The sequence below is a fragment of the Methylobacterium sp. E-012 genome (assembly GCF_057836545.1).
Genome location: NZ_JBYQEY010000001.1, coordinates 3,883,261 through 4,342,403, shown reverse-complemented (window position 1 = coordinate 4,342,403; position 459,143 = coordinate 3,883,261). Strand labels below are relative to the sequence as shown.

399 protein-coding genes, 3 tRNA genes and 10 pseudogenes (2 of these 412 only partly in view) are annotated in these 459,143 nt (G+C 68.9%); 197 read left to right on the top strand and 215 right to left on the bottom strand.

Annotation, left to right across the window (positions count from 1 at the left end; genetic code table 11):
* A protein-coding gene (locus AC3IF1_RS20855; RefSeq protein ID WP_243970779.1) for an ABC transporter permease crosses the window boundary here: on the bottom strand, positions 1–493 show its 5' portion. 293 nt of this gene lie to the left of the window's left edge; 493 of the gene's 786 nt are visible here — the first part of the coding sequence; it begins with the start codon at positions 491–493; its stop codon lies beyond the left edge, outside the window.
* A 1,334-nt stretch (positions 494–1,827) separates the two neighbouring features.
* Between AC3IF1_RS20855 and AC3IF1_RS20850 the strand changes: the two genes are divergently transcribed.
* Positions 1,828–2,019 carry a hypothetical protein gene (locus AC3IF1_RS20850; RefSeq protein ID WP_489219151.1) on the top strand — a complete coding sequence of 64 codons (192 nt, stop codon included), beginning with the start codon at positions 1,828–1,830 and terminating at the stop codon, positions 2,017–2,019.
* 1,154 nt (positions 2,020–3,173) lie between these two features.
* Here AC3IF1_RS20850 and AC3IF1_RS20845 read toward each other — a convergent pair.
* Positions 3,174–3,992 (bottom strand): class I SAM-dependent methyltransferase, encoded by an 819-nt coding sequence (locus AC3IF1_RS20845; RefSeq protein ID WP_489219149.1) that lies wholly within the window; start codon positions 3,990–3,992, stop codon positions 3,174–3,176.
* Between the two features lie 399 nt (positions 3,993–4,391).
* Here AC3IF1_RS20845 and AC3IF1_RS20840 point away from each other — a divergent pair, with 399 nt between their 5' ends.
* Positions 4,392–5,420 (top strand): phytanoyl-CoA dioxygenase family protein, encoded by a 1,029-nt coding sequence (locus AC3IF1_RS20840; RefSeq protein WP_243970785.1) that lies wholly within the window; start codon positions 4,392–4,394, stop codon positions 5,418–5,420.
* A gap of 7 nt (positions 5,421–5,427) precedes the next feature.
* On the opposite strand, the gene pseI is transcribed toward AC3IF1_RS20840, so the two are convergent.
* The 6 genes from pseI to pseB all read right to left on the bottom strand — a co-directional run bounded on the left by pseI (position 5,428) and on the right by pseB (position 11,123).
* Positions 5,428–6,498: a pseudaminic acid synthase gene (gene pseI / locus AC3IF1_RS20835; RefSeq protein WP_489219148.1), complete on the bottom strand. Its 1,071-nt coding sequence runs from the start codon at positions 6,496–6,498 to the stop codon at positions 5,428–5,430.
* Positions 6,495–7,055, bottom strand: a complete 561-nt coding sequence (locus tag AC3IF1_RS20830; protein ID WP_243970788.1) for a UDP-glucuronic acid dehydrogenase — start codon at positions 7,053–7,055, stop codon at positions 6,495–6,497. The genes pseI and AC3IF1_RS20830 overlap by 4 nt, the downstream gene beginning before the upstream one ends.
* Before the next feature lie 149 nt (positions 7,056–7,204).
* A complete protein-coding gene (gene pseG / locus AC3IF1_RS20825) occupies positions 7,205–8,221 on the bottom strand; it encodes a UDP-2,4-diacetamido-2,4,6-trideoxy-beta-L-altropyranose hydrolase (RefSeq protein ID WP_489219147.1) in 1,017 nt (338 codons plus the stop codon).
* A 12-nt stretch (positions 8,222–8,233) separates the two neighbouring features.
* The gene (gene pseF, locus AC3IF1_RS20820) at positions 8,234–8,935 is read right to left on the bottom strand and encodes a pseudaminic acid cytidylyltransferase (protein ID WP_489219145.1); all 702 of its coding nucleotides are present in this window, start codon (positions 8,933–8,935) and stop codon (positions 8,234–8,236) included.
* On the bottom strand, positions 8,932–10,110 hold the full coding sequence (gene pseC / locus AC3IF1_RS20815) for a UDP-4-amino-4,6-dideoxy-N-acetyl-beta-L-altrosamine transaminase (protein ID WP_489219143.1): 1,179 nt from the start codon (positions 10,108–10,110) through the stop codon (positions 8,932–8,934). The genes pseF and pseC overlap by 4 nt, the downstream gene beginning before the upstream one ends.
* Positions 10,107–11,123 carry a UDP-N-acetylglucosamine 4,6-dehydratase (inverting) gene (gene pseB / locus AC3IF1_RS20810; protein WP_489219142.1) on the bottom strand — a complete coding sequence of 339 codons (1,017 nt, stop codon included), beginning with the start codon at positions 11,121–11,123 and terminating at the stop codon, positions 10,107–10,109. The genes pseC and pseB overlap by 4 nt, the downstream gene beginning before the upstream one ends.
* A gap of 482 nt (positions 11,124–11,605) precedes the next feature.
* On the opposite strand from pseB, the gene AC3IF1_RS20805 reads away from it, so the two are divergent.
* The 3 genes from AC3IF1_RS20805 to AC3IF1_RS20795 are packed head-to-tail and all read left to right on the top strand — an operon-like array spanning position 11,606 to position 15,623.
* On the top strand, positions 11,606–12,937 hold the full coding sequence (locus tag AC3IF1_RS20805; protein ID WP_489219141.1) for a DUF4910 domain-containing protein: 1,332 nt from the start codon (positions 11,606–11,608) through the stop codon (positions 12,935–12,937).
* Entirely contained in the window at positions 12,934–13,725 is a 792-nt protein-coding gene (locus AC3IF1_RS20800) for a formyl transferase (protein ID WP_243970799.1), read from the top strand. The genes AC3IF1_RS20805 and AC3IF1_RS20800 overlap by 4 nt, the downstream gene beginning before the upstream one ends.
* A 14-nt stretch (positions 13,726–13,739) precedes the next feature.
* The gene (locus AC3IF1_RS20795; protein ID WP_489219140.1) at positions 13,740–15,623 is read left to right on the top strand and encodes a hypothetical protein; all 1,884 of its coding nucleotides are present in this window, start codon (positions 13,740–13,742) and stop codon (positions 15,621–15,623) included.
* Positions 15,624–15,846: 223 nt separating this feature from the next.
* Here the strand turns inward: AC3IF1_RS20795 and AC3IF1_RS20790 are convergent, their stop codons facing one another.
* The 3 genes from AC3IF1_RS20790 to AC3IF1_RS20780 form a co-directional block, all read right to left on the bottom strand.
* Positions 15,847–16,206 (bottom strand): hypothetical protein, encoded by a 360-nt coding sequence (locus AC3IF1_RS20790; protein ID WP_489219139.1) that lies wholly within the window; start codon positions 16,204–16,206, stop codon positions 15,847–15,849.
* 154 nt (positions 16,207–16,360) lie between these two features.
* On the bottom strand, positions 16,361–16,525 hold the full coding sequence (locus AC3IF1_RS20785) for a hypothetical protein (protein ID WP_489219138.1): 165 nt from the start codon (positions 16,523–16,525) through the stop codon (positions 16,361–16,363).
* A 1,338-nt stretch (positions 16,526–17,863) separates the two neighbouring features.
* On the bottom strand, positions 17,864–18,550 hold the full coding sequence (locus AC3IF1_RS20780) for a hypothetical protein (protein ID WP_489219137.1): 687 nt from the start codon (positions 18,548–18,550) through the stop codon (positions 17,864–17,866).
* Positions 18,551–19,000: 450 nt separating this feature from the next.
* On the opposite strand from AC3IF1_RS20780, the gene AC3IF1_RS20775 reads away from it, so the two are divergent.
* Positions 19,001–19,342, top strand: coding sequence for an NAD-dependent epimerase/dehydratase family protein (locus AC3IF1_RS20775; protein ID WP_489219136.1), 342 nt, complete (start codon positions 19,001–19,003; stop codon positions 19,340–19,342).
* A gap of 35 nt (positions 19,343–19,377) precedes the next feature.
* Here the strand turns inward: AC3IF1_RS20775 and AC3IF1_RS20770 are convergent.
* From AC3IF1_RS20770 to AC3IF1_RS20760, 3 genes and pseudogenes are all read right to left on the bottom strand, one after another.
* A pseudogene (locus AC3IF1_RS20770) lies at positions 19,378–19,717 on the bottom strand (IS256 family transposase); the annotation flags it as partial.
* A gap of 463 nt (positions 19,718–20,180) precedes the next feature.
* Entirely contained in the window at positions 20,181–20,537 is a 357-nt protein-coding gene (locus AC3IF1_RS20765; RefSeq protein ID WP_489220430.1) for a hypothetical protein, read from the bottom strand.
* 123 nt (positions 20,538–20,660) lie between these two features.
* Positions 20,661–20,807, bottom strand: a complete 147-nt coding sequence (locus AC3IF1_RS20760) for a hypothetical protein (protein ID WP_489219135.1) — start codon at positions 20,805–20,807, stop codon at positions 20,661–20,663.
* Between the two features lie 419 nt (positions 20,808–21,226).
* Here AC3IF1_RS20760 and AC3IF1_RS20755 point away from each other — a divergent pair, with 419 nt between their 5' ends.
* Both AC3IF1_RS20755 and AC3IF1_RS20750 read left to right on the top strand, forming a co-directional pair.
* Positions 21,227–22,066, top strand: a complete 840-nt coding sequence (locus AC3IF1_RS20755) for a bifunctional allantoicase/(S)-ureidoglycine aminohydrolase (protein WP_489219134.1) — start codon at positions 21,227–21,229, stop codon at positions 22,064–22,066.
* On the top strand, positions 22,063–22,587 hold the full coding sequence (locus tag AC3IF1_RS20750) for an ureidoglycolate lyase (protein WP_489219133.1): 525 nt from the start codon (positions 22,063–22,065) through the stop codon (positions 22,585–22,587). The genes AC3IF1_RS20755 and AC3IF1_RS20750 overlap by 4 nt, the downstream gene beginning before the upstream one ends.
* A 37-nt stretch (positions 22,588–22,624) precedes the next feature.
* On the opposite strand, the gene AC3IF1_RS20745 is transcribed toward AC3IF1_RS20750, so the two are convergent.
* The 3 genes from AC3IF1_RS20745 to AC3IF1_RS20735 form a co-directional block, all read right to left on the bottom strand.
* A complete protein-coding gene (locus AC3IF1_RS20745; protein WP_243970814.1) occupies positions 22,625–22,837 on the bottom strand; it encodes a hypothetical protein in 213 nt (70 codons plus the stop codon).
* A 218-nt stretch (positions 22,838–23,055) separates the two neighbouring features.
* A complete protein-coding gene (locus AC3IF1_RS20740) occupies positions 23,056–23,277 on the bottom strand; it encodes a hypothetical protein (protein ID WP_489219131.1) in 222 nt (73 codons plus the stop codon).
* Positions 23,278–23,422: 145 nt separating this feature from the next.
* Entirely contained in the window at positions 23,423–23,803 is a 381-nt protein-coding gene (locus tag AC3IF1_RS20735) for a cell envelope integrity TolA family protein (protein ID WP_489219130.1), read from the bottom strand.
* A gap of 530 nt (positions 23,804–24,333) precedes the next feature.
* Between AC3IF1_RS20735 and AC3IF1_RS20730 the strand changes: the two genes are divergently transcribed.
* The gene (locus AC3IF1_RS20730) at positions 24,334–24,579 is read left to right on the top strand and encodes a hypothetical protein (RefSeq protein WP_243970820.1); all 246 of its coding nucleotides are present in this window, start codon (positions 24,334–24,336) and stop codon (positions 24,577–24,579) included.
* A 36-nt stretch (positions 24,580–24,615) separates the two neighbouring features.
* Here AC3IF1_RS20730 and AC3IF1_RS20725 read toward each other — a convergent pair whose 3' ends face one another.
* On the bottom strand, positions 24,616–24,897 hold the full coding sequence (locus AC3IF1_RS20725) for a hypothetical protein (RefSeq protein WP_243970821.1): 282 nt from the start codon (positions 24,895–24,897) through the stop codon (positions 24,616–24,618).
* 373 nt (positions 24,898–25,270) lie between these two features.
* Here AC3IF1_RS20725 and AC3IF1_RS20720 point away from each other — a divergent pair, with 373 nt between their 5' ends.
* The 5 genes from AC3IF1_RS20720 to AC3IF1_RS20700 all read left to right on the top strand — a co-directional run bounded on the left by AC3IF1_RS20720 (position 25,271) and on the right by AC3IF1_RS20700 (position 29,248).
* Positions 25,271–26,695: a hypothetical protein gene (locus AC3IF1_RS20720; protein ID WP_489219129.1), complete on the top strand. Its 1,425-nt coding sequence runs from the start codon at positions 25,271–25,273 to the stop codon at positions 26,693–26,695.
* A 130-nt stretch (positions 26,696–26,825) separates the two neighbouring features.
* The gene (locus tag AC3IF1_RS20715) at positions 26,826–27,278 is read left to right on the top strand and encodes a cupredoxin domain-containing protein (protein ID WP_489219127.1); all 453 of its coding nucleotides are present in this window, start codon (positions 26,826–26,828) and stop codon (positions 27,276–27,278) included.
* A gap of 59 nt (positions 27,279–27,337) precedes the next feature.
* Positions 27,338–27,739 (top strand): thiol-disulfide oxidoreductase DCC family protein, encoded by a 402-nt coding sequence (locus AC3IF1_RS20710; protein ID WP_489219126.1) that lies wholly within the window; start codon positions 27,338–27,340, stop codon positions 27,737–27,739.
* 13 nt (positions 27,740–27,752) lie between these two features.
* A complete protein-coding gene (locus tag AC3IF1_RS20705; RefSeq protein ID WP_489219125.1) occupies positions 27,753–28,004 on the top strand; it encodes a hypothetical protein in 252 nt (83 codons plus the stop codon).
* Positions 28,005–28,831: 827 nt separating this feature from the next.
* Entirely contained in the window at positions 28,832–29,248 is a 417-nt protein-coding gene (locus AC3IF1_RS20700; protein ID WP_243970831.1) for a cupin domain-containing protein, read from the top strand.
* Positions 29,249–29,333: 85 nt separating this feature from the next.
* Here the strand turns inward: AC3IF1_RS20700 and AC3IF1_RS20695 are convergent, their stop codons facing one another.
* The 13 genes from AC3IF1_RS20695 to AC3IF1_RS20635 form a co-directional block, all read right to left on the bottom strand.
* Positions 29,334–29,834, bottom strand: a complete 501-nt coding sequence (locus AC3IF1_RS20695; RefSeq protein ID WP_489219124.1) for a hypothetical protein — start codon at positions 29,832–29,834, stop codon at positions 29,334–29,336.
* Between the two features lie 294 nt (positions 29,835–30,128).
* The gene (locus AC3IF1_RS20690; RefSeq protein WP_243970835.1) at positions 30,129–30,416 is read right to left on the bottom strand and encodes a hypothetical protein; all 288 of its coding nucleotides are present in this window, start codon (positions 30,414–30,416) and stop codon (positions 30,129–30,131) included.
* 940 nt (positions 30,417–31,356) lie between these two features.
* Positions 31,357–32,082 carry an FkbM family methyltransferase gene (locus AC3IF1_RS20685; RefSeq protein ID WP_489219123.1) on the bottom strand — a complete coding sequence of 242 codons (726 nt, stop codon included), beginning with the start codon at positions 32,080–32,082 and terminating at the stop codon, positions 31,357–31,359.
* Positions 32,083–32,192: 110 nt separating this feature from the next.
* Complete coding sequence (locus AC3IF1_RS20680) at positions 32,193–32,360, bottom strand: hypothetical protein (protein WP_489219121.1); 168 nt, start codon at positions 32,358–32,360, stop codon at positions 32,193–32,195.
* Positions 32,361–33,309: 949 nt separating this feature from the next.
* Positions 33,310–33,384: transfer RNA gene (locus AC3IF1_RS20675), tRNA-Thr, on the bottom strand.
* A gap of 101 nt (positions 33,385–33,485) precedes the next feature.
* A complete protein-coding gene (locus tag AC3IF1_RS20670) occupies positions 33,486–33,920 on the bottom strand; it encodes an NUDIX hydrolase (RefSeq protein WP_243965130.1) in 435 nt (144 codons plus the stop codon).
* A 229-nt stretch (positions 33,921–34,149) separates the two neighbouring features.
* Positions 34,150–35,679, bottom strand: a complete 1,530-nt coding sequence (locus AC3IF1_RS20665; protein WP_489219120.1) for a heme biosynthesis protein HemY — start codon at positions 35,677–35,679, stop codon at positions 34,150–34,152.
* Positions 35,680–35,804: 125 nt separating this feature from the next.
* The gene (locus tag AC3IF1_RS20660; RefSeq protein ID WP_489219119.1) at positions 35,805–37,994 is read right to left on the bottom strand and encodes a translation initiation factor 2; all 2,190 of its coding nucleotides are present in this window, start codon (positions 37,992–37,994) and stop codon (positions 35,805–35,807) included.
* A gap of 105 nt (positions 37,995–38,099) precedes the next feature.
* On the bottom strand, positions 38,100–38,807 hold the full coding sequence (locus AC3IF1_RS20655; protein ID WP_489219118.1) for a uroporphyrinogen-III synthase: 708 nt from the start codon (positions 38,805–38,807) through the stop codon (positions 38,100–38,102).
* Between the two features lie 3 nt (positions 38,808–38,810).
* Positions 38,811–39,686, bottom strand: coding sequence for an aldose 1-epimerase family protein (locus AC3IF1_RS20650; RefSeq protein ID WP_489219117.1), 876 nt, complete (start codon positions 39,684–39,686; stop codon positions 38,811–38,813).
* Positions 39,687–39,770: 84 nt separating this feature from the next.
* Complete coding sequence (locus AC3IF1_RS20645; protein WP_243965117.1) at positions 39,771–41,522, bottom strand: ABC transporter ATP-binding protein; 1,752 nt, start codon at positions 41,520–41,522, stop codon at positions 39,771–39,773.
* 79 nt (positions 41,523–41,601) lie between these two features.
* Positions 41,602–41,919 (bottom strand): hypothetical protein, encoded by a 318-nt coding sequence (locus AC3IF1_RS20640; protein ID WP_489220429.1) that lies wholly within the window; start codon positions 41,917–41,919, stop codon positions 41,602–41,604.
* A gap of 93 nt (positions 41,920–42,012) precedes the next feature.
* Positions 42,013–42,702, bottom strand: a complete 690-nt coding sequence (locus tag AC3IF1_RS20635) for a DNA-binding protein (RefSeq protein WP_489219116.1) — start codon at positions 42,700–42,702, stop codon at positions 42,013–42,015.
* Between the two features lie 498 nt (positions 42,703–43,200).
* Here AC3IF1_RS20635 and AC3IF1_RS20630 point away from each other — a divergent pair, with 498 nt between their 5' ends.
* Together AC3IF1_RS20630 and AC3IF1_RS20625 are read left to right on the top strand one after the other, a co-directional pair.
* Complete coding sequence (locus AC3IF1_RS20630) at positions 43,201–43,866, top strand: response regulator transcription factor (protein ID WP_243965113.1); 666 nt, start codon at positions 43,201–43,203, stop codon at positions 43,864–43,866.
* Complete coding sequence (locus tag AC3IF1_RS20625; RefSeq protein ID WP_489219115.1) at positions 43,866–45,191, top strand: sensor histidine kinase; 1,326 nt, start codon at positions 43,866–43,868, stop codon at positions 45,189–45,191. The genes AC3IF1_RS20630 and AC3IF1_RS20625 overlap by 1 nt, the downstream gene beginning before the upstream one ends.
* Positions 45,192–45,201: 10 nt before the next feature.
* On the opposite strand, the gene AC3IF1_RS20620 is transcribed toward AC3IF1_RS20625, so the two are convergent.
* Positions 45,202–46,593, bottom strand: coding sequence for an aminotransferase-like domain-containing protein (locus AC3IF1_RS20620; RefSeq protein WP_243965110.1), 1,392 nt, complete (start codon positions 46,591–46,593; stop codon positions 45,202–45,204).
* 115 nt (positions 46,594–46,708) lie between these two features.
* Between AC3IF1_RS20620 and AC3IF1_RS20615 the strand changes: the two genes are divergently transcribed.
* Positions 46,709–47,014: a YjiS-like domain-containing protein gene (locus AC3IF1_RS20615; RefSeq protein WP_489219114.1), complete on the top strand. Its 306-nt coding sequence runs from the start codon at positions 46,709–46,711 to the stop codon at positions 47,012–47,014.
* Between the two features lie 57 nt (positions 47,015–47,071).
* Entirely contained in the window at positions 47,072–47,458 is a 387-nt protein-coding gene (locus AC3IF1_RS20610) for a RidA family protein (protein WP_243965107.1), read from the top strand.
* Positions 47,459–47,654: 196 nt separating this feature from the next.
* Here the strand turns inward: AC3IF1_RS20610 and AC3IF1_RS20605 are convergent.
* A tRNA-Asp gene (locus tag AC3IF1_RS20605) sits at positions 47,655–47,731 on the bottom strand.
* Positions 47,732–48,057: 326 nt separating this feature from the next.
* On the opposite strand from AC3IF1_RS20605, the gene AC3IF1_RS20600 reads away from it, so the two are divergent.
* The 20 genes from AC3IF1_RS20600 to AC3IF1_RS20505 all read left to right on the top strand — a co-directional run bounded on the left by AC3IF1_RS20600 (position 48,058) and on the right by AC3IF1_RS20505 (position 68,134).
* A complete protein-coding gene (locus AC3IF1_RS20600; RefSeq protein WP_007560754.1) occupies positions 48,058–48,423 on the top strand; it encodes an NADH-quinone oxidoreductase subunit A in 366 nt (121 codons plus the stop codon).
* Positions 48,424–48,463: 40 nt separating this feature from the next.
* Positions 48,464–49,063, top strand: a complete 600-nt coding sequence (locus AC3IF1_RS20595; protein WP_489219113.1) for a NuoB/complex I 20 kDa subunit family protein — start codon at positions 48,464–48,466, stop codon at positions 49,061–49,063.
* Between the two features lie 9 nt (positions 49,064–49,072).
* The gene (locus tag AC3IF1_RS20590; protein ID WP_489219112.1) at positions 49,073–49,720 is read left to right on the top strand and encodes an NADH-quinone oxidoreductase subunit C; all 648 of its coding nucleotides are present in this window, start codon (positions 49,073–49,075) and stop codon (positions 49,718–49,720) included.
* A 40-nt stretch (positions 49,721–49,760) separates the two neighbouring features.
* Positions 49,761–50,150, top strand: a complete 390-nt coding sequence (locus AC3IF1_RS20585) for a four helix bundle protein (RefSeq protein ID WP_489219110.1) — start codon at positions 49,761–49,763, stop codon at positions 50,148–50,150.
* Positions 50,151–50,214: 64 nt separating this feature from the next.
* On the top strand, positions 50,215–51,405 hold the full coding sequence (locus AC3IF1_RS20580) for an NADH-quinone oxidoreductase subunit D (protein ID WP_243965101.1): 1,191 nt from the start codon (positions 50,215–50,217) through the stop codon (positions 51,403–51,405).
* 9 nt (positions 51,406–51,414) lie between these two features.
* The gene (gene nuoE, locus AC3IF1_RS20575) at positions 51,415–52,776 is read left to right on the top strand and encodes an NADH-quinone oxidoreductase subunit NuoE (RefSeq protein ID WP_489219109.1); all 1,362 of its coding nucleotides are present in this window, start codon (positions 51,415–51,417) and stop codon (positions 52,774–52,776) included.
* A gap of 5 nt (positions 52,777–52,781) precedes the next feature.
* Positions 52,782–53,036, top strand: a complete 255-nt coding sequence (locus AC3IF1_RS20570; RefSeq protein WP_489219108.1) for a hypothetical protein — start codon at positions 52,782–52,784, stop codon at positions 53,034–53,036.
* Positions 53,037–53,049: 13 nt separating this feature from the next.
* Positions 53,050–54,351, top strand: a complete 1,302-nt coding sequence (gene nuoF / locus AC3IF1_RS20565) for an NADH-quinone oxidoreductase subunit NuoF (RefSeq protein ID WP_489219107.1) — start codon at positions 53,050–53,052, stop codon at positions 54,349–54,351.
* Between the two features lie 128 nt (positions 54,352–54,479).
* Positions 54,480–56,561 (top strand): NADH-quinone oxidoreductase subunit NuoG, encoded by a 2,082-nt coding sequence (nuoG, locus tag AC3IF1_RS20560; protein WP_489219106.1) that lies wholly within the window; start codon positions 54,480–54,482, stop codon positions 56,559–56,561.
* 12 nt (positions 56,562–56,573) lie between these two features.
* Positions 56,574–57,596, top strand: coding sequence for an NADH-quinone oxidoreductase subunit NuoH (nuoH, locus tag AC3IF1_RS20555; protein ID WP_244019119.1), 1,023 nt, complete (start codon positions 56,574–56,576; stop codon positions 57,594–57,596).
* 29 nt (positions 57,597–57,625) lie between these two features.
* Positions 57,626–58,114, top strand: a complete 489-nt coding sequence (gene nuoI, locus AC3IF1_RS20550; protein ID WP_489219105.1) for an NADH-quinone oxidoreductase subunit NuoI — start codon at positions 57,626–57,628, stop codon at positions 58,112–58,114.
* Between the two features lie 221 nt (positions 58,115–58,335).
* Entirely contained in the window at positions 58,336–58,956 is a 621-nt protein-coding gene (locus AC3IF1_RS20545; protein ID WP_243965090.1) for an NADH-quinone oxidoreductase subunit J, read from the top strand.
* A 22-nt stretch (positions 58,957–58,978) separates the two neighbouring features.
* Positions 58,979–59,284, top strand: a complete 306-nt coding sequence (gene nuoK, locus AC3IF1_RS20540) for an NADH-quinone oxidoreductase subunit NuoK (protein WP_010686008.1) — start codon at positions 58,979–58,981, stop codon at positions 59,282–59,284.
* A gap of 82 nt (positions 59,285–59,366) precedes the next feature.
* A complete protein-coding gene (gene nuoL, locus AC3IF1_RS20535; protein ID WP_489219104.1) occupies positions 59,367–61,466 on the top strand; it encodes an NADH-quinone oxidoreductase subunit L in 2,100 nt (699 codons plus the stop codon).
* 262 nt (positions 61,467–61,728) lie between these two features.
* Positions 61,729–63,249, top strand: coding sequence for an NADH-quinone oxidoreductase subunit M (locus AC3IF1_RS20530; RefSeq protein ID WP_243967718.1), 1,521 nt, complete (start codon positions 61,729–61,731; stop codon positions 63,247–63,249).
* A gap of 10 nt (positions 63,250–63,259) precedes the next feature.
* A complete protein-coding gene (gene nuoN / locus AC3IF1_RS20525; RefSeq protein ID WP_243967719.1) occupies positions 63,260–64,705 on the top strand; it encodes an NADH-quinone oxidoreductase subunit NuoN in 1,446 nt (481 codons plus the stop codon).
* A gap of 7 nt (positions 64,706–64,712) precedes the next feature.
* Positions 64,713–65,516, top strand: a complete 804-nt coding sequence (locus AC3IF1_RS20520; RefSeq protein WP_243967720.1) for a biotin--[acetyl-CoA-carboxylase] ligase — start codon at positions 64,713–64,715, stop codon at positions 65,514–65,516.
* A gap of 16 nt (positions 65,517–65,532) precedes the next feature.
* The gene (locus AC3IF1_RS20515; RefSeq protein ID WP_489219102.1) at positions 65,533–67,206 is read left to right on the top strand and encodes a ribonuclease J; all 1,674 of its coding nucleotides are present in this window, start codon (positions 65,533–65,535) and stop codon (positions 67,204–67,206) included.
* A 191-nt stretch (positions 67,207–67,397) separates the two neighbouring features.
* A complete protein-coding gene (gene mce, locus AC3IF1_RS20510; RefSeq protein ID WP_489219101.1) occupies positions 67,398–67,802 on the top strand; it encodes a methylmalonyl-CoA epimerase in 405 nt (134 codons plus the stop codon).
* A gap of 5 nt (positions 67,803–67,807) precedes the next feature.
* Entirely contained in the window at positions 67,808–68,134 is a 327-nt protein-coding gene (locus AC3IF1_RS20505) for a DUF1467 family protein (RefSeq protein WP_243967723.1), read from the top strand.
* A gap of 5 nt (positions 68,135–68,139) precedes the next feature.
* Here AC3IF1_RS20505 and AC3IF1_RS20500 read toward each other — a convergent pair whose 3' ends face one another.
* On the bottom strand, positions 68,140–68,337 hold the full coding sequence (locus AC3IF1_RS20500; protein WP_489219100.1) for a hypothetical protein: 198 nt from the start codon (positions 68,335–68,337) through the stop codon (positions 68,140–68,142).
* A 567-nt stretch (positions 68,338–68,904) separates the two neighbouring features.
* On the opposite strand from AC3IF1_RS20500, the gene proS reads away from it, so the two are divergent.
* The 4 genes from proS to AC3IF1_RS20480 all read left to right on the top strand — a co-directional run bounded on the left by proS (position 68,905) and on the right by AC3IF1_RS20480 (position 72,732).
* Positions 68,905–70,230 (top strand): proline--tRNA ligase, encoded by a 1,326-nt coding sequence (gene proS, locus AC3IF1_RS20495; RefSeq protein ID WP_489219099.1) that lies wholly within the window; start codon positions 68,905–68,907, stop codon positions 70,228–70,230.
* A gap of 8 nt (positions 70,231–70,238) precedes the next feature.
* Entirely contained in the window at positions 70,239–71,540 is a 1,302-nt protein-coding gene (locus tag AC3IF1_RS20490) for a lipoprotein-releasing ABC transporter permease subunit (RefSeq protein ID WP_243967728.1), read from the top strand.
* A gap of 14 nt (positions 71,541–71,554) precedes the next feature.
* Positions 71,555–72,268, top strand: coding sequence for an ABC transporter ATP-binding protein (locus AC3IF1_RS20485; protein ID WP_243967729.1), 714 nt, complete (start codon positions 71,555–71,557; stop codon positions 72,266–72,268).
* 197 nt (positions 72,269–72,465) lie between these two features.
* Positions 72,466–72,732 (top strand): hypothetical protein, encoded by a 267-nt coding sequence (locus AC3IF1_RS20480; RefSeq protein ID WP_243967730.1) that lies wholly within the window; start codon positions 72,466–72,468, stop codon positions 72,730–72,732.
* Between the two features lie 157 nt (positions 72,733–72,889).
* On the opposite strand, the gene AC3IF1_RS20475 is transcribed toward AC3IF1_RS20480, so the two are convergent.
* A complete protein-coding gene (locus tag AC3IF1_RS20475) occupies positions 72,890–74,179 on the bottom strand; it encodes a glycosyltransferase (protein ID WP_243967731.1) in 1,290 nt (429 codons plus the stop codon).
* A gap of 551 nt (positions 74,180–74,730) precedes the next feature.
* On the opposite strand from AC3IF1_RS20475, the gene dnaE reads away from it, so the two are divergent.
* A complete protein-coding gene (dnaE, locus tag AC3IF1_RS20470) occupies positions 74,731–78,249 on the top strand; it encodes a DNA polymerase III subunit alpha (RefSeq protein WP_489219098.1) in 3,519 nt (1,172 codons plus the stop codon).
* Positions 78,250–78,382: 133 nt separating this feature from the next.
* Here the strand turns inward: dnaE and AC3IF1_RS20465 are convergent, their stop codons facing one another.
* Together AC3IF1_RS20465 and AC3IF1_RS20460 are read right to left on the bottom strand one after the other, a co-directional pair.
* Entirely contained in the window at positions 78,383–78,595 is a 213-nt protein-coding gene (locus AC3IF1_RS20465) for a hypothetical protein (protein WP_243967733.1), read from the bottom strand.
* A gap of 28 nt (positions 78,596–78,623) precedes the next feature.
* A complete protein-coding gene (locus tag AC3IF1_RS20460) occupies positions 78,624–78,752 on the bottom strand; it encodes a hypothetical protein (protein WP_489219097.1) in 129 nt (42 codons plus the stop codon).
* A gap of 334 nt (positions 78,753–79,086) precedes the next feature.
* Between AC3IF1_RS20460 and AC3IF1_RS20455 the strand changes: the two genes are divergently transcribed.
* Positions 79,087–79,962, top strand: a complete 876-nt coding sequence (locus tag AC3IF1_RS20455; RefSeq protein WP_489219096.1) for an SDR family oxidoreductase — start codon at positions 79,087–79,089, stop codon at positions 79,960–79,962.
* 189 nt (positions 79,963–80,151) lie between these two features.
* On the opposite strand, the gene AC3IF1_RS20450 is transcribed toward AC3IF1_RS20455, so the two are convergent.
* The 4 genes from AC3IF1_RS20450 to AC3IF1_RS20435 all read right to left on the bottom strand — a co-directional run bounded on the left by AC3IF1_RS20450 (position 80,152) and on the right by AC3IF1_RS20435 (position 85,910).
* Complete coding sequence (locus AC3IF1_RS20450) at positions 80,152–82,293, bottom strand: hypothetical protein (RefSeq protein ID WP_489219095.1); 2,142 nt, start codon at positions 82,291–82,293, stop codon at positions 80,152–80,154.
* 144 nt (positions 82,294–82,437) lie between these two features.
* A complete protein-coding gene (locus AC3IF1_RS20445; RefSeq protein WP_489219094.1) occupies positions 82,438–83,562 on the bottom strand; it encodes a DegT/DnrJ/EryC1/StrS family aminotransferase in 1,125 nt (374 codons plus the stop codon).
* A gap of 60 nt (positions 83,563–83,622) precedes the next feature.
* Positions 83,623–84,786, bottom strand: coding sequence for an ATP-grasp domain-containing protein (locus tag AC3IF1_RS20440; RefSeq protein WP_489219092.1), 1,164 nt, complete (start codon positions 84,784–84,786; stop codon positions 83,623–83,625).
* Positions 84,787–84,854: 68 nt separating this feature from the next.
* Complete coding sequence (locus AC3IF1_RS20435; protein ID WP_489219091.1) at positions 84,855–85,910, bottom strand: Gfo/Idh/MocA family protein; 1,056 nt, start codon at positions 85,908–85,910, stop codon at positions 84,855–84,857.
* Between the two features lie 957 nt (positions 85,911–86,867).
* On the opposite strand from AC3IF1_RS20435, the gene dusA reads away from it, so the two are divergent.
* Positions 86,868–87,884, top strand: a complete 1,017-nt coding sequence (gene dusA / locus AC3IF1_RS20430; RefSeq protein WP_489220428.1) for a tRNA dihydrouridine(20/20a) synthase DusA — start codon at positions 86,868–86,870, stop codon at positions 87,882–87,884.
* Positions 87,885–87,896: 12 nt separating this feature from the next.
* On the opposite strand, the gene AC3IF1_RS20425 is transcribed toward dusA, so the two are convergent.
* From AC3IF1_RS20425 to cobS, 3 genes are all read right to left on the bottom strand, one after another.
* Positions 87,897–88,589 (bottom strand): retropepsin-like aspartic protease family protein, encoded by a 693-nt coding sequence (locus tag AC3IF1_RS20425; protein WP_489219089.1) that lies wholly within the window; start codon positions 88,587–88,589, stop codon positions 87,897–87,899.
* Positions 88,586–88,798 carry a DUF1289 domain-containing protein gene (locus AC3IF1_RS20420; RefSeq protein ID WP_489220427.1) on the bottom strand — a complete coding sequence of 71 codons (213 nt, stop codon included), beginning with the start codon at positions 88,796–88,798 and terminating at the stop codon, positions 88,586–88,588. Before AC3IF1_RS20420 ends, AC3IF1_RS20425 begins: the two co-directional genes overlap by 4 nt.
* Positions 88,799–88,862: 64 nt before the next feature.
* Positions 88,863–89,687 (bottom strand): adenosylcobinamide-GDP ribazoletransferase, encoded by an 825-nt coding sequence (gene cobS, locus AC3IF1_RS20415; RefSeq protein ID WP_489219088.1) that lies wholly within the window; start codon positions 89,685–89,687, stop codon positions 88,863–88,865.
* Positions 89,688–89,786: 99 nt separating this feature from the next.
* Here cobS and cobT point away from each other — a divergent pair, with 99 nt between their 5' ends.
* Complete coding sequence (gene cobT / locus AC3IF1_RS20410; protein ID WP_489219086.1) at positions 89,787–90,818, top strand: nicotinate-nucleotide--dimethylbenzimidazole phosphoribosyltransferase; 1,032 nt, start codon at positions 89,787–89,789, stop codon at positions 90,816–90,818.
* A 178-nt stretch (positions 90,819–90,996) separates the two neighbouring features.
* Here cobT and AC3IF1_RS20405 read toward each other — a convergent pair whose 3' ends face one another.
* Positions 90,997–92,589, bottom strand: coding sequence for an ABC transporter substrate-binding protein (locus tag AC3IF1_RS20405; RefSeq protein ID WP_489219085.1), 1,593 nt, complete (start codon positions 92,587–92,589; stop codon positions 90,997–90,999).
* A gap of 116 nt (positions 92,590–92,705) precedes the next feature.
* Here AC3IF1_RS20405 and AC3IF1_RS20400 point away from each other — a divergent pair, with 116 nt between their 5' ends.
* The 4 genes from AC3IF1_RS20400 (at position 92,706) to queC (ending at position 95,638) form a co-directional block, all read left to right on the top strand.
* Entirely contained in the window at positions 92,706–93,362 is a 657-nt protein-coding gene (locus AC3IF1_RS20400; RefSeq protein WP_489219084.1) for a GntR family transcriptional regulator, read from the top strand.
* A 123-nt stretch (positions 93,363–93,485) separates the two neighbouring features.
* The gene (locus AC3IF1_RS20395; protein ID WP_489219083.1) at positions 93,486–94,439 is read left to right on the top strand and encodes a dihydrodipicolinate synthase family protein; all 954 of its coding nucleotides are present in this window, start codon (positions 93,486–93,488) and stop codon (positions 94,437–94,439) included.
* 133 nt (positions 94,440–94,572) lie between these two features.
* A complete protein-coding gene (queD, locus tag AC3IF1_RS20390) occupies positions 94,573–94,929 on the top strand; it encodes a 6-carboxytetrahydropterin synthase QueD (protein WP_243967747.1) in 357 nt (118 codons plus the stop codon).
* Positions 94,919–95,638, top strand: a complete 720-nt coding sequence (gene queC / locus AC3IF1_RS20385; RefSeq protein ID WP_243967748.1) for a 7-cyano-7-deazaguanine synthase QueC — start codon at positions 94,919–94,921, stop codon at positions 95,636–95,638. The genes queD and queC overlap by 11 nt, the downstream gene beginning before the upstream one ends.
* Here the strand turns inward: queC and AC3IF1_RS20380 are convergent.
* Positions 95,625–96,191, bottom strand: a complete 567-nt coding sequence (locus AC3IF1_RS20380; RefSeq protein ID WP_489219082.1) for a TetR/AcrR family transcriptional regulator — start codon at positions 96,189–96,191, stop codon at positions 95,625–95,627. The genes queC and AC3IF1_RS20380 overlap by 14 nt on opposite strands.
* Before the next feature lie 126 nt (positions 96,192–96,317).
* Here AC3IF1_RS20380 and AC3IF1_RS20375 point away from each other — a divergent pair, with 126 nt between their 5' ends.
* The 4 genes from AC3IF1_RS20375 to panB all read left to right on the top strand — a co-directional run bounded on the left by AC3IF1_RS20375 (position 96,318) and on the right by panB (position 99,693).
* Complete coding sequence (locus AC3IF1_RS20375) at positions 96,318–97,292, top strand: quinoprotein relay system zinc metallohydrolase 2 (RefSeq protein ID WP_489219081.1); 975 nt, start codon at positions 96,318–96,320, stop codon at positions 97,290–97,292.
* A gap of 41 nt (positions 97,293–97,333) precedes the next feature.
* Positions 97,334–98,167 carry a quinoprotein dehydrogenase-associated SoxYZ-like carrier gene (locus AC3IF1_RS20370; RefSeq protein WP_243967750.1) on the top strand — a complete coding sequence of 278 codons (834 nt, stop codon included), beginning with the start codon at positions 97,334–97,336 and terminating at the stop codon, positions 98,165–98,167.
* Between the two features lie 3 nt (positions 98,168–98,170).
* Positions 98,171–98,767: a rhodanese-like domain-containing protein gene (locus AC3IF1_RS20365; protein ID WP_489219080.1), complete on the top strand. Its 597-nt coding sequence runs from the start codon at positions 98,171–98,173 to the stop codon at positions 98,765–98,767.
* A gap of 107 nt (positions 98,768–98,874) precedes the next feature.
* Positions 98,875–99,693, top strand: a complete 819-nt coding sequence (gene panB / locus AC3IF1_RS20360; protein WP_243967752.1) for a 3-methyl-2-oxobutanoate hydroxymethyltransferase — start codon at positions 98,875–98,877, stop codon at positions 99,691–99,693.
* A gap of 8 nt (positions 99,694–99,701) precedes the next feature.
* Here the strand turns inward: panB and AC3IF1_RS20355 are convergent, their stop codons facing one another.
* Positions 99,702–100,262: a sugar O-acetyltransferase gene (locus tag AC3IF1_RS20355; RefSeq protein WP_489219078.1), complete on the bottom strand. Its 561-nt coding sequence runs from the start codon at positions 100,260–100,262 to the stop codon at positions 99,702–99,704.
* A 143-nt stretch (positions 100,263–100,405) separates the two neighbouring features.
* Here AC3IF1_RS20355 and AC3IF1_RS20350 point away from each other — a divergent pair, with 143 nt between their 5' ends.
* The gene (locus AC3IF1_RS20350) at positions 100,406–100,681 is read left to right on the top strand and encodes a BrnT family toxin (protein WP_489219077.1); all 276 of its coding nucleotides are present in this window, start codon (positions 100,406–100,408) and stop codon (positions 100,679–100,681) included.
* A complete protein-coding gene (locus AC3IF1_RS20345) occupies positions 100,650–100,928 on the top strand; it encodes a helix-turn-helix domain-containing protein (RefSeq protein ID WP_243967756.1) in 279 nt (92 codons plus the stop codon). The genes AC3IF1_RS20350 and AC3IF1_RS20345 overlap by 32 nt, the downstream gene beginning before the upstream one ends.
* Before the next feature lie 45 nt (positions 100,929–100,973).
* Here the strand turns inward: AC3IF1_RS20345 and AC3IF1_RS20340 are convergent, their stop codons facing one another.
* Positions 100,974–101,969 carry an NUDIX hydrolase gene (locus AC3IF1_RS20340; RefSeq protein WP_243967757.1) on the bottom strand — a complete coding sequence of 332 codons (996 nt, stop codon included), beginning with the start codon at positions 101,967–101,969 and terminating at the stop codon, positions 100,974–100,976.
* A 251-nt stretch (positions 101,970–102,220) separates the two neighbouring features.
* Between AC3IF1_RS20340 and AC3IF1_RS20335 the strand changes: the two genes are divergently transcribed.
* The 7 genes from AC3IF1_RS20335 to AC3IF1_RS20305 all read left to right on the top strand — a co-directional run bounded on the left by AC3IF1_RS20335 (position 102,221) and on the right by AC3IF1_RS20305 (position 105,794).
* Positions 102,221–102,925, top strand: a complete 705-nt coding sequence (locus AC3IF1_RS20335) for a thiamine phosphate synthase (RefSeq protein ID WP_489219076.1) — start codon at positions 102,221–102,223, stop codon at positions 102,923–102,925.
* A complete protein-coding gene (gene thiD, locus AC3IF1_RS20330; RefSeq protein ID WP_489219075.1) occupies positions 102,922–103,752 on the top strand; it encodes a bifunctional hydroxymethylpyrimidine kinase/phosphomethylpyrimidine kinase in 831 nt (276 codons plus the stop codon). The genes AC3IF1_RS20335 and thiD overlap by 4 nt, the downstream gene beginning before the upstream one ends.
* A gap of 124 nt (positions 103,753–103,876) precedes the next feature.
* Positions 103,877–104,503, top strand: coding sequence for a helix-turn-helix domain-containing protein (locus AC3IF1_RS20325; protein WP_489219073.1), 627 nt, complete (start codon positions 103,877–103,879; stop codon positions 104,501–104,503).
* 86 nt (positions 104,504–104,589) lie between these two features.
* Positions 104,590–104,766 (top strand): hypothetical protein, encoded by a 177-nt coding sequence (locus AC3IF1_RS20320; RefSeq protein ID WP_243967761.1) that lies wholly within the window; start codon positions 104,590–104,592, stop codon positions 104,764–104,766.
* Between the two features lie 78 nt (positions 104,767–104,844).
* Complete coding sequence (locus AC3IF1_RS20315) at positions 104,845–104,997, top strand: hypothetical protein (RefSeq protein WP_243967763.1); 153 nt, start codon at positions 104,845–104,847, stop codon at positions 104,995–104,997.
* Positions 104,994–105,296: a hypothetical protein gene (locus AC3IF1_RS20310; RefSeq protein WP_489219072.1), complete on the top strand. Its 303-nt coding sequence runs from the start codon at positions 104,994–104,996 to the stop codon at positions 105,294–105,296. The genes AC3IF1_RS20315 and AC3IF1_RS20310 overlap by 4 nt, the downstream gene beginning before the upstream one ends.
* A gap of 6 nt (positions 105,297–105,302) precedes the next feature.
* The gene (locus AC3IF1_RS20305) at positions 105,303–105,794 is read left to right on the top strand and encodes a GNAT family N-acetyltransferase (protein ID WP_489219071.1); all 492 of its coding nucleotides are present in this window, start codon (positions 105,303–105,305) and stop codon (positions 105,792–105,794) included.
* Between the two features lie 282 nt (positions 105,795–106,076).
* On the opposite strand, the gene AC3IF1_RS20300 is transcribed toward AC3IF1_RS20305, so the two are convergent.
* The 5 genes from AC3IF1_RS20300 to AC3IF1_RS20280 all read right to left on the bottom strand — a co-directional run bounded on the left by AC3IF1_RS20300 (position 106,077) and on the right by AC3IF1_RS20280 (position 111,146).
* Positions 106,077–106,658 carry an ABC-type transport auxiliary lipoprotein family protein gene (locus AC3IF1_RS20300; RefSeq protein ID WP_489219070.1) on the bottom strand — a complete coding sequence of 194 codons (582 nt, stop codon included), beginning with the start codon at positions 106,656–106,658 and terminating at the stop codon, positions 106,077–106,079.
* A 121-nt stretch (positions 106,659–106,779) separates the two neighbouring features.
* The gene (locus tag AC3IF1_RS20295; RefSeq protein WP_243967768.1) at positions 106,780–107,862 is read right to left on the bottom strand and encodes an MlaD family protein; all 1,083 of its coding nucleotides are present in this window, start codon (positions 107,860–107,862) and stop codon (positions 106,780–106,782) included.
* A 98-nt stretch (positions 107,863–107,960) separates the two neighbouring features.
* Positions 107,961–108,746 (bottom strand): ABC transporter ATP-binding protein, encoded by a 786-nt coding sequence (locus tag AC3IF1_RS20290; RefSeq protein WP_489219069.1) that lies wholly within the window; start codon positions 108,744–108,746, stop codon positions 107,961–107,963.
* A gap of 22 nt (positions 108,747–108,768) precedes the next feature.
* Entirely contained in the window at positions 108,769–109,905 is a 1,137-nt protein-coding gene (locus AC3IF1_RS20285) for an ABC transporter permease (RefSeq protein ID WP_409564796.1), read from the bottom strand.
* Between the two features lie 65 nt (positions 109,906–109,970).
* On the bottom strand, positions 109,971–111,146 hold the full coding sequence (locus AC3IF1_RS20280) for an MFS transporter (protein ID WP_243967771.1): 1,176 nt from the start codon (positions 111,144–111,146) through the stop codon (positions 109,971–109,973).
* A gap of 117 nt (positions 111,147–111,263) precedes the next feature.
* Between AC3IF1_RS20280 and AC3IF1_RS20275 the strand changes: the two genes are divergently transcribed.
* Both AC3IF1_RS20275 and AC3IF1_RS20270 read left to right on the top strand, forming a co-directional pair.
* Positions 111,264–112,238: a hypothetical protein gene (locus tag AC3IF1_RS20275; RefSeq protein WP_489219068.1), complete on the top strand. Its 975-nt coding sequence runs from the start codon at positions 111,264–111,266 to the stop codon at positions 112,236–112,238.
* 143 nt (positions 112,239–112,381) lie between these two features.
* On the top strand, positions 112,382–112,822 hold the full coding sequence (locus AC3IF1_RS20270) for a DUF1489 family protein (RefSeq protein WP_243967773.1): 441 nt from the start codon (positions 112,382–112,384) through the stop codon (positions 112,820–112,822).
* A 561-nt stretch (positions 112,823–113,383) separates the two neighbouring features.
* Here AC3IF1_RS20270 and AC3IF1_RS20265 read toward each other — a convergent pair.
* On the bottom strand, positions 113,384–120,703 hold the full coding sequence (locus AC3IF1_RS20265; RefSeq protein ID WP_489219067.1) for an apolipoprotein A-IV repeat region-like domain-containing protein: 7,320 nt from the start codon (positions 120,701–120,703) through the stop codon (positions 113,384–113,386).
* A 299-nt stretch (positions 120,704–121,002) separates the two neighbouring features.
* Between AC3IF1_RS20265 and AC3IF1_RS20260 the strand changes: the two genes are divergently transcribed.
* A complete protein-coding gene (locus AC3IF1_RS20260; RefSeq protein ID WP_489220426.1) occupies positions 121,003–121,323 on the top strand; it encodes an Hpt domain-containing protein in 321 nt (106 codons plus the stop codon).
* 135 nt (positions 121,324–121,458) lie between these two features.
* Complete coding sequence (locus AC3IF1_RS20255) at positions 121,459–121,779, top strand: 2Fe-2S iron-sulfur cluster-binding protein (RefSeq protein ID WP_243967776.1); 321 nt, start codon at positions 121,459–121,461, stop codon at positions 121,777–121,779.
* Between the two features lie 182 nt (positions 121,780–121,961).
* Here the strand turns inward: AC3IF1_RS20255 and AC3IF1_RS20250 are convergent, their stop codons facing one another.
* A complete protein-coding gene (locus tag AC3IF1_RS20250) occupies positions 121,962–123,137 on the bottom strand; it encodes a vWA domain-containing protein (protein WP_489219065.1) in 1,176 nt (391 codons plus the stop codon).
* Positions 123,138–123,472: 335 nt separating this feature from the next.
* Between AC3IF1_RS20250 and AC3IF1_RS20245 the strand changes: the two genes are divergently transcribed.
* On the top strand, positions 123,473–123,880 hold the full coding sequence (locus tag AC3IF1_RS20245) for a hypothetical protein (protein ID WP_489219064.1): 408 nt from the start codon (positions 123,473–123,475) through the stop codon (positions 123,878–123,880).
* A 57-nt stretch (positions 123,881–123,937) separates the two neighbouring features.
* Here AC3IF1_RS20245 and AC3IF1_RS20240 read toward each other — a convergent pair whose 3' ends face one another.
* Positions 123,938–125,785, bottom strand: a complete 1,848-nt coding sequence (locus AC3IF1_RS20240; protein ID WP_489219063.1) for a cation:proton antiporter domain-containing protein — start codon at positions 125,783–125,785, stop codon at positions 123,938–123,940.
* A gap of 298 nt (positions 125,786–126,083) precedes the next feature.
* Here AC3IF1_RS20240 and AC3IF1_RS20235 point away from each other — a divergent pair, with 298 nt between their 5' ends.
* From AC3IF1_RS20235 to AC3IF1_RS20220, 4 genes are all read left to right on the top strand, one after another.
* Positions 126,084–127,343, top strand: a complete 1,260-nt coding sequence (locus AC3IF1_RS20235; RefSeq protein WP_489219062.1) for an ATPase — start codon at positions 126,084–126,086, stop codon at positions 127,341–127,343.
* Positions 127,340–127,984, top strand: a complete 645-nt coding sequence (locus AC3IF1_RS20230; protein WP_243972319.1) for a hypothetical protein — start codon at positions 127,340–127,342, stop codon at positions 127,982–127,984. The genes AC3IF1_RS20235 and AC3IF1_RS20230 overlap by 4 nt, the downstream gene beginning before the upstream one ends.
* Positions 127,985–128,056: 72 nt before the next feature.
* Complete coding sequence (locus AC3IF1_RS20225; protein ID WP_243972321.1) at positions 128,057–128,908, top strand: AAA family ATPase; 852 nt, start codon at positions 128,057–128,059, stop codon at positions 128,906–128,908.
* A gap of 98 nt (positions 128,909–129,006) precedes the next feature.
* Complete coding sequence (locus tag AC3IF1_RS20220; RefSeq protein ID WP_489219061.1) at positions 129,007–129,531, top strand: SixA phosphatase family protein; 525 nt, start codon at positions 129,007–129,009, stop codon at positions 129,529–129,531.
* A 129-nt stretch (positions 129,532–129,660) separates the two neighbouring features.
* Here AC3IF1_RS20220 and AC3IF1_RS20215 read toward each other — a convergent pair whose 3' ends face one another.
* Positions 129,661–130,653 (bottom strand): alpha/beta fold hydrolase, encoded by a 993-nt coding sequence (locus AC3IF1_RS20215; RefSeq protein ID WP_489220425.1) that lies wholly within the window; start codon positions 130,651–130,653, stop codon positions 129,661–129,663.
* Positions 130,654–130,885: 232 nt separating this feature from the next.
* Between AC3IF1_RS20215 and AC3IF1_RS20210 the strand changes: the two genes are divergently transcribed.
* Positions 130,886–131,368: an Hsp20 family protein gene (locus AC3IF1_RS20210; RefSeq protein ID WP_243972325.1), complete on the top strand. Its 483-nt coding sequence runs from the start codon at positions 130,886–130,888 to the stop codon at positions 131,366–131,368.
* Positions 131,369–131,528: 160 nt separating this feature from the next.
* Entirely contained in the window at positions 131,529–132,530 is a 1,002-nt protein-coding gene (gene olsB, locus AC3IF1_RS20205; RefSeq protein WP_243972327.1) for a l-ornithine N(alpha)-acyltransferase, read from the top strand.
* 193 nt (positions 132,531–132,723) lie between these two features.
* Here the strand turns inward: olsB and AC3IF1_RS20200 are convergent, their stop codons facing one another.
* On the bottom strand, positions 132,724–133,161 hold the full coding sequence (locus AC3IF1_RS20200) for an RNA polymerase subunit sigma-70 (RefSeq protein WP_243972329.1): 438 nt from the start codon (positions 133,159–133,161) through the stop codon (positions 132,724–132,726).
* Between the two features lie 217 nt (positions 133,162–133,378).
* On the opposite strand from AC3IF1_RS20200, the gene kdoO reads away from it, so the two are divergent.
* From kdoO to AC3IF1_RS20185, 3 genes are all read left to right on the top strand, one after another.
* The gene (gene kdoO / locus AC3IF1_RS20195) at positions 133,379–134,239 is read left to right on the top strand and encodes a Kdo hydroxylase KdoO (protein WP_243972355.1); all 861 of its coding nucleotides are present in this window, start codon (positions 133,379–133,381) and stop codon (positions 134,237–134,239) included.
* A 17-nt stretch (positions 134,240–134,256) separates the two neighbouring features.
* Entirely contained in the window at positions 134,257–134,556 is a 300-nt protein-coding gene (locus AC3IF1_RS20190) for an antibiotic biosynthesis monooxygenase family protein (RefSeq protein WP_243972331.1), read from the top strand.
* Between the two features lie 132 nt (positions 134,557–134,688).
* Complete coding sequence (locus AC3IF1_RS20185) at positions 134,689–139,974, top strand: alpha-2-macroglobulin family protein (protein ID WP_489219060.1); 5,286 nt, start codon at positions 134,689–134,691, stop codon at positions 139,972–139,974.
* Positions 139,975–140,106: 132 nt separating this feature from the next.
* Here the strand turns inward: AC3IF1_RS20185 and rlmN are convergent, their stop codons facing one another.
* From rlmN to recQ, 7 genes are all read right to left on the bottom strand, one after another.
* A complete protein-coding gene (gene rlmN / locus AC3IF1_RS20180; RefSeq protein ID WP_489219059.1) occupies positions 140,107–141,381 on the bottom strand; it encodes a dual-specificity RNA methyltransferase RlmN in 1,275 nt (424 codons plus the stop codon).
* A 166-nt stretch (positions 141,382–141,547) separates the two neighbouring features.
* Entirely contained in the window at positions 141,548–141,886 is a 339-nt protein-coding gene (gene grxD / locus AC3IF1_RS20175) for a Grx4 family monothiol glutaredoxin (protein WP_243972336.1), read from the bottom strand.
* Positions 141,887–141,928: 42 nt separating this feature from the next.
* A complete protein-coding gene (locus AC3IF1_RS20170; protein WP_243972338.1) occupies positions 141,929–142,426 on the bottom strand; it encodes a DUF29 domain-containing protein in 498 nt (165 codons plus the stop codon).
* A gap of 23 nt (positions 142,427–142,449) precedes the next feature.
* Positions 142,450–142,686: a BolA family protein gene (locus tag AC3IF1_RS20165; RefSeq protein WP_243972339.1), complete on the bottom strand. Its 237-nt coding sequence runs from the start codon at positions 142,684–142,686 to the stop codon at positions 142,450–142,452.
* Between the two features lie 24 nt (positions 142,687–142,710).
* Positions 142,711–144,936, bottom strand: a complete 2,226-nt coding sequence (purL, locus tag AC3IF1_RS20160; RefSeq protein ID WP_489219058.1) for a phosphoribosylformylglycinamidine synthase subunit PurL — start codon at positions 144,934–144,936, stop codon at positions 142,711–142,713.
* A 198-nt stretch (positions 144,937–145,134) separates the two neighbouring features.
* The gene (locus tag AC3IF1_RS20155; protein WP_489220424.1) at positions 145,135–146,292 is read right to left on the bottom strand and encodes a hydrolase; all 1,158 of its coding nucleotides are present in this window, start codon (positions 146,290–146,292) and stop codon (positions 145,135–145,137) included.
* Positions 146,293–146,478: 186 nt separating this feature from the next.
* Positions 146,479–148,320, bottom strand: coding sequence for a DNA helicase RecQ (recQ, locus tag AC3IF1_RS20150; RefSeq protein ID WP_243972343.1), 1,842 nt, complete (start codon positions 148,318–148,320; stop codon positions 146,479–146,481).
* Between the two features lie 83 nt (positions 148,321–148,403).
* On the opposite strand from recQ, the gene AC3IF1_RS20145 reads away from it, so the two are divergent.
* Both AC3IF1_RS20145 and AC3IF1_RS20140 read left to right on the top strand, forming a co-directional pair.
* Positions 148,404–148,640: a type II toxin-antitoxin system VapB family antitoxin gene (locus AC3IF1_RS20145; RefSeq protein ID WP_243939712.1), complete on the top strand. Its 237-nt coding sequence runs from the start codon at positions 148,404–148,406 to the stop codon at positions 148,638–148,640.
* Positions 148,640–149,041 (top strand): type II toxin-antitoxin system VapC family toxin, encoded by a 402-nt coding sequence (locus AC3IF1_RS20140; protein ID WP_243972345.1) that lies wholly within the window; start codon positions 148,640–148,642, stop codon positions 149,039–149,041. The genes AC3IF1_RS20145 and AC3IF1_RS20140 overlap by 1 nt, the downstream gene beginning before the upstream one ends.
* A gap of 4 nt (positions 149,042–149,045) precedes the next feature.
* On the opposite strand, the gene denD is transcribed toward AC3IF1_RS20140, so the two are convergent.
* The 5 genes from denD to AC3IF1_RS20115 all read right to left on the bottom strand — a co-directional run bounded on the left by denD (position 149,046) and on the right by AC3IF1_RS20115 (position 154,657).
* On the bottom strand, positions 149,046–150,023 hold the full coding sequence (denD, locus tag AC3IF1_RS20135) for a D-erythronate dehydrogenase (RefSeq protein WP_489219057.1): 978 nt from the start codon (positions 150,021–150,023) through the stop codon (positions 149,046–149,048).
* Between the two features lie 28 nt (positions 150,024–150,051).
* Positions 150,052–151,326, bottom strand: coding sequence for a 3-oxo-tetronate kinase (otnK, locus tag AC3IF1_RS20130; protein WP_243972349.1), 1,275 nt, complete (start codon positions 151,324–151,326; stop codon positions 150,052–150,054).
* Positions 151,323–152,105, bottom strand: a complete 783-nt coding sequence (gene otnI, locus AC3IF1_RS20125) for a 2-oxo-tetronate isomerase (RefSeq protein WP_489219056.1) — start codon at positions 152,103–152,105, stop codon at positions 151,323–151,325. The genes otnK and otnI overlap by 4 nt, the downstream gene beginning before the upstream one ends.
* A 29-nt stretch (positions 152,106–152,134) precedes the next feature.
* Positions 152,135–153,103 (bottom strand): L-threonate dehydrogenase, encoded by a 969-nt coding sequence (gene ltnD / locus AC3IF1_RS20120; RefSeq protein ID WP_279598100.1) that lies wholly within the window; start codon positions 153,101–153,103, stop codon positions 152,135–152,137.
* A 231-nt stretch (positions 153,104–153,334) separates the two neighbouring features.
* Positions 153,335–154,657 carry an MFS transporter gene (locus tag AC3IF1_RS20115; RefSeq protein WP_489219055.1) on the bottom strand — a complete coding sequence of 441 codons (1,323 nt, stop codon included), beginning with the start codon at positions 154,655–154,657 and terminating at the stop codon, positions 153,335–153,337.
* Positions 154,658–155,009: 352 nt separating this feature from the next.
* On the opposite strand from AC3IF1_RS20115, the gene AC3IF1_RS20110 reads away from it, so the two are divergent.
* Together AC3IF1_RS20110 and otnC are read left to right on the top strand one after the other, a co-directional pair.
* Positions 155,010–156,017 (top strand): LacI family DNA-binding transcriptional regulator, encoded by a 1,008-nt coding sequence (locus AC3IF1_RS20110; protein ID WP_489219054.1) that lies wholly within the window; start codon positions 155,010–155,012, stop codon positions 156,015–156,017.
* On the top strand, positions 156,014–156,685 hold the full coding sequence (gene otnC / locus AC3IF1_RS20105; protein ID WP_489219053.1) for a 3-oxo-tetronate 4-phosphate decarboxylase: 672 nt from the start codon (positions 156,014–156,016) through the stop codon (positions 156,683–156,685). The genes AC3IF1_RS20110 and otnC overlap by 4 nt, the downstream gene beginning before the upstream one ends.
* 199 nt (positions 156,686–156,884) lie before the next feature.
* Here otnC and glyS read toward each other — a convergent pair whose 3' ends face one another.
* The 3 genes from glyS to AC3IF1_RS20090 all read right to left on the bottom strand — a co-directional run bounded on the left by glyS (position 156,885) and on the right by AC3IF1_RS20090 (position 160,635).
* On the bottom strand, positions 156,885–158,975 hold the full coding sequence (gene glyS, locus AC3IF1_RS20100) for a glycine--tRNA ligase subunit beta (protein WP_489220423.1): 2,091 nt from the start codon (positions 158,973–158,975) through the stop codon (positions 156,885–156,887).
* Between the two features lie 100 nt (positions 158,976–159,075).
* Positions 159,076–159,519: a DUF3828 domain-containing protein gene (locus tag AC3IF1_RS20095; RefSeq protein ID WP_243973653.1), complete on the bottom strand. Its 444-nt coding sequence runs from the start codon at positions 159,517–159,519 to the stop codon at positions 159,076–159,078.
* Positions 159,520–159,726: 207 nt separating this feature from the next.
* Entirely contained in the window at positions 159,727–160,635 is a 909-nt protein-coding gene (locus AC3IF1_RS20090) for a glycine--tRNA ligase subunit alpha (protein WP_243973654.1), read from the bottom strand.
* Between the two features lie 146 nt (positions 160,636–160,781).
* Between AC3IF1_RS20090 and AC3IF1_RS20085 the strand changes: the two genes are divergently transcribed.
* Positions 160,782–161,240, top strand: a complete 459-nt coding sequence (locus AC3IF1_RS20085; protein WP_489219052.1) for a GNAT family N-acetyltransferase — start codon at positions 160,782–160,784, stop codon at positions 161,238–161,240.
* 149 nt (positions 161,241–161,389) lie between these two features.
* Positions 161,390–161,662: a hypothetical protein gene (locus tag AC3IF1_RS20080; protein WP_243973656.1), complete on the top strand. Its 273-nt coding sequence runs from the start codon at positions 161,390–161,392 to the stop codon at positions 161,660–161,662.
* A 17-nt stretch (positions 161,663–161,679) separates the two neighbouring features.
* On the opposite strand, the gene AC3IF1_RS20075 is transcribed toward AC3IF1_RS20080, so the two are convergent.
* The 5 genes from AC3IF1_RS20075 to AC3IF1_RS20055 all read right to left on the bottom strand — a co-directional run bounded on the left by AC3IF1_RS20075 (position 161,680) and on the right by AC3IF1_RS20055 (position 167,212).
* A complete protein-coding gene (locus AC3IF1_RS20075; protein ID WP_489219051.1) occupies positions 161,680–163,254 on the bottom strand; it encodes a Na+/H+ antiporter in 1,575 nt (524 codons plus the stop codon).
* Positions 163,255–163,399: 145 nt separating this feature from the next.
* On the bottom strand, positions 163,400–163,912 hold the full coding sequence (locus AC3IF1_RS20070) for an MmcB family DNA repair protein (RefSeq protein ID WP_243973658.1): 513 nt from the start codon (positions 163,910–163,912) through the stop codon (positions 163,400–163,402).
* Positions 163,913–163,998: 86 nt separating this feature from the next.
* Positions 163,999–164,778, bottom strand: coding sequence for a cobalamin-binding protein (locus AC3IF1_RS20065; RefSeq protein WP_489219050.1), 780 nt, complete (start codon positions 164,776–164,778; stop codon positions 163,999–164,001).
* A 33-nt stretch (positions 164,779–164,811) separates the two neighbouring features.
* On the bottom strand, positions 164,812–165,333 hold the full coding sequence (locus tag AC3IF1_RS20060) for a DedA family protein (RefSeq protein ID WP_489219048.1): 522 nt from the start codon (positions 165,331–165,333) through the stop codon (positions 164,812–164,814).
* A gap of 499 nt (positions 165,334–165,832) precedes the next feature.
* Positions 165,833–167,212 carry an HD-GYP domain-containing protein gene (locus AC3IF1_RS20055; RefSeq protein WP_489219047.1) on the bottom strand — a complete coding sequence of 460 codons (1,380 nt, stop codon included), beginning with the start codon at positions 167,210–167,212 and terminating at the stop codon, positions 165,833–165,835.
* Positions 167,213–167,588: 376 nt separating this feature from the next.
* Between AC3IF1_RS20055 and pdxY the strand changes: the two genes are divergently transcribed.
* Complete coding sequence (pdxY, locus tag AC3IF1_RS20050) at positions 167,589–168,437, top strand: pyridoxal kinase PdxY (protein WP_489219046.1); 849 nt, start codon at positions 167,589–167,591, stop codon at positions 168,435–168,437.
* A 25-nt stretch (positions 168,438–168,462) separates the two neighbouring features.
* On the opposite strand, the gene AC3IF1_RS20045 is transcribed toward pdxY, so the two are convergent.
* A complete protein-coding gene (locus tag AC3IF1_RS20045; RefSeq protein WP_489219045.1) occupies positions 168,463–168,942 on the bottom strand; it encodes an OsmC family protein in 480 nt (159 codons plus the stop codon).
* 153 nt (positions 168,943–169,095) lie between these two features.
* Here AC3IF1_RS20045 and AC3IF1_RS20040 point away from each other — a divergent pair, with 153 nt between their 5' ends.
* The 4 genes from AC3IF1_RS20040 (at position 169,096) to AC3IF1_RS20025 (ending at position 173,357) form a co-directional block, all read left to right on the top strand.
* Positions 169,096–169,980, top strand: coding sequence for a PhzF family phenazine biosynthesis protein (locus AC3IF1_RS20040; protein ID WP_489219044.1), 885 nt, complete (start codon positions 169,096–169,098; stop codon positions 169,978–169,980).
* Entirely contained in the window at positions 169,973–170,683 is a 711-nt protein-coding gene (locus AC3IF1_RS20035) for an NUDIX hydrolase (RefSeq protein ID WP_489219043.1), read from the top strand. The genes AC3IF1_RS20040 and AC3IF1_RS20035 overlap by 8 nt, the downstream gene beginning before the upstream one ends.
* Before the next feature lie 183 nt (positions 170,684–170,866).
* Complete coding sequence (gene glgX / locus AC3IF1_RS20030) at positions 170,867–173,134, top strand: glycogen debranching protein GlgX (RefSeq protein ID WP_489219042.1); 2,268 nt, start codon at positions 170,867–170,869, stop codon at positions 173,132–173,134.
* 133 nt (positions 173,135–173,267) lie between these two features.
* Positions 173,268–173,357, top strand: a tRNA-Ser gene (locus AC3IF1_RS20025).
* Positions 173,358–173,555: 198 nt separating this feature from the next.
* On the opposite strand, the gene AC3IF1_RS20020 is transcribed toward AC3IF1_RS20025, so the two are convergent.
* Entirely contained in the window at positions 173,556–174,404 is an 849-nt protein-coding gene (locus AC3IF1_RS20020; protein WP_489219041.1) for a metal-dependent phosphohydrolase, read from the bottom strand.
* A gap of 156 nt (positions 174,405–174,560) precedes the next feature.
* Between AC3IF1_RS20020 and recD2 the strand changes: the two genes are divergently transcribed.
* The 3 genes from recD2 (at position 174,561) to AC3IF1_RS20005 (ending at position 177,452) form a co-directional block, all read left to right on the top strand.
* Entirely contained in the window at positions 174,561–176,765 is a 2,205-nt protein-coding gene (gene recD2 / locus AC3IF1_RS20015; protein WP_489219040.1) for an SF1B family DNA helicase RecD2, read from the top strand.
* Positions 176,766–177,018: 253 nt separating this feature from the next.
* Positions 177,019–177,276 (top strand): amino acid transporter, encoded by a 258-nt coding sequence (locus AC3IF1_RS20010; RefSeq protein ID WP_244042879.1) that lies wholly within the window; start codon positions 177,019–177,021, stop codon positions 177,274–177,276.
* Positions 177,273–177,452, top strand: coding sequence for a hypothetical protein (locus AC3IF1_RS20005; RefSeq protein WP_489219039.1), 180 nt, complete (start codon positions 177,273–177,275; stop codon positions 177,450–177,452). The genes AC3IF1_RS20010 and AC3IF1_RS20005 overlap by 4 nt, the downstream gene beginning before the upstream one ends.
* Before the next feature lie 36 nt (positions 177,453–177,488).
* Here the strand turns inward: AC3IF1_RS20005 and AC3IF1_RS20000 are convergent.
* The 5 genes from AC3IF1_RS20000 to AC3IF1_RS19980 all read right to left on the bottom strand — a co-directional run bounded on the left by AC3IF1_RS20000 (position 177,489) and on the right by AC3IF1_RS19980 (position 181,203).
* A protein-coding gene (locus AC3IF1_RS20000; RefSeq protein WP_489220288.1) for an IS3 family transposase occupies positions 177,489–178,657 on the bottom strand; the annotation gives its coding sequence in 2 pieces (ribosomal slippage) (positions 177,489–178,393 and positions 178,393–178,657; 1,170 coding nt in all).
* Positions 178,658–179,204: 547 nt separating this feature from the next.
* A complete protein-coding gene (locus AC3IF1_RS19995) occupies positions 179,205–179,420 on the bottom strand; it encodes a hypothetical protein (protein WP_489219038.1) in 216 nt (71 codons plus the stop codon).
* Positions 179,421–179,722: 302 nt separating this feature from the next.
* Entirely contained in the window at positions 179,723–179,971 is a 249-nt protein-coding gene (locus tag AC3IF1_RS19990) for a hypothetical protein (RefSeq protein ID WP_489219037.1), read from the bottom strand.
* A 395-nt stretch (positions 179,972–180,366) separates the two neighbouring features.
* Positions 180,367–180,645, bottom strand: a complete 279-nt coding sequence (locus AC3IF1_RS19985) for a PilZ domain-containing protein (RefSeq protein ID WP_489219036.1) — start codon at positions 180,643–180,645, stop codon at positions 180,367–180,369.
* A gap of 270 nt (positions 180,646–180,915) precedes the next feature.
* Entirely contained in the window at positions 180,916–181,203 is a 288-nt protein-coding gene (locus AC3IF1_RS19980) for a hypothetical protein (RefSeq protein WP_489219035.1), read from the bottom strand.
* A gap of 73 nt (positions 181,204–181,276) precedes the next feature.
* Here AC3IF1_RS19980 and AC3IF1_RS19975 point away from each other — a divergent pair, with 73 nt between their 5' ends.
* Both AC3IF1_RS19975 and AC3IF1_RS19970 read left to right on the top strand, forming a co-directional pair.
* On the top strand, positions 181,277–181,858 hold the full coding sequence (locus AC3IF1_RS19975; protein ID WP_489220422.1) for a Ros/MucR family transcriptional regulator: 582 nt from the start codon (positions 181,277–181,279) through the stop codon (positions 181,856–181,858).
* A gap of 84 nt (positions 181,859–181,942) precedes the next feature.
* Positions 181,943–182,179, top strand: a complete 237-nt coding sequence (locus AC3IF1_RS19970; RefSeq protein ID WP_489219034.1) for a hypothetical protein — start codon at positions 181,943–181,945, stop codon at positions 182,177–182,179.
* A 566-nt stretch (positions 182,180–182,745) separates the two neighbouring features.
* On the opposite strand, the pseudogene AC3IF1_RS19965 reads toward AC3IF1_RS19970, so the two are convergent.
* The 4 genes and pseudogenes from AC3IF1_RS19965 to AC3IF1_RS19950 form a co-directional block, all read right to left on the bottom strand.
* A pseudogene (locus AC3IF1_RS19965) lies at positions 182,746–183,701 on the bottom strand (IS630 family transposase).
* A gap of 123 nt (positions 183,702–183,824) precedes the next feature.
* On the bottom strand, positions 183,825–184,670 hold the full coding sequence (locus AC3IF1_RS19960; RefSeq protein ID WP_489219033.1) for a BLUF domain-containing protein: 846 nt from the start codon (positions 184,668–184,670) through the stop codon (positions 183,825–183,827).
* Between the two features lie 32 nt (positions 184,671–184,702).
* Complete coding sequence (locus tag AC3IF1_RS19955) at positions 184,703–185,794, bottom strand: HD-GYP domain-containing protein (protein ID WP_489219032.1); 1,092 nt, start codon at positions 185,792–185,794, stop codon at positions 184,703–184,705.
* Positions 185,795–185,871: 77 nt separating this feature from the next.
* Positions 185,872–187,356 (bottom strand): methyl-accepting chemotaxis protein, encoded by a 1,485-nt coding sequence (locus AC3IF1_RS19950; RefSeq protein ID WP_489219031.1) that lies wholly within the window; start codon positions 187,354–187,356, stop codon positions 185,872–185,874.
* 467 nt (positions 187,357–187,823) lie between these two features.
* On the opposite strand from AC3IF1_RS19950, the gene AC3IF1_RS19945 reads away from it, so the two are divergent.
* Positions 187,824–188,087 (top strand): hypothetical protein, encoded by a 264-nt coding sequence (locus tag AC3IF1_RS19945; RefSeq protein WP_489219030.1) that lies wholly within the window; start codon positions 187,824–187,826, stop codon positions 188,085–188,087.
* Positions 188,088–188,201: 114 nt separating this feature from the next.
* Here the strand turns inward: AC3IF1_RS19945 and AC3IF1_RS19940 are convergent.
* A pseudogene (locus AC3IF1_RS19940) lies at positions 188,202–188,573 on the bottom strand (helix-turn-helix domain-containing protein); the annotation flags it as partial.
* 134 nt (positions 188,574–188,707) lie between these two features.
* On the opposite strand from AC3IF1_RS19940, the gene AC3IF1_RS19935 reads away from it, so the two are divergent.
* From AC3IF1_RS19935 to AC3IF1_RS19920, 4 genes are all read left to right on the top strand, one after another.
* Positions 188,708–189,268 (top strand): chemotaxis protein CheB, encoded by a 561-nt coding sequence (locus AC3IF1_RS19935; RefSeq protein ID WP_489219029.1) that lies wholly within the window; start codon positions 188,708–188,710, stop codon positions 189,266–189,268.
* A gap of 186 nt (positions 189,269–189,454) precedes the next feature.
* Positions 189,455–189,679, top strand: a complete 225-nt coding sequence (locus tag AC3IF1_RS19930) for a hypothetical protein (protein ID WP_489219028.1) — start codon at positions 189,455–189,457, stop codon at positions 189,677–189,679.
* Positions 189,680–189,696: 17 nt separating this feature from the next.
* Positions 189,697–190,440 carry a Crp/Fnr family transcriptional regulator gene (locus tag AC3IF1_RS19925; protein WP_489219027.1) on the top strand — a complete coding sequence of 248 codons (744 nt, stop codon included), beginning with the start codon at positions 189,697–189,699 and terminating at the stop codon, positions 190,438–190,440.
* Entirely contained in the window at positions 190,437–190,691 is a 255-nt protein-coding gene (locus AC3IF1_RS19920) for a hypothetical protein (protein ID WP_489219026.1), read from the top strand. Before AC3IF1_RS19925 ends, AC3IF1_RS19920 begins: the two co-directional genes overlap by 4 nt.
* Positions 190,692–190,715: 24 nt before the next feature.
* Here the strand turns inward: AC3IF1_RS19920 and AC3IF1_RS19915 are convergent, their stop codons facing one another.
* Positions 190,716–191,444 carry a Crp/Fnr family transcriptional regulator gene (locus tag AC3IF1_RS19915; protein WP_489219025.1) on the bottom strand — a complete coding sequence of 243 codons (729 nt, stop codon included), beginning with the start codon at positions 191,442–191,444 and terminating at the stop codon, positions 190,716–190,718.
* A 186-nt stretch (positions 191,445–191,630) separates the two neighbouring features.
* On the opposite strand from AC3IF1_RS19915, the gene AC3IF1_RS19910 reads away from it, so the two are divergent.
* Positions 191,631–192,395 (top strand): Crp/Fnr family transcriptional regulator, encoded by a 765-nt coding sequence (locus tag AC3IF1_RS19910; RefSeq protein WP_489219024.1) that lies wholly within the window; start codon positions 191,631–191,633, stop codon positions 192,393–192,395.
* 3 nt (positions 192,396–192,398) lie between these two features.
* A complete protein-coding gene (locus tag AC3IF1_RS19905) occupies positions 192,399–192,665 on the top strand; it encodes a hypothetical protein (protein WP_489219023.1) in 267 nt (88 codons plus the stop codon).
* A 374-nt stretch (positions 192,666–193,039) separates the two neighbouring features.
* Here AC3IF1_RS19905 and AC3IF1_RS19900 read toward each other — a convergent pair.
* From AC3IF1_RS19900 to AC3IF1_RS19860, 9 genes and pseudogenes are all read right to left on the bottom strand, one after another.
* Positions 193,040–194,001 (bottom strand): IS630 family transposase gene (locus AC3IF1_RS19900; RefSeq protein ID WP_243969804.1). Its coding sequence is split into 2 segments (ribosomal slippage): positions 193,040–193,650 and positions 193,650–194,001, totalling 963 coding nucleotides; the frame shifts between segments, so codons are not numbered across the junction.
* Between the two features lie 77 nt (positions 194,002–194,078).
* Positions 194,079–195,149, bottom strand: a complete 1,071-nt coding sequence (locus AC3IF1_RS19895; RefSeq protein WP_489219021.1) for an IS630 family transposase — start codon at positions 195,147–195,149, stop codon at positions 194,079–194,081.
* A gap of 545 nt (positions 195,150–195,694) precedes the next feature.
* Positions 195,695–195,976: a hypothetical protein gene (locus AC3IF1_RS19890; protein WP_489219020.1), complete on the bottom strand. Its 282-nt coding sequence runs from the start codon at positions 195,974–195,976 to the stop codon at positions 195,695–195,697.
* A 231-nt stretch (positions 195,977–196,207) separates the two neighbouring features.
* Entirely contained in the window at positions 196,208–196,576 is a 369-nt protein-coding gene (locus tag AC3IF1_RS19885; protein ID WP_489219018.1) for a hypothetical protein, read from the bottom strand.
* Between the two features lie 509 nt (positions 196,577–197,085).
* Positions 197,086–197,271: pseudogene (locus AC3IF1_RS19880) on the bottom strand (IS630 family transposase); the annotation flags it as partial.
* Positions 197,272–197,332: 61 nt separating this feature from the next.
* Positions 197,333–198,190: an isocitrate lyase/PEP mutase family protein gene (locus tag AC3IF1_RS19875; protein WP_489219017.1), complete on the bottom strand. Its 858-nt coding sequence runs from the start codon at positions 198,188–198,190 to the stop codon at positions 197,333–197,335.
* Between the two features lie 26 nt (positions 198,191–198,216).
* On the bottom strand, positions 198,217–199,527 hold the full coding sequence (locus tag AC3IF1_RS19870) for an MFS transporter (RefSeq protein WP_489219016.1): 1,311 nt from the start codon (positions 199,525–199,527) through the stop codon (positions 198,217–198,219).
* A 287-nt stretch (positions 199,528–199,814) separates the two neighbouring features.
* Positions 199,815–201,245, bottom strand: coding sequence for a sodium:solute symporter family protein (locus AC3IF1_RS19865; protein WP_489219014.1), 1,431 nt, complete (start codon positions 201,243–201,245; stop codon positions 199,815–199,817).
* A gap of 110 nt (positions 201,246–201,355) precedes the next feature.
* Positions 201,356–202,504, bottom strand: a complete 1,149-nt coding sequence (locus AC3IF1_RS19860) for an alpha/beta fold hydrolase (RefSeq protein ID WP_489219012.1) — start codon at positions 202,502–202,504, stop codon at positions 201,356–201,358.
* A gap of 110 nt (positions 202,505–202,614) precedes the next feature.
* On the opposite strand from AC3IF1_RS19860, the gene AC3IF1_RS19855 reads away from it, so the two are divergent.
* Entirely contained in the window at positions 202,615–203,448 is an 834-nt protein-coding gene (locus tag AC3IF1_RS19855) for an IclR family transcriptional regulator (RefSeq protein WP_489219011.1), read from the top strand.
* Between the two features lie 26 nt (positions 203,449–203,474).
* Here the strand turns inward: AC3IF1_RS19855 and AC3IF1_RS19850 are convergent, their stop codons facing one another.
* From AC3IF1_RS19850 to AC3IF1_RS19825, 6 genes are all read right to left on the bottom strand, one after another.
* The gene (locus AC3IF1_RS19850) at positions 203,475–204,854 is read right to left on the bottom strand and encodes an FAD-dependent oxidoreductase (RefSeq protein WP_489219010.1); all 1,380 of its coding nucleotides are present in this window, start codon (positions 204,852–204,854) and stop codon (positions 203,475–203,477) included.
* Between the two features lie 665 nt (positions 204,855–205,519).
* The gene (locus AC3IF1_RS19845) at positions 205,520–206,353 is read right to left on the bottom strand and encodes a glutamine amidotransferase-related protein (protein ID WP_489219009.1); all 834 of its coding nucleotides are present in this window, start codon (positions 206,351–206,353) and stop codon (positions 205,520–205,522) included.
* 378 nt (positions 206,354–206,731) lie between these two features.
* The gene (locus AC3IF1_RS19840) at positions 206,732–207,124 is read right to left on the bottom strand and encodes a DUF3768 domain-containing protein (protein ID WP_489219008.1); all 393 of its coding nucleotides are present in this window, start codon (positions 207,122–207,124) and stop codon (positions 206,732–206,734) included.
* A gap of 687 nt (positions 207,125–207,811) precedes the next feature.
* On the bottom strand, positions 207,812–210,013 hold the full coding sequence (locus tag AC3IF1_RS19835; protein ID WP_489214872.1) for a GmrSD restriction endonuclease domain-containing protein: 2,202 nt from the start codon (positions 210,011–210,013) through the stop codon (positions 207,812–207,814).
* A 183-nt stretch (positions 210,014–210,196) separates the two neighbouring features.
* Positions 210,197–211,365, bottom strand: a protein-coding gene (locus tag AC3IF1_RS19830; RefSeq protein WP_489220288.1) for an IS3 family transposase whose coding sequence is annotated in 2 segments (ribosomal slippage) — positions 210,197–211,101 and positions 211,101–211,365 — 1,170 coding nt in all. Because the reading frame shifts where the segments join, the coding sequence is not laid out codon by codon here.
* A gap of 33 nt (positions 211,366–211,398) precedes the next feature.
* On the bottom strand, positions 211,399–213,231 hold the full coding sequence (locus AC3IF1_RS19825) for a hypothetical protein (RefSeq protein WP_489219007.1): 1,833 nt from the start codon (positions 213,229–213,231) through the stop codon (positions 211,399–211,401).
* A gap of 499 nt (positions 213,232–213,730) precedes the next feature.
* Here AC3IF1_RS19825 and tnpC point away from each other — a divergent pair.
* A pseudogene (gene tnpC / locus AC3IF1_RS19820) lies at positions 213,731–214,879 on the top strand (IS66 family transposase); the annotation flags it as partial.
* A gap of 257 nt (positions 214,880–215,136) precedes the next feature.
* On the opposite strand, the gene AC3IF1_RS19815 reads toward tnpC, so the two are convergent.
* From AC3IF1_RS19815 to AC3IF1_RS19800, 4 genes are all read right to left on the bottom strand, one after another.
* The gene (locus tag AC3IF1_RS19815) at positions 215,137–215,370 is read right to left on the bottom strand and encodes a hypothetical protein (protein ID WP_489219006.1); all 234 of its coding nucleotides are present in this window, start codon (positions 215,368–215,370) and stop codon (positions 215,137–215,139) included.
* A 61-nt stretch (positions 215,371–215,431) separates the two neighbouring features.
* Positions 215,432–216,778, bottom strand: a complete 1,347-nt coding sequence (locus AC3IF1_RS19810) for an MFS transporter (protein WP_489219005.1) — start codon at positions 216,776–216,778, stop codon at positions 215,432–215,434.
* Positions 216,779–216,844: 66 nt separating this feature from the next.
* Positions 216,845–217,624, bottom strand: a complete 780-nt coding sequence (locus AC3IF1_RS19805) for an aldolase (protein WP_489219004.1) — start codon at positions 217,622–217,624, stop codon at positions 216,845–216,847.
* A 95-nt stretch (positions 217,625–217,719) separates the two neighbouring features.
* Positions 217,720–218,313: a helix-turn-helix domain-containing protein gene (locus tag AC3IF1_RS19800; RefSeq protein WP_489219003.1), complete on the bottom strand. Its 594-nt coding sequence runs from the start codon at positions 218,311–218,313 to the stop codon at positions 217,720–217,722.
* 293 nt (positions 218,314–218,606) lie between these two features.
* Between AC3IF1_RS19800 and AC3IF1_RS19795 the strand changes: the two genes are divergently transcribed.
* A complete protein-coding gene (locus AC3IF1_RS19795; protein ID WP_489219002.1) occupies positions 218,607–218,771 on the top strand; it encodes a hypothetical protein in 165 nt (54 codons plus the stop codon).
* Positions 218,772–219,383: 612 nt separating this feature from the next.
* On the opposite strand, the gene AC3IF1_RS19790 is transcribed toward AC3IF1_RS19795, so the two are convergent.
* The 15 genes and pseudogenes from AC3IF1_RS19790 to AC3IF1_RS19720 form a co-directional block, all read right to left on the bottom strand.
* Positions 219,384–220,868: a phage/plasmid primase, P4 family gene (locus AC3IF1_RS19790; RefSeq protein WP_489220421.1), complete on the bottom strand. Its 1,485-nt coding sequence runs from the start codon at positions 220,866–220,868 to the stop codon at positions 219,384–219,386.
* Between the two features lie 81 nt (positions 220,869–220,949).
* Positions 220,950–221,453: pseudogene (locus AC3IF1_RS19785) on the bottom strand (bifunctional DNA primase/polymerase); the annotation flags it as partial.
* 274 nt (positions 221,454–221,727) lie between these two features.
* Positions 221,728–222,609, bottom strand: a complete 882-nt coding sequence (locus AC3IF1_RS19780; RefSeq protein ID WP_489219001.1) for a hypothetical protein — start codon at positions 222,607–222,609, stop codon at positions 221,728–221,730.
* Positions 222,606–222,815 carry a helix-turn-helix transcriptional regulator gene (locus AC3IF1_RS19775; protein WP_243972718.1) on the bottom strand — a complete coding sequence of 70 codons (210 nt, stop codon included), beginning with the start codon at positions 222,813–222,815 and terminating at the stop codon, positions 222,606–222,608. The genes AC3IF1_RS19780 and AC3IF1_RS19775 overlap by 4 nt, the downstream gene beginning before the upstream one ends.
* A gap of 819 nt (positions 222,816–223,634) precedes the next feature.
* A complete protein-coding gene (locus AC3IF1_RS19770) occupies positions 223,635–224,828 on the bottom strand; it encodes a tyrosine-type recombinase/integrase (protein ID WP_243972720.1) in 1,194 nt (397 codons plus the stop codon).
* A gap of 411 nt (positions 224,829–225,239) precedes the next feature.
* Positions 225,240–225,584, bottom strand: coding sequence for a RidA family protein (locus tag AC3IF1_RS19765; protein ID WP_489219000.1), 345 nt, complete (start codon positions 225,582–225,584; stop codon positions 225,240–225,242).
* A gap of 29 nt (positions 225,585–225,613) precedes the next feature.
* Complete coding sequence (locus AC3IF1_RS19760; RefSeq protein WP_489218999.1) at positions 225,614–226,774, bottom strand: NAD(P)/FAD-dependent oxidoreductase; 1,161 nt, start codon at positions 226,772–226,774, stop codon at positions 225,614–225,616.
* The gene (locus tag AC3IF1_RS19755; protein ID WP_489218998.1) at positions 226,771–227,394 is read right to left on the bottom strand and encodes a hypothetical protein; all 624 of its coding nucleotides are present in this window, start codon (positions 227,392–227,394) and stop codon (positions 226,771–226,773) included. The genes AC3IF1_RS19760 and AC3IF1_RS19755 overlap by 4 nt, the downstream gene beginning before the upstream one ends.
* Positions 227,391–228,788 (bottom strand): FAD/NAD(P)-dependent oxidoreductase, encoded by a 1,398-nt coding sequence (locus AC3IF1_RS19750; protein WP_489218997.1) that lies wholly within the window; start codon positions 228,786–228,788, stop codon positions 227,391–227,393. Before AC3IF1_RS19750 ends, AC3IF1_RS19755 begins: the two co-directional genes overlap by 4 nt.
* On the bottom strand, positions 228,785–229,105 hold the full coding sequence (locus AC3IF1_RS19745) for a (2Fe-2S)-binding protein (protein WP_489218996.1): 321 nt from the start codon (positions 229,103–229,105) through the stop codon (positions 228,785–228,787). The genes AC3IF1_RS19750 and AC3IF1_RS19745 overlap by 4 nt, the downstream gene beginning before the upstream one ends.
* Positions 229,086–230,213: an NAD(P)/FAD-dependent oxidoreductase gene (locus tag AC3IF1_RS19740; RefSeq protein WP_489218995.1), complete on the bottom strand. Its 1,128-nt coding sequence runs from the start codon at positions 230,211–230,213 to the stop codon at positions 229,086–229,088. The genes AC3IF1_RS19745 and AC3IF1_RS19740 overlap by 20 nt, the downstream gene beginning before the upstream one ends.
* Positions 230,210–231,010, bottom strand: coding sequence for an ABC transporter permease (locus AC3IF1_RS19735; protein WP_243972728.1), 801 nt, complete (start codon positions 231,008–231,010; stop codon positions 230,210–230,212). The genes AC3IF1_RS19740 and AC3IF1_RS19735 overlap by 4 nt, the downstream gene beginning before the upstream one ends.
* On the bottom strand, positions 231,007–231,891 hold the full coding sequence (locus AC3IF1_RS19730; protein WP_489218994.1) for an ABC transporter permease: 885 nt from the start codon (positions 231,889–231,891) through the stop codon (positions 231,007–231,009). The genes AC3IF1_RS19735 and AC3IF1_RS19730 overlap by 4 nt, the downstream gene beginning before the upstream one ends.
* Complete coding sequence (locus AC3IF1_RS19725) at positions 231,888–232,949, bottom strand: ABC transporter ATP-binding protein (RefSeq protein ID WP_489218993.1); 1,062 nt, start codon at positions 232,947–232,949, stop codon at positions 231,888–231,890. Before AC3IF1_RS19725 ends, AC3IF1_RS19730 begins: the two co-directional genes overlap by 4 nt.
* A complete protein-coding gene (locus tag AC3IF1_RS19720) occupies positions 232,949–233,989 on the bottom strand; it encodes an ABC transporter substrate-binding protein (protein WP_489218992.1) in 1,041 nt (346 codons plus the stop codon). The genes AC3IF1_RS19725 and AC3IF1_RS19720 overlap by 1 nt, the downstream gene beginning before the upstream one ends.
* 186 nt (positions 233,990–234,175) lie before the next feature.
* Between AC3IF1_RS19720 and AC3IF1_RS19715 the strand changes: the two genes are divergently transcribed.
* Together AC3IF1_RS19715 and AC3IF1_RS19710 are read left to right on the top strand one after the other, a co-directional pair.
* A complete protein-coding gene (locus AC3IF1_RS19715) occupies positions 234,176–235,060 on the top strand; it encodes a LysR family transcriptional regulator (protein WP_489218991.1) in 885 nt (294 codons plus the stop codon).
* A 464-nt stretch (positions 235,061–235,524) separates the two neighbouring features.
* A complete protein-coding gene (locus AC3IF1_RS19710; protein ID WP_489218990.1) occupies positions 235,525–236,163 on the top strand; it encodes a class I SAM-dependent methyltransferase in 639 nt (212 codons plus the stop codon).
* Between the two features lie 79 nt (positions 236,164–236,242).
* On the opposite strand, the gene AC3IF1_RS19705 is transcribed toward AC3IF1_RS19710, so the two are convergent.
* Complete coding sequence (locus AC3IF1_RS19705; protein ID WP_489218989.1) at positions 236,243–237,682, bottom strand: 8'-apo-carotenoid 13,14-cleaving dioxygenase; 1,440 nt, start codon at positions 237,680–237,682, stop codon at positions 236,243–236,245.
* A 368-nt stretch (positions 237,683–238,050) separates the two neighbouring features.
* Between AC3IF1_RS19705 and AC3IF1_RS19700 the strand changes: the two genes are divergently transcribed.
* From AC3IF1_RS19700 to AC3IF1_RS19670, 7 genes are all read left to right on the top strand, one after another.
* Complete coding sequence (locus tag AC3IF1_RS19700; protein ID WP_489218988.1) at positions 238,051–239,046, top strand: SDR family oxidoreductase; 996 nt, start codon at positions 238,051–238,053, stop codon at positions 239,044–239,046.
* A 502-nt stretch (positions 239,047–239,548) separates the two neighbouring features.
* Positions 239,549–241,168 (top strand): ABC transporter substrate-binding protein, encoded by a 1,620-nt coding sequence (locus AC3IF1_RS19695; RefSeq protein WP_489218987.1) that lies wholly within the window; start codon positions 239,549–239,551, stop codon positions 241,166–241,168.
* Between the two features lie 4 nt (positions 241,169–241,172).
* Complete coding sequence (locus AC3IF1_RS19690; RefSeq protein WP_243972750.1) at positions 241,173–242,144, top strand: ABC transporter permease; 972 nt, start codon at positions 241,173–241,175, stop codon at positions 242,142–242,144.
* A gap of 2 nt (positions 242,145–242,146) precedes the next feature.
* Entirely contained in the window at positions 242,147–242,974 is an 828-nt protein-coding gene (locus AC3IF1_RS19685) for an ABC transporter permease (protein WP_243972752.1), read from the top strand.
* The gene (locus tag AC3IF1_RS19680) at positions 242,971–244,587 is read left to right on the top strand and encodes an ABC transporter ATP-binding protein (protein WP_489218986.1); all 1,617 of its coding nucleotides are present in this window, start codon (positions 242,971–242,973) and stop codon (positions 244,585–244,587) included. The genes AC3IF1_RS19685 and AC3IF1_RS19680 overlap by 4 nt, the downstream gene beginning before the upstream one ends.
* Complete coding sequence (locus AC3IF1_RS19675) at positions 244,584–245,765, top strand: amidase (RefSeq protein WP_489218985.1); 1,182 nt, start codon at positions 244,584–244,586, stop codon at positions 245,763–245,765. The genes AC3IF1_RS19680 and AC3IF1_RS19675 overlap by 4 nt, the downstream gene beginning before the upstream one ends.
* Before the next feature lie 489 nt (positions 245,766–246,254).
* Complete coding sequence (locus AC3IF1_RS19670; RefSeq protein WP_243972761.1) at positions 246,255–246,488, top strand: hypothetical protein; 234 nt, start codon at positions 246,255–246,257, stop codon at positions 246,486–246,488.
* 34 nt (positions 246,489–246,522) lie between these two features.
* Here AC3IF1_RS19670 and AC3IF1_RS19665 read toward each other — a convergent pair whose 3' ends face one another.
* Positions 246,523–246,810, bottom strand: a complete 288-nt coding sequence (locus tag AC3IF1_RS19665; RefSeq protein WP_489218983.1) for a hypothetical protein — start codon at positions 246,808–246,810, stop codon at positions 246,523–246,525.
* 724 nt (positions 246,811–247,534) lie between these two features.
* Here AC3IF1_RS19665 and AC3IF1_RS19660 point away from each other — a divergent pair.
* The 10 genes from AC3IF1_RS19660 (at position 247,535) to AC3IF1_RS19615 (ending at position 261,768) form a co-directional block, all read left to right on the top strand.
* Positions 247,535–247,672 carry a hypothetical protein gene (locus tag AC3IF1_RS19660; RefSeq protein WP_489218982.1) on the top strand — a complete coding sequence of 46 codons (138 nt, stop codon included), beginning with the start codon at positions 247,535–247,537 and terminating at the stop codon, positions 247,670–247,672.
* Positions 247,673–247,861: 189 nt separating this feature from the next.
* Positions 247,862–249,148 (top strand): nucleotide sugar dehydrogenase, encoded by a 1,287-nt coding sequence (locus AC3IF1_RS19655; RefSeq protein WP_489218980.1) that lies wholly within the window; start codon positions 247,862–247,864, stop codon positions 249,146–249,148.
* 49 nt (positions 249,149–249,197) lie between these two features.
* A complete protein-coding gene (locus tag AC3IF1_RS19650) occupies positions 249,198–249,776 on the top strand; it encodes a CoA-binding protein (protein ID WP_489218979.1) in 579 nt (192 codons plus the stop codon).
* Between the two features lie 210 nt (positions 249,777–249,986).
* Positions 249,987–250,448: a 50S ribosomal protein L13 gene (rplM, locus tag AC3IF1_RS19645; protein WP_243972770.1), complete on the top strand. Its 462-nt coding sequence runs from the start codon at positions 249,987–249,989 to the stop codon at positions 250,446–250,448.
* Between the two features lie 2 nt (positions 250,449–250,450).
* On the top strand, positions 250,451–250,936 hold the full coding sequence (gene rpsI / locus AC3IF1_RS19640) for a 30S ribosomal protein S9 (RefSeq protein ID WP_243972771.1): 486 nt from the start codon (positions 250,451–250,453) through the stop codon (positions 250,934–250,936).
* 168 nt (positions 250,937–251,104) lie between these two features.
* Entirely contained in the window at positions 251,105–252,055 is a 951-nt protein-coding gene (gene argC / locus AC3IF1_RS19635; protein ID WP_243972772.1) for an N-acetyl-gamma-glutamyl-phosphate reductase, read from the top strand.
* A 304-nt stretch (positions 252,056–252,359) separates the two neighbouring features.
* Positions 252,360–253,376, top strand: coding sequence for an SGNH/GDSL hydrolase family protein (locus tag AC3IF1_RS19630; RefSeq protein WP_489218976.1), 1,017 nt, complete (start codon positions 252,360–252,362; stop codon positions 253,374–253,376).
* Positions 253,377–253,879: 503 nt separating this feature from the next.
* On the top strand, positions 253,880–254,245 hold the full coding sequence (locus tag AC3IF1_RS19625; protein ID WP_243971560.1) for a hypothetical protein: 366 nt from the start codon (positions 253,880–253,882) through the stop codon (positions 254,243–254,245).
* Between the two features lie 108 nt (positions 254,246–254,353).
* The gene (locus AC3IF1_RS19620; RefSeq protein ID WP_489218975.1) at positions 254,354–257,638 is read left to right on the top strand and encodes a glycosyltransferase; all 3,285 of its coding nucleotides are present in this window, start codon (positions 254,354–254,356) and stop codon (positions 257,636–257,638) included.
* 197 nt (positions 257,639–257,835) lie between these two features.
* On the top strand, positions 257,836–261,768 hold the full coding sequence (locus AC3IF1_RS19615; protein WP_489218973.1) for a glycosyltransferase: 3,933 nt from the start codon (positions 257,836–257,838) through the stop codon (positions 261,766–261,768).
* Positions 261,769–262,064: 296 nt separating this feature from the next.
* Here AC3IF1_RS19615 and AC3IF1_RS19610 read toward each other — a convergent pair whose 3' ends face one another.
* A complete protein-coding gene (locus AC3IF1_RS19610) occupies positions 262,065–263,516 on the bottom strand; it encodes a discoidin domain-containing protein (RefSeq protein ID WP_489218972.1) in 1,452 nt (483 codons plus the stop codon).
* Positions 263,517–263,797: 281 nt separating this feature from the next.
* Between AC3IF1_RS19610 and AC3IF1_RS19605 the strand changes: the two genes are divergently transcribed.
* Complete coding sequence (locus AC3IF1_RS19605; protein WP_489218971.1) at positions 263,798–265,162, top strand: discoidin domain-containing protein; 1,365 nt, start codon at positions 263,798–263,800, stop codon at positions 265,160–265,162.
* 79 nt (positions 265,163–265,241) lie between these two features.
* Here AC3IF1_RS19605 and AC3IF1_RS19600 read toward each other — a convergent pair whose 3' ends face one another.
* Complete coding sequence (locus AC3IF1_RS19600) at positions 265,242–266,027, bottom strand: hypothetical protein (protein WP_489218969.1); 786 nt, start codon at positions 266,025–266,027, stop codon at positions 265,242–265,244.
* A 291-nt stretch (positions 266,028–266,318) separates the two neighbouring features.
* Here AC3IF1_RS19600 and rfbF point away from each other — a divergent pair, with 291 nt between their 5' ends.
* From rfbF to AC3IF1_RS19575, 5 genes are read left to right on the top strand one after another with little or no spacing between them, the layout of a single operon-like run.
* A complete protein-coding gene (gene rfbF / locus AC3IF1_RS19595) occupies positions 266,319–267,086 on the top strand; it encodes a glucose-1-phosphate cytidylyltransferase (protein WP_243971548.1) in 768 nt (255 codons plus the stop codon).
* Positions 267,086–268,183 carry a CDP-glucose 4,6-dehydratase gene (gene rfbG, locus AC3IF1_RS19590; RefSeq protein ID WP_489218967.1) on the top strand — a complete coding sequence of 366 codons (1,098 nt, stop codon included), beginning with the start codon at positions 267,086–267,088 and terminating at the stop codon, positions 268,181–268,183. Before rfbF ends, rfbG begins: the two co-directional genes overlap by 1 nt.
* Positions 268,180–269,442: a methyltransferase domain-containing protein gene (locus tag AC3IF1_RS19585; RefSeq protein ID WP_489218966.1), complete on the top strand. Its 1,263-nt coding sequence runs from the start codon at positions 268,180–268,182 to the stop codon at positions 269,440–269,442. Before rfbG ends, AC3IF1_RS19585 begins: the two co-directional genes overlap by 4 nt.
* Positions 269,443–269,446: 4 nt before the next feature.
* Positions 269,447–269,992 carry a dTDP-4-dehydrorhamnose 3,5-epimerase family protein gene (locus AC3IF1_RS19580; RefSeq protein WP_489218965.1) on the top strand — a complete coding sequence of 182 codons (546 nt, stop codon included), beginning with the start codon at positions 269,447–269,449 and terminating at the stop codon, positions 269,990–269,992.
* Positions 269,989–270,891 (top strand): NAD-dependent epimerase/dehydratase family protein, encoded by a 903-nt coding sequence (locus tag AC3IF1_RS19575; protein ID WP_489218964.1) that lies wholly within the window; start codon positions 269,989–269,991, stop codon positions 270,889–270,891. Before AC3IF1_RS19580 ends, AC3IF1_RS19575 begins: the two co-directional genes overlap by 4 nt.
* 23 nt (positions 270,892–270,914) lie before the next feature.
* Here AC3IF1_RS19575 and AC3IF1_RS19570 read toward each other — a convergent pair whose 3' ends face one another.
* Positions 270,915–272,207, bottom strand: coding sequence for an ArgE/DapE family deacylase (locus AC3IF1_RS19570; protein WP_489218962.1), 1,293 nt, complete (start codon positions 272,205–272,207; stop codon positions 270,915–270,917).
* Positions 272,208–272,424: 217 nt separating this feature from the next.
* On the opposite strand from AC3IF1_RS19570, the gene AC3IF1_RS19565 reads away from it, so the two are divergent.
* The 3 genes from AC3IF1_RS19565 to AC3IF1_RS19555 all read left to right on the top strand — a co-directional run bounded on the left by AC3IF1_RS19565 (position 272,425) and on the right by AC3IF1_RS19555 (position 274,295).
* The gene (locus AC3IF1_RS19565; protein ID WP_489218961.1) at positions 272,425–273,057 is read left to right on the top strand and encodes a L,D-transpeptidase; all 633 of its coding nucleotides are present in this window, start codon (positions 272,425–272,427) and stop codon (positions 273,055–273,057) included.
* Positions 273,058–273,264: 207 nt separating this feature from the next.
* Complete coding sequence (locus AC3IF1_RS19560) at positions 273,265–273,750, top strand: SRPBCC family protein (RefSeq protein ID WP_243971535.1); 486 nt, start codon at positions 273,265–273,267, stop codon at positions 273,748–273,750.
* A 200-nt stretch (positions 273,751–273,950) separates the two neighbouring features.
* Positions 273,951–274,295 carry a hypothetical protein gene (locus AC3IF1_RS19555; RefSeq protein WP_489218958.1) on the top strand — a complete coding sequence of 115 codons (345 nt, stop codon included), beginning with the start codon at positions 273,951–273,953 and terminating at the stop codon, positions 274,293–274,295.
* 228 nt (positions 274,296–274,523) lie between these two features.
* Here AC3IF1_RS19555 and fdhE read toward each other — a convergent pair whose 3' ends face one another.
* The 5 genes from fdhE to AC3IF1_RS19530 form a co-directional block, all read right to left on the bottom strand.
* A complete protein-coding gene (gene fdhE / locus AC3IF1_RS19550; protein WP_489218957.1) occupies positions 274,524–275,519 on the bottom strand; it encodes a formate dehydrogenase accessory protein FdhE in 996 nt (331 codons plus the stop codon).
* Positions 275,520–275,522: 3 nt separating this feature from the next.
* Positions 275,523–276,245: a formate dehydrogenase subunit gamma gene (locus tag AC3IF1_RS19545; protein ID WP_489218956.1), complete on the bottom strand. Its 723-nt coding sequence runs from the start codon at positions 276,243–276,245 to the stop codon at positions 275,523–275,525.
* Between the two features lie 320 nt (positions 276,246–276,565).
* On the bottom strand, positions 276,566–277,501 hold the full coding sequence (gene fdxH, locus AC3IF1_RS19540; RefSeq protein ID WP_243969524.1) for a formate dehydrogenase subunit beta: 936 nt from the start codon (positions 277,499–277,501) through the stop codon (positions 276,566–276,568).
* A gap of 13 nt (positions 277,502–277,514) precedes the next feature.
* Positions 277,515–280,595, bottom strand: a complete 3,081-nt coding sequence (fdnG, locus tag AC3IF1_RS19535; RefSeq protein ID WP_243969526.1) for a formate dehydrogenase-N subunit alpha — start codon at positions 280,593–280,595, stop codon at positions 277,515–277,517.
* Positions 280,596–280,751: 156 nt separating this feature from the next.
* On the bottom strand, positions 280,752–281,093 hold the full coding sequence (locus AC3IF1_RS19530; protein WP_489218955.1) for a hypothetical protein: 342 nt from the start codon (positions 281,091–281,093) through the stop codon (positions 280,752–280,754).
* 172 nt (positions 281,094–281,265) lie between these two features.
* On the opposite strand from AC3IF1_RS19530, the gene AC3IF1_RS19525 reads away from it, so the two are divergent.
* The 7 genes from AC3IF1_RS19525 (at position 281,266) to AC3IF1_RS19495 (ending at position 287,000) form a co-directional block, all read left to right on the top strand.
* Positions 281,266–281,451, top strand: a complete 186-nt coding sequence (locus AC3IF1_RS19525) for a hypothetical protein (RefSeq protein ID WP_243969530.1) — start codon at positions 281,266–281,268, stop codon at positions 281,449–281,451.
* Between the two features lie 354 nt (positions 281,452–281,805).
* The gene (locus tag AC3IF1_RS19520; RefSeq protein WP_243969532.1) at positions 281,806–282,843 is read left to right on the top strand and encodes a sulfate ABC transporter substrate-binding protein; all 1,038 of its coding nucleotides are present in this window, start codon (positions 281,806–281,808) and stop codon (positions 282,841–282,843) included.
* 11 nt (positions 282,844–282,854) lie between these two features.
* On the top strand, positions 282,855–283,709 hold the full coding sequence (gene cysT, locus AC3IF1_RS19515) for a sulfate ABC transporter permease subunit CysT (protein WP_489218953.1): 855 nt from the start codon (positions 282,855–282,857) through the stop codon (positions 283,707–283,709).
* A complete protein-coding gene (cysW, locus tag AC3IF1_RS19510) occupies positions 283,702–284,583 on the top strand; it encodes a sulfate ABC transporter permease subunit CysW (RefSeq protein WP_489218952.1) in 882 nt (293 codons plus the stop codon). Before cysT ends, cysW begins: the two co-directional genes overlap by 8 nt.
* A 70-nt stretch (positions 284,584–284,653) precedes the next feature.
* Positions 284,654–285,637 (top strand): sulfate/molybdate ABC transporter ATP-binding protein, encoded by a 984-nt coding sequence (locus tag AC3IF1_RS19505; RefSeq protein WP_489218950.1) that lies wholly within the window; start codon positions 284,654–284,656, stop codon positions 285,635–285,637.
* 39 nt (positions 285,638–285,676) lie between these two features.
* Positions 285,677–286,723 (top strand): cysteine synthase A, encoded by a 1,047-nt coding sequence (locus AC3IF1_RS19500; protein WP_489218949.1) that lies wholly within the window; start codon positions 285,677–285,679, stop codon positions 286,721–286,723.
* A 121-nt stretch (positions 286,724–286,844) separates the two neighbouring features.
* On the top strand, positions 286,845–287,000 hold the full coding sequence (locus tag AC3IF1_RS19495; protein ID WP_007563230.1) for a hypothetical protein: 156 nt from the start codon (positions 286,845–286,847) through the stop codon (positions 286,998–287,000).
* Between the two features lie 317 nt (positions 287,001–287,317).
* Here the strand turns inward: AC3IF1_RS19495 and AC3IF1_RS19490 are convergent.
* A pseudogene (locus AC3IF1_RS19490) lies at positions 287,318–288,726 on the bottom strand (S1 family serine peptidase).
* A gap of 204 nt (positions 288,727–288,930) precedes the next feature.
* Here AC3IF1_RS19490 and AC3IF1_RS19485 point away from each other — a divergent pair.
* Entirely contained in the window at positions 288,931–289,107 is a 177-nt protein-coding gene (locus tag AC3IF1_RS19485) for a hypothetical protein (RefSeq protein ID WP_243969544.1), read from the top strand.
* Between the two features lie 30 nt (positions 289,108–289,137).
* On the opposite strand, the gene AC3IF1_RS19480 is transcribed toward AC3IF1_RS19485, so the two are convergent.
* Together AC3IF1_RS19480 and ccrA are read right to left on the bottom strand one after the other, a co-directional pair.
* Positions 289,138–289,437, bottom strand: a complete 300-nt coding sequence (locus tag AC3IF1_RS19480) for an alkylphosphonate utilization protein (RefSeq protein ID WP_489218948.1) — start codon at positions 289,435–289,437, stop codon at positions 289,138–289,140.
* Positions 289,438–289,643: 206 nt separating this feature from the next.
* A complete protein-coding gene (gene ccrA / locus AC3IF1_RS19475; RefSeq protein ID WP_243969548.1) occupies positions 289,644–290,930 on the bottom strand; it encodes a crotonyl-CoA carboxylase/reductase in 1,287 nt (428 codons plus the stop codon).
* A 556-nt stretch (positions 290,931–291,486) separates the two neighbouring features.
* Here ccrA and AC3IF1_RS19470 point away from each other — a divergent pair.
* From AC3IF1_RS19470 to AC3IF1_RS19460, 3 genes are all read left to right on the top strand, one after another.
* Positions 291,487–293,520, top strand: coding sequence for a protein meaA (locus tag AC3IF1_RS19470; RefSeq protein ID WP_243969550.1), 2,034 nt, complete (start codon positions 291,487–291,489; stop codon positions 293,518–293,520).
* A gap of 290 nt (positions 293,521–293,810) precedes the next feature.
* A complete protein-coding gene (locus AC3IF1_RS19465) occupies positions 293,811–294,848 on the top strand; it encodes an MraY family glycosyltransferase (protein ID WP_489218946.1) in 1,038 nt (345 codons plus the stop codon).
* Entirely contained in the window at positions 294,845–295,765 is a 921-nt protein-coding gene (locus AC3IF1_RS19460; RefSeq protein WP_489218944.1) for an NAD-dependent epimerase/dehydratase family protein, read from the top strand. Before AC3IF1_RS19465 ends, AC3IF1_RS19460 begins: the two co-directional genes overlap by 4 nt.
* A 419-nt stretch (positions 295,766–296,184) precedes the next feature.
* Here AC3IF1_RS19460 and AC3IF1_RS19455 read toward each other — a convergent pair whose 3' ends face one another.
* The 8 genes from AC3IF1_RS19455 to AC3IF1_RS19420 all read right to left on the bottom strand — a co-directional run bounded on the left by AC3IF1_RS19455 (position 296,185) and on the right by AC3IF1_RS19420 (position 302,997).
* Positions 296,185–298,194, bottom strand: coding sequence for an SDR family NAD(P)-dependent oxidoreductase (locus tag AC3IF1_RS19455; RefSeq protein ID WP_489218942.1), 2,010 nt, complete (start codon positions 298,192–298,194; stop codon positions 296,185–296,187).
* A gap of 113 nt (positions 298,195–298,307) precedes the next feature.
* The gene (locus AC3IF1_RS19450; protein ID WP_243969562.1) at positions 298,308–298,490 is read right to left on the bottom strand and encodes a hypothetical protein; all 183 of its coding nucleotides are present in this window, start codon (positions 298,488–298,490) and stop codon (positions 298,308–298,310) included.
* A gap of 100 nt (positions 298,491–298,590) precedes the next feature.
* On the bottom strand, positions 298,591–299,442 hold the full coding sequence (locus AC3IF1_RS19445) for a DUF1206 domain-containing protein (protein ID WP_489218940.1): 852 nt from the start codon (positions 299,440–299,442) through the stop codon (positions 298,591–298,593).
* Positions 299,443–299,578: 136 nt separating this feature from the next.
* Positions 299,579–299,920 (bottom strand): hypothetical protein, encoded by a 342-nt coding sequence (locus tag AC3IF1_RS19440; RefSeq protein WP_243969566.1) that lies wholly within the window; start codon positions 299,918–299,920, stop codon positions 299,579–299,581.
* Between the two features lie 58 nt (positions 299,921–299,978).
* Positions 299,979–300,542: a Uma2 family endonuclease gene (locus AC3IF1_RS19435; RefSeq protein ID WP_489218939.1), complete on the bottom strand. Its 564-nt coding sequence runs from the start codon at positions 300,540–300,542 to the stop codon at positions 299,979–299,981.
* Positions 300,543–300,603: 61 nt separating this feature from the next.
* Positions 300,604–301,164 (bottom strand): Uma2 family endonuclease, encoded by a 561-nt coding sequence (locus tag AC3IF1_RS19430; RefSeq protein WP_489218938.1) that lies wholly within the window; start codon positions 301,162–301,164, stop codon positions 300,604–300,606.
* A gap of 57 nt (positions 301,165–301,221) precedes the next feature.
* Positions 301,222–302,454, bottom strand: coding sequence for a M23 family metallopeptidase (locus tag AC3IF1_RS19425; protein WP_489218937.1), 1,233 nt, complete (start codon positions 302,452–302,454; stop codon positions 301,222–301,224).
* Positions 302,455–302,529: 75 nt separating this feature from the next.
* The gene (locus AC3IF1_RS19420; RefSeq protein WP_489218936.1) at positions 302,530–302,997 is read right to left on the bottom strand and encodes a peroxiredoxin; all 468 of its coding nucleotides are present in this window, start codon (positions 302,995–302,997) and stop codon (positions 302,530–302,532) included.
* A gap of 183 nt (positions 302,998–303,180) precedes the next feature.
* Between AC3IF1_RS19420 and AC3IF1_RS19415 the strand changes: the two genes are divergently transcribed.
* On the top strand, positions 303,181–306,627 hold the full coding sequence (locus AC3IF1_RS19415; RefSeq protein WP_489218934.1) for a hypothetical protein: 3,447 nt from the start codon (positions 303,181–303,183) through the stop codon (positions 306,625–306,627).
* A 158-nt stretch (positions 306,628–306,785) separates the two neighbouring features.
* On the opposite strand, the gene AC3IF1_RS19410 is transcribed toward AC3IF1_RS19415, so the two are convergent.
* Together AC3IF1_RS19410 and AC3IF1_RS19405 are read right to left on the bottom strand one after the other, a co-directional pair.
* Positions 306,786–307,559, bottom strand: coding sequence for a ferredoxin--NADP reductase (locus tag AC3IF1_RS19410; protein ID WP_489218933.1), 774 nt, complete (start codon positions 307,557–307,559; stop codon positions 306,786–306,788).
* A 274-nt stretch (positions 307,560–307,833) separates the two neighbouring features.
* The gene (locus tag AC3IF1_RS19405; RefSeq protein WP_489218932.1) at positions 307,834–308,784 is read right to left on the bottom strand and encodes a ring-cleaving dioxygenase; all 951 of its coding nucleotides are present in this window, start codon (positions 308,782–308,784) and stop codon (positions 307,834–307,836) included.
* 68 nt (positions 308,785–308,852) lie between these two features.
* Between AC3IF1_RS19405 and AC3IF1_RS19400 the strand changes: the two genes are divergently transcribed.
* Entirely contained in the window at positions 308,853–309,167 is a 315-nt protein-coding gene (locus AC3IF1_RS19400) for a HigA family addiction module antitoxin (RefSeq protein ID WP_489218931.1), read from the top strand.
* A 373-nt stretch (positions 309,168–309,540) separates the two neighbouring features.
* Here AC3IF1_RS19400 and AC3IF1_RS19395 read toward each other — a convergent pair whose 3' ends face one another.
* The 6 genes from AC3IF1_RS19395 to ileS form a co-directional block, all read right to left on the bottom strand.
* Complete coding sequence (locus AC3IF1_RS19395; protein ID WP_489218929.1) at positions 309,541–309,768, bottom strand: hypothetical protein; 228 nt, start codon at positions 309,766–309,768, stop codon at positions 309,541–309,543.
* Positions 309,769–309,918: 150 nt separating this feature from the next.
* Complete coding sequence (locus AC3IF1_RS19390) at positions 309,919–311,214, bottom strand: M16 family metallopeptidase (RefSeq protein ID WP_489218927.1); 1,296 nt, start codon at positions 311,212–311,214, stop codon at positions 309,919–309,921.
* 107 nt (positions 311,215–311,321) lie between these two features.
* Positions 311,322–312,731, bottom strand: a complete 1,410-nt coding sequence (locus tag AC3IF1_RS19385; RefSeq protein ID WP_489218926.1) for a M16 family metallopeptidase — start codon at positions 312,729–312,731, stop codon at positions 311,322–311,324.
* 154 nt (positions 312,732–312,885) lie between these two features.
* Entirely contained in the window at positions 312,886–313,548 is a 663-nt protein-coding gene (locus tag AC3IF1_RS19380) for a hypothetical protein (RefSeq protein ID WP_243970313.1), read from the bottom strand.
* 161 nt (positions 313,549–313,709) lie between these two features.
* A complete protein-coding gene (gene lspA, locus AC3IF1_RS19375; RefSeq protein ID WP_489220420.1) occupies positions 313,710–314,225 on the bottom strand; it encodes a signal peptidase II in 516 nt (171 codons plus the stop codon).
* A 208-nt stretch (positions 314,226–314,433) separates the two neighbouring features.
* A complete protein-coding gene (gene ileS / locus AC3IF1_RS19370) occupies positions 314,434–317,463 on the bottom strand; it encodes an isoleucine--tRNA ligase (protein ID WP_489218925.1) in 3,030 nt (1,009 codons plus the stop codon).
* A gap of 334 nt (positions 317,464–317,797) precedes the next feature.
* On the opposite strand from ileS, the gene AC3IF1_RS19365 reads away from it, so the two are divergent.
* A complete protein-coding gene (locus AC3IF1_RS19365; RefSeq protein ID WP_489218924.1) occupies positions 317,798–318,079 on the top strand; it encodes a hypothetical protein in 282 nt (93 codons plus the stop codon).
* Positions 318,080–318,099: 20 nt separating this feature from the next.
* Here AC3IF1_RS19365 and AC3IF1_RS19360 read toward each other — a convergent pair whose 3' ends face one another.
* The 3 genes from AC3IF1_RS19360 to AC3IF1_RS19350 form a co-directional block, all read right to left on the bottom strand.
* Entirely contained in the window at positions 318,100–319,053 is a 954-nt protein-coding gene (locus AC3IF1_RS19360; RefSeq protein WP_243969308.1) for a DMT family transporter, read from the bottom strand.
* Positions 319,054–319,163: 110 nt separating this feature from the next.
* The gene (locus AC3IF1_RS19355) at positions 319,164–319,517 is read right to left on the bottom strand and encodes a hypothetical protein (RefSeq protein ID WP_489218922.1); all 354 of its coding nucleotides are present in this window, start codon (positions 319,515–319,517) and stop codon (positions 319,164–319,166) included.
* Positions 319,518–319,929: 412 nt separating this feature from the next.
* Positions 319,930–320,772 carry a DUF1932 domain-containing protein gene (locus AC3IF1_RS19350; protein ID WP_489218921.1) on the bottom strand — a complete coding sequence of 281 codons (843 nt, stop codon included), beginning with the start codon at positions 320,770–320,772 and terminating at the stop codon, positions 319,930–319,932.
* A gap of 96 nt (positions 320,773–320,868) precedes the next feature.
* Between AC3IF1_RS19350 and AC3IF1_RS19345 the strand changes: the two genes are divergently transcribed.
* Positions 320,869–321,090, top strand: a complete 222-nt coding sequence (locus AC3IF1_RS19345; protein ID WP_489218920.1) for an antitoxin MazE family protein — start codon at positions 320,869–320,871, stop codon at positions 321,088–321,090.
* Positions 321,087–321,413 (top strand): type II toxin-antitoxin system PemK/MazF family toxin, encoded by a 327-nt coding sequence (locus tag AC3IF1_RS19340; protein ID WP_489218919.1) that lies wholly within the window; start codon positions 321,087–321,089, stop codon positions 321,411–321,413. Before AC3IF1_RS19345 ends, AC3IF1_RS19340 begins: the two co-directional genes overlap by 4 nt.
* Positions 321,414–321,484: 71 nt before the next feature.
* Here the strand turns inward: AC3IF1_RS19340 and AC3IF1_RS19335 are convergent, their stop codons facing one another.
* Positions 321,485–322,687 carry a pyridoxal phosphate-dependent aminotransferase gene (locus AC3IF1_RS19335; protein ID WP_489218917.1) on the bottom strand — a complete coding sequence of 401 codons (1,203 nt, stop codon included), beginning with the start codon at positions 322,685–322,687 and terminating at the stop codon, positions 321,485–321,487.
* Between the two features lie 168 nt (positions 322,688–322,855).
* Here AC3IF1_RS19335 and AC3IF1_RS19330 point away from each other — a divergent pair, with 168 nt between their 5' ends.
* The 4 genes from AC3IF1_RS19330 to AC3IF1_RS19315 all read left to right on the top strand — a co-directional run bounded on the left by AC3IF1_RS19330 (position 322,856) and on the right by AC3IF1_RS19315 (position 326,502).
* A complete protein-coding gene (locus AC3IF1_RS19330) occupies positions 322,856–323,134 on the top strand; it encodes a ribbon-helix-helix domain-containing protein (RefSeq protein WP_489218916.1) in 279 nt (92 codons plus the stop codon).
* A gap of 7 nt (positions 323,135–323,141) precedes the next feature.
* A complete protein-coding gene (locus AC3IF1_RS19325; protein WP_489218914.1) occupies positions 323,142–323,468 on the top strand; it encodes a type II toxin-antitoxin system RelE/ParE family toxin in 327 nt (108 codons plus the stop codon).
* A 46-nt stretch (positions 323,469–323,514) separates the two neighbouring features.
* Positions 323,515–324,534, top strand: a complete 1,020-nt coding sequence (locus AC3IF1_RS19320) for an LLM class flavin-dependent oxidoreductase (protein WP_489218913.1) — start codon at positions 323,515–323,517, stop codon at positions 324,532–324,534.
* Positions 324,535–324,708: 174 nt separating this feature from the next.
* Positions 324,709–326,502 carry an alpha/beta hydrolase gene (locus tag AC3IF1_RS19315; RefSeq protein WP_489218912.1) on the top strand — a complete coding sequence of 598 codons (1,794 nt, stop codon included), beginning with the start codon at positions 324,709–324,711 and terminating at the stop codon, positions 326,500–326,502.
* A gap of 66 nt (positions 326,503–326,568) precedes the next feature.
* Here AC3IF1_RS19315 and cysN read toward each other — a convergent pair whose 3' ends face one another.
* Genes cysN through AC3IF1_RS19300 form a run of 3 tightly spaced genes read right to left on the bottom strand, consistent with a single transcriptional unit; the run spans position 326,569 to position 329,737 of the window.
* Positions 326,569–327,972: a sulfate adenylyltransferase subunit CysN gene (gene cysN, locus AC3IF1_RS19310; protein WP_489218911.1), complete on the bottom strand. Its 1,404-nt coding sequence runs from the start codon at positions 327,970–327,972 to the stop codon at positions 326,569–326,571.
* On the bottom strand, positions 327,972–328,916 hold the full coding sequence (cysD, locus tag AC3IF1_RS19305) for a sulfate adenylyltransferase subunit CysD (protein WP_489218910.1): 945 nt from the start codon (positions 328,914–328,916) through the stop codon (positions 327,972–327,974). Before cysD ends, cysN begins: the two co-directional genes overlap by 1 nt.
* Positions 328,913–329,737: a phosphoadenylyl-sulfate reductase gene (locus AC3IF1_RS19300; RefSeq protein ID WP_489218909.1), complete on the bottom strand. Its 825-nt coding sequence runs from the start codon at positions 329,735–329,737 to the stop codon at positions 328,913–328,915. The genes cysD and AC3IF1_RS19300 overlap by 4 nt, the downstream gene beginning before the upstream one ends.
* A gap of 268 nt (positions 329,738–330,005) precedes the next feature.
* Here AC3IF1_RS19300 and AC3IF1_RS19295 point away from each other — a divergent pair, with 268 nt between their 5' ends.
* The 4 genes from AC3IF1_RS19295 (at position 330,006) to AC3IF1_RS19280 (ending at position 337,009) form a co-directional block, all read left to right on the top strand.
* Entirely contained in the window at positions 330,006–330,521 is a 516-nt protein-coding gene (locus tag AC3IF1_RS19295; RefSeq protein WP_161393443.1) for an Lrp/AsnC family transcriptional regulator, read from the top strand.
* Between the two features lie 111 nt (positions 330,522–330,632).
* Positions 330,633–332,402 carry a diflavin oxidoreductase gene (locus AC3IF1_RS19290; protein WP_489218908.1) on the top strand — a complete coding sequence of 590 codons (1,770 nt, stop codon included), beginning with the start codon at positions 330,633–330,635 and terminating at the stop codon, positions 332,400–332,402.
* A 214-nt stretch (positions 332,403–332,616) separates the two neighbouring features.
* Positions 332,617–334,413 (top strand): NADPH-dependent assimilatory sulfite reductase hemoprotein subunit, encoded by a 1,797-nt coding sequence (locus AC3IF1_RS19285; protein ID WP_489218907.1) that lies wholly within the window; start codon positions 332,617–332,619, stop codon positions 334,411–334,413.
* A 412-nt stretch (positions 334,414–334,825) separates the two neighbouring features.
* The gene (locus AC3IF1_RS19280; RefSeq protein WP_489218906.1) at positions 334,826–337,009 is read left to right on the top strand and encodes a TonB-dependent siderophore receptor; all 2,184 of its coding nucleotides are present in this window, start codon (positions 334,826–334,828) and stop codon (positions 337,007–337,009) included.
* A gap of 76 nt (positions 337,010–337,085) precedes the next feature.
* On the opposite strand, the gene AC3IF1_RS19275 is transcribed toward AC3IF1_RS19280, so the two are convergent.
* The 6 genes from AC3IF1_RS19275 to AC3IF1_RS19250 form a co-directional block, all read right to left on the bottom strand.
* A complete protein-coding gene (locus tag AC3IF1_RS19275) occupies positions 337,086–338,315 on the bottom strand; it encodes a PepSY-associated TM helix domain-containing protein (RefSeq protein WP_489218905.1) in 1,230 nt (409 codons plus the stop codon).
* An 80-nt stretch (positions 338,316–338,395) separates the two neighbouring features.
* On the bottom strand, positions 338,396–339,964 hold the full coding sequence (gene garD / locus AC3IF1_RS19270; RefSeq protein ID WP_489218904.1) for a galactarate dehydratase: 1,569 nt from the start codon (positions 339,962–339,964) through the stop codon (positions 338,396–338,398).
* A gap of 10 nt (positions 339,965–339,974) precedes the next feature.
* Positions 339,975–340,745: an HpcH/HpaI aldolase family protein gene (locus tag AC3IF1_RS19265; RefSeq protein ID WP_243969276.1), complete on the bottom strand. Its 771-nt coding sequence runs from the start codon at positions 340,743–340,745 to the stop codon at positions 339,975–339,977.
* A 130-nt stretch (positions 340,746–340,875) separates the two neighbouring features.
* Positions 340,876–341,766 carry a LysR family transcriptional regulator gene (locus AC3IF1_RS19260; protein ID WP_489218903.1) on the bottom strand — a complete coding sequence of 297 codons (891 nt, stop codon included), beginning with the start codon at positions 341,764–341,766 and terminating at the stop codon, positions 340,876–340,878.
* 130 nt (positions 341,767–341,896) lie between these two features.
* Positions 341,897–342,226: a hypothetical protein gene (locus tag AC3IF1_RS19255; RefSeq protein ID WP_489218902.1), complete on the bottom strand. Its 330-nt coding sequence runs from the start codon at positions 342,224–342,226 to the stop codon at positions 341,897–341,899.
* Positions 342,227–342,407: 181 nt separating this feature from the next.
* Positions 342,408–342,656: a hypothetical protein gene (locus tag AC3IF1_RS19250; protein WP_243969271.1), complete on the bottom strand. Its 249-nt coding sequence runs from the start codon at positions 342,654–342,656 to the stop codon at positions 342,408–342,410.
* A 327-nt stretch (positions 342,657–342,983) separates the two neighbouring features.
* Here AC3IF1_RS19250 and AC3IF1_RS19245 point away from each other — a divergent pair, with 327 nt between their 5' ends.
* A complete protein-coding gene (locus AC3IF1_RS19245) occupies positions 342,984–346,460 on the top strand; it encodes a PAS domain S-box protein (RefSeq protein ID WP_489218901.1) in 3,477 nt (1,158 codons plus the stop codon).
* Positions 346,461–346,484: 24 nt separating this feature from the next.
* Here AC3IF1_RS19245 and AC3IF1_RS19240 read toward each other — a convergent pair whose 3' ends face one another.
* On the bottom strand, positions 346,485–347,027 hold the full coding sequence (locus AC3IF1_RS19240; protein ID WP_489218900.1) for a hypothetical protein: 543 nt from the start codon (positions 347,025–347,027) through the stop codon (positions 346,485–346,487).
* 462 nt (positions 347,028–347,489) lie between these two features.
* Here AC3IF1_RS19240 and AC3IF1_RS19235 point away from each other — a divergent pair, with 462 nt between their 5' ends.
* Positions 347,490–348,092 carry a PAS domain-containing protein gene (locus tag AC3IF1_RS19235; protein ID WP_243969265.1) on the top strand — a complete coding sequence of 201 codons (603 nt, stop codon included), beginning with the start codon at positions 347,490–347,492 and terminating at the stop codon, positions 348,090–348,092.
* A 69-nt stretch (positions 348,093–348,161) separates the two neighbouring features.
* Here the strand turns inward: AC3IF1_RS19235 and AC3IF1_RS19230 are convergent, their stop codons facing one another.
* Positions 348,162–349,865 carry a hypothetical protein gene (locus AC3IF1_RS19230; RefSeq protein WP_489218899.1) on the bottom strand — a complete coding sequence of 568 codons (1,704 nt, stop codon included), beginning with the start codon at positions 349,863–349,865 and terminating at the stop codon, positions 348,162–348,164.
* A gap of 364 nt (positions 349,866–350,229) precedes the next feature.
* On the opposite strand from AC3IF1_RS19230, the gene AC3IF1_RS19225 reads away from it, so the two are divergent.
* The gene (locus tag AC3IF1_RS19225; RefSeq protein WP_489218898.1) at positions 350,230–350,739 is read left to right on the top strand and encodes a ferritin-like domain-containing protein; all 510 of its coding nucleotides are present in this window, start codon (positions 350,230–350,232) and stop codon (positions 350,737–350,739) included.
* 232 nt (positions 350,740–350,971) lie between these two features.
* Positions 350,972–351,169 (top strand): hypothetical protein, encoded by a 198-nt coding sequence (locus tag AC3IF1_RS19220; RefSeq protein ID WP_012318739.1) that lies wholly within the window; start codon positions 350,972–350,974, stop codon positions 351,167–351,169.
* A gap of 79 nt (positions 351,170–351,248) precedes the next feature.
* Here AC3IF1_RS19220 and AC3IF1_RS19215 read toward each other — a convergent pair whose 3' ends face one another.
* Positions 351,249–352,019, bottom strand: coding sequence for an SDR family NAD(P)-dependent oxidoreductase (locus AC3IF1_RS19215; protein ID WP_243969260.1), 771 nt, complete (start codon positions 352,017–352,019; stop codon positions 351,249–351,251).
* Between the two features lie 163 nt (positions 352,020–352,182).
* Between AC3IF1_RS19215 and AC3IF1_RS19210 the strand changes: the two genes are divergently transcribed.
* Positions 352,183–352,812 (top strand): TetR/AcrR family transcriptional regulator, encoded by a 630-nt coding sequence (locus tag AC3IF1_RS19210; RefSeq protein ID WP_243969258.1) that lies wholly within the window; start codon positions 352,183–352,185, stop codon positions 352,810–352,812.
* Positions 352,813–353,042: 230 nt separating this feature from the next.
* Here the strand turns inward: AC3IF1_RS19210 and AC3IF1_RS19205 are convergent, their stop codons facing one another.
* Together AC3IF1_RS19205 and pyrF are read right to left on the bottom strand one after the other, a co-directional pair.
* Positions 353,043–353,387, bottom strand: coding sequence for a DUF1330 domain-containing protein (locus tag AC3IF1_RS19205; RefSeq protein ID WP_489218897.1), 345 nt, complete (start codon positions 353,385–353,387; stop codon positions 353,043–353,045).
* A 64-nt stretch (positions 353,388–353,451) separates the two neighbouring features.
* Complete coding sequence (gene pyrF, locus AC3IF1_RS19200) at positions 353,452–354,144, bottom strand: orotidine-5'-phosphate decarboxylase (protein WP_489218896.1); 693 nt, start codon at positions 354,142–354,144, stop codon at positions 353,452–353,454.
* A gap of 277 nt (positions 354,145–354,421) precedes the next feature.
* Here pyrF and treZ point away from each other — a divergent pair, with 277 nt between their 5' ends.
* From treZ to glgB, 5 genes are all read left to right on the top strand, one after another.
* The gene (treZ, locus tag AC3IF1_RS19195) at positions 354,422–356,227 is read left to right on the top strand and encodes a malto-oligosyltrehalose trehalohydrolase (protein WP_489218895.1); all 1,806 of its coding nucleotides are present in this window, start codon (positions 354,422–354,424) and stop codon (positions 356,225–356,227) included.
* Complete coding sequence (locus AC3IF1_RS19190; protein ID WP_489218894.1) at positions 356,224–361,125, top strand: malto-oligosyltrehalose synthase; 4,902 nt, start codon at positions 356,224–356,226, stop codon at positions 361,123–361,125. Before treZ ends, AC3IF1_RS19190 begins: the two co-directional genes overlap by 4 nt.
* Positions 361,126–361,468: 343 nt before the next feature.
* Positions 361,469–364,849 carry a maltotransferase domain-containing protein gene (locus AC3IF1_RS19185; protein ID WP_489218893.1) on the top strand — a complete coding sequence of 1,127 codons (3,381 nt, stop codon included), beginning with the start codon at positions 361,469–361,471 and terminating at the stop codon, positions 364,847–364,849.
* 149 nt (positions 364,850–364,998) lie between these two features.
* Positions 364,999–368,277, top strand: coding sequence for a maltose alpha-D-glucosyltransferase (gene treS / locus AC3IF1_RS19180; RefSeq protein WP_489218891.1), 3,279 nt, complete (start codon positions 364,999–365,001; stop codon positions 368,275–368,277).
* Positions 368,274–370,553 (top strand): 1,4-alpha-glucan branching protein GlgB, encoded by a 2,280-nt coding sequence (gene glgB, locus AC3IF1_RS19175; protein ID WP_489218890.1) that lies wholly within the window; start codon positions 368,274–368,276, stop codon positions 370,551–370,553. Before treS ends, glgB begins: the two co-directional genes overlap by 4 nt.
* A gap of 298 nt (positions 370,554–370,851) precedes the next feature.
* Here glgB and glgA read toward each other — a convergent pair whose 3' ends face one another.
* Together glgA and AC3IF1_RS19165 are read right to left on the bottom strand one after the other, a co-directional pair.
* Positions 370,852–372,390, bottom strand: coding sequence for a glycogen synthase GlgA (gene glgA / locus AC3IF1_RS19170; RefSeq protein WP_489218889.1), 1,539 nt, complete (start codon positions 372,388–372,390; stop codon positions 370,852–370,854).
* A 213-nt stretch (positions 372,391–372,603) separates the two neighbouring features.
* Positions 372,604–374,199 (bottom strand): alpha-amylase family glycosyl hydrolase, encoded by a 1,596-nt coding sequence (locus AC3IF1_RS19165; RefSeq protein ID WP_243972486.1) that lies wholly within the window; start codon positions 374,197–374,199, stop codon positions 372,604–372,606.
* Positions 374,200–374,852: 653 nt separating this feature from the next.
* Between AC3IF1_RS19165 and AC3IF1_RS19160 the strand changes: the two genes are divergently transcribed.
* Both AC3IF1_RS19160 and AC3IF1_RS19155 read left to right on the top strand, forming a co-directional pair.
* Positions 374,853–377,393 carry a glycogen/starch/alpha-glucan phosphorylase gene (locus AC3IF1_RS19160; protein WP_489218888.1) on the top strand — a complete coding sequence of 847 codons (2,541 nt, stop codon included), beginning with the start codon at positions 374,853–374,855 and terminating at the stop codon, positions 377,391–377,393.
* A 524-nt stretch (positions 377,394–377,917) separates the two neighbouring features.
* The gene (locus AC3IF1_RS19155) at positions 377,918–378,139 is read left to right on the top strand and encodes a hypothetical protein (protein WP_243972484.1); all 222 of its coding nucleotides are present in this window, start codon (positions 377,918–377,920) and stop codon (positions 378,137–378,139) included.
* Positions 378,140–378,256: 117 nt separating this feature from the next.
* On the opposite strand, the gene AC3IF1_RS19150 is transcribed toward AC3IF1_RS19155, so the two are convergent.
* Entirely contained in the window at positions 378,257–378,511 is a 255-nt protein-coding gene (locus tag AC3IF1_RS19150) for a hypothetical protein (protein WP_243972482.1), read from the bottom strand.
* Positions 378,512–378,796: 285 nt separating this feature from the next.
* Entirely contained in the window at positions 378,797–379,051 is a 255-nt protein-coding gene (locus tag AC3IF1_RS19145) for a hypothetical protein (RefSeq protein WP_243972481.1), read from the bottom strand.
* 230 nt (positions 379,052–379,281) lie between these two features.
* On the opposite strand from AC3IF1_RS19145, the gene AC3IF1_RS19140 reads away from it, so the two are divergent.
* Entirely contained in the window at positions 379,282–380,319 is a 1,038-nt protein-coding gene (locus AC3IF1_RS19140; protein WP_489218887.1) for a fumarylacetoacetate hydrolase family protein, read from the top strand.
* A gap of 118 nt (positions 380,320–380,437) precedes the next feature.
* Here the strand turns inward: AC3IF1_RS19140 and AC3IF1_RS19135 are convergent, their stop codons facing one another.
* Positions 380,438–381,322, bottom strand: a complete 885-nt coding sequence (locus AC3IF1_RS19135) for a LysR family transcriptional regulator (protein WP_489218886.1) — start codon at positions 381,320–381,322, stop codon at positions 380,438–380,440.
* Positions 381,323–381,780: 458 nt separating this feature from the next.
* Here AC3IF1_RS19135 and AC3IF1_RS19130 point away from each other — a divergent pair.
* Positions 381,781–382,881, top strand: a pseudogene (locus AC3IF1_RS19130) (HD domain-containing phosphohydrolase); the annotation flags it as partial.
* A 494-nt stretch (positions 382,882–383,375) separates the two neighbouring features.
* Positions 383,376–384,485, top strand: a complete 1,110-nt coding sequence (locus AC3IF1_RS19125; protein WP_489218885.1) for a histone deacetylase family protein — start codon at positions 383,376–383,378, stop codon at positions 384,483–384,485.
* Here the strand turns inward: AC3IF1_RS19125 and AC3IF1_RS19120 are convergent.
* Positions 384,448–385,155: a DUF1013 domain-containing protein gene (locus AC3IF1_RS19120; RefSeq protein WP_243972471.1), complete on the bottom strand. Its 708-nt coding sequence runs from the start codon at positions 385,153–385,155 to the stop codon at positions 384,448–384,450. The two genes, AC3IF1_RS19125 and AC3IF1_RS19120, sit on opposite strands and share 38 nt — an antisense overlap.
* Positions 385,156–385,621: 466 nt before the next feature.
* Complete coding sequence (locus AC3IF1_RS19115; protein ID WP_489218884.1) at positions 385,622–386,296, bottom strand: TetR/AcrR family transcriptional regulator; 675 nt, start codon at positions 386,294–386,296, stop codon at positions 385,622–385,624.
* 77 nt (positions 386,297–386,373) lie between these two features.
* On the opposite strand from AC3IF1_RS19115, the gene AC3IF1_RS19110 reads away from it, so the two are divergent.
* Together AC3IF1_RS19110 and AC3IF1_RS19105 are read left to right on the top strand one after the other, a co-directional pair.
* Positions 386,374–387,585 (top strand): HlyD family secretion protein, encoded by a 1,212-nt coding sequence (locus AC3IF1_RS19110; RefSeq protein WP_489218883.1) that lies wholly within the window; start codon positions 386,374–386,376, stop codon positions 387,583–387,585.
* Positions 387,582–389,156: a DHA2 family efflux MFS transporter permease subunit gene (locus tag AC3IF1_RS19105; protein WP_489218882.1), complete on the top strand. Its 1,575-nt coding sequence runs from the start codon at positions 387,582–387,584 to the stop codon at positions 389,154–389,156. The genes AC3IF1_RS19110 and AC3IF1_RS19105 overlap by 4 nt, the downstream gene beginning before the upstream one ends.
* 22 nt (positions 389,157–389,178) lie before the next feature.
* On the opposite strand, the gene AC3IF1_RS19100 is transcribed toward AC3IF1_RS19105, so the two are convergent.
* From AC3IF1_RS19100 to AC3IF1_RS19085, 4 genes are all read right to left on the bottom strand, one after another.
* Positions 389,179–390,222 carry an ABC transporter substrate-binding protein gene (locus AC3IF1_RS19100; protein ID WP_243970966.1) on the bottom strand — a complete coding sequence of 348 codons (1,044 nt, stop codon included), beginning with the start codon at positions 390,220–390,222 and terminating at the stop codon, positions 389,179–389,181.
* Between the two features lie 177 nt (positions 390,223–390,399).
* Entirely contained in the window at positions 390,400–391,197 is a 798-nt protein-coding gene (locus AC3IF1_RS19095) for a hypothetical protein (protein ID WP_409564853.1), read from the bottom strand.
* Positions 391,198–391,372: 175 nt separating this feature from the next.
* On the bottom strand, positions 391,373–392,317 hold the full coding sequence (locus tag AC3IF1_RS19090) for a ribose-phosphate pyrophosphokinase (protein WP_243970965.1): 945 nt from the start codon (positions 392,315–392,317) through the stop codon (positions 391,373–391,375).
* Positions 392,318–392,473: 156 nt separating this feature from the next.
* A complete protein-coding gene (locus AC3IF1_RS19085) occupies positions 392,474–392,710 on the bottom strand; it encodes a DUF4170 domain-containing protein (RefSeq protein WP_243970963.1) in 237 nt (78 codons plus the stop codon).
* A 145-nt stretch (positions 392,711–392,855) separates the two neighbouring features.
* Here AC3IF1_RS19085 and AC3IF1_RS19080 point away from each other — a divergent pair, with 145 nt between their 5' ends.
* Entirely contained in the window at positions 392,856–393,233 is a 378-nt protein-coding gene (locus AC3IF1_RS19080; protein ID WP_489218881.1) for a hypothetical protein, read from the top strand.
* Between the two features lie 5 nt (positions 393,234–393,238).
* On the opposite strand, the gene AC3IF1_RS19075 is transcribed toward AC3IF1_RS19080, so the two are convergent.
* Entirely contained in the window at positions 393,239–393,484 is a 246-nt protein-coding gene (locus AC3IF1_RS19075; protein WP_489218880.1) for a hypothetical protein, read from the bottom strand.
* Between the two features lie 421 nt (positions 393,485–393,905).
* Between AC3IF1_RS19075 and AC3IF1_RS19070 the strand changes: the two genes are divergently transcribed.
* The 10 genes from AC3IF1_RS19070 (at position 393,906) to AC3IF1_RS19025 (ending at position 403,875) form a co-directional block, all read left to right on the top strand.
* Positions 393,906–394,985, top strand: a complete 1,080-nt coding sequence (locus tag AC3IF1_RS19070; protein WP_489218879.1) for a molybdopterin-dependent oxidoreductase — start codon at positions 393,906–393,908, stop codon at positions 394,983–394,985.
* A gap of 105 nt (positions 394,986–395,090) precedes the next feature.
* Positions 395,091–396,284, top strand: a complete 1,194-nt coding sequence (locus AC3IF1_RS19065) for an FAD-dependent monooxygenase (RefSeq protein ID WP_489218878.1) — start codon at positions 395,091–395,093, stop codon at positions 396,282–396,284.
* Between the two features lie 231 nt (positions 396,285–396,515).
* Positions 396,516–397,394 carry an STAS domain-containing protein gene (locus AC3IF1_RS19060; RefSeq protein ID WP_489218877.1) on the top strand — a complete coding sequence of 293 codons (879 nt, stop codon included), beginning with the start codon at positions 396,516–396,518 and terminating at the stop codon, positions 397,392–397,394.
* A 15-nt stretch (positions 397,395–397,409) separates the two neighbouring features.
* On the top strand, positions 397,410–397,808 hold the full coding sequence (locus AC3IF1_RS19055) for an STAS domain-containing protein (RefSeq protein ID WP_243970952.1): 399 nt from the start codon (positions 397,410–397,412) through the stop codon (positions 397,806–397,808).
* On the top strand, positions 397,789–398,193 hold the full coding sequence (locus AC3IF1_RS19050; RefSeq protein WP_243970951.1) for an anti-sigma regulatory factor: 405 nt from the start codon (positions 397,789–397,791) through the stop codon (positions 398,191–398,193). Before AC3IF1_RS19055 ends, AC3IF1_RS19050 begins: the two co-directional genes overlap by 20 nt.
* 2 nt (positions 398,194–398,195) lie before the next feature.
* Positions 398,196–399,191, top strand: a complete 996-nt coding sequence (locus tag AC3IF1_RS19045) for a SpoIIE family protein phosphatase (protein WP_489218876.1) — start codon at positions 398,196–398,198, stop codon at positions 399,189–399,191.
* Positions 399,188–401,092, top strand: a complete 1,905-nt coding sequence (locus tag AC3IF1_RS19040) for an ATP-binding protein (RefSeq protein ID WP_489218875.1) — start codon at positions 399,188–399,190, stop codon at positions 401,090–401,092. Before AC3IF1_RS19045 ends, AC3IF1_RS19040 begins: the two co-directional genes overlap by 4 nt.
* Positions 401,093–401,666: 574 nt before the next feature.
* Positions 401,667–402,335, top strand: coding sequence for a tyrosine-type recombinase/integrase (locus AC3IF1_RS19035; RefSeq protein ID WP_489218874.1), 669 nt, complete (start codon positions 401,667–401,669; stop codon positions 402,333–402,335).
* A gap of 386 nt (positions 402,336–402,721) precedes the next feature.
* Positions 402,722–403,270: a hypothetical protein gene (locus AC3IF1_RS19030; RefSeq protein ID WP_489218873.1), complete on the top strand. Its 549-nt coding sequence runs from the start codon at positions 402,722–402,724 to the stop codon at positions 403,268–403,270.
* Between the two features lie 176 nt (positions 403,271–403,446).
* Complete coding sequence (locus AC3IF1_RS19025) at positions 403,447–403,875, top strand: cyclic nucleotide-binding domain-containing protein (protein ID WP_489218872.1); 429 nt, start codon at positions 403,447–403,449, stop codon at positions 403,873–403,875.
* Between the two features lie 272 nt (positions 403,876–404,147).
* On the opposite strand, the gene AC3IF1_RS19020 is transcribed toward AC3IF1_RS19025, so the two are convergent.
* From AC3IF1_RS19020 to AC3IF1_RS18990, 7 genes are read right to left on the bottom strand one after another with little or no spacing between them, the layout of a single operon-like run.
* Complete coding sequence (locus tag AC3IF1_RS19020) at positions 404,148–406,316, bottom strand: GAP1-N1 domain-containing protein (protein WP_489218871.1); 2,169 nt, start codon at positions 406,314–406,316, stop codon at positions 404,148–404,150.
* Positions 406,309–407,175, bottom strand: coding sequence for a TRAFAC clade GTPase domain-containing protein (locus AC3IF1_RS19015; RefSeq protein ID WP_489218870.1), 867 nt, complete (start codon positions 407,173–407,175; stop codon positions 406,309–406,311). The genes AC3IF1_RS19020 and AC3IF1_RS19015 overlap by 8 nt, the downstream gene beginning before the upstream one ends.
* A gap of 6 nt (positions 407,176–407,181) precedes the next feature.
* Complete coding sequence (locus AC3IF1_RS19010; RefSeq protein WP_489218869.1) at positions 407,182–408,216, bottom strand: TRAFAC clade GTPase domain-containing protein; 1,035 nt, start codon at positions 408,214–408,216, stop codon at positions 407,182–407,184.
* A gap of 27 nt (positions 408,217–408,243) precedes the next feature.
* Positions 408,244–409,335, bottom strand: coding sequence for a GTPase-associated system all-helical protein GASH (locus tag AC3IF1_RS19005; protein WP_489218868.1), 1,092 nt, complete (start codon positions 409,333–409,335; stop codon positions 408,244–408,246).
* Between the two features lie 43 nt (positions 409,336–409,378).
* Positions 409,379–412,723 carry a hypothetical protein gene (locus tag AC3IF1_RS19000; RefSeq protein ID WP_489218867.1) on the bottom strand — a complete coding sequence of 1,115 codons (3,345 nt, stop codon included), beginning with the start codon at positions 412,721–412,723 and terminating at the stop codon, positions 409,379–409,381.
* Positions 412,713–414,527: a trypsin-like serine peptidase gene (locus tag AC3IF1_RS18995; protein ID WP_489218866.1), complete on the bottom strand. Its 1,815-nt coding sequence runs from the start codon at positions 414,525–414,527 to the stop codon at positions 412,713–412,715. The genes AC3IF1_RS19000 and AC3IF1_RS18995 overlap by 11 nt, the downstream gene beginning before the upstream one ends.
* A 15-nt stretch (positions 414,528–414,542) precedes the next feature.
* Positions 414,543–415,400 carry a trypsin-like serine peptidase gene (locus AC3IF1_RS18990; RefSeq protein ID WP_489218865.1) on the bottom strand — a complete coding sequence of 286 codons (858 nt, stop codon included), beginning with the start codon at positions 415,398–415,400 and terminating at the stop codon, positions 414,543–414,545.
* A 408-nt stretch (positions 415,401–415,808) separates the two neighbouring features.
* On the opposite strand from AC3IF1_RS18990, the gene AC3IF1_RS18985 reads away from it, so the two are divergent.
* The gene (locus tag AC3IF1_RS18985) at positions 415,809–418,334 is read left to right on the top strand and encodes a phospholipase D-like domain-containing protein (protein ID WP_489218864.1); all 2,526 of its coding nucleotides are present in this window, start codon (positions 415,809–415,811) and stop codon (positions 418,332–418,334) included.
* Positions 418,335–419,021: 687 nt separating this feature from the next.
* Complete coding sequence (locus tag AC3IF1_RS18980; protein ID WP_489218863.1) at positions 419,022–419,327, top strand: hypothetical protein; 306 nt, start codon at positions 419,022–419,024, stop codon at positions 419,325–419,327.
* Between the two features lie 389 nt (positions 419,328–419,716).
* Here AC3IF1_RS18980 and AC3IF1_RS18975 read toward each other — a convergent pair whose 3' ends face one another.
* The 5 genes from AC3IF1_RS18975 to AC3IF1_RS18955 form a co-directional block, all read right to left on the bottom strand.
* A complete protein-coding gene (locus AC3IF1_RS18975) occupies positions 419,717–420,799 on the bottom strand; it encodes a catalase family protein (RefSeq protein WP_489218862.1) in 1,083 nt (360 codons plus the stop codon).
* A 327-nt stretch (positions 420,800–421,126) separates the two neighbouring features.
* The gene (locus tag AC3IF1_RS18970) at positions 421,127–421,915 is read right to left on the bottom strand and encodes an alpha/beta fold hydrolase (RefSeq protein WP_489218861.1); all 789 of its coding nucleotides are present in this window, start codon (positions 421,913–421,915) and stop codon (positions 421,127–421,129) included.
* Positions 421,916–422,183: 268 nt separating this feature from the next.
* Positions 422,184–423,116: a molybdopterin-dependent oxidoreductase gene (locus AC3IF1_RS18965; protein WP_489218860.1), complete on the bottom strand. Its 933-nt coding sequence runs from the start codon at positions 423,114–423,116 to the stop codon at positions 422,184–422,186.
* A complete protein-coding gene (locus tag AC3IF1_RS18960) occupies positions 423,113–423,931 on the bottom strand; it encodes a cytochrome b/b6 domain-containing protein (protein WP_489220419.1) in 819 nt (272 codons plus the stop codon). The genes AC3IF1_RS18965 and AC3IF1_RS18960 overlap by 4 nt, the downstream gene beginning before the upstream one ends.
* A gap of 134 nt (positions 423,932–424,065) precedes the next feature.
* The gene (locus AC3IF1_RS18955; protein WP_489218859.1) at positions 424,066–424,299 is read right to left on the bottom strand and encodes a hypothetical protein; all 234 of its coding nucleotides are present in this window, start codon (positions 424,297–424,299) and stop codon (positions 424,066–424,068) included.
* A 278-nt stretch (positions 424,300–424,577) separates the two neighbouring features.
* On the opposite strand from AC3IF1_RS18955, the pseudogene AC3IF1_RS18950 reads away from it, so the two are divergent.
* From AC3IF1_RS18950 to AC3IF1_RS18915, 8 genes and pseudogenes are all read left to right on the top strand, one after another.
* Positions 424,578–424,829, top strand: a pseudogene (locus tag AC3IF1_RS18950) (response regulator); the annotation flags it as partial.
* Positions 424,830–425,289: 460 nt separating this feature from the next.
* On the top strand, positions 425,290–427,257 hold the full coding sequence (locus AC3IF1_RS18945; RefSeq protein WP_489218858.1) for an AAA family ATPase: 1,968 nt from the start codon (positions 425,290–425,292) through the stop codon (positions 427,255–427,257).
* The gene (locus tag AC3IF1_RS18940) at positions 427,250–427,486 is read left to right on the top strand and encodes a hypothetical protein (RefSeq protein ID WP_489218857.1); all 237 of its coding nucleotides are present in this window, start codon (positions 427,250–427,252) and stop codon (positions 427,484–427,486) included. The genes AC3IF1_RS18945 and AC3IF1_RS18940 overlap by 8 nt, the downstream gene beginning before the upstream one ends.
* A 344-nt stretch (positions 427,487–427,830) precedes the next feature.
* Positions 427,831–428,481, top strand: a pseudogene (locus AC3IF1_RS18935) (transposase); the annotation flags it as partial.
* Between the two features lie 140 nt (positions 428,482–428,621).
* Positions 428,622–429,041 (top strand): hypothetical protein, encoded by a 420-nt coding sequence (locus AC3IF1_RS18930; protein WP_489218856.1) that lies wholly within the window; start codon positions 428,622–428,624, stop codon positions 429,039–429,041.
* A gap of 40 nt (positions 429,042–429,081) precedes the next feature.
* The gene (locus tag AC3IF1_RS18925; protein WP_489218855.1) at positions 429,082–429,903 is read left to right on the top strand and encodes a hypothetical protein; all 822 of its coding nucleotides are present in this window, start codon (positions 429,082–429,084) and stop codon (positions 429,901–429,903) included.
* Between the two features lie 241 nt (positions 429,904–430,144).
* A complete protein-coding gene (locus tag AC3IF1_RS18920) occupies positions 430,145–430,279 on the top strand; it encodes a helix-turn-helix transcriptional regulator (protein WP_489218853.1) in 135 nt (44 codons plus the stop codon).
* Between the two features lie 117 nt (positions 430,280–430,396).
* Positions 430,397–431,173 (top strand): hypothetical protein, encoded by a 777-nt coding sequence (locus tag AC3IF1_RS18915; protein ID WP_489218852.1) that lies wholly within the window; start codon positions 430,397–430,399, stop codon positions 431,171–431,173.
* Between the two features lie 71 nt (positions 431,174–431,244).
* On the opposite strand, the gene AC3IF1_RS18910 is transcribed toward AC3IF1_RS18915, so the two are convergent.
* Positions 431,245–431,871 carry a hypothetical protein gene (locus tag AC3IF1_RS18910; protein WP_489218851.1) on the bottom strand — a complete coding sequence of 209 codons (627 nt, stop codon included), beginning with the start codon at positions 431,869–431,871 and terminating at the stop codon, positions 431,245–431,247.
* A 350-nt stretch (positions 431,872–432,221) separates the two neighbouring features.
* Entirely contained in the window at positions 432,222–432,773 is a 552-nt protein-coding gene (locus tag AC3IF1_RS18905; RefSeq protein WP_489218850.1) for a hypothetical protein, read from the bottom strand.
* A 483-nt stretch (positions 432,774–433,256) separates the two neighbouring features.
* Between AC3IF1_RS18905 and AC3IF1_RS18900 the strand changes: the two genes are divergently transcribed.
* The gene (locus AC3IF1_RS18900; RefSeq protein WP_489220418.1) at positions 433,257–435,620 is read left to right on the top strand and encodes a type IA DNA topoisomerase; all 2,364 of its coding nucleotides are present in this window, start codon (positions 433,257–433,259) and stop codon (positions 435,618–435,620) included.
* 596 nt (positions 435,621–436,216) lie between these two features.
* Here the strand turns inward: AC3IF1_RS18900 and AC3IF1_RS18895 are convergent.
* Positions 436,217–436,687, bottom strand: a complete 471-nt coding sequence (locus tag AC3IF1_RS18895) for a hypothetical protein (protein WP_489218849.1) — start codon at positions 436,685–436,687, stop codon at positions 436,217–436,219.
* A 545-nt stretch (positions 436,688–437,232) separates the two neighbouring features.
* Here AC3IF1_RS18895 and AC3IF1_RS18890 point away from each other — a divergent pair.
* Positions 437,233–437,370, top strand: coding sequence for a hypothetical protein (locus AC3IF1_RS18890; protein ID WP_489218848.1), 138 nt, complete (start codon positions 437,233–437,235; stop codon positions 437,368–437,370).
* Positions 437,371–437,386: 16 nt separating this feature from the next.
* On the opposite strand, the gene AC3IF1_RS18885 is transcribed toward AC3IF1_RS18890, so the two are convergent.
* The 5 genes from AC3IF1_RS18885 to AC3IF1_RS18865 form a co-directional block, all read right to left on the bottom strand.
* The gene (locus AC3IF1_RS18885) at positions 437,387–438,937 is read right to left on the bottom strand and encodes an MmgE/PrpD family protein (protein WP_489218846.1); all 1,551 of its coding nucleotides are present in this window, start codon (positions 438,935–438,937) and stop codon (positions 437,387–437,389) included.
* A gap of 92 nt (positions 438,938–439,029) precedes the next feature.
* Positions 439,030–440,193: a peptidyl-alpha-hydroxyglycine alpha-amidating lyase family protein gene (locus AC3IF1_RS18880; protein WP_489218845.1), complete on the bottom strand. Its 1,164-nt coding sequence runs from the start codon at positions 440,191–440,193 to the stop codon at positions 439,030–439,032.
* Positions 440,194–440,493: 300 nt separating this feature from the next.
* Positions 440,494–441,570, bottom strand: a complete 1,077-nt coding sequence (locus AC3IF1_RS18875; protein ID WP_489218844.1) for a tartrate dehydrogenase — start codon at positions 441,568–441,570, stop codon at positions 440,494–440,496.
* Between the two features lie 151 nt (positions 441,571–441,721).
* Positions 441,722–442,558, bottom strand: a complete 837-nt coding sequence (locus AC3IF1_RS18870; protein WP_489218843.1) for a haloacid dehalogenase type II — start codon at positions 442,556–442,558, stop codon at positions 441,722–441,724.
* Positions 442,559–442,715: 157 nt separating this feature from the next.
* Entirely contained in the window at positions 442,716–444,014 is a 1,299-nt protein-coding gene (locus tag AC3IF1_RS18865; RefSeq protein ID WP_489218842.1) for an MFS transporter, read from the bottom strand.
* Between the two features lie 154 nt (positions 444,015–444,168).
* Here AC3IF1_RS18865 and AC3IF1_RS18860 point away from each other — a divergent pair, with 154 nt between their 5' ends.
* Positions 444,169–444,882 (top strand): GntR family transcriptional regulator, encoded by a 714-nt coding sequence (locus AC3IF1_RS18860; protein WP_489218841.1) that lies wholly within the window; start codon positions 444,169–444,171, stop codon positions 444,880–444,882.
* Between the two features lie 736 nt (positions 444,883–445,618).
* A complete protein-coding gene (locus tag AC3IF1_RS18855) occupies positions 445,619–446,542 on the top strand; it encodes an alpha/beta fold hydrolase (protein WP_489218840.1) in 924 nt (307 codons plus the stop codon).
* 79 nt (positions 446,543–446,621) lie between these two features.
* Here the strand turns inward: AC3IF1_RS18855 and AC3IF1_RS18850 are convergent, their stop codons facing one another.
* The 11 genes from AC3IF1_RS18850 to AC3IF1_RS18800 form a co-directional block, all read right to left on the bottom strand.
* Entirely contained in the window at positions 446,622–447,233 is a 612-nt protein-coding gene (locus AC3IF1_RS18850; RefSeq protein ID WP_489218839.1) for a hypothetical protein, read from the bottom strand.
* A gap of 40 nt (positions 447,234–447,273) precedes the next feature.
* Complete coding sequence (locus AC3IF1_RS18845; protein ID WP_489218838.1) at positions 447,274–448,653, bottom strand: MFS transporter; 1,380 nt, start codon at positions 448,651–448,653, stop codon at positions 447,274–447,276.
* 507 nt (positions 448,654–449,160) lie between these two features.
* Complete coding sequence (locus tag AC3IF1_RS18840; RefSeq protein WP_489218837.1) at positions 449,161–450,843, bottom strand: thiamine pyrophosphate-binding protein; 1,683 nt, start codon at positions 450,841–450,843, stop codon at positions 449,161–449,163.
* Between the two features lie 72 nt (positions 450,844–450,915).
* Positions 450,916–451,353: a MaoC family dehydratase gene (locus AC3IF1_RS18835; protein ID WP_489218836.1), complete on the bottom strand. Its 438-nt coding sequence runs from the start codon at positions 451,351–451,353 to the stop codon at positions 450,916–450,918.
* Positions 451,354–451,420: 67 nt separating this feature from the next.
* Positions 451,421–452,626: a CaiB/BaiF CoA transferase family protein gene (locus AC3IF1_RS18830; RefSeq protein WP_489218835.1), complete on the bottom strand. Its 1,206-nt coding sequence runs from the start codon at positions 452,624–452,626 to the stop codon at positions 451,421–451,423.
* Positions 452,627–452,692: 66 nt separating this feature from the next.
* Positions 452,693–453,469 carry an enoyl-CoA hydratase/isomerase family protein gene (locus tag AC3IF1_RS18825; RefSeq protein WP_489218834.1) on the bottom strand — a complete coding sequence of 259 codons (777 nt, stop codon included), beginning with the start codon at positions 453,467–453,469 and terminating at the stop codon, positions 452,693–452,695.
* 154 nt (positions 453,470–453,623) lie between these two features.
* Positions 453,624–454,775 carry an ABC transporter ATP-binding protein gene (locus AC3IF1_RS18820; protein ID WP_489218833.1) on the bottom strand — a complete coding sequence of 384 codons (1,152 nt, stop codon included), beginning with the start codon at positions 454,773–454,775 and terminating at the stop codon, positions 453,624–453,626.
* 21 nt (positions 454,776–454,796) lie between these two features.
* The gene (locus AC3IF1_RS18815) at positions 454,797–456,482 is read right to left on the bottom strand and encodes an ABC transporter permease (protein WP_489218831.1); all 1,686 of its coding nucleotides are present in this window, start codon (positions 456,480–456,482) and stop codon (positions 454,797–454,799) included.
* A 30-nt stretch (positions 456,483–456,512) separates the two neighbouring features.
* Positions 456,513–457,589 (bottom strand): ABC transporter substrate-binding protein, encoded by a 1,077-nt coding sequence (locus AC3IF1_RS18810; protein WP_489218830.1) that lies wholly within the window; start codon positions 457,587–457,589, stop codon positions 456,513–456,515.
* A 73-nt stretch (positions 457,590–457,662) separates the two neighbouring features.
* A complete protein-coding gene (locus AC3IF1_RS18805) occupies positions 457,663–458,808 on the bottom strand; it encodes an acyl-CoA dehydrogenase family protein (RefSeq protein ID WP_489218829.1) in 1,146 nt (381 codons plus the stop codon).
* 120 nt (positions 458,809–458,928) lie between these two features.
* Positions 458,929–459,143: the final stretch of an FAD-binding protein gene (locus AC3IF1_RS18800; RefSeq protein WP_489218828.1), read on the bottom strand. 1,429 nt of this gene lie beyond the right edge of the window; only the last 215 of its 1,644 coding nucleotides appear in the window; its start codon lies off the right edge, out of view — the gene reads right to left on this strand; its stop codon occupies positions 458,929–458,931.

Here is a 459,143-nt window from a genome sequence, read left to right as displayed (position 1 = left end):
TTCCGATGCCGATGCCGAGCAGGATGGCCGCGCTATACCCGCCCACGGCTGTGAATGGATCGATGGGAAGCGGATTATCGCCGATCGCCACCAGGATGAGGGATACGACGACCAGCCCGAGGAAGCCGGTCACGATTTCCACCAGCACCCGAGCAAAGACAATGTCGAACAACTTGACTTGTGGATAGTAGGTCAGCGGCCTGTTCATAATGACCGCCTTCATCACCTCTCTAGATATGTACTGGAATATCAAGACCGGCACGGCGCCGCTGGCGAAAAACACCGCGAAGCTGCCGTCGACCGGGACGGGGAGATGCTGAAAGCTGTAGATCAGAATCAGCATGAACACGTGGACGCATGGCCACAGCACGACCACGCCGTATCCCCACAGTGATCCACCGAAGCGCGTCCGCATATCGCGCAGCATCAGCGCGTACAGCACATGCAAATACGACTCTACTGCGCTGCGCGGCAGGCGCTCGGTGCTGGACATCGATCAGGACCCACCTTCCACACAATGGCCATCGCGCCGAACTTCGGCCAAAATACGACCTCTCCCGAACGGTAAAGTCGGCTGCAGCGGGCCTTCCCGCCCTTTGTGGGCCGGATCAGTCTCCTCAAAACCGGCGCGCGAGCTTGGCGGATCGTACGGCGGAATGGCGCCTTCCGACCCTTGGCCGAGGCGAGCCGCCCTCGGACACGACCCTTGAAGATCAAGCAGCACCGCGCCTGGCAATCTCCGATCGAGTCCCCCCATGAATGCGCATACAGGGTACGCCACGGGTATTTGACGATCGTACGGACCGAAATCCCCGGCAAACAATCACATTTGAACAGCAATCGTGTGGGCCGCCGTTTGGCAGCCGCGAGCCTCGCCCCTTGCTTGGGGGAACAATACAGATGACATATGTCGCTGATCGAGCCTCATCGCAGGGCAGCGATCATCCACTGTAGGGACGTTGTACCTTGGCCGCCACGGACTGCACTTCGTCCCAGTCGCGGATCAGAGTGACTGCTTCCACGCGCATCCGTGCGGCGATTTACCCGAAATCATTCCAAAATTCTTACTTCAGATTACGATCGCATTTATCGAACTTTGCGATCAATATTCCCAGTATTAGCTCAGTCGCAGCGAGTTTCGGAGCCACTTTATAATCTGGAAGAAGACCGATTGTCGGTCCCTCATCCATGCCAAGCTCCACTCGCATGCGAAAAATAGCACCGAGAAAACCGCCAAGTTACGAAACATCGCAGATAATCGGTAGCAGATCAAAGCCGGCAACTTCGGCCAGGGCCGCCCCCAAGAGCGGCAAGCCCGGAGATCCGCGGGGCGAACGCGCGCCGCTCGGGCATCGCGCGCCAGGCAAACATGGCCCCTCCGTTCCGATCGCGCCGTAACGGCCTGTAAGCAGGTGGCTAAGTCGTTATGCCGTCTGTCGATCTGTACCGGCGACTCGTGGCCCAGCCCGATCGCGCATGGCCGGCCGACCTTCGAAGCCGATTATTTCCAGCACGCTCGGATGGCGACCCGGGTGTCGCCGTCGCCCGAGCAGGCCGGACTGTCGTCTGCGGTGCGCTTCGCTGTCCCCGCCGCCCTCGGCTGCGTGAGGCGAGGACAGGTCTCGCAGCCCGACCGCCGCGCCGACCGAGCTTGAATCCGCCGGGGCCGACCGGCGCGCCATTATCACAGACAGCCTCGAAGACGGCCGCCCCGGCGACCCGCAAACCGAGCACCAGATCCGCGTCTTCAATCTGGAAGATCCGGCGGTCTTCCAAGGACTGACGATCGATTATTTCGAGGGCCCTTCTCGAAAGATCGGCGTCAAGGTGACGTACGAGCAGTTCTGCGCGCCTCCTACGGCGGTGCTGCTCAACGATCTGATCTTCCACGACTACTTCATGATCCGCGATCCGCGCGGCATGGCCGCCTACAAGCGCCTCAGCAACGTCCTGAAAGCCATCAAAAAGGCATTCCTGATCATCGTCGATGATTACGTCAATTATTTCAGGACCCGATAGCAGTTCTTTTTGGGCTCAATCCGAAATTCATGCGTGATCCCAGCGCGGAACTGCTCGCCTGCCGTTTCCAACGCTACACCTGGGATCAGCATCTTCATCCCATTCGCGTCATCTCGCTTCAGGAAGCTGCCGCGAAATCGAGGGATCCTTGGAGCAGCTGTCGTCGTATCTCGGCGCCCCGGTCTTCCGCGTCGCGTTCCAAAACATGAAGGGACGAAAATCCGCCGCATGAGAGTACGTTTTCGGCGCCTACGATCCGGGATGCGATCTCTACGTAGACGAGGAGGTCGGCTTCGATGAGGCCGGGGTTTAGCGCTCGCTCGGTGGATACATAGGGGCGGACGTGAAGACACTGACCCGCGCGAACGACGCCAAATACTTATGCTACACAATCAAAATATTTCGTTTTTGTGTCGATATTATAAGCAACCGAAAAATGAATACCTTGATCGATTATAACGACCGTTTCTTGACCTATGGCGCAAATTCAAGCCTGTTATACCTCCGCAATGAAATCGAGAAAACAGGAATCTCCTACGTGGAAATCAAGACCTGGGAGACGGAGGGTGCGCCATTTGTCGAATAATTTGATTGTGTTGTCGAAACCGGCAGCTGGACACCCACGTAAATTCAGGGCGAAATATCGATCTACCACTTATATTTTTCTGGATATACTGAAATTCTGAATACGCTATAGGATGATGAATGCTAGTGCTACAAACACTTTGAAACATATTTAATGTTACAGACCACGATGGACAGTCTGTTGAGGGACGCTACGCCTGAGGCGGTTTTGAACATGTGCGATAATTTCAAACACGCGACCCTCAATTAACTGATCGCAACTGGCAACCAACCGTCCGAATTTTCGCCGCGCTTCTCCAGTCCACAGGCCGGCAGAGGGTTCGGACGTCGGTACAGATGCACGCGTTCAAGCCCGGCATCGCGCGCGGACTGGCTCTGCGCGGGCCGAGTCGCTCAAACGGCCAGAGGCATGCTCAGCAGACCTGAATGGTGCTGGCCGCCGATCAGACTGAACAACACCGCCATGCGGCCTAATGGTCCACTGGTAAGCAGACGGCCACTACGTCGCGTCGACCGTTCGCCATAACACTGAACCCGACACAAACGTCGCCTCGTCGAGGGCGTCAGTATCAACCAGCCTTTTTGATACTGAAAATCAAGCCCGTCGTATAATTTGATCCCTCGCCGGCGTCCAGATCGATCGGCTTCAACCTGTCCGGGAGCTCATGGCTGAAAAATATCCGATCGACATGCGGAGTGAAGAGCTCTAAGTAATCGTCGGTCTTACTGAGCTGCTTTCCAAGCGCCCCGACCGCCGCGATGCCCGTCTCAGGTATCGTATCCTGAGAAATGCAGATCAAACCGCCAGACTTGGTGACGCGGACCATTTCGTCGCACGCCTTCTTCGGATCCGTGGAATACACCAAGACACAGCTTGCGATCACGATATCGAATGTATTGTCTTGGTAGGGCATCGCATGCATATCGCCGAGATCGATCATGGGGCTGTAGGAAATCAGATCTAGGCCGCGAATATTCGGCATCCGGAAGCCGTATGCCATCAACGAGAAGAGTTCGCCCTCCGTGCGTGGCCCAATGTCCAGAACCATGGCCGTACTGATGTAATCCTGATCGTATCCCCGGCTCGCAGCCGGCATGATGGATAAGGGCCGATAGGTCTCGATAACGGACAGCGGTCTGATGATGCGAAGCCCGCGTATCCCTCTGATATCATGCAAACCTTCGAGGTTGTGTTCGATCGTCGATAGCCCGGATTTCATGATGGTCATCCGCCGATTGTCGCCATCCCAGACCCGCAACGCGTTTTGCCGCTCGATGAAGTACCGCTTTCTCCAGGCGACGACCAGTTCGCGAAAATAGTCAACCCGCAAAAGAGTATACCAGCGTGTCCACTCCATTTTGGCCCACATCTTGGCCGAGATGCTCATGATTAGATGGTCAATCAAACGCATATCAGCTTCCGGTATCCGTGAAGCTCGGAGACCGAGCGGAGTCTTGCAAACCTTATATAGAGCGCCGGACGATTTTGGATCCCGTGCATCGGCCTGGAAATCGAATTTCGGCTTTCGGTACATGACCGCGGCCGGATCGCGCTGGTCGGCGCCGTGCGGTGGGGCCGGACATATGTCCGTTCGCGACGGTCCGAGCGCCGTCGTTCCGCGAATCTACCCCGTTCAGAGGGCCTGTGCCACGGACGGCGAGGCCGCGCCGAACCGGGTGATCAGAAGCGGGTCTGTCGCGATGGCCCACCGTTTTGCCCCAAAGTCCGGCTTTGTATAACGCCGCCTTTATCGAAGCCCGCCGGGGCAATCATGTCAGGACACGTCATGAGCGAACGTACGAGTTGGTCCCAAAGCGCCAACGAACTCTATCCGCACATCCGTGCCGTCGCTGCTGGCATGCTCGCTCACATGCGCGGCGAACCCAATCCGCCCGAAGCCTACCAGTCCATGATCATTCTGCACGGCCAGACGCAGGGACGGTCGACGCGTCTGATCTCGACGCTTCTGTCGGCGCACCGCCCTTACGTGCAGGGCTCGATGAAGTCCGGGATCTTCGGCGATGTCCCGTCCGATCTCGCCCCGTCCATCGCCAAGGAGGTTCGCGAGACCGGCTTCGCCATGCTGCCGATGAAGCTTCCGCAACCGATGATCGACCGGCTCACGGATTTCGCCCGGACGAACGAGGCGAACTTCAAGGGCGGCGATGTGGAGGGACGCGGGCTGTTCGACGCCGCCACCCCCCGGGCACGGATCTACTCCTTCCCCGCCCGCGACTGCCTGCGCTCGCCCGACATCCAGGACGTCCTCGGAGACGAATTTCTTCTCTCGCTGGCCGGGCGCTACCTGGGCGTGACGCCGATCGTGGATCTGCTGACGATGTGGTGGAGCGCCGTCTTCGAGGAGGGGAACGCCTCCGAGGCGGCGCAGCTCTTCCACTTCGACATGGATAAGCCGCGCTGGCTCAAACTGTTCATCTATCTCACCGACGTTGACGAATCCGCCGGTCCGCATGTCTATGTCGAACGCAGCCACCGCTTGCGCAACGACAAGGTCGGCAGCCTCCTCCGTCGCGGCTACACCCGCATCCCGGACGCCGATATCGTCGATGCCTACGGCGCGGACTCGCTGCGCTCGATCGGCGGGCCGGCCGGAACGATCTTCGTCGCGGACACGATCGGCTTCCATAAGGGTCTCCCACCGACGGGCCGGGAACGGCTCGTCCTGCAGCTGTCCTACGCGACGACCCTGTTCGGCGGCGCCTCGACACCCGTCCCGATGCCCAGCCCCGTCACGCCGACGCTGGCTGCCGCCATGAAGCGCCGGCCGAAGACCTACGCGCTATTCAGGGGCTGAGGCGGCCTCACGCGTCCGGGCTGCCGCCCGACACGTCCTCCCAGGAGAGGGCATGCCCGCGCGCGAGCGCCCGGGTTGCGCGCCGGCCGAGAATGGCCAGCAGGTATTTCGGCGACAGGCCGTAGCCCGGGCGGATCGAGCGTAGCGTCTCGGCCGTGAAGGGCGCGCCCGGCGCCATGTCGCGCACCACGTAGAGCGAGCGCCGGAAGACCTGGCTCGCCCGCTCGGCCTCCGAGCGAGCGTAGCCGAGCCCGCCGAGCGAGAGCCAGGCGTCGCGGCACTCGCTGACGAGGCGGGTGAACTCGTCGGGTTCGAGGCTGAAGGTGGCATCCGGCCCGCCCGCGCTGCGGTCGAGGGTGAAGTGCTTCTCGATTACGCAGGCGCCGAGCGCCACCGCGGCCACCGCGCAAGCGGTGCCCGGCGTGTGATCCGAGAGCCCCGCGATCACCCCGTAGGACGCCGCGAGGTCGGGGATCGTGCGCAGGTTCGCCTGCTCGTAGCGGGCCGGATAGCAGGACACGCAGTGGAGTAGCACGAGATCCTCGGCGCCGCCCGCCCGGGCGGCCTCCACCGCCTCGCCAATCTCAGCACGGTCGGCCATGCCGGTGGAGATGATCATCGGCTTGCCCTCGGCGGCCACGCGGGCGATCAGGGGCAGGTCGACCGCCTCGAAGGAGGCGATCTTGTAGGCCGGCATGCCGAGCCCCGACAGCAGGGCGACGGCGGTCTCGTCAAAGGGGGTCGAGAACAGGGTGACGCCGCGCTGGCGGGCGCGCTCCACCAGCGCGGCGTGCCATTCGTAGGGCGTGAACGCGGTCTGGTAGAGTTCGTAGAGCGTCTGTCCGTCCCACAGGCCACCGCGGATGCGGAAATCGGGGCCGTCGTGGTCGATGGTCAGGGTGTCTGGCGTATAGGTCTGGATCTTGATCGCGTCCGCGCCGGTTGCGGCGGCAGCGTCGAGCAGCGCGAGGGCACGCTCCAGGCTGCCGTTGTGGTTGGCCGACAGTTCGCAGATGACGTAAGGGGGATGGTCGAGCCCGATTGGACGGCCGTCGATCGTGATCGCGGGGGATGTCATCGTCCTGTCTCCGTCTCGGCCGGGCGCTTGCGCAGGATGATCTCGTAGACGAACCCGTCCTTCTCGAAGAAGGCCGGGAAGCGCTCCGGATCGGCGACCTGGAGGATCGGGAACTGCGACCGCAGGGGCTGGTCGATGTCGATCCGGCTGTCCTCCGGGGTGCGCCTGCGGCGGTAGCTCGCCCCCGTCTCCGGTTGCGGCACCGGAACGACGGTGCCGCACCGGGCGACCGCGAAATCGAGCAGCTCCAGCTCCACGGCGAACAGCGCCGCGTTGATCTCGTCGTGCAGTTCGTGGCCGCCCAGGGTGAAGCTCCGCTTGGCCCACACCGCTCCGGTATCGACGGGCTCCACGGCCTCGAGGAGCGAGACGACGATCGTGCGGCGCCCTTCCACGATGCTCCAGATATGCGGGGACCAGCCGCGCCCTTCGGGCAGGTCGCTGGCATGCAGGACCAGGGCGTGCTCGTAGGCGGCCAGACGATCGGCCTTCACCACCTCGTGCGTCGAAACCAGGAACAGCAGGGTCCCGCCGCTTAGGTCAGCCGCGCGGGTCACGAACTCGCACGCATGCCGCGCGCGCGTTCGCTCCACCCAGGCCGCAACGTGCGGGAACACCGGATGGGCAGGATCGGAGCAAAGGACCGAGATCCGCATCGCTTTGCCTTCAGTCATGGCGTGGAACACCGCGCCGGCGCCCAAGGATCTCAAGACCATCCCATCGCGTCCGTCACATGGTCGGCGCCGCTGCCGTCGCAAATGTCGGCGGCACGGTCACTCATGCGCATCACTGTATCCGGCGACAGGCGCCGGAGAGTTTCAGCTATCCGATCGCCCCCAGCTTCCGCGTGCCAGCCGAGGTCGAGCGCGGCGCCCGCATCCGCAACGCCCTGCGCGAGCGCGACTTGGTTCGGCGCGAGGCTGACGATGAGGGCGGGACAGCCCAGCACGCAGCGTTCCCACACGCTGGTGCCTCCGGCGCCGATGGCGAGATCGGCCGCCGCAATCAGCGTCTCCATATCGGCCCGTTGGACGTGGAGCGTGGCGCCGGGCAGGGTCCAGCAGAGCGCCTCCACCGTCTCCCGGTTCCTGGTGTTCCGGCCGATCACCACGTCGACCATGAGGTCGGACCGGTCCAGAGCCTGCAGGCCGCGCAGCGCCGTCGGCGTGTAGTCAACCGGGTCGGTGCCGCCCATCGACACGAGGATCCGTCCGATGCGGCCCGTCCGGCGCCCGAGGGAGGCGGCCCGCAGAGTGCCGAACCCGGGACGGATCAGAGCGTAGCCCGGCCCGAGGAGCGCGCGGCCCGCGAAACCGCGATAGCCCTCGTGGAGCGGATTCGCCAGGTTCTGATCGAGGATCAGGTCGGTGGCGTGCGCGCGTCCGAGATCGTCGATCGCCAGGAGCGCGCGCGCGCCGGTGCGCATCCGCGCCTCCCAGGCGGCGCCCAGGTCGTAATGATCGACTACGACCCAATCGACGCGCCCGCCGGCCGTCAGGGCCAGGCACCGGTCCGCGTCTTCGACCTCGCTCGCCGCGCCGGGCAGGCGGATCGCGGGGAAGCTGCGCGCCTCGATCTCGGCGATCAGGTCGCCCTCCGCCGGCCGGGTCAGGAACAGTGCCTCGTGCCCCCTGGCGACCAGGCGATCGGCTAGGCACAAGCACCGCATCAGGTGGCCGGCGCCGATCGACCATGACGAATCCGTCCGAAAGACGATGCGCATTCTTCAGCCGCGTCAGCCGGAGGTGCGGCCGCCGGCCAGCACAGCATGCCGGATCTCCGCCTCCGCCCAATCCTCCGGCGTGTCGATGTCGACGACCCGGTGGCGCGGCAGCAGCACGAGGCGAGAGCGAGGGCCGAACAGGGGCGTCCCGTCTGTGAAGGCCGAAGCCCGGCCCCAGTAGAACTGCCCCGCGTCGTGATAGGCGGGCTCAAGGTCCTGCGAGCGCGTCATCAGCGCCTCCGGCTGGAACATCCCGACCGCGCCCGCGGCGTCGATTTGAAGCGCCCGCTGGATCGGGAAGGCGTAGTCGGTCGCCGAGAACGCAAAGGCGACCGCCGGGTCAGCCATCATCGCGAAACCCCGCCGCAGATCGTCGGGCCGGATCAGCGGCGCGGTGGCGTAGAGGCAGCAAGCGAGCTCGACGGCCTCTCCCGCCTCGGTGAGCCACGCCAGCGCGTGGGCGACAACCGCGTTCGTGCCCGAATGGTCGTCCGCCAGAGCGGCCGGACGCAGGAACGGCGTCTCGGCGCCGTATTCGCGGGCGACCGCGGCGATTTCGGGGCTGTCCGTCGAGACGATCACACGGTCGAACAGCCCGGTCTCGCGGGCCGCAGCGATCGGGTAGGCGATGATCGGCCGGCCGGCGAAGGACCGGATGTTCTTGCCCGGGATGCGCTTGCTGCCGCTGCGCGCCGGGACCACCGCGACCCTCACGCGGCCACGCTCCGGCGCTGCTCCGGCGAGAGCGGCAGGGACTCGATCACCCGGTCCTGCTCCTCCTCGGTCAGCGTCGCGTGCAGCGGCAGAGTGATGGCCCGGGCGTAGTACGCCTCTGCGTTGGGGAACTGCCCCGGCCGGAAGCCCTGCGCCCGGAACAGCGGCTGCAGGTGAACCGGCGCGTAATGCACCTGAACGCCGATGCCCGCGGCGCGCAGGTGCTCGAACGCCGCGCGCCGGCCGATCCCGGCGCGCTCCGCGTCCCAGCCGATCACGTAGAGATGCCACGCGGAGTCGATCCCGGGATCGACAGGCGGAAGGGTGAGACCCGTGCCGGCGAGCCGGCGGGTGTAGCGCGCCGCGAGTGCCGCTCGGCGGGCGACGTAGCCCTCCAGGCGCTGGAGCTGGCTCGAACCCAGAGCCGCCTGGAGATCGGTCATCCGGTAGTTCCAGCCGAGCTCCAGGGCCTGATAGGTCCAGGGACCGTCCGGCGGGCCGTCCATCTCAGCCGGGTCGCGGGTAGTGCCGTGCGAACGCAGGCGGCGCATCCGGGCGGCCAGCTTGGCATCCCCGGTCAGCGCGGCGCCGCCCTCGGTGGTGGTGATGACCTTGACCGGATGGAAGCTGAACACGGTCACGTCCGCGTAGCGCCCGCTTCCCACGGGATCGCCCCGGTAGCGGCCGCCGATCGCGTGGGCCGCGTCCTCGACCACCGCGAACCCGTATCGCCGGGCCAGCGCGTGGATAGGCTCCATGTCGCAGGAGCGGCCGGCAAAGTGCACCGGCACCACCACCTTCGGCAGGCGCCCCGCCGGCTCGGCGGCAGCCAGCGCATCGGCCAGGGCGGTCGCGCTCATGTTGCCGGTCGCGGGCTCGATATCGACGAAGTCGACCGCGGCGCCGCAATAGAGCCCGGCATAGGCCGAGGCCAGGAAGGTGTTGGGCGAGGTCCAGAGCCGGTCGCCCGGTCCGAGGCCGAGGGCCGCGCAGGCGACGTGCAGCGCGGAGGTCGCGCTGTTCACGGCTACCGCGTGGCCGGCCCCGGCCTGGCGGCAGAGATCGGCCTCGAACCGCTCGATGGCCGGCCCCTGGGTGAGCCAGTCCGAACGCAGCACGGCGGTCACTGCCGCCACGTCGTCGTCGGTGACGTGCTGGCGTCCGTAAGGGATCATGCCGCGATCCGCGGTCCCGAGGTCAGGGCGGCCCGATTGGCCTCGATCCAAGCCTGCAACTCCTCGACGCTCATCCATTCGTCGTTGGTGTCGGAGGCGTAACTGAACCCATCGGGCACCTTCAGGCCGTTCTTGATCCGGCTCGCATGGCCCCAGGGGGCGATCGCCGGCAGGATCTTGTAGTAGCCGTCGTACGCGTAGGTGTGGGCCGCGTCCTCGGCGCTGATCATCTGCTCGTGCATCTTCTCCCCGGGGCGGATCCCGACGACGTCGATCTCTGCCTCGGGGCAGACCGCGCGGGCGATGTCGGCGAGCCGCATCGAGGGGATCTTGCGTACGTAGATCTCGCCGCCCTCGGTATCGAGAAGCGCGTGGCACGCCAGGGCCACACCCTGCTCCAGCGTGACCATGAAACGCGTCATCCCGGGATCGGTGATCGGCAGCCGGCCGGCGGCGCCCAGCGACAGGAAGTGCGGGATCACCGATCCGCGCGAGCCCATCACGTTGCCGTAGCGCACCACCGCGAAGCGCGTATCGTGCCCGCCCGCGTAGGAATTGCCGGCGATGAACAGCTTGTCGGAGACGAGCTTCGTCGCGCCGTAGAGATTGACCGGGCTGCTCGCCTTGTCGGTCGAGAGCGCCACCACGCGCTTCACGCCCTTGTCGAGGGCGGCGTCGATGACGTTCATCGCCCCGTCGATGTTGGTCTTGACCGCCTCGAACGGGTTGTACTCGGCCGTGGGCACGATCTTCAGGGCGGCGGCGTGGATGACGTAGTGGATCCCGTCCATCGCGCGGGCGAGGCGGGCGCGGTCCCGCACGTCGCCCACGAAGAAGCGCACCCGGCCCTCGCCGTCGAAGCGCCGAGCCATCTCCCACTGCTTCATCTCGTCGCGCGAGAAGATGACGATCCGGCGCGGTCCGTGCTGGCGCAGCATCTGCGCGACGAAGGCATTGCCGAACGAGCCGGTGCCCCCGGTGACGAGAATATTAGCGTCCTTCAGCACAGTCATCGATCAGCCGTTCGCCTCAACCGAGCTCCAAGGATCACACCGTGGGATCGCGCCGCGGGTCGGCCGATACAGCGAGATGCCGCGGACGCGTTCCGCATCCGACCGGGAACCAGGTCGCGCACCTCAGAAGCCGCGCTGCGCCGCCGGAGGTCTGCGGCTGTCCCGGAACCGCGAGCTACGGTCGGTGGCGCGCCGATGTCAAGGATGACGTCGCGGATCGACCACGGCCATGCGGCTGGACGACCTGTCCAGCTTGCGCTACTGCGCTTCCCGATGCAGGGCACAGGCCGGTTGGCTGAGGCTGATCGCTTCGGAGCAGGTCCCCGGGTGACGGGACGCTGTTCGATCAGTCCCGACCGGGGCGATCTCGTCGGCCTGGCGCCGGCTGACGGATCCTGCCGCCGGGCGCGCCGCAGCCTCAGAGCGGCCATCCGCCGCGCGATGTCCGCACTGGCTCCTCAATCGGCGCAATGGGACTCACGATGGCGCAGGACGACCTTCACACGCTGCTCGATGATACCTTCGATCGCCTGTTTCCCATCCTGCGCAGCATCTCCGGCCCCGGCCTCGAAGCGAGCTACCGTGTGCTGGGCGAGCATATGCCGCTCGATTACTTCGGGGTGCCGACCGGCCAAACCGTCTTCGACTGGACGACGCCGCCCGAATGGCATTGTCGGCGGGCGACGCTGACCGACCCCGACGGCACGGTGGTTTGCGATACCGACGTCAGCAACCTCCACATCCTCAACTATTCGGAAGGCTTCCACGGCACTGTTCCGCTCGACCGGCTGCAGAGCCATCTGCACAGCCTGCCGCATCTGCCCGACACGGTCCCCTACGTCACCAGCTACTACAACCGGACCTGGGGTTTCTGCCTCGCGCACAACGTCCGGCAGAACCTGAAGCAGGGCGATTACCGCGTCGCGATCGATGCGGAGTTCAAGGACGGGCAGATCCCCCTCGCCCAGGCCGTGCTGACGGGAAGCACCGACCGGGAGGTGCTGATCAGTTCCTACCTGTGCCATCCCTCGCTCGCCAACAACGAGCTGAGCGGCCCCCTCGTCCTGCTGGCCCTCTACCGGGCACTCTCCAAGTGGGAGCACCGCACCTTCACCTACCGCTTCCTCCTGAATCCCGAGACCATCGGCAGCCTGTGCTATCTCTGGCTTGACGGGGAGCGGCTGCGCACGACAATCGAAGCCGGTCTGGTCCTCACCTGCCTTGGAGGGCCGTCGAGGCGGCTCAGCTTCAAGGCGACCCGCCGGGGCGACACCCGCATCGACCGGCTCGCCCGCTCCTGGGCGGACCGGGAGCCCGAGACCCTGGAAATACGACCGTTCACGCCGACCAGCGGCTCGGACGAGCGGCAATTCTGCTCGCCGGGCTTTAATCTTCCGGTCGGCCAGTTCGCCCGAACGATCTACGGGGAATATGCGGGATACCACAACGCCCTCGACACCAAGGCGTTCATGCGGATCGAGACCCTGGTGGAAAGCGCGGGCCTCATCGAGCGCTTCCTGAAGGAGCTGGACGCCGCCGGCCCCTACATCAATCAGGCCCCGTTCGGCGAGCCCCAGCTCGGGCGGCGCGACCTGTACCCGACTTTGAACTCGGCCGCGACCTGGCAGCATTCGAGCGACGCGATCTTCGACGGCCGCACCATCTTGGAGCGGGTGCTTACGATCCTGAACTACAGCGACGGGACGTACGATCTCATTGACATCGCCGGAAAGTGCAGGTGCAGCGTCACCGAATTGCTGCCCGCCGTGAACAAGCTGAAGGCCGGCGGGCTGCTGAAGGATGCCCGGACATGAACGTCGTCTTCCTCACCGGCGATCACCCGCGCCACGCCCAGCTCGCCCAGTCAGTCGCCGCGAGCGGCCATCTAGCGGGGCTTGTGATCGAGACCCGCGAAGCTTTCGTCCCGTCGGCCCCGGAGCGGCTCGCGCCGGAGACCCGCGCGCTCTTCGACCTGCATTTCGCCCGCAGGCACGCGTCCGAGAGCCGGCATTTTGGCGCCTCCCTCCCGGACGTCCCCCGGCTCGACGTCTCGATCGACACCCTGAACGCGCCCGCGACCGCGGACTTCATCAACAGCCTGCGCCCGGACCTCATCCTGTCCTACGGCGTGCACAAGCTGACGCCTGAGACCCTCGGCCGGATCGCCTGCGCGCGGAAGTGGAACATCCACGGCGGATTGTCGCCCTGGTATCGGGGCGTTACGACCCATTTCTGGCCGAGCTACATGCTCGAACCGCAGATGACCGGCATGACCGTCCACCAGCTCACGCAGGACATCGACGGCGGCGACGTGATCCATCAGACCCAGGCGACCCTGGTCCGCGGAGACGGGCTGCACGACCTCGCTTGCCGGGCCGTCCAGTCGCTGTGCGACGACCTGCCCGAGCTTCTCGACCTGGCCGGGCGCGGAGCCGACAGCCCGGCGCGCCGTCAAGGTACGACCGGACGTATCTGGCGCTCCGTCGACTGGCAGCCGGCGCATCTCCACCTGATCTACGAGACCCACGGCGACCGCATCGTGGACGCCTACCTCGACGGGCGGTTCGCGGTCAGGGATCCGGTCCTCGTCCGCCAGTTTTGAGGAATTCGCTCCCCATGTGGCTCCGGGATCTCAAGCTCCGGGATCTCCTGCAGGGCCATGCGGCCCCGCGCAGGATTGTCGCCTTCGCGCCCAACGCCTTCTTCCCGTCGATGATCGCCGCGCCGCTCATCGTCGGCAAGGTGCTCGCCGAAGCCGGGCACGCGGTCACCCTGGTGACCTGCTCGGCCGAACGGCAGAGCTGCACCATCATGGACGGGCTCGCCCCGACCGAGCCGCGGCCGACCCGGGCGTTCTGCCCCGACTGCCGGGCGCGGGCTGAGGAATACCCGACCCGCTACGGGATCCCAGTGACCACCGACGGCGCGCTCCTCACGGCGGGCGACGAGGCTGAGGTCGCTCGCCTGCAGGAGACCGTCGTCGACGATCCGCGCCGCTTCGCGATCGACGGCATCCAGATCGGTCTGCTGGCTGCCGGAAACCTCTCGGCGATCTGGAAGCGCGACATCTTCGCGAGCGCCGATCCGGACGTGCTCGACCGCGTGCGGGTCATGGTCAAGGACGGGCTGCGCTCCTACGTGGCGGCCAAGCGGGTGGCCGCACTCTACCGGCCGCAGATCTTCGTCTACTACGCCGAGTACTACACCGAGATCATCTACGGCTCGGTCCTGGGCCGACGCGGTGCCCGGGTCGTGCCCGTGGTCCACAGTGGCCTCAACGGCAACGACTTCCGGCGGATCCAGATCATCGACGCGATGCCTCAGGTGCTGGACATGCAGCGCCGGCTCCCAACCTGGCCGCAATGGCGTGACCTGCCCCTCGATGCCCGCGAAGTGAGCGACGTGACCGACGATTCGATCACGCGCATCCTCGGGCGCTCGTCAATCGTGTTCTCGCCCGGAGCCCGCGAGATCAGTGCGTTGACCGAACGGGTCGACCCGGCGCGGCGGACGCTCGTGGCGTTCACGAGCAGCGACGACGAACTCAACAACACCAAGCAGCAGCGGCGCCTGTTCACCACGGATTTCGACGAGCGGCCCGAGGCCTTCGCGGACCAGATCGACTGGCTGCGGACGATCGCGCGTTACGTCGCCGAGCGCGAGGATCATCAACTCGTGGTCCGGTTCCATCCCCGGCTCGCCGCCAATCACCGCTCCAGCGTGCGCTCGGAATACGGTGCGCAGGTCGATGCCGTGATGGAAACGGGCTGCCCGCGCATTCACGTCGTCCTGCCGGAGAGCGACGTCTCTTCCTACGCGCTGGCGCAGCTCGCCGATCTCGTGCTGACGAGCTGGACGTCGATGGGAGTCGAGTGCGTCCGTCTCGGCCTGCCGTCCCTCCAGGCCTTCCGGGGCGTCGACATCTTCCCGAAGGAGGACGTGCTGAACTACACCCGGGACCGTGCCGCCTACATGGCCTGCCTGGCGGATCCGCCGAAGGTCTCCCCGCAGCAGTTCCTGTGGGCGATGCGCTACACGCAGATGTTTCTGTGCGGCTTGGCCGTCGATGTCGGCGACCTCGTTCCTGCCTTCGACGATCCAACCCTTCCGGACTATCGAACCCCGGCCAGCACCCCGGAAATCGTCGACACCATCATCAAGGGACGGCCGCTATCGGCGCAAAGGCTGCGCCGGAGACGGCGGATGGCGGGCCGCCCGTTCCTGGACCGCGAGCGGACAGCCGCCCGCGGCGCGATCGGACGCCTCATCCACGTCCTCGCATTCTGGGCGGATGCCAGCCCGTCGAGCCTCGTGATCGAGGACCGTGTCGAAGGCGAGACCGGATCGGCGGATCAAGCCGCGCTGCGGGTTCGGCACGCTGGGAACGGTCAGTTCGACGTCCGTTTTGGCGAGAGCCAGACGATGCTCAGGTCGCGGGCGATCGAGAACCTGATCGATCTCCATGATACCCTGGGTCAGGAATCTGCTGCCACATCGTGACGGGCCGTTGTCCGGGGCCTGAGGGCCGCGGTCGACACCCCATACGCCTTCCTCGATGAGCCTCTCACTATCAAGTCCCGCTACGCCGGCGCGGCCAGCGGAAGGGCTCCCAGGCATTGGGAGTGGGACGAGGCTCTCTGGGGAGAAGGATAATCGCAACCGACTATGACGCGCGCCCGGCCGGCCGGACCATCCGCCATTCCCGCACCTACTTCGATGCGCGCTACCTCTCGCGCGCGCTGGCGCTGTACCGCTCGCTCGTCATTGCCCGTCCTTCCGGCTCCACGCCTTCTGCCTGAACGACACCTGCTACGACGCTCTCGCCAGGGCGGCCCTGCCGCATCTCGTCCCGATCCAGCTCCCGGATCTGGAACGGATCGATCCGGCGCTCGCCGCGGTCCGGGCGCGACGCGGCCGCGGCGAGTAGTATTTCACGCTCACGCTGACCCTGCCGCTGTTCATCCTGGCGAGCGAGCTTGAGATCGAGCTGATTACTTATTTCGACGTGGATCTTCTGTTTTTCAGCAGCCCAGAGCTCCTGTATTCGGAACTCTGCGAGCGGTAGATCCTGATCAGCGGCCACCGCTTCTCCGAACGCAACGCCCACCCCGCGCAGTACGAGCGCTTCCACGTCGGATGGCTGACGTGGCGAAACGACCGCCAGGGACGCGCCTGCCTCAACTCGTATCGCGAGCGGTGCCTCGAATGGTGTTACTGCTTACATGGAGGACGGGCGCTTAGGCGATCAGCGCTACCTCGATGCGTAGCCGGAGATCTTCAGCGGTCTTGTCGAGGCCAGTCATCGCGGCGGCAATCTCGCGCCTTGGAAAATCGACGCGTATCCACTCACGCTGCGGAACGGCCACGTGTTCGTCGGCGACGATCCGCTCATTTTCGACCATTTCCACACCCTGAATAGCACGACCGAGCTCAGTCTGTCGGCCACGGGATCGACGAGTATGTGCCCGATCTAGTCGGCCTCAACCGGGCATTGATCTTCGAGTCGATCTATCTGCCGTATCTCCTCGCACTCGTCGAAGTGGAGGCGGAGGTCGCGACCTTCGGCCTCGAGGCGTCCGAGAACGTCGGAACCTTGGTTCAGGTGCCCCCGTGGCGCGATAGCTTCGCCTGGGTGCATCAGGTCTCCGAGACGTCGGCGTGGAACCGGCCGCCCGCAATCGACGCGCATGCGGTCTGGTATGCCGGGCCGACGCCAGGGCCGAGGCCGAACGCGACGCGGGCGCGGCGATCCCGGCGGCCGACTCCTCGAACCCGACCCTGTGCGCGCGTTGATCATCGACCATGTCTTTCGCGATGCCGCGTCCGATGGCCCCCTCGACATCCTCGATTGGGGGGCCGTGCCGGGCTGCCGGCCCTGTCGCTGGCGCGCAAGCGCCGGGGAGCGCGGACGCTGCGCTACCGCCCGCTCGGTAGAGTTCGGCGTTCGCGCTGGTCTCCAGCCCGTTCCCGGGCTCGGCAGTCAACCGGTAGCAGCCCGCCGCGATCCGGCAGCCGAAGGGGCGCACGAGCAGCACCTGGGGGTCGTCGCCCGTCACCGACCGGGCGTCCGATGCGGGGCCATCGCGCCGCAGGTGGTGGAGGGGCCTGGCTTTCAGGCGCGTGTGCGGACGTCCGGGCGACGGGGCGCAGCCGCGATCCGGAACGGCGTCATCAGGAGCCACGCGGCGCCCACAATCCCGTCCCGTAGAAATCGGCCAGGCCTCCGCCAGACGGTTGGTCAACCGGTCCTGCGACGCGGCGGCGAAGCGCGCGCCCACCTTGCCTCTCAGGTCGGCGACCTCGCTGAAGGCGCCATCCTTGACCCAGACCATGTCGCCCTGGAACGTGAACGGGACCGCGCGAGTGCGGGTGCCCTGCAGGGATTGCCCGGTCTTTCCGCTCTGAAGGCGCCGATGCTCTTATCGTTGATGCAGTTAATGAACGCGATGAAGATGTAGACCTTGGCCTCGGATTGATAGTCGGTCCGTACGATCGCGTTCATCGCATCGACCGTGCGCCAGAGCGCCGCGAAATCGATCTGAACCCAGTCCAGGATCTCGGCATCCGTGGGCGGCTCGACCGGCTTCGGCGCCGCGGCGATGACGGCCCGGAAGGATGCCAGCGGGTCGTCGGACGTCGTCCCGGTTGCGCAGTCTCTGTTCGGACGCAGAGTGAAGCCCGGCCCATGGGCGTCTCAGTGGACACGGCACACTCGCTCGGCACCAGATTAGACCAGGCGGTCAAACCTCGGCGGCTGCGCCTGGGGCCAGATACCACGTCGCGGCGTGGTTCATCACAGTCAAACCATGCTTGGCGGCGAAGTCCTGCACGGCCTTCTGCACCGGGTAGACGTCCGGCTGCCCCTCCGGCGACCACCACCAGTCGTCGCCGCTGATGACAGCCGAGGGCCACAACGCGCGGCAGACATCGAGATCGACCAGTTCCTTGTCGCTGTCAAAGTAGACGAGGTCCGGGACCACGCCGAGCGCCGCGACCGTGTGCAGCATCTCCGGTGAGCGGCCGCGGATGGGCACGAACCGATCTCGAAAGTCCCAAAGATTGCTGATCGTCGCGAAATAAGCTGCTTCGGGCCGCAACAGCTGATTCAGAAACGAGTCGTCGGACAGGCCACCGGCGTCCAGATTGTCGATGCCGTAGGCGTGGCGGTTGCCCCACCAGTATCGAACCTGGTCCGCGTCGAACGCCCAGGGGTCGATGCCGATCAGGGTTAGATCGGTCTTGTGGCGCAGCCATTGGAGCGCTGAGCCGCCGTAGAGCACGCCGACCTCTATCATCACCCGCACGTCGCGCGACGTGATCAGATCGAGGATCAGGTCCCGGCCGCCGCCGTCCAGCTTCCATGAGAAGGGGGCGAAGTCCGGCCGCTCGGCGGGCAGGGGGAATGCGTCTCGGATCCGGCGGTCCAAAATCCGTGCTCCGCTTCTGTGCGACCGCGGCGCGGCCTGGATTTCGGCGTGGGCGGCTCGCCCGGCCCCCGCGAGCATGGGGTGACCCATGTGTAAGGTCGTGCCGTACCGGTCAAGGATGGCGCCTGCGAAGCGGCCCTTCTAGGCTGCGGGAGGCCCGGCGTGTCAAGAGGGCGCGGTGCCCGCGATCCAGCGCGGACGGGCCCGATCCTGCCCGTCCTCCGGCGCGCAGAGCCGGCCCGATCCCGGGGTGGCCGCGCTTATCCTGCCCGTCCGCGGGAGGGTAAGAGCGCCCCTCGCGGATGGCGCATCGAGATCTCGATATCCGTTCGAAATCGGGGCGAAACCAATATTAGGTGCCCATGCGTCCGTCCCGGCTGCATGGCCCTCGGAACCTCCACTATGACGAGTTTGCCTCCGCCGCAGCCCCTGGATTGGACCGGACGGCGCGTGCTGATCACCGGCGGGGTCGGGTTCATCGGATCGAACCTCGCCCGCCGGCTCGTCGATGCGGGCGCGCAGGTCACTTGTTTCGACGCGTTCGTGCCCAACGACGGGGCGGAGCTGTTCAACCTGGACGGTTACCTCGATCGTCTGCGCGTCGTGCGCGGCGACGTGCGCGATACCCCCGCCATCACCGCTGCGCTCGAAGGACAGGAGGTCCTGTTCAACCTCGCGGCGCAGACCTCCCACGTGGAATCGATGCGCGATCCGCACCCCGGTGACCTGACCGGCTGGCTTTGGACCGGGCCGATTGAGGGGATCGGCTTGGACCAGAGGCCTCGGGGATGAAGCGAGGACGAAGGCTTCGGAGCACGGTGGGAATTGAGGTGGCGAAGCGGCAGCGGGGCTTCCAGGCTGTGGGGGCGCCGCGCCCATTTCGGCTGGAGTGTCGCGGTGAACCGGACCCAATCCGCGGACCCACGCGACCGGCACAGGACCTATGCCGGTCTAGATCGCTCGTTCCGGCCCGTGGCCGTACCGCACGAGCCGGACGCGGCCGTCCGACAGCCGCAGATCCTGCCTCTCGCCCTCGGGAAGGCGTCCGCCTCCATTGCGACAGCCTAAGCGGGCGGGCGGCTGCCGCCGGCGCGCAGCACGTCCGTCAGGGGGATCGTCGATGTCCTCGGGCTGACGAAGCCGAACACCTTTGGGAGGTGTCTCGATGGTGTATCGCACGCGCCGAGAGGTTCTCCGGCAGTCTCGACACGCTCTCTCATCTGCGCATCCGCGGTGAGCCCGAGACAGTCGCGCTTCACCCACTCCGAACCAGGCAGATTGAAGGACCGACGCGGTGGCCCTCGACCGGGACATTCACAAGACGCCCCTCGATCGGATCATCGCCAGCGAAGGCGGCGTCGAGGCAGCGCCGGCACAGCTCAGCGTAGACCATGCAGCGCGAGTGCTGTCCGCCGACATGGATGCCGGTTCGGCGCAAGACAGCAGGTTCGCACACGGAGTCAGAGCCGTTCCCTGTAGCAGCGCGACCGGAAACGGCTCCGAGGAGTGGAGGAGACTGATCGGTCCCGGCCCCCGCGATTCGTCGCAAACGGGCGGAGCGCGGCGCCGTGTCGGTGCTTCGCTCGTTACGTCTCACGCCGAACCGGTATCCCCCGCGTGGGGCGACGCGTCAGCGCGGGACGAAGATCCCCGGAATGATCCGCCCGGACTGGCCGAACAGCGCCTCCGCACGGATGCAACTGCCCGGTACGTCCCTCTGGTACGCGACGAGATAGCTCCGCGCCTGGAGCATCAGGGCACCGCGGTCGATCTCTGCCGGATCGACACCCATCGCCCGGATCGCCCCCTTGAAGCGCTCGTCGTCCGTGCGAAGCGTGTCGCAGGAGACGTTCACGAAGCCGGCAAGACCCGCCAGCTTGGCCGCGCTCAGCGTCTGCGGCGGCAGCGCGGCCGGCTCCTCGGCCCGCAGGATCGATCCGGTCATGGACAGGGCGATGGTCACGACGACGAGACCGAGAGACCGCATCACGCTCTTCTCCATTCGAAACACCCCGTCCTCGCCATTCGCACTGGTTTTCCGCGGGAGCACCACGCCGGGCCGAAGGACGCCGGATCGCGCCCGGACGTCCTCACCGGCCGCGGCCGGCGGCTACTCCTGGTCCGAAGGCGCAGAGCCTTGCAGCACGCCGCAGGTGCGGACCCTTTCGCTCAAGGTCAATTCCCGGGTGTCCCCGATGGCGGACAAAGACCTCATCGCCTTGCCCATGCGGTTCGTAACATCGGTCTTGTCGGACATCGGGGCTCTCGGCCAGAGCGCGGCGCGATCGTCCATTTTCCGTCGGGCCGAAGCAGGACCCGATGACAGGACACACTAAGATCATAAGAAGACCGCAACGCGCATCATCGACCTCCCATTTCTGCAGTGGAAATACTTAGCCGGACGGTAGTTGTTCAGTCCATATCGACTTGCGCCAAATGGAATGCCGGGTGTCAAACCGGGCACTGGGCGGCGATCGACGCGATCGCGGCCGAGATCGGGGGCTCGGGCGGGCCGCTCCGGAACGGGAGCCGGCAGTGCGAGGAGGGGACAGCGATCCGCGGGGCGATCCTTGACGCGCCGGGCGTACGGCGCCAATCGGCCTGACAGCGCCCGGCCGCCAGCGAAGCCCGGCGCGGGACCGTCCCGATCCACGGACGGAGCATCGGAGAGCGTCCATGACCCCACCGCTGTACCATCCCGCCTGCGGAGGCCTTCCGGCGCAGACGAGCCTGATGACCGGGCGGGCGGTGTTCACGGAGGCCTACGCGGTGATCCCCAGGGGCGTGATGAGCGACATCGTCACGAGCTTCCTGCCCGGCTGGGAGGGAACCCGTGCCTGGATCCTGGCACGCCCCCTATCGGGATTCTCCGAGACCTTCGCCCAGTACCTGATGGAGGTCGCTCCCGGCGGCGGCAGCGCGGCGCCCGAGCCCGACGGCCAGGCCGAGGGCGTGGTGTTCGTGGTGGCGGGCCGTCCGAGCCTGGAACTCCACGGCCATGCCCATGCCCTGCGCCCCGGAAGCTTCGCCTACCTGCCGCCGGGCGCGCCCTGGCGCCTGCGCAACGGCGACGCCGAGCCGGCGCGGTTCCACTGGATCCGCAAGCGTTACGAGCCCGCGCCGGGCCTCGACGTGCCGGAGGCCTTCGTCACGCACGAGGCCGAGGTCGCGCCGGTCGGCATGGTCGGCACCGACGGTGCCTGGGCCACGACCCGCTTCGTCGCCCCCGACGATCTGCGCCACGACATGCACGTCACCATCGTCACCCTGCAGCCCGGCGGGACGATCCCGTTCGAGGAGACGCACGTGATGGAGCACGGCCTGTTCGTCCTGGAAGGGAAGGCCGCCTACCGGCTCAACCGCGACTGGGTCGAGGTCGAGGCGGGCGACTTCATGTGGTTGCGCGCCTTCTGCCCACAGGCCTGCTACGCGGGCGGTCCGGGCCGGTTCCGCTACCTCCTGTACAAGGACGTCAACCGGCATCCGGCCCTCGCGCCGCGCGGGCTCGCCCGATGAGCGCGCCGGCGACGCCCCCCGCGGCCCGATCGGTCCTCGCCCGGCCTCTCACGGCGGAAGCCTTCGCGCCGTTCGGCACGGTGATCGACGGGGCGGGTGCCGCACCGCGCCCGATGAACGCCGGGCTGGCCCGCCGCTTCCACGATCTGGCGCAGGTCGAGGTGGTGGGCGAGGGGGCGCGCACGGTGATCGGCCTGGTGGAGGCGGAGCCCTACGCGCTGCCCCTGCGCCTGAGCCTGGTCGAGCGCCATCCGCTCGGCGCGCAGGCCTTTGTCCCGCTGAGCGCCGCGCCGTTCCTGGTCGTGGTCTGCCCGGACGAGGGCGGGAGACCCGGTCCGCCGCAGGCCTTCGTCACCACCCGGCCGCACCAGGGCATCTGCTACGCGCGCGGCACGTGGCACGGCGTGCTGACGCCGTTCGGGGCGCCGCAGGATTTCGTGGTCATCGACCGCGGCGGCCCGGGCGGAAACCTGGAAGAATACGTGTTCACAGACCCCTGGACGGTCCATCTCCGGGAGTAGGCTCCGGACGCGGGTGCCGGGCCCCGGGGAGACCCGGCTACAGATCGACGGTCTCGGGCTGCCGCTCGGTCAGGGTGAAGACGACTTCACCGGTCCGCTCGCAGGTTACGCTCACGGAGGTTACGCCGCTCAGTGCCTGCTGGTGCGGAAGCTGTGCTCTGGCGTGGGCGATGGCGGCCTCCAGATCGCAGGGCCAGAGCTTCGTCGCGCTGATCCGCTTTCCTTTTCGAAACGTGATCTTGTAGGCCATGACTCCCTCCATTTCGGGCCATGATACACCCGCCGCCGGGAGGGAGCCGTCCCCGTGGGGCATGCCAACGATGCGCGGCGAGCGGGGAGGGGCCGGACGACGGCACTGCGCCGTTCCTCACCTGTGGGTGCGCGCCGGCAGCCGCCGGGTGTCCGGCCATCGCACCGTTTTCGTGTCGCGGACAGGATGCCCGCGACACGGTCGGGACGCCGCCGGCATCACCGCGTCGGCGCGGCGGCGGCTACGATCCGCGGAGCCGCCGGGGAGGCCGGGACGAGGCGCGGCGTCGTGGCGAGTTCGGATGCCGGACGCACGGTGGCGATAGCCCGGGCCTGCTCGCGGTAGAGCGGCGGCGTCAGAGTGACGGTGTCGTCCGCCAGCGCGGCACCGGTCATCGGGATGGCGGCGAGGGCGGCCAGAATGAAGGTACGAACGGTCATGATACGCGATCCTCTCGATGTCCGGGCTCGGGCCCGGCTTCGAGGGGATATCTACGCTGCGGAGCAACATGATCCAAACAGATTGGATCGATAGCCGATATTGATGACATCGCTTTTGGCGGCGGCCACGCCCTCGGCCTACCGGTCAGCGGCCGAGGTCCACCGGGATGCTGAGATCGGCCATCCCGGAACCACTTAGCAACCCGGCGGGCGGCGCTGTCAGCAGGCCGACGGCCTGAACGGCGCGGAGCGCCCGCCGATCGAGCGCCGGCGAGCCCGAGCTGCGCTCGATCTCGGCCTGCTGCACCGCACCATCGGCCGCGATCTCCATATGGACCACCACGGTGCCGGCCCTCCGGCCGGGACCCGTCCGGCGCTCGGCGCGGTCCGCGGCGTCGATCCGCGTGACCAGATCGGAGAGCCAACTGCGCGCCGCCGGCCCCGGCATCTCCCGGGCCTGGGCGGCCCAGGGCCCCAGGAGCAGGCCGAGAACCGTGATCCGGTGGACGAGCACTTGCAACGGCATGCGGGAACGGGGGCTGCGTGAGGGTCGAGGGATCCTACGCGCCCGGGACGGCCCCTGCGACACCGAATGATCGCGCTCAGGACAGGATTGCGGGCATCCCGCCCGCGAGACCTGGCGGCGGCGGCATCCACGTGCCGATCCGGCACCGCAAGTCGGCGATGGCCGGAGGATGCCCGGGAGGATGGGAACCTGTGCGGCGATCGTATCGCCGTCGGACGCGTGCAGACGCATGACGGCCGATCACCGGTGGGGGACAGGACCGGCGGTTCGGCCATCAGCGCGCGATCCCGAACCCATGTCTGCAACATAGATCAGCCAAGTCCGAGATCTTCGAATTGATCGATGACACCCTGGCTGATAGCCTCGACAAATCTGCGCGTCGGTCGGACGGTTTCGATACGCATGTCCGGATCGAAGATCTGTCCCCCACCCCGGCGCATCTTCCGGCCAGGACGGAAGATCATCGCGGCGGCGGGCCGAGAAGCGCGACCGTGCCGCCCTGATCGCACGCTGAACCCGGGATCACGCGCATGTCACGATTGTCGGACCTCGAAGACGACCCGGCATTCCAGGAAGCCGTTCGCGCGGTGCGCGGCGCAGCCAGCACGTTGAGCGGGCGGGCCGTGACGGCGGACGAGGCGCGCTTCCTGGTCGGCATCGCGCTGACGACCTTCGCCCATGCCGGCGGCCTGAGCGAGCCGAGCCGCAGCCGGCTGGCCCGGTTCTCGGAGACGATCGGGCCGGATGCGGTGGTCGAGACGCTGACGAAACACTGAGGCCGGCGGCCGGCGCCCTCTGCGGCCCGAGGGCGATCACAGCAATCCGGTCCTCCGGGCGAGCATCACCCCGAGGGCGAGGCAGGCGGCCACACTGACGATCAGCATGGCGACGTTCGTCCAGAACCGGACCGGCCGGCTCGATCCGTCGATCCCGCTGGCGCGCAGGCGCACCCAGGGCACGTAGAGGTAGAGCGCGATCAGCGTCAGGATTAGGAATGCCAAGGTCGGCAGCCGGCCGCTCACGAGGGCGGCGCCGGCCAGGAGGGCCCAACCGAGAACGAGGCTCACCATCGTGAACAGGGCTGTCGAATTCACGTCCGCACGGTCCCTTCAGCGGATGATCGCGGCGCGGTGCCGGAGCGCCACCACGGACCCCGTCCATTGCCCCGCCCGAACACGGAATCGGCGCCGGGCCGGCGCGCGGCTCTCGTATTTCCTGTGGCCGCACAGGCACTTGGATGCAACGGTACGCGCCAGTGTGGGAGCGTTCGGCACGCGCGTCAACCCGGCGCCGCGGCCGATTCGGGCGCCGCCGCGAATCGGCGCAGCCCTCATCGCGACCGCCGATCCCCGGGAGACCCGGACATGCTGGGCACGGGGTCGCGGCACGATATAACCGGGTTTTCGAGGCCGTTCCGAGCGCCGCGGCGCAGGCGTCGGGCGATCGGAACGCAGGACAGGGACAGTCGTGACACGGAGATCGCCGCACGCATCGCTCGTCGCAGCCGCAGTTGCAGCGCTGGTCCTGTCGACGGCGGGGCAGGCCGGCTGGCAGGGGCCGGAGGCGCAGGCCCTGTTCGTCAACGAGGCCAACCCGAGCGGGTACAACTACGCCCCGAGCGTCATCACCGAAGGCGGGACAACCAACATCTGGTGGTGCGGACAGGGCAAGACCGACGTCATCTTCCACCGCGCCTACAGCGCGCAGGCCGGGTTCTCTCCGGCGCAGGTCGTCTTCCAGCCCACGCCCGGGTCCTGGAACCGCCAGTATGTCTGCGATCCGAGCGTGATCAAGGGCACGTTCCACAATCCCGTCGACGGGCGGTCCTACGCGTACGCCATGTACTATTCGGGATCGGACAATTTGCCGGGCCACAACAACCAGACGGGCCTGGCCTTCTCCAACGATAAGGTGACCTGGGTCGATTACCCCACGCCGGTCATCGCCCCGATCAACCCGGCGGTCGCGCAGGGGAATTACGGCACCGGGCAACCGGCCACGATCAACATCGACGGCCGCTCAAGCCTGTACGTGTTCACCACCGATCTGACCGGCCCGCAGGGGGTGCCGGGGTTCGGCGATCTCTACGTGCGCCATACGGCAGACGGGGTGCATTTCGACCCGCCGGTGCGGGTGCCCAACGGCACGACCGACGGCGCGACCATCAATCCGAATTCGGATTTCGCCTACGACCCGTCCTCGGGCGACGTCTACGTGATCACGGGCCTGCCGGGGCGCGACTGCCAGCGGGTCGCCTGCAAGGATCCGGCGCGCAACCCGGATCGCGAGACCTTCCAGATGGGTCTCTACAGGATGCCGATGAAAGCCCTGATGGGCGGCAGCCCGGCGAAATGGAGCCCGATCGGCTACCTGAACGCGGATGTGACGGGCTTCTATCTCAATCACAGCCCGGGCTTCCAGCGCGACACCTTCGGCAGCATCGGCCCGTTCCTACCGAACATCACCGTCTACTTCTCGGGGGGCGACCCCTATCCGGGCACCTGGCGGATCGCCGCGGCGACCGAGACCCGGGCCTCCGACCGTGCCCCCCTGAAGCGGGCGCTCGGACCGGGCGGCCACTGGGTCACGACGGGCTACATCGCTCCGGATTACCGGATCGAGCACGCGCTCGGTGCGCTGTTCCTCCTCCCGAGACCGGGCACCGCCATGCTGATGAGCTGCATGGCCGGCGCGGATCATTTCCTCAGTCGCGATGCGCGCTGCGAGGGCCGGACCCCGCTGGGACAGACCGGCTACCTCTACGACGCGCCTCGGCCGGGCAGCCATCCGATCTTCCGCTGCCTGGCCGGCGGCCGGGATCACTTCGTATCGACCGACGCGCGGTGCGAGGGTCAGGCGACCGAGGGCCTGCTCGGCTACGCCCTCGACTGAGATCCGGGGACCGCATCCGGGCCTGGCGCGGCCTCGGTGCGGCGTTGCGCCCGGGAACACGGCGGGGCGCGTCGCCTTTCCTGATCCTGCGGTCGGCTGCGGCCGGACCCCCGTCCAGGAGACGCCTCGGATGCTGAATTTCTCGCGGGGCTCGGCGGCCCTCGTCGCGCTGCTCGTCGCGGGGCCGGCCTTCGCGCAGGGCAAGCCCCTCCCGCCTCCGGCAAACGACGCGATGCCGCCGGTGGAGCTGACCATCAGCATGAAGGACGGGAAGCCGGTCTGCGAGCCGGCCGAACTGCAGCTCCCGGCGGATACGAACATCGCGCTTCACGTGGTGAGCAGTGCCGACGCGCCGGTGACGCTCACCGCGCCCGGTCAGTTCGAGAACGGCCTGGTCCTGCATGCGGACGGCGATCTGGTCCACGTGGCGAGCGAGAAGGGCTACACCGTCAAGCAGAACGGCCAAGGCACCCTGCGTCTGCGGACGATGAAGGCGGGCCAGGAAGAATATGCCTGCACCAGCACGCGGAATGCCGACGCCCCATTCAAGGGCAAACTGATCCTGATCCCGGCCGCCAATTGAGGACGGGCCCCGCAGGCGGGCAGGGGGCCGATGATCGATCTGGGAGCTTCGGTGCAGGCATGAGCGACGGCGCATCGGGGCAGACGCTCCAGGTCTTCTACGACGGCGATTGCCCGCTCTGCCGCGCAGAGATCGACCATTATCGCGGGTGCGCGGGCGCGGATCGGCTGGCCTTCGTCGATGTCGGCCGGACCGTGGCCGCGCCGACGCTCGGACCGGACCTCGATCGCGACACGGCCCTGCGGCGCTTCCACGTGCGCACCGCGGATGGGGGGCTGGTCTCCGGCGCGGAGGCGTTCGCCCGCCTCTGGACGACCCTGCCGGGCTGGCGCTGGCTCGGCCGGCTGCTCGACCGGCGCGTCTTCGGCCGCCGACCCGCGCTGATGATCGCCGAGATGGCCTACCGCCTCTTCCTGCCCCTGCGACCGCGCCTAGCGCGGCTGATCGCGCGGCGGTCCTGACGGGCGGCGGCGGGTGGCGCGCTGCGTCCATTATGTCGGCTTCCGCGACGACCGCTATTGGAACGCCTTCCGGATCTTCGGGGGACCGCGGGTCATCCATCGCCGGTGGGATTTCTACGCCACCCGTGACGTCGGCCCCGAAGACATCGTGGTCTTCGCCGAGGGTGACGACACGCAACCCATCGCCGCGCGAAACGCCACCGACCTCGACGAGCGCTGGCTCGCACGTGCCGCCCCGGGGACCGGAACCGAGACGCTGGGCTGAGCCCCGCTTCGGATCGTCCCCGCAAGGAGAGGCCGGGCCATCCCTTCGCACCGCGCTGCAGGGGCTGCACGGCGCAGCGGATTTCAGCCTCGGAGAGCGAAGACGCCTCGAAACCGGAGCCCGGTGCCGTGTCCCGTCGCGGCGGGCGCATCCCCGGCCGCGGAGCCGGTCCCGTCCCCGGCCGGGCGCCGCCACGGGGCTTGGCTGTTGACGACACGCGCATGCGGCTCGCCACGGTTCTGGTTTAGCTCTACAAGTCGTTTCAGTGGTTACACCATTCGATCCTCTTTCGGGACGATTTAATGGCTTGTTAACCAGCGTTGGTGCTGTTTGGCTCGATCGAATGGAGCCTGTGCCGTGATCTCAACAAGTCTCCTCGTCGTGATCAGTGCCGCGCTGAGCGCAGCCGCAGCGGGCGCCGTCCGCGATCCGAACGCGCGCAGCCGATAACGCCCTCCGGTCGGCGGGTCCGTGATCCGTCGGCCACGCGCGGTCTCGCGTCTGTCGGGTCGGGGACGGTCCTCGAACGGACCCTTCGGCGTGACGGCCCGCGACCTCTGATCCGTCGACCGCCGCCGAGAACCCTTCGGTCTGCGGCCTCCGTCAAACAGGCGATGCGGTCCAGCGCCCGGCGGGGTAATTCGGCACTTCCCAAACCCCAATGGCGCACTCAAGCCCGTCCGGTCCGCCGGAACGGGCTTTTTTCATGCCGCGGCCCCGCAGGGAGCGGGGTCTTTGCAAGGTGCTCTGAACTGGCGCATCCTCCCGATCGCGGATGAAAACTATTCGCTTCAAAAGAACAAGACCACGATCGGGAGGACGCGCCGATGCTGTCGAGACGAGGCTTCGTGAATTGTGCGCTCTGCGCGGTGGCGACCGGCTTCGCGGCCGTCGCCGTCGAGTCGCAGGCACAGCCGGCGGGACAGACCTCCGGCGTCACGCGCAAGATCCTCAGCACCGAGGAGCTCCCGGACGGACGCTACGTCGTCGTCCAGGTCGCCGCCGAGATCGCGCCGGGGGCGACCGTCGCCCGCCACACGCATCCGGGCATCGAATCCTCGGTGATCCTGGAAGGGGAGGCGGAACTGCTCGTCGACGGCCAGCCGAACCGCACCTTGCGGGCCGGGGACAGCTTCCAGATCCCGGCCGTCGCCCCGCACAGCCTGCGCAACGGGTCGGGGGCCACACGGGTGGCTGGGACCTACACGGTGGAGAAGGGCAAGCCCCTCGCCTCGCCAGCCTGAGCCGTTTTGGCGGACGTCTCAAGCGGCTTCGCATCGACGCCCGAGCCCGGACGCGTTCCCCCGTGCAGCGGGTGACCGGGCCCGTTCAGTTGCCGGGGCCGAAGCTCGGCCTCTGCGGCGGGAGCGGGGGACGCGCGATGGGGGACCGAGGCGGGACCGGTCCGGGATCGCCCGTGGCCGGCCCCTCGGGTCCGGGCCTCGCGGCGGCGGACAGCGTCGGGGCCGGCGGCGGGGGCTTGCCGGAGACCTGCTGCGGGATTCCGGCGCCGCCGGGCGCGGGCAGCGTGCATTGCTCGCCGCAATTGCTGACCACCGCCGGGTAGGCCTTGCCGGCGATCGTTGCGGAGACGATGCAGCGTGCCGGATGGTAGACCAGCTCGTACTGGAACTTGCCGCCGTCGTCCGACTCGGTGCGGAACTGGCCGTCCAGAACCACGGGCATGTGCGGCTGATCGGTGGTGCCGACCACGTAGAGCCGGCCCGTGGCGATCGCCGCGATCGTGATGTCGGAGGCCGCCCGCGCCGCTCCGCAGCTGAGCAGGGCCGCCGTGCCTGCCGCGGCGGCGATCGAGATCAAATGAGCCAACCGGCCTCCCTCCTGACGGACGCGCTCAACCCGGAGGCGCCGCCGATATGCCGCCTGCGAATGGCGGACGGCGTCGCTGCACCGGCCCGGACCGGCACCGGCGCGGGCCACGATGCCGCCTGCCTCGCCCACCGCAACGAAGAACCGGCCGGCTTTGCTCCATCGCGGCGCGACCGTTCCGGCCGGCGCACGGCGCTCCCACGTCGCAGGGGTCGGCCGTGACGGTGGAACCGCCACGAAGGGAGCCCCGCCGCGGCCGGGCGCGATCGCGGGCCGCCCCCCCTCCACGGATGGTCACGACCGCTTCAAGGCGCTCAGAGACCGTGTCAGATGCACGACGACATCGTCCCCCTTCGGTCCCGGAAGCGCCTCGGCCGACGGCGCCTCAGCAGCCTGCAAGCGCTGGGCGACCTCCATCACGACGTGCTCGACGGATGGTGGCCATGGCACCTCATTGTCCAGAAGCATGCGAGCCGCGCGGACGAGCATGCGGAACTGCTCGGGCGGGATCGACGTCCCGGCCGCGTGCTGGTCGAGGATGCGATCGGCGATCGCGGCAGCCAGCCCGGCGACTTCAGCCATCTTGTCTGGCTTATCGCCGGACTCTGTCATGCGCCTCAGCCCTTCGCCTTGGGTGCCCGGTGCGGATCGAGCCCTGCTCCGGAGCCGCCGATGCCTCGGCGCCATCCCGGACCGGTGCGCGCCGGGGGCGGCCGTCTCTGCCCGGCGGCCGATCGGACCCGAGCCTGTCCCCAGGCCATCCGTCCTGGCAAGTGGCCACGCCGATTGGTTATTACGGGGCGAGCCCTCCGCATATTGTTCCGTTAGCAATAAGAACAGGCCGCGCGGAAGAGTTCAAGCGTCCGGCCGGCGCCCCGCCTGCTCCCCCCTCATCGCGGCTGGGGCGTGGCCGCGATGCCCGCCCGCCCCTCAGACAGAGGAGGGGGGAGATGCGTGCGGGGCGGGCGTGGCGTTCGGGATGGGTGCCCGACACCTGCCGGAAGCCAGAACGATGCACCTACCGCCGCCCCGCGGCCCGGGGATCGCATGCGCCGGTGTTGTGAGACGCCGGCCTGCGCAAACAGGCGCTCATGGCGGGGGCGGACGCGTCCGTATCCCGGCCATCCCACCCCATCCTCCGCCACCGGCCGGCGTCGCTCGGGGGCCGCAGGTTTTGCCGGCGCTGCCCTTGGGATCCCGAGGCGACCGCCGCCAGCCCCGGCTTCCCGGGACGATCGGCCACCAGACGACGAAGCCGCGTGTTCCTGCGCGCCAGATCCGTCATCCTCCCGGCCTGATCGCCCCGCAGACCGCCACATTCCTTGGCGCCAGCGGTCGGAGCTCCGCTCGGAGACATCCGCCTCCGTGCAGGCGACGGCGATGCTCTTGCCATGCGCAGTCCGTATCTCGATCCGGTGCTGCATCCGCACAGCCCGCGTCGCGCTCGGGCTCCGTCAGCGCTGTATCCCAGCTTTTCCCGTCCGGGCCAATCTCTCAATCAGCCCGGTCCGAATTCAGCCGCTCAGATAGCAGACCTTTGTATACCCAATACATCGTCTTTATAATCAAAGATTTTATAATCTTGATTGATCAGCATATTTTTTGCCTCCGCGGCATCGTCAGTCGATAAATGTTTTTTCTCGTACAAAACACCTGTCGGTAAGAAGGTTGAAAAATCCATCGTTTTCAAGACAGCAAGATCGGCCCCTTCTGTGTCAACATGAAGGAAGTCAATTTTATCCACCTTATGCTCGACTAAGATTTCGCTCAGCGTTGAGCATCTCACCTGATCTTCGATGATATACGGCTCAAGCTTCCCATCCAGATGCTTAACGATATGATTCCTGTCGAAGGACCCCAGCTGGTTCCACCATTCAGGGAGATTGGGTATCTCTTTTTTGGCATCGCTGGAAACGTAATAAAATTTTCTACTCGGACCGTCCGAAACCGCTCTATTGCAAAATATAAATCTGTCCTCATTGCCGTAATTCGATTTTAATTGCTCAAACGCATACTTGACTGGTTCTATTAATATACCTGTGTACTTCGAGTTATATCTGGCCAATTTATTGAGTGGATCCCCATGCAATCCATCGTTTGAACCAACTTGAACAAAGAAAACCTTATCCTTCTTCGAGAAAATCCCCTCGATCCGTCGTGTGATGAAGGGCTTGTCGTTTTGCACCGTATGCAATAATCGCAATAAACCTGGTGTTTTCTTCAAAATATTTTTTGCCAGGGTTTTCATCACCGGCTCCTAATAATTGAAAGGCCAAAGCGTGACCTTAGCCTATTCGTGGCGCTGTATAGGTCAAGGCCGTTTCTGGGTCGATTGTCGAAGGAGGGAACCCTTTTGAATCAGCCCGGCGCCTGCGTAAATTCTTCGTGGGCACGGTGGCCGATCGTTAGCAAAGCAATAATTCGATAGTCTAACCGCAATAGCTTTCGAATCGGCACGGCCCGCTCAACGACGTTGTTATGAAGTCCTGCGCCGTCTTTGGATGAAGGCATCTTTTTATCGATCACATCATAGATTCTCGATGCTGAATCCGATTCTTAGACCCCATCGTTCGGCTCTATCACGCGGATAAATATCAACATGACCTAGTTCGAAAAAATTTTAAGGCACTTGAGTACATTTTTTATCACAAATTAGTTCTTTAAGATAAGAGAAGATTTTTTTAGCTGCCCTGAGCGGGGTTTTTATTCGAAACAACTGTGGTTGGCTCCGCGGGTCGTGATACAGATCCAGGGACAATTCACGCTGCTCTCAGGTCGTCCGAAGATAAACCGCCGAGTTCGGGGCGATGGCCCATCCGCGGCATCGAGCAGGGACCGGACGTCGCGCACCGGCGCACGATCGACAGGTGGTTCGGGTAGGTAGAACACCGCAGGTGGGACACGACGCTCGTCTGCAATGGGCGAAGCTGGCCAGTCAGCCCGTCGTCGCTGTTGCCGTGCTCCCAGGCGTCTGAATCTGACTCGCAGCAGCTTCACCGATCGTGTTCGGTGCCCGCGTGTCCGTCCAGTTTGAGGCTCGACGTTCGAACAGATCCCCCACGGTCGGGGCGGGGGCGGTGATCGTGGGCGGCAAGGGACCGTCGATGGGAGCGGGTTCAGGTTCAATGGGGAAGATGACGGCCACCCCCACTCTCATCCGTGTGGTGGATGGGTCACGCCCGCGTTCGGCGTTCCAGATCCGTTTCAGGACACCATCCGCGCGGCATGTCTGACCCGTGCTCCCCGTGGCTCCTGAGTCCTCAAGAGGCCTCGGCGATGGGACGAGCGACGGTTCGCCCTTCGACCATTCAACAGGGTCGATCGGGGTGCATTGACGTCGGTCCCAGACCCCCGGCTTCGGGTTCTCCGATGGTACGGCAATACGAAGCGACAACCTGTGAGACCGCCCTGTAAGAGCGCGGTCATCGCCGGCAGGTCGCTTAAACCCAACCTATGGAAATCGTTTGAAGATTACTGGTGCTGCGAGACAGGATTGAACTGTCGACCTCTTCATTACCAATGAAGTGCTCTACCACTGAGCTACCGCAGCAGGTGACCGGAGCGCCCCGCGGGGGGCGTGTCCGTCCGGCCGAATGGGGCCATAACGGATCGCCGCCGCGTTGGCAACGCCGCACGTTCCATCCGGACGTTTTACGTGCGGCAGGCGGCGCGAATGAGGGCGGCGAGACCCGGCTCGGACACCGCCTCGGCCGCGTCCCTGGGCGAGAACCAGCGCAACTCGCGCTGGTTCTCCTCGGGGAAGTGCTTGAGCTGCTTGCGCACCTCGAGCGGAAAGACCTTCACCTGACACAGGACGGGTTCGAGGTTCTTCAGGCGCTTCTGGTAGAGATAATGGCCGATCGGCCGCTTGCCGACCGCCCCGCGCAGCCCGGCCTCCTCGTAGGCCTCCCGGGCCGCGGCCTCGAACGGTTTGCGGCCCTTCATCGGCCAGCCCTTGGGGATCACCCAGCGCCGGCTTTCCCGGGACGTCACCAGCAGGATCTTGGGCTTGCCGTCCCGCCCCTGCCGGAACGGCAGGGCGCCGACCTGCCGCCGCGGCTCGCCGTCATCGTCGAGGACCGTCACGGCCGCACCGCGCGACACGAAACGACTCGGGGATCCGGCCGGGCCGGCGGCGTGTCCGAAGCGGGCGGGGGGAGGCGGATGATCGGGTCCTCGAGTCGGCGGCGGCGCGGTGCACAGCCGGGATCACAGTCTCGCGACGGACAGCGCTAGAGGGATGTCTACGGCCCTTATACAACACCTGTACCACCGGCCGTATCCCGGAGCGCCCGCGCAACCGCGACGAAGCCGGTCATCCGGTCCGGAGCACCGCGCGATCGGCGGAACCGGAGGCCGGCAATGCGACCGCCGCCATCCCGGCCGAGACCGGATCCGTCCCGGCGGTCCTCGGCGCGCCCGTCGTCGGCGCAGCGACGGCGGGGTTCGGTCCCGGCGCGCTCTTTTCGATCGGGACCGGACCGGGTCCGCTCGGTCCGGCCGGGACCAGGACGGGCGCGGCCGGTTCCGATTCCGGCTCGACCGCAGCCGGGGCGGCCAGCGTGTTCGGCGGTTCCCGCCACGCGAAGGCGTCGAGCCGGCCGCTGACCGGCGATACCGGAGCCCAGGTCTCGGAGGCGATCCCGTCGGCGATCCAGACGCGGTCGCGGGGGGCCCGAGCGGCCCGGGCGAGCCACTCGCGGGCCTGGCCCGAGGCGGCGCCGTGCTCGGCCTCCTCGATCGCCGCCATCATCAGGCAGGCGCGGACGGTCGGGCGCTCGGCGAGCAAGGGCTTCACGGCCTCCCGGGCGCGCTTGTAGTCCCGCGCGTCGAGGGCGGCCTGACCCAGGGCGAGACGGGCCTCCGGATCCCAGACGGACAGCTTCGCCAGGACCTCGGCGCGGGCGAGGCGGTCCCGGACGGAGTCGCCCGGGCGCAGGCCGAGGTAAACCTTGGCCAGGTCGGGATGGGGGTTGGCCTTCCAGGCCGCCTCGACGATGCGCGCGGCCTTCCGGAGGTCGCCGCGACGGGCCAGCAGCCGCCCGGCGATGCAGGCCGCCGGAACCAGATCGGGCGCCAGCTTGACGGCGTGCAGGGCGCGCTCGGCGGCGAGTTCGGGCTCGCCGGCCTCGCGCTCGCCCGCGATCGCCGTCAGGAGGACGGCCCGCTGGCGCCGGGCGCCGGCCTTGTCGATCAGCCCGAGCGAGGAGCGCCGCTCGATGGTCTCCAGGGCGGAGACCCAGTCCCCGTCGGCGCTCTGCGCCTCGAGCAGGGCCTCGTTGGCCCAGGTGACGCTCGGGGCGAGGCGGGCGGCCTCCGCCGCGTAGGCGCGGGCGGCGGTCTCGTCCTCCCGGCGGCGGGCCTCCACGAACAGGCCGCGCAGGCCCAGCACCCGGGTCTCCGGATCGTCGACCATGCGCTGGAAGGCACTCTCGGCGGCATCCCGGTCGCCGGAGATCTGCGCCGCCTGCGCCTTGAGCAGGAGGGTCAGCGGCTCGGTGCCCAGGAGCCGCTCGGCATCGCCCGCGAACCGGCGGGCCGCCAGGGGGTCGCCCGAGCCCACCGCCACCATGCCCCGGGACAGGGCCGAGAGGCCCTTGGCCCGGCGCCGCTCGGCGGAGCCGCGGACCAGGTATTCGGGCAGGCCGATGACGCCGCGCACGATCGCCCAGAGCAGCCCCAGGACGACGGCCGCGACGATCACGCCGACGAGGGCGAGCGCGAGGCTGGTGCCGATCTGGTACCCGTCCCACACGATAGTGACGGTGCCGGGCCTGTCGGCGATCCAGACCGCCCCGAAGGCGGCGAGTGCGAGCAGGGCCAGGAAGGCGAGGGCGCGCCACATGGGATCAGTGTCTCCTGTCGACGGCCGCGCGGCGACGGTCGCTGTGTGCGGGAGGGGCGGAGCGCCTGCACGCCCGCCCGGAGAGGTAGCGGCCGCGCAGGGCGCGGATCGCGGCAATCACCGACCTAGCGGCCGGGGGACGCGGCGGGGGCGGATTCGGAGGCGGACGCGGTGCCGGTCGGGAGGGCCTTGAAGGCAGTTCCGAGCAGCGTCCGCGCGGCCTCCTCGGCCTCGGCCCGCGCCTTGAGCTTGGCGCCGAAATCGCCGGCCTCGTCCCGCGCCTCGGGCGGCAACGCCGCGAAGGCCGTGGCGGCGGCGGGCAGGTCGCCTTGATCCAAGGCCGCCTGGACCTTGCCCTCGGGCTGATCGGCGGCCTCCGGGGCCGGGGCATCGGCCTTGCGCACCTGCACGAGGCCGTCGGCCATGCTCAGGAGCTTGGCGCGGAAGTCGCCGGTCCCGGCGGCGGTCTTGACCCGCTGCGCCCGCCGCTTCGCGGCGATCCGCTCGGCGATGGGCCGGAACGCGTCGGCGAGTTGAGCCGCCGTGGGGGCGCCCGCCTCCGCGAACGGCGCGAGCGCCTTGGCCTGCGCCTCGGTGGCCGGATCGAGCTTGCGCAGGGTCGCGAGAGGCTCCGCATACGAAGACCCGGCTTCCAGGGCCGCGGCCACGCGGTCGGCGACGACCACCCGCAGGGCCGCCTGGACGGTGGCCGCCTCCGCGCGCTGCGCCACGCTCTTGTCCAGGGCAGCGATCTTGTCGGCCTGCTCCTGAAGGCGCCGGTCGACCGCCTTCGTGGCCTCCGCGGCCTGGGTCTGCCCCGCCTCGGCGGCGGTGCGGCTCGCCTGGGTGGCCGCCTGGACCGCCTCCGTGGCGGCCTTCACCCGCGCGTCGAGCGTCTGCTGGAGCGTGTCGAGGCGCTGGCCGAGGGCCGCATCGGCATCGGCGTTCGCCTTGGTCCTCTGCTCCACCTCACCCTGAAGCGCGGCGATCTTTTTGGACGCCTCCTCGGCCGCGCCCGGCTTGGCGCCGTCCGCTTCCAGCGCCTTCAGCCGCGCATCGAGATCCGTGAACTGCTTTCCGTTGTCCTGGACCGCGTTGAGCTTGGACTCCGCCGGCTGGTCCCGACCGGGCTCCTCCTGGAGGGCGGCCACGCGCTGATCGAGGCTGTCGAGCCGCGCCGCCAGATCGGCGGGCACGGCCGGCGCCTGTGCGGCGACGGATCCGTCCGCCGCGGCCGCCGCCGGTGCGCTGGCGGCCTTGTCCAGGGCCTGCTTGGCGGACGATTCGGCGGTGGCGACCCGCTTGTCGAGGGCAGCCAGGGCGTCCCGGGGCGCGAGCCCGTCGAGGCGGGTGCCGAGGGCGGCGATCTGACCCGAGAGCTTCTGATCGAGGGCGTTCAGGCGCGGGTCCGGGCCGAGACCGGCCGTCTCGGCCGCGAACAGCAGGCCGGCCCCGATCACGCCGCCGAGCAAACCCGCGGTGGCGAGGGAGCCGAAGCCGGCGCGCGACCGGGCAGCCGGCGCCGCGGCGGCGGACGCGGCGCCGCCGGGAGCCACCCCCGGGATCGGCCCCTTCGGCGGCTCCTTCGCGGACTCCCGTGACGTCTCCTTCGACGCCTCCTTGCCGGGGGTCGGCGGATCGGGGATGCGCTTGGCCTTCATGTCGATGATCGGCCCGGACGTCACCGCGCCGGCCGCGACCGTGCCCGCGGCACCCGAGGCGGATGCGCCCGGACGCGGGCCGGAACCCGGCTGCGGGCCCGCCCCCGGCTGGCCGGGCTTCGGCGGCTCGCTCCGCGCGGGATCGGGTCTACCGGGCTCGACGCGCCCGCCGGCCGTGGCCGAGGCCGTCGACGCCCCCGCCTTCGGTGGCTCGGCCTTGTCGGTCTCGGGCTTCGATGACGTATCCCTGGAATCCGCGGCCTTGGCGGCCTCCGACGTCAAAACGTCGGGCTTGGCGGCGTTCGGCTGCGCGGCCGGGCCGACCGACGGCTTCGGGCCGTCCGCCGCGGAGCCGGTCTTGCCCGTTTCGGGCTTCGTGTCGATCGCGCCGGGCTTGGCGGCCACGACCGGCTCGGTCGCCGGCTTCGGCGGCACAACGGTTGTCTGCGGCGGCACAACGGCCGTCTGCGGCGGCTTGGCGGCCCCGGACGATCCCGGCAGGCCCGGCTTCGGGCCTCCGGTCACGCCGGCCGGCGCGGCGGACGCGCGGGTCTCGGCCCCGGACGGATTGGGCTGCCCGGGTCTGGCGGGCGCGGGATCGGGCCTGCGGCCACCAGATCCGGGCTTGTCGGCGTCGCTGGGTGGTGGCGTCACGGGCAAGTCCTCCAACTCTTCGGCGTCGCCGCGCCCCCCTAGCACCGCCACGGCCCCGGGCGCGAGGGCGAGATACGGCGGCCGGGCCTCCCTGTCACCGCACGCCTAGCCGGGCGCGGGCGTGAGAGCATCCAGCAGGTCCACGTCCCGCGGACGCACCGCGACGAAATGGACCGGAACACCTGCCGCTTCCAGGGGTGCGGCGACATCCGCCGACAGGCAGTAATGCCTCAACCGGCGGAAAGCTCCGCCCAGGCCCGCGCCTTCCGCCAGCGCGAGGGCGACCGCGGCGCTGCGCCGGGAATAATGGAGGGCGGCGTCGAGGGCGCCGCCGCCCAAGGCACTGCCGACGGAATCCGGCAGGCTGCGCAAAGCCTCCGCCGTATAGGCCACATAGGTCGCGACCCGGAAGCCCGCCGCCGCCAGCGTCGCCCCCGGCTCGGGCTTGCGCTCGGCCCCGGCCGCGTGGAGCAGGCGCGCCCCCGGCGCGAGCGTGCCGGCCACCAGGGCGGCGAGGCCGTCGGCATCCCCCGGCCCCTCCCGCACGGGGCCGAGACCGGCGCGCCCCGCCAGCGCGGCCGTCCGGGGGCCCACCGCGAAGACCGGCAGGCCCCGCGGGACCGCGGCGTCCCGCAGCATCGGTACCGCGTTGGCGCTGGTCAGCAGCAGGGCGTCGAACGTCCCGTCCGGCGGCAGCGCCCCGGTCGGCCGCACCACCAGGACCGGGGCCACCAGCGGAACGTGGCCCCGCGCCGTCAGCGCCGCGCCGGTCCGGGCCGCCCCGGGCTCGGGCCGCGCCACCCAGACGCGCATGCCCTAGCTTTCCAGGGTCAGTCGGACGCCGTGGCGCGCCGTGGCGCCCGGGGCGAGCAGGCGCTGCGAATCGCGCTCGGCGAGGGTGCCGGAAAAATCCGCCCAGTCGGCGTAGCCGGTCCAGCATTCGAGGGAGAGGAACGGCGCCGTGGGCTTGGTCCAGACGGCGAGATGGGGAAAATCCGCCATCTCCATGCGGATCGCCCGTCCGGGTCCGGCGAAGCGCATCCAGCGGCTCTTCGCATTCCGGAGCACGAAGGCCTCGGTGAAGAGCGCCGGATCGAGGGGCAGCGCCGCGCCCGCGAGGGGGATCGGCTGTTCGTCGCGCAGCAGCAGCCCGCCGGGACCGACCTGCGGGGCGAAGGGCCGCTCCGGGTGCTCGAACGCCACCGCGTAGCCGCCGTCCCGGGCCCGCTCGCCGCCCGCGAAGGGCCAGGGGAAGGCCGGATGGAAGCCCAGCGCGTAGGGCAGGGGGACATCGCCGGGATTGGTGACGGTCACGTCCAGATCGAGACCCGCCGGGCGCACCCGGGCGGCCACATCCAACCGGAAGGCGAAGGGGTAGTGCACCCGGGTCTCGGGTCCGTCGGTCAGGCGCAGGGTCACCGCCTCCGCGCTCCGGTCCAGCACCGTGAAGGGCAGGTCCCGGGCGAAGCCGTGCTGGCCCATCGGGTAGCTCTCGGACCCGACCGTCACCTGACCGCCGGCCGAGGCGCCGACCACCGGGAAGAGCCAGGGCGCGTGGCGGTTCCAGTGCGCCGGGTCGCCGCTCCAGAGATACTCGGTCCCGCCGACCCGCCAGGAGACGGGCTCGGCGCCGTGGGTGGCGAGCGCGGCGGTGGTGCCGTCCGCTGCGGTCAGCGCGATGCGCGTCGTCACGGTGGTCTCCCGGTCATCTGTCGCAGCAGGCGAGGTAACGGAAGCGGGCGGCCGCGCAAGGGGTGTCGACCGGGACGGTCCTCCTCACGCCGCCGTGCCGAGCCCCGGCAGCACTGTCCCGGGCGCCCCCGAGGCCACGAGCCGCCCCGCCTCCAGCACGTGGACCGCGTCGGCGCCCTCGAGGGTCGAGAGGCGGTGGGCGATCAGGATCAGCGTCCGCCGCCCCGAGAGCGCCCGCAGCGCCCGCATCACCGCCCCTTGCGTCTCCTCATCGAGGGCGGAGGTCGCCTCGTCGAACACGATCACGTCGGGGTCGTGGTAGAGCGCCCGGGCGATGCCGATGCGCTGGCGCTGGCCGCCCGAGAGCCGGGCCCCGCGCTCGCCGACCCGCTCCCCGTAGCCATGCGGCAGGGCCGAGACGAAGTCGTGGGCGCCCGCCAGCCGCGCCGCCCGCTCGACGGCGGCGGGATCCGGCGTGTCGAGGCCCAGCGCGATGTTCTCGGCGACCGTGCCGTCCACCAGGAACACGTCCTGCGGCACGTAGCCGATGCGGTTCTGCCACGCGGGCAGGGTGCCGGGATCGAGGGGGCGCCCGTCGATGGTGATCCGCCCGGCGCCCGGGCTCAGCACCCCGAGGAGCAGGCCGGCCAGCGTCGACTTGCCCGAGCCGGTCCGCCCGGCGAGGCCGATCGTGGTGTTGACCGGGATCGTCAGGTCGATGCCGGCGAGCGCCGGCCGGCCGGTGCCGTAATCGAAGCCGATCCCTTCGAGCCGGATCTCCCGGGAGAACGGCAGCCGCTCCGCGGTGCGGGGCGGGGGCGCCCGCTCGTCGGCGAGTTCGTCGACGATCACCCGCACCGCCGGCAGGGTGAAGCGCAGCAGCGCCACCGAGGTGAAGATGTTCTGGAAGGCCGGCAGCATCCGGTAGCCCGCGAAGGCGAACAGGCCGAGCAGCGGCAGGATCCCGGCCACCTCCAGGCCCTGAGCCAGGGCGAACAGCACCACCACGATCACCCCGCCGAAGGCCAGCGCCTCGATGACGAAGCGCGGCATCTGGCCGGTGAGCAGGCTCGCCGCGGTGGCGAGGGCGTAGGCGCGGGCCGGGGCGTCGAACCGGGCCGCGAAGGCCTCCGCCCGGCCGTAGAGCTTGAGCTCGGTAAGCGCCCCGAAGGTCTCCTGCACGATCCGAAAGCGCGCCTCGTTGTCGGCCACCGACCGGCTACCCAGCCGGGCGAGCCGGGCGCGCATCACGAGATAGATCCCGACATAGAGCCCCCCGAAGCCGCCGCCGAGGATCAGCGCGAGCTGCGGCGCGTAGGCCAGCAGGAAGGCGATCACCGCGAGCGCAGAGCTCGCCCGGGAGGCCAGCACGGTGGCAGGCGTCAGGGCGCCGACCACCAGCCGGTCGGTCTCGGACAGCACGTTCTTGGCGAGTTCGGCGCTGTTGGCCTGCGCGAAGAACAGCCGCTCCCGGTCGAGGTAGCGGAACAGCAGGCGCCGGCTGAAGCCGTAGCCCGCCAGATGCGTGAACCGGAGTTGCGCGTAGGTCAGCCCGGCATTGGCCAGCGCGGTCACCAGGATCGCCGCCAGCGCCGCGCCGCCGGTCACCAGCAGGAAGCCGCGCTCATCGGTCAGGCCGAGGACGGACCGGGCCTGGGCGAGGTAGGGGATGCGGGCCGCCGCCGCGGGGTCGCCGACCAGCGTCAGGAATGGGATCACCGAGGCGACGCCCACCACCTCCAGCAGGGCCGCCCCGGCGAGGCCGAGGGCGATCAGCGCGAGGCGCCGCCGGTCGGGCGCCCGCAGGGCGCGGACGAGGTCGATCAGCGCGCGCATGGCGTCGGCGGGGTCGGCGGGGCGTCTCGCATGGCCGGGCCGGGCTTAAGCGCGCCGCCCCGGCCTGTCCACGCCGGGCTCAGTCGAGCTTCTTCAGGGATCCGAGGTCGACGTCGCCGTTCTGGCTGGTGAAGGTCAGCGACTTCGTGCCCCCGTCGGCCTGGGCGACGCCGCCGATCCGATGGTCGCCGCTGTCGTAGGTCGAGACCTGCCCGTCGCGCTCGATCACCAGGCGGTGCTTGTCCGGAAAGAAGGCGTATTTCATCCCGTTCTGGGAGCCGCTGGTCGACGGATCGCCGAGATCCTTGGGCCAGAACGGCTCCATGCCCTTCATCGGCTTCATGGGTTCCATGGGCTTCATCGGTTCCATGGGCTTCATCGGTTCCATCGGCTTCATCGGTTCCACGGAGCGCCTCCTGTCCGGGTGAGAGACAGGAGGACGCGGCAGGGGGAAAACGGTTGCATCGATCCCCTGCAACCGGCCCAGGGCTCAGGGCCGCGCACCCGGGACCGGCCGCTCGCGGACCTGTCCGTCGAAGCCGACATGGAGCTGGTGCTCGCCCCCGTCCCGGTCCTTGGCGGCGACCTCCAGGTGGCGCGGGCCGCGGCCGGTGACGCGCACGTCGCTGTAGCCGGCCGCCTGCACCGTGGCCGTCAGGGCGGCGACATCGGGTTTCGGCCCGAGGCCGATCCGATCCTTGGCCCAGTCGAGGCTGCCCGTCGGCGGTCCGCCGGCCGGACCGAGCAGGACCTTGCGCCCGTCGCCGTGGGTGAGGACGCTGGCGTGCAGGAAGCCCTGCTCGAACCGGCCCTGAACGGTCACGGCCTCGCCCTTGGCGACGAGGCCGCCGCCCTCGCCGGCACGGCCGGTCTCGACCAGCGCCCGGCCGGTCCCGTCCTGGACCACGAACTTGTTGCCGAAGATCTCGGCGACCGCGCCCTTGACGGCAATGGCTCCGGAGGGGGCCAGCGCCTGGATCGCCACCGGTTCCACGGGTGTCGGCTGGAAGGTCGTCCCCTGCGCCAGGGACAGGCCCAGGGCGCCGAGCACCAGGGGCGCCGCGACGGCGCCCACCACCCAGGTCCGCCGGGGGACCGCGCTCCGGCCGCGGGGTTCGGTACCGGCGGCGGGCCCGCGGATCTCCCGGGCGGTGCCGTCGATGGTTGTCTCGTCGCTCATCTCTCGTCCTCTCGATGGGTCCGGATCCGTTCGATCCGTGGCCCCTTCGTAAGGGGGCGGCTCCAATCCGGTCTGAACCGGGTGGTTCAGGTCCGGTTAAACCCGTCGCCGTAGAGCGGCGTCGCGGGGAACCCGTGCGGTCTCAAGGGCTTGAGGACGCGGGCTGATGTCGGGCGATCGAACTGACACAGTCCATGAGGACCTCGCCCTAAATTCCCGTGGTCATTGGGTTTTGGGGCCGGGTGGATGAAAGGGATCGTGCGGCGTCCCGCTCAGTGCTTCGACGCCGCCGTCTGTGCGCGCGCACCGAAGCAACCCGGCAGCGCCACGATGCCGGCCGTGGCGCTGCCCTGGGTCACGTCGCTGCGCGCGTGCTGACGGAGAGGCGATCTCAGGCGCGTATTTCACCGGGACGCCACACGGAATATCCGGTCCGGCACGGCCTGTCGGACCGGGCACGGCCCGATCTGCGGAGACCGGGGCCGGAGGAGGGAACGGGTGAAGATCCTGCTGGTGGAGGACGACGCGGCGCTCGCCGCCGAGGTGGCCAAGGTGCTGCGCGGGGAGAACTTCGTGCTCGACCACGCCGCCACCGGCGAGGACGCCCAGCATCTCGGCGAGACCGAGGGCTACGACGCGGTCGTGCTCGATCTCGGCCTGCCCAAGGGTGACGGCGTCTCGGTGCTGCGGGCGTGGCGGGCGGCCGGGCGGACCCTGCCGGTGCTGGTGCTCACCGCCCGGGACGGCTGGAGCGACAAGGTCGCGGCCTTCAAGGCCGGGGCGGACGATTACCTCGTCAAGCCGGTCCGGGTGGAGGAGCTGGTGATCCGCCTGCGCGCCCTGGTGCGCCGGTCGCAGGGCGGCGGCGCCAGCCGGATCGCCTGCGGGCCGCTGAGCTTCGATCCCGGCCTCGGCGCCTTCGAGCACGAGGGCCTGCCGCTCAAGCTCACCGGGCTCGAATGGCGGGTTTTGTCCTGCCTGATGCTCAACCGCGAGACGGTGGTGCCGCGCCCGCACCTGATCGAGCGGGTCTACGAGGGCGACGCGGACGTCGATTCGAACTCCGTGGAGGTGATCATCACCCGCCTGCGCCGGAAGATCGCCCCGGCGCGGATCGAGAGCGTGCGCGGCCACGGCTACCGCCTGCACGCGGATCCCGCCTGATGGGCGAGGGGACGCCGCGCCGCTCGCTCCGCGCCCGCCTGCTCGCCGCCGCCCTCATCCTGGTCCTGGCGGCCCTGGTGGTGGCGGGCCTCGCCATCGGGGTGATCCTGCACCGATTCGTGCGCGGGCAGCTGGACGGGCGGCTCGACGCGCAGATCGTCGCCCTTCGAGCCGGACTCGAGGCCGGGATCCTGCCCCAGACCCTCGACGCGCCGCCCTACGACCGGCCCGGCCCCGGCTGGGCCTGGGAGGTGCACCGCGGACCCGAGACGATCCGCTCCGGCTCGCTGCGGGGCGGGGACATCCGCCTGTCCGATCCGGGGCCCGAGGACGATCCGGGCCGGCCGCACCCGGCCTCGGGCACGGGGCCGCAGGGCGAGCCGCTTGTCGCCCGGGTGCTCGCCCTGCCCGGGCCCCCGCCCGCGACGATCGTGGTGGCGGCCCCGGAGGGGGAGTTGCGCGGCCCGCTGCGCGAGGCGCTGACGAGCCTCGCCTTGGCGCTGGGGATCCTCGGCCTGTGCCTGCTCGCCGGCCTGGCCGTCCAGGTGCGCCTCGGCCTCGCGCCGCTGAGGCGGCTGCGCGCCGACCTCGCGGCGGTGCGGGCCGGCCGGCGCGAGCGGGTGCCGGCGGAGCAGCCCGCCGAGATCGCGCCGGTGGTGGCGGAACTCAACGCGCTCCTCGACCAGAACGCGCAGAACCTCGACCGCGCCCGCGGCCACGTCGCCAACCTCGCCCACGCCCTCAAGACGCCCCTCGCCACCCTGTCGATGGCGCTGGCCGACCCCGCCCGTGACCCGGACGGCGGCCTGCGCCGGCAGGTGGAGGATATGGACCGCCGGGTCCGCCATCACCTGCGCCGGGCCCGGGCGGCGGCGCTCGCCGGCTCGGCCCGGGGCCGCACGCCCCTGGCCCCGCGGCTCTCGGACCTGCGCGACGCCCTGGCGCGCCTCTACGCCGAGAAGGGCGTGGCCCTCGATCTCGCCGTACCGGACGACCTCTCGGTGGCCTGCGAGGGCCAGGACCTCGACGAGATGCTCGGCAACCTCGTGGACAATGCCTGCCGCTGGTGCCGGGGGCGGGTGCAGGTCTCCGCCTTGGCCCGGGACGGGGTGGTTCGCATCCGCGTCGAGGACGACGGGCCGGGTCTCGACGGCGCGGCCGCCGAGGCCGTGATGGCGCGCGGCCGGCGCCTGGACGAGGGCGTGCCGGGCCACGGCTTCGGCCTGCCGATCACCCTGGAACTCGCCGAACTCTACGGCGGCGGCCTGACCCTCGGGCACGGAGATCTCGGCGGCCTGCGCGCGGACCTCGTCCTGCCGGCCTGACCTCCCGGCCTCAGCCGAGCGCCTCCCGCAGGATCGGGCGGATGCGCGGATCCGCACAATGGGCGACGTTGAAGCGCATGTAGCCGTTCCAGGCCTCCGACAGGCTGAACGAGGTCCCCGGGGCCAGCACCATGCCCCGGGCCAGCGCCCGGCGGGCGACCGCGGCCCCGTCGCGGCCGTCCGGCAGACGCATCCACAGGAAGAACCCGCCCCGGGGCTGCGCCCAGGGCTCCAGGCCGCAGGCGCGCAGTTCCGCCGAGGCCTGCACCATGGCGCCGGCGAGCCGCCGCTTGGTCTCGGCGAGGTGCCGGCGATAGCAGCCCTCAGTGATCAGGCTGTGCACCAGGGCCGCCGTGACGTGGCCGTTGCCGAGGCTGAGCGCCAGCTTGAGATCGACCAACGGCTCGACCCAGTCGGCCCGGAGCGCGATCCAGCCGCAGCGCGCGGCCGCCGACAGGGTCTTGGAGAAGCTGCCGATCTGGATCACCCGCTCCAGCCCGTCGAAGCCGGCGAGCCGCGGGGCCGGATCGGGCTCCAGATCGCCGAAGATCTCGTCCTCCACGATCAGGGTGTCGTGGGCCTCGCACAGCTTCAGCAGCCGGTGCGCCACCTTCGGCGCGAGGCTCATCCCCGTCGGGTTCTGGAGCGCCGCGTTGGTCAGGTAGAAGCGCGGCCGGTGCCGCTCCAGCAGGGCGGCGAGAACCGGCAGATCCGGCCCCTCCGGGGTCATCGGCACGCCGACCACCGCGACCCGCTGGGCGCGCAGCAGCGCCAGGAAGTTGAAGTAGCAGGGATCGTCTACCAGTACGGTGTCGCCGGGCTGGAGCAGGAACCGGCAGACCAGGTCCAGCGCCTGCGTGGCCGATTCGACCAGCACGATCTGGTCGGGTTCGGCGCCGACGCCCTTCTCGCCGACCTTGCGGGCGATCTGGTGGCGCAGGGGCTCGTAGCCCAGGGGCCGGTCGTAATCGGTCATCTCGGCGCGGTCGGCCTTGGCCACCCGGCGCAGGCCCCGCCGGATCGCCTCGTGGGGCATCCAAGAATCGGGCAGCCAGCCCGCCCCGGGCTTGAGCTGGTCCGAACCCGCCTGCTGCGCCTGCCGGGTGATCCAGAGCGGATCCACGATCCGATCGAGTTGCGGCCCCATCGCCTGGAGCGAGAGCGGCCGCGTCTTGCCGGCGACGTAGAAACCCGAGCCCGGCCGGGCCACGACCGCGCCCTCGGCGGCGAGCCGCTCGTAGGCCTCCACGACGGTGGATTTCGAGACGCCCATCGCATCCGCGAAGGCCCGCACCGACGGGATCCGGACGCCGGGGACGAGCCGCCGCGCGGCGATCCGATCGCGGATCTCCCCGGCCACGGCCTCGACGCGGGTTCCCGGGGCTCTGACGGCCAGCGACATCCGTACTGCTCATTCTGCCGGACAATTCTTTCGAACCGTACCGAAGTGTTCCTGTCGCCGCCAGCCCTGCTGCTCCACGGTCGCCCGGCCCCGGAGAGACAGAGGAGGGGGAGCCATGGACCATTGCCTGACCGAGACCGCCGAAGCCGAAGCCGAAGCCCGGACCCCGTGGATCGCCCGGGCGGTCGCATTCCTCGCCGCGTTCGGCGCCGACCTGCGGGCCGGCCTGTCGCGGGGGGCGATGAACCGGCGCGTGCTGCAGCGTCTCTCGACGGTGACCGAGCGCGAGTTGAAGGATATCGGGCTGACGCCGCAGGACGTGGCGGATGCCGGCGTGCCGGGCACCGGCGATGCGATCCTCCTGCTTGTGGGCCGGCGTGACGCGCGGCGGCGCACCTGGGCGGTGATCCGGCGTTGGTGACGTGACGGCCGGCGCGCGTCGGGCCCAGCCCGACGCGCCATCAAGGAGATCCCACAGATGAGCAGAAGTCCCGTGATCGCTCCGGGCGCGACGGCGGTCGGCCCCTACGCGCACGGTGTCCGCGTCGGCGACACGGTCTACCTGTCGGGCCAGACGCCGATCGACGGCGCGACCGGCCGGCTGGTCGAGGGTGGAATCGCGGCGCAGGTTCACCAATGCCTCCGAAACCTCGGCGCGGTTTTGACGGCGGCCGGGCTCGGCTTCGGGGATGTGGTGAAGTGCACCGTGTTCCTGACCGACATGGCCGACTTCGCCGCCATGAATCGGGTCTACGCGGACTATTTCGCCGAACCCTACCCGGCGCGCACGACGATCGGCGTGGCGGCACTGCCGCTCGCGGCACGGGTCGAAATCGAGATGGTCGCGTCTGTCCCGCGGCCCTGAGCGCGCATGCGTGCCGCGATCCGCGGCGCGCTCGGGCAGTCACTGACCGGATGCAGTCGGCGTGCCCCGGGATCGAGGCGCCGAAGGCGGCCCGGCCAAAGATCGGAAAAACTCCCCCATGCCAAGGCTGCCCTCGGACAGGAACGGGTCCCTGGCTCGATCGCGGAGAAGGTCTGGAGGAATATCTGGAAGGACGTGGCGCGGGCGACGGGGCTCGAACCCGCGACCTCCGGCGTGACAGGCCGGCACTCTAACCAACTGAGCTACGCCCGCACGGCGTGGTCGCCTCAAGGGGGCGTTTCGCCCGGCGACGGGGCGGGGTTTATGGGCCGCTTCGGGCGCTGTCAAGCGCATCCGGGTCGGATTCGTCGCGGGGCCGCCCCGGGGGCCTGCGCGCTTCCGTCGTGTTGCGGCCGCGCCCGGCGCCCCCATCTCCCGACGTGACGGACGGCGTGGTTTGTGCGACGCGACAAGCCATTGTCACGGCTCGGCGGGTCGACTAAGCCTCCGGCCGCGCGCATCCTGGCATAAGAACAATTCCACGGGCGAATCCGGGTCGGCGTCGCACCGCGGTTTTCTACGTCTCGCGAGGCCCTGGCATGACCGGATTGTTGGCGGATTACCTGCCGCTCATCGTGTTCATCGGCGTGGCACTGTTCATCGCCACGGCGCTACTGGTCGTGCCGTTCCTCGTCGCCTTCAAGAGCCCCGATCCCGAGAAGCTCTCGGCCTACGAATGCGGCTTCAACGCCTTCGACGATGCCCGCATGAAGTTCGACGTGCGCTTCTACCTCGTGGCGATCCTGTTCATCATCTTCGATCTTGAGGTCGCGTTCCTGTTCCCCTGGGCCATCACCTTCGGTGATCTGGGCTGGTTCGGCTTCTGGTCGATGATCGTCTTCCTGGGCGTGCTGACCGTCGGTTTCGTCTACGAGTGGCGCAAGGGCGCCCTTGAGTGGGATTGAGTCCCGTCAGCCCCCGCCCGCACCGGATTCCGAGTCGCCGATGGCCCTGATCACCGACACGACCCAAAGCCTGTCCCGCGCGCCCGCAGTCGCGCCCCAGCCGAAGGGGATCATCGATCCGAACACCGGCCGGCCGATCGGCGCGGACGATCCGACCTTCCTGTCGATCAGCGACGAGCTGGCTGACCGCGGCTTCCTGCTCACCACCACGGATGAGCTGATCAACTGGGCCCGCACCGGCTCGCTGATGTGGATGACCTTCGGCCTCGCCTGCTGCGCGGTCGAGATGATGCAGATGTCGATGCCGCGCTACGATTGCGAGCGCTTCGGCTTCGCGCCCCGGGGCTCGCCCCGCCAGTCCGACGTGATGATCGTCGCCGGGACGCTCACCAACAAGATGGCCCCGGCGCTGCGCAAGGTCTACGACCAGATGCCGGAGCCGCGCTACGTCATCTCGATGGGCTCCTGCGCCAACGGCGGCGGCTACTACCACTACTCCTACTCAGTGGTGCGCGGCTGCGACCGGGTGGTGCCGGTGGACATCTACGTACCCGGCTGCCCGCCCACCGCCGAGGCACTGCTCTACGGCGTGCTGCTTCTCCAGAAGAAGATCCGCCGCACCGGCACGATCGAGCGCTGAGGGGCGGCCATGACGAACGGTATCTCGATCCTGTCGCACACCCAGCCCGCAAGCGGTGAGGCGGCCCTCATGGCGATGGCCGAGCGCGTCGTCGGCGCCCTCGGCCCGGCGGTGGTGTCGCATGCCATCGCGTTCGGCGAGCTGACGCTGGTGGTCCAGGCCTCCGACATCGTCTACGCGCTGACCTATCTGCGGGACGATCCGGCCTGCGCGTTCCGCAGCTTCATCGACATCTGCGGCGCGGATTACCCGCAGCGCGAGAAGCGCTTCGACGTGGTCTACCATCTGCTGTCGCTGCGCCACAACGCGCGCATCCGGCTGAAGGTGCAGACCGACGAGGTGACCCCCGTCCCCTCGGTGATCGAGGTGTTCCCGGCCGCCAACTGGTACGAGCGCGAGACCTACGACCTCTACGGCATCCTGTTCTCGGGCCATCCGGACCTGCGCCGCCTACTGACCGACTACGGCTTCGAGGGGCATCCCCTGCGCAAGGATTTTCCGCTGACGGGCTTCGTCGAGGTCCGCTACGACCAGGACCAGGCGCGGGTCGTCTACGAGCCCGTCCAGCTCACCCAAGAATTCCGCAACTTCGACTTCCTGTCTCCGTGGGAGGGCACCGACTACGTGCTCCCCGGCGACGAGAAGAAGACGGCTTGAAAGTGAGTAGCGAGTAGCGAGTAGCGAATAGAAGGCGATCGTGGATCGGTCTGCGATCATCTCCTATCGAGATTTGAAAGTTTGGCAGGACGCCATGGCACTGGCTGAGGCATGTTATCGGGAGACGCGGTGTTTTCCGCGTGAGGAGATGTTCGGTCTGACCGGGCAGATCCGACGCGCCGCAACGTCCGTCGCCGCCAACATCGCCGAAGGTCACGGGCGAGAGACCGGGGGTGCGTTCGTTGGGTTCCTGCGCATCGCGCAGGGCTCCCTCAAGGAGCTTGAGACCCACATCATTCTGTCGGAGCGCGTCGGTTTCCTGGCGGCAACCCCGGCGGACTCGCTTCTCGGGCGATGCGAGGAGATCGGAAAAATGCTGCGTGGATTGATCCGCGCAGTCCAGAAAAACACTCGGGTCGATAGGGGTTGATGATGACGCCACTTCCCTACTCGCTACTCGCTACTCCCTATTCGCTCTCCGGCGGAGCCGCCCGATGACAGAGCACAACATCCGCAACTTCGCGATCAATTTCGGCCCGCAGCACCCGGCGGCGCACGGGGTGCTGCGCCTCGTGCTGGAACTCGACGGCGAGGTGGTCGAGCGGGTCGATCCGCATATCGGGCTGCTGCACCGCGGCACCGAGAAGCTGATCGAGCACAAGACCTACCTGCAGGCGACGCCCTATTTCGACCGGCTCGACTACGTGTCGCCGATGAACCAGGAGCACGCCTTCTGCCTGGCGATCGAGAAGCTGGCCGGGATCGAGGTGCCGCGGCGCGCGCAGCTGATCCGGGTGCTGTTCTGCGAGATCGGCCGGCTGCTGTCGCACCTGCTCAACGTCACCACGCAGGCGATGGATGTCGGCGCCCTCACGCCCCCGCTCTGGGGCTTCGAGGAACGCGAGAAGCTGATGATCTTCTACGAGCGGGCGAGCGGCGCCCGGCTCCACGCCAATTATTTCCGGCCCGGCGGCGTCCACCAGGACCTGCCGCCGAAGCTGGTCGACGACATCGAGGCGTTCTGCGACCCGTTCCTGCAGGTCGTCCAGGATCTCGACGACCTCGTGATGGCCAACCGCATCTTCAAGCAGCGCAACGTCGACATCGGCATCGTGTCGGTGGACGAGTGCATGGAGTGGGGCTTCTCCGGCGTGATGCTGCGCGGTTCGGGCATCCCGTGGGACCTGCGCAAGGCGCAGCCCTACGAGTGCTACGAGGAGATGGACTTCGACATCCCGGTGGGCCGGAACGGCGATACCTACGATCGTCAGGTGATCCGCATGGAGGAGATGCGGGAATCGGCCAAGATCATGAAGCAGTGCTGCGCCAAGCTGCGCGAGCCGGCCGGGCAGGGCCCGATCGCGGCGCTCGACGGCAAGTTCGCGCCGCCGCCGCGCCGGGAGATGAAGCGCTCGATGGAGGCGCTCATCCACCACTTCAAGCTGTACACCGAGGGCTTCCATGTCCCCGAGGGCGAGGTCTACGCCGCCGTGGAGGCGCCCAAGGGCGAGTTCGGCGTGTATCTCGTGTCGGACGGGACCAACAAGCCGTACCGCTGCAAGATCCGCGCGCCGGGCTTCGCGCATCTGCAGGCGATGGACTGGATGTGCCGCGGGCACCTTCTCGCCGACGTCTCGTGCGTGCTCGGCACGCTCGACATCGTGTTCGGCGAAGTGGATCGGTAAGTTAGAGCGATGGCCAACCGCAGACTCGCCCCCGCCTCCGAGCAGCCCCAAAAGTTCGCGTTCTCGCCCGAGAACGCCGAGTGGGCGAAGACCCAGATCGCCAAGTACCCGGAGGGCCGGCAGGCCTCCGCGGTGATCTCGCTCCTGTGGAAGGCGCAGGAGCAGAACGGCGGCTGGCTGCCGCGGGCGGCCATCGAGGCGGTGGCGGCCGAACTCGGCATGCCCAATATCCGCGTGCTGGAGGTGGCGACCTTCTACACGATGTTCGCCCTGGAGCCGGTCGGGCGGTACTGGATCCAGGTCTGCGGCACGGTGCCGTGCGATTCCTGCGGCGCGCGGGGCCTCAAGGAGATGCTCCAGGCGCGGCTCGGACCGCCGGGCCACGTTTCGGCCGACGGCCATTTCTCCTGGCTTGAGGTCGAGTGCCTCGGCGCCTGCTGCAACGCCCCGATGGTGCAGATCAACCAGGATTATTACGAGGACCTGACCCCCGAATCGCTCGGGACGCTGATGGACGATCTGGCGGCCGGTCGGCCGGTCAAGGTCGGCTCACAGACCGGGCGCGTCTCCTCCGAGCCCCTGGGCGGCGCGGATACGCTCACGGACCCGACCCTGTTCGACGGATCGCGGATCGGCGCCTGGCGCAAGCGCTTCGAGGAGGCCGGCAAGGCCGAGGAGCCGGCCGGGGGGACCGGCGAGGCGGCCGCAGCTACGCAGCAGGCCGCCGAGAACCCGAAGCCAGCCCGGCCCGATGCCGGCCGTCCGGTCGAGCGCACGGTGTCCGACGCGCCGGCCCAGCGCGCGGCCGCGGGGGAGACGCCGGTCAAGCCCGAGGACCGCGCCGACGCCGCCGAGCGCGGCCGCTCCACCGCCAAGCACGGCGCCGCCCGCCCGGGCGACGCGGACGTGCTTGACTCGCCGGCCAAGCGCGTCGCCGAAGGCGAGCCGGCCGCGGGCGAGCAGGGCCATGAGGCCATGCCGGACCGTGACGTGGTCCCACAACAGCCCGAGGCGTCCGGCGCCAGCGAGGGCGAGGTCGCCGCGGAGGCCGAGGAGGCTCGCGTCGCCGGGGCGCTTGCGGCGCTGCCGAAGGATGCGAGCCCCGAACAGAAGGCCGACGCGGTCGGCCAGCGCCCGCCGGGCCTGGATGCGGCCCGCGCCGGACAACCCGACGACCTCACCCGGATCAGGGGGATCGGCCCGGGCAACAGCCAGCGCCTGAACGGGCTCGGCATCTACCATGTCGACCAGATCGCCGCCTGGTCCCGCGACGAAATCACCTGGGTCGGCACCTACCTCGCGTTCCCGGGTCGCATCGACCGCGAGGATTGGGTGGGGCAGGCCAAGGCACTGTCGGGCACCAGAGCGTGACCGCCATGGCCGAGGTGTCGAACGACCTAATCTACGAAGTACTGAAGGCAATGCAGATGCGCCTGGGCACTGTGGATGAGGGGCTACGGGACGTGCGTGGTGAGCTGAAAGGCATGCGCATCAGTCTGCAGGCGCAGCAGGTCCAGATGAACGCCGTTCAGGCCGATGTAGGCAACCTTTACGAGGCCTTCGGCGCCCTCGACTCACGGCTCGCCCGCATCGAACGCCGCCTCGACATCACCGACGCTCCGGTCAGCTGAAGGATTTCAGGACATGCTGTCGGATCAGGATCGCATCTTCACCAACCTCTACGGCCTGCAGTCGCCGGGCCTGGAAGCCGCCAAGCAGCGCGGCGCCTGGGACGGGACCAAGTTCCTCCTGGAGCAGGGCCGCGACTGGATCATCGAGGAGATGAAGGCGTCGGGCCTGCGCGGCCGCGGCGGCGCCGGCTTCCCCACCGGCCTCAAGTGGTCGTTCATGCCCAACAAGTCCGACGGGCGCCCGCACTACCTCGTGGTCAACGCCGACGAGTCAGAGCCGGGGACCTGCAAGGACCGGGAGATCATGCGGCACGATCCGCATCTCCTGATCGAGGGCTGCATGCTGGCCTGCTTCGCCATGGCGGCGCATGCCTGCTACATCTACATCCGCGGCGAGTACGTCGCCGAGAAGCACGCCCTCCAGAAGGCGGTGGACGAAGCCTATGCGGCTCGCCTCGTCGGCCAGTCGAACGTGCACGATTACCCGTTCGACATCTACGTCCACCACGGCGCCGGCGCCTATATCTGCGGCGAAGAGACGGCGCTGATCGAGAGCCTCGAGGGCAAGAAGGGGATGCCGCGGCTCAAGCCGCCGTTCCCGGCCAATATGGGTCTCTACGGCTGCCCCACGACGGTCAACAACGTCGAGTCGATCGCGGTGGCCGGCACGATCCTGCGCCGGGGCGGCGCGTGGTTCGCCGGGCTCGGCGGCAAGAACAACACCGGCACCAAGCTCTTCTGCGTCTCGGGGCACGTGAACACGCCGTGCAACGTCGAGGCGGAGCTGGGCATCACCTTCCGCGAGCTGATCGACCGCCATTGCGGCGGCATGCGCGGCGGCTGGGACAACCTGCTCTGCTCGATCCCGGGCGGCTCGTCGGTGCCGCTGGTGCCGGCCGACCAGATCATCGACGCGAAGATGGATTTCGACACCCTGCGCGGCCTGGGCTCCGGCCTCGGCACGGCGGCGGTGATCGTGCTCGACAAGTCCACCGACATCGTCGCGGCGATCACCCGAATCTCGTACTTCTACAAGCACGAATCGTGCGGCCAGTGCACGCCCTGCCGGGAGGGCACCGGCTGGATGTGGCGGGTGATGCAGCGCATGACCGAGGGCCGCGCGCAGAAGCGCGAGATCGACATGCTGTTCGAGGTCACCAAGCAGATCGAGGGTCACACGATCTGCGCGCTGGGCGACGCGGCGGCCTGGCCGATCCAGGGGCTGATCAAGCACTTCCGCCCCGAGATCGAGAAGCGGATCGATCGCTACACGGCCAACCCGCATTCCGACCCGATCCCGATGGCCGCGGAGTGAGGCCGTGACGAGCCAGCCTGACAACCTGATGCTCGTGGACCTGCGGCGGATCGACAGGGTCGAGCTTCGCATCGAGCGGACCGAGCGGCGCCTCGATCTCGCCGACGCCCCGCACTGAGATGGCACCGATGACAAAAATCCGCGTCGACGGCACCGAGGTCGAGGTTCCGGCCGAATACACCCTGCTCCAGGCCTGCGAGGCCGCCGGGGCCGAGATCCCGCGCTTCTGCTTCCACGAGCGGCTGTCGATCGCCGGCAATTGCCGGATGTGCCTCGTCGAGCTGAAGGGCGCGCCCAAGCCCGTGGCGAGCTGCGCCTACGCGGTGAAGGATTGCCGCCCCGGCCCGAACGGCGAGCCGCCGGAGGTGCTGACCCGCTCCGGCCTAACCAAGAAGGCCCGGGAAGGGGTGATGGAGTTCCTCCTCATCAATCACCCGCTCGACTGCCCAATCTGCGACCAGGGCGGCCATTGCGACCTGCAGGATCAGGCCATGGCCTACGGGGTCGATTCGACCCGCTACCAGGAGAACAAGCGCGCGGTCGAGGAGAAGCATATCGGCCCGCTGGTGCGGACCGCGATGAACCGCTGCATTCACTGCACCCGCTGCGTGCGCTTCCTCGCCGAGGTGGCGGGCGTGCCCGACCTCGGCGCCATCGGCCGCGGCGAGGATATGGAGATCACGAGCTACCTCGAGCAGTCGATGGCCTCGGAGCTCCAGGGCAACGTCGCCGACCTCTGCCCCGTGGGCGCCCTGGTGCATCGGCCGCAGAGCTACAACGTGCGGTCCTGGGAGCTGAACAAGACCGAATCGGTCGACGTGATGGACGCGGTTGGCTCGTCGATCCGCATCGACACCCGCGGCCGCGAGGTGATGCAGATCGAGCCGCGGGTCAGCGAGGAGATCAACGAGGAGTGGATCTCCGACAAGACCCGCTATCACATCGATGGGCTGCGGATGCAGCGCCTGGACCGGCCCTACCTGCGCGAGAACGGCCGCCTGCGCCCGGCCTCCTGGGGTGAGGCGTTCCAGGCCATCGCCGCCAAGGTGAAGGGGACGGATCCGAAGCGCATCGGTGCCGTGGTCGGTGACCTCGCCGGGGTCGAGGAGATGTTTGCGCTGCGCGAACTGATGCGCGCGCTGGGCACGCCCAACCTCGATTGCCGCCAGACAGAGACCGGGCTCGACCCGGCGCTCGGCCGCGCCTCCTATATCTTCAACCCGACCATCGCGGGGATCGAGGGCGCGGACGCAATCCTGATCGTCGGTGCCAACCCGCGCACAGAGGCCTCGCTGCTCAACGTGCGCATCCGCAAGCGCTGGCGCATGGCACCGCTGGCGGTGGGGGTCATCGGCGAGCCGGTCGATCTGACCTATCCGAGCCACTACATCGGCGCCGGCCCGGACTCCCTCGCGGCGCTCGCCCGCGGCGAGCACAGCTTCCTGGAGGTGCTCAAGGAGGCCAAGGCGCCGCTCGTCATCGTCGGCGCCAACGCCGAGCCCGGCATCCTGGCCGCGGCCGCATCGCTGGCCAAGGCGGTCGGCGCGGTCTCGGAGGGGTGGAACGGCTTCGGCGTGCTGCACACGGCAGCCGCCCGGGTCGGGGCCTTGGACCTCGGCTTCGTGCCGGGGGAGGGCGGCCTGGCCGTCTCGGGGATGCTGGAGCCGGGCGCCCTCGACGTGCTGTTCAACCTCGGGGCCGACGAGCGCACCGTGCCGCCGGGCGCCTTCATGATCTATCAGGGCACCCATGGCGACCGGGGCGCCTCCCGGGCCGACGTGATCCTGCCGGGCGCCGCCTACAGCGAGAAGTCGGCGACCTGGGTGAACACGGAGGGCCGGGTCCAGCTGGGCAACCGCGCCGCCTTCCCGCCGGGCGATGCCCGCGAGGATTGGGCGATCCTGCGCGCCCTCTCGGACGTGCTGGGCCAGCGCCTGCCCTTCGATTCGCTGACCGCGCTCCGCCGGGCGCTCTACGCCGCCCACCCGCATCTCGCGGCGGTCGGCGCAGTCGAGCCCGGCAATGTCGCGGAGGCCCTGGGCCGGCTCGCCGGCCTCGGCGGCACCGCGACCGGTCCGGCCTTCGCTTCGCCGGTCACCGACTTCTACCTCACCAACCCGATCGCCCGCGCCTCGCGGATCCTCGCAGAGTGCTCGCGGCTGGCCCGGGAGCGCGCCGCCGAGGCGCGACCCCTGGCGGCGGCCGAGTAGGAGCCAAGACCGATGACGTCGCTCGAAATCCTCGGGACCGTGCTCCTGATCGTGCTGAAGAGCTTCGTGCTCCTCGCCGCGCTCCTCGTCTTCATCGCCTACGCGCTGCTCGCCGACCGGAAGATCTGGGCGGCGGTGCAGCTCCGGCGCGGCCCCAACGTGGTCGGCCCCTTCGGCCTGTTCCAGTCCTTCGCCGACCTGCTCAAGTTCGTGCTGAAGGAGCCGGTCATCCCGGCGGGCGCCAACAAGGCGATCTACCTGCTGGCGCCGCTGGTCTTCGCGATGCTGGCCCTGTCGAGCTGGGCGGTGATCCCGCTGGCCGACGGCTGGGCGATCGCCGACATCAACGTCGGCATCACCTACATCTTCGCGATCTCCAGCCTCGGCGTCTACGGCGTCATCATGGGCGGCTGGGCCTCGAACTCGAAATACGCCTTCCTGGGCGCGCTGCGCTCGGCGGCCCAGATGATCTCCTACGAGGTCTCGCTCGGCTTCGTGATCATCTGCGTGCTGCTCTGCGCAGGCTCCCTGAACCTCTCGCGCATCGTGATGGCGCAGGACACCAGCCTCGGCCTGTTCGGCTGGTACTGGCTGTGGCTGTTCCCGATGTTCGTGGTGTTCTTCATCTCGGCGCTCGCCGAGACCAACCGCCCGCCCTTCGATCTGCCCGAGGCCGAGTCGGAGTTGGTGGCCGGCTACATGGTCGAATACTCGTCGACGCCCTATCTGCTGTTCATGCTCGGCGAGTACGTCGCCATCATGAGCATGTGCGCGCTCGGCACCGTGCTGTTCCTGGGCGGCTGGCTGTCGCCGATCCCGTTCGCGCCGTTCACCTGGGTGCCGGGCGTGATCTGGTTCATCCTGAAGGCCAGCTTCCTGTTCTTCCTGTTCGCGATGGTGAAATCCATCGTGCCGCGCTACCGCTACGATCAGCTCATGCGCCTCGGCTGGAAGGTCTTCCTGCCGATTTCGCTGGTCTCGGTCGTCGTCGTCGCCTTCGTGCTCAAGCTGACCGGCCTCGCGCCGGGCGCCTGAGCCCACCCGCCGAATCGGAGATCCGGGCCATGAAGCTCGATCAGGTCGCAAAGAGCCTGCTGCTGAAGGAATTCGTGTCGGGGATGATCCTCGGCATGCGCTACTTCTTCAAGCCGAAGGCCACGATCAACTACCCCTTCGAGATGGGGCACCGCGGTCCGCGCTTCCGGGGCGAGCATGTCCTGCGCCGCTATCCGAACGGCGAGGAGCGGTGCATCGCCTGCAAGCTCTGCGAGGCGATCTGCCCGGCCCAGGCCATCACCATCGAGGCCGGTCCGCGCCGCAACGACGGCACCCGCCGGACGACTCGGTACGACATCGACATGGTGAAGTGCATCTACTGCGGCATGTGCCAGGAGGCCTGCCCGGTGGACGCCATCGTGGAGGGGCCGAACTTCGAATTCTCGGTGGAGACCCGGGAGGAGCTTCTCTACGACAAGCAGAAGCTCCTGCTGAACGGCGACCGCTGGGAGCGCGAGATCGCCCGCAACATCGCGATGGACGCACCGTATCGCTAACGCATCATCTCGAAAGGCAGGCCCCGGCTTTCGGAAAAGATGATGTCGAATCAGGGATCTAGGGCCTCGCAGCGGTTCCGCTTTCCGGAGCGATGCTCTAGAGCCATGCCGGGGGCGCTGTTGTGCCCCCGCCGACCGGGTTCTATAGACGGGCCGCCCGCTGCGGCCCGTTTCCACGCACGGCAGAAGGGGCCGCTCCGGCGGCCGATCCCGACCAGCGCATGACCGCAGCAGCCGCCTTCTTCTACCTGTTCGCGAGCGTCACGGTCGCGTCGGGCTTCATGGTGATCGCCTCGCGCAATCCCGTCGCCTCGGTGCTGTTCCTGATTCTCGCCTTCGTGAACGCCGCCGGGCTGTTCGTCCTGATGGGCGCCGAGTTCCTCGCGATGATCCTGGTGGTCGTCTACGTGGGCGCGGTGGCGGTTCTGTTCCTGTTCGTGGTGATGATGCTCGACGTCGACTTCGCCGAGCTGCGCCAGGGCTTCCAGCAATACCTGCCGGTGGGCGCCCTGATCGGCGCGATCTTCCTGGTCGAGCTGCTGCTGGTGGTGGGCTCCTGGACCATCGATCCGGGCCTCGTCCAGGCGCCGCTCGGCAACGTCGCTTCGGCCGAGAACCTGACCAACGCTCAGGCGCTCGGCCGGGTGCTGTACACGGACTACGCCTATTTCTTCCAGCTCGCCGGTCTGATCCTGCTGGTTGCTATGATTGGCGCGATTGTGCTGACCCTGCGCGACCGGCCGGGCGTCAAGCGTCAGGACATCGCTGTCCAGAACGCCCGCACCCAGGCGATGGCGGTTGAGACCCGCAAGGTGCCCTCGCGCCAGGGCGTCGAGGTCTGATGAAAGCCGGGAGCTTCGAACGATGATCGGCCTGAGCCACTATCTCACCGTCGCGGCGATCCTGTTCACGCTCGGCGTGCTCGGCATCTTCATCAACCGCAAGAACATCATCGTCATCCTGATGTCGGTCGAGCTGATCCTGCTCTCGGTCAACATCAACCTCGTCGCCTTCTCGACGCAGCTGAACGACATCACCGGACAGGTCTTCGCCCTGTTCGTCCTGACGGTCGCGGCCGCCGAATCGGCGATCGGCCTCGCCATCCTGGTGGTGTTCTTCCGCAACCGCGGCTCCATCGCGGTCGAGGACGTGAGCATGATGAAGGGCTAGGGCCTCCCTCCCCGCGCGCCCCGATTCACATCCGGACGCCGCCGCCCAGCGGCCGGCCCGGAGGACGGACTGCAAGAGAGCGATGTATCACGCGATCGTCTTCTTCCCGCTGATCGGCTTCCTGATCGCCGGCCTGTTCGGCCGGTACATCGGGGCCCGGGCCTGCGAGTACATCACCACGGCGTTCCTGGCCTTCACGGCCCTGCTCGCCTGGGGCGTGTTCCTGGAGGGCGGCCATGCCGAGCGGGTGCAGGTCGCCGCTTGGTTCTCGGCCGGCGACCTTCAGGTCGACTGGGCCTTCAAGGTCGACACCCTGACCCGGGTCATGCTGGTGGTGGTGACCACCGTCTCGACCCTCGTGCACCTCTACTCCGTGGGCTACATGGAGGAGGATCCGCACCGGCCGCGGTTCTTCGCCTACCTGTCGCTGTTCACCTTCGCCATGCTGATGCTGGTGACGGCCGACAACCTCGTGCAGATGTTCTTCGGCTGGGAGGGCGTGGGCCTCGCCTCCTACCTGCTGATCGGCTTCTGGTACGAGAAGCCCTCGGCCAACGCCGCCGCCATGAAGGCGTTCATCGTCAACCGGGTCGGCGATTTCGGCTTCTCGCTCGGCATCTTCCTGGTCTTCGTGCTGACCGGCTCCGTGGCGTTCGACGCGATCTTCGGCAAGGTCGACGCGATCAAGACCCTGAGCTTCCACTTCATCGGCTACGACTGGAACGCCCTGACGCTGGCCTGCCTGCTGCTGTTCATGGGCGCCATGGGCAAGTCGGCGCAGTTCCTGCTGCACACGTGGTTGCCGGACGCCATGGAGGGCCCGACCCCGGTCTCGGCGCTGATCCACGCCGCCACCATGGTGACCGCGGGCGTATTCATGGTGGCGCGCCTGTCGCCGCTGTTCGAGGAGGCGCCGAACGCGCTCGTCGTCGTCACGGTGATCGGCGGCATCACGTCCTTCTTCGCGGCCACGATCGGCCTCGTGCAGAACGACATCAAGCGGGTGATCGCCTACTCGACCTGCTCGCAGCTCGGCTACATGTTCGTGGCGCTCGGCGTCGGCGCCTATTCGGCGGGCGTGTTCCACCTGTTCACCCACGCCTTCTTCAAGGCTTTGCTGTTCCTGGGCGCCGGCTCGGTTATCCACGCGATGCACCACGAGCAGGATATGCGGAACATGGGCGGCCTGCGCCGCTACATCCCCTACACCAGCGCCATGATGGCGATCGGGTCGCTGGCGCTGATCGGCTTCCCCTACACGGCCGGCTACTACTCGAAGGACGCGATCATCGAGGCGGCCTATGCCTCGACCCGGCCCGGGCACACGCTCGCCTTCCTGTGCGTGGTGGCGGCGGCGTTCTTCACCTCGTTCTACTCCTGGCGGCTGTTCTTCATGACCTTCGAGGGTCCGGCCCGCTGGGGTGCGCACGCCGCCCACGATCACCCCGACGCCCCCGCGGTGGCCCACTCGACCATAGCGCACGAGGCCGACGGCCCCCCCGGCCACACCGAGGGCGCGGCACACGACGACAAGGGCCACGATATCGAGCCGGCCCACAAGAGCGACGTGGTCGCCGACGACCATCACGGGCACGGCGATCATACGCCCCATGAGAGCCCGCTGGTGATGACGATCCCGCTGGCGATCCTCGCCTTCGGTGCGCTGTTCGCCGGGATCATCTTCCACGACCGGTTCATCGGCTCCGGCATGGACGCGTTCTGGGGCCACGCCCTGGCGCACGGCCCGAACAACCACATCATGCACGAGATCCACGAGGTCCCGGCGCTGGTCTCCTACTCACCGCTGATCATGCTGATCCTCGGCTTCGTCCTGGCGTTCTGGATGTATATCCGCCGGCCGGAACTGCCGGGCGCGCTCGCCGCGCAGCAGCCGTCGCTGTACCGGTTCCTGCTCAACAAATGGTACTTCGACGAGATCTACGATCGGATCTTCGTCCGCCCGGCCAAGGATTTCGGCCTGTTCCTGTGGAAGCAGGGCGACGGCCGGATCATCGACGGGCTGGGCCCCAACGGCATCGCGGCCCGTGTCGTGGACGTGACCCGCGGGGTGGTCCGCCTCCAGACCGGATACCTCTACCACTACGCCTTCGTCATGCTCATCGGCGTCGCCGGGCTGATCAGCTGGTATCTGATGGCCGGCCTTCCGAAGGGCGGGCACTGATGAGCGTTGCCATGATGAGCGCAGGTCGGCGCGCCGCCTTCCCCCTCGCCCCTTTGCGGGGGAGGGTACCCTGCGAAGCAGGGGGGGAGAGGGGAGCGACGGTGCAGGACCGGGCTTCGGCCTTCACGTTCGCTCTGGCTCCTTTGGAAGCCGGGCTCCCCTCTCCCGACCCTCGCTCACGCGAGGGCCACCCTCCCCCACAGAGGGGGGAGGGAGGTGCGGCGTCGGCCGGATCGAATCTCGGATACAGGATCGTTCACTGATGCTCGGCCTCGGCATCCTCTCCGGCCTGCTGATCGTGCCGCTCTGCGGCGCGGCCTTCATCCTGACGCTGAACGGCGACGAGGCTTCCGTCGCGCGCAACAGCCGCTGGGCCGCGCTCGCCACCACGATCGTCACCTTCGTGCTCTCGCTGGTGGCCTGGGGCCGCTACGACGCCGCCTCGGCGAGCTTCCAGCTGGTCGAGAGCCATCCGTGGCTCGCCGAGACGATCCGGTTCAAGCTCGGCGTCGACGGCTTCTCGATCCCGCTCGTCCTGCTGACCACCTTCCTGATGCCGTTCTGCATCGGCGCCTCGTGGCACTCGATCCACTTCCGGGTGAAGGAGTATTTCGTCGCCTTCCTCGTCCTCGAGACGACGATGATCGGCGTGTTCGAGTCGCTCGACCTGCTGCTGTTCTACCTGTTCTTCGAGGCCGGCCTGATCCCGATGTTCCTGATCATCGGCATCTGGGGCGGGCAGCGCCGGGTCTATGCCAGCTTCAAGTTCTTCCTCTACACCCTGCTCGGCTCGGTGCTGATGCTGCTCGCCGTGATGGCGATGTACTGGCAGGCCGGGACCACCGACATCCCGACCCTGCTGCAGTACCGCTTCCCGGTGCAGGTGCAGACCTGGCTGTGGCTCGCCTTCTTCGCCTCCTTCGCGGTGAAGATGCCGATGTGGCCGGTCCATACCTGGCTGCCCGACGCCCACGTGGAGGCGCCGACCGCCGGCTCGGTGATCCTGGCCGGCATCCTCCTGAAGATGGGCGGCTACGGCTTCATCCGGATCTCGCTGCCGATGCTGCCGGTGGCGAGCCACGACTTCGCGCCCCTGGTCTTCGCCCTCTCGGTGATCGCGATCATCTTCACGTCGCTCACCGCGATGATGCAGACCGACATCAAGAAGCTGATCGCCTACTCGTCGGTGGCCCATATGGGCTTCGTGACGCTGGGCCTGTTCACCCTGAACGAGCAGGGCATCCAGGGCGCGCTGTTCCTGATGATCTCGCACGGCATCGTCTCGGGGGCGCTCTTCCTCTGCGTCGGCGTCGTCTACGACCGGATGCACACCCGCGAGATCTCGGCCTATGGCGGCCTCGTCAAGCGGATGCCGCTCTACGCGGTGGCCATGATGGTGTTCACCATGGCCAATGTCGGCCTGCCCGGCACCTCCGGCTTCGTCGGCGAGTTCCTGTCGATGCTCGGCGCCTTCAAGGCGAACCCGAACGTCGCCTTCTTCTCGACCTTCGGCATCATCCTGTCGGCGGCCTACGCCCTGTGGCTCTACGCCCGGGTGATCTACGGCAAGCTGGAGAAGCCGAACCTCCAGGGCATCCTGGATCTGGATCTGCGCGAGAAGATCATCCTGGCGCCGCTGGTCGCGCTGACGATCTATTACGGCGTGCATCCGGCCCCGGTGCTCGACGTGTTCGCGCCCTCGACCGACGCGCTGATGGCCAGCATGAAGGCCGCCCTCTCGAACACCCAGACGGCCGCGGCCGCGCTGCCGATCCCGCGCTGAGGCGGACACCATGCCCACCGTCCACTCCGTCCTGCCCTCGCTGGCGCCGCTCCTGCCCGAGCTGATCCTCGGCATCGGCGTCCTGGTCCTGATCCTCTACGGCGCCTGGCGCGGCGAGCGCTCGGCCGAGACCGTGAGCGTCGGCGCCCTGGTGCTCCTGCTCGTCGCCCTCTCGGTGGTGATCTCCCAGCCGGTGCATGGCCGGGTCACGACCCTGTCGGGCGCCTTCGTGTCGGATTCCTTCTCCAAGGTGATGAAGTCGCTGGTGCTGCTCGGCTCGGCCTCGACGATCCTGCTGGCGCACGACTTCTTCAAGCGCGAGCGCATCGACCGGTTCGAATTCCCGGTGCTGATCGTGCTGTGCACCATCGGCATGATGGTGATGGTCTCGGCCAACGATCTGATCGCGCTCTACCTGGGCCTGGAGCTGCAATCGCTCGCCGCCTACGTGATCGCGGCCTTCCATCGGGACGACGCCAAGTCCACCGAGGCCGGCCTCAAATACTTCGTGCTCGGTGCGCTCTCCTCCGGGATGCTGCTCTACGGCGCCTCCCTGGTCTACGGCTTCACCGGCACCGTTTCCTTCCCCGGCATCGTCTCGGCGCTGAACGAGAATGCCGGTCTCGGCATCGTGCTGGGGATCGTGTTCCTGGCCGCCGGCGTCTGCTTCAAGATGTCGGCGGTTCCGTTCCACATGTGGACCCCCGACGTCTACGAGGGCTCGCCGACCCCAGTGACCGCCTTCTTCGCCACCGCGCCCAAGATGGCGGCGGTGTCGATGACGGTCCGGGTGTTCATCGGCGCCATGCCGGATGTGACGGCGATCTGGCAGCAGATCTTCATCTTCGTCTCGGTGGTGTCGATGGCGCTCGGCTCCTTCGCGGCCATCGGCCAGAGCTCGATCAAACGCCTGATGGCCTACTCGTCGATCGCCAATATCGGCTACGCCCTGATCGGACTGGCCTGCGGCTCGGAGGAGGGGATCAGCGGGCTCGTCACCTACATGATCATCTACCTCGCGATGACGCTCGGCACCTTCGCGATCATCCTGTCGCTCCGGCGCCGGGACGTGATGTTCGAGTCGATTGAGGATCTGTCCGGCCTGTCGCGCACCCATCCGTGGCTGGCCTTCTGCCTCGCCGCGATGATGTTCTCGCTCGCCGGCATCCCGCCCCTGGCCGGGTTCTTCGCGAAGTTCTACGTGTTCGCCGCCGCCATCAAGGCGGGGCTCGTCACCTTGGCGGTGATCGGCGTGGTCACCAGCGTGGTCGGCGCCTACTACTACCTGCGCATCGTGCGGATCATGTATTTCGACGAGCCGAAGGAGCCCTACGAGGCGATGGCCCCGGGCCTGCGCGTGGTCCTGGCGCTGTCGAGCGTCGTGGTGGTGCTGTTCTTCCTGCTCCCGGGACCGCTGGTGGGTGCCGCCGGCCGCGCCGCCCGGTCGCTGTTCTAGGATCGCCTTGCGCTATCGACTCGGGCCCGAGGCCCGCGCCCAGGGCCACCGCCTGCACGTCCACGATACCCTCGGCTCCACCAACACGGAGGCGATGGCTCAGGCGCGGGCCGGTGAGACCGGACCGCTCTGGGTGGTGACCCATCGCCAGGAGGCGGGCCGCGGCCGGCGGGGCAATGCCTGGGCGTCCCTGCCGGGCAACCTCGCGGCGAGCGTGCTCTGGCCGGTGGCCGGTGTGGCGCCGGACCACCTCGCCGAGCTCGGATTCGTGGCCGGCCTCGCCTTGATCGAGGCGCTGGAGGCGGCCTGCGGCACCCTGCCGGATACCGGATCGGAGCCCGGCACCCGATCTTTCCAACTCAAATGGCCGAACGACGTGCTACGCGGTCGGGCCAAGCTCGCCGGCCTGCTGCTGGAAGCCGAGACCTTGCCGGGGGGCCGGCGCGCCGCAGTGATCGGCTTCGGCGTCAACGTCGCGGCAGCGCCCGAGGGACTTGGCGCGACGAGCTTGGCCGCGATGGGTTACGCGGGCGGCGCCGAAGCGCTACTGGAACATCTCTCGGACCGGATGGCCGCGCAGGCGCGCGCCTGGGACCGGGGACGGAATTTCGCTGCCCTGCGCGCCGACTGGCTTGCGCGGGCCGCCGGTCTCGGATCGGAGATCGCGGTGCACAGCGGCGGGCGCATCCTGCGGGGCGTGTTCGAGACGATCGACGAGGGGGGGCGGCTCGTGATCCTCGCCCCCGATGGGAACCGGCATACCGTGACGGCGGGCGAGGTGCATTTCGGATCGGCCGCGACGGCGGCCTGAGTTTGGACGACGACAGATGGTGATGGGACAGGAGGAGCTGGTCTTCCTGCCGCTCGGCGGCGTGGGCGAGATCGGGATGAATGCGGCCCTCTACGGGTTCGGTCCGGAGAAGGGCCGGAAGTGGATCATGGTCGATTGCGGCATGGGCTTTGCCGGCGAGGAGAACATGCCGGGCATCGACCTGATGTTCCCCGACCTCTCCTTCATCGAGGAGCGGCGCAAGGACCTGCTCGGGATCTTCATCACCCACGCGCACGAGGACCATATCGGCGCGATCTCGGAACTGTGGTCGCGGCTCAAGGTGCCGGTCTACGCGACGCGCTTCGCCAAGAACCTGCTGGAGACCCGCCGCCTCTCCGAACCCGGTGCGCCGAAGGTTGACCTGCGGGAGGTCAAGCCCGGCCAGCGCATCACCATCGGGCCATTCGAGCTCGAATACGTCCCGGTGTCGCACTCGATCCCGGAATCGAATGCCATTGCGATCCGCACCGCCGCGGGCCTCGTGGTCCATACCGGCGACTGGAAGATCGACCCGACCCCGGTGGCCGGCGAGGTCACCTCGCCCGAGGCGTTCACGGCCCTCGGCGACGAGGGAATCCTGGCGCTGGTCTGCGATTCCACCAACGTCGTGCGCGAGGGCTTCTCACCGAGCGAGCGCGAGGTGGCCCAGACCCTCAAGACGCTGGTCGCGGACGCCCCCCACCGGGTGGCGGTGACCACCTTCGCGTCGAACGTCGCCCGCATCCGCGCGGTCGCCGAGGCCGCGGTGGCCTGCGGCCGCGAGATCGTCGCGGTCGGCCGGGCCATGGACCGGGTGATCGACGTCGCCCGCGAGTGCGGCTACCTCGACGGGCTGCCCGAGTTCCGCCGGGCGGATTCCTGGAAGAGCCTGCCCCGCGAACGGGTCGTGGCCCTGCTCACCGGCTCGCAGGGCGAGCCGCGGGCGGCGCTCGCCCGCGTGTCCCGGCGCGACCATCCGGATATCGGCCTGACCGCCGGCGACCGGGTGATTTTTTCCTCACGGGCGATTCCGGGTAACGAGCGCGATGTCGGGTCGATCATCAACGACCTGATCGAGCAGGGCGTCGAGGTGATCACCGACCGCACCGAGCTCGTCCACGTCTCCGGCCACCCGCGCCGGGACGAGATGGTCGAGATGTACAAGTGGACCCGCCCCGGCACCGCGATCCCGGTCCACGGCGAGGCGCTCCACCTCGACGAGCATGCCCGCTTCGCCCGGGCGCAGGGCGTCCAGAACGTGGTCAAGGCCCGCAACGGCAGCCTGATCCGGCTGAGCCCCGGCACGCCCGCGGTGATCGACCACGTGAAGGCCGGCCGCCTGTTCAAGGACGGCGACGTCCTGATCGACGAGAAGGACCGGGCGATCCCGGAGCGGCGCAAGCTCATGCAGGCCGGGCTCGTCTCGGTGGCCATCGCCATCGACGAGGACGGCGTGGTGCTCGGCGAGCCGGCGGTGGACATCATCGGCCTGCCCAACCGCGGCCGGTCCGGCGACCCGCTGATCGAGACCGTGGTCGACGCGGTCACCCGGACCCTGTCGGGGATGTCCCGGGGCAAGCTCAAGGACTCCGAGGGCGTCGAGAAGGGCGTCGACCGGGCGGTGCGCACCGCCGTCAACGAGGTCTGGGGCAAGAAGCCGGCCTGCCACGTGCAGGTCGTGGAGGTTTGAGACTGGCTGCCGATTTCAGGGCGCTCTAGTGTCCAGGACGTACCGGCTCATCCGACGCCGGCCGGATGCAACGCGCGTCCCCCCTCCCGCCCGGGAGAGGGGGCACGTGGCGTCCGCCAGCGGCGGCTGAGCCTCCAGCCGAACAAAATCGCTCTCGAAAAGAGGGCTTCTCTCGTGGGGAGGAACCAAACATGATCGGCCGTCTCAACCACGTCGCCATCGCGGTGCAGGATCTCGAGGCCGCCTGCGCGGTCTACCGCGACACGCTGGGCGCCACGGTCACGCCGCCGCTGCAGCAGCCCGAGCACGGTGTCGCCGTGGTGTTCGTCGAACTGCCGAACAGCAAGGTCGAACTGATGGCGCCCCTCGGGGAGGACTCGCCGATCGCGGCCTTCGTGGCCCGCAACCCGGGCGGCGGCGTTCACCACGTCTGCTACGAGGTCGACGACATCCTGGCGGCCCGCGATACGCTCAAGGCGCAGGGCGCCCGGGTGCTCGGCACCGGCGAGCCGCGGATCGGCGCCCATGGCAAGCCGGTCCTGTTCCTGCACCCGAAGGACTTTCTGGGCACCCTGGTCGAGCTGGAGCAGGTCTGAAGCCCATGATGACCACGCTGGCCCGCTCGACGCCGGTGACGCTCGTCGTCATCACGGTGCTGGTCGCGGCCTTCGTGGCGGCGGGGGTGGGCCTGTTCAAGCTGACCGTGGGCGGCGCCATCGCCCTCTACTTCGTGGTGTGGTGGACGCTGCTCTTCGCGATCCTGCCCCTGCGCAACCAGCCCGAACGCCGGGCGACCCACATCGTGCCGGGCCAGGATCCGGGCGCACCCGCGGCGCCGCGACTGCGCGAGAAGGCGATCTGGACGACGCTGGTCGCGGGGGCCGCCTTCCTCATCGCGCTGGCGGTGTTCCCGCTGACGGGGCTGTGACAGGCTCAGAGTAGCGTTCCGGAGGACGAGGTCACCGTCAGCGACTTGCCCGCCCGCGCCACGAGATGCGCGAAGGCCAGGGCCGCCGCGGAGGCCTGCGCGGCCGACGGGAAGGTCTGATCCGACTCGGCGATCGTCTCACGGGCCTCGTTGCGGAGGATCCAGTCCCAGCCCGTCGCGGCCTGGCGAATCTCGAAGTGCATGGCGGGCTCACCCAGGCTGCTGAGCCCATCCTGTGCGGCGCAACAGCCTGCCGGGTTAACGGCCTGCCCCACGCGAGCCGGAGCCGCGTCTTCTCCGCGCTTTCACCAGTCTTCACAGGGTCCCGGGACGCCGCGGCCGGCCCCGGAGAAGCGCCGCCGCGTCGCTGCGCCTGAAATAAAAAAAGCAAGGCCCGAGGCCTTGCTTTCAAGCTTCACTGGCTCGACCATTAAAGTCCTCCGCATTTCCTGCGGGGCGGTCGTTTTTCCTCCCGAGACTCGGACCTTGCGCCGCCTCTTCCGGGCATCGCAAACATCGCCGGACGCTTATAGGAACAACAATTCGTGTTGTCACCGGGTCCAAGCGAAAAATCTGCGCTTTCTTGCCGGCAAACGGGCAGATCGCCTCTGTTTCGGCCAGCGGACGGCTGAAAGGCGAGGGCGCCTCCGGTTCGCCGCGATTACGCCGCGCCGTGGTCGTGCAGTGCTTGTAATTTGCGTCTCCGGCGTGTTGTGTGCCGGCGCGCCGCGGCTCCTCCCGGCCGGATCCACCATCCAAGACCGGACGATATGCGTCTCTCCCGCTACTTCATGCCGACCTTGCGCGAGACGCCCAAGGAAGCCGAGATCGTCTCGCACCGGCTGATGCTGCGCGCCGGCTTGGTCCGCCAGGAGGCCGCCGGAATCTACGCGTGGCTGCCGCTCGGCCTGCGGGTGCTGGAGCGCGTCTGCGCGGTGATCCGCCGGGAGCAGGACCGCTCCGGCGCCATCGAGATCCTGATGCCGACGGTGCAGTCCGCCGAACTCTGGAAGGAATCCGGCCGCTACGACGCCTACGGCAAGGAGATGCTGCGCCTGAAGGACCGGCACGACCGCGAGATGCTCTACGGCCCCACCGCCGAGGAGATGGTCACCGAGATTTTTCGGGCGAGCGTCCGGTCGTACAAGGATCTCCCGAAGAACCTCTATCAGATCTCGTGGAAGTTCCGCGACGAGGTGCGGCCGCGCTTCGGCACGATGCGCTCGCGCGAGTTCCTGATGAAGGACGCCTACTCGTTCGACTTCGACCAGGCCGGCGCGCGCCACGCCTATAACCGCATGTTCGTGGCTTACCTGCGCACCTTCGCGGGCCTCGGCCTCAAGGCGATCCCGATGCGTGCCGAGACCGGCCCGATCGGCGGCGACCTGTCCCATGAGTTCATCATCCTGGCCAAGACCGGCGAGAGCGAGGTCTTCTGCGACAAGGCCTATCTCGACTTCGCCATCCCGCCGGAAACGGTCGATTTCGACGACATTCCCGGCCTCCAGGGCATCGTGGATGCCTGGACCTCGCACTACGCCGCCACCGAGGACATGCACGAGCCGGCGGCCTTCGCGGAGGTCCCCGAGGAGAGCCGCCTCGCCGCACGCGGCATCGAGGTCGGGCACATCTTCTATTTCGGCACGAAATATTCCGAGCCGATGGGCGCCAAGGTCGCCGGGCCGGACGGGATCGAGCGGCCGGTCCATATGGGCTCCTACGGCATCGGCCCGAGCCGGCTGGTGGCGGCGATCATCGAATCCAGCCACGACGAGGCCGGGATCATCTGGCCGGATTCCGTGGCACCCTTCGACGTGGCTCTGATCAACCTCAAGGTCGGCGATGCCGCCACCGACGCCGCCTGCGCGCAGATCCAGTCGGATCTCGAGACCGCCGGCCTGACGGTGCTCTACGACGACCGCGATGAGCGCCCGGGCGCGAAATTCGCCACCGCCGACCTGATCGGCCTGCCCTGGCAGGTGATCGTCGGGCCGAAGGGGCTGGCCGAGGGCAAGGTCGAGCTGAAGCGGCGCGCCGGCGGCGAGCGCGAGAGCCTCGCGATCGTCGACCTGCTGACGCGAATCCGGCGCGTCTGAGGGCTCCGATGGCGGCATCCGCGGCGATCGACCGGGTGAGGGGCTTCGCGGCCTCGTTCCGCCAGCAGGGGACCGCGCCGTTCGCGCCGTTCGAGTGGATCCTCGCCGGCCGCTACCTGCGGGCGCGGCGCCGGGGCGGGGGCGTCTCGGTGGTGGCGTTCTTCTCGGTGCTGGGCATCGCCCTCGGCGTCGCCACGCTGATCATCGTCCTGTCGGTGATGAACGGTTTCCGGGCAGAGCTCCTGTCGAAGATCGTCGGCATCAACGGTCACCTGTTCGCCACGCCGATCGACCGGCCGTTCAACGACTGGACCGACCTGTCGGAGCGCCTGTCCAAGGTGGCTGGGGTGCGCGCCGCCGTGCCGCTTGTGGAGGGTCAGGCCTTCGCCTCGTCGCAATACGGCGGCTCGGGCGTGATCATCCGCGGCGTGCGCGCCGCCGACCTCGACGCCCTGGCGGCGGTCTCGTCCTCGATCCGCGGCGGCACCCTGGAGGGTTTTGACGACGGCACCGGCGTGCTGATCGGCCGGCGCCTCGCCGACACGCTGGGCCTGCAGGCCGGCGACACGATCACGCTGGTGACGCCCAAGGGCTCCTCGACCCCGTTCGGCACCGCGCCGCGGACCAAGAGCTACACCGTCAAGGCGGTGTTCGAGGTCGGCATGACCGAGTTCGACCAGACCTTCGTGTTCATGCCCCTCGCCGAGGCGCAGGCGTTCTTCAACAAGGACGGCGACGTCAGCATGATCGAGATCTACGTCGACGAGCCGGACCATGTCGGCGAGATGCGCGAGCCGCTGGAGATGGCGGCCGAGCGCCCGATCCTGCTCACCGACTGGCGCCAGCGCAACCGGACCTTCTTCGGGGCGCTGGAGGTCGAGCGCAACGTGATGTTTCTGATCCTCAGCCTGATCGTGGTGGTGGCGACGCTCAACATCGTCTCCGGCCTGATCCTGCTGGTGCGCGACAAGTCGAGCGACATCGCGATCCTGCGCACCATGGGGGCGACGCCCGGCACGATCATGCGGGTGTTCCTGATCAACGGTGCGCTAATCGGCGTCGTCGGGACGCTCGGCGGGCTGGCGCTGGGCGTCCTGATCACGCTGAACATCAAGCCGATCCAGCACGTGCTGTTTCCGGGCGCCTGGGACCCGACCGTCCGGTTCCTGGCGGAGATCCCGGCCCAGATGAACCCGAAGGAGATCACCGCCGTGGTGATCACCGCGCTGCTGCTGTCGCTCGCGGCGACGCTCTATCCCTCCTGGCGCGCCGCCCGGCTCGATCCGGTGCAGGCCCTCCGCTACGGCTGACGGGCCACCCGCGCATGACCGACTCGAGCCAGATCGCCGGCGACCAGCCGGTGCCGGCCCTGTTCTTTTCCCGCGTCGAGCGGCGCTACGCCCAAGCCGAGGGGGCGCTGGAAATCCTGCGCGGCGCCGACCTCGCGATCTGGCCGGGGGAGCTGGTGGCGCTGGTGGCGCCCTCGGGCGCCGGCAAGTCGACGCTGCTCCACCTCGCCGGGCTCCTGGAGCGGCCGGACGGGGGGGAGGTCTATATCGGCGGCCAGCCCACCGCCGCGATGGCGGATTCCGAGCGCACCCGCCTGCGGCGCGAGGAGATGGGCTTCGTCTACCAGTTCCACCACCTCCTGCCGGAGTTCTCGGCGCTGGAGAACGTGGTGATGCCCCAGCTCATCCGCGGCCTGAAGGCCCCGGAGGCGAAGAGCCGGGCCACCGAGCTCCTGAGCTTCCTCGGCCTCAAGGAGCGGCTGCCGCACCGCCCGGCGGAGCTGTCGGGGGGCGAGCAGCAGCGCGTCGCCATCGCCCGGGCGGTGGCCAACGGGCCGCGGCTGCTGCTGGCCGACGAGCCAACCGGCAACCTCGACCCGGGCACGGCCGGCCACGTCTTCTCGGTGCTGATGGCGCTGGTGCGGGCCTCGGGTCTCGCGGCCCTGGTGGCGACCCACAATCTGGACCTCGCCGCCCGCATGGACCGCCGGGTGACGATCCGCGACGGGCTGATCACGCCGCTCGACTGAGGATGGGCACACGCACCGGGGGGCCCGGAGGGCGCCGGACCTGCGCCCGACACGCCAGAGCGCCCGCGCGTTTTAATCCGTCGTGCCACGTGCGGCCCGTCACGCCGCGAAGTTTATCTTCCAACTATATTGCAGTTGTTGAGGACGAGCAGTGCCGATCTGAGACGATCGCCCTGCATAAAATTTGGAGAGACACCATGAAGACTAGCATTGCTGTTGCCGTCACTGCGCTCATGCTCGCCGCCGCGCCGCTCCCGTCCGCCCTGGCCTCCGACGGGGCCCGCTGGACCGGTTTCACCACCGCCGCACCCGAGACCACCGGCGCGCTCGGGCTCGGCCTCGGCGTCCACGATACGCCGCTCTACGAGGGCTGCCCGATGAGTTCGGCCGCCGAGGGCAACGCCAACCAGCAGACCCGGCCGGTCAAGCAGTACGGCCAGACCGCGGGCGGTCACCGCTGCTGATCCGGCGCGGCGACGGGTGACGCTCAAGCCCTTCTCCTATGTCATGATCGGCGCTTTCGCAGGCGGCGTCGTCATGACCCTGATCGGCTCGGCGCTCGTGCTGCTGGGCCCGTGATCCCGCGGCATCGCTCCGGAACCGGAGCGGTGCCGCGCCCGCTCAAGGCGCGGGTGGCGATCCGCGGCCGCGCCCCGCATGCGTCGCCGCGGCGCGCGCGGCCGCCAGGGCCTCCACCTGGTCGCAGGCCTCGGTGATCGCGTCGCGGCCCTCCGCCATCCGTGCCCGGGCCGCCGCGGTGGCGCGCGCCACCGCGGGATCGGCGAGCAGCCGGCGCAGGATCCGGGACGCCCGAGCGGGGCGGAAGGCGCGACGGCTCACGGTCGCGCCGAGGTCCCGGTCCTTGAGCCGCCGCCCCTCGTCGAAATGGTCGAACGCCACCGGGACCACGAGTTGCGGGATCCCCGCCGCCAGCGCCTGCGCCACCGTCCCGACGCCACCGTGATGAACCAGGGCGGCGCTGCGCGGCAGCAGGGTGCTCAAGGGCGCGTAGGGCAGGTGGATGATCCCGTCCGGCAGTGGCTTGGGGATCTGCCCGCCCTGGGGGGCGAGCAGGACGCCGCGCCGACCCATGCGGCGGCACGTCTGCACCGCGGTGTCGAAGAAGCCGGCCCCCTGGCGCATCGCCGAGCCGTAGGTGAAGACGATCGGCGCGTCGCCCGCCGCCAGGAAGGCGTCGAGCTCCGGCGGCATGGTGGGCACGTCGCCGAACCGGTCCACCAGCGGGAAGCCGAGCTGCACCGCCTGGGTGGGCCAATCCGCCTGCGGAGCCGCGTACCAGTCCGGGAACATCAGAAGCATGCGCGTCGGGCTGTTCCACCAGTGCCGCAGCCGGTGGACCGGATCGAGTCCGAGGCGCGCGCGCAGGGCGTTCAGCGGCGGCAGCGTGAACGGACCGACCGCGAACCGGTCGACCCCGAGGTTGACGTAGGCCCGGAGCGCCGCCGGCAGCAGCCGCGGCAGGGCGAGCCCGGGGAGACGGGGGGGATCGGACCGGCTCTCGATCAGGAACGGCATCACGTGCAGCGTCGCGGTCGGGAGGTCGTAGAGATCCTGGGCGAGTCGTGCGCCCCAACCGAGGGGCGAGGCGACCACCAGCAGGTTCACTCCGCGCGCCCGGGTCGCCCCCAGCCACAGACAGGTCGCCTCCGCCATGCGCAGGGCATAGTCGAACATGGGCCGGAAGCCCTGTTGCGGATGCCACAGATCCGGCTGGCGGATCACCGCCTCGTAATCGGCCACCGTCCCGAGGGGCTGGAACGCGAGGCCGGCCCGGCGCGCCATCGCCTCGAACGGGGCCGGGGCGGCCAGCGAGACGCCGTGACCGCGCGCGAGCAGCTCATGCCCCAGCGCGATGAACGGCAGCACGTCGCCATGCGTGCCCACGGCCACCAAGGCGACGTCGAAGCTCTCGGCCGTCGGATGCGCGGGAATGGCTTGCTCCTTACAACCCCCCCAATGCGGTGACGGGCTCGTTTCGAGGGCGGGGCATGCCAGCCCGCCCGATGCGCATCAAGACACTTTTTACCGTAACCCCAAGACGTGACCGCCTGACGCGCGCCGGCCCTTTCCTTGGAACAAAACATGAACATACTGGGCCGGGCACACGGGAGGCACGGCGATGCAGAAGCGGGTGGTCTTGACCGGGATGGTCGAGCTGATGATCGAGCTCATGGCGTTCGGGATGCTGTTCGCGGCGGTGGGGGCGTGGGCGATAGCCTTGGCACCGGTGCGTTAGCGGGTTTTCGCCGATGGCCGTCCGGTTCCCGCCGCCGGGGGCTTATGCACAGGCGATCACCCTTCGGCGCCCGATTATCCACAGAGGCGGCCGGAACTGGTGCTCAAGGGGCACGACCGGTGGATATCGTCGGCCGATGGCCCGGCCTACGTCGACTTGGTGACGGCGAGGGGGGATGCTGGGCGATCCCTGTACAAGGTCGGCCATGCCACGTCAGCTCAAGGAGGTCGGCTTCGTCCACCTCCATGTCCATTCGTCCTATTCCCTGCTCGAAGGCGCCCTGAAGGTCGGTACCTTGATCAAGGCCGCGGTCGCCGACCGGCAGCCGGCCCTGGCGCTCACCGACACCAACAACCTGTTCGGGGCGCTCGAATTCTCCGAGAAGGCGGCCGGGGAGGGCGTGCAGCCGATCGCAGGCGTGCAGCTTTCGGTGGCGTTCGAGGCCGCGGATCCCCACCAGCGAAACGCCCCGACGAGCCACAGCATCGTGCTGCTGGCCCAGGACGAGGCCGGCTACGCCAACCTGTTGCGGCTCGCGAGCCGCGCCTATTTCGACACCGCGCTCGGCGAGTCCCCCCGCCTCGATGCCGCGGCGCTCGTCGGATCCTCGGACGGGCTGATCGCGCTCACCGGCGGCCTGTCGGGCCCCCTCGACGCGGCCTTCCGGGCGGGCCGGCCCGAACTGGCGCTCGCCCGCCTGAAGCGCCTCAAGGAGGCCTTCGGCGAGGACCGGCTCTATGTCGAGCTCCAGCGCCACGGTCAGCCCGAGGAGGGGCGGGTCGAGACCGCGCTCCTCGACCTCGCCGGCCGTCACGGCCTCGGGATCGTGGCGACGAATGAGCCCTACTTCGCCAAGCCCGACGATTACGACGCCCATGACGCCCTGCTGGCCATCGCGGAGGGGCGGATCGTCTCGGACGAGCGCCGCCGGCGGGTGACGCCGAGCCACGCCTTCAAGACGCGGGCCGAGATGGCCGAACTGTTCCGCGACCTGCCGGAGGCCCTCCAGGCCACGGTGGAGATCGCCATGCGCTGCGCCGTGCGGGCGCGGACCCGTAAGCCGATCCTGCCGAATTTCGGAGCCGTGGCGGCGGGCGAGAAGCCCCCGATGGCCGACGCGCTGGCCGAGGCTTCGGAGGCGGGTGCCCAGGCGGTCTCGGCCGACGAACCGACCGAACTGCGCCGTCAGGCCGAGGCCGGACTGGAACTGCGCCTGAAGCAGCACGGCACCGCGCCCGGCTTCTCCGAAGACGATTACCGCAAGCGCCTCGCCTTCGAGCTCGACGTCATCGTGTCGATGAAGTTCCCGGGCTACTTCCTGATCGTCTCCGACTTCATCAAGTGGGCCAAGGACCACGATATCCCGGTGGGGCCGGGCCGCGGCTCCGGTGCCGGCTCGCTGGTGGCGTGGTCGCTGCTGATCACCGACCTCGACCCGCTGCGCTTCGGCCTGCTGTTCGAGCGCTTCCTCAACCCCGAGCGCGTCTCGATGCCGGATTTCGACATCGACTTCTGCGTCGAGGGCCGCGAGCGGGTGATCCGCTACGTGCAGCAGCGCTACGGCGAGGGGCAGGTCGGTCAGATCATCACCTTCGGCACGCTGCTCGCCCGCGGCGTGCTGCGCGATGTCGGCCGCGTCCTGGAGATGCCCTACGGGCAGGTCGACAAGCTGACCAAGCTGGTGCCGCAGAACCCAGCGAACCCGGTGACCCTGGCCCAGGCGATCGAGGGCGAGCCCAAGCTCCAGCAGGCCATGGAGGAGGAGCCGATCGTCGGCCGGCTCATCGACATCTCTAAGAAGCTCGAGGGTCTGCACCGCCACGCCTCGACCCACGCGGCCGGGGTGGTGATCGGCGACCGCCCCCTGGAGGAGCTGGTCCCGCTCTACCGAGATCCGAAGACCGGCATGCGGGTCACCCAGTTCAACATGAAGTGGGTCGAGCAGGCGGGGCTGGTGAAGTTCGACTTCCTGGGGCTCAAAACCCTCACCATGCTCCGGTGCTGCACCGATCTCCTGAAGAAGCGCGGCATCGACATCGACCTCGCGGGCCTGCCGCTCGACGACCCGAAGACGTACGAGCCGATGGGCCGGGGCGAGACCGTCGGCGTGTTCCAGGTGGAATCGGCCGGCATGCGCAAGGCGCTCTGCGAGATGCAGGCGGACCGGCTGGAGGACATCATCGCGCTCGTGGCGCTCTACCGGCCGGGCCCGATGGCCAACATCCCGGTCTATTGCGAGCGCAAGCTCGGCCGTGACGCCGGCAATGAGGCGTCCTGGTACCCGGACCCGAAGCTGGAGCCGATGCTGAAGGAGACGTTCGGCATCATCGTCTACCAGGAACAGGTGATGGAGATCGCCAAGGTCCTGGCCGGCTACTCGCTCGGCGAGGCCGACATGCTCCGGCGCGCCATGGGCAAGAAGATCCGCGCCGAGATGGACGCGCAGCGCGACCGGTTCCTGAAGGGCTGCATCGAGCGCGGCCTGACCAAGGCCAAGGCCAACGAGATCTTCGACCTGCTCGCCAAGTTCGCCGATTACGGCTTCAACAAGAGCCACGCGGCCGCCTACGCGCTGCTGACCTACCAGACCGCCTACCTGAAGGCGAACCATCCGGTCGAGTTCCTGGCGGCCGCCATGACCCTCGACATCGACAACACCGACAAGCTCGCGGAATTCCGCCAGGACGCGCAGCGCCTCAAGATTACCGTCGAGCCGCCCTCGATCAACACCTCCGGCGAGGTGTTCGAGGTCCGCGACGGAAAAATCTTCTACGCGCTCGCCGCCATCAAGGGCGTCGGCCGCGAGGCGGTGCGGGCGCTGGTGGAGGCCCGCGGCGACCGGCCGTTCAAGGACCTCGACTGCCTCGCCCGCCGAATCAATCCGCGGATGATCAACAAGCGCACCCTGGAGAGCCTCGTCCAGGCCGGGGCGCTGGATTGCATCGAGCCCGACCGGGCCCGGGCCTTCGCGGCGGTGGAGCCGATGATGAAGCTCGCCGCCAGCGCGGCGGAGGCCGAATCCGCCGGCGTCACCGACATGTTCGGCGGCGTCGTGGCGGACGACGTGTCGTTGCGCATCCCGCCCCACGAGATCTGGCCGATGGCCGACACGCTCAAGCGCGAATACGCGGCGATCGGCTTCTTCGTCTCGGGCCACCCGCTGGACGAGTACGGCGACCTGCTCGACAAGCTGCGGGTGCAGAGCTGGGCCGATTTCTGCCGGGCGGTGCGGGCCGGGACATCGAGCGTCGGCCGGGTCGCGGCCTCGGTGCTCGACCGGGCCGAGCGGCGCACCAAGACCGGCAACAAGATGGGCATCGTCACCCTCTCGGACCGGACGGCGCATTTCGAGGCGATCATCTTCTCCGAGGGCCTCGGCCAGTACCGCGACATCCTCGAACCGGGCCGCCCCCTGGTGCTGCAGCTCCAGGCGAACCTGGAGGGCGAGGATGTCCGCGCCCGCATCCTCACCGCCGAGCCCCTCGACCAAGCGGTGGCCCGTCACCAGAAGGGCATCCGCATCCACCTGAGCGACCCCCGCGGGGTCGGGCCGGTGCAGCAGCGGCTGTCGATGCGCGGTGAGAGCGAGGTGTCGCTGATCCTCAAGCTCGACGGCGGGGAGCGCGAGGTCGAGATCCGGCTGCCGGGCAAGTTCCAGGCGACCCCGACGCTCGCGGGACAGCTCAGGACCGTGCCGGGGGTGGTGCAGGTGGAGGTGAGTTAGCAGGCCGCTCGAACGTCGCTGGCGGCTTGGTCGTGGAGCGGATTCACGTCGCCTGAATGAGGGGCGGCGTTGGGAGGGCCCCATTTCCGGGGGGCGATCCCAGACCCCAGGACCGCATGCGATCCGGGGCGATTCAGAGGCGCTTCGGCACGGGGCGCCGACAATAGCCGCGGGCCTCCGCGGTCGAGAGACCGTCCTGCGCGGCGATACATTGGTCGAGGGTCAGCCCGATGCTGGCGGCGTAGGGCTCGTTCGGCGACAGGGCCTCGCGGGCGAGGTTGGCCAGGTAGATCAGGAACGCGGCCGCCGCGAGCACGACGGCCGCAAGCACGGCTCGGTTCAGCATCGCGTCCACGCCCCGGCGCCGCAGCCCGTCACGGGAAGCCCGCGAGCAGGAGCGCGAGCACGAGGACCGTGAGTCCGACGGCGATCAGTGCGGCGGCGGTGCGGTCGATCCCCGATCGGCGCCGGCCGGGTTGTCCGATCCGGATCACGCGCCGCACATCCCGGCGGCATCCCGCACCGGGCTCACTGGAGCAGGCCCCAGAGGCCCGTGGCGAGGCCGAAGGTGAGCGAGAGCATCGCTGCGCCGAGCAGGACACGATCGATCACGCGGGCGGCGCGATCCTCCGGCTGGAATTCAGTCATCGTGGCGTCTCCTCCGCGCCGAGACTGACGGGCGCCTGTTGCTGCGCTGTGTCGATGCGCCGTCTGGGCCGGGTTCCGTGTCGTCGCGCCGGACAGGCACATCCCGCAGCGGCGGGCGCGGAGGTGCCGCAGGGCCGGAACACCCCGGAGGCTTCCTGGTTGGACCGGCATTCCAAACGGAGACGACACGTGACCACCGACCCGCTGCACAAGTACCCCCGCCCGCCCTTCGAGGCGCAGCCGCAGAGCTTCCCCGGCAAGACCGGCCGCATGGCCCCGGAACCCGATCACGGCGAGGCGAGCTATGCGGGTTCGGGCAAGCTCACCGGCAAGGCGGCACTGATCACCGGCGGCGACAGCGGCATCGGCCGCGCGGTCGCCATCGCGTTCGCCCGGGAGGGCGCGGACGTCGCCATCTCCTACCTGCCGGAGGAGCAGGCGGATGCGGAGGCGGTGGGCCAGTGGATCGAGAAGGCGGGCCGGCGCGCGCTGCTCCTGCCGGGCGACCTCAAGGATCCCGCCTACGGGCGCCAGATCGTCGCCCGCACCGTGGAGAGTTTCGGGCGCCTCGACGTGCTGGTCAACAACGGTGCGTTCCAGCAGCCGAACCAGGGTCTCGACGCCATCGACGACAGCATCTTCGAGGATCACTTCCGCACGAACGTGTTCGGACCGTTCTACGTGACCAAGGCGGCGCTCGCCCATCTGAAACCCGGCGGCTCGGTGATCTTCACCTCGTCGGTCAACTCGAAGCACCCGATGCCGTCGCTCATGGCCTACAGCGCCACGAAGGGCGCCCTGAGCAACATGGTGCTCAGCCTGGCACAACTGCTCGCCGAGAAGGGCGTGCGCGTGAACGGCGTGCTGCCCGGGCCGATCTGGACCCCGTTCATCCCGTCCGGCATGAGCCAGGATGCGGTGACCTCGTTCGGCAGCCAAGTGCCGTTCGGTCGCCCCGGCCAGCCGGCCGAGCTCGCCTCGGCCTACGTGATGCTGGCCTCGGACGAGAGCAGCTACACGTCGGGCGCGCTCGTCACGGTGGCGGGGGCGATGCCGGTGCTCTGACAGCGCCCCTCGATCGGGCGTGCGGGAGACCCGGCCGCGGCGAGCCATCCGCGACCGGGTCGGGTCGCCGCCGCGGCCGGAACGGCACGCCGGTCTCAACGTGCGCGCCCGAACAACCCGACGCCACGGTGCGGCATGGGCGCGTGGGTACCCGGCACCTGCGACAGCGGCCGCCTCGAGCCGCCGCGATCAGACCATCCGCCGAGGAAAGATCTCGAACTTCCGTTCGGCCAGCATGCTCACCCGTCGCTCATAATCTTCCAAGCTGTAGAGCTTGTCGTATTCGGCGACCAGGGCATGGTTGAGACGATCGTAGGCGGCACAATCCCGCCCTAAGCGCGTCATCAACGGGACGATACCATCGATCAGAGCTTCTGCGCTCTCAAAGAAATTGGGGAACCGCAGAAAATCTTCCGATGGGAAAAACTCCTTACGAAAGATCGTTATCCCTATGCCGCCCTGGAAGATCGGCTGTGCAACGTAGCCATCGAAGCCCTCGCCAAACGAGATCGAGAAGCGACAGCGGGTCGCCAACTCCATGTAATGATCGAAGGGCATGCCGCGCACCTCGATCAGCTGGCAATGCGGGAACGCCTCCCGCACACGCTTCAGACAGCTCGTCTTGTAAATGGCGTCATCGAGCGAGTAGATTATAAGCTCGCTCTTATGCTTTGCCGGAATCTTTCGGTAACCGCGGAGATCCGTATAAGCCGGCAGCAGCAATGTCGGCAGATTTCGGCGATCGGCTTCCGCCTGGTTGAAGTAGGCGTGATGCGCGACCGATTGACTGAGCTCGTCGGCAAAGCGACGCAACGCCACGAAGGTGCTGGCATCCGGCATGAGTTCGATGTTTTGATTAAGCAAATTGATGTATAATTTTCTGCGCGATGAAAGATAGCGTATGACGTCCCCCGAGCATCGATCAATAAATCCCGGCGCAGTATACTCCGGAATATGAATATATAATTCCTCAACGCCCTGACAGTATGTAAGCTGATCGAATCGAAACACATTCTCATCGTTGCGGAAATTTGTCTGTCGCGCATAGGTCGCCCCCTCGAGGTTCGGAGCGGTCATCACGACGACTTCATAGCCGTGCTCCCGCTTCAAGCTCCGAAGAGTCTTCGCGATCGAAAACATCGAGAAGATGCCTCCACTCATGGCATCGTGTTGCGGCACAACCATGACGATGAGCCGCCTTGTTATCTCAAGATGTAGAGGGAACGTCATATCTTGATAGCGGGCGAAGATCTGATCCGTTGAGAAGCGGTCGATTCCAGACACCACCTCAAGGTAAGGTCGCCGTGACTTGGCAACACGTTGCTGCCCATGTTTTACATAATGCAAGAACGGCGCAAGGCCCGATTCGGTTACATCGACATAAGCTCTCGCGTAGAAAATCGTCGAGAATTCAGCATTCGGATCCCACCCGTCTTTCCACCCGACGAGCATGTAGTGCTCGAACGGATCGAGGCCCACAGTTCGGATCTCTGGATGACATCTCAAGTAAAAATCGGGATCGAAGGCCTCGACCAACTCAGGCAGCCGTTCGGCTTCAGAGAGCCGGTGCGAACTGACATAGTTCTCCTTCTTGCCTTGCAGCATGTAATGCACGAACGGATTGGTGCCGACTTTGAGCCGACTGCGATAAACCTTGAGATAAAACCACGTAGAGAAATTTGGATTCGGATCAAATCCGAGCAACCACCCGATCGTGAGGTAATGTCGAATGGGCTCAATCGAGGTCTCGGACGGATACAGATAGCTGCGACGGTAAAAATCCGCGTCGAAGCCGGCTTCTAACGCGACGAGTTCCTCATCTGTCACGACCAGGCGGGCCGGATATACGCGGTCAATTCCATACCGGATGAGATGAAGCATCGGGTTAAGTGCGGCTGGTTCACCGACCATGTACTGCGCCCGGTACCAGCGCGTCGCGAAGCTCGCGCTGGGGTCGCGTCCCTCAGCATGACCGTGGAGCAGATAATGCTCTTCCGGACCGAAGTCGGCCTGGCTGACATCCGAGTTTTGTCCCAAGTAGAAATCGCGATCGAAGTAATGCTCGATCTCTTTGACCTGACTCTTAAGGTCGTCAATCGTCGTTTCGCCTCGAAGCGCCGTAAGATAATGAACGAACGGATGCATCCCGTCGGGAATTGCATCTTTGTGCGCCATCATATGGGCCGCAGTCGAGAACCTGGAATTTGGATCTCGCAACTCGGAAGCGCCGTTTTGAAGGAAATGCGCGAACGGATCCAACCCGGATTTCTTGACATCCGGATTTTTTATTAAGTAGAAATAGGGATCGAAATTCTTCTTCACGAGCTCCATGACGTCAGAATCGAGCGATCTCAAGTCATAATTCGACGCTGAACCGCGCATAAATCACCTCGCATGAACGATGATGTACGACAGGCGCTCCGTGGAACCTGCGCCTTTACACCCTGCGGCCTCCCCAATGGCCGCCGTGTCGGCCTATCGGGCATGCCTGTCGATGATGGATCGCACCAAGTGAGCGATACTGCGCGCCGTTCCATCTGCCAGATCACCGTAGAAAGGCAAGCAGAGAACGTCCTGGGCTGCCTTCCTGGCCTCCGGTAGACTGTCGAGGGGAGCGAGGTGGCGATAGGGTTTGAAATCGGCGATGAGAGGGTAGAAATACCTGCGACTGAAGACATTAAATCTTTTAAGTTCGTGATATATTACGTCTCTGAATTGCTCTATCCTGATCGGAAAATACTGATAAGATCCGCCGACGCAGGCGGGATAATCCGGGATGTGGACCTGCCGCACGGGCGATAGCTCTTCGGTGTAAATCGCCCTGACATCCCGGCGCCGGGACAATTCCTGCTGGTAGGTTCGGAGATTCAACAGCCCGAAGAGAGCATGGACTTCGCTCATTTTGCCGTTCAAGCCGACGCTATCCACGGTATCTTCGTCTATGATGCCGAAATTCCGGTAGTTTTTAAGACGGTCGTAGCGCTCCAGCGAACGGGTGCTCACCGCTCCACCCTCGATCGTGTTGAAGAGTTTTGTGGCGTGGAAAGAAAACACGCTCGCGTCACCGAAATCGGCGATGGATCGACCGCCGACTGTCGCGGCGAAGGCATGCGCCGCGTCGTAGACGAGCCGAAGGTCATGCTCCGCGGCGATGGCGGCAAGTTCATCGAGCCGGCACGGGAATCCGTAAACGTGCACGGCTAGGATGCAGCGGGTGCGATCCGTGATCTTCTTGCGGACTTCGATAGGATCGAGGGTCAGGTGTTCCGGTTCGATATCGGCGAAGACCGGCTGCAACCCGACGGCCTTGATGGAATGGGTGGTGGCTGCAAACGAGAACGGAGTCGTAATGACTTCAGAGCCGGGCGGCAGGTCAAGCGCCTGCAACGCAGCCATCAGCGCGATCGTGCCGTTATTGTACAAGACTAAATTATGGCCGCCCAGCACGGCGCGCAGTTCGAGTTCCAATTCCTGATGCATGGGGCCCATATTCGTAACGTTGCCGCTCTGGTAGACGCGCTCCATCCCCGAGGACAATTGCGACAGAGGCGGCAACATCGGCTTGGTTATGAAGATGGGATGCGAGAATGCCGGCATCATTTGAAATTGACCGTCGAAATCGTGAGCAAACCGAATACTTAATTATACGCAAGCATATCCCTAATCATACCCCTCCTTCGGAAGTAGATACTCCGTCGTCGGACAATATTCGTAGATCTCGCGGCTCAAAAAGGACTCGTAGAGATCGTTTGCGGCCTCGGCAGAAGTCGTTTCGAGGAAGAGGACGCCGGATCTGGCCTTCTGATCGGGAAGAAGGGTCTCGCCCATTCGCTGGATCGGATAAAAGGCGCGGAGCGGCAGCGGATGCTTCAATTCCAAGCCGGAATTGATGCCGCTTCGAGTCGACGTGACCGTATGCCGGACGACGAAACGGTCGAGATCCGAGGGGCCCGTCACTGTCTCGCCGATGAAGTAGGACGCATAGCGGGCTGCGTAGGGGAAACCTGTCGCGTATTCGATCAGGAGCGCGTAGAGATCGCCGGGGCAGCGGCGGGTCGCCTCGATGAGGTACGGCTGCCCGTCCCGCAGGACGAACTGGATGTGGAGAAGCCCGTCCTTCAGGTCGAGGTACTCGCTGATCCGGTGGACATAGGCGGCGAAAGCCGATGCCAGCGCCGCGGGCATGTCCCGGACGACGAAGCTCGTGTCGACGGCAAAACGGTTGGCGGAGGAACCTTCCTGGACGAAAAAAGCCTGCGTGGCCTCAAACTGCTCCACGAAAACTGTGTAGCTGTAGAGCGGACCGGCGATAAACTCCTCGACGAGGATCGAGGCGGTCGGGCTCGTCCCGGTCGCCGCACGACGGGCGGCGGCGAAATCTCCAAGATTGTTGCCGTCGAAGATCGTGATACCGCGCCCGCTGAAAGAATCGGCCGGCTTGCAGATGAAAAGACCGCCGCGGGGAAATGCGGTCTCAGGCACCACGGGGGGCGCTGGTAGGCCAAGTCCGCGGCAGAGCTCGCGAAACTTCCTCTTGTCGCTCAGGACGTCGATCACGGACGGCGGATCGATATGGGGGGAGACAGCGGCGGCGGCCGCGGCCGCGAGCGAGACATCCGTACATCCCGGAACGACGAGTCCGCAATCGTGCTCGCGGAGCCAGATCTTCACGGCCTCCAGTTGGCTATAGTCCTGCTGCACCCAACGGGCCCCGGCCTTCCTCGCCAGGATGTCATCTGCGCGCGAGCCCATGACCCAGAGGTCCATGCCCCTTTGAGCAAGGTAATCGTATATGGGCAGCGCGGAGAACGCCGGATCCAGCAAGAGTACCGGTCTCATAATCCAAGTTTCCGTTCTGCAGCGCTCGGGAGCACTGATAGATCTGGGTACATTTAGTGCGGCACAACGACGGTCCGGCCGTCCTTCGCGGCCCGTAGGATCGCGTCCAGTACCACCATGTTGTTGTAGCCATCCCGTGCAGACACGAGCGGCGTGGCCCGACCGCGGATCACGTCGATGAAACGGGCGATCTGGCGCTCCAGCGGGTCGGCCCGGTCGGTCTCGAGTTCGCGGCTCTCGAAGGGTCGCCACCAGGATGGCGCTTCGGCACCCGAATAAAGTCTTGCCTTCATACTTGGGAAATCGAGCGATCCATTTGTACCGGCCAGATGGTAGGCGTATTCATCCCCATAGTATGGATATGCTGCATTCTCGCCGCTGGTCATCTCCCAACTCTTGCTGCTGGCTGCGACATCCGAGAGGATGAAAGTGCCGAGGCATCCGTTGTGGAAGCGGAGCCCCACCGCGAGGGTGTCCTCAACGGGGAACCCCCGCACGGCATTGCTTGCGAGCGCGACAACACGCTCCACCTCGCCGCATAGCGACCGCATGATGCCGATCTCGTGGATCAGGTTGATGAGGGCCGGCCCCCCGCCCGGCCTGCTTCGCCAAGGTCCGTCCGCGAAATATTCGGTGGGCTTGTAGAACTGGGCCGAGCCCTGGACGGTCACCAGCCGGCCGAATTCCGGCGCCTGGACGAACGCGCGGGCCCGCTGCAGCAACGGGCTGTGCGCCCGGTGATGTCCGGTCATCACCGGGACGCCGCTTTTCTCGGACGCCTCCACGATCGCCTGTGCGGTGCCGAGGTCATCGGATAGCGGCTTCTCCACCAGCGTCGGCAGACCGGCTGCGATGCAGGCAAGCGCCTGCGGGCCGTGGTTCCCGTTGGGTGAACTGATGATCGCACCATCGAAGCGGGAGCCCGCCAGCGCGTCTTCGATGGTGGTGTGGAAACTGGCCCTGATGCCCTCGGCGGCGTCGCGGTGGCCGTTCCTGTCCGGAGCGACGATCGCGGCCAGGACGCAATCGTCCCGCTCGCGGATTCGCGCCGCATGGACGAGGCCGATCAAGCCAGGGCCGGATAGGAGCAATCTGAGCGGTTGATGCATGCGATCGACCCCGCCGCCGTTACGCTGAAGGGGTGTGCTTAGCTTCAAAAATCGTCGCTCTGTCAAGTTAAGCCGAGAAAACCATGGGTTGTTATAACGAACAATCAAGTAAAGTTTGATTTTTTTTGAAGCAAATATTCCATTTGTATTATTTCATTATACAAATAAATTTTTATGATAGGCAATTTTGCATCTTATTTTTCCATATCTTAAATATTTCAGACAATATCTGTTTCACATTAGAGATATTTTGATTTTCAATTTGCTTTTTTTAATTTGTAAAACATGTCTTTGGCGTTCAGTTATTTGGATTTCGCCTTCGCTGAAAAAGTATCCTATGTTTTGTTGAGGGATCGAATTATATCACCAGCCATCGAGCGTGAGGGAATGTGCAGGTTGATCGGTGCCCTCGACGGGCGACGGCCCGTCTGCGCGTCGATCACGCCGATGCGAATGCCCCGATCGCGGCGGTGGCCGTGTCGACACCGCCGCGATCGGCGGCTTGGATGGCGGGCTCGGCGTCGGGGCTTTGCCCTGACCGACCGGCCCGCCCGGGGGAGGGGGGTGACGGGCTCCGGGGCTGAACCGGCTGTCGCTTCGGGGGCGCGCGTTCTGATGGATCCCGGCCGGTTCGACGCGCGCCGCCGTCACGGAGGCAGGCTTTCATCCGGCGGGCGGTGATTGCGGGCCGGTCAAGACGCTGGCGCGCAGGGCCGGCCGCAGGGGCCCGGGAGAAGATACAGAGTGTCTCCTCGACGCGCCGGCCGCAGGCCCGCTTCCGCGACGAGCCGCCCCCCGCTCTTTTGAGGACTATCCGGGCATGATAACCCAACGCCCGGATCTCACGCGCGCGCGTCCCATCGCGGCGCGGCACGCACAACACGGGTGGATGGCGATCCATCCGAGGCCCGATGGCGCACGGTGAGGCGCGGGACATGACGAAAGCGACAGCACGTGATTGCCGCCCCAAAAGACCCTGACCCTCTCGCCGGCCGGCGCTTCTCCGTCGCCCCGATGATGCACTGGACGGATCGCCACTGTCGGGCGTTCCACAGGACACTCTCGACGCGGGCGCGGCTCTACACTGAGATGGTGACAACGGGGGCGGTGCTGCACGGTCCGCGCGAGCGCCTGCTCGGCTTCTCGGAGGTCGAGCACCCGGTCGCCGTCCAGCTCGGCGGCTCGGACCCGGCAGAGCTGGCGCGGGCCGCGCGGATCGCTGCGGAATTCGGCTACGACGAGGTCAACCTCAATGTCGGCTGCCCCTCGGACCGGGTGCAGGACGGCCGCTTCGGCGCCTGCCTCATGCGCGAGCCGGCCCTGGTCGCCGATTGCGTGGCCGCCATGAAGGCGGCGGTCGCCGTGCCGGTGACGGTCAAGTGCCGCATCGGGGTCGACGATCAGGATCCCGAGGCGGCCCTCGACGCCCTGGCCGACGCGGTGGTGGCCGCGGGCGTCGACGGGGTGATCGTCCATGCCCGCAAGGCCTGGCTCCAGGGCCTCTCACCCAAGGAGAACCGGGACGTGCCGCCGCTCGATTACGGCCGGGCGGCACGGCTAAAGCAGCGGCTGCCGGGCCTGCCGCTCGCGGTGAATGGCGGCCTGCGCGATCTCGACGCCGCCCAAGCCCGCCTCGCCGAGGTCGACGGCGTCATGGTCGGCCGCGCCGCCTATGCCGAGCCGGCCCTGCTTCTGGGCGTGGATCCCGCGCTGTTCGGAACCCCCGCACCGGCCCCCGACGCCTTCGCGGCGGTCGAGGCGTTCGAGCCGTATGTCGCCGCGATCCTGGCCGGCGGGGAGCGCCTCCACGCGGTGACCCGGCACATGCTCGGGCTATTCAACGGCCAGCCCGGCGCCCGGGCCTACAGGCGCCACCTCTCGACCCACGGGCTGCGGCCCGAGGCCGGGCTTTCGACCCTGCGCGAGGCCGTGGCGCTGGTCTCCCGGGAGGTGCCCGCGGCGCGGGCGGCCTGAGCCGAAGGCCCGTCAGGGCGGGCTCAGGATCAGGCGGTCGCCACGGACCGCATAGCCCGACAGGCGTTGCAGGAAGCTCTGTCCGAGTAGATTGGCCGACAGCGCGCCGGGCTTGACCACCATGGCGTTCAGCCGCCGCTCCATGATCGGACCGATGCTGAGCGAGTCGAGCTGGACCGGCGCCGCGTAGGCGATGCCGTTGGCCGTGGACACGCGCGCCGTGAACGCCGCGGCGGCGGGTGCGAGGCCGAGGGCGGCGGCGTTCTCGGCGGTCAGGACGACGCTGCTCGCACCCGTATCGAACAGGAACGCTTGCGGTCGGCCGTTCACCTCGGCCTCGACCCGGAATTCGCCATCCGCCCGCCGGACGATCGTGACGGCACCGTCAGGGCCCGGGATCGCGGTTCCGGGCCGCACCGCACCGACCACCCGGGCGCCGAGGCCCCGGATCCGATCCCGCTCGCCGTAGCCGATGACCAGGGCGAGGCCGATCAGCGCCCAGGCGAGGAGCGCGCGCAGGTTCGCGCCGAGCGAGGCGGTGAACGTCCGCCAGAACCCGGCCACCACCAGGATGAGGATCATCCCGGTCCAGGCGAGGCTCGCGAGCTGGTCCTGCCCGATCAGGCCGCCGACGCTGTCGCTGCCGTCGCTGAGCACGAGGGCGGCGAGGACCAGCGCGAGGGCGGCGAGCCCGATAAGGATCATGACGGCAGCGCCACCTCCGGCGGCGTCAGGTGGGCCGCGCGCATCCGGGCGCCGAGCCCGGCCATGACGGTGCGGCGCTGCGGCTCCGACATTCTGCCCCAGGCGGCGATCTCGTCGCGGGTCCGGCCGCAGCCGCGACACAGCCCGGTGACGGGTTCGAGCACGCAGACCCCGGTGCAGGGGGAGGAGAGTTTTTGCGCGGGCGGCATCCGAAAACCCTGGCCGGCGGATCGTGGCCAGGTCATGACCGATCAGGGCGCCGCGGCCGGGGCGTCACCCCGCCGCCGCCGCGACCAGGGCCAGCAGGGCGGCGATCTCGGAGACCTGCTGGCAGGCCCCGATCACGTCCCCCGTCTGGCCGCCGATCTTTTTCCGCGCCAGCCGCGTCAGGCCCAGGGCCGCGAGGCCCGCGCACGGGATCATCAGCGCGATGCCGCCGAAGGGCAGGCCGAGGGGAACGGCGGCGAGCGCCAGACCCGCGCCAAGGCCGAGGGCGGTGGCGAGGCTCGCCCGATCCGGGCGTCCGACCGAGGCGGAGAGCCCCCCCGGGCGTGCGGGCTCCAGCAGCACCATCGGGGCCAGGGCGGCGACCCGCGACACAGCGGCGGCGAGCCCGAGCGCGGTGGCGGCCGCGTAGCCGGTGCGGTCGAGGAGCGTCGCCAGGGCGCCGATGCGCAGGGCCAACGCCAGCACCAGCGCCGCGCCGCCATAGGCGCCGATGCGGCTGTCGCGCATGATCTCCAGGCGGCGCTCCCGGGTCGTGCCGCCGCCGAAACCGTCCGCCACGTCGGCGAGGCCGTCCTCGTGGAGGGCCCCCGTGGCCACCACCAGGACCGCGACGGCAAGCGTCGCCGCCAGGAACGGCCCGAGCCCGATCCACCAACCCGCCGCCAGCACCAGGGCGGCCGGCAGGGCGACGATCACGCCGGCCAGGGGCAGCATCCGCGGCAGGCGGGTGAAATCCGGACTGCGATGCGGATCCGGCTCCCCGGGCAGTTGCGGCACGGGCAGGCGGGAGTAGAACCGCACGCACCCGGCGAGGTCGTACAGGGCGCCGCGCCCGGGCCAGTCGGCCTCGCCGCCGGTCTGCCTGTCCATCGCGGTCTCCCGCACCGCCCGCCGGTGGCGCGGGCCGGCCCGGTATACCCGCCCCGATCCGGCTCCGTCTGCCCGCGCCCACAGGAAATCATCGCCGCCATGACCGAGGCCAACCCGTTCGACGATATTCGCAACCTGCTGCGGGCGATGCCCGGACCCGATCAGGAGGCGCAGGACGCCGTCGCCGCAAGGGACGCCACCCTGACCAAACCCGCGGGCTCCCTCGGGCGGCTGGAGAGCCTCGTGTCCTGGCTGGCAGCCTGGCAGGGCAAGGCGCCGCCGAGCCTCGACCGCCCCCTGGTCTGCGTCTTCGCCGGCAGCCACGGGGTGACGCGGCGGGGCGTCTCGGCTTTCCCGGACGCGGTCAACCGGCAGATGCTCGACAATTTCGCGGCGGGCGGAGCCGCGATCAACCAGATCTGCGCGGCCTACGGGCTCGGCTTCAAGGTGTTCGACCTCGCCCTCGACCTGCCGACCGGCGACATTACCGAAGGGCCGGCCCTCGACGAGCGCGCCACCGTCGCCACCATGGCGTTCGGCATGGAGGCGGTGGCCGCGGGCACCGACTGCCTCGGCATCGGCGAGATGGGCATCGGCAACACCACGGTGGCCGCCGCCCTCTATGCCGCCCTGTTCGGCGGCGATCCCGCCCACTGGGTCGGGCACGGCACGGGCGTGGACCGGGAGGGCTTAAGCCGGAAGGTCGCGGCCGTGGAGGCGGCGCTCGCCCACCATGCCGGCCATCTCGGCGATCCGCTCCAGGTGCTCGCCCGCCTCGGCGGCCGGGAGATCGCCGCCATGGTGGGGGCGATCCTGGCGGCCCGGCTGCAGCGGATCCCGGTGGTGATCGACGGCTACGTGGCGACCGCAGCGGCGGCCGTGCTGCACGCCGCCGACCCGTCCGCCCTCGACCATTGCCTCGCCGGCCACGTCTCGGCGGAGGGCGTCCATGCGGAGGTTCTGGAGCGGCTCAGCCTCGTGCCGCTGCTGGCGCTCGGCATGCGGCTCGGCGAGGCCTCCGGTGCCGCCATGGCGATGGGCATGCTCAAGGGGGCGCTGGCCTGCCACACCGGCATGGCGACCTTCGCGCAAGCGGGGGTGTCCGGGAAGGGGGCGGCTCCCACGGGCTGACCCGTCGGGGTTTCACCCCGACACCCCACCAAAGGGACACGTCCCTTTGGAATCCCCGATCATACCGGCGGCCGTAGACACGGACTCTTCCAGCGTTCGGCCGTCGGCAAGCGCGAACGCGCGTCGCCGCCCATGCGGCGGTTCGCCCACGAGGCGTCAGCCTCATGGGCCACTGTTATCAGCCGGTCTTCTCGATGTTCCAGAAGAACTGGACGGGGGCCATGACCATGCCCTTGAGCTTGGTGCTGACGGCCATCGGCTGCTGCACGAGGCCCGCCGGGGCGTAGGGGACGACCTCGAAGGCGCGCGCCTCGATGCGCGCGGCCAGCGCCTTCTGCTGCGCCTCGTCCCCCGTGGCGATCCATTCGCTCCGCAGCGATTCCAGCGTCGGGTCGTCCGGCCAGCCGAACCAGGCGGCCGGACCGTTGGCCCGGATCAGCGGGTGCAGGGCCGGGTTCAGCACGTCCGCCCCCGACCACAGGGTGTGGAAGACCGACCAGCCGCCGGCATCGACGGGCCCGCGGTTGCCGCGGCGGGCGATGAAGCTGCCCCAGTCGGTCGAGACCAGGTCGACGTTCATCCCGAGCTGCTTGAGCAGGTCCTGGGTCACCAGCGACTGGTTGTAGGCGATCGGCTGGTCGGCCGGGGCGAGCAGCACGATCGTCTCGCCCTTGTAGCCGGCCTTGGCCAGCATCGCCTTGGCCTTGGCGAGGTCCTCCTGCATGGCGGCGCCCCCGCCGGCGCCGGTCGACATCGGCGAGCCTGGCGTGAAGAAGGTCTTGGCCTCCCGGTAGTAGTCCGGGTCGCCCACCACCGCCTGCATGTAGTCGTCCTGCTTCATGGCCATCATCACGGCCCGGCGGATCTCGGGATTGTTGAACGGCGGCTGCGTGTGGTTGAACCGCATCAGCAGGATCAGCCCGAGCGGCACGTTGCGGATCTCGATCCCCGGCTTGCCCTTGAGCACGGGGATCAGGTCGATCGCCGGCTGCTCGTACCAGTCGACCGCCCCCTGGATCATCGCGCCGACCGCCGCTGAGGCCTCGGTGATGGCGAGCCACTCGATCCGGTCGACCTTGGCGACCTTGCCGCCGGCCGCCCAGGACGGCGCCTCCTCCCGGGGCCGGTAGCCGGCATGGCGGATGTAGATCGCGTTCTGGCCCGGGATCCATTCCCGCGCCTCGAAGCGCCAGGGCCCGGAGCCCATGGCGTCGGCGATCGGCTTGGACGCGTCCTGCAGGGCGATGCGCTCCGGCATGATGAAGGGCACGTTGGACGACAGCTTGCCCAAAGCCGCCGGGAGCAGGGGGAACGGCCGCTTCAGACTGATGGTGAAGGTCCGCGCGTCCGCCTGGCCGTATTCCGCCACGAAGCCCGCGAGCGTCTGCCCGAACGCGTCCCGCTTGGACCAGCGCGCTATGGACGCGATGCAGTCCTTGGCCTCGACGGGGGTGCCGTCGTGGAAGCTGAGGCCGTCCCGGAGATGGAACGTCCAGCGCAGGCCGTCGGGCGCGGTCTGCCAGTCGCTCACCATCTGCGGCTGGATCCGGAAGTTCTCGTCCGTGGCGAATAACGTGTCGTAGACGAGGTAGCCGTGGTTGCGGATGACGTAGCTCGTGGCGACGATCGGATCGAGGGACGGCAGGGGCGTCGACGGGATGAAGCGCAGCACGCTGCCGCCGGGCTGGGCCCGGGCGACGTACGGGCGGCCGAGGCCGGCGGCGGCCGCGCAGGCGGTCCCGGCCAGAAGCTGGCGGCGGTCGAGCGTCATCGCGGGCACCCTTTCCGGATCGAGCCCCGACGCCCGATCGATTTTATACAATTTCAACACCCGACTGCTGCCGTCAAGGGTCCCGCGGCGCTTCCGGGACGGATGGGGAGCGAACCATGAAGAACCGGACCATCGCAAGTTCGATCGGGTTCGAGATCCGGCGGCGCATCCTCGATGGGCGCTATCCGGCCGGGTCGCAGCTCCGCCAGGACGGCCTCGCGTCGGAGTTCGGCGCCAGCCGGATCCCGGTCCGGGAAGCCCTGTTCCAGCTCGAGGCTGAGGGCCTCGTGCGGATCCACCCGCACCGGGGTGCGACGGTGGCCCCGCTCTCGCCGGCCGACGCGGCCGAAGCCCTCGAACTCCGGGGCGTTCTCGAACCACGCCTCCTCGCCCTGTCGACGCCCCGGCTGACCGGGGGCGACTTCGATCGGGCGGACGCCCTGCTGGAGGACTTCGCGGCGGCGCTGCGCGACGGGGCGACTGCGCGCTGGGGCACCCTCAACACGGAGTTGCACCTGCTCCTGTACAGCCGGGCCGACCGCCCCCGCACCCTCGGGATCGTCGGCGCGCTGCTGGCGGAGTACGACCGCTACACCCGCCTGCAGCTCTCCACCGATGCGGCGGAGCTGGAGCGAGCGGACCGCGAGCATCGGGAGATCGTCCGGCTGTGCCGGAACGGTCACGCCTCGGCCGCCTGTGCCCTCCTGGCCGACCATATCGACCACGTCGCCGCCTCGCTGATGGCCTTTCTGGGCACGGCGCCAAAGCCATAGATCCCGCGGTTGATTGTATAAAATCCTTGCCCGAATCGCCCGCTGCTGCCATGGGGAGACGCGCCGTCCCGCGAGGCCGCCAGGCCGGCGGGGACGATCCCCCTCCCAGCAGACGAGCCGGCGATGGCCTCCGACCGACAGATCTTCTCCGGCACGATCCCGGCCCTGATGACGCCCTGCCGGCCGGACCGCACGCCCGATCTCGACGCCCTCGCCCGGAAGGGGCGGGACCTCGTCGATGCCGGGATGTCGGCGGTGGTCTATTGCGGCTCGATGGGCGATTGGCCGCTGCTGACCGACGCGGAGCGGATGGCGGGCGTCGAGCGGCTGCTGGCGGCCGGCGTCCCGGTGATCGTCGGGACCGGCGCGCAGAACCCGAAGCGGGCAGCGGCGCTCGCGGCCCACGCCAAGGCGGCCGGGGCGCAGGGCCTGATGATCATCCCGCGGGTCCTGTCGCGCGGCAGCTCGGCGGCGGCGCAGGAGGCCCATTTCGCCGGCATCCTGGAGGCGGCCGTCGACCTGCCGTCGGTGATCTACAACAGCCCCTATTACGGCTTTGAGACCCGGGCGGAACTGTTCTTCCGCCTGCGCGACCGGTACCCGCACCTCGTCGGGTTCAAGGAGTTCGGCGGCGCCCAGGCGCTCACCTACGCGGCCGAGCACATCACCGGCCAGGCGCCCGACATCACCCTGATGGTCGGGGTGGATACGCAGGTGGTGCACGGCTACGTCAATTGCGGCGCCCGGGGCGCCATCACGGGCATCGGCAACGTCCTGCCGCGGGAGGTGCTGCACCTCGTCGCCCTGTGCGAGAAGGCGGCCGCCGGCGACGTCCTGGCCCGGCGGCGGGCGGAGGAGCTCGACGCCGCCCTCGCGATCCTGTCGAGCTTCGACGAGGGGACCGACCTCGTCCTGTACTACAAGCACCTGATGGTGCTGGAGGGGAACGCGGAATACGCGCTCCACTTCAACGCCTCCGACGCGTTGAGCGCCGGGCAGCGCTACTACGCGGAGAATCAGTTGCGGATCTTAAAGGCGTGGTACGCGCGGTGGTCGGAGGAGAGCGGCCAGGACTGACCTTCGCCGCAGCGGCCCTCCTCGGCCGTGGGGGGCGGGGCGGGGCACGCCCCGGGACACAGCGCCTTTGCGCGGGACGGCCGGTCGGCGCTATTGCGAGTGCGAGATCGGTCCCAGCCCGCGAACCCCGCCCATGAAGATCACCCAAGCCTTCACCTTCGAGGCGGCCCACCGCCTGCCGAACGTGCCCGAGACCCATCGCTGCCACCGGATGCACGGGCATTCCTACCGGGTCGAGCTGACCGTGGCCGGGCCGGTCGATCCCCACACGGGCTGGGTGATCGACTTCTACGAGATCGAGTCGATCTTCGGCCCGCTGCTCGCCCGGCTCGACCACCATTGCCTCAACGAGATCGAGGGCCTGGAGAATCCCACCGCCGAGATCATCGCGGCCTGGATCTGGCATCGCCTGCGACCGGACCTGCCGGGCCTCGCCCGGGTGCGGGTCGCGGAGACCCCGATGTCCTGGGCGGAATACGATGGCGACTGAGACCGTGAGACCGGGTGACCACTCAGCGCTTGTGCTGTTCTCCGGCGGCCAGGATTCGGCGACCTGCCTCGCCTGGGCGCTGGACCGGTTCGACCACGTCGAGACGCTGGGCTTCGACTACGGCCAGCGCCACCGGGTCGAGCTCGACCGCCGGGCCACGCTCCGGGACGGGATGGGTCGCATCGATACGGCCTGGGCCTCACGCCTCGGCGACGACCACACGATCGCCCTCGACGCCCTGGGCAAAATCTCCGAGACGGCGCTGACCCGGGATGCGGCGATCGGTTACGAAGCGTCGGGCCTGCCCAACACCTTCGTGCCCGGGCGCAACATCGTGTTCCTGACCTTCGCGGCGGCGCTCGCCTACCGGCGGGGCCTGCGCCACGTGGTCGGCGGCATGTGCGAGACCGACTATTCCGGCTATCCCGATTGTCGCGACGACACGATCAAGGCGCTGCAGGTGGCGCTGAACCTCGGCATGGACCGCCGCTTCGTGCTGCACACACCGCTGATGTGGCTCGACAAGGCGCAGACCTGGAGCCTTGCCGAGACCCTGGGGGGGGCGGCGCTGGTCGACCTGATCGTCGAGGAGAGCCACACCTGCTATCTCGGCGCGCGCGGACAGCGGCATCCCTGGGGCTACGGCTGCGGCACCTGCCCGGCCTGCCAGCTGCGGGCGGCGGGCTACGCGCGCTTCATGGCGTCCTGAGCCCATCGACCAGCACCGCCAGCGTCCCCCGGAAGGCGTCGGGACTCGCGAACAGGCGCTCCATCAGCAGCGCCCCCTCCAGGGTGGCGATGACGTAGCGGGCGAGCGCCGCCGGATCCGCGCCCGCGCGCACGCTTCCCGCCGCCTGGCCCTCCCGCAGGACCGCCTCCAGCCAGGCGAGGTGATCCGCGAAGAAGGCCGCGATGTCCCGGCGGAGGCGCTCGGGCAGGGCCTCGCCCTCGATGGCGAGCGCCGCGCACAGGCAGCCGAGCCCCTGCTCGACCCCGCCGAGATAGAGTTTGCCGTAGGCCTCCACCCGGCCCGGCCCGTCCGGACCGTCGGCGCGGATCACCGCCAGGGCGGCGGCGTAGCGGGCCGCGTAGGCCGCCACCAGGGCGGCCCCGAGATCGACCTTGGTGGGGAAGTGGTGGTGGATGCTCGCCTTGCGGATGCCCACCGCCTCCGCGAGGTCGGCATAGCTGAACCCGGCATAGCCGCGCCCCCGGACCAGGGTCTCGGCCTGCATCAGCAGCTCGGCGCGGGTGTCTCGCATCGCCTAAACCGTCTCGTCCGGCTCGCGCGAACGTGTCACCGTCCGGCGTCCGTTCCCCTGTCTGCCACTTGACCGCCCAAAGATCTACCTACTTAATGGTAGACAACAAGATCGGGAGGATTCGGCATGACGGCGTCCGCCGTCCAACCGTGGGAATCCGTCGTCGCCGGCCGTCGCACCGTGTCGCGGCGCGGCGCGCTGTTCGGCGGCTTGTGCCTCTGCTGCCTGCCGACCCTCGGTCGCGCCGCCGAATCCGTCACGATGGCGGAGGTCGGGCCGGGCATCTTCATGCGCAAGGGCCTGATCGCCGACGCCACCGCCGAGAATGCCGACGCCATCGCCAATATCGGCTTCGTCATCGGCCGGGACGGCGTGCTGGTCACCGAATCCGGCGGCAGCCTCGCCGACGGCCAATGGTTGCGCGCCGAGATCGCCAAACGCACCCCCAAGCCGATCACCCACGTGGTGCTGACCCATGTCCACCCGGACCATGTCTTCGGGGCGGGGGCGTTCGTGCAGGACAAGCCGGTCTTCATCGGCCACGCCAAGCTCACCGAGGCGCTCTCGGCCCGGGGGGAATTCTACCGCAAGCGCCTGAGCGATCTCCTCGGCGAAGACCGGACCGGGCCGGTGGTCTACCCGACGATGACCGTGGCCGACACGGCCGAGATCGACCTCGGCGACCGCCGTCTGACCTTCACGGCGCACGGCCCGGCCCACACCACCTCGGACCTGTCGATGATCGACTCGGGCAGCGGCCTGCTGTTTCCCGCCGACCTGCTGTTCGTGAACCGCATCCCCTCCCTCGACGGCAGCCTGAAGGGCTGGCTGAAGGAGGCCGAGCGCCTAAAGGCCATGGGTCCCGCCCGGGCGGTGCCGGGCCACGGGCCGGTGACGGTGGATCTCGCCCCGGCGCTCGCCGACCTCACCGGCTACCTGACGGCGCTGCGCGACGGCACCCGCGCGGCGATCGCCAAGGACGTGTCGATCGAGAAGGCGGTCGACAGCGTCGCGAAGGGTCAGCGGGACAAGTGGGCGCTGTTCGACACCTACAACGGCCGCAACGTCACCGTAGCCTACCAAGAACTCGAGTGGGACTAAGTTTCCGGACCGCCCTATCGTAACCAGACGGGAGACACGCCATGACCTCCAGGATCAACAGGACCGTTCTCGCCCTCGGGCTCGCCCTCGCGGCGACCGCCGTGACCGGGCCGCTCGCCGGCGCCGCGCGGGCCGCGGGCGCCTCCGACACGGATCAGGAGCGGGCCGCCCGCTGGCACGAGATCGCCACGTCGATCTTCGGCGACCGCGCGATCACGCCGACCGACAGCCTTGTGAAGATCGATGCACCCGTGCGCGCCCTCGACGCCGCCCTGGTGCCGATCACCCTGACCATGCCCAAGGACGGGCAGATCAAGGCGGTGTCGCTGATCATCGACGACAACCCGGCGCCCTACGCGGCCCGGTTCGCGTTCGGCCCGGCCGCCGACCCGGCGGAGCTGAAGCTGCGCGTGCGGGTCAACAACTACACCGACATGCACGCCGTGGTGGAGACGCAGGACGGCAAGCTCTACGAGGCCAAGCAGTTCGTGAAGGCGTCCGGCGGCTGCTCGGCCCCGATGGGCATGAGCGACGAGGAGGCCATGAAGGGTATGGGCGACATGCGCATGAAGTTCGCCGACGCCCAGCCCGGCCAGCCCGTGGAGGCGACGCTGATGGTCCGCCACCCGAACTTCTCCGGCATGCAGATGAACCAGGTCACCCGGGACTTCACGCCGGCCCGCTACATCGACAAGATCGTCGTCTCGGCCGGCGACCAGACGGTCTTCACCCTGACGGGCGACATCTCGATCTCCTCGAACCCGGTGATCAACTTCGCGTTCAAGCCGGACGGCAAGCCGATCCAGGTGGCGGCCTCCGACAACCAGGGCGGGCACTGGCAGCACAGCTTCACCCCGCCGAGCCCGACGAACTGAGCGATGCGGACCGCAGGCCCGATCGTCCGGATCGCAGCGGCCCTGGCGGCGCTCGGCGGCCTCGCCGCCGCGCCGGCCGATTCCCCCGTCAACGTCCCGGAGCCGGAGGGGCTCTATGCCGGTCCACCGAAGGGCTATACGCCGCCGACCCTGACGGGCGCGGCGGTGGTCGACGCCGGCGCCGTCGCCGCCCTGCTGGCGGGGCCGGACAAGCCGGTGCTGATCGACGTGGCGGCGCCGGACCGCAAGCCGTCGAACTTCCCCGCCGGCCGCCTCTGGCTGCCGGTGCACCCCTCGATCCCGGGCGCGGTCTGGCTGCCCGAGGCCGGGGCCGAACCCCTGGCGCCCGAGCGCGAGGCGCTGTTCTACGCGCGCGTCGCCGCGCTGACCGGCAACGACAGGGCCAAGCCCGTCGTGGTCTTCTGCCATGTGGAGTGCTGGGGCAGCTGGAACGCCGCCAAGCGGCTGGTGCGCAAGGGCTATACCGGCATCCGCTGGTTCCCCGAAGGCGTCGAGGGCTGGCAGGACAAGCATGAGACCGCGGCCTTGCGCGTCGATCCGGCCTGGCAGGCGGGGACCGAGCCGCAGGCGGGGCGCTGACCCGGGGGGCAGGGCGGTGTAAGAAGCGCGACGAGGCCTGACACGCGCGTCTCCTTCCCCCCTCTGCGGGGGAGGGAGACGCGCGGATACCGAAAGGGATCTGAACCATGTCGCAGGTCGTGCAGTCCCGCCGGCTCCGGGCGATCGATATCGGCAAGCGCAAGGCCGAGGGGCGCAAGATCATCGCGCTCACCGCCTATCACGCCCACACGGCCGGCATCGTCGACCCCTATTGCGATTTCATCCTGGTGGGCGATTCCCTCGGCATGGTCATGCACGGGATGGAATCGACCATTCCCGTGACCCTGGAGATGATGATCCTCCAGGCCCAGGCGGTGATCCGCGGCACCGAGAAGGCGCTCGTCGTGGTCGACATGCCGTTCGGCTCCTACGAGGCGAGCCGGGAGCAGGCCTTCCTCAACGCCGCCCGGGTGCTGAAGGAGACCGGCGCCGGGGCGATCAAGATGGAGGGCGGCGCCCATTTCGCCGAGACCGTGGCGTTCCTAGTCCAGCGCGGCGTGCCGGTGATGGGCCATATCGGGCTCACCCCCCAGGCGGTGAACACGATGGGCGGCTTCAAGGTCCAGGGCCGCGCCCCCGACGACGAGCGTCGCCTCCTGGAGGACGCAAGGGCGATCTCCGAAGCCGGGGCCTTCGCGATCGTGCTGGAGGGCATCGTCGAGCCGGTGGCGCGCGCCATCGCGACATCGCCCCGCGTCACGGCGGCCACGATCGGCATCGGCGCCTCGGCGGTCTGCGACGGGCAGATCCTGGTGCTGGAGGACATGCTCGGCCTGTCCGAGCGCACGCCGAAATTCGTGCGCCAGTTCGGCAGCCTGCGCGGCCATATCGAGGAGGCCGTGAAGGCCTATGCCGAGGAGGTCCGGGCCGGGCGCTTCCCGGCCGAGGACCACACCTACGGGTAGGAGCGCCGTCAACCCCGCGGCAGCGGCCGGGCCGGGTTGCCGACGACGGTCGCGCCCGCTGGCACGTCGCGGGTGACGACGGCGCCCGCGCCGATGATGGCGTCGTCGCCCACCGTGACGCCGGGCAGGATCAGCGCGCCGCCGCCGATCCAGACATTCGCCCCGACCACGATGGGCCGACCGGATTCGACACCCGCCCGGCGCAGCGCCGGATCGCGCGGATGGTCGGCGGTCAGGAACTGCACCCCGGGGCCGACCTGGGTGAGGTCGCCGATCGACACGGGGGCAACGTCGAGGATCACGCAGTTGAAGTTGAGGAACACCCCGTCGCCGATCGCGATGTGCTGGCCGTAATCGCAGAAGAACGGCGGCCGGATTACCGCGTCCGCGCCGACATGGGCGAGGAGTTCGCGCAGGAGGACGCGCCGCTCGTCGGGGGAGGCGTCCAGGGTGGCGTTGTAGCGGACCATCCAGGCGCGGGCGCGCCGCGCGTCGGCGGCGAGCTCCGGGTCGCCGGGCCGGTAGGGCTCGCCGGACAGCATTTTTTGCTTTTCGGTTTTGGTCGTCATGCGGTTTCTCCTGCGGTGCCGGGCGGGGGCCAATCCTGTGCCTGCTTGATGGCCTCGGCCTGCCGAAGGCCACGGCGACACATTGCAGGGGCGTTGAGAGCGACCGTTGATGACCATACGGAATTTCCGTATCGTCTCGCTCGATGACGGCCGACCGGTTCGCTCCCATTAAGGATGCGAGCAATCGCAGGAAGCACAAGCTGTCCCTGGCGTTTGGCGACCGGATCTTCGAGGACGGTGATCATCTGCTCATCCCCTCCATTCGGGAGATCGACGGAGAGGGACGGTTCAAGGTGGTCGGGCTGGTGGAGGGGACGCTGTTCACCGGCGTTTTCGTCTGGCGGGCGGACCGGGCCCGTTTCATCTCGGTGAGAAGGAGCAACACGGGTGAAGAGCGAGCCTATCGCGCTGCCGGCTGATCCGGCGGACGCCGAGGATTTCGATACGACGGCCGAGGCGCTGGACCGCGGTCAGCGTGCCCGCCTGATCCGCAGGACGCGCACCGGGCTCGGCCTGTCGCAATCCGAGTTCGCCAGCCGCTTCCGGGTTCCGATCGGCACACTGCGCGATTGGGAGCAGGCGCGGACCGCCGCCCCGGATTTCGCCATCGCCTACGTGCGGGTGATCGGGCAGCATCCGGAGATGGTGGCGAAAGCCGTCGCCTAGGCGATCATCGACCGGGTGCTCTCAGCCCGCAGCAGCCGAGCCCCATTACCCCACCCGCCGCAACGGCAGCCGCAGCCCCGGCGCGGGCCGCTCCAGAAGCACCTCCCGGCGGAACCGCACCAGCCGCGCCGGTCGGCCGGCGGCGCCGCTGGTGACGCTCTCGGTCTCCTCCACCAGCCCCTGCTGCGCCACGAGCCGGCGAAAATTCTGCTTGTGCAGCTGCGTCCCCGACAGGGCCTCGACGGTCTTCTGGAGCTGGAGCAGGGTGAATTCCGGCGGCATCAGCTCGAACACCACCGGGCGGTACTTGATCTTGCCCCGCAGCCGGCCGATCGCCGTGGCGAGCACCCGGCGGTGGTCGAAGGCCATGGGCACGCCGGCCGGGTCGTTCGGGAGCGCCGGGCCGGCATTGCCGCCGGCCTCCGGGATCAGCCCGGCCTCGAACAGCAATTCGTAGCGCTCCAGCACGCGCTCCTCGTTCCAGGTGCCGCCGTTCATGCCGAAGGTCAGGCCCAGGCGGTCGAGGCGGCGGGTCCGGGTGGCGCGGTCCTCGGGCTCCCCCGCCCAGGCGGAGAGCCGTTCCGCGATGGCGTCGAGCTGGGGCGGACGACCGTTGCGGAAATCCTCGTAGGGCAGGTAGCGGTACCAGTTCTGCCAGGCCGCCTCGGCGAGGCCGGCCGGGCGCTCCTCGCGGACCAGGGCGAGGTAGGCCACCGAGAGGGAGTGCACCTCCGCCATGTCCGAGGCCCCGGAACGGTCGCGGTCGCCGAAGGTGTAGAGCTGCTCCACGTAGCCGAGGCGCTGGTGCGTCTGCCGCTCCACCCAGGCGCGCAGGCCCCGCTCCAGGGTGGCGTGCTCGGGAACCAGCGGACCGGCCGGCAGGCCGTCGCCGCGGCCGGGCGCCTGGTCGGGCACCCGGATCGTGAGGGCGCGCGGCTCCCCCCCGGTCGCGGCGACGATCACCGCGACGAGGCCTACGGAGGAGCGCTCCGGCGGGGCCTGCGCCCCGCGCGCACCCGTCTGCGCCGCGGCACCCTTCATCGTCCCTCGACCGCCTCTCCCCGCCGATCCGCCCTAAGATCTTGATCCACCGCGCGCGCGTCCGCCGACCGGCATCCGCTCCGGCGGCGCGCGCTCTATAGGGGGGCAGGATCGCCGCGCGTCAACGCCGCCGTTGACCGCGCGGCACCGGCGCACGGGACACGCTTGCCAAGCCGGCGGGGGCTGCCCAAACAGGGCCGCCCGGGACGGGCCGGCGCGGGGCCGGCCGGGGCGGGGGCCGAGCGACAGCGATGCCAGAGAGCGCGAACGCCGCACCGACCGGGGGCCGCGCGGTCGACCTGCGGCTCTACGGTCTCCTCGATGTCGGAATCTGCGGCGGCGACGGCGACAGGCTGGGGCGGCTCGGGGCCGAGGCGGTGGCGGGGGGCTGCACCCTGCTCCAGTACCGCGAGAAGGACATCCCGGACGCCCGCGCCGCCCTGGCGCGGATCCGGGCGATTCGGGAGGCGGTGGGCGGACGGGTGCCGGTGCTGGTCAACGACCGGGTCGACTTCGCCCTCGCCGCGGGGGCGGAGGGCGTGCATCTCGGCCAGGGCGACCTCCATCCGGCCGAGGCCCGCCGTCTCCTGGGGCCGGACGCGATCATCGGCCTCACCGTGAAGACGGCGGCCCAGGCCGACGAGCTGTACCGGCTGCCCGTGGATTACGCCTGCATCGGCGGCGTGTTCGCCACCACGAGCAAGGACAATCCCGACCCGCCAGTGGGCCTCGACGGCTTTTCCAGCATCGCCTTCCGGGCGCGCCTCGCCCGGGGCGCGGGCCTGCCCCTCGGCGCCATCGCGGGGATCGGCCTGGAGAACGCCGCCGCCGTGATCGCCGCCGGGGCGGACGGCGTCGCGGTGATCACCGCCCTGTTCGGGGCGGAGCCGGTGCGCCCGCGCGCCCGGGACCTGCGCGCCCGGATCGACGCCGCCCTGGCGGAGCGGACGCGATGAGCGGCCCGATGAGCCGCGGCCCGGTGCCGATCGCCGTGACCATCGCGGGCTCGGATTCCGGCGGCGGCGCCGGCATCCAGGCCGACCTCAAGACCTTCTCGGCGCTCGGCGTCTACGGCGCCAGCGTGATCACGGCGCTGACCGCGCAGAACACCCTCGGCGTCCAGGGCATCCACGACGTGCCGGCGGCGTTCGTGGCCCGGCAGATCGACAGCGTGTTCTCCGACCTCGCGGTGCGCGCCGTGAAGATCGGCATGCTGTCCCGGCCCGCGGTGATCGAAGCGGTGGCCGAGGGTCTCGCGCGCCACGCCGGGGCGATTCCCGTCGTCCTCGACCCCGTGATGGTCGCCACCAGCGGCGACCGGCTGATCGCCGACGACGCCGTGGCGGCGCTCCGGGACCGGCTGATGGCACGGGCCGACCTGATCACCCCCAACCTGCCGGAGGCCGCGGTGCTGCTCGGCGAGTCGGTCGCCGAGGATGACGCCGCGGCGGTGGCGCAGGCCCGGCGGCTCGTGGCGCTCGGCGCCCGGGCGGTGCTGATCAAGGGCGGCCACGGGACGGGGCGGGAGAGTATCGACCACCTCGTGACGGCGGACGGGACCCTGCGGACCCTGGCGGCGCCGCGGATCGCCACCGCCAACACCCACGGCACCGGCTGCACCCTCTCGGCCGCGGTGGCGGCGGGCCTCGCCCGGGGGCTGACCCTGCCGGAGGCGGTGGCCGGCGCCAAGGATTACCTCACGGCCGCGCTCGCCGCCGCGGACCGCCTGGGCGTCGGGGCGGGCCACGGGCCGGTCCACCACTTCCACGCCCTCTGGCCGTAGACCGGGCGGGCAGCGGCGCTTTCCAGTGCGCCGAGCCCCCTCCGCCTTGCGCCCGGGCGGCGATTGCGTTTGAAGAAGCGCACGATCGTTCGGATAACGGAACGGCGCAGGCGGACCGGAGATCATGCAGGATCAGGCGGAACGGCCCGACCGGGGACGCGGGCGCGACCTGCTGACCGGGGCGCAGGTGCTCTCCGGCCAGCTCGGCAAGACGATCCAGCGCCTGCGCAAGGCCTACAACCTGTCGCTCTCGGAACTCGCCGAGCAATCGGGCGTGGCCAAGTCGATCATCAGCCAGATCGAGCGCAACGAGACCAACCCGACTCTGGCGACGATCTGGCGGCTCTCCCAGGCCCTCGACGTCTCGATCGAGCGGGTCCTGGCGGCGGGCGACGAGGAGCCGTTCATCGAGAAGACCTCCCGGGCGGACACGCCGATCCTGGTTTCCGAGGACGGGAAGGTACGGCTCGCGATCATCGGCTGGCTGAAGACGATCGAGTGGCTGCAATGGTACGAGGTCACGGCCGATCCCGGCGGGGTCCTCGATTCGGACCCGCACCAGCGCGGCTCGGTGGAATCGCTGTCGGTCGCCGAGGGGGCGTTCGAGGTGGAGATCGGCGGGGTCGTGCAGCGGGCCCGGGCCGGCGAGACCCTGCGCTACCGCTGCGACCGGCCCCACCTCGTGCGCTGCACCGACGGACCGGCCCGGGCCACCATGGTGGTGATCCTGAAGGCCGCCGTGATGGAGTGAGGAACCAAGCGGTCGTCTTGCGCGGACGCGCTGCCTGAAACAATCTCTAACGCCGAACGGGATCTATCAGAATCAGAGGCGGCTCGGTGGAGCGCATCAGGCGGTTGCTCTTCGACCATCCGCTCATGAAAGCACTCGGCCTCGGCCTGCTTGGTCTGGTTGGCACCGTGCTGTCGGGCGCCTACATCTTTGAGATCACGACGACACGCGACGGAGTACAGACTCTCGACTGGAGTGCAACGCCACACAGCCGCTCGTTCTAGCTGCTCCTGATCGTCCTCCTGGGCATGGGGTTATACGGGTGGGGCGCCGCCCGCTCTGAAAATCGGGTGCGTCGCGCGTTGAGCGAGACAGATGTCCTGGGCATTGCGTTGCAGGAACTGGTGGGGCCGATGATCGAAGCGGCAAAACGCGATATCCGAGACGGGAAGCTGCGCACGCTCGACGATATCAAGCGCATGTTCGGATCCGAGCCGGGGGATCGCCAGACATGAACGCAGTCTTCACCCAGCACGCCGTCGATCACATGCGCGCGCAGGGCCTCAAAACCGTCGATGTGGATCGGCTTCTTCAACGAGTCGAGCGTGTCGCGCAGGATCGCGAAACACTGACGCATTCGGACGATGTCGTTCGCCTGGGGATGCTCAGCGGCGAGGAGGCTTTCCTCGTTCGCGCCGGTGACATGAGAGCCGTCCTGGCGGTCACCCGCGACCGTCCGGAGCGGGTCGTCGTGGTCGGTGTGTATCGAGCCGACGAGACTCTGCCCGCGTTCGAACTTGAGCTGCGTAATTAGATCGGCATGGCTGGTAAGCAGGCGGTCTTCGTACGTCCCGCCACGCCGGCAGATTTGCACGTCCTGGTCGCGCTGAACGCTATCGTGCAGGCGCTGCACGTGCGGCTGGAGCCGGACGTCTTCAAAGCCGAGGTCGATGCGGCCGAGTTGCGGGCCTTCTTCGCGAGCCTCCTCGACAAGCCCGAGAACGACCTTCTGATCGCCGAGCAGTCCGCCGAGCCGGTTAGCTATCCCTGGTACGAGTTGCAGGAACGTCCGCCCACGGTGCTCACGCAGGCGCGCCGGCGCATCTACATCCAGCGCATCGCGGTCCGGGAACCCGCCCGCCGTGCCGGCGTGGCGACCGCGCTCCTGCGCGCGGTGGAAGCCGCGACCACGGCTCTGCAGGTGGATCGCCTTGTCCTCGACGCGTGGACGCGGAACGAAGAGGCCCTCCGCTTCTTCCAGGGGCGCGGCTTCCGGCCGTTCAACGTCGTGCTGGCCAAGGCGCTGCGGTAGAGCGCGCCTTCGCCGAGACAGGTCCGGCGTCGGCGAGGGCGCTCAGCCGCAGATCGTAGGGCGTGTCCGAAAGGGCCCCGCCCGTCCAATCCTCCACCTCATCCTGTGGCGCCGGAGCGCAGCGGAGGCCTCGAAGGAGCCCTCCCGCCGGCCGCGCGATCCCTGGAGGCCTCCTTCGAGGCCCGCTGGCGCGGGCACCTCAGGATGAGGGCGTGGACGGGACGTCATCCTTCCAGAGGCGCACCGTCTGACGATGCCAGAGCGTTTGCGGACGATGCGGCCTCACCGCCCCGTATTCACCCACCGCACCACGTCGGCCAGCACGGTGATCAGCGCCTGATCGAGGGCGTGGGCGCTGGTACCGGCATCGATCTTGGCCACGGGGACCCGGGCCGTGAAGATCCGGGCGGCGGTCACTTTGCCGGTGCCGTCGGCCACGAGCTTTAGCGACAGGTCGACCACCGCCTCCCCGGTCCCGGCCTGGACGTCGAAGGCGCGGATCTCGCTGATCAGCTGGTAATCGGCCACGACCTTGTCGCCGGGCCGGCTCACCGAGCGCAGCCGACCGGAATTCTCCAGGCTCTGAATGATCCGCGTCTGGATCAGGCGCGGCAGGCGGTCGGCCCATTGGCCGCCGCCCAGGAAGGAGAGGGCGCCGCCGGGTTCGCGCACGATGATCCGGTCGGCCTCGAAGGGCTGGATGCCCACCGGCTCCGAGACCGCGATCGAGCGGACGGCCGCGACCGGCCGCCCGGCTGCGGGCAGGGCCGCCAGGTCGAAGGTGAGGGGCGCGGCGCCGCCGCCGCAGCCGCCCAGCAGGGCAGCGAGCAGCGCAGCGGCGGCGATGTGGGACGAGCGGACCATACACGCAACCTGAAAAGCCCCACCGGCGAACGGCGGAGCTGTATAAGCTATGCGGTTAAAACTACGCCGCCGCGGCATCCGTGCCGTGCGACGGGACACATCGGCCCGGCGACCGGTGATTTCACCGGCCGCCGTTGTATTCCGGCAACGACGGCTTGCCGCCGAAGATCACCTGGCTCGGGTCGCGCTCCAGGCTGCGGACCGTGCGGTTGAGGGTGCTCAGGGTCCGCTGGCCGTCCCCGGACAGGGCCTCCACCTCCCGGCGGCCGGTGCCGCTGAGCCGGCCGAAATTGGTCGCGATGCTGGCGGTGCGCTTGTCGAGGTTCTCCGACATCACCCGGAAGGCCTTGCCGGCGTCGCGCACCGAGACCGCGGCGGCGCGGATCTCCGAGAAGGTGCTGGAGCCCTCCTGGCCCGAGGCCGAGCCGAGGAAGCCCTGGGCGCCGTTGAGCACCGCGTCGATCTTGTCGGCCGAGGCGTTGAGCTTGGCGGCGAGCGACCGGGCGTCGTGCAGGCTCCCCTCGATGTCGGGGCTGGCCTTGGACAGGGCCTCCGAGAAGCGGTCGGCGTTGTCGATCACGTGGCCGAGCTTGGCGCCGTCCACCGCCTTGACCAGGGCCGAGATGTTCGGCCCGGCATCGGCCAGCGTCTTGGAGAAGGTCTCGACGTTGGTAAGCGAGCGGTTGATCGCGCCCTCGTTGGCCGAGACCAGCCGGTCGAGGCGGGCCAGCATGTCGTCGGCCCGCTGCGCCACCTGGCGGGCGAGCGCCATCATGTCCTGCATGTCGGAGGAATCGGCGAAGATCGTCGGCGGCTCGCCGTTGGCCATCGGGGTCAGCGCCGGCGCATCGGCGTTGCCGCCCGAGAGGGAGATCACCGAGACGCCGGTGAGCATCGCGGAATCGAGGCGGGCGCGGGTATCGGCCCGCAGCGGCGTCGCGGGCTCGACCTTGATCTGGGCCAGAACCCGGCGCGGATCCTGCGGGGCGAGGCGGATATCGGTGACCTCGCCGACCTTGATGCCGTTGAAGTTCACGCTCGACCCGCGCGACAGTCCCCCGACCGAGCCGGAGAAGACGATCCGCACCGTCTGGCTGACCTGCCGCGACGAGCCGCCGGACAGCCACAGCACGGTGCCGAAGCCCGCCAGGATGACGGCGATGGTGAAGGCCCCGATGAGGGCGTAGTTCGCGCGGGTTTCCATGCGCTCAGCCTGTTCTTCTGCCTGGCGGACGGGACCCGTCCGGGCGTCGGGCCTCAACTCCCGGACAGGAGCGGGGCGGGATCGGGATGGGGAAGCGGTCAGGCATGGACCGCCGCACCGCCCGTGGCGATGGCCCGGGCGCGCTTGCCGTGGAAATAGGCGCGCAGCCAGGGATGGTCGCTCGCCAGCATCTCGTCGATGGTGCCGGCCGCGATGATCTGGCCGTCGCCGAGCGCCGCGATGCGGTCGCAGGCGGTGTAGAGGCTGTCGAGGTCGTGGGTGACCATGAAGACGGTGAGCCCCAGCGTCTCCTTCAGGGTCGAGACGAGGTCGTCGAACTCGCCCGCGCCGATCGGATCGAGGCCCGAGGTCGGCTCGTCCAGGAACAGGATCTCGGGGTCGAGCGCCAGGGAGCGGGCCAGAGCCGCGCGCTTGATCATGCCGCCCGACAGTTCCGAGGGCAGCTTGTCGGCGGCGTCGGGCTTCAGGCCGACCATCTCGATCTTGAGGCGGGCGAACTCGTCGAGCAGGCGCTCGGACAGGTTCAGGTGCTCGCGCATCGGCACCTGGATGTTCTGCTTGACGGTGAGCGACGAGAACAGGGCACCCTGCTGGAACAGAACGCCCCAGCGCTGCTCCATCCGCCGCCGCTCGGCGTAGGTCAGGTCGTCCACGTCCCGGCCGAACACCTCGATCGTGCCGGCCCGCTTCGGGTTGAGGCCCAGGATCGTCCGGGTCAGCACCGACTTGCCCTGGCCGGAGGGGCCGACGAAGCCCAGGATCTCCCCGGCCCGGATGTCGAGGTTCAGGCCTTTGAGGATGTCGCGGTCGCGGAAGCCGACCACGAGGTCGCGCACGCGGATGATCGGGGCGGGGGCGGTCATCGAGGCATCCATCGGGGCGGCCTCAGAAATCGATCGCGGCGAAGAACACCGCGAACAGGCCATCGAGGACGATGACCATGAAGATGGCCTTCACGACCGAGGCGGTGACGTGGCGTCCCAGCGACTCGGCCGAGCCCTCCACGGCGAAGCCCTCGATGGTCGCGATGATGCCGATGGTCAGCGCCATGAACGGCGCCTTGATCAGGCCGACCATCACGTGGTGGATGCCCACCGCCGCCTGGAGCCGGGCCAGGAACTGGTCGAGGGTCAGCCCGCCGTAGAGCATCGCGGTGAGGCCGCCGCCGGCGAGCGCCGCGATGTCGCCGATCAGCGTCAGCATCGGCAGGCCGATCATCAGGGCCAGCACCCGGGGCACGATCAGGATCTCGACCGGGTCGAGGCCCATGACGCGCAGCGCATCGACCTCCTCGCGCATGCGCATGGAGCCGATCTCGGCGGTGATCGCCGAGCCCGAGCGGCCGGCCACCATGATCGAGGTCAGGAGCACGCCGAGTTCGCGCAGGATCAGCAGGCCGATCAGGTTGACCACGAAGGTCTGGGCGCCGAAGCGCTGGAGCTGGAAGATGCCCTGCTGGGCGACGATGCCGCCCACCAGGAACGAGATCAGCACGATGATCGGCGTGCCGTTGAGGGCCACCTGCTCGATCTGGTTGACCAGGGCCGTGCCCCGGAAGGTGCCGGGCCGCAGGGCGACGCGGCCGCAGGCGGCGATCAGCTCGCCCAGGAAGGCGAGGGCGGTGACGAATTCCTGCCCCCCGCGCACGGTCCGGCGCCCGGTGGCATCGAGCCATCCCACGATCCGGCCGTGGCGCCGCGGCGGCGGCGCCTCGGGCTCGCGCAGGCGGACCTCGCCCAGCAGGGTGCGGTGCTCGGACCGCACGCCGAGATAGGTGAGGCCGCCCCCGGCCCGCTCGATCTCGGCGCGGGTGCGCTCCAGGACCCAGGCGCCCAGGGTGTCGAGGCGCTCGATCCCCGCCAGGTCGAGGGCCACAGGCCCGGCCCGGCCGGCCGCCGCGATGCGCGCGGCCGCGGCCTCGACGGCGGGCGCCTGGTCGGCGGTCCAGCGGCCGTCGAGCGCCAGCCGGCCGTCCGACGTCCGGTCCCGCACCGATGCGCCCGCCAAGGCGGCGGGAACAATGCCCTCGCTCAGCAAGACTTCACTCCTCGATCGAGGCACCACCCTGCCGGGCGGTTATGTCGACATTACGGTTGACGATCCGTGTCCGCCCTCACCCCTGCCGCAGGGCGGGCGGCGAGGGCGAGCCCGAGGCCGGCGGCGGCCAGCGGCGCCATCAGCAGGAAGGCGAGGGGGCCGCCGGCCCGGTAGGCGAGGCCGCTCACCAGGGTGGCGACCACGGAGATACCGGCATTGACCGCGCTGAGCGTGCCCTGCGCGCGCCCGCGGGCGCCCTCCGGGGCGTAGGCCGAGACCGCCGCCATGGCGCCGAGCTGCGTCGCCCCGAAGGTCAGGCCGTGGAGGGCCTGCAGCGGCACCAGGGCGGCCAGGCGGTCGCCGAGCAGGAACATCCCGATCGCCCGCAGGATGGCGGCCCCCCCGCCGAGGGCCAGGAGCCGCACCGGGCTGCGCCACGCCGCCGGCAGGGCGGGCAGGGCGGCGAACAGCGCGATCTCGGCCAGCACCCCGGTCGCCCAGAGCGATCCGACCCAGGCCGCCGGGATGCCGCGATCAATCCAGTAGATGCTGCCGAACCCGTAGATCGCGCCGTGGCTCGCCTGGATCGCCGCGGCGGCGCCGATGCAGAGCCACAGGATCGGCGGCAGGCGCGGCCGTCCGGCGCCGGCGGCGGGCTGCGGCAGGGCCGCCACCGCGCGGCTGCGCCACGCCACCAGGGCCGCCCCGAGGGCGAGGCCGGTGAGCAGCAGCGGCACCGCCAGCCGGCCGCCCAGCGCCGAGAGCAGGAGCCCGCCGGCGAGGTTCGCCAGCAGGAAGGCGACGGAGCCCGCCATCCGGATCCGGGAATAGGCGAGGCGGGCGTCCCGGCGCACGGCCGCGAGCGTCAGGTAGTCGATGCAGGGCACGAGCGGTGCGCCGGCGACCGCGTTGAGCACGATCAGCGCGGCGAGCCAGGGCCAGGCGATCGCCGCGGCGGTCGGCATCAGCGCGTAGGTCAGGCTGAGCGCGAGGCTGCCGAGCAGGATCATCCGGCGGGGCCCGAGCCCGCGGTCGAGCAGGCTCATCAGCGGCGCGGTCGCGGCGATCCGGGTGGCGATCGGCAGCGCCAGCAGCACGCCGATCACCCCGGCATCGAGCCCGAGGGCGTCGAGCCAGACCGGCATGAACGGCATGGCGATGCCGATCTCGGTGAAGACCACGGCGTAGAGCAGCGACAGGCGCGCCGGGCCGGACGGGCGGGGCAAGACGGGCTCGGGGGCTTTCGGGGAGGCCCGGCGGCGGGCCGCCCCGTAAGTGCCCGTTAAACGGATCCTGTCAAATTGCCGCGGTGTCGCGCTCGCCGCGGGCGTTCAGGGAAGCTCATGTCCGGTCCCGCCACCCCGAGCCCGAACGCGCCGGCCGAGTACGACGCCATCGCGGCGACGATCGCCGCCTCCGAGCGCGGGCGCTGGTTCCTGGCCGAGCATGCCCGCCGGAACCGGGGGGCCGAGACCGAGACGCTGCTCGGGGCGATCGCCCGTCTGGAGCGGAACGTCGTCGCCGACCGCGGCCACGAGGCATTCGGACAGATGCGCGGCAACCTCGTCGAGATGGCCGAAGCGATCAGCCGGACCAAGAGCGAGATCGCGGCGATCAGCGCCGCGGACCGCCAGCAGACCCGTCTGACGCAGGCGTCGCTGGCCCTCGACGGGATCGTGCGCGAGACCGAGCGGGCGACGTCGGACATCCTCGGCTCGGCCGAGGCGATCCAGGAATCCGCCTGGACGCTGCGCGAGCGGGGCGCCGATGCGGCGGCCTGCGACGCCCTCGATCTGCACGCGACCGCGATCTACACGGCCTGCTCGTTCCAGGACCTCACGGCGCAGCGCACCGCCCGGATCGTCTACACCCTGCGCTACCTCGAAGACCGCCTGTCGGCGATGATCGCGATCTGGGGCGACAGGGCCGCGCGGGTGCCGTCCCCGCCCGGCGCCGGGACAGGCGCGCGGGCCGGCGCCGGGGAGGCCGAGGCGGGCGATCTCTGCCAGAGCGACATCGATCGCTACATCAGCATGGAGGTCCCGGCGGTGACGGCGGCCGCCCTCGTGGCCCGGCCGGGGAGCCCAGCGCTGCACGAGGATCTCGTGTTCCTGCCGGTCTCGGACGGCGCCCAGATCGGGGCCGACGCGGACAGCGAGCCGGCCCGGGAAATGCCCGAACTCGACTGGGCCGGGATCGTCGCGGCCGCCCCCGCGCCGGGCGGGATGCAGACGGAGGCAGGGCAGGGGGAGGCGGCGCTGAGCCTGGCCGAGATCGACGCCCTGTCGCCGGAGCAGCGGCTCGCCCTGTTCGCCTGACCGGCGCGCCGCATCGTGAACGGACCGGCGGCGCCCCGGATGGGGCATCCGCCGGCGCGCAGGTGGTCCGGAAGACCCGGTCCCCCTTTGCCCGATCATGCTCTATCAGGGGCCCCCGCCGAGACAACCGAGACCGCGCGCCCGTGGCCCTGCACCTGATCAAGCTCTGCGTCGGCCCCGCCTCGATCGCCGATCTCGAAGCGCGGCAGGCCCGGGTCCTGGCCGAGGCGCTCCGGGAGGGGCGGGCGGCCGCGCCGTCCCACGTCACCCGGACCCTGCCCAAGCGGCACCGCGAGATCAGCGGCCAGGGCTCGATCTACTGGGTGATCCGCGGGACCCTCTCCTGCCGGCAGGCGATCACCGCGATCGAGCCGGTGACGGGCGAGGACGGCATCCCGCGCTGCCGCCTGGTCTTCGATCCAAGCCTCGTCCCGGTGGCCCCCCGGCCCTGCCGCCCATTCCAGGGCTGGCGCTACCTCACGGCCCACGATGCGCCGGCCGACCTCGGCGCGGCGGCGGCGGGCGACCTCGCCGAGATGCCCGAAGCCCTGCGGCGGGAGCTGGTCGGCCTCGGCCTGCTGTGACGGCGCCGCCCGTCCCGGGGCAGGCCGGCGGGACGCGTCACAGAACCCGGCCCTTTCAAGATGTGTCCGGAGGTGCCGGGACACCGACCAGGCGCGGGATCCCCCTCACCATCGCTACGATGTCCACACATTGGCTCGGGAAGTCGCGACAGGCCCCCTCTCCTGTGCGGACCAGCGAATTCACGCTTCGCGTTCGGTATCATCGCCCGGTCGACGGGTGTGCCGGTCCGGCGTTGCCACACACCCTCCCTCCCCCGCAGAGGGGGGAGGGAAACGCGGTGAACATCGTAGCCCGCACGGCAGAAGGGACCCGCGCCCCGTCCTGTGCCCAAGTAGCCCGGCTCGATCCGTGAAGCCGCAAACCCGAAAGGCGGAGGGGAAACACGCGGCTTTTTCACGATGTTACAGCCATGGATCGTGATCCATGCACCCAGCCCAAACACCTTGAAAGGGCTGCTTCCAGAGCCGGTCCCGGTCGCGCTGCGAAGGGGACCGGCTCTGGCTCCTTGTTCGAACGGGCTCTCCTAAGCCGAACCGGCATCCACTGCGGCGGACAGCACGCTACGCCCCGTCGAAGCGCCCGCTGGCATGGGCCAGCATCGTGTAGACCTTGCCGGTCTCGGAGGTGAGATAGGCGTCGGTCCGCTTGGCGTCGCTGTCGTTCTTGACCACGTCGCCGAGCAGGCGCTCGAACTCGCTGACGTAGCGGTCGACGCTCCGGCGGAACTCCGCATCCGCCCGGTAGCGGCGCTGGATCTCCGTGAAGGTCGTCCGGCCCTGGGGCGTGTAGATCCGCGGATCGAACAGGTTCGGCTCGCCGCGCCGGTAGCGCTCCCACAGGTCGACGGCGGTCCGGTGCTCGATCATCTTGGCGATGTCGGTCGAGATCGTGTCGAGGGCGATCCGCCCGGTCTCGGCGGCGGCCACCGGGGTCCGCCGTCCCGACGGCGCGGCGGCGGCCAGCGCCTCGGCGCCCGGTTCGGCCTCCTGATCGTCGTCCAGCGAGGCGCGGGTCAGCAGGTCGGACAGCCAGCCCCGCTTGTCCCCGGCCTGCGCAGGGCCGGCGGGGCGGGCCGGGGCGGCCGTGCGCGGTGCCTCGATCCGGGCCGCCTGACCGGCCGCCGCGGGCCGCGACCGCGCCGGGGGCGCCGGCAGCGTCAGGGGCGGCATGGCGGGGGGTGCCGACGCGAAGGACGGGGCCGGTGCAGGAGCCTGGATCGCGGCCTGGGTCGCGGCCTGGGCGGCCGCAGGCACCGCGGCGGCCCGGCCGCCGCCCTCGGCGACCCGCCGCTGGGCCTGCGGCTGGGCGACGTCCACGGAGCGGCCGGAGCGGGAGACCAGGGTCGAGAGCTCGTTGAGCGCCTTGATCTGGTCCGCCACCACCCGGCGCATCTCGCCCGTGGCGTCCTGCGTCTCGCGGGGCAGGTCGAGCACGCCCTTGGCGAGTTCGGCGCGGGTCGCGTCGAGTTCGCCGCGGATCGAGCCCGCCATCTCGCGCAGCGCCGAGAAGGAGTCGCCGAAGCTGGCCTGGGCCTCCTGGAAGCCGCTGCGCATCTCCCGGGACGCCTCCTCGATGGCCTGCCGCACGCCGTGGGCGGCCTTCTCGCCCTCGGCGCTGGCGCTGTCCTTCAGGTCGGCGAAGGCGCTCGTCACCGAGGCGCCGGCGCCCTGCGCCGTCCGGGTCAGGGTCTCGCCCACGCTGCGGGCGCGCTCCTCGGCGGCGCGCAGCGTGCGCTCGATCGTCTGCGCCAGGGCGTTGCCGTTCTGCTCCAGGGCGGCGGCGCGGGCCTCGAAGGTGGCCAGCGCCTCCGTGAGCGCCGTCTCGCGGCCCGACAGGGCCGAACCCAGCCGTTCCTCGATGGCGGCGAGCGAGGCCGCCGCCCGGTCGAGGGTGGCCACATGGGTGACGGTCTGCTCCCCGAGCGAGCGGCCCCGGTCGTCGAGGGTCTCGGCCAGGCGGGACGCCTCGCTCAGGGCCCCGTCGGCGGCGCCGCGCAGGGCCTCGACCTGCGCGGAGACACCCGCGCTGGCTCTTCCGGTCTCGGCGGCGATGCGCTGCAGCGCCCCCTGAACCTGCTCGATCCGGTCCGCGAGGCTCCGCTCGACCGCGCCGAGATTCGTGTCGGCCCCGGCGACCAGCTCGCCGAGCGCCGCGTTGGCGGTCTCGATCCGCTGGAGCAGGGTGCCGAGTTCCCGGCCCATCCGGTCGTTGGTCTCGAACAGCTCCGACAGGGTGCGGCCCGCCCCGTCCTCGACGGCGGCGCGCAGCAGCTCGGCCGAGGCCCGCGACTGCACGGCCAGCTCCTCGGTCCGCTCCCGCAGGCTCTCGGCCAGGGGCAGGCCGGTCTCGGCGAGGGCCCGCTCAATGGCGTCGGCCCGATCGGCCAGGGCATGGGACAGGTCGAGCATCGGCCCGTCGATGGCGGCCCGCAGGCGCTCGACATGCCCCTCCAGGGTGTCGCCGACCGCGCGTCCGCTGTCGTCGAGGCCGGCGAGGAGGGCACCGCCCCGCTCCTCGATGGCGCGCACCAGGACCTCGGCGCTCTCGGCGAGGCGGCGGGACAGGGCCTCGCCGCGGGCGTCCACGAGGGTGCCCAGGGCGTTGATCCGCCGCTCGAATCCGGCCCCGAGGGCCTCCGTGCGGTCGTCGATCAGGCCCGCCAGGGTCGCCTCGCGGCGGCTCAGCGTCTCGGCCAGCGCCGCGTTGTGGGCGTCGACCTGCTCGGCATGGGCCCGCGCCCGCTCGTCGAGGGCTGCCACGAGAGTCGCGGTGCGCTCGTCGATCAGGCCCGCGAAGGCCTCGTGGCGGTCGTCGAAGGCGTTGGCCAGCGTGTCGGCGCGCTGCGCCACCAGGGTCGCGAACAGCCGCATGCGGCTGTCGATCCGCTGGGTGAAGGCGTCGGCGCGGGCATCGACACCGCGGGCCAGGGCCTCGCTGTGCGCCTCCACGGCCTGCGCCAGGGCCGCCGCGCGGCCCTCCACGACCCCGTCGAGGTCGCGCAACCGGGTGTCGAACACCTCGACCAGTGCGCCGGTGCGGCCCTGGGCGGCGTCGATCAGGGTCCGGCTGCGCTCGTCGAGCAGCCCCTCGATCGCCGCGCGCGCCTCCTCGAAGGTCGTCCGCAGGGCCTCGATCCGCGTATCCACCCGCTCGGACACGTCGCGGCCGGTCCCCTCGACGATCGCGCCGAGGCGGCCCTGCACCCGCTCGAACAAGAGCTGCAATTCGCCGGTCCGCTCCTTGAGGAGCTCGGCGAGCTGGCCCTCGCGGGTCTCCAGCAGGCCGGCGATGGCGGGATTGACCTTCTCGATGGTCGCCTGGAGCGCCTGCGTCCGGTGCTCGATCGTGCCGGCGATCTGGCGGCCGCGGGTCTCCACGAGGCGGTCGATCTCGCCCTGCGCCCGCTCGAACAGGCCCTGGAGGTCCGAGAGCCGGTTATCCAGCAGGTCCGCCAGCTGGCCGGGCGCCGTGTCGAGGATCGTGCGCAGACCCTCGGTCCGGGTCGCGATGGCGTCGGCGACCTCCTGGCCACGCCCGTCCACGAGGTCGCGCAGGCCGGTCTGGGCCTCCTCGAACAGGGTCTGGAGGCGCTGCGTGCGGGAATCGAGGGTGGCGGCGAGCTGGCGCTCGCGGGTCTCCACCAGCGCCGAGACGGCGGCGGGGGCCTCCTCCAGCACGCTGCGCAGGGACTGGATGCGCGCGTCGACCGAGGCGGTGAAGCGGCCACCGCCGTCCTCTACCACGGCGTCGAGGGCCGACTGGGCCTCCTGGAACAGGGTTTTGAGGGACTGGGCCCGCTCGCCGAGGGTGTCGGCGAGGCGGTTGCCGCGCCCCTCGACCAGGGTCTCGAGGTGGCCCAGCCGCTCGTCGAACAGGCTGCCGAGCTGCCGGGTCCGGTCGTCCAGGGCCCCGGTCGCGGTGCCGAACGCACCGTCCAGGGCGGCGACCAGGGCCTGACCGCGGCCGTCCAGCGCCGCGTTGATCGGGCCCATGCGGCCGTCGAGGGTGGCGGCCAGGGTGCCGGCGTGATCGTCCAGCATCACGCGGATCTGGTTGGTGCGGTCGTCGAGCAGGGTGTGGACCGTGCGCACGCCGTCGTCGAGCAGGCCGCTGATGTCGGCGGTACGGCTCGACAGGGTGTGGCCCAGGCGGCCCTCGCCGGCATCGAGCATGCGCTCGGCATCCGCGATGGTCTGCTGGAGCTTGGCCAGGACGCTCTCGCCGCGCTGGTCGATCAGTTCGGCCAGCGACGTGCCGCCGCGGTCGAGCAGGCGGGCCAGTTCGGTGATCCGGCCGCCGATCGCCCCGAACACCGCCCGGCCCTTCTCGTCGAGCTCGCCCGACACGGCGGCGATGCGCTCGTCGATGAGGCGGCCGAGCAGATCGGCGCGCTCCGCGAAGGCGGCGCGCACGGCCTCGGTGCGGGCGGCCAGCGTCGCGTCGGCGCTCTCGGTGCGCTCGTCCACCAGCCGCACGAGGGCCTCGGCGCGGCCCGACAGCGACGCCTCAAGGCCCGTGGTGGCCGCCTCGATCGTGGCGGTGAGAGCGCGGACGCGCTCGGCCATGGCGCCGTCGAGGCCGCCGGTCCGGTCGGCGACCATCGCCACGAGGTCGCGGGTCCGGCCGGCCAGTTCCTCGTCCACCGCGCGGGTGCGCGCCTCGATGAGCCGGATCGCCTCGAAGGCCTGGACGCCGAAGCTCTCGTCCACGAGGCGGGCGCGCTCGTCGAGCGTGTCGGCGATCGCCTGCAGGCGGCCGATCACGCCGGCATCGAAGTGGCCGGCGCTCTCCTCGATCCGGCGGGCGATCTCGCCCGTGTGCCGGGCGATGTCCTGCCCGAGCCCGGAGGTGCGCCCATCGAGCATCTCCACGAGGCCGCGGTGGCCCTCGGCCACGATGCGCGCCATCTCGTCGGTGCGCGACCGCAGGGCCTCGTCCATCGCGGTGGCGCGGCTGCCGAGCTGGCCGTCGATGTGTCTGACGAGGTCCGCGACGGCCGCGCCGATCTCGGCGGCCCGCTGGGCGGAGCGCTCCTCCAGCCCCCCGAGATGGGTCTCGATCAGGCTGCCGGCCTCGCGGGCCCGGGCCGAGATCGTCTCGGCCACGGCCTGGCCCTTGCCGGTGATGAGCCGGTCCATCTCCTCCAGCCGGGCGCCGACGGTCTCTCCGAGGGCGGCGGTGTCGCGGCCGATCCGGTCGGCCAGGATGTCGCCGCGGGCGATGGTCTCCTGCAGGGTGGCGAGGCGGCTTCCCAGCGTCTCGTCGATCGCCCGGACCCGGCCGTCGGCGGTCTCGGCGAAGCGCGCGCCGGTCTGGCTGAGGGTGTCGGCGATGCGGGCGCCCTGACTCGCCACGGCGAGCACGATGTCGCGGCCGGTGCCGCTGATCCGGGCCTGGGTCTCGTCGGCGTGGCTGGCCAGCAGGCCCGCGACGCTCCGGCCGTGCTCCCCGAAGGTGGATTCCATCGCGCCTATCTGGGCGGCGAGGTCGTCCGAGATCGCCCGGGCGGCCTCGGCGAGGCTGCCGGTGGCGTCGCCGGTGCGGGCGGAGAGCTCGCGGTTGAGATCGTCGAGGGCGGCGCGGACGGCCGAGACCGCCTCTGTGCCGCGGGTCCCGAGATCCGTCCCGGCGCGATCGGCGGCTTCGAGGAACCGGGCCATGAGGGACGCGGTCTCGGCCTCGACGGTGCCGGCGACCTCCGCGGAGGCGGTGCGCAGGGTCTCCAGGGTCGCGGCCAGCCGGGTGGCGGCGTCGCGGGCCTGTGCCTCGGCGGCGGTGCCCGTCCGCTCGGCGGCGGCGGCGAGCGCCTCGGCCGCCTCCTCGGTCCGCGCCGCCAGGGCGGCGGCCGAATCCGCGATCCGATGCTCGAAGGCCCGGACGGCCTCGAGGGTCCGGGTCTCGACCGCGCCGGTGGCGGCCTCGGTCGTCCCGTGCAGGGCGGTGGTGGCCTCCTCGGCGCCGCGCCGGAGCGCCGCGACCGCCTCGGCCGCGCGTCCGTCGATCTCGCCGGACAGGCCCTCGACCGTGCCGCGCAGGGACTTGACCGCGGAGGCCGCCCCCGTCTCGAAGCCCTGGCCCAGCGCCGAGAAGGCGGCCTCCAGGTTGGCCGCGACCGCGTCGGTCCGCCGCGCGATGCCGCTTCCGGCGCGCTCGGCCGCCGCGGCGACGCGGTTCTCCAGATCCGCCGCCCGCACCGTCACGGTCTCGTCGAGCCGCGCCGCGATGCCGTCCATCCGGTCGGCGACGCCGCCGCCCCGCTCGGCGAGGGCCTCGGCGATCCGCTCGGCGGCGCCGAGCAGGTCGTCGCGAACCGCGCCGGCCCGGGCCGTCAGGGTCTCGCCGACGCCGCTGGCGGCGAGCGCCAGGGCAGCCTGGGCGTCGCGCCCGCGCCCCTCGATCGTCTCGGCGACCGCCAGGCCCGCGCTCTCGATCTCGCCCCGCAGCGCCGTGCCGCGGCCGGCGATGTCCTGCGTGAGGGCCGTCCCGGTCTCGGCGAAGCGCGCCGTGATCTCGGCACCCATCGCGCCGAAGCGGTCGGTCAGCTCGGATCCGCGCGACAGGAACACGGTCTCCAGCCCGGTCGCCGAACGCTCGAAGCTCTCGCGCACCGCGCCAGCCTGGCGCTCCAGCGCCGCGCCGACCCGCGCACCGGTCTCATCGAGACTCCGGGCCAGGGTGCCGGCATTCTCGGACAGACGGCCCGCCAGGGCGGTGCCGGCGGCCTCGAAGGCGCCGGTCGCCTCGCCGGCGTGGCCCTGGAACGTGCGGGTCAGGCTCTCGCCGACCTCCTGGAGGCTGCCGCGCACCGCGTGGCTGGTGGCCGTGAGATTGTCGATGAGGTCGCTGCCGCGGGCGTTCATCAGGCCGACGACCCGGTCGCCGGCCTCGCCCAGGGAGGCGGTGATGGCGGCGCCGCGGGTCTCCAGGGCCCCGGTGACGCGCTCACCCGCGCCGTTCACCGCGGAGACGATCCGGTCGGAGGCGCCCTCCAGCTCCTGGCTCAGGCTCTGGTGCGAGCCGGTGATGGCTGTCCGCACCCGGTCGGCATTGGTGACGATGGCCTCGCGCTGGGCCACCAGCTCCTCGACGAGGGAGCGGATCCGGATCTCGTTGTCGGAATAGGCCCGTTCCAGCGTGGCGATCTCGCCGCGCACCAGGGTCTCCAGCTCGCCGGCCCGGGCGAGCGCCCGCTCGACGCCGTCGCCCACCGCCGCCACCTCCCGGCGCACGGTCTGCGACATGGTCAGGACCGCGTCGGTGGAGAAGCTCTCGGGCTCGGCCAGCCGCACCGCGACCTCGCCGACCGCGCGGGCGACGAGGCGCATCTCCTGGGCGCGCACCGCCAGCATGGCGGCGATGACGAACAGCACCACCGGGCCGAACAGGGCCGCGGCGGCGACGCTCGCCTGGAGGGCCGAGAGCCCCGCGACGACGCCGCGCAGGTCGCCCTCGGACTTCGTCCAGGCGATCAGCACGAGGGCGCCGATCCAGGCGAGGCCGGCGGCCAGCGCGAACAGGTAGGGCTTCGGCGAGGAGCGGACCCGGAGGGTCTGCTGCAGGATGCCGATGTTGCGCCGGTCGTCGTTGGCCACGAGCGAGCGGTCGGGGGGCAGGAGGCCGCCCTCGCGGCGCGGGCGCTCCAGGCCGGGCGGGGGCAGGTCGGAGGCGAGCGGCGGGTCGAGGTCGAGGCGCGGCGGCATGGTCCGCCCGACCGGGTCGAGGCTCCCGTCGAGCAGCGGATCGGCGTCACCGACATCGGGCAGGCGCGGCTCGGCGCGACCCTCGGGGCCGGTCGGCGTCAGGGCGTCGAGGTTCAGCGCCTGCTCGATCGCAGAGAGCGCGGCCTCGGCCGGATCCTTCAGCTTCTTCTCGGTCGCCATTCAACGCCTCGTCACACGGGATCACCGGCACCTGGGGAGGCGGATGCCGGAGACGCAACGCCCCGTTTACCATTACAAGATTAGACCTGGGCAGCGATTGCCGATACCCGAGCCTCCGGCCGGCCCCAGAAAACGTTAACCGAATGGTTACCGACCCTGCCGCTCACCGCCTCCGCATCCTGCCGCACGGGAGGGGTCCGGCGCGATCCCCAGCCGGCGAATCGGGGGGTGAATTGTGTGGATCAGACCCGCAATCCCCGAAGAACACCGAGTCCGGGAGCCCCGGCATGCCGCCGATCATGCCGCCGATCGACCGCGCGGCGCTCGACGCCCAGACCGGCGGCGATGCCGACCTCGCCCGCGAGGTTCTGATGCTGTTTGCCGGCCAGTGCCGGTCGATCCTGCCGCGGCTCACCGACCCGGCCCTCCCGCGGGGTGAGCGCGCCGACCTCGCCCATACCCTGAATGGCTCGGCCGCGGGGGTCGGCGCCACGCGGATTCACGCGCTGGCGGATGCCGCGGAGACGCGCCTGCGGGACGGCGGCGGGCCGGTGCCCCTCGACGACCTCGCGGACGCGGTCGCGGCGGCGCTCGCCGCGGTCGCCGTCTGGCACCCCTGACGGGCCCGGCCGCGATGCGGCGATCGAACCGGGATCGGCGTCAATTGCCGCGCTTGCATTCCGAAGTTTCAGCCGCCAAGCAGTCACGCCGCCCGTTGGACTGAATGCGCCCGACGCGAGCCCGGAGCCCCCAGCATGCCCAAGATCACCTACGTCGACCACGCCGGGACGGAGAGGACCGTCGAAGGCAGTGTCGGCGCGACCGTGATGGAGACGGCTCTGCGCAACAACGTGCCGGGCATCGACGCGGAATGCGGCGGCGCCTGCGCCTGCGCGACCTGCCACGTCTACGTCGGCGACGCGTGGATCGAGGTGGTCGGCAAGGCCCAGGACATGGAGCAGGACATGCTCGATTTCGCCAGCGACGTGCGCGACAATTCCCGCCTGTCCTGCCAGATCAAGATCACCCCGGCACTGGACGGGCTCGTGGTGACGACGCCGTCCCAGCAGGGCTGATCCGGCTTCGGTTCCGGTCGGTTCCGCCGGCCTGTCTCTAACCCGCCATCGCGCGCGCAGCGAAGCGACCCAGGGCAGCGTGACGTCGGCCGGCATGGTACCGCTGGGCGGGTTCGCTGTGCTCGCAAAGGCGGCGGGAGCGGGCGCTCAGCGCCGCGACGACGGCACCAGGAAACGGCGCCTCACCGCACCAGCGCCCGCGCGGCCGCATCGAGCCCCTCCAGGGTGAGCGGGAACATCCGGCCGCCGACGAGCCGCTGCATCATCCCGACCGACTGGGTGTAGCCCCAATGCGTCTCGGGCACCGGGTTCAGCCACGCCGTCTTCGGGAAGTGATCGAGGAGGCGCTGCATCCACACGGCGCCGGCCTCCGCGTTCCAGTGCTCCACCGAGCCGCCCGGCGCGGCGATCTCGTAGGGGCTCATGGAGGCGTCGCCCACGAACACCACCCGGTAGTCGCTGCCGTAGGTGCGGATCACGTCCAAGAGCGGCGTCTTCGCCTCGTGCCGGCGCCGGTTCTCGGTCCAGACCGCCTCGTAGGGGCAGTTGTGGAAATAGTAGTGCGCGAGGTGCTTGAACTCCGAGCGCGCCGCCGAGAACAGGGTCTCCGCCTGCTCGATGTGCCAGTCCATGGACCCGCCGACATCGAGGAACAGCAGCACCTTCACGGCATTGCGCCGCTCCGGCCGCAGCTTCACGTCGATATAACCCTGGCGGGCGCTCGCGCGGATCGTGCCGTCGAGGTCGAGCTCCTCGGCGGCGCCGGTCCGGGCGAAGCGGCGCAGGCGCCGCAGGGCGAGGCGCATCGTGCGCGCGCCGATCTCCCGGTCGTCGTCGAGATCCTTGAACGCACGCTTGTCCCAGACTTTCACCGCGCGGAAGTTGCGGTTGCCGTCCTGGCCGATGCGGATCCCCTCGGGATTGTAGCCGTAGGCGCCGAACGGCGAGGTCCCGCCGGTGCCGATCCATTTCGAGCCGCCCTGATGGCGCCCCTTCTGCTCGGCCAGCCGCTGCTTCAGGGTCTCGAACAGCTTGTCCCAGCCGAGCGCCTTCAGCTCCGCCTTCTCGGCCTCGGTCAGGTACTTGTCGGCGATCCGGCGCAGCCATTCCTCGGGGATGGCGGTGGGCTCCACCGCCTCGCCCAGGGTCTCCAGACCCTTGAACACCGTGCCGAACACCCGGTCGAACCGGTCGAGATGCGACTCGTCCTTCACCAGGGCCGTGCGCGACAGGAAGTAGAACGCCTCGACCTCGTGCCCGGCGAGTCCCCGGTCGAGGGCATCGAGCAGGGTCAGGTACTCCCTCAGGGAGACGGGGACCTTGGCGTCCCGGAGGGCCGTGAAGAACTGCAGCAGCATCCGCCAAGAACGCGCCAGCCGGCGGCGCGGGTCAAGTCCAGGCGAATCGGAGTCACTTAGACCAAGCTTGGCAGGACTTCCCGGACCGGATTCCGAATCTTCAGCGATGGTCGACAAGATTCAGCGCCGCGTCACCGGTCGATTCCGACGCCGCGCGGAGTCTCTCCGGACACTCGGGCCGCAGAAGCTGGGTATAAGTCATCGAATCTGTTGATATGTGCCGCCGGACGCCTCGTGCGGTCACTCATTCGGTCATGGGAATCGCTCAACTCGAAGGATCGAGTGTGTGCGGACGCGGCCACGCGGACCGGACAGGGCAAGCGAGGAGACCTGCGATGGCGGTCATCCTGCGGAATCTGACGGATTTCAAGCGGTTTCTCGGGAAGCCGGGCGCGACGATTCAGTTGGTGCGCAACACCTTCATGGACCGTCAGCCGGAGGCGACCCGGGAGGGCTACCGCGGCAAGGGCATGTACGCGCCGCGCGCCGTGCAGGCCCTGTCGCGCAAGGCCGCGGTGTTCACCCTGCGGGGCTATCCCGGAACGGTCTGGCTCTACTGGGACAAGGGCGCGCGGGGCTGGCGCTTCTCCGGGGACACCGTGACGGTGCCGCTGGTCACCGGCCTCGGGCCGGCGGACGAGCTGGTCTACCGCTGCAGCTTCGCCGACGGGTTCGAGCCGGCGCAGCGCAACCGCGTCGTGCGGCGCCCGAAGCTCGCCGAGGCTCATCCCGCCCCGGCCTGAGGCCAGCCGCGCCGGACGAGGCCCGCGCGGCGATCCCGGGTCGGACGGGCCCCGGGCTCACGCCTCCTGGCCGGCCGCCTCCTCCCGGCGCCCGGGCTCCCGCTTCACCGCGGGCTTGCCCAGGGCCTTCCCGACGGTGCGCCGCGCCCGGAAGATCGGCTTCGCCTCGTTCTCGCGCTTCTTGAGGAGGGCCCGGTACTCGTCCCGCCGCTCGTGGATCGACGCGATGACGAGACCCATCGGCACGCCGACATCGACCAGCACCGCCTCGGACAATTGCAGGGACGCCTCGATCGTCTCCGGCACCGCGTCGTCGACGCCGAGTTCGTACAGCGCCGTGGCGTGGCGGGCGTCGCGGGCCCGGGCCACGATGGTCAGGTCCGGCCGCTCGGCGCGGGCCGCCGTCACCGCCGCCTCGACGGCCCGGGGATTGTCGAGGGTCACCACGAGGGCCCGGGCCGAGGCGATGTCGCAGCGGCGCAGGATCTCGGTGTTTCCGGAATCGCCGAAGAAGACCGGCGCGCCGGCACGACGCTGCTCGGCCACCCGGGCGGGGTCGGAATCGAGGGCGAGATACGGGATCTTGTGCCGCTCCAGCATCTCGCCGACCTGCCGGCCGACGCGGCCGAAGCCCGCGACGATCACCCGGTTCTCCACCCGGTCGGGCAGCGGTTCGGTCCCGGCGGCCGCCCGGGCGTTGGCCGTCGCCCGCAGCTTGAGCCGCCGGCCGATCGCTGCGAGCCCCGGGATCATGATCATCGTGACGGTGGTCACCACCAGGGCGGCGGATCCGACCTCCTCGGGCACGAGGCCGGTCGCCATCGCGCCGCCGATCAGGACGTAGGCGAACTCCCCGCCCGGCCCGAGCAGCAGCGCCGTCTCGATCGCCACCGGCCGGGGGATCTTCATCACCGGGGCGGCCATCACCACCACGGCGGCCTTGATCAGGACCAGCGCCAGCGACAGGCCCAGGATCGCGCCGGGCGTCGCCATGAGCTGGGCCGGATCGAGGTTCATGCCCACCGAGACGAAGAACACCCCGAGCAGCAGGCCCTTGAACGGGTCGATGGTCGCCTCGATCGCCCGGCGATACTCGGTCTCGGCCAGCAGAAGCCCGGCCACGAAGGCGCCCAGCGTCATCGACAGGCCGCTCGCCGCCGCGGTCAGCGCCGTGCCGACGATGACGAGCAGGCAGGCCGCCATGAACAGCTCGGTGGAGCGCGTGCGCGCCACGAGCTGGAACAGCGGGCGCAGGGCGAGGCGCCCGGCGATCACGATCAGCACCAGCGCGATGGCCGCCTGGCCCAGGGCCATGGCGAGCGCCCAGCCCTTGTCGCCCCCGTCGTCGCGGCCGAGCACCGCGATGGCGAAGAGGGCCGGCGCCACCGCCAGGTCCTGGAACAACAGGACCGCGAAGCTCGCCCGGCCGGTGGGGGCGTTGAGCCGCTTCTGTTCCGCCAGGACCGGCAGCACCACGGCGGTCGACGACAGGGCGAGCCCGATCCCCACGATCACCGCGCCGGCCAGCGGCACGCTCAACCCGTAGAGGATGATCGCGAGGACGAGGGCGGAGCAGCCCACCTGCAGGGAGCCCAGGCCGAAGACGAGGCGGCGCAGGATCCTGAGGCGCTCCCAGGACAGCTCGATCCCGATCATGAACATCAGGAAGATCACGCCGAACTCGGCGAGATGGGCGATCTCCGTGCGGTTGCCGATGGTGAAGAGGTGCACGTAGGGATGATCGTCGGCGAAGCGCCCGAGGCCGTAGGGTCCCAGCAGGGCGCCGGCGCCGATGAAGCCGAGCACCGGCGAGATCCGCAGACGGTGGAACAACGGCACCACGATGCCCGCGGTGACGAGGAACAGGATCGCTTCCTTGTAGGAGCCGGCGTGGAGCTCTGGCATCGGCGGCGGATCGAACCTCGCTGTTCGGGACGGAGCAGGCGCCGATCACGGCTGCGCGATCATGGGTCGCCTCCGCCCGGCGGGCAACCGGTTTCGGCGCTGGCGCGGCCGGCCGCGTGCGATCTGACACAAGCCGGATACACGATCCGGGTGAGACATTTCGGCCACCGGACCGGTGCCCACAGGCGCCCGGACGGTCGAGGCGTGCAACGCGGCCCAAAATCGGCACAATGCACGCATACACGCGGGAGTTAACCGAGGGTTAAGCGTGGGCGGGCCGTGCCCGGGACTGGACCCGATGGATGCGACGAGGCCGATGATTTCCATCAAATCGATTTTCTCCGGCCCGGCCGCCCCTCCAAGCCGCGACCGCAAGCGCGAGCAGCGGGAATGGAGGCTCGAATCCGACCGCTGGCGCCACCAGCGGCACGTCGACCGGGGCTACCGCGTCAAGTGGGGCTACGTGGCGATCGCCTACCTCGTCGAGTTCATGGTGATCGGCGCCTCGCTCTGGGGCGCGTGGCTGTTCGCCAGCGTGTACAGCGACGGCGACTGGCACGCGTTCTACTTCATGTTGCTGGCGCCCCTGGTCTACGCCGCCGTGGAGCTGTGCCGGGTTCCCCTCGGCATCCTGGCCCGCACCCAGCGCTCGTATTTCGTGCGCGCCCTCGCCGTGCTCGGCATCGTCTTCGCCGCCGGCGTGACCACCAAGTCGGTGTCGCAGCTCGGCGAGATGATGTTCCACCCGCGCCTGATGGAGGCCGCCAAGGCCAAGACCGCCCTGAAGGATGCCCAGGCCGACCGCGCCACGATCGGCGACCGCATCAAGGCGGCCGACGAGCGCGTGGCGCAGTACACGGCCGAACTCGACCAGATCGAGAAGCGCGCCTCCGACAACGCCCAGCAGCTCGCCGGCCTGCCGGCCCAGCGCTGCGAGCGGGTCTTCGGCACCAACAGCAAGGGCCGGAAGTACCAGAACCTGAAATGCCTGGCCGACCCGCGGGTGGCCGCCCTCTCGGCGGGGGTCACCAAGGCCTCAACGGACCGCGCTGCGCTGATCAAGAACCTCGAGGAGGCCCGCAAGGCCCGGGCGGCCCTCGATCCCGGGGCCGCCGACCGGCACGTGGCCGATGCCGAGCAGGCCTATCGCAACGCGGTCAACCGCTCGCAGCTCCACTCCTTCACCGCCATGGTCTACGGGGTCGACCCGATCGACGTGAGCGAGCGCCAGGTCCACGCCTTCCTGCGGATCTTCGTGTTCGTGCCGGCCCTCTGCGCCGCCTTCGCGTCGACGATCCTGGCGCTGTGCGCGGTCTCGACCCGCCGGACCTTCATGGACGAGGACGACCTCGGCGCCGCCGTGAACCCGGAGGCCGCCCCCTACATGCTGGACGCCATCGCCGACGCCCTGCGCTCGAATCCTGAGCCGATCCTGCCCCGGGCGGCCAACGCCTCGGGCGCGGTGATCCCGATGAACCGGCCGGTGCCGGGCCAGCAGGCCCTGCCCGGACAGACCCATCCGGGCCAGACCCTCCCGGCCGCGGGAGCCGGCGCATGAACTACGTCGCCAACGGCACGCCGGAGAACGTCGCCCTCGCCCAGCAGGTGAATTCCCGGCTGCGGGCGGATTCGAGCTACGTCGCCGCCCGCGCCTTCCTGTTCCGGGCGCTCGGCTTCGGCGCCTTCGCGTGCCTCGCGGGCATCGGCGTCGGGGCGGCGGCCTATGGCTGGGCGACGCTCAACCAGTTCGACACCGCGGCGGAGAAGATCGCCGCCGCCATGCAGACCGCGCTCTCGGACGTGACCCTCAAGACCAAGGGCGAGGTCACGCTGACCGACAACACCCTCAAGCTCGAGGGCCTGCCCAAGATGGGCGGGGGCACGCCGACGCCCACCCGGGCGCAGCTCGGCAGCGACGCCGCCCCGGCCTCGAAGGCGGCGGTGAACACCACCTTCACGGTGTTCAAGCAGGTGCCCTACCTCGACGGGCAGATCGTGACCGGCTGGAACTTCAAGGATAATGCCGACCAGCCCTACCAGCAATATTGCTACTTCTCCCGCCGCTCCAACGAGTCCAAGGGTCAGGTCGAGATCAAGATCGACCTCGCCATGGACGGCAAGACCTTGCCGCAGCCGCAGAAATCCGACGTGAACCTGGAGATCCTGGCCCGGAACTGCGTCTGGCACGAGAAGGGGTAGGCCCGGCTCGCTTGCGGGGCGGCGTCGCCACGCGCTACCGGTTGCGTCCAGGCCAGTTTCTCCGAGAGCGCGATGCGATTTTCCGGAACCGAGTCCTACGTCGCGACCCCCGACCTCACCGCCGCGGTCAACGCCGCCGTGGTCCTGGAACGGCCGCTCCTGGTGAAGGGCGAGCCGGGCACCGGCAAGACCGTGCTGGCCGAGGAGATCGCCAAGGGGTTGAACGCCCCGCTGATCGTCTGGAACATCAAGTCGACCACCAAGGCCCAGCAGGGCCTCTACGAGTACGACGCGGTCTCGCGGCTGCGCGACTCGCAGCTCGGCGACAAGCGGGTCTCGGAGATCGGCCACTACATCCGCCGCGGCAAGCTGTGGGAGGCGTTCACCGCGCCCGAGCGGCCGGTCCTGCTCATCGACGAGATCGACAAGGCCGACATCGAGTTCCCCAACGACCTCCTGACCGAACTCGACCGGATGGAGTTCCACGTCTACGAGACCGGCGAGACCGTGAAGGCCGTGCGCCGGCCGATCGTGATCATCACGTCGAACAACGAGAAGGAGCTGCCGGACGCGTTCCTGCGCCGCTGCTTCTTCCACTACATCACGTTTCCGGACGCCGAGACGCTGCAGCGCATCGTCGACGTCCATTATCCGGGCCTCAAGCACCGCCTCGTCGAGGAGGCCCTGCGGACCTTCCTGGCGATGCGCGAGGTGCCGGGCCTCAAGAAGAAGCCCTCGACCTCGGAGCTGCTCGACTGGCTGAAGCTCCTCGTCTCCGAGGACATCGCCCCCGAGACCCTGCGCGAGCAGGACGGCCGCAAGCTGATCCCGCCGCTGCACGGGGCGCTCCTGAAGAACGAGCAGGATGTCAGCCTGTTCGAGAAGCTCGCCTTCATGATGCGGCGGGAGCAGCGGGGCGGCTGACATCCGAACCGCCGCGGTTCCCGCGCGCCGCGCTTTCGGCTAACCCGGCCCGGCGAGACCGCGGCGCCGGTCCGGATTTCTGGCCAGGGGCTCACGTCATGCGCAGGCTGATCCTGTTGCGGCACGCCAAGTCGGACCGACCGGCGGGCGTCGCCGACCGCGAACGTCCGCTCAACCCCCGGGGCCGGCGGGCGGCGCCGGCGGTGGGCGCCCGTCTCGCGCAGGACGGGCTGCGTCCGGACCTCGCCCTGGTCTCGACGGCCCAGCGCACCCGGGAGACCTGGGCGGCGATGGCGGCCGCGCTCGGCGACCCCGAGACCCGCTGGCAGCCGGAGATCTACGAGGCACCGGCGTCCCGGATCCTGCGGGTGATCCGCGAGGCGCCCGACAGCGCCGCCACGGTGATCGTCGTCGGACACAATCCGGGCCTGGGCGACCTCGCGTCGGACTTGGCTGGGGACGGGCCCCGCGCCGCCCGCAACCGCCTGGGCCTCGAATTTCCCACCGCCGCGTACGTGGTGATCGATTTCGACACCGACCGCTGGGCCGAGATCGCCCCCGGCCAGGGGCGTTTGGACCGGTTCGTCCGCCCCCGCGACATCGACCCGGATCTGGGCGGCTGAAGTCTTTGGGATCCCAAAGGGCGAGCCCTTTGGTGGGGTATCGGGGTGAAACCCCGATGTCGGGCTTCGCCCGAGCCCAGCAGGGCGCTGCCCTGCACCAGCGAAAGGGCTCGCCCTTTCGAAACCCCGTCAGGCCACCGGCACCGCGGCGTGCGTGGCGACCTCCGCGTGGGAGGGCAGGGGGGAGCCCGGCACGAACGCCTCGAAGGCCGCCCAGAAATCCTGCCGGATCGCGTCGCGCTCGGACAGGATCTCGTGGCGCGAATCCGGCAGGACCAGGATGTGCCCGGCCTTGAGCCGCGCGGCGAAGCGCTCGGTATCGGGGGTGCCGCAGACCGGGTCGGCCCCCGACGCCACGATCAGGGTCGGCACGGCGATACGCGGGGCCGCCCGCGGGTCGCGCAGGCGCGCCATCGCCCGGAACGCCTCGGAGAGCCACGCGATCGTCGGGTCGCCCACGGCGCCGGCACCGACCTGCCGGGCCGCGGCGGCGTTGCGGGCGTAGCGGACGGGATCCCGCGAGAGACGGTTGCCGGCATAGGGGTTGGTGGCGATGGAGACCGGCTTGCCGAACGGGATGTAGCGGCCCCCGAGCCCGAGGCGGTGCAGGCCCCGCGAGAGCAGGGCCGCCCCCGCCGGCCAGCGGATCATCCGGATCGACAGCATCGGCGCCAGCGCCACGAGGCGGCGGAACGGCAGCGCGCCGTCGAGCGCCGCCAGGAGCGCCACGCAGCCGCCCATGGAGTGCGCGAGGCCGATATGCGGCTCCGGCATCAGCGGCACCAGCACGGTCTCGGCCACGGCCCTCAGGTCGAGCCGGTAATCGTCGAAGCGGGCGACGTGACCCTTGTGCGGATCGTCCACCCGCCGGTCCGACTCGCCCTGGCCGCGCCAGTCGAAGGCCACGACCGCGAAGCCGCGGGCGCGCAGGTCGTGGATCGTCTCGTAATACTTCTCGATGAACTCGGCCCGGCCCTGCAGCAGGCAGACCGTGCCCCGGCAGGTCCGGGCCGCCGCAGGCCAGTAGGCCGCCCGCAGGGTGCAATCGTCGCGCGTGCCCACCGCGATCAGCGTGCCGCCCGGCGGCACCGGGTTGTCGGGCGTGCCGCGCAGGGTCAGCAGCGGCGGCTCTCCCCCGGTCTCACCGTCGAAGCGTCTCACGGGCCCACCTCAGCACGTCGGTCCACCGCCGGATCGTAGCGAAAAAATCCCGCCGGCCGCCATGGCGCGGCCACTTGAAGCCCGATTTTTCCCTCCCGATATCTCACCCGTGCCGGCCTCCGGGCGGCACGAGAGACGGGTCCGGCCCCTTCGGGCGGACCGATCCAACATGTTGCTCACACGAGGATATGTCATGCGTCAGTTCGACCTCGCCCCCCTCTATCGCTCCACCGTCGGCTTCGACCGGCTGTTCTCCGCCCTCGACCAGTTCGCCAGCGCCGAGGCTGCGCCCACCTACCCGCCCTACAACATCGAGCGCACCGGCGAGACCGCCTACCGCATCACCGTCGCGGTCGCCGGCTTCACCGAGTCCGACCTGTCGATCGAGGTGCGGGAGAACGCGCTCACGCTGAAGGGCGAGCGCACGGCCGAGTCCAAGGCCGAGTTCCTGCATCAGGGCATCGCGGCCCGGTCCTTCGAGCGCCGCTTCCAGCTCGCCGACCACGTCCAGGTGACGGGTGCGGCCCTGGAGAACGGCCTCCTCCACATCGACCTCGTCCGCGAGGTTCCGGAGGCGAAGAAGCCGCGCCGCATCCAGATCGCCACGGCGGGCCGCGCCGGCGCCCCGGTGATCGAGGGTGACGTCCGCAAGGATGCGGTCCAGCAGGCGGCCTGATCCCGCCCGCACGCGAGCTTCGGACCCTCTTGCAAAGCTCTGAAGCGCCCCGGCCGCCCGGCCGGGGCTTTTCATGTGTCGGCTGTCATAATCGCGTGTGCGCTTCGTGCTCTGTTTCCGGCGAAGCGGCGCATGACGCGCGCCCGGAGTGAACCGGACCATGGTCGCCAATCTCGCCCGCGGAGCCTACAGCGCGCTCGGAGCCGGCTGGCACAGGGGCGTGCAATGGGGCGTCGGCGCGCCGATCGCGAAGCTGCGCCGCCGGCAGATGCATCGCCGGGACCTCGCGGGCGGCCCGGCCGGCATCGCCGAAATCCTGTCGGCCGAGCAGGCGATCCGCCTGCCCGAACCGTTCGAGGGCCGCAGCCTGGGCCGGATCGGCAACCTCGAAGTGCGGCTGGCGACCAGGAAGTCCGAGATCCGCCGGGCGCAGCGCCTGCGCTTCAAGGTGTTCTACGAGGAGATGTCGGCGGTCCCCACCGGGCTCGCGGCCCTGTCGCGCCGGGACGCCGATGCCTACGACGCGCTCTGCGACCACCTCCTCGTCCTGGACCACGGGGCCAAGCGGCGGAAGAAGCCGTTCGTCGAGCACCGGCCCAAGGTGGTCGGGACCTATCGCCTGCTGCGCAGTGACGTGGCGGAGCGCCATGCCGGATTCTACTCCGAGGGCGAGTACGACCTCGCGCCGCTGCTGGCGGCCCAGGGCCACCGGCGACTCCTGGAACTGGGCCGCTCCTGCGTGCTCAAGCCCTACCGGAGCAAGCGCACCGTCGAACTCCTGTGGCAGGGGATCTACGCCTACGTCCTGCACCACCGGATCGACGCGCTGATCGGCTGCGCCAGCCTGGAGGGCACCGATCCGGACCGGCTGGCCCTGCCGCTCGCCTTCCTCCACCACCATGCCCGCGCCCCCGAGGGCTGGCGGGTGCGGCCGCTGCCGGAGCGCGCGGTGGCGATGGATCGTCTGCCGCGCGAGGCGGTGGACCCCAAGGCCGCCCTGCAGGCACTGCCGCCCCTGATCAAGGGCTACCTGCGCCTCGGCGCCACCTTCGGCGACGGCGCGGTGATCGACCGCCAGTTCGGCACCACCGACGTGTTCGTGACGCTGCCGGTGGAGGCGATCGGCGCCCGCTACCGCGGACATTTCGCGCCTGCGGGGTAAGCGGACCGGAGTGCCCCGGTGCCGTCATCCCATCCAACCACCTCATCCTGAGGTGCCGGAGCAGAGCGGAGGCCTCGAAGGAGCCCTCGAGATGGCGCCGCGATCCCTGGAGCCCTCCTTCGAGGCCCGCTTCGCGGTCACCTCAGGATGAGGGGGTCTGTTAGGAGGGGCGACCAAACCCTCTCGCCGTCTCCTACAGATCCCCCAGCGCCAGCTGGCCCTGATTGCGCGCCTTCGGGGCCGCCGTCTTGCGCTCCTTGGGACGCGCCGCGGCGGCGGGCTTCTTCGGCTTCGGGTCGCCGCGCATCCGGGCGACCGCCCTGTCGCGGGCCACCGCCTCCGGGGCGCTCGGATCGTCGGTCAGCCACTTGCCGCGCTTGATCACCTCGTTGACCCGGCCCTGATTGACCCCGACCTTGAAGGCGATCTCCTGCTGGGTCATGCCGGTCGTCGCATGCAGGTCCAGGATTGATCGGGCCAGCTCCGGAGTCATCTTCTGGCCGGTCAAACGCCGGGCCGGCTTGACCGTGCGGGTCGCGCGGTCGCGTTCGCGCAGGCGCTCCAGAAGCGCCAGCGCCATGTTCATGCCGTGCTCGCGCAGGGCTTCCTCGAATTCCTTCAGGGTCGCCATCGGCGCCATCCTCCGCCGGGCTCAGGGGCCGGTACTGGTGCGAGAACGTGCCGGGAACGCGACCGTTGCGCAAGCACCCGGGGCGGGCGCCCGCCCCCGTGTCGGTGGACGGACGGTGTCATCCACCGGAAATGGCGCCGGACCGCCGCCCCTGGTGTCCCCGCGGCGGCTCGGCTACAGGGGGCCGACCCGTTCCGGCAGCGCCAGCCCGCACACGATGATCAGCCCGATCCGCACCGTCGTCCCCGGCGAGACGCAGGGCTCCCTGGCCCGGGAGCTGGAGGCCGGGGCGGTGCTGCTGTTCCCGGACCTGCCCTTCCCGTTCAGCGATTTCGAGCGCCGGTTCACCGCGCGGCCCTTCGCGGACGGCAAGGCCAAGAACGTCAGCATCCGCGGTGAGGCCGCAGAGCTGCGCGGGGCGGCCGGCACCCCGGAGGAGCAGGAGGCCCTGCGCCAGCTCCTGATCCGGTACCGCGCCTTCGCCCGGGACCTGATCGGCACCTACCTGCCCGGTTACGCCGACCGGGTCAGCCTCGCCGGCACCTCCTACCGCCCCTTCGACGTGGATCAGCGCAAGCTCAGCTGGCGGCGCGACGACACCCGGCTCCACGTCGACGCCTTCCCGTCGAACCCGATCGGCGAGAAGCGGATCCTGCGGGTGTTCCGCAACATCAACCCGTCGGGGGAGCCGCGCCGCTGGCGCGTCGGCGAGGATTTCGGGTCGATGGCGCAAAAATTCCTGCCGCGGCTGCCGGGCTACGCGCCGCTCCCGGCCCGCCTGCTCGCGGCGCTCCGCATCACCAAGGCCAAGCGCTCGGAATACGACCACCTGATGCTGCACCTGCACGACGCCCTCAAGCAGGACGAGACCTACCAGGCCGAGGCCCCCCAGGCCGACGTGGAATTCCAGCCCGGCGCGACCTGGGTGACCTTCTCGGACCTCGTGATGCACGGGGCCATGGGCGGCCGCTACATGCTGGAACAGACTGCCTACCTGCCGGTCACCGCCCAGGCCGACCCGTCCTTGAGCCCGCAGCGCATCCTGGCGGCCAAGCTCGGCCGCCCCCTTCGGACCTGAGAGAGGAACGTCACACCATGATCCTCGAAATCGCGCAGATCGAGATCAAGCCGGGTATGGAAGCCGCGTTCGAGGCGGGCATCACCGAGGCCTCCGCCATCTTCAGGCAGGCCAAGGGCTGCCGGGCCTTCGAGGTGCGGCGCTCGATCGAGCATCCGCAGCGCTACCGGTTGATGATCCACTGGGACACGCTGGAGGCCCACACCAAGGACTTCACCGGCTCGCAACCCTGGCAGGATTACCGCGCCCTGGTCTCCCATTGCTTCGCCGGGCCGGTGGCGGTCGAGCATACCGAGCAGGTCCTGAAGGCGTTCTGAGCGGCCCCGATCGGGTCCCTGGGGCCCGAAGCGTTGCGGCGCCCTCCGCCGGTGCTAGGCTCCCGGGCGACGGCCCCGGGAGCGAATCATCGGGGAGGCGACACTTCGGGGACAGGCTCGGGGGACAGGCTGATGGCGCGACTCGGACGGCTCGCGGGTGTCCTGCTTCTGCTCGGATGCGCCGCCGCACCGGCCCTCGCCCAGACCGCGCCGGCGGCCCGCACCGCCCCGCGGCCGGCGGCCGCCGCGCCGTTCTCCAAAACCTTCGTCCGGACCGACCTCGCCAGCGAGGCGATCCGCCTCGAGACGGCACTCAAGGGGGAGGCCGGCGGTCCGCTCCGGCCGGCCGCCCAGTCCCGCGCCGCCGGCCAGGCGCTGCTCGCCGCCGACAAGCCGGACGAGGCCCTCGCGCCGCTCGCCGCCGCGGTGACGGCCGACCCGGCCGATCCGCGCAACTGGCAGGCCTACGCGCGCGCGGCCGCCGCGGCCGCCCCCACGCTGGACGAGAACGACGATCAGGGCCGGGCACGCCTGCGCGATCGGGCGACGGCCGCCGCCTACCAAGCCTACGAGCGCGCCGCTTCGGCCGGCGACGCCGCGGCGTCCCTGGCGCTGCTGGGCGCCACGCAGGCCGAGCAGGAACTCTGGCGCCCGGCCCTCGATGCCTACGCGGCGAGCCTGGCGCTGGCCGACGACGGTGCCGTCCGCGCGACCTACGAGACGCTGCGGGCCGCGCACGGCTTCCGCATCCTCGCCTACACGGTCGATGCCGACGGGGCGGCCCCGCGCGCCTGTTTCACCTTCTCGGAAGCCGTGAGGCCCAAGACGGATTTCGCCCCCTTCGTGGCCGTGTCGGGCAGCAGCGCGGCCGCGGTGACCGGGGAGGGCTCCCAGATCTGCGTCGACGGGCTCAGGCATGGCGGTCGCTACGCCATCGTCCTGCGCCAGGGCCTGCCCTCGGCGATCGGCGAGAGCCTGCTCAAGGCCGCCGACTACGAGATCTACGTGCGCGACCGCGCCCCGCAGGTGCGCTTCACCGGCCGCAACTACGTCCTGCCGCGCACGGGCCAGGCGGGGGTGCCCCTGGTCACGGTGAACGCCGCCAAGCTCGACGTCGAGGTGCTGCGCATCGGCGACCGCGGCCTGCTGCCGACCCTGCGCTCCGAGGATTTCCTCGGTCAGCTCAGCGGCGCCACCGCCCGGACGATCGCGTCCGAGAAGGGCGTGCGCGTCTGGACGGGCACCCTCGATACCGCCACGGCCGAGCTGAACCAGGAGGCGGTCACCGCCTTCCCGGTCCTGCAGGCCGTGGGCAAGCTGGAGCCTGGGATCTACGTGATGCTGGCCCGGCCCACCGGCACGGCCGCGTCGGACGACGCGGGCTACGACGCCCAGGCGACCCAGTGGTTCGTGGTCTCGGATCTGGGGCTGACCGCGACCAAGGGCCGGGACGGGGTCCACGTGGTCCTGCGCTCGCTCGCCTCCGCGCAGGTCATGCCGGGCGCCGAGATCCGGCTGATCGCCCGCAACAACGAGGTGCTGGGCACGCGCACGACGGACGCGCAGGGGCACGCCGCCTTCGATCCGGGGCTGGCGCGCGGGGAGGGCGGGACGGCGCCGAGCCTCGTGGTCGCCCAACGGGGCGACGATTACGGCTTCCTCGACCTCAACCTCGGCGCCTTCGACCTCACCGACCGCGGCGTGAAGGGCCGGCCCGAGGCCGGCGGCCTCGACGCCTACCTGTTCCCGGAGCGCGGGGTCTACCGGACGGGCGAGACCGTCCAGCTCACCGCCCTCCTGCGCGACCCCCGCGGCGCGGCGGTCCCGGACCTGCCGCTGACCCTGGTGGTGAAGCGGCCGGACGGCGTCGAGTACCGGCGCGTCTCGGTGCCCGACCAGGGGCTCGGCGGCCGGGCGCTGCCGCTGCCGCTCCTGTCGGGCTCCATGCACGGCACCTGGCGGGTCACCGGCTACACCGACCCGAAGGCGCCCGCGATCGGCGAGACCAGCTTCCTCGTGGAGGATTACGTCCCCGAGCGGCTGGAGGTGAGCCTGAAGCCCCGGCAGCCGGCCCTGCACCGGGGCGAGGCGGCGCAGGTCGACGTCGCCGCGCGCTACCTCTACGGCGCCCCGGGGGCGGATCTCGACGTGTCGGGCAGCGTCGTGGTCCAGGCCGCCGCGGCGAGCGGCATCGCGGGGCTTGAGGGCTATGCCATCGGCCTCGACGACGAGGCCGTCGAGCCGGTCACGCAGGAGCTTCAGAACCGCGCGACCACCGACGCGCGGGGCGCCGCCGCCGTGACGGTGCCGGTGCCGGTGATTGCCGCACCGCGCGCCCTGGAGGCGAAGCTCACCCTGGCGGTGGGGGAGCCCGGCGGCCGGGCCCTGTCGCGCAGCCTGACCCTGCCGATCCTTCCGGATCATCCGGTGCTGGCCCTGCGCAAGGGCTTCGCGGATCTCAAGGACGGCGGGATCGCGGGGTTCGACGTGGTGCTCGCGACGCCCGAGGGGGCGCTCCTTGCCCGGCCGGGGGTGAGCTGGACCCTGTCGCGGATCGACCAGTCCTATCAATGGTACCGGGCGGACGGGCGCTGGTCGTTCGAGGCGGTCAAGACGGCCCGGCGGGTGGCCGACGGCACCGTCGACCTGAAGGCCGGCGCGCCGGGCCGGATCGAGGCCCCGGTGAGCCTCGGCCGCTACCGCCTGGAGGTCTCGGCCCCGGGCGCCCCCGAGGCGGGCGCGAGCCTCGGTTTCGAGGTGGGCTGGGGCGGCTCGGAGACGGCGGACGCGCCCGACCTCCTCGACCTGACCCTCAACAAACCCGCCTACGCGGCCGGCGACACGCTGCGGGCCAGGCTGAGCCCGAAGTTCAGGGGGCAGGCCAGCCTGATGGTGGTCAGCGACCGGGTGCACGAGACCCTGGAGGTCGGCGTGCCGGAGGGCGGCACCACGGTCAGCCTGCCGGTGAAGGCCGAATGGGGTGCGGGCGCCTATCTGGTGGCCACCGCCTACCGGCCCCTCGACCAGGCGGCCAAGCGCCTGCCCGGCCGGGCGCTGGGGCTGGCGTGGTTCTCGGTGGACCGGGCGCGGCGCAGCCTCGGCGTCGCCGTGACGGCACCCGAGCGGGCACGCCCGCGCCAGGATCTGACCCTGCCGGTCCAGCTCACCGGGCTGAAGGCCGGCGAGCCGGCGCGGATCACCGTGGCCCTGGTCGATGTCGGCATCCTCAACCTGACCCGCTACGCGGCGCCGGATCCGACCCAGTACTTCCTCGGCCAGAGGGCGCTGGGGCCGGAATTCCGCGACCTCTACGGCTACCTGATCGACGGCATGCAGGGCTCGGCCGGGGCGATCCGCTCCGGCGGCGACGCGGGCGGCGCCGAACTCGCCGATTCGCCCCCGACCCAGGCGCCGCTGGCCCTGTATTCCGGCGTCGTGACCGTGGGGCCGGACGGGGCGGCCACCGTCACCTTCCCGCTCCCGGCCTTCAACGGCACCGGCCGCGTGATGGTCACCGCCTGGAGCGGCGACCGGGTCGGGCAGGCCCAGGCCGACGTGATCATCCGCGATCCGGTCGTGCTCGCGGCGACGCTGCCGCGCTTCCTCGACACCGGCGACCGCACGCGCCTGTTCGTGGCCCTCGACAACGTCGAGGGGCAGGCGGGCGACTACACGGTCGATCTCAGCCCGGCGGGCCCGGTCGTGGTCGGCGCCGGCGCCCTGCGGCAGACGCTGCGGCTGGAGGCCGGGGCCAAGGGCCAGTTCGCGATCCCGCTCACCGCCGCCGGCCCGGGCACCGTCCGGCTCGACCTCGCCCTGTCGGGCCCCGGGCTGACCGCGCCGCTGAGCCAGAGCTTCGCCCTCGGGATCTCCCCGGGGACCGGCGCCCTGCTGCGCCGCTCGGTGCGCAGCCTCGCCCCCGGGGCGGGTCTGACGCTGACGCCGGACCTCCTCGCCGACCTGCAGCCCGGGACCGGCAGCGTCTCCCTCTCGGCTACGCCCCTGACGGGGGTCGACGTCGCGGCCCTGCTCCGGGCGCTCGACCGCTATCCCTACGGCTGTTCCGAGCAGGTGGTGAGCCGGGCGATGCCGCTGCTCTACGTCAACAAGCTCGCCGCCCTGGAGAAGCTCGCCCTCGACGCGGGCGCGGACGAGCGGGTGCTCGAGTCGGTCGAGCGGCTCCTCGCCCGCCAGGATTCGAGCGGCGATTTCGGCCTGTGGTCGGCGCAGGGGTCGGGCGACCTGTGGCTCGACGCCTACGTGACCGATTTCCTCACCCGCGCCCGGGAGCGCAACGTCCCGGTGCCGCAGAAGGCGTTCGCGCAGGCCCTCGACTACCTGCGCAACGCCGTGGCCAACGCCACCGAGGTGCGCAACGGCGGCGCCGACCTCGCCTACGCGGCCTATGTGCTCGCCCGGAACGGCCGGCCGGTGATGGGCGACCTGCGCTACCTCGCCGACACCAAGCTCGCCGCCTTCTCGTCGGCGCTGGGACGGGCGCAGCTCGCCGCCGCCCTGGCGCTGCTCGGCGACCGGGGCCGGGCCGCCCGGGCGATGGATTCGGCCCTCGCCGTGCTGCGCGGCGAACGGGACAGGGGCCTGTACCGCACCGATTACGGCTCCCGCCTGCGCGATGGGGCCGGGCTGATCACCCTGGCGGCCGAGAGCGGGCTCACCCAGGCGGCCCTGGGCCCGGTGGTGGCGGTGCTCGGCGAGGAGCAGCAGGCCGAGCGGGTGACGAGCACGCAGGAGAATGCCTGGCTGGTGCTCGCCGCCGAGAGCCTGTCCAACGAGGGCGGTGCCCTGTCGTTCACCCTGGACGGCGCACCCCAGACCGGGACGCTCGCCCGGGTCTACCGGGAGGCGGGCCTGGGCGATCGGGGCGTGCAGCTGGTCAATACCGGCCGCGGCCCCGTGCAGGTCGCCGTGACCGTCAACGGCAGCCCCCTGGCGCCGGAGCCGGCGGCGGCGCAGGGCTACACGATCGAGCGGAGCTTCCACCGCCTCGACGGCAGCCCCGTCGATCCGGCGGGCGGCCTGCGCCAGAACGACCGGCTCGTGGTGGTGCTCAAGGTCACCGAGGCCAAGGCGGAGGCCGCGCGCCTCCTGCTGGTCGATCCCCTGCCGGCCGGCCTGGAGATCGACAATCCGAAGCTGCTCGACGCCGACGCGCTCCAGGGGCTGGCCTTCGCCAAGTCCGACGTGCAGCCGGTCCACACCGAGTTCCGCGACGACCGGTTCGTCGCGGCCTACGACCGCGATCCGGGCCAATCGGCCTTCTTCACCGTGGCCTACACGGTCCGGGCGGTCTCACCCGGGACCTACGTGCATCCGGGGGCCACCGTGGAGGACATGTACCGCCCGGCACGGTTCGGCCGGACTGCCTCGGGGAGCGTGACGGTCGGGGCGGTGAAGTAGGGCGCGCAAGCCCCCGCTCCGGGGCCGCCGCGCCCGTCCGGGTTTCCAGAGGGCGTGCCGTTTGGCCGGGGGGGGTCTCGGGCGGAGCCCTGCACCCACGAAAGGTCTCGACCTTGCGAAACCGTGACCGGTTCAGTCGTCGGCGCCGGCGTAGAAGCTCTCCACGCCGAGACCCTCCTCCTGCATCAGCCGGGCGCGGGCGCGCAGCTTCTCGGTCTCGCTCTTGAGCTGGCCGCAGGCCGCCAGGATGTCCCGGCCCCGGGGCGTGCGCACCGGCGAGGCGTAGCCGGCGTTGAACACGATCTCGGAGAAGCGCTCGATCCGGTCCCAGTCGGAGCATTCGTAGCGGCTGCCCGGCCAGGGGTTGAACGGGATCAGGTTGATCTTGGCCGGGATGCCCTTGAGCAGGCGGACCAGCTCCCGGGCATCCGCGTCGGAATCGTTGACGCCCTTCAGCATCACGTACTCGAAGGTGATCCGGCGGGCGTTGCTCAGCCCCGGATAGGTCCGGCAGGCCTGGAGCAGTTCGGCGATCGGATACTTCCGGTTGAGCGGCACCAGCTCGTCGCGCAGGTCGTCGCGCACCGCGTGGAGCGAGATCGCCAGCATGGCGTTGGCCGCCTCGCCGAGGCGGGGGATCTGCGGCACCACCCCGGAGGTCGAGACCGTGATCCGACGCCGGGACAGGCCGAGCCCCTCCTGATCCGACATCACCGCCACCGCGTCGACCACGGCGTCGAGGTTGTACAGGGGCTCGCCCATGCCCATGAACACGACGTTGGTCACGAGCCGGCCGACCTCGCCGGCCCCGCCCGCGTCGCGGCTCGGCATCTGGCCGGGCCAGTCGCCGAGCTCGTCCCGGGCGGTGACGAGCTGCTGCACGATCTCGGCGGCCGAGAGGTTGCGCACGAGGCGCTGCGTGCCGGTGTGGCAGAACGAGCAGGTGAGGGTGCAGCCGACCTGGCTCGACACGCAGAGCGTGCCCCGGTCCGGGCCCGGGATGTAGACGCACTCGATCTCGGCGCCGCGGTTGTGCTCCTGCGGGTTGGTCGGCGCCATGCGCAGCAGCCACTTGCGGGTGCCGTCGCGGGAGACCTGACGGCTCGCTACCTCCGGGCGCTCCAGGGTGAAGTGCTCGGCGAGCTGCGCCTTCAGGGCCTTGCCGACATTGGTCATGGCGGCGAAGTCGCTCGCCCCGCGGAAATTGACCCAGTGCCAGATCTGGCCGGCGCGCATCCGGCTCTCGCGCTCGGGCACGCCCATGCCGACGAGCTGCGCCTTCAGGGCATCGCGGGTGAGGCCGACCAGGGATGGCCGCCGGCCGGGCAGCGCCTCCGGCTGGAGGTCGGGGGCCTTCTCGATCGCGGCCTCGGCCGCGCGGGCGCTGTCGAGCGACGGCGTCGCCATGGCGTTCAAACAATCCGTGCGATGGGAAAGACTTCGGTATACGCGATCGCACCGGCGAACGCGAATGCGCCCGGCCCGCGGGTGACCCGACCGGGCGCGATGGCAGCCGGGCACGCAAAAGGGCGCCCGCAGGCGCCCCGATCCGTCTCGCGAAGTCCCGATAAACTCAGGCGGCTGCGGTCTTCACCGGAACACCCTTCTCGGCCAGGAAGGTCTGCAGCTCGCCGGACTGGAACATCTCCCGGGTGATGTCGCAGCCGCCGACGAACTCGCCCTTCACGTAGATCTGCGGGATGGTCGGCCAGTTCGAGAAGGCCTTGATGCCCTCGCGGATTTCCTGATCGGCCAGCACGTTCACGCCCTTGAACGGCACGCCGAGGTAATTGAGGATCTGCACCACCTGCCCCGAGAAGCCGCATTGCGGCATCTGCGGCGTGCCCTTCATGAACACCACCACGTCCTGGGAGGTGATCTCGTTCTGGATGGTCGTGTTGGCGTCGGTCATCACTCTATCCTCAGTTCTACGGTCTCGTATGTGCGGTCTCAATCAGCGGCGCGCAACCGAGGCGGCGATCGTTCGCAGCGCACGATCGATATCGAAATGGTCCGACAGAAGGTCCTCGGGCACGATCGGGCACGCCTCCGGCAACCCCGGAAGAAGCTGATTCCCATAGGCACCGAGACCAGCCTCCGCGGTCGTCACCGCGGATTTCCAGATCCTGGGCCAGTTCAACCTCTGCCGCATAGACGCCTCGTAGGCATTCCAGGCCGTGATCTGAAATGTCGCGATCTCTTCCCTCCAATGCAAGCTTGATGGGGCGAGGGGCGCGGAGGCGCGCTTCAGGAGGTGGGCGAGCGTCTGGATCAGCAGTCCCTCGACCGCCCGCAAATGGGATCGCCCCACGCTTTCGATCTCCTCGGCGACGTTCTCCCAATCGAGTGCATTCGACAGATCGCCTCGGGTTCCGAGGGCGCGCAGAGCCGCCGCCTGCTCCTCGGCCCAGGTCACGATATCGTCGTCGTAGAGGCTCGGCCGGTCATCCATGGGGGGCGATCCCGCGGGTCAGCTCAATCCTGCGGGACGCCCGTGGTCAGCGCAAGGGCGTGGAGCACCCCGCCCATCCGGCCCTGGAGGGCGCCGTAGACCATCTGGTGCTGGGCGACCCGGGTCTTGCCCTTGAAGGCCGACGACAGGACGGTGGCGGCGTAGTGGTCGCCGTCGCCCGCGAGGTCGCGGATCTCGACCTGCGCGTCCGGCAGGGCCTCGCGGATCATGCGCTCGATCTCGCCCGCATCCATCGGCATCGGGAAATTCCTTGGGTCGGGGGTTCAGGACGCCGGAGCCGCGGGCTGGCTCGCCATGTAGGCGGGCAGCCAGCCCTCATGCGCCGCGGTGAGGTCGGCCAGCGATATGGTCTCGCCGCCCGGCAGGGTCAAACGGTCGGAGCCGGTGACGCCCACGGAAGCCGCCTCGACACCCTGGGCCGCGGCGGCGGCGAGGAGGTCGCTGGCGGCCTCCGGCTTCACAGCCAGCAGGTAGCGGCCCTGGTCCTCGCCGAACAGGTAGGCGTGGACTGCCAGATCCACCGGCACGTCGGGCAGCGCCGCGCCGAGGCCACCCGCCATCGCCATCTCGGCGAGCGCCACCGCGAGGCCGCCATCCGAGAGATCGTGGACCGTGTCGACGGTGCCCGCCTGGATCAGCCCGCGCACGAAATCGCCGTTGCGGCGCTCGAGCGCCAGATCCACCGGCGGCGGCGCGCCCTCCTCGCGGCCTTCGATCACCGAGAGATACGCGGACTGGCCGAGCCAGCCCTCGCTCGCCCCGATCAGCACCAGCACGTCGCCCTCCCGCTTGAGGGCGATCGTCGCGTGGCGCGCCACGTCGTCGAGCACGCCGACGCCGCCGATGGTCGGGGTCGGCAGGATGCCGACGCCGTTGGTCTCGTTGTAGAGGGAGACGTTCCCGGACACGACCGGGAAGTCGAGCGCCCGGCAGGCCTCGCCGATCCCCTGGAGGCAGCCGACGAGCTGGCCCATCACCTCGGGCTTCTCCGGGTTGCCGAAATTCAGATTGTCGGTGATGGCGAGCGGGCGGGCGCCGACCGCGGTGATATTGCGCCAGGCCTCGGCCACGGCCTGCCGGCCGCCCTCGACCGGGTCGGCCTCGCAGTAGCGCGGGGTGACGTCACAGGTCAGCGCGAGGCCCTTCGGCCCGTCCTCGACCCGCACGATGGCGGCGTCGCCCCCGGGCTTCTGCACGGTGTTGCCCAGGATGAAGTGGTCGTACTGCTCGAACACCCAGCGCTTGGACGCCAGGTCGGGCGAGCCGACGAGGCGCTTCAGCGCGTCGGTCAGCGAGGCCGGGGCCGGGACCTCGGAGGCCGCGAGCACCGGCAGGTGGGTGTTCGCGAGATGCGGCCGGTCGTAGAGCGGCGCCTCGTCGCCGAGTTCCTTGATCGGCAGGTCGGCCACGGTCTCCCCGTGCCACTTGACCACGAAGCGCAGCGTGTCGGTGGTCCGGCCGATCACCGCGAAATCGAGGCCCCACTTCACGAAGATCGCCTCGGCCTGCGCCTCCATGCCGGGCTTGAGCACCATGAGCATCCGCTCCTGGCTCTCAGACAGCATCATCTCGTAGGGGGTCATGCCCTCCTCGCGAGCCGGCACCTTGTCGATGTCGAGTTCGACGCCGAGGTCGCCCTTGGCGCCCATCTCCACCGCAGAGCAGGTGAGCCCCGCCGCGCCCATGTCCTGGATGGCGATGACCGCCCCCGAGGCCATCAGCTCCAGGCAGGCCTCCAGCAGCAGCTTCTCGGCGAAGGGATCGCCGACCTGCACGGTCGGGCGCTTCGATTCGGTGGCCTCGTCGAACTCGGCCGACGCCATGGTGGCGCCGTGGATGCCGTCGCGGCCGGTCTTGGAGCCGAGATAGACGATCGGGTTCCCGATTCCGGCGGCGGCCGCGTAGAAGATCCCGTCGGTGCGGGCGAGGCCCACCGCCATGGCGTTGACCAGGATGTTGCCGTCGTAGCGCCGGTGGAAGCCGGTCAGGCCGCCGACGGTGGGCACGCCGAAGGAGTTGCCGTAGCCGCCGACCCCCGCCACGACCCCGGAGACGAGGGCGCGGGTGCGCGGATGGTCGGGGGAGCCGAAGCGCAGGGCGTTGAGGGCCGCGATCGGCCGCGCGCCCATGGTGAACACGTCGCGCAGGATGCCGCCGACGCCGGTCGCCGCGCCCTGGTAGGGCTCGATGTAGCTCGGGTGGTTGTGGCTCTCCATCTTGAAGACGCAGGCCAGCCCGTCGCCGATGTCGATGACGCCCGCGTTCTCGCCCGGCCCCTGGATCACGTGTGGGCCCGAGGTCGGCAGCCCGCGCAGATGCTTGCGGGAGGACTTGTATGAACAGTGCTCGTTCCACATCGCCGAGACGATGCCGAGTTCGGTCAGCGTCGGATCGCGCCCGATCAGGCCGCGGAAGCGCGCGTACTCGTCCGGCGTCAGTCCATGCTGGGCCACGAGCTCGGGGGTGATGGGAACGTCGTTGCGGAACATGCGGCGGTCTCGGCAGGAAGCGGCCCGTCCCGGGAGACGCGTGCCGCGGCGAGCCCGAACCGGGCGGGGATCCAGGCTGCCCCGGCTCTAGAGCGGAAGCGCCCGCGCTGGCAACATCCCGGGGCCGATCGAGGCCGGACGGGGGTGGATCGCCACGGCCGGGCGGGGTTGTCCGGGGCGCGTCTCGGCCCCCTGCGGTCAGAGCTCGGCTCCGCCGTCCGTGCCCGGATCGTGCCCCCGGCATCGGGCCGCGAGGGCATGCACTGGCTCCGGTCCCGTCACCAGATCGAGATAGTCGAACCCGCTGCCGCTCTGGCTCGCCATGAGCAGCTGGAAGTGCATCTGGAACAGGTTCCACTGGCGCCGGCGGACGTCGGCGCCGGTGATGAGATCGCTGATCATCACCCCGAGCACGGCCGGGCGCCCGGGATCGGGGGGGACGAGGCCGCAGGCTGCGAGCGGGTGGCCCTGATGGATCGACAGCCAGTCCCAGGGCGCGCGCAGGTCGAGCCAGCGGACCTGCGCCGCCCGCCCGAAGCGCAGGAGCGCATCCCGGAATCCCTGGGCGGCCGGGTCGAGGCCGAGCCACGGGATGACGCTGCCCATGCTCACGAAGGTGACCGGCGTCCCGCCGCGGCCGAAGCCGGGCGCGCGGGCGAGCACCCGGTCCAGCACCTCGATGCCGAGGAAGCTCGACGAGGAATGGCCGACCACCACCACCTCGTCGGCCTCATGCTCCGCGGCCCTGATGCGCGCCGCGAAGGCGTCGAGCCGGGGGGCGATCTCGGGCGCCGCACCGGCCGCGTAGGCGTGGGTGAAGGCGGTGTCGTCCACGAGGTGCGCGACGTAGAAGGGCTTGCCGCGGGTCGCCCGCATCAGCCCCGCCAGGATCGCGAAGGCGAGGGGCGGCACCGCCAGGAGCGGCCAGGGCTGGAGCGCGGCCGGCGCCAGGGTCGCGAGGCCCCAGGCCGCGCCGAGGCTCAGCAGGACGAGCGCGCCGTAGATGGCGTGGACGCCGTAGATCACCGTGAAGAAGCGCCAGCCGTTCCGGCGCAGGTCGGCCATGTAACCCGACCGCCACAGCCGCCAGAGCAGCACCGGGACGCCCGTCAGCCGCGCCCAGCCGGATTGCGGGAAGCGCGCGCGGACGACGTCGTCCCAGCGCAGGAGGACGTAGCGGGTGGAGACGCCGCGCGCCCGCACCGTCCAGGCGAGCGCGATCCCGTCCGCCGAACGGACCGGATCGCCCACCGCGATGGCGGCGCCGCGGCGCGCCGCGGTGAGACGGGCCTCGCGGCGGAACAGGCCCCAATAGGTCTCGGGTTCGCGCGGGTCGAAGCCCGGCAGGTAGAACACGATGCGGGAGGTCAGCGTCCGCGGATCGCGCGCGACCGACGGGGCCGCGGTTTCGCCGGGGCGCGGGGCCTCGGCGACGGGCACTTCTATCGAGATGACGGGTCCGATCGATTCGGTTGAGAGGCGGGCGCCCTGCCTACACGAACCGGCCCGGCGCGCCGAGGGCGATCGTCCTCCGAGCCGGACCTACGCCGCCGGCGGCTGGGCCAGGAACTCGGCGACCGCCGTCACGAACCGTTCGCCGTAGGCCTCGCGCTTGCGCTCGCCGACCCCGTGGACCGCGCGCAGGGCCCAGAGGTCGACGGGCTTCTGACGGGCCATCTCGATGAGCGTCCGGTCGGGGAAGACCATGAAGGCCGCGATGCCCTCGGCCCGGGCCAGCGTGGCGCGCAGCCCGCGCAGGTGCTGGAACAGGGCCTCGTCGGCCTCGGAGAGGGTGCTCTCGCCATCCTCGCGCGGCGCGGCCCGGCGGCGCTCGCGCGATTCGGCCTTCGGCTCCGGATCCGGGCGGAGCTGGACCGGCTCCCGCCCGTACAGGATCGCCTCGCCCTTCTCGGTCATCGACAGGCCGCCGTAGCCGTCGGCATTCTCGGCGATGGCCCCGGCGGCGAAGAGCTGGCGCAGGATCGCCCGCCAGGCCGCCACCGGCTTGTCGGCACCGACCCCGAAGGTCTTCAGGCTCGCATGTCCGTTGCGGCGGATCGGCTCGCTCTCCTTCCCGTGGACCACGTCGCAGATATAGGCCGCGCCGAAGCGCTGGCCGGTGCGGACGATGGCCGAGAGGATCTTCTGCGCCGGGACCGTCCCGTCCACCAGGGTGACGCCGCCACGGCACAGGTCGCAGCGGCCGCAGGCGCCGCTCGTCTCGCCGAAATAGGCGAGGAGCGACTGACGCCGGCAGGTCGCGCCCTCGCACAGGGTGATCATCGCCTCGAGCTTGCGCCGCTCGACCCGGCGGCGCTCGTCGGAGATCTCCTTCTCGTCGATCTGGCGGCGGCGGAGCGCCATGTCGTCCAGGCCGTAGAGGGTGAGCGTGTCGGCGGGCAGTCCGTCGCGGCCGGCGCGGCCGATCTCCTGATAGTAGCCCTCGACGTTGTTGGGCATGTCGGCGTGGCAGACGAAGCGCACGTCCGGCTTGTTGATGCCCATGCCGAAGGCGATCGTGGCGGTCATCACCACCCCGTCCTCCTGGAGGAACCGGTCCTGGTTCCGCATCCGCGTCCCCTGGTCGAGGCCGGCATGGTAGGGCAGGGCGTCGAACCCGTCCTTCCTGAGGGTCTCGGCGAGCTGCTCGACGCGCTTGCGCGAGGAGCAGTAGATGATCCCGCTCTCCGCCCGGCGGTGCTTCAGGAAGCGCTCGATCTGGCGGGCCGGGTTGTCCTTGGGCTGGAAGGTCAGCCGGATGTTCGGCCGGTCGAAGGAATGGACGAAGATCTTCGGCGGCCGGCCCTGCGGGAACAGCCGCTCGGCGATCTCCGTCCGGGTGGCCGCGTCGGCCGTGGCGGTGAGCGCCAGGGTCTGGATGTCGCCGAGCGCGGTCCGGGCCCGGGCGATCTCCCGGTACTCGGGCCGGAAATCGTGGCCCCATTGCGAGACGCAGTGGGCCTCGTCCACCGCAAGGCGCCGGACCCCGGCCCCGCGCAGGGCCTCGATGCACCCCTCCATCAGCAGGCGCTCGGGGGAAACGAACAGGAGGCGCAGCTCCCCCGACCGCAGGCTGCGCCAGGTCTCGCGCGACTCCGCCTCCGTCACCGTCGAGTTGAGGGTGGCGGCCTCGACGCCGACGCTGCGCATCTGCTGCACCTGATCGTGCATCAGGGCGATCAGCGGCGACACCACCACGGTCAGCCCCGAATCGATGAGCGCCGGGAGCTGATAGGTCATCGACTTGCCCGAGCCCGTAGGCATCACGGCGAAGACATCGTCGCCGTCCAGCACCGCGCCGATCACCTCGTCCTGCCCGGGCCGGAAATCCTCGTAGCCGAACGTCTTCTTCAGCGCGGCGCGGGCCTCGTCGAGGCGGGTCATCGGGATCCTTGTTCGGGGTACGCGCCGCGCTTGCGGCTCTGGTGTGTAGGCACTAGCCTCCCTGCGTCTACACGGAGGCTGTCGTGCCGCTCAACATCCGCAGCGAAGAGGTCAACCAATTGGCCGAGACGCTGGCATCGCGGGCCGGCGTGAGCAAGACCGAAGCGGTGCGAATCGCGCTCGAAAACGAGATCGCGCGGCGCAGCCGACGCGTGCCGCTCGCGGAACGCCTGAAACCCTTGCTCGACAAGATGGATGCCGTACCGCGCACGGGCCTGGAGGCCGACAAGGCGTTCTACGACAGCCTGAACGACGAGTGATGTTCGTCGACGCCTCGGCTCTCGTGGCGATCCTGACGGCCGAGCCGGAACGTGCCGTCCTGCTGGACTGCCTCGATGGCGCGATGACGCCGCTGACATCGGGCATCGCCGTCTTCGAGACGGTGGTCGCGGTGGCGCGCAAGAAGGCGATCTCCGTGGCAGACGCCGAGACGGAGGTCGCCGCGTTCATCCGTATCGCAGGTCTGCGAGTCGTGCCGATTTCGGCGGCGGAATCCGCCCTCGCCCTCACCGCCCATGCCCGTTTCGGCAAGGGCCGCCACCCCGCCCGCCTGAACCTCGGCGACTGCTTCGCCTATGCCTGCGCGCAGGTCCACGGCGTGCCCCTGCTGTTCGTCGGCGACGATTTCCCGCGGACCGATATCCGCTCCGCCCTGACGTAACGCCTCACCCGGCGTGGAATGCCGCAACGTGCTGCGCCACGATCGCGTCGAAGGAGGCGTCCGCCCGGAAGCCGAGGGCGAGGGCCGCCTCCGGCTCGAACGCCTCCGGCCAGGAGCCGACGATCCGCGCGATGGTGGCGTCGGGCTCGCGCCGGATCAGCGCCACGGCCCTGTCACCCGCCGCCCGCCGCAGGGCCTCGATCTCCTCGGCCACCGTCGCCGAGACGCCCGGCATGGTCAGGCTGATCCGCGGGCCGATCGCCGCAAGGTCGAGCCCGGCCGCGTGGATCAGGAAGCCCACGGCGGCATCGGGGCTGGCGAACCAGTGCTGCACCGTGTCGGGGACCGGCAGGATCGCCTCCTGGCCAGCCAGCGGCTCGCGGATGATCCCCGAGAAGAAGCCCGAGGCCGCCCTGTTGGGCTTGCCCGGGCGCACGCAGATGGTCGGCAGGCGCAGGCCGATCCCGTCGAGGAAGCCGCGCCGGGCGTAGTCGGCGAGCATCGATTCGCCCATGGCCTTCTGGACGCCGTAGGACGAGGCCGGGCGCAGGATGAAGTCGTCCGGGATCACCTTGGGGAAGGGCGGTCCGAACACGGCGAGCGAGGAGGTGAAGACGAGCTTCGGCCGGTAGCCGTCCGCCGCGTTGGCGTGGCGGATCGCGTCGAGGAGCAGGCGGGTGCCGTCGAGATTGACCCGGTAGCCGAGTTCGAGATTCGCTTCGGCCTCGCCCGAGACCACCGCGGCGAGGTGGAAGATCACCTCCGGGCGCCCGGCGATGGCGGAATCGGCGGCGCCGGGGGCGGTGAGATCCGCGGCCTCGGCCCGGACCGGGCCGGAGAACCCCTCCGGTGCGGCGGGCGGCACCACGTCGAGCAAGGTGAGGGCGGTGAGCGGCTGGCCACCGACCCGGCCGTCCTTCACCAGGGCGTCCACGAGGCGGCGGCCGATCATGCCGGCGGCGCCGAGAATCAGGGCGTGCATGCAATTCCTCCGGTCACAGTGTGAGGCTTCACGCCATCATGTCGAGGGCGCGTCCGAAGAAATCCGGGCCGCCGAAATTGCCGGATTTCAGGGCGAGCAGCATCGGCTCGGGCCGTCCGGCACTGCGCAGGACGGGGACACCCGCGGCGATCTCGGGGCCGAGCAGGAAGGCGCTGAGGCCGAGCCGGTCGACCACCGCGCCGGAGGTCTCACCCCCGGCCACCACGAGCCGGCGCACCCCCCGGGCGACCAGCCCCTCGGCGATGGCGGCCAGAGCCGCCTCGATGGCGTGGCCGGCGGCGTCGACCCCGTGCCGGGCCTGGAGGGCGCGCACCGCCTCGGGGGGCGCCGAGGAGGCGATCAGAACCGGGCCGGCGGCGAGGCGCTGCTCCGCGAAGGCCAGGGCCTCGGCGACCACGTCGGCGCCGGCGAGCAGCCGCGCCGGGTCGAGGCGCAGCACCGGCATCAGCGCCTCCGCGGCGGCGACCTGCTGCAGCGTCGCCTGCGAGCAACTGCCGGCGAGGCAGGCGGCGCCTCCGCCCACCGGTTCGCCGATCGCCGCCCCGGCGGCGTCCTTCGTGCCGCGCCCGTCGGCGGCGAGCGCCCGCGCGAGGCCGAGCCCGAGGCCCGAGGCGCCCACGGAGAATTTGCGTCGAACGATCGCCCGGCCGAGCACTTCGAGGTCGCTGTCGAAGATCGCGTCCGCGATGGCGGCACCCTTGCCCTCGGCGGCGAGCGCGTCGAGGCGGGCCGCCACGGCCTCCGCGCCCCGGGCGACCGTGGCGGTGTCGACGAGGCCGACCGGGCTCGCGCTCTGGCGCCCGAGCACGCGCACGAGGTTGGCGTCGCGCATCGGGTTGAGCGGATGGTCCTTCAGCGGGCTCTCGTTCAGCGGCACGGCGCCGACGAACAGGTTGCCCTGGTAGACGCTGCGCCCCGTCTCCGGGAAGGCCGGGGTGACCAGCGCGATGGCCTCGCCGGCGTCAGCCCGCAGGGCATCCATCACCGGGCCGATATTGCCCGCGTCGGTGGAATCGAAGGTCGAGCAGACCTTGAACATCACGTGGGCGGCGCCCCGGGCCCGCAGCCAGGCTTCGGCCTCCCGGGAGCGCGCCACGGCCTCGTCGGCCGGGATCGAGCGGCTCTTCAGCGCCACCACCACCGCATCGGCCTCGGGCAGGGCGCGGCCCGCCTCCGGCACGCCGATGGTCTGGATCGTGCGCAGGCCCGCCTTGGTCAGGGTGTTGGCGAGGTCCGAGGCCCCCGTGTAGTCGTCGGCGACGCATCCCAGGGCGAGGCTCATCGGGCGTTCCCCTTGTAGGCGGCGAGCCAGCCGAGGCCCGCGACGGTATCGGCGGCCGGGATGTACTCGCAGCCGACGAAGCCGGCGTAGCCGAGCCGGTCCAGCTCGTCGAACAGGAAGACATCATCCATCTCGCCGGTGCCGGGCTCGTGCCGGTCCGGCACGCTGGCGGCCTGGACATGGCCGATCATCGGCATCAGCGCGCGCAGCCGCATGGTCACGTCGCCGTGCAGGATCTGGCAATGGTAGAGGTCGAACTGGAGCTTCAGGTTCGGCAGCGCCAGGTCGCGGATCAGGTCCGCCGCCCGGCCGAAATCGTTGAGGAAGTAGCCCGGCATGTTCCGGCCGTTGATCGGCTCCAGGACGAGGTCGAGGCCGGCTGGCGCCAGGCGCTGCGCCGTCCAGGCGACCGCCCGGCGATAGGCCTCGGCGGCGCGCGGGTCGTCGTGCGGCGCGAGCCCCGCCATCAGGTGGAGCCGGCCGACGCCGGTCGCCTCGGCATAGCGCAAAGCCGTCTCGACCCCCGCCTTCAGTTCATCGAAGCGCCCGGGAAACGCCGCCAAGCCACGCTCACCCTTGGCGAAATCGCCCGGCGGCAGGTTGAACAGCGCCTGGGTCAGGCCGTTGCCCCGGAGCCGCGCGCCGATGGCCTCCGGCGGGTGCTCGTAGGGGAACAGGAACTCGACGGCGTCGAACCCGGCTCTGGCGGCGGCCTCGAACCGGTCGAGGAACGGAACCTCGTTGAACATGAGGCTCAAATTGGCGGCGAAGCGCGGCATTGTTCTGGGACTCCCTACGCTCGATCCGGCTACGCTTGACCGGGCAGCTTGGCCCCCGAGACCTGCGCGTAGAGCCGCGCCACGGAGGCATCGTCGTCCCGGCCCATGCCGGCACCGGACGCCATCAGGAACATCTGCAGCGCCGCCGCCGCCACCGGGACCGGGTATTTTTCGGCCCGGGCCATGTCCTGCACGATGCCGAGATCCTTCACGAAGATGTCGACGGCGCTCTTCGGGCTGTAATCGGCGTCGAGGATGTGGGGCACCCGGTTCTCGAACATCCAGGAATTGCCCGCCGACTTGGTGATCACCTCGTAGACGCGGGCGAGGTCGAGGCCCTGCTTGGCGGCGAAGCTCATCGCCTCGCAGGCGGCGGCGATGTGGACGCCCGCGAGCAGCTGGTTGATCATCTTGAAGGCCGCGCCCTGGCCGGCGGCGTCGCCGAGCTCGTAGAGCGTGCCCGCCATGGCATCGAGGGCGGGCCGGGCCTTCGCGAAGGCCGCCGCCGAGCCCGAGGCCAGGAAGGTGAGGCCGCCATCGGCCGCGCGGGCGGCGCCGCCGCTCATCGGGGCGTCGAGGTAGTGCCGGCCGGTGGCCTCCAGCCGGGCCGCCAGCGCCCGGGCGACGGCCGGGTCCATGGTGGCGGAGGAGACGAACACGGCGCCTTCGGGCATCGCGCCGGCGGCGCCGGCGGCGCCGAACAGCACCGCCTCGGTCTGGGCGGCGTTGACGACGACGCTCACCACCACGTCGGCGTCCCGGGCCGCCTCGGCCGGGTTGGCGGCGGCGCGTCCCCCGGCGGCGGCGAAGCGCGCCACCGCCTCCGGGTTCACGTCGCAGGCGGCGACGGAGAAGCCCGCCCGCAGGAGCGAGCCAGCCATGCCGGAGCCCATGGAGCCCAGGCCGATCACCGCGGCGCGGTGTGTTGGGTTGGTCATCGGGAGCGGCTCCTGCCTGGAGTGGTGGAAGGGGTCGTTACGTCGCTGAGTGGGGTGCATCGGGAGCCGCATTTTTCCCTCCCCCCTCTGCGGGGGAGGGTGGCCCGCGAAGCGGGTCGGGAGAGGGGAGCGACGGTGCAGAATTGAACGCCGGCCTTCATGAAGGTTGCGCCCTTTCCTGAACCCGGGTTCCCCCCTTGCGGGACTTCGTCCCGACCCGACCCCTGCTGACGCAAGGGCCACCCTCCCCCGCGGAGGGGGGAGGGAGACCGGCGCGCTTGGCTCAAGGCCTCAGCGGTTGACCATCCGGGCCGGCGTGACGAACACGCAGGCCGCGCCGACCACCAGCATCACCGCGAGGGCGTACATGCCCGCGGCGGTGCTGCCGGTGGCGTCGCGCAGGGCCCCGATCACGTAGGGGCTGGCGAAGCCCGCGAGGTTCCCCACCGAGTTGATCAGCGCGATGCCGGCCGCCGCGCCTGCGCCGCTCAGGAAGGCGGTGGGCAGGGACCAGAACAGCGGCGAGCAGGTCAGCACGCCGGCCGCCGCCACCGAGAGCGCCGCCACCGCGACCGTCGTCGAGCCGGCGCTCGCCGAGACCACGAAGCCGACGGCGCCCAGCAGGGCCGGGACGATGAGGTGCCAGCGCCGCTCGCGCATCCGGTCGGCGCTCAAGCCCAGCAGGACCATCACGATGGCGGCGGACAGGAACGGGATCGCGCTGATCAGCCCGATGTTGAAATTGCCCTGCACCCCGGACGCCTTGACGATCGTCGGCAGCCAGAAGGTCAGCCCGTACTGGCCGGTGACGAAGGCGAAGTAGATCAGGCTCATGAACCACACCCGGCCGTTGCGGAACACGGTGGCGATGGAATGCGGGCTCGATTCCTTGCCGTGGTTGTCGGCGGCGATGTCGCGTTCGAGGACCTGCTTCTCGGCCTCGCTCAGCCACTTGGCCTCGGTGGGGCGGTTGTCGAGGTAGAAGAACACCGCGAGGCCGACCAGCACCGCCGGCACCGCCTCGATCAGGAACATCCACTGCCAGCCGGACAGGCCGTGGGCGCCGTTGAACCCGTCCATGATCAGGCCCGAGAGCGGGTTGCCGAAGATGCCCGAGATCGGGATCGCCGCCATGAACACCGCGATCACCTTGGCCCGGCGATGGGCCGGGAACCACTGCGTCGTGTACAGGATCACCCCCGGATAGAACCCGGCCTCGGCGAGCCCGAGCAGGAAGCGCATCCCGTAGAAGGTCCATTCCGAGTTCACGAACACGAACGCGCCGGAGATGATCCCCCAGGTGATCATGATCCGGGCGATCCAGACCCGGGCGCCGACCCGGTGCAGGATCACGTTCGAGGGCACCTCGAACAGGAAGTAGCCGAGGAAGAAGATCCCGGCGCCCAGCCCGTAGACCGTCTCGGAGAACTTCAGCTCCTGGGACATCTGGAGCTTGGCGAAGCCGACATTCACCCGGTCGAGATACGCCACCACGTAGCAGAGCATCAGGAACGGCACGAGGCGCCAGAACACCCTGGCGTAGGTGCGGTCGACGAAGGATTTTTCGTCCCTGGGTGCGGCGGCACTCCCCAGCGGAGCGGCTTGGACCGGCATCGGCGTTCTCCCGGGTCCGGGGCAGGGGCCCTCGGACGATGGTCTTCGCCGCACGGTTGGCAGCGCTGGGCCGGTGGCATATCTCCTTTTGGCAGCGCTGCCAATCCGGTTGTGCGACATAATGCAGGCCGCTATGTCGGGTGTCGAAGCGCCGAGGACGGTCTTCCCATCAACCCCCCTCATCCTGAGGTGCCGGAGCGCAGCGCAGGCCTCGAAGGAGCCCTCCAGCCGGCCGCGCGATCCCTGGAGCCCTCCTTCGAGGCCCGCTGACGCGGGCACCTCAGGATGAGGGGGTTTGCGTGGGAGAAGCGACCGGCGTCGCAAGAAAAATCGCGCCGGGAGAAGCGGGGCCATGGACGACCTTCAGCCGCCGGGGCGGCTCGTGACGCTCACCGACGTCGCCCGGGAGGCCGGGGTGGGCGAGAGCACGGTCTCGCGGGTCCTGCGCAACCACGGCTCCTATTCCAAGCGCGCCGGCGAGCGGGTGGCCGAGGCGGTGGCCCGGCTCGGCTACGTGCCGAACCGGCTGGCCGGGAGCCTCGCCGGGCCGGGGGCGAGCACGCGGCTCGCAGGGGTCGTCATCCCCTCGCTCGCCAACGTGGTCTTTCCCGACCTGCTGCGCGGCCTGACCACGGCGCTCGATGCCGAGGGCATCCAGTGCGTGATCGGGGTGAGCGACTACGATGCGGACCGCGAGGAGGCGCTCGTGGCCGCGCTCCTGTCGTGGCGCCCGGCGGCGCTTCTGCTCACCGGGCTGGAGCACACGCCCGGGACGGTGGCCCTGGCGCGGGCCGGGGGCCTGCGGGTGGTCGAGATGATCGACACGGACGGGGCCGGGATCGACGCCGTGGTCGGCTTCTCCAACCGGGCCGTGGGGGCGGCGAGCGCCCGCCACCTCGTGGGGCGGGGCTACCGCCGCATCGCCTATCTCGGCCACGATCTCGCCGTCGACCTGCGCGCGGGCAAGCGGCTGGCCGGGTTCGAGGACGCCCTGGCGGAGTCAGGTTTGGCGCTCTGTGGCAAAGACATCCGCCCCGGGCCGTCCTCGCCGGGTTCCGGGCGGGCCGGGCTGGAGGCGCTGCTCGCGCGCCGCCCGGACCTCGACGCGGTCTACTTCTCCAACGACGACATGGCGCTCGGCGGCTACTTCGCCTGCCTGGCGGCGGGCCTGGCCGTGCCGGAGCGGATCGCCCTGTTCGGCTTCAACGGGCTCGACTTCGCGGCGGCGATGCCCCAGCCCCTGTCGACGGTGCGCACGCCGCGCCTGGAGATCGGCCGGCAGGCCGCCGCCTGCGTGATGGGCGAGCGTGCCAAACAGATCGATCTCGGATTCACGCTGATCGAGGGAGCGACCGCATGAATGAGACGGCGTTGCGCGAGGAAATCTGCCGCTACGGCCGCTCGCTGTTCGAGCGCGGCCTGACGCCGGGCTCGTCCGGCAACATCTCGCTGCGCCTGCCCGACGGCGGGTGGCTGGTGACGCCGACCAACGCCTCGCTCGGCTTCCTCGACCCGGCGCGGATCTCGCGCCTCGACGACGCCGGCCGGCTGGTCTCCGGCGACAAGCCGACCAAGGAGATCCCGCTGCACAGCGCGCTCTACGAGAGCCGGAGCGGCGCCAAGGCCATCGTCCACCTGCACTCGACCCACGCGGTGGCGGTCTCGATGCTGCCGGAGATCGACCCGCGCCAGGTGCTGCCGCCGCTGACGCCCTACTACCTGATGCGCACCGGCGGCACCGCGCTCGTGCCCTATTACCGCCCCGGCGACCCGGCGGTGGCGGACGCGATCCGGGGGCTCGCGGGGAAGTACAGTTCGGTGCTGCTCGCCAATCACGGACCCGTGGTGGCCGGCGACAGCCTGGAGGGCGCGGTCTTCGCCACGGAGGAATTGGAGGAGACCGCCAAGCTGTATTTGTTACTCCGCAACCTCAACCCGCGGCAGCTCAGCCCGGGGCAGGTGGCCGATCTCGTCAGCCATTTCGGCCTGACCCTGCCGGAGACCGACGCGCACCACGATCACGGATGAGGCGCGAGTCTCCCTCCCCCCTCTGCGGGGGAGGGTGGCCCCTGCGTCAGCAGGGGTCGGGAGAGGGGAGCGCGGCGTCAGGAAAAGGCGCGGGCCTTCAAGACGGGCGCAGCCCCATTCTGCACCGTCGCTCCCCTCTCCCGACCCCCTTCCGGGGGCCACCCTCCCCCGCAAAGGGGGGAGGGAGACGCGTCGTGCCTCACCCCTCGATCTTCGAGAACTCCGCCACCTCCCGCGTCGCGGCGCGGAGCGCGTTGAGCAGCAGCAGGCGGTTCGCGCGGAGCTTCGGATCGGGGGCGTTGACGGTCACGTCCTGGAAGAAGGCATCCACCGGCGCGCGCAGCGTCGAGAGCGCCTGCATGGCGCCGGCAAAATCCTCCCGGGCGACCGCCGCCGAGGCGGTCTCCCGCACCTTGGCCAGGGCCTCGGCGAGCGCCCGCTCGGCCGGCTCGCCCGCGGCGGCGAGGGCGGCGTCGGGTTCGGAATCGTAGGAATGATCGTCCTTTCGCTCCTCGATAGAAAGGATGTTGGCTGCGCGCTTATAGCCCGCGACCAAATTCTTCCCATCCTCTGTTTTTAAGAATTGTCCAAGCGCTTCAATGCGATAAATTGTCATCAACAGGTCAGATCGACCCGGGAGCGCGAAAATCGCATTGATCGAATCGTGACGGACACCTTGATCCCGAAGATAGACATTCAAGCGATTATCGAAAAAGTCCAGCAATCCATTTGGTCTATCAAATATCCGCTGACGCATGACATATTCGTTTTTTTCACCGGATATTTTCCCGCACCAAGAAGCATAGTGTGCAAAACATACTTCAGCCAGATCAATCCTAATCTTATTCTCTAAAATTAATCGAATGACCCCTAATGCGGCTCGCCTTAGAGCGAAAGGATCCTTACTTCCGGTTGGTTTTTCATCTATAGCCCAAAACCAGATAAGCACATCAAGCTTGTCAGCCAGCGCCACTGCAAGGGAGACTGGATCACTCGGCACCTGATCGGAGGGGCCGACTGGCTTATAGTGCTCCTCAATAGCAGCACAGACGCTCTCATGTTCCCCCTGGAGCGCCGCGTACTTGCGCCCCATCAGCCCTTGCAACTCGGGAAATTCACCAACCATTTCGGTTACAAGATCAGCTTTGGCGAGGCGGGCTGCATCCTCAGCAAGCTTCGCATCAGCACCTACAAGCGGCGCCAAATACTTCGCAAGCTGCACGATCCGTTGGATCCGCTGTCCCTGACTCCCCAGCATTTTATGGAACACAATATTGTCGAGCTTCGGCAGCCTATCTTCCAGGCGCACCGCCTTGTCGGTCTCCCAAAAAAACTTCGCGTCCGACAGGCGCGCGCGGACCACCCGCTCGTTGCCGGCGGTGATCGCCAGCCCGCCGTCCGAGGCCACGAGATTCGAGACCAGGATGAAGGCCGGGGCCAGATCCTCTGAGCCCGCTTTCCGCAGCACGAAACACTTCTGGTTCGCCCGGATGGTCGCGCGGATCGCCTCGGCGGGGATGTCGAGGAAGGCCTCGTCGAACGAGCCCATCAGCACCACCGGCCATTCCACGAGGCCGGACACCTCCTCGAGCAGGCCTTCGTCCTCCACGAGATCAAGGCCGCGGGCGAAGGCGAGGTCGCGGGCGTCGTGCAGGATCACGTCCTTGCGCCGGTCGGGATCGAGGATGACCTTCGCCCGCTCCAGGGCCTGGATGTAATCGTCGAACCGGCGCACCTCGATCGGCTCCGGCGCCAGGAACCGGTGGCCGTAGGTCACGGTCCCGGCCGGGATCCCGCCCACCGTGAACGGCACGACCTCCGGGGTCTCGGTCTCGGGGCCGAAGGTCGCGACGATCGATTGCAGGGGGCGCACCCAGCGCAAGGCGCCCGGCTCGGCCGAGGCCGCGCCCCAGCGCATGGATTTCGGCCAGGGGAAGGTCTTGATGATCTCGGGCAGGAGTTCGGCCAGCACGTCCAGGGTCGCACGGCCCGGGCGCTCGATCATCGCGAGGTAGAATTCGCCCTTCTTCGGATCGGTGATTGTCTGGGCGTCCTCCAGGCGCGCCAGGCCGGCGCCCTTCAGGAAGCCCTGGATCGCCGCCTCGGGGGCGCCGACCCGCGGGCCGCGCCGCTCCTCGCGCACGGCCTCGCCGCGGGCGGGCAGGCCGGCCACGTGCAGCGCCAGCCGCCGCGGCGTCGAGAAGGCCTTGGCGCCCTCGTAGAGGAAGCCGCGCTCGACCAGCGCGTCGGTGACGCGTTTCTTCAGATCCTCCGCCGCGCGCCGCTGCATGCGGGCGGGGATCTCTTCCGAGCGGAGTTCGAGCAGGAGGTCGGGCATGGCGCGGCCATATCGCCGCGCCGCAGGCCTGTCGAGGGCCGCGGGCGGGGGCTCAGCGCGCCTCGCCCTTCAGGATGGTCGAGAGCTGCCACTTGCGGTCGCCGATCGCGTGGGCGTCGGACACCTTCCAGCTCCCGTCCTCGCGCACGAGGTCGTAGACGATGGATTTCGAGCCGTCGCCACCCTTGCGCTCCACCGTGACCTTGGCCTGGTCCTGGCCCTCGGTGGCCTCCTTGAAGGTCAGGGCCTTCACGGTGTCGGGCTTCAGGGGTTCGCCGTTGAGGCGGTAGTCGAAATCGAGGTTGCCGGCGGCGCCGTTGGCCTGCTTGGCGTCGGCGTCGAACAGGCCCTGGAGCCGTTTCGAGTACACCGCGGAATGATTCGGATGCGGCTCGGCGTAGAGCTTCTTGACCACCGCCTCGGGGCCGGGATCGGCCGCGAGCGCCGGGGCTAGGCCGAGCCCGAGGATGCCGAGGGCGAGGAGGGACTTTTTCATCGAACGGTTCCCGCGTCTGCGGACGCGCCGGGGCGCGCCGGTTGGCGGGGGTTGCAACGCGCGAGGGCTCAAGCGGCTCCGTTGGGGCCGGCGGGCGAATCGATCAGGGCCCGCGGTCCGTTGGACGCTCGATAGCCGGAACCAAGCGGCCACTGGGTGATTCGAAAAGGTCAGCGCGTTTCATGAAGTGCAATCCGAGGGTCCGCTTCACGCCCCCCCGGCCGCCGTCCTCAGCCACGCCGCCCCGCAGGCCTTGGCCAGGTCCCGCACCCGCAGGATGTAGCTCTGGCGCTCGGTGACCGAGATCACCCCGCGGGCGTCGAGCAGGTTGAAGACGTGGCTCGCCTTGATGCACTGGTCGTAGGCCGGCTGCGCCATGCGGTGGCGCTCGCCCTCCGCGGCCGGCGCGCCCGCGTCCAGATAGGACCGGCAGGCGGCCTCCGCGTCGGTGAACTGGCGGAACAGCATCGCCGTGTCGGCCGCCTCGAAGTTGTGGCGGGAATATTCCTGCTCGGCCTGGAGGAACACGTCGCCGTAGGTGACCCGGTCGGCGCCCGCGGCGCCGTTGAAGTCGAGATCGTAGATGTTCTCGACGCCCTGCACGTACATGGCGAGCCGCTCCAGCCCGTAGGTCAGCTCGCCCGCCACCGGCGCGCATTCGAACCCCGCCACCTGCTGGAAATAGGTGAACTGGCTGACCTCCATCCCGTCGCACCAGCACTCCCAGCCGAGGCCCCAGGCGCCGAGCGTCGGACTTTCCCAGTCGTCCTCGACGAAGCGGATGTCGTGGAGCGTCTGGTCGACGCCGATGGCGGCGAGCGAGGCGAGGTAGAGCTCCTGCAGGTTCGGCGGGTTCGGCTTCAGGATCACCTGGAACTGGTAATAGTGCTGGAGCCGGTTGGGGTTCTCGCCGTAGCGCCCGTCCTTGGGCCGGCGCGAGGGCTGGACATAGGCCGCCTTCCAGGGCTTCGGGCCGAGCGCCCGCAGGGTCGTGGCCGGGTGGAACGTGCCGGCGCCGACCTCCATGTCGTAGGGCTGCAGGATCACGCAGCCCTGCGCCGCCCAGAATTCCTGAAGCGTCAGGATCAGCCCCTGGAACGATTTCTTTTGGGACATGGGTGTCGGCGGCTCGGGATCGTGCGGCCGGTCGGACCGCTGGCGCGCCGGTTTAAGTGCGGGCCGGCGGGGGTGCAAGGCGCCCCGGCTTGCGCATCCGGGGCGGAGGATGGTCCGATCCCGCCGGACGGAACCCGGAGGACATCATGGACGCTGACACGGCCGGCATCGCGATTCGCCCGATCGGACCGGGCGACCGGGGGGCGTGGGGGCCGCTCTGGCGGGGCTATCAGGCCTTCTACAAGGTCGACCTGTCGGAGGCGGTCACCGACACCACCTGGGCCCGGCTCAACGACCCGGCCGAGCCCGTGGACGGCGCCCTGGCCTGGCGCGGGACGGAGGCCCTGGGCCTCGTCCACCACATCCGCCACCGCTCGGCCTGGACGGTCGGGGACTATTGCTACCTGCAGGACCTGTTCGTGGCCGACGGCGCCCGGGGCCTCGGGATCGGCCGGCGGCTGATCGGCCACGTCTACGCGGTCGCCGAGGCGGCGGGCTGCGCCCGCGTCCACTGGCTGACGCACGCGACCAACACCGACGCGATGCAGCTCTACGACCGGATCGCGGAGAAATCCGGCTTCGTGCAGTACCGCAAGATCTTCTAAGCTCAGACGCCCCGGGTGCGGCGGGACACCGAAGCCGGGCGGTTTTCGGGCAATAAGCCGGAACCGCCGAGCTGACGGCCAAGTTATCAGCCCAACAGGGGATCTCGGCACCTTCGCGCTGCCGACTCGAATGCATCGGACGACCAGCCATGCGCAATGCTCGCACCATCGACACCTTCGGCCGCAAGAACATCGCCGTCCTCGCCGCGCTCGCCATCTCCTCCCTGGTCGCCACGCCCTTCGTAATGAGCGCCAGCCGCGCGCTGGCCACCGCGGAGGATCAGCCGATCGCCGCGACCCTGCGGGTCGAGCCGGTGGAGGTCGCCCCGGTGGCGGCGGCGCCCAAGGCGACCTGCCTGCGCAAGGTGCGGGTCGTCTACAGCGGCTACGGCCAGCCGGCCGATGGCTGCGCCGCCCACTGACGGCCCCGCGCCCCGAACTAACCATGGGCCGGCGCGGTGCCGGCCAGGCGCTTGAGGTGGAGCTCCTCCAGGTCGAGTTCCGTCTCGAGCTGCCGCAGCACCGAACTGTGGATCCGGTTCTCGCGGTGCAGGCCGATCAGGGCCGACCGGCCGGACCGCACCGCGAGCAGCGCGGCGGCGAAGTGCTCGGTCTTCTCGGCTTGGAGCGCCGCGCGCTCGTCGCGGTCCCGGGACGCGGCCCGGACCCGGCGGCGGTACTCCTCGACGAGGCGCGGGTGCTGCAGGCCCCCGGTCTCGGGACGCACCAATCCCTCCAGGGCGACGAGCCCCGCCTCGTGCACCACCACCCGGGCCATGGGCGCATCGAGTTGCCCGTCGGGCAGCTGCGCCGCGGGGTCGAGGCCGAGCCGACGGATCAGCGGCCCCAGGGTCGTCCCCTGCACGAGCACGGTGAACAGGATCACCGCGAAGGCCGCCACCAGGATCGCGTCGCGGCCGGGGAAGTCGACCGGCAGCGCCAGGGCCGCCGCCAGGGTCACCACCCCGCGCATGCCGGCCCAGCCGACGATCAGCGGCACCGCCGGCCTCGGTGCGGGTTCCTGCGCCCGCACCCGGGCCGAGAGGATCCGCCGCAGGTAGACGGCGGGAAAGACCCAGAGCAGGCGGGCGACCACGCACGCCGCCGTGACGGCGAGCGCCAGCGGCAGCCCGGCCGAGAGCGATCCGAGTTCGCCGCCGGTCCGCGCCAGCACGCCGCGGAGCGCCAGCCCGATCAGCACAAAGACCAGCGCCTCCAGCACGAAGACGACGAATTCCCACACCGCCACGGCGTGGCGGCGGGCCTGGGCGTCGAAGGTCTCGTGCTCGCGTCCGCCCATCATCAGGCCGCAGGCCACCACGGCGAGCACTCCGGAGGCGTGGACCTCCTCGGCCAGCAGGTAGGCGATGTAGGCGGCGAGGAAGCTCAGCACCGTGACGGCGTTCACCGCCATCCCGCAGGCGAGCCCGATCGCGACGCCGGCCACCGCCAGCCAGGCGAAGCTGCCGACGGCCGCCGAGGCGCTGAAGCTTCCGGTCAGAGCGGACGCCACGGCGAAGCGGTAGAGCACGAGGCCGGAGGCGTCGTTGACGAGGCTCTCGCCCTCCAGGACCGTGATCATCCGGCGGGGCAGGGCGACGCGAGCGAGCACCGCCTTGGCGGCCACGGCATCCGGCGGCGAGACGATGGCGCCCAGCGCGAAGCAGGCGGCCCAGGGCAGGGCCGGCGCCACCGCGTGGGCGACGAGCCCGACCGCCAGGGTCGTGAACAGGACCGCGCCGAGGGACAGGGACAGGATCGGGCCGAGGCTCGCGCGGAAATCGCGCCAGACGGTGAAATAGGCCGATGCGAGCAGGAGCGGCGGCAGGAACAGGACCATGATCAGGTCCGGATCGAGGTCGAAGGCCGGCAGGCCCGGCACCACCGCGAGTGCCATGCCGCCCAGCACCAGGGCGGCGGCCGGCGGGAACCCGAGCCGCCCGGCGGCCAGCGACACCAGCAGGGCCGCCCCGAGCAGCGCGAGGATCACTTCGAACAGGGCGACGGGCGTCATCGATCGGCCATAGCGCGGTCTTCCGAGAAACGTCAGGGTTTCAAGAGGTCCGAGGCCTTTTGCGGGTCCACGGCAAAGCCCTGCAAATCTCGAAGGCTCCGCCCCCGAACCCCGCCGAAGGGCTCAAGCCCTTTGGAAACCCCTCTCAGAGCGCGCCCTCGCGCACCGCACCCGGATCGGCCAGGGCGTGGAGGATGCGCGCGGCGCTGTGGGCGAAGCGCAGGGTCACCGCCTTGCGCCGGGCGCCGCTCAGCGGGTGCTCCGGGGCCTCCCGGAGGATCCCGGCGCCGTAGCCGTCGGCGACGATCAGGCCGCATGCCTCCGGGATCAGGGATTCCGGCACGTCCTCGGGGATCGCGAAGAAGAAGCGGTCGCAGAAGTCGCGGTAATCCGGCCATTTCCGGTCGGCGCGGAAATCCGCCACGCTCGACTTGATCTCCACGATGGTCAGCCGGCCCGCGCCGCAGAGCGCGATCACATCGGCCCGGCGGCCGTTGACGAGGGAGAATTCCGGCAGGGTGACGCAGCCCATCTCGGAGAACAGCCGGCGCACCCCGCGCTGGATGCGCAGGGCGGTGGGCGACTGGCGCCGGTCCGGCGGCAGCAGCGCCTCCACGGCCGGGGCGGCGGAATCGGGCAGGCTCAGGGAAGCGGACATCGATCGGGGCGTGTGTCTGTGCCGAATCGGGACATCCTGCCGATCCGGACGCCATCCGTCACCTGCGGCGCGGCAGCGCCCCGGCCTCAGCCGCCCAGGCAGGCCCGGATCGCGTCGAATCCGTCGGTCAGAGCGGCCGGACCCGGCTGCAGGATCAGCGGCGCCTTGATCTCGTGGATGCGCCCGTCGCGCACCGCCGGGATCGCCGCCCAGCCCGGGCGCGACCGGATCCGGTCGATATTGACCTTCTTGCCGCACCAGGAGGCCAGGATCACCTCGGGCGCGGCCGCGACCACCTGCTCGGGCGTGACGATCCGGTCCCGGGCGGCGGGCTGCCGGCTCAGCGCCGGGAAGACATCCCGGCCGCCGGCATAGCCGATCAGGTCGGAGACCCAGCCGATCCCGGAGATCATCGGCGCGTCCCATTCCTCGAAGTAGACGCGCACCGGCGGGCGGTGCCGCACCGCCGCTTCGGCCTCCGCCAGCCGCGCCGCGAACCCCGCCGCCAGGACCTCGGCCCGCTCCGGGACCCCCACCAGCGCGCCGAGGGTGCGCACCATGGCGAGGCATCCGGCCACGTCGCGCTGGTTGAACAGGTGGACCGCGATGCCCGCCCGGGCGAGGTCGGCCACGATCTCGGCCTGGAGATCGGAGAAGGCCAGGACGAGGTCCGGCGCCAGCGCCAGGATCTTCGGGATGTCGGCGCTGGTGAAGGCCGAGACCCGGGGCTTCTCCCGCCGGACCCGGGGCGGCCGCACCGCGTAGCCCGACACGCCGACGATCCGGTCCTCCTGCCCCAGCAGGTACAGGGTCTCGACCGTCTCCTCGGTGAGGCAGACGATCCGCTCCGGCGGGAAGCGGCGCATCAGCGGGCGCGCCGGGTCATCGGTTGAGCCGAGTCACTGGTCGAGCCACGCGAGCAGCCCGGCCCCGGGGGCGAGCAGCACGAAGGCCCAGACCAGCGCCGAGGCGACGTTGGCCGCCTGGAACGGCAGCCGCGACAGCCCGAGGATGCCGGCGAGCAGCGGCACCAGCGCCCGGGCCGGCCCGAAGAAACGCCCCAGGGCCACCGCGGCGATGCCCCAGCGCCCGATGAAGGCCTCGGCCTTCGCGGTGAGGTCGGGATAGCGCCGCAGGGGCCATTTGGTCTTCGCCCCCGGCCCGAACCAGCGCCCGGCCTCGTAGGAGACCCAATCCCCCAGGGCGGCCCCGCAGGCGGCCCCGAGCACCACCGGCCAGAACGCGAGATCGGCGCCACCGACCAGGGCGCCGATGCCGATCAGGATCACGGTGGCCGGCACGAACAGCGACAGCACCGCGATCGACTCGCAGAAGGCGAGCCCCCCGGCGATCAGCGGCGTCCAGACCTTGTGAGCCTCGACGAAGGCGAGGGTCGCGGTGCGCAGGGCTTCGATGTCCATCGGGCTCGGGGGGCGGCGGGGCGACCGGACGCATCTGAGGTGGGGACGGGCGGGGGACAAGGGTTTTTCGGGGTTTAGGCTTGCCTGGAGGCGCAAGTGAGAAGCGCCGCCATGGGCGGACCTTCGCCATCGGCTTATTCTTCCCGGTATGGAGAGGCCGCTCCATACCGGGGTCGAGACCGAGATCTATCTGCGTTCTGCGGAGCGCGTGATGGATGAGGCGGAGCGCGATGCGGTGGTCGACCACCTGTCGGCCAATCCGCAGGCCGGCGATCTGATTCCCGGGACCGGCGGTATCGGCAAGGTTCGGGTTCCCCTCGCCGGGCGGGGAAAGCGCGGCGGCGACCGCGTGCTCGCGTACCGTCTCGTGGATCGCGCCGTCTACCTGCTGCTGGCCTACGCGAAGGGCGGTCAGGCGCCCCCCTCGCCCGAGCAGGTCCGCATCCTGAAGCGGCGGATCGAGGATCTGTCCGGAGGGATCGCCGCGGCGCGCCGGGGCTCAGGCCGCCCGAGCCAGATCCCCTTCGATCGCGGCGAGCGCCCGCTCGAGCGCCGCGAAGCAGGCCGGGTCGAACGCCGTACCGAGATCCGCGCGCATGATGCCGAGCGCCTTCTGCAGCGGCATAGCCGCCCGGTAGGGACGGTCGGCGGTCAGCGCGTCCAACACGTCCGCCACCGAGACGATCCGGGTCTCGGGTGCGATCGCATCCCCTGCAAGCCCGCGCGGATAACCCTTGCCATCCAGCCGTTCATGATGGCCGCCGCCGACAAGGGCCATCTCGTGGAACGCCGCCACCCGGGTCAGGATGGTTTCGGACAGGGACGCGTGATTGCGCATGTCCCGCCACTCCGCCTCGTCCAGCTTGCCGTTCTTGTCGAGGATCGCGTTCGAGACCCCGAGTTTGCCGACATCGTGCAGGAGCGCCGCCCGCTTCAGCCAGCGGCGGCGTTCCGACGTATAACCGAGCTCGGCCGCGATCATGTCGGCGTAGACCGCGACCCGCTCCGAGTGGCCGGAGGTGAACGGGCTTTTGGCATCGATGATCTGGGCGAAGGCACGGGCGATATCGTCGAGGTAGTCCTCGTCCACGACGATCGAACTGTGCGGCGCCAGGGCCAGCACCGCCGCCTCGACCTCGTCCGAGGCCAGGGTTTCCCAGAAGCCGGGCTCGGCCGCGACGGCCTCGAAGCAGGCCACAACCTGAGGATCGAACCATGTCCCCGAGCGTGCCCGCACCTCGGCGATCGCGGCCGCGGGGCCGGCCGTCGTGTGGAAGACGTCCACGACCTGAGCCAGCAGCGCCACGCGTGCGTAGAGCGGGATTGCAGGGCCTGCGAGATGGTCCGGCCGGCCCGCGCCGTTCCAATGCTCATCCAGCGCGTGGATGGCTTCGCAGACGCTCGCGGGGAACCGCAATTGCCGGGCGATCTCGGCACCGCGCTGACAGCGGGTTTGGATGAGGTCGTCGACGATCGAGCCGCCGTTCTGCAAGATATTGAGCACCGCACGGAAGCGTTCGGCCAAACCGGCCTTCAGGCCCGTATGCGAGAAGACAAAGCCGAGCACCTTCGGAAGGCTATCGCTCACTGTCTTGAAATCACGCTTGAAACTGAGATCATCGGATAGATAGAGCTCGCAAATGCGCGCGGCGTTACTTGAGCAGCCGAGATCCTTCAATATGATCGTGTGATAGAGCTCCCAGAGCTTCGACTCAGGTAGATCAAGCTTCCGGCCGATTTGGAAGCCGATCCACGTCGCGCGGACACAATGACCCACGGGCTGACCTTCCGTCAGGTCGAGGGCGTGGCTCAGGGCGCCGAGGATTTCGGAGAGCGCAACCGTCTTGTCTTCCGCTTTACCGCCCGCCACGATCTGCATCGCTGTAGCCAACTCTAGACCTGTTCAGCAGTAGTATTATTCTCAAAGTCTAATAAAAGCGTTGCCGTTTCGTCCGAGCCGGATGACGAATGCGCAGCCGGTACGGCACGCACGAGCCGCACTCGGATCGCAGCCGGGCCAAACGACCGCGGTGCCTTCGGGGCAGGGCCGTAGGGCAGCGGCACTGAGGAGGCCCGCCTCGACGCTCCGGCCGCCCCGGGGCAGAAAGCCGCCGAACCGCGCGTCGCAGACCATCGGAGACGGTCACCAACCACCGAGGCCAAACCACCCCACGCCCATCGCACCCCCGCGCTTGCACCCGCGCCCCGGATCGCCGACAGCTTCGGCACCCCCACGGCACCGGGAATCACCCGCGTTGAACGTCCTGTCGATCCAGTCCCACGTCGCCTACGGGCATGTCGGCAACGCGTCGGCGGTGTTCGCGATGCAGCGGCTCGGGGTCGAGGTCTGGCCGGTCCACACGGTGCAGTTCTCCAACCACACCGGCTACGGGGCGTGGCGCGGCGCGGTCTTCGAGGCGGAGGCGATCCGCGAGGTGGTGCGGGGCATCGGCGAGCGCGGGGTGTTTCCCACCTGCGACGCGGTGCTGTCGGGCTATATGGGCTCGGCCGCGATCGGGGAGGCGATCCTGGAGGCGGTGGCCGCCGTCCGGGCCGCCAACCGCCAAGCGCTCTATTGCTGCGACCCGGTGATCGGCGACGTCGCGGAGGGCGTCTACGTGCGGCCGGGGATCGAGGCGTTCCTGCGCGAGCGCGCCGTGCCGGTGGCCGACATCCTCACCCCCAACCAGTTCGAGCTCGACCTGCTCACCGGCCTGCCGAGCCGCACCCTGCCGGAGGCCGCCGCCGCCATCGCGGCGCTCCAGGCCCGGGGGCCGCGGGTGGTGCTGGTCACCTCGGCTCTGTGTGCCGATACGCCAGCCGAAAGCATCGACCTGCTGGCCGGGGCGGAGGGCCGGGTGTTCCGGGTCCGCACCCCGCGGCTCGCCATCGCGGTGAACGGCGCCGGGGACTGCATCGCGGCCCTATTCCTGGTCCACTACGCCCGCACCGGCTCGGCCGCCACGGCGCTCGGCGCGGCGGCGGCCTCGGTCTACGGCCTGCTCAGGCGCACCGCCGAGGCGGGGTCCCGGGAGATCCTGACGGTGGCCGCGCAGGAGGAATATGTGAATCCGAGCGCGGTGTTCTCGGTCGAGGCGGTGTGAGGCGCGGGACCGCGCGCATCCGCCCTCACGTCCCCTCGCGCACGATCGTCGGCTCGTGGGCCACGGAAAAGTTCACCGAGCGGGCGATGAAGCACAGGGCGTGCGCGCGCCGGTGCAGCGCCAGGGCCGCGTCGGGGTCCGAACCCGCCGCGATGGTCACGCGGGGGCGCAGGATGACCGCGGTGAACTGGCCGGTGCCGCCCGCCTCTTCGGTCATGCGGCCCTCGGCGGCGTCCTCGTAGGCGGTGACGACGATCCCGGCCTGCGCGCACAGGCCGAGATACCAGAGCTTGTGGCAGGCGGCGAGCGAGGCCACCAGCAGCTCCTCGGGGTTCCAGCGGCCGGGATCGCCCCGGAAGGCCGGATCGGACGAGCCGGCGATAGGCGGCTTGCCCGGCGCCGACAGGGTGTGGGCGCGGGCATAGCCGCCAGACGTGCCGGTCCCCGTCCCGGTATTGCCCGTCCAGGTCACCGTGACGGTGTAGCGGTGCAGCGTCTCACCCATGGATCCCCCCCCGCGACAGATTCGGTCCGCCCGCCGTCCAGGCCTCCGGGCCGGGTCGATACGGCGCGCCGCACCGTGTACCAAAGGCGCGCCCCGCCCTCGAATCGCGGCCGTCCCGCCGCCGGGCCCGCGCGACACGGAAGGTCCGACACGATGGCGCGCCGCTTCGTCACCCTCGACGTGTTCACCGCGCAGAGGCTCGCCGGCAACCCGCTCGCCGTGGTGCTCGACGCGGAGGGCCTCGACGCGGCCGCCATGCAGGCCATCGCCCGGGAGTTCAACCTGTCCGAGACGGTGTTTGTGCTGCCGCCGACGCAGGCCCGGCACCGGGCGCGCCTGCGCATCTTCACCCCCGGCCGGGAGCTGCCCTTCGCCGGTCATCCGACGGTGGGCACCGCGGTGCTGCTCGCGCTCCAGGATCCCGCGCGGGGCGATGCCCGGGCCTTCGGCCTGGAGGAGGAGATCGGGGTCGTGCCCTGCGTGGTCGAGACCCTGGCGGATGGCAGCGGCGGACGGGCGCGGTTCAGGCTCCCGGTCCTGCCAGACTATCTCGGTCCGGGCCCCGAGCCCGCCCTGCTGGCGCCGCTCCTCGGCCTGGAGCCCCGGGATATCGGCGCGGGCCGGCACGCGCCGAGCCGCCACGGGGTCGGCCCCCGCTTCACCTGCGTGCCCGTCGGCTCGGTGGCGGCCCTCGACGCCGCGCGGCCGGCCCAGGCGCCGGAGCCGGGGGACGGGCTCTACCTCTACGCCCCGGACCCGGAGGGCACGGGCGCGAGCTGGCGGGTGCGGATGTTCGCGCCGGATCTCGGCGTCCCGGAGGATCCCGCCACCGGCGCGGCGGCGGCCGCCTTCGCGGGGGTGCTGATGCAGTTTGAGGCGATGGGGGACGGCACCCACGACGTGGCGATCCGCCAGGGCGAGGTTATGGGCCGACCGAGCGCGATCGCACTCCAGCTCACCCTCGCGTCGGGCGCCCTGCGCGCGGTGGAGATCGGCGGCGCCGCGGTGATCGTCTCGGACGGCACGCTGCATGTCTGAGGGTTTTCGCAGCACGCGCCTCACCGACGTGACGGCGCGGTTCGTGGATCACGCCTGGGCCTTCCCGCGGGCGCACGAAGCCGCCATCGCGGCGCATTGGCAGGCCCGGATCGCCCGCAGCCCCGGCCTGTTCGACGGCACCGTCCTCCTGTGCTGCGCCCACGCCATCGTCGACGGGGTCGCCCAGCTCGACCTGTTCGCGACGCGCTATTCCATCTTCACCTACTATCGGCATGTCCGGCACGCCGATCCGCAGGTGCGCAACGCCTTCGCGGCGATCGTCCCCTGGACGGCGGACGGCGCCGTCCTCCTCGGCGCGATGGGCGCCCACACGGCCAATGCCGGCCAGCTCTACTTCCCCTGCGGCACCCCGGACCCGGACGACGTGCGCGGGACGGCGGTCGACCTCGCCGGCAGCGCCGCCCGGGAACTCGCCGAGGAGACCGGCCTCGAACTGCCGGAGGCGGCCGAGACGGCGTGGATCCTCCTCGAAGGCGAGGACCAGCTCGCCTTCCTACGCCCCGTGCGCTTCCCGGAGCCGGCCGCGGTGATCGCGGCGCGCATCACGGACCACCTCCGGAGCGAGGCCGAGCCGGAACTCGCCGGGATCGCCGTCATGCGGAGCGCCGCGGAGATCGACCCGGCCCGCATGCCGGGCTTCGTGCGGGCCTATCTGGCGCAGGCCCTGCCGAAGCGGGCCTGAGGCCGTCCGCGCGCCGCGCCCGCTCCGATGACAACGGTCTCGCCTCGCGTAGCGGCATGGCCCCCACGGGACGACGCCGGCAGGGATTTTTGCGGCATCGCGGGAGCTTCGCAGTTGCCGGCACGTTCACTGGACGCTCCCCGCAGCGGCACGTGGCCGTGCGGGTCGCGTTCCGGAGTGTCCATGTTCGATTCCCGACGTCCTGCTTCACAGGCCCGCGCGACCCGCACGCGCATCGAGGAAGGCCAACCCTATCCGCTCGGCGCCACCTGGGACGGGCTCGGCGTCAACTTCGCCCTGTTCTCGGCCCACGCCACCAAGGTCGAGCTCTGCCTGTTCGACGATGCCGGCGAGCGCGAGATCGAGCGGATCGAGTTGCCCGAATACACCGACGAGATCTGGCACGGCTACCTGCCCGATGCCCGCCCGGGCACGATCTACGGCTACCGGGTCCACGGCCCCTACGAGCCGAAGGCCGGCCACCGGTTCAACCCCAACAAGCTGCTGATCGACCCCTACGCCAAGGGGCTCGTCGGCTCGATCACCTGGAACCCGGCCCTGTTCGGCTACCAGATGGAGACGGGCGACGACCTGACCTTCGACGAGCGCGACAGCGCGCCGTTCAACCGCCGCTCCCGGGTGATCGATCCGGCCTTCACCTGGGGCCGGCACCGCAAGCCGAACGTGCCGTGGGAGAAGACGATCTTCTACGAGACCCACGTCAAGGGCATGACCAAGCTCGACCCGCGGGTGCCGGAAAAGTTGCGCGGCACCTATGCCGGCCTCGGCACACGGGACGTGCTCGACTATATCAAGAGCCTCGGTGTCACCTCGGTGGAGCTGCTGCCGGTCCATTCCTTCGTGCAGGACGATTACCTGCAGGAGAAGGGACTGGTGAATTACTGGGGCTACAACACGATCTCGTTCTTCACCCCCGCCAGGCGCTACGCGGCGGTGCCGGACTTCGCCTTCTCCGAATTCAAGGAGATGGTCTCGCGCTTCCACGGCGCCGGCCTCGAGGTGATCCTCGACGTGGTCTACAACCACACCGCCGAGGGCAACGAGAAGGGCCCGACCCTGTCCTTCAAGGGGGTCGACAACGCCTCCTACTACCGGCTGCTGCCCAACGAGCCGCGCTATTACATCAACGATACCGGCACCGGGAACACCTTCAACCTGTCGCATCCGCGGGTGCTGCAACTCGTCACCGATTCCCTGCGCTACTGGGCGACCGAGATGCGGGTCGACGGCTTCCGGTTCGACCTCGCCACGATCCTCGGCCGCGAGCCCTACGGCTTCGACGAGGGCGGCGGCTTCCTCGACACCTGCCGGCAGGACCCGGTGCTCAACGGCGTCAAGCTGATCGCCGAGCCGTGGGATTGCGGCCCCGGCGGCTATCAGGTCGGCGGCTTCCCGCCCGGATGGGCCGAGTGGAACGACCGGTTCCGCGACGATGTCCGTGCCTACTGGAAGGGGGACGGCGGGCTGCTGCCGGATCTCGCGGCGCGCCTCGCAGGCTCGGCCGACAAGTTCAACAAGCGCGGGCGCAAGCCCTGGGCCTCGGTGAACTTCCTCACCGCCCATGACGGCTTCACCCTGCACGACACGGTGGCCTACAACGAGAAGCACAACGAGGCGAACGGCGAGGGCAATCGCGACGGCCATTCCCACAATCTCTCGTACAATTACGGCGCCGAGGGCCCGACCGACGATCCGGCGATCCGGGCGGTGCGGCTGCGCCAGATGCGCAACATGCTGGCGACCCTGTTCCTGTCCCGGGGGACGCCGATGCTGCTCGCCGGTGACGAGTTCGCCCGGACCCAGAACGGCAACAACAACGCCTATTGCCAGGACAACGAGGTCTCCTGGCTCGACTGGGCGGCGATCGGCGAAGAGGAGCGGGATCTGGCCGAGTTCGCCCAGCGCCTGATCATCCTGCGCAACGCCCTGCCGATCCTGAGCCGCGGGCGGTTCCTCACGGGCCGGTACGACGAGGAGTTCGGCGTCAAGGACGTGGCGTGGCTGCGCCCGGACGGGAGCGAGATGACCCCCGAGAACTGGACCGACGGGGGCGCCCGCGCCTTCGCGGTCCAGCTCGACGGCCGCGCCCAGGCCACCGGCCTGCACCGCCGGGGCGGCGACGCGACCCTGCTGATCATGTTCAACGCCCACCACGACCTCGTGACCTTCACGCTGCCGGAATCGGTGGGCGGGGTGGCCTGGACGCGGCTCCTCGACACGAACCTGCCCGACAGCCAGGACGTGGAGAGCTTCCGGTTCGGCACCGGCTACGCGGTGACCGGGCGCTCGCTGCTGATGTTCGTGCTCAAGCCCGAGGACAGCCCCGGCAGCGGCGACGACGCCATGGAGCGCTCGTACCAGCACGTGATGCAGGCCTTCGAGCGGGCGAACGTGGAGCATGTCCGCTTCCACCTCGACGACGAGGCCTGAGACCCAAGGCCGGGCGGTTTTCACGCCGTCCGCGCCTTGCGCGCGGCGGCGCACCCGGCTAACAGCACGGCACCGCGCGGCCCAGGCCGCGTCCGGCGCCCTGCGGGCGCGCCCGGACGCCCGGTTCGCGGCTGGAGGGGTGGCCGAGTGGTTGAAGGCGCACGCCTGGAAAGTGTGTATACGGGAAACCGTATCGCGGGTTCGAATCCCGCTCCCTCCGCCACTTCAGTGGCTCAAGTAGCTGTTGTTACATGTAAAATCGAAATAGTTGAGGTACTCAACCCACGTTTCGTCCCACATTTTATAACGGCTTGTACCGGCTCTTACCGGACACAAATGGACGATGCGGCCTCGCGCGGGAGGGTAAAACTCGCTTCTCGTTCTCAACACGGCTGTTATCATTCAGGCTCAGTTTTGCGGCTCAGCCTGGGTAGGGACCCATGCGGCGGCGGTCATGCTCGATGGCGAACACGTGACTGTACAGGTTGGCCACCCAGCTTCGTCCCTCGACTGTGAGATCGAGAAAGCGAATCGCGTCCCCAATGACTGGTTCGATCTTGCCCCAGAAGAATGCCGGGTACCGCTCCGCGAGGTCAGCCGGGCCGGCGTAGCCAAGCTGGTCAGCGAGGCCGACTTCAGCGAACTCGTAGAACAGCGCATTCAATTTACGGGGGTAGAGCGGATCGCCGAGTTGCCCGATCAAGTCCGCAGCCCGCATCAAGCCGGCTTCGGTCCCAGTCTCCCGGTGCTCGTCGTCCGCGGGCACGGGGAAGCGGGTCAACTCGATGGCGCGTATCACGCGCTGCGCATCGACGAGGTCATTCGTGCCGAAGCGCTCCTGCACCGCCAGCTTCGAGCGTTCGATGTGGTAGGGCGCCAGCGCCGCGTCCGAGGCACCCCGCGGCAGACCGATGGTCGTGCCCTGCGCGTCGATGACGAAGGCGTTCGCCCGGTCACCTGAGCAGACACCGCGCACGTAGCCGATGTCGTGGTACAGGGCGGCCAGGATCATGTGCAGCCAATCCTCCGGCGTGATGCCCTTGTCGAGGAACCGGCCGCGCAGGATGTCCTGCGCCACGAGGGTGACAAGGGCGGTGTGGTCGCCGTCGTGGTAGAGCGCATCGCTGCCGACGATGCGCTCGATGGTCAGACGTGCCGACGCCTCGATCACCTCGGCGAAACGTGGTTCACGACTACCGAAGGTGCGCTGGTAGGTGAGCGCGAGGTGCTCGCCCAGCGCGTCGGCCAGCATCTTCGTCACGTCGAACATGACTGGTCTCTCGCAAATCGAGCCGACGCCCACACGGCCTGCTGTGTCGATCAGCATCATGACATCAAGTGAGCGGCGGCCCATATTGAGCAAAGCGCCCCCCAAAATGTCGGGGCCTCAGACTCCGGGGCAGGCTTGTAGGATCCCATAGCCGCCGTGGCTGCGCGCGCATTCCCCGGCTCGGCCGGTCCAGAGATCGAGGCGCTGGCCGGTACCATCGAGCGCGTCACCTTTCACAGCCCCGAGACCGGCTTCTGCGTCCTGAAGGTCCAGGCGCGGGGCAAGCGCGACCTCGTGCCGGTGATCGGCCATGCCCCCGCCATCGCGGCCGGCGAGTGGATCACCGCCACCGGCATCTGGCACACGGACCGCCAGCACGGCGTGCAGTTCAAAGCCGATACCCTCAAGGTCACGCCGCCCACCGGGGTCGAGGGCATCGAGAAGTACCTCGCGTCGGGCCACATGCGCGGCATCGGTCCCGCCATGGCCAAGCGCATCGTCGCGGCCTTTGGGGAAGGCACCTTCGAGATCATCGAGGCTGAGCCGCAGCGGCTGCCCGAGGTCGCCGGCATCGGCCCGAAGCGCGCCGCCCGCATCATCGCCGGCTGGGCCGAGCAGAAGGCCGTGCGCGAGATCATGCTGTTCCTGCACGCTCACGGCGTCGGAACGGCGCGGGCGGTGCGGATCTTCAAGACCTACGGTCACGAGGCCATCGCGGTCATGACCGAGGATCCGTATCGGCTGGCCAAGGACATCCGCGGCATCGGCTTCAAGACCGCCGACGCCATCGCGATGAAACTCGGGCTGACCCCGGAGGCGCCGCAGCGGCTGCGCGCGGGCATTTCGTTTGCCCTTCAGACGGCGACTGACGGCGGCCACTGTGCCCTACCTGTGGCGGAGCTGATCAAGCTCGCGGGTGAACTGCTCGGCGTTGAGGCCACGCTGATCCGCTCGGCGCTGCTCAACGTGCTGGAGACCGGTGAGGTCGTGCAGGACATCCTCGGCGATAAGGCGTGCATCTTCCTGGCCGGGCTGCACGCCGCCGAGCGGATGATCGCCGAGCGGCTACTCCGGCGAGCGAAGGGCACGCCGCCCTGGCCCGAGATTGACCTCGCCCGCGCGCTGCCCTGGGTCCACGAGAAGACCGGCAAGGCACTCTCACCCTCGCAGAGTGAGGCTGTCCGCCGCGTGCTCGGCGCCAAGCTCGCGGTGATCACCGGCGGTCCGGGGGTGGGCAAAACCTCGACGCTCGACACGATATTGCGGATCCTGCGGGCAAAGGGCGTGCAGGTGCTGCTCGCCGCCCCAACCGGCCGAGCGGCCAAGCGCATGACCGAGCAGACCGGGCTGGAGGCCAAGACGATCCACCGCCTGCTGGAGATCAACCCGAAGCACGGCGGCTTCTCGCGTAACGAGGACAACCCGCTCGCATGCGACCTGCTGGTGATCGATGAGACTTCGATGGTCGATGTGCCACTGATGAACGCCCTAACCAAGGCGATCCCGGAGCACGCTGCGCTGCTCCTCGTCGGCGACGTCGACCAGCTGCCCTCCGTTGGGCCTGGGCAGGTCTTGGCGGACGTCATCGCTTCGGGAGCTATCCCGGTGGCGCGGCTTACTGAGGTGTTTCGGCAGGCGGCCGAGAGCCGGATTGTCATGAACGCGCACCGGATCAATGCCGGCAAAATGCCCGAACCGGCCGCACGGGGCGCGGACAGTGACTTCCACCTGATCGAGATCGACGAGCCCGAGCCGGCAGTGGCAACGCTGATCGAGGTGGTGACCAAGCGCATCCCGGCCCGCTTCGGCCTCGACCCGGTCCGGGACATTCAGGTGCTCACCCCGATGCAGCGCGGCGTGCTCGGCGCGCGCAACCTCAACCATGAGCTTCAGGCGGTGCTGAACCCGAACCCCTCCGTCTCGGTGGAGCGGTTCGGCTGGCGCTTCTCGCCCGGGGACCGGGTGATGGAGAGCCAAAACGACTACGACCGGGAGGTGTTCAACGGTGATCTCGGCACGGTGGCGCGCATCGATCAGGACGAGGGGGCGGTGATTGTCGATTTCGAGGGGCGGGAGGTGATCTACCCTTACGGCGAGCTGGACACGCTGGTACCGGCCTACGCCACGACCATCCACAAATCGCAAGGCTCGGAGTACCCGGCGGTGGTGATCCCGCTCGCCATGCTGCATTGGACCATGCTGGCGAGGAACCTCCTGTACACGGGTGTGACCCGCGGCACGCGCCTCGTCGTGCTGCTCGCACAGCGCAAGGCGCTCGGGGTCGCGGTCCGCGGCGGCAACATGCGGCCGCGTTGGACGAAGCTTCGTGAATGGCTCAGGGCAACGCTACAACCACAGTGATGGCTGTCACGAACGGGAACGCGAGAATGTATGGCGCAGGGCCGTGACCGTGACCGTGCCCTGCTGATGCGATGCGTCGCGGCCTGCGCCGCCGATAACTACCTAAGGCCGCGCTCTGGTATTTCGGGGATGGTAGCGCCAAAGCCGGCAGGAAGGCGAGATCAACCCTGGATTTTGTTCCTAATTTGTTCTAAATGGCCTCACGGATCGAGCCCTTGTTCAACCCCTCGGTTGCTCCGAGCTGCCCCTTATTATGGCCGATACCGAAATCCCGCCCCTCAGCCCCGACGACGCCAAGCTGATCCGCAACGAGCGGGCGAAGCTGACGGCGATGTGGGTCAACGGCGTCGCAGTCGCCTCCGTGGCTGTCGGCGGCATCTCCCCATCAGTGGCAATCTTCTCGGGCACCGCCAGCGCGCTTACTGCAAGCGCACTTCTGATTGGTTGGAGTCTCCTGGCAGGTATACTACATCTGGTGGCCAGACGCCTGCTCGGAGCCCTGCGCGCGTGAGCCTGACGCTCGCACAGACGGTTGTTCTTTTTCTCGGCCCGCTCGTCCTGGCGACGATGGTCGGCATCGTCCTTTGGCTGACGCACGAGAAGGAAACTGACCGTCTCAAACGCGCTGAAGCTGATCGTGCGATATGGCTTAAATATCAAGCTGAGCGTAAATCGGCCGGAGAGTAGTCTGGCCTGCCCCCATCCGGTGGCCCAGGTTTGAAGTTAGTGCATCGTCGGTCGCGTGACGATGGCGGGGCGAGCGGACGGTACTGAGCCGCCCGGTTCCGGTGGCCGGATGACGACCTCCGGCGCAGGCGGGCAGTAGCCGAGTGACGAGTGGGGTCGGATGCTGTTGTAGTACCTCCGCCATCGCTCGATCACGACGCTGGCTTCCTTGAGGGTGTAGAACACCTCGCCGTTGAGGAGTTCATCCCGTAGCTTCGCGTTGAAGCTCTCGCAGTACCCGTTTTCCCAAGGACTGCCCGGCTCGATGTAAGCCGTCTTCGAGCCGACCGCTGTGATCCAGTCTTGGACGGCTTTGGCGATGAACTCCGGGCCATTGTCCGAACGGATATGCTCGGGCACGCCGCGCAGGCTGAACAGATCCGAGAGGACATCGATCACGTCGTACGCCTTCAGCTTACGGGACACACGGATGGCCAGGCACTCACGGGTGAACTCATCGACCACGTTCAGCATCCGATACTTGCGCCCATTGTGCGTGCGGTGCTCGACGAAGTCGTAAGACCAGACGTGGCCGGGCCGCTCCGGCCGCAAACGGAGGCAGGAGCCATCGTTGAGCCAGAGGCGGGCTCGCTTCGGCTGTCGCGCTGGAACCTTGAGCCCCTCCAGCCGCCAGATCCGTTCGACCCGCTTCACGTTCACCGTCCAGCCATCGCGGCGGAGCATCGCCGTGATCCGACGGTAGCCGTAGCGCCCGTACTGGAGAGCCAGTGCGACGATGGCGGCGGTCAATGCCGCCTCGTCCTCGACCACCACGGCGCGCTTGCGCTGTGTCGAGCGGTGCTGACCAAGAACGCGGCAAGCGAACCGTTCCGACACGCCATGCTCGGCCACGACGTAGTCGACGCAAGCCCGGCGGCGAGCCGGGCTCAGAAGTTTCCCGAAGCTGCCTCCTTCAGGATGAGCTTCTCCAGCGTCAGGTCCGAGATCGCCCGACGCAGGCGCAGGTTCTCCGTCTCCAAGGACTTCAGCCGCTTGACCTGATCACCCTTCAGGCCGCCGTACTCGGATCGCCAACGATAGTACGTGACCTCCGTCACCTCGATGGATCGGATTGCTTCGGAGACCTTGCGGCCCTGCGAGACCAAAACATCGACCTGACGCAGCTTCGCGACGATCTCTTCAGCCGTATGCTTCTTCCGACGCATCATAACATCCTCCACATGGCGCGAAGCCATACCTCAGGGAGGACCACTTTTCAGGGGGCAGGCCACCGCCATGAACGAGCATGCTGATTTGGCAGTTGGAGTGGTGTCGGCTGGCACGATGCATTCCTGGACCTACCACAAAACACATCTTATGACCGATACGTTGACCTATGCACCTGCATTTGATGGGATTGATGCACGGTTTCATCGAGAAGTTTGGATAGTGTTCTGAAGATTGTCACCTTCATCCTGATGTGGCTTTCCTGTGATGGCAGGTATAGGGACGGGACCCTTGCCAGACATAGAGAACGGTTCCACCCACGACTTCACAGCGTGCCCGGAATGCGTTCTATGTGCTAGATGCGCTTAGAGCTGTGAGAATGGGCGAGGCTGCCACCAGCAGGGCAATGCCGCCACACAGGGACAACACGAGCCAATTTATGGCGCCGAGAGCGGGGCGCCTTGGTTCCTCCGTCTTCTCGTACATCGGCGGTACGGGCGCCAGGAAGGCCAGGGTCATGCCGGCCCAAGCGAGCATAGCCATAATCTAACGGAGCCTGTGAACGGCCGCAGGCTGCTTGGCCTGGACGCTCGGCTCTCCCCTCTGCGCCAAGGCGACGAGACCCACGAACGGACCGAGGCTTACTACGAGGAGCAGGAGGATTGCCGTTACAGCTTGAGGATGCCGTCCGGCTATCTGGATCACCGCGCAGCCGGAGGTGAAGATCGAGGCCAGCAGGATCGCGAACGCTTGCTCATTCATGGCGTGATTTGCCCCTTTTGGGGTTCGGTCCCGCGCTCACGCGACTGCATACGTGAACGGACCATCCTTCGGTCCAACCTCCGTCCGATCCCCTAGGACACGACGGCCTGAGGCGATGATTTGGACGGTCTGTCGGCTATGGCATTCTGTCCGCGCCATGGCCTCCAAATCACGCAGATATGAGATCAGCAATGCATATGGAATATCATCTGTGTTAAGTGCCTCGCCTACTTTTGACGAAACGTTATGCTCAAGATCGACCCAGAAATTGCTGGGATTTTCCGTTCGATGGGTCATGGATATCACTCGGTCTGAAGGTGCAGACCCTTGTTGGCCATCAACAGTTTAAGCAACTCATCGAATGATGGGTTTGGATCATTTTGACGGACAGCTTTACCACCAGCGAGCAAGCCGCCTTCACCGCCGGCTTCGAGACCGCCCGCCAGATGGCGCTCACCGCCGCCGTGACGACGGAAACCCGGGACGACGCCCGAGAGGTCCGCCAGCAGACCGCCATCGCAGCGCTTTACGGGCTCGCGGCCGGGCTGCATGCAGCCTCCATCGCCCCGCCGACCGAGACCGATCCCCTGCGCCGCATCATGGCGACGATCGCCGCGGACCCGGCCGAGAGCGGCACCGTCGCGTGCCCGACGTGGCAAGGGCCGGTTGGCTTGGGTGCGGGAAAGCAGCAACGGCCACCTTCACGGCCAGTGCGAGACGACCGGATGCCTCCGGTCGATGCAGTAGGCCAATCCCGTTGTTAGGTGTTATCTATCGAGCGGTTCAATTGGATAGGGATTATCCAAGACCTTCACTTTCACCTCGCAAAGCTTGAGGGCGCAGTTCGCGGTCCGAAGTTTTGCCCTGTCCGCCTGGCGCTCCAGCTCGGTCGCGCTCGAAGACAGATACGACGTTGTCGGCGATCAGGGTGGCAAACCGCCCCACTTCAGCCCGGGATCACGTCTGGCACGATCCGCGGGATCAGGAAGGTAACGCCCATAGTCGTGTTGCGACGCCACACGACCCTGACTGGCAGTGCGGTGCTGGCCCTGCCGATCGAGAGATCGAACGTGTTCGGCACTTTCATGCCCGCGGCGAACAGGATGCATGCGCCGTTGGAGCTGTGGTTGAGCACCAGGCAGGGGGATTGAACGGGGGTGCCCGCGAACGATGCGCGTCCCTCTAACGTTGACGTCACACGAAGCTTGGCGCGGCGCTCTAACATCGCGATGCACTACTGAGATGAGATCATCACGATGGCACGTGATCCTTAAACCTTTATAGCTGATGATGAGAATCGCAGGGTTAGCCGATTGAGCTTGGACCAATGGTGCAAGGCGCGCTACCGTGGCCGCCTTCTATAGAGCGCCCCCCTCAGCACTCATTGATCCCCCGTCGACTCGCTCACGTGCTACATCGCATCTGTCGCTCCGGCTCGAACGCTGAGCGGCGCAGTGCCGAACCACGTCGGCACGGGATCCGGCCCGCCCCCTCATCATGGACGCATCGTCACCGAGCCGTCGTTGGCGTCGATTGCCTCGACGCGAGGGCAAGTGAGGCCCATCATGCCGACAGTGTTGTCGAGGGCGTGGTTGCACGCGGCAGTCAGAGTGTTGCTGCACTGAGTTGGCATCACGGACAGGATCTCGCGCAACAAGCGAGCTACGACGGTCTCTCGGGATAAATCGTCAAAGTCCGCGCCATCGCACGCGTGCACGAACGCCGAGGCTACGTTCTCGGCGATGATATGCGCGGCGCTTTCAAGGCCTGGAACCTGCATCATCGCGGTATCGATAGCAGCAGAAATACAAATTCACCCTTGAATATGATTGCATTTTGACACCCGTCCACAGAATATGCGTCTTCAACAAAGGCAGGTGCATCGTGGACAAGAACGCAGAACCATCGAGGCTGCTGCCATCGATTATATAGAGCTCACGGTTGACCTCGCCTCGGCCTATGTGTCCAGAAATTCGGTACGACCGGCCGAAATGGCGGTGCTGATCGCCACTACGCGCGCTGCGCTCACGGGGCTTGGCAATGCCGGCGCACTTGCTGCTCCGGCCACTGATAAGATCACACCCGTCCAGATCCGCAAGTCGATCACGCCGGACGCGCTGATCAGCTTCATCGACGGCAAGCCGTGCAAAACGATGAAGCGCTACCTCACCGGCAACGGTCTGACGATCGAGGAATACCGTGAGCACTATGGCCTGCCTAGGGACTACCCCTCCACAGCAGCAAGCTACTCGGCGCAGCGCTCGGCGCTCGCCAAGAGCTTCGGCCTCGGCAGCCAGCGCAAAACGGCGGCCGCGAAAGCTGCTGAGCCCGCGGCGAACGTCTCCGACAAGCCGAAGCATGCCTGGTCGACCGCGAAGGGTCAAGGAGCTTGTAGAGGCTTAAGATCGATCAATCCGGCTTCTGCTTCAATCATTTGACTACGCTGAACCAGAGCCGTGGGATTAGGAACAACTTGCCCGCTGCTCCCCATCGATCCAGTAGGCACCTCTTGGAGGACCGCCATGGGTCTGGCCGCTTTCGCGTTCTTCGTCGTGCCGTGGATGGTGCTCGCGGTCTGGCTGTTCCGTCTTCCTGGCGCTCTCCGCCTCGGTACCTCTGCCACGCCCTGGCGCGCACTCACGGACTTTCCCGATCCGCCGCGCGACCAGCACCACGAGGTCAACCCCCACAACTCCGGCGTCAACGATGGGACCGGCAAGGCAGGCGGCGATAAGCACAGCCCGCTCATCAATCCCTAGGGGCATATCTGGACACCCGCTCCGTCGCGGCATCTGATTGCCGCACGCGTTCAAGAGCGTCTTGCGCTTCTTTTGCCACAGCAGAGTTAGATCATCAGAATAAGACGGCTTTTTGTTTTAAGTTTTAAAAAGTCGTCAAATTTCCGAGCTGAGATGTTGAACGTGTGCAACGTTGGTGCGTCAACGCTGAGGGCCAACGGCTTTGGCACCGCCTGCGCTGGCAATTTCTCCTCCCGAGCCGCCAGCGCAGGCCTCCAATATGGAGGCGTCGGACATGGCATACTGCGTCAAGATCGATCGAATCGGGAAGGTTGGGGTGCCGCGGAGCGCGCCCCGAGTTTACCAAGCGAAGGACGAGGCGGACGCTATTACGATAGCGACCTACGAGGTCGACGGGAGCAGGCCTGATCGCCCTCGTATCGCCACCGTCACTGACGCCTCCGGGCGCATGCTGTTCACCTATTCCGGCCGCGCCCAGCCGGCTCCTCCGGCGTGATCGGGAAAGAGCGCGAGGACCCGGCGCTCAACGACCGCGATGCTAGAGCCCTCATTAGAGCTGTTGCCGTTTAGGTTGGGTCATAAGCGTCGTATCCGGCGGCGGCGATGTAGTTGCGGCATTCCGCTGGGGTGAAGGCTGCGAAGGCCCGGGCGATGGCTGCCCAAAGGTCTGGGACGGTTCGGGCAGCGGCGGTGCGCAGCAGCGCCTTAAGCTTTGAGAAGGCCTGCTCGATCGGGTTGAAGTCGGGTGAGTAGGCCGGGAGGTAGAGGAGCCGTGCGCCGACCGCCTGGATAGCTTCGCGCACGCCGATGACTTTGTGGGATTGCAGGTTGTCGGGGATGACGGTGTCACCCGGCTTCAGCACCGGGACCAGGGTGTCGGTGACCTAGGCGCGGAAGCGCGCGCCGTTGGTGGCGCCGTCGAACAGGGTGGTGGCGACCAAACCGCTGGTGCGCAGGGCGGCGGTGACGGTGGTGGTCTTGTAATGGCCCTGGGGCACGAGGAACCGGCAGCGTTCGCCGCGTGGAGCCCGACCGTAGGTGCGGGCCATGTTCGTGGCGGTCGCCGTCTCGTCGATGAAGACGACGGCATCGGGGTCGAGGTCGAGTTGTCTCTCGAACCACACCTCCCGTGCGGCTCTCACGTCCGGACGCTCCTGCTCGGCCGCGTAGACAGCCCCTTTTTACGGGTGATCCGAAGCCGGGCGAAGAACCGCCACAGCCCGCTGACGCTCGTGCGGACACCCTGCTCGGCCAGGATATCACGCACCTCGTGCAGGAAGGCTTGCGGCTGCTCTCGATCGATCTGAAGGATCCGCTCAGCGTGCGCTTCGATGGCGAGCGCAGGTCGCGGCCCGCACGAGGGCCGGGGTGCGATCACGCCCTCCGCCTGGAAGCGTTCGTACCAGCGGATCGCACTGGACGGGCCAATCCCGAAGCGCTTGGCCGCCTGGCGGCGCGAGGCTCCTGCCTCGATCGCCGCGATCACCCGTTCTCGCAGATCCACCGATAGCGCTGACGGCATCCCGACCTCCTCGGAAAGCCTAACATCGAATCAGATCCGCAGACTGCCCGCTACCTCAACGATTCAACACAGCCGGACACGGCTCTAATCGAGCAAAACATCTTGAGCCGTGGTGTATGTCGCTTAAGCGACGGCGCGGTTTGGCACAGCGGCCATATTCTGTCCCTCTACGACCTCGGCGCCGAGAAGGGGGCAACGGATCTCCTGCGGGTCCTCGTAAAAGACCGCAACCAAGGTTCGGGCACGGTGCATCCAGAGATCGCGCTCGACCTGCAATCGATCGCATACGGCATGGATCTCGGCCACGGCGATGTGCATCTCGTCCACCGCACCCCGGAGCTCCATCGTCCGGCCACGCTCGTCCGCGAGAGCAGCCTTCAAGACAGCCAAGGCAGCGACGCTCTCTTGATCCCAGGTCGCGTTTTGCCGTTCGGCTCTCGCCACCGTTTCGGAACTGAAATGCGCTACCTCCTCGCGTGCCTGCGGCCCGTCGAACGATTGAGGAGGAGGCGTTTCGTCTGTCAAAGCGTCGGTAGGGCTGCCAAGTGGCTCCTCCTCCAGCACGAGATCGTGCAGCATCGTGAACACCGCATCTGCGTTGAAGCGCTTGAGATCGAACCCGCTCTCCGCCGCCAGCTCATTCCACAGCGCCTGACCGCGAACCGACTGCCCGACGAAGGCCATCGACCAGTTCACGAACCCACGCTCCCTGATCGGGCCGCCCTCCAACACCGTCACGTCGCCGTGGTGGGGATCGCGCTGGATACGTTCGAACGTCTCCTCGACGCCCTTTTGCGGCCCTTCCAGCACCTGCGCGAAGGCGCCGCCGTTGAACATCAGCGCGCCAGTGACCCCCGCGCGCTCGTTGTTCCGTCGCGATGCCACGAGGATTTGTTCGATTGCAGCCTCGGCCTCAGTCCCTGTCAGAAGGTTTTTGCTGGCGTAGACAAGGCGGTACAGCACGCTCATCGGCAAGTCTCCGTCCGGTCGGCAAGTCGTAATCAGCGAATGTGAGCGGCATGGGCTGCTCGATCGTGCGCCGCCGCCCGCATGGACGGGTCGAACGCTGCGGCTATCGGCTGGAACGCGCGCACGAGATCGCCATCGAGGCGACCGACCATCCCATCCAGAATGCTGAAGGCTTGCTTGCCGGCCATAGGCGCGCGGTAGGGCCGCCGCTCGATCAACGCTCCATAAACATCGCAGACCGTCACCAACCGCACGAGGTCTGGGATCTGCCCGCCCAACAGTGCATCGGGGTAGCCGGACCCGTCGAGCATCTCGTGGTGCGAGCGGACCACGGTAAGCATCGCATCCTCAAAGCCACAACCCAGGAGCATGGCGTGACCAAGAACGGGATGGGTGCGCATCACTGACAATTCCACTGCGTCGAGTTGACCCGGCTTGTTCAGGATCGCGGGCGGGACGCGGATCTTGCCGACATCGTGCAGCAACGCGGCCTTCGTCAGACGATGACGATCGGCTGCGGCAAACCCGAGGCGGCTGGCGAAGGCGGCGGCGAGGCCTGCGACCAGCAGGCAATGCTGGTGCGTGGCGTTGTCAAAGCGGCGTACCGCTTGGATCCAGGCGCGGACACCGGCCTCGCGGATGGCGCGGGTCACGAGACCGGTCCCCGTCTCGATCGCCGCCGGCGTGACCAGCACACCCGGTACGAACATGTCCGCGAGCAAGCGCTGCGCCGCCCCGGCATGGCGTTCCACCGCGGGGGCGGACGGATCCTCGCACCAGTGCAGACCTTCCAGCGCCGCCAGAAGGGTCTGCGCAGCCACGCCGAACCCGAGAGTGCCGGTAGCGCCGAGAGCTTGAGCCTGAGCTTCGGCGCGGGCGGCGTTGCCATGCACCAAAAAAAGGTATGGCACGCCATCACCACGGACCCGACCCAGGATCCGACGGAGCCGCAGGACCGCGTCGGAAGTCAGGGTACTGACGTCGCTGACGATAAGCGCGGGGGTGCCGGTTTCCAAAGCCTCCGCGTACAGATCGTGTATACGGCAGGCGCGAAAGGTACCGAGATCTTGCGCCAACCGTTCGCCGCGGCGCGGGTCGTCCGTGATCAGCAGAAGCTCACTCATGCCGCGTCCTCAAAGAACGTCGCTCGACTTCCCCACCAGCGCGACATGACCAGCTGGTCCCACCCGAACCGCTCGGATCACGCGACCACGCGCGCCGCCTCACGCACTTGGCGTGTTGCCGTATCGACCTGCTCGTTCGCTCGAGCGATCGCCTCCATGCCGCCGGCGATCGTCGCTACCCCGTGGGCGGCCGTATGCATGCTGCCCGACATCTCCCGCGTCACGGCGGACTGCTCCTCGACCGCCGCCGCGATCGCCGCTGAGACCTCGTCGAGGGATCGGATCGTGCCTTGGATCGCGCCGATCGCATTGACCGCCTCGCGTGTGGCTGCCTGCGTCGCGGTGATCTGCCCGCGGATCTGGTCGGTGGCCTTGGCGGTCTGCTCGGCCAAGGCCTTCACTTCGGAAGCCACAACAGCGAAACCCTTACCCGAGGCGCCGGCTCGCGCCGCCTCGATTGTGGCGTTGAGCGCCAACAGGTTGGTCTGCGCGGCGATCCCCTGAATCATCGTCACGACGTCGCCGATCTGCGTGGCCTGGCCGCTCAGGCCCTCGACGATGCCGCTGGTATGACGCGCCTGTTCGACCGCCTCGCCGGCCATGCGCGCGGCGTGGCTGACCTGCTGGCTAATCTCCCCGACTGAGGCCGACAGTTCCTCCGCGCCCGAGGCGACACACTGGATGTCGTTGGAAACCTGTCCCACTATGCCGGCGGCCTCGGCGGTCTGGCGCGTGACGGCCTCGACCGCGGTGCCGATCGCATCGAGGTCAGTGCCGATCGCGCGCTGCGCCTCGGCCCGCCGCTGGCGCTCCTGCACCTGCGCGGTGATGTCGGCGGCGAACTTCACCACCTTGAGCACCGTCCCATCCGCATCGGTGATCGGGTTGTAGCTCGCCTGGATCCAGACTTCGCGGCCCCCCCGGGCGATGCGCCGGAACTCGCCCGCCGCGAAGGTGCCCTGGCCTAGCCGGTCCCAGAACCCACGGTAGGCCGGGCCGGCCTGCTCGGCTGCGTCCACGAACATGCTGTGGTGCCGGCCCTGGATCTCGTCGAAGCGGTAGCCCATCGCGTCGAGGAAGTTGCTGTTGGCGTCGAGGATCATGCCGGTTGGATCGAAAGCGATCACCGCCTGGGAGCGGTGCAGGGCGGCGATCTGCCCGTTGGCATCCAGTGCACGCAGCTTCTGTGCGGTGATGTCGGCGGCGAACTTGACGACTTTCACGACGCGCCCGGCGCGGTCGAGTACGGGGTTGTAGCTCGCCTGGATCCACACGGCGCGACTGCCTTTGGCGATGCGCTTGAACTCGGCGGACTGGAACGTGCCCCGTCGCAGGTCATCCCAGAAGGTCCGGTATTCGACGCTATCGCGGTAGCGGGGCTCAACGAACATGCCGTGGTGCTGCCCCTGCACTTCGGGCAGCGTGTAGCCCATGGCGCTCAGGAAGTTGGCGTTGGCGGTGAGGATGGTGCCGTCGGGCTTGAACTCGATGATGGCTTGCGATTGGCTCAAGGCGTCGAATTTGGCGACGAGATCGGCATGCGTCCGCGTTCCACCAAGCATAGTCATCGACTCTCAGTGATCAATGGAGGCTTTTCGACAGCGAACACAGAGGCTAAGCAAAACTGATGTTTGGCGGCTAAAGAGCCATGTTATTTTGTAGCTGTGTTATAATAATGCACTATTGCTCCTAATTAATCGTTAAAAACCGTAGTTTTGACGTAAAAAGCAACAATCTATCATTTGACGGCTTCGTATTACAAGTACCAGCGCGATCAGTATTTCCAAGATACAACTCAGGCGTGTTCAAACGCGGCGAGTGTCCGTAGCGCCGCAGTTAACGAGTCGTTACTTACGCTGGTCGGCTCGTATCGTCCGGCCGCGCTAGTGGCGGGGCGCCCGATCCGGCGGACGACCTCGCGCTCGAACGCGACAAAGTTTTCGACTCGCCCACCGGCGGCTCACAGAGGCCGGCAACCGATTTCGAACCGGTACTTGGTATCATCAGAGCGGTAGTTGGTAAGGTAGCCATGAAAGCGCTCACCAACTGCGAGCGCCCGGCCGAAAGCGTCAAGCGCAGTCCGGCGGGGTTCCTTACCCTGCATGAAGCAGGGGCTTTGCCAGACAATGTTAACGAGACTGCGTCTAACCACAAACCTGAAGGCGACGTTAGCATAAATGATAGTTGGTCCAGGCGAGTCGATCGCCGCATCGGTGACAATGATACCGATGGCAGCGTCCTGCACCAGAGCGCGGATGAGTTCGAAACCCGTCATGTTGCAGCAACGCTTTGACCAGGCAGGTCGCGCAGAAACTGTACTTAACGCATAGTACGCGAACGATACACGCACCGTTAATCTCGACACATCGCCACTCCAATGTCTGGTATACTATCTGCCTGCAGACCCTCACCGCACGGCTGGACCGCCTACACTACCCGCGCGGATTCTCGCACGGTCGGATCGATCGAGGTCGCCCGCCGCTCGTCGGCAGCCCTTCTTTGGTTCCGTTGTCCTAGATTCTGACAGGACTAGAATTTTAGTAGGCGTGTTCGTGTCGTTATGAAAGCCGGTGATCTGGCGCTCCTCGACCGTCACGAGACCGAGCTTCCGGGCTTGGCGGATGGCGTTGCGCACGGTGGTCTCGGCCACGCCGGTGACTGCGGCGAGGTTCGGCACAGACAGGCGACAATCCTTCCGGCGAACGACCTCGGCGGCTACGAGGGAGAGGACGGCCTGCTCGGCCAGGGTGAATCGGGCCGCAAGACCAGGTGGAAGGCGCGCGAGGCCGGGCGAGCCGTGATGGTATGGCCGCCCGGCCAGCCTACTACAGGGTCGGTCCACTTCTTCGCCGCCTCGGAAGTTCGGCCGCAAGAGAACGAACCGTCGCCTGCCCCGGTGATTGTCTCAATGAGATGAGCCCAATCATCGTCATCGCCACCTCCGCCGGTGGCCTCGGTCCGCTCATGCGGATCGTCGAGGCTCTGCCCAGCACGTGTCGCGCCTCCGTGTTCATCGTCCAGCACATCGGGACACATCGAAGCTGCCTCCCTGACATCCTCACCCAACGTGGCAATCTTCCGGTAGCCTTCGCACGCCACGGGGAGGCGATCGAGTGTGGCCATATCTACGTTGCGCCACCCGACCACCACATGCGGTTGCGCTTCGGTGCGATCAGTCTTGATCGAGGGGTCAAGTTCCACTTCGCGCGCCCGGCCGCTGATCCCCTGTTCATCTCAGCGGCCAAAACCTACGGCGAGCGCGTCGTCGGGGTCGTACTCAGCGGCGCGAACATTGACGGCGCCGAGGGGATGCGGGCGATCACGGCGCATGGTGGCCTTGGCTTGGTCCAAGACCTGGAAGAGGCCGAACATCCCAAGATGCCCTTAGCGGCGGTGAGGCGCGATCACCCTGAGGCACCCCTTACGAGCGACCGGCTCGCTGAGCGCGTTGCTGCTCTCTGTGTTGGTCGCTGAGCTTCAAAAAGCCGGTGGCTCTGGCGTAGGTTGAGCTACCCAGCCGAGTCAGTGGCCTTTGAAGGACGCCCCACGAAGCACGGTGCCCGCAACGACATCCCCGCCACGGTGACGGCGATCAAGCGCAGGGGCGTGATGGCTTAACTCGAGATCGAACTAGTCGGCACGACCTACTGGATGTCCTCGGTGATGATGATCGACGCGGTGGAGGCGATGGGCCTCAAGGAGGGCGACACCGTCCACGTTCTTGCAAAGGCCGTGAACGTCCTGCTCATGAAGCCCTGTGGCAATCGCGAGAAATCCTATCCCAGGATCGCATATGGCGCCGACATGGGCTGTACAGATGAACGATCGTCAGCCGCTCCAGAACAGGTGCTGCCGCCTGGGAGCGCCGTGCGCTTCCGCCTGTAACGCAAGGCGATGCCTCGATGGCTTCGAAGCTCCCCCACGTCCTCTATCCGCTCATCCGCAAGCTGGAGAGCGTCAGCCGCCTCTTGGATGAGGAGCGGCATGCGATCGAGAGCCTGCCGGTCCGGGTGCGGACCCTGTCGGCCCGACAGGACATCGTGCGGGAGGGCGATCTCGCGACCCAGTGCTGTGTCATCCTGGAAGGCTGGGCCTACCGCTACAAGTTCCTGAGCGAGGGGCGCCGCCAGATCTTCTCGTTCCACATCGCGGGCGACACCCCGGATTTGCAGAGCCTGCACATCCCACTGATGGACCACAACCTCGGGACGATGACCCGGGCAACGGTCGCGTTCATCCCGCATGGGAGCATGCACGACCTCACGAACCGCTTCCCGGGTATCGCGGCCACGCTCTGGCGTGACACGCTGATCGACGCGGCGATCTTCCGGGAATGGTTGATCGCCATGGGGCGCCGCCCGGCATTCGAGCACTTGGCGCACCTCTTATGCGAATTGTACCTGAAGCAGGAGGCGGTCGGTCTGGCGGGCGACCACCGCTGCCCCCTACCGATCACTCAGACCGATCTCGCCGATGCCACGGGTATGACGCCCGTCCACATCAACCGCGTGTTGCGGGATATGCGCGGTCGCGGGCTGATCACGCTGCACCGGCACACCCTGGTGGTGAAGGCGTGGGATGAGCTGATCCGCGCCTCCGAGTTCGACGCGACCTACCTGCATTTGCGGAAGCGAGCGGGGGGATGACGCTGCATCTTCAGCCGGTGCGAGTCGCCACCAGCAGTCAAGACCGCAACGGACAACTCGTGTTCGCGGACGGCTTCCTCGTGGCAGTCCTGGTTCGGCTCTCCGACCAGCACGGTGCCGATGTGGGCCTGTGGTTCTTGGAAGCTGGCTTCGGCCCGACCGCAGTGATCGGTGCTCCCCTGTTCTTGGACCTGGACGCGGCTCAGGACTGGATCGAGCAGCATCTTAGCAGCAAACGGGTCGGCGCGTAGCTTGGGGTGGGACTGAGAAGGTTCTCAGTGGCCGCCCGGTGCCGAACCCGTAAACAGCCGTTCGTATTCGGCTTCCGGAGCGCCGTAGGAGGGGCCGGCTAGAGCGAGCAGCGCCGCGCGATTGCGGACGATCAGGGTACCGCGCTGTCGACCGATCACGCCAGAACGCTCCAAGACCGAGATCGCGCCCGTCAGGCCCGGACGATTGACCCCAAGCATCAGCGAGAGAAACCGATGCGTCGTCGGCAACTCGTCGCTCTCAGTCCGATCGTGGACCATGAGCAGCCAGCGGGCGAGACGCGGCTCCAGGGTGTAGCGGCCGTTGGCTAGGGCCGTGGACGTGGCAAGCACGCCGAGGACGTGCGCATACCGCAACAGGTGATTGTGCAGGCGCGGACTGCTCCGGAGCGCCTCGGAGAAGGCGCTCACGGGTATGACCTGCGCCAGCCCGATAGCCTGAACCCGGGCCTCGTCTGGCGTCCGCTCGGCGTCGAGCAGGATCGGCACGCCAACCATGCCCTCGCATCCGACGAGCCCGACCTCGACCTGCTGGCCATCTGCCGCGACGCTGACGAGCGAGACGATGCCTCGTTCGACGAAGGCAACCCGCGTGATCGGGGTGTCGGCTTTGATCAGCACATCGCTCAACGACAGGACCACGAGTTCGAGGTGCGGCCGCAGGAGACAGAAATCGTCCGGATTCAGGGATCTAAGCAAGCGATTGAGGCAGCTATCCTGCGTCGGTTGCGACATGGTCCCGTTCACTTGGAGCGGGAGGCCCAAGAGCTCTCGGTCGGGAGCACTTGAACGTGCCTGCGCCCGACGCCTGCTTGTCTTTGAGCCTAATCTCCTAAGAGGGCAAGATATCAATCAAATGATGGAGATTTGGTCGGATATCTGACATAGTGGCAGATACCGAGGTGCAGCGATGTGAGCCCCATGCAGCAGGCGCTGACGCGGAAGCTTGAGAGCTTTGAACCGCTGTCCGACCAAGCCCGCTCGGCCTTGAACAACCTGATACTCAAGGTCCGGCAGGTCGGAGCGCGCCAGGATCTGATCCAGGAAGGCGACAAGCCCGATAACGTCCTGCTGATCCTCGACGGCTTCGCCTGCCGGTACAAGGTCCTTCCGGACGGCCAGCGCCAGATCATGGCACTCCTCGTACCGGGCGATTTCTGCGACCTGAACGTGTTCATCCTCGACGAGATGGATCACACCATCGGCACCATCTCGACGTGCCAGGTCGTTGATATCCCGCGCGGGGCCATCGATAAGATTGCAGCGCAGCACCCGAGCATCGCGCGCGCCTTCTGGTGGTGCTCCCTGGTCGATGGAGCCGTCCTGCGCGAGTGGTTGGTCAACATGGGCGCGCGCGCTCCGGACCAGCGCATCGCGCACCTTCTGTGCGAACTTCTCATGCGCTTGGAAGCGGTCGGACGTGTTACCGACAACAGCTACGCGTTTCCGCTCACGCAGTCCGAGATCGCCGACACGATGGGCCTGTCTGACGTGCACGTGAACCGGACGCTGCGCGAGCTTCGCGCCCTCGGCCTGATCCACCTCAAGCGACGCGTGCTGACCATCCTCGACGTCGAGCGAATGAAGGCCTTCTGTAGCTTCGCACCGAACTACCTGCACCTGCGCAACACCCGTTGGGGAGAGCGCCGCGACCTGAGTTGGCCTGGCCGCGCCCAGGAGGGCTAGCCGATGTCCGAGCGGGGCAACGTCGAGACGCTGATTGTGCTGCAGCCGATCGCGGTCGACACGGGCAGCCTTGACCACGACGGCATGCTGGTGATCGCCAACGGCCTGCTCGTGGCAGTGCTGGTTCGCCTCGCCGAACCCGAGCATGCCAATGTTGGAGGCTGGTTCATGGAGGCGGGGTTCGGCCGGCTGCAAGGGCAGAGGGTCCCTGCCTTTCCGGCTCTGGAAGATGCAACGCGATGGCTGCGACGACATTTTAAGCCGGTTTGAGCCATCTCGCCGGTGATCGGATGGGAAATCCTGCACGCAAACTCCGATTGGGACGCTGCGGCAGGGGCCACAGGGCAAACCGTGAGCGAACCCGAACAAGGCAGTGCCGAGGCGGTGTACGTACCAGCCATGGTCGGCAAGATGATGCGGCACGTTCTCAGCGATGCCCTAGTCGACCTCGCGCGGACGAAGGCTACGAGCTATCTCGACATGTTCGTGCAGCGTGAGCCGATCTGTTCCGGGAGCAGCCGGACGATACAACTGAAATCACCAACACGTTACACGCCTGGTTCGCGATGGAGGGTAGCGCCGCCTTGCGGGCTGTCGTCGAACGCGCAAGCGCGACTAGCGCAGCGCGCTAGAGCTGTTCCCGCCTATGTAGCGACGGCCAAGTCATTTTCGTAACCGGCAGCTGTGAGGCAGTTGCGGCACTCGTCTGAGGTAAAGCCGGTGAAGGCTTCGCGGATGGTTGCCCAGAGGTCGGGCACGGTGCGGGCGGCAGCAGTCCTGAGCATCTGCTTCAGCTTGGCGAAGATCTGCTCGATGGGATTGAAGTCGGGACTGTAGGGCGGAAGGTAGAGGACCCGGGCACCCACCGCCTCGATCGCCTCGCGCACGCCAGCGACCTTGTGGGCCTGCAGGTTGTCGAGGATCACGGTGTCGCCGGCTTGCAGCACCGGGACGAGGTTGTCGGCGACGTAACTGCGGAAGCGCTGGCCGTTCGTGGCGCCATCCATGAGGCTGAGCGCGCACAGGCCGGTGGTGCGCAGCGCCGCGGTGACGGTCGTGGTCTTGTAATGCCCCTGCGGCACGAGCAGCCGGCAGCGCTCGCCGCGGGGGGCGCGTCCGTAGCGGCGGGCCATGTTGGTGGCGGCCGCGGTCTCGTCGAGGAAGACCAGCGTGTCGGGGTCGAGATCGGGCATGGCATCGAACCAGGCTTGGCGCTCGGCTTTCACATCCGCGCGCTCCTGCTCAGCCGCGTAGACAGCCCCTTTTTACGGCTGATGCCGTGGCGGGCGAAGAAGCGCGACAGCCCGCTCGTGCTGGTCGTCACGCCCCGCGCGGCCAGGACATCGCGCAACTCGCGCAGGAAGATCTCGGGCCGGGCCTCGTAGGTGGACAGGATCAGATCGGCCTGCGCTTCGATGCCCGAGAGGCGGTCGCCGCTGTGCGTGGGGTTGGGCGCGACGTGACCTTCCTGCGCGAACCGGGCCGACCATCGGCTTGCACTCGACACGCTCACATCAAACCGGGCCGCCGCTCGATGGAAAGACGCGCCCTCGGTCACGGCCGCTACAACGCGCTCGCGCAGATCGACTGATAAAGGTGATGGCATTGCCGCCTCCTTAACCGGTCAACGCGGCAACCCCGGCTCCGTCGCAACGCCTCCGGGAACAGCTCTAGTGCACTGACTCAGACGGATGGTTCAGGGGATCGGCCGACGGCGGCGAGGATGTCGGTGGCGGGTTTGGTCCAGACGAACGGTCTGGCGCGTCGGTTGTGCTCGGCGATGTAGCGTTTGATCGCCGCCTGTAGGTCGACGACACCCGTGAAGGAACCGCGTCGCAGCCGACGCCGGGTCAGCGCTGAGAAGAAGCCCTCGACCGCGTTGAGCCATGAGGCCGAGGTCGGGGTGAAGTGAAACGTCCAGCGCGGGTGCCGGGCGAGCCAGGCGCGCACCTTCGGATGCTTGTGAGTGGCGACGTTGTCGAGGATCGCGTGGATCGCCTTGCCGGGCGGGACGGCGGCTTCGACGGCGTTGAGGAACCGGACGAACTCACTGTTCCGGTGGCGCTGCATGCAGCGGCCGAGCACGGTGCCCGCCAGGACGTCGAGGGCGGCAAACAGCGTCGTGGTGCCGTGACGAGTATAGTCGTGGGTCTGGGCGGCGGGATGGCCTGGGGCGAGCGGCCGGTCGGGGCGGGTCCGCTCCAGCGCCTGGATCTGGCTCTTCTCGTCGATGGACAGCACCACCGCATGGGCGGGCGGGTCCATGTAGAGGCCGACGACATCCTCGACCTTGGCGGCGAAGGCGGGGTCGTGCGAGCGCTTGAACGTGCGCAGACGATGCGGCTGGAGGCGGTGAGCGTCCCAGATCCTTTGCACGGCCCGTAACGAGATCCCCACCACGCGAGCCACGGCCCGGCCGGTCCAGTGGGTGACCTCGCCCGGCGGCTCCGAGCAGGTCAGCGCCAGGACCGCGGCCACCGTCTCGGTCGAATGGGGCGGCGTGCCGGGCGGACGTGTCTTGTCGCGCAGCAGACCTTCGACACCCGCCTCGGCGTAGCGCTGCTGCCAGCGCCAGACGGCCGGGCGGCTGACGCCCGCCCGTCGAGCGACGTCCTGGACACTCAAGCGCTCGGCCGAGAGCAGGACGATGCGGGCGCGTTGGATATGTTTGAGCGGGCGGGAGCGGTCGCTGGCAATCGCAACCAGCCGTGCCGCGTCGCTCGCATCGAGAAGCACGCATACCGTCTGAGTCATGGCCTAGACTCGCATGTCTCGCCGGCAGCGTGAATCCTCCGTCCGCGTCACTGCACTAGACCGTTTTATCCCCGACTCGACCCCGCCGCTCGATTTGCTCACGGGTTGGTGGGGCTTATGCCTTTTCTCACGGCGAGGAGCCGAATACGCGACGCGGCCCGAAATGCAGGATGGGGGAGGGCGGTTAACCGAGCCTCAACGGCGTTTCCTAGCACTGGCCCGAAGTGGGAAAGGCTACGCTTTTTCAGGCGACGTAGGCCCCATAACTGCTGACGCACAGTCAGCAACGTGTTCATTTCGTTATTGAGCCGCCTCTCGGCCTTGGCAGAGTCAGCTTCGGCGCTACCGTCCCCGTAGGAAGAAGAACCAGAGCAGGATCAGGACGGGGATCGGCACCCCTAAAAGCCACAACAGGCTACCCGTCAGCATATCGTCCTCCCTGAAGTGGCAGAGTAAGCCCGCAGACCGCAGATCCGTTCCGGTGCACCTGGCCTACGCGTTGGCGGTGAACTACGGACAGGCGTGAGGGACTGGCTCACTGACTATTAAACCACGATCACCGAACCGTCGATTTGATTGACCGACACGACACGCGGTCCGCGAACATCGGGGTCCCGCTGCTCCCAGGCCGACAAGGCGACGTTGGCGGCCTCGACGATCGCCCCCGGAGAGCTGCCGATCTGTGGACGGATCGCCTCAACAAGGCGCGTCAGGATCGTCTGCTCCTCAAGCCGGTGCGCAGGCATCGTGGCTTGCTGGCAGAACGCCACGTAGACGTTCTCGGCGATCACGCGGGCGGCGCGGTCGGGTTCAGGCGTGTCGCTCATCTCAGATAGCCCTTCGCCTTCAGATGCTAGGTGGTACGACCTGACCACCCCAACGCCTACCCCTTCCGCACCCGGAACCGGATCCCGGCCCCGCCGCCGTCCTCAGGGATGAACTTCAGGCCGGGGGTTATCACACCAGCCCGGCGAGCCCGCAGGCCGCCAGCGCAGTAACCAGGACTGTGAAACCGACGAGCGAGACGGTGCCGCCGATCCCGCCATGAGCCCCTTCCGTCATCGGCCCGCGACCTTCTTCACATACTCCCAGACCGGAATGCCCCAGACCTGACCTTGCTTGGTCCGGTAGCCTGAGCCGTCTGCGAACACGATCCTGGTGGGTTCCACCTCCAAAGCCTTGCTCCCGGAGACCATCATCACCCCACAGTAGTCGAGCCGCAGCCTTCCATGCTCTGGATGAAGCGCGAACAGCTCGGCCGCCGTCCAACCGAGCGCATGGGCCTCAGCCCCGAGCCGGTCGCAGAAATCGATGGCAGCCTCACGGATCGGCACCCAGCGGGTAGGCGTCAGATACCGGCAGGGCGAGGCGTGCGGGGATAGATCCTCAAGGGCGCTGCGCCACACGGCAGCGGCGTTCGGGAGCATGGTGGGTGCGAAATCGGAAGCCGTACGGCCGAGCTACGGGAGCGAGACCAGGAACGCTATGCGACGGAAAGCGGGGGGGGGACCCTGCGGGCGACGAGCGGCGGCCCGAGCCGGCACCCTCGATCCCGCCTGACGGCGGACGGCTGCGCCGTCTGCGCGATGACAAAGGAATTCAGGCAGCAAGCCACATCAGCAGGTTGGCAGCAGCACTCCGGCTCAAGCCGAACGGGTCCTGTAGCGCGTTGGCGAGTTGCGGACGGCTGATCCCGATCTGACGTGCGACTGCCCCTTGCGTCATCTGGCGCACCCGCTGCGCACCACGCACAGCCCGCACGAGGTTGTCGGGTAGGACACCGCCGGCATAGTCGCTGAGGGGAGCGGCAATGTGTCTCCACTCCCCACCACCGAGCATGTCGGGGTGCTCAAAAACTCCTTCCTCCGGAAACGGCAGCGCGACAGCACGACCTGACGGGATCGCCCTTACCTTGGCTCCGGGCGCATGCCCGACAGCGCCAGACTGCGGGCCGGCTGACACCGGCCTGCCGAGCCACGTCCTGCACGCTCAAGCGTTCGAACGAGAGCAGGACAATGCGCGCCCGCAGGATGTGCTTAAGGGGGCGGGATCGATCTCCGGCGATCTTGGACAACGCTAACTTGGTGGCGTCGTCGAGGAGCACGCAGACAGTCTGAGCCATCGCTCAGACCCGCATGCATCACGCCCTCCGTGAATCCTATGACCGCGTCAGTGCACTAGGCTTACGCCATGCCGTAGCGCCGCGCGCGGTCGGTGAATCCAGGATAACCTATGAAGTCCTCGAACTCCGCGACCTTGTCCCTGACGCCGGGGACACCATCGGCCGTGCGTGTTCGCCGGAGGGCTTCCAACGCCGCCTGTGCGCCCGAGTAAGCGGCCAGCAGCGTGTACCCGTAGTAAATGACGATGTCGGCGCCAGCCCGCTCCTCGTCAGCGACCGAGCTCCCGGGCGTGTCAGTGATGAGTACCTTGCCCTTGATCCGGCTTCGGACCTCCCGCAGTCGGTCCGGCCCGATCCCTGACGCCATTACGACGTCGGCCCCGGCCTCAGTGAAGGCGTTCATGCGCCGGATGCCTTCCTCCATGTCACCGTGGGTCCAGATCACATCAGTGCGCGCGATAACTAAGAAGTTTGGGTCTTCACGCGCGTCGATGCAGGCCCGAACCTTGTGGACCATCTCGTCGAGCGGCGCGACGACCTGGGGGACCGGTGCGTGCTTTCCGAAGGCATGATCCTCAACGTGGACGCCGCTGATTCCTGCCTGCTCGAAAGATCGAATGGTGCGCCACACGTTGGGCGCCGCGTTCCAGCCGTTTTCAGCATCGGCTAGGACCGGAACAGAGACGGCGTCGGTCACGGCCCGGGCGTGTGCCACCATCTCTTCCATGGTCACGAGGCCGACGTCGGGCATCCCAAGCCGCGCGGCTGCCGTCGCGTAACTTCCCACGTAGACGGCTTCGAACCCGGCACGCTCGACGAGCATCGCGGAAACTGGATCGTGCGCCCCTGGCACGATGAGCGTCCCTCCATGGGCGATCCGCTCCTTGAGCCGGTGCCGGTTCTCATATGCCTTACCCATGTCAGATCTCCATGCCGCAGCCCGTCTCAGACGACGCGATGCTCCTTGAGGAAGAGGGCGGCGACGAAACCGCCCAGTGCGCACGCGGTCCCGATCACGAAGACGCCCAGATACGATCCCGTCCCATCGATGATGTATCCCGACACAACGGGCGCAGCGGCGCCGACGAGTTGCGCGGACGTGTTCATGAACCCGCCGATAGGGCCGCCGACCGACGTCGGGAACATAAGCGTCGTGAACGGCCAAGCCAGAACCCACATGTTCACGAAGAACGAGAACATGACCGCAAGTGCCAGGACCGCTTCCCAGGGAACCGAGGAAGGGCCCAGGAGATCGGCAGCCACGAAGCCGCAGCCGCAGAAAGCGGTGGCGAGTAAAGCCGCCGAGACGGCCCGCACGCGGCCGATCCGATCCGACATCCAACCCGCGAAGGGCTGGCTGATAAAGCCGGGGACCGACGCAGCGAGCGCCCAAAGGATGCCGGCCGCCTTTACATTGATGCCGTAGGAGGCGTTGAGGTACGAGGCGAACCAGGTCCAGATGAAGTACAACGCACCGAGATATCCGGCGTAGACCCCGGCCAGCAGGTAGGGATATCCGGAATGCGTCATGACGTGGAGGAAGCCGGGGCCTACGGCCTCGGCCTCCTCGCCCAGCCGGTGCAGGTCGAGGGAGCGCAGCCCGACCTTCTCGGGCCGATCCCGAATGACCATTGGGACCACGAGGACCATCGCCAATCCGGGCAGGGCTGACCAGAGGAAGCCGGTCTGGATGGCCGAGAGCCCGAACAGTGTCACCGAACCGGACACCAGGATGGGCATGAGGGCGCCCCCGGCCAGCGTGCCCGCCGCGCCACCTGAGCCGAGGATGCCGGTTTGGAGCCCGCGGTGAGTGGGGGCGAACCAACGGGCGAGTGCCGGGTTCAAGGGCACCCAAATCGCGGCGGCGCCGGCTCCGATGACAGCCCGGGCTGCAATCCCGAGCGCCAAACTCTCGATGTGCCATGCGAACGCCACGCTCGCGACGGCGATAAGGGCGGTGCCGATGGTCACCGTCCACTTGGCGCCGAGCCACCGCTCGCTAACATAGCCCCAAGGGATCTGCGTCAAGGCGTAGGCCCACAGGTAAGCCGAATCGACCCAACCCACCGTTGCGGCGCTCCAGTGGTACTCGGAGCGGAGGATCGGCATCACCGTCGGAATGTTATAGCGCATGAACACGTCCACGAAGTAGACGAGCCACGCGACGGTCAGGATCGCCCAAGAACGCTGGTAGTACCCGATGCTCGGCGATGCGACCCGCGCTATCGTCCCGGCGACGTTTTGGGTGATGGCCAACGGTTTCCTCCGGGCGCACTGGACTGACTCCGTCTCGGTGCGGAACCAAGCCGGCATGTCAGCGTGAAAGGCATCTCAGGGGCAGCGATAGGAGGCACTTCAGTTTCGTCAGCGCGCGGCCCGCGGCCAAGCCGGCTTGGGCGGCGACAGCCTTCACGGCAGATCACGCTGACCGACGCGACCGCCCCCTGGGTTCCCACTCCTTCGAAACCCGGAGAGGACAGTCGTTCGCGCTTATCGTTCGCGGGACTGTCCGCGCCCTTTTCAATTCGGAAGGCGCGTCGCTTTCACGGGACGTGTGCTGGGATAGCTGCAACCTGATCTGGCGCGGCGACACTACCTCCATCGCGACGAAGCAGCCGCTCTAGGCCGATCACCACCGCCGGCGTGATGAGCGCGATGTAGATGTCGTCGATCCCGAAAGGATCGCCCATCATGTACCAACCCGTCGTAGTCACAGCCGCGCCGATCAGGCCAAGCGTTGCACCACGGTTGCTGCCAAAGCGTGGGAAGTAGAAGGCAAAAACTGCCACAACCGTGACCGCCAGCCGCAATGCCCGAGTGAAGAACGACAGGTGAAGCACCTGTGGGGCAAAAAAGACGAGCAGCAACGGCAGGAAGCCAATCGGAATAGCGAGCAATCGGGACACCCTAAGCTCCCGCTCAGGGGTCGGCTTGCACATCGGAACATAGAAGTCCCGGACGATCAGAGCGGAGGCCGCGACCACAACTGTTCCGACGGCCACTAGGATCGATGCGATAATTGAGACCATCACGACGCCTGAAAGGAATGGCGACAGGTGGTTCAGGAACACTGGGAATGCGTAGAGGCTCTGCATTTCCGGGAACAGAAACTTCGCAGAGACCCCGATGAAGCCGAGGGCGAGGCTAACCGGCAAGCACAGCAACGCGGAGACGGCACAGGCGCCCCGTACATCCTGGGGTCCCTTGAGCGACGAGATCGCCTGGACGATGAACTGCGTCGAGAAGATCGCGCCGACGCTCGCGATGGTCCATGCGATAATTGTCGTCAGTCCGATGGATCCATCCCAGGTGAAGTAGCTTGGCGGCAGCGCGGCCATCACTGGCGTGACGCCGCCGGTCATGGTCAGCGCGGCAGCGCAGACGATGGCAACGCCGATGATCTTGAGGACAGTATGCATGAGCGAGACGTATGCCGTGCTCTTCTGGCCGCCGATCATGCAGTAGGCCGTGCTGATGCCGGCGATCAGAAGAGAGGAGCCCCCTAAAGGGAGGCCGAAGACGGATGCCAAGACAGCGGCACCGCTCACATATTGCGCGACGAGCACGAGAAGCAGCGCGTAAATCATGATCAGCGAGACTGTGAGCTGTGTCGAGCGGCCATACTTCTTTGCGATGGCGGCCGAAATTGTGTATTCCCCTGTTGCGTACAACTTTTTGGCAAATCCTAGTCCGAACAGTAGAAAGCCGAGGGCAACGCTTGCGACAGCCCATGAAGCCGCCATGCCAGACTCGAACGCGGCTTGAGCAACGCCGATGGTTGATTTCGGCGCGATAAACTCGGACATCATGAGTACGCCGATGACTACCGCTGGAACTGAACGGCCCGCAACCATGTAATCCGCCGATGTCTTGGCACGGTAGCGGTACGTCAGCCAGGTCGTGACTGCGAGATACGCGACGATCATGGTCACCGTGACCGTGAGGACCGTCCCCTGTGCTTTAAGTGCCTCCATAACCCTTTCCTCCCGGGTTTACCGCGCCCTCTTTCCGAACGGGACGCTGGCCCGTTTCGGCGTGACGCTGGCCTCGTTTTTCGTGCCGTCACTGCGTGACGGCCGGCGCGTTAGGTCGATGCCTGACCGGCCTCGCGCAGGAACGTCACGACCGCGGACCCGGTCGCTTCGGGCTGCTCTTGCTGTACCCAGTGTCCGGCGCCCGCGACGAAGTGCGGCTCGCCCATGGCGGAGAAGACGGTGGTCCGCATCCTCTTGAGACCGCCCGGTATCTGATAGGCCCCCCAATCGCGATCACCGGAGAGGAACAGCGCGGGACAGTCGATGGTCCGACCTGAAAAGAGCGCGAGGCCGTGGGCCAGGCCGCCGTCCATCCTCATGCGGTACCATTGCAAGCCGCCTTGGAAGCCGGTACGCGTGTATTCGCTGCTGTAGAACGATAACTCGGCTTCAGTCAGCCAAGTACAGACATCGATTTCTACTTGGGATGGCATCTCCGGCGCGACGGCCGCAGGCATATCCTGCGTCAGCGGCATGATGTAGTAATGCGGCATCCGCGCAAGCTCGGCCGCCGACCACGAGGCAAGCTCGAACGGCCGATTGCCAGGCCAGTCTCCACTTTTATAATGATAGTATGCTCTCAAAAACGCATGGACGCCTTGCGGACATCGCCACAGGTCGTCATTCGCCTGCGGTGTCGCGAAGTAATTTTGATAATGTTTGCGCGGCGGCTCAAGCGCAGCGAGATCAACATTGATTGGATCATGCGTGCGGGGCGGCGGGAGCGGCCAAGATGGCGGCCCAGCAAATGGCGAGCTCATGATCACAAGTGAGCGGAACAGATCTGGTCGCACGAGCGCGCAGGCTGCTGCGACTGACGCTCCGTAATCGTGACCGACAACGCCAGAAACCGAATCCGCGCCGAGCGCAGCGGCGAGCGCAACCATATCCCGAACGAGGTTCAGGATACTGTACGGCGCGAGATCTTGCGCGAAGGGGATTGGATGCGGTGATGTTTGTCCGTATCCGCGCTGGTCCGGGGCGATGACGTGATAGCCGGCTTGCGCAATCAGCCCCATGACGTGCCGCCACGAGAAGGCGAGCTCTGGGAAACCGTGCAGGAGGAACACGACTGGACGCCCGGGTTGCTCCCATCCTGCCTCAAGAACGTGGAACGTGAGACCGTTCACGTCCGGCACGATCCGTGACCGGATTCCGGACGGCAAAAGGGCGGCGAGGGCAGCCTGCGGATCGCTCATGCGCGGGCTCCCGGCGCGGGTTGGCATGATGGTGTGCGGAACCGTCCCGGCCGAGCGTGAGCCGCCACCCGGTGCCTTGCAAACCCTTCGCGTTTCACGGACATCCGACCATGCCGGTCCCCGAGGGACGTGGCCGTAAACATCAGGAAGCCCTCAGCCCTATGATGCCGCAGGACGAGCCGGAACAGGCACGCTACATCGTGACGGCGCTTCGCCGCGGGTTGTCCATTCTGACCCTCTTCCACCGTGAGAGACGGGTCATCAGCGTGCCCGACATCGCCTCCGAGCTGAGGCTCTCGCGGGCGACGGCATTCAGAATGGCCTATACCCTGGAGCGGGACGGCTACCTGCAACGTCTTCCGAACTCCAACGCCTTTCAGCTCGGGGCGAAAGTGTTGATGCTCGGCTTCGACTATCTCCAAGGCACGGAGGTCGTGTCGTGCGGGCGGGAGGCAGTCTACGCCCTGCGCGACCGAACCGGCTTCTCCGCCCACATGTGTGTGCGCGACGGGACGGAGATCGTCTATGTGCTGAACGCCGCCTCCCATCACCGCTTGCGCGGCGACATACCGGTTGGAACGCGCTACCCCTGCCACGCGGTCGCCTCGGGCCGTGCGCTGCTCTTCGGCATGACTGAAGCCGATCTTGCGACGCTCTACCGAGGCGTCACAATGCACGCTTTCTCCGACCAGACGCCGACCACGGTGGCGGAGCTTTTCACAACCATCGAAAGCGAGCGCGAGCAGGGTTACGCCGCCAACATATCTGGCTTCGTCAGTGGCATCGTCAGCTTGTCTGCGCCCGTGCGGGACCGGGACGGCAGCATCGTAGCGGCGATCAACGTGTCCGACTCCGAGACGGTGCTGAAGGAGTTGGCCTCCGTTCGCGATGAAGTGCTGCTGGCCGCCGCGCGGGTTTCCGCCCAACTCGGTTGGCGCGGCTGAGGCACTGCCGCTCGAACCAAACAACGTCATCGAAGTTCGTCCGCGTGCAGCGGCATCCCAATCTCGCGAAGCGCAGCCTGGACGCGCTCGATGGGCACCGAGCGCACCGTGGTGTTGCCCTCGAGCGCAATGGCTGCGGCAATGCCTGCTGCCTGCCCTGTCGCCATGCAGGCTGGAACGTTGCGGCTTCGCCCGTGGGCGGCATGGTCTGCCGAGATGCAACGTCCGGCGACCAGCAACTGCTCGACACTGCGCGGCACCATGCAGCCGTAAGGCAGCTCGTAGGGACGCAAGCCCTGGAAGTCGACGTCGCCACCTTTTACGTCGTGAACATCGAAGGCAGAGACGTCGGCTGCGATGCTGTCCGGGAAGGACTTGTCACCACGGACGTCACTCTCGGTCAGAGTGTACTCGCCGATGACATGCCGGGTCTCCCGCACGCCAAGGACGGGCGCGATCTGAGCGATCTTCGCCTTCTCGAATCCTGGAACCTTCGCGACCAAGAAGCGGGCATACTCGACGATCTGCCGGTAGCACTCCACAACGGCGGCGCTGAACTCGGTCGGGGAGAAGACGTTGACACCAAGAACGCGGGTCGCATTCACGTACATGAGGCCGTTTGCCGTCTTGAGTGTGATGTTCTCGCGCGGCAAGTCGATGTCCGTCGCAGACCGGTAGGCCCGGATTGTGTTATTGAAGCCTGTCAGCCACAAGCCGTAGTCCAGATCTGCGTCATTGTCGGGAATCGCCTGCGCAGGAATGTCGTCTGTCTGCCGCGCCCAACGGGCTAGGGCGACTACATCGACGTCTGACATAGTGAAGTACATGCCGACCGGCTGCATCTTCATCGCGTCGCCATCCTCACCCGATCCCATCACGAACGGGGCACCAGCACCAGCCGCGACATCGCCATCGGCCGAGCAGTCAATGACGACCTTCGCGCCAATGAAGCTACGGCCGGCCTTGTTCTCGATCACGACGCCGGTGACAGTGTCTCCATCCAGAACCGGCCGTGAGACGACCGTCTCAAACAGTATCTCGACCCCCGCATCCGCGCACATGCGGGTCAGCAGCATCTTCATGATCTCAGGATCGCAAGGCGAGGCGATCTTTACCTTTCCGGTCTTAGTCCCCGCGAAATAGTCTAGCCCGGCCGCGCCTGATGCACGGGCCAAGGTCCACAGTTCCAGAGGTATTCCGCCGACGAGTGCACCGGACGGCTTCGTGTTCAGGCCAAGCGTAAGGTTTCCGCCCAGGGATCCGAAACGCTCAATCAAGACAACCTTTTTGTTGCGGCGTGCGGCGGCGACGGCCGCTATTGGACCGGTCGTACCACCACCAACGACAACGATGTCGGCGTCCATCAGGACGGGGATCTCGCGCGCAGGCTCACGGATCGTACGCATTTGATTCCTCCCTTGATGCTTCATATTCGAAGCATCAGTTCATTTCTTAGAATGCTAGCACGTCGGGGTCACTCGTCAATGGGGACTTTTGAAACCGGGCTCGGTCTGATCCGGCAGGCTCAATCGACACTCGGCAGCAACTCGCGAACGCGCTCGGGTTGCATCAGGCTGTCGATGACGGGCCTTCCAAGCCAGCCGAATAATCCGCAGTACGCGCGAGGTACTTGCCCAGGATCGGCGACTGGTTGCCCTCGTGGAAGCCAAGCACCAGCTCAATCATCGGTTGCGCTCCGAGCAGCGGACGGCTGAAGGAGCCCCAGCACGGGCCCGACCAGGAAGCCCAGCCTGAGCAGGAGAACGATGGCTGGAACGCGTAGGCGAGCGGCAAGGCACTGCGCGGCGACACCACCGGCAACGATGCACAGGACTGCCGTTGCTAAACCCTGATCCATGCGGAACGCTTTTGAAGGGGCCAGACCTGGTGGACGGTGGCGGGAAATCCGTTTGGCCGGTCGATGCGACGTTGAAGAGTAAGTCCGCCACCACCCAGCTGAGCCAGTGAGGACCTGTTCTCAGCCTCAGGCTCGCGAGGCTCTGCGTGGCTTGACTAGTGCCTCGATGAAGTTGCGGAGTTCCGTCAAGCGCTTGCTGTCGTCGCTCACCTGCTAGTCCAACCCGAGCCTCCAGGCCAAGTCGCGCCGTCCAGGCTCGCGATGCAGCGCGTCGACGAGGTCGGCGTAGGCTCTTACTTCGCCCCGGCTCTGGGCGAGACCAGCCTCGATCAAGCCGTCCGCTTGCCGGCGGAGGGCTTCGGCAATCTCGTCGAGCGCGATCTCGGGATGGTACTGCACGCCCCAGAACGCCCCGCCATCAAAGCGGATCTCGGCGGCCTGCACTTCAGTGACTCGATTGCTGGCCATGAGCACTGCTCCTTCAGGCAGGCTCTCGACCTCGTCGGTGTGGACCGCTGGAGCGTCGTAGCAGGTCGGGCGCCCGGCCAGGAGCGGGTGGCTTCGACCGAGCTTGGTCGAAGTAATGCGCCGGGCGAACGCAGCCTCGAAGCCACGTGCGTTCGGGCGCACCGTTCCGCCGGCGGCGACGGTGGCTACCTGAAGGCCCGCACACGAGCCGAATGACGGCGTGCCGGAGGCGAAGACCGCACGCATGAACTCGACTGTGCGCCGCGTCTCGGGCGTCTCCTTGTAGAGGTGGGCGGTGACGTGAACCGGCCGCCGACAGCGAGTGTCCCGAAGTGAGGCGCCCGGTTCCTGCCAGCTCAGCAGGACCAGCAACTTCAACATGATCCATGTCGCGGTTGAGGCTGGCGTGGCGAGCAGGGTCGAAACCGCGGCCAGAACGTCTTCGCCAGCGGCCGCCTCACGGGCCAGCGCGGCGGTCAGCCCGGCTCGTGCCCGCCGCTTCAGCCCAAAGCCGCTGGCCGCCCTGCAAAGCCCGCTGAAGCCGTTCGCGCTGCCGCCCCGGTGGCACGTGCCGCTCAATGGTGGCGCAGTCGGCGGCGAAACGGGGTCGAGTGCCGTCGGCAGAGGTAAGCCGCACCCGAGGGTAGCCGATTTCCGCGATCAATCCCGGCTCAAGCCAATCGGCCTCCGCGAGGGCGGCTTCGTGCCTGGCCAGCAGGGTTCGGTAACGCGCGAACAGCGCGAGGATCAGGTCTGGGGGTGGTGTCCTGTTCAACCGGTTGGTTGGCGCGGCACTGCTCGGCTGATCCGCTGCCGTCGCCAGGAGGCCATAAGGGCCAGCAAACGCCGCCGGGTCGGTGCCGCACCCGTTGTTGTCTCGGTCGAGATGGAGTTTGGCGTGTCGCCAGCCTCGCCACGGCTGGCGTTCGGGTCCATGGGAAGGCCGGCGCTCACAGCTTAATACTCGTCGGCGCGCATGATGGTGAGCACGCAGGTCGTCACCCCGGGGTCGGCCGGATCCGGCGAATGGCCGAGTAGCGCCCGGTCGTAGGTGTCGATCTTCCAGAAGAAGCTCTCGCTCCCGACCTCGACCGCCCCAAAGTCGTGCTCGCCGTCAGGGTCGTTGTCGGCGTCGAAGCTGGCGAAGCGTTGCACGGCCAGCAGCAGGGTGATTCGGTCTGCCTCCTGCAGCTCGACCACCGCCGGGGTCACGACGACCCGCCCACCGGCAAAGCTGCGCCGGAAGGCATCGTTCAGGGCCCGCACCCGCTCGGCGGGGTCGTGCAATGCGGGGCTATCTTTCGAAGGCGCGGATCGGTGGCTGGCGGCGTTCAGAATCGTGATGGTCACGAGGCGCTCCTGAAACGAAGAAGGGGCCCATGAGGGACCCCTGCGTGATGTCGGTAAGATAGGTTTGACGGACTGCGGCCCTGGCACCTTTTGCCCGTGCTGGCGATATTCGTCGGAGGGGCGGTGGCGGCATTACAAGCCTGCGATCGACGGAGGGTGAGGCGTATCAAATATAGGAATATAAGCATTAAATCAAGGTTACGGCGGCGGCAGGGCTTGAAGCCAAGAGCTTCGGTCAGAGGTGCACGGCAGGTTTCTCGTCGCCCCTACACGAGATGCATGAGCTACACGGAGTTTTGCAGCGGTAGGTGTGGGGTGGCGGCCAGGCGCCGGGATGCAGTCGCCCAACCCCCGTCGATGCACTCAAACTCTAGCACAACGCTGCCAAACGCCCCCCAGAACACGTCAGAACGCCGTTCGTTGGTTTTACGATCGTTGTGATCAACGCCGAGCCGATCGCCCACGCTTATGGCCAAGCTCAGCCTGGTCGACGGCATTTACCCGTCCAGCTCGAATTTGAAGCGACTCGATCATCGGCCTTATTCAAATTTTTTCACAGTCAACGAACAACTCGGAACAGTCTCTGCGTCACTGCGGGATTCAGGATGAGTGGGATTAGTCTGAAACGCTAGGCTCGGTTAACAACGTGAGGGCCGCTACCTCAGCACCAGCCGCGACACGGTTATATCACGACTTAAATCGCTGCTGAACATAATCAGTTAGAGAGTTGCCGGCCAGCTCCTGCGTTGTGTTGCCGGCCCGGACATAGAAACGCGACGTGTTTCCGTCCTTCACGAAACATGGCTTATAAGCCGGATCTGCCCGCACAACGAGAACGCGTTTGTCCTGGCTGTCCTCAAAATGCACGTGCGCGTAGGTTAGAAACACATCGCCGAGCCGCCCCTTGATCAAGCTGATTAAATGTTGACCCATCTTATCTTCATTCTCGAACCCATCCGCCGCAAGTCCGAGGGCAACCCCGGCGTCCGAAACCCCGATCAGAAGCGTCCCGCCTTTAGCGTTCATGAAGCCTGCGATGGATTTGAGTGAGGCCAGATGCATCTTCTCGTCAAATTGACCGGTATGTAAATTGGTTCTCAATGTCGATTTAAACTCGATGCCGTCGCCTTCACCCGAGGCTAAAAGTTCCTGAATGTTAATAGCAAGAGTTTCCGGCTTCGGTCCGTGATTGCAAAGCTTGCTGTAAGCTTCCCGAATGAGCGCGGCCATTCGCGACCTGCGTGCCTTGAGGAATTCTTCGTATGGCAGGCTCCACCATTCATGAGGTAAAGCATGCCACTTGAGCATCTGATCACGATCGAGCCCACTCATGGCCGCGTCGAACGCAGGCGCGTAGTCCTTGGGGGCTTTGTCGGAAATGACGAGGTTATCCGGCCACTCGACTACAGCGAAGTTAGCGATCTGATTGACCTCGCGAATCTCTGTGATCCCCTGTTTCTTGAGGTATCCGCGGGGGAAAAGATGATGTTGTTCGAAAGCGGCCTTCGGACCCTTCACCGCGGGATCGATCATATCCGCGACCTTCAAGGGACTGTAGAGTGCCTTTGCGTTCAGCAATACGAGAGCCGCTTGGTAGGCGAAGCGAGAGGGGCTGCGCGAGGCGGCCGTGGCCAGCGCGTTTGGTAGGGTGATCTCCCAGTAGTCATTCGTTAGTGTGGTTTCGCAGATTTGACGGAGCATAGCGAGATAGGCTTCGCCCGATTGAAGACCGCGCAGCTGTGCGATGTCGAATTCAAAGCTGGTTTCCGGAGAACTCGTATAACGCCCAGTCATTGAGGCCATGAAGAAGAACTCGGCCACAGCCTGACGCATGATTGTTTTTGGAATGCTGTGGTCGACGATGCCGATCATGAAGAGAACGTAGCTGTATATGATCGCCGTCTGGGACGAAATCATATTTTGGTGGCGATAGCCTGCGAGTGATAGAGCGCCGAGGAAAAAGTGCCAGTTCGTGAGGTTTAGGGCTTTGGTTTGCGCCTCTGCCACCATCGCGAATTGTGCCTTGCTCTTTTCCTTGTCGACCTCCCCCGTCATGGCGTCCCGCCCACGGAGGACGCCGTAGACGTTTTCTAGCCGTGCTCTTTTCAAGCCCAGGCCGACGCTGACACGGAGCATCTGATCCGGAGCCGGCTTGATGAAGTGATTGAACGGGGACGCCCTGTCGGGGGTCGGCAAGGTAGCCGCGCGCGCGAAGGTCTCCAACTCAACACGCCCCTCTTCCCACGACACCGACATGAGGGTCATGATGAAGTCGGATTGGTTTAGCTTCTTGCCTTCACCATTGATTCGGACGAACACTTCAGCGACAATGTCCGGTCCGACCGAGGCGTTCAAAGTCAGGGTTGTAAACGAATATGATTGAAGCGCATGCAGTTCGCTGATCGATTGATGTATTTTGTTGATCTCTAGTTCTGAAACTTCACGTGATTTCTTCAAATCATTTATGAAGGCGGACGCAAAAGGATATAGGGCGGTGCCCGTCTTCCATATCTCCGAGATATCCGGGATGTAGGATTTGTCCTTGATCGTAGAGGCGTCTGCGACATCAAAACGCTCTTTCAAGGGGTCGAAGGCAATCTTGATCCGCTCCTTACGGAAATCGGCTCGCAAGACCTCTTTACCTTTCATCACCGCGTAAAGTGAGGTCAGTCTCTGTTGGCCGTCGACGATCGCCAGGGAGGCGGGCTTGCTATCGGCCGCGGCACCAATCGCCTTGACGGCGCTGTCCATGCCGGTTTCCCAAAATAACAGGTAACCGGCAGGGTAACCCTTGTAGAGGGAGTCGAAGAGGTTCCTGACGTTGACGTTCGGCCAGACGAAGGGACGTTGTAGGTCGGGGAGGCCAATTTTGCCGTGCTCGATGTCCACGACCAATGACGATAGAGGATATGACGTCGTTGTGAACAGAGGCATCGTAGCTGAGCACCCTACCGAACCACGTGCGGAACTGTGCAAGGCATAAGCCTCGTTTCGCATGCTGTCGATGCCAACCTACTATTCGAGTCGGGGGTGGTCTCTGGCCTGCCCCCATCCGGTGGCCCAGGTTTGAAGTTAGTGCATCGTCGGTCGCGTGACGATGGCGGGGCGAGCGGACGGTACTGAGCCGCCCGGTTCCGGTGGCCGGATGACGACCTCCGGCGCAGGCGGGCAGTAGCCGAGTGACGAGTGGGGTCGGATGCTGTTGTAGTACCTCCGCCATCGCTCGATCACGACGCTGGCTTCCTTGAGGGTGTAGAACACCTCGCCGTTGAGGAGTTCATCCCGTAGCTTCGCGTTGAAGCTCTCGCAGTACCCGTTTTCCCAAGGACTGCCCGGCTCGATGTAAGCCGTCTTCGAGCCGACCGCTGTGATCCAGTCTTGGACGGCTTTGGCGATGAACTCCGGGCCATTGTCCGAACGGATATGCTCGGGCACGCCGCGCAGGCTGAACAGATCCGAGAGGACATCGATCACGTCGTACGCCTTCAGCTTACGGGACACACGGATGGCCAGGCACTCACGGGTGAACTCATCGACCACGTTCAGCATCCGATACTTGCGCCCATTGTGCGTGCGGTGCTCGACGAAGTCGTAAGACCAGACGTGGCCGGGCCGCTCCGGCCGCAAACGGAGGCAGGAGCCATCGTTGAGCCAGAGGCGGGCTCGCTTCGGCTGTCGCGCTGGAACCTTGAGCCCCTCCAGCCGCCAGATCCGTTCGACCCGCTTCACGTTCACCGTCCAGCCATCGCGGCGGAGCATCGCCGTGATCCGACGGTAGCCGTAGCGCCCGTACTGGAGAGCCAGTGCGACGATGGCGGCGGTCAATGCCGCCTCGTCCTCGACCACCACGGCGCGCTTGCGCTGTGTCGAGCGGTGCTGACCAAGAACGCGGCAAGCGAACCGTTCCGACACGCCATGCTCGGCCACGACGTAGTCGACGCAAGCCCGGCGGCGAGCCGGGCTCAGAAGTTTCCCGAAGCTGCCTCCTTCAGGATGAGCTTCTCCAGCGTCAGGTCCGAGATCGCCCGACGCAGGCGCAGGTTCTCCGTCTCCAAGGACTTCAGCCGCTTGACCTGATCACCCTTCAGGCCGCCGTACTCGGATCGCCAACGATAGTACGTGACCTCCGTCACCTCGATGGATCGGATTGCTTCGGAGACCTTGCGGCCCTGCGAGACCAAAACATCGACCTGACGCAGCTTCGCGACGATCTCTTCAGCCGTATGCTTCTTCCGACGCATCATAACATCCTCCACATGGCGCGAAGCCATACCTCAGGGAGGACCACTTTTCAGGGGGCAGGCCACATCGCCCCATCTGGGCCGAGCTAGTATCTCTTGAGCGCGTTTGGTCGCGCTTGATAATTCGCCATCAGCATCCGATGTGATTACTTTTGATTCACCGCAATCAGGTTCGGCCTGAGGTGACGTGCCAACGCCGGATTTGCTCTTTTGATCTTGGTCATATGCATTCAAAAGTCTAATTGCTTCAACGAGATTACGCCGCGCCTCCTGACGATACCGCTTCTGATCGGCCTCCTCTTCTTTACCAAACATTCGATCGCTATATGACGCCGCAAGCAGTGCCGAGGCATGGCTCGTCAAGATGGCAGCCTGCCAACCCATTTCTTCGCCCTTGAACCCTCGGATATCGCCAAAGCAAGAGAAGTCTACATTCTTGATGTTTTTCGAAATCTTTATGATCGCCGGAGATATTCGGTCTAAATTTGCGGCTGATTTGACATATGCATTAGCCGCAGACGTAAAACTCGACATTAGCAGTCTTTCATAGTACGATTTTGTTCTGCACTCACTTGACCATTTCTCTAATTGGGGATTGCCAAGAAGTGACTGATAAGCTGGGAATGTATGAGAAACATAATTATAATAAAACGGATTCCTTTCTGCGTCCGGTAGATTGTTTGATAGTAGAATTGCCAGCTCAATCTGAGCTCGCATCAAATGCCATGGATGCGCTTTGGCACGATTAATTTCGATCCAAGTGGCGAGTTCCAATATAGCCCGGTCCGAAGAGCCGACTGCGCTCAAAACATAGCTAAGAAGAATGGTTTTGTATGGCAAAGCGTTGTTTGCCAGCGTAGGCGCGAAGTCGGCTGAGGCAATCGCTTGTTTCGCATGTTCGCAAATCTCATTTTTGTCTCCAGCGAGTGAGATGTACAGTTGAGCCTGATTTATCAACGATCCTATCGAATTTTTCATAAGGCCTGACACGATAGTCGCCTTGTTGATATTTTCAGGGCGATTTACCATTGCACTCATGGCCTGAATGAATGGTTTGATATCTATTAGTAGAAGCCTGTAATCAAGGTATCGATTGGAATATGCCTTTAGACACATCTCAACAGGCTTGAGTTTATTAAGAAATTCTAGGTCGCTTTCGTAGTTCTTTAGGGTCACTTGATCTTGATCGGCACTTCTCGATTCAGATGGATTTATACTATCAATTATTGAAATGTATTTTTTGTCGCGTTGCATCATTCCGTGGCAAGCATCCGGTGTCGGTTTGCCATTTTGTGACTCTTCTTCAGATATGTTCATTATTGTATCGATGGCCGACGGAAGATCATTTGCGCCAACTTGGATAGCCGATGATCCGCCCGGTCCTGCGATGAACGTTCCCGCTTGTGTTTGAGTCGACTGCCTTGCGTCAAATGTAATCTTCCCGATTGTTGATATTTCGACTGACGTTGCATTAGGAAGTAGGCGGTCGAAATAGGGTGACAGCAGTGCGAACGCAGCCAACCCATAAATTGGTATATTAAGAGCGCGGCGCAGTTTTAGTTGCCGCTCCTTCAAATCGTCAGTGTAATAAAGTTTTAGCTGATAATGGACTAAATAACCGATTACAGCGCCGATCATGAACTGTTGCGCCGTAAAGCTGGTAAGCTTTTGGTATTGTATGGCCCCGTCTTCCCAAACATCCTGCCTACTTCCCTGCCATAGAACAAGGAATGTTTTCAGAATAATTGATATGATTGCCGAACTAAGCAGCAGGACTGTAACGAATACCAAAATATATGTCTTTGGTTTCTTATGGTAACTTACATTGGATGCTGTTTGGATTATAGGCAATAGGCGGTGGATCAAGAATGCGCATATCGCTCCCGATAGCACTCCGAGCCCTATAAAAAGTATTCCAGCGCTCATATGGCTCGTCCCTAGGCGCAAAGGCATGTCGCGTATTTCGTCGGTATCAGTATTGAATGGGAGACTGGTCGGCAAGCCCGATTTAGCGTCGCGACACGCGGTGACCTGTTCGGTTGGCTTTGGACTGAGCGGATTGAAATGGTCAGCCCTAGTCAGACGAATTGGGGACGAACTCGGAATAAAACCGGATCGCGAAAGGGGACGTGCCTATGCTGAGCCAGTTTGAGCCGACGCGTGCCTTCACGAGAAAGTGTTTCACGCTGGAAGCGCAGATCGTAATCGGTCGATGGCAGAGCACTTACATCCGCGTCCGACTTCATGCGTCGTTGGACTATTGGCCGCCCGCGCCCGGCAGCTTCCCGGATCTGGCCTTCCGCCTACCACCGCCGCTACAATGCAGTAGCCTCACACCTGGCCCGGTCCAAAATACCGGTCAGGTCACGTGCGGGAAAAGTTCACCTGCCGCGCCTGCGAGGCGATCTCCCAGGCACCCGCCCCCTTCCACGTGTTGTCGCGCGGCTTTGCCGGTCCGAACCTGCTAGCCTGCGTGTTGTTCGAGAAGTACGGGCAGCACCAGCCCCTGAACCGGCAGGCGGAGCGCTATGCCCGCGAGGGTGTGCCGATCAGCCTCTCGACCCTGGCCGATCAGGTCGGTGGCTGCGCGGGCCTGCTGCGTCCGCTGGTCGAGCGGATCTGCGCCCACGTGCTGGCCGGCGACCGCGTGCATGCCGACGACACGCCGGTGCCGATCCTGGCCAAGGGCAAGGCCGCGACCGGGCGAGCCTGGGTGTACGTGCGCGACGACCGGCCGTTCGGCGGTCGTGACCCGCCGGCTGCGCTGTTCCAGTTCTCGCGGGATCGCAGGGGCGAGCACGCCGAGCGCCATCTCGACGGCTTCACCGGCGTGCTGCAGGCGGACGCGTTTGCCGGATTCAACCGGCTCCACACCCCCACGCGCTGTCCCGGACCGCTCGTCGAGGCGGCGTGCTGGGCCCACGCGCGACGCCGCTTCTTCGTACTCGCCGACGTCACCGCCAAGGCGTGCGGCCGGCTGCCGGTGCTGGCGCCGCTCGCGCTAGCGGCGGTGGAGCGCATCGACGCGATTTTCGCGATCGAGCGAGAGATCAACGGCCTCGACATCGCCGCCCGCCTTGCTGCTCGGCGGGAGCGCCTCGCACCGCTTGTGACTGGGCTGGAGACCTGGATGCGAGCCGAGCGGGCGCGGCTCTCGCGCCATGCCGACGTGGCCAAGGCTTTTGACTACATGCTCAAGCGCGGGGCCGCCTTCGAGCGCGTCGTCCATGACGGGAGTATTTGCCTCTCGAACAACGCGGCCGAAGGGGCGCTGCGCGGGATCGCCCTGGGCAGAAAAGCATGGCTGTTTGCCGGCTCCAACCGCGGCGGTGAGCGCGCGGCGGTGATGTACACGCTGATCCAGACCGCCCGCCTCAACAGCGTCGATCCGCAGGCTTGGCTGGCCGACGTGCTCGCGCGCATCAACGACCACCCCGCCCGCGACCTCGATGCCTTGCTGCCCTGGAACTGGCGACAATCCGCCGGTGATCAGCCCGTCGCCAACGCAGCCTGACGCGTCCCGCCTATCCGGATCAGCAGCCCTGCGGCCCAGGCCGGATGCTTACTCTGTTTCGCCGCAACTGTCAGCTACTGGTTATGAGTCCGGACGCTAAGTCTGACCGGGACGCCGTAAAAAATCTGCTCGGTGCGCCAGAGGTTCGGCTGCAAATTGGCATCAGAGCTTACGTTGTACCTGTCCGTCTGCGCCTTCGATCAACGGTCGACCGCATCGCTAGCCAGGTTGAAATATCAAACCCTGTAAGAAAATCGTCAATTCACCTTAGCTCTGCCCCCTCGCGCCACTGCTCTCCGCGCAACGCTTAGCAAACGGCTCCTGGCCTGCAGGTCTGTGATGCAATCCCACAGACGCAACAGTTCAAGCAGTCGAATTTCTTCGGTCGGCGGCTCGTCCTGGAAGAAAGTGTCGAGCGGCTTTCCAAGCACATCAGCGATGCGGCGCAGAGAAGCGAGGCTTTTCGGATCAACCGGCGCACTAGAGCTCATCGTGGCCTCGTGACACGCAAATAATCACGTCTTCGGGTCTGCTGTCGGTCTGCGCGATGATTTAGTTTTCCATCTGGGAGCCCGACGTCTCGCGCGTGCTGAGCACGGCCGCGAACGTCAGCATCCCGAGGATCGTCAGAAACAGCGAGATCGGCCACGTCGAGCCACCACTCCAGCCGACAGAGGCTGCGGCGATGACTGGCGTCAAACCGCCCCCGATCGCCGCACCGATTTGGAAGCCGAGAGATATGCCACTGTAGCGCACCCTCGTGCCGAACAGCTCCGGCATGAAGCTCGCGTGGAGAGCGAACACCATGCCTTGCGCCAAGCAGATGCCCATGACGATGGTGACGAGGATGATCGTGGGATCGCGCGTAGCGAGCAGCCAGAACAGAGGAAACGCGAAGGCGATTCCGAAGCCCGTCCCTATGAGGTAGATCACACGTCTCCCGAACTTGTCCGACAGCCAGCCTGACAGCGGCATCACGAAGAGCTCGACGACGGTCGCCAACGTCACCGCGTCGAGCACGAAGGATTTTGCCATGCCGAGCTGTGTGGTGAGGTAGGAAACGGCGAAAACGGTCAGGATGCCGACCCAGGCGACCTCGGTCACTTTGAGCCCGATCGCGGTCACCGTCTCGCGGCGAAAAGCGGTCAATGCTTCAAGGACCGGCATCCGTGCGGTCGCACCGCTTCGTCGGAGATCCTTGAACGCCGGCGTCTCGTCGAGGCGGGTCCGGATGAACAGTCCAACAAGAACCAGCACGATGCTCGCGAGGAAGGGAATGCGCCAACCCCAACTGAGGAAGTCGGCATCCGGCAGGCGCGTGGCCAGCGCGAATACGCCCGTGGCGACGAGGCGGCCGACAGGGTTGCCGAGCTGGACGAAACTACCATAGAGCCCGCGCCTCGAAGCAGGAGCGGTCTCCGCGACCATCAGGACCGCGCCGCCCCATTCGCCCCCTAGCCCGATCGCTTGGATGAGCCGGAGCAGCACGAGGCAGATTGGGGCGAGGATGCCGGCCTGCTCGTAGGTCGGCAGCAGTCCGACAAAGAAGGTGCCGAAACCCATCAGGAGCAGCGACAGCACCAGCATCGAGCGCCGGCCGAGACGGTCCCCGAAGTGCCCGAAGATCAGGCCACCGAGCGGTCGGGCGAGGTATCCCACGGCGTAGACGCTGAAGGCGGCCAGTGTGCTGACCAGCGGATCCGTGGCAGGAAAGAACAGCTTCCCGAATACGAGTGCCGCGGCGGTGCCGTAGACAAAAAAGTCGTACCACTCGACGATCGTGCCGAACGCACTGGCGACGACCACGCGGGCGGTCGGCCCGGGCTGCGACGAGGTCTTCAGCACCGAGGTCGCTTCGTCGGGCAGGCCGCAGGCCACGACCTGAGAACCCTCGGCCATTACATCCTCCATTGCTACGGGCGTGGTCGAGGTCGCGGCGATGTCGACCTGTCGCGGAGTGCGTCCTCAGCCGAGCACAGAGTCGTCGCCACGCAGGACACGGCGGCTGTAGTATGCGAAGGTCGCTGCGATCGCTTTGGGCTTGAGGCGGTAGTCATGCGCCTCCTGCGCCAGGGCCGGATCGATGGGCAGGATCGTGCCGGCCGACATCGCCAGCAACTGAAGCTTGGCGGCGCGCTCCATAAACATGCCGAGGATCGTGGCCTCCTCGACGCTCTCGCAGGCGGCCAGCTGCCCGTGATGTGCGAGCAGGATCGCCCGCTTGTCGCCCAGCGCATCCGAGATGATGCGGCCTTCCTCGTCGCCGATGGGCGTGCCAGGCCATTCCCGAAGCCAGGCGCAGTCCTCGTGAAACAGCGACGTGTCCATGTGCGACACGGCGAGCGGCACGCCGATCATCGACAGGGCCGAGACGTGGGGTGCGTGCGTGTGCATGATCGAGGCGACGTGCGGTCGCGCCCGGTAGATCCAGAGGTGAAAACGGTTGGAAGGGTTGGGCATGCCCTCGCCTTCGAGGACGTTGAGGTCGTCATCGACGAGCAGGAGGTTGTCGGCCGTGATCTCGTCGAAACCCAACCCGAATCGCAGCATCAGGTAGGTACCGGGGCTTTCGCCGCGGGCGGTTGCCTGACCAGCCAGCCCCGAATCATGGCCCTCAGCCGCGAGAATACGGCAAGCCAGCGCGAGTTTCTGTCGGGCGGACCACTCGGGCAGCGCGAAATGCTGGTTCATCCGCTCGGCGGTCTGCTGGTGATAGGTGTCCTTGTCGCGCACGATGACGTTCATGGCGGTTCTCTTCAGCGAATGAAGGGAGGACACCACGAAAGACACAACGTGTCATGCAGGAAAATTAGTCATCTGCTGCTTATTCCCGCGCCGGATTACTCGGGGGCGACGACGACGAGGGCCTCGGCGATCGCAGATCCAAGCGAGCGGGAGCGGTGCGGGAGGTGCGCGTCGAAGTAAGCGCAGTCGCCGGAATGCAAGATGTGGCTCTCGGAGCCGTACTCAAATTCTATGATGCCCGAAATCACGAAGATCATCTCCTGCCCGGCATGGTCGAAACGCCGGTCGTCCTGAAAGGCCAGGGGTGGCCGCATGATGTACGGCTCCATGCTCTTGAAGCGCTTTTTGCCCGCCAGCAGTTCGTAGTCGTAGCCCGATGCGCTGCCGCTGCGCATGAACGACGGGCGCTCGCCTCGCCGGACGATGGAGATAGCGTCAGCGTATTGATTTTCGCCGAGCAGTTGTCCGACGCTGAGATCGAAGCTTTGTGCGAGGCGCATGGCCGTGGAGATGGACGGCACGGAGAGACCGCGCTCCAATTTTGACAGATAGCTCTTGGTCAATCCCGTCGTGTTCGCGAGCTGGTCGAGGGTCAGGCCGCGCTGGCGGCGTAAAAAGGCGATGCGTGCGGCAAGTGTCGTCCGTGAGTCCTGCGCCGGCGGTGCATCTGACGGCTGCGAAGGGAGCATCGAGAGGCTTTCCTGGGGGTCGAAGAAGTTCGGCTGCGCTGCCGGAGGGCACGGATAAATAAGCCCCCACTCGGTTCAGACGTTAGTGCGGCAAACGAACGGCTGCCGCCCGCTTCGGTTCGCACAATCCTGGTCGCGCCTGCCGCATGATAGGCAGGTGTGGCGAATTGGATGCTCGTGATGCCCACGGATCTTTTCGCTTCTGGCATGAGCATACGCACCGCGATCGACGGCGCTATGCCGCCGGCGTTAATCCTATCGCCCCTGCGGCTACCATAAGCTTACTCCGGCCGATGAGGGGCCTGTTCATCACCTTCTCGACCTCGGCGCGGGCGTCGGTGGAGATGCCCAGCGAGCGCATCGTGCTGACCGACGGCCCGCAGCTCGTCCAGCTGATGATCCGCAACAGCATTCGGTGCCGAATCGAGGAGACCCTGGCGGTCAAGCGCCTCGACTAGGAAAGTGCTCGAAACCTAATGTCATGCCTCAGGTCAGGGTGGTGCAGCAAAATTCGATCTGCCGCCCCAAGCCCCGATTGACGCAGATGCGGGGCTACCCGTCATGCTTGTGGCGAAACCCGAGTTCTTACAGGAGCTCGACCCCGATTGTGACCGGCTCCGGCTTGCCCCTAATCTGATACCGGGGTCGACAACAGCGGCATTTCCGAGCCCCGCATCTGCGTCAATCGGGGGTCTGGGGCGGCGCTCATTCGCTGATAAGCGTGGGCTAATCATAGGCGACGGCAAGTTCCTCGTTATCAGCCATGTTGCCAATGAGCCGTTTGGCGGAGATCCTACGTCAGCGCGCTTGAGGCCGCGATCTTTGAAACCGCCTCCGTAACAGGGGTTATTTTTCTTGGTCACAATCGCAAAATAGGCGGCCAACCCCATTCTCGATGATCTCAGTCGGCAGTGATGAAAGTGATATTAATTTTTAACAGCCGAGTAAATTTTTTGTTTGATAATTTGGTGTAATAGCTAGTCATGTCATGGGTTGATGGCTGAAGCTTCACTTTCGTCACCTCCGACCAAAAACACAAACAACATGGCTTGGCCGGCGGAACGAGGGGGTCAGGAGCGCAGACGCAGCCCCTGGATCTTCGGCCCCTGATTGCCGCGCCCGACCTTGTAGCCGAAGCTCTCAAGGTTGCGCTGGAACCCGAGGCGCTGCTGAGCGATCGTGATCCCGGCCGCATGGGCCCAGTCCCGGTAGGCTGCGTACAGCGCCTGGACGTAGGCGCTCCCGGCCTCCTCGCATCGCTCGGCCAGGAAGGCCGGGACGGGATTGGCGGCCTTCAGCAGCTCCGCCTTGGCATCCAGGGAGTCCGTGGGCGGTTCGAAACGCCAGCCCCGACGTATCACCTGCCGCAGCCCGTCGAGGTAGCGGTTGAGCACGCCCGGCATCTCCTCGGCCCAGATCTGCGGGAACAGCTTCGAGTTGGCCTCTTGATCAGAGAACTTCCGAGCGAAAGGCACCACGATCAGGCGCCGTTGCATGCCGTGCGAGAGGTCGGCGAGCGTGGGCGGGGGGTTGAAGAGCATCAGGATGGCAGTCCGCACTGTGAAGGTGAACGGCGGCCCGAACTTGTTCTCGCCCGTGATCGTCTTCTCCTCGCTCAGGCGCTTCAGTTGCCCGTCGGGTAAACGGGTGCCAGCCTTCACGTCGTCGTCGATGATCGCGAGCTTGCCAAGAAGGTTGCCACCGGTGAACCGGCTCTTGTCGATGTCCCCGATCGGCATGGCCACAATCAACTCGCGTCCGACCAACCGCACAAACGTCTCGACAAGCTTAGTCTTGCCGTTGTTGCCGCCACCCCAGCCCAGCGTAATGAGGGGGATCGGCCGCCCAGGTTGCAGCATATAGCCCATGAGTTCGTGCCATAGCCGCACCATCGCGGCCGGGTCACTCGCCTTGGCGAAGATCCCCTTGATCGCGTCGTCGTAGTCGGCGCTGACCGCCAGCGGGTCATAGTCAACATCGAGACAGTGCCTCAGGAAAGAGTCGGCTCGATGAGGGCGAAGCTCGGGCCGCCCATTGTCCTTGATCCAGAGCTCGCCGTTGCGGCAATTGATGACCGGCAGAGGGGGGGCCATGAACCGCAACACGTCGCCATCCGCCGCGACCTTCGCCCCGATCAGCCTGACAACCTGGCCAATCAGCGGCGCGGTCTGCCCCTTCGGACGAAGGGGTAGTCCCTGGATCGTCGTGAGAATGCGGCCCTCGAGCACTTTCTCACTCAGGGGTGCCCAACATCGGCCATCGTACGACCAGAAGCGCCCGTCGAAAGCCCGGAGCAGGTGAGCGCCGCCGGCGAAGTGCTGGTCGAGGACTGCTTGCATGACAGCCTCAGCCTGGTCGCCGTCCATCGACCCGACCGGGTACCGCAGCACGCTGGCTACGATCCCAGCGATCTCCTGGTCGTCGAGTGGCGGCCGGCAGCATGCAGCGTTCTCGGCCTTGAGGGCGGCCAGCAGCCCTGCCTCAGACGCCCCGGCGCGGCGGATTGCGCCGGCCTGTTTGGTGAGGCGGGTGTTGCGCTCGCCCTCGGGAATCAAGCGCTCTGGTGCGCTAGTCTCGGGCTCCGGCTTAGATGATGCGCCACCCTGTAGGCGGTCTAGCCACGCCCTCGGGAGGGGTGCTACGTCTATCGAGAGCGGATCGCGCCCCTCTCGGTAGCGGTAACGGCGGCCCGAGGCGTGCAGGCTCGGCGGGACCACGATGAACGACCCGTCCGCCTGGAAGTCGATGCCGGCAGCCCCGTGTTTCGTTTTCGTAGGGGTATCCGGGCAACGGTAGACACGATGGCTCCCGCCACCTCCGGTTCGCATGCGAACCGTACGCGGAAGTCGGCCTAGCTCGGCACTGAGCTGCCGGAAGGTGGCTCCCCCGCCGTTGCGAGGATCGACATCGATCGCGACGAGCCCAGAAGCCTGACCCATGGCGATACCGATGTTGGCGTCAGGATTATCGCACCAGATCTGCCTGACCTCATTCTCGTTGATCGTTGCTACTTTGTAGCCACCCGCGAGCATTGGGTGCTTCCCAGGTCGCTTGCAGGCGGCGCCCTCCGAACAGGTGCAGACCTTGTTACGGATCGCGTGGAGTGGAAGAACGGGAAAGCCGCGCTTCGCGTAGGTCATCGCCGCGCGCGCGAGGCTATCAAATGATCCCTCAGAAGAGGACTCGGCGAAGGCGGAGGCCGAAGTTGCCTGCGCGACTTTGCTCGACAGCGGCCGACTTGTAGCTTTTCTCTTGGATGAAGCAGTGCGGTAGCCATGACGATTAGGCTGCTTTCTAGACGTACTGTACTTAGTCATGATGGTTTCTGCCTTTTTAGTCGTAGGAACTTCAATCGGATGGTGTATTAGCGCGCGAGGGAGGTCGACCCCCCTCGGGTTTGAGGTAATCACAGCATCACTCTGCTTCGCAGACGGGACGAATGATGCTCGCGCCTAGCTCCACACGATCCCCGTCGCGCTCAGTGCATTCGATCATCACAAGAAGCTTGTCGCCCCTATTCATCTCAAGAAATGCAGCACGCTCATTCACGCCGGGAGCAAATACGATAGGATCGATCAAATCGAAGGGATCGCTGTCCAGCGTATTCAGTTGGATCGGCTGCGCTATGTTCTGATCATCAGACAAACTGTGTCTTTTGTTGCTAGATTTTCTGCACACGGCGACTATCCGCATCGGTCTCGCTTTCTTTCCGGAACTTCTCCGCCGCCGAGCTGATCGAGGATATTCCGTCACGGCCATCTTGTAGATGCGATCGATGCCACCGGGTTGAACTAGCTGAGCCAACACTTCCTGTTCCGTGCGATCCTTTCGAATTAGGTATTCGACGGCCCGTCCCTTTTTAGCCGCAAGATCATCGCCACGCCTGCTTCCATTCGAAAACATAAAATTCGCAATAAAGTGACTCCGATATCCTTCGTCATCCGTCAGTTTGGGCTTGATGTGCCGGTGTTTCCACCTCGACAATTCAGAGATAATCTTCCATTCACTGTCATCTTCGACGACCCGCTTGGTGAGTTCCCAGCCGATGAAAAGCAGCGCGCGACCAAGCGCGTGATGCGACGCCTCCATATTCAGGTGGGCCGCACTGCTCGCTGTGAGACAATCGACGACATTTCCACCGCGCTGCGCCCCAACTTGAGCGTAGAATTCAAACGGTGTGCACACCTCTGCCGTTTGATCGTTTACATGCAGAAGCTGAAGTCCGATTTTTTCGGACTTTACATCGTCCGGCGAGTGAAGGACGCGGACGTTTTGGTGCAGGTGAGGGACGCTCATTGAGCGCCTCCCTGCGTGCGGCGCTGCTCAAACTCACGCAACTCTTCGACGCGGAATCGCTTGGCGCGCCTCCCAATTGGGTGAAGCGGGGGCAGCCACTTGAGGTCCAACCAGAGGTACATCGTCGAATTGGAAATCGAATATCGACGCTGCACCCACTTTGGCGTGACAAAACCTGACTGCGGCAAATCGGTATTGTAATTCATTGGATCTCCTCGGTTATCCGTGGAGCGTCCATAAATAATCAGAAGCACGGTCGCGCAAGCAAATTTGTCATAGAACAAACTTGTCAGAGAAAATCCTATTTTTTTGGCCGCCGCTCAGCGACGGCGCTAAAGGCGCTCCTCACTTGGTTAGCTGTCGTTTGACTGTCTAGACAATATGCAATTAAATGCACAAACTGATGTTCACGCTTTACGAAGTCCTGCAGATGAATGTTACTTGATTTATCGCCCTTTTTCGGTAGAATAACAAAATTCCTTGAGAACTTTCCATCGAATAACTCTTTCCACAAATCGCTTGATCGGTGGCAGGCATTCCTGAGACTAGTTCTACCAACTCTTACGTTTGGCTCCCGGGCGATTGGAAGCGATGCCCGACCCACAAGCAGGGTCATATCTCGCAGTTGCAAGAGGGCATCTTCTTCATTGACTCCTCTCCGACGCAGATGTGGGACGGCTTGATGATTGATCGTCTGTCGCGCATCTAGCTCGAACGCTCGTAGCGCACAAAGCATCGATGCAGCTGCTTTCCTGAACGCCTTGACATCGGCTCGGATCTTTGCACGATCGAGACGATGGTCATAATCCCAGTCCGCCCAATAATGCCGGACTATCTCTAGCAATGCTGGGCGTAGCGTCGTCTTTACATTTCGCCAATCCTTGCCACCCTGACCGGGTGGCGGCGAGCGCAAAAATTTGCAGATCGAACGATATGCGAGCTTAGTACATTGCCTTACTCTTTCGTCGTCAAAGATTCCTGGGCCTGGATTGCTGCCGATGTACGCGTAAACGGACCTGGGCGGTTCAAGAGGCATTCAAGTATTCCGCGTCGCAGAAAGACCCCCATAGTTCCATCAGCTCGCGTCGCTTCTCAAGCAGGTCACCGCGCCGGTAGGCGGCTTCAACGCGGTTTTCGATCGTGTGGGCCAGCGCCATCTCGGCCACCTCCCGCGGGAGGTTGGTTGCCTCGGCTGCCCAATCCCGGAACGACGACCTGAAGCCGTGGGCGGTGATCGATGCCCCCATCCGTCGCAACGCCATCAAAAATACCATGTTTGACAGCGGCCGGTCGCCCGCGCGCCCAGGGAACACCAACGCGCTGCCGCCCCCCAACTCCCGTGCTCGGGCCAAGACCTCGCGCGCCCGTTCGCTCAGCGGCACCCGGTGCTCCCGCCCGGCCTTCATCCGCGCCGCCGGGACAGTCCATAGCGCCTCTGCCTTATTGATCTCAGACCAGTTGGCGCCCAAGACCTCGCTGGTTCGAGCAGCCGTGAGGATCAGGAATTCGAAGGCTATGCGACCGACTTCGCCCTGTCCGGACATGGCCCGCAACCGGGCAACAAAGGCTGGCACCTCGGCATAAGGCTGGGCCGCATGGTGCCCCTGATGCTCGCTCTGCTTCGGCAAGCCTTTCACGACACCATCGACCGGATTATCGCCGCTGCGGTGACCGGCCGCCTTCGCCCAGTCCAGCACCGTCCCGATCCGCTGGCGCACCCGCCGGGCCGTCTCCCCCTTCGTCAGCCAGATCGGCGAGAGTGCCCGCAGCACGTCGGGGGTCTCGATCAGGTCGACGCGCTTCGCGCCGAGGTGCGGGTTGGCGTAGGTGCGTAGGGTGGTGATCCACTGCGCGGCGTGCTTCGGGTTCTTCCACGTCGCCTTGTGCTCGGCATGGACGAGTTCGGCCGCCTCAGCGAAGGTCGGGATGGTCGCCCGCGCCTTCGCCCGCTCAGCCAGGGGGTCACCGCCGTCGCGGGCGGTCTTACGATAGGTGAGAGCCTTCTCCCGGGCCTCGGCGAGGCTGACGAGGCCGGCGCCGCCCAGGCCGATGTCGCGTCGGTGCCCCTGCACGACGATGCGCAGGAGCCAGCGTTTGGCGCCCGAAGGGTCGACGACGAGGTAGAGGCCGTGGCCGTCGGCGTAGCGGCCGGGGCTCTTCAGCGCCCGCACCTGGACGGTCGTCAGTGCCTTTTCGGGATGCCGCCCCTTGCCACCCATTGCCGGGTCCGCCTAACTCGCTCACCCCACATTTTGAACCACATTGCGCATCAGCTGCAAGTAGATCTTACGGGATCGTATCGGACTAGCGCGTCTGCGTCGAAGCCCTGCTATCCTCTTGGTCGGCAATAGCGGATCGGTCGATTTTGGTCCCTCTCGGATCTGATCGGATGATCGGATTTGGCAGACGCTCCCTCCGCCAGCCTTTCGCCCCGTGGCTGATCCGCCGCGAAGCACACTGAAATCAAAGGCTTACGTCTCGGCGACGGCTGAAGACGTCTCGATCGGGCGACGGGGGACGTCTTCCCGTCGCCCGCTTGGGTTTGGCGGGCTGGCGGATCGGCGACGGGGCCGTTCCCGCCGCTGATCCGGGGCACCTGATCGTCGGTCCGATGAACCCGTCCAAACGGCTCAGCGGGCCGCGGTGATGACCGCCTCGATCAGGACCTGCGGGCCGAGTTCGGCGACGCCGATGGTGGAGCGGCTCGGCAGGATCTCGGGCGCGAACCACGCGGTCCAGGCCGCGTTCATCTCGTCCTTGAGCGCCATGTCGGTGATGTAGAGCGTGGCCGTCAGGATCTTGGTCCTGTCGCTGCCCATCTCGGCGAGCAGCGCATCGATCCGCACCAGGATCTGTTCGGTCTGGCCCTTCATCGCGGCCGATCGATCCTCGGCCACGATACCGCCGAAATAGAGAACGCCGCCGTGCTCTACCACGCGGTGCATGATCGGCGTGCGGATATGGCGCTGGATCATCGAAACGAGTCCTTCCGTTTGCGGGGGTTCTAACCGGCGGGCTGGAGCAGCGCCGACCGGGTCTCGGGGACGGCGCCCGGCTGGCCGAAGCGGGCCGGTGCGAACGCCGCGATGGGGTGGTGCGCGGCGCCGTCGAGCAGCAGGCCGGCGACGATCTCGCCGACGAGGGGCGCCAGGGCGAAGCCGTGCCCGGAGAAACCGAAGGCGTGCACCAGGCCGTCCGCCACGGCGGATCGGCCGATGACCGGCAGTTCGTCCGGCGTGACACCCTCGATGCCGGCCCAGGCATGCACGATCCGCGCGCCGCGCAGGATCGGGAACAGGTCGAGGGCCGTGCGCGCCGAGTAGGCGAGGCGCGGGACGTCGAGTTGCACCGCGCCCGTGTCGAGGTCCGCGTGCCCCTTGTGGCCGCCGCCGATCATCACGTGGCCGCTCTCGGACTGCTTGAAGGACAGGGGCCGGCCGGTCGCCCCGACCACCGGTGCCAGGAACGCCGGCCGCGCGTCGGTGAGCAGCATCTGGAAGGCGTTGAAGCCGAGGGGGATCGGCTCCCCGGCCGCGCGGGCGAGGCGGCCGCCCCAGGCGCCCGCGGCGTTGACCAGGAGGGGCGCGGCGTGCGCCGCGCCGCCGCGGGTCCGCAGGTGCCAGCGCCCGGCACGCCGCTCCACGGCCGTGACGCGCGCCTCCTCGACGATCTCGGCTCCGGCGGCCCGCGCGGCGCGGCCGAAGGCGAGCGTCGTGCGCAGGGGGGCCGCGAAGCCGTCGCGATGCGCGATGATGCCGCCGACGACGTGCTCGGCGACCGCGGGGAGCAACCGGCGCACGGTCGCGGCGTCGGCCAGTTCCTCGTGCGTCCAGCCCCCGGCCTGCAGGCGCGCGACCCGTTCGGAGAGGAGCGCGAGCTCCGCCCGGTTCTCGGCCACCCGGACCTGCCCGGCGGCATGGAAGCCGCAGCCGTCGCCGACGAGGTCCGCGATCCGGTGCCAGCGCGCGACCGCCTCCAGGGCGAGCGGCACCTCGGCGATGTGGCGGCCCAGCGTGCGCACGCCGCCCGCCGAGTAGCCCGAGGCCTGGGCCGCGACCCGTCGGGCCTCCAGCACGCGGACGCGTTGACCGGCTCGGGCGAGGAACAGGGCGGCGGACAGGCCGTGCAGGCCGCCGCCGACGACGAGGATGTCGGGATCGGTCATGCGAGCGAGCCCTCGTCCCCCTGCGGCGGGACCGGCTCCGGCAGGGTCGCGGCGAGGCCGGCCAGGGCCGCGAGACCGACGGGCCGGGCCGGCACCACCGCGCCGAGGATCGCGCCCTGCGCGAGCGCCGCCCCGGTCCGCTCGGGTCCGGCGGGCCGTTCGAGCAGCGCCGCGAGGGCGACCGGATCGAGCCGCGTCACGGCGGGGTCCGCGGCCGACGGCGGCGACGGTTGGATCGGGGGCCCGGCGCGCAGGGCGCGGGCCGCGGCGACCGCCTGCCGCTCCGCGGCCCGTGCCGTCGCCGCGCCCGCGACGCGGCCGGCCGCCCCGATGCCGGGCACGCTGGTCCGACCGTCCGCGTCGGTGCGCACCCGGCCGTCCGAGATTGCGCAGCCGAGCGCCGCCAGCAGCAGCGGCTCGTCGGCGCAGACGAGCAGGACGTCGAACGGCTCCGCCCAGACCCGCCCGTCGCCCTCGACCCAGACGCGGCCGGGCTCGGCGTGCCAGGCCGTGGCGTCGGGCCGGGCGATCAGGACGGCGCCGGGCAGTTCGGCCAGGGCGGCGCGACCGGCCGGGCCGCCGCCCACGATCACTGCGCGGGGGGTGTCCGCGGCGCTCACGCGGTCAGCTCCGGCATCGCGTCCGGCCGCCCGTTGGCCAATTCACCCACCGTCATCGGCTTGAACGGCGCCCGCGGGCGCAGGGCGCCGACCGTCTCCATGGAGGCGCCGCGGGTCTCGGCGATCAGCCCGGCGACGACGGTGCCGCACATGCGGCCCTGGCAGGGGCCCATGCCGGCGCGCAGATACGCCTTGACCTGGTTCGGGCCGGCAGCGCCGAGGCGCGCGGCCCCGCGGATCTGCCCGGCCGTGATCTCCTCGCAGCGGCACACGACCGTGTCGTCGGCGGGGGCGAGGATGCCCGCGGCGGGGCGGTAGAGACGGTCGAGGAAGGGCCGGAGCGCCAGGGCCGCGCGCTGCGCGCGCAGGGGCTCCGCGGCACGGGCGTCGCGGGCGGCGGCGTCCAGCCGGCCGAGGCGGAGGGCCGCGTCAAGGGCGGCGAGCCGTCCGCCCGCCGCGGCGGCCTCCCAGCCGCCGATGCCGCCGCCGTCGCCCGCCACGGCCAAGTTCGGATGGCTGGTGGCGCCCCAGGCATCGAGGCGCGGCCGCCAGCAGAGCTGCAGGTCGTCCCAATCGTGGTCGAGGCCCAGCGCCCGGGTGATGTGGGTCGACGGGATCACCCCCTCGTGCAGGAGGAGCGTGTCGCAGGGAAGCACCTGCTCGCGGCCCCCTTGGCGCCACCGCACCGTCGAGACCCGGCCGTCGCCCTCGGCCCGCAGGTCGCGGACGTTGCGGACCACGGTGAGGCCCCGCGCCCGGGTCTCGCGCATCAGGGCGATGCCCTTCGTCAGGAGCCTGCGGCCGGTCCAGAGGCCGCCCGCCCGCAGGGCGTCCCGGAGGGCGCCACCGGCGCCGGTCTCGAGCAATGTCAGCCGCTCGACCCCGGCGCGCAGGAGCTGCACGGCCAGCAGCCAGCAGAGCGGCCCCTGCCCGGCGATCACCACGGACCCTTCCGGCACGGCGCCCGCCGTCTTGAGCAGGATCTGGGCGGCGCCCGCGCTCATGACGCCCGGCAGCGTCCAGCCGGGGATCGGCACCGGCCGCTCCTGGGCACCGGTGGCGAGGAGGACGCGCCGCGCCTCGATCTCCGCGGTGGCGCCGGCCGAGGCCACGGACAGCAGGCCCGCATCGGGATCGAGGTGCCAGAGGGTGGTCCGCGGGCGGTAGTCGATCCCCCGGGCCGCGCGGAACCGCGCCGCCAGGGCACCGCCGGAATCGAGGAACTCGCCGGCGAGCGCCGGGTCCCCGGAGGCGGCCTCCACCGCCCGGAAGACCTGGCCGCCGGGGGCGGGCTGCTCGTCCAGCACGGCGACCGAGAGGCCGAGGGCGGCGGCCTCGATGGCGGCGGCCATGCCGGCCGGGCCGGCGCCCACGATGGCGAGATCGTGGCTCATGCGGCGTCCTCGATCCGCGCCGCGCGGGCGCCGCGCTGCGGCTCGATCCGCATGCCCGGGGCGACCGGCACGAGGCAGGACTGGCGGTTGGCTACGCCGTCGATCTCGGCGAGGCAGTCGAAGCAGGCGCCGATCATGCAGTAGGGCAGGCGCGGCGCGCCGCCGACCGGGGTGGTCCGGATCGCGGGCAGGCCGGCGAGCAGGACCGCGGCGGCCGCGGAGGCGCCCTCCGGCACGCGGACCGGCCGGCCCGCGACGAAGACCTCCACCAGCCGGTCCCCGGGGGCCGGACGGGCCTCAGGCCGCCTTCTGAACATCGAAGCGTCTCGCACTGAAGGGGGACAGGTCCGGCGTGAGCGCGCCCGCCGCGATCATCGGGGCGAGCAGGCTCGCATGCGCGCCGGCCAGGGTGACGCCGGAATGGCAGTTGGCGATGGTCGCGCCGGGGTAGCGCTCGGATTCGTCGTAGATCGGCTTGCCGTCCGGCGACATGACGCGCAGCGCCGCCCAGGCCCGGACGATGTTGAGCTCGGCGATCCACGGGAAGGTCTGGACCGCGCGTTGAGCGATGGCCCGCATGATCGCGGGGGTCTGGGTCAGGGTGTCGAAGCCCATGTCCTCCTTGCTGTCGCCCAGCAGCAGCGAACCCTCCTCGGTCTGGCGGACGACATGGGTCGGCAGGGCGAGCACCTGCCGGGTGCGCTCCGTGACCAGGATCTGCCCGCGCTCCGGCCGCAGGGGGGCGGACAGGCCGACGAGGGGCGCGAGGTCGGCATTGCCGAGGCCGGAGGCCAGGACGAGGCGCGGGGCACGGACGGTCTCCGCCCCGATATCGACCGCGAAGTTGCGCGGAGCCGCCGTGACGGCCGTGACCTTGGCGTTCGGCCGGTAGAGGCCGCCCAGATCCTGGAACGCCGCGTGGAGCGCGCGCAGGAGATGCAGGGGGCTCGCGTGGCCGTCATAGGGCGTCCACGAGGCGCCCACGACCTGCGGCCCGAGGCCCGGCACCAGGTCGCGCAGCTCGGCGGCCGGGATCATGCGGTATTCGTAGCCGGCATTGCCGGCCTCCCGGCGCAGCTGGCCCATCAGGGCGTCGCGCTGGGCCATCTCGTCGTCCGAGAAGCAGAAATGCAGCCCCCCCGGCTGGTGCAGCCCGACGCCGATGCCGGTCGTCTTGAGGAGATCGGCGGCCAGTTCCGGCCACGCCCGGGCCGATGCGTGGGTCCAGTGCTGATAGTGCGGCGCGCCGAGGCCCTTCGACTGGACCCAGACCAGCCCGAAATTGCCCCGGCTCGCCCGGTGGGCAACGTCGCCCTCGTCGAGCATCACGGTCGACAGGCCCTGGCGCTGCAACCCGTAGGCGATGGCCGCGCCGACGAGGCCGCCGCCGATCACGATCGCGTCCTGCATCTGGTGTCCGGTCATGCGCGGCGCTCCCCGGTGAGCAGGCGGTCGATCGGGTAGAAGCGATCGAGGCCTAAGAGGACCAGGGCGGTGACGACGATCAGCGCCGCCGAGACCGACGCGACCAGCGGGTCGGTCATCTGGTCGATGTAGTTGAACAGTTGCACCGGCAGCGGGTTGGCGGCGGGCGAGGCCAGGAACAGGCTCACCGTCAGCTCGTCGAAGCTGGTGACGAAGGCCAGGATCCAGCCGCCCGCGAGGCCGGGGGCGATCAGCGGCAGGGTCACGCGCCGGAACACCGTGAGCCGGTCGGCGCCGAGGCTCTCGGCGGCGCGCTCGATGCGCGGGTCGAGACCTGACAGGCCGGCGCCGACGAGGCGCAGCATGTAGGGCGTGATCACGATGACATGGGCCGCCACGAGGCCGGCGAAGCTGCCCGACAGGCCGAACCCCGAGAAGAAGCGCAGCAGCGCGACGCCGAGCACCACGTGCGGGATCATCAGCGGCGAGGCGAGGACCGCCACCAGGGTGCCCCGGCCGGGGAAGCGCCAGCGCGCGATCGCCAGGGCGGCCGGGACGGCGATCAGGGCCGAGAGGGTCGCGGCCGTCACGCCGAGGCGGGTGCTGTACCAGAAGCTCTCCAGGAAGCGCGGGTTGTCGCCGATCGCCCGCCACCAGCGCAGCGACAGGCCGTCGAACGGCAGGGCGAGGTAGCCCTGGCCGGTGAAGGACACGGCGATCACCACCAGCAGCGGCGCCAGGATGAAGGCCAGGAACAGGGCGTGGAAGGCCAGCGCCAGGGGGCCGTTGCGGCTCATGCCGGGCCTCCCTGCGCGACCGCGCCGAGGCGCCGCAGCGCCCGCTTCTCGACGAGCCGCGTCCAGAGGAGCGTGGCGAGGAGGATCGCCGCCATCAGCACGGTGGCGAGCGCGGCACCGAGCGGCCAGTTCAGGGTGTTGAGGAACTCGTTGTAGGTCATGCTGGAGACGACCTTCAGGCGCTTGCCCCCCAGCATGGCGGGGGTCGCGAAGGCCGAGGCCGAGAGGCAGAACACCATCAGCGCGCCGGCCATGACGCCCGGCATGACGTTGGGCAGCACGACCCGGGTGAAGATCGTGAACCGCCCGGCCCCGAGGCTGGTCGCCGCCCGCTCCAGCACCGGATCGAGCCGGCCGAGGCTCGCCCAGACGGACAGGACCACGAGCGGCACCATCACGTGGACGAGGCCGACCACCACGGCGCCCTCCGTGAACATCAGCCGGAAGGGCGCTCCGGGCACGTGGAGGGCGGTGAGCGCCTGGTTCACGAGGCCGTTCGTGCCGAGGAGCACCATCCAGCCGAAGTTGCGCACCACCACCGAGACCAGCAGCGGCCCGACCACGACGAGGAGCATCGGCCCGCGCCAGCGCGGGTCCATGCGGTGGATGATCCAGGCCTCCGGCACCCCGATGAGGAGGCAGATCAGCGTCGTCAGCCCGGCGATGCGGAAGGTCCGCGCCAGGGCTTCGCCGAACAGCGGATCGGTGAAGAGATCCTGATAGTTGGCGAGCCCCCAGCCGGGCAGCACGCCCTTCTCGAAGTCGAAGCCGTGCAGGCTCAGGGCCAGCACGCCGGCCAGCGGCACGAGCAGCGCCCCGGCATAGACGAGGGCGGAGGGCGCCGTCAGCAGCGCGGGGGTGAGGCGATCGGGGCGGGTCATGCCGGCTCCAGCCGCCGCAGGCTGTGAGCGTCCCAGTCGAGCGTCACCGCGGCGCCCTCGTCAAGCGGCGTCGCGCCGGTGTTCTGCGCCATGACCGCAAAGGCGCCCAGCGCCGTCTCCACCGTGTAGAGCCAGAACCCGCCGAGGAAGAGCCGCGCCTGCACGCGCCCCTCGAGGCCGGGCGGACTCCCGGGCGCCCGCTCGCAGCGGATCCGCAGGCGCTCGGGCCGGATCGTCAGGAGGATGTCGCCCTGGCGGTCGGCGAGTTCCGGCGGCAGGCAGAAGCGGTGCCCCGCGGCCTCCGCGTGGCCGGAGGCGGCCCGCGCCGGCAGCCGGTTGCTGCGGCCGAGGAAGTCGGCCACGAACGCGTCGGCCGGGATGTCGTAGGCCTGCCAGGGGGCGTCGATCTGGACGACCCGGCCGCCCTGCATGATCGCGACCCGGTCGCACAGGGCCATGGCCTCGGCCTGATCGTGGGTGACCAGCACCGTGGTGACGCCGATCCGGCGCTGCAATTCGCGCAACTCGACCTGCATCTCCTCACGCAGCTTGGCGTCGAGGTTCGAGAGCGGCTCGTCGAGGAGCAGCAGGCGCGGCTCGACCACCAGCGCCCGCGCCAGGGCGACGCGCTGCTGCTGCCCGCCCGACATGTTGCGCGGGAAGCGCTCGGCGAGGTGCCCGAGGCGGACCTGCGCCAGCGCCTCGGCGACCCGCCGGCCCCGCTCGGGCCTCGGCACCCGGCGCATCTCCAGACCGAAGGCGACGTTCTCCGCAGCCGTCATGTGCGGGAACAGCGCGTAGGACTGGAACACGAGGCCGATGCCGCGCTGGGCCGGCGGCGTGCCGGTCAGGTCGCGCCCCTCCATCAGGATGCGGCCGCGGCTCGGGGCCTCGAAGCCGGCGATCATCTGCAGCGTCGTGGTCTTGCCGCAGCCGGAGGGCCCGAGCAGGCCGAGGAACTCGCCGGGCGCGACCGAGAGGCTGACGTCGCGGACTGCGGTGACGGTGCCGTAATCCTTGCCGAGACCGTCGAGGGTGAGGAAGGCCGGCGCGGACATCAGCGCTCGACCTGCCGCTGCCACTGCCGGGTCCAGTCGGCGCGGTTGCGGTTGACCACGTCCCAGTCGAGGCCGATCAGCGAACGCACCTGGTCCTCGCCGTAGATCACGCGGTCGGCGACCTCCGGCGGCAGCTTGGTGGCGCGGTTGGTCGGGCCCGCCCCGTACTGCGTGGCGAAGGTCTCCTGGACCTTCGGCGAGACGAGATAGGCCAGGAACTTGTCGGCGAGCGCCGGCTCCGGGCTGCCGGTGATGGCGCAGCCCGCCGTCATCAGGACGACGGCGCCCTCCTTCGGCCGGGCGATGGCGAGCGGAAAACCCGCCTGCTGCATGGCCGCGACCCGGGACGAGCCCCAGACGGCCAGCCAGATCTCCCCCGACTGGAACATCTCGCTCATCTTGCCGGGGCTGCTCTCGTAGGCGAGCACGTTCGGGTTGATCTGCTGGCGCATGACCTTCAGCCCCGGGGCGATGTCGCTGTCGCCGCCGCCATGGATGCGGGCCATCATCGCCAGGGTGTGGACGCCGTAGGTGTTGTCGATGCCGGGGATCGCGATCCGCTGCCGGTAGTCCGGCCGGGCGAGGTCCATCCAGGAGGTCGGCACCGGGAAGCCGCGCTCCTTGAACAGCTTCGTGTTGTAGGCGATGCCCGTGAAGCCGAAGCCGGTGCCGACGGCGTGGTCGTCGCCCAGGACGGCGATCGGATAGACCGCGTCGCGCACCGCGTCGGGGAGCTTCCGGCACAGGCCGAGGGATACGGCCTGCACCATCGGGCCGTCGTCGAGCACCGCCACGCCGACCGTCTGGTTGCCGCGCTGCGCCTGCATCCGGGCGAGGTTGTCGGAGGAGTTGCCGGTCAGGTAGTCGATCTTGACGTCGTTCTCGCGCTCGAAAGCCGGGATCACGCTCGTGCGCATGATCTGCTCGTAGCTGCCGCCGTACCCGGCGACGGTGAGGCGCGGCTCGGCCGAGGCCGGGGATGCCGCCCCGGCGAGCGCGGCCGCCATCGCGGTGAGAAGACCCAGTATCGGCCGCAGCATTGCTTTGCCCCCGTGAGCAATCGGAAAGCTGTTCGTGAGCAAGAAGCGGGCAAGGCGCCCCTGTTCTGAGCATCTCCGCCACGTATCAGTCCCGAATGCTGATCAACGTGCGATCTCTTGACGAGGGAGGCAAATTCATAATTTTTGCCGTTTCATTCCTCACGGTAGCGAGGGGCGGGATTTTCGATGACGCCGAGCCGGCTCCGCCAGTTGGAAGCGTTCCGCGCGGTCATGCAGAGCGGCTCGGTCAGCCGCGCGGCGCAGCGGATGTATCTCTCGCAACCGGCCGTCACGAAGCTGCTGCGCGGCCTGGAGGACGAGACCGGGCTGCCGCTCTTCGACCGCTCGCGCCGCCACCTCCAGCCGACGCCGGAGGCCGTGAAGCTGGAGGGCGCCGTCGCAACGCTGTTTGCGGCCGCCGACCGCCTGGATCGCACCATCGACGACATGCGCGGAATCGGGAGCGGCGAATTGCGCGTCGCGGCCATGCCGCTCATGGGGCTGTCGCTCATCCCCCGGCTGCTGGCCCAATTCGCCACCGACGTGCAGCCCGTGCGGATCTCGCTCGTGGTGGCGAGCTCGCGCGAGGTCTACGATCTGGTGCAGGCCGGCAATGCCGATCTCGGCTTTGCCCTGCCGGTCGGCCGCAGCGCGCTCGTGGCAGCCCCACCGATCGAACTGCCCGGGCTGGTCGTCCTGCCGCCCCGTCATCGCCTGGCGCGCAACAAGGTCGTTCCGCTCTCCGAGCTCCACGATGAGCCCTACATCTCGCTCGGTCGCCAGTATCGCCTGCGCGATCAGGTCGACGAACTCTTCACCAACAACGGCGTCGCGCCCCGGCTCGTCGCGGAGACCCAGAACGCGGCGGCCGCCTGCGCCATGGTCGCCGCGGGCCTCGGCTTCACCATCGCGGAGGCCGTCACCGTGCGCGCCCTGAAGGGACAGGTCATCGCGCGCAGCCTGCGGCCGACGGTGACCTACACGGTCACGGTCCTGGGCAGCCCGGGGCACCCGCTCTCGTCCACCGCGCTGGGCTTTCTCAAGCTGGTCCGCGGCGAATTGAGCAACTGACGTCGGATCGGGCCCGGTGGGCGCGCGAGGATCGATCTGGGCCTCGCTACGGAGGGGCTGTTCCGCTCGAATCCTTGACCGCAGGCCGCCGCCGCGTCAGCGGGATCGGCTCTGACGGCACAGGCCCTCGACCCGCCTGGAGGGGCGTGGCCGGTTCCGGCGCTCGCTGACGGAACAACCGTTCGCGTGATGCCCCGGGCTCCAGGTCCAGCGCCCCGTCCTGAGGGCTCTCGTCGGCGGCCGATTAAGTCGCACGCCGTGGCGCCCCGTGAACCGGACGATCCGGATATCCTGTGGGCGTTGCCGAGGGTGACGACGGCCGACCGACCGCGCGCGGCGCCCGTCGCAGCCCGGCGGGAGGACATTGTGGATCGCCGCGCCGCGCGCCCTCGAAGACGCGGTCCCCGCGCGGATCCCAGGCCGTCGGGCGGCGCATATCCGGATCGGACAGGAAGGCGGTACCGATGACGACCCAGGATCTGTCGGACTTCCCGCGGGAGGCCTTCGCGAAGCACGATCGTGATCCCGATCCCCTGTTCTACGCCCAGCCGCGCTTCGTCACCCATATCGACGCCGCCGCGATCGCGGCCGTGACCGAGATGTACAGGACGGTCGTCCCTGCGGGCGGTGTCGTCCTCGACCTGATGTCGAGTTGGGTCAGTCACCTGCCGGACGAGGTCGCCTACGCCGGCGTCATCGGTCACGGCCTGAATGCCGCGGAACTCGCCGCCAACCCGCGCCTGACCCGGCATTTCGTGCAGGACCTCAACGCCGACCCGCACCTGCCCCTCGACACGGCCTGCGCGGATGCCGCCCTGGTCTGCGTCTCGGTGCAGTACCTGCAGCAGCCGGTCGCCGTCCTGTCCGAGATCGCCCGCGTGCTGCGCCCGGGCGCCCCGGTGGTGATCAGCTTCTCGAACCGCCGCTTCCCGACCAAGGCGGTGGCCATCTGGAACGCCCTCGACGGCGCGGGACACGCGCGCCTCGTCAGCCTGTATCTCCAGCGCGCCGGCTTCGCCGATCTCGACGTGCGCGTCCTGAAGCCGGAGGGAGGGCCCAGCGACCCCATGACGGCGGTGATCGGCCGGACCGCCGCGGCCTGAGGGGCCCGGCGGCCGGTCCGGACGGGGCGGTCGTGCGGGATCGCGTTCGCCGAAGACCCCGGTCGCCACGGATGGCCGGTCAGGCCGGGGGGCGGGTCGGGAACCAGTTGCCGTGGAAGCCCGGCGGGATCCGGTGCGCGAGGCGAACGCTGGCGATGGGCGGGGCCTCGAACGATCGGGCGTCGAGGATGACGAAATCGGTCGTGTCGTTCGCGGTGTCGATGACGAACCCGACGAGCCAGCCTTCGTCCTCTGCGGCCCCGGCGCGCGCCGGCACGAAGACGAACTCCCCCGGGACGCGGTCGGCACCGAAGGCGTGCACGCGGCGGCCGCCGGTCTCCAGGTCGTGCTTGTAGAGCTCTGTCGCCCCGGCCAGCTGCGTGTTGCCGTCGGCGGGGACACTGACGGTGTAGACGTACCGGTGGCGCTGCCCGAGACGCCGCTCGTCGATGCGGGGGAACTCCTGCGCCGCGGGGTCGAGGACCCGCCGCGCGACCCGCTTCGTGCCAGGGTCGATCGTCCAGCGTTCGAGCCGGCCCGGCCTGTCGAGCCCGCCCCCGGCCGAGGCGAACACCGTCTCGTAGGCGACCACGTCGAGGATCACCCGCCCATCCGCGTCGTCGTAGGCGTTGGCGGCGTGGAACACGAAGCACGGTTCGACGGCGCACCACACGATGTCGGCGCCTTCGCCCTGCCGGGGCAGGAGGCCCACGCGGGCCCCGTGGCCGGGGTTCCAGCGGAACGGGAAGCGGTAACCGGCGAGCAGGGCCCGCAGCGAGAAGGTCACGGGCAGATCCAGGACGATCGCGAAGCGCGCCGTGATCGCGCAGTCGTGGATGCAGGGGCCGTGCGCAACCGCCACCGGCACGTCCCGCACGACCCGCCCGGTCGGCGCGACGACGACGTGGCGGACGCTGTCCCAGACGCGGCCGTCATAGGCGATCGCGTGGGTCTCGCCGGTCAGCGGGTCGCGGTGCGGGTGTCCGGTGAAGGACCCGGCGAGCGTCCCATCGAACGGGTTGTAGCGCTGCGCCTCCAGGGTCCGCCCGAGTTCGACCGGAAAGCTGCCGGCCTCCACCACGGCGAAGATCCGGCCGCCGATCTCGACCACGTTGGTGTTGACGGTGTCGTTGCCGCCCCGGCGCGGCCCGGACGCGGCGGGACGGCCGAGCGCGGCGGCCGCGGTGCGCGAACCGATCCAGCGGTTGCGATACCACAGCGCTTTGCCACCTTCGATCGCGAGACCGTGCACCATGCCGTCGCCGAGGAACCAATCGTGGCCCCGCCTCGCCGGGCGGACGGGGTTGGCCCCCATCTTGAGGTAGAGGCCGTCGAGCCCCAGCGGGACCGCCCCGGTCACGGCGAGGTCCCGCAGCGTCAGCTCTTCCCGCATCGGTTCGTGAACGCCGACCACGAAGGGGTTCTGCGTTCCGGGCAGGCGCAGGCGGTTGCAGGCCGCCACCAGGGCGACGCCGCCCTCGAGGGCGGCGCGGACAGCCGACTGGACGGGGTTCGGCATCGGCAGCGATTCCGGGGTGAGGTGGCAGACCGGGATCTAGTCGGGCGGGGCGCGCCCGGTTCCCGTCGGGGAGGGATCCGAGGACCGATCCGGCCCGCACGCTGACGGAGGCCGAGCCGCACGCGCGCCACGCCGGGCTGTGCCGTCGAGGCGGCGGATGTCGGGTGCCCCCGACCCTCCTCCGTCGGCGTGACGGCAACTGCGAAAGGTTGGTCAAGTCGGGGCGATGCACAAGGGCGACGCGCCGCCCCGCCCGCGCGGTCCCTGACGTCTCTGCCGCGCCCGACGACCGGCGGTGACTCTGCCGCAGGAACACGACCGTCCCGCCCCGGTTCGCTGACCGAGATCGATGGACGGGGATGCGAGACATGGCGCAGATACGCGGATCGACGGTGGTGATCACCGGCGCGTCGAGCGGCATCGGACGGGCCGCCGCCTATGCCTTCGCGGCCAGAGGCGCGCGCGTCGTCCTCGCGGCCCGCCGTGCCGATGTGCTCGACGATATCGTGCGGGAGATCCGAGACGCGGGCGGCGCGGCCGTCGCCATCCCGACGGATGTGACCGATTCCGACGCGGTCTTCGCGCTGGCGGAGGGCGCGCGCCGGGCCTTCGGCGGCATCGACGTCTGGATCAACAACGCGGGGGCCGGCGTGTTCGGGCCGCTCCTCGACGCGCCGCTCGCCCTGCACCGGCAGACGATCGAGATCAACCTGATGGGCGCCATCCACGGTGCCTACGCCGTGCTGCCGCACTTCCGGCGCCAGGGGCACGGCACGCTGATCAACACCATCTCGATGGGCGGCTGGGCGCCGACGCCGTTCGCGGCCGCCTACACCGCGAGCAAGTTCGGCCTGCGCGGCTTCTCGGCGAGCCTGCGCCAGGAACTCGCCCGCCACAGGCACATCCACGTGTGCGGGGTGTTCCCGGCGATCGTCGACACGCCCGGCCTCGAACACGGGGCCAACGTCACGGGCAAGACGCTGAACCCGGGCCACCTCTACTACGCGCCGGAGGACGTGGCCGCGACCTACCTGCGCCTGGTCCGGCACCCGCGCCACGAGACGGCGGTCGGCTGGCCGGCCCGCCTCGCCCAGGCCGGCTACGCGCTCGCGCCCGCGCTGACCGAGCGCATGATGGGCGCCGGGTTTCGCTTCGCCCTGGACCGTGCCGACCCGGGGCCGCGGACCCACGGGGCGCTGGAGAAGCCGATCCCGCAGGGAACGGGCGCCGACGGCGGCTGGCGGGCGCGCAAGGGTGTCCCGTCGGCGGGGACGATGAGCGCCGGGCTGGTCTGGGCCGGCGTCGGTGCCGCCGCGCTGCTCGCCCTCGCCCTCGGCACGCGGAGGGCGGGCCAGCGGAGCTAGCCGCATCCGCTCGAACGATCCGCCGGCACCGATGGGCCGGGCCTGGGGGCATCGCCGCGCCGTCCGCACCCGGCCCGACCGAGCCGGAGGACCGTCGCCGGGACTCGATCGAGGATGCGGCCCCCTGCGGGGAAGCAGGCCGTGAGCGTTCGCGCATGAGCGAGGCCATCGTTTCGCGAATTCCACATCGAAGATCGCGCTGAGCCCCCGACGAAGACTGGGATTCCGGCTTCGCGCCCACCGCGGACCCGCCTCGGGAAGAAGGATCTTCCGAGGCGGCTCTGAGTCCACTCCGCCGACGCGCCGCCTCTAAGGATAGGCCGCCGCCAAGTCATCGGACATCGCGCACGAAATTTTGGAACATCTCGCCAGCTCTGTCGGCGCGATCGGCGGGAACTGATAAGAAGAGACTCTGACCTGCCGGTGTAATGAACCCGTCAAGTCTTCTCGTGCGTGGCACGCGTGTTGCTAAAACGGTGGGACGCCTGAGGAGTCTTCCGGCTTGCCCCCTTCGTTCAACGTGACCGATCTCTCCCGCCGCACGGTGCTGGCGCTTCCCCTCGGGCTCGCGGCCGCCGCGAGCGGCGCGCGCGCCGCCGAGCCGAGGCGTGGGGGCACGATGGTGATGATCGTGCATCCCGAGCCCTCGACCCTGGCCCATTACGCGGTGTCGGCGGGCAACATCCCGCCGATCGCCACGCAGGTCTACGAGGGGCTGTGCACCTACGACTGGGACCAGAATCCGCAGCCGAACCTCGCCAAGGCCTGGGACGTCGCCCCCGACGGCAGAACCATCACCTTCACACTTCAGGAGGGCGTGACCTTCCACAACGGCAAGCCGTTCACCAGCGCCGACGTGCAGTACTCCTTCATGGAGATCCTGAAGAAGTACAATCCGATCGCCCCGGTCATGCTCGCGGAGCTGGTCGCCGTCGACACGCCGGACCCGATGACCGCGGTCCTGCGGCTCGCCAACCCGGCCCCCTACATCATGAAGGCGCTCTCCGGGCGGGACCTGCCGATCCTGTGCCGCTCGGTGTTCGAGGGTACGGACGTCCTGCAGAATCCCAGCGCCAACAAGCCGATCGGGACCGGTCCGTTCAAGTTCGTGAGCTGGGAGCGGGGCCAGTCCGTGCGCCTGGACCGCAACGCGGCCTACTGGAAGCCGGGCCTGCCGTATCTCAACCGGATCGTCGCCCGGTTCATCCCGGACGCGGCCACCCGCTCGGCGGCGATGGAGGCGGGCGAGGCGCATTTTGCCGGGTACAGCGCGGTCAACTACGCCGACCTCGCCCGGATGAAGACCAACCCGATCCTCGACCTCACCACCAAGGGCTACGAGATGACGCCGGCCCAGAGCGTCCTGGAGCTGAACGGCCGGCACCCGCAGCTCCAGAAGAAGGCGGTGCGCCAGGCCATCGCCTACGCCATCGACCGCAAGGTCATCCTCAGGGACGTGATGTTCGGCTACGGCCTGCCGGCCACCGGACCGCTCAGCCGCAAGTTCAAGACCGCCGGCCTCTACACCGACGACGTGCGCCAGTACGACGTCCCGGACCGGCTCGACATCGCCAACCGGCTGCTCGATGAGGCCGGCGCCCCGCGCGGCCCGGACGGGACCCGCTTCGCCCTGCACCTGGAGGTGAATTCCTTCGGCGAGCAGTGGCTGCGGCAGGCCGAGTACCTGAAGCAGGCCCTGGCCATCGTGGGCATCGACGTGACGCTCCGCTCGGAGGACACCGCGACCTGGCTGCGGCGGGTCTACACGAACTACGATTACGACCTGAACGAGCCGTTCCTGAGCCAGGGCGTCGACCCGGTCTACGGGCTCAACAAGCAGTTCCTCACAAGCCAGATCCGCAAGGGCGTGACCTTCGTCAACGACACCTTCTACGCGAATCCCGAAGTCGACCGCCTGCTCGGCGAGGGCGCGCGCGAGCCGGACCCGGAGAAGCGGGGCGCGCTCTACAAGACGGTCCAGCAGATCCTGGCCGAGGACAGCCCAATGATCTGGCTCATCGACGTGCAATACGTCAGCGTCTTCAACCGGCGCCTCAAGGACCACACCACCGGCCCCCTCGGAACCCAGCAAGCCTTCGAGCGGGCCTGGATGGACACGTAGTCCCGTGCGGCTCGCGCGTTTCCTCGGCTACCGGCTGCTGCTGGCGATCCCGGTGGTGCTGGGCATCGTGGTGCTCAACTTCTTCCTGATCCACCTCGCGCCCGGCGACGCGGCCTCCGTACTGGCCGGCGAGAGCGGGGCGGCGAGCCCCGAATACATGGAGCAGCTGCGGCACAAGTTCGGCCTCGACCGGCCGCTCCTGGCGCAGTTCGGCGTCTATCTGCTGAATATGGCCCACCTCGATCTCGGCTACTCGTTCCGCAACGACAGCCCGGTGGCGAGCCTGATCGTCGACCGGCTCTGGCCCACCGGCCTGCTGATGCTGACCGCCTTCGCGGCCGCGTTGCTGATCGGGACGCTCCTCGGCCTCGTGGCCGCGACGGGCCGCAATTCCTGGCGCGACGGGATCATCTCCCTCCTCAGCCTCGTGGCCTACGCGACCCCGGGCTTCTGGCTCGGGCTGATGATGATCGTGGTGTTCGCCATCCGCCTCGGCTGGCTGCCCACCAGCGGCTACGACACGGTCGGCGCCGACAACGAGGGCTGGGACGAGGTCTGGGACGTCGGCCGCCACCTGGTCATGCCAGCCGTCGCCCTCGCGCTGTTCTACCTCGCCGTCTACGCCCGGGTGATGCGCGCCTCCGTGCTGGAGCAGATCGGCATGGATTACGTCACCACCGCCCGCGCCAAGGGCCAGACCGAGGCCCGGGTGATGACCGGGCACGTCCTGCGCAACGCGCTGCTGCCGGTGGTCACCATGGCGGGCGTGCAGGCCGGCAACCTGATCGGCGGCTCGATCGTGGTCGAGACCGTCTTCGGCTGGCCCGGGATCGGCACCCTGGCGTTCAACGCCCTCCAGTCGCGCGACCTCAACCTGCTCCTCGGCATCTTCTTCGTCTCGGCCTGCCTCGTGGTGGTGATCAACCTCGTCGTCGACCTCGTCTATGTCGGCCTCGACCCGCGGATGGAGCTCTAGCGATGCGCACGGCCCTGGCGCGGTTCGCGCGCAACCGCCTGGCGCTCGCCGGGGCGGCGGTTCTCGTCGGACTGGTCGTCCTCGTGGCGCTCACGCCGCTGCTCTATCCCGGCGACCCGTTCCGCCTCGTCGGCCCGGCCCTCCAGCCGCCGGGCCGGTCCTTCCTGTTCGGCACCGACACGCTGGGGCGGGACGTGGCCGCCGAGATCGCCTACGGCGCCCGCACCTCCCTGATCATCGGCCTCAGCGCGACCGGGGCTGCGATCCTGCTCGGGACCCTGATCGGCGGGCTCGCCGGCTATTACCGGGGCGGCGTCGAGGTCGCGCTGATGCGGCTCACGGAGTTCTTCCAGACGATCCCCGCCTTCGTGCTGGCGATCCTGATCGTGGCGATCCTCTCGCCGTCGCTCGGCAGCGAGGTCGTGGCCATCGTGGCCGTCTCCTGGCCCGGCATAGCCCGTCTCGTGCGCGGGGAGTTCGTGGCGCTCGGCGGCCGCGAATTCGTCCTCGCCTGCGACGGCCTGGGCGCGGGCGACGCCCGCATCGTCTTCCGCCACATGCTGCCGAACTGCACCTCGGCGATCATCGCGGTCGGGACGCTGCTCATCGGTACGGCGATCCTGATCGAGGCGGGGCTCGCCTTCCTGGGCCTCGGCGATCCCAACGTGATGAGCTGGGGGCTGATCATCAGCTCGGGCCGCGCGGTCCTCCGGTCGGCGTGGTGGATCTGCACCTTCCCCGGGCTCGCGATCCTGCTGACCGTCCTCGGCATCAACCTCGTCGGAGACGGGCTGAACGAGGTCCTGAACCCGAGGCTGCGAGAGCGATGAGCGACGCCGTCCTCGAGATCGAGAAGCTGACGATCACGCTGCCGCCCGGCGCGGACCGGCCGCACGCCGTCACCGATCTGGATCTGGTCCTGCGCCCCGGCGCGGTCACCTGCCTGATCGGCGAGAGCGGATCGGGCAAGTCGATGGTGGCCCGCGCGATCCTCGGGCTGCTGCCGGGGCCGCGCGTCCGGGTGGCCGGCGGCCGCATCCAGTTCGAGGGCGATGATCTCGCGGCGATCACGCCGCGGCGGATGCGCGGCGTCCGGGGCGCGCGCATCGCGATGATCTTCCAGGAGCCCATGACGGCGCTCAACCCGCTCCACACGATCGGGCGCCAGATCGACGAGGTCCTGCGCATCCACACCCCGCTCGGGCGCGGCGCCCGCCGGACGCGCATCCTCGCGCTCCTCGACAGCGTCCACTTGCCCGACCCGGCCCGGCTGCTGCGCGCCTACCCGCATCAGCTCTCGGGCGGCCAGCGCCAGCGGGCGATGATCGCCATGGCGCTGGCGCTGAACCCGCGGCTGCTCATCGCCGACGAGCCGACCACGGCGCTCGACGTCACCACGCAGGCGCAGATCCTCCACCTGATCCGCGCCCTGCAGCGCGAGCACGGCACGAGCGTCCTGTTCATCACGCACGATTTCGGCGTCGTGGCCGACATCGCCGACACGGTGGCGGTGCTGCAGAAGGGCGTCCTGGTCGAGCAGGGGCCCGCGGCCGCGGTGCTCGGGGCGCCGCAGCATCCCTACACGCGCGCCCTCATCGCCGCCGTGCCGAAGCTGGCGCCGCCGCCGCGCCGGGCCGCCAGCACCGCCCCCCTGGTGGTGGAGGCGCGGCGGGTCGAGAAGACCTACGGCGCCCGGGGCCTGTTCGGGGGCCGCGTCATCCGCGCCCTCGACGGCGTCGACGTCACCCTGCGGCGGGGCGAGACCCTGGGGCTCGTCGGCGAGAGCGGCTCGGGCAAGAGCACGCTCGCCCGGGCGATCACCCGGCTGATGCCCGTCGATGGCGGGGAGATCCTCCTCGCCGGGCACAGCGTCGCCGAACTGAGCCGCCGCCAGATGCGCCCGCACCGGCGGCGCGTGCAGATGGTGTTCCAGGACCCCTACGGCTCCCTCGACCCGCGCCAGCGCGTGATCGACATCGTCGCCGAGGGGCCGATCATCCACGGCACCGAGCCCGGGACCGCGCGGGCCGAGGCGCGCGCGATGCTGGCGCTGGTCGGCCTCGACCCCGCGGCGGCGCAGCGCTACCCGCACGAGTTCAGCGGCGGCCAGCGCCAGCGGATCGGCATCGCCCGGGCGCTCGCCATGAAGCCCGAGATCCTGGTGGCCGACGAGCCGGTCTCGGCCCTGGACGTCTCCGTGCAGGCGCAGGTCCTGGCGCTGCTCGCCGACATCAAGGCGCGGCTCCATCTCAGCATGCTGTTCGTGACCCACGATCTCCGGGTCGCGCTGCAGGTCTGCGACCGGATCGCCGTGATGCGGGCCGGCCAGGTGGTCGAGGTCGCCCCCACGGCCGAGATCTTCTTCGCGCCCAAGCACCCCTACACCCGGGCGCTGTTCGCCGCCGTGCCCGGCGCCCAGTGGCAGGAGCCGATCCCCGCATGACGCCCGAGCAGCTCCTCTCCACGGACCCGTTCCTGCCCGGGCCGCGGGCCCGCGTCGCCGGCGCCGCGACCGGACCGCTCGCCGGCCTCGCCTTCGCCGTCAAGGACCTGATCGACGTCGCGGGCTTCCCCACGGGGGGCGGCAATCCGGACTGGCCGCGCGTCTACCCGACGCCGGACCGCCACGCCGGCGTGGTGCAGGTGCTGCTCGATGCCGGCGCCTCGGTCGTCGGCAAGACGGTGACCGACGAGGTCTCCCTGGGGATCCTCGGCGAGAACGCCCATGACGGGACGCCGTTGAACCCGGCGGCGCCGGACCGGGTGCCCGGCGGCTCGTCGAGCGGCTCGGCCTCGGCGGTGGCCGCGGGCGCCTGCGACTTCGCGTTGGGGACGGATACCGGCGGCTCCGTGCGCGTGCCGGCGAGCTTCTGCGGCCTCTACGGGATCCGGCCGACCCACGGCCGGATCGACTTCGCCGGGATCTGCGTCCAGGCGCCGAGTTCGGATACCTGCGGCTGGTTCGCCCGGGACGCGCGCACCTTCGCGCGGGTCGGCGAGGTCCTGTTCGGCCAGGCGATGCCGGACCACCTGCCGCACACGCTGCTCGTGGCCGCGGACGCGCTCGGCTTCGCCGACGCGGCGGTCCAGGAGGCGCTGGCCCCGCGGATCGACCGCCTGGCCGCGCTGATCGGCAATCGCCGCGACGTGACGCTGGCGCCGCAGGGCCTGTCCGTGTGGCAGCGGGCGCAGCGCGTCCTGCAGAGCAGCGAGGCCTGGCAGACCTTCGAGCCCTGGCTCGATAGCTGCAACCCGCGCCTGGCCTTCTCGGTCGCCCGGTCCCTGATCCAGGGCGCGACCATGACCGATGCCGAGCGCAGCGCCGCCAGCCTGATGCGGATCGAGGCCCGGGCCCGCCTCGCGCGGCTGCTTCCCCCCGGCACCATCCTGTGCCTCCCGACCACCCCGTTCCCGGCGCCCCGGCGCGGGCTGCCCCTCGGCGCGCTGCACCCGCTGCGGGAGCGCATCGCGTGCCTGACGAGCCACGGCGGCCTCACCGGCGTCCCGCAGGTGAATCTGCCGGGCGCGCAGGTCGACGGCGCTCCGCTGGGGCTGTCGATCATCGGGGGGCGCGGGACCGACCTCGACCTGATCCGCACCGCGGTCGCCCTGGAGGGCTGAATGGACGTGACCCTGATCCGCCCCGCGGTATCCCGTGACCGGGCGTAACGACGGCTCCCGTCCGGGATATCGCCGACGGCCGCCCGCCTTCTTGGGGGCTGCGGCCGCCGAGACCACCGTCGGGGTGTTCGCACGGAACGCGGCGGCTCGGGCGTGCGGGAGGCGTCGATCCAATTCCCGAGGCTGCGGAACGCCCGCGCCGACCCGCCCTTCGACGCCGCCGCGGGTGTCGGCGCGCGCGACGGCGCCGGTCGCGCACTGATCGATCCCGCCGCGGGTCAGACCGGAGACGTCATCCGCTCGGCAGCGGCGACGACGGCTCTCACGCGCGCGTCCAGACCTGCCTTCAGGGCAATCCACCGCTGCCGGCCTCTTCCGGGACCGGTCGCGCGCGCGATGCTCTGCATCGGTCCGAGACGCGCCACGATGATAATGCCCGCCAATTGCAATGAATCCGGCAACACGTCAGTCGCTCAGGATTCTGTGCCAATGTCGGACGAATTCATCCCGTTCTGGAGATTGTTGGTCTCCGCGGAAGAACAGCTTCAGTGGGGCATCGAGCCGGAGACCATGGAGGATACGGCCCGAACGCTCGCGTGCCGGCATCCGGGCAGCGCATTGGCCGAGCGCCTGATGGCGCGGGCGGCCTATGTCAGGGTCATGGGCGCGCGCATGCCGAGCCACGGGACACGAACGGCGTCCGCACCCCCGCGAGGGGCCTGAGCGCCACCGGATCGCCCCACGGGCGAGACGGGGCTCAGGCGACCCTGTGGCGGTCCGCCGGGGCCTGCGGCGCCGGAGCGGCGGCGTTGGCCTGGTCGGTCAAGGTCCGAAGGGCCGCCACCATCGCGTCGGTCTGCGCGTCCAGGGTCGGCGTGGCCTGACCGTCGCGGCTGCCGCGCCACACCATCAGGAAGCTGGCCAGCACGGCCGCGGCGCTGGCCACGAACGGTGCGGTGATCAAGGCGGCGAGCGGACTGACGGGCCCCAGCAGGGCGGCCGTCGCCACGCCGCCGCCGAGTGCTGCCACGACCAGGAAGAGCATCGGAGCCTCGCCCGACAGAGGGAGCCGACCCCATCGGTCGGCCCCTGTCCCGCCAATAGGATGAATTCGTTACCGACCGATTAACGACAAGGTCTACGGTCAGCATAGATCTTAGCAATTCGGGTTCAGGCGAAGCTTCGAACCCATATCCCGACGACGTGACCGCAATCCGCAGGTCCCGAGCGGGATCGCGCCGCCATACGTCCCGGAGGCAGCCGGCCCGGGCATTGTCGACGGTCGAGCCGGGCCCCGCAACGCGGACGTTCCTGGACAGGACAGGGCTATCGGGCCATCGATGACCCGCAACACCCCTTAAGATTTCGCAAACCGCGGCGAGAGACATGCCGGATCTCGCCGCACTGCAGCGAAGGCACCGGGGGCCGGCCGTCGCATCCTCCCGGAATCTTGAGCCGGCGGCCGGGACGGGCGGTTAACCATACGCCACCTGCCGGAGCCGCACGATCGGCCCGCCGCGCCGGCCGGGTTGCAATCGATCGCTAAATGGCTAAGCTCATGCGTATGTACTACTGAGGAGGGCGGCGATGAAATCAGTCTATCCCCAGGGCGAAGACCGTATGGAAGCCCCGCTTCCGTCGGCACCGGCGATCCCTTCGCTGCACGAGGACCTCGTCCTCCAGGAGCAGATGCGGCGCCTCCACAATACGCGCGCCCGTCAGCGCGCCGCCCGGCATCATCGCGCCGGCCGATAACCGCTGTAAATGCCGTGCTCGATTCCGTGCTCCTCGTCTGCGCCGTGATCGCCATCGTGGGGACGGCGGTCCGGATCGGCATCGCCGCCTCCGTCCCGGCCATCCGCCGCCGCCGAATCGAGTGGGACGATCCCGCCGAGGCGGAGGGCTGAGGGGAAGGGCCGCCAGCGGGCTCGGCAGGCGTCAGCGCCGGTCTTTCGGGCCGGATCGACGGTCCGGCGAAGGTCGGGGCTCGCGCCATCCCCCGCGCGTTTCGGATCGACGCGGGGGCGCGGCGCCCCTATACGCGCCCGGCGGGCGGCGCGGTGATCGGCGCCTTCGCGTCCGCTGAGGGATCCGGCGTGGCGGAGAGCGTGGCAATCGTCGGCCTGGGCTATGTCGGGCTCCCGCTCGCCCTGGCCTTCGGCCGGACGCGGACCACGATCGGCTACGAGCACTCCGCCGACAAGGTGGCGGCCTACCGCGCCGGGCGCGATCCCGCGGGCGAGATCGACGCGGCGGCGTTCCGGGCCGCCGAACACCTCGCGGTCACCGACGACCCGACCCGGCTGGCGGCGGCCGACGTGATCATCGTCACGGTCCCGACCCCGGTCGACGCGGCCCAGCGCCCGGATTTCGATCTGCTGATCCGGGCCTCGGCGCTGGTCGGGCAGCACATGCGGCCCGGGGCGACCGTGGTGTTCGAATCGACGGTCTATCCCGGCGCCACCGAGGAGATCTGCATCCCCGTCCTGGAACGGTGCTCCGGCCTGCGCTGGAAGACGGGTTTCTTCGTCGGCTACTCACCCGAGCGGATCAATCCGGGCGACCGGGAGCACAGCCTCGCCCGGGTGGTGAAGATCGTCTCCGGCGACGGCCCCGAGACCCTGGCGCGGCTGACCGCCCTCTACGGATCGATCATCGAGGCGGGGATCCACGCCACCGCGTCGATCCGGGTGGCGGAGGCCGCCAAGGTCATCGAGAACACCCAGCGCGACCTGAACATCGCCCTCATGAACGAATTGTCGCTGATCTTCGACAAGCTCGGCCTCGACACGCTAGAGGTGCTCGAAGCCGCCGGGACCAAGTGGAATTTTTTGCCGTTCCGCCCGGGGCTCGTCGGCGGCCACTGCATCGGGGTCGACCCGTACTACCTCACCCACAAGGCCGCGATGATCGGCCACCACCCGCAGGTGATCCTGGCCGGGCGGCGCATCAACGACAGCATGGCCGCCCACGTCGCCCGCGGGACGGTCAAGCGCATCGTCCGGCAGGGCGGAGGCGGCCGGAGCGCGCGGGTCATCGTGCTCGGCCTGACCTTCAAGGAGAATTGTTCGGATGTGCGCAATTCCAAGGTCGCTGATCTCATCCGGGAGCTCGGGGAATTCGGCTGCGCCGTGTCGGTCCACGACCCCCGCGCCGGGAAAGCGGAGGCCCGGGCCGCCTATGGCCTCGACCTCGTCGACTGGGCCGACCTGCCGGGGGACGCGGACGCGGTGGTGGTCGCCGTCCCGCACGGCGACTACGCCCGGCTCGGGCCGGCGGCGATCGCCGCGCGGGCGAAGCCCGGGGGCCTGATCGTGGACGTGAAGGGGCTGTACGACCGGGCCGACTTCGAGCGGATCGGCTACGAGGTCTGGCGGCTGTGACCGCCGCGATGTCCGGCCCTGCGACGAACCCCGGGATGAGACACAGGCCATGATCGAGACGGGCGACGATGACCGGCACGCACGCTACCCCGACGCGCGGATCCGCGCGATCCTGAACGCCACGCGCACGATCGCCCTGGTCGGAGCCTCGGCGAACCCGGCGCGCCCGAGCTGGATCGTGCTGAAATATCTGCTCGACCGGGGCTACGCGGTCACCCCGATCAATCCCGGACTCGCCGGCCAGGATCTGCTCGGGCGCCGGGTCGCGGCCTCGCTCGCCGAGGTCCAGGCCACGCTGGGCGGCCCGCCGATCGACATGGTCGAGATCTTTCGCAATTCGGCCGCCGCGGGTCCCCTGGTCGACGAGGCGCTGGCCCTCTCGCCCCTGCCCAAGGTCATCTGGATGCAGCTCGGCGTGCGCGACGACGCGGCCGCCGCCCGGGCCGAGGCGCGCGGGCTCACGGTGATCATGAACCGCTGCCCCAAGATCGAGTACGGGCGGCTCTCCGGGGAGATCGGCTGGACCGGCGTGAATTCCCGCATCCTCAGCGCCAGGAAGCCCGTGCTGGCGGGCCGGGGCGTCCAGCGGCTGACCATCGCCGAGCGGGGCCGGCGCGGGGACCGTTGACGGTATTCTAGTACCTCATCTCATAAGTCGTTGCAGAAGGGCGATTTTTCGCGATTTCGCGATTCCGTGTTGACCCGCCATCCGGGTCCGGCTATGCACCCGGCACCGCCGCCGCGTGCACCCCACGCGGCGGCTCGTTTTTCGGCACCCCGATGCCGGAGGGCCCCGACCTGTCGGAGCCGGACGCGTCGGAACCCCTGGGATTTGGCTATGAAGACCACCTCGCTGAAGCCCGCCGAGGTCGACAAGAAGTGGATCGTGATCGACGCGGAGGGCCTCGTGGTGGGCCGGCTCGCGTCGATCGTGGCGATGCGCCTGCGCGGCAAGCACAAGCCCGCCTACACGCCCCACGTCGATTGCGGCGACCACGTCATCGTCGTCAACGCGGACAAGGTGAAGTTCACCGGCCGCAAGTACGTTCAGAAGCGCTACTACTACCACACCGGCTATCCGGGCGGGATCAAGGAGCGCACGGCCAAGTTCATCCTCGAGGGCCGGTTCCCCGAGCGCGTGGTCGAGAAGGCCGTCGAGCGCATGCTGCCCCGCGGCCCGCTCTTCCGTCAGATCCTCGGCAACCTCCGCGTCTACAAGGGCGCCGCGCACCCGCACGAGGCCCAGCAGCCGCAGGCGCTCGACGTCGGCGCCCTCAACCGCAAGAACGTGAGCGCTTGATCATGGCGACCCTGCAGTCCCTCGCCGACCTCAACCGGGCGAATACCGGCGCGGTCGACCCCGCCAACGAGGCCCCCATCCACGTCCAGAAGCTGGACGCGCAGGGCCGTGCCTACGCCACCGGCAAGCGCAAGGACGCGGTCGCCCGCGTCTGGATCAAGCCGGGCAACGGCACGGTCACGATCAACAAGCGTCCGGTCGAGGTCTATTTCGCCCGTCCGGTGCTGCGCATGATCCTGCGCCAGCCGCTGGAGATCGCCGGCCGCGTCGACCAGTACGACATCAACGTCACGGTCGCCGGCGGCGGTCTCTCGGGCCAGGCCGGCGCCGTGCGCCACGGCCTCTCGAAGGCGCTGACCTACTACGAGCCCGAACTGCGCGCCCCGCTCAAGCGCGAGGGCTTCCTCACCCGCGACGCCCGCGTGGTCGAGCGCAAGAAGTACGGCCGCAAGAAGGCCCGCCGCAGCTTCCAGTTCTCGAAGCGCTGAGATCCGGTCACAGAGGTGTCACGGAGAGGGCGGTTCCTGCGGGGGCCGCCCTTTCGCATTTTCAGGCTGCGGCGCGGCCGTTGACAGGATGGGGCACCGCGCTCACCTGATCGGTGACCGTGGGGCCCGAGTCGGGCGGCGCGTGAGGATCGAAGAGCGAGACGGACGATGGCTGGCGACGGCGCGACGAAGCCCACGGTGTTCATCGACGGCGAGGCCGGCACCACCGGCCTCGGCATCCGCGAGCGCCTGGAGCGCGACGGGCGGGTCGCCCTGCGCAGCATCGCCCCCGAGCACCGCAAGGATCCGCAGGCCAAGCGCGCGCTGCTCGCCGAGGTCGATCTCGTCGTGCTCTGTCTGCCCGACGAGGCCGCCAAGGAGACGGTGGCGCTGGCCGACAGCCTGCCCGGCGGCGGCCCGCGCGTCCTCGACGCCAGCACCGCCCATCGCGTGGCCGAAGGCTGGACCTACGGCTTCCCGGAGATGACCCGGGCGCAGGGCGCCGCGATCGCCCGGGCCCGGCGGGTTGCCAATCCGGGCTGCTACCCGACCGGCGGCATCGCGCTCCTGCGCCCCCTGGTGGAGGGCGGGCTGATCCCGGCCGATCACCCGATCAGCGTCAACGCGGTCAGCGGCTACAGCGGCGGCGGCAAGAGCATGATCGAGGCCTTCGAGCAGGGCACGGCCCCGCCGTTCCAGCTCTACGGCCTCGGCTTCGCCCACAAGCACGTGCCGGAGCTGCAACGCTACGGCGGGCTGTCCCGGCGGCCGATCTTCGTGCCGTCCGTGGGCAATTTCCGGCAGGGCATGCTGGTGAGCATCCCGCTCCACCTCGACGCGCTGCCGGGCCGGCCCGCAGCCGATGACCTGGAGGCCGCCCTGCGCGACTGGTACGCCGGCCAGCCGCTGGTGCAGGTCGTGCCGGGCGCCGGCACGGGGGCGCACCGTGAGAAGATCGAGCCGGAGGATCTCAACGACACCGACCGGCTGGAGCTGCGGGTGTTCGGCGCCTCCGACCACGGGCAGGCGGTGCTGGTGGCCCGCCTCGACAATCTCGGCAAGGGCGCCTCCGGGGCGGCGGTGCAGAATCTCGGGCTGATGCTCGGGCTCGACGGCTGAGGCCCGCGCCCGGATCGACCGGCGATCCGGGCGCATCGTCGGCGACCAGCCGATCGCGCGGCGATCGCCATCGGTCTCCCCCGCGGAAGCTTGCAGCACGCGGCGTCGATCGGCGCGGATGCCCCACGCGCCGCCCCGATCCCCCCACGCCGATCCCTTCCGGCGCATCGCCGTCCCGACGGCCGCGCGGGAGCGACCTTTACCGCCCATGGGTTGACGCTCCAAAGCGCGTGCCACGCAAGGCGCGCGGGAGGCGTGAGCGCATCGCAGCCGGCGCTCTCGACGGCAGAGCCATGGAAACCTCATGACGACCGAGCCCGACATCGACGCGGAGAAGCAGAAGCTGCTCAGGCACCTCGTGACGTTCGACGCGCGGATCCGGTATCCGGCGCCCTACGTCGCCTTCGCCGGGAAGCCGTCGTCCCAGATCTTCGAGAACGGCTGGCACTACGACGGCCTGGGATACCGCAACGACGTGACGGTCGGCCCCCGGGGCAGGGCCGAGGCGGCCCGGGTGTTCATCGTCGGCGACAGCACCCTGGTCGACGGCCTCGACACCGCCGATACCGTCCCCGGCCGCGTCCAGACCGTGCTCCGTCAGAGCCTCGGAGCGGGCGCGCACGTCTACAATTTCGGCGCCATTTCCAACTGCCTGAATCAGGCGATCATGCTGATCACGACGAAGCTCATCGATCTGGAGCCGGACGCGATCGTCATCCTCGCCGGCGGAACGGACATCTTCCAGCCCTGGACCTTCGACCCGCGCCCCGGTCAGCCGTACAATCAGTTCGCCATCGAAGCCATCCACGACGACCTGTTCTCGCAGGGCACCGACACCCGCGCGGCGAGCATCGTGGATCAACGCGCGATGTTGGAAATCCTCTTTTCGAGACTGCGCAACCTGCGGCTGGTGACGTGCTGGAAGGAGGCCGCCTGGGAATGGGAGGTGGTGCGGAATTTCGAACTCTCGGTCGACCGCATCGGCCGGCTCTCCACAGGCATCGGCATTCCCATCCACCTCGTCCTGCAGCCGATGGTGGTGCGCAAACCGGCGCTGTCGGAAGAGGAACGGTCGTTCGCCACGCTCGAATTTCTCGAGTATCTCGATCGTCAATACACGAGGCTGAAGGCCGTCGTCGGAGATTACGACCGGAAATTCGGCCGGCGGAAATTCTTCACCGTCCATGATCTCAGCGACTTGTTCTTTGATCACACGGACAGCGTCTTCACCGACATCGTGCACTACAACGCGGGCGGCCGACAGAGGATGGCGGAGGAACTCGTCGGCCTGCTGAATATCGTCCGGCCCGGCGCGGCCTGACGGCAACCCGGGACCTGGGGTCGGGGCGTCGCCCGACGCCGCCCCAGAACGGCGCCCCGAGGCCATTCCCGACCCGGAGCTTCGACGCCCGAGGGACTTAGTTTGGCATGTCGTTTTCGATCTTCGCGTCCGAGTCGCGCGATGCCGGCGGGGCCTCGAACGTCGCGGCGGTGGCGGACTGAGGCATCCGGACTTGATCACCGCCCCCCGGGCACTGCCTTGACTCGGCCGTTCCGAGGGCCCTAAAGCCCGCCGCGATCGGATTGCCACACTTTACGCGACACGCTGACGGGGCCGGTCCTTCCCGAGGGGAGGGTGATCCAAGCCACGCCCGCTTCCTGAACTGCCGAAGCGCAGCGGCGTCCTCCGGGGATCGCGCGGCCGGCCGGAGGCCTCCTTCGGGCGGGATGGGATCGCCGGGTGCCGGGCACGGCGCCGAGCCCTCGACCGCGCGCGCCGCCGAACCGGTGTCCATCGTCCATGCTTCGACGGGATCGCGCGGGATGACCACGATGACCAACGCCGCCCTGACCGTCGCGGATTATGCCTTCGCACAGGCGGAGTTCTACACCTGCCGGCGAACGCTGGCCGACTACGCCGCGCGGCTGTCGGAAGCGGCCGACCTGCTGCGCGCACGGACCGACCGGGTGAGCATCACCGGCGTTGGCCCCATCCCCCGGCCCGCCGGCGCGCCCGTCATCGACGGTTCGGCGCTGCCCGCGGCCACCGACATCCAGCGGGCCCTGGAGCGCTATCGCGGCGCCTACGACAGGCTGCGCCGGGCCTGGGACGGACTGCCGCCGACCGAGCGCCAGGACCTGCGGCCGCCGCCCTCCGAACTGCCGACGCTGCGGCCCGCGGACGGTTAGGGCCGCGTCCCGGGAGGCCGCGCGGCGCCCGGGCGATCTCGGTGCCGGCCGTTGCGGCCCGCCGGAGCCCTGGCTATCAGTTGCGCCCGCTCGAGACCTCAGGACGACATGGACGCCGCGCCGCACTCCGACCTGTCCGCTCCGGAACGTTCGGAGCCCGCCCGCGCGGTATCCCCCGAGACCGCCGCGGTCGCGCAGGCGATCTCGGAATCCGGCCTGTTCGACCCCGCCTGGTACGCGGCCCGCCATCCGGAGGCGGCGGAGGATCCGCTCGCCCACTACGTCGCGCACCGGACCGAGGCCGGGTTCGATCCGAACCCCCTGTTCGACACCGCGTGGTACCGGGCCCAGGCCCCGCAGGCCGGGGCGGGCGCGCTCCTGCACTACGTCACGCACGGCGCCGCCGCGACGCTCGATCCGCACCCGCTCTTCGATACCGCCTGGTACTTCGCCTGCAACAGCGACGTGGCCGGGGCGGGGGCGAACCCGCTGCAGCACTACCTCGCCGAGGGGGGCCGCGAGGGCCGCAACGTCCATCCGCTGTTCGACACCGGATGGTACCTGCGCCAGCGCCCGGACGTGCGGGCGGCGGGACTCAACCCGCTGCTGCACTTCCTCGCCGATGGCGGCCGGGAGGGCGTCGATCCCCACCCCCTGTTCGACAGCGCGTGGTATCTCGCCCGCCACCCGGAGGTCGCGGCCACCGGCGAGAACCCCCTCGTCCATTACCTGCGGGCCGGCGCGCGGCTCGGCTACGACCCGCATCCGCTGTTCGACACGGCGTGGTACCGCGGCCGGTTCCCGGATGCGGGGGAGAACGCGCTGCTCGATTATCTCGGCCGGGATCCCGAGGACGGCGCCGAGCCGCACCCGCTGTTCGACTCGCCCTGGTACCTCGACCAGGCGCCGGACGTCGCCGAGAGCGGGATGAACCCGGCGATCCATTATCTCACCGAGGGGGCCCGGGCCGGCCTCGGCCCGCACCCGCTGTTTGATCCCGCCCACTACCTGCGGCAGGTGCCGGAGGCGGCCGAGGCCCGGGCGAACCCGCTCCTGCATTACCTGAAGGACCGCGGCGAGACCGACCCGCATCCCCTGTTCGAGGCGGCCTGGTATCTGCAGCGCAACCCGGCGGCCCGGGGCGGCAACCCGCTGCTGCATTACCGGCTGCACGGCGCCGGGCTCGATCCGCATCCGCTGTTCGACGCCGCCTTCTACCGCGCCCGGAACACGGATCTCGTCGCGAGCGGGGGGAGCCCGCTCGCGCATTTCATCGCGGGGGGCGCCGCCGAGGGCCGCGACCCCTGCCGGCTGTTCGACACGTCCTGGTACCTCGCGCGCAATCCGGACGTGGCCGGCTCCGGGCAGAACCCCCTGGTCCACTTCCTCGGCGACGGCGGCCGGGAGGGGCGCGACCCGCACCCGCTGTTCGACAGCGGCTGGTATCGCGGCCGGGTCCCGGATCTCGGCACGGCCAACCCCCTCGTCCACTATCTGGCGCACGGGATCCGGGCCGGCATCGATCCGAACCCCCTGTTCGACGCCGCGTGGTACCGGGCGCGCCATCCCGAACTCGGCCCGGATGCGGATCCGCTGGCCGACTACATCGCGCGCGGGGTCCATATCGGCTCCGAGCCGCACCCGCTGTTCGACGGCGGCTGGTACCTGCGGACCTATCCGGACCTGATCGACGCCCACGAGACGCCACTGCACCATTACCTGCATCTCGGCGTGGCGGAGGGACGGGATCCGAGCCCGGACTTCTCGACCCGCTGGTATCTCGAACGCCACCCCGACGTGGCGCGCGCCGGCCTCAACCCCCTCGCCCATTTCGCCGTCGCCGGGCGCGCCGAGGGTCGGGCGCCGCTGCCGCTGGAGGCGCTCCATGCCCGGCGCGTCGCCGCCGAACGGCTGGCGCTCGCCGCCGAGATCCAGGACATCCACCGCCATATCGGGCTGATGGTCGTGCGGCCGACCTTCGTCGTGCTGGTCGAGGGCGGGGAGGCGGCGGAGGCGGCGCGCACGCGCGCCTCGCTGGCGCGGCAGATTTACGACCGGATCCAGGTCTGCGACACGCGGGCGGCCGCGGCCGAGGCCCTCCGGGATCGGGCGGAGGCCTACCTGCTCTGGCTGAAGGCCGGCGACGCGCTGCCGCCGCGCGCCCTCTACGACCTCGCCTGCGACATCAACCGGGCCCCCGCGGCGGACCTGATCTACGGGGACGAGGAGATCGAGGGGCCGGACGGGATCCTGCCGTTCTTCAAGCCCGGTTGGAGCCCGGACTACCTGGAGAGCGTCGATTATATCGGCCGGGCGGCCTGCTACCGCGGCGCGGCGGTGGCCGACCTCGTCCCGGACGCGCGCAGCGCCTTCGCGCTGAGCCTGCGCCTCGGGGCGGCGGGCGCCCCGGTGCGGCACCTGCGCCGGATCCTGCTGCGCGGGCCGGACCGGCGCTCCGGCGCGGACGAGACCGAGCGGGCGCTGATCGGCGAGCACCTGGCGCGGACCGGCCGCGCGGGCGCCCGCGTCGAGGCCGCGCGCGGCGCACGTCGCTACGCCGTCGCCCCGGGGCCGCGCGACGAGACCGTCTCGCTGATCGCCGCGCTGGCACTCGGGCCCGCCGGCGGGGAGCCGCGGGCGGTCGCGGCCTTCCTCGATCGGATCGCGGCGATCCGCGAGGCATCGAGCCACGCCCCCCTCGACGTGGTCGCCGTCCTCGACCGGGAGGCCGGCGCCGCCGAGGCGGGGGCGCTCCGGGCGGCCGGATGCCGGACCGTCGCGGCCGAGCCCGCGGCCGGCCCCGCGCGGGGGTTCAACGCCGGCGCCCGGTCGGCCACGGGCCCGTTCCTGCTCTTCCTCGATCCGGATCTGGAGCCGGTCGAACGCCACTGGATCGAGCGCATGCTGATCCAGTTCGACAAGCCCGCGATCGGCGTCGTCGGGGCGCGCCTGATCGGTGCGGACGGGCAATTCCGGCATGCGGGCATCGTGATGAACGGTGGCAGCCCCGAGCCGATCCGCGAGGGCCATGGCGGCGCCGACGGCTACTTCTTCAGCGCGGCGGCGGCCCGGAATTTCCTCGCCGTGAGCGGCGCCTGCCTGATGACCCGGGCCGAGGCGTTCCGCGCGGCCGGCGGCTTCGACGCGGGTCTGGACGGGGCGCTGTGGGACGTCGACTACTGCCTCGGCCGGCGCGCGGCGGGCCTCCGGGTCGTCTACGAGCCGGGGGCGGTGCTGGCCGACACGCGCCCGGGGCGGCCATCGCCGATCCGGGCCGACGAGGCCGCGCGCTTCACGCGGCGCTGGGGGGCGCGGATCGCGCACGATCCCTACTACAACGCGGCCGTCCTGCGGCTGGGGCCGCCGAACTACGATGGCCAGCCGGTGCCCTGAGGGCGCGGGCGGGCGAGTTTACGGGGCCGAGCGGTTCCATTAGTGCGCTCAGCGAGACCACATCCGCGCGGCCATCGACCGCCGCCCCAGCACCGAGTCCTCCGGCACCAAGTCCCCATGAGCCCGACCGACCCGATCCGCGCGACCGCGCCCGCGAGCCCTGCGGGCGCCCTGCGCCCGAGCCGAGAGGTGCCGTGATGGTGCTGCGCTTCACCCGGGGCGGCCGTCGCAGCCTGAGCGGCCTCGGCCGGACCGTCGGCACAGCCATCGCCCACAGCGGCGCCCTGCGCGCGCTGAGCCGCCTCGACGGGCGCTATCACCGGTGGGCGGGGGCGCCGGAGACCCGCGCGAGCCGCAATCCCCTGGTGCGCCTCCTCGCCCGCGGCGGCCTGCCGGCCGCCACCGATCCGACCGCCGAGGCCGAACAGCTCGCCGCCCTCGCGCCCCATTTCGACGCCGCCTTCTACGAGAGCTGGTACGGGATCGGCGGCCCGGCGGCGCTGCGCGACTATCTCCGCACCGGCTGGCGCCAGGGCCGGGACCCGCGCCCGGACTTCTCGACCGCCGCCTACCTCGCCGCGCACCCGTTCCTCGCGCACACGGAGGTGAATCCGTTCCTGCACTACCTGCGCGCCCTGCTGGCCCGGGGCGTGCAGGCGATCCCGCAACCCGACCCCCGCCGCGCGGCCCGCCTCGCGCGCCGGCTCGTCGACGCCGACCATTATCTCGCCGGAAACCCCGACCTCCGGGCCGCCGGCGTCGATCCCGGCAGCCACTACATGAGCTCGGGCTGGCGCGAGGGCCGCGACCCGTCGCCGAACTTCGACGTCCCGTATTACTGCCTGTCGCACGGCATCAGCTACGCAACCGAGAATCCGCTGCTGCACTACGTCCGGCACGGCGGCAAGGCGCGGCCGGCGAGCGAGGACGAGGCGGTGGCCTTCCGGATCGCGACGATCGCGCCGTATTTCGACGCCGCCTATTACCGCGGCCGCGGCGACGACCGGTCCGACGAGAAGCTCCTGCGCGCCTACGCGGCCGGCGCGTGGCGCGAGATGCGCAGCCCGCGCCAGGACTTCGACCCGGCGGGGTTCGTGCAGGCGCGGGCCGACAACCGCGTGGTGCGCGGCGACCCGTTCTTCCGCACCATCGCCGAGACGCTGCTCGCGGGGGAGACGCCGTTCTCGGGTCCCGGCCAGATCAGCTTCCCGGCGGTCGACGACGACTGGTACCGGGCGACCTACGCGGACGTGCGCGGCAGCGGTCTGCGGCCCTACGCGCATTTCGCCAGCACGGGCTGGCGCGAGGGCCGCGATCCGGGACCGCAGCACGCGACGCTCTACACGTTGCTGCGCGTCTGCGGCTTCCGCCCGGAACGGCCGCCCGTGGAGGACACGGCCTGGATCGCGCAGATCGGCCGCGAGCCGGTCGACCGCGAAGCGTATCTGCGGCTGCAGACCGCCCTGGCGGCGCTGCATTTCGATCATGCCTACTACCGCGCGCGCTACGGCGTGCCCGATACGGTCGACGCGGTCCGCGACTATTGCGAGCGCGGCTGGCGGACGGGGCGGAATCCGCGCGCGGATTTCAACGGTCAGGACTACCTCGACCAGCACGGTTCCGTGCTGGAGACCGGGGTGGCGCCCTTCGTCCACCACCTCGCCACCGCGGTGATGCTCGGCGTCGACGTCGCGGCCGGAACCTTCGACCCGCGCTACGGGGCGCCGCCCTCGGAGGCGGACGAGGCCCTGGCCGACGAGGCGCTCCTGATGGAGCCCCATTTCGACGCCGATTTCTACGCGAGGCGCTATCCCGACGTCGCCGGGGCCCGGGGCGGGCCGCTCGCCCATTTCGTCGCCCACGGCCAGCACGAGGGACGGCTGCCGAACAAGCGCTTCTCGTACGATTTCTACGGCAAGACCTACGGCCACCTGCTGGCCGCGGGGGAATCGCCGTTCCTGCACTACGTCCGCACCGGCCACGCCGCCGGGCTGATGGCCTGCCCCGAGGATCTCGGCACCTGGCCGGCCATGACCGCCCCCGAACCGCACGAATGGGACGGCCTGCCCCGGGCCCTGCCGATCGCCGGGGCCGACGTCGTCGTCATCATGCCGGTCTACAAGGGGCGCGGCGAGACCCTGCGCGCCATCCATGCCTGCCTGTCGGCCCGGCAGCGGACCCGGTTCACGCTGCTCGCCATCAACGACCGCTCGCCCGATCCGGGTCTCACCGCGGAGCTGGCGGATCTCGCCGGCCGCGGCCTGTTCCACCTCGTCGAGAACGCGCAGAATCTCGGCTTCGTGCGCTCGGTCAACCGCGGCCTGTCCCTGCGCCAGGGCAAGGCCGTCGTCCTGCTCAATTCCGACGCCCAGGTCTTCGGCGACTGGCTCGACCGCCTGGTCGCCCATGCCGAGGCCCGGCCGCTTGTCGGCAGCATCACGCCGCTGTCGAACAACGCCACGATCTGCAGCTATCCGAAGTTCAACGCCAACAACAGCATGCAGCTGGAGATCGCCCGGCCCGAGCTCGACGCCGCCGTGGCCCGGATCAACCGGGGGCATGCCGTGACGGTGCCCACCGGCGTCGGCTTCTGCATGTACATGACGGCGCCCTCCCTGGAGGCCGTCGGGGTGCTCGACGAAATCGCCTTCGGCAAGGGCTACGGCGAGGAGAACGACTGGTGCATGCGCGCGCTCAAGGCGGGTTACATCAACCTGCTCGCCGAGGACGTGTTCGTCTATCACGCCGGCCAGATCTCGTTCGGGCTCGACGAGGGCGGCGAGTACGACCAGGGGCAGGCGGCCTTGCTCGCCAAGCACCCCGACTATCCGGCCGTGGTCGGCCAGTTCGTCCAGGCCGATCCCGGCCGCCGGACGCGGGCGCGGATCGACCTGTACCGGCTGGCCCGGCACTTCCGGGAGCGGGCCGTCCTGTTCGTGACCCATAGCTGGGGCGGGGGCATCCAGCGGCACATCGAGGACATGATCGCCCGACTCCAGGGGGAGGGGACCAGCGTGGTCCTGCTGTCGGTCGACCGGGACCGCAACCTCCAGATCAACGTCTCGTACCGCAGCGGCGACCTGCTCTACCTGCCGACGGTCGAGAGCCTGTATCTCCCCCACGACGAGGCCCAGATCGCCGAGTTCCTCGGCTGGCTGGCGCCGCAATTGATCCACGTCCACTCGCTGGCCGGCCTGCGCTGGTCGGCGGCGCGGACGATGATGCGGCTGGTGGCGGAGTCCGGGCGCCCCTACGTCTGGACGCTGCACGACTTCTCGCCGGTCTGCCACCGCAACCACCTGGTCCAGCCCGACGGCAGCTATTGCGGGCTCGCCCCGGTCCCGGTCTGCCGCGGCTGCCTGGATGCGGACCAGCAGGGCTTCGAGGAGCCGGATCCGGAGGCGCGGCGGGCGGCGTTCGGCGGGTTCCTGGCCGGCGCCGCGCGGGTCTTCGCCCCCTCGCCGGACACGGCCGGGCGGCTCGCCGCGGCCTATCCGGATCTCGCGATCACCGTGCGGCCCCACTTCGAGGCGGACCGCCGAATCCGGCCGGCGATCCGCAAGCGCCAGGAGGGCCGGCGCCGGGTGGCGGTGCTCGGCGCCATCAACATGATGAAGGGCGCACGCTTCCTCCAGGCGCTCGCCGTGGATGCCCGCGACCGGGACCTGCCGATCGACTTCACCATCGTGGGCTTCTCCGACCCGGCGCTGCGTCCGGCGCTGAAGGCCGTCGGCGTGACCGAGACCGGCCGCTACAGCAGCGACGACGAGGCCCTGGACCTCACGGCGCGCGCCTTCGCCGACATCGTGCTGCAGCCGGCGATCTGGCCGGAGACCTACTCCTACGCCCTGACCCTGGGCCTGCGCACCGGCCTCCCGGTGGTGGCCTTCGACCTCGGCGCGCAGGGAGAGCGGCTGCGGTCCTATCCGCACGGGCACGTCCTGCCCTACGGGCTGATCCACGATCCGTCCGGGTTCAACGACCGCCTGCTCGCGGTCGACGTCTCGCCACGCGGCCGGATCCGCGGGCCCATCGCGGCGGCCGAGTACGGCGATCTGATGCGCGACTATTACGGCCTGGACCCGGCGCCGGCCGGGACGGAGCGCCTCGCCGCCGCGGACGCGGCCTGATCGCCGTCCCGGGCGATCCGGGCTTCAATCGCCGTCGCGGTCATGCTCTGGGCAGAGAGGGCGCGGGTCTCCGCTCGCGTGTGGGCTACGGAGTTCGCACAGCGCGGCCGGATGCAGGCCAGGCCGCCCCCCGCGCGTCTCCCTCCCCCCTCTGCGGGGGAGGGTGGCCCCCGAAGAGGGTCGGGAGGGGGGAGGGAGGGCGCGCAGGTACGGCCATTGCCCCCATCCGGCAGCGATACGCGAACATCGAAGCCGGCTTACCTTTTTCTGTGCCGGAGGCCCATAAATCCGGCGGCTCAGATCGTCCCGTCGAGGCGCAGGTTGGCAGCCGGGTAGTCGATCATCGTCCGGCGCTGCTCGGGGGAATTGGTCCAGCCGCCCGGCCGGATGTAGTCGCCGGTATCGACCACCTCGACCACGTTCCGGACCGTCGGGATCTCCCGGAACCGGTGATCGTAGCCGTTGGCGAAGGTGACCACGGTCTCGACCGAGTCGGACAGGTAGCAGATCGCCGGCCCGAGCGTCCCGAACCCGAAGACGAGGTGGCGCCCGTTCACCAGGGCGGCGGTGTCCTCGACGATGGTCCCGCTCTGCACGGTGAACGGGATCGCCCGGGCCGCGAGATGGGCCTCCAGCGCCTCGATCACCGGGTTCAGGCGGTTCTCGTAGACGAGCTTGACCCGGCCGATGCGGCCCGCCTCCAGGAAGCGGTCGATGACCAGGGTGTAGAAGGACAGCGGCGGCTGGATATAGGCCGCGTTGACCCAGGTGCTGAACACGTCGCCCGACCGGAGATGGATGATCAGTTCGTCCTCGGGCTTCGGCGCGAACACGGGCGGCAGCAGGTTGTAGAGCGGGTGGATGACCGTGCGGACCATCGCGCGCTTCTCCTGCGGCGTCAGCAGGTCCCGGGCGAAGCGGGTGTGGTGCTCCAGCTCCCAGAAATAGCCCTCCAGGAACCAGCCGCCCGGGGGCAGGGGGTCGGCGGCCGGCAGGAAGGTGAGGCCGCCGAGTTCCACCGGCTCGGTACGGGCGATCACCCCGCTGCTCTCCCGGGTGGCGAGCTTGACGTAGCGCAGGCCCAGCCTGCGGGCGACGGCGATCGCCATCGAGTGCTGCATCAGGCCGTTGCCGAGGGCGGCGTTGAGCACGAGCGACACGCCGATCAGCGGGGCGTCCCGGGTGCCGGGGGCGCCGACGAGGGCGTAGCTCATCTGCTCGACCGCGCCGGGGGTCTCGGCCAGCAGCGGCACGTCGAGGCCGATCGCGTCGCGCAGGCGGATCAGTTCGAGGGCCGGCCGCTCGACGAAGACCTCGACCTGGGTCAGGACCAGCGGCTGGCGCTCGTCGAGGGAGACCCTGACGAAGCGGGCCCAGACCAAGCCGGCCAGGGGAAGCTGCAGGGGGATCGCCTGCCCCTTCGCCCGGAAATGGGTCAGCCCGGCGTGGATCAGGGTCCAGGCGGTCCCGCCCTCGGAGACCTCGACCCGCAGCGAGCGGGCCGCCTCCCGCGCGACGTCCCGCCGGTTGTGGACGACGATCGCCGCCAGGGGCAGGCGCTGGCCCAGGTCGACCTGCCACCAGGCCGGCGGGTCCGCTTCCGTATGGGCGTTGTATTCCCGGCTGAAATCCCCGTCGACGAGCCCGTCCGGACCCAGGGGGCACCAGGCCGGCCGGGAACTCTGGCTCGCCGGCCTGCCCAGGGCGACGTTGACGTAGAGGTCCGGATCGTCGAACGGCGCGGTCATCGCCGGGCTCTGAGCAGGTCGCGGGGGCGCGGTCAACCGCCTTGCCGGCACCAGGCCATCCCGCGGCCGCCGCGCCTTGCCTGGCCGCGAGACATCCGGCTAGAGCTGCGCCCGCGCGGGGCGTGACGCGGTCCCGTCACCGCGTGGCCCTGTCGGACGCGCCCGGGCGCGCCATCGCCCCGGAACGGGCGGAAGCGGCTCGACCCGGCCGCCCGCGCGCCGCCGTAAATGCCGGTCCGCCGACCGTGACGGGGGCATCCGGGAGCCGACGAGAGCATCGCATGGCCGCAGCAGCCGATCGGACCGAAGATTGCGTGGATGTCGCGGCCACCCGGGATCAGACACGCGCCCACGACGGCATGGCGCTGACGCTCCAGGTCGATCTCGGCGCGCGCTTCCCGATCTCGGCCGTGTCGGTCAGCCCGGTCGAGGACGGCCGGAGCGGGGCGGGGGCCGCCCTCCGGCTCGCCGTCTCGTCCGACGGGCTGACGTGGTCGGAGGTGGAGCCGGCGGGACAGACCGAGGCGGACGGGGCGATCCGGCTGGCCGTCGCCGCCGGGGTGGCGGGTTGGGCCCGCCACGTCCGCGCGGTGCTCCCCGCCGGAGCCGGGGCGACGCCCGGGCGGCTGCAGGTCTGGTGCGCTGCCGCAGCGCTCGACCTGATCGCCTTCCGAAGCCAGCTCGGCGTCGCCTTCAACATCCTGCACGAGCGTCCGGAGGCGGTGCTGCACACCTCCTACAGCCTCGTGTGCGCGCCGCATCCGCGCTCCAAGGCGATCGTCGGCCTCGCGCTCCTGGAAAACGGCGCCTTCGGCAATTGCCTCGTCCAGTATGCCATCGCCATCTCGGTGGCGCGCGCCCTCGGGCTGAAGCTCGTGAAGATTCCCAAGATCGACCGGAGCCAGGTGATCTTCCTCACGGAGCGCCTGACCTGCGCCGGGATCACGTTCATCCCCGCCGACGAGCCGCTGCCGGACGACGGCTACTTCCTGTCGGGGATGTTCTTCGATTCGCCGTTCCAGCCCCTCGTGAACGCGCGCGATCCGCTGCCGGTGCGCGCGATCGTCCACACCTACATCCGCCGGGTGTTCAACGGCCTGCCGGCGGCGTTCCCGGCCAAGCCCGCGGACGAGTTGATCATCCACATCCGGTCGGGCGACATCTTCAGCACCTGGATCGACCCGAACTACCCGCAGCCGCCGCTCGCCTTCTACCGGATGGTGATCGAGCGCCTGATGGGCGAAGGCCGGATCCGGTCGGTCAAGATGGTGTTCGAGAACCGGGCGAACCCGGTGATCCCGGCGCTGGAGGCCTATGTCGCGGAGATCGGCCTGCCGCTGACGACGCAGAGCGGCACCCTCGCCGACGACGTCGCGGCGATCGCCGACGGCCGCTACCTCGTCTTCGGCTTCGGCTCGTTCGGCCCCGGCGTCTGCCACGTCTCGGAGCGCGTGGAGCAGGTGTTCTACTTCTCATGCAACTGGCCGCAGGGCTTCCAGTCGATCGAGACGGTGGGCCAGGCCATCGAGGTCCGGGATGTCGGGGGCGGGTACATGAAGATCGGCGACTGGGCGAACACCGAGGCCCAGCGCCGGCTGATGATCGACTACCCGGCCGCGAATCTGGCCTTCGACGACCGGCTCTGAGCCGGGTGTTCAGAGGGCCACTCGACACCTCGACATGGGCTGGGGCCCGGACCTTCCGAAACCATCACGTCCGAGGGTCCTAAGCCTCGATCACGGTGGCGGGGATCGCGCGGCCCCAGGATGCGAAGGTCACCTCGGTGCGGGCGCGGGCGTCCATCGCCTCGAAGCCGCGCGTGTAGTTGTCGTGCACGAGCAGGTTGGCCTGGCCGCCCTGCCGGGAGGTCTCGCTCTCCGGCCAGAGCGGCGGCGCGTAGCCGCGCCCGTCGGCGCCGACGATCAGGCAGGTCAGGCCCAGGGCCATGACCCGCCGGGTGAGGCCGTCCGGGCCGCTCTCCGCGAAGAAGGCGTCGAGCTTGGACCGGATGGCATAGGTGCCGAGCAGGGCGGCGGCGTGCTCCCGCCGCATCGCGAAGGCGTTGGTCCGCAGGTGCGGATTCGGGAAATCCGGGAACAGCCGATTGATGTAGCGCAGGCTCTCGAAGGACCCCGTCGCGCCGACCAGGCCGACGCCGCAGCTGTCCAGGTTGCGCAGCAGCTTGGCGAGCCAGTGCGGGGCGTTGAGCTCCGCGTTCGTGTTGAGGAAGCAGACGTGGTCCTCGCGCACGCGCGACAGGGCATCCGCGTAGGCGCCGAGGTCGAAGCTGAGATCGTCGGTGTCGATCGCCTGGACGGGCAGGCCGTCGAAGGCCTCCTCCGCGGCCGAGCGCTGCGTGGCGTCGGCGAATCCCTTGAAGATCACGTAGAGCGCGTGGTCGTGGCCGGCCGGATGCGCCCGGTAGGAGGCGGCGAAGCGCCGGAACCGGTCGGCGTGGTCGGCGTCGTAGCCGCGGGCGAGGTAGAGGACGGCGGCGGTCCGGGTCGACATGGTCTTCGGGCACTCCGACGGCGTGGCGGGCCCGGGCGGCCGGACCGCGGGCCTTCACGGCGAGGCTGATAGAGGCTGCCGGCCGGCGTGACGAGGGGGGTCCGCGCGGGCGGGGGCTCCCGCCGACCCGGCCGCGTCCGGAGGAGGCGTCGCCGCCCGGGGTGATGACGGGTTGTACAGCATCGGCCTTCGCGCGTAAGCCGCACGGGATCGGAGTGGAAGGCCGGCCCCCGCGCCGCCGGCGCGGCGCGACGCTCCGGCGGGACCGACGGGATTGCCGGGGAGGCAGGGATGAAGGCGGTGATCTTGGCGGGCGGCCTCGGGACGCGCCTGTCGGAGGAGACCGGGACGCGCCCGAAGCCGATGGTCGAGATCGGCGGCCAGCCGATCCTGTGGCACATCATGAAGGGCTTCGCGGCCCACGGGGTGCGCGAGTTCGTGATCTGCCTCGGCTACCGCGGCTACATGATCAAGGAATTCTTCCTCAACTACCGGCTCCACCTCTCCGACGTCACCGTCGAGACCGGGACGGGCGCGATCGAGTTCCACCGCAGCGGCGCCGAGGACTGGAGCGTGTCGCTGATCGAGACCGGGCCCGAGACCATGACCGGCGGCCGGCTGAAGCGCGTGCGCCCCTATCTCGGGACCGAGCCGTTCTTCATGACCTACGGCGACGGGGTCTCGGACGTGGACCTGACCGCGCTCGCCGCCTTCCACAGGGCCCACGGCCGGATGGCGACCCTGACCGCCGTGGCCCCGCCCGGGCGGTTCGGCGCCCTGGAGCTGGAGGGCGACGCGATCCGCAACTTCCGGGAGAAGCCCGCCGGCGACGGCGCGGTCATCAACGGCGGCTTCTTCGTCCTCGACCCGCGCGTGCTCGACTACGTGACGGGCGACAGCACCGTGTGGGAGAACGAGCCGCTGGAACGCCTGGCGCGCGAGGGGCAGCTCCAGGCCTACCGGCATACCGGGTTCTGGCAGGCGATGGACACCCTGCGCGACAAGAACCAGCTCGAGGCGCTCTGGACGCGCCGGGCCGCCCCCTGGATGGTGTGGTGATGGGCGCGCGCAATCCGGATCCGGGCTTCTGGGCCGGCCGGCGGGTGCTGGTCACCGGCCATACCGGCTTCAAGGGCGGCTGGCTGAGCCTGTGGCTCACGCATCTCGGCGCCCGGGTCACCGGCTTCGCGCTGGCGCCGGAGACCGAACCGAGCCTGTGCGCGCTCACCGATCTGCCGGCCCGGATCGACAGCCGGATCGGCGACGTGCGCGAGGCCGCGGCGCTCGCCGCCTGCGTGGCCGAGGCGCGGCCCGAGATCGTCCTGCATCTGGCCGCCCAGGCGCTGGTCCGGCCGTCCTACGCCGACCCGGTCGGCACCTACGCCAGCAACGTCATGGGCACGGTCCACCTGCTGGAGGCGGTGCGCGCCTGCCCGTCGGTCCGCGCCGTGGTGATCGTCACGAGCGACAAGGCCTACGAGAACCGCGAGTGGGTCTGGGCCTACCGCGAGGACGAGCCGATGGGCGGGCGCGATCCCTATTCCAACTCGAAGGGCTGCGCCGAGCTCGTCACCAGCGCCTACCGCGCCTCGTTCTTCGGCGCAGGCGCCCACCCCGCGCGGATCGCCAGCGCCCGGGCCGGCAACGTCATCGGCGGCGGCGACTGGTCCCTCGACCGCCTGGTCCCGGACGCGGTGCGCGCCTTCGCGCGCGGCGCGCCGGTGGAGATCCGCGCGCCGGGTGCGGTGCGGCCCTGGCAGCATGTCCTGGAGCCGCTCTCGGGCTACCTGGCGCTGGCCGAGGCCCTGTGCGGGGCGGACGGGGGACGCTACGCGGAAGGCTGGAACTTCGGCCCGGCCGACGCGGATTGCCGGCCGGTCTCCGAGGTGGTGGCCGGGCTCGCCCGGGGCTGGGGGGCGGGCGCGCAGTGGCGGCTTTCCGCCGGCCCCCACCCGCACGAGGCGACCTTCCTCAAGGTCGACGCGTCGAAGGCGCGCGCGCATCTCGGCTGGGACCGGCGGCTGGCGCTCGCCGAGGCGCTCGACTGGACCGGGGCGTGGTACCGCGCCCAAGGGGAGGGCGCGGACGCCGCCGCGCTGACGTTGGATCAGATCGCGCGCTACGCAGCGCTGGCGGAGACGGGGGACCGGGCATGAGCGCAGGAACGGAACCTCTCCCCGCCGCCGCGGCCCGGGCCTGCTGCCGATCCTGCGGTGCGCCGCTCACCCGCACCGTGGCCGATCTCGGCCTGTCGCCGCTCGCCAATGCCTACGTCCCGCCCGAGCGGGCCGGGCAGGGGGAGATGGTCTACCCGCTCCACGCCTATGTCTGCGAGACCTGCTGGCTGGTGCAGCTCGAAGCGTTCGAGAGCCCGGAGCAGATCTTCTCCGACTACGCCTATTTCTCCGGCTTCTCCGCGGGCTGGCTGCGCCACGCGGAGGCCTACGTCGCGGCGATGACCGGGCGCTTCGGCCTGGGGCCGGACAGCACGGTGGTGGAGGTCGCGAGCAACGACGGCTACCTGCTCCAGTACTTCGTCGCCCGCGGGGTGCCGGTGCTCGGCGTCGAGCCGGCCGCCAACGTCGCGGCCGCGGCCCGGGACAAGGGCGTGCCGACCGAGGTCGCGTTCTTCGGCCGCGCCACCGCCGAGCGGCTGAAGGCCGAGGGCCACGGCGCCGACCTGATGGCGGCCAACAACGTCCTCGCCCACGTCCCCGACATCCTCGACTTCGTGGCCGGATTCCAGGTTCTGCTGAAGCGCGACGGCGTCGGCACCTTCGAGTTCCCGCACCTGCTGCGCATGATCGAGCACAAGCAGTTCGACACGATCTACCACGAGCATTTTTCCTACCTCTCGCTCGGTGTCGTGTCCGGCATCCTGGAGCGCTCGGGCCTGCGGGTGTTCGACGTGGCGGAACTGCCGACCCATGGCGGCTCGCTGCGGGTGTTCTTCTGCCACGCCGACGGGCCGCACGCGCCGACGCCCGCCGTCGCGCGGGTGTTGGACGCCGAGCGGGCCGGCGGCCTGTTCTCGGCCGAGGGCTACGCGCGGTTCGCCGAGTCCGTGGTCGCGATCAAATGCGCGAGCCTGGACTTCCTGATCGCCGAGCGCCGGGCGGGCCGGCGGGTCGTGGGCTACGGGGCGGCCGCCAAGGGCAACACCTTCCTGAACTATTGCGGGATCGGCCCGGAGCTGGTCGCGGCGGTGGCCGACCGCTCGCCGCACAAGCAGGGCCGGCTCCTGCCCGGCAGCCGGATCCCGGTGATCGCCCCCGAGGCGCTGCTGGCGCTGCGCCCGGACACCGTGCTGATCCTGCCGTGGAACCTGAAGGCCGAGGTCATGGAGGAGATGGCCGGGATCCGCGCCTGGGGCGGACGCTTCGTCACCTGCATCCCGAGCCTGAGCGTGGAGTAGGCCGGTGATCGTCGAGGAGCTGCCGCTGGCGGGCGCCTATCGGATCGGGATCCGCCCGCACACGGACGAACGCGGCTTCTTCGCCCGCACGGTCTGCGAGGACACGCTGGCCGAGCGCGGCCTGGTCGGCCGGTTCCGGCAGTCGAGCGTGTCGTTCAACCGGCTGCGCGGTACGGTGCGCGGGATGCACTACGCCCTGGCCCCGCACGCCGAGACCAAGCTCGTGCGCTGCACGATGGGGGCGATCCACGACGTGATCGTCGACCTGCGCCGGGGCTCGCCGACCTATCTCCGGGCGGCGGGGATCGAGCTCTCGGCGGAGAACCGGGCGGCGCTGTACATCCCGGCGGGGTTCGCCCACGGCTTCCAGACGCTCCGCGACGACACGGAGGTGCTCTACATGATCGACCGCGCCTACGTGGCCGAGGCCGCCCGCGGCCTGCGCTGGGACGACCCGGCGCTCGCCGTGGCCTGGCCGGAGCCCGTGGCGGTGATCGCCGAGCGCGACCGCACCTATCCGGCCTGGACCGGCGCGGATTCGGTCGTATGAGCGTGGGCGCGCGCCGCGTCCTCCTCACCGGGGCGACCGGGTTCGTCGGCGCCCACGCGATCCCGGCGCTCCAGGCCCGCGGCTTCGCGGTCCACGCCCTCGGACGCCGGCCGCCGGCCGCGGAGACCACCTTTCACCCGGTGGACCTGCTGGACACGGCGGCGATGCGGCGTGTCGTCGGCGCCGTCCGGGCGAGCCACCTTCTGCACCTCGCCTGGTACGCCGAGCCGGGCCTGTACTGGCGCTCGCCCGCCAACCTCGACTGGGTCGCGGCGAGCCTCGCGCTGGTCCGCGCCTTCCGGGAGGCCGGCGGTGCGCGCGCGGTCGCGGCCGGCACCTGCGCCGAATATGCCTGGGGGCCGGAGCACCTGCGCGAGGACGCGCTCTGCGCGCCCGCGACCCTGTACGGCGCCGCCAAGGACGGCACGCGGCGCGTCCTCGATGCCTATGCGGGCGAGACCGGCCTGTCCCTCGCCTGGGGGCGGCTGTTCTTCCTGTACGGGCCCGGGGAGAAGCCCGGCCGGCTGGTCGGCGACGCGATCCGGGCGCTGGAGGCGGGGACGCGCTTCGGCACCAGCCCGGGCCACCAGCGCCGGGATTTCAGCCACGTGGCGGACGCGGCCGGGGCGTTCGCGGCCCTGGTCGACTCGGAGGTCGCGGGACCGGTCAATATCGGCTCGGGGACGGCGCCGCCGGTGCGGGCGATCCTGGAGCGGATCGGCCGCCTGACCGGCCGCCCGGACCGGATCGATTTCGGCGCCCGGCCGCTCGCTGCGGGCGAGCCGGCCTGCATCGCGGCGGACGTGACCCGCCTGCGCGCGGAGGTCGGCTTCCAGCCCCGCTTCGATCTCGATGCGGGGCTCCAGGCGACGCGGGCGGCGTACGGGGCGGGGGTGTAGCGCCTGTCAGCGCGCGGCGCGTCTCAGCCCGGCCGCCGCTCCGTCCCGCACCATTCGGCCACGAACAGCGCCATCGCGGTGGTGCAGCGCTGCACGGAGGCCAGGCTCACGCGCTCGTCGAAGCCGTGGATCGCCTCCGCTCTCGGCCCGTAGCACAGGGCCGGCACCCGGTCGTAGAGGGCGTGGACCCGCGTATCGAGGTAGCTCGCGCTCATGAAGCTCTGAAGCGGCGCGCCCATCGCCCGTTCATGGGCGCGGCCGAGCACGGCCTCGGCCTCGGAACCCGCGTCGAGCACGTAGCCCTCGGCGAAGAAGCCGTTGAACGCCACCCGGGGCGGGTTGTTGGCCAGGAACGAATCGGTGCGGGCGAATCGCGCCACCGCGGCCTCGATCTCGGCCGCGGCCCGCGCCGCCGGCACACCCGGATAGAGCGCCACCCGGCAGTCGATCCGGCACCAGGCCGGGACCGAGGAGGCCCAGTCGCCCCCCGCGATCCGGCCGATATTGAGGTTGATCGGGTGGTCCTCCCCCTCGAAGTGCCGGTGCCCGGCCGCCTCGGCGTTCCAGCGGGCCTCGACCTCGCGGAGCGCGCCGATCACCCGGTAGGTGGCGTCGATGGCGTTGGCGCCCGCACCCATCTCGCGCACGTGGACCGGCACGCCCCGGACCTCGACGGTGAACCACAGCACGCCGGTATTGGCGCGCACGAGCTTCTCGTCCTCCGGCTCGGGGATCAGCACGGCCTCGGCCCGGTAGCCGCGCAGATGGGTCATCAGGGCGCCGTTGCCGGTGGATTCCTCCTCGACCACGGACTGGACCGTCACCGAGGCCGCCGGCTGCAGGCCCAGGCGGGCGAGCGCATCGAGGGCGAACAGGTTGGCCGCGTGCCCGGCCTTCATGTCGCCGGCGCCGCGGCCGTACATCCAGTCGCCCTCGATCACCGGGTCGAAGGGGGGATGGGTCCAGAGGTCGAGGGGGCCCGTCGGCACGACGTCGACATGGGCCTGCAGGATCAGGGAGCGCCCGGTCTCGGTGCTCGGCCGGTGGTGGCAGACGACGATCGGCGCGTCCGAGTGGTGCGCCGGGTCGATCTTCGAGCCGCCCGGATGGGCCGCGATGGCGTCCCGGTCCATGGCGAAGCGCTCGGTGGCGTAGCCGCGGGATCGGAACCGGTCGAAGACGTAGTCCTGGCAGGCATGCTCGGCGCCGCGCAGGGAGGCGAACCGGACCAGCGCCTGCGTGTGGGCGACCTGATCGGCAAAGCCCTCCGCCACGGAGGCTTCGATCTCGGCGGCGAGGGCGGGGTCGAGGGCCATGGGATCTCCGGCAGGTTGCAATCGGGAGGAAGCGCCCGGCCCCGGACGCGTGTCAACCGAGGCGGGATCCCGGCTCGATTCGGGCGCGGCCCGGGCGGCGGGCGGGGGACCGCAGGCCGGCGCTCCGCAAAGCGTGACCGCCTGTGCCGGGAACCGCGGTGTTGCCAACGGCTTAGCCAATCGGCAAACCGTCGCGGTTTCGCAGTCGGAGTGGCTCATGCGTATCGGTCTGGTCTCGGTCCTGTCCGGCCTGCTCCTGTGGGCCGCAATCCCGGCGCCCGCCTCCGCGGACGTGCTCGTCAGCGTCGACAAGGGCACGCAGCGCATGGAGGTCTCGGTCGACGGTCAGCCCCGCTATTCCTGGCCCGTCTCCACGGGCGTCGAGAGCTACGACACCCCGTCCGGGTCCTACCGCCCGTTCCGGATGGAACGCGCGCATTTCTCGAAGGAGTGGGACGACGCCCCCATGCCCTTCGCGATGTTCTTCACGAACCAGGGCCATGCCATCCACGGCACCAACCACGTCCGCAACCTCGGCCGGGCGGCCTCGCATGGCTGCGTGCGCCTGTCGTTGCGCAACGCCGCGACCCTGTTCAATCTCGTGAAGGCGCAGGGCATGGGCCGGACCCGGGTGGTGATCGAGGGCGCGGACATGCCGGTGGCCGAGGGTGAGCCGCGCGCCATCCGCGTCGCCCGCCGCCGCGGATCCGACGCGCCGGAATTCCTGCAGGCGGATGGCGACCAGATGGGCCGCCGCCCGCGGCCGGCCTACTACGAGAGCCGCCCGACCTACGTGCCGGCGGCGGGGTACGGCTACCCGGTCGACGCGAACCCGACGGACGCCTGGTAGGCCGCCCGCGTCCCGCACGGCGGCGCCGGCGGGGGCCCGGCAAAACCCCTCCGCCCGGACGATCGCCGGTCGCGTGGTCCGGGCGCGAACGTCATGCGCGGTGGCGCCCGCCCATTGCCGCGGACCCCGTCCAGGCTTAGCTCCACCGCGGCCCCAGAGCCCACGCGGCTGCGGCCGCGATCCGACACGGATGGAGACACCCCCGAAATGCCTTTCGCGTTCTGCCGGTCCCTTCCCCTCGCCGCCCTGGCGCTCGCCGCGGCCACCGTGCCGGGCTACGCCCTGGACGTGACGCGCTCGGCCGACATCGCCGCGCCCCCGGCCAAGGTCTGGCAGACGATCGGGGAGTTCTGCGGCATCGGCGACTGGCACCCGGCCATCGAGAAATGCGCCCTGTCCGACAAGGACGGCATGAAGGTCCGCACCCTCAGCCTGAAGGGCGGCGGCACCATCAAGGAGGAGCAGGTCTCCCGGGACGACAAGGTGATGAGCTACACCTACACGATCCTGGAGAGCCCGCTGCCGGTCTCGGACTACAAGTCGACCCTCTCGGTCGCCCCCGCCGGCTCCGGTTCGAAGGTGACCTGGACCGGGACCTTCAACGCCAAGGGTGCGCCGGACACCGTCGCCGTCGACGCGGTCCAGGGCATCTACGATTCCGGCCTGAAGGCGCTGGCCGACAAGGCGAAGTAGCCGCCGTCACGATTTGGCGTGCGCGGCGGCACCGTGATGGCGGCCGCGCGCGCCAAGCCCCTCTGACGACACCGGAATTCCGCGCGGCGGGTATCCGCCGCCCCGCATCCTGTGATCGATGATCCTATCGCGGCGGCGATTGACCCGCTGCCAAGCTCGGCTCAAAACCCGGGCGGCGCTGCCCCTCGCGCCCCAACAGGATGATCGCCGTGCCCGCGTCCCGTCTCCCGATGCGCCTCAGCCTCGCCGTGCTCGCCGTCGCGGCGCTGGGGGCCTGCCAGTCGCGGACCACCCCGGCGGTCATGGAGCCTTCGCCCGTGATCCCCGCCCCGGTGGCCCTGCCGACCGGCAGCGGCTGCGGTCCGGAGATCGCGCGCACCAAGGCGATCGTCGACAGCGACGTCGCCACCGGCAACCTCAACAAGCCGGTGGGCGACCGGTTCAACGCCGATCTGGCGCAGGCCGCCTCGGAATGCGCCGCCGGCAAGTCCGGCGAGGCTGTGCATCTCCTGGCTGCCGCCAAGAGCCGGTACGGGTATCGCTGAGCGGAGTCTTTCGGTTCGGCGCGCCGTTGGGGCCTCTGGTTTCAATCCTCAACGTGCGTCCAACCCATCTCCCTCATCCTGAGGCGCCGGAGCGCAGCGGAGGCCTCGAAGGAGCCCTCCAGCCGGCCGCGCGATTCCTGGAGCCCTCCTTCGAGGCCGCTCCGCGGCACCTCAGGAGGAGGGGGATTGGCTTAGGATAGGGATTGCCCCAACGCGGGCGCAGTTCAGCTAGATCACGAACAGCAGGTTCAGCCCGGCCCGCCGGAACCCCTCCTCGGCGATCTTAAGATCCAGCCCGTAGGCGGCGATGTCGTCCGCCACCGGGTCGAGGGTCGGCGCCCGGTGCTGGTGCAGGTGCTTGATGTAGCTGTGGCAGGTCGTGCAGGTCTCGACCTGGACGTCCTTCGAGACCTCGTCGAGGCCGTAATAGCTGACGCCCTCGCCTGCGCCGCAGGCGGTGCAGCGGATGCGGACGTGGTTCCAGAAGGTGCCGCAGAGCGAGCAGCTCAGGTAGCGGGCCTTGTCGGCCGGGGTCCAGGCCACGATGACGCTCGCCACCGGGGCACCGCCGCAGCACGGGCAGACGCCGTCGGCCACCGGCTTCAGGACCTTGGTGTCGAGGCGGGCGGCCTGTTCGGCGAGGCGGATCTGCAGGGCCGCCGCCACGAACACGCATTCGGCGATCCGGTCCATCGGCAGCGCCCCCTCGAAGACCTGCAGGGCGAGGTCGAGGCGATCCGCCGGGGACGCCGCGCGCAGGGTCTCCCGCGCCGCCTGAGAGGCCTCCGGTGCCGTGGCGAGGTCGACGGCGTCGAGGAGGCCCAGGAGGCAGGCGTCGAAGCCCGTATCGGCCTCCAGGCTGTGCCGCGACAGGGGCGGCATGCCGTGCTCGCTCCGCAGCGCCAGATCGGCCGCGTCCGGCGGGATGGCCGGCGGCCCCTTCGCCTGGAGCGTCGCCTGGGCGCGGGCGATCGCGGCCACGAACCGGAGATAGGCCTCCAGCGGGTGGCCGGGCGCGACCGCAATCAGGCGCTCGGCCCGGTCGGCGAACAGCGTCGCCGGATCGGGCAGGCGCACGAACGGGACCGAGCCCGAGATCCCGATCTTGTCGGGGTCGGGCTGCAGCTCGGAGAAATCCCGGCGGCGGGGTTTCGGTTCGGCCGCGACAGGGGTCGACTCATCCGCGGCCGGCGCCGCGGGCTTGCGCCGGAAGAAATTGGCCACGCCTCAGGATCCGCTCTTGTCCACCGCGCCGTCGCGGGCCTTGCTGCCGGCGATCTGCCGGAACCACTTGCGGTGGTGGCGATAGGCCCAGCCGCCCGTGACCGTGCCGCGGACCATCGCCCGGCCGGTGCCGCGCACCCAGATGCCGGCGTAGATGTGCACGACGATGATCGCGATGGCGATCACGGCGGCGAGCGAGTGCGCGAGCAGCGCCCAGCGCTGGGTCTCGATCGGGGTGAAGCCGCCGAAATAGGTGTTCCAGATCACGAGGCCGGTGACGAACATCACGCCGATCAGCGCGGTCTGGCCCCAGAACACGCCCTTCTGCCCGGCATTGTACTTCCCGAGTTCGGGCAGCCGGTCCTCACGGTTGGTGACCACGTCGCCGATCTTCATGGACCACGCGACATCGTCCTTGTTGGGGATGTTCAGCTTCCAGAAGCGCACGAACAGGAAGAAGAAGCTCACGGCGAGCGCCACGCCGAACCAGGGATGGATCGCCCGGGTCGCCTGCCCGCCGCCGAACAGGCCGGTGAGCGAGAACAGGTAGGGCGTGAACATCGCCAGCCCCGAAAGGGTCAGCAGCGTGAACAGGATCGCGGTGATCCAGTGGTTCACGCGCTGCACGCCGGTGTAGCGCGGGACGTACAGCACCTCCGGCGTCTCGGCCTTGGCGTGGTGCAGGGGGCGGGGATCGCCGTCGCGGATATCGCTGTGGATCGTCATCGGCCTTCACTCGCCTGACGGGGCCGGCTCCGCGGCGCGGGGCGGCCGTTTCGTACAAGATAGGGTGTGGCGGCGGTGCCGTCTCCACCCTGTCGATTCCGGAACCGCGCGCCTTTCCCTCCCCCCTCTGCGGGGGAGGGTGGCCCCTGCGTCAGCAGGGGTCGGGCCGGGACGAAGTCCCGCAAGAGGGGAACCCGGGTTCAGAAAGGGGCGGAGCGGTGATGAAGGCCGCAGCCTTCTTCGACACCGTCGCTCCCCTCTCCCGCCCCCCCTTCGGGGGACACCCTCCCCCGCAGAGGGGGGAGGGAGACCGTCGGCTCTTAGTGCGGCCGTGCCTCGCCGCCACCGGTCTCCCGGCGCTTGGCCTCGTCGTACTCGACCGCCTCTTCCTCCTCCTCGGGCACGACCTCGTTCGGGCCGGCCGTGACGTAGTGGAAGAAGCCCGCCACCGCGGCGAAGCCCATGGCGGCGAGCCCGAACACCTTGGCGCCGCCCTTCCAGAAAGCGACCAGCGGCGAGATCTTCGGGTCGTTCGGCAGGCCGGCATAGAGGCTCGGCTGGTCGGCATGGTGCAGCACGTACATGACGTGCGTGCCGCCGACGCCGGCCGGGTCGTAGAGGCCGGCATGGGCGAAGCCGCGCGACTTCAGGTCCTCGACCCGGGTCTCCGCCTGCTCGATCATCGCCTGCTTGGTGCCGAACATGATCGAGCCGGTCGGGCAGGCCTTGGCGCAGGCCGGGGCCTGACCGACCGCGACCCGGTCCGAGCACAGGGTGCACTTGTACGCCTTGTGGTCGGTCTGGCTGATCCGCGGGATGTTGAACGGGCAGCCCTTCACGCAGTAGCCGCAGCCGATGCAGTTCTCCTCGATAAAGTCGACGATGCCGTTGGAGTACTGCACGATCGCGCCGGGCGACGGGCAGGCCTTGAGGCAGCCCGGCTCGGTGCAGTGCATGCAGCCGTCCTTGCGGATCAGCCATTCGAGGTTCTGGGTCTCCGGGTTCTCGTACTCGGTGAACCGCATCAGGGTCCACGACTTCGGGGTGAGGTCGTGGGGGTTCTGATAGCTGCCGGTGTTGACGCCGATGTCGTCGCGCAGGTCGTTCCACTCTTCGCAGGCCGATTGGCAGGCCTTGCAGCCGATGCACTTCGACACGTCGATGAGTTTTGCGACCTCCACCTGGCGGCGGATCTCCGGCGGCGTCTCCGTGGAGGCGGAGCGCTGGCGGATGTCAAGGGAGCTGTAGTCGGCCATGTGTCAGCTCCCCCTATGCGACCGCGTCCGACGGCGGCGTGGTCGGCTCGATATTCACGAGCCAAGCCTTGAACTCCGGCGTCTCGGTGTTCGCGTCGCCCACCACGGGTGTCAGCGAGTTCGGGTGCCATCCTTTCTTGGTCAGGCCCATGAAGCCCCAGTGCTGCGGGATGCCGACGACGTGGACGGGCTTGCCGTCGCAGATCAGCGGCTTGATCCGCTTGGTCACCATGGCCTTGGCCTTGAGCGAGCCGCGCTTCGACCAGACGCGGACCCATGAGCCCCTGGCGATGCCCTTCTCCTTGGCGAGTTCCTCGGAGATCTCCACGAACGCCTCCGGCTGGAGGATCGCGTTGATCCGGGCATGCTTGGTCCAGCCGTGGAAGTGCTCGGTGAGCCGGTAGCTCGTTGCCGCGTAGGGAAACTCCTTCGCGTCGCCGAGATCGGCCAGGTCGTCCTTGAAGATGCGGGCCGCAGGCGCGCCCTTGATCTTCGGGAACGGGATGTTGGCCACCGGCGATTCGAACGGCTCGTAGTGCGTCGGGAACGGCCCGTCGCGCATGAGACCCCGGGTCCACAGGCGGGCGACGCCCTCCTGGTTCAGGATGAACGGGCCGACGCCCTTATCGGGGGCGACGGTGACGCCGTAATCCGGCACGTCGAAGCCGATCCACTGCTTGCCGTTCCACTCGATGAGCTTCTTCTTCTCAGACCAGGGCTTGCCCTCGGGGTCGCAGGAGGCCCGGTTGTAGAGCACGCGCCGGTTGGCGGGCCACGCGAAGGCCCAGTTCGGCGCGATGCCGCGGTCGCCGGGATCATTGTTGTCCCGGCGGGCCATCATGTTGCCCTTCTCGGTGTAGCAGCCCGAGTAGATCCAGCACCCGCAGGCGGTGGTCCCGTCGTCCTTGAGCTGGGCGAAGCCGTCGACCTGCTTGCCCGCCGGGATGATGGTCCCGTTCAGGTCCGGGGTCGGCGCCAGGGTATAGCCGTTGAGTTCGCGGGCCAATTCCACGGGCGTCGGCGACTCCGACATCGCGTAGTCCCACTTCAGATTGACGATCGCGTCCGGGAACGCCCCGCCATCCTTCTTGTAGGCCTCCTTCATGCGGAGGAAGATCCCCGACATGATCTCGATGTCCGAGCGGCACTCGCCCGGCGCTTCCTGGGCCTGCCAGTGCCATTGCAGCCACCGGCTCGAGTTCGAGAGTGAGCCCTCCTCCTCCACGAACAGGGTGGTCGGAAGCTCGAACACCTCGGTCTGGATCTGGGTCGGATCGACGTCGTTGTACTCGCCGTGATTCTCCCAGAACCGGGCCGTCTCGGTCTTGAGCGGATCCATCACCACGATGAACTTCATCTTGGAGAAGGCTTCCGTCATCTTGGCGCGATTCGGGAACGACATCAGGGGGTTGAAGCCCTGGATGACGTAGCCGGTCATCTTGCCCTGCTTGGCGAGCTCGAACCCGCGCAGCACGTCGTAGGTCGCCACATCGAGCTTGGGCAGGTAGTCGTAGGCCCAGTCGTTCTCCTTGGTGGCGTAGTCGCCCCACATCGCCTTCTGGAACGAGACGAAGAACTTGTTGTAGTTCTGCCAGTAGCTCGTCTGCCCGGGACGCAGCGGCTTGAACTGCCGCTTGGCGGCGTAGCTCGCGTAATCGGGCTCCTTCTCCACCGGGATGTTCAGATAGCCGGGGATGAGGTTGCTCATCAGCCCGAGATCGGTCAGCCCCTGGATGTTGGAGTGGCCGCGCAGGGCCTGCATGCCGCCGCCGAGCATACCGATATTGCCGAGCAGCGTCTGGACGATGCACATCGCCCGGATGTTCTGCGAGCCCTTGGAATGGTGCGTCCAGCCGAGCGCGTAGAGCGAGGCCATCGTCCGCTCCGGAGAGGACGTGGTCGCGATCATCTCGCAGACCTTCAGGAAGGTCTCCTTCGGCGAGCCGCAGATCCGCTCCACCATCTCCGGCGTGTAGATGGCGATGTGCTTCTTGAGGAGCTGCATGACGCAGCGCGGGTGCTGCATCGTCTCGTCGACCACGGCGTAGCCGTCGGGGCCGATCTCGTAGTCCCAGGTGGTCTTGTCGTAGTCGCGCTTGTCGGCGTCGTAGCCCGCGAACAGGCCCTCGCTGAAGTCGTAGCCCTCGCGGACCACGTACCCGGCGTTGCTGTAGGCGGAGACGTAGCGGTGCTGCAGCTTGTCGTTGTCGATCAGGTACTTCGCGACGCCCGACAGGAACGCGATGTCCGACCCCTGCCGGATCGGGCAGTACAGATCGGCCACCGAGGCCGTGCGGGTGAAGCGCGGATCGACGACGATCAGCTTGGCGTTGTTATGGGCCTTCGCCTCGACGACCCACTTGAAGCCGCAGGGATGCGCCTCGGCGGCATTGCCGCCCATCACGGTGATCACGTCCGCGTGCTTGATGTCCATCCAGAGGTTGGTCATCGCACCGCGTCCGAAGGAGGGCGCCAAACTGGCGACCGACGGACCGTGTCAAACCCTGGCCTGGTTATCGAAGACCAGGGCCCCCATGCTGCGGACTGTCTTGTAGGTCAGCCAAGCCGTCTCGTTGGTGGTGGCCGAGGCGCCGAGGAAGCCCATCGTGGTCCAGCGGTTGACCGTGAGGTCGCCGTTCTTGGCCACGAAGTTCTTGTCCCGGTCCTCCTTCATGAGCTTCGCGATCCGGTCGAGGGCGAAGTCCCAGGAGACGCGCTTGAACTCCGAGGAGCCCGGGGCGCGGTGGAGCGGGTACTTGGTGCGGGTCTCGGCATGCACGAAGTCGAGCAGCGCCGAACCCTTCGGGCAAAGGGTGCCGCGGTTGACCGGATGATCCGGGTCGCCCTCGATGTGCATCACCGAGGAGCGGGCGTTCTTCGAGCGGTCGCCGAGGCTGTAGAGAATCACGCCGCAGGCGACCGAGCAGTACGGGCAGGTGTTGCGGGTCTCGCGCATCTGCGCGAGCTTGAACGGCCGCACCGCGGCGGCCATGGCCGGTTCGAGGCCGCCGAACCCGAGCGCGCCGAGCGTGCCGCCCGCGAGGCCGGCGCCGGCCCCCCTGAGCAAGCCGCGCCTTGAGACCTGGACCGTCATCTCCGCCTCACAAAAAAGCGATCTGGTATAATTCCAGGGTGTCCCAAAAAAGCGTGCGCGAGGCAAGTGCGGTTGCGTGACACAGCATCCGATCCTGTCCCGGATGAAGCGGCACGTTTCCCCGGTCCGGTATCGTCCTCCGGGGAAACGGTTTTTTTACTTGCTCGGAATCGCGGGATTGGTTCCCGAAGGCCCCGCGGTCCGGTGTTCCAGGGGCGCCTGCGGCTCGGTGGCGGAGGAGCCGCCCGTTTCGGCCTTCGGGACCGGACGGTCGGCATTCTCCTTGGTCGACTGGCCGCCGGGATCCGGCGCGTCCTTGGCGGCCGATTGTTCCCGGGGCACGGGGGCCTGGCTCCAGCCGTCCTGGGCACTCCGGGACTTGTCGCCCATCGCGTCGACGCCCTTGATCTCCCCGGGCTTCGTCTGGGCCAGGCACGGCGATCCGGCCATGACCGCCACCAGAAATACCAACGTCGTCAACGGGATCGGGCGGGACACGGGCGGCTCCGGGCAGCAGGATTGTCAAAGGTGAGCAACGTGTCCCCGGCGGCGCCAGTTCCGGCCTGCGACACCGCCCCGGCGGTCGGCGCGCCCCGCCCGGCCGGAGGAGACTTGTCCTTAACCAAGCTTTGCCATTCTGGTCCGGAGCCGATGCCAGGATGTCCCGATCATGTCGAAGCCGCATCCCGAGCGTCCATCTCCGCCCGGACCGGCCGCGCGCGCGACGCCCCTTCCCACCGGAATCCGGCGCCACCTCGGCCAGAACCTGCGTGTCTACTACGCGGAGGCCCTCGCGGCCCCGGTGACGCAGCGCCTGGAAGCGCTCATCGCCCAGCTCACCAAGCCGAAGGTCTGATCCGGACCGGAATTTTACAGGCGCGCTCGGACGAGCGGGCTCGTCACGCCCGGCAGGCGGACCTGCGGGCCAGATCGGTGTGCGCCACCACACAAGAGATCGTTCGTTCTATGGAACCAGCCGAGACGTCATGTTTCTTCCCCTCGATCCGATCTCGGGAGAAGATCCATGCCTTCTAGCCGGCTACGCCCCTGACGACGCTTGCCTTTCCAACGGTCTCCCGGATTCTCCCCACCGCAGGGCATCGGGCATTTCCGCGGCTGGACTTGACTTCGTTCGATAAAACGAACGATTTCTGGCTCTCCGGGGGGCGACCCCTGCATCGCAACCGCGAATGGCCGGGGATCGGACGGGATGACGTACGCTGCGGGTCGAAGCCGAATCGTCCGGGCGGTCGCCCTGTCCCTGCTGGCCGGGGCCGGCCTGTGGACCGGCCCGCACCCGGCCGCCGCCGAGACCGCCCTGCTCAACGTCTCCTACGACCCGACCCGTGAGCTCTACCGGGAGATCAACGCGGTCTTCGCCGAGGAGTGGAAGGCCAAGACCGGGGAGGCGATCACGGTCCGCGCCTCCCACGGCGGCTCGGGGGCGCAGGCGCGCACGGTGATCGACGGCGTCGATGCCGACGTGGTCACCCTGGGCATCCCCTCGGACATCGACGCCATCGCCCGGCTCACCCACAAGATCCCGGAGGATTGGCGGACCAAGCTCCCCAACGAGGGCGTGGCCTACACCTCGACGGTGGTGTTCCTGGTCCGCAAGGGCAACCCGAAGGGCGTCAAGGACTGGGCCGACCTCGCCAAGCCCGACGTGAAGGTGATCACCCCGAACCCGAAGACCTCGGCGGGCGGGCGCTGGAACTTCCTGGCGGCCTGGGGCTACGCCTACGGTCAGGACAAGGACGCCGCCAAGGCCGACGCCTTCGTGGGGCAGATCTACAGGAACGTGCCGGTGCTCGACACGGGCGCGCGCGGCTCGACCGTGACCTTCGCCCAGCGCGGCCTCGGCGACGTGCTCCCGACTTGGGAGAACGAGGCCTATCTGGTGCTCCAGGAGTTCGGCGCCGACAAGTTCGACATCGTCTCGCCGCCGAGCTCGATCTACGCCGAGCCGCCGGTGGCCCTCGTGGCGGTGAACGCCGAGCGCAAGGGCACCACCAAGGCCGCCCAGGCCTATCTGGACTTCCTCTACACCGACCGCGCCCAGGCGATCTTCGCCAAGCACCATTATCGGCCGATCAAGCGGGACGCGGCGGCGCCCGCCGACCTCGCCCAGCTCCCCGAGATCAAGCTGTTCAAGATCGAGGACCTGCAGGGCTCCTGGGACGAGATCCAGAAGCGGAACTTCGACGCCGGCGGCCTGTTCGACCGCTTGAGCCGCGCCGGCCGCTGAGGCTCCGGACCATGGTCGAGACGCCGCGTCACAAACGCACCTTCCGCCGGCCGAGCGTGATCCCGGGCTTCGGGATCAGCTTCGGCTACACGCTGACCTGCCTCGGGCTGATCGTGCTGCTGCCGCTCGCCGGGCTGGTCGCCAAGGCCTCGGGGCTCGGGCTCTCGGGGATCTGGGGGGTCGCCACCGATCCGCGGGTGGCGAGCGCCCTGCGGATCAGCTTCGGCGTCTCGGCGCTCGCCGCCCTCGTGGCCTCCGTGTTCGGCTTCCTGGTCGCCTGGGTGCTGATCCGCTACCGCTTCCCGGGCCGCAAGCTCGTCGACGCGGCGGTGGACCTGCCCTTCGCCCTTCCGACCGCGGTCGCCGGCATCGCGCTGGCCTCGCTCTATGCGCCGGACGGGCTCGTCGGCGCGCCCCTGGCCCGGCTCGGCATCCAGGCGGCCTACACCCCGGTGGGCATCTTCATCGCCATGGTGTTCATCGGCCTGCCCTTCGCGGTGCGGACCGTGCAGCCGCTGATCGCCGAGATCGACAAGGAGATCGAGGAGGCCTCCGCAACCCTGGGCGCCACGCGGATCGTCACCTTGACCAAGGTCGTGCTGCCGCCGCTGATCCCGGCGGTGCTCACCGGCTTCGCGCTCGCCTTCGCCCGGGGGGTCGGCGAGTACGGCTCGATCATCTTCATCGCCGGCAACCTGCCCTACGTGTCGGAGATCGCGCCGCTGCTGATCGTGATCAAGCTCTCCGAGTTCGACTATGGCGGGGCGGCGGCGATCGCCACGATCATGCTCGGGATCTCGTTCCTGACGCTGCTCGCCATCAACCTCATCCAGACCTGGTCACGGCGGCGGTTCGGCTATGTCTGAGATCTTCTCCCCGGCCTACGTGCCGTCGGCCAAGCCGGACTCGGTCGCCTCCGAGGGGGCGGCCACCCGCGCGGTCCTGATCGGGATCGCCGTGGCGTTCCTGGCGCTGTTCCTGGTGCTGCCGCTGATCGCGGTCTTCACCCAGGCCCTGTCCCACGGGCTGGCCGCCTTCCTGGACGCGTTCCGGGAGCCGGACGCCTGGAGCGCGATCCGCCTGACGCTGACGGTGGCGGCGATCGCGGTGCCGTTCAACGTGGTGTTCGGGCTCGCCGCCTCCTGGGCGATCGCCAAGTTCGAGTTCCCCGGGAAATCCCTGCTGATCACCCTGATCGACCTGCCCTTCTCGGTCTCGCCGGTGGTCTCGGGGCTGATCTACGTGCTGCTGTTCGGTTCCCAGGGCCTGTTCGGCGGATTCCTGCTCGATCACGGCATCCAGGTGCTGTTCGCCCTGCCGGGGATCGTGCTGGCTACGGTGTTCGTGACCTTCCCGTTCGTCGCCCGGGAGCTGATCCCGCTGATGCAGGAGCAGGGCACCGCCGAGGAGGAGGCGGCGCTGACGCTCGGCGCCTCGGGCCTGCACGCGTTCCGCACGGTGACGCTGCCCAACATCCGCTGGGGCCTGCTCTACAGCGTGCTCCTCTGCAATGCCCGGGCGATGGGCGAATTCGGGGCGGTCTCGGTGGTGTCGGGCCACATCCGCGGCCTGACCAACACCATCCCGCTCCACGTGGAGATCCTCTACAATGAGTACAACTTCGTCGCCGCCTTCGCCGTCGCTTCGCTCCTTGCCGCCCTTGCCCTCATCACCCTCGTCCTCAAATCCGTCCTCGAATGGCGCTTCTCAGGCGAACTCGCGGGCGGCCGGGCGCACTGACGCCCCCTCGGACCGCCCGTCGACGGCGATCCGGGTCGAGAGCGTCTCGAAGACCTTCGACACGGCGGCGGTGCTGCACGACCTGTCCCTCGACGTGCGGGCGGGGGAGCTGATCGGCCTGCTCGGCCCCTCGGGTTCCGGCAAGACGACGCTGCTGCGGATCATCGCCGGGCTCGACGCGCCGGACCGGGGCCGGATCCTGTTCGGCGGCGACGATGCCACCGGCCTGCCCGTGCAGGAGCGGGCGGTGGGCTTCGTGTTCCAGCACTACGCCCTGTTCAAGCATATGAGCGTGGCCGACAACATCGCCTACGGGCTGAACGCGCGCCGCCGCGCCGACCGGCCGGCCAGGCCTGAGATCAAGCGCCGGGTCGGCGACCTCCTCGATCTGATCCGGCTCTCCGGCTTCGGCGACCGCTATCCGTCGCAGCTCTCGGGCGGACAGCGCCAGCGGGTGGCGCTCGCCCGGGCGCTCGCGGTCGAGCCCCGGGTGCTGCTGCTGGACGAGCCCTTCGGGGCGCTGGACGCCCAGGTGCGAAAAGACCTGCGCCGCTGGCTGCGAGAGATCCACGACCGCACCGGCCAGACCACGATCTTCGTGACCCACGACCAGGACGAGGCCCTGGAGCTGTCCGACCGGGTGGCGGTGCTCGACCACGGGCGCCTCGAGCAGGTCGGCACCCCCGACGAGGTGCAGGAGCACCCGGCCTCCGCCACCGTGATGAAGTTTTTGGGGGATTCCGTCGAGGTCGAGGCCATCGCCGAGGGCGGCCGCGTCCTGGTGCGGGGCCGGGAGACGCCGGTGGTGGCGCCCGCCGGGGTGATCGGCCCGGTCAAGCTCTACGTGCGCCCCTGGCAGCTGCAGCTCGCCGAGCCCGAGACCGCGCATCTCACCGGCACCGTGCGCAGCTCCTACCGGACGCAAGGACGCCAGCGGATCGAGGTGGCCGATGCCGAGGGGCGTCTGCTCGCCGTGGAGGATTTCGACGGCGTGCGCTACCCGGCCGGGCACCCGGTGGGCCTGCGGATCAACGGGGGGCATGTGTTCGGGTGACGCTCGCCAGCCCCGGTGCACCTGCCTAGGTTCCCGCCCATGACCGAACCGAATCGCACCGCTCCGGATGTCCTCGCCGCCATCGGCGACACGCCGCTGATCCGCCTGCGCCGGGCCTCCGAGGCGACCGGCTGCGAGATTCTTGGGAAGGCCGAGTTCCTCAATCCCGGCCTGTCGGTGAAGGACCGCGCCGCGCTCGCCATCGTGCGGGACGCGGAGGCGCGGGGCCTGATCCAGCCGGGCGGCACCATCGTGGAGGGCACCGCCGGCAATACCGGCATCGGCCTCGCCCTGGTGGCGTCGGTGCGCGGCTACCGGACGCTGATCGTCATTCCGGTCACCCAGTCCGAGGAGAAGAAGCAGACCCTGCGGCTCGCGGGGGCGCGCCTCGTCGAGGTGCCGGCCGTGCCCTTCGCCAACCCGAACAACTACGTCCACGTCGCCCGACGGCTCGCGGACAAGCTCGCCGCCACGGAACCGGCGGGTGCCTTCTTCGCCGACCAGTTCGACAATGTCGCCAACCGGAAGGCCCATGTGGACGGCACCGGCCCGGAGATCTGGGCGCAGACCGGCGGCCGGGTCGACGGCTTCACCTGCGCGGCCGGGACCGGGGGCACGCTGGCCGGCACCGCCGCGGCCCTGCGCGCCCGCAATCCGCAGGTGAAGATCGCCCTCTCGGACCCGGAGGGCTCGGCCCTCTACGCCCACTACACGACCGGTACCCTGAAGGCCGAGGGGTCCTCGATCACCGAGGGGATCGGCCAGGGCCGCATCACGCGGAACCTCGACGGCTTCACCCCGGATCATGCCTTCCGCATCCCGGACCGCGAGGCGCTGGACATCGTGTTCGGCCTGATGCGGGAGGAGGGGCTGTCGCTCGGCGGCTCCTCGGGGATCAACGTCGCCGGGGCGATCCGGCTGGCCCGGGAACTCGGGCCCGGCCACACCGTGGTGACGATCCTGTGCGACGGGGCGGCGCGCTACGCCTCGAAGCTGTTCAACCCGGCGTTCCTGACGGAGCGGAACCTGCCGGTGCCGGGCTGGCTCGACGCGCCCGGGGACGCGCTGCCGGACTGGCACGCCTGAGACCCGGGCGCCCATCCGAAACTTTCCTCACAAAAGCGTGGCGTGGGGTTGAACGGAACGGAATGTCGCAGCGTTTGAACGGTCACGCTCGCATCAGCGCGACCGTCCGGAGAGTTCGACCATGTCCCTCGTCACCATCCTCCTCATCATCCTGATCATCCTGGCCTTCGGTGGCGGCGGCTTCCTCGGCGGCGGCGCCTATCGCGGTCCCGGCTTCGGCCTCGGCGGCATCCTGCTCATCGTGCTGATCGTCCTGCTGGTCACCGGCCGCCTGTAATCCGCGGGCCGGTGCCCGAAGCCTCACCCCGAAAGACGGCCTCCGGCGTTCGGGGTGAGGCGGATCGAGGGACGAAGGCATCGTCCCGATCGCGATTTCGCGGGACGGTGCGCCGGCGCCGCTCCCGAACGTGCCGGACCACGGTCGTCGACCTTGCGATGACGGAATGGACCGGCGTTCGGCATCCCACCCCGACCGCCCTTCGCCGGGGGCGCCGGAGCGCAGCGGAGGCCTCGAAGGCGGGCGCGGGCTGGATGGCCAGGGTGCCCAAGCCAAGGGTCCCCAAGCCTCGGGCCTGACCGCGCCCTTGGGAGGCGCTAGCGGCAGGCGATGCCCACCACCGCCCGCGCCACCGCCCCGGGGCCGCCGTCCTGAAGCGGCTTCGCCTCGGCGATGCCCTGGGCGGCGAGGAACGGGCCGATCGCCCGGACCGGCACCAGCGGCAGGCGCGCCGGGGGCACGATCCCGGCGACCCGGCGCGGCGCCACGGGATAGCGGGCGACCAGCCCGACGAGCCGACCGGACCGGTCGAGCACCGGCGCGCCGGCCGAGCCTGGCTGGAGGGCCGCGATCACGTCGCCCCCGGCCGCGCTTCCGGGGGCGGCCCCGATTCCGTCCGGGCCCGGGGCAAGGGCGATCAGGCCGTCCTCGGCCCCGACCGGCTCGACCCGCGCTGCGGGCCGGAGCGGGGCGGGGGCCCCCGGCGCGTCGAGGAGCGCGAGACCAGCCGGGTCGGCGGCGAGCGTCCGGGCCGGCGCGCCCCCGATGCGGGGCAGGGTGCAGCCCTCCAGGACCGCGGCGGCCGTGAGCACGCGGCCCGGCGCCACCGTGAGACCGGCCCCCGCGCTGGAGACCTCCTGTGCCGGGGCAGGGCCGGCCTCGGGCCGGGCCGGAGCCGGTCGGGCCGTCGCAGCGGATCGGTCGGCACCGCGGCGGCCTCCGGGAACGGCGCGAAGGCGTTCGCCACCGCGATCACGAGGCGGTCGACCTCCGGCGCCAGGGCCCGGTCGTAGCCGAACAGGAAGCCGCGCACGCCCGCCGGCCCGGCGGCGTAGCGGATATAGGACCGGCCGGTCCCGGTCTCGGCGGTGACCACCACGCTGTCCGGCCGCCGCAGCCTGTAGGTGACCTTGCGGCTCGGCAGCGGCGCGGTGGCCTTCTCGAACAGGCTGTCCAGGGTCTCGGTCCCCGGCGGGTAGGCCCGGGTCTCCAGGGTCACGCGGCCGTCCTGGCTCTGCCAGCGGGTCCCCGAGGGGAGGGCGGTGCGCTTCGCCAGCAGGCGCTCGGGCACGCCCATCGCCGCGCCGCTGCCGGGATCCACGGCGACCCGGAAGCGCGCCGCCGCCCTGGCCGCGGCGCCGGCCGCCAGGAGCGCCGCCCGCCCGCGCGGGTCGAGGGGGTCGGCCCCGCCGGCGCGGGTCCGGTAGGCGTCGAGCGCCTCGAAGGTCCGCCGCCCGAACGCCCCCGAGACCACGGCGTTGAAGGCGCCGGTCCAGACCAGGGCCTCCTGGACGGCCCTGCGCTCCGCCTCGGGCAGGGCCTCGAACGCCGCCTTCGCCGCCTCGAAGGCGGGATCGACCGGTATCCCGGCCGCCGGCGCAGCCCGGGGCGGGACCGGCCGGGTCTGGGTCTGGGCTTGGGTCTGGGCCTGGGCTGCGGCGAGGAGGCCGGCGAGCAGCACCGTCGCGCCCCGGACCCCGTCCAGCCACGATCCGCCCGAATCCATGTTCGCCCCCGATCCCACGGCCCGATCCTGGCAGAGGCCGATGCGGCAGGCCAGATCGCACCGTTTCGATCCCCGCCGACGCTGTGCCACCGTGCGTCCCCCGCCGCGATGCGCTACAGGGCGCCTGTCCGGCCCCGGGCGGCGGCCGGACACCCGAATCGGCCTAGGGGCCGCGCGACGCCGCCACGGTTCGAGGGGGCCGGCATGAGCGAGACGAACAACACCTTCAAGAAGGCGCCCAAGCGCAAGGCCGCCAAGGGCAAGAGCATCAGCGTCTCCCCGGAGATGCGGCAGGCCTATGCCGACCTGATCCAGGAGCGGGCGGAGAAGCAGGAGGTCTACGGGCGCCACCTCCCGCAGGACGAGCCGCGCAAGCGCTAGGCGCACCGCCGCATTCCGCCCGCAACGGGCTCAGCGCTTGCGCACGAACTCGGTGCGCAGGACGAGGCCCTTGATGGTGTCGTGGCGGCAGTCGATCTCCTCCGGATCGTCCGTGAGCCGGATCGACCGGATGACCGTGCCCTGCTTCAGGGTCTGGTTGGCGCCCTTGACCTTGAGGTCCTTGATCAGGGTCACCGAATCGCCGTCGGCGAGGATGGTACCGGCCGCGTCGCGGACCGCCACCGTCTCGGGGGCCGCGCCCGCCGCCCCCGGCGGCAGCCACTCGCCGGTGGCCTCGTCGTACACGTAAGTCTCGTCGTCGCCCGTCAAATCCTCAGCCCCCGGGTTCGGTTCGGGGCAGGGTCCGGTCAGGATCTCGCAGGCCCGTCATCCGCGCGTCCCCACGCACCGAGCCAGTCGCCGAGTCGGCGGGGGACGGACGAGCTTAGCCGATCGGGCGGCCCGGGCGCGAGCCCGCACTTGCATCGGGCGCGGGCCCGCACTGGCCAGGCGCGCCGCCCCCGGGGCCGGGCGGGCTACCGCTTGAGCGGCCCGGCCTCGATCACGTCCTCGACGGTGCGCAGACCGGCGCGGGGGGAATTGACCAGGCAGGCCATGTTGCCCGGCGGGTGCAGGTTCTTCCACATCTTGGTGTGGGCCTGGGGGATCTTGTCCCAGGGGAACACCTCGCTCATGCACGGGTCGATCCGCCGGTCGAGCACGAACTGGTTGGCCGAGGACGCCTGCTTGAGATGGGCGAAGTGCGAGCCCTGGATCCGCTTCTGCCGCATCCAGACGTAGCGGGCGTCGAAGGTGATGTTGAAGCCGGTCGTGCCGGCGCAGAACACCACCATGCCGCCGCGCTTCACCACCAGCGCCGAGACCGGGAAGGTCGCCTCGCCGGGATGCTCGAACACGATGTCGACATCCTGCTTGCCGGTGATCTCCCAGATCGCCTTGCCGAATTTCCGCGCTTCTTTCGTCCAGGCGTGGAACTCGGGCGAGTTCACCTTGGGAAGCTGCCCCCAGCAGTCGAAATCCTTGCGGTTGATGACGCCCTTGGCGCCGAGGCTCATCACGTAGTCGCGCTTCGACTCGTCCGAGATCACCGCGATGGCGTTGGCGCCGGAGGCCGCGCAGAGCTGGACGCCGAACACGCCGAGGCCGCCGGAGGCGCCCCAGATCAGCACGTTCTGGCCCGGACGGACCGTGTGCGGCGCGTGGCCGAACAGCATGCGGTAGGCGGTGGCGAGCGTCAGCGTGTAGCAGGCCGCCTCCTCCCAGGTCAGGTGCTTGGGCCGGTGCATCAGCTGGCGCGACTGCACCCGGCAGAACTGCGCGAAGGAGCCGTCGCCGGTCTCGTAGCCCCAGATCCGCTGGGTCGGCGAGAACATCGGGTCGCCGCCGTTGCACTCCTCGTCGTCGCCGTCGTCCTGGTTGCAATGGACGATGACCTCGTCGCCGACCTTCCAGCGCTTCACCTTGGCGCCGACCTTCCAGACGATGCCGGACGCGTCCGAGCCGGCGATGTGGTATTCGCCCTTGTGCACGTCGAAGGGCGAGATCGGCTCGCCGAGGCCGGCCCAGACGCCGTTGTAGTTGACGCCCGCCGCCATGACGTAGACCAGCACCTCGTCGTCGCCGATCTCCCAGACCGGCAGCACTTCGAGCTGGTGGGACTGCTCCGGGGGCCCATGGCGCTCGCGCCGGATCGCCCAGGCATACATCTTGGCCGGCACGTGACCCAGCGGCGGGATCTCGCCCATCTCGTAGAGGTCCTTGACCTCGCCGGTTGCCGGACCGACCGCAGCGCTCGCCGCCATCTCGCTCTCCTCTCGTCCCGCGTGGTTCTCAAAGGCCGCGGTTCTCCCCCGCGCTATAGCGGCGATGCCGAAGGTGTCCAAGTGGGCCGAAAGTCGAAACCGAAGGGTTTCCGCCAGGAAAAAGGCCCCGGCACAGGGACGGCGCCCGCGTATTCAAATTCGGCTTTTCGGCAGGCCAAGTATTATTCCGCGCCGGCCTTGCGGGTGTCGGGTCCGAGACCTTGCGCCGCCCAGGAACCGAAGATCGGGTGGACTTTATACCAGCGATCGATCCTCCGCCCCGGGATCGGGGGTGGACGATCGCCCAACGGGGTGATTCCAGCCTTCGCGCGCCGCCGGCTCGCGTATCGGGACCGACTGCCCGGCCCTAGACGGATCGAAGACCGAAGAGGGCCCTCAAATCAGGCTGTCCGGGCGGGCAAGTTTTTTAAAGGCCGGCCGGGACCCGCGGGAGCGACTTGCACGTCTGTCCCGGATGACGCGTCGCCAAGGCTTCGCTACGGTGGCCGCAAGACCGCGCCCCGCGCGCGGACATAAGATCATATGGAGGCGAGGGATGGGCGCGAACGTCGCGGAGACCAAGAGCGACAAGTCGAGCCGCGACAAGCCCTGGATCATCCGCACCTATGCGGGCCATTCCAACGCGGCCGAATCCAACGCGCTCTATCGGGGCAATCTCGCCAAGGGCCAGACCGGCCTGTCGGTGGCCTTCGACCTGCCGACCCAGACCGGCTACGATCCCGACCACGAATTGGCGCGCGGCGAGGTCGGCAAGGTCGGCGTCTCGATCGCGCATCTCGGCGACATGCGGACCCTGTTCCAGGACATCCCGCTCGCCCAGATGAACACCTCGATGACCATCAACGCCACGGCCCCGTGGCTGCTGGCGCTCTACCTGGCGGTGGCCGAGGAGCAGGGCGCGCCGTTCGACGCCCTCCAGGGCACGACCCAGAACGACATCATCAAGGAATACCTGTCGCGCGGCACCTACGTGTTCCCACCCGCGCCGAGCCTGCGGCTCACCAAGGACGTGATCCTCTTCACCACGAAGACCGTGCCGAAGTGGAACCCGATGAATGTCTGCTCCTACCACCTGCAGGAGGCGGGGGCGACGCCGGTCCAGGAGCTGTCCTACGCGCTCGCGATCGCCATCGCGGTGCTCGACACGGTGCGCGACGACCCCGAATTCGACGAAAAGAGTTTTTCCGACGTGTTCGGGCGGATCTCGTTCTTCGTGAACGCCGGGCTGCGGTTCGTCACCGAGATTTGCAAGATGCGGGCCTTCGCCGAACTCTGGGACGAGATCGCGCAGGAACGCTACGGTATCGACGACCCGAAGAAGCGCATCTTTCGGTATGGCGTTCAGGTCAACAGCCTCGGACTGACGGAACAGCAGCCCGAGAACAACGTCCACCGCATCCTGATCGAGATGCTGGCCGTGACCCTGTCCAAGCGCGCCCGCGCCCGGGCCGTGCAGCTGCCGGCCTGGAACGAGGCGCTCGGCCTGCCGCGCCCCTGGGACCAGCAATGGTCCATGCGCATGCAGCAGATCCTGGCCTTCGAGACCGATCTTTTGGAATATGACGATATCTTCGACGGCTCGAAGGTCATCGAGGCCAAGGTCGAGGCTCTGAAGGCCGAGACCCGGGCCGAACTGGAGCGGATCGGCGGCATCGGCGGCGCGGTCGCGGCGGTGGAGACCGGGGCGCTCAAGCGGGCGCTGGTGGAATCGAATGCCCGGCGGATCTCGGCGATCGAGGCCGGCGAGCAGATCGTGGTCGGCGTCAACAAGTGGCAGCAGGGCGAGCCCTCGCCGCTCACCGCCGGGGAGGGGGCGATTTTTTCCGTCTCCGAGACGGTGGAGATGGAGGCGCAGGGCCGGATCCGCGAGTGGCGCAGCAAGCGCGACGACCGGGCCGTCGGCCAGGCGCTGGACGCCCTGGAGCAGGCGGCGCGCTCCGGCGCCAACATCATGCCGCCCTCGATCGCGGCCGCGAAGGCCGGGGTCACCACGGGCGAGTGGGGCGAGCGCCTGCGGCAGGTCTTCGGCGAGTACCGGGCGCCCACCGGGGTGAGCATGGAGACGGTCTCCGCCGGGGCCGCCGAGGAGGCCAAGCTCCTGATCGCCGATCTCGGCGAGCGCCTGGGCGAGACGCCCAAGCTCGTGGTCGGCAAGCCCGGGCTCGACGGCCACTCGAACGGCGCCGAGCAGATCGCGCTGCGCGCCCGGGACGTCGGCTTCGACGTCACCTACGACGGCATCCGCCAGACGCCCGCCGAGATCGTCGCCAAGGCGAAGGAGACCGGCGCCCACGTGGTCGGCCTGTCGATCCTGTCGGGCAGCCACGTGCCACTGGTGCGCGAGGTCCGGGCCCAGATGCGGGAGGCGGGGCTCGACCACATCCCCGTGGTGGTCGGCGGCATCATCTCGCCCGAGGACGAGTTGGTCCTGAAGAACATGGGCGTGCGCGCGGTCTACACGCCCAAGGACTACGCCATCGACCAGATCATGGTCGGGCTGGCCAAGGTGGTGGAGAAGAGCCTGGAGCGCCGGGACGACCGGCCGCGGGCGGATGCGCAGGTCTACTGAACCGGGCCACGCGCAAGGCGAAGCGCGTCTCGATCGCGCACCGAACAAGGCGGAGCCGGGGGGCGACGCGGAAGATCGTCCGCCACGTCGCCGAGGCGGCCGCCGGCACCGGCGCGGTGACCGGCACCCTCGCGAGCCTCGCCCATTCCGCCGCCGCGCAGGGGCTCGGGGCCGCGCGCGCTGTCGCGTCAGTCCGAGCATCGGGAGCCGAGGTGGCGCGCTTCCGCACCACGCGGGCGGCCCGACCCCGCCCCTTCCCGGCTGCGCGGCGGATCGCGTAGGACGGCGCCATGCCGTCCGCCCTGCCCACGATCCTCCTCCTCGCCGTCCCGCTGGCCGCCGCCCTCTCGGCGGGGCTGATCCTGCGCCTGTTCCCGCTGCTCCGGCGCTACGCCCTGGCGCGGCCGAACGCCCGCTCCAGCCACACCATGCCGACCCCGCAGGGCGGCGGCATCGCCGTGGTGACGGCGCTCGTGACGATCTCGGGGCTGCTCATCGCCGCGCCGGAGATCGGCGGCCGGCCGGACTGGATCTGGCTCGCAGGCTGTACCCTGGCCCTGGCTTTCCTCGGTGCGGTGGACGACCTCCGGCCGCTGCCGGCCGCCCTCCGGCTCGCCGTGCAGGCGGTCGCGGTCGGGCTGCTGGTCTGGCATCTCGACGGGCGGCTCCTGCCCGGGGCCCCCCTTTGGTTCGAACGCGGCCTCGCGCTGCTGGCGGGGCTCTGGTTCGTGAACCTGTCGAACTTCATGGACGGGCTCGACTGGATGACGGTCGCCGAGACCGTCCCGGTGGCCGGGGCGCTGCTGCTGCTCGGGCTCACCGGATGCCTCCCGCCGCTGCCGACGCTCGTGGCGGCCTGCCTGCTCGGGGCGATGCTCGGCTTCGCGCCGTTCAACCGGCCGGTCGCGAAACTCTTCCTCGGGGATGTCGGCGCGCTGCCGGTCGGGCTCGTCACCGCGTGGCTGCTCTGGCATCTGGCCCTGGCGGGGGGCCTCGCGGCCGCTCTGCTGCTGCCGCTCACCGCCGTGGCCGATGCCACTTTGACGCTGGCCGCCCGGGCGGCCCGGGGCGAGCGGGTCTGGGAGGCCCATCGCGGCCACTACTACCAGCGCGCCACCGTGAACGGCCTGACGGTTCCGGGCGTGGTGGGGCGGGTGTTCGCGGTCAATCTCGCGCTGGCGGCGCTCGCCGCCGCGACCTTGTTTTGGCCGTCCTGGCCGGTCACCCTCGCGGCGCTCGCAGCCGGGCTCGCCCTGGTCGCGTCCCTGCTCCGCCGCTTCGCCCGCGCCCCGGCGCCGGCCCCCGCCGAAGGTGCCGCCCACCCGTGACCGGATCGATCGCGCTCACCGGGGCGACCGGCTTCATCGGCCGCCACCTGCTCGCCGACCTCACGGCCCGCGGCTACCGGGTCCGGGTGCTGCTGCGCCGGCCCACGGCCCTGCCGGAGGGCGCGGCGAGCGCGGTGGTCGGCGACCTGACGCGCCCGATCAACATGGCGGCAGCGCTCAGCGGCGTCGACGCCGTGGTGCATTCGGCCGGTCTCGCCCATGCGATGTCGGGCGCCCCGGAGGACGATTACCGCACCCTCAACACCGAGGCGACACGCCGGCTTGCGGAGGCGGCCGCGCGCGCCAAGGTGCGCCGGTTCGTGTTCCTGTCCTCGATCCGCGCGCAGGTCGGCGCCAGCGCGCCCGGCGTGATCGGCGAGGGCGATCCCGCGGCGCCGACCGACGCCTACGGCCGCTCCAAGCTGGAGGCCGAGCGGGCGCTCGCCGAGACCGGGCTCGACTGGGTCGCGCTCCGCCCGGTGCTGGTCTACGGCGCCGGCGTGAAGGGCAACATGGCCGCGCTCCTGGGGCTCGCCCGCAGCCCCTATCCGCTGCCGCTCGGGGGGCTGACGGCGCGGCGCTCGCTGATCGCCCTGGAGAGCCTGTCGGCGGCCGTGGACGCGGTGCTGCGGGCGCCCGAGCCGCTGCGCCAGGCGCTGATCGCCGCCGACCCGGATCCGCTGAGCCTTCCCGAGATGATCGCCGCGCTCCGCGCCGGCCTCGGCCGCAATCCGGGGCTGGTCCCGGTGCCGGCGGGGCTCCTCGGGCTGGCCTGCCGGCTGACCGGGCGGGGGGCGCAGTTCGCCCGGGTGGCGGAGGGCCTGGAGGCCCGCGCCGACGGCCTCGCGGCTCTGGGATGGCGCCCGGCCGGGCCGACGCGGGACGGGCTGGTGCGGCTGGCGCGGGACGGGGGTTGAGCGCCGGACTGTCGTGTCGCGCCTGTTCTCCCTTTCGGGAGAGCCGTATTCCTACATCGGAGCCCGGACCAAGTGCACGATGGCGGCCTGCGCCGCACCGCCGAGTGAGGGGATTCACGCATCGGGGATGGGTCTTCAGGACCGGGCGCAGATCCCCTCTCCCGTGCGGGCTACCGGATGCACACATCTTCGACGTTAGAGGGCAGCGGCCGGACACAGTCGCGTCTCCCTCCCCCCTCTGCGGGGGAGGGAGGGTGCGTGGCTGTTCTGAACTGCCATGGCCGTCGACCGGGCGATGAACCCAAACCCGATCTGTGAATCCCGTAGCCCGCACGGGAGAGGAGGGCGGCGGCGCTCTCGTCCTTCAACGCAAGACGCGCGGACGTCATAGCCCGCGGACGTGACGGGCGTGTGCCCGATCAGCCGGTCACGGCCGGCGCCGCACCGGCCGACGGGTCGGCCTCGATCGTCACCGCGGCACGCGTCGCACGCCCGGGCGGCCTTTGTCCGTGGCGCTCGCGGAAATGCGGCACCGCCGCCTCGAACACCGCCTCCGCGGCCGCCCGATCCCCCGCCGCCACGGCGTCGCGCAGCTGTGCCACCCAGCCGTCGAGCCGGCCCCGGTCGGCGAAGACCGGCCGCGCCGCCATCACCCCGTCGATGCCCGGCAGGGCGACCCGGGGTTCCTCCCGGGCGAACAGGATCTCGTTCAACCGCTCGCCCGGCCGCGCCCCTGTGAAGGCGATCTCGATCTCCGCGCCGGGCTCGAAGCCGGCGAGCCGGATCATCCGCGCGGCGAGCTCGGCAATCCGCACTGGCTGGCCCATCTTGAGCACGTAGACCGCGGCGCGCTCGGTCTCGGCCGCGGCGCGCGCCTCGGTGTCGGCGTGGGAGGCGGCGGTCAGCACCAGGTCGCAGGCCTCGCGCACGGTCATGAAGTAGCGGACCATGTCGGGGTGGGTCACGGTGACCGGGCCGCCCCGGGCGATCTGCGCCTTGAACACCGGCACCACCGAGCCGGCCGATCCCAGGACGTTCCCGAAGCGCACGGCGATCAGCCGGGTCGGCGGAGGGGACGCGGGGTCCGGCCGGGCGGATTGCTCCGCGTCCAGCGCCTGGGCGACCATCTCGGCGAAGCGCTTGGTGACGCCGAGCTGCGAGACCGGCTCGATCGCCTTGTCGGTGGAGATCATCACGAGCGCCCGGGCGCCCGCCGCCACGGCGGCCTCGGCGACGTTGATCGAGCCGAACACGTTGGTCTTGATGCCCTCCTGCCAGTCCCGCTCCAGGTAGGGCACCTGCTTGAGCGCGGCGGCGTGCAGGACGTAGTCCGGCCGGAACGCCGCGATGACCTCATGCGTGCGCGTCCGGTCGCGGATATCGGCGAGCACGCCGGTCACCGCGGCCTCGGCGGCCAGGATCGCCGGGTGGGTGAGGATGCCGTGCAGCGCCGGCTCGGAGGAATCGAGCACCAGCACCGCCGCGGCCCCGAAGGCCACGGCCCGCAGGCAGATCTCCGAGCCGATCGAGCCGCCGCCGCCGGTGACCACCACCCGGCGGCCGATCAGGAACGCCTCCAGCCGCGTCCGGTCGATGGCGACCGTGGCACGCAGCAGCAGATCCTCGATCTCCAGCGGCGCCAGTTCGGGGCCCTGCGCGCCCTCGCCGAGCCCGACCACCCGGGCGAGCGGCAGGCCGAGGCGGCGGGCGCGGGCGAGGAGGTCGTCGGGGGCAGCCTCCGGCACCAGGGCGCTCGGGGCGGCCACCAGCCGCCGCACCGGCTCGCCGCCGGCGGCCAGGTCCGCCACCACCCGTTCGAGATCCCGGAAGCCGCCGAGCACGGGCACGCCGCGCATGAACTGCCCGGTCTCGTCCGCCCGGGGCGAGAGGATCCCCCGGGGCGCCAGCTTCCTGACCGAGCCCGCCTCGATGGCGCGGATCAGGACGTCGAGATCGGCGCCGCGCCCGAGCAGCAGCGTCGGGACCGTGGCGGCCCGGGCGCTGGATTGCCGGGACCGGGTGTCCTTGAGGTACCGGAAAGCGAGGCGGGTCCCCCCGAGCAGAAAGATCTGGAGGACCCAGTACAGAAGAATCGCGATCTTGCCGAAGAAGTAGAAGCCGTACAGGTCGGAGGAGACCAGGACCCAGTCGGTCACCAGCAGGGCGAGCGCCAGCACGCTCGCGGCGCGGACGATGCCGGCGAGATCCTGCAGGGAGGCGAAGCGCCACTTGGTCCGGTACAGCCGGAAGCGGCCGTAGACGAGCCCGGCGCAGGCCAGGAACGGCGGCAGCAGGAGGGGCAGGGCGTGCAGGCGCTCGTCCAGCATCCCGCCCTGGAAGCGGAACAGGAAGGTGAGCACCACGGCGGCGGCGGTCGCCGCGAGGTCGTGGGCCACCATCACCGCGGTCTTGTAGAGGCGCTGCTGCATCGGGGGCCGGATCGGGTGCCGCGGGGTATCCGCCGCGCCACCGGTCCTGTCAACGCGCGGCATCGGCGCCGCGCCACACGGACGCGCGACCGCCCGGGCGGCCGCGGTACCGCCTACTTGACGAACGCGCCGGTGAAGCCGGTCTTGAAGTTCTTCCGGTAGACACGGCCCTTGACCGGGTCGAGCTTGTCGACGAGCACGATGCGGACGCGTTCGTTGAAGTCTTCGGTGGTCACGGTCTGTGCACGACCGGTGATCAAGGTTCGGGCCATCATCGTCTCCGCTGCGTCGCCCATGGCACAGGATTGCGCGGAGGGTCCGTTTTACTTGGGGTCCGGGCGGCCGTTTACAATCGCGGCGGATGACAAACCGCCGAATCCGGGTCGCGCACGCGGCTCAGGTCAGCGCCCGGGCCGCCGCGCCGGCGGCATCGTCCACGCGGTCGATGTCCGGGGCCTCGATGCGCCGGTAGCGGGCCTGGATCAGCCCGAAGGCCCCGAAGGCGGCGTGGCCCGCCGCCACGAGCCCGAGCAGGATCCAGCCGTAGGGCTGGGCGCGGAGCAGCGCGAAGGCCTCGGCCAGCCCCTTGGCTTCGGAGGAGCGCTGGTGCCACGCCGCTGCCACGAGGAACCCGCCGATGATCAGGAAAGCCAGGCCCCGCGCCGCGTAGCCGAAGCGGCCGATCGGGCCGGCCCAGCGCGCCCGGGCCTGCGCGTCGAGGGCGAGTCGGTCGGTGACGTCGCCGCGCCACGCCTTGCCGAGGAAGCCGAAGCCGCCGCCGACGACCGCAAGGCCACCCAGGGCCACGAGCCAGCGGCCGAAGGGCTTGCCCAGGAGCCACGCCGTCCCGTCATGCACGCCGTCGCCGCCGCGCATGCCGAGGCCGAGGCTCAGGGAGGCGGCGCTGGCGGCGAGTCCGAGATAGAGCGCGGCGCTAACCACGTGCGCGCCGCGCACCGCCAGGCCCTTGATCGCGGTGCCGCGCCGGTCGGCATCCGTGATGCCCTCGACGAGGCGCCAGAGGGCGAAGCCCGAGAGGCCCAGCGCGATCAGGCCGACGAGCGCCGCCCCGAAGGGTCCGGCCAGCACGGTACGCAGGGCGTCCTGGCTGTCGCCGGCCCGCCCGCCATGCCCGAGCGCCGCCAGCAGCGCCAGGGCACCGACCACGATATAGACCACGCCCCGGGCCCCGTAGCCGAGGCGGGCGATGCGCTCGATCGTGTTGCGGCCGCCGGGGAGGGGGCTCATGCCGGCCCCCGGGGCGCGGCGGATCGGACGTTCGGCGGGGATGGCATCGACGGGCGGCATCCGGTGGGGCGGGACCGGCCAACGCCCGGCCGCGCGCACGCGATCCATGGCCGGCACGGGGACCCGGGCCGATGCCCTATGGCGGCGTCCGCTCGGCCCGCCCGGCGAGCGCCACGTAGAACCCGAGCCCGTCCTGACCCGGCAGGGTCTGCAGGCGCTCGATCAGGCCGCGGCGCTTCGCGTCAAGGAGCAGGCGCCCGGCCGGCTGGAACAGGGTCTCGCCGCCGCCCTCGGGGGGCGGGTCGAGCCGGATCGCCACGGTCTTGCCCTTGGCGAAGCGGCTGCGCTCCAGCATGTCCTTGAGCGAGGCCTCGGCGGTGGCCCGGTTGGCGCCGCGCAGGTCGAGCACCGAGTCCGCGTCCGTCACACCGAGGGAGCCGCGCAGCTTGGCCGCGTAGAAATCGTCGAAATGGGGCAAGTCGGTGCCTTGGTGCTCTGGCGGGCCGGGGAAGCCGGCCGTTGCGATCGGGTGCGGCTCAGACGCTGAGGCCGCGATAGATGTCGCGCACCGGCACGGCGCCATCAAGCTCCGGCAGCGTCACGGTGCCGTCGAGCCCGAGCGCCGTCACGCTCCAGTCCGCCGCGTCCCGCCGCCAGAGCTCGACCCGGGCCTCGTCGGAATAGACGATCAGCAGGACCGCGAGGCCCGGCACGGTCCGGTAGAAATCGATCTTGCGGCCCCGGTCCAGGCTCATGGTCGAGGGTGACAGCACCTCGGCGACGAGGAGCGGATCCGACGCGTAGCCGTCCGGCAGGGGCGGCCCGCAGCGCACGACCACGTCGGGGATCGGCGCGAAATCGTCCATCGCGGCGCTGAGGATCGCCAGGCCCGGCAGGGCGCGGCAGCCCCGCGGCTCCGCCAGCGAATCGAGGCGTCCCGCTAGATTCATCACGATGCGCTGATGCTGCTCCCGGGGCGGGGCCATGAGCACGGGGTCCCCATCGAGCAGTTCCCAGCGCTCGTGCTCCGGGCGGGTCTCCACCCAGAGCCGGAACGCCGACACGTCCATCCGCGCGTCTCGCTTCGCGGCCAGAGCCATAGCCGACCTCCGTTCCGGACTCAGACTAGCATCGGCGCGGCGCGCCCGCACCGGCGGCACCTCAGAAAGCCACCCGGGCGTAGACCTCGGCCAGCGGCAGGGTTCCGCCCAGCTCCGGCAGGTCCACGACGGCCTCCGCGGCGGCCACCCGCATGGCCCAGCCGGCATCCCGGCGCCAGACCTCGATCCGCGCCTCGTTCTGATAGATGATGAGGAGGGACTGCAGGCTCGGCACGGTGGCGTAGAAATCGAGTTTGCGCCCCCGATCGTTGATCATGGTCCCCGGCGAGAGCACCTCGACGATCACCAGGGGATCGTCGACGAAGCCGGTCGGCGGCATCGGTCCGCAATGGACCACGACATCCGGGTAGGGCGCGTAATCGTCCATCGCCGCACTGAGGATCGCCAGCCCCGGATAGGCGCCGCAACCGCGTTGTTCGGCCAGGGCGTCGAGATGCTTGACCAGATTCGTGACGATCCGCTGGTGCCGGGCGCTCGGGGGCGCCATGAGCACGGGCTCGCCGTCGAGCAGCTCCCAGCGCTCCTCGTCCGGGCGCGGCTCCACCCAGCGCCTGTATTCGGCGACGCTCATGCGCGCGTCGCGCTTCACAGCCAAAGCCATGACGGCCTCCGATTCCGGCTCGGAGGCTAGCACGGACCGGCCCGGTCGGCGACGGATTCAGTCGGCGTCGCGCTGCGCGCTCGCGAGGGCCGTGCCGGCATTCAGGAAGCGCTGCGGGTCGACCGGCGCGCCGTCGATGCGGGTCTCGTAGTGCAGATGCGCCCCGGTGGAGCGCCCGGTGGAGCCGACGGCGCCGACCACGTCGCCCGCGGCGACGCGCTGCCCCGGGCGCACCGCGATCCGGGCCAGATGGCCGAACCGGGTGGTCAGGCCGTGACCGTGATCGATCTCCACCATGTTGCCGTAGCCGCCCGCGGCCTCCGCGGCGATCACCCGGCCGGGGGCGGTGGCGCGGGCGGGTTCGCCGTATTCCGCCTTCAGGTCGAGCCCGGTATGCAGGGCGAGGCCGCGGGTGAACGGGTCGAGCCGCGTGCCGAACGGGCTCGATACGGTCGCCGCGCCCCGGATCGGCCGGGCCAGCGGCAGCGCGGCGGCCGTCAGGCGCAGGCGCTCGCTCTCCAACAGCGCCCGGCGGGCCAGGGCGAGGCCGGCCTCGAAGCCCGCCGCGTCCAGGATGCCGGCGTCGAGGGGGACCAGCGGGCCGCCGAGGCCCGCGGCCGGCGCGTCGAACCGCCCGGCATCGAGACCGGTCCGGCCGATCAGGCCGCGCATCCGACGGACGGCGTCGCCGGCCCGCGCGGCCAGGCCGGCGAGGCGCTCCCCCTGCGCCGCCTGCACACCCGCCAGGCGCGCCTCGAGCCGGATCAGGCCGGTCTCGGTCTCGAGGGCACTGCGGCGCGGCAGGGGGCGGTCGGGCCGGCGCTGCGCGGCCCCCTCGCCGGGGCGCAGGAGCGGTTCATCGTCGGCCGGCTCCAGGCCCGCACCAGTCTCCGGACCCGCACGGGAGTCCAGGCCCGCATCGGGGCGCGGCGCCAGCGCGCCGGTGACGGTCGGATCGGGCAGAGCCTGGCGCTCCAGACCGGCCAGGGCCGCCATGCGCCGCTCCAGCTCGGCCTGCCGCTCCAGAGCCGCCGCGACCCGGTGCGCCAGGCCGGCCTCGGTGCCGTCCCGGCCGTCCCGGTCGCGGACGATCCGGTCCTGCAGATCGGCGATCCGCGCCTCGTAGGCGTCACGCATCGCCCCCTGACGGGCCACGAAGCCCGCGAGCACGTCGTCGTGGAACACGATCAGATACGAGGCGCCGAGGGCCCAGAGCAGCGCGCAGCCGGCGGCCAGCCAGGGCAGGGCCCGGAGCGGCGCGCGGGGCGGGAGGATCTTCGGAGGAAGCATCGGACGGCCCCGCGGGATCCGCCATTGAGGCCCCCGTAAGGTTAAGGATCCGTCGCGCCGCGCCCCTCCGACCCGTCAGGGGAGGGCCCGGGCGGCCGCCAGCACGGCCTCGGCGTGGCCCGGCACCTTGACCTTCGGCCAGATCCTGGCGATGCGGCCGGCGCGGTCGATCAGCACGGTGGTGCGCTCGACGCCCATGTACGTGCGCCCGTACATGCTCTTCTCGACCCAGACGCCGTAGGCCGCGAGCACGCCCTTGTCCTCGTCGGAGGCGAGGGGAAACGCGAGCCCGTACTTGCCGCAGAACTTGTCGTGGCTCTTCACCGGGTCCGGCGAGACGCCGACGACCTTCGCCTCGGCCCCCGCGAAGTCCGGCAGCAGGCCGTTGAAATCCTGCGCCTCCAGGGTGCAGCCGCTCGTGTCGTCCTTCGGGTAGAAGTAGAGCACGACCTTGTGACCGCGGAGCGCGGACAGCGCGATCCGCCCGCCGCCCGAGGCCGGCAGGTCGAAATCGGGAGCCGGATCACCCTCTGATAGCGGCATCGTGCCTTCCTTTCGGCCGAATGATGGTGTGCAACCGATCGCGTGCCCGGCAGCACGCGATTGCGCCGCGCACACCCGAGCCAAAACCGGAGTCGCCGCCGCTGTAAAGCGGGGGCGCGCTTCGATCCACCGGCCGCGGAGCCCGGGAGCCCCGCGCGCAGAGTCCCCGGAACAAGGGTCCCGATGGCGGACGAGACGACGTCGGCAGGCAGGCCCCGGGGGAGGGCGCGGCGCGTGGGGGGCTTCTGCCTCGTGAGCGCGCTCGCCCTGGTGCTGGTCCTCGGGGCCGGGATCGGCTCGATGGCCCTGCGCCTGTCGAACGGGCCGCTGCAGATCGACGGCCTGTCGCGCCGGGTTGCGGCCGCGGTGGCCGAGCGGATCGGCCCGGGCTGGAGCATCGGCATCCGCGGCAGCAGCCTCGAACTCGACCGCGAGAACGCCCTCAGCCTGCGCTTCTCCGGGCTCGACATCCGCAATCCGCAGGGCGCCCTCGTGGTGCGCGCGCCCCTGGCGCTGGTCAGCCTCGATCTGTGGGGTCTCCTGCGGCTCAACCTGCAGCCGCGCGCGATCGAGTTCCGCGAGACCCAGACCACCGCGCTGATTCACCGGGACGGCTCGATCGCCTTCGCGGCCTCCGAGGCCAACCGCCCCGTCGACATCGAGCCGGTCACCCCGCCGAGCGTGGACGGGGTGCGGGGCAGCGTCTCGCCGCTCTCGGCCGCCATCGCGTCGATTTTCGGGGTGGTGCTCGATCCGAGCGGCGTGGTCGGCGCCCTCGACCGGGCGCGCGTCACCGATGCGCGGCTGCGGCTGATCGACGAGGAGGGCCACGAGCGCGCGGTGTTCGCCCGGGTCAACGGCCTGTTCGGGCGCGATCCGGTCAACGGCACCCGGAATTTCGAGCTTCGGCTCGACGGCCCGCACGGGGAATGGCGGTTCGGCGGCTCGCTGCGCGACGGCGGCGAGGGGCAGGAGCGCTCGGGCCGCATCACCCTCGACGACCTGCCGGTCACCGATCTCCTGCTGCTCTCGGGCCAGTCGGAGGTGCCGCTGACCACCGACCTGAAGGTCTCCGCCCGCGCCGACGTGAGCCTGGCGGCCGGGCGCGTCCGGACGATGACCGCCAAGCTGCATACCGGCGACGGCACCTTCCTGATCGAGGAGAAGGACTTCAACCCGGTGACGGTCGAGAGCCTCGACGCGTCGCTGGACTGGGACGAGGCCGGCCGGGTGATGGCGCTCACCGGCCTGGACTATCGGGGCGCCGGCAACGCCGTGCACCTGAGCGGGGCGTGGGCGGGCAGCCCACCGGGCGCGGGCATGGCCTGGACGGCGACGCTGACGGGCCGCGACGCCACCCTGCGCGGAGCGACGCCGCAGGACGCGCCGGTGAAGATCAAGGCGATGGACGCGCAGCTCTCGGGCCGGGACGGCGGCATCGCCATCGACGCGCTCACCCTGTCGGCTCCGGGGGTGACCGGGGCGATCACCGGGACGATCGGCACCACGGCGGACGATGGCGGCCTCAACCTCCACATCGTCGGCCGCGACGGCGAGGTCCGGACGGGCCTGCGCCTCTGGCCGGAGCATATCGCGCCGCCGGCCCGGACCTACCTGGTGGATCAGCTCCGGCACGGCCGCGTCGAGTCCGTCGACATCCGGGTGAAGATGTCCGGGACGGTGCTGGCCGCCGCCACCCGGGGCGAGCCGGCCCCGGACGACGCGGTCCATATCGACTTCCACGTCTCGGACGCGGCGATCGACGTCACCGCGGACGCGCCGCCGGTGACCAAGGGCAACGTCGTCGGAACCATCACCGGGCGCTCGACGACGGTGCGCAACGTGACCGCCGAGGTCCACGGGCCGGACGGGCGCGGGCTGGCGATCACGGACGGCAGCTTCGTGATCCCGCAGATCACCCCCGACCGGGTGGTGGCGCAGATCGGCATGCGGCTCTCCGGGGGCGCCGACGGGATGGCGTCCGTCCTCCAGGCGAAGCTGTTCAAGAGCGTGATGAGCGTCGATCTCGACCCCGCCACGATCAAGGGCAGCGCCGACCTGCGCGTCGATTTCCCCCTCGACCTCAAGCACATCGTCGATCTGCCCGACCTGCCGGTGACGCTGACCGGCACGCTGGCCGACCTGTCGGTCGACAAGGTGATGGGCAAGGACCGGCTGGAGGCGGGCCGGTTCTCCCTGTCGTATGATCGCGGCGCCTTCAGCTTGAAGGGCGATGGCCGGGTGGCGGGCGCCCCCGTCTCGGTCGAGCTGCGCCAGCCGAAGGTCGGCCAGCCGGGCGAGGCGGTGGTCAACCTGTCGCTCGACGACGCCGTCCGGGGCCGCAAGGGCCTGCCGACGGCGCCGCAGCTCACCGGCACGATCCCGGTCCGCGCGGTCGTGCCGATCGGCCGGCCCGGGACGGGCAAGCCGCCGATCAGGGTCGAGGCCGATCTCGCCAAGGTCGGGATCGACGGGCTGCTGCCGGGGCTGACGAAGCCGGCGGGCAAGCCGGGACGGCTGACCTTCACCCTCGTGGATAGCGGCCAGGGCCTCGACCTGCGCGACTTCGCCTTTGACGCGGCCCCGGCCTCCGCCCGCGGCACCGTCGCGATCAGCCCGGAGGGCGGCCTGGAGCGGGCGGAGCTGACGAACGTCAAGCTGTCGCCCGGCGACGACCTGCGGGTCAGCCTCGACCGGACCGGCGGCGGCTACAAGGTCGTGGTCCGGGGCGCGGTGGTGGATGCCCGGCCGTTCCTGAAGTCCCTCGGCGGACCGGACGGCAAGGGCGGCAAGGAAGCGAAGGATACGAACCCGAAGGATATCGACGCCGACATCCAGGTGCCGATCGTCACGGGCTTCAACGACGAGGCGCTGACCGGCGCCAACCTGCGGCTGTCGCTGCACGGCAAGACCCTGCGGGCCGCCACCATCACCGGGCGCTTCCGCGCGGCGCCGTTCGCCGCCTCCGTCGCCCGGGGCGAGCGCGGCGTGCCGACACTCGCGGTGGATTCGGCCGATGCCGGTGCGACCCTGCGCTTCGTCGACGTCTACCGGCGGATGTATGGCGGCCGGCTCAATGCCGGGATCGGCCTGAATGACGGCCCGCAGGCGGGCGTCGTTCAGATCCGCGACTTTATCCTGCGCAACGAGCCCGCCCTGTCGAGCATCATGGCGCAGGGGCCGGAACCGGCCGATACCGACGCCGCCCGGGGGCGCCGGATCGCCCCGGGCCGGGGGGCGAGCGACGTCACCTTCGACCGGATGCGGGCCAACTTCGTGCGCAGCGGCAGCCGGGTCGATTTCAGCGACGCGGCGATCTCGAACGCCGCCATGGGCTTCACCCTGTCGGGCTGGCTCGATACCAGCCGCGAGCGCACCGACATAACCGGCACCTTCGTGCCGCTCTACGGGCTCAACAACGTCGCCTCGCAATTGCCCCTGCTCGGGCCGCTGCTCGGGGGCGGGCACAACGAGGGCCTGTTCGCGGTCAATTTCCGCGTCTCCGGCAAGCTCGCCACGCCGGACGTGAGCGTGAACCCGCTCTCGGCCATCGCCCCGGGCTTCCTCCGCAAGCTGTTCAGCGCCGGCGGCGGCCCGTTCGCGGACGGGATGCCGACGGTGGCGCAATAGGCTTCGCCCTGGAAAGTCCTCGCCGGCTTTCGGGGGAGACTGCGCCTGAAACGATTGGCGCACCCGCCGGCGCCCCCGGCCCTGGCGCCGGTCTATCGCGTGCAGCAAAAAGCCCGGCGCGGCGAACCGCACCGGGCTGAACGCGACGTCGCAAAAGACTACTTCTCGACGAAGGCCTTCTCGATCACGTAGTGGCCGCCCTCGCCATGGTTGCCTTCCTCGTAGCCGCCGCCCGAGAGCAGCTCGCGGGTGTCGCGGATCATGTCCGGCGAGCCGCAGAGCATGAAGCGGTCGGCCTCGACCGACATCGCCGGCAGGCCAATGTCGGAAAAGAGCTTGCCCGAGACCATCAGATCGGTGATCCGGCCGCGGTTGCGGAACGGCTCGCGGGTCACGGTCGGGTAGTAGATCAGCTGGTTCGAGATCATCTCGCCCAGGAACTCGTGCTTGGGCAGGGACTCGGTGATGGTCTCGCCGTAGGCGAGTTCCTGGACCTGCCGGCAGCCATGGACCAGCACGACCTTCTCGAACCGGTCGTAGGTCTCCGGGTCCTTGATGATCGACAGGAACGGGGCGAGCCCCGTGCCGGTGCCGAGCAGGTAGAGGTGCCGGCCGGGCAGGAGATTGTCGAGCACCAGGGTGCCGGTGGGCTTCTTGCCGACGATGATCGGATCGCCGACCTTGAGATGCTGGAGCTTCGAGGTCAGGGGGCCGTCCTGGACCTTGATCGAGAAGAACTCCAGTTCCTCCTCGTAATTGGCCGAGACCACCGAGTAGGCGCGCAGCAGCGGCCGCCCCTCGACCTCCAGGCCGATCATCGTGAATTCGCCGTTGCGGAACCGGAACGCCGGGTCCCGCGTGGTGCGGAACGAGAACAGGTTGTCGGTCCAGTGGTGCACCGACAGCACGCGCTCCTCGTAGAACTTGCTCATCGACGGATCAGTCCTCGAATCCTCTGATGCTCGGCACACGGTCCCGACGATCCGGGTCTTATGGTTCGGCGGATCCCCGCCGAACCATCCGGATTCGGATGATGGATATACAGGCGCTGCTTCTTTCGCAGTTGCAGCACGCCCGTCAAGGCGCGCTGGGATCACACCCGCGGAAGAAGTGAACGGCCTGGAATCGTTCGAATATTGAGCCTCCCCGGCGCCGTCCGCAGCGCCGTCCCGGACATGGCAGGGTTGTCGCCGGGCGGGGCGGCGGTCAGCCGATGGTTCCGGGCCGGAGGGGCTTCAGCCCGGCCTCGATCTCGGCCCGGCGTGGCTCCAGGAACGGCGGCAGGGCAAGGCGCTCGCCCAGGGTCTCCAGGGGCTCGTCGGCGGTGAAGCCGGGCCCGTCGGTGGCGATCTCGAACAGGATGCCGTTGGGCTCGCGGAAGTAGAGGCTGCGGAAGTAATAGCGGTCCACGGGTCCGCTGGTCGGCACCCGGGCCGCCTTGAGCCGGTCGGCCCAGGCTCCGTAATCCGCGTCCGGGATGCGGAAGGCGACGTGATGCACCGCCCCCGCCCCCTGCCGGCTCGGCGCGGACGGATCGGCCAGGAGCTGGATCTCGGCGGCCGGGCCGCCGGGTCCCATGGCGTAGACCGCGACGGGCCCGTCCGGCGTCTGGAACGCCCGGTCCCGGCGCATGCCCAGCACCGCGGTCAGCACCGCCGCAGTGCGCCCGGGATCCGGCACCGAGAGCCGGATCGGCCCGAGGCCGCGGATCTGGTAGGCGGCCGGCACCGGCGAGCCGTCCCAGGGATGCTCGGGGCCCGTCCCGCCATCGTCCACGAGGGCGAGGCGCTGGCCCTCCGGGTCCTCGAAATCGACGGTGAGGCGCCCGTCGCGCGGGACGGGCTCGGCCTCTACGATCCCGGCCTCGCGCAGGCGCGCGTGCCACCAGGCCACGGCGGCCTCCCCCGGGACGCGCAGATGCGTCCGGGTGATGCTGTTCGAGCCGCGCTGCTCCCGGGGCGCCGGCCAGTCGAAGAAGGTGATGTCGGTGCCGGGGCTCGCCAGCCCGTCCGCGTAGAACAGGTGGTAGGCCGAGACGTCGTCCTGGTTCACCGTCTTCTTGACGAGGCGCAGCCCCAGCACGCCGGTGTAGAACGCGACGTTCTCCGCCGCGCGGGCGGTCACCGCGGTGAGGTGGTGGATGCCGGTGAGCTGCATGGGGGTCCGGGGGTTCAGGCCGATCGGCCTCAGGTGGGGATCGGAGCCGGCGTTGCGAGGGCGGGGCCATGATGTACGAAACCGATGCCGTCCTGCCGCCGCTGCATCCCGGCGAGGTTCTGCGCGAGGATTTCCTGATTCCCTCGGGATTGTCCGCTGGGTTGGTCGCGCGCGCCTGCCACGTTCCGCGCACGCGGATCGAGCGGATCGCCGCCGAGCAGATCGGGGTCTCCACCGACACGGCGCTGCGCCTGGGCCGCTTTTTCGGAACGAGCGCGGAGTTCTGGCTCAACCTGCAACGCCAGTTCGAGCTCGAGACGCTGAGCCGCACACTCGGGCCGGAGATCGAGCGGATCGCTCCCCTGGCGAGCGAGGCGGCTTAAGAATAGCAACACAGGACTGCCGCGGTTCGTCAGAGCCCGGAAAAGGCTGTTGCGCCTAGCGAATCGACATCCTGGCTTCGGTCGTCATGGCCCGCCCATGCCGGATAACGGCTTGCGGGCCGCGTGGCGAAACCGCTGCACGACGACCTCATCGTCGCCCATGAAATAGTCGATGTGGTAGGGATAGGGTGTCAGGAAGATGCGCCGAACTCCGGGATCGACGTCCGCGCGCCGATATGAGGATGATCGCGCACGACTGCGATGAGGGCTGTCAGCCGAACCTCGACCTTGGCTGCGCCCTGCGGGGATTGCGCCGCGATGTGGCTTAGGGCGCGGTCGATCTGCTGCAGGGCACGCCGCTGAAGGCGAAGCTTCAAAGGCGATATTTGGACAGGACGGCCTCGACTTCGGCCTCCGTCGCGAAGTCCCCGCGCATCCTCTCGGCCTGCGCCTCGATTAGATCGGTGATTTCATCAGCCGTGAGTTCGATCACGGCCTCGTCCCGGCCCGCATAGGCCAGCACGAGCCGAGCGATCTCGTCCTGCATCTCGGGGGACAGCGCGCGGGCGGTCTGCACGGCTCGGTCAAGAAGCTCGGTCATGCGTCCACCATTGCCTCAACCGCCGCTCGAGAAAAGCGACAGCCTGTTCGACCCGAGATAATCTCCAGGGCTCCGCCCTGGACCCGCGAAAGGTCTCGACCTTTCGAAACCATCACGGGAGCGAACCGCGCGCGCCCGTCGAACAGGCTATCAGAGCCCGACCGGCCGTCCCGCGGCGACCACCAGCATCTTCCCGTCCGCGAAGGTGCGGGCGGCGGCGCGGCGGATGTCGGCCTGGGTCACCGCCGCCACCAGGGCGTTGCGGCGGGCGATGTAGTCCATGCCCAGCTCCTCGAAGGCGATCTGCACCAGTTGGTGGGCGATCTTGGTCGAGGTGTCGAAGCCGAGCGCGTAGGAGCCGGTGAGATAGTCCTTGGCCTTCTGCAGCTCGTCGTCGTCCGGCCCGTCCGTGATCAGCCGGCCGATCTCGTCGCCGATCACCGACAGCGCCTCGCCCACGCGCTCGTTCTTGGTGGCGGTGTAGCCCCAGGTCATCGAGGCCGACCGGTGGCTGACCAGCGAGGTCCCCACCGAGTAGGCCAGCCCGCGCTTCTCCCGCACCTCCTGGAACAGGCGCGAGGTGAACACCCCCCCGCCCAGAATGTGGTTCAGCACGTAGGCCGGGATGAAGTCCGGATCGCGCCAGGGCACGCCGGCCATGCCGAAGCGGATCACCGATTGCGGCACGTCGAGATCGACCACGATCCGCTGGCCGAGACCCTGCACCTCCGTGCGCGGGACCGCCTTGAGCGCCCCGGCCTCCGGCAGGGACCCGAAGGCGCGGTTCAGGCCCTCGGCGAGTTGCTCGGCGCCGATGGCGCCCACGGCCGCCACCTTCACCCGGCCGCGCCCGATGATGCGGGCATGCATCGCCAGGAGGTCGTCCCGGGTGATCGTGGCGATGCTCTCCACCGTGCCCGAGGAGGGGTGGGCATAGGCATGGCCGGCGAACGCCTCCTGGAAGAACCGGCGCGAGGCCAGGACACCCGGATCGTTCTGCTGGTAGCGCAGGCCCGCGATGACCTGGCCGCGGACGCGCTCGACGGCGTCCGGATCGAGGCGCGGCTTGGCGAGCGCCAAGGCGAGGAGCCCGATGGCCTCGTCGGCGTGCTTGACCAGCATCTTGAGGGAGCCGCCGACCGCGTCAGGCCCGGCATGGAACGACAATTCGATCGCCCGGGCGGCGAGCCGCTCCTGGAACATGTCGGAGGTCAGGTCGCCCGCCCCCTCGTCGAGGAGCCGCGCCAGCATCTGCGCACAGCCGGCCTTGCCGGCCGGGTCCTGCGCGGCACCGCCCTCGAAGGTGAAGGCGAGGGCGATCATCGGCACCACGGGGGATTCGACGTGCCACGCCTCGACGCCGGCGGCGGTGGCGACCGGCAGCGCCGTGGTGGGCGAGTTGGCGGCGGGGGCGACGGTCTCGACCAAGGTCTCGGTCAAGCTCATGGGAACCTCTTGTCTCTGTCTCGGGCGGCGGCGGAGCGGGCCAAGGCTCCCGTTCGGTGCGCGCCCCGACACCGCCCGGCGGTGGGCGGACGGGGCCGCGCGCGGGGTTACTCGGCGGCCATCGCCACCGGGGCGTCGGGATCCTGCGCCTTGGTCAGGTAGCCGGTGACCGAGCGCGCCGGCATCAGCCAGCGCTCGGCGGTGGTCTTGAGGCGATCCTGCGTCACCGCCTCGATGTCGGTCGGCCAGCGGCGGACCTCCTCGATCGTCTCGCCGATCGCCAGGGCCGAGCCGTAGATCCGGGCGAGCGACGACTGGCTGTCCGACGAGTAGACGGTCTCGGCCACGAGGCGGGTCTTGGCGCGCTCGATCGCCTCGGCGTCCAGGGCCTCCGCGGGGGCGCGGCGCAGGACCTTGTCCACGGCCTCCTCCAGCTTCTCCAGGGGCACGCCCTCGGCGGGGATCGCGTAGACGGAGAAGCGGGTGTCGTCGATCGCCGAGCCCATGTACCAGGCGCCGGCATTGACCGCGAGGCCGGTCTCCAGGACCAGCTTGCGGTAGAGATAGGAGGTCGAGCCGCCGCCCAGCACCTCGGCGAGCAGTTCGAGGTCGTGGCAGCCGCCGTCGCGGGCGGTGATGCAGGAGGGCGTCAGGTAGAGCCGCTGCAGGGTCGGCTGCTCGACCTTCGGGTCGGCGACCGCGACCCGGCGGAGCGCCTTCGGCTCCGGCTCCCGGGGGCGCAGGCGCTCGGGCCGGGCACCCTGGGGCGTGACGCGGCCGTAGGTGGTCTCCGCGAGCCGCCGGACCTCGTCCGGGGTGACGTCGCCGGCCACCACCAGGATGGCGTTCTCGGGGGTATAGAAGCGCTTGTAATAGGCCAGCGCGTGCTCGCGGTTCAGCCCCTCGATCTCGTGCATCCAGCCGATGATCGGGATGCCGTAGGGGTGGTGCACGAACAGGCCGGCCGCCATCGCCTCGGAGAGCTGGGCGGAGGGGTCGGTCTCGACCCGCATGCGCCGCTCCTCCAGCACCACGTCGCGCTCGGGGGCGACGACGGCGTCGTCGAGGACGAGGCCGCTCATGCGGTCGGCCTCGAATTCCATCATGGTGCCGAGATGGTCCCGGGCGACCCGCTGGAAATAGGCGGTGTAGTCGTAGCTGGTGAAGGCGTTCTCCTGGCCGCCGAGGCCCGACACCGCCTTCGAGAAGGCGCCGACCGGGTGCGTCTCGGTGCCCTTGAACATCAGGTGCTCGAGGAAGTGGGCGATGCCCGACTGGCCCAGCGGATCGTCGGCCGAGCCGTTGCGGTACCAGATCATGTGGGTGGCGACGGGGGCCCGGTGATCGGGCACGACCACCACGTCGAGGCCGTTGTCGAGGGTGAAGGCCGTGACCTCCGGTCCGCCCGCCTCGGAACGCCCGAACGGCGCGGCCTCGCCCCGGCCGGCGCTGGCGCCGAAGGGCGAGCCCGGACGCAGCGGGAAGAGGGGGGGCGTCGCCGTCCTGAACAGGTGCATTCCGCTTTCCTTCTGCCGGCCCCGCCGTGCGCCACCGCTCGGGATGCGCGCGGGTCGGGACCGTCCTGGCCTCCGGCGGGCAAGAACCGCACCGGGGCAAACACCACATGTTGCCACGCCGGGCCGCCGTTGCAACAGCGCCACGGCGCTCCGGTTACTGCTGCGCCCTCTGGCGGAGATAGGCCTGCGGATCCGCCTCTTCGCGCTCGCGGCTGGCGTTGTTGATCGGGTCGTTCGACGGCGGGCGCGCCAGCTTCTTCGGCGATTGCCGGTAGCCGGTCGGCGGATCCGTGAGGACGTCGCGGTTCGGCTCCACGTCGGCCGGCTCGGCGTTGGCGCTCTTGCCCTTCAACAGCTCGAAGGGGCTGAGCAGGCTGTCGTCGCGGTTGTTGTCGCCGGGCTTGCGCTCGGCCTCGGTGGTCACGTTCGCGCCGGCGCGGCGGCCGTTGCGGATCTCGTCCACCGAGAGGGTGGCGTTGTTGTCGTCGTAGCGACCCCGGGCCTGGCTGCCCGTCGGGCGGCGGCGCTCCGCGGCGGCATGCTCGCGCTCCACGATCTCGGGATCCTTCGGCCAGGCGGTGCTGGTGGAGCGGGCCCGGGGCTGGGGCAGGGCCTTGCCGTCGATCTTGGGCGGCATCACCAGCGGCGGCCGCTCGTGATAGTCGATCGGGTCCTGGCGCTTCTCCAGCAGCCCGATGCCCGACAGCGCGTCGCGCATGAACTCGCCACGCTCCTGCGCCTGGGCACCGGCCACGAGGAGCGGCGTCAGGGCGACCGCGGCGGGAAGGAGAAGACGAAGCCTGCGATGCGCGGTCATGCTGCCTCACGGGTTCCGGACGGGGGAGTCCGGCTCAGGGATCGCCGCGGCGCGGCCCGATCCGACGGGTCCCGGCCTGAGACCGGTTTCCGGCGATCGTATGGCGCCTTGGCTACGTCGCGCCAGGGCGATCGGGCAGGGCGCCCATTGTGTCGCACGGATCACAGGCGCGGGGCCGGATCGCCCGGCGCGGGCGCCGTCCGTCCCCTGCGGCCGGCCGGGGACAGGCTGTCGAGGATCAGGCCGATCACCCCGGCCACGATCGCCGCGTCGGCCACGTTGAACACGTACCAGGACCAGCCGCCGGCATGCAGGTGGACGAAGTCGAACACCGCCCCGTAGACGGCCCGGTCGACGGCGTTGCCGAGCGCGCCGCCGACGATCAGCCCGAGGGCGACCGCGAGGAGCCGCGAGCCCGCCCGCATCATCCAGATCCCGAGCCCGAGGGCGGCGGCGAGCGACAGGACCACGAGGAGCCAGCGCCCGAGCCCGCCCTCCTGCTGGAACAGCCCGTAGGAGACGCCCCGGTTCCAGACCACCACGAAGTCGGCGAAGGGCGCCAGCCGCCAGGGCTGGGTCAGGACGAGGTCGGTGCCGACATAGAGCCCGAGCTTGGAGGCTTGGTCGAGCACCAGGGTGAGGAGGAGGGCCAGCAGGCCGGCGCGGGCGGGGGTCATGGGCGACGGACCCAGCACGCGTCTCCCTCCCCCCTCTGCGGGGGAGGGTACCCTGCGAAGCAGGGGGGGAGAGGGGAGCGCCGGGGCAGAAGAACGCAGTGTCCTTCATGTCGGTCGCGCCCTCTCTTGAAGCCGCGCTCCCCTCTCCCGACCCCCTTCGGGGGCCACCCTCCCCCGCAGAGGGGGGAGGGCGATGTCGCGAGCGATCTCACGCCGCGCTCGCCTCCGGATGCGCCGCGTCCCACTCGCGCAGGGCCTGGGCGTCGCGGGGGGTCACGTCGGGAAAATCCGGATCGCTGCCCACGTCCGGGCTGACCCGCCAGGAGCGGGCGCATTTGCGCCCCTCGGCCGGGCTCGGGACCACGGCGACGCCGCGGACCTCGTCGAGGCGGAAGGCGTCGGCCGGGCCCTCGCCCGCCACCACGGTGATGTCCGAGGTGATGCAGGTATCGGCGAAGGCGCAGCCCTCCAGCGCGGCCAGAAGCTCGGGATCGGCCACGTAGACGGTCGGCGCCGCCTCCAGGCTCGCGCCGATCCGCTTGGCCGCGCGCTCGATCTCCAGGGCGCCGGTGACCACCCGCCGCACCCGCCGGATTTTCTGCCAGCGCTCCGCGAGGGCGTCGTCGCGCCATGCGGCCGGGGTGTCCGGCAGCGTCTGGAGATGCACGGAGCCATCCGCGGACGGGTAGCGGTCGAGCCACGCCTCCTCGGCGGTGAAGGCCAGCACCGGGGCGAGCCAGATCGCCGCCCGGTGGAACGCCGCGTCGATCACCTGCAGGGCCGCCCGGCGGCGGACCGAGGAGACGGGATCGCAGTACAGGGCGTCCTTGCGCACGTCGAAGTAGAAGGACGACAGGTCGCCGGTCATGAAGCCGTTGAGCAGCGCCACCACCCGCTTGGTGTCGAAGGTCGCGTAGGCCTCGCGGATCTCGCCGTCGAGCTCGGCCAGCCGGTGCAGGATCAGCCGCTCCAGCTCCGGCATTTTTTGGAACTCGACGTCATCGCCCGGCACCCGATGCGCCAGGGAACCGAGCATCCAGCGCAGGGAGTTGCGCAGCTTGCGGTAGGTCTCCGCAAACGTCTTGATGATCTCCGGTCCGATGCGCAGGTCGTCGGTATAGTCCGAGGCCGCCACCCACAGGCGCAGGATGTCGGCGCCCGAATCCTTGATCACGCTCTGGGGCGCGACGACGTTGCCCTTCGACTTCGACATCTTCAGGCCCTTGGCGTCGAGGACGAAGCCATGGGTCAGGACGATGTCGTAGGGCGCCCGGCCGCGGGTGCCGGAGGATTCGAGCAGCGAGGACTGGAACCAGCCCCGGTGCTGGTCCGACCCCTCCAGGTACATCACCCGGTCCTGGCCGCCGTCGCGGACCCGCCGCACCCCGGCCAGCCCCGGGAAGGCCTCCGGATCGTCCAGCACGAAGGCGTGGGTCGAGCCCGAATCGAACCAGACGTCGAGGACGTCGGTGACTTTTTCGTAAGACGCCGGGTCGTGGTCGGGCGCGAGGAACCGCGCGGCGGCATCGTCCCGGAACCACGCGTCGGCGCCCTCCGTGGCGAAGGCGTCGCGGATGCGGGCGTTGACGGCCGCGTCCTTCAGGATCTCACCGGTCTCCCGGTGGACGAAGACGGTGATCGGCACGCCCCAGGCGCGCTGGCGCGAGACCACCCAGTCCGGCCGGTTCGCGACCATGCCGGTGATGCGGTTCTTGCCTTGCGGCGGGACCCATTGCGTCTCGTCGATGCCCCGGAGCGCGACCTCGCGCAGGGATCGGTTGCCGAGGCTGTCCACCGGCCGGTCCATGGCGATGAACCATTGCGGCGTATTGCGAAAAATCACCGGCTTCTTGGAGCGCCAGGAATGTGGGTACTGGTGGCGCAGCACGCCGCGGGCGACGAGCGCCCCGGCCTCGGTGAGCGCGGCGATGACCGCCTTGTTGGCGTCGCCCTTCTCGCCCTTGTCGGTCAGGACGCGCTTGCCCTCGAAGCCGGGGGCGGCCTTGGTCAGGGCGCCGTCGGCATCCACCGTGTAGGGGATGGCCGGGTCGATGCCGCGCTCGGCGAGCAGACGGCCGCTCGCCATCCACAACTCGAAATCCTCGCGGCCGTGGCCCGGCGCCGTGTGGACGAAGCCGGTGCCAGACTCGTCCGTGACGTGGTCGCCGTCGAGCATCGGGACGGGGAAGTCGTAGCCGCGGCCAGCTAGCGGGTGCTTCAACCAAGCCACATCATCGAGTGAGAAGTCGCCCAGGCGCTCGAAGGCCTCGACCTTGGCCGCCTTAAACACTGTGCCGGCCAAAGTATCGGAAAGGACGTAAGTGTTCCCGACCTTAGCCCAGTTTCCCTCCGGCGCCGCCGTCACCTGATAGACCCCGTACCGAAGCTTGCGCGAGTAAGCGACTGCTCGGTTGCCTGGGATAGTCCAGGGCGTCGTGGTCCAGATGACCACCGAAGCGTCTTTCAGTAGCGGATCGGAACTTGGGGTGATTTCCGCGGGCGTGTCTCGGTCGTAAAACTTCGCCATCCGCTTGTCCGATCTCCGGACGATCGGAAACGCACAAAAGATCGTGTCGCTGACATGCTCCTCGTACTCGACCTCGGCCTCGGCGAGCGCGGTCTTCTCGACCACCGACCACATCACCGGCTTCGAGCCCCGGTAGAGCTGGCCCGACATCGAGAACCTCATCAGCTCGTCGGCGATCACCGCCTCGGCCGGGTAGGCCATGGTGGCGTAGGGGTGGTCCCAGTCGCCGGTGCCGCCGAGGCGCTTGAATTCCTCCCGCTGCACGTCGAGCCAGTGCGCCGCGAAGGTCCGGCATTCCTGACGGAACTCGATCACCGGCACGTCGTCCTTGTTGCGGCCCTTGGCGCGGTACTGCTCCTCGATCTTCCACTCGATCGGCAGGCCGTGACAGTCCCAGCCCGGGACGTAGTTGGCGTCGAAGCCGAGCGCGCCTTGCGAGCGCACCACGACGTCCTTCAGGATCTTGTTGAGCGCTGTGCCGATGTGGATGTTGCCGTTGGCGTAGGGCGGGCCGTCGTGCAGCACGAATTTCGGCCGGCCCCGGCCGCGGGCGCGCAGCTTGCCGTAGAGGTCGATCTCGTTCCAGCGCGCGATGAGGAGCGGCTCGCGGACCGGCAGGCCGGCGCGCATCGGGAATTCGGTCTGCGGCAGGAACAGGGTCTTGGAATAATCGCGGGCGGGCGCGGCGGGCGCAGTCTCGGGGGTGGTCATCGGATCTCGCATCGGCGGTCGGGCCGGCGGCGGACGGCCGGCAGGTTCGGGTCAGGCGGCAGGAGGATCCCGGACCTCCGCGCGGCCGCGCCGAAGCGGGCCCTCAGGCGGAGGCCGGGCCGGTAATTCGAATCGGGCGGCCGGGGCCGCGCGGGGCGCACGAAGCGGGCATGACGCGTTCTCTATCAGCCGCCCCGGCCCGAGGCCAGCGGCAGGGCCGATCACGCGAATGCGAGCGCGGATGAGACCTTTCGGCGCCTGGGCCGTTGACCCGGACATCCTCCGCGCCCGAGGCGGCGCGGAGCCGTCCCAGAGGAAGACCGGAGAAACCCCCATGAAGAAGCTTCTGATCACGACCCTCGCCCTGGCGCCGCTGGCCTTCGCGGGTGCCGCGCAGGCCCAGGGCACGGCCCGCGGCGCCCAGCGCGGCGCCGAGGACGGTGCGGCCGCGGCCGGCCCGGTGGGCGGGGTCGTCGGCGGTGCCATGGGCGCGGCCACCGGCACCGTCGGCGGCGTGCTCGGCACCGATCCGGATCCGGCCCGCCGCGCCCGCGAGGATCGCCGCGAAGAGCGCCGCGAGGATCGGATGGACCGCCAGGAGCGCCTTGGTCGCTGAGCTGATCCCGGCCGGTCGCCTCAGGCGGCCGGCCGCGCCTCCCGGCGGATCGTCTCCTGCGCCAGGAGATACAGGCCGGAGCCGACCACGATCATGGCGCCCGCCACGGTCCAGCGGCTCGGCAGGTCGCCGAACAGCAGGAAGCCGAAGGTCACGGACCAGAGCAGCTGCGTGTAGATGAACGGCGCCAGCACGTTGGCCGGCGCCCGGGCATGGGCCAGCACCAGCAGCCAGTGGCCCAGCGTCCCGAACAGGGCGACCCCGAGCAGCAGCGCCCACTGGGTCAGGCTGGCCGGGCTCGACCAGATCCACGGCAGGAGCGGGGCCATCAGGCCGAGGCCCGCGAGCCCGGTGTAGAACATGGTGGTGGCGGTGGAATCGTAGGCCGCGAGCTTGCGCGTGATGATCGCGTAGAAGGCGTAGACGACCACGTTGGCCACGCATAGGAGCGCGGCCGGGTGCATCCCGCCGACCCCCGGGCGCACGATCACCAGCACGCCGAGGAAACCGACGCCGATCGCCGCCATCCGCGCCCGGGAGGACCATTCGCCCAGCAGCGGCCCGGCGAGCAGAGCCACCGTCAGCGGCGCGGCGAACTGGATCGAGATCGTCTCGGCCATCTGCAGGTAGCGCAGGGCCAGGAAGTTCAGGGCCGTGGAGGCGAAGAGCAGCAGCGAGCGGATGATCTGCAGCGGCAGCCGCCGGCTCTTCACCACGGCGGGGGTGCGCACCGGGTTGATGAACAGCGAGATCATGGCGACGCTCGCCGCGTAGCGCATGAAGGTGGTGACCAGCGGGTCGACCCCGGCCCGGGCCAGCGTCTTGCCGCAGGCGTCGAGGCTCGCGAAGAAGGCGACCGCCCCGCACATCAGCGCGATGCCGACGAGCCTCCGGCGGCCGGCGAGATCCGCGTCGGGGGCGGGGCGCGCGGGGGCGATGTCATCGGTAACGGACGTCGCGACCCGCGTGCGCATCTCGGCTCAACCTCGCTGGAGGCCGATACTCCTGCCACGCGCGCGCCCGCTCGGGTATCGGCCGGCTTGCAGGGGAACCATGCAGGCGGCACGGTCGGCAGGCGGCCGGCTCAGCGCTTGGCCGCGACCTTCTCGGCCGACGCGGTCCGGGTCGCCGCCTTGGCGAGCTTCGGCTTCGACGGCGTCGCGCCGGCGATCAGGGTGGCGAGGTGCGTCTGGTCGAGACCCGAGACCGGACCGATCCCCGCCGCCGGCACCACCGGGGCGGGCGGAGCGCCCGCGGCGGCGAGCGGACGCTCGACCCGACGGGGCTCGATCGATCCCGTCACGGCCGGCTCGGACGCGGCGGCGGCCGCAACGGGGAGCGCGGCCTCCCTCTGCACGCGCAGGGTCCAATGGGCGGCGGTGGACAGCGCGGCGACCGCCAGGATCGCCTTGATGCCGCCGGTGAGCAGGGCTCGCATGATCTCAGGCCCGAAAGAACGCGGTTACGCCGGACCGGATCCCCGGCCTCCTGGCATCATCGCCCCGGAGCGTGAACGAAGCCGCAATCGCCCCGGGCGGGCCCGTCCCGGAACGGGTCAGGTCCGCGCTGCCGGGTGTCGAACGGGGGAAGCGATGTGGGCCTTGCGCCGAACCCGCGGTTCCTGTTCCCCGCGCTCCCGACACTCCTGCAGCGACTCGGCCCACTGAGCCTCACAGGAACGGCCCAGAGAACTGGTCCGGACCGCCCCGTCACTACCGACCCCGCTGCCATGCAGGCCCGAGCGGGCTCGCGAAACCTTCAGGCGCATCGGCGGCCGGGGACAGCCCGTGTAGAGGCTGACAGCCGAGCCGGCAACAGAGGCGGGATCGTTTCGGCGCCCCCCGCGGCGATCAGCGCGTCACGGCGGCCGCGGCGAAGCGCATCAGGGCCGCGATGTCGGCCTCGCCGGCCTGTGCGGCGAGGTGCCGGTAGAGGCCGGCATAGCCGGTGAAGACCTGCCGGCCGGCCGCGTCCGCACCGAGGAAGTCGGCGATCTCCGCCATCTCGGGCGCCCAGCGGTAGGCCTTCGGCGCCATGTCGGGCAGGCCCTTGGCGAAGCGGGCCAGCAGCGCCGGCTCGTTCTCGGCGAGTTCGGCTAGGAGGGCCGGGCCGGCCCCGGCGCGCTCGGCGGCCAGGATCATGATCGCGGCGAGCGCCGTCAGGCCCTTGTTGAGGCCGGCATAGCTCATCTTCAGGCTGGAGGCGGCGCCGACATCCCCGGGGCAGACGCGCAGGTCGAGGCCTAGATCGCGCAGGACCAGGGCCGGGGCGGTGTCGGCGCCCGAGACGTAGACGCGCGGCCCCTTAGTGCCGGGCTGCGGCGGCAGGCCCAGGATCGCCCCGTCGAGGAACGGCGCGCCGGTGGCGGCGACGATCCCGGCGATGCGGCCGACCGTATCCGGGCTGACGGCGTTGGCGTCGATGTAGACCGGCTTGCGTGGGGCGGCCGCCAGGGCGGGCGCGAGCCGGAGGGCCAGCGCCTCCGCGTCGGCGGGGGGCACGATCGAGAGCACGAGGTCGGCGGCGGCGAGGTCGGCATCCGCCGCGTGGACCATCCCGGCGGCCTCGGCCCGGGCCCGGCTCGCGGCCCCTCGCCCGTCGAGGGCGGTCAGGACGCGGGCGCCGTGCTGGACAAGCCGGGCCCCGACGGCGCTGCCCATGGCGCCGGGGGCGATCACCGCGATGGTGGGCATGGAATGGCTCACGATAACTCAGGAGCCGGACATGGTAGTCAGGAGCGCGGCCGAGGACTAGCATGAGGCACGGCGCGCGATCGGACCCGCCACACCATGCCCCAGATCAAGCCCCGGGAAGGCCAGTCGAAGGCCCAGCGCTATCATCGTGCCCTGCGGCGTGACGGCATGAAGCTCGTGCGCATCTGGGTTCCGGATCCGTCCGTGCCGGGCTTCAGGGAGGAAGCCGCCCGGCAGGCCGCGCTCCTGAAGGGCGCGCCCGAGGAGGCCGAAGCCCTGGACTTCATCGCAGCGGCCTTCGATTGGCCCGAACCGTGACGCGCGGCGACATCGTCACCGTCTCACCACCCGGTGCCTACGGCAAACCGCGTCCCGCCCTCGTCGTCCAGTCCGACTGGCTCGTCGAGACCGACAGTCTCCTCGTCTGCCTGCTCACGAGTACGCTTCGGAATGCGCCTCTTTTCCGTCTGACCGTCGAACCGACGGCGGCCAACGGATTGCGAAGCGTCTCGCAGATCATGACCGACAAGATCATCGCGATGCCACGCGCGAAATGCAGCGCCCCCATCGGCCGATTGGAGCGCGATACCCTCACCACCCTGAACCGGATGCTCGCCCTCGTGCTCGGAATCGCCGACTGATCAGGCGATTCCGTTTGCGGCGGCCTCCGTGGCTCGGCGGGACGGAGGCGTACGGCCCCCCGTTCGAGACGCTACCGCAGCGAGCCGCAGAACCGCTGGATCCGCCGGCAGGCTTCCTCCAGCACCGCGTTGGAGGTCGCGTAGGAGATGCGCAGGTTCGGGCCGAGCCCGAAGGCCGAGCCGTGCACCGCGGCCACGCCCTCGGCCTGGAGCAACTCGGTGACGAAATCCTCGTCGGTCTCGATGGTCTTGCCGGCCTCCGTCCTCTTGCCGATCAGCGCCGCGCAGGACGGGTAGACGTAGAAGGCGCCCTCCGGCGTCGGGCAGGTCAGGCCGTTGGTCTGGTTGAGCATCGACACGACGAGGTCGCGCCGGCCCTGGAAGGCCGCGCGGAACGTGGCGAGGTGATCCTGCGGCCCGTCGAGAGCGGCGACCGCGGCCCATTGCGCGATCGTGGTGGCGCCCGAGGTCTGCTGGCCCTGCACGAAGTCCATCGCCTTGATGAGTTTTTCGGGTCCGGCCGCGTAGCCGATCCGCCAGCCGGTCATGGCGTAGCCCTTCGAGACGCCGTTCATCGTCAGCGTGCGCTCGATCAGCTGCGGCTCGACCTGGGCCGGGGTGACGAATTCGAAGTCGCCGTAGGTCAGGTGCTCGTAGATGTCGTCGGTCAGGATGTGCACGTCGGGATAGCGCAGCAGCACGTCGGTGAGCGCCTTCATCTCGTCGCGCGTGTAGGCGGCCCCGGACGGGTTCGAGGGTGAGTTCAGGACGATCCACTTGGTCTTCGGGGTCAGCACCCGGTCGAGCTCCTCCGGCTGGAGCTTGAAGCCGTGGTCCATGTCGGTGTCGGCGAAGACCGGGGTGCCGCCGCACAGCCCGACCATCTCCGGATAGGACACCCAGTAGGGGCGGGGGATCACGACCTCGTCGCCGGGGTTCAGGGTGGCGAGGAACGCGTTGTACAGCACCTGCTTGCCGCCGGTGCCCACGATGGTCTGAGAAATCTTGTAGTCGAGCCCGTTCTCGCGCTTGAACTTGCGCACGATCGCCTCGCGCAGGGGCGCGATGCCGGAGACCGGCGGGTAGCGGGTCTCGTTGCGGTGGATCGCCTCGATCGCGGCCTGCTTGATGTGGTCCGGCGTGTCGAAATCCGGCTCGCCCACCGACAGGCTGATGACGTCGACGCCGGACGCCTTCAGGTCCCGGGCCTTCTGGGTCATCACGATGGTCGCGGACGGCTTCACCCGCGAGAGGACGTCGGCGAGGAGAGCCATGATGGGCGATGCTCCGGTTTTTCGAGATCGGATGCCGCGGCTCCGCGGCGCGGCGGGACCCTAGGCCGGGGACGCTGAGCCGGCAAGCACGGGACGCCGGGGCGGCGCGCGGACCCGCGTTCTCTGCTACCATGGTCGAGACTCGGGACGGAACGCGAGGCCCTGCCGATGGGCGAGACGATCAGCATTACCCTGGCGCCGGACACGCTCCGCGCCGTGCGCGCGAGCGTCGAGGCCGGCGAGTACGCCTCCGTGGACGCGCTCCTCGACGAGGCCGTGCACGCCCTGCAGCGCCAGCGCCGGGAGGATGCCGAACGGCTCGATGCCATCCGCGCCCGCATCCGGAAATCATTGGACGATCCGCGGCCCGATCTGAGCATCGACGAGGTTCAGGAGGATCTCGAGAGGGTGTTCGCCGAAGCAGAGCGCGACTTCCGTCGTGCGTAGACTGCCGGTGGTGTTCCGCCCGCAGGCGCGAACCGACCTCGCCGATATCTTTCGAACGATCCTGCATCGGAGCCAGGACATCGTGACGGCGCGGCGGTTCACGCAGCGGATCAAGGACCGGTGTGATCGCATCGGTGACGCGCCGCATGCGGGCCGGCCCCGCGACGATCTCCTGGAAGGTCTGCGGACGGTGTCATTCGAGCGGTCCGCGGTCATCACATACCGTGTGGAGCGCGGAGCCGTTCGCATCTTCAATGTCTTCTACGGCGGACGTGACGTCGCGGCGTTCTACGGGGATGGGACAGGGGACGAACCGCGTGGGCCGTCCTCGTAACGCAGCGCCCTCGCACCGCCCGGCCCGCACACCCATCTCTCTCGGCATGACCCCGCTCTCCGTCCTCGACCTCTCCTTCGTCAGCGCCGATTCGACCCCGGCGCAGGCGCTGCACGACACCCTGGCGCTCGCCCGGCACGTCGATGGGCTGGGCTACACCCGCTACTGGCTCGCCGAGCACCACGCGCTGCCGAACGTGGCGAGCCCGGCTCCCGAGATCATGATCGGCCAGATCGCCGCCGCGACCCGCCATCTCCGGGTCGGCTCGGGCGGGATCATGCTGCCGAACCACGCGCCGCTGATGGTGGCCGAGCGCTTCCGGGTGCTGGAGGCGCTGTTTCCCGGCCGGATCGATCTCGGCCTCGGGCGCGCGCCGGGCACCGACGGCCTCACGGCCCGGGCGCTGCGCCGCCGGGAGGCGCCGGGGGAGGGCGGCAACGACGACTTCCTCGACCGCCTGCAGGAGCTGCTGTTCTGGGACGCGGGCTTCCCGGAGGGGCACCCGTTCGCCCGGATCACGGCGAGCCCGGCGGATGTGAGGCTGCCGCCGCTCTTCCTGCTCGGCTCCTCCGACTACAGCGCCCAGCTCGCCGGCGAGATCGGCTGCGGCTTCGGCTTCGCGCAGCACTTCTCCGGGATGCCCGCCGAGGCGCCGATGCTCGCCTATCGCCGCCTGTTCCGGCCGACGCGGCTCGGCGCCCGGCCACACGCCATCCTGACCGTGGCGGCGATCTGCGCCGCCACCGATGCCGAGGCCGAGCGGCTGGCCGCGAGCGCCCGCCTGTCGACGCTCCGACGGGAGCGGGGGGAGTACCGGCCGCTGCCGAGCCTCGCGGAGGCGCTGGCCTATCCATATTCCGAGGCCGAGCGGGCCCAAATCGAGCGCGGCCGTGACAAGCTGCACGTGGGCGACCCCGAGACCCTGCGGGCGCGACTTGCGGAGCTGGTCGAGCACACGCAAGCGGACGCGCTGATGATCGTCTCGGCGATTCCCGACCAGGCGGCGCGGCGGGAATCCTACACGTTGCTGGCGCGGGCCTGGGGCCTTGCGGGGACCGTCGGATAGGGAATCCCGCACTCTATCCCGGCGGAATACGGCCAATTGCGCCCCAGATACCTTCTATCTGGCGCATGGATACGGGCCAACGCCTCACCAAAAAAGACGTCTGTTCCGTGAAATCAATTTACGAGGCCGCGACGGGAAGTTAAAACACCCGAAACCGAACGGACGGGCGCCGCCATGAGCCAGACTGCCGCGAATCCAGCGCGCGCTGCGCCGGCCGCTCGGACCCTCGTGGTTGTGGTGCACGGTCTCGGAAGTTCGGCGCACCGTCTGCGCGACGTCATCGCCGCGGCCCGGATCGCCTACGGACCGGATACACAGATCTTCGCCCCGGACCTTCCCCATGGGAGCTGGCTCTCCGGGGCACGGGCCGGCGCGATCATCGGCCTCCTGCTCGACGGCATCGACGAGCAGGTGCGCCTGCGCGAGCCCGACCGGATCGTCCTCGTCGGCCACAGCGTCGGCGCCACGCTGGCACGGCGCCTGTTCCTGGTCGCGGCCGGCTGGCCCAGCAACTTCCGGCAGGAGCGCGATCTCGGCCATCAGAGGCCGCGCGACTGGGCCTACAAGGTCGAGCGCATCGTCATGCTCGCAGCCTTCAACCGCGGCTGGAAGATCTCCGAGCGGATGAGCTGGTACTACACCATCCTGTTCAACCTCGTCGGCCTGTTCGGTCACATTCCGACGCCGGGGAAAGGCTGGACCCCGACCGCCTTCGATTTCCGGCTCGGCGCGCCGTTCATGGCGCAGATCCGGCTGCACTGGCTCGCCTATCGCAGGAACCCGCCGCCCCACCTCGTCGACAAGGACCGCCCGATCCTCATCCAGATGCTCGGCACGCAGGACGACTTGATCTCGCCGGTCGACCAGGTCGACCTCGCGGTCGACGGCAGCAAATGGGCCTTCCAGGAGACCGGCTACACCGCAGCCCCCGCCGGTCCGACCCAGCAGGACTACTTCCTGATCGAGTTGCCCGACACCGACCATGCACAGGCGATCACGCTCACGGGCGATCCGGCCGCCCTCCGGCGCGGGCATCTGGTCCAAACGGCCCTGACGGCCACGCGCCCCACCTTGGCGAAGGCCGCCCTCGATCCGGCCCTGCTCGTCGATGAGATCGACGCCGTCGATTTCGATGTCGGCAACACGGTGTTCGTGATCCACGGCATCCGCGACGACGGATTCTGGACGCACCGGATCGCCGAGAAGGTCCGGGACAATGGCGGCAAGGCCGAGAGCGGGGTCACGCAGTTCCGAAGCTGGACGCCCAGCTACGGCTACTTCGCGATGCTGCCGTTCGTGCTGCCGTGGATCCGGCGCGAGAAGGTCGAGTGGTTCGCCGATCAGTATGTGACGGCCTTCGCGCAGTACCCGAAATCCGACTTTCACTATGTCGGGCACTCGAACGGCACGTACCTCGCCGCGCGGGCGCTGACCGACTATCCGGCGATCCACTTCAGGCACGTCCTGTTTGCCGGCAGCGTCGTGCGCCGCGACTACCCGTGGGCGCAGATGCTCAATAATGGACGCATCACGGCCTTCCAGAATATTGTGGCGGCCGACGATTGGGTGGTCGCCCTGCTGCCGAAGAGTGTCGAGTGGATCCGCGCATTCGATCTCGGGGGCGCGGGCTTCGACGGCTTCCGGGATGCCGGGCTGCGGCCGGCCCTCACCGAGTACCGCTACCTCCTGGGCGGACACGGGGCCGGGATCGGGGAGGCGCACTGGCCCGAGATCGCCGCTTTCATCGTGGGCGGGAAACCCTTTCCGCCCAACCCGACGCGGACGGTGCCGGGTCTTCACGATACGGCCCCCGATCCGACCCTCGCGATCCTCGGCAGGCTGCGGATCGGCCTGCCGGCGCTCGTCCTCGCCGGCGGTCTCGCCTGCTACCTCGCTTGGTCCCACGGCGGCCTCTTCGGCCTGTTGCTCGCGATCCTCGTGCTCCGCTTCATCGTGCTGCGGGTGTGATGCGAAGGCTGTGAACGCAGGCGTTCCGGGGCGACGGAGCGGATGTCCGTCCGGCGCCCCGGATGCTCAGCGCCCGAACAACCGTCCGAGGCGACCGAGCAGGCTCGGTCCCTTCTCGCCAGCCTGTGAAGCCGCCGGCTGGGACGCCTGGATCGTGGGTGCCAGAACCAGCCCCAAGGCCGCCGTATCGGTGGTCTCGCGGTCGATCAGGATCAGGCTGCCGGTCTCGCGATTCTCCGCGTAGGCGTCCACCGCCACCGGCCGGTCGAGGCGCAGGGACACGTCGGCGATGTCGTTGGCCGACAGGCGCTCGGCCGGGCCGGGCTTGCCGGTCTCCGGGTCGATCCGCGAGACGATCCGCTCCACGGTCGCGGTGACCGTGGCGGTGCCGATCTTGGCGAACAGGCTGGCGCCCGGGCTGAGATCGGTCTCGGCCGCCCAGAACAGGCGGGCGTCCAGCGTCTCGGTGACCCGCATCGGCGCGTCCGTCGCGACGATCACCTGCCCGCGGGAGGCGTCGATCTGGTCGGCGAGCACCAGGGTGACCGACTCGTCCTCGCCGGCCTCCGCCAGGTCGCCGTCGGCGGTGTAGATCCGCGCCACCGTGGAGGTCCGGCCGGAGGGCTGGACCGTCACGGAATCGCCCGGGCGGACCCGGCCGCTGCCGATCCGGCCGCTATAGCCGCGGAACTCGGAATTGGGCCGGTTGACCCACTGAACCGCCATCCGGAACGGCGCGTTCAGCGCCTCCGCGTGGACCGGCACGGTCTCCAGGTAGCGGAGCAGCGGACCGCCCGTGTACCAGGGCGCCGCGACCCCGGCCTCCACGACGTTGTCGCCGTTCTTGGCCGAGAGCGGGATCGCCTTGACCTCGGAGAAATTCAGCCCCCGGGCGAAGTCGGAAAAACCCGCCACGATGCCGTCGAAGGTGCCCTGCGCCCAGCCGGCGAGGTCCATCTTGTTCACCGCCAGCACGACCCGGCGGATCCCGAGATTCGAGACCAGCAGCGCGTGGCGCCGGGTCTGGCGGGTGAGCCCCTGACGGGCATCCACCAGGATCACCGCCACGTCCGCCGTCGAGGCGCCGGTGGCCATGTTGCGGGTGTACTGCTCGTGGCCGGGGGTGTCGGCCACGATGAACGAGCGCGTGTCAGTGGAGAAGAACCGATAGGCGACGTCGATGGTGATGCCCTGCTCGCGCTCGGCCTGGAGGCCGTCCACCAGCAGCGCGAGGTCCATCTCCGCACCCTGCGTCCCGTGCTTGCGCGAGTCGCGCTGGAGCGCCGAGATCTGGTCGTCGAAGATCTGCTTGGTGTCGTGCAGGAGCCGGCCGATCAGCGTCGACTTGCCGTCATCCACGGAGCCGCAGGCGATGAAGCGCAGCACGGCCTTGTTCTGGTGGGCGGCCAGGAACGCCTGATAGGTGGCGGCACGGTCACCGAACGCGGTGGGAGCCTGGTGCACCGTCATCAGAAATAGCCCTCCTGCTTCTTGCGCTCCATGGCGCCCGCACCGTCCTTGTCGATCACCCGGCCCTGGCGCTCCGAGGTGCGCGCCGCCAGCGTCTCGCCGACGATCTCGGGCAGCGTCGCCGCGTCGCTCTCCACCGCGCCGGTCAGCGGGTAGCAGCCGAGCGTCCGGAACCGGACGAGGCGCTGCTGCGGAACCTCGCCGGGCTCCAGGGGCAGGCGGTCGTCGTCAACCATGATCAGCTGGCCATCGCGCTCCACCATGGGGCGCTCTTTCGCGAAGTAGAGCGGCACGATCGGAATGTTTTCCTGCTCGATGTAGAGCCAGATATCGAGCTCGGTCCAGTTCGAGAGCGGAAACACCCGCAGGGACTCGCCGCGCTTCTTCTTGAGGTTGTAGAGGTGCCAGGGCTCCGCGCGCTGGCGCTTGGGGTCCCAGCGGTGCTGCGCGGTGCGCAACGAGATGATCCGCTCCTTGGCGCGGCTCGCCTCCTCGTCCCGGCGGGCGCCCCCGAAGGCGGCGTCGAACTTGTACTTGTCGAGGGCCTGCCGCAGCGCCTGCGTCTTCATCACGTCGGTATGGACCTCGGAGCCATGGCTCACCGGCCCGACCCCGCGGGCGAGCCCGTCCGGGTTGGTATGGACCAGAAGATCGAGGTCGAGTTCCTTGGCGCGGGCGTCGCGGAAGGCGATCATCTCGCGGAACTTCCACGTGGTGTCGACGTGGAGCAGGGGGAACGGCAGCCGCCCGGGCGCGAAGGCCTTGAGAGCCAGGTGCAGCAGCACCGAGGAATCCTTGCCGATCGAGTAGAGCATCACCGGGTTCTCGGCCTCGGCGACCGTCTCCCGAAAGATGTGGATGGCCTCGGCCTCCAGCCGCTTGAGGTGGCTGAGGCGGTCGGCGGGGGCGCTCGGCTGCACGGCGGCGGCGAGGGCGGCGCTCATCGGGCGAACTCCGGCTGGCGGGTCTTCACGTCTGAATTGCTTTCGAAGATTGCGGGCTCCTGGCCCGGTTGCACCGACGCGGAGGGCTGGCCGACATGCAGGCCGCACTCCTTCTTGTCTTCCTGCTCCCACCACCAGCGGCCGGCGCGCTCCGGCTCGCCGAGCTTCACCGCGCGGGTGCAGGGGGCGCAGCCGATCGACGGGAAGCCGCGGTCGTGCAGCACGTTGTAGGGCACGAAATTGTCGCGCACGAAGCTGTCGACCTGCGCCCGCGTCCAATCGGCCAGGGGGTTCAGCTTGATCAGGTTGCGCGCGGGGTCGAATTCGGCGAGCGGCGTCTCGGCGCGGTTGGCCGATTGGCCGGCCCGCAGACCCGTGAGCCAGCCGCTGGCGCCCTCTAGGGCGCGGCCCAGGGGCTCGACCTTGCGGAAGCCGCAGCAGGCCTGCCGGGCGGCCACCGAGCGCCGGAAGCCGTTGATGCCCTCGTCCCGCACGAAATCCTCCGCGGCGGCGCGCTCGGGCGCGTAGGCGGTGATCCGGATGCCGTAGGCCGATTCGGTCTCGGCCCAGGTGTCGTAGGTCTCGGCGAACAGGCGGCCGGTATCGAGGGTGACGATCGCGATCCGACCCTTCGTCAGCCCCTTGGCCAGGCCCGCCATGGCCAGCGCGTACGTGAGCGCCTGATCCTCGACGCCGAGGCTCGTGGTGAAGACGAGGCGGCCGGGAATCGCGGCGGCGATCGCGTGAAGGCGGCCTGGAAGGTCGAGCCCAGACAGCCGCTCCGCGAGGGCTTCGGCCGTCTGTCGGTCAAGACGGGTCATCGCACCATGTCCCGGGGTTCGTGAAGGAATAAGGACGCGGTCGGTGCCGCACCCCGTTGTCGAGGGGTCGAGATGTTCGCTATACCGAACGAAGTCAAGGCGCATCGGCGCGCTTGTCGGGCCTGGAGACGCGGTCCGGCGTGCGGTTGCACACAGCGGCCGCCGCGGCCCCGCGGCACCCAGGTGAAAAAATCTTCTTCACCGCCCCCGGGCGACCCTGTACCGATCGCGGGCCTCACCCGCGTGGACGGACCCCACGGAGACAGCCTTGGACGCGATCGATCTCAAGATTCTCGCCCTGCTGCAGACGGACGCGACGCTCTCCATCGCGGCGATCGGCGAGCGCGTCGGCCTGTCCCAGACCCCGTGCTGGAAGCGCATCCAGAAGCTGGAGGCCGACGGCGTCATCGACCGGCGGGTGGCGGTGCTCGATCCGGTGAAGCTGGGCCTCGGGCTGACGGTGTTCGTCTCCATCGAGACCGCAGACCACTCCCAGGATTGGCTGCAACGCTTCGCCGCAACCGTCTCGGCCATGCCGGAGGTGCTGGAGTTCTACCGGATGGCCGGCGATGTGGATTACATGCTGCGGGTCGTCGTGGCCGACATGCAGGCCTACGACAGCTTCTACAAGCACCTGATCGCGGTGCTGCCGCTCAAGAACGTCACCTCGCGCTTCGCCATGGAGAAGGTGAAATCCACCACCGCCCTGCCGTTGCCGGCCCCGCCCAAGAACGGCCGGCACCTGCCCGGAACCGGGCCGGTCCTTGCGGTGGTCGGAGAATGATCTTCTCTTTCTTCGCAGCGCAACGAATGTGATGTTCTAATCCTCGCCCGTTCTGCAAAACGAACGTTTCTCGATTGACACCGGCCCCGTAGGCCCCGACATGGTCACCTGATGTCACGCCAGAATCTCCTCCCGCGCACCGCCCCGTTCGGGGACGGCGAGCGCGCCAGCCTCGACGCGGTGCTCGGCGCCGCGAGCCCCACGCAGCGCGCGTGGCTGGCCGGCTTCCTGGCCGGGCTCGACGCCGCGGGCGGGCAGCCGGCCGCCGTGCCGGCCGCCCCGCCCAAGGCCGCAGCGCCGCTGACGGTGATCTACGCGAGCGAGTCGGGGAATTCCGAGGCGCTCGCCGGGACCGTCGCGAAGCTCGCGCGCAAGCAGGGCTTCAAGCCGAAGGTCGTGGACTTCGCCGATCTCGACGTGGCGACCCTGCCCAAGGCCGGCAAGCTCGTCGCCATCGCGGCCACTTGGGGCGAGGGCGAGCCGCCGGCGCGCGGCGTGCGGGCCTACGGCGAGCTGATGGGGGAGGGCGCCCCGCGCCTCGACGGCGTCGAGTTCGCGGTGCTGGCGCTGGGCGACACCTCCTACGCGGAGTTCTGCGCCATCGGGAAGGCGCTGGACGCGCGCTTCGAGGCCCTGGGCGGCAAGCGCGCCGCCGAGCGGGCCGACCTCGATCTCGACTTCGAGAAACCGGCGGCCGACTGGATCAAGGCCACGCTCAAGGCGCTGGCCCCCGCGGAGGCGGCCGACAACGTGGTGGCGGTCGATTTCGCCCGCGTCGCCGCGGGTGAGGACGACGAGGCCGAGCCGAGCCGCGAGCCGCTGGTGGTCGAGGTCGTCGAGCACGTGAACCTCAATTCCTCGCGCTCCGACAAGGAGACGATCCACCTCGCGCTGGCCTTCGAGGACGGCGCCCCGGCCTACGAGCCGGGCGATTCGCTGGAGCTCTTCCCGGAGAACGATCCGCAGCTGGTGGACGAGATCCTCACCGCCGCGGGGCTCTCGGGCGACGCGGCCCTGCGCAACGCGCTCCTCGCCGAGCGGGACATCACCACCCTGTCGGCCGCCACGATCGAGCGCTTCGTGAAGGCCACCGGCCACACGGACGCGCAGCGGCTCATCGAGAGCGGCGAGGCCAAGGCCTGGATCGAGGGCCGGCACCTGATCGACCTGATCGCGACCTTCCCGGCGACGCTGACGGCCGAGCACCTCACCGCCATCACCCGGCCGCTGCCGCCGCGGGCCTACTCGATCGCCTCCTCGCGCAAGGAGGTCGGCGACGAGGTCCACCTCGCCATCGTGGCGGTGCGCTACGAGACCCACGGCCGGGCCCGCTCCGGGGTCGCCTCGGTCCACGTGGCCGACCGGATCCGCGACGGCGCCAAGCTGCGCGTGCGGCTGAAGCCGAACCGCCATTTCCGCCTGCCGCAGGATCCGGCCACCGACATCATCATGGTCGGCCCGGGCACCGGCGTCGCGCCGTTCCGCGCCTTCGTGCAGGAGCGCCGCGCCATCGAGGCGCCCGGACGGTCGTGGCTGTTCTTCGGCGACCGCCACTTCACCCACGACTTCCTCTACCAGCTCGAATGGCAGGAGGCCCTGGAGGATCGGTCGCTCACGCAGATCGACGTGGCCTTCTCCCGGGACCAGCCGGAGAAGGTCTACGTGCAGGACCGGATCACCCATCACGCGCGGGAGCTGGTCTCCTGGCTGGACGGCGGCGCCCATTTCTACGTCTGCGGCGATGCCAAGAACATGGCCAAGGATGTCCGGAACGCGGTGGTGAAGGCCTACGAGACCGCCAAGGGCCTGAGCCCGGCCGAGGCCGAGGCGCAGGTCGCGGCGCTGGAGCGCAGCCACCGCTACCAGCAGGACGTATACTGAGACACACGGAACCCTCCCCCCTCCGCGGGGGAGGGTGCCTGCGGAGCAGGCGGGAGAGGGGAGCGCGACGGTTCAGGATGAATCGCCCGTCGCGACATCTCCGGTCCCGGCGCTCCCCTCTCCCGACCCTCGCTCACGCGAGGGCCACCCTCCCCCGCAGAGGGGGGAGGGAGGTCCCGCGGCAAGCGGTTTGATCATTTGAAGACGAACGCCCATGACTGACACCAAGCGCGTCTACGAGACCCCGCCGACCGAGCGGCCGATCACCGATGCCGAGGCCGCCCGGGCGGCCCAGCTCGCGGCGAACGAGCACATCAAGATCGCCAGCGGCTATCTCCGCGGCACCCTGGCGGACGGCCTCCTGAAGCACGCCACCGGGGCGATCTCGGAGGATGACGGGCAGCTCGTGAAGTTCCACGGGATGTACCTGCAGGACGACCGCGACCTGCGCCCCGAGCGGACCAAGAAGAAGCTCGACAAGGCCTACAGCTTCATGATCCGGCTGCGCATCGCGGGCGGCGTCATCAGCCCGAAGCAGTGGCTGGTCCTCGACGACATCGCCCGGACCTATGCCGGGAACGCCCTGCGCGCCACGACGCGCCAGACCTTCCAGTATCACGGCGTCATCAAGTCGAACCTGAAGCGCACGATGGCGGCGATCGACGCCACGCTGCTCGACACGATCGCGGCCTGCGGCGACGTCAACCGCAACGTCATGGCGGCGACCAACCCCGCCCAGGTCGGCGCCCACAGGGCCGCCTACCAGCTCGCCAAGGACATCTCCGATTCGCTGCTGCCCAAGACCAGCGCGTGGCGGGAGATCTGGCTCGACGGCGAGCGCGTGGCCGGCGGCGAAGAGGAAGCCGAGGTCGAGCCGGTCTACGGCCGGACCTACCTGCCGCGGAAGTTCAAGACCGTGGTGGCGGTGCCGCCGTCGAACGAGGTCGACATCTTCGCCCACGACCTCGGCTTCATCGCGATCCTCGACGAGAAGAACCAAGTCACCGGCTGGAACGTCACGGTGGGCGGCGGCATGGGCATGACCCACGGCGAGCCCGACACCTTCCCGCGCACCGCCGACGTGATGGGCTTCGTGGAGCCTGAGGACGCCATCAGGGTCGCCGAGGCGGTGATGACCGTCCAGCGCGACTGGGGCAACCGCAAGAACCGCAAGAACGCCCGGCTCAAGTACACGATCGAGCGCTACGGGCTCGACGCGTTCCGGGCCGAGGTGGAGACGCGGATCGGCAAGCCGCTCGGAGCGCCGAAGCCGTTTACCTTCACCAACAACGGCGACCGCTTCGGCTGGACCGAGGGCGACGACGGCCGGCACCATCTCACGCTCTACGTCCCCTCCGGGCGGATCAAGGACATCGAGGGCGGCGCGCAGTTCCTCTCGGGCCTGCGCCGGATCGCCGAGGTGCATACGGGCGATTTCCGCCTCACCGCCAATCAGAACGTGATCATCGCCAATGTCCCGGCGGAGCAGCGCGCCGCGATCGAGGCGCTGGTCGATGAGTACGGGCTCACCAAGGGGGCGGGGGCGCTCCGGCGCAATTCCATCGCCTGCGTGGCCCTGCCGACCTGCGGCCTCGCGCTGGCCGAGAGCGAGCGCTACCTGCCGGACCTGATGACCGAGTTGGAGGAGAGCCTCGCGTCCCATGGCCTCGCCGAGGAGGAGATCACGATCCGCTCCACCGGCTGCCCGAACGGCTGCGCCCGGCCGTTCATCGCCGAGATCGGCCTCGTGGGCCGCGGCCCCGAGCGCTACCACCTCTATCTCGGTGCCGCCTTCGACGGCTCGCGGCTGAGCAAGCTCTACCGGGAGGACGTGCAGGCCTCCGAGATCCGCGACACCCTCGATCCGCTGTTCGCCGACTACGCGAAGGGCCGGCAGCCGGGTGAGCATTTCGGCGATTACCTGATCCGGGCCGGGCACGTGGCCCGCACCACCAACGGCCCGGACTTCCACGAGCGGACCGGCGCCCTCAAGCCGGCCCTGCAGGGCTGAGACCCGATCCCACGGATCCCGCAAGTCCGGGATCCGTGGGATCCGGCGGACGAGAGCCGCCGCCCCCGCGCGGGCGGACCGCACCGCGCCTCTCGCGAACCGGCCACCATCTTCCCGGGCGGGCGACGCGCTTCGCCGCCCGTGCACGCGCCCTGCCGCAGGGTCCACAGGACTGTCGCGCGGGAGATCCCGTATCGGGATGTGCAGCCTCCGCACGCTGCGGAGTCCGGGCAAATCGGCTCGGCGATCTTGAGTTATTCCAATGCGACAATGTGTCCGCTTGGTCACGTCCGGCAAGTAACGGTCGAATCCAAGCCGCATCCCGCGCACGCGCATTGAAAAATCATCGGCGCTTCGCTCAAGGATCCGTACACCCGATCGGTGCGGTTTCTCTTGAGAGCGATTATAAACTATGCCCGGGGGCCGCAGACGTACGGACAGCATTCGCCGCAAGTGCCGTGGAAACAGTCTCTCCATTGGACGTGTTTTCGCGACGACTCTGTTTTCTCTGGCGACGACTTCCGTACAGGCGGAAATTGACGGTCCATCGGGCGACGTTGTCCTTTCCGAGCTGAGCGTCACCGGCACCGGTCCCGCGGTCGAGCGAGCCGGCGGGCCGGTGATCGGCTACCGGGCCACCCGCTCGGCCACGGCGACCCGCACCGACACGCCCCTGCGCGACACGCCGCAATCGGTGCAGGTGGTGCCCCGGGACGTGCTGGTCGACCAGCAGGACATCCGCCTGGGCGATGCGCTCCAGAACGTCAGCAGCGTCCAGCCCGGAGGCACGATCCAGGGCCGGAGCGACACCTTCATCATCCGCGGCTTCAGAACCCAGACCTACGCCATCGACGGCGTGCTCCTGAACCAGGCCGGCAACTTCTCGACGGTCACCCGGGATCTCGCCGACGTGGAGCGGATCGAGGTGCTGAAAGGTCCGGCCTCGGTGCTGTACGGCCGGGGCGAGCCCGGCGGCCTGATCAACATCGTCACGCGTCAGCCGACGCTGGCGCCGTCCGGCGACATCAACCTGCAGGGCGGCAGCTTCGGCTTCCGCCGGGTCCAGGCCTCGGTGTCGAGCGCGATCGAGGGGGTGGAGGGCCTCGCCGGACGCCTCAGCTTCGCCGGCCAGTCCGACCCGACCTTCCGCAACTTCGGCGACCGGAACAATTCCCGGACCTTCGTGGCTCCGGCCTTCACGTGGAACCCGAGCCCGGATACCCGGGTCTCGTTCGTCGGCGAGTTCACGCGGCTGGATTCGCAGTATGACGAGGGGCTTGTCGCCCGGAACGGCGGCGTCCCGCTCGACAATATTTCACGCTACTACGGCGAGCCGTTCTCCCGCTACAACGGCACGGCGAATTTCGGCCTGCTGAAAGTCGAGCATGACCTCGACGAGAACATCACGCTCCGCGAAGTCCTCAACGCCCAATGGGGCGGCTTCAACTTCCTGGCGACACGCGCGACCGGGCTCGCCAGCCGCAACACGCTGGTGAGCCGGCGCGAGACCGCGGGCTACTCGACCTACGCCTCCGTCGACAGCCAGACCGAGATCGTGGCGAAGTTCGACCTGCTGGGCTTCCGGCACACCGTGCTGGCCGGGATCGAATACAGCAACGGCTACCGGCATTCCTACACGACGCAGAGCACCAACTACCCGTCGGTCAACTTCCTGAGCCCGGTTCCCGGATCCGCCATCGTCGGCCTTCAATTCCAGTCGGATCTGAAGCAGAAGAACGAGCTGAACGGCCTCTACGTGCAAGACCAGATCGATCTCGGCCTCGGCCTGCAACTGTTGATCGGCGTCCGTTACGATACCGGCACGCAGTATTATTTCAGCCGCATTCCGACCTCGCGCACGATCCCACCCGAACAGCAATTGTCCGGCACCTCGCCGCGCGTCGGCCTCGTCTACCGGCCGGTGGATCCGCTGACGTTCTACGCAAGCTACACGACCTCGTTCAAGCCGCAGACCGCCAACATCCTCAACGTCACCAACCCGCCCCCCGAAACCGGCGAGCTCTACGAGGTCGGCAGCCGGCTCGACCTCACCCCCGACCTGACCCTGTCGGCGGCCGCCTTCCGCATCACCCGCAACAACGTGTCGGGGACCGACCCGAACAACAGCCTCTACTCGGTGATCACCGGCCAGCAGCGCTCGGAGGGCGTGGAGGCCGACCTTGCCGGCCAGATCCTGCCGGGCTGGAAGGTGATCGGCGCCGTCAGCTTCCTCGACGCGCGGATCACCAAGGATCAGGTCTACCCGGTCGGCAACCGCCTGCCGGGAGCGCCGTCCTTCAGCGGCAGCATCTGGTCGACCTACGCGTTCCAGGAGGGTTTCCTGCGCGGCTGGAACGTCGGGGCCGGGATCACCTATGTCGGACGGCGCACCGGCGACCTCAACAACAGCTACACGGTCGGCGGCTATGCCCGGCTCGACGCCGCCGTGTTCTACGACTTCGACGAGCACGCCCGGTTCTCGATCAACCTGCGCAACCTGACCGACCGGCGCTACATCGAGCAACCCTTCAGCCCGACCGACAACCTCCCCGGCGCGCCGTTCTCGGTGCTGGCGACGATCACCGCGCGGCTGTGAGCCGGGTCGGATCGGGGACGGTCAGGGTTTCAAAAGGGCAAGCCCTTGTGCGGATCCAGGGCGGAACCCGGACCTCTCAGGGGCTCCGCCCCTGAACCCCGCCGAAGGGCTCGCCCTTCGGAAACCCGGCCTTCGCCCCCGGCAGGACGCTCCGGCGCCGCGTATCCGCGCGGCGACGCAGGACGTAGAGGGTCAGGCCGGTCGCCGCGAAGCCCGGCAGGGCCAGCGCCGCGAGGCAGAACAGCAGGGTGAACGGGGCGCCGAAGAAGCGGCCGCGATGCACCTCCAGGATGTTGTCCAGGATCCGCCGGCCCAGCGGCGCGTCGGCGGCGCGCTCGGCCGACAGGAGCGCCCCCGTGGCGGCATCGTAGCGCGCCTCGTTGCGGGCGCTCGGATCATCGACGCCCTTCGGCAGCCAGCGGATCCGGATCGCCTTCGCGTCGGGTTCCGGCAGGGTCAGGATCGCGGTGCCCGCCTCGCGCCCCGCGCCGGACCGGAACGCCGCCCAGGCGCGGTCGACGGCCGCCGGTGCGGATGCGTCGGCCGGCGCCTCGGGGGCGGCCCTGCGGCCGGCGGCACGCATCGGCTTGCCCGTCTTCCGGTCACCCACCAGCAGCCACGCGGCGGCGTCCTTGAAGGACGGGTAGGACCACGTCAGGCCGGTGAGCGCGGCGACGAGGTAGACCGGCATGAGCCACGTCCCGGCCACAGCGTGGAGCGACCACCAGCGCGGCCGGCCGGGGCGGGACAGGCTCGGCTTCAGCCAGATCCGCCAGCGGTGGACCTTGGGCCAGCGCAGGTAGAGGCCGGTGGCCAGGAAGGCCAGCAGCGCCAGCGTGCAGGCCCCCGTGATCGTGCGGCCCCAGCCCTTCGAGCCGCCCGGCAGCAGCAGCCAGCGATGAAGGTCCCGGATCGTCGCGAACGCCGCCTCCAGCCGCACGGGGCCCAGCACCGCGCCGTCATAGGGGTCGGCATAGAGGGCGGGCGGGCGCTCGCGGGTCTCCGGATCGCGGGCGAAGCGCACGGCGACGCTGGCATGCGGGTCGTCCGACAGGGTCAGCGCGCTCACCCGGCGGCCGCCCGCCCGGGCCTCGATCCGCGCCGCGAGGGCCGCCGGCGGGAGCGCCGCGCGGTCGCCGGCGACCACGGCCAGACGGTCGCGGTTGGCGAAGGCGGTGATCGCCTCCTCGTAGCTCATCAGCGCCCCGGTCAGGCCCATCAGGGCGAGCACGAGACCGGCGGTGAGGCCGAGCGCCCAATGCAGGCGGAAGAGCACGGTCCGGGGGGAGGGAATCGGCAGCGTCATGGCGGTGCCGGCTGCCTACCAGTTTCCGGCCAAGCTGACGACGCCGCGGGACGCATGGGCCGTGGCCGGGCCCCCCGGTCTCAGGTGATCGGCGCCGGGTTGAACAGGGTCAGGTCGTTGAACAGGCCCCAGCGGTCCGACCAGGGCTGCTTGCGCCCGCTCGCCACGTCGAGGATCAGGTGGAACAGCTCCCAGCCGACCGCCTCGATCGTAGCCTCCCCGGTGGCGATCCGGCCGGCATCGAGGTCGATCAGGTCGGACCAGCGCTCGGCGAGCTCGGTCCGGGTTGCCACCTTGATCACCGGGGCCTGGGCGAGACCGTAGGGCGTGCCGCGGCCGGTGGAGAACACCTGCAGGGTGATGCCCGAGGCGAGCTGGAGCGTGCCGCAGACGAAGTCGCTCGCCGGCGTCGCGGCGAAGATCAGGCCCTTCCCGCGGACGCGCTCCCCCGGGGCCAGGACTCCGGAGATCGCGCTCGTGCCGGACTTTGCGACCGAGCCGAGTGCCTTCTCGACGATGTTGTTGAGGCCGCCCTTCTTGTTGCCCGGGGAGGGGTTGGCCCGGCGGTCGGCCTCGCCCTTGGCGAGATAGGCATCGTACCAGGCCATCTCGCGGATCAGGGCCTCGGCGACCTCCGGGCTCTTCGCCCGCGGGGTCAGGAGATGGATCGCGTCGCGCACCTCCGTCACCTCGGAGAACAGCACGGTGGCGCCGCTGCGCACGAGGAGATCGGCCGCGAAGCCCAGAGCCGGGTTGGCGGTCACCCCCGAGAAGGCGTCGCTGCCGCCGCATTGCAGGCCGACCACCAAGTCGGCGGCCGGGCAGGTCTCGCGGGTGCGCCGGTTCAGCACCTCCAGGCGGGCCTCGGCCATCGCCAGGATGCTGTCGAGCATGGCGGAAAAACCCCGGTGGCGCTCGTCCTGGAGGCGGACCACCCCGTCCCCGGCCGCGCCGTTGTCAGGCAGCAGGCGCTCCGAGACGAGCTTCTCGCAGCCGAGGCCGACGACCATGACCTCGCCGCCGAAATTCGGGTTCTGCGCGAGGCTCTGGAGGGTCCGGATCGGCACCACCGCCTCGGGGGCGTTGATGGCGACGCCGCAGCCATAGGCGTGGGTCAGGCCGACCACGTCGTCGACGTTGGGGTAGCGCGGCAGCAGCTCCTGCTTGATCCGCCGGATCGCCACGTCGAGGGTCCCGGCGACGCATTGCACGCTGATCGAGATCGCCAGGATGTTCTTGGTACCCACCGACCCGTCGGGGTTGCGGTAGCCCGCGAAGGTGTAGCCCTCGAGCGGGGGCAGGGGGGCCGGCACCCGCGTGGCCAGGTCCAGGGCGTCGAGGGCGGGGGCCAGCGGCGTCGCGACCCGGGATTCCTCCACCCAGGCGCCCCGCGGGATGTTTTGGGTGGCGATGCCCACCACCTCGCCGTAGCGGCGCACGTCGCCGCCCTCGGGGATGTCGGTGAGCGCCACCTTGTGGCCCTGCGGCACGAACTCGACGAGCTCCAGCCCGTCCGGGAACACCGTGCCGGCCGGCAGGCCGAAGGCGTTGACCACGATCGCGACATTGTCCCGTTCGCTCAGGCGGATCGTGCGCGGCAGGTCGCCGGACGGGCGCTCGCGGGACGGGGCTTCGCTCTCGGCCTGCATCGCCATCCCCTCAACTTGGCGTCCGAAAACGCCCGGCCAAAGCCTCGGCGTTGCGGGCGAGCAGCCCCATATCGGACCCCACCGCGGTGAACCGGGTGCCGGCGGCGATGTAGCGCTTGGCCAGCTCCTCGCTCGGGGTCAGGATCCCGGCCTGCTTGCCGGCCTTCCCGATCCGGGCGACCGCGTCCTCGATGGTGCGGACCACCTCGGGGTGACCCTGTTGGCCGAGATAGCCGAGGCTGGTGGAGAGGTCGCCGGGGCCGATGAACACCCCGTCCACGCCCTCGACCGCGGCGATCGCGTCCAGATTGTCCAGGGCACGGCGCGATTCGACCTGCACCGCCACGAAGATCTCGGCCTCGCAGCGGGTGTGGTAATCGGGAATGCGGCCGAACCGGGCGGCGCGGGGCGCCTGCGAGAAGCCGCGGATGCCCCGGGGGGCGTAGCGCGTCGCCGCGACCACCCGCCGGGCCTGTTCGGCATCGTCGATATTGGGGATCATCAGCGACTGCGCGCCGGCATCCAGGATGCGCTTGATGGTGATCGGATCATCGCTCGGCACCCGCACCATCGGGTGGGTGGGGCCCTCCATCATCGCCTGGAGCTGGGCGTAGATGTCCCGCAGGTCGTTGGCCGAGTGCTCCATGTCGAGGAGCAGCCAGTCGAACCCGGCCCCGGCGACGATCTCCGTGGAGATCGGGCTGGCGAGGCTGCACCACAGGCCGATCTGCTGGCGCCCCTCGGCGAGCGCCGCCTTGAAGCGGTTGGTGAGGCTGTCCATCGCGAGTCCCTCCCTGGGCACCGGGCGTCTGCGCGCCGTCCGGTGCCATCAGGCGCAGCCTTCCGCCCCGAGGTCAAAGCCAAAGGCTGGATCGATCGATGCGAGCGCGGCATCGATGCACCCGTCGGGATCAGCCGGTCGGCATGTCCGACAGGATCGAGACCAGCTGCGCGATCAGGGGATCGTCCGCGTCGCGCCGCCAGGCCAGGAGCAATTCGACCGGCCGCGGCGCGGACAGCGCGAGCGGGCGGAACACCACATCCGCGAAGCGCAGGCGCTCGGCCGCCGCCGGGACCAGGGCGATCCCCACCGCGGCCCGGACCAGGGCCAGGATCGAGTGGATCTGCGTCAGCTGCTGGACGATCCGCGGCTGGATCCCGGTCTCGACGAGCAGGTCGCGGGTGAGATCGTGGAAGTAGCGCGCCTCGTTCGGCGCGTAGCCGATCAGAGCCGCGCCGCCGAGATCGCCGGGACCGAGCCGGTCGCGCGGCGCCAGGGGATGGGCCGCCGGCAGCGCGACCACCAGGGGCTCGGCCAGGACCCGGATCGCGGTCAGGTCCGGATGCGTCACCGGCGGACGCACCAGAGCGGCGTCGATGCGGCCGGCCAGCAGATCCGCGATCTGATCTTTGCTCACCATCTCGCGCAGGGCGAGGGTGACGTCCGGCAGCGTCCGCCGGACCGCGGTGACGAGGCGGGGCAGGACGTCGTAGGCCGAGGCCGCCGTGAAGCCGAGCTTCAGGACGCCCGCGCGTCCCGCCGCGACCTGCCGGGTGACATGGGTCGCGGCCTCGGCGAGGCGCAGGATCCGCTGCGCCTCGGGAAGGAAGCTGCGCCCGGCCGCGGTCAGCCGGACGGAGCGGCTGGTGCGCTCCAGGAGCCGGACGTCGAGGATCCGTTCCAGCACCTGGATCTGCCGCGACAGGGGCGGCTGCGTCATGTTCAGGCGGGCCGCCGCGCGTCCGAAATGCAGCTCCTCCGCGACTGCCGCGAAGCACCGGAGCTGGCTGAAGTCGAACATGGGGGCTCCGGTGCGCGCCGCGATGCGGGCCGGGAGCATAATCCGTGGCCACCGCCGCGTCCCCGCGGCGACGTCAGTCAGGTTAGGCCGTGTACCGGCGAATTCGGCACGGCCACGACACCCCGTCCGCTCAGCAGCTCAGCCGACGGCCTTCCCGGCGCCCGAACGTGCGGTAATGCGCGGCCCCGGATTCCATCTGGCCGTTGGCGATGGCGCGGCGGACATCCGGATTGCAGCGCAGGTACTCGCGCTCGTCGAACTCGAAGGTGGCGCGCCCGCGATACTCGTCCCGGTCGCGATAGCCGCGATCCCGGTACTCGTCCTCGCCGCGATCCCGATAGACACGGTCGCGGCCGCGATCGCCGTAATCCTCGTAATCGGGACGGGGCTGCGCCGAGACCGGGCCGACCACGCCCAGAATACCGAGGCTCACCGCGGCCGCTGTCAGAAGCGCCTTCATTGTTCCAGATCCTTCTTCCGGTGGCGTGAAACGCATCGCACCGGGAATGGTTCGATCGGCTTGGCCGTGAGATCGGGGCGGGTGGCCGGCGCCCGCCGATACGCGGCAGGCGGGCGGTTCGGAGGCCGGACGGCCATCCCGTGCAGTGCCGCCGCGGGGCAGGCCCCGCGGCGGATCGGCCTCACATCCGGTGCATCATGCGGTGGCGCATGTCGCGGCGCATCATGTGACGCTCCATCCGGTGGCGCATCATCCGGCGCTCCATGCGGCGGTGCATCATGCGGTGCTCCATCCGGTCCATCTGAACATGGGTGACCATGTCGGCGGGGGCAGCGGCGGCTCCGGGCCCGATCGGCGCGGCCGAGGCCGGCAGGGCGACGGCACTGCCGAAGACGGCGATCAGTGCGGCGGTGATAATCGTGGTGCGCAAGGGGGTGTCCTCTCTCGCCGCCGGTGAGGGCAGGCGTTTCCTCGAGACCGTTGGCGGGAGTAGATTCTCCCACGGGTCGGCCAGGAAGCCGCTTGCGGCCCGGATGGTTCCCACCGACCCGGCCGTGTTCGGGGCCGACGGGGGCCGACGGGGCGCCCACAGCCTGGACGGGCCGGGATGACGAAGGGTGCCGGAGCGGCCGGCGCGAATGCCGCAGGTGTCGCGGCAAGGATTCCGCAACCATCGGGTGAGAAAGCTGCCGTCTCAGCACCGCCGTCGGTGCTTCGGGGCGCGGTTCGCGCCGGTCGAACGGATCCGCGAGCGCCGATGCAGACAGACGCGCCTTCCCCGGTCGCGCCGCCGAGCCCCGCCGCGCCCCCGGCCACGGGCGAGCCGGCCCCCTGGGACGGAGCCGCCGGATTCGGCCAGTGGCGCCTCGATCCGCTCAGCCGCCGGGTGACCCGGTCGGCGGGGCTCGCGCGCCTGCTCGGGGCGCCGGAGGCGCGCGACCTCGCCTTCGAGGACCATTTCGCCTGCTACCATCCGGACGACCGCGCCGCCGTGACCGCGCGGGTCGAGGGGATCCTGTCCGGAAACCGGCCGGCGAGCCCCTATCAGGCACGGGCCCGCATCATGCGTCCGGACGGCTCGCACCTCGACGCGATCATCCAGGGCGTGCCCGAATTCGGACCCGACGGCACGCTCGTCGCCCTGCACGGCATGCTCCTCGACGTGAGCGACCTCGTCCGGTCCGAGCGGCGCGCCCACGAAACCGACCGGCTCCTGCACGGGACGCTGGACAGCATGGACCAGGGCCTCGTCGTGCTCGATGCCGAGCAGCGGGTCCGCGTGTTCAACCGCGCCGCCGCGGAGCTGCTCGACCTGCCGGGCGACGTGCTGCGCGCCGGCGTCGCCTTCCCGGACATCCACGCCTACCAGCGCGCCCGGGGCGACTTCGCGGCGGCGGAATCCGACCTGCGGCTCGGGCTGGTCGGCCGCGACCTGCGGGCGCTCCCGCCGCTGTTCGACTGGCGCCTGCCCACCGGGATCACCCTGGAGGTCCGCCGCTCGCCCCTCGCCGATGGCGGCGCGGTCCTGACCTTCAGCGACGTCACGCAGAACCGGATCGCCGAGGGCGCGATGGAGGAGAGCGAGCGCCGCTACCGGCTGCTCGCCGAGAACGCCACCGACATCATCATCTGGTCCGACCTGAGCACCTGCCGCCGCTACGTCTCCCCCGCCGTGCGCGCCGTCCTCGGCTACGATCCGGAGGCGCTGATCGGGACGCAGCCCCTCGCCGACGTCCATCCCGACGACGTCGCGGCCTACCGCACCGTCCTCGACGGCCTAACCAGCGGCCGCACCGAACGGGCCCTGACCTGCCAGCGCTACCGGCACCGGGACGGCCACTGGGTCTGGCTGGAGATCTCCTTCAGCCTGACCCATGACGGGGTGACGGGCCAGGCGGATGGCTACGTCGCCACCCTGCGCGACGTGAGCGGCCGCAAGGCCGCGGAGGACGCCCTGCGCCTGAGCGAGGCGCGCTACCGGGCGCTGGCGGACGCGCTGCCGCAGCTCGTCTGGATCGCCGGCACGGGGACCGGGGAGGCGACCTACGTCAACCGGCGCTTCGAGGATTATTACGGCCCGATCGGCCCGTCGCGGGCCGCGCGGATCGCCCGCAACCATCCCGAGGACGCGGAGCGGATGGAGCAGCTGTGGTGCGCGGCGCGCGAACGGCGGACCGCCTACGAGGTCGAGGGGCGGCTGCAGCGGCACGACGGCGCCTATCGCTGGCACAAGCTCGTGCTCCTGCCGATCTGGCACGGGGAGACGATGGTCGGGATGCTCGGCACCGCCCTCGACATCGACGAGATCGTGACGGCGCGCCGCGAGGTCGAGGAGGCGAGCAGCCTGCTGCATCTGGCCCAGCAGGCCGCCAAGGCGGGCACCTGGCACCTCGACCTCGACACCGGCCGGATCGACTGGTCGGCGGAGAGCGCGCGCCTGCACGGCATCGAGACCGACCGGGATTACGGGCTCGACGCGCAGACCTGGCTCAGCCTGATCGATCGCCGGGACGGGGAGTGCGCCCTGCGGACCGCCGCCGCGGCCGCGGAGACGGGGGAGACCTTCTCGATCGAGTTCCAGGTCCCGACCGCGGAGGGGGGCGTGCGCTGGATCAACGGCGTCGGGCGCGGGGCCCCCGGGCCGGACGGCCGGACGCGGCGGATGATGGGCCTCAACATCGACGTCACCGCCCGCAAGGCCGCCGAGGCGGCGCTCCTCGCCGCCAAGGCCGCGGCCGACGCCGCGCGCCTGGAGGCGGAGCGGGCGAGCGCGGCCAAGAGCGAGTTCCTGGCGGCCATGAGCCACGAGATCCGCACGCCGCTGAACGGCGTGATCGGCTACGCCGACCTGCTCCTCGACGAGACGGACCTCGGACCGGTGGCGCGCCGGCACGCCGACCACATCCGCACCGCGGGGGCGGCGCTCCTGACGGTGGTGAACGACGTCCTCGACTACTCGAAGGTCGAGGCCGGGCAGGTCGAGATCGTGCCCCGGCCCTTCGCCCTCGAAGCGCTCATCGACAACGCGGTCTCGATCGTGCGCCCGTCGGCCGAGCGCAAGGGCCTCGCCCTCACCATCACCCGGACGCCGGGCCTGCCGGCCTGGCTCGAGGGCGACGAGGATCGCCTGCGCCAGGTTCTCCTCAACCTGCTCAACAACGCCGTGAAGTTCACCCCGGCGGGACATATCGGCCTGCGGGTCCTGGCCGGCCCCGGCGGTGGGGCCGGCGCGCCGACCCTGCGCTTCGAGATCGACGATACCGGGATCGGCATCCCGGCGGACAAGTGCGACCGGCTGTTCCGGCGGTTCTCGCAGGTCGACGGCTCGATCAGCCGCGAGTACGGCGGGACCGGCCTGGGCCTCGCCATCTCCAAGTCGCTGGTCGAGCTGATGGGCGGGACGATAGGCGTCGCGAGCACGGTGGGGCGCGGCTCGACCTTCTGGTTCGAGGCCACGCTGCCCGAGACCGCCCCGGCGGCGCCCGCGGCGGCCTCCGCCTCGGCCCGTCTCAGCGCGACCGGCAAGCGCCTGCTCCTCGCCGAGGACGTGCCGCTGAACCAGGAACTCGCCCGGACGATCCTGGAACGGGCCGGGCACGCGGTGGACGTGGTGGGCGACGGCGTCGCCGCGGTTTCGGCGGTCCAGGCCCGGCCCTACGACCTCGTCCTGATGGACGTGCAGATGCCGGTGATGGACGGGATCGCGGCGACCCGGCGGATCCGCGCGCTCGGCGATGCACCGGGCCGCGTCCCGATCGTGGCGATGACGGCCAACGTCCTGCCGGAGCAGGTGGCCGAGCTGCGTGCGGCCGGGTTCGACGACCATGTCGGCAAGCCGTTCCGCGCGCAGACGCTGCTCGCCGCGATCGACCGCTGGACCGACCGGCCCGCGGAGCCGCCGTCCCCCGGCGGCACGATCGACCGCGCCGTCCTCGACGAGATGACCCAGATGATCGGCCGGGCGCGGATGAACGATCTGCTCGCGATGCTGGCCAAGGAGCTGTCCCAGCGGTTCGGCACCGCCGCGCCCGAGACGAGCCGCGACCGGCTCATGCTGGACGCCCACGCGATGGTGTCGGCGGCCAGCATGGTGGGCTTCGCGACGCTGGCCGAGACCTGCCGGGCCGTCGAGGCGGCCTGCCAGTCGGGGGCGGATGTCGCCCCGATGCTCGGCACGCTCCGGGACCGCACGGCGGTCACGATCGCCGAGATCGAGGCCCTGCGGGCGGCCTGATCCCGCCCGCGCGGCGTCGCGTGGCTATGCGGGCGATGCCGGATTGTGCTGGACGGCCCGGACCCGTCGGCGGTGGTGGTGCCGGCGCCACTTCAGCACGGCGTAGCGCAGCCTGCTGTAATAGGCGTACAGCCGCGAATTGCGGTGCTGCCGGTGGGCGAGACGGACGCGGGCGATCCGCGGCGGCACGGCCGCGTACCGGGCCACGGCCCTGTCCGGCGCGGCGGCGGGCTTCGCGTTCAGGACGGCGACCGGATCCACGTAATTGACCTTGCGCACGACCTGGGTCTCGCCGCAGCCGGTGCAGAGGGAGCCGTTGAGGCGCTGCCACATCAGCTGTTCCCGCGCCAGGACCCGCCGGTCATTGGCGTCCGACAACTCGACCGGCGCCCGCAGCAGCGTCGAGCGGCTGCCGAAATTGGGCTTGTTGAGGATGATGCCGAGATCATTGGGCACCTCCAGCATCGGCAACCTGACCTGCTTCGGCTTGCCGTAGCAGGTGGCCGGGAAGACGACCGTAGACGCCAGGAGGGACAGCACTGCGGATTCGAGTGCTAGACGGTGCATCCTAGTCTCCGAGCTGGGTGGACGCTATCACATAGCGCCAAATCGGCAGCTTCCCTACAACTAATTTGCGTTTAGAATATCCGTCTGCGGGCTGCGGGTTCATGAACCCACGGTAAGCAATAATAATATGGCCACGCCTCAGTAGCGATTGCGGAGGATGGACAGGCGCAAGCGTTGCCGTAAGGCGTTCTCGACCCGTCCGGGCCGCGATCGGGGCCACACTCTACCCACGAAGAACGGCGCGTCGGCAAAGCCTTGCCATGGACGTGCCACCCGCGACGGCTCGCACCCGCCACTGCGGGGCGCGCGGTCTCGCCGGAGGGGAAGCCGGCGGCGCAGGCGTTTTGTGAAGGGCGCTTATTGGCAGACCGGCCTTTCTCGATCATCGACTTCCAGTTGAGACGGCCACGGGCACGGGGCGACACGGCGCAGGACCGCCCCGACCAGCGAGGAACAGTTCAGATGGATCAGGCGGCGGACGATGTCGTGTCGGAGGCGGCGCTCTGTGCGGCCCTCCAGGCCTCCGGCGGCGTCGGCTTCTGGACCTGGGACATCGCCAGGGACGATGCGCGCGCCGATCCGGTCAGCGCCCTGCTGTTCAACATCAGCCCCGCCCGGTCGCGCGCCGGGGTCAGCCTCGCGGAGATCCTGGAGGCGGTCCATCCGGACGACAAGGCGCACATTGCGCAGGTGATCCTGGATTGCGTCGAGTCCGGCGGCTCCTACGCGGCCGAGTACCGCGTCTGCTCGCCGGCGGGTCGGCTGCGATGGGTGTTCACCCGCGGGCATTTCTACCTGGACGAGGCCGGCCAGCCGACCACGGGCCGGGGGGTGATCGTCGAGATCTCGGACAGCAAGTCCGCCGGCACCGCCTTCGCCCAGCGCGACGGCGCCAGCATCGACGACGCCCTCAACCGGACCGCCGACCTGTGCCTGTCGCTGCACAACGCGGTCTCGCAGCTCGACGACGCAGGCATGCAGGCGCTGACCGAAACCCTGCTGCTGGAGATCGGCCGACACTTGGCGGCGCGGCAGCGGATCGCGCACGACACCGCGCTGCACTGACCGGGCCCGCGGGTCCCGGCGCCGCGTCGCGATGCGCGGCGCCCTCGGTCGGAAGGGCCGCCCCGGCGCTCAGAACGGGTAGTAGCGCAGGGAGGTCAGGCCGGTGACGAGGTGGTTGGAGGGGGCGATCCCGAAGGCGCCCCGGAACGCGTCGCGCTCGGTGTAGGAGACCTGGGCGCCCGCCACGAGGCGGCCGTAGCCGCCCTTGTACAGGTCGTGCCAGAAGCCGCCGGTGATCTGGCGGATGTCCCGGGTCTCCGCCTGGCAGGTCCCGCTCGCCGCCCCCTCGACGTCGCAGCCCGTCACCACCAAAGTCGGCGATCCGTAGCCCGTGGCGTTCGGCGCGCCCGCCCGGGACGCGTGCTCCCACCCGGCATAGAGGTAGACGTCGGTGCCCGGCTGGACGTGGGCGACCGCGCCGGCGAGCAGCTGGAAGGCCGGGACCGGCGCGATCGAGCCGTCGGCCTTCAGGGCGAAGTCGGGCAGCTGCGCCGAGCCGTAGCGGCCGATGCCCTGGCCGACGAGGCCGCTGACCTGGAGATCGAGGCGCTTGTCGATCACCGGCAGGGTCGCGGCGCCGCCGATGCCGTAGCCCACCGCGGTGTCGGAGTGGCCTGGGAGACGGGTCGCGGCAGCGAGGGTGGTGGGGCTCAGCCGGTCGTCGAAGAAGCGCACCAGCCCCTTCAGCTCGAAATGCCCGAAGCCCGGCTCGATGGCGAGCTTGCCGATGAGGTCGGGGACGCTGCTGTTCGAGTAGGTGGTGGAATTGTTGAGCAGGCCGGCCGCGTCGCCGGTGTTGTTGACATTGACGAGGCTGGGCGCCGCGAAGGGGCTCGGCGGCAGGACGCTCTGGGGCGATTCCGCCGACAGGCCGGCCCACAGGCCCGGGGCGATGTCCTTGACGACGCGCACCTGCGGGTTGCGGGTCCAATTGAAGCCCGGCACGTACTGGGCGTCGATGGTGAGCGGGATCTGCTCCTTGAGCGGCGTGATGCCCGACAGGTCCGTGGTGACCAGGCTCCAGGCCTGGCCGGCGAGCACGTGCCAGCCGCTATCGAGGGCGTCGACAGTTGTAAAAATCTGCCGGACGCGGGGCGTGTAGCTGTTGCTCTCGCGCGAATTCGAGGTGGTGCCGGCCGCCAGGAAGTCGATCTCGTAATAGCCCGAGATCTGGAGCGTCGGCTCGACCCGGGCGGTGAACAGCCCGCTCAGCCGGCTCTGCCGGGCGGAGAAGCGGAACTCGCTCTCGCGGGACTGGGGGCTGTTGCGGAACGGGATGCCGTTGAAGTCGGTGGCGGTGTCCGAGACCGTGTTGGGGTTGCGGAAGATCCCCGCCAGCTCGACGAAGCCCCCCGGGGTGAAGCAGATCGCCGGCCCGAGCGCGTAGCTGCCGGCGTTGCAGACGAGGTCGTTGGCGAGGATCACCGGCGTGTGCTCGCTCACCCCCGGCCGGGCCCCGCCGGGACCGCCCGCCTGCGCCACGCGCTGCTGGTGCTCGGTCCGGGCGGCGAGGCGGGCCTGATCCCGCGACAGGACCCGGCGCTCCCGGGTCTCGCCGGCGAGCGCCGCCCTCTGCGCGCCGGACTGCCGGCGCAGGGCGGCGAGTTCCTGCTGCATGGACAGCATCTGGCGCTGCATCGCGTCCATGCGCGCGGCCATCTCGGCGACGGTCTGGGCCTGGGCCGGACCGGCTCCGAGACCGGCCGTGAGACCGAGGGCGAGACCGGTCGCCGCCGCAGTGGCGCGGGCGCTCGGCAGGTTCAGGCGCAGCATCGGTCCTCACCCAACGGGGTCGGGGATCCCCGGGCGGGATCCGCGGCGAACAGCCCGAGGTTGTGGGATGTGGCATACGACGCTCGCATGACGTTTCCCCGCGGGGTACCCCGGAGGCGGGGGAAAACGCCGGCCGGCGACCGGTTCCGACGCGCTGTGGCGCCGCCGCCACGGTCGCTAACCCCTTGTCGTCACACGAATTCGTTGGTTCGGCCCGGCGCGGCGCCCCCCGCTCACCGCCGCGCCGGGCCGAAGCGGGCCGGCGACCCGGATGGGAACGAGCCGCAGGGAACTTGGCCGTGCCGAGCCTGCGTTCTCTGGTTGTACGGGCCTCAAATCCCGCAGCTTAACAAAGGTATCGGCCATGGCCACCGACACGCACGAGATCTACGTCACCGCCCTCAAGAACACCCATGCCGTCGAGATGCAGGCGCTCCAGATCATGGAGCGCCAGGTCGAGCGCCTGGAGCATTATCCGGAGATGGAGCAGGCCCTGCGCCGCCACATCGCGGAGACGCACGGCCAGCGCCAGCGCCTGGAGGAGGCGCTCCAGAGCCTGTCCGAGAGCCCCTCGGCCCTCAAGGAGGGGTTTCTGGGCTTCGTGGGCAACATGATGGCCCTCGGCCACGCGCCGGCCCAGGACGAGATCCTGAAGAACACCTACGCCAACCACGCCTTCGAGAACTTCGAGATCGCGGCCTACGAGTCGCTGCTCGTGATCGGCGACGCGGCCGGCCAGCAGGGCCATCGAACGGCCTTCCAGCAATCGCTGAAGGAGGAAGAGGGCATGGCCGCGGCGGTGCGCTCGCTGATCGGGCCGACCACCGAGCGCTACATCAAGCTCACCACCGCCGGCGCGAAGGCCGACCGGTAGGGGCTTCCGGCGGGATCCGCGACCAGACCGACCGTGACGGAACCGGCCGGGCCGCGAGCGTTCGGCCAGTCATGGCCAAGCTCAGGCGAGATCAGGCCGGACCGCCCCCGAGGGCCTTCCGGTTTCCGGACACGCGACACCCGCCGATCCGGACACGAAAAACAGTCCCAGCGGGCGAACCTGTGGCGGGTGTGACCGTTATGTCTCCAAACACGGTTCCGGAGGACAGGTTATGGCCAAGCACGAGATCCTCGGCTACTTCGAGCACCGCCGCGACGGAGCCTGGGTCTGCGTCCGGCCCTTCACCCTGACGACCCGGGACGCCAGCGTCGACATCCGCCAGGGGATGCGCTTCGATTACGGCAAGCGGGTCGGCGGCGTCGACCTCGCGGAATACCTCGAGCGGCTGGGCTCGCAGTTCGGCTCGTAGGGCCCGGGCGGGGGCCGTCCCCCGCCGAGCCCGTTCAGCCTACGAGGCGCCGGACCCGGGTCCGGCGCCTCGCGTCGTTTTAGGCCCCGCCCCATTGCATCGTCAGCCCGCCATCGACCACGAGAGTGTGGCCGGTGACGTAATCGGACGCGTCGGAGGCGAGGTAGAGGATCGCCCGGGCGATCTCCTCCGGCTGGCCGGCCCGGTGCCACGGGATCCGCTCCAGAGACCGGTCGAGCACCTCCGTCTTCTCGAAGCGGTCGGCGGTCATCGGGGTCTCGATCAGGCCGGGGGCGACGTTGTTGACGTTGATCCGGTCCTCGGCGAGTTCCCGCGACAGGGACCGGCACAGGGAGCCGAGCCCCGCCTTCGACATGCCGTAGGGGGCGCTCTCCGGGGTCGGCAGGTGCTGGGCCACGGAGGAGACGAACACGATCTTGCCGTTGCCGCCCTGTGCCCTGCGCATCTTGATGAACGGGCGCGCGCAGAACAGCGGCCCCATCAGGTTCACCCGCAGGATCCGCTCCAGCAACGCGTCGTCCATCTCGGCGACCGGCACGCCGCTCATCGCCTGCCCGGCATTGGCCACCAGCACGTCGAGGGTGCCGAACTCGCTGCCGATCCGGTCGAAGGCGGCCGTGACGGCAGCCGGATCGCCGACATCGAGCTGGAGCACCAGCGCCCGGCGACCGGCGGCTTCGACCCGGGCGGCGGTCTCGCGGATGCCGGCCTCGTCGGTGTGGTAGGTGATCGCCACGTCGGCGCCTTCGCGGGCGAACAGCTCCGCGGTCGCCTGCCCGATCCCGGAATCGGCTCCGGTGATCAGGGCACGGGTATCGGTCAGGGTCATCGTGCTTCCTCGCAGGCGCGCCGCGGTCGCGGCCGGATGCCGGGGCAATGGGCGCCGCCGGACCCGGTTCCGCACGCGCGCACCGGCCGCAGGCGCCGCGCGGGGGAACCCGCGTCGCGCCCTCTCTTTGACGCTCCGCGTCCGCATGGCCTACTGAGGACCCATGTCCGTCGATGACACGATCCAACTGGTCGCGGAGGAGTGCGCACCCGACACGCGCAGCCGCATCCTCACGGCGGCGGACGCGTATTTCCGCGAGATCGGCTACCAGAAGACGACGGTGGCCGACATCGCCCGGACGCTGAAGATGAGCCCGGCCAACGTCTACCGCTTCTTCGAATCGAAGAAGGCGATCAACGAGGCGGTGCTGGAGCGCCTGATCGGCGAGGTCGAGGCGCTGATCTCGGAGATCGCCGACCGGCCGGGCCTCGACGCCACCGCGCGGCTCGTGGCGGCGATCGAGACCCTGCACCGCGACTGCACCCGCCGCTGCGAGGCGTTCCCCCGGCTGCACGAGATGATCGAGGCGGCGATGGCGGAGAGCTGGGAGGTCTGCCGCCACCACGTCGCCCGGATCACCGCCGGGTTCGAGCGCATCATCCGCGACGGCGTGGCGCGCGGCGCGTTCGAGGCCGCGGACCCGGCTCTGGCGGCGGCCTGCATCCACGCCGCGATCGCCCGCTACACGCATCCGGTGCTGGTCGGGACGTCGATGCTCCAGCCGGTGCCGCCCGTGGAGGCCATGACGGCGTTCCTGCTGCGGAGCCTGGCGCCGACGGCACCCCGACCGTAGCGCGCCGGACGCGAATCCTGTTCCGACGGCGCCCGGCCTGCTTCCGCTGCCGCGAAGGCCCGCCGAGGCTGCTGCCGTGACACGGCGTTCTCCCGTACCGGGCGATTTCGGGACGCCTCTCCGAGGCTGCTTCGCAGCACCTCGGGATGAGGAGAAGATCGGGATACACGTCCGTCAAAAGCGTCACGCGCCGGCGATCGCGCCGTCAGACCGGCGCTCCGGCGGCACGTCTATTCGGAGGCCGCCCCGGCTTCCGGCGCCGGCTCGGAGGCGCTCGGCTGCGCGCCGTCATAGCCCTCGATCACCAGGATCTCGGCCTCGACGCCGCCGCGCTGCTTGGCCTTGGCGGCCTGGTAGAGGTCGGAGTTCCAGCAAGCGAGGGCGTCTTCGTAGCTCGGAAACTCGATCACCACGTTGCGCGACCGGGCCTGGCCCATCACCGCCTCGTGGGCTCCCCCGCGCACGAGGAAGCGACCGCCGAACTTGGCGAAGGCGGCACCGTTGGCCGCCACGTAGTTTTTGTAGGCCTCCGCGTCGCGGACATCGACCCGCGCGATCCAGTAGCCCTTCGTCATGCCGGCGCCTCCTCGCTCGGGTGCGAAGTGGATCCCGGGCGTCCGAAGGCAATGGCGGAGGGGATCAGGTCAGCGCGGCGACGATCGCCTGCACCGCGGCCCGCGGATCCGCGGCACCGGTGATCGGCCGCCCGACCACCACGTGGTCGATCCCCGCGTCCCGCGCCTGCCCGGGCGTCATGACCCGCTTCTGGTCGCCGGCCGCCGCGCCCGCCGGGCGGATCCCCGGGGTGACGATCAGCCTTTCCGGCCCGACGATCCGCCGGATCGAGACCGCCTCGGCCGCGGAGCAGACCAAGCCGTCGATGCCGATCTCCGCGGCCTGGGCGGCCCGCTTCGCCACGAGCTCCGCCACCGGCAGGGCGTAGCCGGCCTCGGCGGCGTCGGCATCGTCGTAGGAGGTCAGCACCGTCACGGCCAGGATCTTCAGGCCCGCGCCCCGCCCGCGGAGCGCCGCCCGCATGGTCTGCGGATAGGCATGCACGGTGAGGAAGGTGGCGCCGGATCCCGAGGCCGCGCGCACGCCCTCCGCGACGGTGTTGCCGATGTCGTGGAGCTTCAGGTCGAGGAAGACCTTGAGGCCGCGCGCCGCCAGCCGCTCGGCTAGCGCCAGCCCGCCCGCGTAAGCGAGCTGGTAGCCGATCTTGTAGAACGTCGCGGCCTCGCCGATCCGGTCGATCAGCGCCTCGGCCTCGGGCACGCCGGGCAGATCGAGGGCGACGATCAGGCGATCGCGGGGGTCGGCGGTGTCGGTCATCGGGCGTCCTTCCGGCTCGCGGCACGGATCACGGCCCGGCCGGGGCTGTCAATCGGCCGCCGGACGCTCGATCGCCCCTATCGGCCCTGCCGCCCGCGCCGCCCGGCCGGGCCCGGCCCCGACCACCGCGCCATTTTTCGCACGGTTGCCGTCTCATCACCCCGCCATAGCTGCACCGCGGGAACCTGATCGACCCCGGGGCCTTCTCCCACCATCTGATAGATCCTGCCGCGCTTGCGCCCCGGTGCGCGCGGCCAATGACGAGGACGGTGGCCCGATGCGGCGCGCCCACAGCATGGATTTCGGGGCCGAGATGGTCGAGGGCGGCGTCCGCTTCGCCCTCTGGGCCCCCACCGCCAAGAGCGTCGATCTCGTCGTCAACGGCACCGACCATCCCCTGCCCGAATCCGGCGGCGGCTGGCGGCGCACCGCCCTGCCCGGGGTCAAGCCCGGCGCCCGCTACGGCTTCCGCATCGACGGCGACCTCGTCGTCCCCGATCCCGCCTCCCGCTTCCAGCCGGACGACGTCGGGGGCCTTAGCGAGGTGCTCGACCCGCGCGCCTTCGCGTGGTCGGACGAGGCCTGGACCGGGCGGCCCTTCGAGGAGGCGGTGATCTACGAGTGCCATGTCGGCACCGCGACCCCGGAGGGGACCTATGCCGGCCTCCAGGCGCGCCTGCCCGACCTCAAGGCGCTCGGCGTCACCGCGATCGAGCTGCTGCCGCTCGCCGACTTCAAGGGCTCGCGCAACTGGGGCTACGACGGCGTGCTGCCCTACGCGCCCGACGGCGCCTATGGCCGCCCGGACGACCTCAAGCGCCTGATCGACGCCGCCCACGGGCTCGGGCTGATGGTCTATCTCGACGCGGTCTACAACCATTTCGGCCCGGCCGGGAACTACCTCCACGCCTACGCCAAGACCTTCTTCACCGAGCGCCACCAGACCCCCTGGGGCGCGGGCATCAACTTCGACGGCAAGGAGAGCGGCGCCACGGTGCGGCAGTTCTTCATCCAGAACGCCCTGTACTGGCTGGAGGAATACCGTTTCGACGGCCTGCGCTTCGACGCCGTGCACGCGATCCTCGACGATTCGCCGCGCCATTTCCTGGCCGAGCTCGGCGAAACGGTCCGCAAGACCTTCCCGGACCGGCAGATCCACCTGATGCTGGAGAACGAGGCCAATCAGGCGCGCTGGCTGGAGCGCGACGCCGCCGGCCGGCCGAAGATGCACGACGCGCAATGGGCCGACGACCTGCACCATGGCTGGCACGTGCTGCTCACCGGCGAAGACGCCGGCTATTATAAGAGCTTTGCCGACAAACCGGTCGCCCACCTCGCCCGGTGCCTCGCGGAGGGATTCGCCTATCAGGGCGAGCCGTTCGCGACCCTGGACAACCACCCCCGCGGCGAGCCCTCCGGGCACCTCCCGCCCTCCGCCTTCGTGACCTTCCTGCAGAACCACGATCAGGTCGGCAACCGGGCGCTGGGCGAGCGGCTCAGCCACCTGGCGGATCCGAAGAAACTCGATCTCGCCCGGGCCGGGCTGCTGCTGGCCCCGCAGATCCCGATGCTCTGGATGGGCGAGGAATGGTCGGCCTCGGCGCCGTTCCTGTTCTTCGTCGACTTCGCCCCGGACGAGGCGCTGAACACGGCGGTGCGCGACGGCCGCCGCCGGGAATTCAAGAGCTTTGCCGCCTTCGCGGACGATACCGGCAAGATCCCCGATCCCACGGAGCGTGAGACCTTCGAGGCCTCGAAGCTGGACTGGTCGGAGCGCGACCGCTCGCCCCATCGCGAGGTGCTGGCCGAGACGACGCGGCTGCTGGCCCTGCGCCGCGACGTGGTCGTGCCCCTGGCGAAGTCCGGCTACCGGGGCGCCGCCGCGACCCTGCCGCGGCCGGACGTGGTCGACTGCACGTGGCGCTTCGGCGCCGGAACCCTGCGCTGCGTCGCCAATTTTGGGGACGCGGCCTATGCGGTCGATCCGGGCGGCGCCCGGGTGGTCTGGACCAACGCCCCCGACACGACCGGACGGGACCTGCCTTCCTGGACCGGCGTGTTCCTCTCGGAGTCCCGCTCGTGAGCCCCCTGGAACAGCTCGCCGATCTGGTCGGCGTCGCCGCCGGCTACACGGACGCCTTCGGCAAGCCCGTCGAGACCTCCCTGGAGGTGCGCCGCGGCCTGCTCGCGGCCCTGGGTTTCGCGGTGGACGACGAGGCCGCGATCGCCGGGAGCCTCGCCGAGGTCGAGCACCTGCGCCGCGGCCCGATCCCGCCGCTCCTGCCGGTGGAGGCCCGTCGCACCGCCCGGGTTCCGGTCCGCGTTCAGGACGGCGCGCCCCACACCCTGGTCTGGCGCCTCGTGGACGCCCGCGGGACCGCCCGCGAGGGCCGGGCCAACCTGCAGGGTCCGGAGCCGGGCTTCGAGCTGCCGCCGCTGACGCCCGGCTATCACCGCCTCACCGTCCAGGTCGGGCAGAGCCGGGCCGAGGCCTGGGTGATCGCCGCGCCGCAGCGCTGCTGGCGCCCGCGGCCCTACACGGAGGAGGGGGCTTCCGACTGGGGCCTGGCCGCGCAGCTCTACGGCCTGCGCTCGGCCACCAATATCGGCATCGGCACCTATGCGGATGCCGGCGAGGCGGCCCGCGAGGCGGCCCTGCGCGGGGCGGCCTTCCTCGGCCTGAGCCCGGTCCACGCCCTGTTCGCCTCCGACCGGACCAAGATCTCCCCCTACTCGCCGTCCTCGCGTCTGTTCCTGGAGACCCTGTTCATCGCGCCCCGCAGCCTGCCGGGACTGGCGGGATCCCGGGCCGAGGCGCTGCTCGCCGCGCGCGAAGACGCCATCACGGCGTTGCGCGAAGCGGCGCTGGTCGACCACCAGGGCGTGCACGACGTGCTCGAGCCGGTGCTCCGGGCCCTGTGGGCGGATTCGCCGGCCCGGGCCGGGACGGACGCGGGCTTCCAGCGCTTCCGCCAGGAGGGCGGCGCGGATCTCGAAGCCCACGCGGTGTTCGAGGCCCTGGCGGAGCATTTCCGGGGGCAGGGGGCCCATTGGCTAGGCGACTGGCCGGAGGAATACCGCCGTGCCGGCACGGAGGCGGTGCAGGCCTTCGCGGCGGACAACGCGGAGGCCGTCGGCTACCACGCCTGGCTGCAATACCTCGCCGACCGGCAGCTCGCGGAGGCCTCCGCGGCGGCGCTCGGGGCCGGCATGCGGGTCGGGCTCTACCGCGACCTCGCGGTCGGCGCCGACCGGGGCGGCTCCGAGATCTGGTCGCATCCCGAGCGCTTCGCCGACAAGGTGTCGATCGGCGCGCCCCCGGACCTCCTCGCCCCCAAGGGCCAGAACTGGGGCCTGCCGGCCTTCGACCCGCTGGCGATGGAGCGCGACGGCCTCGCGGCGTTCCGGGCCCTGGTCCAGGCCAACATGCGCCACGCCGGCGCGATCCGGATCGACCACGCCTTCCAGCTCGCCCGCCTGTTCCTGATCCCGCTGGGCGCGGGCGCCCAGGCCGGCGCCTACGTGGCCATGCCGTTCGAGCCGATGCTGGCGGTGCTGCGGCTGGAGAGCCACCGCAACAAGTGCTTGGTCATCGCCGAGGATCTCGGCACCGCCCCCGAGGGGTTTTCCGACGCCCTGATGCGGGCCGGCGTCCTGAGCTACCGGATCCTGGCCTTCGAGCGGGAAGGGGACGGCCGATTCAAGGCCCCATCGGCCTATCCGCGCGACGCGCTCACCGCGATCACCACCCACGATCTGCCGACCTTCGTCGGCTGGTGGCGCGGGGTCGACACCGACACCCGCCAGTCGCTCGGCCTGTACGATCAGGACCGCGCCGAGGCCGAGCGCAACGAGCGGGTGGTCGAGCGCCGCCGCCTCACCGAGGCGCTGGCCGGGGAGCAGCTGCTGCCCTCGGCCGAGCCGCCGGAGGCCGCGCCCTTCGAGGCCGCCGCCCGCTACCTCGCCCGGGCGCCGTCGATGCTGACCGCCGTCCAGTACGAGGACGTGGTCTCGGAACTCGCCCAGGCCAACGTCCCGGGTTCCACCGAGGGCTACCCGAACTGGCGGCGCAAGCTCGACCGGGACCTGACCGACATCGCCGCCCCCGGCGGCCCGCTGGCCAAGCTGGCGGCGGCGCTCTCGGCCGAGGCGCGGGGGCCGCGCTCCGGGGCCGCCCGGCTCGCGGTGCCACCGCCGCAATCGACCTATCGGCTCCAGTTCCACAAGGACTTCACCTTCGCGGATGCGGAACGCATCGTCCCCTATCTGAAGACCCTCGGGATCAGCCACGTCTACGCCTCCCCGCTCCAGAAGGCCCGGGCCGGCTCGACGCACGGCTACGACATCGTCGACCACGGGGCGCTCAACCCGGAACTCGGCGGCGAGGCGGGCTTCGTCGCCCTGTCCGACACCCTGCGGGCGCACGGGATCAAGCTCCTCCTCGACATCGTGCCGAACCACATGGGCGTCGGCGGGGCCGACAATCCCTGGTGGCTCTCGGTCCTGGAATGGGGCTCCCTGTCGCCCTTCGCCGACGCCTTCGACATCGACTGGCAGCGCCTCGGGGCCGGTCGGAACCTCGTGATCCCGTTCCTCGGCGACCGCTACGGCGAGGCCCTGGAGAAGGGCACGCTGACGCTGAAGTTCGACCCCGAGACCGGGGCCTTCAGCGTCTGGCACTACGAGCACCAGCTGCCGATCCGGCCCCTGAGCTACCCGACCATCCTCAACCGGGTGATCGCCGCCATCGGGGCGGTGGACGACGACACCACCGCGGAGCTGCTCGCCATCTCCGAGCGCCTGCGGGCCATGGCGATCGACACCGACGAGACCCGCCGCAAAGGCTTCCCCGAGGAGGCGGAAGGGTTGAAGCGCCGGCTCGCCGAGATCTACGGCGTGTCGCCGCTGATCCAGGAGGCCACCGCCAGCACGCTCGCGCTGCTCAACGGCTTCAAGGGCCGGCCGGACAGCTTCGGGCCGCTGCACCGGCTGCTGGAGGCCCAGGCCTACCGGCTCGCCCATTGGCGGGTGGCCTCGAGCGATATCAACTACCGCCGGTTCTTCGACGTGAACTCGCTCGCCGGCCTGCGGGTCGAGCTGTCCGACATCTTCCACCGCTCCCACGAGACCGTGTTCCGGCACGTCCGCGCGGGCCGGATCGACGGGTTGCGCGTCGACCACATCGACGGGCTGGCCGACCCGCTGGGCTACGCGCGGGCGCTGCAGGCCGCCGTGGGCCCCGGCTTCTACGTGGTGGTGGAAAAGATCCTGGAGCCCGGGGAGCGGCTGCGGCCCTGGCCGGTGGCCGGGACCACGGGCTACGACGTGCTCAACCAGCTCGACGGGATCCTGGTCGACAAGGGTAGGCGCGGGAAGGTCGAGCGCCTCTACACCTGGGCCACGGGCTTCGACGAGCCCTACGGGTTCCAGCTCCGCGCCGCCAAGGCCGAGATCCTGGAGATCAGCTTCGCCAGCGAGCTGGAGGTGCTGACCTCCGACCTGAAGGAGGTCGCCGACGCCGACCGGCGCACCCGCGACTTCACCGTCAACGCGCTCCGCCGGGCGCTGATCGAGATCATCGCGCGCTTCCCGACCTACCGCAGCTACCTGCCGCCGGAGCTGGAGGAGGGCGAGGTCGAGCCCGAGGACGTGCGCCTGATCGAGGGCGCGGTCGCCAAGGCCAAGCGCTGGTCGGGCCTGCCGGACCGCTCGGTCCACGATTTCGCCGCCGAGGTCCTGCTCGGGCGGATCGAGACGACGGGCCCGGGCCGTCCGGACCCGCGGGTGGCCCTGCGCTTCCGCCGCCGGTTCCAGCAGCTCACCGGCCCGGTCATGGCCAAGAGCCTGGAGGACACGCTGTTCTACCGGTACGCGTGCCTCCTCGGCCTCAACGAGGTCGGCGGCGATCCGGGGGAATACGGCATCGACGCGGAGCATTTCCACGACCTGCAGGTCGCCCGCGCCCGCGACTGGCCGAACGCCATGATCACCACGGCGACCCACGACACCAAGCGCGGCGAGGATGCCCGCACCCGGCTGCTCGCCCTCTCGGAGATCCCGGAGGAATGGGCCGGGGCCTGGGACCTGTGGCAGCGCGCGGCCGGACCGCATCTCGCCCGGATCGACGGCGAGCCCGCCCCCGACGCCAACGACCAGTGGATGTTCTTCCAGGCGATCCTCGGCGCCTGGCCCCTGGAGCTGCTGGAGCGGGACGAGCCCGCCGTGATCGCGACGTTCCGCGACCGCCTGATCGCCTATGGCGAGAAGGCGATGCGCGAGGGCAAGCGCCGGTCGAGCTGGGTCAATGTCGACGAGGTCTACGAGGGCGCGGTCAAGAAGCTGTTTTCCGCGCTGATCGCCCCGGGCTCCGACTTCCTGCGCGCGCTCCGGCCCTTCGCCCGGCGGCTCGCCCATCTCGGCATGCTGGCGAGCCTCGGCCGGACGGTCCTGAAATGCACCCTGCCGGGCCTGCCCGACACCTACCAGGGCACGGAACTCTGGGACTTCTCCTTCGTCGATCCCGACAACCGCCGCCCGGTGGATTACCCGGCCCTGGAACGGATGCTCGAACAGGGCGGCGAACCGGCGGCCCTGCTGGCGCATTGGCCGGACGGGCGGGTCAAGCAGGCGACGCTCGCACGGCTCCTCACGGAGCGGGCCGAGCGCCCGGACTTCTACGCCAGCGCCGCCTACGAGCCCGTCGCGGCCGCGGGCGCCCGGGCCGACCACGTGATCGCCTATCGGCGGACCGATCCGGGCCAGGAGGGCGGCGACCTGTTCGTGGCGGTGCCGCGGCTCGTGGCCGGGCTCGTCGGCGAGACAACCTGGTCGGGGGAGGCTTTTGCCGGCACCCGGGTCGATCTGGGGGTCGGGACCCGCTGGCGCGACCTCGCGACGGGGCGGATCGTCGAAGGGGAGGGGGCCGATCTCGGCCAGCTCCTGCGCGATCTGCCCTACGTGGTGCTGCGGCGGGAATCGTGAGGGGACCGGCGCCCCCGCTTCTCTCCCTCCCCCCTCTGCGGGGGAGGGTGGGCCGGCCGTCAGGCCGGGTCGGGAGAGGGGAACCCGGGTTCCGGAAAGGCCAGGGCAGCGGTGAGCAGCGCGGCATCGTCTGCGCCGTCGCTCCCCTCTCCCGACCCGCTTCGCGGGCCACCCTCCCCCGCAAAGGGGGGAGGGGACGCGCAGGGTGGCAGGTGCGGCAGCGCGGATTCCAAAACGTCCCTCCGCAGCCGTGTCATCCAACTCTGCTGAGAGACGTCGAACCGCGCGGCACAGCCACACGCTTCGGGCGTTACGACACAGTGAACGGGAGCCAGGGGCCAGCATGAACGCACCGACCAAAGCCGCCGCGACGTCCGGGGCCGAGGCCGTCCTGCCCGCCGCCCTGGCGCCCCGGGCCGAGGGGCCGCGGATCTACAACCTGTTCCCGCTCCTGGTCGGGCGCGTGTCGGACTGGACCGCCGAGCTGCCCCGGATCGCGTCGCTCGGCTTCGACTGGATCTACCTCAACCCGTTCCACCAGACCGGCGGCTCGCGGAGCCTCTACGCGGTCGCCGATCCCGAGCGCCTCGACGAGCGGTTCCGGGATCAGGATGGCACCCCGGACGACGCGCAGATCCAGCGTTTCTGCGCCGCCGCCAAGGCCGCCGGCCTGTCGGTGATGACCGATCTCGTGATCAACCACACCGCCGACAACGCCCGGCTCGCCACCGAGCGGCCCGACCTGTTCATGAAGGAGCCCGACGGCTCGATCATGCACCCGGCCGCGGTGGATCCGGACGATCCGTCGATCCGCACCGTCTGGGGCGACCTCGCCGAACTCGACTACCACACCCAAGCCGCCCGGGACGAGCTGACCCGGATCTGGGGCGCCTACGTCGCCCGGCTCCAGGGGCTCGGCGTGGCCGGCTTCCGGTGCGATGCCGCCTACAAGGTGCCGCCGGAGACCTGGCGCGTGCTGATCGGGGAGGCCAAGGGCCGGGATCCCGCCTGCCTGTTCGCCGCCGAGACCCTCGGCTGCACCTTCGAGGAGGCGAAGGCCACGGCCGGCGCCGGCTTCGACTACCTGTTCAACTCCTTCGCGTGGTGGGACCTGCAGAAGCCCTGGGCCCTGGAGCAGTACGAGCGCCTGCGGGTGCTGGCGCCCTCCATCGCCTTCCCCGAGAACCACGACATGAAGCGCCTCGCCGCCGGGATCGGCGGCGGCCCCGAGGCGGTGGCGGCGCATCTGCGCACCCGCTACGCCCTCGCCGCCTTCTTCTCGGCGGGCGTGCTGATGCCGATCGGCTACGAGTGGGGCTACCGCCGGGCGCTGCACGTGGTCGAGACCACCCCGCGCGACCGCGAGAGCGAGACCGGGATCGACATCTCCGGCTATGTCCGGGCGGTCAACGCCCTGCGGGCCGAGCTGCCGGCCGCCAATGTCGAGGGTGCGCAGCTGCGGATCTCCGCGCCCGACAGCGACCTGGTGGCGCTCGCCCGGTTCGACACCGGCCATCCGGCCTCGGCGCGGCACGGGCTGATCGTGCTCTACAACCCGACCGAAAGACCGGTGCCGGTGGATGCCGGCACGCTGATCGCCCGCACCGGCGGGATGCTCGGCGCCTTCGTCGACCGGACGCCCGGGGCCGAGCCGATCGCCTTCCATCCCGGCAGCGCCATCGATCTGCTCCCGGGCGAATTGCGCATCCTCGCGGCGGGCACCCAGCAGGCCGCGGAGTTCCCCGATCGGGGCTCCCCGGACGGTGAGGGCCGGGTCGTGATCGAGGCGGTCACCCCCGAGATCGACGGCGGCCGCTCGGCGGTGAAGCGGATCGTCGGAGAATCCCTGCGGGTCGAGGCCGACATCTTCTCCGACGGCCACGAGATCATCGACGCCGCGATCCTGTCCCGGGTCGCCGGCAGCGAGGGCTGGCGCGAGGACCCGATGGTCTTCGCCGACAACGACCGCTGGGCCGGGCACTTCCCCCTGGAGAAAAACGCCCGCTACGAGTTCACCCTGATCGCGTGGCGCGACCCGTTCTCCTCCTGGATCCGCGACACCCTGAAGAAGCGCGCGGCCGGGGTCGACATCCGCCTGGAGACGATCGAGGGCGTGACCGTCGTCGAGACCGCCGCCGCCCTCGCCCGGACCCGGGGCGGCCGCGACGCGGAGCGCCTCGCCGCCCTGGTGGCGGCGCTGGCCGCCGAGGAGGCGGGCTCGCCCGCCCAGCTCGACCGGATCCTCCAGCCCGACGCCGCGAGCCTCGTGCGCCGGAATGCCGAGCGGGTGAATCTCACCCGCTATCCCGTGACCCTGCCGGTGATCGCCGACCGCCTCGCGGCCCGGTTCTCGGCCTGGTACGAGATCTTTCCGCGCTCGCAATCGATGGACGTGAACCGCCACGGCACCTTCGACGACGTGATCCGGCGGCTCCCCGAGATCCGCGAACTGGGCTTCGACGTCCTCTACTTCACGCCGATCCACCCCGTGGGAAGAACCAACCGCAAGGGGAAGAACAACACCCTCAAGGCCGAGCCCGGCGATGTCGGCTCGGTCTACGCGGTGGGCGCGGAGGAGGGCGGCCACGAGGCCGTGCATCCCGAGCTCGGCACGCTCCAGGATTTCGAGCGGCTGGTGGCGGCGAGCCACGCCTACGGGATGGAGATCGCGCTGGACTTCGCGATCCAGTGCTCGCCGGACCATCCCTGGATCAAGAACCACCCGGAATGGTTCGAGTGGCGCCCCGACGGCACGCTGAAATTCGCCGAGAACCCCCCGAAGAAGTACGAGGACATCTCGAACGTCCATTTCTACGGCGGGGCCCTGCCCGGGCTGTGGATCGAATTGCGCGACATCCTGCTCGGCTGGTGCGCCCGGGGCGTGCGCATCTTCCGGGTCGACAACCCGCACACCAAGCCGATCCCGTTCTGGGAATGGGTGATCGCCGAGGTCAACGGCCGCTATCCGGACGCGATCTTCCTGGCCGAGGCCTTCACCCGGCCGAAGATGATGAAGAAGCTCGCCAAGGCCGGCTACCAGCAGAGCTACACCTACTTCACCTGGCGCAACACCAAGCAGGAGCTCACCGATTACGCCCTGGAGCTGGCCGGGGAGATGGGCGAGTACTACCGCCCGAATTTCTTCGCCAACACACCCGACATCAACCCGTACTTCCTCCAGACCAGCGGGCGCGCCGGCTTCGTGATCCGCGGTACGCTCGCCGCCACCCTGTCGTCGGTCTACGGCATCTACAACGGCTTCGAATTGTGCGAGGCGGCGCCGTATCCGGGCAAGGAGGAGTACCTGAACTCGGAAAAATACGAGCTGAAGGCCTGGGACGATCACCGGCCGGGGAACATCCGCGCGCATATCGTCAAGCTCAACACGATCCGGCGCGAGAACCCGGCCCTCTGGGATTTCCGCAACGTCGTCTTCACCGGGGCCTTCAACGATCAGATCATCGCCTACGCGAAGGCGACGCCGGAGCGCGACAATTGCGTCTTCACCATGGTCAACCTCGATCCGAAGAACCGCCAGGAATGCACCTACGAGGTGCCGCTCTGGCTGTTCGGCCTGCCCGACGACGGTGCCGTCGAGGTCGAGGACCTGCTCCAGGGCTACACGTTCGAGTTGCGCGGCAAGACCCACCGCATCGCCCTCGATCCGGCCGAGCGATCCTGCGTGATCTGGCGCCTCCGGGCGCCGCGGCGGGTTGCGGGCTGAGCCCGCCCGTGGCACTCGGCCATGGCAGTTGAATCCTGCGGCGGGCGTTCCCGTCGCCGACCCTTGCACCCGCGCGGCGGCCGACCGACCGCGTCCCGGCCGGTCCCCCCGCCGGTCCCGTCAGATCCGACCGATGAGGCAGCGACGCGATGATCGATCGCAGCGACCCGCAATGGTACCGTGACGCCATCATCTACCAGATCCACGTCAAGTCGTTCTTCGACGCGAACAACGACGGGATCGGCGACTTCGAGGGTTTGACCCAGCGCCTCGACTACGTCCGCGACCTCGGCGTCACGGCGATCTGGCTGATGCCGTTCTACCCCTCGCCGCTGCGCGACGACGGCTACGACATCGCCGATTACGAGGGCATCAACCCGTCCTACGGGACCATGGAGGACTTCAAGGCCTTCGTGGCGGCGGCCCATGACCGGGGCCTGCGGGTGATCACCGAACTCGTGATCAACCACACCAGCGACCAGCATCCCTGGTTCCAGGCCGCCCGGGAGGCGCCCCCCGGCTCGCCCGAGCGCGACTTCTACGTCTGGTCGGACACCGACGAGCCGTACAAGGACACGCGGATCATCTTCCTCGACACCGAGGCCTCGAACTGGACCTGGGACCCGGTCGCCAAGCAGTATTTCTGGCACCGGTTCTACAGCCACCAGCCGGACCTGAACTTCGACAACCCGAAGGTGCTGGAAGCGGTCATCGCGACGATGCGCTACTGGCTCGACATGGGCGTCGACGGCCTGCGCCTCGACGCGATCCCCTACCTGATCGAGCGCGACGGCACGAACTGCGAGAACCTCGCCGAAACCCACGATGTGATCAAAAAAATCCGGGCGGCGCTGGATGCGAGCTACCCCGACCGGATGCTGCTCGCCGAGGCCAACCAGTGGCCCGAGGAGACCGCCCAGTATTTCGGCGACGGTGACGAATGCCACATGGCGTTCCACTTCCCGCTGATGCCGCGGATGTACATGGCGATCGCCCGGGAGGACCGGCACCCGATCACCGACATCATGCGCCAGACCCCTGAGATCCCGGAGGGCTGCCAGTGGGCGATCTTCCTGCGGAATCACGACGAGCTCACGCTCGAGATGGTGACCGCCGAGGAGCGCGATTATCTCTGGTCGTTCTACGCCGCCGAGCGGCGGGCCCGGATCAATCTCGGCATCCGCCGCCGCCTCGCGCCGCTCCTCGAGAACGACCGGCGCAAGATCGAATTGATGAAGTCCCTCGTCCTGTCGATGCCCGGCACGCCGGTGCTCTATTACGGCGACGAGATCGGCATGGGCGACAACATCTATCTCGGCGACCGCGACGGCGTGCGCACGCCGATGCAGTGGACCCCGGACCGCAACGGCGGCTTCTCCCGGGCGAACCCGCAGAAGCTGTTCCTGCCGGCGATCCAGGACCCGATCTACGGCTTCGACGCGATCAACGTCGAGGCGCAGATCCAGGCGCAGACCAGCCTGCTGAACTGGACGCGGCGCATGATCGCGATCCGCAACAACAGCGTCGCCCTGGGGCGCGGCACGATCCAGTTCCTGTATCCGTCGAACCGCAAGGTGCTCGCCTGGATCCGCGAGCACGAGGACGAGCGGGTCCTGTGCGTGGCCAACCTGTCGCGCGCGCCCCAGGCGGTGCAGCTCGACCTGTCGGAACTGCGCACCGCGGTGCCGATCGAGCTCACCGGCGGCACCGAGTTCCCGCCGATCGGCGACCTGCCCTACCTGCTGACCCTGCCGTCCTACGGCTTCTACTGGTTCTCCCTGAGCGCCGCCCGCTCGGGGGCGATCGGCCCGCAGCAGGAGCCGCCGGAGCTGTTCACCCTGGTGCTGACCGGCGGCATCGAGAGCCTGATGTCGGGCCGCGAGCGCGTCGCCTTCGAGCGCACCGTGGTGCCGCCCTTCCTGACGAGCCGGCGCTGGTTCGGCGCCAAGGGCTCGCGGATCAGGGGCGTGAAGGTGATCGACTGCGCCGCCGTCAAGGACGTGGACGGGAGCGCGCGCTTCCTCCTGCCGCGCCTCGACGTGCAGCTCGCCAACGGCGAGACCCACCAGTACTTCGTGCCGGTGGGCGTCGACGAGGGCCGCGAGGACGAGACGCTGCTGCCCTTCGCGGTGGCGCGGGTGCGCCGGGGGCCGCGCACCGGCCTGCTCTACGGGGCGGCCGGCTCCAACGACTTCGCCGCCGGCCTGATCGACGACATGCGCCGGGCCCGCGAGATCCCCACCGAGAGCGGGCGGCTGGTCTTCGCCGCCACCTCGGCCTTCGACCCGGAGGTCACGGTCGACGTGGCCGACATCCGCCGGCTCTCGGCGGAGCAGAGCAACACCTCGATCGCCATCGGCTCGAAGATGATGCTCAAGCTCCTGCGCCGCCTGCAGCCGGGGATGCATCCCGAGATCGAGGTCGGTCGCTTCCTCACCGAGCAGGCGGGGTTCTCCAACACCCCCGCGCTCCTCGGCACCCTCGAACACGTGGCCGAGGACGGCACGCGGACGGCGCTGGCGGTCCTTCAGAAGTTCGTTATGAACCAGGGCGACGCCTGGACCCTGATGCTGGAGGGCCTGCGCCGGGACTTCGAGACCGTGGTGCTCACCCCCGAGAGCGAGGCCGCGACCCCTGAGGAGGCGTTCCAGGCCCACCGGCCCTGGGCGGAGCTGCTCGGGCGGCGCACCGCCGAGCTGCACGCGGCGCTGGCGACCGAGACCGACGACCCGGCCTTCGCGGCCGAGCCGTTCACCGAGGCCGACCTCGCGGTGCTCGCCCGGGACGCCCGCCACCAGGCCGAGCGCGCCTTCCGGGCGCTGAAAGGGCTCACCGAGCGCGGCCTCGACGCCGGCAAGACCGCTTGCGCGGCCCTCCTCCCGCGCCGGCAGGAGGTCGAGACGCTGATCGACGCGCTCACCGACGCGCCGCCTCTGGGCGCCTACAAGACCCGCATTCACGGCGACTACCACCTGGGGCAGGTCCTGGTCGCCGAGAGCGACCTGATCATCGTCGACTTCGAGGGCGAGCCCTCGCGCCCGGCCGACGAGCGCCGGGCCAAGTCGATGCCCCTGCGCGACGTGGCCGGGCTGATGCGCTCCTTCGCGTATGGTGCCGAGACCGTGACCCGCGAGATCGCCGCCCGGTTCGGCGACACCGAGGAGCGGGCCCGCGACGCCGCCACCGCCTGGCGCGGGATGATCGAGGCGGCGTTCCTGGACGGCTACGAGGCCGCGGTCGTGGGCTCCCGGGCCGCCGTGACCGACCCGGGCACGCGGGCGCGGCTGCTGCGCCTGTGCCTCCTGACCAAGGCCCTGTACGAGGTCGACTACGAGGCCAACAACCGGCCGGACTGGATCGAAATTCCCGCCCGCGGGGTTCTCACCATTCTGGACGCGGACCGACACGAGCCCGGAGCATCGGAATGACGGCGATCGACGAGACCTTCGCAACGCGGGCCGACCCGGAAGCGGCGACGGCGCGGGACGCGGAGGTCCCCGGCTCCGCCGCCACGGCGCCGAGCGTCCATCCGGACGCGATCGCCGCCCTGATGAGCGCCAGCCACGGCGACCCGTTCGCGGTGCTCGGCCCCCACCGGGCCGGGCCGGATGCCTGGGAGGTGCGCGCCGTCCTGCCCGAGGCCCGGGCCGCCACCCTGGTGATGGACGGGCGCAGCGTGCCCTTCGAGAAGCGCCACCCGGACGGGTTCTACGTCGCCCGGGTCGAGGGCGAGCACCGGCCGCTCTACGAGATCGAGGTCGAGGCCTGGGACGGATCGAAGCGCCGCCGCTACGACCCCTACGGCTTCGGCTCGTCGATCGAGCAGTACGACGTGGCGACCCTGCGCGAGGTCGGCACCAACCTCGTCTACCGGATGCTCGGGGCCCAGTCCGGGCGGCTCGACGGCATCGACGGCTTCCGCTTCGCCGTCTGGGCGCCCAATGCCCGCAAGGTCAGCGTGGTCGGCGACTTCAACGACTGGGACGGGCGGCGCCACCCGATGCGCCTGTGGCAGGACGGCGGCATCTGGGAGCTGTTCGTGCCCGGGCTCACCGCCGGCGTGCGCTACAAGTTCGAGATCCGCGGCCCCGACGGGGCCCTGATCCCGCTCAAGGCCGACCCGGTCGCCTTCGCGGCCCAGCACCCGCCGGAGACCGCCTCGGTCACCCACGGGACCGGGGAGTTCGACTGGCGCGATTCCGGCTGGATGAGCACCCGCGGCGCCAAGGACCCGCGCCACGCGGCGATCTCAGTCTACGAGGTCCATCTCGGCTCCTGGGCGCGGGTGCCCGAGGAGGGCAACCGCTACCTCACCTACAAGGAGCTGGGCGAGCGGCTGATCCCCTACGTCAAGGATCTGGGCTTCACCCATATCGAGATGCTGCCGATCACCGAGTTCCCGTTCGACGGGTCCTGGGGCTACCAGCCGGTCTCGCTGTTCGCCCCGACCAGCCGGTTCGGCACCCCGGAGGAATTCGCGGCCTTCGTGGACGCCGCCCACGAGGCCGGCATCGGCGTGCTGCTCGACTGGGTGCCGGGCCACTTCCCGCTCGACGCCCACGGGCTCGGCCAGTTCGACGGCACGCACCTCTACGAGCACGCCGATCCCCGCCAGGGCTTCCACCAGGATTGGGGCACCTACATCTACAATTTCGGGCGCACGGAGGTCGCGACCTTCCTGGCCGCCAACGCCCGGTTCTGGCTGGAGCACTACCACCTCGACGGCCTGCGCGTGGATGCGGTCGCCTCGATGCTCTACCTCGACTATTCGCGCCGCCAGGGCGAGTGGATCCCGAACCGCTACGGCGGCAACGAGAACCTCGACGCCATCGACTTCCTGCGCAAGACCAATGAGGCGACCTACAGCCACGCCCCGGGCACGATCACCGTGGCCGAGGAATCGACCTCGTGGCCCGGCGTCTCGCACCCGACCTATACCGGCGGGCTCGGCTTCGGCTTCAAGTGGAACATGGGCTGGATGCACGACACCCTGCATTTCATGCAGGAGGATCCGATCCACCGCCGCTACCATCACCACAACCTGACCTTCGGGCTGCTCTACGCCTTCTCGGAGAATTTTATCCTGCCACTCTCCCACGACGAGGTCGTGCACGGGAAGGGCTCGCTGCTGAACAAGATGCCCGGCGACCGCTGGCAGAAATTCGCGAACCTGCGCGCCTATTTCGGCTTCATGTGGGGGCATCCCGGCAAGAAGCTGCTGTTCATGGGCGGCGAGTTCGGCCAGGAGCGGGAGTGGAATCACGACACCAGCCTGGACTGGCACCTGCTCGACGACCCCCTGCACAAGGGCGTCAAGGACGTGGTCCGGGACCTCAACCGGCTCTACGTCGCGACGCCCGCCCTCCACAGCCGCGACGTGGAGCAGACCGGCTTCCAGTGGCTGGTGGCGGACGACCAGGACAACAGCGTCATCGCCTGGGCCCGCAAGGGCGCCGAGCCGGGCCAAGTCGCCATCGTGGTGTCGAACTTCACCCCGATCCCCCGGGAGGGCTACCGGATCGGCGTGCCGGAGGCGGGCTTCTACCGCGAGGCGTTCAACTCGGATGCCGGCGTGTACGGCGGCTCGAACCTCGGCAATAACGGCGGCGGTCACAGCGACGGACAGGCGAGCCACGGCCAGGCCCAATCCCTGTCGCTGACCCTGCCGCCGCTGGCGACGATGATCTTCGTGCTGGAGCGGTGACGTGAATCCCTCCCGCCCTCTGCGGGCTACCGGATCCACACGTCTCAGTCTGACGCCAACACGCTGAAAACAGAGCGCTTTTCCCCTCCCCCTTGCGGGGAGGGGTCAGGGGCGGGGGTGGCTCAGAAGGCACCGCACCGCTCCATCCTCCAACTCCTCCCCGCAAGGGGAGGAGAGAGCGTCTCGGCCAGCGATTGTGCGCATTGTAACGCTGCGGGGAGGGTGGCCCCTGCGTCAGGAGGGCCCACCCTCCCCCGCAGAGGGGGGAGGGCGAGAAGCGGATCCGTCTGTAAAAACCCTACGCGGCGCGCCAGCGGAGCGCCGGGCTGTTGCCGATGGCGCGGGCGTAGAGGCCGGCGTAGTTGTCGGCGGCCCGATCCCAGCCGAAGCGGGCCGCCATAGCCCGCCGCCGCATGGCGTTGAGGCGCTTCTTCTGGCCGAAGGCCTCCAGCGCCCGGCGGACCGCCGCCCCGAAGGATGCCGCCGAGGGTTCGGCGAAGGTGAAGCCCGTCACCCCGTCCTCGACCGTGTCGGCGAGGCCCCCGGTCCGGCGCACGATCGGCAGGGAGCCGAAGCGCTGGGCGTACATCTGGGCCAGCCCGCAGGGTTCGAAGCGCGAGGGCATCAGCAGGAAGTCGCTGCCCGCGAACATCCGCCGGGCCTGGGCCTCCTCGAAGCCGACATGGACACCGACCGCGTCGGGATGGCGCCTGGCGAGGCCGCGCAGGGCCTGCTCGAACCGGCCCTCGCCCTGGCCGATCACCACGAGCTGGCCGCCCTCGGCCACGATCGCCTCGGCGGCCTGCAGGCTCAGGTCGATGCCCTTCTGGTGGACGAGCCGCGACACGATGGCGAAGAGCGGCCCGCGGGAGACCGCCAGCCCGAACTGGTGGCGCACCGCCTCGGCATTGGCGCGCTTGCCCTTCCAGTCGTCGACCTCGAACCGGGTCGCGAGGTGGGGGTCGGTGCTCGGATCCCAGGTCTCGTCGATGCCGTTGAGGATGCCGGCGAGCCGGCCCTGTCCGGCGCGGGTGCGCAGCAGCCCGTCGAGGCCGCAGCCCAGCTCGGGGGTCTGGATCTCGCGGGCGTAGGTCTCGCTCACCGTGGTGACCTGCGAGGCGTAGAAGATCCCCGCCTTGAGGAAGGAGAGCTGGCCGTAGAACTCGGCGCCGTCCACCTGGAAGGCCGAGTCCGGAACGCCGAGGCGGCCCAGGCTGTCCCGGGGGAACAGGCCCTGATAGGCGAGGTTGTGGATCGTCAGCACGCTCGGGATCCGGCGGCCGCGCCAGGCGAGATAGGCCGGGGCGAGCGCCGCCTGCCAATCGTTGAGGTGCAGGAGATCGGCCGCCCAATCGGCGTCGATGCCGGCGGCGATCTCCGCGGCCGCGAGGCTGAGCCGGGCGAAGCGCAGGTCGTTGTCGCCGAAATCGCCGTGGGCGTCGCCGTAGGGCGTGCCGTCGCGCTCGTAGAGGTCGGGCGCCAGCAGCACGTAGATCCGCAGCCCGTCCGCCGCCTCGACGAGGCCGAGGTCGCAGGCCGGGACCCCCGCGAAGCCGTCGAGGCGCGCGACCACCGGGATCTCGGGGAACGCGGCCCGGACCTCCCGGTAGCCCGGGATCAGGACGCGGATGTCGTAATGCGGCACCATGGCCCGGGGCAGGGCGGCCGAGACTTCGCCGAGACCACCGGTCTTCACGAAATCGGCCATCTCGGGGGTTGCGTAGAGGATGCGGCGGCGCAGCGAGGCCGGCCGGGCGGCCGAAGGGACATGAACGGCGCCGTCCCCTTCGCCCGACGGCCGATCGGCGAAGGGATCACCACGGCGCGCATCGAGCATCGGCATTGATCCTGGCCGGGCGGGATGCCCCGGTCTGGCAGACGATCGGGCAGACACGGCTGTCGCGATCTCAACCACGGTCAATGCTCCTCCGTCGCGACGGTTCCGCTGCGACGCACAAAATAGGCCACCGGCTGCGTTAAACTTCGGTTACGCCGCGTGCAATGCGGCATGAGCTGCACCCAGACGGAGTCCCTCCAGCCGCCGACACTTCTATTCGCGGCGCAGGATCACCCCCTCGGCGGCGTCGAGGGCCAGGGCGGCGCGGGCCGCCTCGCCCGTGCGGCCCGGGCGGGTCGAGAGCAGCACGGTCCAGCCGCCGTCGGGCAGCGGCAGGCTCCGGGCCGCGCCGCCGAAGTTCAGGACCATCCGCAGGACCTCGCCGCCGAGGACGCGCTCGTAGGCGAACACCCCCTCGACCCCGAGGGGCACGCCCCGGTAGTCGCCGACCGCGAGCGCCGCGTGGTCGCGGCGCAGGGCCAGCAGCCGCCGGTGCAGGGTCAGCATCGAGGCCGGGTCCGAGCGCTGGGCCTCGACGTTGCGGGTCGCCCAATCCTCCGAGAGGGGCAGCCAGGGCTCGGCGGCGGACGAGCCCGCACAGAAGCCCGCCCGCGGGCTGTCGTCCCACTGCATCGGCGTGCGCTCCGGGTCGCGGCCGTGCCCAGGCTCGTTGCGTTCCCAGGGGTCCCGGGCGCCCCCCGGGGGGATCGGCACGTGGCCGAGCCCGATCTCGTCGCCGTAATAGAGGGTCGGCGTTCCGCGCAGGGTCAGGAGCAGCATCGCGGCGATGCGGGCCTGGGCCTCCCCGACCCGGGCGGCGATGCGCGGCTGGTCGTGGTTGCCGAGCACCCAGTTCGGCCAGCCGCCCGGGGGCAGGGCCGCCTCGTAGCGCGCCACGAGGTCGACCACGGCCTCGGCCCGCCACGGGGTCTGGATCAGCTGGAAGTTGAAGGGCAGGTCGGCCCCGGTCAGGTCCGGGCCGTAATAAGCCACCAGCCGCTCCACCGGCAGGTAGATCTCGCCGATCAGCACGCGCTCACCATAGCCGCGCAGCACCGCCCGCATCCCGGCGATCACGTCGAACACCTCCGGCCGGTCGGCGGAATAGACCTGGAGGAAGCGGGTGATCCCGGGCGCCCCCGGTGCGGCGTCGGGATTGACCGGGTTGTCGCGGAACGCCGGATCCTTCATCAGGTGCCAGATCACGTCGACTCGGAACCCGTCGACCCCGCGCTCCAGCCAGAAGCGGAGCACGGCGTGCATGGCCTCCCGCACCGCGGGGTTGCGCCAGTTCAGGTCCGGCTGCTCCTTGAGGAAGGCGTGGTAGTAATACTGGCCGGTGGCCGGATCCAGCGTCCAGGCCGGGCCGCCGAAATTCGACAGCCAGTTGTTGGGCGGGCCGCCGTCGGGGCCCGGATCACGCCAGATGTACCAGTCGCGCTTCGGGCTCGTGCGCGACGCGCGGCTCTCCGTGAACCACGGATGGGTGATCGCGGAATGATTGGGCACGAAGTCGAGGATCACCCGCAGCTTGCGCCGATGCGCCTCGGCGACGAGCGCGTCGAAGTCGGCGAGCGTGCCGAACAGAGGGTCGATCCCGCAGTAATCGGCGACGTCGTAGCCGAAATCCGCCATGGGCGAGGGGTAGATCGGCGAGATCCACACGGCGTCGACCCCGAGCCAGGCGAGATGGTCGAGGCGCGCCGTGATGCCCGGCAGGTCGCCGACCCCGTCGCCGTTCGTGTCCTGAAAGGAGCGGGGATAGACCTGGTAGACGGTCCCGCGCTTCCACCAGACGGTGTCGGTCATGCTGCGCCTCTCGCGTTGCCGCCCTGAGCAGACTTAGATTGGCGAGCCAGACCGTACGCGACAGGCACGCCATCCTCGCCGAATGGGGCGCGGGTCCCCTCTCCCGTGCGGGAAAGGGACAGGGTGCGGGATGAGAACATTCAGGAAAAGGCTCGGCCTTTACGCGCGTCGATGGCGCGCTCCATCCTGATTCCTCCCGCCCCTCACCCCAACCCTCTCCCGCACGGGAGAGGGGGCTCGTTGCGCTTGCCAAACAAGTCGGCGCACGACTGTCATGGACCGTGGGAAGGCCAATCCTGCGTCCGCTCAGATCCTTGGTTGGTCAAAGGTTTTCGTCGCAAAACCAGCAGCTCCTTTTGCGAAACCCGCTCAGGGTCAGCGGCAGACCCCACCGCCCGCGACCGGCAGTGCGGCCTGCCTATCGGACGCGTGTGACTGGAATGTCACGAGGGCGTGCCATATCTCCCGGGCCGTGCCCGTGCGCCGTAAAGGCGCAGCGCTGCCACGACTTCGCCGGAAGCCGGCCGCACACTCGGACGCTTCGGGGCACGGATCGCCCACCCGTTCACGGGGCGGCAATCCACAGAAGAGATAATCCGCCCACGATTGCCCCGGCGCCAAAAGCCGGGGGCCAGACTTTGGGGGACTCGCACGTGTTGAACGATGTTCTGATCCGGCCAGCGCCGCAGGATGCCTCCCGCGAGGAGCGCGCGCCCGAGGCCCCGGCGCCCGTGTCTTGGACCGCCCCGGCCCTGTCCGCAAGCGGCGACGCGGTGGTGGACCTGCGGGAGGCGATTCGCGCCAAGCTCACCTTCGCGCTGGGCCGGACGCCCGAGGCGGCCCGCCCGCGCGACTGGTTCGCGGCGACCGCTTTGGCCCTGCGCGACCGGATCGTGGCGGCCTGCATGGCCGCCGAACGCCGGGTGCCGAACAAGCGGGTCTACTACCTGTCGCTGGAATTCCTGATCGGCCGGCTGATGTCGGACGCGCTGAACAACCTCGGCCTCACCGAGACCACCCGGTCCGCGCTCCGGGAACTCGGGGTCGATCTCGACGCCGTGGAGGAGGCCGAGCCCGACGCGGCGCTCGGCAATGGCGGCCTGGGGCGGCTGGCCGCCTGCTTCATGGAGAGCATGGCCAGCCTCGGCATCCCGGCCATGGGCTACGGCATCCGCTACGACCACGGCCTGTTCCGGCAATCCTTCGAGGACGGCTGGCAGCGCGAGGCGCCGGAGACCTGGCTCGCCGAGGGCAATCCCTGGGAATTCGCCCGGCCCGAGGCGACCTACGCGATCGGCTTCGGCGGCACGGTCACGATGTCCTCGCAGGCCGAGGGCGTGATCCGGCGCCACTGGCAGCCGGCCGAGACCGTGCGGGCGGTGGCCCACGACGTGCCGGTGGTCGGCTGGCGCGGGCGCCACGTCAACGCGCTGCGCCTGTGGAAGGCCGAGGCCGGCGAGCCCGTCGACCTCGCCTTGTTCAACGGCGGCGACCATGTCGGGGCGGTGGCGGCGCGGATGCGCGCGGAGGCGATCTCCCGGGTGCTCTATCCGAGCGATTCCTCCGCCGCGGGCCAGGAGCTGCGCCTGCGCCAGGAATACTTCTTCACCGCGGCCTCCCTCCAGGACCTCGTGGCCCGCCACGTGGCCGAGCGCGGCGACGTCCGGTCCCTGCCCGATCACGCGGCGATCCAGCTCAACGACACGCACCCGGCCATCGCGGTGCCGGAGCTGATGCGCCTCCTCCTGGACGTGTACGGCCTGTCCTGGGAGGATGCCTGGCACGTCACCACCAACACGCTGCACTACACCAACCACACCCTCCTGCCCGAGGCGCTGGAGACCTGGCCGGTGGAGCTGATGGAGCGGCTGCTGCCGCGCCACATGCAGATCATCTACCTGATCAACTGGATGCATCTGGAGGAGCAGGCCAAGCACGGCCGGCAGGGCGCCGAGACCGACAAGGCCGCCTACCTCGCCTCGATCTCGCTGATCGACGAATCGCACGGCCGCCGGGTGCGGATGGGGCACCTCGCGTTCCACGGCGCCCGCCGGGTCAACGGCGTCTCGGCGCTGCACACGGACCTGATGCGCTCCACGGTCTTCGCCGACCTGCACGCCCTGGATCCGGACAAGATCGTCAACAAGACCAACGGCATCACCTTCCGCCGCTGGTTCCACAACGCCAATCCGGGCCTCACCCGGCTCGCCGTGGAGACCGTGGGGGCGGGCGTCCTCGACGATCCGGAGCTGCTGCGCGGCCTCGAGGCCCATGCCGAGGATCCGGCCTTCGTGGCGCGCTACGCCGCCGTGCGCCGGCAGCGCAAGGAGGCGCTGTCCGCCCTCGTCGCCGCGCGCACCGGGATCGACATCGATCCGGACGCGCTGTTCGACGTCCAGGTCAAGCGCATCCACGAGTACAAGCGCCAGCTCCTCAACGTGGTCGAGACGGTGGCGCTCTACCAGGCGATCAAGGCCGAGCCGCACCGGGACTGGACGCCGCGGGTGAAGATTTTCGCCGGCAAGGCGGCCCCGAGCTACGTGCAGGCCAAGCTGATCATCAAGCTCGCCTGCGACGTCGCCAAGGCGGTGAACGACGATCCCGAGGTCGCGGGCCGGCTGAAGGTGGTGTTCCTGCCGAACTATTCGGTGAGCCTGGCCGAGGCGATCATCCCGGCCGCCGACCTGTCCGAGCAGATCTCCACCGCCGGCATGGAGGCCTCCGGCACCGGCAACATGAAGTTCGCCCTCAACGGCGCGCTCACGGTGGGGACGCTCGACGGCGCCAACATCGAGATCCGCGACCATGTCGGGGCGGAGAACATCTTCATCTTCGGCCTGGAGGCCGACGGGGTGCGGGACCGGCTGGCCGTGCCGGACCATGCGGCGCGGGCGATCCAGGCCTCGCCGCGGCTGGCGGCGGCGCTAGACATGATCGCCGCGGGGCGGTTCTCCCCGGAGGAGCCGGGCCGGTTCCGCCCGCTCACCGACGACCTGCGCCGCCGCGACCAGTACCTGCTCACCGCCGATTTCGACGATTACTGGCGGGTGCAGCGGTCGATCGACGCCGCGTGGCGCGATCCCCGCGGCTGGTGGGCGAAGGCGATCCGCAATACCGCCCGCATGGCGTGGTTCTCCTCCGACCGGGCGATGCGCGAGTACGCCGCGGAGATCTGGCGGGTCCGGCTCGGCTGACCGGCCCGGGATCACGGATCCGGCACGTCCGCGAGCCGCCCGCGGCTGCCGGGGCCTCACGCTGTGGCCCATGGCGGCGAGCCCGCCCATCGTCGCGACGCGCGCCGTGGGAGCGGACGCCGCCTGGCCGCGGGGAGCCACCGTCGCGGCCGGCATCCCGTGGAACGCCAAGGGCGGCGGGCGCGGCGGGTGGCTGAAGCCGGCGGTGATCGACCCGGCCTCCCCGGCGGCGACCCGGGGTTCGGCGCAGGACACACGAAGGCAGGCTCCAGGACGCTGGATCGAATTCAATTGTCGTGACGGCTATTCAATAGATTCCGACCGCACCGAGCCGACATCGGCCACGAAAACTGTGGGCCGGCGCCTCAAAGGCCAAGGTTAAAACACAATTCGGGCCTGCCATGGCGCCCTGCCACGGGAGCGCCCATGACGATCCTCGATCCGACGACCGGCGAGCTGGTCACCATCCCCATACCGCGGCCCCGTCCCCGGCCCGATCCCCGCTGACGGGGGAGCCCGGCCCCATGGCGCATCCGATCGATCCAGGGATTGGCCGCCGGACGGCGCGCGCCGAAGGCGGCCGGATCCGGGGCCGGATCCGCACGGTGCCGCCGGGCTTGCTGCTGGTCGGCACGGTCCCGGGGACGAGCGGCACGCCGAGCGCCGCCGACCTGATCGCCCTGGCCCGGGCGGCGCGCCGGGACGAAGCAGACCGGAACGCCCGAGAGCGTCCGGAGCAGGGTTGAGGCGGTCCGGCTCCGGCGGCGCGCTGAACCGACACGGACGAGATCGCGCCGCGCGTCACGGGATCCGGGTCAGGATCCGCGGTGTCGCCGGGACTGGGGAAGGGGCCGGCGCGCCGCTCAGCAGCCGGAGCAGATCGGCTTGGCGGCGCGGCGGCCATCCTGCTCCAGGCGGTCCATCACCACCTCCCGGTTGTAGGTCGGCGCGGCGGCCTTGGCGGCCGGACGGTCCGCGGCGAGCGCCCCCGTCTCCGCAACGCTCGCGTGCACGAGCGCCCGGTCCATGAAGAGCGGCCTGGTCAGCTCCGCGGGGCGCATGACCGTCCAGGACAGCCGCGCCCGCGCCGAGGCCTCCAGGACATCCGTGGGGTTCACACCCTGTCCTCCACCCGTCGCGACACCGCGTCCCAGACCCGCACCCGGGATGCGGATGGCCGGCAAAGCCGCCTCCGGAACCGCCGTCACGGCGAGACTTGTCGCAGCGAGACTCGTCGCGGCGGGGCTCGTCACGGTCCGCGCGAGCTCGTGGGCCGGCGCGACCGGCGGAAGGGAACTGTACGCGGTGGGCACGCTCGGCAAACGCGAACAGGCACTTGCCAGGAGCACGATGAGTCCTAGAACCGCGATCCGCGACACCATATTGCCACCCGAAAGCAATACTCAGCCCTTCTGGCCAAGCTTGATCCCGGTGATATACGAGCCAGTAGGCAGTGTCCAATGACGGCCAAGGCTGATCCCCCCCGACGGGATCCGTGCCGGGCTGTGGCTTTCGCGCCGGGGCGCGGACCCGACCAGGGCGGCCGCGCTCTGCAGGGCGGCCAGCCCCGTCATCGGCCCGGTCACCCCCGCGCTGCCGGGGGTCTGGAACAGGGTCACGACCCGGAACGGCGTCACGATGGATGCAACGCCCGCCATGGCCCGGGTCCGCGCCGCCGGGCTTCCGGAGACCCGCTTCATGATACGGGCCGGGCTCGCCCGAGTCTCGCACCCTGGCCGGCGCCCGGGCGCGTCGTGGCGGCGGCCACGGCGTTCCCTCGGCAGCCCGCCGTGACGGGACGGGCCCCGATTCAACGCGGCGGTGCCGCGGGACATGCGCCAGATACGCAGCGCCGCGCATGCCGACGCGGCGTTAACGGAGGACGATGATGAGCACACGACGCGACTTCCTGCACCTCTCGGCGGCCGCGACGGCGGCCGGCGTCCTGGCGGCGCCTGCCGCCGCGCAGGCGCCCGACGCCGGCCCGGGACGACCGATCCCGCCCGCGGGCGGGAGCCAGGGGGCGCTGCGCCTCGCCACGTTCGTCCCCGAGGCGGGCGGCACGCCCCGGCTCGGCGCCGTGCGACCGGACGGCCGCATCGTCGATCTGTCCCGCGTCCCGGATCTCGGCTTCGACGCCGCGCGGATGGTCGCGCTCATCGAGGCCGGTCCGGCGGCGCTGGAGCGCGTCCGCCGGGTAGCCGCGTCAGGCGACGGCCCGTCGGTCGAGACCGTGCGGCTCCTCGCCCCGATCCCGGCGCCGACGCGCAACATCTACGCGGTCGGCTGGAACTACCTGGAGCACTTCGCCGAGGGTCAGGCGGTCCGCGGCACCCATGCCGAATACCCGGCCCATCCGGTGTTCTTCACCAAGGGCGTCAACACGGTGAACGGGCCCTACGACCCGATTCCCTACGATCCGACCGTCTCGACCGCCATCGACTGGGAGGTGGAGCTCGCCGTGGTCATCGGCACGGGCGGGCGCAACATCGCGGAATCCGACGCGATGGGCCACGTCTTCGGCTACAGCGTCATCAACGACACCACCGCCCGCGACATGCAGATCAAGCTCCACGGCGGCCAGTGGTTCAAGGGCAAGAGCCTCGACGGCCACGGGCCGATCGGCCCGTGGATCGTCCCCGCGGCGGATCTCGACCCCGCCGACCTCCGGCTCCAGACCCGGGTCAACGGGGTGATCAAGCAGGATGCCTCGACCCAGCAGATGTACTTCAAGGTCGCCCGGATCATCGCCGAGCTCTCGCGCGGCCTCACCCTGGTCCCGGGCGACATCATCGCCACCGGCACGCCGCCCGGCATCGGCAACGCCCGCAAGCCGCCGGAATTCCTCAAGCCCGGCGACGTGATGGAGACCGAGGTCGCGGGCATCGGCACCCTGCGCAACGTGATCCAGGCGGTGCCGAGCTAGGGCCGCCCCCGGATTCCAAAGGGCTCGGCCCTTTGGCGGGGCTCGGGGGCGGAGCCCCTGAAGGACCAGGGCTCTGACCCGGACCCGCAGCAGGGCTCGCCCATATGAAACCGGATTCTCAGCCGCGCAGCTGCGCCACGAAGGCGCGGATGAACGGCGGCAGCCCGTCGAGATCGCGCAGGCACAGGGTCAGGTCGCGTCGCGCCCAGGGGTCGGCCAGCGGCACCACCGCGAGGGCGAGGCCCTGCGCGGCGCGGGCGGCCGCGCTCTCGGGCAGGATGGCCAGGCCGACCCGGGCCTCCACGAGGCGGCAGACGGCGTCGAAGTCGCGCAGCTGCACCCGCAGGCGCATCGGGCGTCCCTCCCGGGCGGCCTGGGCGACCAGGAACCGGCTGATGGCGCTGCGCCGGTCGAGGCCGACGAGGTCGTGACCGAGCACCTCGGCGAAGGGGATCGCCCCGCGCCCCGCCACGGGATGGTCCCGGGCGGCGACCAGCACGAACCGGTCCTCCCGGAACGGGAAGGTCCGGAGCGAGCCGGTATCCACCGTGCCGGACAGGATGCCGAGATCGGCCACCCCCTCGGCCACCAGCCCGACGATCTCCTCGGAGGTGCGCTCGTCGACCTCGACGCCGATCCCGGGGTGATCGGCCAGGAAGGCCGAGAGCGCGTCCGGCAGGAATTCGGTCAGCGCGTTGGTATTGGCCAGCACCCGGATCTGGCCGAAGGCCCCGCCCGAGAAGGCCGACATCTCCTCGCGCAGGCGCTCCACCCCGGCCAGGACCTCCCGGGCGTGGACGAGGAGCGCGCGCCCGGCCGGGGTCGGGCTCACGCCCTGGCGCCCCCGGGTGAGGAGGGCGGCCCCGAGGGAGTCCTCCATCAGCCGGATCCGCGTGGAGGCCGCCGCCAGGGCGAGGTTCGCCCGCGCCGCCCCATGGGTGATCGAGCCGGCCTCGACCACGTGCCGGAACAGGCCGAGATCGATGAGATCGAACCGCATCATCGTCCCGGCGCCCTCCGTCCACCCGCCGCGTCGCGCCGTCCGACGACGGTAGCGTCGGCCCGGCCGCGTGTCAGCGCGCCCGGGCCGACGCGGCACCTGGGGCGCCCGAAGACGGGGCGGCCCGGCCCGGAGCAATTCTGTTGATGGCTATGCACCCAAATCAGTACAGTAGATCCAGCTATCAGCTGCTCGTAACATCGATAAGTCTGATACAAACACGTCAAAAACTACCCTTCCGGGCCAAAGATAGATATTTCTATGCAACAATCAAAGCTTATATTTCTTGAGATCGAAAGCATTATTCACTGGTCATTAACTCAGACAGTCCAATGATCTCCGACACGGTCTGGATCATCTGAGTCGATGGCAAAACGATCCCTGGCGCCTGTCACCGAAGCGAACGCGGCCCACCGGTCCGGGCGTCCGCGGGCGCCCGCCACACGCTCCGAGAGCCCGTGATGGACGCGCTTCTGGTTGACGACAGCGCGACCATGCGCCTGCGGCTGCGCCGGCTGCTGGAGGCCAAGCCCGATGTGAACGTGACCGACTACGCCGATCCGGCGACGGCCCTCGTCGAGGCCCAGATGAAGGCCTTCGACCTCGTCCTGGTGGATTGCCACTCGCCCGCCATGGACGGGATCGCCTTCATCCGGTGCATGCGGACGATCCCGCACTACGCGCAGGTGCCCATGGTGATGATCACCAACGACATCTCCGAAGCGGTGCGGCTCGCCGCCCTGGAGGCGGGGGCGTCCGATTTCCTCGACACGTCCATGCAGGGCGTCGAGATGACCGTGCGGCTGCGCAACGTGATCCGCCTCGCCAAGGCCGTGCGGCGGCTGGCCGAACAGGCGGCCTGGCTCGACGGCGAGGTCGAGGCGGCCCTGCGCCACATGCGCGAGCGCGAGGAGGAGATCATCTTCCGCCTGGCCCTGGCGGTCGAGTACCGCGACAACGACACCGGGGACCACACGTGGCGGGTCGCCCGCTACAGCCAGATCGTGGCTGAGGGGCTCGGGCTCGCCCCAGATTTCTGCCGCAGCCTCTATCTCGCGGCGCCGCTGCACGATGTCGGCAAGGTGGGCATTCCGGACGGCATCCTGCTGAAGCCCGGCCGGCTCGACCCGGACGAGTTCGCCCTGATCAAGACGCATGCGACCATCGGCAAGCGCATCCTGGGGGGGAGCGCGTCCGAGCTGATCCGGCTGGCCGCCGAGATCGCCGAGGCGCATCACGAGAAATGGGACGGCAGCGGCTATCCGAGCGGCCTCGCGGGCACGGCGATTCCCCTGGCGGCCCGGATCGTCGCGGTGGCGGACGTGTTCGACGCCCTGACGACGCAGCGGCCCTACAAGGCGGCGATGTCCTTCGAGGCGGCCCTGGCCTGCATCCGCGCCGAGAGCGGGCGCCATTTCGACCCGGCCTGCGTCGCGGCCTTCTGCGCGCGCTGGCCGGACATCGGCGTCGCCGGCGGGCAGGGACAGGCCGAGATCCGGCCGAGTGCCGGACCGGTCACCGAGCCCTGGGCGCGGGTGCCGACCCTGTTCCGCGAGATCGCCGCCGCGGCGCCCGAGCCCGCGGGCTGGCTCGTCCGCAACCCGCACACCCTCGTCGCCCGGGAGGACGGCCCGGTGAAGCCGCCGCCGGTTCCGCCGTTGCGCCGGGACCCCGACGGATCACGGACGGAGCCTCGGCATGACCGCGCGATGGATGACGGTGCCGGCGATCGCGCGGGAGCGTCACAGCTCCCTGGACGCAGCGCAACGCCTGGTGGACGCGACGGGCTGCCCAAAGGTCGTCCGCACGGACGGCGCGGTCGACCTCATCTGACCGCCGCACGGCCTGAGGACGGCCGGCCCGGACGGACGGCCTGACGCGGCGTTCGATCGCCCCCGATCCCCTCTCGCCGGACCGGATTCCGCGTCGGCGCGGGGCGGTCGGGAGCATCATCCCGAAAGGCGGCCTCCGGCTTCCGGAAGAAGAGGATGCGAAATCAAGGACCTACAGCATCGTCGTGGTTCCGATGTCCGGGACGATGCGCTAGCCTCGCGGGATGCGCGTCCTCCACAGCCCCGACTCGGCCCGGCACGATCCCGCGCTCTACATGCGGCGCGGCACGCCGATCCCGCATCCCGAGCAGGCCGCGCGCTACGCGATCCTGCGCGACGCGGCGCTGCAGGGCGGCCACGTCCTGGCGGAGCCAGGCGACCATGGCCTCGGCCCGATTCACGCGGTCCACGATCCCGACTACGTCGCGTTCCTGGCCGAGGCCTGGACGCGCCGGGCGGAGATGCCGGGCATCGCCGACGAGATCCTCACCGGCGCCTTCGCCCGGCCGCAGATGCACCGGAAGCCCGCCGGCCTACTCGGGCTCGCCGGCCTCTACATGGCCGACACCTCGACGCCGATCCGCGCCGGGACATGGCCCGCGGTCTACGGCGCGGCGCAATGCGCCGTCGCGGCCGCCGATGCCGCCCTGGCCCTGGGCCAGGCCTACGCCCTGTGCCGGCCGCCCGGCCACCACGCCTACGCGGAGTCCGCCGGCGGCTTCTGCTTCCTGAACAACAGCGCGATCGCGGCCGCCCGGATGCGCGCCGCCACCGGCGGTCCGGTGGCGATCCTCGACATCGACGTGCATCACGGCAACGGCACGCAGGGGATCTTCTACACGCGCGCCGACATCCTCACGGTCTCGGTGCATGCCGATCCGGCGAACTATTTCCCGTTCTACGCGGGCTATGCCGACGAGACCGGCGCGGGGGCGGGGGCGGGCTTCAACCGCAACCTGCCGCTGCCCGAGGGTTCGGGCGACGGGCCCTGGCTCGCCGCCGTGGAGGCGGGGCTCGCGGCCATCGCCGCGCGGGGCGCGCGTGGGCTCGTGGTGGCGCTCGGCCTCGACGCCGCCGGGGACGACCCGATCGGCGCCCTGAGCGTCACCCGGGCGGGTTTCGCCGGCGCGGCGGCGCGGATCGCCCGGGCCGGGCTGCCCACGGCCCTCGTGCAGGAGGGCGGCTATCTCTGCGCCGCCCTGCCCGAGAACCTCACGGCGTTCCTGGCGGCCTTCGACGCGGCCCGGACCTTGAACCCCGCGCCGTCTCCGTGCCGCGGCCCCGCGGACGGCCGGGCTACGCCTCGTCGTCCTCGTCCTGGTGCCGGCCCTTGAGCTTGGCGAAGACCGAATCGGCATCGAGCCGCTCCTCGCGACCGCCATGCTCCTCCGCCTCCTCGGGCTCGGACTCCCGGGCCGTGGAGATTTCCGTGGGCAGGAGCGAGGCCCCGGATTCGGCCGCCACCGCGGCCGGGCGGTCGGCCGCAGCGCGCTGGACCTCGAAGTCGAGGTTGATCTGGGTGGCGAGCCCCAGCGTCACCGGGTCCATCGGCTGGAGCGAGCCCGAATTCCAGTGGGTGCGCTCGCGGATCTGCTGGATCGTCGACTTGGTGGTGCCGACCAGGCGGATGATCTGCGCATCCTTCAACTCGGGGTGGTTGCGCAGCAGCCAGAGGATGGCGTTCGGCCGGTCCTGGCGGCGGGAGAGGGGAGTGTAGCGCGGCCCCTTGGTGGTGCGCTTCACCTCCGGCAGCTTCACCTTCGAGACGGCGGGCTTGAGCTTGTAGTGCGGCGCCTTCTGGGCCTTCTCGATCTCGTCGCGGGTGAGCTGGCCGGTGGAGACCGGATCGAGCCCCTTGATGCCGGCCGCGACCTCGCCGTCGGCGATGCCCTTCACCTCCAGCGGGTGCAGCTTGCAGAAATCGGCGATCTGCTCGAAGGCGAGCGAAGTGTTCTCGACCAGCCAGACGGCGGTCGCCTTGGGCATCAGCGGACCCTGGGACATGTCTTCTCGTGCTCCGGCCTGGCGGGACGGGGGCCGGGCATCGGGCCGCGGGCTCCGGATGGTCGATCCGGATGTCCCGTCTCACGCTGTTGAATGGGGATGAGGCACTATAGGCCGGGGCCGGGAGGGGCGCAATCGCGGGTTCGAGGGTTCGGCGGCCACGGATCGATTAACCGGCGTCCGGAGGCCGGCTACAAACGGGCCGTGAGCCTGACCGACTCACCCGCGAAGGCCGCACGCGGCCGGTTGCGGCCGGGAGTGCAGAGGATGGTCATCTCTCTGGCAGTCTCAAGAACGGGAAATGGCGAGTGGAGCATTCACCTCCGACTCGCCATCCACCCGATCTTCTTGAGTTGGCTATACCCTAACGGGTAATTGCCAGGGGCCAGCGGTAGCCGCCGCCGGTCCCACTCCCGAACATAGCGCGGCCCGGGCCACCCAACAACATTCCGGCGCCGGCCGCCGGTCAGCGCGGGCGCACCCCGTCGAGGAACAGCCGCACCGCCGCCCGCCGCCGCCGCTCCTGCGTCTCCGGGTCGGTGGCGATGCCGTAGAGGGACGCCTGGGACGACCGGCCGAGGACGAGGCTGAGGAACAGGTCGGCGGCGATCTCAGGGTCCGCCACCGCGATCCGCCCGCGCCGGGCGAGGGCGTCGAGGAGCTGCGCCACCGCGCGCACGCCGCGCAGCCAGCCCTCCTCGTGGGCGAGGCGGGCAAGCTCGGGGAACTGCAGGGCCTGGGCCACGAGGTTGCGCTTGAGCATCGCCGCCCCCGGCGACTGCCCGTGGGCCAGCAGGGTGCGGCTCAGATCGTGCAGGGTCGCCTCGACATCGTCGGTCCCGGCCTGGGCCGCCTGCGCCTCGGCGGCCGCCGCCAGGGGCGCCAGCCAGGCGGCGATCCGCTCGCGCAGCACCGCCTCGAACAGGGCCCGCTTGTCGCGGTAGCGGGCGTAGACGGTCGGCTTGCTCATCCCGGCGGCCTCGGCCACCGCGTCGATGGAGGTGGCGTCGAAGCCCCGCTCCAGGAACAGAGCCGTCGCCACGGCGATCAGGTGCGCCTCGCGCCGGGTCGCCTCCGCGCGGGTCGGCCGGCCGCCCCGCCGCGGCCCGGCCTCCGCCCCCTCGATCTCCGTGACCGTCACCCGCGATCCTCCTTGCCTGACAGCGTCGTTCGGATTATCAAAACGATACCGTACCGTTTTAATTCTGGCCAGACCTGATGGACGCACGTCGCAGCGACAGCTTCAAGAGCGCCGACCCAGTTGCGGGCGGCACGGCGCCCGTCGCGGGCGGCGCGGCGCCTGTCCCGACCCCCGCGGTGAAGCCGCGGCGCGGCCGGGCGCGGGTCGTCCTGCCCCTGGTCGGGCTGCTCGCCCTCGGCGGGGCGGGGAGCTACGGCTGGCACTGGTGGACCATCGGGCGCTTCCTCGAGACCACCGACGACGCCTATCTGCAGTCCGACAAGGTCACGGTGGCGCCACGCGTCGCCGGCATCGTCGCGGAGGTGATGGTCGGCGACAACCAGCCGGTGAAGGCCGGCGCCGTGATCGCCCGCCTCGACGACCGGTCCTACCGGGTCCAGCTCAAGCAGGCCGAGGCCGAGGTCGAGAAGGACAAGGCGCAGATCCTGGGCGTCGCCTCGGCCATCATCCAGCAGCGGGCGCAGGTCGCCTCGTCGCGGGCCGATCTCGCCAATGCCGAGGCCGCGCTGACCTTCTCGCAGCAGGAATACACCCGCTACCAGAACCTGCTGCAGACCGGCTCGGGCACGGTCCAGCGCCAGCAGCAGGCGGATGCCGACCTGCGCCAGCGCCACGCCGCCCGCGACAAGGCCGCCGCCTCCCTCGACGCGGCGGAGAAGCAGATCGACAGCCTGAAGGCGCTCGAAGCCAGCACCCGGGCGAGCCTCGCCGGAGCGCAGGCCAAGGTCGAGGGGGTGACGCTCGACCTGAGCTACACCACCGTCACCGCCCCGATCGACGGCGTCGCCGGCGACCGGGCGCTGCGGGTCGGCCAGGTCGTCTCGGCCGGCACCGGCCTCCTGACCCTCGTGCCGATGGGCCGGGACATCTACTGCGTGGCGAACTTCAAGGAGACCCAGACCGGCCACATGGTCGAGGGCCAGCGCGTGACGTTCACGGTGGATGCCTTCGGGGACCACGAATTCCAGGGCCGGATCGAGAGCTTCTCCCCGGGCACCGGCGCCCAGTTCGCCCTGCTGCCGCCGGAGAACGCCACCGGCAACTTCACCAAGGTGGTGCAGCGGGTGCCCGTGCGCATCGCCCTCGATCCCACGGACCCGCTGGTCGCCCGCCTGCGCCCCGGCCTGTCGGTGGAGGCCACGGTCCACACGGCCGATCCGGTCGAGCCGGCCCTGGGCCGGCCGAAGCCCGCCCCGGCGGCGCTGGTCAGCGAGGCCCTGCCCCGATGAGCGCCGTGCCGCCCGTGGCGGTTTCCGAGAAGGCGAGCCTCCGGGACTGGCTCGCCGTGTTCGGCGCGATCCTCGGCGCCTTCACGGCGATCCTCGACATCCAGATCACCAACGCCTCGCTCGCCGACATCCAGGGGGCGCTCGGCGCCTCCACCGAGGAGGGGAGCTGGATCTCCACCGCCTACCTGATGGCCGAGATCATCGTGATCCCGCTCACCGGCTGGCTGTCCTCGGTGATCGGCCTGCGCCGCTACCTCGCGGTGAACACGATGCTGTTCACCGCCTTCTCGCTGGCCTGCGCGCTCTCGACGTCCCTAAGCCAGATGATCCTGTTCCGGGCCGGCCAGGGCTTCACCGGGGGCGTGCTGATCCCCACCGCCATCGTGATCGTGCGCACCCGCCTGCCGAAGGGCCAGCAGGCGGTCGGCATCGCCCTGTTCGGCCTGACCGCGACCTTCGCGCCGGCGATCGGCCCGACGGTGGGCGGCTGGCTCACCGACAACCTGTCCTGGCACTACATCTTCTACCTGAACCTGATCTTCGGGCCGATCGCGGCGGCGATCCAGCTCGGCGCCTTCGAGAAGGCCCCGGCCCGCTGGGGCGAGTTGCTCAAGGGCGACTGGATCGGCATCGGCCTGATGGCGACCGGGCTGCCGGCCCTGACCTTCGTCCTGGAGGAGGGCCAGCGCAAGGACTGGTTCGGCTCCCCCGTCATCGTCGAGGCGAGCGGGCTGGCGGCGGCCGGCATCGCCGGGTTCATCGTCCGCGAATTGACGGCGGCGCGGCCCTTTATCAACCTGCGGGTGCTGGCCAGCCGCTCGGTCGGGGGCGCCTGCGTGCTGATGACCGTGCTCGGGGCGGTGTCCTACGGGTCGATCTACATCATCCCGGTCTACTGCGCGCAGATCCAGGGCTACAACGCCGAGCAGATCGGCACCGTGGTGATGTGGTCGGGCCTGCCGCAGCTGGTCCTGTTCCCGATGATGCCCCTGCTCATGCGCGCCGTGGACGCGCGGCTCCTCGTGGTCACCGGCACGCTGTTCTTCATCGCGAGCTGCTGGATCAATGTCGGCCTGACCCACGATGTCGGCGCCGACCAGCTGATCCTGCCGCAGGTGATGCGGGCCATCGGCCAGCCGCTGTTCACGATTCCGCTCTCGCAGCTCTCCACCGTGGGCCTGAGCCCGCGCGACACCGCCGACGCCTCGGCGTTGTCCAACATGATGCGCAACCTCGGCGGCTCGATCGGGATCGCCCTCCTGTCGACCATGATCGACCGGCGCGAGCATTTCCACTTCTCGGTGCTGGCGGAGGCGATCACCGTCAACGCGACCCGGACCCAGGACCGGCTCGCGGCGCTCGCCGCCGGGATGCACGCCCGGATCGCCGACCCGCTGGCCGCCAAGGGCGTCGCCCTGGGTCAGCTCGCCGCCCAGGTCCGCCGCGAGGCCTATGTCATGGCCTATGCGGACGGGTTCTGGCTGGTGGGGGTGAGCCTCGTGGCGAGCCTCGCGGTGGTGGCGATCCTCAAGAGGCCCCAGCGCGCCGCCGGGCCCGTCGAGGCGCACTGACGGGCGGATGCGGCGCCGGGGGCTACTTCCCCGGCAGCCCGTGGACGATCGGGAAGAACGTGTCCTTCCAGTCCTTGGGCTCGGCCTTGATGGTCTTCATCGCGTAGAAGTGCCGGGCCTGGAGCATGATGCCGTAGGGGGTGGTCGAGAAGTTGGTCCCGGGCTCCTTCATGATCGCCACCAGGGTCTCGGGCGGCGTCTTCTCGTTGGTGGCCGCCACGTAGTCCTTGGCCGCCTGGAGCGGGTCCCTGGCGATCTCGGCATTGGCCTCGTCGATGGCGGCCACGATCGCGGCGGCGAGCTTCGGATTGCGGGTGTACCAGCCGGTCCGGGCGTAGAAGATCGCGTTGCTCACCGGCTCGCCGACCAGCTCGTAGGAGTTCAGCACCACGTGGATCGCCGGATCCTGCAATTCGCGCTGCTGGAACGGCGGCAGGGAGAAGTGGCTGTTGACCTCGTTGCGGGGGCTGGCCAGCGCCGCCACCGCGTCGGGATGGCCGAGCTGGACGGTGAGCGGGTCGAGCTTGGTTGCGTTCTCGGGCCCGAAGGCCTTCGTGGCGGCGATCTGGAGCAGCACCGCCTGCGACGAGACCTTCACGGAGGGCAGGGCGATCTTGTCCTTGCCGGAGAAATCCTTGACCGTCTTCACGTCCGGATCGCGGGTGAGCAGCAGCATCGGCGTCGAGCCGACGCCGCACAGGCCCTTCACGTCGCCCCGGGTCCGGTCGTTCAGGAGCAGCATGTTGGTGGAGCCGCTGTCGACGATGTCGATGTTGCCCGAGAGCAAGGCGTCGTTGCCGGCGGCGCCGCTCGTCAGGTTGACCCAGTCCACCGTCACGTCCCCGAGGCCGGCCGCCCTGGCGTGCTTCTCGATGAGCTTGTGCTGCTCGGCGAGCACGGCGGGAAGGTAGACGAAGCCCGGCTGCCGGCTGATCCGGACCCTGGCATCCTCGGCCCGGGCGGGGGCGACGAGCGCCAGCCCGGCCAGCAGGAGGGCGGCCGGCCCCACCCCGAGGAGGCGGCGGCGACCCAGCCGAAACGAGCCCGTCCGCGACGCGCGCACCATATCGATCCTCCCTGCGGCCCGGCCGGTTCGTATCGGGCGCCGGGCTTCGTTGGCGGCGAGTGGACAGCCTCGCGCCGGTGCGCGCAAGGCCCCGCCGCCGCGCTCCGCTGACGGCCACGCCCGGGCGCCTCCTCTTTTTCCCGGACGGCGGTCCGCGCGGCCGGCACGGCGGCCCGATCAGCCGCGCTCCGCCGGGGACGCCGCCAGGAACCCGGCCACGGCCTTCGAGAATTCCGGCGTCCGCAGGTAGCCGTAGGATTTGTGCCGGTTCTCGGTCCCGTCCGGCCCCCGGTAGGCGTTGATCACCGGCACGTCCCGGACCCGCACGCCGGCGGCGTTCGGCGCGCAGATCGCCCCGAGATCGTCGCCCACCGTGGCGATGTCCTGGCGGTCCATCAGGTTGGTCCAGGCGGTCAGCGCGGCCGGGACGCGCAGGGCGCCGTGCTCGTCGGCGAGCTTCAGCTTCAGCTCGGCCAGCCCCAGGGGCGAGCCGAGGGTGACCAGGGTGCAGCGGGGCAGGGGGGTCCCGTCGGCCTCGGCGGCGCGCAGCACGTCGTAGGCGATCAGGCCGCCCATCGAGTGCGCGGCGATCAGGACGTCCTCCCCCGCGGCCTCGGCCAGGGCGACGCGCAGGCGCTCCCGGGCGGAGGCCCGGAACGCCGCGTCCGCATAGTAGCCCCAGAGGTCGTCGAGGCGGTATTCCAGGATCAGGTCGTCCACCGGGGTCAGCCCGGTGGCCTCCTGCAGGTGCGAGAGGCCGCGGTAGATCCGGTCGGTGAGCGTCGGCGCGGCGCTGGCCGGATCCCCCGCCGGCGAGGGGAACGGGCCGAGGCCGTGATCGGGGCGGTAGGGCTCGCGGTTGCCCGCGCCGGTCAGCGGCTGCGGGTAGCGCAGGTCCGCCCAGTAGACGAAGCGGAAGGGCAGGCCGGCCTCGGGCACCTGCAGCCCGAGATTGCGGGCGAGCCCCTCGCGCATCGCGGCGTGCCACCACGCCGCCTTCTCGTCGCGCGGCGGCTTGTTGGCGAGCCCGTGGATGCCGATGATGCGCGCCCGACCCAGTGTCCGCTCCCAGACCGAAGAGAGTGCCGAACCGGCCAGATAGGGCCCTCCCGCCCGGACGGGACTGCGGCTCAGTTTCCGGGGGCCGCGCTCAGTCGAACAGGCTGGAGACGCTGGATTCCGTCGCGGTCCGGCCGATCGCCTCGCCGAGGAGCGGCGCGATGGTCGCCACCCGGATGTTGCGGGCGAGCTTGACGGCCTGGGTCGGCTGGATCGAATCGGTGATCACCAGCTCCTTCATCCGCGAGGCGGCGATGCGCGAGACCGCCCCCCCCGAGAGCACGCCGTGGGTGATGTAGGCCGAGACGTCCCTGGCGCCGGCGTTGAGCAGCGCCTCGGCGGCGTTGACCAGGGTGCCGCCCGAATCGACGATGTCGTCGACCAGGATGCAGGAGCGGCCCTCGACCTCGCCGATGATGTTCATCACCTCGGACTCGCCCGGGCGCTCCCGGCGCTTGTCGACGATGGCGAGCGGGCAGTCGATCCGCTTGGCGATGGCGCGTGCCCGCACGACGCCGCCGACGTCGGGGGAGACCACCATGCGGTCGGCGCTCGGCAGCCGCTCCTTGATGTCGCGCACCATCACGGGGGCGGAGAACAGGTTGTCGGTGGGGATGTCGAAGAAGCCCTGGATCTGGCCGGCATGGAGGTCGAGGGTCAGGACCCGGTCGGCCCCGGCCTCGGTGATCAGGTTGGCCACCAGCTTGGCCGAGATCGGGGTGCGGCCCGAGGTGCGCCGGTCCTGCCGCGCGTAGCCGAAATAGGGGATCACCGCCGTGATGCGCCGGGCCGAGGACCGGCGCGCGGCGTCGATCATGATCAGCAATTCCATCAGGTGGTCGTTGGCCGGGAACGAGGTCGACTGGACGATGAACACGTCCTCGCCGCGCACGTTCTCCTGCAGCTCGACGAAGATCTCCATGTCGGCGAAGCGCCGCACCATGCATTTGGCGAGCGGCAGCTCGAGATAGGCCGCGATCGCCTCGGCCAGGGGCCGGCTGGCATTCCCGGCGACGATCTTGATGGAGGATTTCATGGGCGGCCGCTCACTCGCGGCCGGGCTGCCCGCCGCGCTCCGATGACCGGTCCCGTGATGGGCCGGAACGATGCGATGACGGGCGAGGCTCTTAGCAGCGGGCCGGAAGTGTCACAATGCCTTCACGCAGTCCTTACGGATGTGCGCACAGGCCGCTCAGGCGACCGGGGGTTCCAGCAGCCGGTGCAGGTGGACCACGAAGTAGCGCGTCTGGGCGCTGTCGACGGTGGCCTGCGCCTTGGCGCGCCATGCGGCCTGCGCCGAGGCGTAGTCCGGAAAGATCCCGACGATGTCGAGGTTCGCGATGTCCCGGAAGCGGATGCCGTCGAGATCCTGCAACTCGCCGCCGAAGACCAAGTGCAGCTTCTGGTCGCTGTCGATCGCCGTCGCCATGGCCACTCCTCCACGCTCATCCGCGGCGCTCGCAAATGGCGGGCGTCCGGTCAAGCCTGAAACGCCGCATCCGAGCCCTGCCGCCGCCGCAGGCCTCCCCGGCGACGGCCGCGAAATCGCCGGGGCGTCATGCTAGGAGCGGCCCATGACACGCTTCCGTCTCCGCATGGCACTCGTCGCGCTCGCCCTGTCGGCGCTGCCGGCCTCGGGCGAGCCGGCGGGCCGGGCCCCGGGCCGGGCCGCCCCCGAGCGGCGGGCCGGGCCACCGGTGATCGGCTGCCCGTCGCTGGCCAATTACCGGATGCTGATGCGTGGCGGCGCGCAGGCGGCGGCCGTGCAGCTCGCCGATCCGAAGGCGGACCATCTCGGCTGCGCCGCACTGCCCCGCGCCGACATCACCGGCATCGCCGACCGGGTCGCCCTGGGCGGCCGGAGCTACGACTGCGCCGCGCTGCGGAGCACCACGGCCTGCCACTGGATCGAGGCCGGGGCGGCCGACCGTCCCGCCCCGGCCGGGCGGTGACGGCCTCAGCGCAGGTGGCCGCTGGCGCGCAGATCCCGCTCCACGGCCTCGTGGACGGCCAGGAGCGGGTTGTCGTTCGTGGCGACCGGCGGGCGGAGGGGCCGCATCGCCGCGGGCTTCGGGTCGCGGCCCGCCAGGGGGACGGAGCCGCCGGGTCGCCGGGCCGGCCAAAGAGCCACCAAGGGCGCCGCCGTGGCGCGCAGCGCCGCGCGGAGACCGGGCGGGAAGAGCGTGACGAGGGTGTCCAGCATGGCCGGCCTCAGGGAAGGCGGCCGGCGGACGGCGCGGGGCCTACGGGCCGGCGCGGGCCAGGAACCCCCGGCACGGGAGCGGCCCATCGGAGTAACCGGCCGGGAAAGTCACCGTTCTGAACCGTCACGATCGCCAATTTCACTGCAGCTAACCCTTCGGATAATGACGAACATGAAGTCATCGGTCCGGACTGTCGAGAGCGCGGCGCAGCCGATGTCCGGCACGCGCGGATCCGCGGCGCTCCGCCACCTCCGCCCGGATCTGTGTGGGCCAGGGATTCTAAGGGGTTTTAACGCGCATCCGATCCGGTGGCCCTCACCGGGATCCGCCGCGATCCACCGCTCGCATCCGGGCCGGCGCGGGTTGAGCGACTGCGCGCGTCGCGCGTTGGCGTCCTGTCCCCGCCGAACCGGAGCCCCGATGTCGAGCCTGTCCGAGCGCAAGGCGCGCCTGATCGTCCACGGCGACCAGCCCTACAATGCCGAACCGCCCCTCGGCCGGCTGCGGGACGCCTACCGGACCCCCGCCCGCGACTTCTACGTCCGCTCCCACGGCGACCTGCCGGAGATCGATCCGGACACGTGGCGCCTGATCGTCGATGGCGCAGTCGGCACCGCGCTGGACCTCACGCTGCACGGCCTGCGCACCCGCTTCCCCGCGGTCACGGTGACGGCCACGATGCAGTGCGCCGGCAATCGTCGCGCCGACATGCGGGCGGTTGCCCCCGTTTCGGGCGATCCGTGGGACGGGGGCGCCATCGGCACGGCCGACTGGACGGGCGTCCGCCTCGGCGACGTCCTGCGCGGGGCCGGGATCGGCACGGATGCGGGCCTCCACGTCGCCTTCGAGAGCCACGACACGGTGGAGGGGCACCCGTACGGGGTCTCGATCCCGCTCGCCAAGGCGATGGCCCCCGAAACCCTGCTGGCCTACGCCATGAACGGCGAAGCCCTGCTGCCCGAGCACGGTTTCCCGGTCCGGGTGGTGGTGCCGGGCTTCGCCGGCGTGCGCAGCCCCAAATGGCTCCGGCGCATCACGGTCCAGGCCCATCCCTCCGACAACCCGATCCAGGCCGGCGACTACAAGCTGTACCCGGCCGACGTGACGGCCGAGACCGCCGACCCGACCCGCGGGCACACCATCGAGGCGATGCCCCTCAACGCCGCGATCTGCGAGCCGGCGCGCGGCGCGGCCCTCCGGGCCGGACCGAACGCGGTGCGCGGCTACGCGGTGGCGGGCGACCGGGCCGTCATCCGCGTCGACGTCTCCGGCGATGGCGGGCGGCGCTGGGCGCAGGCCGCCCTGGAGCACGCCCCCGAGGCGCCGTTCGCCTGGACCTTCTGGACGGCCGAACTCGACCTGCCGCCCGGGGAGCACGAGCTCGCCGTCCGGGCCTGGGACTCGGCCGGCCAGACCCAGCCGGCGCGCCCCGACGACACCTGGAACCACAAGGGCTACCTCTGCACCTGCTGGCACCGGGTGCGGGTGACGGTCGCCTGAGGCGCGGAAACGCCGCCGCAGCGTCCGGGCGGCGCGAAGGACCGACACGCCCGATGGCAACCGGTTGCGCGGGGCCGTGTTGCCCCACCCGGAGGTCGCTTCCCCATGGCGCGTCGCATCCTGATCACCGGCGCCAGCATCGCCGGCAACACCGCCGCCTGGTGGCTGAGCCGCAGCGGCTTCGACGTCACGGTGGTCGAACGGGCCCCCGCCTTCCGGGACGGCGGCCAGAACATCGACGTCCGCGGCGTCGGCCGCGCGGTGCTGCGCGGGATGGGCCTGGAGCGGGCCGCGCTCGACAACGGCACCGGCGAGGAGGGCACGGCCTGGGTCGACGGACGGGGCCGGGCGGTGGCCCGGTTCGACGTCGCCGGGTTCGCGGGCGACGGCCCGACCGCCGAGATGGAGATCCTCCGCGGCGACCTGGCCTGCCTCCTCTACGATTCGGCCCGCGAACGGGCGCGCTTCCGCTTCGGCGACCGCGTGGCGCGCATCGACCAGGACGATGCGGCCGCTTCCGTCACCTTCGCGGGCGGCGGGGTCGAGCGCTACGATGCGGTGATCGTCGCCGAGGGCGTGGGTTCGGCGACCCGGGACCTCGTCTTTCCCGGGGAGAACGAACCGCGGTGGATGGGCCTGACCATCGCCTACTTCACCATCCCCCGGACGCCCGACGACGACCGGATGTGGCGCTGGTTCAACGCGACGGGCGGGCGCGGCATCGCGCTGCGGCCGGACCGGCACGGCACCACGCGGGCGATGCTGATGCTCCGACAGCCGCCCGGCGCGGAGCAGGGCTGGGACGCCGCCCGGCAGAAGGCCTACCTGCGGGCGCGTTTCGCCGATGCCGGGTGGCAGGCGGAGCGTGTCCTCGCCGGCCTGGAGGGGACGGACGACTTCTACGTCGACGTCCTGCGGCAGGTGCGGATGGCGCGGTGGTCGGCCGGCCGCGTCGTGCTGACCGGCGACGCGGCGTGGTGCGCGACGCCGCTGGCGGGGATCGGGACCACGCTGGCGCTCACCGGCGCCCGCGTGCTGGCGGGCGAGCTGGCGCGCACCGACGCGGTCGCCGACGCGGTCGCCGCCTACGCGCGCGTCATGCGCCCCTTCGTCGCGAAGGCGCAGGGCGTCCCCACGCTCGCGCCGAAGCTGATGAACCCCCGCACGCGGCTCGGCATTCGCCTGCTCCACGGGGTGCTGAAGGTCGCGAGCACGCCCGCCATCCGGCGCACGGGCGCGAAACTGTTCGGCGGCCCCTCCGGGGAGCCCGACCTCTCCGGCTACGGCGACCCGACCTGAGACCGCGCCCCGGCGCACGCAGCTCAGACCGAGGCCCGTCCGCGATCCCCGGCTTGGCCCGGGACAGGCGCTCGACCACGCTAGAGACCGCACGCCGATCACACTCGATCGTATCCAAACCGGATCAGGACGGTCTCGCCCCGGCCGCTTGGGCAACGATTAGCTATCGATATGGCCGCGCTTCAGGTAGAGGCTGTCTGAAGACTTTGGTGAACCTGCGGGATTTCTAGCATGGCGGTCGATGGAACGGCGGCGCTGACCCAGACCGTCGCCGCTGAGGAAGCGGGGATCCGCGCGGCCTGGCTCGCGCTCCTGAAGGCGGGCGGCTCGCTCCAGACGGGCCGCATCCGGGAGGCGGAACTCGACACGCAGGCGCGCACGGTCCTGGAGCAGCTGCGCGACGGCCTCGCGGCCGCCGGGACGGATGTCCGGGCCGACGCCTATGCGGCCCTGCGCGACACCCTGTCCGAGATCTCGCGCTCGCGCGCCATCCAGGGCTTCACGCCCACCGATACCGCCAATTTCGTGTTCTCGCTCAAGGAGCCGGTCTTCGCCGCCATCGACCGGACCCATGGCGGCGACCCGGCGGCCGCGACCGGCGGCACCTGGGCGGCGAGCCATCTCCTCGACGCCCTCGGCCTGCACACCATGGAGGTGTTCCTCGCCGGCCGCGAGGAGGTCATCGGGCGCCAGGGCCAGGAGATCGCCGAGCTCTCGACGCCGGTGGTGCGGCTGTGGGACGGGATCCTCGCCCTGCCGCTGATCGGGACCCTGGACAGCGCCCGCACCGGCGTCGTGATGGAGAACCTCCTCCAGGCCATCGTCGACGAGGAGGCGGAGATCGCCATCATCGACATCACCGGGGTGCCCACCGTCGACACCCTGGTCGCCCAGCACCTCCTGAAGGCCATCGCGGCCGCGCGCCTGATGGGCGCCGATTGCATCGTCTCCGGCATCCGGCCGCAGATCGCCCAGACCATGGTCCATCTCGGCGTCGAACTGAACGTGGTCTCGAAATCGACCCTGGCCGATGCCTTCGCCCTGGCCCTGAGGCGGACGGGCCGGATCGTCACCCGCAGGCAATCTGCCCTGTCCCCGACCGCCTCCTGATCGACGGCCGATTCCATGGACCGCATCCCGATCCTCAAGCTGGGTGGCGTGCTCATCGTCACCATCCAGGTCGACATGCACGACCGGCTCGCCCTGGCCCTGGAGGAGGACCTCACCGCCCGGATCGCCGGGACCGGCGCGCGCGGCGTGCTCATCGAGATCTCCGCGCTGGAGATCGTCGATTCGTTCATCGGCCGGATGCTCGACAACATCGCCGCCATCTCCCGGGTGCTCGACGCCGAGACCGTCGTGGCGGGCATGCGCCCGGCCGTCGCCATCACCCTGGTCGAACTCGGCCTGGAGCTGACGGGCATCCGGACGGCGCTGAACGTCGAGCGCGGCCTGGCGATGATCCGCGACCGGCTCGCCGAGGACGACGACCTCGAGAGTGCACGTGCCCGTCACGACGACTGAGGTCCTGCCGATCCGCACCAGCGACGACGTCGTGCGCGTGCGCCAGGCCGTGCGGGTGCGCGCCGTCGGGATCGGCCTGGGCCTCGTGGATCAGACCAAGATCATCACCGCGGCGAGCGAACTCGCGCGCAACACCCTGGATTACGGCGGCGGCGGCGAGGTCCGCCTCGACGTGATGCAGGAGGGCGCGCGCCGGGGCCTGCGCCTGAGCTTCGTGGACCAGGGCCCCGGCATCCCGGACATCGCCCGGGCGCTGACCGACCACTACACGACCGGCGGCGGCCTCGGGCTGGGGCTCGGGGGAGCGAAACGCCTCTCGAACGAGTTCCATATCGAATCGACGCCCGGCGTCGGCACCCGCGTCACCATCGCCCGCTGGAAATGACCATGCTCAGCGTGCCCGTGACCGAGGCGAGCCAGGTGGCGGAGACGCGCCGACGGGCCGTGACGATGGCCCAGGGCCTCGGCTTCGACGAGACCGCGGCCGGGCGCGTCGCTATCGTGGCGACGGAGCTGGCGACCAATCTCGTCAAGTACGGCACCGCGGGCGAGGTCCTGATCGGCACCTTCGAGGACGAGACCGGCACCGGCATCGAGCTCCTCGCCCTCGATCGCGGGGCCGGCTTCCCGAACGTCGACGACGCCCTGCGCGACGGCCACTCGACCGGCGGGAGCGCGGGCACGGGCCTCGGCGCGGTCCGGCGCCAGTCGCAGGCCTTCGACGTCATATCCTGGCCCGGACGGGGCACCGCGGTGGTGGCCCGCCTCCAGAAGTCCGTCGCCGCCTCGGCGGCCCCGCAGGCGACGGTCGCCGCGGTCACGGTGCCCCTGAAGGGCGAGACCGCCAATGGCGACGCCTATTGCGTCCGGCGCCGGGGCGACGGATGGACCGCGATCGTCGCCGACGGTCTGGGGCACGGTCCCCTGGCCGCCCAGGCCTCGGATCAGGCGGTCCGGCTGTTCCGCAAGCACGAGGACGCGCCGCCCGGCGCGATCCTGGCCGCCGTGCATGCCGGCCTCGGGCATACCCGCGGGGGCGCCGTCTCGGTGGCGCGCTACGATCCCGACAGGGCGCAGGTGACCTTCGCCGGCATCGGCAACGTCGCCGGCGCCGCGGTCGGGGCCGGCGGGACCAAGCGCACGGTCTCGCTGCCCGGCACCGCCGGCCACGTCGCCCGCCGCATCCAGGAATTCGAGTACCGGCTCGACCCGGACGGCCTGTTCGTGATGTGCTCGGACGGCATCGGCACGGCCTGGGCGCTCGAGGCCTACCCGGGCCTGATCGGCGCGCATCCGAGCCTGATCGCGGGGGTGCTCTACCGCGACTTCACCCGCGTCCGCGACGACGCGACCGTGGTCGTGATCCGGAACCGGCCCGCGTGAAGTGGCCGCTGCTCACCGCACCGATCGCGCACGAAGACGACATCGTCGCGGTGCGCCAGCGCGTGCGTCGGATCAGCGACCGGATCGGCTTCGGGGTCCAGGACCAGACGCGGATCGCCACGGCCGTCTCCGAGATCGCGCGCAATGCCTACGGCTATGCCGGCGGCGGCAAGGTCGAGTACGGCCTGGACGAGGATCGCGAGGGGCAGTTCCTCGTCGTCAGGATCAGCGACCGCGGCCCGGGGATCGCCGATCTCGCCGAGATCCTGGAGGGACGCTACCGCTCCTGCACCGGCCTGGGCATCGGGATCACCGGCTCGCGCCGCCTGATGGACCGGTTCGAGATCGCGTCCGCCCCCGGGCAGGGCACGGTCGTCACCTTCGGCAAGCTGCTGCCGCCGAACGGGGAAGCGTTCACCGGCCCGAAGCTCGCCGCCCTCGCCGACGCGGCGGCCCGGGCGCAGGCCGAGGATCCCGGCGCGACCCTGCGCGAGCACAACCGCGACCTCCTGCGCAGCCTGTCCGACCTGGCCGAGCGCGAGGAGGAGGCGCGGCGCCTGAACGCCGAACTCGCCGAGACCAACCGGGGCGTGGTCGCGCTGTATGCCGAGCTGGAGGCCCAGGCCGGGCAGCTGCGCGCGGCCGGGGCCAACCTGGAGCGCCAGGTCGCGGCGCGGACCCGGGAACTCGCCGAGGCCAACGACCGCCTGCGCGCCGAGGCGGTCGAGCGCGGACGGATGGAACAGGATCTGCGCCAGTCGCAGAAGATGGAGGCGGTCGGGCAACTGACCGGCGGCATCGCCCACGACTTCAACAACCTGCTCACCGGCATCGTCGGGTCCCTCGACCTGATGCGGTCCCGCATCGCCCAGGGCCGGATCGAGACCCTCGGGCGCTATCTCGACACGGCGATGAGTTCGGCCGACCGGGCCGCCGCGCTGACCCACCGACTGCTCGCCTTCGCCCGTCGGCAACCGCTCGATCCGAGCGTCACCGACGCCAACGCCCTGATCGTCGGCATGTCCGACCTGCTGCGCCGGACGATCAGCGAGGCCATCGATCTGCGCATCGAGACCGCCCCCGGGCTGTGGCCGACCCTGTGTGACCCGCACCAGCTCGAGAACGCGATCCTCAACCTGGCGATCAACGCCCGCGATGCGATGCCGGACGGGGGCACGCTGACGATCGAGACCGGCAACGGCCGTCTCGCCGACACGGACGCCGCCCCGCGACCGGGCGCGCCGCCGGACGAGTACGTCCGCATCGTCGTCCGCGACACCGGCACCGGCATGCCCCCCGAGGTCATCGCCCGGGCGTTCGACCCGTTCTTCACGACGAAGCCGCTCGGTCAGGGCACCGGGCTCGGCCTGAGCATGATCTACGGATTCGCCAAGCAGTCGGAGGGCCATGCGCGGATCGAGAGCGCGGTCGGCACGGGGACGTCGATCACCCTCTACCTCCCCCGGCACCACGGCGACGCCGATATCCGGACGGGCTCGGTCGCCGGCGCCGAGATGCGGCGGGGGGCCGGCGAGACGATCCTGGTGGTCGAGGACGAACAGGTCGTCCGCGACCTCATCGTCGAGGTGCTGCAGGATCTCGGCTACCGGGTGCTCGAAGCCGTGGACGGCCCCGCCGGGCTGCGGGTCCTGCAGACCCCGGGGCGGATCGACCTGCTCGTCACCGATGTCGGCCTGCCGGGGCTGAACGGCCGCCAGCTCGCCGATCAGGCGCGCGAGACCCGGCGCGCCCTGAAGGTGCTGTTCATCACCGGCTATGCCGAGACCGCGGCGAGCGCCTCCGGGTTCCTCGATCCCGGGATGGCGATGATCACCAAGCCCTTCCCGATGGAAGCCCTGGTGGCGCGGATCCGGGCGATGATCGAGGGCGGCACGGCCTGAGATCCCGGACGTGTCCCGCCTGCGGAACGGTTCCAGGGCCGGGCGGAACGCCGACAGGGCTTCACCCCGGTCGGGATCGCGGGGGCCCTGTCGTGCCGTGCAGGCAGGCTCGGGGGCGGATTTGGCGGAAGCGGATGGTCCGCCTAAGCACCTGATTTACCACATTTGAATCAAGCGCTTAGTCAAAGCTATTGCCGACATACCCACGCCTTGACCCATGTAAACGATGTGGCTCTGAATGAGCGGTGTTGGACGGTAACGAACGATCTCCGGTCGCAACCGTGAACTCACAAGGAAGTGAGGATGTGTCATAATTGCCGCAAATGCCGCAGTGCTCCTAAAACCCGTGGACGTCGATGTTGCCTCTTGGGCCTGCCTCGCCGGGTTTGAGGCCCGAAATCAACGTACTGCTTATGACGCCCGACTTCGTTTGGAACGCCTCTTCCTGCCTCGCTTCGGTTAGAGCCGGATTGAGAATCTAACGCGCCGCCAACTTGAAGCGTGGCGCGACGGCTTGGTTCGGGTTGGTGAAGACGCCAAGCAGCGGCGCCGAAGTCAGGACACCGCCGACAGGGTGCTCAGCATCGTCAAAGCGATGCTCAACCACGCCGTTGGCGACCTAACTAACGGTCTCTCCGACGACAGCGCTTGGCGGCTGGTCCGTCCGTTTCAGCAGGTTGGCCGAGCTCGTGAGGTGCACTTCACGCCCACGGAGCTCCGGCGTCTGCAAGAAGGTTGTGACGATGCTGGCTTTCGCGATTTACTAACGGCCGGGTTCCTGACAGGCGCGCGCTATGGCGAGCTTGCCGCGTGTAATGTTCGCCACTTCGATGCGAAGGGTGAGAATCTGCACGTGCCGCGCAGCAAGACGGGCGCCTGCATCGTCATCCTGCAAGCGGAAGCGGTAGCCTTCTTCTCAAAGCTATTAGGTGAGCGCGAGCGGGATGCTCCACTGTTGCCGCGCGTCGACGGCAACGCTTGGGGAGCGAGCCATCAGGTACGGCCAATGAAGAAGGCGTTGCTGACCGCGAAGCTCGATCCATCGGGCACATTTTACGCGCTACGACACTCCTACATATCCCGCGCGATTGAGGCGGGGGTGCCGCTGAACGTGGTGGCGGAGAATTGTGGGACGAGCGTCCGGATGATCGAAACGACTTACGCCAAGGTGCTGGCCGCAAAGCGGCGAGAGTTCATCGCGAACGGCGCGCCACGTCTGTTCGCAGCCGTCTCACCAGTTTGACGCCAAGCTCGCGGGATCGAATCCCTCCGTCTCCGCCACTCATTTTCACCATCGCTAAGTCGTTGTCAGCGCTCATTTTTTACGAGTGTAGATTTCGCATTTGTCCCCGATTTGTCCCCGCAACATTGGGCTGTGGAAACCTGCCGAACCGGTGCGTCCGATGACGGCCAACGCGGTCAGGGTTGGCGTCCTACCCGGTGAGTCGGCGCGTGGACGAAAAATCCGATCCTTCGTAATCGTCCCGCATCACCCTCAGCGACCTTCCCCAGTTCCAGACAGCAAGGCAGCATGCTGTCTTGCTGTCTTGCTGTCGCGGGATGCAGGAGAACGGTGGCTTAACAGCATGCTGTCATGGCTGATCGCCGATGGCTCAAGGACCGGATGCGATGCCGAAGACGTCACCCTCGGCGGCCAAGCACAAGGTGATGGTCTACCTCCCGCCCACGTTGCGGCGGGCGGTCGGCGTCCTGGCGGCGGAGAGCGGGCGTAGGATCAGCGACGTCCATGCGGAGGCGCTGGGCGAATACCTTCGGTCGCATCGGACTTTTCCAGGGACGGACGGAGGTGACGAAGCCAGGGGCGGCGAGCATGTGGTGCCGGCCGCCTCGGGCCTGGGGCCGGGCTCACTCGATCGCATTCTCAAGCGGCTGGACGGTCAGGCGCGGGCGCTGGTCACGATCCTGGCCAACACGGCCGATCTCGTCCCGGCCGTGGAGACTCGTGCGCTCGCGATCGTCATCACGGCTCTGGTGCGGTCCGGCCACGCCGGCCTCGACGGACCTGAGGTTCGGGCGCTGCTTAACGAGCACGGCTTCAGGCACTTGAGGACGACGACCGTCCGCGACGCGCTCGTCCAGGCCGGGGTGGCCCGATTTCATGACGGTCGCTGGATCGGCCTGGACCCGGTCACCCCTTCGAGCCTGGAAGAGGACTGAGAACGACGGCGCACCGGTGATCGCGTTCCCCCTGACCGTCCCCGACGCCGGACCTGACGGCGCGGACGAACCCCATCGGCATCGTGCGGAAACTCGTCTCGATTGTCAGGCAACGGACAAACGCTACCTTTCGTGTCCGCTATTGGACAAAGCAAGATTCGCCCATGGGACCAACCGTGCGAACGGTCGAGCCACGCCCCGTCGACCTCGACGCCAACCTGCTGCTGCAGGCATTGGAACCGCGCGACCGCGCCCTGATCGCGAGGTGGCTGGAACCGCGCGATGTCCGCCGCGGCGATGTCCTGTTCCGGGCCGGCGAGGACGCCTCCCACGTGACCTTCCCGTTGGATCGCAGCATCGTCACGCTGCTGGTGACGCTGCGGGACGGCAGGACCGTCGAGACGGCCACGGTCGGGCGCGAGGGCGCCATCGGCGGCGTGGTCAGCAACGACTACCTGTCGGCCTTCTCGCATGCCGTCGTCCAGGTCAAGGGAAAGGTCCTGCGCATTGAGGCCGAGTTGTGCAGCCAGCCCTCCTCGATGAGTTGCACCGCCCAATCGTCGAAGCCGTCGATACCGGTCCGGCCCTCGGTCGCGGCCTCGTAGGTCCGGCGCAAACCGGGCTCGGCAGCGAGACGCTTCCGGCCCACCGCGGCCCGCGCGAGGTAATCCGCCCAGGCTGCGGGGTGGATCTCCAAATGACCCTTGAAGTAGGTCCACCAGAACACCTCGGATACGAACTTCTCCGCGCCGCGGTCGCCGTACGTTGGATGGCGGCATGCGCGACCTCCTCCTCGGTGGTCAGGCGGCGGCGCAGTTAGGGCGACAGCGCCGAGGTCGTCGGCGTGGCGTTGCGCCCGCCCAAGCTGCGACGTCTATCAGGGCTTAAAGGTATTGTTTGACGCGACGATCTTCTCGATCGCCTTGATCATCTTAGAAGGTCTGCCCACGGATACTTTCTCCAATTTAAATACCTGTCGGAGAAAATCGCCGCCCTGCCACTTCACGTTCATCTCATTGATTATAGCTTTGAATGTTTTCGTGCTCCTAGTTATTGACGCAAAAGTTGATGGATCCAGGTCGTTATAAATATAAGCGTTGCAAACCCCCATTCTTAGCCGTCGGCATCTATCCCATCCCCAATAATCCCAACTATCAGGTAAAAACGGCTCGATCACGAACCAGGCGTCTCCGATCCTGTCTCGGGCTGCGGCGGCATGAAGGGGGTCGAACGAGAATGCCATGAGTCCCTCGGCACCCCTCCTCGGTTGGTCCATCGCCAAGGCGAGGATGTGCGCCGCGGCCCGAAGGAAATCATCGTCAACGAGATTGTTCCGGGCTTTAGAAAGCAAATGTGCCCAACTCGATGGTCCCAAAGCTCGTACGTCAGGGTTCCGAGCTCCGCATCTCTCCAGGATAAGTAATATTGTCGAAAGATTTACAGCGGGACGATCGACCATTTGACGCAGTAGGTCGCCTACGTTCTCGAAAGCCGCATCGATCCATATTTTGGGAATCGTCACAGCGCGTTCAAGGGCGCTGATTACGCAATCAATTGCAACGAAAGCGCATCTTGCAAATATGTGCCTTACTAATGCTTCATCTTCGACGAAATATCCAAATTTCAAAAATAAAACTGGATCTATCGATTCATTTAAAACTGCATCTTTCAAAGCATTTCGACCGTTCTCTGTGGCTGAGATCCTGGGATCGAGCAGCAACTCGACGCGATCCCTCGCGAATATGCAGAATAGGTCCCAGCGACCTCTGGTACCTTCGATGACCTCGTCGATGCTTGCCTCCAGGGCAAGGTTCGCTAAGGCGCCGGCCGTCCAACCCAACTCCTCGAAGGCGAAGCCATCGCTAGCGATCTCGAAACGACGATACACGGGGAGCGCGTCGAAGCTTTCGCCTAGTGCCTTCGATACGACATCGGCATTGAGGATCTTTCGTACGTCCCCGACTTCTAGGAGCATCATCATCAGCCATTCGAAGCGGGAAGTAGCGTTGATCGCCGGGAAAGCGATCCGACCACCGATCACGTCAGCCTTAAGCTTGGCGACCTCGTTCGTTCCCTCGAACTCCTTTCCGAGTACACGACCGAAGTTCTGTGCCGACGAGTTCGCATCGGGGTCGACGAGGGCGCAGTACGCCGATGCCAAGCCTGCGAAAGCGGCCCGGCCCCCGCTCGCGTCGGCCCCATAGCGCTTGAGGAACGGCCGCAGGACGCATGGCTCGACGCTAAGCAGATCGATCCCGGCGATATCCGCCCAGTCAATCCCCAAGTGCCTCCCCCGGTACGCGTCGATTGGTTCGAAGCTCTCAAGTCCCGGCCGTGCAATCACCTCGGCGGCGTGGGCGTGCCGCGATGAGACATCAAAGCGAACGATCTGCAGGTCGGAGATCTGGGGGTTCCCGGAACGGTCGGCGCTTTCCCTCGTCGAGATCCGAAATGAACGTCGCAACCTCGGCCATTGCTGAGACCAGACCTCGCAGGCTAGCGCGGTCCATTCCCGGAACGCATCCTCGTCCTCGGCCACGACTTCGACGATGCTTGTCGGCTCGCCGTACAGGGCCATTAGTAGTTTACCGGCACGGCCGGGACGGATCGGGAAGCGTCGGTCGACCACCGTGGGTAGCGTGTCCTCGGGGATCCCGCGCACGTAGCTGGCCTTCGTTGCCCCCGCGAGTGGCCGACGGAAAACATTGAGGAGAACAGCGAGATCGGGGATCCTGCCCAAGGCGGCGAAGGGGATCAGTAGCGTGTGAGTCCAGACACAGCCTGGCCTAGGCATCTCCGGAGCCGCCCAGGTGCTGGAAAACGCGTACAGACCGAATTCGGCGAGTGGGAAGCCCGTGAGGACCCCCCGTTCGTGCTTCGACGTGGTTCCAACCGGAAAGTCGCTGGCCACCAATAGCGTACGTGCGGCCGCCGAAGGCAGCTCGACCGAGGAATTGAGCAGACGATGCCCGCGGTCGTAGCCGAACAGGCATTGCTGGATGACTGTCCCGGGAAAGATCTCGGCAAGCCGTCGGACCTCAGCCATCTGCGCCCGTCCACAGCAACAGCGCCGTGAGGTCGTAATCCTCCCCCTCTCCGCCGGTCACGACGATCCGTTCCTGGGGAAGGAGGCCGATGGACGCCTCGTAACCACCGTCAGACTGATCCAAGCCTTGGCAACTCACCCCATAGACACGGGCATCGATCGTCTGGGGGTTCGAATGGATGTACTGATCCAACAACGGCATCTGCTCGGCAAGGTAACGCGCTGGGTCGCGTCCCAACCCGGACACGAGATCCCATGCGGATATCACCACCGCGAGGCGACGCCGACGAGTCGAGGCGGCTTCGAGGATCTGGAGGAGATCCACTAGCATGAGCTGCGTGGGCGCCTCGTCCGGCGCGTAAGGTTTGGGACCCGACGCTTTAGGGGAAGCGGGATCCGGGGCCTCGACGATCGAGCCCTCCGGTCCCGTCAGCTCTTCCGCAAGAAGCCTGATCTCAAGTAAGTTACCGGGCATCAGAAAATCGACGGGATGAATGAACAGTAGGACCCCGTCGGCTTCCCTGGCGGCCGTCATGTATTCGACGGCGCATCGTCGATCGCGCCATTGTCCCTCGAAGCCCTCGCCGGACAGATCGGGCAGGTGAAGGACTGTTTCGGCCCCGCCTCCGGCCGGACCCAGGATCAATTCGACCCAACCTTCCTGCTGGAGCTTCGTCCTCCCCATTTCGCCGCCCGCCAGCCATAAGTTGGCGAGTCGCTCAAGCCGACGTCGATCCCCGGCCAATCGGCGAAGCTGTAGCGCCGTGCTGACGTCCGCGGCGTTCAGGAGGGCCCAAAGCGCCGCTAGAAAGGTGGTCTTGCCTGAGCCAGGCAGTCCGATCATCAACTGGCGTTTCATGGACGGCTATCCCCGGACCGTCAGACCGAACAGATCGTACGCCGACATGACGCCGGGATCGAGAGTGGGTACCTCCACCGGCGGTGGCAGGGGTGCGGACAACTCCGACAGTACGCATTCGACGATGGCTTCGAGGCCGTGGCCGAGGGGCAGCGTTCCTGTGACAGCGCGTGCCGCGACCTTAAAGGCCTTCACCCTAATCACCGTGCCGTATGAATTCCTCAGCCTGTCCACGATGCCGTCGAAGGCCTGCAGCGCAGCCGCCTTCTCCGCCTCCTCCGTCGGCATCAGGTCGATTTTGGTCAGCACGACCATGACGAGGACGCCGAAAGGCAGGAGGCCCCCCTGATCGAGCGCCCCCATGGTGAGGGAGGCCTTGTGCCTCTCGCCGCCACGAGTCGACGTGCCGCTCAACTTCTCGCCGTCGACCAGCAGCAGGATCAAATCCGACCGCTTGACCTCGACGAACTCACCCAAGTTGTCGTCGGATTGCCTGAGCTCCTCGTACTCCTCCCCCGCACGGTCCGCGAACAATATCTCGAAGCGTGACTGCGTCGCCTGCTCCAGCAAGGCCATGTGCAGAAAGTGAAGGCCGCGGGCAGTTCGCGGTGTCTCGGGCACCATTCGGTCGGAGCGTACGGTCGAGTCGTGGCAACGGCGGTCGAACCCTCGGGGCGTTCGCGTGCCGGCGAACGCACATCCGGCGAACGGCCCTTGCATGAACTTCTGGATGAGGGACGCCAGCAAGGTGGTCTTGCCGGCCTTGTGATCCCCGACGAACGAAACCACGCTCATCTCCCGCGAGCCTATCGCAAGACCTGCTTCCCGCAGGCTGAGCTGCTCCCCATGGCTGACCTCGACCTCGATCTCGGCCCGCGGCGGCGACGGGGCGTCCGTCGGGTCCCCGACATCCTCGGCGTCGTCGGGAAGGACGATGGCCGACGGACAATCGCTGGGCGTCTCGAAATCCTCCAGGCAAACGCCGTCGAGCTCCAGTGTGCAACCCTCCTTGGCACATGACAGCCTCGGGGTTTCGGTCACGGTAGGTGCGTTCGACACTGAATTCGCTCAACCGAGCTGCTTGATCGTCAGGCGCTCATCGTAGGCTTGTCGCGCAAGTTCGCGAACCGACAGCTTCGTACCGACCTGGAGCCCCGTCGCGTTAAGGAAGGCTTTCTTCCAGCTCTCCTGATCCTCGCGGGCTTTCGTGATTGCCAGAAGAAGAGGCGTAACCCTGCCATATCTATCCAGGTCCTGCGACGGAAGCGACCAAGCCTGCAACAGCTTCTCGGGCATGGCACCGATCGCGGCCTCGACTGAGATCTTGCTCTGATCGGAGACGCCGTGCTGCACGAGCGCCCGGTCGATGATTGCTTCCAACGCGAACGGAGCTGGATAAACACGCGTGAAATCGGCCAGCTGATGGCCAATGACGATCCCAGCGGCTGGCCGCTTGACGTCCCTCAACGGACCGTTCCAGGCCGGTATCCATCCTCCCAACACCGTCCAGACCATGTCGAGTTCTTCGCGCTGGAGCTCTGTGCGTAGAACGAGTTCATCGAGGGAGGCTTGCAGACCTTCGATCGCGGCCGGGACGGTGTCGAGGTTCCTCCCGAGATCGGCCAAGCCCTTCGCAAGTCCCTCCGACGAGGGTTCCTCGACCAACGCCGTCAGTGATTGCCGCAGCTCCTTCGTGAGGATCACGGGGGTCTTCACGGTCTTCGGTTTCGCGGCTCGGCGATTGTCGACCTGCCTCCTATGTATGGTCGCCTTGGCCAGTTCGGTCAGGGACGGCAACGTTTGCGGACGTCGACTGCCCTGGAACGAAGCAGCCGCGATGACGGTCGCCAGATCACTCCAATCGGACCTGTGACTTTCGAGCAACAAGGCCAGAGTACATCCCGCGAGAACGGCTAATCCGTTGTCGTTGTCCTCAAGAGGCAGCGTCGGATCCGCCGTCTTCATCGCATCCACGAACCAACGGACATCCTTCGCATCCCGGCCCAGCCCGAACACGACCTCGACTAGGTCGATGACGGAGACCACGTTGTTATTGAGGTGATCGCCGGCGCCTTCCGCGGCGGCAGACCTAGCCTGTAGTTCGCTCGCGGTGGGGGCTGCCGAAGCTTGGCGGTACCAGTCTGCGAACTTTTGGTGCACTCGATGATCCTCCGCCGCCGATTCGGATGAAAGCGTTAGGATACTAGGCCGCGAGCCGTTCCGCGACCGCCGCCAGCAGACCTTTCTCCTTCGCCCTTTGAAGAATGAGCCGGGACAGCGGTCCGGCCTCCATCTGTCGTTCGTCGCGCTCGATCAGGCCCAGCTCCTCCGCGATACGTACGCGCATGACGAACGGCGCCTCGTAGAACCGCTTCACCAGCTCGAACAGATCGACGCCGGGCGCGGCGGTGCGTCTCGGCGGATCCGATCTCGCAGGCGCCGATCCGTCGAGCGGCTCGCCCCGGTCGGACGCAAGCACCCAATTGTCCAACGCCGTCGAGACGAGTTCGAGGCTGGCAATGGGACGTGCGGCATACGCCTCCCTGAGCAATAGTGGCAGTAACCCTTCCGTGTCGGCCCATCGGACGAGGGCCGACGTCGGCTCCTCGGCTCGGTCATGCACCGGGAGCTCCGCGACCGACGCCGACAAAGCCCTCGTTGCTAGATCGACGAGTTCGGAGAGGACGGGAAAGGCTTCCCTTAACGCGCGGGATGCCTCCCGTCGCCATTCAGGGCACCGGAACCGGATCAAGCCGGCAAAGGCGTGGGCATCCTCGCCCTCCAGCTCCGCGCCTGCCAACAGCCTTGGCAGGAGCTGGGCAAGGTCTTCTGGCGAGGCACCCTCGACGAAACGTGCCCACGCGAGGTCGAGCTCGTCCGTGCCCGTGATCGAGACGCCTGCCCGGCGGGCGAGCGTGCTGCCCGTGTCGCCGATCCGTCCCGATGTCCTCCTATCCCAGTCCGCAAGAGCCTGGGCGAGCGCCGACTTCTCGGCGGCCGAGAGGGCGAAGAGCTCGACGTGGCTGAAGAACGCGGCGACGGCGCGCTCGTCGCTATCGCCTGCCAATGAAGCATAGCGGCGGAGGACCTGAGGATTGGCCCGCACGTCCGCATCGCTCAAGCTCGCGAAGGAAACGGACGCGTCACGGACCAAGCCTCCGACGGCCGGTTCGTCCCTTCGGTGGCGCGCGCAAGCGAGCGACATCAGCGTCAACTCGAATGACTCCAACGCCATTCCCAGTCCCGCCGCCACCTCGACGCCGGCCCGCGCGATGGCAGAGGCGTCGTCAAGCCTTCCAAGCCCGAACAACATCTCGCACCGGGCATGGCACGCCACGAGATAGCTCGTCGGTTGGTGCCGCGGAACGCGCGCCAGTGCCTCGACGGCCTCGGCCCATCGGAAAAGCTGTCTCAAGGCCTCGGCTTCGAGAAACACCGCTGCGACGTCGTCGCGTTCCGCGACCGGAACGTCGACGAGCACGGCCAACGCCGCGTCGGGCTCGTCCCGGCGGAGGTGCTCCGCCGCTTTCGCCCGTGCGGCCGCACGCCGTTCGGCCGATGTGGCGCCTTCGTCCAGGAGCAGCGGAACGTCGCCGAGCAGCACGCGCAGCATATCGGCCGCGCGGTCGGGCAACTCGGCCACGGCGGGACGCAGCGAAGGTGCGGCCTCCGCGATCCAAAGGCGCTCGATGACCTCGAAGGGCTCGGCCAAGCAAAGGCGGTGATAGATCTCCTCCGCACGCTCGACCGCACCCGCGCCGGGACGGTCCCTCCAGTAGGTGGCCGCCCGCCTGTGAATGTCGTCGATCGCCTTGCCCCTGTCCTTGTACATCAGGCTTAGGGTCTGGGCTCGAACGTCCTTTCTGTGGCGTAGGTGGTCGCCCTCGTCGACCACCAGCGTTCCCTCGCTCGCGAGCCCGTCATAGAGGCCGGCGGCCTCCCGGTCATCGACTTCCATCCCGCAGGAGGGAGCGATGACATGTCGGATGACGTCGGGCGTGATCCTGCGGACGACGAGGCCAGGATGCGCGATGGCTCGGACGCCGGCGTCGTGGATATGGCCGAGCACCCGGTCGTAGAGCTGACCGAGGACGAGCTCATGGTCGATCTTCTTCCAGAACCAGCCGGTCTCGGCGAGGTCCCGTACGCCCGAGACGTCGTGACCATCCTCCTCGATCACCTTGACGGCCAGACGCAAGGCCAGCGGCAGCCCACCGACCTGACGCGTGACGGCGACCGCGAGCTGAGGTGCGAGCCCCCGCACCCTAAGGTAGGCGACCGCCGAAAATGGTTCGAGCTCGTTCAGATCCACGCCGTCGGCGAAGTCGATGAGACCCGGGGACGAGCGGCCCGAGATAATCACCCGAAGGGCCGGCAACACCTCTCTCAACACCTCCAGCATTTCCCGCACGCGGCCAAGGCGCAGACACGACCGGTGCTCGGCCTCCTCGAACGTGTCGAGAACGAGCAGGAAGGGGGACAGGGGGGATCCCAGTGCGGCCGACAGCGCCCGTACCAGGGGAGGCAGACGCGGGTCCGCGCAACTCACGGCCAGGGACGGGTCGGCGGAGGCGAAGCCGGTCGTCTCTTCCGCGGTGTCGGCCCGGGAGGCGACGTAACCCTCCGCGAGGGTGCCGATGATGCCATCCAACTCCCGCTTCCGTCCCGGTCCCTGACACGAGATCTGACGCAGCATCTCCAGGACCAGACCGGCTGGATCGTCCGGCGATAGGCTCGCCCTGTCGAAGTCTAGGTAAGCGAACGGAGGCCGGTGGTGGGCATCGACGTCCTGGAAGTCGAGGATGAGCTTCGAGATCAGGGCGGACTTCCCTGCGCCGCCGACACCCGTGATTGCGAAGGCACCCGCGGAGCGGGGAGTTCGAAATGCTTCGATGCCGCGTTTCCACCATATGGGCTGACGCGCCGCGTCCGGGACATCGAGAAAAGCCTTGAGCTTGCTCAGTTCCTCCTTGCGTCCCGAGAAATGCGACCCGGGACCGGCCAGTTGGCACAGAGGCCGCAGCAACTCTTGATAGGCGGCGGCCGACGCGACCTCGTCCGGGTCCGGAAGCCGCTCCACGAGCCCGGCGAGCCACGTCACGACCCGTCCCGTCCACGCGAGTTCCTCCAACGTCTGGGTTTCGATCGGTTTTCCATGACCCTCGGCGTACGCGCGAAGGGTTCGTGCCAGTCCATCGTCGATCCCGATCCTGCATTCGTCGATCGAGCGCCCGAGAGATCCGTCGTCGGCGAGGGTCCGGAGGTGCGACACGCGAGGCTCCGTGTCGAGCAGCCACATGCGCCGGTCGCCGCGCACCACGACGGCGCAGTTCTGCCTCAGGATATCGAGGGCCTTCGACGAATCGTCCGGGGCCAGCCGCTCTCGCACTTCCTGAGGGTCGAACGACGAGGAAACGGCCGCCATGGTCAGCGCGCGCGCGTAAACGGCGTCGGTCTTCGTCGATGTCTCGCCCGCGCGCCGCGCGCGCAAGGCACCCATCAGTGCGGTGAAAGCGACGCCGCCAGCCGGGCTTGCCTCAAGGTCCATCGTTCATGCCCATCAGCGCCTCTTGCAGCACGCGCACTTCCCGGATGAGTTTCTCCCACGTGCGATGTCCATCGGCCCCCAGTTCCGAGAACACGGCGTCGGCGATCTCCGCCGCCTCCTCGGGCCTCAGGTCGTTCGCCCCGGCCGTCGGCAGCGCAAGAAGATAGCGCGAAATGTCCTCCGGCACGATGGGCACGACACGCTCAAGGAGCGCGCGCTCTCGATGCCTGCCAGGTAGGAGATGGACCCCACCGATGACGACAAGCCTGAGTTCCGGCATGTCGAAGACACGCTCCACGATCTCGGCCAGCAGTTCCCTCACCCCCTCGCCGAGCCCGGTCACTCCCACGCAATCGAAGACGATCCACAACGGCCTGTCCGTCCGTTCGTGACGCAGACGCGCCTTGCCGGCGATCCAGGCCGCGAGCAGCTTCGACCATCGTGTCGCCTGCCGGTCTGTCGGACACGGCGGGATCTCCTTGGGATCCGCACCGAGTTCAAGCGCGAGCCAGTGGCACACCTCACCCGGGCCGCCAGTCGCCATCGCCTCCAGTGACACGAGGATGCAGACCTGGCTGCGGCTTTCGGCGAGCTTGCGGATGATCGAGCGGGTGAACTGGCGTCCGGACCCCTCGCTTCCATCGATCATCAACACACGGCGCCCTCGCGGGGCGCACATGCCGACCACCGATCGCTGCAGTGTTTCCCTGTCGAGGACGGGCTCGTCAGGCTCGATACATGTTAGTACCTTCGCTCCGTCGTACGGGCCCAAGCAAAGGTGTTCCAATGCGACTTCGCCCAATTTCGCCACGATGGAGGAGATGGGTACGCCCTGGTTGTAGGTCGCCCTCCGACCCGTCATCCCACCGGCGGGATCGCCCGACGAATGTATGGCGATCAAGTTCATGTCGTTGTCGAGGCACGGACCTCCCGAGACGCCATGGGCGGTGTTGAGGTCGTAGCGCAGTCGGGTCGCGTTGTCGTTCACCCAAAGGACCCGGCCGTAGTCCTGCATCAGGTGGCGCCCGTGGGGAAAGCCGAACACGTAGACCTTCTGGTCCGACGTCGGATCCTCGGCATTGGAAGCCATGCCGTACCAACCGCGCAACGTCGAAGATCCGGGTGCAGCCGTGTGACCGACGTACTGGGCAAGCCGCACGATCGCGAAGTCCAGCGCATCCGTGAAGTTGCATCCCGGATGGTCGCCGGGCAGGCAGTCCAGCTCGTGATGTCGGCTACCGGTCACGTGCCAATCCTCGGCGAACGCGAAACGCCTGCCGGCGGCATGCTCGGACGTGAAATCGAAGCGCGCCTTCGCGCGAGCGGCAGAGCCTGGGACCGCGGCGCCGTCCGACAACAGGCTCTCGACGACATGGTGGTTTGTGATCGCGATGTCGGGGCCGATGAGGAACCCGGTGCCGAGGTGCCGACCGTCGATCTCGATCGAGAAGACGCGTTCGCTTGCCGTTCGCTGAGCCTCCGACAAGGCGATGGTCGACGTCATCGGATCCATGGTGTCGAGCATGCATTGATGGAAGTGACCGAGGGTTCCCGAACGCCGGAAGAACGCGACGGTCGCCGGATCAAGATCAATTGCCAGTGTCAGTGATTGGAGGAGCGGTCGCTCCCAGCCTTCCGCGACAGCCGCATCAAGGACGATGCCGGCGACCTCGCCGATGTCCGTCCGTGCCGTGATGAGGTCGAGGTCGCGCCGCAGGTGCAGGCGGAGATGCCGCCTGAGACCGACCGTCGTCATTCCCTCCGAGATAAGGGCGGATAGGTGCCGGCGATCATCGAGGTCCATCCGCACCGATACCGATCAAGCCAGTTGCCCGAGCCCGTTCCGGAGGAAGTCTCCGAGCTCGGCCAAGGCGTGAGCATGGTTGCCGTCCCGCGCGACACCGCCCAGGTGCAAGCCTATCACGATGGCTCCGTCGCCGCCGAGGTCCACCATTGGCGAACCTGAGCTGCCGCCTAGGGTCGATGCGTCATGACCGAGGCAGCGGACCGCGGGGGATGCGGTCTGAAAGGCTTCCGTTATGAACCCGGGGGAAAGCCGCTTCACACCCTCCACGCCCCCCAGGAGAAGATCGAGCACGTCCTCGAATTCATGCCCGACCTCCGGCGTCCCGCCGGTCGGACCGGCAGAAAGGGGTCGGCCAGGATAGCCCACCATGTAGACTTGGCCACCCACCCGCGTGTCGTGCGATTGCCCGGCGATCTCCAACGGCGCGGGAAACCTCATCGCTCCGTTGCCGGCCGACACCTCAAGCACGGCGATGTCCAGTTGCGAAAGGTCCATCTCGTCGGCCAATGGGCCGTCCGAGCAGAACCGGACTTGCTTCACCGGAAACTGCTTGCGTACCGTGCGCCCCTCCTCGGCCACGAAATCGACGACGCATCCCTCCGGGACGTCCCAACCCTGCGCATTCTTAATTGCGAGTTTCTCCAGGACATGTCGGTTGGTCGCGATCAGCCCATCCCCGATGACCCAGCCCGTTCCGGCGTGGCTGGCGCCACCGGATAGTCCGAGACGACCGACCGATCTCAGGACACGCCTGATCGAGCGTCTACGCATGATCAAGGCGTCGCGCCAGAATGGGGACAGCGGCTCCCCGTCAAGGTCCACGTCGTCGTCACGCACCACTACCAAGGGCCGCGAGCCGTCGGCGATCACGATCGCCTCCCGTGCGGCGCGTTGCCGGGGTGTCAGCCCTATGTCCGGACCGTCCGATGCCATTCGTTCGAGGACCTGGGATGCCGACTGCCAAAGCCGCTCCGAGCCCTCGGGATCCCGCGTCCGGCTGTTGGCCAACGCGGCTCTCAAGCGCTCCAGGAGCTCGTGGCGACGCGCGATGTCGATGGACCTGTCTTGCGCACTGGCCATCATGGCAGGTGCATCACGGGTGGATTCGCGGCACATTACTCATAGCTTCCGGCAAGCTCGAACAAGGGTGGGACAAGCAAGGGTAACATGGTCGGATCAATTAGCGACGCCTCACGCCCCCAACTTCCGGAATGGGAGAGCGTCCGCGTCTGGCTATCTCAACTCGCTCGCCAAGATCAGGACGCGTACCGGGCGCTGATGGCGGAGATCAGGGAGCGCGGCGGCGACCCTGCGGCGAGCCTCCGTGAATCCGGCGTGATCGCATCCACGACCCGTTCGGCGACCTACGAGACGATCGTCCGACATGGGCGCCCCGTGTTCCTCATCAACGACGGGCGCATCGTCCATGACGAAGGCGGATCTGCCGGATTGGGACGGCGGCTGGTCGAACGGATGACATCGGCCGCCGATCTCCTGCATCGCGCCATACCGCTCGTCGGTCGCATCGAGATCGTTGGCGAGGGTCCCCCCCAACACCTCGGAACGGGATGGTTGGTCGACTTCGACGTCATCGTGACGAACCGGCACGTCGCCCAATTGGTGGCGAGGCCCGATGGCCGATCGTTCGCGTTCAGAAGCAATTCGCGCGGCGACGCCATGGCTGTTGGGATCGACTATCTGCGCGAGTATGGTAACGCCATGACCGCCCCGTCGGCGATCGAAAGCGTACTCTGGATGGAGCCGGACGCGGCCTCGTTCGACATCGCCTTCCTGAAGGTGTCGCGCAGCTCGGACGGCACGCGGTGCGATAGGATCGAACTCGCGCCCCATGATCGCAGCCCTGGCTCGGACGTCGCGGTGGTCGGGTATCCGGGGCGCGCGCCGGTTGGCGTAATCCCGGACCAAACATGGATGGAAGCCATTTTCGGCGGCATCTACGGAGTCAAGCGCATTGCGCCTGGCCGAACGGGGCCACTCAAGGATGGTGCGCTGACCCACGACTGCACGACGCTCGGGGGCAATTCCGGGTCAGTCGTCCTTGGGTTGGATGACGGGAAGGCCGTGGCGCTGCATTTCGCTGGGGCGTACCTTATCGAGAATCACGCGGTGCCGGCCAGCGCGATAGCGCGATACATCCGCGAGGCCCCTTGGCAAGGACACGGCACCGGGACGCTTGCTTCGCAAGCATCCCCATCCACGGGCCAGGACGCCACGGTCGATGGCGGAACGACCGACATCGCGCGGCGGTTGCGGACCCTCCTCGGCACGGGACCCGTCGCCGTTCGACCCGGATACCTGATCCGAGACGGGGAGCTATCCAACGACGAATGCCTCGTCGTCTCCTGCCTTCCCGAGCAATTGTCGATGCTGCGTGAGCTGGTACCGAGGATCCACGAAGGCCTCCCGGTGATCTGTCGAAGAGCTGCGCTTGACGATCAGATTGGCATGATCGACCCAACTGCCGAGGCGCCGACGCGAACGCGATACGACGACGAAACCCGAACCGAGAATGCTTTCTCGTTCGAGCCATTTGAGGAGCACGTAACGGCCACCTGCCACGTCGGGCCGGACCGGGGCTGGGAGGTGCTGTCCAGGTTCTTGGACGAGACGCGTACCGACCTCGTCGGGGGCATGTACGAGTTACAGGCTGCCCATATTGCTACACGCATCGAGCGTCGTCTCGAAGCAGGCGCCAAAGTCACGCTGATCTTGGACCGAGCGTTGCGGGATCCGGACGTGGCGGATGTCCCTGGCGACGAGTTCGCGACGAGGACGACTTTTGAGGCATGGTCCAACGCCCATAGCGGTCGTTTCGAGTGGGCTTACGCGCCGAAAGGGGCTGCTGGCATGGTAGCGAACGCCTACCACGCGAAGGTCGCGGTGCGTGACGGCGAAACGGTGTGGCTATCGAGCGGGAACTGGAACCGAACGAGCCAGCCCATGATCGCGGACGCCGACCGCGACGATGCAAGGTGCGTGGCGAGGGCCGGGAACAGGGAGTGGCACATCGTGATGGAAAGCCCGACCCTGGCCCACCGCATGCGAAGCCACCTCCTCGCGGATTTGTCCCTCGCACGCAGTCTTGGGGGTCGCCCGGAGGCGGTTGATCGCGAGATCTTTCTGGACGTGCCGCGGCAGGATCCGGAGGTCGAGTCGGAAGCCGCCGCCCGCGACGTGCTTGACGTTTTCACTGTCTCGAAAACCCTCAGGATCACGCCTATTCTCACTCCCGATCACCAGGGTTCGCGGTATTACGAACCAGTTCTGGAATTGTTAGACTCGGCAAACGAGGAGATACTTTTACAAGTACCGTATATCAGCTTGGCGACATCAGTGGATGGTCCGCTGACGCGAATTATGGATGTGCTGGCGAAAAAATCTAAGACGGTTCAGGTTCGGATCATCGTACGTTCCGGCACCAGTGGTCTCATCGACAACATGGAGGCACTGAAACGTCGCGGCATGAACATCGCCGCGTGTGTCCGAGGAATGTCGCGCACGCACACCAAGGGCATCGTCGTGGACAGTCGACGCGTCATGCTCGGCAGCCATAATATGAGCTCTCCCGGGGTGAGCTCGAACCGGGATGCAAGCGTCTTGATTCACGATACTGAAGTGGCGGGCTATTATAAGTATGCGTTCGACATGGACTGGGACCGAGCAAAGCCTCTGAATTTTTTCATCGAAAATCTGAATCTCGTGCGAATTGCAGATTCGAAATCGCCACAGCCTAATTTTCAACGGATCGCCATATCAGATTATCTCAACGGCGAGACAAATTAATCGCGAGACCGATCGCGCACCTACTTGCGGTGTTTTTTGAGTTGCAAATATTATGGCTTGCTGGAGGTCATACTGTAGCGTGCTATCACAGGGTGCCGAACCGGTTTGTCCGACGGGTCTCGATCTCGTGCGGACGGTAAGCATCCTACTGCAATGCTCGAACTTCGGTCTTCTTCGACATGGCCCGCGTAGCGGACGCACTGATCGGCCCCCACCCGCTTCCGCTGCGCCAGAAGGCGGTCGCACGCCAAGAAGACCTGATCCCGCTCTGGCATCGCACCCTCCGACCTCCGCGGAAGCCTGCCCCGGACACGGTTAACCAACACTCAGAAAGGTAGCGGGAACCAGGTAGCGCTTCCCGCTCCCCACTTCCCTACGAGTCGCGCTCCGCCCGCACTCCGGGCTCCCCCGACAGGCACGATGGCCAACGCTCCCGCCGCATCCGCGTCCCGTGACACCCACCGTAACCACTACCGACAGCTGACGAATCCGCCCCGCGCCACCTTGACCCCGCGCGCGTCCAGGCTCACCTGGCCGGCGTACCGGATCGCACCGGACCTGATCGGATTTCCCGTGACCCACGCCCCGCGCCTCAAACGGAAAGCCGCGCCCGAGCGCCCGCTTTCCCTTCCCGCCCACGGGGCCTGACCGACGCCACTCTGCGCGCGGCGGCCCGAGGAGGCCGTCATGCCCGACACCCAGACGCACGTCCCCGCCATCGCGGCGCCACCGCTCCGCACCGACGATCCTGCCCGGTCCATCGGCGACCTTTTCCGCCGCCTGGCCCTCGCGAGCGAGACGTTCGGCCCGCCAGCCTTCGAGCGCATCGTCGCCGCCGTGCTGGTCGCCCTGGGCCGCGCCGCCCTCGAAGAGGCCGAGCGCGAGGCCCGACGCTGGCGGGAACGCGAGACCCTGCGCCTGGGCGAGATCCCACCGCTCCGGGCCATCCACGCCGGTGACTTCGACGGCTGGGACCCCGGCGATCCGGAGTAGGTTCGAGACGTGCCGGCGGTCCCGGGCACGGTTCGCAGCGCCGCCGTCGCGGTCCCTTCGGCGGCGGCGGAGCGCGTCCAGCCATGCCGACGCCGGGCTCCCGTCGCTTCAGACGGTTTCCTCAAGCATCAACCGCGGCTTGCCGACAGCCGCCTCGACCTGCGTCTCGGTGGGCGAGGAGTAACCGAAGACCCTCATGTCGTCCCGTGCCCCGGGGTCGAAGTCGTACGCCGCCCCGCTCGAAAGCGCGTAGACGCCGCCCCCCGCCTGCGCGCCATGAGCTGGATCCACTTCGCGGGAGAGAACCCGGGCGGAAGGCGCCAGACCAGGTGCAGGCCGCCCTCGCTGCCGAGGACGATGGCGGGGTACCAAGCGTCGGGTTCTTACAGCTAGGCCGGCACGAGGCCGATGCTTGCCGTATCCTCCGATGCGACGCCATTCCTGCGGTGGCGAAAGTCGCTCAACGCCCGGTAGACCTGAAGGCGCGCCCGCATCACGGAGCCGAGCGGCCGGTGAGCCGCGAGGCTGTGGGCCGGGCGGAAGGTCATCACCTCGTCGAAGTAGCGCACGCGGTCCGGCGCATAGGCATCCTGGCGGTGCAGGCGCAGCGTCGCGACGGTGCGATAGGGGCTGATCGCGACCGGCCAGTCGACCGAGGCGTCCTCGATGGGTTGCTTCTCGGCGTCGGCCCAGAGCTGGGCCTTCAACTCGAACACCACCTCGTTCTCCCGGAAGAAGGCCACCGTGGCGTGGCGGAAGCCGTCCTCGTCCTGGTGCGGGTCGAGGCGCCACTCGGACAGGGCGCGCTGGCCTTCCGTCGACGGCACGACGCCGAGCTTGGCCACGTAATCGCCGAAGCGGACCGGCGCCTGGCTGAAGTAGCTGTCGGCCAGGGGATGGCTGTAGGGATGGCCGAAGAAGTCGGCGAGCGCGCTCTCCGTCCCGAAGGCGTGCAGTGCCCGGTTGAGGTTGCGCATGGTCGACGAGACCGCGCTCTTGACCCCCTCCGGCAAACCCGTCGACTTGCCGATCACCGTGCCGTCCCGAAGAAAGCCGGCCGCCGTGCCCGAGGGGAAGGTGGTCCCGGTCGCGAGCACGAAGTCCTGCGTGTCGACGGCGTGGCCGGGCAGCTTCTCGCCGGGGACGTCGAACACCTTAATGGACATCCCGCGATGGGTCGAGACGCGGTCGCCCAGTGTCTCGCCCGGACCCTGGGCGAAGCGGACGGCGACCGGGTGTGTGCCGGGGTTGGCGAAGAGCCCTTGGGCCAGTTCGGGCGGCAGACCGGCGGCGATCGTCAACTCGCCGGTGACGCAGGCCGAACTCTTGGCGTGGCTGGCGCGCACGGCATGGTGCTCGCGTGTCTCGACGGTCTCCGATTGCTGCGTCATGCCGTTGATGATGCCGTCGATGGTCTCCTGCTCGTCCGCGGCGGGCTTCTCGATGTCGGGTGCGTAGCGAAGGTAGGTCATGATCTTCCTCACGGTGATCGGGGAACTGAAGAGCACCGCGGCGGATAAGAGCGCGGCGAATTCGGGGGTCGACGTACTGAGCCGGAAACGGGATCCCGTTCCGAACATCGAGGGGGCCGGGGGCCGTTCCCGGGCAAGGACGACCTTGCGTCCGTAGAAGGTCTGCCCGAATTTGGCTGCGCTATAAGTTGGCTTTCAAGGGCTGCTACGTTCTTGCGGCCATGGAAGACCGGACCACGGACCCTCTCCAGGGCGGAGGCGGCAAGCTCGGCCGATATGCTCGACGACCCGTGGACGACCGCGGGCTCGGGTGTGCGACGAGCCATTTCAAGGCGCATCCTTCCCAACCGTCTCAAGGATCACGCGCGCCGTCTCGGCAGGCTGATCCCAATGCGGGAAGTGGCCGCAGTTCTCGAACCAGTGCAGCCGTGCCGACGGGAAGGCTGCCAGGGCGCGTGCAGCCTGGCGCGGCAGCAGCAGGTGGTCTTGGCGGCCCCAGCCTATGGTGACAAGGCCGGGCGTCCTTGCCGAACCCTGCTGCAACGGCCCGCGTGCCAGTTCACGCAGCATCGCATCGAACACCGGTGTGGCCGCCAGGCTCCGCAGCTCCCCTACGACGAGCTGCGGTGGCAGCAGCCACGGACGGGCCGACAATTGGGCCAGTAGCAGTGTACGGGTGACGGCGTGCCGCGACAGGCCGGGATGGAAGGGCCGCAGCAACCGCACCAGGCGTATCGATGCCGCGAGCGACCAGTGTAGCCAGCGCGTTTCCCACCCGCGCCAGAAACCGCCGGGATCGAGCGCCACGCAGTGCCGACCGATGCCTCGCCGCGCCAGCTCCAGCACCAGCCGGCCCCCCACCGAACTGCCGACGAGGTCCGCCGTCGTCAGGCCTTGCGACTGCACGAAGCCGTCGAGGGCGTCCGCATAGGCCTCCACCGTCTGCCGGCCCGCGAGCGGGGCCGATCTGCCGTGTCCCGGCAGGTCGACCAAGATCAGTTCGCGCGAGCCGCCCAAAGCGGTCAAGAGCGGATCCCAGGTGCGGAGATTGGCCCCCAGCCCATGGACCATCAGTAGCGGACGGCCCGTGCCGAGGCGTTCGGAATGTAGGGACATGACGGCATCGTCCTTCAATGTTCGCGCTGCAGTCCGAACATTGGTCCGTCGCAGGTTTCGTCAGGCCGGATGTGCCGGTCAGGTTCGCGGGCCGCTCATTTCGGACGCTTCGAGGCCGAGTCGCCGGTCTGATAGCCAGCTGCGCGGCGCTGACTGTACTTTGCAGCTTTGCAAGGGCCGGATGTCGCCGCGAAGCCCCCCCCGGAGTTCGCCAGGAGAGATGCGCTTCCAATGCTCGCGGAGAGGTAGACGTCACGTCCGCGCCAACTCAGATGCCGGCGTACCAGGCGTAGCCCTGGTCCTCCCAGTATCCTCCCTTGCCATCGCCCAGATGGGCGAAGCTCTCGACCACCTCGATGCGCATCACGTACTTGGCCTGCTTGTAGCCGAGGTTGCGTTCCACCCGCAGGCGCAGCGGGGCGCCGTTCGAGACCGGAAGCGCCTTGTCGTTCATGTCGTAGGCGAGGATCGTCTGAGGGTGGAACGCGTCCACGAGATCGATGCTCTCGTAGTACCTGACCGGTGATCCACCACTGGCCGCAGTGTCATCAGACGCCTGCTGGCCGCCTGAGTCCTTCCTGCTCTCTTCACCGCCCGATTGCTTCGTCATGGCTGGGTTGGCATTGCCGGCAGGGATTGTTTCGTCGGAGCCGTCATCCTCCGCGGTGTCCGCTCCGCCGTTGTCCTCTCCTTGGTCCATCGTGTCCGCGCAGTGGAACACCACGTAGCGCCCCTCGGGGTTGAGCTTGGCCCGGTTCAGGAGGTCGGCGAGCGGCACGCCGGTCCACTTGCCGATGGCGCTCCAGCCCTCGACGCAATCATGCCGGGTGATCTGGGTCCGGGCGGGAAGCTTGCGGAGCTCGGCCAGGGACAGCCTGAAGGGCGCCTCCACGAGGCCGTCCACCTGCAGGTGGTACTTGGCGAACCCGCCCTTCGCGAGCGCCTTGTAGTCCCTGTCCGGCGGATCCTCGGTGCCGTTCGGCTTGAACCACGGCGAGATGTCGGCCTCGGCGTATTCCGGGGCCAGCGTCCGGTCGGTCAGCAGCAGGCGCTGGACGAACAGGTTGGCGTCTTCGCCGGTCTTGAGGGTGCGCCGGAACCACTCCGCATTGCCCAGGCGGTCGCACCCGCCAAGCATGGCCGCCGCGGCCGCGGCGGAAGCCCCCGTCAGGAGGGACCTTCGGCTAAGAAGGCGGCTCATGCCCGGGTCTCCCCGGTGACGGGTGCCGGCTCGACCTTGCGCTCGATCACGAACCAACCGGTGAGCATGCCGCGCATGTTGTTCCAGAAGCCCGACAGGAGGACCAGGGCGACGTGCACGACCACGAACAGGACCAGCAGGGCCGCAACGACGAAGTGGACCGTACGGGCCGACTGGCGCCCGTCGAACAGCGTCAGCAGGAACGGGAAGGCCGCGTCCATCGCCGGCGACATCGCGAGGCCGGCGAGGACCTGAACCGGCAGGAGCACGAACAGGACCACGAGGTAGGTGAGCTTCTGGATGACGTTGTAGCGCTTGGCCTCGTCGCCCTGCGGGAAACGCAGCGTCAGGTGCTCCCGGATCGACGCCCCGAAGTGACGGATCTGGTCGCGTGACGGGATCACGCGGAACCGGAGCTGCCCGCTGACCAGCCCGTAGAGCAGGTAGGCAAGGCCGTTCAGGACGAAGGCCCAGGCGAAGAAGAAGTGCCAGGAGCGACCGCCGGTGAGGTCCTGGTCGCTCGGAAGCGTTGCCCAGCTAGGGAAGCCGCGGTCGGCCGCCTCGCCGTCGCTACCGGTGGATGAACCGAGATACCCGGTGGTATCGAAGGAATGCCCGAGGACCGTCGTGACGCCCTTGGGCGGATCGTCCTCGGTGGAAGACATCCCCATCAGCGGCGTATCGAAGGTCGAGACCTTGCCCCAGTACAGGGCCGGGTGGGCGTTGAAGATCTGAAGGCCGCTCATGAGCAGCACCAGGAGGCAGACCGCGTTGACCCAGTGGGTGACGCGGATCACGACCGGGTGCCGGAACATCCATCGGCGGCGCTCGACCTCGCCCGTGTCGGGCGCGGAGCGCGTCAGGTAGGTGCGAGGCAAACGGTCTCCCTCGGGATGTCGGTCGTCCAGGGCGGAGGCCCCCGTGACGGGGCCTCCGGATGCGTCGGCGATCACATGCCGCGGTTCATCATCCGCTTCTTCATCATGCGGCGCTTCATCATCTGCTTCCGCATCATGCGCTTCTTCATCATCATCCGGTCGCCGTGCATCATCCGGACCTGGGTGACGCCGCTCTCGGACTGGAGGCCATTGACGGACATCGGGGCGGCGGAGGCCGAACCGGACGCGAGGGCGATGCCGCCAAGGGCGGTCAAAGCGGTGAGGGCGAGTGTGAACTTCTTCATGCAAGATCTCCTGTAGTGCTGAATGCCATATTCAACCTTCGTCACAACAAGAATTTTCCGGCATTGTTCCGATCCATAAAATCTCGTCAATTGATGGTTATTCACCATTCGGCCAACCGGTAGCGTTTACCGAAGCAGAGCCTTCGGCACGAACGTCAATGGGTCGTCTGTAGGCGGTACGACACCCGCTGATTTTAAGTTTCAGATTTAAACACCGGCGGTCAGGATGCCGCGGATGACTGCCCGAGCCCTTGCAAGCAAGTCCACCGGGTTTGCCGCAGTCCGACGTGCGCAGCGACCGGCTCGTCACCGACGTCGGCCTGCCCAGCGGCATGAACGGACGCGAGATGGCCGATGCGGCCCGCGTCGAGCGACCCGACCTAAGGGTGCCGTTCGTCACCGGCTACGCCGAGAACGCCGTGCTCGGCCACGGGTACCTCGAACCCGGCATGGAGGTGCTTACCAAGCCCCTCGCCATGGAGGCGCTCGCCTCGCGGATCAAGGAACTCATCACCGCGCGACGAGGGTAGACCTGGTGCCAGGCCCTTGAAGATGAATCGCTTTCCCGATCGCCACGGTATTTCTGGGCCATTGGCCTTCACTTGATCGACCGATTTGAGTCAAGGTTTTCCACAGTAACGAGACGATCCCCTTTCGAGAAGACTTGCACTTCCACCCGTTTACCTGCACTTAAGGCTCATGACCGCGCAGACGAAACGCACGGCGGACCGGGTGGCCCAGGCCTCACCGGCGCGCACCGATTCCCCCTCCCGCGGATAGCCGCGCGCACCATCGCGCCGCTCCGGGAGGCTCCCCTTGATGGACACCTCCCGATGATCACGTCCCGTCCCTTCCGAAAACGGCTGCCTTCGGCCCGGGTCCGTCCCGGCCGCGAGACGTCACGGGCGCATTCGCGCCTTCCCGACCCCCCCCCAGGGCTGAGCCTTGCCGCCATCGTGAGCGGACGGCTGCCCCTGCGCGGAGACAGCCATGATCAAGAGCCTTCGAAAGCCCATCGTCGACCCTGTGACCGCGGAGGAATTCCTCGAAGGCGACGAGGCCGACCCCGTCGTGCCACCCGCGAGCGTGGCCGCCGCCACCCTGCTCGCCCGCCTCCTCCTTGGGACCGCCCTCACGGCCAGGATCAGGCGCCGCATCGTCGGTGAGCGCGGCCTCGCCCTACTCGTCGAGGCGCCGACCGCCGCCTGGGTCGTGCCCCTGCGCAGGGCCCTGAACGGCCTCGCAACGTGGGACGTGGACGAGGTCCGCGATGGTTCCACCCGCCACCGCAGGAAGCCGGACGAAGGCGCCGAGGAGCTCGCGGAATGCATGGCCCGTGGCAAGCGCGTCGCGGTCGTCTGCCACGCCCCCGAGGCCCACGTTCCGCCGGCGTTCGTCGCCGCCGTCGACCTGCGCCTGCGACCAGGCCGGCCGACCAAGGCGCTGGTGGCGGCCGCCATCCACGCCGTCACCGGCACCAGGCCCAGGACCGTGCCCGCTGGCGTGGAAGGCCTCGACCTGCCCGACCTCACCTCCGCCCTGCGCGGCGGCACCGGCGGCGCGACCGCCTGCGTCCGGCGCCTGGAGCGAGCCATCGCCGCGCGCGCCACCTCCTCGGCGAGGCTTCGCGACGTGCCCCACGTCCGCGACCTGCAAGGCTACGGCGGGGAGGCCCTGGAATGGGCCCTCAAGCTCGTTGAGGATCAACAAACCCTGGACGCCGACGCGTTCTGGAAGTCTGCCGACAAGTCGTGCTGCCTGTTCGGTCAACCCGGAGTCGGAAAGACAAGTCTCGTACATAGCATCGCCAAGTCTCTGCGACTACCTCTTGTCGAGACCTCTGTTGCGAACTGGTTCGAGAACTCTACGTATCTCGACAAGACCGTGGCGTCGATGGTGAACGCCTTCGCATCGGCCAGGTCGATGCCGAACGGCTGCGTACTCCTACTTGACGAAATTGACGGCCTGCGGAGTAGGGATAATCCTCAGGACAGGAATTCCAGTTACTGGGCTCCTATCCAGGCCGCATATCTTCGAGAGCTGGAGTTGACCGCGGCCCCGGGATCGCGCGTGATCCTCGTAGGAGCGACCAACTATCCGCGGCGGGTCGATGCCGCGACGCTTCGGCCGGGACGTCTCGGCCGCTTGCTCCATGTCGGCCGGCCTGACACCGCCGGCCTCGCCGCCATCCTTCGGCAACACCTGGGCGGCGACCTGCTCGGCGTCGACCTCGCCGGCGTGGCGGTCGCAGGCGCCGGGGCCACGGGAGCGGACGCGATGTCCTGGGTCGCGGCGGCCAGGCGCTCGGCACGGGTCGCCGCAAGGCCGATGACGGTAGCCGACCTCATGGCGGCGGTCGTGCCGCCCGACGAGCGGTCCCCCGCCGACCGACTTCTTTGCGCGATCCACGAGATCTCCCACGCCGTGGTCGGGCATTCGGTCGGCGCGGGTCGCATCAAGCGGATCACCCTGATCCAGACCGGCGCCAGCGGCGGGTCGATCACCGCGGCCTTCGACGGCGCCATGGTCCATTCCACCGGCCGCCTCCGCGCCATGGTGGTCATGGCGCTCGCCGGCCGCGCCGGGGAGGAAGCCTTCGGCTACGGCCCGAGCACGGGCAGCCACGACGACCTGGCGCAGGCCACGAGCATCGCGGTCTCGATCCGGGCCTCGTTCGGCCTCGGCGGCACGCTCCTCCATCGACGCCCGATGGATCGTGCCGTCGAGCTCCTCGATCTCGACCCGAACCTGCGCGACCAGGTCGAGGCCGACTTGCAGCATTGCTACACGGCCGCCCTCTCATGCGTGCGCCTGAACCGACGTCTGATCGAGGCGCTCGCCCGGCGCCTCCTCGTCGATCTCGTGATCGAGGGTGACGACTTCCACAGCCTCGTCCGCGAGCACGAGGCTGCCATGGACGCGCATGCCGGGCAGGTGATGGAGGCGCGCCATGGATGAGCGCCTCCTCGCGTTCCTCGGCACCCTGGTCGAGATCCGCCAGGAACTCGGCGACGGCGTCTACGAGGCCGCCGTCGAGAGGGCCAGGGTCGCCGTCGCCCACGAGTGCCTCGTCGAGGCCGAGCGAAGGGCACTGCAACGACGGTGTACCGCGCCGAGAGCCAGCTGCGTCATCGTCAACTTCCCGTCGTCTCGAATCGAGACCGACACATCAGGGGAAACGCCATGAGTTTCTGGTCTCACACCGGATCGGCCACAACGTTTGATCGTCCTGGCCGCGGCGATCGTACCGGGCTCGGCATTCTGATTTCTTCGGGGTGCCCGATGGGTGACGACGCTGCCGCGGGCGCAGGGGAGCATCCCCTGCATCGCCATCACGAAAGGTCGGGAACGACGCCAATGAGCAACGGGGAAGGACTGTTCTTCTTCCACTTCAACCAAGCCTACACCGTCGAGGATGTCGCGAGGCGGCTCGACATTTCGCCGAGCCAGGTCCGTGCCCTCATCAAGGACGGCACGATGGTCGCCATCGACGTCGGGCGCGGTGCGGATCGGCGAGACCTCCGCGTCCGCGCCCGCCGTCTCGGCGCATCCCGCAACGCTGTGCGCCGCTGGGTGCGGGCGGGCCGGTTCATGCCCTACCGCCGCGCACCGGGTTCGAGCCTGCTCGATCGCCATCTCCCTTTCGTCGAGGCACGCTGGCGGGAGGGCCAGCACAGCGCCACCGTCCTCCACCGCGCGTTGTACGCGCAGGGCTTCATCGGCAGCTACGACATCGTCCGGCGCTGGGCCTCACGACGGAGGCAGGATGCGCCTGCGCGATCACCGTCCGCCCGGGTCCCCTCGACGCGCCGCATCACCCGTTGGCTCACCGCCGACCCGGCCGCACTGTCGCGGGAGGATCGCGCCTTCACCGAAGCGCTCTGCAGCGCCGCGCCGAAGCTGAAGCAGGCCGCCGAGGATATACGCGCCTTCGCCGACCTCCTGCGCCAGAACGATCCCACCGGACTGACGCCTTGGCTGGAAGCTGCAGCCGCGACCGATCTCGTCGGCTTCGTCACCGGGCTCCGACAGGACGAGCCAGCCGTGCGCGCCGCTATCGTCGAGCACTGGAGCAACGGCCCCGTCGAGGGGCAGGTCAACCGCCTCAAACTGATCAAGCGGAGCATGTATGGTCGCGCCGGTTTCGATCTCCTGCGCCAACGCGTCCTGCATGCTGCATGAGCCGGGATCGGCAAAGCTTGATTGGATGCCAAACCTTCAGCACCGAAAGTGCGGAAGAACCCCGCTTTAACGCCGATCCACACTCCAGCACAAGATCGGCCACGATCTCCTCCAGCGCGCCCGCCTCGCGACGCAGATCCTTGACCTCATCGGCCGTGGCCGCGCGGGAACGCGGCGTGGGCGACGGTAGGGGTCGTTACGCCAGCGTCGAACGTCAAATGGATGGATATCTGCAGCATCCCGGTGCACGGCGCCTTCTGCACCGCCATCAGGAGATGCTCGCCATCCTAGACCGACTCAACCCGTTCGCCAGCAGTATCAAAAACGGGGCAATCCCAGCACCCGACCAGTGGACGAAATCGTGCGTGAACGTCGACGCGTTGCTGCTGAGCGTCGGGATGGCGGCGCGCGCCGGTAGCCGGATGGTGTTGCTGACTGGCGGATTACCGATGAAAGCTTGCGCCCTTACGCACAAGCCGCCTAATGTTCTAACACAGATGGACAAGAGCCCCGCCCCCAACATCGCAAACCGCCTCAAATCACGTCACGAGGGGCAATAGCAATTATTGATAAGATTAATTTGTAGGGCGATCTTTGATCATGAACATCGAGCGCGCGATTCGCATTCTTCTTGACGCCGAAATAAATGGAATTGCATATGAACGCGAATTGGCAGTGGGAGCGTTTGCTTCTTGGATCAATTCATCAGATGAGGAATGTGAATCTGAGTCAGGTTTTTTTTTCGTTTTGAATAGAATTTGGGCACAAATTCGATCGGAAGGAAAAGAAATAGATCCATTAATACTTAGAGAATTTTACAATCCGTCCGAAATATCAAATATCCTAGATAGGCACTGGATTGCAATCCCATATAAGTGGCAAAAACATGAATTTGAGAACTACAATGAGATAGACTATGTTGCTGATATCGTACGATTCATGTTGAGCTACAACCCGCCGACCAAAGATAAACGTCTTAAGGCAAGTTTAGGAAGAGCATACGACTTCATTAATAAACATGGTGGCTTCGATCGCCCGAAAGAGTTTGTTCGTTTTTACAAGCCAAGCCCAGCAACCCATCAACAACAGTGGAAGTTGCTCAAAAGATCAGCTTCATTTCAATTCGTTCGATCGTGGGGCAACTCACTTGATTGGTATATTGATCCCGCATCCGAGGGATTTCTAAAAAGAATATCTGATATTGCCAAAAATCGAAACGATCTAGCAAAATATTTCGGCAAAGTGCGTTGGACGCAGCAAAAATTACTTGATCGCATCGACCCAAGATCGATGAGTGAGGATGAATTTGTCGAATTGCCTGCAAGCCTCAAACCGGTAGCTGTGAAGGTCCCAAAGTTTCCGAAGCGTGGATATGAAGCTCTGAAGGACTATCAGCGGAACCGGGCTGAGAGGCTCCGCTGATATTGAAAAATCGCTTTACTAACAGTGGCTTAAAAGTCCTCTTGCAGCGATCGCAGTGACATATAATGCTGCTGGAACAGTGCAAAGCATTATAGCATGTGAGAATTTGATGGTCCCGAAACGGAAGGGACCTAGACAGATGATAAGTAAAGTCGATGATAGGTCATCGGCAGTTGATAATTGGCCTCGATACGGCTTCGTTCGGTTGAGCTAGATACTGGCACCGAACGGACCAATCCCGATGAGCAAGAGCAGCTGGTGGCAGGGCGTCGCTGACGGGCGATTCCCGCAACCGATCAAGCTCGGCCCACGCACGACAGTTTGGCGCGCGGAAGAGATCCGGGCGTTCATCGAAGCTCAGTCCTCGCGAGGCTGAAGCGTTCAACGCGGCGACTGCAGCGCCGCCCTTATCCCTCCCCACCGAATAACCCCCGCCAGCTTCGCGTAACGCGGAACTGCGTGCTCGTGGCTGGCTTAATCATGAGCGACAGCGATGAAAAAGCCTAAGCCGAAAAAGACGAAGGCGCCGGAGCTAAAATACCACCAGTGGGAAAGCGCCGCCAAAATCGCACGTCAATTACAGGCCTTCTACAACGCCGTGATGACCCGGCACAACGAAGCACTCTACATAACGTTGGCCGGCGCCTTGATCGTCAGAAAAAAGTATGAGGACGATAAGGAGTGGCAAACACAATGCGACGAACCGTTCTGGGAAAAGCGCGAACCGCGATACAGGCCGAACCCAGATACGAGTAGCCCAATGCGATCGCATTATACGGGGCTATTTCTATTCGCCGGTAAAGATTTCGTTCGCGTTAACAGGGCGCAAAAGTACGGCAGAGTTCTCGATTACTACTTCAATCTAGGCATCGATCCGGTAAAACTGAAAGCCAAGATCTTCACTGATGGAGGAATCGAGGCAGTTTTAAAGAAGGTCGCTGAGAATGACCCACGCTACAAAAAGCTCGATGTCGAAGAGCTGCCAGAACCACAAGCGAAGGATATCTACGGCGACGATTTTGTAGCCGACGATGAAGAAGATGACGGAGATGACCAGAAAAGCACCAGCAGCGGCAAGAAACAAAACAGCCAAAAGCCGAAACAAAACCCCTACCGCCTTGGCATCGACCTGACGAAGGAGGAGTTTGAAAGGGCCATGAAGCGGCCGATCGGCAAGAAAATCCGAGTCATAGCGGTGCGTGAAGCAGGGCAGGGGGCGTACAAACCCTACCGGTCTACAAAATTCGGTCTTTACCCGAAGAAAAAGTAGCGGCCCTACGAGTGAGGTGGGCGTGGCGGCCATGAACCGCCACGCCCTTGTCGTTCAGTGTACAGCTTCGATCAAGGCCAAATCTCAAGCCAGCGGCTCGGGCGCATCGCCGCGCGGCTACTTGATTGAACCTCGCCAGAGGTCCGCGGCAGCACGAACAGACCGTCGACGCCGATCGAGGCGCGCTTGACTACGGTTTTGAAGCCGTACCCAACCACGTAACACTCCTCGGTTTCGATCTGGGTGATATACATCCGCAACAGCTCGTGAAGCCCATGAATGTAGATGTGCATGAAATCGGCGAAGTGGCCTTCTATGCTGCCGGCGAAGCGCCGATCGCGGTGATAGAGGGCGGCGACATGCAGGTGGAGGCCGTCGTTGACCCGCACCTCGTCGAGCATCACTTTCTCCTGCTTGGCGACCGGGTAATCGGGCGAAGCGATCCAAATCGGCAGCTTGCCGCGGTTTGCAGGCGCGTTCGGCCGGCGGAAAAGGCGGCTTAGGTGGGTGGCGTATACCCGGTACAGCTCCTGTTCCATCGCCCGTAACTTGGCCGCTTCAGATCCTGGGATTTGTTTGAACATCAAGGTGATGAGGTAGCCTTCCCATCCAGCATTCATCTTCTCCTTGAAGTAGGTACCCCAGGCTTCGATGTATGCTTTGCGGGTGGGGTAGCTGTTCGTATCAAGCATCGTCATTTCAACTGTTCCCATTTCCAATTAGGCAATAGGCCGCCATATACACAGCAGGTCTGCAGTGCATTGGCTCTTCTGATAAAGTAGGGGCGGCGCAGCGGGCGCTTCCACGCGTTGCTTTGGCCTACGTTTTCAATTGGTTTTTACGAGTTTGGCGAAGCCCACTTCTTGGCCTCAGGATCACGTCGCCAGGGATCACGAGAGAGCCGCGACGGTGGGTTCATGCGTTCGCGCTCGGTCTTCCCGCCTGATGGACGCCCCGATACCCGTGACGTGGGCGCTGCAATTCCAGAAACTTCACGACGCCGCGACATCCGGCGGGATCTACCCCCCGTTCCCGCCAGCCATGAGGCTTATCGATTCGGCGCGATAGCCCAACTCCAATTCGCGGCAGCCTCGTAGCAAACACATCCGACGAGCTCGACTGAACCGGGACCGCGCGAACACATGGCGTCCCGTCCTGATTTCCTCGGTTTTGCCGTCACGCCTATTCCCAGTTTGGCAATTTCCGCGAAACACACCCGTGCGAGTTCAGCCGAACTTGCGTTAGACGGGGCCGCTATCAACGCATTGAGGGCGGAAAACATCGCGGCTATCGCGAAGTCGCATGGCCCTTCAAGCCTATGAAGATCACGAGCACCCGTTTCCCCGATCCACTCGACGAGCACATCCAAATTATCGATTTTAAGCTTGAGCTCAGGATCACTTGCACCGAGCCCCTCGAACTCGATCACATTGCGAGGCCGTAAAAAGCTCAACGTGTCTTCACAGCTGATGCGAATTTCAGAAACTGCAGCGCCCCATCCGCTGCAGCTAGTTGGACGAACAATCGTCACGCTGATCGAATTTGTAAATAGTCCCAACATTGATTTTCCCCTCAGGTCGATACCAATCGGATCGCCCAAAGGATTTTTACGAGTCTCGAAGCTGCGCAGATCTCATTACATCGTTTAAGTTAGCCAGAATTTCCAACCATCCTGGACTGGTGCAATCTTGCCAACGAGCAGTTCTTCTCCATCAGCAATACAAATCGGGCTCTTCTGGAAAAGAACGGAATGATCCGGAGATGTACGAGTCTGAGAAGGACAGTCGGTACCTTTAGGGTGTCCCGTCGGGTTCAGCCGCGCTGAGACAAGGAGCGGCCGGGAGCTAATTGTCGGTCGCCGGTCTTCCAAAAGCGTTCGTCGGAAAGCAGACTTTGAACAAGCCGAGTTGTCCGAAACATGGGATTGAGGCAGCGCCGGCTGGGCCTTCGAGATCGCGCATCATCGAACACAGCGTCACGGCGCAGCAGCCTCCTGACGCCCAGCGCGGTTGCAGGCAGCGACGTGCTAGAACACAACGCGAACAATTCATCGCTCGTAGCGAGCGCCTTCGTGGGCAGCGACATGTCACCACCGGGTTCCGGCCGCACGCTGTTCTTCTTCGAGAAGCCCTCGGCGATGCGGCAGCTGCAGCGCTTCTTTCGCTCGCCGAACACCGTCTGCGTGGCTGCCGAGGGGCACCTGCTGTCCGCCGAGGAGCCGGGCAGCATCCGGCCCGGATGGAAGCCATGGCGCTTCGACGCGCTGCCCATCACGCTCGCCACGATCCCGGTCAGCTACGGCACCAATCGGTCCAGGCAATCGCACGAGCCGAAGATCGCCGCCATCCGGCAGGCGCTGAGCGGCGTTGAGCGCGTGATCATCGCGACCGATCCCGGGCGCGAGGGTTCCATGATTGCTTGGGAGGTGCTGGAGCACCTCGGCTGGCGCGGCCGGGTCGACCGGCTCAAGCTTGGCGCGCTCGACGATGTCTCGATCCGGCGCGCCTTCGCGGCCCTGGCGAAGGAGCCAGGCTCGGGCGAACGCGACTACGCCGCCTACCTTGAAGCGCTGTGCAGGCAGTACGAGGACTACCACCTCGGCCTGAACGGCACGCGGGCCATCTCGCTGCGCCTGCGCCCACCCGCCTTCCGGGAACCCTGGCGCTTCGGTGGCGTGCAAACGCCGACCCTCGCCATCCTGGCCGACCTGGAAGAGCGCATCCGCTCCTTCGTGCCGAAGGACTTCTTCAAGGTTGCCCTGCACCTCGGCACCCAGTCAGGTGCCGAACTGACCCTATGGCATGCCTCCAAGGAGCGGATCTTCGACGCAGCGGTCGCCGAGACGATCCGAGCGGCCGCCGCGACATGGTCGGGTCCCCTGGCGGTCGAGCACAAGGACGTACGCCGCGCACCGCCTCGGCTGTTCTCGAAGGACACCTTGGCGCGGCGCTGCGCCAAGCGATTCGGCTGGGACCCTCAGCAGACGGCCGGACTCGCCCAGGAGCTGTACGATCAGGGCTACTTCAGCTACCCGCGTACTGAGTCCGAGTACCTGCCGGAAGGGCAGGCGGGTGATGCCGCCGCGATCGTTGCCGCCATCGCGACCGTGTTGACCGACGTGCGCGACGTCAGTCCGGGAGGCGAGGTGCCCCTGATCCGACGCGGGGCGAAGGGGCACTACGTCAAGGACCCGGGCGAGCACCATGCCATCGTGCCCCTGCGCAAGGTGCCGGAACGCAGCCGCCTCTCCGCCGATCAGTTCCGGTTGTGGGGGCTCGTCGCGAAGGCGTACCTCGCCGCCCACCTGCCCGACGGCATCGACGCCCGTACGAGCGTCACGGCCGAGGTCGGGACGCCGCTGGGCGCGAAGCGGTTTGCCATTTCAGGCAGCGTCATCCGCGTCCCGGGCTGGCGTGCAATCTACGGCAGCGAGACCGAACTTGAAGCGGACGTGGTGCCCGGCAAGGCCAAGCGGGAGGCGGAGGCCACGTCGGCGCGCCTGCCACTGGTGAACGACGGGGAGGGCGCAACGGCCACGAGCGCAGATGTTGCCACCGCGATGACCGAGCCGCCGCGGCGGATCACCCGAGGCGAGCTGCCGGTGGTGATGGGCCGGTTGATTGATCAGGTGGATGATTCGGCGGTCAAGCGCGCCCTGGAGAACCCGGTCAATCCGAACGAACCCAAGGGCCTCGGCACGGCCGCCACGCGCGACACGATCCTGCCCAAGCTGCTGAAGAGCCGCTACATCACGCTGGCCAATGGCAAGGACCCGGCCATCGAAGTGACCGAGGTTGGGCTGGCCTTCATGACGGCGGTGCGGCGCGTGTTTCCGGCCTACGGCGACCCAGTCGGACGCGCCCTGTTCGAGGCGGAACTGGCCGAGATCGGTCGCGCGGCCACACGGGCCGAGGCCGTCGAGCGGGCCAACGCCTTCCGGCAACGCACGCGCGCGCGCCTCGATGAGCTGATCGCCGCGATCTCGAACTCGCCCGTCGTCAGCCTCGATTCAAGCCTGATTCCGCCCAGTCAGGCCGACAATCGGCCGCCGACGCCGGCCATGGTGTCGTTCGCGGTGAGCTTGGCCGAGCGGAAGGGCGTGAAGCTGCCACGCGGCTGCAAGAGCAGCATCAGCATCTGCAGGGCTTTTCTCGACACTCATGCCGGGCAGCGCCCCCCCCAGGAAGGTGACGGTGACCAATCCACCGACCGCAGGGTACCGAGCGCGGCGATGCTCAAGTACGCACGCAGCCTGGCCGAGCAGCGTGGCATCCCCTGCCCATCGGAGGCTGAGACCGACTTTGACGCGCACGCGGCGCGGCCGCAGCGTGAAGGGGAGACGCCGAGTTCCGGCGCAGCCAAAGCCAGGGAGCCTGCCGGGCGCGGCAAGCGGCAGGGTAGGGTGCCATCGGCATCGCGACAGGCAGCACCACGACGTCGAGCCTGAAGCGATCGAAGGGAGTGATAAAAAGCCCTTTCATGATCCGATTGCCGAAGGTCGGTGATGACCGGGCCGCACAGAGCGTGATTTTGTGCGGCCTCAGCGCCCAATTTGATTTAAATGAGGCTCGTTCCGTCCGCGCGCTTGAAGAAATCAGTAATGATGACTTCCGGTCCGCGTTCCATCGGTCCCGCTTCTCTGTATGGGTCGATTAATTCATTAACTCGCATAACTAGTTGCTTCATGGTCGGGATAGGCTCGATCCGATCGGCTAGCTTCAGAACACAGCGCCAAAGCGAGCGACGTAGTGTGTCGATCTCATGCACGCCAGTGCGAGGCGACTTGCCGTCGATGCTTCGAAAAAGGCGCCGAATTTTGCCATCGGCCTACCCGCTGTCAATAGGCGTCGAAGCCTCACCCCTCCCGAAATTGGGTTCAATGCGTTGAGATATGTGCTGAATTTTACTTTGAGGTGGGGTCACGGTCGGCGCCGATAGTGACCCCACCTCGATCTCGATTTTTGCATTTTGAAGAAAGAGTTAGCTAAGTTTTCGCCGGGGCCATACTTCGAAGCCGATTCACAGCCTCATACTCGTTGCGGACTACAGCAGGCTGGTGCCGTCGGCACGTTTGGCGAAGTCGAAGGGACTGACCACCGGTCCCGGTTTCAACCATCCCGCTTCCCGGCACGCGGAGATCATGAGTCCGCACTGCATCGCCAACTCAGCCATGGCTACGAACGGGCCGAGCGCATCGGCGAGCTGCAGGACCCGCGCCCAGGTCAGACGCCGGAGCCCGTCGGCGGCGCGGCTGGCCTCGCACGACAGCAAGCTGTCGGCGCGCGCGATGAAGGCATCGTAGTCGGCTTCTGGTTTCGCCCGCAGTTGCCCCGCGTCAGTGTAGCCCTCAAGCATGACGCTGCTCATGGCCGCCATCTCAGATGCCGCCTGCAGCGGACCGATCGCTTCAGCGCGCAGCTGTATGCACCGTAAGATTTCGCCCGGCAGAGGGTGAATGGGCCGATCGCATCCAGGCTTCGACGTATACGTGCGACGATTGCTTTTCTTGGTCATCGTGTTGCTCGCTAATCTGGAATGCGGCTGTGCATCCCTCGAGCTTTTACGAGTCTGGCCGCGGACACCTCGGGCCGAGATCGAGGCGGTCGCCGAAGCGCTGACGTTGTTAGCGGGTCCGTATCACTTGACTCGCACATAGATCCACTCTGGCTTGACTGGATCCTTATCGATCACGCCATCCACACCACCGGCGCCGATTTGCCGATCAGTGTCTTGTCGAGGTCGTTGACGGATCCGCTTCTTGATGCACCTCGGTTCTGTAATGCTCTCTCGAAGAGCAGCCAAAGGCCGAGCCTAAGCGTTTCGATGCCGCTGCGGCACGACCGAGGCAGGGGTGGCTTACCTCATGCTCGAGACACACCGCAGCAGCGGCTTTGGGGCCGTTCCAAACCGTATGCTCATGATCACCGCGATTGCATGTGCGGTCGATTTAGAACAAAATACGAACAGGCTGCCATGTGCAGCGGGCGCCTCCGCGGGCAGCGACATGTCACCTTCGTGTTCCGGCCGCACGCTGTTCCTTTTTTTAGAAGCCTACGGCCATGCGTCAGTTGCAGCGCTTCCTCCGCTCGCTGAATACGGTTTGCGTTGCTGCCGAGGGACATTTTCTGTCGGCCGATGAGCCTGTCAGCATTCGGCCCGAATGGAAGCCCTGGCGCTTCGACGGGCTGCCCATCTAGCTTGCTACGATTCCGGTCAAACGAACATCCCGGCAAAGACCGACCGCATGTCCGGCACCGACTCCAAGTTCTGCACGGAGACCACGATCCGCTCGGCTCTATCGCGCGGCAGACCAGCAAACTCCGTGCAGTCCTTGAATTTGCGCACCTCGTCTTCAAAGCTCATTGGATTCTGCGGACTGCCCCGGGCAAAATCGTCCTGGCCCAAGAAAATCCGCCCATCCTTGAGCCGGACGGTGACAAGGCTGCGCATCTTGTCCGCTCCCGCCGCGTCGGCCGCTGGGTCGTTGTAGAAGTCAATTCGCTCAACCATCGCCCGCAGGTCGGGGCGGCTCACCACATCGTCCTGGAACTGTGCGAGTCCGGCCCTCCCCAGCACGAGGAGGACGGCCATGCAGTACTCCATGCTGAACTTGCCTTGCAGGCCCGTCGTCGGGCGATGGTGGATCAACGTGTTCAGCATCTGCCGGTTGGTGCCAACCCGCACTTGTTCCACGTCCTCCGGCTTGATGCCGTGCTGTGCGATCAGCCCGGCCATTACGTCCATCGCAGGGTGGGTGAGCGAGCCGGATGGGTAGGGCTTGATCGACACGCCGGGCGAAAGGAGCGACCACGGCCGGCCAAACCGACCCACGATCGCCACAGGGTCGAAGCCGCCGCCGAAGGCCGCGAAGAACCCGCGCTTGGCCTCGAAAATGTCTTCGGCCGCCGTCCATCCAAGCGCGGCAAGGTCAACGGCGGCAATCCCGGCCTCGGCGGCGTGGCCGGCCTGGAACGGCTTGGTCATGGTGCCGAAGTTCTCGCGCAGGCCGCCGGCTTCCGCCCCGGCAACGCCGAACGCGTTGCGCACCTGCTTTGCGTCAAGGCCGCGCAGCTTGCCCGCGGCCGCCGCCGAGCCGAACACGCCGCACATACTGGTGGAATGGAAACCGCCCTCGTAGGAGCGGGGCGCGATTGCCTCGGCAAGCTTCGTCGTGACCTCGACGCCGAGATGGTAGGCCAGCATGAAGTCGCGGCCGGACTTAGCCAGCGCCTCCGCCACCGCGAGCGCGGCGGGCAGGTTCGGTACGGTTGGGTGAGTGAGCAGGCCGTAGACCCGGTCCTTGGCCACGGCGAGCTGGGTGTCGTCGTAGTCGTCAGCGTGGATGGCGACGCCGTTGGCGAAGGCGGCAAAGCGTGGGCCGGCGTGCAAATTGGTACCGAGCACGGTGGCCGGTCCGTTCAGCACGCCGATGTCGGCGAGGTAGCGGCGCACGATCGGACCGGTCTCGGCCTTCTCGCCGGCGATGGCGAGCCCGATTGCATCGAGGATGTGCTTTTTGCCGAGCGTGATCAGCTCGGGCGGCAGGTCCTCGTATTGGGTCGAGACCACGAATGCTGCGGCCTCCGCCGTCACTTCCGGGGCGGGGGACTTGTGACCGGCGGCTGTATTAGGATCGGCCGCTTCCGGGCGGACCTCCGCCCGGGGCTCGTCGCCCGCCGCCCACGTGCGTCGGCCCGTCCCGGCGAGAGTCGCCGCGGCCCCGATCGCTGACAGGCCGGCCAGGAGTTGCTTGCGGTTGAGCATAACCCATCCTCCTCGTCTCGACGGGGCTGGCTCAGGCGGCCACCCGCACCGTCTCTTTGAACGGCCAAATTGATCCAATTTTCGATTGTCGATCAGAGAGGGCCCTGAAGCAGATACTTTCGTAGGCTATGGGCACCTACGTCTGCCGCGTAGATGTTGCCGTGCTCATCGGCGGTGACGCCGGACGCCGATGACCCGCGCGCCACCGTACTCAGATCGGCCGGGTCGGGGATGAAGGCTTTCAGCATCCCGTCCTTGGCGCTGCCGACGATGATCCCCCTGATTAGGCCCTTCGTCGCCGTTGGGTCATTTTGCGCCGCACCTGTATAGGCGGGGTCTGGATATGCCGTCCCGGCGTAGATCGTGTCGTCCGCGCCGACGAACACCGAGTTCACTTGGCCGAACTGCGGCCAGGCGGCGATGAGCTTGCCGTCCTGGTCGAACACCTGGACGCGCTTGTTCTGACGGTCGGCCACGTAGACGTGCTGTTGGGATCCGCCGATACAGATATCGTGCGGCCCATCGAAATCACCCGGCGCCGACCCCAGCTTACCCCAGCTTTTGATGAAGCGACCGCTCTTATCGAATTTCATGATTCGAGCGTTGTGGCGCGCGTTTGGGTAGTGGCCGTCCGAGACGAAGATGTCGCCGTTGGGCGCGACGGCGACGCCGGATGGGCGGTCGAAAGTGTCGGAGCTGCTGCCTGAGATCCCCTCCTTGCCCAGCGTCAGCAGCACCTTGCCGGTCGGACTGAGCTTGAGGACGTCCTGGCCCATCACCGCGCCGTCAGCGTTCGTCGCGGGCAGGCCAAGCACAGCCGCCTCGTCGTTGACGTCGGTGACCAAGAGGTCGCCCTTTTCGTCGATGGCGAGGCCGTGTGGGTAGGCGAGCAACCCAGCGCCGAAACCAGCCAGCAGCTTGCCCGACGGGTCGAACTCCAGGATCGGCGGATAGTCTTTGTAGGCACCGAGGCAGACGGCGCTGCCGGGCGGCGTGACGGCGAAGCAGCGGTGGAGGACCCAGATGTTGCCGCGCGGGCCGACCTGCACCCGGCTGACCTCGCCCCAGCGCCCGCCGTTCATGCTCGCTGGCAGCGTAGGCCAATCCTCGACGAGGCGGTATGGGTTTGGCAGATCGGTTGGCTGCAAAGGCTGAGCCTGCTGGGCCTGCGCCGGGCAGCCAAAAACGAACGCGCATATGCCGAGCATGACTCCGCGCGGCATTCGACTGCGACGCCACAGATTCATCGGATGCATCGCTGATCAACTCCCCCCACCCTTTTGGTGCGGCTCGCCCCGCTCGCAAGAGCGATAGTCTTACCGCCGCACCACGCCCTCACAATTACAATCCGGCGAAGCTTTGGATCACCGCAGTATTCGGTCTCGCTGCGGGGACATTAACTTCGCCGGAGGCGATGAGCACTCGACCAAGCCGCCTTGACGGCCTGTGCCATCAACGCCGCAGCCTTTCCCGCTCCCACTATGACCGAGCAACCATAGGGCGGCTCCGATAGATGCCGGGCAAGGCTAGCGGCGGGATCAGACACGGCGCCCGTCTTACTCGTTGTCGCCCTGAACGGCAGCGATCACCGCGTCCGTGACCTGACGGGTGGTGGCCTTGCCGCCAAGGTCAGGCGTGTGCAGGCTCGGATCGGCGGTGACGCGCTCGACCGCACGCATCAGCCGGTCGGCCGCGGGCTTCTCGCCGAGATGCTCCAGCATCTGGCAGGCGGTCCAGAAGGTCGCGATCGGGTTGGCGATGCCCTTGCCGGTGATGTCGAAGGCCGAGCCATGGATCGGCTCGAACATCGACGGGAACGTGCGCTCCGGGTTGATGTTGGCGGTTGGCGCGATGCCGAGGGATCCCGCCAGCGCGGCCGCGAGGTCCGACAGGATGTCGGCGTGCAGATTGGTCGCCACGATGGTGTCGAGGGTCTGGGGCTTCACCACCATGCGCATGGTCATCGCATCGACCAACATCTTATCCCAGGCCACGTCCGGGAAGTCGGCTGCGACCTCGGCGGCGATCTCGTCCCACATCACCATGGCGTGGCGCTGAGCGTTCGACTTGGTCACTACCGTGAGCAGCTTGCGCGGGCGGGACTGGGCGAGCTTGAACGCGTAACGGATGATGCGATCGACGCCGCTACGGGTCATCATCGACACGTCGGTGGCGACCTCGTTGGCGTGGCCCTGATGGACGCGTCCGCCGACGCCCGCGTACTCGCCTTCCGAGTTCTCGCGGACGATCACCCAGTCGAGCTCCGGACCGGTGACGTGGCGCAGGGGGCTGGTGATGCCGGGCAGGATACGGGTCGGGCGGACGTTGGCGTACTGGTCGAACGGCTGGCAGATGGCGAGCCGCAAGCCCCAGAGGGTGATGTGGTCGGGCACGTCAGGCGCACCGACCGCGCCGAAGAAGATCGCGTCGTGGTTACGGATCTGCTCGCGTCCATCGGTGGGCATCATCACGCCGTGCTTTTTGTAATAGTCCGAGCCCCAATCGAAGTGATCGAACTTGAACTTGAACGTCCCGTTCTTCTCGGCCAGGGCGTCTAGCACCTCGATGCCTGCGGCGATGACCTCGATGCCGATGCCGTCCGCGGGGATGGCGGCGATGCGAAATTCTTTCATAGATTTATCCTTTTATTTTCGTTGTAGCTCAAGACATTTTGATGGGGTGTTGTTGATTTTATTGATAGAGAAGACAAAACTTAAGCGTCTGATCTTTTAATGTCTGATCGTGGCGCTACATGGTGTCATCATGCACCTCATCGCTGAACGCTCAAGCGCCAAGTTTTTCAGCTAGATCTATGAGATCATTTGACATCAGATCGAAATAACTTTCAGGCGCGAGATCAACATTGCCCCTCGGCCCGAACTCCAATGGACGTGGCACAAAAGCAACTCGAAAACCGAACGCTTTGGCAGCTTTCAAATCATATTTGTGGCAAGCAACCATCAAGATCTGACTCGGCTTGAGCGCAAGAGCGTTCTGTCCTAGCTCGTAGACCTTCGGGTCCGGCTTTGATGATTTGACCAATTCCGCAGTAAGGATGCAATCGAAAGGAAGTTGGCCAAGTTTTGCGATGCTCACCACTGAGGCCATGCTGCCGTTGGATAACGTCGAAAGCGTATATTTCCGGCGCAAACGTTCGAGGCCGGGCCGCGTGTCGGGCCATGGCTCAAGCTGCGACCACAGTGCGTTCAGCCGGTCCCGGTCGCCGCCGTTGAGCTTTTGACCCCACTCATAGGTCGCGAGCAGCGTGTCGAGGGCGCTACGGTAGATCTGATCGGTCGATCGCCAAGTGATGCTGCCCGCAATAACCTGATCGAGTTGGCGACGATATTCAGTTCTCCACTGGTCTGCGATCCGGGTCCAGTCCGCTTCTATTCCATGTTCTTTAGTAAAAATCTCCCCTTTTCGAACTATCGTCGTGTAGAAGTCGACTATAGTTCCTTGAACGTCGAATAACAAAGCTTTAATCGTGTCAAGATTGAAGGATGCCTCTCGTTCAGATTGCTGTGCTGCAGCATACTGAACTTCCACGGCAGGCCACGCGCCGGCGGCGACGGCGGCGAAGGTTAGGAACTCGCGACGACCAAGTGTGGGATTGGGCATTGGAGATGATTCCATCAGGGCGCATACTTTCAAATAGTTTGTGTCATGGCGTGAGTTGGAGGGATTTTACATTTTGCTACGCGCAATTTTTGCGTGCGAGTTGTTGTTGCTGATGTCGTAGGTTGTCACACACGACCTCAGTGAGTCGGCGTCCAGTTCAGCGCGCGATGGCGCTTGAGGGTTCAGCACGCCGCCCCGCACGAGCGACGAGGAGGGTGACGACGGCGGAAAGGACGAGCAGCCCGGCCACGAAGATCAGGCCGCCCATGAAGCTGCCGGTCTGGTCCTTGATCCATCCGATCGCCCAGGGGCCGACGAAACCGCCGAGGTTACCGATCGAATTGATCGTGGCGATGCCCACCGCTGCCGCTGAGCCGGAAAGGAACATTGTCGGCATGGCCCAAAGTGGTGGCTTGGCCGAACTGATGCCTATGTTGACGAGGGTAAGGGCGGCGACGACTGCTAGGGTCGAGGACGCAGCCCCGGCCAGCAACAGACCCGCTGACGCGAAGAGGCAAGCGATGACGACGTGCCACGTGCGCTCGCGTGCCCTGTCGGAGTGCCGCGCCCACAGGATCATCGCGATGATCGCGATGGTTGGCGGCACGCCGTTTAGGAAGCCGACCGCCATCGTGGACAAGCCGAAGCTCTTGATGATCTGCGGAGCCCAGATGCCGAGTGTGTACAGACCGGCCGAGGTGCCGAAGTATATCAGCGCGAGCGCCAGGACGCGGGGGTCGCACATCCCGGCTACAATCCCATGCTTGGCGACCACCTTCTTGCGCGCGTGCTCTTCGTTCATCTCCGCCACGAGCCACTTGCGCTGATCGTCAGGGAGCCACTTCGCCTTCTCGGGCCGATCGGTCATGTAGAACAACGTGATCACGCCGAGGATGACGGCCGGAACGGCTTCAACGATGAACATCCACTGCCAACCGTGCAGACCGAGGATGCCCTCCATCTCCAGCAGTGCGCTCGACACCGGCGAGCCGAGCGCGACCGAGATCGGCGCTGCGGCCATGAACAGTGAGACGACGCCCGCCCGGTAGCGGATCGGGAACCAGTAGCTCAGGTAGAGGATGATACCGGGGAAGAAGCCTGCCTCGGCTGCGCCGAGCAAGAACCGCAGGGTGTAGAAGCTGTACTCGCCCCACACGAAGGCGAACGCGAACGAGATGACCCCCCAGGTGATCATCACACGGGCTATCCACAGCCGTGCGCCAACCTTATCGAGGACTATGTTCGAGGGAATCTCGAACAGGAAATAACCGAAGAAAAAGATACCCGCTCCGAAGCCAAATACGGCTGACGTGAAACCGAGGTCCTTGTTCATCGTCAAGGCTGCGAACCCGATGTTCACACGGTCTATGAATGCGATGAAATAGAGCAGGCAGATGAAGGGGACCAACCGCCACGAGACCCGGTGCATGGTCGCCTTTTCAAGCGGTGCGTCCATCGTTCCCTCCTGCCGCCGGGATGCTCCGTTGATTCTGGAGCGCCATCTTCCATGCAAGCTAGAATACGGTTAGGGGCCCCAGATACAGGTGTCAATCCCCGTTCCTCAGTAGGCATGGAAGATGATAGGCATACTGCAACGGGAGATACAAAGAATGGCGCGAGTGCGAGCCGAAGTACGTCTGGACACGGAAGAGAGCGAGAAGAAGACCTCGCTCGTGGATGACGCCTATGCCGCCATGCGTGCAGCGATCCGCGACGCTAGCTTCGCGCCGGGTTATCAGGCATCCGAGCAGGAAATCGCGTTGCGGTTGGGCATGAGCCGCACCCCCGTGCACGAGGCCGCGATCCGTCTGCAAGAGGACGGGCTCGTGCGGGTGCTGCCGCGCAAAGGCATCTTGATTCTGGCGCTCGCGCCTGACGACGTGCGCGAGATTTACGACGTGCTCATCGGCATTGAGGGACGTGCGGCAGAACTCGTCGCGGCGCTACCCAAGGTCGAGCGGCTTGCCGCCGCGCGTGTCCTCGATTTCCACACGGACGCGATGGCGGACGCACAGCAGAGCGGAGACTTGCCAGCGTGGGGCGAGGCGGACGGTGCGTTTCACGCGGCGCTTATCGAGCACGCGCGCAACGGTCGGATGAGCCGGATCATCCAGACGGTAAACGACCAGTCCCACCGCGCGCGGATGCTGACGCTCAATCTACGCCGAGGGCTCGACGCCTCGATCAACGAGCACCGCAAGATCATCGAAGCCATTCGCACAGGCGAACCTGTTGAGGCGCTGGAGGCTGCACGTCTGCACCGTATCCGCGCACGAGACGATCTACTTCCGATTCTCAAGAGTTATGGGCTTAAGCACCTGTGAAAGCGCTCTTGACCTACGGACAGCCCGCATCAAATACAAGCTTATGCAGTCAAGTCTGATCTTCCAAAATCCGCTCGTATTCGAATGTGTACTTCCAAGCATTGGCGCGTAATAGCTTGACTTTTCACATTTATAATTCGCAAAATTATGATGCAGGCAACGTAGTTTTTCAAGTTTCGTTGGCGACTTTGCTTTTTACGGGTAAAGTTCCTGACTTTGCGGGGATAGACTGGGACAGAAGGCAGTTCGCACGCAATAAAATGCTTAGATTACTCAATTAGCACGCAATCAATCAACTATGTTATTGCACCAGAGACGGGAGAATGCAGATCGAGATCGGGATAATGGCTGAATTTATTGGTCCGCGTGAGCAATCGCGACATTGCCGTGTCCGTAGTGTGCAATGTTCTAGAGGATGTCAGGAACGGCCCGGAGATGTACGGACCGCAAAAGGACATTCAGAACCGATAGGCTGGGCGGCGGGGCTCATCCCAGCCGCGTCCCAGCCGCGTCCCCGGGGCGGCCAGTGGCTCGCCATCGGTCGCTATCCTTCCAACTAACGAGTTGAAGGGGCAGACTTGGAGCTCAACAGAGGGAAAGCAGCTCGGCCGCGTCGCGAACAAGCTGGTTCTTAAAGGAGGTAATCGGATCCCGTCCGCGGGACCGGCGGGCGGTGCGGTGACATTCAGTCCGGCGGAAGCGATACTCTCCTGAAGAAATATGGGAGGCGTTTTTGATGCGGCTCAGGATGGCAGCTATATTGATCGGGTTGTTCTCAGGGCTTCCCGGTGCGGCTAACGCGCAGTGGGCGATCCCAGACGGTGTCAAAACCGCGGCGGTGCAGGGTTATCCGCTCGCCTACCAAGAGGCTGGATCCGGCGAGCCGGTCGTGCTGGTTCATGGGTCGCTCGGCGACTACCGGATCTGGTACGCTCAAGCCCCGGTGCTGTCGAAGCAATACCGCGTCCTATCCCTCAGCCTGCGCCACTACTATCCCGAACGCTGGGATGGTGTCGGTGAGGACTTCTCCATCTCGCAGCACGCGGCCGACGTGGCCGCACTGATCCAACACCTTAACCTTGGACCTGTCCACCTGCTCGGCCATTCACGGGGCGGAGCCGTGGTTCTGACGGTGGCCAAAGAGCACCCCGAGCTGATCAAGACCCTGATCCTGGAAGATGCCAGCGGCATGGAGGGGCTGCTCCCAGAGACGCCTGAGACCAAAGCCATGGCCGGCGAGGTGAAGGGTTTGGTGTCGACGCTACGAGCCAACCTTGCGGCCGGGGACAAGGAGAAGGCGGGTCAAGAGTTCACCGACGGGTTGAATGGGCCTGGCACCTGGGCCAAGCGCTCTGCCCTTCAGAAGGAGATCCTGCTCGACAATCTCGGCACCGGGGTCGACAGCGGCGAACGGGGAAACATCACCTGCTCCGACATCGCCAAGTTCAGCTTCCCCGTCCTGACGCTGACCGGCGAGCGCAGCCCGAAACGGTATCCGGAAGGATTTGCCGCAGCCCGAAAGTGCAATCCCACGATCCCGGCTGCGATCGTGATCCCGAACGCGGCCCATGCGATGAACCGGGACAACCCCGAAGCCTTCAACGCCACCGTGCTGGCGTTCTTGGCGCAGCACCAAGGGCATCTACCGGCGAGCCGCTGAGCCGGCCGCGTAGCTCGCGCACGACTTACTCGGCTGGTTCGCCTGCCACCGAGGGGAGCCGCCCTCATCCCCGACATGGTCACGGCACCTGCCTGTCCCGCCGTGCCGCGAGGATCGTCGCCGCGGCAGCCTGAAAGGCGAGCGCGGCATCGACCCCGTCCATGGCGTATTCCGGCCAGCGGACGGGAGCCATGCGGACGGCGAGCGTGACGCCGGCCAAGAACGTGGTCGCGATCGCGTCGTTGCGCGCGCTGAGCCAGGTTGCCTTGATCAGCGGATTGGTGTCGTGGCGGAACCGCGCCAGGCTGCCCGCGGTGAGGTAAGCGATCACCGTCGCACTTGCGGCGGAGAAGCCGAGCAGCCCGGGATCGATCGGCCGCGGATCCGCTACCTTGTCCCACAGGTCGTAGAGCGTTTGCAGGCCCCCGACTGTCAGGACGGCGGCGATGAGGTAGGCGGACAGTTGCTCAGCCCGTGCGCCGCGCCCGAACACAAACGCCGCCACGGCGTTCAGCAGGACCGTGTAGATCCAGTCGAGCGCATCCTTGAGGAACTGGGCCGAGCTGACGGAGAGGGCGTACGTGACCTGTGCGGCGGCGAAAATCGCGATGCCGATCGCGATCGCCCAAACCGTACGTTTGTAGGCGCGCCCGTGTTCGTCGAGCGTTCCACTCACGACGCCGTCGGTCATACGGATTCCATCCCCGAACCTTCCGACAGGCCAAGCGCGCTCAGGACGCCACGACGAGGCGCGTGAAGCTCGCCGCGCTCGCAAACCCAGCAAAGGCCGCCCCAAGCCCCATCGCCAGGGCTGGACCGTGCGCTTCCGCGATCGCGAAGCACGCCGCAACGAGGGCGGCGCCCAGGGTCTGACCGAGCAGCCGCGCCGTGGCGACGATACCGCTCGCCCCGCCTGATCGGTTAGCTGGTGCGCTCGTCATGATGGCGCGCAGGTTTGGGGCCTGGAAGAAACCGAACCCGGCCCCGCAGATCGCCATCCGCCAGATGATGTTCGGGACGCTGGGGTCCGCGGGCAGCAGCGCGAGCAGCCCCATGCCGAGCGCGAGGCCGGCGAGTCCGATCCCGCCGAGCAGGCCGGGGGCATAGCGATCCGAGAGGCGGCCGGCTACCGGCGCCATCAGCGCGACCACCACTGGCCAGGGCGTCATCAGGAAGCCGGTCTCGACCTGAGAGCGGCCGAGCGTGTGCTGGAACAGGAACGGCAGCGAGACGAAGGCGAGCCCCTGCGCTGCGAAGGAGCATACGGCGGTCAGAGCTGACAACGCGAACAGCGGGCGCTTTAGGAGATCAGCGGCCAGCATCGGCGCCGGGTGCCCGGCCTGGCGACGCAGGAGCAGGGTGAAGCAGGCGAGCGCCCCGCCGACTTCCAGGAGGATGCGCCAAAGCGGCCCCTCGTGTGCGGCCTCACCCAACCCGAGCACGAGGAGCGCGAACGCGGCGGCGTTGAGCAGCGCGCCGGCAACGTCGAAGTTGTGCCCGGAACGTCCGGTCTCCGGCAACGCGGTCCAGGCCAGGGCGAGGGCGCCGAGGCCGATCGGCACGTTGACGGCGAACAGCCACGGCCAGGGCGCGGCTAGCAGGATCAGCGACGCCACGGTCGGACCGACTGCGAAGCCAACGCCGACGACGAAGGCGTTGAGCCCGACGCCGCGACCTAGCTGATGTGCGGGATAGATGAAGCGGATCAGCGCGATGTTCACCGCCATCAGTGCGCTCGCCCCGATCCCCTGGAGCACGCGCGCAGCGACGAGTGTCGGCAGGGACCAGGCCAGGGCGCAGACGAGCGAGGCCCCGATGAACAGGATGAGACCGGCGACGTAGATCCGCCGCTGCCCAACTATCTCGCCCAGCGCCGCGATCGGCAGCAGCGTCGCCACGACCGCGAGTTGGTAGGCGTTCACGATCCAGACTGAGGCGCCAGGATCGACCCCGAGGTCAGCGGCGATGGTCGGCAGCGCCGTGTTGGCGATGGCGGTGTCGAGCGTGGCGAGTGCCACCCCGGTGAGGACAGCTACCATCGCTTGGCCGCGCTGGCCCGGCGGCAGCCCATCGCGAGCTATCGCGGTTGGCTTCAGGGTTGTGACAGACATTCGGAGGGAAGGTCTCGCGTTTCGAACCGACCTCGGACTGCGCCCTCTTCCTCAGCTTGGCAATCGTGCAGCATCATCACCCATGTGCGAGGCGGCGCCGCCATTGTCCCGCCGGGCGGAAGGTGTCGACCCGAAGGCATGGGGCACCCCAGCCGCGGTCTCGGCTTTGGCTTGGAGACCAGGCGGCCGGACTTTGGCGCTCGATACTCACTTGCGAGGTCTGAAGGGGGAGCGGAGGTTGGGTCGACGCTCAGAAGCGGACGTTCGGCTTTGCGCCCAACCTGGTCGTTCAAAGCGTGTAACCGTTATCCTGTAAGCGGACACGCCTAAAACGCCGTCAGCCCGTCGTATGAGGCGCACTTACGAAGTCAGAAGCCATAGGTCGGCGTCACCTGCTCTCTGACGCACAGCTTACAAGATCAAGGGTGTCGAAGGCACGCCCTATAATGCCGCCTCCGACTCTACCATCACCGGTGCGGAGCGAGAGGGAAAGTTGATGCTGAGAAACTAGCCCCGTGCCCGCGCAAGGGCGTCGTCTCGGATGGCGTCCAGCGTGCGGGTGGGCGTGAGCGCCTGCGGATCGACCAAGCAGTGCAGCATCGCCGGCAGGCCCGATGCCAGCGCCCGCTCGAAGGCGGAGGAGAACGCTTCGGTCCGCTCGACCCGCTCGCCATGGCCGCCGAAGGCGCGCGCCAGCGCCGCGAAATCCGGGTTGCGTAGGGACGTGGCCGAGACCCGGCCCGGATACTCGCGCTCTTGGTGCATGCGGATCGTGCCGTACATGCGATTGTCGAGCACGACCACGACGATGGCGATCCCGTACTGAACCGCGGTGGCGAACTCCTGCACGCACATCATCACGTCGCCGTCGCCCGCCAGCGCGACGACGATCCTGTCCGGTTGCGCGCGCTTGGCCAGCACCGCGGCGGGCAGGCCGTAGCCCATCGAGCCCGAGGTCGGGGCGAGCTGCGTGCCGAAGCCGCGGAAGCGGTAGTAACGGTGCACCCACGTGGCGAAGTTGCCCGCCCCGTTGCAGATCACCGCGTTCGCCGGCAGCCGCTCGCGCAGCCAGACCATCGCATCGCCGTACTGGAACGCGCCCGGCAGCATGGCCGGCCTCTCGGACCACGCGCGGTAGGAGGCGTGCGCCTCGGCCGCGCGCGCCGTCCCGGTGGGGGCCGCGGTCTCCAGCACGTCGAGGGCGGCGCAGAATGGTCCTGGCGCGGAGTGGATCGCCAGCGCCGGCTGGTAGACCCGGCCCAACTCGTCCGCATCGGGGTGGACGTGCACCAGCGGCACGCCGGGCTCCGGGATGCCGAGCAGCCCGTAGGATTGCGACGGCATCTCGGACAGCCGCCCGCCGATCAGGATGAGCAGGTCCGAGCCGCGCACGCGCTCCAGCAGAGCCGGGTTCGGGCCGATGCCGAGCTCGCCCGCGTAGTTCGGGTGGTCGGCGGAGAACAGCCCAGCCCGCCGGAACGAGTTCGCCACCGGTAGGTCGAAGCGGCTGGCGACCGCGGCGAGCCGGTCGCGGTCGGCCTCGCGCCAGCGCGAGCCGCCCACCAGCACCACGGGTGATTCCGCGCGGGCCAGCCTCGCGGCGAGGCGCTCCATGTCGGCCGGCGGGGGGGCGGGCTCGCTCGGCTCGATCCGGGGCGCGTCGGCCACCGTCACGACGTCGTCCAGCATGTCCTCGGGCAGCGCGACGACCACCGGGCCAGGCCGGCCCTGCATCGCGACGCGGAAGGCGCGGGCTACGATCTCGGGGATGCGTGCGGCGTCGTCGATCTCGACCGCCCACTTGGCGAGGTCGCCGAAGGTCTGGCGGTAGTCGACCTCCTGGAAGGCCTCGCGCCCGCGCATGCGGCGGGCGATCTGCCCGACGAACAGGATCATTGGCGTCGAGTCCTGCCGGGCGATGTGCACGCCCGCCGAGGCGTTGGTGGCGCCGGGCCCGCGGGTGACGAAGCAGATGCCCGGCCGCCCGGTGAGCTTGCCGGCGGCCTCCGCCATGATCGCGGCCCCGCCCTCCTGGCGGCAGACGAGGACGTCGACGGTCGCGTCGTACAGGGCGTCTAGGACGGCGAGGTAACTCTCCCCTGGCACACAGGTCAGCCGGTCGACGCCCTGGATGAGCAACTGGTCGACCAGGACCCGGGCACCCATGCGGGCCATGCCACAATCAGTCATGAAGGTATCCATTTCTGACCACTATTAAAGTTTTATTCTTTACGTCTTCGATATTTATTATCTTAAATCACATCAGTCTACATAAACACGTATGTTTGTGGCAGATGCGACGGTCTCGCCTCGTTGATTGAGGCACACGACCTCGGCCATGATGCGCCGCCGCGCTGGATCGATTGAAGAGATGGTGTAGCGCGTCTTAATCGTATCGCCGAAGCGTACAGGGCCGACGAACCGGACACGATCGTATCCGAGCGAGACGGTCCGACCGATCCGCACCTTGGCGGACGCGGCCGACATGAAACCCATCAGCAGGGTCCCGTGCGCGATGCGCTCTCCGTACCGGCCAGCCTTCATGTACTCGTGATCGATATGGTTCGGCGAAAAATCGCCGGTGATGCCCGCGTAGACATACACATCGGACTCGGACACCGTCTTGGTGAAGACGACGCTGGCGCCGATCTCCACGTCCTCAATGCGACCGCTCGTCGACTGAAAGTATTCCTGTTCCATCGCAGCACTTTCCCCCGTATTTCATCGCGCCGAGTTGTCGTAATCCGGCTTCGTGCTGGGCTCGGAGCTACACGATCTGTGCGGAACGGAGTTCCTCGATCCACTCGGAGGGATAGCCCAGCCACTCACTCAGGATCTCCGTGGTGTGCTCGCCGAGCTGCGGCGGCGCGGTCCAGCCGGCGGTGATGTCGAACTGCGAGTAGCGGGCGGCAGGGCCGAGCGTCGGCACGGTCCCGTAGTTCGGGTGATCGAGTTCGATACGCAGACCGCGGTGCTTGACCTGCGCAAGGTCGAAGACTTCGCGCATGTTGTTGACCCGCGCGCAGGGTACGCGGGCACGCTCGAGAGAAGCGATGATGTCGATGGTCGTGAACTTGAGCACCTCGGCGTCGAGGATCGCGTACAGTTCATCCCGGTTTGTGACGCGCACGGCCATCGTGCTGTACCGGGGGTCGGTGACGAGATCGTCTCGACCCAGGATCGCGCAGAACGCAGCATAGAAGTTTTGGAAGCCCGCGCCGATGACCGCCCAGCTGTCAGCCGTTCGGAACGCCTTGTACGGGACCTGCTGGGCGTGCTCTGAACCCCACTTAAGTGGCTCCGTCCCGGCGATCAGGTATTCCAGCGCCGCGTTGGCGAGGAATGCCACCTCGCTCTCGAGCAGGCTAGTCGTGACGTGCTGGCCGCGCCCAGTGGTCGCGCGCTGCAGCAGGGCGGCGATGATCGCAGTCTGGCAGTTCATCCCCGCCAACATGTCGAAAGCCGATGTGCCGAGCTTTATCGGCGCACCGGTGCTCTCGCCCGTTATGCTCATGTATCCGCCGAGCGCCTGGATTGTCAGATCGAACGCACCCTGCTCCGCGTCGGGGCCGTCGGGGCCGAAGCCCGAGATCGAGGCATAGACGAGGCGTGGGGCCTGCGCGCTGAGACTGGCGTAGTCGAGGCCGAGGCGCGTCATCACGCTCGGACGGAAGTTCTCGAGCACGACGTCGGCTTTGAGGCAGAGGTCGCGGGCGACCGCGCGGCCGGACTCCGCCTGCAGATCGAGCGTGATCGACCGCTTGTTCCTGTTCGTCGCGTACCACGTAATGCCGTTGTCCGCGAAGAAGGGTGGCCCCTGAGTGCGCAGTGGATCACCGGTCACCGGCAACTCCACCTTGACGACGTCCGCGCCCAGATCGCCGAGGAGTTGCGCGCAGTACGGTCCCGCGAAGAAGCGCGTGAAATCGACGATCCTGATGCCGGTGAGGGGCTTAGTGCTGGGCTGCGTCATGATCGATCCGTATCCGTGCGGCCGTCCGTCGTAGCGGGATCGGCAGGTGGTCCGTAGGCGCGGTCTTCAACGTCCGGTGAAGACCGCCCGGCGCTTCTCGAAGTGCGCTCGCATGCCCTCGGCGTAGTCCTGCGTCGCATCGAGCGGACGGCGCAGGGTTTGATCGAGCGCGGCCGCGTCGGGCAGCGACAGGGAGAGGCCGTCGTTGATCGACCGCTTGAGCGCCGCTAGCGCGAGGGGGCTCGTCGCCTCCATCTCGGCGATCCAAGCGAGCGCGGTGCCGCTCAGCCGCTCGCGCGGCACGACGCGCTGCACGATACCCAGCCGCTCCGCCTCCTGCGCATCGAAGTTACGCGCCGTGAAGAGGAGGTCCTTGGCGCGTGCAGCCCCGACGAGCCGCGTGAGCGTCACGGGACCGCCGCTGCCGGGATAGGCACCGAGTCGCATCTCCGGAAACCCGAAGCGCGCATCCTCAGCGGCGATGCGCAGGTCGCAGGCCAGCGCGAGTTCGAGCCCCCCCCCGAGGCACCAGCCGAAGACCGCCGCAACAACTGGTTTCGAGGACCGCCAGATCTCCTCGCCGAGGGCAAGCAGAGCCTGGCTTTGTGCCCCTTTACCCGCCTGTGAGAGCTTGGTGCGCTCCTTCAGATCGGTTCCGGCCGAGAACGCTCGGTCGCCCGCACCCGTGATGACGATGCCGCGGACGTCGCGGATGTTCTCGGCGGTGCGCACCGCCTCGCGCAGGGCGGCGACGAGCTCGTTGGAGAGGGCGTTGCGTACCTCGGGCCGATTCATCGTCAGGACGAGGGCGCTGCCATGCCGCTCGGCGTTGAGCACCGTCATACCGCCCCTCCCGTCGACCCTCGGCATGTCCAGTCCGGCATACCACGATACCCTCTGCAATCGTGTCCGCTCCCCGCAACGACGGACCATCCGATCTCACGTGCCCGGCGGCCACGACGGACGGACGCGCGGGCCCGTCCGGGGCATCGACGCGTCAAGTCTCGAGGAGCCGCACGCGATCGGCCGGGATGTGCATGCCGACGTCCTGGCCTTCCTCGAACAACTCATTGGGCAGCGCGTGCACGCGCAACGCCCCGCCCGGCCAGGCAAGCGTGTAGTCCACCGTGTCGCCCAGAAGGGCGCGGCGCGTCACCCGGGCCGGCCACCGGTTCGGTCCGGGTCGATGCTCGCGCGTGAGTTGCGGATACACCGCGTGCACCGCCGCGAGCCGCTCGTTGGAGAGCGCCGCGTCGGTCAGGGGCCTCTCGCAGGTGAGATCCGCCTCGCCGGCCCGGCACTGGAGTGAGCCATCCTCGTTCTGCGCCACCACGTGCACTGGCAGGATGTTGGCAGCGCCGATAAAGTCGGCCACGAAGCGCGTGCGTGGCCGATCATAGACGTCGAGGGGTGCTCCCTCCTGCTCAATGCGCCCCTCGCGCATCACGATGATGCGATCGGAGATTGCCATGGCCTCCTCCTGGTCGTGCGTCACGTAGATCGTCGTCACTGATGTCTTGCGCTGCAGTTCCTTGATCTCATCGCGCATCTGGACGCGCAGGACGGCGTCGAGGTTCGAGAGCGGCTCGTCCAGGAGGATGGCCTTTGGCTCGAACGCGTAGGCGCGGGCCAGCGCCACGCGCTGCTGCTGGCCGCCGCTCAGCGCGGTGGCCGGCCGATCGATCATTGCGTCCATCCCGACCATCGCGAGGGCGTGGCGCACGCGGCGGCGCAACTCCTCGCCCCGCACGCCCCTGAGCTTCAGACCGAACGCCACGTTCTTCATGACGCTCATGTGCGGCCAGATCGCGTAGGACTGGAACACCATTGAGAGCCGTCGCTTGTTGGGCGGGACGTTGATGCGCTGTGTGGACGAGAAGACCGTGCGCCCGTCGACGACGATCTCGCCTGCCTGCGGAGTCTCCAATCCGGCGATGCAGCGCAGCACCGTCGACTTCCCGCATCCCGACGGCCCGAGAAGTGACAGGTGTGAGCTTGTGGGGACGGCGAGAGATAGGTCGTGCACGACGGTCCGACCCTCGTAGCCGGCGACGAGGTTTCGGACCTCGATGAAGCTCGCGCCGCCGCGTCGCCCTTCCGCCGCTGTCCAGTGCGTCGAAGCGTCCACCACCACGTCTTCGTGTGCCATGTCTTCGGCCCTTCTCATCGGCTAACTCCGGGCGAGGGCGGCGGTCCCGCGCCCGACGAGCATCATCGTCAGCAGCACGATGCAACTCTGGACGAGGATCAGCGCGCTCACTTGCGGGAGCCCCCCGGATTCCCAGAAGTTGAGGACGGCCGGTCCGAGCACCTGGATGCCGCCCGACACGAGGAAGATCGATGCGCTGACCTCGCCGATTGAGACCATGAACAGCAACGCCCACGTGCTGATCATCCCCGGGCGCAGCAGCGGCAGCGTGATCGACCACAGTATGCGAACGCGGCCCGCGCCGAAGACCTGGGCGGCCTCGTCGAGTGCCTTGTCCACTTGCACGACGACGCCGCTCATCGCTCGATATCCGAGCGGTAAGAAGATAACGAGGTAGCCGAGCAGCAGCGCGAATAAAGTTCCGTAGATCTTGAATGGCAGGAGTAGGATCATCCATAGAAATCCGAACGCGAAGATCAGCCGCGGAAAGGCCTGCGGCAACATAATCACCTGCTCGAGGATGCGCCCGACGCGGTTGTTGGCGCGGTGGACGATGATGGCGAGCATCGTGGATAGGAATACGCCGATCGTCCCAGTGGCGACACCAAGAATGATGCTATTGACGATCGCCTGACGTGTCGTCGGTAGGTCGAGGATAACGTACGCGTAGTTGGCGAGCGTCCAGTTGGACGGATCGAAGCGCAGGTCGGAACTGGTCTGCAAAGAGGCGATCAGCAGAGTGCCGAGGGGGAGGACCAGCGACAGGAACACGTAGAGGCAGACGATGCCGGTTAGTAGAGGCGTCCATCCCCGCACGTCGATCGGCTGCGGCCGGTAGGTCTTGCCCGTGACGACGACGTATGACCGGCCGCGTAGGACTCGGGCGTAGAGCCAGACCGAGAGGGCCGTGAAGGCGATGAGCAGCAGCCCCAGGGCGCTCGCCAACGGCAGGTTGGGCGGATAGCCCTGGAACAGGACGTAGATCGCGGTCGTCACCACGTAGAAGCGCGATTTGGCACCTAGGATCGCGGGGATCGCGAACGCCGCCATGGTGGCTGAGAACACGAAGACCGCAGCGCTTAGGATAGCTGGCATCATCAGGGGCAAGCTGATGCTGAGTGCCGTGCGCCAGTGGTTCGCCCCGATCACAGACGCGCATTCCTCCAGGGCTGGGTTCATCCGATCCATCGCGGCACCGACCATCAGGAAGACGACGGGCGCCTCGACGAGAGCCAGCACGAACATGATCCCGCCGAGCGACGTGATATCGATGAGCGGTCCCGACATGCCCGTGAGGCTCACGTAGGCTTTGTTGATCAGGCCACCGTCCGGCGCGGCGAGCTCGACCCAGGCCAAGGCACCGACGAGGGGTCCGAGCGGGTAGGGGATCGTGATCAGGATTCGAAAGAGCCCGGCCGCCGGCAGCCGGGTCCGGTTCACGATCCAGGCGAGCGTCACGCCGATCGCCACGCACAGCACCGTGGCACAGGCCGACATCGCTAGCGAATGCCAGATCCAGTCGAGGTGCTCGAAGATCTCGAGGATGGGCCCGAACCCGTATTCCGTGACCGGCAGCGCTTCGGGATCGCCGACGTTGAAAGCGTTCGTTACGATCAGCGCGCTCGGCACGCCGAGTAGGCTAGCCAGCACGAGAAGCGGGACTGCGATGTCGAGGGACAGTCCGGGGCGTGCGACGGGCGCCGTCACGACGGGGTGAGCCAGAGCGGACATGCGCATTCACATCCCCGTGACGCTGTTCCAGAGCTTCACGAACTCGGCGTGCCGCGCAGGCGACGCATAGTCCTTGAAGTCTGTCGGCAGCAGGATCTTGACTCCCTCGAGCGTCGGCACGTCGGGGATCGTGACGTCCCTGCGGGTCGAGGACGAGCCTTGGATGCGGTTCCAGGTCGTCTGACCCTCTCGGGACAGAAAGTAGTCGATGAAGACTTTCGAAGCGTTCGGCCGCTGAGTCGCAACGATGATGCCGACTACCTCACTCTGGGCCGGCGAACCCTCCGGGGGATAGACGATCTCGATGGTTTGACCTAGCCGCTTGGCCTTCACGTACTGGTAGTTGCTGACCTTGCCTCCGATTTTGAGATTGCCGTTCTGAATATCCGAGAGGATCTGCGTGGAAGAGGCGTACGCCCGGGGTTTGATTTGAGCGAGTTTTGTCCAGTAATCCTTCGGCAGGACATCCTTAAGCAGATACCACCACGTGTACTGAGTGCCAGCCGACGAGTTCTGAAAGCCGACCTGTTGCGACCAACGCGGATCGAGGAGGTCCATCCACGTCTTCGGCGCGATGGCCGGATCGACGTACCGGGGATCGTACAAAATCGATCCGACGTTGATGAAGTACGTCGTCCAGTAACCGACCGGATCGCTCCTGAGATTGGGTGCGTAAGCGTCCATCTCCGGCGAGACGTAGGCAAGTAATTGCTTGCGCTGCCGTAGCACATCCATGAGTCCGGGATCGGAGCACATGTACGCATCGACCTCGCTGGCACCAGTGCGCAGTTCAGCCTGAAGCTTCGGCATCGCCGAGCCCGGGAGCGCGCGCTGCTGGAGCGCTTGAATGCCAGACTTTTCAGTGAACGCGCGCAGGAAATTGACGACGTCGTTCTCCTGGTCGCTGTGCATCACCACGAGTGTGCCCTCCTTCCTGGCCTGAGCCAGATCGGGGGGGGCGTCGGCCGCTTCTGCCGGCGCACTCGCGACGAACGGTGCCGCGAGTCCGGCCGCCGCGAGCCCTGCAAGCAGACCTCGCCTGTCAGGATTGAACGCGGCTGGTCGCCGCACGCTGAAGCGCATCGAACCTATCCTCCCTGCTCGTCTAAGGTGCTGGCCCGGGTCATTCATCGCCCAAGCCTACACACCCGGCGGATCAAACGAATGCATTCAAGCCGGTCAGGGCCCGTCCGATGATCAGCCGATTGATCTGCGTGGTGCCGTCTGGGATGGTCAGCATCCGCGCGTTCCGGAAATGCCGTTCTAGTGGGAATTCCTTGGTGAGGCCGAAGGCGCCATGAACCTGGATGGCGTCGGAGGTGATCCGCTGCGCCGCCTCGGTCGCGAAGACCTTCGCCATCGCGGCCTCGGTGTCGCACCGCCGTCCTGCGGCCATCAGCGCCAGCGCGCGGTAAACGAGGAGGCGGGCCGCGTCGAGGTCCGTCGCCATCTTCGCTAGCATGTCCTGGACGAGCTGGAAGCCGCCGATCTTCCGGCCGAACTGCTCGCGCTCGCCCGCGTAGCCGAGGCTGGCATCCAGCGCTGCGCGCGCGATGCCGAGCGCCAGCGTGGACACGAAGCAGCGCGAGCGCTCGAAGCCCTTCATGGTCTCGGCGAGACCGCCCCCGATCCGACCGAGCACGTAGTCTTCGCTAACGACGGTATCCTCGAGGACGACCTGGCCCATCGACCACCCGTTGAGGCCGAGCTTGGGGATCTCGCGGGTGGTGAAGACGTGCTCCCTGCGGTCGAGCAGAAACAGGGTCAGCTCGTCCTCGCTGGTCCGCGCTAGCAGGAGCACGAGATCGGCGACCGTCGCGTTCGACGTCCAGATCTTCTCGCCGCTGATCCGGAAGTGGCGGCCGTCGCGGACCGCCTTGGTCCGCACGCCGCGCGCGTTCGATCCGCAGCCCGGCTCGCTGATTGCCGAGCAGCCGATGAGCGTTCCCGCCGTCAGCCCCGGCAGGTAGCGCGCCTTTAACGTGGGTGACCCGACCTGTTGCAACTTCAGCGACGCGCCCTCGGTGACCCACGCGAGCCCCGCCACGTCCGGGGACCAACGCGCCAACTCCTCAAAGAGCAGGCCGCTCGAGACGAAGTCGAGGCCCGCCCCGCCCTCGTCCTCGGACACCCATCCGTTGCCGACGCCGAACCGCGTGGTCAGAGCGAGCAGCTCGCGCGCGACCTCGTTCGAGTACGCCGCATCGTGATTGCGCCGCGCGAGGGGGGCTAGGTCGCGCTCTAGGAAACGCCGCCACGCGTCGAGGCCCAAACGCTGCTCTTCACTCAGCTCAAAATCCATCGGGTTGACCTCCCGGGTGCCGGGGATTGCAGAACTTTACGTCGAACATGCTGAAGTCGCGATCTTAAGAGAAAGTAGAGTTCAAACGATTGCATGGCCTCGTCACACGGAACGCCTCTCTCAGTGGAGCGGAATGTACTCGACCTCGGGCACGAGATGCGGCCCAGCGCGAAAGCCGATGTGGCGCAGCCAGACTGCGTCGTTCTGCTCGGGATGATCGGTCCGCTGATGGGCCCCGCGGCTTTCGGTGCGCAGCAGAGCGGCCTCGACGATGGTCTGGGCGGTCTGGACCATGTCGCGCGCCTCGATGGCCCGGACGGCAGCGGTGAGATCTG

Coding starts and splice junctions, on each gene's coding strand:
- AC3IF1_RS20845 (WP_489219149.1), bottom strand. CDS start 3,992: ATGAGCATCTCGGCCAAGATGTGGGCCAAAATGGAGTGGACACGCTGG.
- AC3IF1_RS20840 (WP_243970785.1), top strand. CDS start 4,392: ATGAGCGAACGTACGAGTTGGTCCCAAAGCGCCAACGAACTCTATCCG.
- pseI (WP_489219148.1), bottom strand. CDS start 6,498: ATGACATCCCCCGCGATCACGATCGACGGCCGTCCAATCGGGCTCGAC.
- pseG (WP_489219147.1), bottom strand. CDS start 8,221: ATGCGCATCGTCTTTCGGACGGATTCGTCATGGTCGATCGGCGCCGGC.
- pseC (WP_489219143.1), bottom strand. CDS start 10,110: ATGATCCCTTACGGACGCCAGCACGTCACCGACGACGACGTGGCGGCA.
- pseB (WP_489219142.1), bottom strand. CDS start 11,123: ATGACTGTGCTGAAGGACGCTAATATTCTCGTCACCGGGGGCACCGGC.
- AC3IF1_RS20805 (WP_489219141.1), top strand. CDS start 11,606: ATGGCGCAGGACGACCTTCACACGCTGCTCGATGATACCTTCGATCGC.
- AC3IF1_RS20800 (WP_243970799.1), top strand. CDS start 12,934: ATGAACGTCGTCTTCCTCACCGGCGATCACCCGCGCCACGCCCAGCTC.
- AC3IF1_RS20795 (WP_489219140.1), top strand. CDS start 13,740: ATGTGGCTCCGGGATCTCAAGCTCCGGGATCTCCTGCAGGGCCATGCG.
- AC3IF1_RS20785 (WP_489219138.1), bottom strand. CDS start 16,525: ATGGTCGAAAATGAGCGGATCGTCGCCGACGAACACGTGGCCGTTCCG.
- AC3IF1_RS20765 (WP_489220430.1), bottom strand. CDS start 20,537: ATGCGGTCTCTCGGTCTCGTCGTCGTGACCATCGCCCTGTCCATGACC.
- AC3IF1_RS20760 (WP_489219135.1), bottom strand. CDS start 20,807: ATGTCCGACAAGACCGATGTTACGAACCGCATGGGCAAGGCGATGAGG.
- AC3IF1_RS20755 (WP_489219134.1), top strand. CDS start 21,227: ATGACCCCACCGCTGTACCATCCCGCCTGCGGAGGCCTTCCGGCGCAG.
- AC3IF1_RS20750 (WP_489219133.1), top strand. CDS start 22,063: ATGAGCGCGCCGGCGACGCCCCCCGCGGCCCGATCGGTCCTCGCCCGG.
- AC3IF1_RS20745 (WP_243970814.1), bottom strand. CDS start 22,837: ATGGCCTACAAGATCACGTTTCGAAAAGGAAAGCGGATCAGCGCGACG.
- AC3IF1_RS20740 (WP_489219131.1), bottom strand. CDS start 23,277: ATGACCGTTCGTACCTTCATTCTGGCCGCCCTCGCCGCCATCCCGATG.
- AC3IF1_RS20735 (WP_489219130.1), bottom strand. CDS start 23,803: ATGCCGTTGCAAGTGCTCGTCCACCGGATCACGGTTCTCGGCCTGCTC.
- AC3IF1_RS20730 (WP_243970820.1), top strand. CDS start 24,334: ATGTCACGATTGTCGGACCTCGAAGACGACCCGGCATTCCAGGAAGCC.
- AC3IF1_RS20715 (WP_489219127.1), top strand. CDS start 26,826: ATGCTGAATTTCTCGCGGGGCTCGGCGGCCCTCGTCGCGCTGCTCGTC.
- AC3IF1_RS20710 (WP_489219126.1), top strand. CDS start 27,338: ATGAGCGACGGCGCATCGGGGCAGACGCTCCAGGTCTTCTACGACGGC.
- AC3IF1_RS20700 (WP_243970831.1), top strand. CDS start 28,832: ATGCTGTCGAGACGAGGCTTCGTGAATTGTGCGCTCTGCGCGGTGGCG.
- AC3IF1_RS20690 (WP_243970835.1), bottom strand. CDS start 30,416: ATGGCTGAAGTCGCCGGGCTGGCTGCCGCGATCGCCGATCGCATCCTC.
- AC3IF1_RS20685 (WP_489219123.1), bottom strand. CDS start 32,082: ATGAAAACCCTGGCAAAAAATATTTTGAAGAAAACACCAGGTTTATTG.
- AC3IF1_RS20665 (WP_489219120.1), bottom strand. CDS start 35,679: ATGTGGCGCGCCCTCGCCTTCCTGGCCCTGCTCGCACTCGCCGCCTTC.
- AC3IF1_RS20655 (WP_489219118.1), bottom strand. CDS start 38,807: ATGCGCGTCTGGGTGGCGCGGCCCGAGCCCGGGGCGGCCCGGACCGGC.
- AC3IF1_RS20645 (WP_243965117.1), bottom strand. CDS start 41,522: ATGCGCGCGCTGATCGACCTCGTCCGCGCCCTGCGGGCGCCCGACCGG.
- AC3IF1_RS20640 (WP_489220429.1), bottom strand. CDS start 41,919: ATGAAGCCGATGGAACCGATGAAGCCCATGGAACCGATGAAGCCCATG.
- AC3IF1_RS20635 (WP_489219116.1), bottom strand. CDS start 42,702: ATGAGCGACGAGACAACCATCGACGGCACCGCCCGGGAGATCCGCGGG.
- AC3IF1_RS20625 (WP_489219115.1), top strand. CDS start 43,866: ATGGGCGAGGGGACGCCGCGCCGCTCGCTCCGCGCCCGCCTGCTCGCC.
- AC3IF1_RS20620 (WP_243965110.1), bottom strand. CDS start 46,593: ATGTCGCTGGCCGTCAGAGCCCCGGGAACCCGCGTCGAGGCCGTGGCC.
- AC3IF1_RS20615 (WP_489219114.1), top strand. CDS start 46,709: ATGGACCATTGCCTGACCGAGACCGCCGAAGCCGAAGCCGAAGCCCGG.
- AC3IF1_RS20610 (WP_243965107.1), top strand. CDS start 47,072: ATGAGCAGAAGTCCCGTGATCGCTCCGGGCGCGACGGCGGTCGGCCCC.
- AC3IF1_RS20600 (WP_007560754.1), top strand. CDS start 48,058: ATGACCGGATTGTTGGCGGATTACCTGCCGCTCATCGTGTTCATCGGC.
- AC3IF1_RS20595 (WP_489219113.1), top strand. CDS start 48,464: ATGGCCCTGATCACCGACACGACCCAAAGCCTGTCCCGCGCGCCCGCA.
- AC3IF1_RS20590 (WP_489219112.1), top strand. CDS start 49,073: ATGACGAACGGTATCTCGATCCTGTCGCACACCCAGCCCGCAAGCGGT.
- AC3IF1_RS20580 (WP_243965101.1), top strand. CDS start 50,215: ATGACAGAGCACAACATCCGCAACTTCGCGATCAATTTCGGCCCGCAG.
- nuoE (WP_489219109.1), top strand. CDS start 51,415: ATGGCCAACCGCAGACTCGCCCCCGCCTCCGAGCAGCCCCAAAAGTTC.
- AC3IF1_RS20570 (WP_489219108.1), top strand. CDS start 52,782: ATGGCCGAGGTGTCGAACGACCTAATCTACGAAGTACTGAAGGCAATG.
- nuoF (WP_489219107.1), top strand. CDS start 53,050: ATGCTGTCGGATCAGGATCGCATCTTCACCAACCTCTACGGCCTGCAG.
- nuoG (WP_489219106.1), top strand. CDS start 54,480: ATGACAAAAATCCGCGTCGACGGCACCGAGGTCGAGGTTCCGGCCGAA.
- nuoH (WP_244019119.1), top strand. CDS start 56,574: ATGACGTCGCTCGAAATCCTCGGGACCGTGCTCCTGATCGTGCTGAAG.
- nuoI (WP_489219105.1), top strand. CDS start 57,626: ATGAAGCTCGATCAGGTCGCAAAGAGCCTGCTGCTGAAGGAATTCGTG.
- AC3IF1_RS20545 (WP_243965090.1), top strand. CDS start 58,336: ATGACCGCAGCAGCCGCCTTCTTCTACCTGTTCGCGAGCGTCACGGTC.
- nuoK (WP_010686008.1), top strand. CDS start 58,979: ATGATCGGCCTGAGCCACTATCTCACCGTCGCGGCGATCCTGTTCACG.
- nuoL (WP_489219104.1), top strand. CDS start 59,367: ATGTATCACGCGATCGTCTTCTTCCCGCTGATCGGCTTCCTGATCGCC.
- AC3IF1_RS20530 (WP_243967718.1), top strand. CDS start 61,729: ATGCTCGGCCTCGGCATCCTCTCCGGCCTGCTGATCGTGCCGCTCTGC.
- nuoN (WP_243967719.1), top strand. CDS start 63,260: ATGCCCACCGTCCACTCCGTCCTGCCCTCGCTGGCGCCGCTCCTGCCC.
- AC3IF1_RS20515 (WP_489219102.1), top strand. CDS start 65,533: ATGGTGATGGGACAGGAGGAGCTGGTCTTCCTGCCGCTCGGCGGCGTG.
- mce (WP_489219101.1), top strand. CDS start 67,398: ATGATCGGCCGTCTCAACCACGTCGCCATCGCGGTGCAGGATCTCGAG.
- AC3IF1_RS20505 (WP_243967723.1), top strand. CDS start 67,808: ATGATGACCACGCTGGCCCGCTCGACGCCGGTGACGCTCGTCGTCATC.
- AC3IF1_RS20500 (WP_489219100.1), bottom strand. CDS start 68,337: ATGCACTTCGAGATTCGCCAGGCCGCGACGGGCTGGGACTGGATCCTC.
- proS (WP_489219099.1), top strand. CDS start 68,905: ATGCGTCTCTCCCGCTACTTCATGCCGACCTTGCGCGAGACGCCCAAG.
- AC3IF1_RS20490 (WP_243967728.1), top strand. CDS start 70,239: ATGGCGGCATCCGCGGCGATCGACCGGGTGAGGGGCTTCGCGGCCTCG.
- AC3IF1_RS20485 (WP_243967729.1), top strand. CDS start 71,555: ATGACCGACTCGAGCCAGATCGCCGGCGACCAGCCGGTGCCGGCCCTG.
- AC3IF1_RS20480 (WP_243967730.1), top strand. CDS start 72,466: ATGAAGACTAGCATTGCTGTTGCCGTCACTGCGCTCATGCTCGCCGCC.
- dnaE (WP_489219098.1), top strand. CDS start 74,731: ATGCCACGTCAGCTCAAGGAGGTCGGCTTCGTCCACCTCCATGTCCAT.
- AC3IF1_RS20465 (WP_243967733.1), bottom strand. CDS start 78,595: ATGCTGAACCGAGCCGTGCTTGCGGCCGTCGTGCTCGCGGCGGCCGCG.
- AC3IF1_RS20450 (WP_489219095.1), bottom strand. CDS start 82,293: ATGGAGCTCGTGAAGAAGAATTTCGATCCCTATTTCTACTTAATAAAA.
- AC3IF1_RS20445 (WP_489219094.1), bottom strand. CDS start 83,562: ATGATGCCGGCATTCTCGCATCCCATCTTCATAACCAAGCCGATGTTG.
- AC3IF1_RS20435 (WP_489219091.1), bottom strand. CDS start 85,910: ATGCATCAACCGCTCAGATTGCTCCTATCCGGCCCTGGCTTGATCGGC.
- AC3IF1_RS20425 (WP_489219089.1), bottom strand. CDS start 88,589: ATGATCCTTATCGGGCTCGCCGCCCTCGCGCTGGTCCTCGCCGCCCTC.
- AC3IF1_RS20420 (WP_489220427.1), bottom strand. CDS start 88,798: ATGCCGCCCGCGCAAAAACTCTCCTCCCCCTGCACCGGGGTCTGCGTG.
- cobS (WP_489219088.1), bottom strand. CDS start 89,687: ATGGACAGGCAGACCGGCGGCGAGGCCGACTGGCCCGGGCGCGGCGCC.
- cobT (WP_489219086.1), top strand. CDS start 89,787: ATGACCGAGGCCAACCCGTTCGACGATATTCGCAACCTGCTGCGGGCG.
- AC3IF1_RS20405 (WP_489219085.1), bottom strand. CDS start 92,589: ATGACGCTCGACCGCCGCCAGCTTCTGGCCGGGACCGCCTGCGCGGCC.
- AC3IF1_RS20400 (WP_489219084.1), top strand. CDS start 92,706: ATGAAGAACCGGACCATCGCAAGTTCGATCGGGTTCGAGATCCGGCGG.
- AC3IF1_RS20395 (WP_489219083.1), top strand. CDS start 93,486: ATGGCCTCCGACCGACAGATCTTCTCCGGCACGATCCCGGCCCTGATG.
- queD (WP_243967747.1), top strand. CDS start 94,573: ATGAAGATCACCCAAGCCTTCACCTTCGAGGCGGCCCACCGCCTGCCG.
- queC (WP_243967748.1), top strand. CDS start 94,919: ATGGCGACTGAGACCGTGAGACCGGGTGACCACTCAGCGCTTGTGCTG.
- AC3IF1_RS20380 (WP_489219082.1), bottom strand. CDS start 96,191: ATGCGAGACACCCGCGCCGAGCTGCTGATGCAGGCCGAGACCCTGGTC.
- AC3IF1_RS20375 (WP_489219081.1), top strand. CDS start 96,318: ATGACGGCGTCCGCCGTCCAACCGTGGGAATCCGTCGTCGCCGGCCGT.
- AC3IF1_RS20370 (WP_243967750.1), top strand. CDS start 97,334: ATGACCTCCAGGATCAACAGGACCGTTCTCGCCCTCGGGCTCGCCCTC.
- AC3IF1_RS20365 (WP_489219080.1), top strand. CDS start 98,171: ATGCGGACCGCAGGCCCGATCGTCCGGATCGCAGCGGCCCTGGCGGCG.
- panB (WP_243967752.1), top strand. CDS start 98,875: ATGTCGCAGGTCGTGCAGTCCCGCCGGCTCCGGGCGATCGATATCGGC.
- AC3IF1_RS20355 (WP_489219078.1), bottom strand. CDS start 100,262: ATGACGACCAAAACCGAAAAGCAAAAAATGCTGTCCGGCGAGCCCTAC.
- AC3IF1_RS20350 (WP_489219077.1), top strand. CDS start 100,406: ATGACGGCCGACCGGTTCGCTCCCATTAAGGATGCGAGCAATCGCAGG.
- AC3IF1_RS20340 (WP_243967757.1), bottom strand. CDS start 101,969: ATGAAGGGTGCCGCGGCGCAGACGGGTGCGCGCGGGGCGCAGGCCCCG.
- AC3IF1_RS20335 (WP_489219076.1), top strand. CDS start 102,221: ATGCCAGAGAGCGCGAACGCCGCACCGACCGGGGGCCGCGCGGTCGAC.
- thiD (WP_489219075.1), top strand. CDS start 102,922: ATGAGCGGCCCGATGAGCCGCGGCCCGGTGCCGATCGCCGTGACCATC.
- AC3IF1_RS20325 (WP_489219073.1), top strand. CDS start 103,877: ATGCAGGATCAGGCGGAACGGCCCGACCGGGGACGCGGGCGCGACCTG.
- AC3IF1_RS20310 (WP_489219072.1), top strand. CDS start 104,994: ATGAACGCAGTCTTCACCCAGCACGCCGTCGATCACATGCGCGCGCAG.
- AC3IF1_RS20305 (WP_489219071.1), top strand. CDS start 105,303: ATGGCTGGTAAGCAGGCGGTCTTCGTACGTCCCGCCACGCCGGCAGAT.
- AC3IF1_RS20300 (WP_489219070.1), bottom strand. CDS start 106,658: ATGGTCCGCTCGTCCCACATCGCCGCCGCTGCGCTGCTCGCTGCCCTG.
- AC3IF1_RS20295 (WP_243967768.1), bottom strand. CDS start 107,862: ATGGAAACCCGCGCGAACTACGCCCTCATCGGGGCCTTCACCATCGCC.
- AC3IF1_RS20290 (WP_489219069.1), bottom strand. CDS start 108,746: ATGACCGCCCCCGCCCCGATCATCCGCGTGCGCGACCTCGTGGTCGGC.
- AC3IF1_RS20275 (WP_489219068.1), top strand. CDS start 111,264: ATGTCCGGTCCCGCCACCCCGAGCCCGAACGCGCCGGCCGAGTACGAC.
- AC3IF1_RS20265 (WP_489219067.1), bottom strand. CDS start 120,703: ATGGCGACCGAGAAGAAGCTGAAGGATCCGGCCGAGGCCGCGCTCTCT.
- AC3IF1_RS20260 (WP_489220426.1), top strand. CDS start 121,003: ATGCCGCCGATCGACCGCGCGGCGCTCGACGCCCAGACCGGCGGCGAT.
- AC3IF1_RS20255 (WP_243967776.1), top strand. CDS start 121,459: ATGCCCAAGATCACCTACGTCGACCACGCCGGGACGGAGAGGACCGTC.
- AC3IF1_RS20250 (WP_489219065.1), bottom strand. CDS start 123,137: ATGCTGCTGCAGTTCTTCACGGCCCTCCGGGACGCCAAGGTCCCCGTC.
- AC3IF1_RS20245 (WP_489219064.1), top strand. CDS start 123,473: ATGGCGGTCATCCTGCGGAATCTGACGGATTTCAAGCGGTTTCTCGGG.
- AC3IF1_RS20240 (WP_489219063.1), bottom strand. CDS start 125,785: ATGCCAGAGCTCCACGCCGGCTCCTACAAGGAAGCGATCCTGTTCCTC.
- AC3IF1_RS20235 (WP_489219062.1), top strand. CDS start 126,084: ATGGATGCGACGAGGCCGATGATTTCCATCAAATCGATTTTCTCCGGC.
- AC3IF1_RS20230 (WP_243972319.1), top strand. CDS start 127,340: ATGAACTACGTCGCCAACGGCACGCCGGAGAACGTCGCCCTCGCCCAG.
- AC3IF1_RS20225 (WP_243972321.1), top strand. CDS start 128,057: ATGCGATTTTCCGGAACCGAGTCCTACGTCGCGACCCCCGACCTCACC.
- AC3IF1_RS20220 (WP_489219061.1), top strand. CDS start 129,007: ATGCGCAGGCTGATCCTGTTGCGGCACGCCAAGTCGGACCGACCGGCG.
- AC3IF1_RS20210 (WP_243972325.1), top strand. CDS start 130,886: ATGCGTCAGTTCGACCTCGCCCCCCTCTATCGCTCCACCGTCGGCTTC.
- olsB (WP_243972327.1), top strand. CDS start 131,529: ATGGTCGCCAATCTCGCCCGCGGAGCCTACAGCGCGCTCGGAGCCGGC.
- AC3IF1_RS20200 (WP_243972329.1), bottom strand. CDS start 133,161: ATGGCGACCCTGAAGGAATTCGAGGAAGCCCTGCGCGAGCACGGCATG.
- kdoO (WP_243972355.1), top strand. CDS start 133,379: ATGATCAGCCCGATCCGCACCGTCGTCCCCGGCGAGACGCAGGGCTCC.
- AC3IF1_RS20190 (WP_243972331.1), top strand. CDS start 134,257: ATGATCCTCGAAATCGCGCAGATCGAGATCAAGCCGGGTATGGAAGCC.
- AC3IF1_RS20185 (WP_489219060.1), top strand. CDS start 134,689: ATGGCGCGACTCGGACGGCTCGCGGGTGTCCTGCTTCTGCTCGGATGC.
- rlmN (WP_489219059.1), bottom strand. CDS start 141,381: ATGGCGACGCCGTCGCTCGACAGCGCCCGCGCGGCCGAGGCCGCGATC.
- grxD (WP_243972336.1), bottom strand. CDS start 141,886: ATGACCGACGCCAACACGACCATCCAGAACGAGATCACCTCCCAGGAC.
- AC3IF1_RS20170 (WP_243972338.1), bottom strand. CDS start 142,426: ATGGATGACCGGCCGAGCCTCTACGACGACGATATCGTGACCTGGGCC.
- AC3IF1_RS20165 (WP_243972339.1), bottom strand. CDS start 142,686: ATGCCGATGGATGCGGGCGAGATCGAGCGCATGATCCGCGAGGCCCTG.
- purL (WP_489219058.1), bottom strand. CDS start 144,936: ATGTTCCGCAACGACGTTCCCATCACCCCCGAGCTCGTGGCCCAGCAT.
- recQ (WP_243972343.1), bottom strand. CDS start 148,320: ATGACCCGCCTCGACGAGGCCCGCGCCGCGCTGAAGAAGACGTTCGGC.
- AC3IF1_RS20140 (WP_243972345.1), top strand. CDS start 148,640: ATGTTCGTCGACGCCTCGGCTCTCGTGGCGATCCTGACGGCCGAGCCG.
- denD (WP_489219057.1), bottom strand. CDS start 150,023: ATGCACGCCCTGATTCTCGGCGCCGCCGGCATGATCGGCCGCCGCCTC.
- otnK (WP_243972349.1), bottom strand. CDS start 151,326: ATGAGCCTCGCCCTGGGATGCGTCGCCGACGACTACACGGGGGCCTCG.
- otnI (WP_489219056.1), bottom strand. CDS start 152,105: ATGCCGCGCTTCGCCGCCAATTTGAGCCTCATGTTCAACGAGGTTCCG.
- ltnD (WP_279598100.1), bottom strand. CDS start 153,103: ATGCACCCCACTCAGCGACGTAACGACCCCTTCCACCACTCCAGGCAG.
- AC3IF1_RS20115 (WP_489219055.1), bottom strand. CDS start 154,657: ATGCCGGTCCAAGCCGCTCCGCTGGGGAGTGCCGCCGCACCCAGGGAC.
- AC3IF1_RS20110 (WP_489219054.1), top strand. CDS start 155,010: ATGGACGACCTTCAGCCGCCGGGGCGGCTCGTGACGCTCACCGACGTC.
- otnC (WP_489219053.1), top strand. CDS start 156,014: ATGAATGAGACGGCGTTGCGCGAGGAAATCTGCCGCTACGGCCGCTCG.
- glyS (WP_489220423.1), bottom strand. CDS start 158,975: ATGCAGCGGCGCGCGGCGGAGGATCTGAAGAAACGCGTCACCGACGCG.
- AC3IF1_RS20095 (WP_243973653.1), bottom strand. CDS start 159,519: ATGAAAAAGTCCCTCCTCGCCCTCGGCATCCTCGGGCTCGGCCTAGCC.
- AC3IF1_RS20090 (WP_243973654.1), bottom strand. CDS start 160,635: ATGTCCCAAAAGAAATCGTTCCAGGGGCTGATCCTGACGCTTCAGGAA.
- AC3IF1_RS20085 (WP_489219052.1), top strand. CDS start 160,782: ATGGACGCTGACACGGCCGGCATCGCGATTCGCCCGATCGGACCGGGC.
- AC3IF1_RS20080 (WP_243973656.1), top strand. CDS start 161,390: ATGCGCAATGCTCGCACCATCGACACCTTCGGCCGCAAGAACATCGCC.
- AC3IF1_RS20075 (WP_489219051.1), bottom strand. CDS start 163,254: ATGACGCCCGTCGCCCTGTTCGAAGTGATCCTCGCGCTGCTCGGGGCG.
- AC3IF1_RS20070 (WP_243973658.1), bottom strand. CDS start 163,912: ATGTCCGCTTCCCTGAGCCTGCCCGATTCCGCCGCCCCGGCCGTGGAG.
- AC3IF1_RS20065 (WP_489219050.1), bottom strand. CDS start 164,778: ATGCGCCGCTTCCCGCCGGAGCGGATCGTCTGCCTCACCGAGGAGACG.
- AC3IF1_RS20060 (WP_489219048.1), bottom strand. CDS start 165,333: ATGGACATCGAAGCCCTGCGCACCGCGACCCTCGCCTTCGTCGAGGCT.
- AC3IF1_RS20055 (WP_489219047.1), bottom strand. CDS start 167,212: ATGCAGATCGTGGCGGGCGGTAAAGCGGAAGACAAGACGGTTGCGCTC.
- AC3IF1_RS20045 (WP_489219045.1), bottom strand. CDS start 168,942: ATGGGTGAGACGCTGCACCGCTACACCGTCACGGTGACCTGGACGGGC.
- AC3IF1_RS20040 (WP_489219044.1), top strand. CDS start 169,096: ATGGCGCGCCGCTTCGTCACCCTCGACGTGTTCACCGCGCAGAGGCTC.
- AC3IF1_RS20035 (WP_489219043.1), top strand. CDS start 169,973: ATGTCTGAGGGTTTTCGCAGCACGCGCCTCACCGACGTGACGGCGCGG.
- glgX (WP_489219042.1), top strand. CDS start 170,867: ATGTTCGATTCCCGACGTCCTGCTTCACAGGCCCGCGCGACCCGCACG.
- AC3IF1_RS20020 (WP_489219041.1), bottom strand. CDS start 174,404: ATGTTCGACGTGACGAAGATGCTGGCCGACGCGCTGGGCGAGCACCTC.
- AC3IF1_RS20010 (WP_244042879.1), top strand. CDS start 177,019: ATGGCCGATACCGAAATCCCGCCCCTCAGCCCCGACGACGCCAAGCTG.
- AC3IF1_RS19995 (WP_489219038.1), bottom strand. CDS start 179,420: ATGAATGAGCAAGCGTTCGCGATCCTGCTGGCCTCGATCTTCACCTCC.
- AC3IF1_RS19990 (WP_489219037.1), bottom strand. CDS start 179,971: ATGCAGCCCGGCCGCGAGCCCGTAAAGCGCTGCGATGGCGGTCTGCTG.
- AC3IF1_RS19985 (WP_489219036.1), bottom strand. CDS start 180,645: ATGTTAGAGCGCCGCGCCAAGCTTCGTGTGACGTCAACGTTAGAGGGA.
- AC3IF1_RS19980 (WP_489219035.1), bottom strand. CDS start 181,203: ATGATGCAGGTTCCAGGCCTTGAAAGCGCCGCGCATATCATCGCCGAG.
- AC3IF1_RS19975 (WP_489220422.1), top strand. CDS start 181,277: ATGCGTCTTCAACAAAGGCAGGTGCATCGTGGACAAGAACGCAGAACC.
- AC3IF1_RS19970 (WP_489219034.1), top strand. CDS start 181,943: ATGGGTCTGGCCGCTTTCGCGTTCTTCGTCGTGCCGTGGATGGTGCTC.
- AC3IF1_RS19960 (WP_489219033.1), bottom strand. CDS start 184,670: ATGAGCGTGCTGTACCGCCTTGTCTACGCCAGCAAAAACCTTCTGACA.
- AC3IF1_RS19955 (WP_489219032.1), bottom strand. CDS start 185,794: ATGAGTGAGCTTCTGCTGATCACGGACGACCCGCGCCGCGGCGAACGG.
- AC3IF1_RS19950 (WP_489219031.1), bottom strand. CDS start 187,356: ATGCTTGGTGGAACGCGGACGCATGCCGATCTCGTCGCCAAATTCGAC.
- AC3IF1_RS19945 (WP_489219030.1), top strand. CDS start 187,824: ATGAAAGCGCTCACCAACTGCGAGCGCCCGGCCGAAAGCGTCAAGCGC.
- AC3IF1_RS19935 (WP_489219029.1), top strand. CDS start 188,708: ATGAGCCCAATCATCGTCATCGCCACCTCCGCCGGTGGCCTCGGTCCG.
- AC3IF1_RS19925 (WP_489219027.1), top strand. CDS start 189,697: ATGGCTTCGAAGCTCCCCCACGTCCTCTATCCGCTCATCCGCAAGCTG.
- AC3IF1_RS19920 (WP_489219026.1), top strand. CDS start 190,437: ATGACGCTGCATCTTCAGCCGGTGCGAGTCGCCACCAGCAGTCAAGAC.
- AC3IF1_RS19915 (WP_489219025.1), bottom strand. CDS start 191,444: ATGTCGCAACCGACGCAGGATAGCTGCCTCAATCGCTTGCTTAGATCC.
- AC3IF1_RS19910 (WP_489219024.1), top strand. CDS start 191,631: ATGCAGCAGGCGCTGACGCGGAAGCTTGAGAGCTTTGAACCGCTGTCC.
- AC3IF1_RS19905 (WP_489219023.1), top strand. CDS start 192,399: ATGTCCGAGCGGGGCAACGTCGAGACGCTGATTGTGCTGCAGCCGATC.
- AC3IF1_RS19895 (WP_489219021.1), bottom strand. CDS start 195,149: ATGACTCAGACGGTATGCGTGCTTCTCGATGCGAGCGACGCGGCACGG.
- AC3IF1_RS19890 (WP_489219020.1), bottom strand. CDS start 195,976: ATGAGCGACACGCCTGAACCCGACCGCGCCGCCCGCGTGATCGCCGAG.
- AC3IF1_RS19885 (WP_489219018.1), bottom strand. CDS start 196,576: ATGCTCCCGAACGCCGCTGCCGTGTGGCGCAGCGCCCTTGAGGATCTA.
- AC3IF1_RS19875 (WP_489219017.1), bottom strand. CDS start 198,190: ATGGGTAAGGCATATGAGAACCGGCACCGGCTCAAGGAGCGGATCGCC.
- AC3IF1_RS19865 (WP_489219014.1), bottom strand. CDS start 201,245: ATGGAGGCACTTAAAGCACAGGGGACGGTCCTCACGGTCACGGTGACC.
- AC3IF1_RS19860 (WP_489219012.1), bottom strand. CDS start 202,504: ATGAGCGATCCGCAGGCTGCCCTCGCCGCCCTTTTGCCGTCCGGAATC.
- AC3IF1_RS19855 (WP_489219011.1), top strand. CDS start 202,615: ATGCCGGTCCCCGAGGGACGTGGCCGTAAACATCAGGAAGCCCTCAGC.
- AC3IF1_RS19850 (WP_489219010.1), bottom strand. CDS start 204,854: ATGCGTACGATCCGTGAGCCTGCGCGCGAGATCCCCGTCCTGATGGAC.
- AC3IF1_RS19815 (WP_489219006.1), bottom strand. CDS start 215,370: ATGAGCTCTAGTGCGCCGGTTGATCCGAAAAGCCTCGCTTCTCTGCGC.
- AC3IF1_RS19810 (WP_489219005.1), bottom strand. CDS start 216,778: ATGGCCGAGGGTTCTCAGGTCGTGGCCTGCGGCCTGCCCGACGAAGCG.
- AC3IF1_RS19805 (WP_489219004.1), bottom strand. CDS start 217,624: ATGAACGTCATCGTGCGCGACAAGGACACCTATCACCAGCAGACCGCC.
- AC3IF1_RS19800 (WP_489219003.1), bottom strand. CDS start 218,313: ATGCTCCCTTCGCAGCCGTCAGATGCACCGCCGGCGCAGGACTCACGG.
- AC3IF1_RS19795 (WP_489219002.1), top strand. CDS start 218,607: ATGAGGGGCCTGTTCATCACCTTCTCGACCTCGGCGCGGGCGTCGGTG.
- AC3IF1_RS19780 (WP_489219001.1), bottom strand. CDS start 222,609: ATGAGCGTCCCTCACCTGCACCAAAACGTCCGCGTCCTTCACTCGCCG.
- AC3IF1_RS19775 (WP_243972718.1), bottom strand. CDS start 222,815: ATGAATTACAATACCGATTTGCCGCAGTCAGGTTTTGTCACGCCAAAG.
- AC3IF1_RS19770 (WP_243972720.1), bottom strand. CDS start 224,828: ATGGGTGGCAAGGGGCGGCATCCCGAAAAGGCACTGACGACCGTCCAG.
- AC3IF1_RS19765 (WP_489219000.1), bottom strand. CDS start 225,584: ATGATCCAGCGCCATATCCGCACGCCGATCATGCACCGCGTGGTAGAG.
- AC3IF1_RS19760 (WP_489218999.1), bottom strand. CDS start 226,774: ATGACCGATCCCGACATCCTCGTCGTCGGCGGCGGCCTGCACGGCCTG.
- AC3IF1_RS19750 (WP_489218997.1), bottom strand. CDS start 228,788: ATGAGCCACGATCTCGCCATCGTGGGCGCCGGCCCGGCCGGCATGGCC.
- AC3IF1_RS19745 (WP_489218996.1), bottom strand. CDS start 229,105: ATGTTCAGAAGGCGGCCTGAGGCCCGTCCGGCCCCCGGGGACCGGCTG.
- AC3IF1_RS19740 (WP_489218995.1), bottom strand. CDS start 230,213: ATGACCGGACACCAGATGCAGGACGCGATCGTGATCGGCGGCGGCCTC.
- AC3IF1_RS19735 (WP_243972728.1), bottom strand. CDS start 231,010: ATGAGCCGCAACGGCCCCCTGGCGCTGGCCTTCCACGCCCTGTTCCTG.
- AC3IF1_RS19730 (WP_489218994.1), bottom strand. CDS start 231,891: ATGACCCGCCCCGATCGCCTCACCCCCGCGCTGCTGACGGCGCCCTCC.
- AC3IF1_RS19725 (WP_489218993.1), bottom strand. CDS start 232,949: ATGTCCGCGCCGGCCTTCCTCACCCTCGACGGTCTCGGCAAGGATTAC.
- AC3IF1_RS19720 (WP_489218992.1), bottom strand. CDS start 233,989: ATGCTGCGGCCGATACTGGGTCTTCTCACCGCGATGGCGGCCGCGCTC.
- AC3IF1_RS19715 (WP_489218991.1), top strand. CDS start 234,176: ATGACGCCGAGCCGGCTCCGCCAGTTGGAAGCGTTCCGCGCGGTCATG.
- AC3IF1_RS19710 (WP_489218990.1), top strand. CDS start 235,525: ATGACGACCCAGGATCTGTCGGACTTCCCGCGGGAGGCCTTCGCGAAG.
- AC3IF1_RS19705 (WP_489218989.1), bottom strand. CDS start 237,682: ATGCCGAACCCCGTCCAGTCGGCTGTCCGCGCCGCCCTCGAGGGCGGC.
- AC3IF1_RS19700 (WP_489218988.1), top strand. CDS start 238,051: ATGGCGCAGATACGCGGATCGACGGTGGTGATCACCGGCGCGTCGAGC.
- AC3IF1_RS19685 (WP_243972752.1), top strand. CDS start 242,147: ATGCGCACGGCCCTGGCGCGGTTCGCGCGCAACCGCCTGGCGCTCGCC.
- AC3IF1_RS19680 (WP_489218986.1), top strand. CDS start 242,971: ATGAGCGACGCCGTCCTCGAGATCGAGAAGCTGACGATCACGCTGCCG.
- AC3IF1_RS19675 (WP_489218985.1), top strand. CDS start 244,584: ATGACGCCCGAGCAGCTCCTCTCCACGGACCCGTTCCTGCCCGGGCCG.
- AC3IF1_RS19670 (WP_243972761.1), top strand. CDS start 246,255: ATGTCGGACGAATTCATCCCGTTCTGGAGATTGTTGGTCTCCGCGGAA.
- AC3IF1_RS19665 (WP_489218983.1), bottom strand. CDS start 246,810: ATGCTCTTCCTGGTCGTGGCAGCACTCGGCGGCGGCGTGGCGACGGCC.
- AC3IF1_RS19650 (WP_489218979.1), top strand. CDS start 249,198: ATGATCGAGACGGGCGACGATGACCGGCACGCACGCTACCCCGACGCG.
- rplM (WP_243972770.1), top strand. CDS start 249,987: ATGAAGACCACCTCGCTGAAGCCCGCCGAGGTCGACAAGAAGTGGATC.
- rpsI (WP_243972771.1), top strand. CDS start 250,451: ATGGCGACCCTGCAGTCCCTCGCCGACCTCAACCGGGCGAATACCGGC.
- argC (WP_243972772.1), top strand. CDS start 251,105: ATGGCTGGCGACGGCGCGACGAAGCCCACGGTGTTCATCGACGGCGAG.
- AC3IF1_RS19630 (WP_489218976.1), top strand. CDS start 252,360: ATGACGACCGAGCCCGACATCGACGCGGAGAAGCAGAAGCTGCTCAGG.
- AC3IF1_RS19625 (WP_243971560.1), top strand. CDS start 253,880: ATGACCACGATGACCAACGCCGCCCTGACCGTCGCGGATTATGCCTTC.
- AC3IF1_RS19620 (WP_489218975.1), top strand. CDS start 254,354: ATGGACGCCGCGCCGCACTCCGACCTGTCCGCTCCGGAACGTTCGGAG.
- AC3IF1_RS19615 (WP_489218973.1), top strand. CDS start 257,836: ATGGTGCTGCGCTTCACCCGGGGCGGCCGTCGCAGCCTGAGCGGCCTC.
- AC3IF1_RS19610 (WP_489218972.1), bottom strand. CDS start 263,516: ATGACCGCGCCGTTCGACGATCCGGACCTCTACGTCAACGTCGCCCTG.
- AC3IF1_RS19605 (WP_489218971.1), top strand. CDS start 263,798: ATGGCCGCAGCAGCCGATCGGACCGAAGATTGCGTGGATGTCGCGGCC.
- AC3IF1_RS19600 (WP_489218969.1), bottom strand. CDS start 266,027: ATGTCGACCCGGACCGCCGCCGTCCTCTACCTCGCCCGCGGCTACGAC.
- rfbF (WP_243971548.1), top strand. CDS start 266,319: ATGAAGGCGGTGATCTTGGCGGGCGGCCTCGGGACGCGCCTGTCGGAG.
- rfbG (WP_489218967.1), top strand. CDS start 267,086: ATGGGCGCGCGCAATCCGGATCCGGGCTTCTGGGCCGGCCGGCGGGTG.
- AC3IF1_RS19585 (WP_489218966.1), top strand. CDS start 268,180: ATGAGCGCAGGAACGGAACCTCTCCCCGCCGCCGCGGCCCGGGCCTGC.
- AC3IF1_RS19575 (WP_489218964.1), top strand. CDS start 269,989: ATGAGCGTGGGCGCGCGCCGCGTCCTCCTCACCGGGGCGACCGGGTTC.
- AC3IF1_RS19570 (WP_489218962.1), bottom strand. CDS start 272,207: ATGGCCCTCGACCCCGCCCTCGCCGCCGAGATCGAAGCCTCCGTGGCG.
- AC3IF1_RS19565 (WP_489218961.1), top strand. CDS start 272,425: ATGCGTATCGGTCTGGTCTCGGTCCTGTCCGGCCTGCTCCTGTGGGCC.
- AC3IF1_RS19560 (WP_243971535.1), top strand. CDS start 273,265: ATGCCTTTCGCGTTCTGCCGGTCCCTTCCCCTCGCCGCCCTGGCGCTC.
- AC3IF1_RS19555 (WP_489218958.1), top strand. CDS start 273,951: ATGATCGCCGTGCCCGCGTCCCGTCTCCCGATGCGCCTCAGCCTCGCC.
- AC3IF1_RS19545 (WP_489218956.1), bottom strand. CDS start 276,245: ATGACGATCCACAGCGATATCCGCGACGGCGATCCCCGCCCCCTGCAC.
- fdxH (WP_243969524.1), bottom strand. CDS start 277,501: ATGGCCGACTACAGCTCCCTTGACATCCGCCAGCGCTCCGCCTCCACG.
- AC3IF1_RS19525 (WP_243969530.1), top strand. CDS start 281,266: ATGTCGAAGCCGCATCCCGAGCGTCCATCTCCGCCCGGACCGGCCGCG.
- AC3IF1_RS19520 (WP_243969532.1), top strand. CDS start 281,806: ATGACGTACGCTGCGGGTCGAAGCCGAATCGTCCGGGCGGTCGCCCTG.
- cysT (WP_489218953.1), top strand. CDS start 282,855: ATGGTCGAGACGCCGCGTCACAAACGCACCTTCCGCCGGCCGAGCGTG.
- cysW (WP_489218952.1), top strand. CDS start 283,702: ATGTCTGAGATCTTCTCCCCGGCCTACGTGCCGTCGGCCAAGCCGGAC.
- AC3IF1_RS19500 (WP_489218949.1), top strand. CDS start 285,677: ATGACCGAACCGAATCGCACCGCTCCGGATGTCCTCGCCGCCATCGGC.
- AC3IF1_RS19495 (WP_007563230.1), top strand. CDS start 286,845: ATGTCCCTCGTCACCATCCTCCTCATCATCCTGATCATCCTGGCCTTC.
- AC3IF1_RS19485 (WP_243969544.1), top strand. CDS start 288,931: ATGAGCGAGACGAACAACACCTTCAAGAAGGCGCCCAAGCGCAAGGCC.
- ccrA (WP_243969548.1), bottom strand. CDS start 290,930: ATGGCGGCGAGCGCTGCGGTCGGTCCGGCAACCGGCGAGGTCAAGGAC.
- AC3IF1_RS19470 (WP_243969550.1), top strand. CDS start 291,487: ATGGGCGCGAACGTCGCGGAGACCAAGAGCGACAAGTCGAGCCGCGAC.
- AC3IF1_RS19465 (WP_489218946.1), top strand. CDS start 293,811: ATGCCGTCCGCCCTGCCCACGATCCTCCTCCTCGCCGTCCCGCTGGCC.
- AC3IF1_RS19455 (WP_489218942.1), bottom strand. CDS start 298,194: ATGCAGCAGCGCCTCTACAAGACCGCGGTGATGGTGGCCCACGACCTC.
- AC3IF1_RS19450 (WP_243969562.1), bottom strand. CDS start 298,490: ATGGGCGACGCAGCGGAGACGATGATGGCCCGAACCTTGATCACCGGT.
- AC3IF1_RS19445 (WP_489218940.1), bottom strand. CDS start 299,442: ATGAGCCCCCTCCCCGGCGGCCGCAACACGATCGAGCGCATCGCCCGC.
- AC3IF1_RS19435 (WP_489218939.1), bottom strand. CDS start 300,542: ATGGCTCTGGCCGCGAAGCGAGACGCGCGGATGGACGTGTCGGCGTTC.
- AC3IF1_RS19430 (WP_489218938.1), bottom strand. CDS start 301,164: ATGGCTTTGGCTGTGAAGCGCGACGCGCGCATGAGCGTCGCCGAATAC.
- AC3IF1_RS19425 (WP_489218937.1), bottom strand. CDS start 302,454: ATGCTTCCTCCGAAGATCCTCCCGCCCCGCGCGCCGCTCCGGGCCCTG.
- AC3IF1_RS19420 (WP_489218936.1), bottom strand. CDS start 302,997: ATGCCGCTATCAGAGGGTGATCCGGCTCCCGATTTCGACCTGCCGGCC.
- AC3IF1_RS19415 (WP_489218934.1), top strand. CDS start 303,181: ATGGCGGACGAGACGACGTCGGCAGGCAGGCCCCGGGGGAGGGCGCGG.
- AC3IF1_RS19410 (WP_489218933.1), bottom strand. CDS start 307,559: ATGAGCAAGTTCTACGAGGAGCGCGTGCTGTCGGTGCACCACTGGACC.
- AC3IF1_RS19405 (WP_489218932.1), bottom strand. CDS start 308,784: ATGCAGCTCACCGGCATCCACCACCTCACCGCGGTGACCGCCCGCGCG.
- AC3IF1_RS19400 (WP_489218931.1), top strand. CDS start 308,853: ATGATGTACGAAACCGATGCCGTCCTGCCGCCGCTGCATCCCGGCGAG.
- AC3IF1_RS19395 (WP_489218929.1), bottom strand. CDS start 309,768: ATGACCGAGCTTCTTGACCGAGCCGTGCAGACCGCCCGCGCGCTGTCC.
- AC3IF1_RS19390 (WP_489218927.1), bottom strand. CDS start 311,214: ATGAGCTTGACCGAGACCTTGGTCGAGACCGTCGCCCCCGCCGCCAAC.
- AC3IF1_RS19385 (WP_489218926.1), bottom strand. CDS start 312,731: ATGCACCTGTTCAGGACGGCGACGCCCCCCCTCTTCCCGCTGCGTCCG.
- AC3IF1_RS19380 (WP_243970313.1), bottom strand. CDS start 313,548: ATGACCGCGCATCGCAGGCTTCGTCTTCTCCTTCCCGCCGCGGTCGCC.
- lspA (WP_489220420.1), bottom strand. CDS start 314,225: ATGACCCCCGCCCGCGCCGGCCTGCTGGCCCTCCTCCTCACCCTGGTG.
- ileS (WP_489218925.1), bottom strand. CDS start 317,463: ATGACCACCCCCGAGACTGCGCCCGCCGCGCCCGCCCGCGATTATTCC.
- AC3IF1_RS19365 (WP_489218924.1), top strand. CDS start 317,798: ATGAAGAAGCTTCTGATCACGACCCTCGCCCTGGCGCCGCTGGCCTTC.
- AC3IF1_RS19360 (WP_243969308.1), bottom strand. CDS start 319,053: ATGCGCACGCGGGTCGCGACGTCCGTTACCGATGACATCGCCCCCGCG.
- AC3IF1_RS19355 (WP_489218922.1), bottom strand. CDS start 319,517: ATGCGAGCCCTGCTCACCGGCGGCATCAAGGCGATCCTGGCGGTCGCC.
- AC3IF1_RS19350 (WP_489218921.1), bottom strand. CDS start 320,772: ATGCCCACCATCGCGGTGATCGCCCCCGGCGCCATGGGCAGCGCCGTC.
- AC3IF1_RS19345 (WP_489218920.1), top strand. CDS start 320,869: ATGCCCCAGATCAAGCCCCGGGAAGGCCAGTCGAAGGCCCAGCGCTAT.
- AC3IF1_RS19335 (WP_489218917.1), bottom strand. CDS start 322,687: ATGGCTCTCCTCGCCGACGTCCTCTCGCGGGTGAAGCCGTCCGCGACC.
- AC3IF1_RS19330 (WP_489218916.1), top strand. CDS start 322,856: ATGGGCGAGACGATCAGCATTACCCTGGCGCCGGACACGCTCCGCGCC.
- AC3IF1_RS19320 (WP_489218913.1), top strand. CDS start 323,515: ATGACCCCGCTCTCCGTCCTCGACCTCTCCTTCGTCAGCGCCGATTCG.
- AC3IF1_RS19315 (WP_489218912.1), top strand. CDS start 324,709: ATGAGCCAGACTGCCGCGAATCCAGCGCGCGCTGCGCCGGCCGCTCGG.
- cysN (WP_489218911.1), bottom strand. CDS start 327,972: ATGACGGTGCACCAGGCTCCCACCGCGTTCGGTGACCGTGCCGCCACC.
- cysD (WP_489218910.1), bottom strand. CDS start 328,916: ATGAGCGCCGCCCTCGCCGCCGCCGTGCAGCCGAGCGCCCCCGCCGAC.
- AC3IF1_RS19300 (WP_489218909.1), bottom strand. CDS start 329,737: ATGACCCGTCTTGACCGACAGACGGCCGAAGCCCTCGCGGAGCGGCTG.
- AC3IF1_RS19290 (WP_489218908.1), top strand. CDS start 330,633: ATGTCACGCCAGAATCTCCTCCCGCGCACCGCCCCGTTCGGGGACGGC.
- AC3IF1_RS19285 (WP_489218907.1), top strand. CDS start 332,617: ATGACTGACACCAAGCGCGTCTACGAGACCCCGCCGACCGAGCGGCCG.
- AC3IF1_RS19280 (WP_489218906.1), top strand. CDS start 334,826: ATGCCCGGGGGCCGCAGACGTACGGACAGCATTCGCCGCAAGTGCCGT.
- AC3IF1_RS19275 (WP_489218905.1), bottom strand. CDS start 338,315: ATGACGCTGCCGATTCCCTCCCCCCGGACCGTGCTCTTCCGCCTGCAT.
- garD (WP_489218904.1), bottom strand. CDS start 339,964: ATGCAGGCCGAGAGCGAAGCCCCGTCCCGCGAGCGCCCGTCCGGCGAC.
- AC3IF1_RS19265 (WP_243969276.1), bottom strand. CDS start 340,745: ATGGACAGCCTCACCAACCGCTTCAAGGCGGCGCTCGCCGAGGGGCGC.
- AC3IF1_RS19260 (WP_489218903.1), bottom strand. CDS start 341,766: ATGTTCGACTTCAGCCAGCTCCGGTGCTTCGCGGCAGTCGCGGAGGAG.
- AC3IF1_RS19255 (WP_489218902.1), bottom strand. CDS start 342,226: ATGAAGGCGCTTCTGACAGCGGCCGCGGTGAGCCTCGGTATTCTGGGC.
- AC3IF1_RS19245 (WP_489218901.1), top strand. CDS start 342,984: ATGCAGACAGACGCGCCTTCCCCGGTCGCGCCGCCGAGCCCCGCCGCG.
- AC3IF1_RS19240 (WP_489218900.1), bottom strand. CDS start 347,027: ATGCACCGTCTAGCACTCGAATCCGCAGTGCTGTCCCTCCTGGCGTCT.
- AC3IF1_RS19235 (WP_243969265.1), top strand. CDS start 347,490: ATGGATCAGGCGGCGGACGATGTCGTGTCGGAGGCGGCGCTCTGTGCG.
- AC3IF1_RS19230 (WP_489218899.1), bottom strand. CDS start 349,865: ATGCTGCGCCTGAACCTGCCGAGCGCCCGCGCCACTGCGGCGGCGACC.
- AC3IF1_RS19225 (WP_489218898.1), top strand. CDS start 350,230: ATGGCCACCGACACGCACGAGATCTACGTCACCGCCCTCAAGAACACC.
- AC3IF1_RS19220 (WP_012318739.1), top strand. CDS start 350,972: ATGGCCAAGCACGAGATCCTCGGCTACTTCGAGCACCGCCGCGACGGA.
- AC3IF1_RS19215 (WP_243969260.1), bottom strand. CDS start 352,019: ATGACCCTGACCGATACCCGTGCCCTGATCACCGGAGCCGATTCCGGG.
- AC3IF1_RS19210 (WP_243969258.1), top strand. CDS start 352,183: ATGTCCGTCGATGACACGATCCAACTGGTCGCGGAGGAGTGCGCACCC.
- AC3IF1_RS19205 (WP_489218897.1), bottom strand. CDS start 353,387: ATGACGAAGGGCTACTGGATCGCGCGGGTCGATGTCCGCGACGCGGAG.
- pyrF (WP_489218896.1), bottom strand. CDS start 354,144: ATGACCGACACCGCCGACCCCCGCGATCGCCTGATCGTCGCCCTCGAT.
- treZ (WP_489218895.1), top strand. CDS start 354,422: ATGCGGCGCGCCCACAGCATGGATTTCGGGGCCGAGATGGTCGAGGGC.
- AC3IF1_RS19185 (WP_489218893.1), top strand. CDS start 361,469: ATGAACGCACCGACCAAAGCCGCCGCGACGTCCGGGGCCGAGGCCGTC.
- treS (WP_489218891.1), top strand. CDS start 364,999: ATGATCGATCGCAGCGACCCGCAATGGTACCGTGACGCCATCATCTAC.
- glgB (WP_489218890.1), top strand. CDS start 368,274: ATGACGGCGATCGACGAGACCTTCGCAACGCGGGCCGACCCGGAAGCG.
- glgA (WP_489218889.1), bottom strand. CDS start 372,390: ATGCTCGATGCGCGCCGTGGTGATCCCTTCGCCGATCGGCCGTCGGGC.
- AC3IF1_RS19165 (WP_243972486.1), bottom strand. CDS start 374,199: ATGACCGACACCGTCTGGTGGAAGCGCGGGACCGTCTACCAGGTCTAT.
- AC3IF1_RS19155 (WP_243972484.1), top strand. CDS start 377,918: ATGGCGCATCCGATCGATCCAGGGATTGGCCGCCGGACGGCGCGCGCC.
- AC3IF1_RS19145 (WP_243972481.1), bottom strand. CDS start 379,051: ATGGCGGGCGTTGCATCCATCGTGACGCCGTTCCGGGTCGTGACCCTG.
- AC3IF1_RS19140 (WP_489218887.1), top strand. CDS start 379,282: ATGAGCACACGACGCGACTTCCTGCACCTCTCGGCGGCCGCGACGGCG.
- AC3IF1_RS19135 (WP_489218886.1), bottom strand. CDS start 381,322: ATGATGCGGTTCGATCTCATCGATCTCGGCCTGTTCCGGCACGTGGTC.
- AC3IF1_RS19125 (WP_489218885.1), top strand. CDS start 383,376: ATGCGCGTCCTCCACAGCCCCGACTCGGCCCGGCACGATCCCGCGCTC.
- AC3IF1_RS19120 (WP_243972471.1), bottom strand. CDS start 385,155: ATGTCCCAGGGTCCGCTGATGCCCAAGGCGACCGCCGTCTGGCTGGTC.
- AC3IF1_RS19110 (WP_489218883.1), top strand. CDS start 386,374: ATGGACGCACGTCGCAGCGACAGCTTCAAGAGCGCCGACCCAGTTGCG.
- AC3IF1_RS19105 (WP_489218882.1), top strand. CDS start 387,582: ATGAGCGCCGTGCCGCCCGTGGCGGTTTCCGAGAAGGCGAGCCTCCGG.
- AC3IF1_RS19100 (WP_243970966.1), bottom strand. CDS start 390,222: ATGGTGCGCGCGTCGCGGACGGGCTCGTTTCGGCTGGGTCGCCGCCGC.
- AC3IF1_RS19095 (WP_409564853.1), bottom strand. CDS start 391,197: ATGCGCGAGGGGCTCGCCCGCAATCTCGGGCTGCAGGTGCCCGAGGCC.
- AC3IF1_RS19090 (WP_243970965.1), bottom strand. CDS start 392,317: ATGAAATCCTCCATCAAGATCGTCGCCGGGAATGCCAGCCGGCCCCTG.
- AC3IF1_RS19085 (WP_243970963.1), bottom strand. CDS start 392,710: ATGGCGACGGCGATCGACAGCGACCAGAAGCTGCACTTGGTCTTCGGC.
- AC3IF1_RS19080 (WP_489218881.1), top strand. CDS start 392,856: ATGACACGCTTCCGTCTCCGCATGGCACTCGTCGCGCTCGCCCTGTCG.
- AC3IF1_RS19075 (WP_489218880.1), bottom strand. CDS start 393,484: ATGCTGGACACCCTCGTCACGCTCTTCCCGCCCGGTCTCCGCGCGGCG.
- AC3IF1_RS19070 (WP_489218879.1), top strand. CDS start 393,906: ATGTCGAGCCTGTCCGAGCGCAAGGCGCGCCTGATCGTCCACGGCGAC.
- AC3IF1_RS19065 (WP_489218878.1), top strand. CDS start 395,091: ATGGCGCGTCGCATCCTGATCACCGGCGCCAGCATCGCCGGCAACACC.
- AC3IF1_RS19060 (WP_489218877.1), top strand. CDS start 396,516: ATGGCGGTCGATGGAACGGCGGCGCTGACCCAGACCGTCGCCGCTGAG.
- AC3IF1_RS19055 (WP_243970952.1), top strand. CDS start 397,410: ATGGACCGCATCCCGATCCTCAAGCTGGGTGGCGTGCTCATCGTCACC.
- AC3IF1_RS19045 (WP_489218876.1), top strand. CDS start 398,196: ATGCTCAGCGTGCCCGTGACCGAGGCGAGCCAGGTGGCGGAGACGCGC.
- AC3IF1_RS19030 (WP_489218873.1), top strand. CDS start 402,722: ATGCCGAAGACGTCACCCTCGGCGGCCAAGCACAAGGTGATGGTCTAC.
- AC3IF1_RS19020 (WP_489218871.1), bottom strand. CDS start 406,316: ATGGCTGAGGTCCGACGGCTTGCCGAGATCTTTCCCGGGACAGTCATC.
- AC3IF1_RS19015 (WP_489218870.1), bottom strand. CDS start 407,175: ATGAAACGCCAGTTGATGATCGGACTGCCTGGCTCAGGCAAGACCACC.
- AC3IF1_RS19000 (WP_489218867.1), bottom strand. CDS start 412,723: ATGGACCTTGAGGCAAGCCCGGCTGGCGGCGTCGCTTTCACCGCACTG.
- AC3IF1_RS18995 (WP_489218866.1), bottom strand. CDS start 414,527: ATGGACCTCGATGATCGCCGGCACCTATCCGCCCTTATCTCGGAGGGA.
- AC3IF1_RS18985 (WP_489218864.1), top strand. CDS start 415,809: ATGGCGGAGATCAGGGAGCGCGGCGGCGACCCTGCGGCGAGCCTCCGT.
- AC3IF1_RS18980 (WP_489218863.1), top strand. CDS start 419,022: ATGCCCGACACCCAGACGCACGTCCCCGCCATCGCGGCGCCACCGCTC.
- AC3IF1_RS18975 (WP_489218862.1), bottom strand. CDS start 420,799: ATGACCTACCTTCGCTACGCACCCGACATCGAGAAGCCCGCCGCGGAC.
- AC3IF1_RS18970 (WP_489218861.1), bottom strand. CDS start 421,915: ATGTCCCTACATTCCGAACGCCTCGGCACGGGCCGTCCGCTACTGATG.
- AC3IF1_RS18965 (WP_489218860.1), bottom strand. CDS start 423,116: ATGAGCCGCCTTCTTAGCCGAAGGTCCCTCCTGACGGGGGCTTCCGCC.
- AC3IF1_RS18960 (WP_489220419.1), bottom strand. CDS start 423,931: ATGTTCCGGCACCCGGTCGTGATCCGCGTCACCCACTGGGTCAACGCG.
- AC3IF1_RS18955 (WP_489218859.1), bottom strand. CDS start 424,299: ATGAAGAAGTTCACACTCGCCCTCACCGCTTTGACCGCCCTTGGCGGC.
- AC3IF1_RS18945 (WP_489218858.1), top strand. CDS start 425,290: ATGATCAAGAGCCTTCGAAAGCCCATCGTCGACCCTGTGACCGCGGAG.
- AC3IF1_RS18940 (WP_489218857.1), top strand. CDS start 427,250: ATGGATGAGCGCCTCCTCGCGTTCCTCGGCACCCTGGTCGAGATCCGC.
- AC3IF1_RS18925 (WP_489218855.1), top strand. CDS start 429,082: ATGAACATCGAGCGCGCGATTCGCATTCTTCTTGACGCCGAAATAAAT.
- AC3IF1_RS18920 (WP_489218853.1), top strand. CDS start 430,145: ATGAGCAAGAGCAGCTGGTGGCAGGGCGTCGCTGACGGGCGATTCCCG.
- AC3IF1_RS18915 (WP_489218852.1), top strand. CDS start 430,397: ATGAAAAAGCCTAAGCCGAAAAAGACGAAGGCGCCGGAGCTAAAATAC.
- AC3IF1_RS18910 (WP_489218851.1), bottom strand. CDS start 431,871: ATGACGATGCTTGATACGAACAGCTACCCCACCCGCAAAGCATACATC.
- AC3IF1_RS18900 (WP_489220418.1), top strand. CDS start 433,257: ATGTCACCACCGGGTTCCGGCCGCACGCTGTTCTTCTTCGAGAAGCCC.
- AC3IF1_RS18895 (WP_489218849.1), bottom strand. CDS start 436,687: ATGACCAAGAAAAGCAATCGTCGCACGTATACGTCGAAGCCTGGATGC.
- AC3IF1_RS18890 (WP_489218848.1), top strand. CDS start 437,233: ATGCGTCAGTTGCAGCGCTTCCTCCGCTCGCTGAATACGGTTTGCGTT.
- AC3IF1_RS18885 (WP_489218846.1), bottom strand. CDS start 438,937: ATGCTCAACCGCAAGCAACTCCTGGCCGGCCTGTCAGCGATCGGGGCC.
- AC3IF1_RS18880 (WP_489218845.1), bottom strand. CDS start 440,193: ATGCATCCGATGAATCTGTGGCGTCGCAGTCGAATGCCGCGCGGAGTC.
- AC3IF1_RS18875 (WP_489218844.1), bottom strand. CDS start 441,570: ATGAAAGAATTTCGCATCGCCGCCATCCCCGCGGACGGCATCGGCATC.
- AC3IF1_RS18870 (WP_489218843.1), bottom strand. CDS start 442,558: ATGCCCAATCCCACACTTGGTCGTCGCGAGTTCCTAACCTTCGCCGCC.
- AC3IF1_RS18865 (WP_489218842.1), bottom strand. CDS start 444,014: ATGGACGCACCGCTTGAAAAGGCGACCATGCACCGGGTCTCGTGGCGG.
- AC3IF1_RS18860 (WP_489218841.1), top strand. CDS start 444,169: ATGGCGCGAGTGCGAGCCGAAGTACGTCTGGACACGGAAGAGAGCGAG.
- AC3IF1_RS18855 (WP_489218840.1), top strand. CDS start 445,619: ATGCGGCTCAGGATGGCAGCTATATTGATCGGGTTGTTCTCAGGGCTT.
- AC3IF1_RS18850 (WP_489218839.1), bottom strand. CDS start 447,233: ATGACCGACGGCGTCGTGAGTGGAACGCTCGACGAACACGGGCGCGCC.
- AC3IF1_RS18845 (WP_489218838.1), bottom strand. CDS start 448,653: ATGTCTGTCACAACCCTGAAGCCAACCGCGATAGCTCGCGATGGGCTG.
- AC3IF1_RS18840 (WP_489218837.1), bottom strand. CDS start 450,843: ATGACTGATTGTGGCATGGCCCGCATGGGTGCCCGGGTCCTGGTCGAC.
- AC3IF1_RS18835 (WP_489218836.1), bottom strand. CDS start 451,353: ATGGAACAGGAATACTTTCAGTCGACGAGCGGTCGCATTGAGGACGTG.
- AC3IF1_RS18830 (WP_489218835.1), bottom strand. CDS start 452,626: ATGACGCAGCCCAGCACTAAGCCCCTCACCGGCATCAGGATCGTCGAT.
- AC3IF1_RS18825 (WP_489218834.1), bottom strand. CDS start 453,469: ATGACGGTGCTCAACGCCGAGCGGCATGGCAGCGCCCTCGTCCTGACG.
- AC3IF1_RS18820 (WP_489218833.1), bottom strand. CDS start 454,775: ATGGCACACGAAGACGTGGTGGTGGACGCTTCGACGCACTGGACAGCG.
- AC3IF1_RS18810 (WP_489218830.1), bottom strand. CDS start 457,589: ATGCGCTTCAGCGTGCGGCGACCAGCCGCGTTCAATCCTGACAGGCGA.
- AC3IF1_RS18805 (WP_489218829.1), bottom strand. CDS start 458,808: ATGGATTTTGAGCTGAGTGAAGAGCAGCGTTTGGGCCTCGACGCGTGG.